446 protein-coding genes, 5 tRNA genes and 1 pseudogene (2 of these 452 cut by a window edge) are annotated in these 452,227 nt (G+C 62.0%); 240 read left to right on the top strand and 212 right to left on the bottom strand.

The features are described from left to right. Nucleotides 1-305: the 3' portion of a bifunctional metallophosphatase/5'-nucleotidase gene (locus L1K66_RS03380; RefSeq protein ID WP_252259620.1), read on the top strand. The gene continues 1,246 nt to the left of window position 1, outside the view; the window shows 305 of its 1,551 coding nt (coding positions 1,247-1,551); its start codon lies beyond the left edge, outside the window; its stop codon occupies nt 303-305. A 55-nt stretch (nt 306-360) separates the two neighbouring features. On the opposite strand, the gene L1K66_RS03375 is transcribed toward L1K66_RS03380, so the two are convergent. Beyond that, nucleotides 361-1,410: a substrate-binding domain-containing protein gene (locus L1K66_RS03375; RefSeq protein ID WP_252259619.1), complete on the bottom strand. Its 1,050-nt coding sequence runs from the start codon at nt 1,408-1,410 to the stop codon at nt 361-363. An 86-nt stretch (nt 1,411-1,496) separates the two neighbouring features. Beyond that, on the bottom strand, nt 1,497-2,798 hold the full coding sequence (locus L1K66_RS03370; protein WP_252259618.1) for an OprO/OprP family phosphate-selective porin: 1,302 nt from the start codon (nt 2,796-2,798) through the stop codon (nt 1,497-1,499). A gap of 210 nt (nt 2,799-3,008) precedes the next feature. On the opposite strand from L1K66_RS03370, the gene L1K66_RS03365 reads away from it, so the two are divergent. Continuing rightward, nucleotides 3,009-4,742, top strand: a complete 1,734-nt coding sequence (locus L1K66_RS03365) for a sensor domain-containing diguanylate cyclase (protein WP_252259617.1) — start codon at nt 3,009-3,011, stop codon at nt 4,740-4,742. Here L1K66_RS03365 and L1K66_RS03360 read toward each other — a convergent pair. The 4 genes from L1K66_RS03360 to L1K66_RS03345 are packed head-to-tail and all read right to left on the bottom strand — an operon-like array spanning nt 4,739 to nt 7,933. Beyond that, complete coding sequence (locus L1K66_RS03360) at nt 4,739-5,137, bottom strand: acyl-CoA thioesterase (RefSeq protein ID WP_252259616.1); 399 nt, start codon at nt 5,135-5,137, stop codon at nt 4,739-4,741. The two genes, L1K66_RS03365 and L1K66_RS03360, sit on opposite strands and share 4 nt — an antisense overlap. After that, complete coding sequence (locus L1K66_RS03355) at nt 5,137-5,427, bottom strand: hypothetical protein (protein WP_252259615.1); 291 nt, start codon at nt 5,425-5,427, stop codon at nt 5,137-5,139. The genes L1K66_RS03360 and L1K66_RS03355 overlap by 1 nt, the downstream gene beginning before the upstream one ends. Then, nucleotides 5,424-5,876 carry a hypothetical protein gene (locus tag L1K66_RS03350; RefSeq protein ID WP_252259614.1) on the bottom strand — a complete coding sequence of 151 codons (453 nt, stop codon included), beginning with the start codon at nt 5,874-5,876 and terminating at the stop codon, nt 5,424-5,426. Before L1K66_RS03350 ends, L1K66_RS03355 begins: the two co-directional genes overlap by 4 nt. After that, a complete protein-coding gene (locus tag L1K66_RS03345; RefSeq protein WP_252260578.1) occupies nt 5,873-7,933 on the bottom strand; it encodes a S9 family peptidase in 2,061 nt (686 codons plus the stop codon). Before L1K66_RS03345 ends, L1K66_RS03350 begins: the two co-directional genes overlap by 4 nt. Before the next feature lie 225 nt (nt 7,934-8,158). Between L1K66_RS03345 and L1K66_RS03340 the strand changes: the two genes are divergently transcribed. From L1K66_RS03340 to L1K66_RS03320, 5 genes are all read left to right on the top strand, one after another. Further along, a complete protein-coding gene (locus tag L1K66_RS03340) occupies nt 8,159-9,976 on the top strand; it encodes an aminopeptidase P family protein (protein ID WP_252259613.1) in 1,818 nt (605 codons plus the stop codon). 83 nt (nt 9,977-10,059) lie between these two features. Continuing rightward, nucleotides 10,060-10,440 (top strand): VOC family protein, encoded by a 381-nt coding sequence (locus tag L1K66_RS03335; protein ID WP_252259612.1) that lies wholly within the window; start codon nt 10,060-10,062, stop codon nt 10,438-10,440. Nucleotides 10,441-10,728: 288 nt separating this feature from the next. Then, complete coding sequence (locus tag L1K66_RS03330) at nt 10,729-11,436, top strand: EF-hand domain-containing protein (protein ID WP_252259611.1); 708 nt, start codon at nt 10,729-10,731, stop codon at nt 11,434-11,436. Between the two features lie 79 nt (nt 11,437-11,515). Beyond that, a complete protein-coding gene (locus tag L1K66_RS03325) occupies nt 11,516-12,265 on the top strand; it encodes a response regulator (protein WP_252259610.1) in 750 nt (249 codons plus the stop codon). Beyond that, nucleotides 12,262-13,713, top strand: coding sequence for a sensor histidine kinase (locus tag L1K66_RS03320; protein WP_252259609.1), 1,452 nt, complete (start codon nt 12,262-12,264; stop codon nt 13,711-13,713). The genes L1K66_RS03325 and L1K66_RS03320 overlap by 4 nt, the downstream gene beginning before the upstream one ends. Here the strand turns inward: L1K66_RS03320 and L1K66_RS03315 are convergent, their stop codons facing one another. Beyond that, entirely contained in the window at nt 13,714-15,288 is a 1,575-nt protein-coding gene (locus L1K66_RS03315; protein ID WP_252259608.1) for a helicase HerA-like domain-containing protein, read from the bottom strand. It abuts the gene before it with no gap. A gap of 106 nt (nt 15,289-15,394) precedes the next feature. Here L1K66_RS03315 and pabB point away from each other — a divergent pair, with 106 nt between their 5' ends. The 5 genes from pabB to L1K66_RS03290 all read left to right on the top strand — a co-directional run bounded on the left by pabB (nt 15,395) and on the right by L1K66_RS03290 (nt 19,397). Then, entirely contained in the window at nt 15,395-17,209 is a 1,815-nt protein-coding gene (pabB, locus tag L1K66_RS03310) for an aminodeoxychorismate synthase component I (RefSeq protein WP_252259607.1), read from the top strand. A gap of 35 nt (nt 17,210-17,244) precedes the next feature. Continuing rightward, nucleotides 17,245-17,946 (top strand): RluA family pseudouridine synthase, encoded by a 702-nt coding sequence (locus tag L1K66_RS03305; protein WP_252259606.1) that lies wholly within the window; start codon nt 17,245-17,247, stop codon nt 17,944-17,946. Next, nucleotides 17,939-18,355, top strand: a complete 417-nt coding sequence (arfB, locus tag L1K66_RS03300; RefSeq protein WP_252259605.1) for an alternative ribosome rescue aminoacyl-tRNA hydrolase ArfB — start codon at nt 17,939-17,941, stop codon at nt 18,353-18,355. The genes L1K66_RS03305 and arfB overlap by 8 nt, the downstream gene beginning before the upstream one ends. Before the next feature lie 132 nt (nt 18,356-18,487). Next, nucleotides 18,488-18,655: a 50S ribosomal protein L33 gene (rpmG, locus tag L1K66_RS03295; protein ID WP_034956237.1), complete on the top strand. Its 168-nt coding sequence runs from the start codon at nt 18,488-18,490 to the stop codon at nt 18,653-18,655. Nucleotides 18,656-18,722: 67 nt separating this feature from the next. Beyond that, entirely contained in the window at nt 18,723-19,397 is a 675-nt protein-coding gene (locus L1K66_RS03290; RefSeq protein WP_252259604.1) for a LolA family protein, read from the top strand. 231 nt (nt 19,398-19,628) lie between these two features. Here the strand turns inward: L1K66_RS03290 and L1K66_RS03285 are convergent, their stop codons facing one another. Next, nucleotides 19,629-21,047, bottom strand: coding sequence for an alkaline phosphatase (locus L1K66_RS03285; RefSeq protein WP_252259603.1), 1,419 nt, complete (start codon nt 21,045-21,047; stop codon nt 19,629-19,631). 99 nt (nt 21,048-21,146) lie between these two features. Between L1K66_RS03285 and xth (L1K66_RS03280) the strand changes: the two genes are divergently transcribed. The 4 genes from xth (L1K66_RS03280) to L1K66_RS03265 are packed head-to-tail and all read left to right on the top strand — an operon-like array spanning nt 21,147 to nt 24,206. Next, a complete protein-coding gene (gene xth / locus L1K66_RS03280) occupies nt 21,147-21,935 on the top strand; it encodes an exodeoxyribonuclease III (RefSeq protein ID WP_252259602.1) in 789 nt (262 codons plus the stop codon). Next, nucleotides 21,932-23,011, top strand: coding sequence for a GTP cyclohydrolase II (ribA, locus tag L1K66_RS03275; RefSeq protein ID WP_252259601.1), 1,080 nt, complete (start codon nt 21,932-21,934; stop codon nt 23,009-23,011). Before xth (L1K66_RS03280) ends, ribA begins: the two co-directional genes overlap by 4 nt. Then, nucleotides 23,008-23,520 carry a GNAT family N-acetyltransferase gene (locus L1K66_RS03270; protein WP_252259600.1) on the top strand — a complete coding sequence of 171 codons (513 nt, stop codon included), beginning with the start codon at nt 23,008-23,010 and terminating at the stop codon, nt 23,518-23,520. Before ribA ends, L1K66_RS03270 begins: the two co-directional genes overlap by 4 nt. Next, the gene (locus L1K66_RS03265) at nt 23,520-24,206 is read left to right on the top strand and encodes a tetratricopeptide repeat protein (RefSeq protein ID WP_252259599.1); all 687 of its coding nucleotides are present in this window, start codon (nt 23,520-23,522) and stop codon (nt 24,204-24,206) included. The genes L1K66_RS03270 and L1K66_RS03265 overlap by 1 nt, the downstream gene beginning before the upstream one ends. A gap of 11 nt (nt 24,207-24,217) precedes the next feature. Here L1K66_RS03265 and L1K66_RS03260 read toward each other — a convergent pair whose 3' ends face one another. Further along, complete coding sequence (locus L1K66_RS03260) at nt 24,218-25,225, bottom strand: right-handed parallel beta-helix repeat-containing protein (RefSeq protein ID WP_252259598.1); 1,008 nt, start codon at nt 25,223-25,225, stop codon at nt 24,218-24,220. Between the two features lie 141 nt (nt 25,226-25,366). Between L1K66_RS03260 and L1K66_RS03255 the strand changes: the two genes are divergently transcribed. The 6 genes from L1K66_RS03255 to L1K66_RS03230 are packed head-to-tail and all read left to right on the top strand — an operon-like array spanning nt 25,367 to nt 30,437. After that, nucleotides 25,367-25,684 carry a hypothetical protein gene (locus tag L1K66_RS03255; protein WP_252259597.1) on the top strand — a complete coding sequence of 106 codons (318 nt, stop codon included), beginning with the start codon at nt 25,367-25,369 and terminating at the stop codon, nt 25,682-25,684. A 3-nt stretch (nt 25,685-25,687) separates the two neighbouring features. Continuing rightward, nucleotides 25,688-25,930, top strand: a complete 243-nt coding sequence (locus L1K66_RS03250) for a hypothetical protein (protein ID WP_252259596.1) — start codon at nt 25,688-25,690, stop codon at nt 25,928-25,930. Continuing rightward, entirely contained in the window at nt 25,927-27,129 is a 1,203-nt protein-coding gene (locus tag L1K66_RS03245; RefSeq protein WP_252259595.1) for an acyl-CoA dehydrogenase family protein, read from the top strand. The genes L1K66_RS03250 and L1K66_RS03245 overlap by 4 nt, the downstream gene beginning before the upstream one ends. Further along, a complete protein-coding gene (locus tag L1K66_RS03240; protein ID WP_252259594.1) occupies nt 27,122-28,366 on the top strand; it encodes a CoA transferase in 1,245 nt (414 codons plus the stop codon). The genes L1K66_RS03245 and L1K66_RS03240 overlap by 8 nt, the downstream gene beginning before the upstream one ends. Then, nucleotides 28,363-29,589, top strand: a complete 1,227-nt coding sequence (locus L1K66_RS03235; RefSeq protein WP_252259593.1) for an acetyl-CoA C-acetyltransferase — start codon at nt 28,363-28,365, stop codon at nt 29,587-29,589. The genes L1K66_RS03240 and L1K66_RS03235 overlap by 4 nt, the downstream gene beginning before the upstream one ends. Beyond that, complete coding sequence (locus tag L1K66_RS03230) at nt 29,589-30,437, top strand: FAS1-like dehydratase domain-containing protein (RefSeq protein ID WP_252259592.1); 849 nt, start codon at nt 29,589-29,591, stop codon at nt 30,435-30,437. The genes L1K66_RS03235 and L1K66_RS03230 overlap by 1 nt, the downstream gene beginning before the upstream one ends. Here L1K66_RS03230 and L1K66_RS03225 read toward each other — a convergent pair. From L1K66_RS03225 to ppk2, 3 genes are read right to left on the bottom strand one after another with little or no spacing between them, the layout of a single operon-like run. Next, nucleotides 30,434-30,640 (bottom strand): toxin-antitoxin system HicB family antitoxin, encoded by a 207-nt coding sequence (locus tag L1K66_RS03225; RefSeq protein ID WP_252259591.1) that lies wholly within the window; start codon nt 30,638-30,640, stop codon nt 30,434-30,436. The genes L1K66_RS03230 and L1K66_RS03225 overlap by 4 nt on opposite strands. A 22-nt stretch (nt 30,641-30,662) precedes the next feature. Beyond that, entirely contained in the window at nt 30,663-31,568 is a 906-nt protein-coding gene (locus tag L1K66_RS03220; RefSeq protein ID WP_252259590.1) for an SPFH domain-containing protein, read from the bottom strand. A gap of 58 nt (nt 31,569-31,626) precedes the next feature. Next, complete coding sequence (gene ppk2 / locus L1K66_RS03215; protein ID WP_252259589.1) at nt 31,627-32,418, bottom strand: polyphosphate kinase 2; 792 nt, start codon at nt 32,416-32,418, stop codon at nt 31,627-31,629. 69 nt (nt 32,419-32,487) lie between these two features. On the opposite strand from ppk2, the gene phhA reads away from it, so the two are divergent. Further along, nucleotides 32,488-33,426: a phenylalanine 4-monooxygenase gene (gene phhA, locus L1K66_RS03210; RefSeq protein WP_252259588.1), complete on the top strand. Its 939-nt coding sequence runs from the start codon at nt 32,488-32,490 to the stop codon at nt 33,424-33,426. A gap of 25 nt (nt 33,427-33,451) precedes the next feature. Here the strand turns inward: phhA and L1K66_RS03205 are convergent, their stop codons facing one another. The 4 genes from L1K66_RS03205 to L1K66_RS03190 all read right to left on the bottom strand — a co-directional run bounded on the left by L1K66_RS03205 (nt 33,452) and on the right by L1K66_RS03190 (nt 38,761). Further along, nucleotides 33,452-33,709: a GlsB/YeaQ/YmgE family stress response membrane protein gene (locus L1K66_RS03205; protein WP_252259587.1), complete on the bottom strand. Its 258-nt coding sequence runs from the start codon at nt 33,707-33,709 to the stop codon at nt 33,452-33,454. Between the two features lie 88 nt (nt 33,710-33,797). After that, a complete protein-coding gene (locus L1K66_RS03200; protein ID WP_034956256.1) occupies nt 33,798-34,655 on the bottom strand; it encodes an undecaprenyl-diphosphate phosphatase in 858 nt (285 codons plus the stop codon). A gap of 72 nt (nt 34,656-34,727) precedes the next feature. Next, a complete protein-coding gene (locus L1K66_RS03195) occupies nt 34,728-36,911 on the bottom strand; it encodes a M13 family metallopeptidase (RefSeq protein ID WP_252259586.1) in 2,184 nt (727 codons plus the stop codon). Between the two features lie 110 nt (nt 36,912-37,021). After that, nucleotides 37,022-38,761: an ABC transporter transmembrane domain-containing protein gene (locus tag L1K66_RS03190; RefSeq protein WP_252260577.1), complete on the bottom strand. Its 1,740-nt coding sequence runs from the start codon at nt 38,759-38,761 to the stop codon at nt 37,022-37,024. 324 nt (nt 38,762-39,085) lie between these two features. On the opposite strand from L1K66_RS03190, the gene L1K66_RS03185 reads away from it, so the two are divergent. Further along, the gene (locus L1K66_RS03185; protein ID WP_252259585.1) at nt 39,086-40,321 is read left to right on the top strand and encodes a polyhydroxyalkanoate depolymerase; all 1,236 of its coding nucleotides are present in this window, start codon (nt 39,086-39,088) and stop codon (nt 40,319-40,321) included. Between the two features lie 135 nt (nt 40,322-40,456). Beyond that, on the top strand, nt 40,457-42,028 hold the full coding sequence (locus tag L1K66_RS03180; RefSeq protein ID WP_252259584.1) for an amino acid permease: 1,572 nt from the start codon (nt 40,457-40,459) through the stop codon (nt 42,026-42,028). 14 nt (nt 42,029-42,042) lie between these two features. Here L1K66_RS03180 and L1K66_RS03175 read toward each other — a convergent pair whose 3' ends face one another. The 7 genes from L1K66_RS03175 to L1K66_RS03145 all read right to left on the bottom strand — a co-directional run bounded on the left by L1K66_RS03175 (nt 42,043) and on the right by L1K66_RS03145 (nt 48,058). Continuing rightward, nucleotides 42,043-43,326, bottom strand: a complete 1,284-nt coding sequence (locus tag L1K66_RS03175) for an agmatine deiminase family protein (protein ID WP_252259583.1) — start codon at nt 43,324-43,326, stop codon at nt 42,043-42,045. Beyond that, nucleotides 43,326-43,928 (bottom strand): DUF4126 domain-containing protein, encoded by a 603-nt coding sequence (locus L1K66_RS03170; RefSeq protein ID WP_252259582.1) that lies wholly within the window; start codon nt 43,926-43,928, stop codon nt 43,326-43,328. Before L1K66_RS03170 ends, L1K66_RS03175 begins: the two co-directional genes overlap by 1 nt. 55 nt (nt 43,929-43,983) lie before the next feature. Continuing rightward, nucleotides 43,984-44,571, bottom strand: coding sequence for a carboxymuconolactone decarboxylase family protein (locus tag L1K66_RS03165; RefSeq protein WP_252259581.1), 588 nt, complete (start codon nt 44,569-44,571; stop codon nt 43,984-43,986). After that, nucleotides 44,571-45,752 (bottom strand): acetyl-CoA C-acyltransferase, encoded by a 1,182-nt coding sequence (locus L1K66_RS03160; RefSeq protein WP_252259580.1) that lies wholly within the window; start codon nt 45,750-45,752, stop codon nt 44,571-44,573. The genes L1K66_RS03165 and L1K66_RS03160 overlap by 1 nt, the downstream gene beginning before the upstream one ends. Before the next feature lie 104 nt (nt 45,753-45,856). Then, nucleotides 45,857-46,306, bottom strand: coding sequence for a MaoC family dehydratase (locus tag L1K66_RS03155; RefSeq protein WP_252259579.1), 450 nt, complete (start codon nt 46,304-46,306; stop codon nt 45,857-45,859). 100 nt (nt 46,307-46,406) lie between these two features. Continuing rightward, a complete protein-coding gene (locus L1K66_RS03150) occupies nt 46,407-47,825 on the bottom strand; it encodes a putative O-glycosylation ligase, exosortase A system-associated (protein WP_252259578.1) in 1,419 nt (472 codons plus the stop codon). Further along, nucleotides 47,825-48,058, bottom strand: coding sequence for a hypothetical protein (locus L1K66_RS03145; RefSeq protein ID WP_252259577.1), 234 nt, complete (start codon nt 48,056-48,058; stop codon nt 47,825-47,827). The genes L1K66_RS03150 and L1K66_RS03145 overlap by 1 nt, the downstream gene beginning before the upstream one ends. A 67-nt stretch (nt 48,059-48,125) precedes the next feature. Here L1K66_RS03145 and L1K66_RS03140 point away from each other — a divergent pair, with 67 nt between their 5' ends. The 5 genes from L1K66_RS03140 (at nt 48,126) to L1K66_RS03120 (ending at nt 58,593) form a co-directional block, all read left to right on the top strand. Then, complete coding sequence (locus L1K66_RS03140) at nt 48,126-49,391, top strand: TIGR04063 family PEP-CTERM/XrtA system glycosyltransferase (protein WP_252259576.1); 1,266 nt, start codon at nt 48,126-48,128, stop codon at nt 49,389-49,391. A 148-nt stretch (nt 49,392-49,539) separates the two neighbouring features. Next, nucleotides 49,540-50,640 carry a hypothetical protein gene (locus tag L1K66_RS03135; protein ID WP_252259575.1) on the top strand — a complete coding sequence of 367 codons (1,101 nt, stop codon included), beginning with the start codon at nt 49,540-49,542 and terminating at the stop codon, nt 50,638-50,640. Nucleotides 50,641-50,902: 262 nt separating this feature from the next. Further along, entirely contained in the window at nt 50,903-55,543 is a 4,641-nt protein-coding gene (gltB, locus tag L1K66_RS03130; RefSeq protein WP_252259574.1) for a glutamate synthase large subunit, read from the top strand. A gap of 24 nt (nt 55,544-55,567) precedes the next feature. After that, the gene (locus tag L1K66_RS03125; RefSeq protein WP_252259573.1) at nt 55,568-57,004 is read left to right on the top strand and encodes a glutamate synthase subunit beta; all 1,437 of its coding nucleotides are present in this window, start codon (nt 55,568-55,570) and stop codon (nt 57,002-57,004) included. A 224-nt stretch (nt 57,005-57,228) separates the two neighbouring features. After that, entirely contained in the window at nt 57,229-58,593 is a 1,365-nt protein-coding gene (locus L1K66_RS03120) for a carbohydrate porin (protein ID WP_252259572.1), read from the top strand. A 26-nt stretch (nt 58,594-58,619) separates the two neighbouring features. Here the strand turns inward: L1K66_RS03120 and L1K66_RS03115 are convergent, their stop codons facing one another. Genes L1K66_RS03115 through L1K66_RS03095 form a run of 5 tightly spaced genes read right to left on the bottom strand, consistent with a single transcriptional unit; the run spans nt 58,620 to nt 62,753 of the window. Next, complete coding sequence (locus L1K66_RS03115) at nt 58,620-59,051, bottom strand: response regulator (RefSeq protein ID WP_034956274.1); 432 nt, start codon at nt 59,049-59,051, stop codon at nt 58,620-58,622. Continuing rightward, on the bottom strand, nt 59,051-61,012 hold the full coding sequence (locus L1K66_RS03110; protein ID WP_252259571.1) for a sensor histidine kinase: 1,962 nt from the start codon (nt 61,010-61,012) through the stop codon (nt 59,051-59,053). The genes L1K66_RS03115 and L1K66_RS03110 overlap by 1 nt, the downstream gene beginning before the upstream one ends. Nucleotides 61,013-61,017: 5 nt before the next feature. After that, the gene (locus L1K66_RS03105) at nt 61,018-61,389 is read right to left on the bottom strand and encodes a LuxR C-terminal-related transcriptional regulator (RefSeq protein WP_252259570.1); all 372 of its coding nucleotides are present in this window, start codon (nt 61,387-61,389) and stop codon (nt 61,018-61,020) included. Beyond that, nucleotides 61,390-61,662, bottom strand: coding sequence for a response regulator (locus tag L1K66_RS03100; protein ID WP_252259569.1), 273 nt, complete (start codon nt 61,660-61,662; stop codon nt 61,390-61,392). 8 nt (nt 61,663-61,670) lie between these two features. Then, nucleotides 61,671-62,753 (bottom strand): sensor histidine kinase, encoded by a 1,083-nt coding sequence (locus tag L1K66_RS03095; protein WP_252259568.1) that lies wholly within the window; start codon nt 62,751-62,753, stop codon nt 61,671-61,673. A 157-nt stretch (nt 62,754-62,910) separates the two neighbouring features. On the opposite strand from L1K66_RS03095, the gene L1K66_RS03090 reads away from it, so the two are divergent. Then, nucleotides 62,911-63,471, top strand: coding sequence for a phosphoribosyl-AMP cyclohydrolase (locus L1K66_RS03090; RefSeq protein WP_252259567.1), 561 nt, complete (start codon nt 62,911-62,913; stop codon nt 63,469-63,471). Nucleotides 63,472-63,592: 121 nt separating this feature from the next. Further along, complete coding sequence (locus tag L1K66_RS03085; RefSeq protein WP_252259566.1) at nt 63,593-64,273, top strand: DUF2490 domain-containing protein; 681 nt, start codon at nt 63,593-63,595, stop codon at nt 64,271-64,273. A 19-nt stretch (nt 64,274-64,292) separates the two neighbouring features. Here the strand turns inward: L1K66_RS03085 and ung are convergent, their stop codons facing one another. Continuing rightward, entirely contained in the window at nt 64,293-64,979 is a 687-nt protein-coding gene (gene ung / locus L1K66_RS03080; protein WP_252259565.1) for a uracil-DNA glycosylase, read from the bottom strand. 84 nt (nt 64,980-65,063) lie between these two features. Here ung and L1K66_RS03075 point away from each other — a divergent pair, with 84 nt between their 5' ends. The 3 genes from L1K66_RS03075 to L1K66_RS03065 are packed head-to-tail and all read left to right on the top strand — an operon-like array spanning nt 65,064 to nt 66,931. Further along, entirely contained in the window at nt 65,064-65,699 is a 636-nt protein-coding gene (locus tag L1K66_RS03075; protein ID WP_034956279.1) for a ribonuclease D, read from the top strand. Between the two features lie 9 nt (nt 65,700-65,708). After that, on the top strand, nt 65,709-66,374 hold the full coding sequence (lptC, locus tag L1K66_RS03070) for an LPS export ABC transporter periplasmic protein LptC (RefSeq protein ID WP_034956280.1): 666 nt from the start codon (nt 65,709-65,711) through the stop codon (nt 66,372-66,374). Continuing rightward, on the top strand, nt 66,374-66,931 hold the full coding sequence (locus L1K66_RS03065; RefSeq protein ID WP_252259564.1) for an LptA/OstA family protein: 558 nt from the start codon (nt 66,374-66,376) through the stop codon (nt 66,929-66,931). Before lptC ends, L1K66_RS03065 begins: the two co-directional genes overlap by 1 nt. A 153-nt stretch (nt 66,932-67,084) precedes the next feature. Here the strand turns inward: L1K66_RS03065 and L1K66_RS03060 are convergent, their stop codons facing one another. The 5 genes from L1K66_RS03060 to L1K66_RS03040 form a co-directional block, all read right to left on the bottom strand. Further along, on the bottom strand, nt 67,085-68,488 hold the full coding sequence (locus L1K66_RS03060) for an exopolysaccharide biosynthesis polyprenyl glycosylphosphotransferase (protein WP_252259563.1): 1,404 nt from the start codon (nt 68,486-68,488) through the stop codon (nt 67,085-67,087). Nucleotides 68,489-68,603: 115 nt separating this feature from the next. After that, nucleotides 68,604-69,644: a DNA polymerase III subunit delta gene (gene holA / locus L1K66_RS03055; protein ID WP_252259562.1), complete on the bottom strand. Its 1,041-nt coding sequence runs from the start codon at nt 69,642-69,644 to the stop codon at nt 68,604-68,606. A 7-nt stretch (nt 69,645-69,651) separates the two neighbouring features. After that, nucleotides 69,652-70,179, bottom strand: coding sequence for an LPS assembly lipoprotein LptE (gene lptE / locus L1K66_RS03050; RefSeq protein ID WP_252260576.1), 528 nt, complete (start codon nt 70,177-70,179; stop codon nt 69,652-69,654). After that, the gene (leuS, locus tag L1K66_RS03045) at nt 70,179-72,695 is read right to left on the bottom strand and encodes a leucine--tRNA ligase (RefSeq protein WP_252259561.1); all 2,517 of its coding nucleotides are present in this window, start codon (nt 72,693-72,695) and stop codon (nt 70,179-70,181) included. Before leuS ends, lptE begins: the two co-directional genes overlap by 1 nt. Before the next feature lie 45 nt (nt 72,696-72,740). Next, nucleotides 72,741-73,193: a DUF3576 domain-containing protein gene (locus L1K66_RS03040; RefSeq protein ID WP_051700314.1), complete on the bottom strand. Its 453-nt coding sequence runs from the start codon at nt 73,191-73,193 to the stop codon at nt 72,741-72,743. A 364-nt stretch (nt 73,194-73,557) separates the two neighbouring features. Here L1K66_RS03040 and L1K66_RS03035 point away from each other — a divergent pair, with 364 nt between their 5' ends. The 4 genes from L1K66_RS03035 to L1K66_RS03020 all read left to right on the top strand — a co-directional run bounded on the left by L1K66_RS03035 (nt 73,558) and on the right by L1K66_RS03020 (nt 76,323). Continuing rightward, nucleotides 73,558-74,316 carry a hypothetical protein gene (locus L1K66_RS03035; RefSeq protein WP_252259560.1) on the top strand — a complete coding sequence of 253 codons (759 nt, stop codon included), beginning with the start codon at nt 73,558-73,560 and terminating at the stop codon, nt 74,314-74,316. Between the two features lie 116 nt (nt 74,317-74,432). Next, the gene (gene phbB, locus L1K66_RS03030) at nt 74,433-75,155 is read left to right on the top strand and encodes an acetoacetyl-CoA reductase (RefSeq protein WP_034956287.1); all 723 of its coding nucleotides are present in this window, start codon (nt 74,433-74,435) and stop codon (nt 75,153-75,155) included. A gap of 27 nt (nt 75,156-75,182) precedes the next feature. Further along, the gene (locus L1K66_RS03025) at nt 75,183-75,578 is read left to right on the top strand and encodes a RidA family protein (RefSeq protein ID WP_252259559.1); all 396 of its coding nucleotides are present in this window, start codon (nt 75,183-75,185) and stop codon (nt 75,576-75,578) included. 91 nt (nt 75,579-75,669) lie between these two features. Further along, on the top strand, nt 75,670-76,323 hold the full coding sequence (locus L1K66_RS03020) for a PilZ domain-containing protein (RefSeq protein ID WP_252259558.1): 654 nt from the start codon (nt 75,670-75,672) through the stop codon (nt 76,321-76,323). 3 nt (nt 76,324-76,326) lie between these two features. On the opposite strand, the gene L1K66_RS03015 is transcribed toward L1K66_RS03020, so the two are convergent. Beyond that, a complete protein-coding gene (locus L1K66_RS03015; RefSeq protein ID WP_252259557.1) occupies nt 76,327-77,103 on the bottom strand; it encodes a helix-turn-helix domain-containing protein in 777 nt (258 codons plus the stop codon). Nucleotides 77,104-77,453: 350 nt separating this feature from the next. Here L1K66_RS03015 and L1K66_RS03010 point away from each other — a divergent pair, with 350 nt between their 5' ends. Continuing rightward, entirely contained in the window at nt 77,454-77,687 is a 234-nt protein-coding gene (locus tag L1K66_RS03010) for a ribbon-helix-helix domain-containing protein (protein ID WP_252259556.1), read from the top strand. Here L1K66_RS03010 and murA read toward each other — a convergent pair. Continuing rightward, nucleotides 77,684-78,964 carry a UDP-N-acetylglucosamine 1-carboxyvinyltransferase gene (gene murA, locus L1K66_RS03005; RefSeq protein ID WP_252259555.1) on the bottom strand — a complete coding sequence of 427 codons (1,281 nt, stop codon included), beginning with the start codon at nt 78,962-78,964 and terminating at the stop codon, nt 77,684-77,686. The genes L1K66_RS03010 and murA overlap by 4 nt on opposite strands. Before the next feature lie 104 nt (nt 78,965-79,068). Between murA and galU the strand changes: the two genes are divergently transcribed. Then, on the top strand, nt 79,069-79,953 hold the full coding sequence (galU, locus tag L1K66_RS03000) for a UTP--glucose-1-phosphate uridylyltransferase GalU (protein ID WP_252259554.1): 885 nt from the start codon (nt 79,069-79,071) through the stop codon (nt 79,951-79,953). A 10-nt stretch (nt 79,954-79,963) separates the two neighbouring features. On the opposite strand, the gene L1K66_RS02995 is transcribed toward galU, so the two are convergent. From L1K66_RS02995 to glnE, 9 genes are all read right to left on the bottom strand, one after another. Then, complete coding sequence (locus tag L1K66_RS02995) at nt 79,964-81,067, bottom strand: ankyrin repeat domain-containing protein (RefSeq protein WP_252259553.1); 1,104 nt, start codon at nt 81,065-81,067, stop codon at nt 79,964-79,966. 74 nt (nt 81,068-81,141) lie between these two features. After that, nucleotides 81,142-82,875, bottom strand: a complete 1,734-nt coding sequence (locus tag L1K66_RS02990) for a flotillin family protein (RefSeq protein ID WP_252259552.1) — start codon at nt 82,873-82,875, stop codon at nt 81,142-81,144. A gap of 38 nt (nt 82,876-82,913) precedes the next feature. Beyond that, the gene (locus tag L1K66_RS02985; RefSeq protein WP_252259551.1) at nt 82,914-83,555 is read right to left on the bottom strand and encodes an OB-fold-containig protein; all 642 of its coding nucleotides are present in this window, start codon (nt 83,553-83,555) and stop codon (nt 82,914-82,916) included. Between the two features lie 194 nt (nt 83,556-83,749). Next, a complete protein-coding gene (locus L1K66_RS02980; protein WP_252259550.1) occupies nt 83,750-85,042 on the bottom strand; it encodes a cytochrome P450 in 1,293 nt (430 codons plus the stop codon). Next, nucleotides 85,039-86,577, bottom strand: a complete 1,539-nt coding sequence (locus L1K66_RS02975; protein ID WP_252259549.1) for an acyl-CoA synthetase — start codon at nt 86,575-86,577, stop codon at nt 85,039-85,041. Before L1K66_RS02975 ends, L1K66_RS02980 begins: the two co-directional genes overlap by 4 nt. A 229-nt stretch (nt 86,578-86,806) precedes the next feature. Continuing rightward, nucleotides 86,807-87,607 carry a M23 family metallopeptidase gene (locus tag L1K66_RS02970; RefSeq protein ID WP_252259548.1) on the bottom strand — a complete coding sequence of 267 codons (801 nt, stop codon included), beginning with the start codon at nt 87,605-87,607 and terminating at the stop codon, nt 86,807-86,809. A 101-nt stretch (nt 87,608-87,708) separates the two neighbouring features. Beyond that, entirely contained in the window at nt 87,709-88,500 is a 792-nt protein-coding gene (locus L1K66_RS02965) for a ferritin-like domain-containing protein (RefSeq protein WP_252259547.1), read from the bottom strand. Between the two features lie 8 nt (nt 88,501-88,508). Next, nucleotides 88,509-88,982: a peroxiredoxin gene (locus tag L1K66_RS02960; protein WP_034956308.1), complete on the bottom strand. Its 474-nt coding sequence runs from the start codon at nt 88,980-88,982 to the stop codon at nt 88,509-88,511. Beyond that, nucleotides 88,975-91,722, bottom strand: a complete 2,748-nt coding sequence (glnE, locus tag L1K66_RS02955) for a bifunctional [glutamate--ammonia ligase]-adenylyl-L-tyrosine phosphorylase/[glutamate--ammonia-ligase] adenylyltransferase (protein WP_252260575.1) — start codon at nt 91,720-91,722, stop codon at nt 88,975-88,977. Before glnE ends, L1K66_RS02960 begins: the two co-directional genes overlap by 8 nt. Nucleotides 91,723-91,812: 90 nt before the next feature. Here glnE and L1K66_RS02950 point away from each other — a divergent pair, with 90 nt between their 5' ends. From L1K66_RS02950 to L1K66_RS16425, 3 genes are read left to right on the top strand one after another with little or no spacing between them, the layout of a single operon-like run. Continuing rightward, on the top strand, nt 91,813-93,513 hold the full coding sequence (locus L1K66_RS02950; RefSeq protein WP_252259546.1) for a M28 family metallopeptidase: 1,701 nt from the start codon (nt 91,813-91,815) through the stop codon (nt 93,511-93,513). Nucleotides 93,514-93,562: 49 nt separating this feature from the next. After that, complete coding sequence (locus tag L1K66_RS02945; RefSeq protein ID WP_252259545.1) at nt 93,563-94,540, top strand: agmatine deiminase family protein; 978 nt, start codon at nt 93,563-93,565, stop codon at nt 94,538-94,540. A 34-nt stretch (nt 94,541-94,574) separates the two neighbouring features. Continuing rightward, nucleotides 94,575-94,709: a hypothetical protein gene (locus tag L1K66_RS16425; protein ID WP_256471479.1), complete on the top strand. Its 135-nt coding sequence runs from the start codon at nt 94,575-94,577 to the stop codon at nt 94,707-94,709. Here the strand turns inward: L1K66_RS16425 and L1K66_RS02940 are convergent. Together L1K66_RS02940 and thrS are read right to left on the bottom strand one after the other, a co-directional pair. Continuing rightward, nucleotides 94,706-95,449 carry a sulfite exporter TauE/SafE family protein gene (locus L1K66_RS02940; RefSeq protein ID WP_252259544.1) on the bottom strand — a complete coding sequence of 248 codons (744 nt, stop codon included), beginning with the start codon at nt 95,447-95,449 and terminating at the stop codon, nt 94,706-94,708. The two genes, L1K66_RS16425 and L1K66_RS02940, sit on opposite strands and share 4 nt — an antisense overlap. 4 nt (nt 95,450-95,453) lie before the next feature. After that, entirely contained in the window at nt 95,454-97,451 is a 1,998-nt protein-coding gene (gene thrS / locus L1K66_RS02935) for a threonine--tRNA ligase (RefSeq protein ID WP_252259543.1), read from the bottom strand. Between the two features lie 355 nt (nt 97,452-97,806). On the opposite strand from thrS, the gene L1K66_RS02930 reads away from it, so the two are divergent. The 3 genes from L1K66_RS02930 to L1K66_RS02920 are packed head-to-tail and all read left to right on the top strand — an operon-like array spanning nt 97,807 to nt 98,767. Beyond that, on the top strand, nt 97,807-97,983 hold the full coding sequence (locus L1K66_RS02930; protein ID WP_252259542.1) for a hypothetical protein: 177 nt from the start codon (nt 97,807-97,809) through the stop codon (nt 97,981-97,983). Continuing rightward, a complete protein-coding gene (locus L1K66_RS02925) occupies nt 97,980-98,579 on the top strand; it encodes a hypothetical protein (protein WP_252259541.1) in 600 nt (199 codons plus the stop codon). Before L1K66_RS02930 ends, L1K66_RS02925 begins: the two co-directional genes overlap by 4 nt. Continuing rightward, nucleotides 98,576-98,767: a helix-turn-helix transcriptional regulator gene (locus L1K66_RS02920; RefSeq protein ID WP_252259540.1), complete on the top strand. Its 192-nt coding sequence runs from the start codon at nt 98,576-98,578 to the stop codon at nt 98,765-98,767. The genes L1K66_RS02925 and L1K66_RS02920 overlap by 4 nt, the downstream gene beginning before the upstream one ends. Here L1K66_RS02920 and L1K66_RS02915 read toward each other — a convergent pair whose 3' ends face one another. Next, on the bottom strand, nt 98,768-100,432 hold the full coding sequence (locus L1K66_RS02915) for an alkaline phosphatase D family protein (RefSeq protein ID WP_252259539.1): 1,665 nt from the start codon (nt 100,430-100,432) through the stop codon (nt 98,768-98,770). Between the two features lie 53 nt (nt 100,433-100,485). Between L1K66_RS02915 and L1K66_RS02910 the strand changes: the two genes are divergently transcribed. The 5 genes from L1K66_RS02910 (at nt 100,486) to L1K66_RS02890 (ending at nt 109,218) form a co-directional block, all read left to right on the top strand. After that, nucleotides 100,486-101,247: an alpha/beta hydrolase gene (locus tag L1K66_RS02910; protein ID WP_407931973.1), complete on the top strand. Its 762-nt coding sequence runs from the start codon at nt 100,486-100,488 to the stop codon at nt 101,245-101,247. 1 nt (nt 101,248) lies between these two features. Next, nucleotides 101,249-102,100 carry a tetratricopeptide repeat protein gene (locus L1K66_RS02905; RefSeq protein WP_252259538.1) on the top strand — a complete coding sequence of 284 codons (852 nt, stop codon included), beginning with the start codon at nt 101,249-101,251 and terminating at the stop codon, nt 102,098-102,100. Continuing rightward, nucleotides 102,097-103,089 carry an LLM class flavin-dependent oxidoreductase gene (locus L1K66_RS02900; RefSeq protein WP_252259537.1) on the top strand — a complete coding sequence of 331 codons (993 nt, stop codon included), beginning with the start codon at nt 102,097-102,099 and terminating at the stop codon, nt 103,087-103,089. The genes L1K66_RS02905 and L1K66_RS02900 overlap by 4 nt, the downstream gene beginning before the upstream one ends. 126 nt (nt 103,090-103,215) lie before the next feature. Continuing rightward, nucleotides 103,216-107,907 (top strand): NAD-glutamate dehydrogenase, encoded by a 4,692-nt coding sequence (locus tag L1K66_RS02895; protein WP_252259536.1) that lies wholly within the window; start codon nt 103,216-103,218, stop codon nt 107,905-107,907. 60 nt (nt 107,908-107,967) lie between these two features. Continuing rightward, on the top strand, nt 107,968-109,218 hold the full coding sequence (locus L1K66_RS02890; RefSeq protein WP_252259535.1) for an NAD(P)/FAD-dependent oxidoreductase: 1,251 nt from the start codon (nt 107,968-107,970) through the stop codon (nt 109,216-109,218). Nucleotides 109,219-109,450: 232 nt separating this feature from the next. On the opposite strand, the gene queG is transcribed toward L1K66_RS02890, so the two are convergent. Continuing rightward, a complete protein-coding gene (gene queG / locus L1K66_RS02885; RefSeq protein WP_252259534.1) occupies nt 109,451-110,503 on the bottom strand; it encodes a tRNA epoxyqueuosine(34) reductase QueG in 1,053 nt (350 codons plus the stop codon). Nucleotides 110,504-110,579: 76 nt separating this feature from the next. Between queG and L1K66_RS02880 the strand changes: the two genes are divergently transcribed. From L1K66_RS02880 to msrB, 4 genes are all read left to right on the top strand, one after another. Continuing rightward, a complete protein-coding gene (locus L1K66_RS02880) occupies nt 110,580-111,578 on the top strand; it encodes an ABC transporter ATP-binding protein (protein ID WP_252259533.1) in 999 nt (332 codons plus the stop codon). Then, nucleotides 111,575-112,879: an ABC transporter permease gene (locus L1K66_RS02875; protein WP_252259532.1), complete on the top strand. Its 1,305-nt coding sequence runs from the start codon at nt 111,575-111,577 to the stop codon at nt 112,877-112,879. The genes L1K66_RS02880 and L1K66_RS02875 overlap by 4 nt, the downstream gene beginning before the upstream one ends. Nucleotides 112,880-112,994: 115 nt before the next feature. Then, nucleotides 112,995-114,332, top strand: coding sequence for a cytochrome P450 (locus tag L1K66_RS02870; RefSeq protein ID WP_252259531.1), 1,338 nt, complete (start codon nt 112,995-112,997; stop codon nt 114,330-114,332). Between the two features lie 81 nt (nt 114,333-114,413). Then, entirely contained in the window at nt 114,414-114,932 is a 519-nt protein-coding gene (gene msrB / locus L1K66_RS02865) for a peptide-methionine (R)-S-oxide reductase MsrB (RefSeq protein WP_034956333.1), read from the top strand. On the opposite strand, the gene L1K66_RS02860 is transcribed toward msrB, so the two are convergent. The 5 genes from L1K66_RS02860 to L1K66_RS02840 all read right to left on the bottom strand — a co-directional run bounded on the left by L1K66_RS02860 (nt 114,919) and on the right by L1K66_RS02840 (nt 119,817). Continuing rightward, the gene (locus L1K66_RS02860) at nt 114,919-116,706 is read right to left on the bottom strand and encodes a hypothetical protein (protein ID WP_252259530.1); all 1,788 of its coding nucleotides are present in this window, start codon (nt 116,704-116,706) and stop codon (nt 114,919-114,921) included. The two genes, msrB and L1K66_RS02860, sit on opposite strands and share 14 nt — an antisense overlap. 3 nt (nt 116,707-116,709) lie before the next feature. Further along, nucleotides 116,710-117,156 (bottom strand): GtrA family protein, encoded by a 447-nt coding sequence (locus tag L1K66_RS02855; protein WP_034956337.1) that lies wholly within the window; start codon nt 117,154-117,156, stop codon nt 116,710-116,712. Next, nucleotides 117,156-118,784 carry an NAD(P)/FAD-dependent oxidoreductase gene (locus tag L1K66_RS02850; protein ID WP_407931972.1) on the bottom strand — a complete coding sequence of 543 codons (1,629 nt, stop codon included), beginning with the start codon at nt 118,782-118,784 and terminating at the stop codon, nt 117,156-117,158. Before L1K66_RS02850 ends, L1K66_RS02855 begins: the two co-directional genes overlap by 1 nt. Before the next feature lie 161 nt (nt 118,785-118,945). After that, nucleotides 118,946-119,623, bottom strand: coding sequence for a PilZ domain-containing protein (locus L1K66_RS02845; RefSeq protein WP_252259529.1), 678 nt, complete (start codon nt 119,621-119,623; stop codon nt 118,946-118,948). Nucleotides 119,624-119,732: 109 nt separating this feature from the next. Then, nucleotides 119,733-119,817: transfer RNA gene (locus L1K66_RS02840), tRNA-Leu, on the bottom strand. Nucleotides 119,818-119,828: 11 nt separating this feature from the next. Between L1K66_RS02840 and L1K66_RS02835 the strand changes: the two are divergent. Both L1K66_RS02835 and L1K66_RS02830 read left to right on the top strand, forming a co-directional pair. Beyond that, nucleotides 119,829-121,079: pseudogene (locus L1K66_RS02835) on the top strand (cation:proton antiporter); the annotation flags it as partial. Continuing rightward, nucleotides 121,053-121,637, top strand: coding sequence for an NAD-binding protein (locus L1K66_RS02830; protein WP_252260572.1), 585 nt, complete (start codon nt 121,053-121,055; stop codon nt 121,635-121,637). The pseudogene L1K66_RS02835 and the gene L1K66_RS02830, both read left to right, overlap by 27 nt. A gap of 15 nt (nt 121,638-121,652) precedes the next feature. Here the strand turns inward: L1K66_RS02830 and L1K66_RS02825 are convergent, their stop codons facing one another. Both L1K66_RS02825 and L1K66_RS02820 read right to left on the bottom strand, forming a co-directional pair. Next, nucleotides 121,653-121,934, bottom strand: coding sequence for an integration host factor subunit beta (locus L1K66_RS02825; protein ID WP_034956919.1), 282 nt, complete (start codon nt 121,932-121,934; stop codon nt 121,653-121,655). Between the two features lie 216 nt (nt 121,935-122,150). Continuing rightward, nucleotides 122,151-122,489, bottom strand: coding sequence for a GntR family transcriptional regulator (locus tag L1K66_RS02820; protein WP_034956338.1), 339 nt, complete (start codon nt 122,487-122,489; stop codon nt 122,151-122,153). A 177-nt stretch (nt 122,490-122,666) separates the two neighbouring features. Between L1K66_RS02820 and L1K66_RS02815 the strand changes: the two genes are divergently transcribed. From L1K66_RS02815 to L1K66_RS02790, 6 genes are all read left to right on the top strand, one after another. Continuing rightward, nucleotides 122,667-124,328: a peptide MFS transporter gene (locus L1K66_RS02815; RefSeq protein ID WP_252259528.1), complete on the top strand. Its 1,662-nt coding sequence runs from the start codon at nt 122,667-122,669 to the stop codon at nt 124,326-124,328. A 128-nt stretch (nt 124,329-124,456) separates the two neighbouring features. Then, a complete protein-coding gene (locus L1K66_RS02810; RefSeq protein WP_407931996.1) occupies nt 124,457-125,854 on the top strand; it encodes an amidohydrolase in 1,398 nt (465 codons plus the stop codon). Further along, nucleotides 125,851-127,164, top strand: coding sequence for an amidohydrolase family protein (locus tag L1K66_RS02805; RefSeq protein ID WP_252259526.1), 1,314 nt, complete (start codon nt 125,851-125,853; stop codon nt 127,162-127,164). Before L1K66_RS02810 ends, L1K66_RS02805 begins: the two co-directional genes overlap by 4 nt. Then, a complete protein-coding gene (locus L1K66_RS02800) occupies nt 127,161-127,658 on the top strand; it encodes an FKBP-type peptidyl-prolyl cis-trans isomerase (protein ID WP_330221249.1) in 498 nt (165 codons plus the stop codon). The genes L1K66_RS02805 and L1K66_RS02800 overlap by 4 nt, the downstream gene beginning before the upstream one ends. Before the next feature lie 40 nt (nt 127,659-127,698). Next, on the top strand, nt 127,699-128,373 hold the full coding sequence (locus tag L1K66_RS02795; RefSeq protein ID WP_051700445.1) for an NnrU family protein: 675 nt from the start codon (nt 127,699-127,701) through the stop codon (nt 128,371-128,373). Nucleotides 128,374-128,602: 229 nt separating this feature from the next. Further along, a complete protein-coding gene (locus L1K66_RS02790) occupies nt 128,603-129,649 on the top strand; it encodes an MlaA family lipoprotein (RefSeq protein ID WP_252259525.1) in 1,047 nt (348 codons plus the stop codon). Between the two features lie 29 nt (nt 129,650-129,678). Here the strand turns inward: L1K66_RS02790 and dxs are convergent, their stop codons facing one another. The 7 genes from dxs to rpe form a co-directional block, all read right to left on the bottom strand. Next, a complete protein-coding gene (gene dxs / locus L1K66_RS02785; RefSeq protein ID WP_252259524.1) occupies nt 129,679-131,616 on the bottom strand; it encodes a 1-deoxy-D-xylulose-5-phosphate synthase in 1,938 nt (645 codons plus the stop codon). Nucleotides 131,617-131,718: 102 nt separating this feature from the next. After that, nucleotides 131,719-132,186, bottom strand: coding sequence for a Fur family transcriptional regulator (locus L1K66_RS02780; RefSeq protein ID WP_252259523.1), 468 nt, complete (start codon nt 132,184-132,186; stop codon nt 131,719-131,721). Nucleotides 132,187-132,236: 50 nt separating this feature from the next. Then, nucleotides 132,237-132,929 carry a peptide-methionine (S)-S-oxide reductase MsrA gene (gene msrA, locus L1K66_RS02775; protein WP_252259522.1) on the bottom strand — a complete coding sequence of 231 codons (693 nt, stop codon included), beginning with the start codon at nt 132,927-132,929 and terminating at the stop codon, nt 132,237-132,239. Further along, nucleotides 132,926-133,117 (bottom strand): hypothetical protein, encoded by a 192-nt coding sequence (locus tag L1K66_RS02770; RefSeq protein WP_252259521.1) that lies wholly within the window; start codon nt 133,115-133,117, stop codon nt 132,926-132,928. The genes msrA and L1K66_RS02770 overlap by 4 nt, the downstream gene beginning before the upstream one ends. A 163-nt stretch (nt 133,118-133,280) precedes the next feature. Beyond that, nucleotides 133,281-134,882 carry a bifunctional phosphoribosylaminoimidazolecarboxamide formyltransferase/IMP cyclohydrolase gene (gene purH, locus L1K66_RS02765; RefSeq protein WP_252259520.1) on the bottom strand — a complete coding sequence of 534 codons (1,602 nt, stop codon included), beginning with the start codon at nt 134,880-134,882 and terminating at the stop codon, nt 133,281-133,283. Between the two features lie 8 nt (nt 134,883-134,890). Further along, complete coding sequence (locus L1K66_RS02760) at nt 134,891-136,768, bottom strand: heparinase II/III family protein (RefSeq protein WP_407931971.1); 1,878 nt, start codon at nt 136,766-136,768, stop codon at nt 134,891-134,893. Continuing rightward, a complete protein-coding gene (rpe, locus tag L1K66_RS02755) occupies nt 136,765-137,427 on the bottom strand; it encodes a ribulose-phosphate 3-epimerase (protein WP_252259519.1) in 663 nt (220 codons plus the stop codon). Before rpe ends, L1K66_RS02760 begins: the two co-directional genes overlap by 4 nt. Before the next feature lie 269 nt (nt 137,428-137,696). Between rpe and L1K66_RS02750 the strand changes: the two genes are divergently transcribed. After that, a complete protein-coding gene (locus L1K66_RS02750) occupies nt 137,697-138,236 on the top strand; it encodes a DUF2141 domain-containing protein (RefSeq protein WP_252259518.1) in 540 nt (179 codons plus the stop codon). 9 nt (nt 138,237-138,245) lie between these two features. On the opposite strand, the gene L1K66_RS02745 is transcribed toward L1K66_RS02750, so the two are convergent. Together L1K66_RS02745 and L1K66_RS02740 are read right to left on the bottom strand one after the other, a co-directional pair. Beyond that, nucleotides 138,246-139,160 (bottom strand): hypothetical protein, encoded by a 915-nt coding sequence (locus L1K66_RS02745; RefSeq protein WP_252259517.1) that lies wholly within the window; start codon nt 139,158-139,160, stop codon nt 138,246-138,248. 16 nt (nt 139,161-139,176) lie between these two features. Beyond that, nucleotides 139,177-140,214, bottom strand: coding sequence for a diacylglycerol/lipid kinase family protein (locus L1K66_RS02740; RefSeq protein WP_252259516.1), 1,038 nt, complete (start codon nt 140,212-140,214; stop codon nt 139,177-139,179). Between the two features lie 192 nt (nt 140,215-140,406). On the opposite strand from L1K66_RS02740, the gene L1K66_RS02735 reads away from it, so the two are divergent. Together L1K66_RS02735 and L1K66_RS02730 are read left to right on the top strand one after the other, a co-directional pair. Continuing rightward, nucleotides 140,407-141,627, top strand: coding sequence for a M20 metallopeptidase family protein (locus L1K66_RS02735; RefSeq protein WP_252259515.1), 1,221 nt, complete (start codon nt 140,407-140,409; stop codon nt 141,625-141,627). 389 nt (nt 141,628-142,016) lie between these two features. Next, nucleotides 142,017-142,538: a hypothetical protein gene (locus L1K66_RS02730; RefSeq protein ID WP_252259514.1), complete on the top strand. Its 522-nt coding sequence runs from the start codon at nt 142,017-142,019 to the stop codon at nt 142,536-142,538. A 23-nt stretch (nt 142,539-142,561) separates the two neighbouring features. On the opposite strand, the gene L1K66_RS02725 is transcribed toward L1K66_RS02730, so the two are convergent. The 4 genes from L1K66_RS02725 to L1K66_RS02710 all read right to left on the bottom strand — a co-directional run bounded on the left by L1K66_RS02725 (nt 142,562) and on the right by L1K66_RS02710 (nt 146,776). After that, nucleotides 142,562-143,712 (bottom strand): IS3 family transposase gene (locus L1K66_RS02725; RefSeq protein ID WP_252258086.1). Its coding sequence is split into 2 segments (ribosomal slippage): nt 142,562-143,460 and nt 143,460-143,712, totalling 1,152 coding nucleotides; the frame shifts between segments, so codons are not numbered across the junction. 312 nt (nt 143,713-144,024) lie between these two features. Beyond that, entirely contained in the window at nt 144,025-144,408 is a 384-nt protein-coding gene (locus L1K66_RS02720; RefSeq protein ID WP_252259513.1) for a hypothetical protein, read from the bottom strand. Next, nucleotides 144,408-145,151: an OmpA/MotB family protein gene (locus tag L1K66_RS02715; RefSeq protein WP_252259512.1), complete on the bottom strand. Its 744-nt coding sequence runs from the start codon at nt 145,149-145,151 to the stop codon at nt 144,408-144,410. Before L1K66_RS02715 ends, L1K66_RS02720 begins: the two co-directional genes overlap by 1 nt. Further along, nucleotides 145,151-146,776, bottom strand: a complete 1,626-nt coding sequence (locus L1K66_RS02710; RefSeq protein WP_252259511.1) for a hypothetical protein — start codon at nt 146,774-146,776, stop codon at nt 145,151-145,153. Before L1K66_RS02710 ends, L1K66_RS02715 begins: the two co-directional genes overlap by 1 nt. Before the next feature lie 159 nt (nt 146,777-146,935). On the opposite strand from L1K66_RS02710, the gene L1K66_RS02705 reads away from it, so the two are divergent. Genes L1K66_RS02705 through L1K66_RS02680 form a run of 6 tightly spaced genes read left to right on the top strand, consistent with a single transcriptional unit; the run spans nt 146,936 to nt 155,149 of the window. Further along, nucleotides 146,936-148,360, top strand: coding sequence for a hypothetical protein (locus tag L1K66_RS02705; RefSeq protein ID WP_252259510.1), 1,425 nt, complete (start codon nt 146,936-146,938; stop codon nt 148,358-148,360). After that, the gene (locus L1K66_RS02700) at nt 148,361-148,939 is read left to right on the top strand and encodes a hypothetical protein (RefSeq protein ID WP_252259509.1); all 579 of its coding nucleotides are present in this window, start codon (nt 148,361-148,363) and stop codon (nt 148,937-148,939) included. Nucleotides 148,940-148,946: 7 nt separating this feature from the next. Continuing rightward, on the top strand, nt 148,947-150,491 hold the full coding sequence (locus L1K66_RS02695) for a tubulin-like doman-containing protein (protein WP_252259508.1): 1,545 nt from the start codon (nt 148,947-148,949) through the stop codon (nt 150,489-150,491). Continuing rightward, on the top strand, nt 150,491-153,970 hold the full coding sequence (locus L1K66_RS02690) for a hypothetical protein (RefSeq protein WP_252259507.1): 3,480 nt from the start codon (nt 150,491-150,493) through the stop codon (nt 153,968-153,970). The genes L1K66_RS02695 and L1K66_RS02690 overlap by 1 nt, the downstream gene beginning before the upstream one ends. Next, nucleotides 153,970-154,707, top strand: a complete 738-nt coding sequence (locus tag L1K66_RS02685; protein WP_252259506.1) for a hypothetical protein — start codon at nt 153,970-153,972, stop codon at nt 154,705-154,707. Before L1K66_RS02690 ends, L1K66_RS02685 begins: the two co-directional genes overlap by 1 nt. 7 nt (nt 154,708-154,714) lie before the next feature. After that, on the top strand, nt 154,715-155,149 hold the full coding sequence (locus L1K66_RS02680; RefSeq protein ID WP_252259505.1) for a thermonuclease family protein: 435 nt from the start codon (nt 154,715-154,717) through the stop codon (nt 155,147-155,149). A gap of 4 nt (nt 155,150-155,153) precedes the next feature. Here the strand turns inward: L1K66_RS02680 and L1K66_RS02675 are convergent, their stop codons facing one another. Continuing rightward, a complete protein-coding gene (locus tag L1K66_RS02675) occupies nt 155,154-156,350 on the bottom strand; it encodes a tyrosine-type recombinase/integrase (protein ID WP_252259504.1) in 1,197 nt (398 codons plus the stop codon). 184 nt (nt 156,351-156,534) lie between these two features. After that, a tRNA-Leu gene (locus L1K66_RS02670) sits at nt 156,535-156,621 on the bottom strand. 148 nt (nt 156,622-156,769) lie between these two features. On the opposite strand from L1K66_RS02670, the gene L1K66_RS02665 reads away from it, so the two are divergent. Next, complete coding sequence (locus tag L1K66_RS02665; protein ID WP_256471508.1) at nt 156,770-157,492, top strand: sigma 54-interacting transcriptional regulator; 723 nt, start codon at nt 156,770-156,772, stop codon at nt 157,490-157,492. Between the two features lie 55 nt (nt 157,493-157,547). Here the strand turns inward: L1K66_RS02665 and L1K66_RS02660 are convergent. Next, nucleotides 157,548-157,624 (bottom strand) — tRNA-Arg (locus tag L1K66_RS02660). Between the two features lie 149 nt (nt 157,625-157,773). On the opposite strand from L1K66_RS02660, the gene L1K66_RS02655 reads away from it, so the two are divergent. From L1K66_RS02655 to L1K66_RS02575, 17 genes are all read left to right on the top strand, one after another. Further along, nucleotides 157,774-158,160 (top strand): hypothetical protein, encoded by a 387-nt coding sequence (locus tag L1K66_RS02655; protein ID WP_252259502.1) that lies wholly within the window; start codon nt 157,774-157,776, stop codon nt 158,158-158,160. Nucleotides 158,161-158,212: 52 nt separating this feature from the next. Continuing rightward, nucleotides 158,213-158,710 (top strand): MmcB family DNA repair protein, encoded by a 498-nt coding sequence (locus L1K66_RS02650; protein WP_252259501.1) that lies wholly within the window; start codon nt 158,213-158,215, stop codon nt 158,708-158,710. Nucleotides 158,711-158,779: 69 nt separating this feature from the next. Beyond that, nucleotides 158,780-159,538: a sterol desaturase family protein gene (locus tag L1K66_RS02645; protein ID WP_252259500.1), complete on the top strand. Its 759-nt coding sequence runs from the start codon at nt 158,780-158,782 to the stop codon at nt 159,536-159,538. Next, nucleotides 159,535-159,972 (top strand): DUF2141 domain-containing protein, encoded by a 438-nt coding sequence (locus L1K66_RS02640; protein ID WP_252259499.1) that lies wholly within the window; start codon nt 159,535-159,537, stop codon nt 159,970-159,972. The genes L1K66_RS02645 and L1K66_RS02640 overlap by 4 nt, the downstream gene beginning before the upstream one ends. Before the next feature lie 132 nt (nt 159,973-160,104). Further along, entirely contained in the window at nt 160,105-161,865 is a 1,761-nt protein-coding gene (locus tag L1K66_RS02635) for a PAS domain-containing protein (RefSeq protein WP_252259498.1), read from the top strand. An 84-nt stretch (nt 161,866-161,949) separates the two neighbouring features. Continuing rightward, entirely contained in the window at nt 161,950-163,065 is a 1,116-nt protein-coding gene (locus L1K66_RS02630) for a phosphatase domain-containing protein (RefSeq protein WP_252259497.1), read from the top strand. Nucleotides 163,066-163,076: 11 nt separating this feature from the next. Then, nucleotides 163,077-164,024 carry an alpha/beta hydrolase gene (locus L1K66_RS02625; protein WP_252259496.1) on the top strand — a complete coding sequence of 316 codons (948 nt, stop codon included), beginning with the start codon at nt 163,077-163,079 and terminating at the stop codon, nt 164,022-164,024. A 12-nt stretch (nt 164,025-164,036) separates the two neighbouring features. After that, nucleotides 164,037-165,404: a M48 family metalloprotease gene (locus L1K66_RS02620; protein ID WP_252259495.1), complete on the top strand. Its 1,368-nt coding sequence runs from the start codon at nt 164,037-164,039 to the stop codon at nt 165,402-165,404. Nucleotides 165,405-165,415: 11 nt separating this feature from the next. After that, nucleotides 165,416-166,117, top strand: coding sequence for a DsbA family protein (locus L1K66_RS02615; protein WP_252259494.1), 702 nt, complete (start codon nt 165,416-165,418; stop codon nt 166,115-166,117). Beyond that, the gene (locus tag L1K66_RS02610; protein ID WP_252259493.1) at nt 166,117-167,112 is read left to right on the top strand and encodes a M48 family metalloprotease; all 996 of its coding nucleotides are present in this window, start codon (nt 166,117-166,119) and stop codon (nt 167,110-167,112) included. Before L1K66_RS02615 ends, L1K66_RS02610 begins: the two co-directional genes overlap by 1 nt. 116 nt (nt 167,113-167,228) lie before the next feature. Next, the gene (locus L1K66_RS02605) at nt 167,229-168,482 is read left to right on the top strand and encodes a sensor histidine kinase (protein WP_252259492.1); all 1,254 of its coding nucleotides are present in this window, start codon (nt 167,229-167,231) and stop codon (nt 168,480-168,482) included. Next, a complete protein-coding gene (locus tag L1K66_RS02600) occupies nt 168,479-169,276 on the top strand; it encodes a LytR/AlgR family response regulator transcription factor (protein WP_252259491.1) in 798 nt (265 codons plus the stop codon). The genes L1K66_RS02605 and L1K66_RS02600 overlap by 4 nt, the downstream gene beginning before the upstream one ends. Nucleotides 169,277-169,308: 32 nt before the next feature. Next, nucleotides 169,309-169,575, top strand: a complete 267-nt coding sequence (locus tag L1K66_RS02595; protein ID WP_252259490.1) for a hypothetical protein — start codon at nt 169,309-169,311, stop codon at nt 169,573-169,575. A gap of 4 nt (nt 169,576-169,579) precedes the next feature. Beyond that, the gene (nadC, locus tag L1K66_RS02590) at nt 169,580-170,446 is read left to right on the top strand and encodes a carboxylating nicotinate-nucleotide diphosphorylase (protein WP_252259489.1); all 867 of its coding nucleotides are present in this window, start codon (nt 169,580-169,582) and stop codon (nt 170,444-170,446) included. Continuing rightward, nucleotides 170,443-170,889: a hypothetical protein gene (locus tag L1K66_RS02585; RefSeq protein WP_252259488.1), complete on the top strand. Its 447-nt coding sequence runs from the start codon at nt 170,443-170,445 to the stop codon at nt 170,887-170,889. Before nadC ends, L1K66_RS02585 begins: the two co-directional genes overlap by 4 nt. Beyond that, nucleotides 170,882-171,577, top strand: a complete 696-nt coding sequence (locus L1K66_RS02580) for a ribonuclease T2 family protein (protein WP_330221248.1) — start codon at nt 170,882-170,884, stop codon at nt 171,575-171,577. Before L1K66_RS02585 ends, L1K66_RS02580 begins: the two co-directional genes overlap by 8 nt. Nucleotides 171,578-171,633: 56 nt before the next feature. Continuing rightward, nucleotides 171,634-172,383, top strand: coding sequence for a SpoIIAA family protein (locus tag L1K66_RS02575; protein ID WP_252259487.1), 750 nt, complete (start codon nt 171,634-171,636; stop codon nt 172,381-172,383). Between the two features lie 3 nt (nt 172,384-172,386). On the opposite strand, the gene L1K66_RS02570 is transcribed toward L1K66_RS02575, so the two are convergent. Beyond that, nucleotides 172,387-172,842, bottom strand: a complete 456-nt coding sequence (locus tag L1K66_RS02570) for a nucleoside deaminase (RefSeq protein WP_252259486.1) — start codon at nt 172,840-172,842, stop codon at nt 172,387-172,389. Nucleotides 172,843-172,989: 147 nt separating this feature from the next. Between L1K66_RS02570 and rpmB the strand changes: the two genes are divergently transcribed. Beyond that, on the top strand, nt 172,990-173,277 hold the full coding sequence (rpmB, locus tag L1K66_RS02565) for a 50S ribosomal protein L28 (protein WP_034956421.1): 288 nt from the start codon (nt 172,990-172,992) through the stop codon (nt 173,275-173,277). Nucleotides 173,278-173,342: 65 nt separating this feature from the next. Here rpmB and L1K66_RS02560 read toward each other — a convergent pair whose 3' ends face one another. Genes L1K66_RS02560 through xseA form a run of 4 tightly spaced genes read right to left on the bottom strand, consistent with a single transcriptional unit; the run spans nt 173,343 to nt 176,955 of the window. Next, entirely contained in the window at nt 173,343-174,302 is a 960-nt protein-coding gene (locus L1K66_RS02560; RefSeq protein ID WP_252259485.1) for an esterase-like activity of phytase family protein, read from the bottom strand. A 19-nt stretch (nt 174,303-174,321) separates the two neighbouring features. Further along, nucleotides 174,322-175,236, bottom strand: a complete 915-nt coding sequence (locus L1K66_RS02555) for a M23 family metallopeptidase (protein ID WP_252260568.1) — start codon at nt 175,234-175,236, stop codon at nt 174,322-174,324. Nucleotides 175,237-175,240: 4 nt separating this feature from the next. Further along, on the bottom strand, nt 175,241-175,465 hold the full coding sequence (locus tag L1K66_RS02550) for a DUF2093 domain-containing protein (protein ID WP_252259484.1): 225 nt from the start codon (nt 175,463-175,465) through the stop codon (nt 175,241-175,243). 23 nt (nt 175,466-175,488) lie between these two features. Beyond that, entirely contained in the window at nt 175,489-176,955 is a 1,467-nt protein-coding gene (gene xseA / locus L1K66_RS02545) for an exodeoxyribonuclease VII large subunit (RefSeq protein WP_252259483.1), read from the bottom strand. On the opposite strand from xseA, the gene purD reads away from it, so the two are divergent. Then, nucleotides 176,954-178,234 (top strand): phosphoribosylamine--glycine ligase, encoded by a 1,281-nt coding sequence (gene purD / locus L1K66_RS02540; RefSeq protein ID WP_252259482.1) that lies wholly within the window; start codon nt 176,954-176,956, stop codon nt 178,232-178,234. The two genes, xseA and purD, sit on opposite strands and share 2 nt — an antisense overlap. Nucleotides 178,235-178,354: 120 nt before the next feature. On the opposite strand, the gene L1K66_RS02535 is transcribed toward purD, so the two are convergent. Together L1K66_RS02535 and L1K66_RS02530 are read right to left on the bottom strand one after the other, a co-directional pair. Further along, entirely contained in the window at nt 178,355-178,690 is a 336-nt protein-coding gene (locus L1K66_RS02535) for a phosphotransferase (protein ID WP_252259481.1), read from the bottom strand. Nucleotides 178,691-178,700: 10 nt separating this feature from the next. Continuing rightward, nucleotides 178,701-179,126 carry a phosphotransferase gene (locus L1K66_RS02530; protein WP_252259480.1) on the bottom strand — a complete coding sequence of 142 codons (426 nt, stop codon included), beginning with the start codon at nt 179,124-179,126 and terminating at the stop codon, nt 178,701-178,703. Nucleotides 179,127-179,354: 228 nt separating this feature from the next. Here L1K66_RS02530 and L1K66_RS02525 point away from each other — a divergent pair, with 228 nt between their 5' ends. Then, nucleotides 179,355-179,726, top strand: a complete 372-nt coding sequence (locus tag L1K66_RS02525; protein WP_252259479.1) for a hypothetical protein — start codon at nt 179,355-179,357, stop codon at nt 179,724-179,726. An 88-nt stretch (nt 179,727-179,814) separates the two neighbouring features. Continuing rightward, entirely contained in the window at nt 179,815-180,630 is an 816-nt protein-coding gene (locus L1K66_RS02520; protein WP_252259478.1) for a hypothetical protein, read from the top strand. 489 nt (nt 180,631-181,119) lie between these two features. Here the strand turns inward: L1K66_RS02520 and L1K66_RS02515 are convergent, their stop codons facing one another. Continuing rightward, entirely contained in the window at nt 181,120-182,124 is a 1,005-nt protein-coding gene (locus L1K66_RS02515) for an adenosine kinase (RefSeq protein ID WP_252259477.1), read from the bottom strand. A 106-nt stretch (nt 182,125-182,230) separates the two neighbouring features. On the opposite strand from L1K66_RS02515, the gene L1K66_RS02510 reads away from it, so the two are divergent. From L1K66_RS02510 to L1K66_RS02500, 3 genes are read left to right on the top strand one after another with little or no spacing between them, the layout of a single operon-like run. Next, nucleotides 182,231-182,932, top strand: coding sequence for an EI24 domain-containing protein (locus L1K66_RS02510; protein WP_252259476.1), 702 nt, complete (start codon nt 182,231-182,233; stop codon nt 182,930-182,932). Continuing rightward, on the top strand, nt 182,925-183,332 hold the full coding sequence (locus L1K66_RS02505; RefSeq protein ID WP_252259475.1) for a hypothetical protein: 408 nt from the start codon (nt 182,925-182,927) through the stop codon (nt 183,330-183,332). Before L1K66_RS02510 ends, L1K66_RS02505 begins: the two co-directional genes overlap by 8 nt. Before the next feature lie 58 nt (nt 183,333-183,390). Further along, the gene (locus L1K66_RS02500) at nt 183,391-184,335 is read left to right on the top strand and encodes a hypothetical protein (RefSeq protein ID WP_252259474.1); all 945 of its coding nucleotides are present in this window, start codon (nt 183,391-183,393) and stop codon (nt 184,333-184,335) included. Here the strand turns inward: L1K66_RS02500 and L1K66_RS02495 are convergent. The 13 genes from L1K66_RS02495 to L1K66_RS02435 form a co-directional block, all read right to left on the bottom strand. After that, the gene (locus L1K66_RS02495; RefSeq protein WP_252259473.1) at nt 184,316-184,807 is read right to left on the bottom strand and encodes a hypothetical protein; all 492 of its coding nucleotides are present in this window, start codon (nt 184,805-184,807) and stop codon (nt 184,316-184,318) included. The two genes, L1K66_RS02500 and L1K66_RS02495, sit on opposite strands and share 20 nt — an antisense overlap. Continuing rightward, nucleotides 184,807-185,160, bottom strand: a complete 354-nt coding sequence (locus L1K66_RS02490; protein WP_252259472.1) for a HesB/IscA family protein — start codon at nt 185,158-185,160, stop codon at nt 184,807-184,809. Before L1K66_RS02490 ends, L1K66_RS02495 begins: the two co-directional genes overlap by 1 nt. Next, complete coding sequence (locus L1K66_RS02485; RefSeq protein ID WP_252259471.1) at nt 185,160-185,654, bottom strand: SUF system Fe-S cluster assembly protein; 495 nt, start codon at nt 185,652-185,654, stop codon at nt 185,160-185,162. Before L1K66_RS02485 ends, L1K66_RS02490 begins: the two co-directional genes overlap by 1 nt. Then, nucleotides 185,651-186,886 (bottom strand): aminotransferase class V-fold PLP-dependent enzyme, encoded by a 1,236-nt coding sequence (locus L1K66_RS02480; RefSeq protein ID WP_252259470.1) that lies wholly within the window; start codon nt 186,884-186,886, stop codon nt 185,651-185,653. The genes L1K66_RS02485 and L1K66_RS02480 overlap by 4 nt, the downstream gene beginning before the upstream one ends. Further along, nucleotides 186,883-187,641: a SufD family Fe-S cluster assembly protein gene (locus tag L1K66_RS02475; RefSeq protein ID WP_252259469.1), complete on the bottom strand. Its 759-nt coding sequence runs from the start codon at nt 187,639-187,641 to the stop codon at nt 186,883-186,885. The genes L1K66_RS02480 and L1K66_RS02475 overlap by 4 nt, the downstream gene beginning before the upstream one ends. Then, nucleotides 187,634-188,383 carry a Fe-S cluster assembly ATPase SufC gene (sufC, locus tag L1K66_RS02470; RefSeq protein ID WP_034956444.1) on the bottom strand — a complete coding sequence of 250 codons (750 nt, stop codon included), beginning with the start codon at nt 188,381-188,383 and terminating at the stop codon, nt 187,634-187,636. The genes L1K66_RS02475 and sufC overlap by 8 nt, the downstream gene beginning before the upstream one ends. Next, nucleotides 188,370-188,936 carry a hypothetical protein gene (locus tag L1K66_RS02465; protein ID WP_252259468.1) on the bottom strand — a complete coding sequence of 189 codons (567 nt, stop codon included), beginning with the start codon at nt 188,934-188,936 and terminating at the stop codon, nt 188,370-188,372. Before L1K66_RS02465 ends, sufC begins: the two co-directional genes overlap by 14 nt. Next, on the bottom strand, nt 188,933-189,439 hold the full coding sequence (locus L1K66_RS02460) for an endonuclease domain-containing protein (protein ID WP_252259467.1): 507 nt from the start codon (nt 189,437-189,439) through the stop codon (nt 188,933-188,935). The genes L1K66_RS02465 and L1K66_RS02460 overlap by 4 nt, the downstream gene beginning before the upstream one ends. Nucleotides 189,440-189,625: 186 nt before the next feature. Then, nucleotides 189,626-191,116: a Fe-S cluster assembly protein SufB gene (sufB, locus tag L1K66_RS02455; protein WP_252259466.1), complete on the bottom strand. Its 1,491-nt coding sequence runs from the start codon at nt 191,114-191,116 to the stop codon at nt 189,626-189,628. Continuing rightward, complete coding sequence (locus L1K66_RS02450; RefSeq protein WP_252259465.1) at nt 191,113-191,553, bottom strand: SUF system Fe-S cluster assembly regulator; 441 nt, start codon at nt 191,551-191,553, stop codon at nt 191,113-191,115. Before L1K66_RS02450 ends, sufB begins: the two co-directional genes overlap by 4 nt. A 116-nt stretch (nt 191,554-191,669) precedes the next feature. Then, a complete protein-coding gene (locus L1K66_RS02445; protein ID WP_252259464.1) occupies nt 191,670-192,683 on the bottom strand; it encodes a helix-turn-helix transcriptional regulator in 1,014 nt (337 codons plus the stop codon). A 75-nt stretch (nt 192,684-192,758) separates the two neighbouring features. Further along, complete coding sequence (locus L1K66_RS02440; RefSeq protein WP_252259463.1) at nt 192,759-193,667, bottom strand: helix-turn-helix domain-containing protein; 909 nt, start codon at nt 193,665-193,667, stop codon at nt 192,759-192,761. Nucleotides 193,668-193,670: 3 nt separating this feature from the next. Then, nucleotides 193,671-195,524 carry a DUF885 domain-containing protein gene (locus tag L1K66_RS02435; protein ID WP_252259462.1) on the bottom strand — a complete coding sequence of 618 codons (1,854 nt, stop codon included), beginning with the start codon at nt 195,522-195,524 and terminating at the stop codon, nt 193,671-193,673. Nucleotides 195,525-196,050: 526 nt separating this feature from the next. On the opposite strand from L1K66_RS02435, the gene L1K66_RS02430 reads away from it, so the two are divergent. Continuing rightward, nucleotides 196,051-197,121, top strand: coding sequence for a quinone-dependent dihydroorotate dehydrogenase (locus L1K66_RS02430; RefSeq protein ID WP_252259461.1), 1,071 nt, complete (start codon nt 196,051-196,053; stop codon nt 197,119-197,121). Here the strand turns inward: L1K66_RS02430 and ggt are convergent. Beyond that, nucleotides 197,118-198,842 (bottom strand): gamma-glutamyltransferase, encoded by a 1,725-nt coding sequence (gene ggt / locus L1K66_RS02425; RefSeq protein WP_252259460.1) that lies wholly within the window; start codon nt 198,840-198,842, stop codon nt 197,118-197,120. The two genes, L1K66_RS02430 and ggt, sit on opposite strands and share 4 nt — an antisense overlap. A gap of 177 nt (nt 198,843-199,019) precedes the next feature. Between ggt and L1K66_RS02420 the strand changes: the two genes are divergently transcribed. After that, nucleotides 199,020-200,867: an AMP-dependent synthetase/ligase gene (locus L1K66_RS02420; protein ID WP_252259459.1), complete on the top strand. Its 1,848-nt coding sequence runs from the start codon at nt 199,020-199,022 to the stop codon at nt 200,865-200,867. Nucleotides 200,868-200,870: 3 nt separating this feature from the next. On the opposite strand, the gene L1K66_RS02415 is transcribed toward L1K66_RS02420, so the two are convergent. From L1K66_RS02415 to L1K66_RS02395, 4 genes are all read right to left on the bottom strand, one after another. Beyond that, complete coding sequence (locus tag L1K66_RS02415) at nt 200,871-201,386, bottom strand: hypothetical protein (protein WP_252259458.1); 516 nt, start codon at nt 201,384-201,386, stop codon at nt 200,871-200,873. Between the two features lie 43 nt (nt 201,387-201,429). After that, nucleotides 201,430-201,921, bottom strand: coding sequence for a hypothetical protein (locus L1K66_RS02410; protein WP_252260567.1), 492 nt, complete (start codon nt 201,919-201,921; stop codon nt 201,430-201,432). Between the two features lie 122 nt (nt 201,922-202,043). Further along, nucleotides 202,044-203,036: a sulfur carrier protein ThiS gene (thiS, locus tag L1K66_RS02405; RefSeq protein WP_330221247.1), complete on the bottom strand. Its 993-nt coding sequence runs from the start codon at nt 203,034-203,036 to the stop codon at nt 202,044-202,046. Nucleotides 203,037-203,091: 55 nt separating this feature from the next. Further along, nucleotides 203,092-203,472, bottom strand: a complete 381-nt coding sequence (locus tag L1K66_RS02395; protein WP_252259457.1) for a MerC domain-containing protein — start codon at nt 203,470-203,472, stop codon at nt 203,092-203,094. 146 nt (nt 203,473-203,618) lie between these two features. Between L1K66_RS02395 and L1K66_RS02390 the strand changes: the two genes are divergently transcribed. From L1K66_RS02390 to rpsI, 5 genes are all read left to right on the top strand, one after another. After that, nucleotides 203,619-204,683: a COX15/CtaA family protein gene (locus L1K66_RS02390; RefSeq protein ID WP_252259456.1), complete on the top strand. Its 1,065-nt coding sequence runs from the start codon at nt 203,619-203,621 to the stop codon at nt 204,681-204,683. Continuing rightward, nucleotides 204,680-205,012, top strand: coding sequence for a divalent-cation tolerance protein CutA (gene cutA / locus L1K66_RS02385; protein WP_252259455.1), 333 nt, complete (start codon nt 204,680-204,682; stop codon nt 205,010-205,012). The genes L1K66_RS02390 and cutA overlap by 4 nt, the downstream gene beginning before the upstream one ends. Nucleotides 205,013-205,169: 157 nt before the next feature. After that, a complete protein-coding gene (locus L1K66_RS02380) occupies nt 205,170-205,772 on the top strand; it encodes a hypothetical protein (RefSeq protein ID WP_252259454.1) in 603 nt (200 codons plus the stop codon). Nucleotides 205,773-205,988: 216 nt separating this feature from the next. Continuing rightward, on the top strand, nt 205,989-206,468 hold the full coding sequence (gene rplM / locus L1K66_RS02375) for a 50S ribosomal protein L13 (RefSeq protein ID WP_252259453.1): 480 nt from the start codon (nt 205,989-205,991) through the stop codon (nt 206,466-206,468). Further along, entirely contained in the window at nt 206,468-206,995 is a 528-nt protein-coding gene (rpsI, locus tag L1K66_RS02370) for a 30S ribosomal protein S9 (protein WP_034956470.1), read from the top strand. Before rplM ends, rpsI begins: the two co-directional genes overlap by 1 nt. 82 nt (nt 206,996-207,077) lie before the next feature. Here rpsI and L1K66_RS02365 read toward each other — a convergent pair whose 3' ends face one another. From L1K66_RS02365 to L1K66_RS02355, 3 genes are all read right to left on the bottom strand, one after another. Continuing rightward, nucleotides 207,078-207,275 (bottom strand): hypothetical protein, encoded by a 198-nt coding sequence (locus L1K66_RS02365; protein WP_034956471.1) that lies wholly within the window; start codon nt 207,273-207,275, stop codon nt 207,078-207,080. Nucleotides 207,276-207,368: 93 nt separating this feature from the next. Then, nucleotides 207,369-208,127: a metallophosphoesterase family protein gene (locus tag L1K66_RS02360; protein ID WP_252259452.1), complete on the bottom strand. Its 759-nt coding sequence runs from the start codon at nt 208,125-208,127 to the stop codon at nt 207,369-207,371. Between the two features lie 52 nt (nt 208,128-208,179). Further along, on the bottom strand, nt 208,180-208,431 hold the full coding sequence (locus L1K66_RS02355) for a hypothetical protein (RefSeq protein ID WP_252259451.1): 252 nt from the start codon (nt 208,429-208,431) through the stop codon (nt 208,180-208,182). 249 nt (nt 208,432-208,680) lie between these two features. Between L1K66_RS02355 and L1K66_RS02350 the strand changes: the two genes are divergently transcribed. Beyond that, nucleotides 208,681-208,989, top strand: a complete 309-nt coding sequence (locus L1K66_RS02350) for a UrcA family protein (protein ID WP_051700361.1) — start codon at nt 208,681-208,683, stop codon at nt 208,987-208,989. A gap of 144 nt (nt 208,990-209,133) precedes the next feature. Here the strand turns inward: L1K66_RS02350 and L1K66_RS02345 are convergent, their stop codons facing one another. The 3 genes from L1K66_RS02345 to fumC all read right to left on the bottom strand — a co-directional run bounded on the left by L1K66_RS02345 (nt 209,134) and on the right by fumC (nt 212,733). Beyond that, on the bottom strand, nt 209,134-209,901 hold the full coding sequence (locus L1K66_RS02345; protein ID WP_034956475.1) for a LytR/AlgR family response regulator transcription factor: 768 nt from the start codon (nt 209,899-209,901) through the stop codon (nt 209,134-209,136). Between the two features lie 9 nt (nt 209,902-209,910). After that, nucleotides 209,911-211,158: a sensor histidine kinase gene (locus tag L1K66_RS02340; RefSeq protein ID WP_252259450.1), complete on the bottom strand. Its 1,248-nt coding sequence runs from the start codon at nt 211,156-211,158 to the stop codon at nt 209,911-209,913. 129 nt (nt 211,159-211,287) lie between these two features. Continuing rightward, a complete protein-coding gene (gene fumC / locus L1K66_RS02335; protein WP_252259449.1) occupies nt 211,288-212,733 on the bottom strand; it encodes a class II fumarate hydratase in 1,446 nt (481 codons plus the stop codon). Nucleotides 212,734-212,935: 202 nt separating this feature from the next. Between fumC and L1K66_RS02330 the strand changes: the two genes are divergently transcribed. The 5 genes from L1K66_RS02330 to L1K66_RS02310 all read left to right on the top strand — a co-directional run bounded on the left by L1K66_RS02330 (nt 212,936) and on the right by L1K66_RS02310 (nt 218,189). Then, nucleotides 212,936-213,538, top strand: a complete 603-nt coding sequence (locus L1K66_RS02330) for a protein-L-isoaspartate O-methyltransferase family protein (protein WP_252259448.1) — start codon at nt 212,936-212,938, stop codon at nt 213,536-213,538. Beyond that, entirely contained in the window at nt 213,535-215,025 is a 1,491-nt protein-coding gene (locus L1K66_RS02325) for a TolC family outer membrane protein (RefSeq protein ID WP_252259447.1), read from the top strand. The genes L1K66_RS02330 and L1K66_RS02325 overlap by 4 nt, the downstream gene beginning before the upstream one ends. A 74-nt stretch (nt 215,026-215,099) precedes the next feature. Further along, nucleotides 215,100-215,579 (top strand): DUF2497 domain-containing protein, encoded by a 480-nt coding sequence (locus L1K66_RS02320; RefSeq protein WP_252259446.1) that lies wholly within the window; start codon nt 215,100-215,102, stop codon nt 215,577-215,579. Between the two features lie 58 nt (nt 215,580-215,637). Continuing rightward, complete coding sequence (locus tag L1K66_RS02315; protein ID WP_252259445.1) at nt 215,638-217,788, top strand: dipeptidyl-peptidase 5; 2,151 nt, start codon at nt 215,638-215,640, stop codon at nt 217,786-217,788. Beyond that, entirely contained in the window at nt 217,785-218,189 is a 405-nt protein-coding gene (locus L1K66_RS02310; protein ID WP_252259444.1) for a (2Fe-2S) ferredoxin domain-containing protein, read from the top strand. Before L1K66_RS02315 ends, L1K66_RS02310 begins: the two co-directional genes overlap by 4 nt. 210 nt (nt 218,190-218,399) lie before the next feature. Here the strand turns inward: L1K66_RS02310 and L1K66_RS02305 are convergent, their stop codons facing one another. Continuing rightward, the gene (locus tag L1K66_RS02305; RefSeq protein WP_252259443.1) at nt 218,400-218,717 is read right to left on the bottom strand and encodes a hypothetical protein; all 318 of its coding nucleotides are present in this window, start codon (nt 218,715-218,717) and stop codon (nt 218,400-218,402) included. A 147-nt stretch (nt 218,718-218,864) separates the two neighbouring features. On the opposite strand from L1K66_RS02305, the gene L1K66_RS02300 reads away from it, so the two are divergent. From L1K66_RS02300 to xth (L1K66_RS02290), 3 genes are all read left to right on the top strand, one after another. Next, on the top strand, nt 218,865-219,296 hold the full coding sequence (locus L1K66_RS02300; protein ID WP_252259442.1) for a CBS domain-containing protein: 432 nt from the start codon (nt 218,865-218,867) through the stop codon (nt 219,294-219,296). A gap of 59 nt (nt 219,297-219,355) precedes the next feature. Next, nucleotides 219,356-219,685, top strand: a complete 330-nt coding sequence (locus L1K66_RS02295) for a HesB/IscA family protein (RefSeq protein WP_252259441.1) — start codon at nt 219,356-219,358, stop codon at nt 219,683-219,685. Nucleotides 219,686-219,755: 70 nt separating this feature from the next. Further along, nucleotides 219,756-220,562 (top strand): exodeoxyribonuclease III, encoded by an 807-nt coding sequence (xth, locus tag L1K66_RS02290; protein ID WP_252259440.1) that lies wholly within the window; start codon nt 219,756-219,758, stop codon nt 220,560-220,562. 57 nt (nt 220,563-220,619) lie between these two features. Here xth (L1K66_RS02290) and L1K66_RS02285 read toward each other — a convergent pair whose 3' ends face one another. From L1K66_RS02285 to L1K66_RS02240, 10 genes are all read right to left on the bottom strand, one after another. Continuing rightward, nucleotides 220,620-221,273 (bottom strand): cell wall hydrolase, encoded by a 654-nt coding sequence (locus tag L1K66_RS02285; protein WP_252259439.1) that lies wholly within the window; start codon nt 221,271-221,273, stop codon nt 220,620-220,622. Nucleotides 221,274-221,473: 200 nt separating this feature from the next. Further along, nucleotides 221,474-221,806, bottom strand: a complete 333-nt coding sequence (locus L1K66_RS02280; protein WP_252259438.1) for a DUF1491 family protein — start codon at nt 221,804-221,806, stop codon at nt 221,474-221,476. Between the two features lie 13 nt (nt 221,807-221,819). Beyond that, nucleotides 221,820-222,275: a PaaI family thioesterase gene (locus L1K66_RS02275; RefSeq protein ID WP_252259437.1), complete on the bottom strand. Its 456-nt coding sequence runs from the start codon at nt 222,273-222,275 to the stop codon at nt 221,820-221,822. Next, complete coding sequence (locus L1K66_RS02270) at nt 222,265-222,726, bottom strand: PTS sugar transporter subunit IIA (RefSeq protein WP_252259436.1); 462 nt, start codon at nt 222,724-222,726, stop codon at nt 222,265-222,267. The genes L1K66_RS02275 and L1K66_RS02270 overlap by 11 nt, the downstream gene beginning before the upstream one ends. A gap of 158 nt (nt 222,727-222,884) precedes the next feature. After that, nucleotides 222,885-223,448 (bottom strand): ribosome hibernation-promoting factor, HPF/YfiA family, encoded by a 564-nt coding sequence (gene hpf / locus L1K66_RS02265; RefSeq protein ID WP_252259435.1) that lies wholly within the window; start codon nt 223,446-223,448, stop codon nt 222,885-222,887. A gap of 16 nt (nt 223,449-223,464) precedes the next feature. After that, nucleotides 223,465-224,175, bottom strand: a complete 711-nt coding sequence (gene dnaQ / locus L1K66_RS02260; RefSeq protein ID WP_252259434.1) for a DNA polymerase III subunit epsilon — start codon at nt 224,173-224,175, stop codon at nt 223,465-223,467. A gap of 59 nt (nt 224,176-224,234) precedes the next feature. After that, nucleotides 224,235-224,855: a dephospho-CoA kinase gene (coaE, locus tag L1K66_RS02255; protein WP_252259433.1), complete on the bottom strand. Its 621-nt coding sequence runs from the start codon at nt 224,853-224,855 to the stop codon at nt 224,235-224,237. Continuing rightward, nucleotides 224,852-225,709, bottom strand: coding sequence for a shikimate dehydrogenase (gene aroE, locus L1K66_RS02250; RefSeq protein WP_252259432.1), 858 nt, complete (start codon nt 225,707-225,709; stop codon nt 224,852-224,854). The genes coaE and aroE overlap by 4 nt, the downstream gene beginning before the upstream one ends. Then, a complete protein-coding gene (locus tag L1K66_RS02245) occupies nt 225,706-226,314 on the bottom strand; it encodes a Maf family protein (protein WP_252259431.1) in 609 nt (202 codons plus the stop codon). The genes aroE and L1K66_RS02245 overlap by 4 nt, the downstream gene beginning before the upstream one ends. After that, nucleotides 226,311-227,156, bottom strand: coding sequence for a pyruvate, water dikinase regulatory protein (locus L1K66_RS02240; RefSeq protein ID WP_252259430.1), 846 nt, complete (start codon nt 227,154-227,156; stop codon nt 226,311-226,313). The genes L1K66_RS02245 and L1K66_RS02240 overlap by 4 nt, the downstream gene beginning before the upstream one ends. A 330-nt stretch (nt 227,157-227,486) precedes the next feature. Here L1K66_RS02240 and hemE point away from each other — a divergent pair, with 330 nt between their 5' ends. The 4 genes from hemE to L1K66_RS02220 all read left to right on the top strand — a co-directional run bounded on the left by hemE (nt 227,487) and on the right by L1K66_RS02220 (nt 230,844). Beyond that, entirely contained in the window at nt 227,487-228,503 is a 1,017-nt protein-coding gene (gene hemE, locus L1K66_RS02235) for a uroporphyrinogen decarboxylase (protein ID WP_252259429.1), read from the top strand. 2 nt (nt 228,504-228,505) lie between these two features. Continuing rightward, nucleotides 228,506-228,952 carry a CopD family protein gene (locus tag L1K66_RS02230; RefSeq protein ID WP_034956511.1) on the top strand — a complete coding sequence of 149 codons (447 nt, stop codon included), beginning with the start codon at nt 228,506-228,508 and terminating at the stop codon, nt 228,950-228,952. A gap of 205 nt (nt 228,953-229,157) precedes the next feature. Further along, on the top strand, nt 229,158-230,423 hold the full coding sequence (rho, locus tag L1K66_RS02225; RefSeq protein WP_034956512.1) for a transcription termination factor Rho: 1,266 nt from the start codon (nt 229,158-229,160) through the stop codon (nt 230,421-230,423). Between the two features lie 28 nt (nt 230,424-230,451). After that, entirely contained in the window at nt 230,452-230,844 is a 393-nt protein-coding gene (locus tag L1K66_RS02220; protein ID WP_252259428.1) for a BLUF domain-containing protein, read from the top strand. 6 nt (nt 230,845-230,850) lie between these two features. On the opposite strand, the gene L1K66_RS02215 is transcribed toward L1K66_RS02220, so the two are convergent. Continuing rightward, nucleotides 230,851-231,258, bottom strand: coding sequence for a nuclear transport factor 2 family protein (locus tag L1K66_RS02215; protein ID WP_252259427.1), 408 nt, complete (start codon nt 231,256-231,258; stop codon nt 230,851-230,853). Nucleotides 231,259-231,262: 4 nt separating this feature from the next. Then, nucleotides 231,263-231,958, bottom strand: coding sequence for a dienelactone hydrolase family protein (locus L1K66_RS02210; protein ID WP_252259426.1), 696 nt, complete (start codon nt 231,956-231,958; stop codon nt 231,263-231,265). Nucleotides 231,959-232,093: 135 nt separating this feature from the next. Here L1K66_RS02210 and L1K66_RS02205 point away from each other — a divergent pair, with 135 nt between their 5' ends. From L1K66_RS02205 to L1K66_RS02160, 10 genes are all read left to right on the top strand, one after another. Next, nucleotides 232,094-232,357 (top strand): DUF6489 family protein, encoded by a 264-nt coding sequence (locus L1K66_RS02205; protein ID WP_252259425.1) that lies wholly within the window; start codon nt 232,094-232,096, stop codon nt 232,355-232,357. A 30-nt stretch (nt 232,358-232,387) separates the two neighbouring features. Further along, complete coding sequence (gene mnmE / locus L1K66_RS02200; protein WP_252259424.1) at nt 232,388-233,674, top strand: tRNA uridine-5-carboxymethylaminomethyl(34) synthesis GTPase MnmE; 1,287 nt, start codon at nt 232,388-232,390, stop codon at nt 233,672-233,674. A 70-nt stretch (nt 233,675-233,744) separates the two neighbouring features. After that, complete coding sequence (mnmG, locus tag L1K66_RS02195) at nt 233,745-235,598, top strand: tRNA uridine-5-carboxymethylaminomethyl(34) synthesis enzyme MnmG (protein WP_252259423.1); 1,854 nt, start codon at nt 233,745-233,747, stop codon at nt 235,596-235,598. Further along, a complete protein-coding gene (rsmG, locus tag L1K66_RS02190; protein WP_252259422.1) occupies nt 235,595-236,239 on the top strand; it encodes a 16S rRNA (guanine(527)-N(7))-methyltransferase RsmG in 645 nt (214 codons plus the stop codon). Before mnmG ends, rsmG begins: the two co-directional genes overlap by 4 nt. A 63-nt stretch (nt 236,240-236,302) precedes the next feature. Next, nucleotides 236,303-237,079, top strand: coding sequence for a ParA family protein (locus L1K66_RS02185; protein ID WP_034956523.1), 777 nt, complete (start codon nt 236,303-236,305; stop codon nt 237,077-237,079). Further along, nucleotides 237,076-238,065: a ParB/RepB/Spo0J family partition protein gene (locus tag L1K66_RS02180; protein ID WP_252259421.1), complete on the top strand. Its 990-nt coding sequence runs from the start codon at nt 237,076-237,078 to the stop codon at nt 238,063-238,065. Before L1K66_RS02185 ends, L1K66_RS02180 begins: the two co-directional genes overlap by 4 nt. Before the next feature lie 243 nt (nt 238,066-238,308). Next, entirely contained in the window at nt 238,309-238,848 is a 540-nt protein-coding gene (locus tag L1K66_RS02175) for a DUF4402 domain-containing protein (protein WP_252259420.1), read from the top strand. A gap of 173 nt (nt 238,849-239,021) precedes the next feature. Then, a protein-coding gene (locus tag L1K66_RS02170; RefSeq protein ID WP_252258086.1) for an IS3 family transposase occupies nt 239,022-240,172 on the top strand; the annotation gives its coding sequence in 2 pieces (ribosomal slippage) (nt 239,022-239,274 and nt 239,274-240,172; 1,152 coding nt in all). A 129-nt stretch (nt 240,173-240,301) separates the two neighbouring features. After that, nucleotides 240,302-241,138 (top strand): fimbrial biogenesis chaperone, encoded by an 837-nt coding sequence (locus L1K66_RS02165; RefSeq protein WP_252259419.1) that lies wholly within the window; start codon nt 240,302-240,304, stop codon nt 241,136-241,138. Nucleotides 241,139-241,166: 28 nt separating this feature from the next. Next, nucleotides 241,167-243,956 (top strand): carboxypeptidase-like regulatory domain-containing protein, encoded by a 2,790-nt coding sequence (locus tag L1K66_RS02160; RefSeq protein WP_252259418.1) that lies wholly within the window; start codon nt 241,167-241,169, stop codon nt 243,954-243,956. 9 nt (nt 243,957-243,965) lie between these two features. Here the strand turns inward: L1K66_RS02160 and L1K66_RS02155 are convergent, their stop codons facing one another. Together L1K66_RS02155 and L1K66_RS02150 are read right to left on the bottom strand one after the other, a co-directional pair. After that, on the bottom strand, nt 243,966-244,826 hold the full coding sequence (locus L1K66_RS02155) for a hypothetical protein (protein ID WP_252259417.1): 861 nt from the start codon (nt 244,824-244,826) through the stop codon (nt 243,966-243,968). A 142-nt stretch (nt 244,827-244,968) separates the two neighbouring features. Continuing rightward, a complete protein-coding gene (locus L1K66_RS02150; protein ID WP_252259416.1) occupies nt 244,969-245,466 on the bottom strand; it encodes a GAF domain-containing protein in 498 nt (165 codons plus the stop codon). Between the two features lie 49 nt (nt 245,467-245,515). Between L1K66_RS02150 and L1K66_RS02145 the strand changes: the two genes are divergently transcribed. Beyond that, nucleotides 245,516-246,997: a PQQ-dependent sugar dehydrogenase gene (locus tag L1K66_RS02145; protein ID WP_252259415.1), complete on the top strand. Its 1,482-nt coding sequence runs from the start codon at nt 245,516-245,518 to the stop codon at nt 246,995-246,997. Here L1K66_RS02145 and L1K66_RS02140 read toward each other — a convergent pair. Next, nucleotides 246,994-247,818: a DUF815 domain-containing protein gene (locus tag L1K66_RS02140; RefSeq protein WP_252259414.1), complete on the bottom strand. Its 825-nt coding sequence runs from the start codon at nt 247,816-247,818 to the stop codon at nt 246,994-246,996. The two genes, L1K66_RS02145 and L1K66_RS02140, sit on opposite strands and share 4 nt — an antisense overlap. A gap of 5 nt (nt 247,819-247,823) precedes the next feature. Further along, entirely contained in the window at nt 247,824-249,566 is a 1,743-nt protein-coding gene (locus L1K66_RS02135; RefSeq protein WP_252259413.1) for an acyl-CoA dehydrogenase, read from the bottom strand. 91 nt (nt 249,567-249,657) lie between these two features. Here L1K66_RS02135 and L1K66_RS02130 point away from each other — a divergent pair, with 91 nt between their 5' ends. After that, nucleotides 249,658-250,611 carry an L-threonylcarbamoyladenylate synthase gene (locus L1K66_RS02130; protein WP_252260565.1) on the top strand — a complete coding sequence of 318 codons (954 nt, stop codon included), beginning with the start codon at nt 249,658-249,660 and terminating at the stop codon, nt 250,609-250,611. On the opposite strand, the gene L1K66_RS02125 is transcribed toward L1K66_RS02130, so the two are convergent. From L1K66_RS02125 to L1K66_RS02115, 3 genes are all read right to left on the bottom strand, one after another. Then, complete coding sequence (locus L1K66_RS02125) at nt 250,608-250,952, bottom strand: hypothetical protein (RefSeq protein WP_252259412.1); 345 nt, start codon at nt 250,950-250,952, stop codon at nt 250,608-250,610. The two genes, L1K66_RS02130 and L1K66_RS02125, sit on opposite strands and share 4 nt — an antisense overlap. A 44-nt stretch (nt 250,953-250,996) precedes the next feature. Further along, on the bottom strand, nt 250,997-251,770 hold the full coding sequence (locus L1K66_RS02120) for a head GIN domain-containing protein (protein WP_252259411.1): 774 nt from the start codon (nt 251,768-251,770) through the stop codon (nt 250,997-250,999). A 171-nt stretch (nt 251,771-251,941) separates the two neighbouring features. Beyond that, nucleotides 251,942-252,475: a CarD family transcriptional regulator gene (locus L1K66_RS02115; protein ID WP_034956535.1), complete on the bottom strand. Its 534-nt coding sequence runs from the start codon at nt 252,473-252,475 to the stop codon at nt 251,942-251,944. A gap of 370 nt (nt 252,476-252,845) precedes the next feature. Here L1K66_RS02115 and L1K66_RS02110 point away from each other — a divergent pair, with 370 nt between their 5' ends. Further along, nucleotides 252,846-253,727: a tetratricopeptide repeat protein gene (locus L1K66_RS02110; RefSeq protein WP_252259410.1), complete on the top strand. Its 882-nt coding sequence runs from the start codon at nt 252,846-252,848 to the stop codon at nt 253,725-253,727. Between the two features lie 13 nt (nt 253,728-253,740). Here the strand turns inward: L1K66_RS02110 and fdxA are convergent, their stop codons facing one another. From fdxA to L1K66_RS02095, 3 genes are all read right to left on the bottom strand, one after another. After that, nucleotides 253,741-254,079: a ferredoxin FdxA gene (gene fdxA, locus L1K66_RS02105; protein ID WP_034956541.1), complete on the bottom strand. Its 339-nt coding sequence runs from the start codon at nt 254,077-254,079 to the stop codon at nt 253,741-253,743. 70 nt (nt 254,080-254,149) lie between these two features. Next, nucleotides 254,150-254,431 carry a S4 domain-containing protein gene (locus L1K66_RS02100; RefSeq protein WP_252259409.1) on the bottom strand — a complete coding sequence of 94 codons (282 nt, stop codon included), beginning with the start codon at nt 254,429-254,431 and terminating at the stop codon, nt 254,150-254,152. Next, on the bottom strand, nt 254,428-257,091 hold the full coding sequence (locus L1K66_RS02095) for a helicase-related protein (RefSeq protein WP_407931970.1): 2,664 nt from the start codon (nt 257,089-257,091) through the stop codon (nt 254,428-254,430). The genes L1K66_RS02100 and L1K66_RS02095 overlap by 4 nt, the downstream gene beginning before the upstream one ends. Nucleotides 257,092-257,466: 375 nt before the next feature. On the opposite strand from L1K66_RS02095, the gene L1K66_RS02090 reads away from it, so the two are divergent. From L1K66_RS02090 to L1K66_RS02065, 6 genes are all read left to right on the top strand, one after another. Beyond that, the gene (locus L1K66_RS02090; protein ID WP_252260563.1) at nt 257,467-259,035 is read left to right on the top strand and encodes a M23 family metallopeptidase; all 1,569 of its coding nucleotides are present in this window, start codon (nt 257,467-257,469) and stop codon (nt 259,033-259,035) included. A gap of 68 nt (nt 259,036-259,103) precedes the next feature. Further along, nucleotides 259,104-260,099 carry a porphobilinogen synthase gene (gene hemB / locus L1K66_RS02085; protein ID WP_252259408.1) on the top strand — a complete coding sequence of 332 codons (996 nt, stop codon included), beginning with the start codon at nt 259,104-259,106 and terminating at the stop codon, nt 260,097-260,099. Beyond that, the gene (locus L1K66_RS02080) at nt 260,092-260,640 is read left to right on the top strand and encodes a GNAT family N-acetyltransferase (protein WP_252259407.1); all 549 of its coding nucleotides are present in this window, start codon (nt 260,092-260,094) and stop codon (nt 260,638-260,640) included. The genes hemB and L1K66_RS02080 overlap by 8 nt, the downstream gene beginning before the upstream one ends. Before the next feature lies 1 nt (nt 260,641). Next, the gene (locus L1K66_RS02075; RefSeq protein WP_252259406.1) at nt 260,642-261,190 is read left to right on the top strand and encodes a GNAT family N-acetyltransferase; all 549 of its coding nucleotides are present in this window, start codon (nt 260,642-260,644) and stop codon (nt 261,188-261,190) included. Next, nucleotides 261,187-261,783 (top strand): gamma carbonic anhydrase family protein, encoded by a 597-nt coding sequence (locus L1K66_RS02070; RefSeq protein WP_252259405.1) that lies wholly within the window; start codon nt 261,187-261,189, stop codon nt 261,781-261,783. The genes L1K66_RS02075 and L1K66_RS02070 overlap by 4 nt, the downstream gene beginning before the upstream one ends. After that, entirely contained in the window at nt 261,764-262,048 is a 285-nt protein-coding gene (locus L1K66_RS02065) for a DUF167 domain-containing protein (RefSeq protein WP_252259404.1), read from the top strand. Before L1K66_RS02070 ends, L1K66_RS02065 begins: the two co-directional genes overlap by 20 nt. Nucleotides 262,049-262,157: 109 nt before the next feature. On the opposite strand, the gene L1K66_RS02060 is transcribed toward L1K66_RS02065, so the two are convergent. From L1K66_RS02060 to L1K66_RS02040, 5 genes are all read right to left on the bottom strand, one after another. Next, nucleotides 262,158-262,670 (bottom strand): DUF1993 domain-containing protein, encoded by a 513-nt coding sequence (locus L1K66_RS02060; protein ID WP_252259403.1) that lies wholly within the window; start codon nt 262,668-262,670, stop codon nt 262,158-262,160. A 42-nt stretch (nt 262,671-262,712) separates the two neighbouring features. Beyond that, nucleotides 262,713-264,305: a cisplatin damage response ATP-dependent DNA ligase gene (locus L1K66_RS02055; RefSeq protein ID WP_252259402.1), complete on the bottom strand. Its 1,593-nt coding sequence runs from the start codon at nt 264,303-264,305 to the stop codon at nt 262,713-262,715. Continuing rightward, nucleotides 264,302-265,306 (bottom strand): ligase-associated DNA damage response exonuclease, encoded by a 1,005-nt coding sequence (locus L1K66_RS02050; RefSeq protein ID WP_252259401.1) that lies wholly within the window; start codon nt 265,304-265,306, stop codon nt 264,302-264,304. Before L1K66_RS02050 ends, L1K66_RS02055 begins: the two co-directional genes overlap by 4 nt. A 69-nt stretch (nt 265,307-265,375) precedes the next feature. After that, a complete protein-coding gene (gene clpA / locus L1K66_RS02045; RefSeq protein WP_252259400.1) occupies nt 265,376-267,757 on the bottom strand; it encodes an ATP-dependent Clp protease ATP-binding subunit ClpA in 2,382 nt (793 codons plus the stop codon). A 120-nt stretch (nt 267,758-267,877) separates the two neighbouring features. Further along, nucleotides 267,878-268,081, bottom strand: coding sequence for a DUF1192 domain-containing protein (locus L1K66_RS02040; RefSeq protein WP_252259399.1), 204 nt, complete (start codon nt 268,079-268,081; stop codon nt 267,878-267,880). Between the two features lie 122 nt (nt 268,082-268,203). Between L1K66_RS02040 and L1K66_RS02035 the strand changes: the two genes are divergently transcribed. From L1K66_RS02035 to L1K66_RS02015, 5 genes are all read left to right on the top strand, one after another. Then, nucleotides 268,204-269,226: an NAD(P)H-quinone oxidoreductase gene (locus L1K66_RS02035; protein WP_252259398.1), complete on the top strand. Its 1,023-nt coding sequence runs from the start codon at nt 268,204-268,206 to the stop codon at nt 269,224-269,226. A 144-nt stretch (nt 269,227-269,370) separates the two neighbouring features. Further along, on the top strand, nt 269,371-270,291 hold the full coding sequence (locus tag L1K66_RS02030) for a UDP-2,3-diacylglucosamine diphosphatase (protein WP_252259397.1): 921 nt from the start codon (nt 269,371-269,373) through the stop codon (nt 270,289-270,291). Nucleotides 270,292-270,371: 80 nt separating this feature from the next. Beyond that, on the top strand, nt 270,372-271,409 hold the full coding sequence (locus L1K66_RS02025) for a glycosyltransferase family 4 protein (RefSeq protein ID WP_252260562.1): 1,038 nt from the start codon (nt 270,372-270,374) through the stop codon (nt 271,407-271,409). 99 nt (nt 271,410-271,508) lie between these two features. Then, entirely contained in the window at nt 271,509-272,276 is a 768-nt protein-coding gene (locus L1K66_RS02020) for a cell cycle transcriptional regulator TrcR (protein ID WP_252259396.1), read from the top strand. 167 nt (nt 272,277-272,443) lie between these two features. Further along, nucleotides 272,444-274,144: a long-chain-fatty-acid--CoA ligase gene (locus tag L1K66_RS02015; RefSeq protein WP_252259395.1), complete on the top strand. Its 1,701-nt coding sequence runs from the start codon at nt 272,444-272,446 to the stop codon at nt 274,142-274,144. A 57-nt stretch (nt 274,145-274,201) separates the two neighbouring features. On the opposite strand, the gene L1K66_RS02010 is transcribed toward L1K66_RS02015, so the two are convergent. Both L1K66_RS02010 and L1K66_RS02005 read right to left on the bottom strand, forming a co-directional pair. Beyond that, entirely contained in the window at nt 274,202-274,594 is a 393-nt protein-coding gene (locus L1K66_RS02010) for a bactofilin family protein (RefSeq protein WP_252259394.1), read from the bottom strand. A 16-nt stretch (nt 274,595-274,610) separates the two neighbouring features. Then, the gene (locus L1K66_RS02005; protein WP_252259393.1) at nt 274,611-275,723 is read right to left on the bottom strand and encodes a M23 family metallopeptidase; all 1,113 of its coding nucleotides are present in this window, start codon (nt 275,721-275,723) and stop codon (nt 274,611-274,613) included. A 337-nt stretch (nt 275,724-276,060) separates the two neighbouring features. Between L1K66_RS02005 and L1K66_RS02000 the strand changes: the two genes are divergently transcribed. The 10 genes from L1K66_RS02000 to wecC all read left to right on the top strand — a co-directional run bounded on the left by L1K66_RS02000 (nt 276,061) and on the right by wecC (nt 284,865). Beyond that, the gene (locus L1K66_RS02000) at nt 276,061-276,732 is read left to right on the top strand and encodes a nicotinate-nucleotide adenylyltransferase (protein WP_252259392.1); all 672 of its coding nucleotides are present in this window, start codon (nt 276,061-276,063) and stop codon (nt 276,730-276,732) included. An 87-nt stretch (nt 276,733-276,819) separates the two neighbouring features. Next, complete coding sequence (gene rsfS, locus L1K66_RS01995; protein ID WP_034956578.1) at nt 276,820-277,233, top strand: ribosome silencing factor; 414 nt, start codon at nt 276,820-276,822, stop codon at nt 277,231-277,233. Nucleotides 277,234-277,367: 134 nt separating this feature from the next. Beyond that, nucleotides 277,368-277,790: a 23S rRNA (pseudouridine(1915)-N(3))-methyltransferase RlmH gene (locus L1K66_RS01990; RefSeq protein WP_252260560.1), complete on the top strand. Its 423-nt coding sequence runs from the start codon at nt 277,368-277,370 to the stop codon at nt 277,788-277,790. Between the two features lie 4 nt (nt 277,791-277,794). Further along, nucleotides 277,795-279,036 (top strand): murein hydrolase activator EnvC family protein, encoded by a 1,242-nt coding sequence (locus L1K66_RS01985; RefSeq protein WP_252259391.1) that lies wholly within the window; start codon nt 277,795-277,797, stop codon nt 279,034-279,036. A 167-nt stretch (nt 279,037-279,203) separates the two neighbouring features. Further along, the gene (locus L1K66_RS01980; RefSeq protein ID WP_252259390.1) at nt 279,204-280,547 is read left to right on the top strand and encodes a S41 family peptidase; all 1,344 of its coding nucleotides are present in this window, start codon (nt 279,204-279,206) and stop codon (nt 280,545-280,547) included. A 49-nt stretch (nt 280,548-280,596) separates the two neighbouring features. Beyond that, nucleotides 280,597-281,049 (top strand): disulfide bond formation protein B, encoded by a 453-nt coding sequence (locus L1K66_RS01975; protein ID WP_252259389.1) that lies wholly within the window; start codon nt 280,597-280,599, stop codon nt 281,047-281,049. 26 nt (nt 281,050-281,075) lie between these two features. Beyond that, nucleotides 281,076-281,597 carry a demethoxyubiquinone hydroxylase family protein gene (locus tag L1K66_RS01970; protein ID WP_252259388.1) on the top strand — a complete coding sequence of 174 codons (522 nt, stop codon included), beginning with the start codon at nt 281,076-281,078 and terminating at the stop codon, nt 281,595-281,597. Nucleotides 281,598-281,689: 92 nt separating this feature from the next. Next, complete coding sequence (locus L1K66_RS01965; RefSeq protein WP_252259387.1) at nt 281,690-282,280, top strand: hypothetical protein; 591 nt, start codon at nt 281,690-281,692, stop codon at nt 282,278-282,280. Between the two features lie 129 nt (nt 282,281-282,409). Continuing rightward, nucleotides 282,410-283,561 carry a non-hydrolyzing UDP-N-acetylglucosamine 2-epimerase gene (gene wecB / locus L1K66_RS01960; protein WP_330221245.1) on the top strand — a complete coding sequence of 384 codons (1,152 nt, stop codon included), beginning with the start codon at nt 282,410-282,412 and terminating at the stop codon, nt 283,559-283,561. Further along, nucleotides 283,558-284,865, top strand: a complete 1,308-nt coding sequence (wecC, locus tag L1K66_RS01955; RefSeq protein ID WP_252259386.1) for a UDP-N-acetyl-D-mannosamine dehydrogenase — start codon at nt 283,558-283,560, stop codon at nt 284,863-284,865. Before wecB ends, wecC begins: the two co-directional genes overlap by 4 nt. Here wecC and L1K66_RS01950 read toward each other — a convergent pair. Next, nucleotides 284,862-285,875, bottom strand: a complete 1,014-nt coding sequence (locus tag L1K66_RS01950) for an NAD-dependent epimerase/dehydratase family protein (RefSeq protein ID WP_252259385.1) — start codon at nt 285,873-285,875, stop codon at nt 284,862-284,864. The genes wecC and L1K66_RS01950 overlap by 4 nt on opposite strands. A gap of 165 nt (nt 285,876-286,040) precedes the next feature. Here L1K66_RS01950 and L1K66_RS01945 point away from each other — a divergent pair, with 165 nt between their 5' ends. The 11 genes from L1K66_RS01945 to neuC all read left to right on the top strand — a co-directional run bounded on the left by L1K66_RS01945 (nt 286,041) and on the right by neuC (nt 297,851). Then, complete coding sequence (locus L1K66_RS01945) at nt 286,041-287,186, top strand: glycosyltransferase family protein (protein WP_252259384.1); 1,146 nt, start codon at nt 286,041-286,043, stop codon at nt 287,184-287,186. Further along, nucleotides 287,173-288,267 carry a glycosyltransferase family 4 protein gene (locus tag L1K66_RS01940; RefSeq protein WP_252259383.1) on the top strand — a complete coding sequence of 365 codons (1,095 nt, stop codon included), beginning with the start codon at nt 287,173-287,175 and terminating at the stop codon, nt 288,265-288,267. Before L1K66_RS01945 ends, L1K66_RS01940 begins: the two co-directional genes overlap by 14 nt. Before the next feature lie 66 nt (nt 288,268-288,333). Beyond that, on the top strand, nt 288,334-289,818 hold the full coding sequence (locus tag L1K66_RS01930) for an aminotransferase class I/II-fold pyridoxal phosphate-dependent enzyme (protein WP_330221244.1): 1,485 nt from the start codon (nt 288,334-288,336) through the stop codon (nt 289,816-289,818). 6 nt (nt 289,819-289,824) lie between these two features. Further along, nucleotides 289,825-290,676, top strand: a complete 852-nt coding sequence (locus L1K66_RS01925) for an aldolase/citrate lyase family protein (protein WP_252259382.1) — start codon at nt 289,825-289,827, stop codon at nt 290,674-290,676. Next, on the top strand, nt 290,673-291,227 hold the full coding sequence (locus tag L1K66_RS01920) for a sugar transferase (RefSeq protein WP_252259381.1): 555 nt from the start codon (nt 290,673-290,675) through the stop codon (nt 291,225-291,227). The genes L1K66_RS01925 and L1K66_RS01920 overlap by 4 nt, the downstream gene beginning before the upstream one ends. Nucleotides 291,228-291,229: 2 nt before the next feature. Next, nucleotides 291,230-293,038, top strand: a complete 1,809-nt coding sequence (asnB, locus tag L1K66_RS01915; RefSeq protein ID WP_252259380.1) for an asparagine synthase (glutamine-hydrolyzing) — start codon at nt 291,230-291,232, stop codon at nt 293,036-293,038. Beyond that, complete coding sequence (locus L1K66_RS01910; protein ID WP_252259379.1) at nt 293,001-293,744, top strand: acylneuraminate cytidylyltransferase family protein; 744 nt, start codon at nt 293,001-293,003, stop codon at nt 293,742-293,744. The genes asnB and L1K66_RS01910 overlap by 38 nt, the downstream gene beginning before the upstream one ends. Then, nucleotides 293,741-295,012, top strand: coding sequence for a hypothetical protein (locus tag L1K66_RS01905; RefSeq protein WP_252259378.1), 1,272 nt, complete (start codon nt 293,741-293,743; stop codon nt 295,010-295,012). The genes L1K66_RS01910 and L1K66_RS01905 overlap by 4 nt, the downstream gene beginning before the upstream one ends. Beyond that, a complete protein-coding gene (locus L1K66_RS01900) occupies nt 294,999-296,063 on the top strand; it encodes an N-acetylneuraminate synthase family protein (protein WP_252259377.1) in 1,065 nt (354 codons plus the stop codon). The genes L1K66_RS01905 and L1K66_RS01900 overlap by 14 nt, the downstream gene beginning before the upstream one ends. Beyond that, nucleotides 296,060-296,722, top strand: coding sequence for an acetyltransferase (locus tag L1K66_RS01895; protein ID WP_252259376.1), 663 nt, complete (start codon nt 296,060-296,062; stop codon nt 296,720-296,722). Before L1K66_RS01900 ends, L1K66_RS01895 begins: the two co-directional genes overlap by 4 nt. Further along, entirely contained in the window at nt 296,688-297,851 is a 1,164-nt protein-coding gene (gene neuC, locus L1K66_RS01890; RefSeq protein WP_252259375.1) for a UDP-N-acetylglucosamine 2-epimerase, read from the top strand. Before L1K66_RS01895 ends, neuC begins: the two co-directional genes overlap by 35 nt. A gap of 8 nt (nt 297,852-297,859) precedes the next feature. On the opposite strand, the gene L1K66_RS01885 is transcribed toward neuC, so the two are convergent. From L1K66_RS01885 to L1K66_RS01840, 10 genes are all read right to left on the bottom strand, one after another. After that, entirely contained in the window at nt 297,860-298,987 is a 1,128-nt protein-coding gene (locus tag L1K66_RS01885; protein WP_252259374.1) for a hypothetical protein, read from the bottom strand. Beyond that, the gene (locus tag L1K66_RS01880) at nt 298,984-300,333 is read right to left on the bottom strand and encodes an O-antigen ligase family protein (protein WP_252259373.1); all 1,350 of its coding nucleotides are present in this window, start codon (nt 300,331-300,333) and stop codon (nt 298,984-298,986) included. The genes L1K66_RS01885 and L1K66_RS01880 overlap by 4 nt, the downstream gene beginning before the upstream one ends. Nucleotides 300,334-300,370: 37 nt before the next feature. Continuing rightward, a complete protein-coding gene (locus L1K66_RS01875) occupies nt 300,371-301,546 on the bottom strand; it encodes a hypothetical protein (RefSeq protein ID WP_252259372.1) in 1,176 nt (391 codons plus the stop codon). Between the two features lie 6 nt (nt 301,547-301,552). Next, complete coding sequence (locus L1K66_RS01870; RefSeq protein ID WP_252259371.1) at nt 301,553-303,751, bottom strand: GumC family protein; 2,199 nt, start codon at nt 303,749-303,751, stop codon at nt 301,553-301,555. A 9-nt stretch (nt 303,752-303,760) separates the two neighbouring features. Next, complete coding sequence (locus tag L1K66_RS01865) at nt 303,761-304,462, bottom strand: polysaccharide biosynthesis/export family protein (protein WP_252259370.1); 702 nt, start codon at nt 304,460-304,462, stop codon at nt 303,761-303,763. Between the two features lie 73 nt (nt 304,463-304,535). Further along, nucleotides 304,536-306,467 carry a nucleoside-diphosphate sugar epimerase/dehydratase gene (locus L1K66_RS01860; RefSeq protein ID WP_252259369.1) on the bottom strand — a complete coding sequence of 644 codons (1,932 nt, stop codon included), beginning with the start codon at nt 306,465-306,467 and terminating at the stop codon, nt 304,536-304,538. A 113-nt stretch (nt 306,468-306,580) separates the two neighbouring features. Further along, nucleotides 306,581-307,387 (bottom strand): enoyl-ACP reductase FabI, encoded by an 807-nt coding sequence (gene fabI, locus L1K66_RS01855; RefSeq protein ID WP_034956593.1) that lies wholly within the window; start codon nt 307,385-307,387, stop codon nt 306,581-306,583. Between the two features lie 13 nt (nt 307,388-307,400). Continuing rightward, nucleotides 307,401-308,342, bottom strand: coding sequence for a YihY/virulence factor BrkB family protein (locus L1K66_RS01850; RefSeq protein WP_252259368.1), 942 nt, complete (start codon nt 308,340-308,342; stop codon nt 307,401-307,403). 109 nt (nt 308,343-308,451) lie between these two features. After that, nucleotides 308,452-309,459, bottom strand: a complete 1,008-nt coding sequence (locus L1K66_RS01845; protein ID WP_252259367.1) for a DnaJ C-terminal domain-containing protein — start codon at nt 309,457-309,459, stop codon at nt 308,452-308,454. Nucleotides 309,460-309,512: 53 nt separating this feature from the next. Then, nucleotides 309,513-309,830 carry a hypothetical protein gene (locus tag L1K66_RS01840; RefSeq protein ID WP_252259366.1) on the bottom strand — a complete coding sequence of 106 codons (318 nt, stop codon included), beginning with the start codon at nt 309,828-309,830 and terminating at the stop codon, nt 309,513-309,515. 233 nt (nt 309,831-310,063) lie between these two features. Here L1K66_RS01840 and pdxH point away from each other — a divergent pair, with 233 nt between their 5' ends. Both pdxH and L1K66_RS01830 read left to right on the top strand, forming a co-directional pair. After that, entirely contained in the window at nt 310,064-310,714 is a 651-nt protein-coding gene (pdxH, locus tag L1K66_RS01835) for a pyridoxamine 5'-phosphate oxidase (protein WP_252259365.1), read from the top strand. Between the two features lie 8 nt (nt 310,715-310,722). After that, nucleotides 310,723-311,550, top strand: coding sequence for a PhzF family phenazine biosynthesis protein (locus L1K66_RS01830; RefSeq protein WP_252259364.1), 828 nt, complete (start codon nt 310,723-310,725; stop codon nt 311,548-311,550). On the opposite strand, the gene L1K66_RS01825 is transcribed toward L1K66_RS01830, so the two are convergent. Beyond that, complete coding sequence (locus L1K66_RS01825) at nt 311,535-312,671, bottom strand: serine hydrolase domain-containing protein (protein ID WP_252259363.1); 1,137 nt, start codon at nt 312,669-312,671, stop codon at nt 311,535-311,537. The two genes, L1K66_RS01830 and L1K66_RS01825, sit on opposite strands and share 16 nt — an antisense overlap. 35 nt (nt 312,672-312,706) lie before the next feature. Between L1K66_RS01825 and L1K66_RS01820 the strand changes: the two genes are divergently transcribed. Continuing rightward, nucleotides 312,707-313,066 carry a hypothetical protein gene (locus tag L1K66_RS01820; RefSeq protein ID WP_252259362.1) on the top strand — a complete coding sequence of 120 codons (360 nt, stop codon included), beginning with the start codon at nt 312,707-312,709 and terminating at the stop codon, nt 313,064-313,066. On the opposite strand, the gene mnmA is transcribed toward L1K66_RS01820, so the two are convergent. Further along, on the bottom strand, nt 313,063-314,235 hold the full coding sequence (gene mnmA / locus L1K66_RS01815) for a tRNA 2-thiouridine(34) synthase MnmA (RefSeq protein ID WP_252260557.1): 1,173 nt from the start codon (nt 314,233-314,235) through the stop codon (nt 313,063-313,065). The genes L1K66_RS01820 and mnmA overlap by 4 nt on opposite strands. Nucleotides 314,236-314,380: 145 nt before the next feature. Between mnmA and L1K66_RS01810 the strand changes: the two genes are divergently transcribed. The 6 genes from L1K66_RS01810 (at nt 314,381) to L1K66_RS01785 (ending at nt 322,055) form a co-directional block, all read left to right on the top strand. Beyond that, the gene (locus L1K66_RS01810) at nt 314,381-314,746 is read left to right on the top strand and encodes a hypothetical protein (RefSeq protein ID WP_252259361.1); all 366 of its coding nucleotides are present in this window, start codon (nt 314,381-314,383) and stop codon (nt 314,744-314,746) included. After that, nucleotides 314,746-315,045: a CtrA inhibitor SciP gene (gene sciP / locus L1K66_RS01805; RefSeq protein ID WP_252259360.1), complete on the top strand. Its 300-nt coding sequence runs from the start codon at nt 314,746-314,748 to the stop codon at nt 315,043-315,045. Before L1K66_RS01810 ends, sciP begins: the two co-directional genes overlap by 1 nt. Before the next feature lie 143 nt (nt 315,046-315,188). Continuing rightward, nucleotides 315,189-315,464: a GlsB/YeaQ/YmgE family stress response membrane protein gene (locus L1K66_RS01800; RefSeq protein ID WP_252259359.1), complete on the top strand. Its 276-nt coding sequence runs from the start codon at nt 315,189-315,191 to the stop codon at nt 315,462-315,464. A 284-nt stretch (nt 315,465-315,748) separates the two neighbouring features. After that, nucleotides 315,749-316,942 carry an efflux RND transporter periplasmic adaptor subunit gene (locus L1K66_RS01795; protein ID WP_252259358.1) on the top strand — a complete coding sequence of 398 codons (1,194 nt, stop codon included), beginning with the start codon at nt 315,749-315,751 and terminating at the stop codon, nt 316,940-316,942. Between the two features lie 83 nt (nt 316,943-317,025). Further along, a complete protein-coding gene (locus tag L1K66_RS01790) occupies nt 317,026-320,688 on the top strand; it encodes an efflux RND transporter permease subunit (protein WP_252259357.1) in 3,663 nt (1,220 codons plus the stop codon). A gap of 74 nt (nt 320,689-320,762) precedes the next feature. Continuing rightward, a complete protein-coding gene (locus L1K66_RS01785) occupies nt 320,763-322,055 on the top strand; it encodes a DUF445 domain-containing protein (protein WP_407931969.1) in 1,293 nt (430 codons plus the stop codon). Between the two features lie 36 nt (nt 322,056-322,091). Here L1K66_RS01785 and L1K66_RS01780 read toward each other — a convergent pair whose 3' ends face one another. From L1K66_RS01780 to L1K66_RS01770, 3 genes are all read right to left on the bottom strand, one after another. Beyond that, the gene (locus L1K66_RS01780) at nt 322,092-323,009 is read right to left on the bottom strand and encodes an energy transducer TonB (RefSeq protein WP_252259356.1); all 918 of its coding nucleotides are present in this window, start codon (nt 323,007-323,009) and stop codon (nt 322,092-322,094) included. A gap of 67 nt (nt 323,010-323,076) precedes the next feature. Further along, the gene (locus L1K66_RS01775; RefSeq protein WP_252259355.1) at nt 323,077-324,006 is read right to left on the bottom strand and encodes an electron transfer flavoprotein subunit alpha/FixB family protein; all 930 of its coding nucleotides are present in this window, start codon (nt 324,004-324,006) and stop codon (nt 323,077-323,079) included. 31 nt (nt 324,007-324,037) lie between these two features. Beyond that, nucleotides 324,038-324,784: an electron transfer flavoprotein subunit beta/FixA family protein gene (locus L1K66_RS01770; protein WP_252259354.1), complete on the bottom strand. Its 747-nt coding sequence runs from the start codon at nt 324,782-324,784 to the stop codon at nt 324,038-324,040. 186 nt (nt 324,785-324,970) lie between these two features. Here L1K66_RS01770 and L1K66_RS01765 point away from each other — a divergent pair, with 186 nt between their 5' ends. Then, nucleotides 324,971-325,486 carry a DUF6265 family protein gene (locus L1K66_RS01765; protein WP_252259353.1) on the top strand — a complete coding sequence of 172 codons (516 nt, stop codon included), beginning with the start codon at nt 324,971-324,973 and terminating at the stop codon, nt 325,484-325,486. Between the two features lie 32 nt (nt 325,487-325,518). Here L1K66_RS01765 and sucC read toward each other — a convergent pair whose 3' ends face one another. After that, nucleotides 325,519-326,718 (bottom strand): ADP-forming succinate--CoA ligase subunit beta, encoded by a 1,200-nt coding sequence (sucC, locus tag L1K66_RS01760; protein WP_252259352.1) that lies wholly within the window; start codon nt 326,716-326,718, stop codon nt 325,519-325,521. Between the two features lie 138 nt (nt 326,719-326,856). Here sucC and L1K66_RS01755 point away from each other — a divergent pair, with 138 nt between their 5' ends. Beyond that, a complete protein-coding gene (locus tag L1K66_RS01755) occupies nt 326,857-327,642 on the top strand; it encodes a 3'(2'),5'-bisphosphate nucleotidase CysQ (protein WP_252259351.1) in 786 nt (261 codons plus the stop codon). A 48-nt stretch (nt 327,643-327,690) separates the two neighbouring features. Here L1K66_RS01755 and L1K66_RS01750 read toward each other — a convergent pair whose 3' ends face one another. Further along, entirely contained in the window at nt 327,691-328,386 is a 696-nt protein-coding gene (locus tag L1K66_RS01750) for an OmpA family protein (RefSeq protein ID WP_252259350.1), read from the bottom strand. Nucleotides 328,387-328,554: 168 nt separating this feature from the next. Here L1K66_RS01750 and L1K66_RS01745 point away from each other — a divergent pair, with 168 nt between their 5' ends. Beyond that, nucleotides 328,555-329,874 carry a hemolysin family protein gene (locus L1K66_RS01745; RefSeq protein WP_252259349.1) on the top strand — a complete coding sequence of 440 codons (1,320 nt, stop codon included), beginning with the start codon at nt 328,555-328,557 and terminating at the stop codon, nt 329,872-329,874. Nucleotides 329,875-329,889: 15 nt separating this feature from the next. Here L1K66_RS01745 and L1K66_RS01740 read toward each other — a convergent pair whose 3' ends face one another. The 10 genes from L1K66_RS01740 to L1K66_RS16415 all read right to left on the bottom strand — a co-directional run bounded on the left by L1K66_RS01740 (nt 329,890) and on the right by L1K66_RS16415 (nt 338,988). Next, nucleotides 329,890-330,300, bottom strand: a complete 411-nt coding sequence (locus tag L1K66_RS01740; RefSeq protein ID WP_034957007.1) for a DUF3035 domain-containing protein — start codon at nt 330,298-330,300, stop codon at nt 329,890-329,892. Continuing rightward, on the bottom strand, nt 330,293-330,829 hold the full coding sequence (lspA, locus tag L1K66_RS01735; protein ID WP_252259348.1) for a signal peptidase II: 537 nt from the start codon (nt 330,827-330,829) through the stop codon (nt 330,293-330,295). The genes L1K66_RS01740 and lspA overlap by 8 nt, the downstream gene beginning before the upstream one ends. After that, nucleotides 330,826-333,840, bottom strand: a complete 3,015-nt coding sequence (locus L1K66_RS01730; protein ID WP_252259347.1) for an isoleucine--tRNA ligase — start codon at nt 333,838-333,840, stop codon at nt 330,826-330,828. Before L1K66_RS01730 ends, lspA begins: the two co-directional genes overlap by 4 nt. Further along, entirely contained in the window at nt 333,833-334,771 is a 939-nt protein-coding gene (locus L1K66_RS01725) for a bifunctional riboflavin kinase/FAD synthetase (protein ID WP_252259346.1), read from the bottom strand. The genes L1K66_RS01730 and L1K66_RS01725 overlap by 8 nt, the downstream gene beginning before the upstream one ends. Next, nucleotides 334,768-335,994, bottom strand: a complete 1,227-nt coding sequence (locus L1K66_RS01720) for a dipeptidase (RefSeq protein ID WP_407931968.1) — start codon at nt 335,992-335,994, stop codon at nt 334,768-334,770. The genes L1K66_RS01725 and L1K66_RS01720 overlap by 4 nt, the downstream gene beginning before the upstream one ends. Further along, entirely contained in the window at nt 335,991-336,515 is a 525-nt protein-coding gene (locus L1K66_RS01715; protein ID WP_252259345.1) for a dihydrofolate reductase, read from the bottom strand. The genes L1K66_RS01720 and L1K66_RS01715 overlap by 4 nt, the downstream gene beginning before the upstream one ends. Before the next feature lie 5 nt (nt 336,516-336,520). Next, the gene (locus L1K66_RS01710) at nt 336,521-337,615 is read right to left on the bottom strand and encodes a 5-(carboxyamino)imidazole ribonucleotide synthase (RefSeq protein WP_252259344.1); all 1,095 of its coding nucleotides are present in this window, start codon (nt 337,613-337,615) and stop codon (nt 336,521-336,523) included. Continuing rightward, nucleotides 337,615-338,097, bottom strand: coding sequence for a 5-(carboxyamino)imidazole ribonucleotide mutase (purE, locus tag L1K66_RS01705; RefSeq protein WP_256471476.1), 483 nt, complete (start codon nt 338,095-338,097; stop codon nt 337,615-337,617). Before purE ends, L1K66_RS01710 begins: the two co-directional genes overlap by 1 nt. 12 nt (nt 338,098-338,109) lie before the next feature. Continuing rightward, on the bottom strand, nt 338,110-338,796 hold the full coding sequence (gene gpmA, locus L1K66_RS01700) for a 2,3-diphosphoglycerate-dependent phosphoglycerate mutase (RefSeq protein WP_252259343.1): 687 nt from the start codon (nt 338,794-338,796) through the stop codon (nt 338,110-338,112). A 66-nt stretch (nt 338,797-338,862) separates the two neighbouring features. Further along, on the bottom strand, nt 338,863-338,988 hold the full coding sequence (locus tag L1K66_RS16415) for a hypothetical protein (RefSeq protein ID WP_256471475.1): 126 nt from the start codon (nt 338,986-338,988) through the stop codon (nt 338,863-338,865). Nucleotides 338,989-339,102: 114 nt separating this feature from the next. Between L1K66_RS16415 and L1K66_RS01695 the strand changes: the two genes are divergently transcribed. From L1K66_RS01695 to L1K66_RS01655, 9 genes are all read left to right on the top strand, one after another. Beyond that, a tRNA-Thr gene (locus L1K66_RS01695) sits at nt 339,103-339,177 on the top strand. Nucleotides 339,178-339,309: 132 nt separating this feature from the next. Next, nucleotides 339,310-340,074, top strand: a complete 765-nt coding sequence (locus tag L1K66_RS01690; protein WP_252259342.1) for an SDR family NAD(P)-dependent oxidoreductase — start codon at nt 339,310-339,312, stop codon at nt 340,072-340,074. Nucleotides 340,075-340,107: 33 nt separating this feature from the next. Further along, the gene (locus tag L1K66_RS01685) at nt 340,108-341,076 is read left to right on the top strand and encodes a thiamine pyrophosphate-dependent dehydrogenase E1 component subunit alpha (RefSeq protein ID WP_252259341.1); all 969 of its coding nucleotides are present in this window, start codon (nt 340,108-340,110) and stop codon (nt 341,074-341,076) included. A gap of 1 nt (nt 341,077) precedes the next feature. Beyond that, nucleotides 341,078-342,064 (top strand): alpha-ketoacid dehydrogenase subunit beta, encoded by a 987-nt coding sequence (locus tag L1K66_RS01680; RefSeq protein WP_252259340.1) that lies wholly within the window; start codon nt 341,078-341,080, stop codon nt 342,062-342,064. After that, nucleotides 342,065-342,295, top strand: a complete 231-nt coding sequence (locus tag L1K66_RS01675) for a biotin/lipoyl-containing protein (protein ID WP_034956649.1) — start codon at nt 342,065-342,067, stop codon at nt 342,293-342,295. It begins immediately after the preceding gene. Between the two features lie 12 nt (nt 342,296-342,307). Next, nucleotides 342,308-342,694 carry a nuclear transport factor 2 family protein gene (locus tag L1K66_RS01670; RefSeq protein WP_034956651.1) on the top strand — a complete coding sequence of 129 codons (387 nt, stop codon included), beginning with the start codon at nt 342,308-342,310 and terminating at the stop codon, nt 342,692-342,694. A gap of 287 nt (nt 342,695-342,981) precedes the next feature. Beyond that, nucleotides 342,982-344,022, top strand: a complete 1,041-nt coding sequence (locus L1K66_RS01665; protein ID WP_252259339.1) for a GlxA family transcriptional regulator — start codon at nt 342,982-342,984, stop codon at nt 344,020-344,022. 163 nt (nt 344,023-344,185) lie between these two features. After that, on the top strand, nt 344,186-344,842 hold the full coding sequence (locus L1K66_RS01660) for an outer membrane protein (RefSeq protein ID WP_252259338.1): 657 nt from the start codon (nt 344,186-344,188) through the stop codon (nt 344,840-344,842). A 95-nt stretch (nt 344,843-344,937) separates the two neighbouring features. After that, nucleotides 344,938-345,279: a hypothetical protein gene (locus L1K66_RS01655; RefSeq protein WP_252259337.1), complete on the top strand. Its 342-nt coding sequence runs from the start codon at nt 344,938-344,940 to the stop codon at nt 345,277-345,279. A 15-nt stretch (nt 345,280-345,294) separates the two neighbouring features. On the opposite strand, the gene L1K66_RS01650 is transcribed toward L1K66_RS01655, so the two are convergent. Beyond that, nucleotides 345,295-346,047, bottom strand: coding sequence for an SDR family NAD(P)-dependent oxidoreductase (locus tag L1K66_RS01650; protein WP_252259336.1), 753 nt, complete (start codon nt 346,045-346,047; stop codon nt 345,295-345,297). A 19-nt stretch (nt 346,048-346,066) separates the two neighbouring features. Beyond that, nucleotides 346,067-347,491: an aromatic ring-hydroxylating oxygenase subunit alpha gene (locus L1K66_RS01645; RefSeq protein WP_252259335.1), complete on the bottom strand. Its 1,425-nt coding sequence runs from the start codon at nt 347,489-347,491 to the stop codon at nt 346,067-346,069. 102 nt (nt 347,492-347,593) lie between these two features. Between L1K66_RS01645 and L1K66_RS01640 the strand changes: the two genes are divergently transcribed. Further along, the gene (locus L1K66_RS01640) at nt 347,594-348,127 is read left to right on the top strand and encodes a VOC family protein (RefSeq protein ID WP_252259334.1); all 534 of its coding nucleotides are present in this window, start codon (nt 347,594-347,596) and stop codon (nt 348,125-348,127) included. 235 nt (nt 348,128-348,362) lie between these two features. On the opposite strand, the gene L1K66_RS01635 is transcribed toward L1K66_RS01640, so the two are convergent. Beyond that, on the bottom strand, nt 348,363-349,172 hold the full coding sequence (locus L1K66_RS01635) for a helix-turn-helix transcriptional regulator (protein ID WP_252259333.1): 810 nt from the start codon (nt 349,170-349,172) through the stop codon (nt 348,363-348,365). A gap of 135 nt (nt 349,173-349,307) precedes the next feature. Between L1K66_RS01635 and L1K66_RS01630 the strand changes: the two genes are divergently transcribed. Further along, on the top strand, nt 349,308-350,930 hold the full coding sequence (locus tag L1K66_RS01630) for an AMP-binding protein (protein WP_252259332.1): 1,623 nt from the start codon (nt 349,308-349,310) through the stop codon (nt 350,928-350,930). A gap of 74 nt (nt 350,931-351,004) precedes the next feature. Then, complete coding sequence (locus L1K66_RS01625) at nt 351,005-351,283, top strand: PilZ domain-containing protein (RefSeq protein WP_330221243.1); 279 nt, start codon at nt 351,005-351,007, stop codon at nt 351,281-351,283. A 19-nt stretch (nt 351,284-351,302) separates the two neighbouring features. Here L1K66_RS01625 and L1K66_RS01620 read toward each other — a convergent pair whose 3' ends face one another. The 12 genes from L1K66_RS01620 to L1K66_RS01565 all read right to left on the bottom strand — a co-directional run bounded on the left by L1K66_RS01620 (nt 351,303) and on the right by L1K66_RS01565 (nt 363,386). After that, the gene (locus L1K66_RS01620) at nt 351,303-352,205 is read right to left on the bottom strand and encodes an SDR family oxidoreductase (protein WP_252259330.1); all 903 of its coding nucleotides are present in this window, start codon (nt 352,203-352,205) and stop codon (nt 351,303-351,305) included. 13 nt (nt 352,206-352,218) lie between these two features. Beyond that, on the bottom strand, nt 352,219-353,427 hold the full coding sequence (locus tag L1K66_RS01615; protein ID WP_034956666.1) for an acyl-CoA dehydrogenase family protein: 1,209 nt from the start codon (nt 353,425-353,427) through the stop codon (nt 352,219-352,221). 12 nt (nt 353,428-353,439) lie between these two features. Beyond that, entirely contained in the window at nt 353,440-354,192 is a 753-nt protein-coding gene (locus tag L1K66_RS01610; RefSeq protein WP_252259329.1) for a ThuA domain-containing protein, read from the bottom strand. A gap of 5 nt (nt 354,193-354,197) precedes the next feature. Then, entirely contained in the window at nt 354,198-354,968 is a 771-nt protein-coding gene (locus L1K66_RS01605; protein WP_252259328.1) for an SDR family NAD(P)-dependent oxidoreductase, read from the bottom strand. After that, nucleotides 354,969-356,141, bottom strand: coding sequence for a thiolase family protein (locus tag L1K66_RS01600; RefSeq protein ID WP_252259327.1), 1,173 nt, complete (start codon nt 356,139-356,141; stop codon nt 354,969-354,971). It abuts the gene before it with no gap. After that, nucleotides 356,138-356,563 carry a Zn-ribbon domain-containing OB-fold protein gene (locus tag L1K66_RS01595; RefSeq protein WP_252259326.1) on the bottom strand — a complete coding sequence of 142 codons (426 nt, stop codon included), beginning with the start codon at nt 356,561-356,563 and terminating at the stop codon, nt 356,138-356,140. The genes L1K66_RS01600 and L1K66_RS01595 overlap by 4 nt, the downstream gene beginning before the upstream one ends. A 24-nt stretch (nt 356,564-356,587) precedes the next feature. Further along, nucleotides 356,588-357,676 (bottom strand): acyl-CoA dehydrogenase family protein, encoded by a 1,089-nt coding sequence (locus L1K66_RS01590; protein WP_252259325.1) that lies wholly within the window; start codon nt 357,674-357,676, stop codon nt 356,588-356,590. Nucleotides 357,677-357,681: 5 nt separating this feature from the next. Next, complete coding sequence (locus L1K66_RS01585; protein ID WP_034956678.1) at nt 357,682-358,935, bottom strand: cytochrome P450; 1,254 nt, start codon at nt 358,933-358,935, stop codon at nt 357,682-357,684. Between the two features lie 123 nt (nt 358,936-359,058). After that, nucleotides 359,059-359,439: a limonene-1,2-epoxide hydrolase family protein gene (locus L1K66_RS01580; protein ID WP_252259324.1), complete on the bottom strand. Its 381-nt coding sequence runs from the start codon at nt 359,437-359,439 to the stop codon at nt 359,059-359,061. Beyond that, nucleotides 359,436-360,200 (bottom strand): ThuA domain-containing protein, encoded by a 765-nt coding sequence (locus L1K66_RS01575; RefSeq protein WP_252259323.1) that lies wholly within the window; start codon nt 360,198-360,200, stop codon nt 359,436-359,438. The genes L1K66_RS01580 and L1K66_RS01575 overlap by 4 nt, the downstream gene beginning before the upstream one ends. Continuing rightward, nucleotides 360,200-361,210, bottom strand: coding sequence for an NADP-dependent oxidoreductase (locus L1K66_RS01570; protein WP_252259322.1), 1,011 nt, complete (start codon nt 361,208-361,210; stop codon nt 360,200-360,202). The genes L1K66_RS01575 and L1K66_RS01570 overlap by 1 nt, the downstream gene beginning before the upstream one ends. 25 nt (nt 361,211-361,235) lie before the next feature. Further along, the gene (locus tag L1K66_RS01565) at nt 361,236-363,386 is read right to left on the bottom strand and encodes a molybdopterin-containing oxidoreductase family protein (RefSeq protein ID WP_252259321.1); all 2,151 of its coding nucleotides are present in this window, start codon (nt 363,384-363,386) and stop codon (nt 361,236-361,238) included. Nucleotides 363,387-363,501: 115 nt separating this feature from the next. Here L1K66_RS01565 and L1K66_RS01560 point away from each other — a divergent pair, with 115 nt between their 5' ends. Continuing rightward, nucleotides 363,502-364,503, top strand: a complete 1,002-nt coding sequence (locus L1K66_RS01560) for an NADP-dependent oxidoreductase (RefSeq protein ID WP_252259320.1) — start codon at nt 363,502-363,504, stop codon at nt 364,501-364,503. Here the strand turns inward: L1K66_RS01560 and mobA are convergent. Genes mobA through L1K66_RS01545 form a run of 3 tightly spaced genes read right to left on the bottom strand, consistent with a single transcriptional unit; the run spans nt 364,493 to nt 365,766 of the window. After that, nucleotides 364,493-365,062 (bottom strand): molybdenum cofactor guanylyltransferase, encoded by a 570-nt coding sequence (gene mobA / locus L1K66_RS01555; protein WP_252259319.1) that lies wholly within the window; start codon nt 365,060-365,062, stop codon nt 364,493-364,495. The genes L1K66_RS01560 and mobA overlap by 11 nt on opposite strands. Then, entirely contained in the window at nt 365,007-365,348 is a 342-nt protein-coding gene (locus L1K66_RS01550; RefSeq protein ID WP_051700388.1) for a putative quinol monooxygenase, read from the bottom strand. Before L1K66_RS01550 ends, mobA begins: the two co-directional genes overlap by 56 nt. 4 nt (nt 365,349-365,352) lie before the next feature. After that, entirely contained in the window at nt 365,353-365,766 is a 414-nt protein-coding gene (locus L1K66_RS01545) for a nuclear transport factor 2 family protein (protein ID WP_034956690.1), read from the bottom strand. A gap of 128 nt (nt 365,767-365,894) precedes the next feature. On the opposite strand from L1K66_RS01545, the gene L1K66_RS01540 reads away from it, so the two are divergent. Beyond that, on the top strand, nt 365,895-366,707 hold the full coding sequence (locus L1K66_RS01540) for an SDR family NAD(P)-dependent oxidoreductase (RefSeq protein ID WP_252259318.1): 813 nt from the start codon (nt 365,895-365,897) through the stop codon (nt 366,705-366,707). Nucleotides 366,708-366,718: 11 nt separating this feature from the next. Here the strand turns inward: L1K66_RS01540 and L1K66_RS01535 are convergent, their stop codons facing one another. Continuing rightward, nucleotides 366,719-367,507, bottom strand: coding sequence for an SDR family NAD(P)-dependent oxidoreductase (locus tag L1K66_RS01535; RefSeq protein WP_034956694.1), 789 nt, complete (start codon nt 367,505-367,507; stop codon nt 366,719-366,721). A 102-nt stretch (nt 367,508-367,609) separates the two neighbouring features. Between L1K66_RS01535 and L1K66_RS01530 the strand changes: the two genes are divergently transcribed. After that, on the top strand, nt 367,610-369,241 hold the full coding sequence (locus tag L1K66_RS01530) for an FAD-dependent oxidoreductase (protein ID WP_252259317.1): 1,632 nt from the start codon (nt 367,610-367,612) through the stop codon (nt 369,239-369,241). On the opposite strand, the gene L1K66_RS01525 is transcribed toward L1K66_RS01530, so the two are convergent. Next, complete coding sequence (locus L1K66_RS01525) at nt 369,238-370,503, bottom strand: cytochrome P450 (RefSeq protein ID WP_252259316.1); 1,266 nt, start codon at nt 370,501-370,503, stop codon at nt 369,238-369,240. The genes L1K66_RS01530 and L1K66_RS01525 overlap by 4 nt on opposite strands. 86 nt (nt 370,504-370,589) lie before the next feature. Between L1K66_RS01525 and L1K66_RS01520 the strand changes: the two genes are divergently transcribed. Beyond that, nucleotides 370,590-371,114, top strand: coding sequence for a nuclear transport factor 2 family protein (locus L1K66_RS01520; RefSeq protein WP_252259315.1), 525 nt, complete (start codon nt 370,590-370,592; stop codon nt 371,112-371,114). Here the strand turns inward: L1K66_RS01520 and L1K66_RS01515 are convergent. Further along, on the bottom strand, nt 371,111-371,464 hold the full coding sequence (locus tag L1K66_RS01515) for a nuclear transport factor 2 family protein (protein WP_252259314.1): 354 nt from the start codon (nt 371,462-371,464) through the stop codon (nt 371,111-371,113). The two genes, L1K66_RS01520 and L1K66_RS01515, sit on opposite strands and share 4 nt — an antisense overlap. Nucleotides 371,465-371,585: 121 nt before the next feature. Here L1K66_RS01515 and L1K66_RS01510 point away from each other — a divergent pair, with 121 nt between their 5' ends. Together L1K66_RS01510 and L1K66_RS01505 are read left to right on the top strand one after the other, a co-directional pair. Then, nucleotides 371,586-372,119: a carboxymuconolactone decarboxylase family protein gene (locus L1K66_RS01510; protein WP_252259313.1), complete on the top strand. Its 534-nt coding sequence runs from the start codon at nt 371,586-371,588 to the stop codon at nt 372,117-372,119. Further along, entirely contained in the window at nt 372,116-372,472 is a 357-nt protein-coding gene (locus L1K66_RS01505; RefSeq protein ID WP_252259312.1) for a hypothetical protein, read from the top strand. The genes L1K66_RS01510 and L1K66_RS01505 overlap by 4 nt, the downstream gene beginning before the upstream one ends. On the opposite strand, the gene L1K66_RS01500 is transcribed toward L1K66_RS01505, so the two are convergent. Then, nucleotides 372,469-373,008, bottom strand: a complete 540-nt coding sequence (locus tag L1K66_RS01500) for a VOC family protein (protein WP_252259311.1) — start codon at nt 373,006-373,008, stop codon at nt 372,469-372,471. The two genes, L1K66_RS01505 and L1K66_RS01500, sit on opposite strands and share 4 nt — an antisense overlap. Beyond that, nucleotides 373,008-374,600 (bottom strand): fatty acid--CoA ligase, encoded by a 1,593-nt coding sequence (locus L1K66_RS01495; RefSeq protein ID WP_252259310.1) that lies wholly within the window; start codon nt 374,598-374,600, stop codon nt 373,008-373,010. Before L1K66_RS01495 ends, L1K66_RS01500 begins: the two co-directional genes overlap by 1 nt. Before the next feature lie 87 nt (nt 374,601-374,687). On the opposite strand from L1K66_RS01495, the gene L1K66_RS01490 reads away from it, so the two are divergent. Continuing rightward, nucleotides 374,688-375,119 carry a PaaI family thioesterase gene (locus tag L1K66_RS01490; protein WP_252259309.1) on the top strand — a complete coding sequence of 144 codons (432 nt, stop codon included), beginning with the start codon at nt 374,688-374,690 and terminating at the stop codon, nt 375,117-375,119. Here the strand turns inward: L1K66_RS01490 and L1K66_RS01485 are convergent. Next, complete coding sequence (locus L1K66_RS01485) at nt 375,116-375,655, bottom strand: nuclear transport factor 2 family protein (RefSeq protein ID WP_252259308.1); 540 nt, start codon at nt 375,653-375,655, stop codon at nt 375,116-375,118. The two genes, L1K66_RS01490 and L1K66_RS01485, sit on opposite strands and share 4 nt — an antisense overlap. Then, nucleotides 375,652-376,653, bottom strand: coding sequence for an NADP-dependent oxidoreductase (locus tag L1K66_RS01480; protein WP_252259307.1), 1,002 nt, complete (start codon nt 376,651-376,653; stop codon nt 375,652-375,654). Before L1K66_RS01480 ends, L1K66_RS01485 begins: the two co-directional genes overlap by 4 nt. 129 nt (nt 376,654-376,782) lie before the next feature. Here L1K66_RS01480 and L1K66_RS01475 point away from each other — a divergent pair, with 129 nt between their 5' ends. Next, on the top strand, nt 376,783-377,730 hold the full coding sequence (locus tag L1K66_RS01475; RefSeq protein ID WP_252259306.1) for an SDR family oxidoreductase: 948 nt from the start codon (nt 376,783-376,785) through the stop codon (nt 377,728-377,730). 120 nt (nt 377,731-377,850) lie between these two features. On the opposite strand, the gene L1K66_RS01470 is transcribed toward L1K66_RS01475, so the two are convergent. From L1K66_RS01470 to L1K66_RS01455, 4 genes are all read right to left on the bottom strand, one after another. Beyond that, complete coding sequence (locus L1K66_RS01470) at nt 377,851-380,976, bottom strand: CHAT domain-containing protein (RefSeq protein ID WP_252259305.1); 3,126 nt, start codon at nt 380,974-380,976, stop codon at nt 377,851-377,853. A 103-nt stretch (nt 380,977-381,079) separates the two neighbouring features. Then, the gene (locus tag L1K66_RS01465) at nt 381,080-382,312 is read right to left on the bottom strand and encodes an aromatic ring-hydroxylating oxygenase subunit alpha (RefSeq protein WP_252259304.1); all 1,233 of its coding nucleotides are present in this window, start codon (nt 382,310-382,312) and stop codon (nt 381,080-381,082) included. A 165-nt stretch (nt 382,313-382,477) separates the two neighbouring features. Continuing rightward, entirely contained in the window at nt 382,478-384,940 is a 2,463-nt protein-coding gene (locus L1K66_RS01460; RefSeq protein WP_252259303.1) for a TonB-dependent receptor, read from the bottom strand. A 235-nt stretch (nt 384,941-385,175) separates the two neighbouring features. Next, a complete protein-coding gene (locus L1K66_RS01455; RefSeq protein WP_252259302.1) occupies nt 385,176-386,465 on the bottom strand; it encodes an aromatic ring-hydroxylating oxygenase subunit alpha in 1,290 nt (429 codons plus the stop codon). A gap of 136 nt (nt 386,466-386,601) precedes the next feature. Here L1K66_RS01455 and L1K66_RS01450 point away from each other — a divergent pair, with 136 nt between their 5' ends. Continuing rightward, a complete protein-coding gene (locus tag L1K66_RS01450) occupies nt 386,602-387,393 on the top strand; it encodes an SDR family NAD(P)-dependent oxidoreductase (RefSeq protein ID WP_252259301.1) in 792 nt (263 codons plus the stop codon). Continuing rightward, nucleotides 387,365-388,687, top strand: coding sequence for a spinster family MFS transporter (locus L1K66_RS01445; protein ID WP_051700407.1), 1,323 nt, complete (start codon nt 387,365-387,367; stop codon nt 388,685-388,687). The genes L1K66_RS01450 and L1K66_RS01445 overlap by 29 nt, the downstream gene beginning before the upstream one ends. Before the next feature lie 10 nt (nt 388,688-388,697). On the opposite strand, the gene L1K66_RS01440 is transcribed toward L1K66_RS01445, so the two are convergent. Then, on the bottom strand, nt 388,698-389,465 hold the full coding sequence (locus tag L1K66_RS01440; RefSeq protein WP_252259300.1) for an SDR family NAD(P)-dependent oxidoreductase: 768 nt from the start codon (nt 389,463-389,465) through the stop codon (nt 388,698-388,700). After that, nucleotides 389,465-390,112: a glutathione S-transferase family protein gene (locus tag L1K66_RS01435; RefSeq protein ID WP_252259299.1), complete on the bottom strand. Its 648-nt coding sequence runs from the start codon at nt 390,110-390,112 to the stop codon at nt 389,465-389,467. Before L1K66_RS01435 ends, L1K66_RS01440 begins: the two co-directional genes overlap by 1 nt. A 149-nt stretch (nt 390,113-390,261) precedes the next feature. Between L1K66_RS01435 and L1K66_RS01430 the strand changes: the two genes are divergently transcribed. Together L1K66_RS01430 and L1K66_RS01425 are read left to right on the top strand one after the other, a co-directional pair. Then, a complete protein-coding gene (locus tag L1K66_RS01430; RefSeq protein ID WP_252259298.1) occupies nt 390,262-390,996 on the top strand; it encodes a PH domain-containing protein in 735 nt (244 codons plus the stop codon). Next, complete coding sequence (locus tag L1K66_RS01425; RefSeq protein ID WP_252259297.1) at nt 390,993-392,534, top strand: PH domain-containing protein; 1,542 nt, start codon at nt 390,993-390,995, stop codon at nt 392,532-392,534. The genes L1K66_RS01430 and L1K66_RS01425 overlap by 4 nt, the downstream gene beginning before the upstream one ends. Here L1K66_RS01425 and L1K66_RS01420 read toward each other — a convergent pair. Further along, nucleotides 392,531-392,839, bottom strand: a complete 309-nt coding sequence (locus L1K66_RS01420) for a GNAT family N-acetyltransferase (RefSeq protein ID WP_252259296.1) — start codon at nt 392,837-392,839, stop codon at nt 392,531-392,533. The genes L1K66_RS01425 and L1K66_RS01420 overlap by 4 nt on opposite strands. A 51-nt stretch (nt 392,840-392,890) precedes the next feature. Here L1K66_RS01420 and L1K66_RS01415 point away from each other — a divergent pair, with 51 nt between their 5' ends. Both L1K66_RS01415 and L1K66_RS01410 read left to right on the top strand, forming a co-directional pair. After that, complete coding sequence (locus L1K66_RS01415) at nt 392,891-393,898, top strand: threonine aldolase family protein (protein ID WP_252259295.1); 1,008 nt, start codon at nt 392,891-392,893, stop codon at nt 393,896-393,898. Next, nucleotides 393,895-394,827: a DMT family transporter gene (locus tag L1K66_RS01410; protein ID WP_252259294.1), complete on the top strand. Its 933-nt coding sequence runs from the start codon at nt 393,895-393,897 to the stop codon at nt 394,825-394,827. Before L1K66_RS01415 ends, L1K66_RS01410 begins: the two co-directional genes overlap by 4 nt. A gap of 64 nt (nt 394,828-394,891) precedes the next feature. Here L1K66_RS01410 and L1K66_RS01405 read toward each other — a convergent pair whose 3' ends face one another. Next, nucleotides 394,892-395,704, bottom strand: coding sequence for an SDR family oxidoreductase (locus tag L1K66_RS01405; protein ID WP_252259293.1), 813 nt, complete (start codon nt 395,702-395,704; stop codon nt 394,892-394,894). 52 nt (nt 395,705-395,756) lie between these two features. Here L1K66_RS01405 and pepN point away from each other — a divergent pair, with 52 nt between their 5' ends. The 8 genes from pepN to L1K66_RS01365 all read left to right on the top strand — a co-directional run bounded on the left by pepN (nt 395,757) and on the right by L1K66_RS01365 (nt 405,510). Next, nucleotides 395,757-398,417 carry an aminopeptidase N gene (gene pepN / locus L1K66_RS01400; RefSeq protein WP_252259292.1) on the top strand — a complete coding sequence of 887 codons (2,661 nt, stop codon included), beginning with the start codon at nt 395,757-395,759 and terminating at the stop codon, nt 398,415-398,417. Beyond that, nucleotides 398,410-399,195 (top strand): polyphenol oxidase family protein, encoded by a 786-nt coding sequence (locus L1K66_RS01395; protein ID WP_252259291.1) that lies wholly within the window; start codon nt 398,410-398,412, stop codon nt 399,193-399,195. The genes pepN and L1K66_RS01395 overlap by 8 nt, the downstream gene beginning before the upstream one ends. A gap of 236 nt (nt 399,196-399,431) precedes the next feature. Continuing rightward, nucleotides 399,432-399,968 (top strand): ubiquinol-cytochrome c reductase iron-sulfur subunit, encoded by a 537-nt coding sequence (gene petA, locus L1K66_RS01390; protein WP_252259290.1) that lies wholly within the window; start codon nt 399,432-399,434, stop codon nt 399,966-399,968. 62 nt (nt 399,969-400,030) lie between these two features. Further along, nucleotides 400,031-401,392, top strand: a complete 1,362-nt coding sequence (locus L1K66_RS01385) for a cytochrome b (protein ID WP_252259289.1) — start codon at nt 400,031-400,033, stop codon at nt 401,390-401,392. Between the two features lie 50 nt (nt 401,393-401,442). Next, a complete protein-coding gene (locus tag L1K66_RS01380; protein ID WP_034956747.1) occupies nt 401,443-402,267 on the top strand; it encodes a cytochrome c1 in 825 nt (274 codons plus the stop codon). A gap of 106 nt (nt 402,268-402,373) precedes the next feature. Further along, entirely contained in the window at nt 402,374-402,925 is a 552-nt protein-coding gene (locus L1K66_RS01375) for an adenine phosphoribosyltransferase (RefSeq protein WP_407931967.1), read from the top strand. 60 nt (nt 402,926-402,985) lie between these two features. Beyond that, complete coding sequence (locus tag L1K66_RS01370; protein WP_252259288.1) at nt 402,986-404,881, top strand: cation:proton antiporter; 1,896 nt, start codon at nt 402,986-402,988, stop codon at nt 404,879-404,881. 29 nt (nt 404,882-404,910) lie between these two features. Further along, complete coding sequence (locus L1K66_RS01365; protein ID WP_252259287.1) at nt 404,911-405,510, top strand: OmpA family protein; 600 nt, start codon at nt 404,911-404,913, stop codon at nt 405,508-405,510. On the opposite strand, the gene L1K66_RS01360 is transcribed toward L1K66_RS01365, so the two are convergent. From L1K66_RS01360 to panC, 6 genes are all read right to left on the bottom strand, one after another. Next, entirely contained in the window at nt 405,487-406,236 is a 750-nt protein-coding gene (locus tag L1K66_RS01360; protein ID WP_252259286.1) for a 3'(2'),5'-bisphosphate nucleotidase CysQ, read from the bottom strand. The genes L1K66_RS01365 and L1K66_RS01360 overlap by 24 nt on opposite strands. Next, complete coding sequence (gene cysN, locus L1K66_RS01355; protein WP_252259285.1) at nt 406,233-408,146, bottom strand: sulfate adenylyltransferase subunit CysN; 1,914 nt, start codon at nt 408,144-408,146, stop codon at nt 406,233-406,235. The genes L1K66_RS01360 and cysN overlap by 4 nt, the downstream gene beginning before the upstream one ends. Next, nucleotides 408,146-409,087, bottom strand: coding sequence for a sulfate adenylyltransferase subunit CysD (gene cysD, locus L1K66_RS01350; RefSeq protein WP_407931966.1), 942 nt, complete (start codon nt 409,085-409,087; stop codon nt 408,146-408,148). The genes cysN and cysD overlap by 1 nt, the downstream gene beginning before the upstream one ends. A 26-nt stretch (nt 409,088-409,113) precedes the next feature. Continuing rightward, a tRNA-Gly gene (locus tag L1K66_RS01345) sits at nt 409,114-409,187 on the bottom strand. 41 nt (nt 409,188-409,228) lie between these two features. Continuing rightward, nucleotides 409,229-410,281 (bottom strand): DUF475 domain-containing protein, encoded by a 1,053-nt coding sequence (locus L1K66_RS01340; protein WP_252259283.1) that lies wholly within the window; start codon nt 410,279-410,281, stop codon nt 409,229-409,231. A 22-nt stretch (nt 410,282-410,303) separates the two neighbouring features. Next, nucleotides 410,304-411,158, bottom strand: a complete 855-nt coding sequence (panC, locus tag L1K66_RS01335; protein WP_252259282.1) for a pantoate--beta-alanine ligase — start codon at nt 411,156-411,158, stop codon at nt 410,304-410,306. A 131-nt stretch (nt 411,159-411,289) separates the two neighbouring features. Between panC and L1K66_RS01330 the strand changes: the two genes are divergently transcribed. The 6 genes from L1K66_RS01330 to L1K66_RS01305 all read left to right on the top strand — a co-directional run bounded on the left by L1K66_RS01330 (nt 411,290) and on the right by L1K66_RS01305 (nt 418,813). Next, nucleotides 411,290-412,102 (top strand): division plane positioning ATPase MipZ, encoded by an 813-nt coding sequence (locus L1K66_RS01330; protein WP_252259281.1) that lies wholly within the window; start codon nt 411,290-411,292, stop codon nt 412,100-412,102. A 3-nt stretch (nt 412,103-412,105) separates the two neighbouring features. Beyond that, entirely contained in the window at nt 412,106-412,411 is a 306-nt protein-coding gene (locus L1K66_RS01325; protein ID WP_252259280.1) for a molecular chaperone DnaJ, read from the top strand. 75 nt (nt 412,412-412,486) lie between these two features. Continuing rightward, entirely contained in the window at nt 412,487-413,917 is a 1,431-nt protein-coding gene (pgmG, locus tag L1K66_RS01320) for a phosphoglucomutase/phosphomannomutase PgmG (RefSeq protein WP_252259279.1), read from the top strand. Beyond that, a complete protein-coding gene (locus L1K66_RS01315) occupies nt 413,907-415,286 on the top strand; it encodes a hypothetical protein (RefSeq protein ID WP_252259278.1) in 1,380 nt (459 codons plus the stop codon). Before pgmG ends, L1K66_RS01315 begins: the two co-directional genes overlap by 11 nt. Nucleotides 415,287-415,365: 79 nt before the next feature. Further along, nucleotides 415,366-416,256: a DUF2059 domain-containing protein gene (locus tag L1K66_RS01310; RefSeq protein ID WP_252259277.1), complete on the top strand. Its 891-nt coding sequence runs from the start codon at nt 415,366-415,368 to the stop codon at nt 416,254-416,256. Between the two features lie 61 nt (nt 416,257-416,317). Further along, nucleotides 416,318-418,813, top strand: coding sequence for a ligase-associated DNA damage response DEXH box helicase (locus L1K66_RS01305; protein ID WP_252259276.1), 2,496 nt, complete (start codon nt 416,318-416,320; stop codon nt 418,811-418,813). 56 nt (nt 418,814-418,869) lie between these two features. On the opposite strand, the gene L1K66_RS01300 is transcribed toward L1K66_RS01305, so the two are convergent. From L1K66_RS01300 to L1K66_RS01280, 5 genes are all read right to left on the bottom strand, one after another. Continuing rightward, on the bottom strand, nt 418,870-419,340 hold the full coding sequence (locus tag L1K66_RS01300; RefSeq protein WP_252259275.1) for an ExbD/TolR family protein: 471 nt from the start codon (nt 419,338-419,340) through the stop codon (nt 418,870-418,872). 206 nt (nt 419,341-419,546) lie between these two features. Next, nucleotides 419,547-419,978: an ExbD/TolR family protein gene (locus tag L1K66_RS01295; protein ID WP_252259274.1), complete on the bottom strand. Its 432-nt coding sequence runs from the start codon at nt 419,976-419,978 to the stop codon at nt 419,547-419,549. Between the two features lie 49 nt (nt 419,979-420,027). Continuing rightward, on the bottom strand, nt 420,028-420,567 hold the full coding sequence (locus L1K66_RS01290) for an ExbD/TolR family protein (protein WP_252259271.1): 540 nt from the start codon (nt 420,565-420,567) through the stop codon (nt 420,028-420,030). A gap of 132 nt (nt 420,568-420,699) precedes the next feature. Then, nucleotides 420,700-421,458: a MotA/TolQ/ExbB proton channel family protein gene (locus L1K66_RS01285; protein ID WP_252259269.1), complete on the bottom strand. Its 759-nt coding sequence runs from the start codon at nt 421,456-421,458 to the stop codon at nt 420,700-420,702. Nucleotides 421,459-421,531: 73 nt separating this feature from the next. Continuing rightward, entirely contained in the window at nt 421,532-422,179 is a 648-nt protein-coding gene (locus tag L1K66_RS01280) for an energy transducer TonB (RefSeq protein WP_084155959.1), read from the bottom strand. A 440-nt stretch (nt 422,180-422,619) separates the two neighbouring features. Between L1K66_RS01280 and L1K66_RS01275 the strand changes: the two genes are divergently transcribed. Both L1K66_RS01275 and L1K66_RS01270 read left to right on the top strand, forming a co-directional pair. After that, nucleotides 422,620-423,510 (top strand): hypothetical protein, encoded by an 891-nt coding sequence (locus L1K66_RS01275; RefSeq protein ID WP_252259266.1) that lies wholly within the window; start codon nt 422,620-422,622, stop codon nt 423,508-423,510. 106 nt (nt 423,511-423,616) lie between these two features. Further along, a complete protein-coding gene (locus L1K66_RS01270) occupies nt 423,617-424,930 on the top strand; it encodes a homoserine dehydrogenase (protein WP_252259265.1) in 1,314 nt (437 codons plus the stop codon). Between the two features lie 6 nt (nt 424,931-424,936). On the opposite strand, the gene L1K66_RS01265 is transcribed toward L1K66_RS01270, so the two are convergent. After that, the gene (locus L1K66_RS01265; RefSeq protein WP_252259256.1) at nt 424,937-425,416 is read right to left on the bottom strand and encodes a hypothetical protein; all 480 of its coding nucleotides are present in this window, start codon (nt 425,414-425,416) and stop codon (nt 424,937-424,939) included. Beyond that, nucleotides 425,413-426,051, bottom strand: coding sequence for a hypothetical protein (locus tag L1K66_RS01260; protein ID WP_252259252.1), 639 nt, complete (start codon nt 426,049-426,051; stop codon nt 425,413-425,415). Before L1K66_RS01260 ends, L1K66_RS01265 begins: the two co-directional genes overlap by 4 nt. A gap of 61 nt (nt 426,052-426,112) precedes the next feature. Between L1K66_RS01260 and glpX the strand changes: the two genes are divergently transcribed. From glpX to L1K66_RS01170, 18 genes are all read left to right on the top strand, one after another. After that, complete coding sequence (glpX, locus tag L1K66_RS01255) at nt 426,113-427,141, top strand: class II fructose-bisphosphatase (protein ID WP_252259248.1); 1,029 nt, start codon at nt 426,113-426,115, stop codon at nt 427,139-427,141. A gap of 87 nt (nt 427,142-427,228) precedes the next feature. Then, on the top strand, nt 427,229-428,164 hold the full coding sequence (locus L1K66_RS01250) for a ribose-phosphate pyrophosphokinase (protein ID WP_034956772.1): 936 nt from the start codon (nt 427,229-427,231) through the stop codon (nt 428,162-428,164). Beyond that, nucleotides 428,164-428,586: a cupin domain-containing protein gene (locus L1K66_RS01245; protein ID WP_252259236.1), complete on the top strand. Its 423-nt coding sequence runs from the start codon at nt 428,164-428,166 to the stop codon at nt 428,584-428,586. Before L1K66_RS01250 ends, L1K66_RS01245 begins: the two co-directional genes overlap by 1 nt. Beyond that, nucleotides 428,583-429,353, top strand: coding sequence for a histidinol-phosphatase (gene hisN / locus L1K66_RS01240; protein WP_252259233.1), 771 nt, complete (start codon nt 428,583-428,585; stop codon nt 429,351-429,353). The genes L1K66_RS01245 and hisN overlap by 4 nt, the downstream gene beginning before the upstream one ends. Nucleotides 429,354-429,436: 83 nt before the next feature. Further along, a complete protein-coding gene (locus L1K66_RS01235) occupies nt 429,437-430,234 on the top strand; it encodes a preprotein translocase subunit SecD (protein ID WP_252259225.1) in 798 nt (265 codons plus the stop codon). A gap of 50 nt (nt 430,235-430,284) precedes the next feature. Then, nucleotides 430,285-430,710 carry a hypothetical protein gene (locus L1K66_RS01230; RefSeq protein WP_252259223.1) on the top strand — a complete coding sequence of 142 codons (426 nt, stop codon included), beginning with the start codon at nt 430,285-430,287 and terminating at the stop codon, nt 430,708-430,710. 140 nt (nt 430,711-430,850) lie between these two features. Next, a complete protein-coding gene (locus L1K66_RS01225; protein WP_252259220.1) occupies nt 430,851-431,297 on the top strand; it encodes a gamma-glutamylcyclotransferase family protein in 447 nt (148 codons plus the stop codon). 423 nt (nt 431,298-431,720) lie between these two features. After that, on the top strand, nt 431,721-431,924 hold the full coding sequence (rpmI, locus tag L1K66_RS01220; RefSeq protein ID WP_034955727.1) for a 50S ribosomal protein L35: 204 nt from the start codon (nt 431,721-431,723) through the stop codon (nt 431,922-431,924). A gap of 38 nt (nt 431,925-431,962) precedes the next feature. Then, nucleotides 431,963-432,322, top strand: a complete 360-nt coding sequence (gene rplT, locus L1K66_RS01215; protein ID WP_252259217.1) for a 50S ribosomal protein L20 — start codon at nt 431,963-431,965, stop codon at nt 432,320-432,322. 208 nt (nt 432,323-432,530) lie between these two features. Then, entirely contained in the window at nt 432,531-433,451 is a 921-nt protein-coding gene (locus L1K66_RS01210) for a helix-turn-helix domain-containing protein (RefSeq protein WP_252259215.1), read from the top strand. Between the two features lie 105 nt (nt 433,452-433,556). After that, nucleotides 433,557-434,441 carry a helix-turn-helix domain-containing protein gene (locus L1K66_RS01205; RefSeq protein WP_252259213.1) on the top strand — a complete coding sequence of 295 codons (885 nt, stop codon included), beginning with the start codon at nt 433,557-433,559 and terminating at the stop codon, nt 434,439-434,441. A gap of 97 nt (nt 434,442-434,538) precedes the next feature. Continuing rightward, nucleotides 434,539-435,663, top strand: a complete 1,125-nt coding sequence (pheS, locus tag L1K66_RS01200; protein WP_252259211.1) for a phenylalanine--tRNA ligase subunit alpha — start codon at nt 434,539-434,541, stop codon at nt 435,661-435,663. Further along, a complete protein-coding gene (pheT, locus tag L1K66_RS01195; protein WP_252259210.1) occupies nt 435,660-438,050 on the top strand; it encodes a phenylalanine--tRNA ligase subunit beta in 2,391 nt (796 codons plus the stop codon). The genes pheS and pheT overlap by 4 nt, the downstream gene beginning before the upstream one ends. An 18-nt stretch (nt 438,051-438,068) precedes the next feature. Next, nucleotides 438,069-439,589: a peptide chain release factor 3 gene (locus L1K66_RS01190; RefSeq protein WP_034955716.1), complete on the top strand. Its 1,521-nt coding sequence runs from the start codon at nt 438,069-438,071 to the stop codon at nt 439,587-439,589. 38 nt (nt 439,590-439,627) lie between these two features. Next, the gene (locus tag L1K66_RS01185; protein WP_252259208.1) at nt 439,628-440,509 is read left to right on the top strand and encodes an alpha/beta fold hydrolase; all 882 of its coding nucleotides are present in this window, start codon (nt 439,628-439,630) and stop codon (nt 440,507-440,509) included. A 20-nt stretch (nt 440,510-440,529) separates the two neighbouring features. Then, nucleotides 440,530-441,099, top strand: coding sequence for a pyridoxamine 5'-phosphate oxidase family protein (locus L1K66_RS01180; protein ID WP_252259206.1), 570 nt, complete (start codon nt 440,530-440,532; stop codon nt 441,097-441,099). A 221-nt stretch (nt 441,100-441,320) separates the two neighbouring features. Continuing rightward, entirely contained in the window at nt 441,321-441,659 is a 339-nt protein-coding gene (locus tag L1K66_RS01175) for a P-II family nitrogen regulator (RefSeq protein ID WP_034955711.1), read from the top strand. Between the two features lie 18 nt (nt 441,660-441,677). Next, nucleotides 441,678-443,015, top strand: a complete 1,338-nt coding sequence (locus L1K66_RS01170) for an ammonium transporter (RefSeq protein ID WP_407931965.1) — start codon at nt 441,678-441,680, stop codon at nt 443,013-443,015. Nucleotides 443,016-443,137: 122 nt separating this feature from the next. On the opposite strand, the gene L1K66_RS01165 is transcribed toward L1K66_RS01170, so the two are convergent. Genes L1K66_RS01165 through L1K66_RS01155 form a run of 3 tightly spaced genes read right to left on the bottom strand, consistent with a single transcriptional unit; the run spans nt 443,138 to nt 446,125 of the window. Then, complete coding sequence (locus L1K66_RS01165; RefSeq protein WP_252259204.1) at nt 443,138-444,733, bottom strand: GMC family oxidoreductase; 1,596 nt, start codon at nt 444,731-444,733, stop codon at nt 443,138-443,140. Between the two features lie 24 nt (nt 444,734-444,757). Beyond that, complete coding sequence (locus L1K66_RS01160) at nt 444,758-445,714, bottom strand: sterol desaturase family protein (RefSeq protein ID WP_252259202.1); 957 nt, start codon at nt 445,712-445,714, stop codon at nt 444,758-444,760. A 12-nt stretch (nt 445,715-445,726) separates the two neighbouring features. After that, nucleotides 445,727-446,125, bottom strand: coding sequence for a hypothetical protein (locus L1K66_RS01155; RefSeq protein ID WP_252259200.1), 399 nt, complete (start codon nt 446,123-446,125; stop codon nt 445,727-445,729). A 73-nt stretch (nt 446,126-446,198) separates the two neighbouring features. On the opposite strand from L1K66_RS01155, the gene L1K66_RS01150 reads away from it, so the two are divergent. After that, nucleotides 446,199-447,644: an amidohydrolase gene (locus L1K66_RS01150; protein WP_252259198.1), complete on the top strand. Its 1,446-nt coding sequence runs from the start codon at nt 446,199-446,201 to the stop codon at nt 447,642-447,644. Between the two features lie 4 nt (nt 447,645-447,648). Here the strand turns inward: L1K66_RS01150 and L1K66_RS01145 are convergent, their stop codons facing one another. Then, a complete protein-coding gene (locus L1K66_RS01145; protein WP_330221242.1) occupies nt 447,649-448,062 on the bottom strand; it encodes a TIGR01244 family sulfur transferase in 414 nt (137 codons plus the stop codon). A 306-nt stretch (nt 448,063-448,368) separates the two neighbouring features. Here L1K66_RS01145 and L1K66_RS16475 point away from each other — a divergent pair, with 306 nt between their 5' ends. The 4 genes from L1K66_RS16475 to hslO all read left to right on the top strand — a co-directional run. Further along, nucleotides 448,369-449,121 (top strand): cold-shock protein, encoded by a 753-nt coding sequence (locus L1K66_RS16475; RefSeq protein WP_330221241.1) that lies wholly within the window; start codon nt 448,369-448,371, stop codon nt 449,119-449,121. Between the two features lie 125 nt (nt 449,122-449,246). Beyond that, nucleotides 449,247-450,446: an aspartate aminotransferase family protein gene (locus L1K66_RS01130; protein WP_252259194.1), complete on the top strand. Its 1,200-nt coding sequence runs from the start codon at nt 449,247-449,249 to the stop codon at nt 450,444-450,446. After that, the gene (argF, locus tag L1K66_RS01125) at nt 450,446-451,390 is read left to right on the top strand and encodes an ornithine carbamoyltransferase (protein ID WP_252260551.1); all 945 of its coding nucleotides are present in this window, start codon (nt 450,446-450,448) and stop codon (nt 451,388-451,390) included. Before L1K66_RS01130 ends, argF begins: the two co-directional genes overlap by 1 nt. Before the next feature lie 57 nt (nt 451,391-451,447). Further along, nucleotides 451,448-452,227, top strand: partial view of an Hsp33 family molecular chaperone HslO gene (gene hslO / locus L1K66_RS01120; RefSeq protein ID WP_034955702.1) — the 5' portion only. It continues 117 nt past the right edge of the window; the window shows 780 of its 897 coding nt (coding positions 1-780); it begins with the start codon at nt 451,448-451,450; the stop codon falls past the right edge of the window.

The following is a 452,227-nucleotide window of genomic DNA, read 5'->3' as shown; positions in this document are numbered from 1 at the left end:
AATCACTGACGCTCGAGCGCGGGCTGCTGCAGGTTTCGGGTATCGAGCTGACCTATGACCTTGATCGGCCTGAGCGCCAGCGGCTGGTCTCGCTTACCTACAAGGGGCGTCCGGTAGCGGACGATGCGCGGTTGAGGGTCGCTGTCGCGGGCTTCCTTGCCGAAGGCGGAGATCTCTATTCGACATTCCCGCAAGGAAGGCGGATCGCCGAACACGGCAAAGTCTCGGACGCCATCATCGCCTATTTCAGCAAGCGCGACAGCGTAGCTGTTCCCAGCCTTGGCAGGCAGGTGCCAAAAAATTGAGGCGGCACTTCCAGCCTGGGAAGCGCCGCCTTATGCATTTGAATTCCGGTTGGAATTATTCGCCGGTCAGATCGGCGCGGGTCATGATCACCTGCTCGTTCACGCGGCGGGCGTTCTCGGTCATTTCGTCAGCCGGCAGGGCGACGAGGCCGATCGCGGCGAGCGGGCCTTCGGCGGTCCAGCTCTTGATCCATTCCTGCAGGTACAGATCAAGCCCTGGGATCGCGCGCATGTGGGCCTTCTTGATGTAGACATACAGCGGACGCGCGCCCGGATAGGCGAAGCTGGCGATGTTCTCATAGGTCGGGTCAACACCGTTCATCGGCAGGCCCTGCACCTTGTCGAGGTTCTCTTCGAGATAGGAGTAGCCGAAAACCCCGACCGACTTGGGATTGCTCTCGATCTTCTGGACAATGAGGTTGTCCTGCTCGCCCTGATCGACATAGGCGCCATCCGAACGCACTTCGGTGCAGATCTGCTGGTGGCGATCCTTGTCGCTGTCCTTCAGCGCCTTCATTTCCGGATTGGTATCGCAACCGGCTTCGAGCACGAGTTCCTTGAGCGCATCGCGTGTGCCCGAAGTGCTCGGCGGGCCGTAAACAAGGATCGGTTCGGCAGGAAGCGAGGGATCGACATCGGCCCAGGTCTTGGCCGTCTGTTCGCGGCCATAGGGCTTTGCCGCAATCGCTTCGTAGACGATCTTGGGCGACAGGTTGAGCATGATCCCGCCCTTGGACGAGGCGAAGGCGATGCCATCGAGGCCGACCTTGAGCTCGATCACTTCCTCGACCCCGTTGGCGACGCAATTGTCGAATTCGCTCGCCTTCATCCGGCGCGACGCATTCGCCATGTCAGGCGTGTGCGGCCCCTTGCCAGAGCAGAACAGCTGGATGCCGCCGCCGGTGCCGGTCGATTCGATCAGCGGCGACTTGTAGGTCGGATTGGAAAGGACAAAGCGTTCTGCCACCAGCTTGGCAAAGGGGAACACCGTCGATGACCCGACAGCGCGGATCGAATCGCGCGCGCCGCCACCCCCGGTGGCATCACAGGCGCCAAGTGCCAGCGTGGCTGCGAGGGCGATGATGGCAGTGGTGGTCGATTTCATGGTGTTCGTTCCTGACTTTGGATATTGCGCGCCGTTACCCGGCGCTTTTGACAGGCATGTGACAAAGGGCAGCGTCCGGCTCCTGATCAGAAGTCGATCTGCGCGCGCACAGCGAAGGTATCGACGTTGTATTGACGATCTCCACCGGCGGCAGGGAAAGCTGCATCGGTGTATTCCAGATGCCCGTAATTGGCGAGCAGCATGGTGTAGTCCGTCGGCTTCCACACGATCGAAGCGGCATAGCCGTCCTGGATGCCACCGATGATGCCCGCATCGTTCATGTCGAGGCGATCATAACGGACGTTGACCTGCACCGAACCGATACCGCCTTCACCGACAGGATTGGCGGGCAACACCCGGTCAAAGGTCCCGTTCTTGTAACCGCGGCGATCGCCCTTGGTAAGGAAATAGCCAGCCTCGATCGATCCGCCGAAGAAGGTCGGATCATTTGGCGCTGTCGTCATGTCGACGGTCTGCCAGAAGGTCTCTGCCGAAACATGGAACGGACCGGAGATCACAGCCGCTTCAAGCCCCAAGCCCAGTTCACCATCGGCGGCCAATGCGCCTGTGTCGATGAAACGGTCGGAGCTGAAATGCACTCCCGGACGTTGGCGGTAATGCAGCGTCGCGCCGTCTTCGAGGCGGTTGTAGTGCACCGAACCGCCCAGATGCAGCTGGGCGTCGCCCAGCTTCGGCATGAACACTGCCCGCGCATCGACGCTGCGGTTCTTGTTGGGCAGGTCGATCATGTTGTCGGTGAAGATGCCAGCCTGGAGCAGAACATCGCCGCTTTGATAAACGGCCCCGACGCCGACGCGGCGTTCGAACGGAAGGACATCGGTGAATGCCGCACGTTCAATGAAGCTGGTGTGCAAGCTGCTGGTCAGTTCTTCCAGCCCCTGAAAGGTGTTGAACTGACCCACGAGGATTTCGACATCGCCAACTGCGTAGGATAGATTCGCGTCGAATACTGTTGCCTCGCCAGCAGTGAAATCGAATTCGATCTTGTAGTCGAAACCACCCGGAATATCGCCCGATGCGCCCAATCGCGCTCGCCGAGTTCCCGCGCCAAAGCCGTGATTTCTCCCGGTCGAAGTAGGGACATCGATATGGCCGGCGTCGAATTGAAGGCGACCGATCGGCTTGAAACTCCAACCGTTGCCGTGCGGGTTCGGGGACATGTCGTCTGAAATGACGCTTGTGCTATGGTCTGCTGCTTCAACGGTTGTCTTGAGTGATCGTACAGCTCCGTCTTCAACGGAGGAAGCTGGGTTGACCTCGACCTCGGCCAGATCTTGCGGCGGAGCCTGATCGTCCTGTGCCAGAGCAGGACTGCTAAGCGTGGCGAGCGCACACGTCAGCGCAATATGTGAATTCGACAAGGCCATTTTCATTCCGTTCCCGACCAAATTACGACTCCCATATGATCGGTTTGTGTCAAGTGTGTAGAGCCGGGCCAAGGTGCGCCTCTCCGCCTTACGGGCTTTCGCGCAGGGCTTTTTCATCAATGATAAACCCTTGTCTTGCGGTTCTTTTCTATTGATCAGAATGGTCCGCTCTTAAGGGCATCGTAACAGGTGCGAAGCTATGACGCGACCATGTCCGCTCCGCGTCTTTCGTCCTTTTTCGCCTTGATGGCGATGCTGGCCCTGTGGCTGGCACCTGAAGGGCTGCGCGCGCAATCGGCAGGCGAAGCCGCGGCAGACCAGGGAATTTGCGCGGCGAGCGTACCGGAAAGTCTGGCCATCGCCCAGATCCCGGCGGCCGCGCTCGATTGGCACTGCGACGGTACCACACCGCCGCTCGGACCGGGGCGGATTGCGGTACGGATCAATGCCGAGGACGGACAAGGCGGCTATTTCGAAACCCGCACCGGCTATCTCGACGCCCTGACCATGATCGCAGTCCGTGGCAACAGCGCGGCGGCGGTGGAGCGCCACGAAGCACAGGACATCATGGCCAGCGCAGCAGGGGTCAGCTTTGCGGTTCCCGTCGCGCTTAGTGGACCGGAGATCACCGCTCACATCGCGGTCTTCGAGGGCGCGGAATTTCCCACGACCATCACCTCCGCGCGGATTGTGTCGCAACCTCGCGGAGAAGACCCGAATGCCGAATGGGAAAGGGTGACGATCGCGATCTTCGTCGGCTTCCTGTTGTTGCCCGCGATCCTCAATCTGGGGTTCTACAAGGCGCTGCGAGGCCCGTTCCTGTTGTGGCACGCGGGTCTTGCGCTGGCGATGGCGATGCATCTGATGACCAGTGGTCTGATCGTGCTGTATTGGCCGATGTCGATCAATCCCATGAACCATCTGGCCATCGGTTCCTTCGGCCTCGTGATGGTCTGCGCTGTGATGTTCGCCACGCGGTTCGTCGAAACCGAGCGACAGTCCATGAAACTGCGCCGGGCGCTGGAAATCGCCGCCGTTTGCCTGATCGTGATCACACTGGCGAGGATGGCACGGATCGACGCGCTCGAACCCTATTCCGCCAAATTCTACTACGCCACTTTCGCACCGATGCTGGCGCTGATGATGTGGTTCGTCATCGATGCCGCCCGCCGGGGCAGCAGGGCAGTGTGGTTCCAGCTGGTGGCATGGGTGCCGTTCGTGATTCTGGGCATCTTGCGGATCGGGACCATGCTCGGCACCGATGGCGGCTATATCGATGCACAGTGGCTGCTCCGCATCGGCGCGGTGATGGAGGTGGTGTTTACCTCGCTCGGGATCGTCGATCGGATTATCAAGATCAGACGCGAACGCGACGCCGCAGTTTCGGAAGCGCGGATGATGGAGCAGCTGTCCGAACGCGATCCGTTGACGGGATTGATGAACCGGCGCGCGCTGGAAGCACGGTTTGGCGAATTGCGCCGGCAAGGTTTCGACACTTTCGCGCTGATCGACCTTGACCGGTTCAAGCAGATCAACGACCGTTTCGGCCATCAGGTGGGCGACCGTGCCCTGATCGCCTGCGCCGACGCGATCCGCGGCGGGGAAGATCGCGATACGATTGCGGTGCGGCTTGGCGGGGAGGAATTCGTGCTTCTGCTGCGCGGCAAGCGCGCGGTCGAGCGGGCGGAATCGCTGCGCCAGGCCGTGCCGCTGCGCATCGCGAGCGATGTCGAAGGGCTGGATCGCCCCGTCACCGCCAGCATGGGCGTGATCGAACTGCCGCGCGCATCCGATACCCTGATGGGCTTCCACGATCTTTACGCCCGCGCCGACCGGCTGCTCTATGAAGCGAAGGCCACGGGCCGCAACCGGATGTATTTCGAGCGCTTGAAGGTGTTCAGCGAACGGCCCCAGCAACGCCCTGCCGGCGAGGCCGCAGCCTAATCTTGCGCAAAGGGCGCGAGCACTTCGGGCCTGATCCGCGCCAGCCTGCCCGTTTCACGATCAAGCATGGCCCAAGTGGTCGCCGCGCTGACCAGCGCCTTGCCGCTAGGGTCGGTGAACTCGACCCGTCGCACCGATTTGGCCCCGCGCGGATCGCCTTCGATCCATGTCGTGCCGAGCGCGCTTTCCCCTTCGGAAATATTGCCGCGATAATCGATCTCGTGCCGGATCACGACCCAGAAGAACTGCTCCTGATGCGCGTTCGCCGCCACGGCCTCCCAATGCGCGGTCGCCATGTCCTGGATCCACTGGACCCAGACCGAATTGTTGACGTGGCCCAGCTCGTCAATGTGCTCGGGCGCGGCGGTGAAGGTGCGGGTAAAGCGGTTGGGCATCAACTGGTCTTGAACAAGACGACTGAAGTGAACAACAGGGCCCCGATTACGGCAGGCATGGTGGCCCACCATCTGAGCTTTGTCTTCTGCACGGCTTCGGCCTTGGAAGTTGTCACGAGGATAAGCGCCACGATCATTGCTGCCAAAAGGACAATCAGCGCAGGGCCGCCATACAGCAACAGGCCGACGAGGGCCCAGTTTTCCGGCCCTGTCCATGACAGCGCATAGAACGCAAGCAACAGCACCACCAAAAGGCAGACGATCTCGATTCCGATCAATGCTCTCGTCATGGCGCGGACCAGCCTTCCATCAGTGTGATCTTTCGCAGCGCCGCGTTCTCGAACTCGTAGTGCCAGGCGCGGGCGCCGAACGTCAGCTTTGCCCAGCTCAATTCGCGGCCGAGAAACTCGATCCCTTCCTTGGATGAGAACTCGCATTCCATCGTCCGGCCCGTCGCTTCGACTTCAGCGATGGAATGGAGGAACGGCACTCCGACGATTGCGGGCTCAATCGCGGAGATCCCGCCTTCTGCGCTCACGTAGCAGAAGACCGTCCTGACCTTCTGGCTCTCGTCGCGCAGCATCTCGAAACCGGCGGACGCGTCGGTAATGCGATACTCATCCGGCGCACCTTCGTGAAAGTGGTCGAAATGATAGACGACCTCAAGCGCGTGGGCCTCGAGCAGATCGATCATCTCGTCCGATTTCAGTTGCTTGCCGAGGTAATCGGCCAGCCTCACTTGGCCATGCCCATCTGCCACAGGATGAAGGCGAATTCCTCCGCCGTTTCGCGCAAGCTGTTCCAGCGGCCCGATTGGCCGCCATGGCCTGCGCCCATGTTGGTCTTCATCAGCAGCACATTGTCGTCGGTCTTGGTATCACGCAGCTTCGCGACCCATTTTGCCGGCTCCCAATAGGTCACGCGCGGATCGTTCAGCCCTGCCGTCACCAGCATCGGCGGGTAATCCTGCGCCTTCACCTGATCATAGGGCGAGTAGCTGAGGATATAGGCGAAGGCTTCCTTGCTCTCGATAGGGTTGCCCCATTCCTGCCATTCGCCCGGCGTCAGCGGCAGGTCCTTGTTGAGCATGGTGTTGAGCACATCGACAAACGGCACATGCGCGACAATCGCGCCGTATTGCGCCGGGTCCTGATTGACGATCGCGCCCATCAATTCACCGCCCGCCGAACCGCCGCTGGCGGTAACTTTGCCCTCGACGGTGTAGCCCTTGGCGATCAATCCGCGCCCGACGTCGACGAAATCGTTGAAGGTGTTGGTCCGCTCGAACATCTTGCCCTGCAGATACCAGCGCCGCCCCAGATCATCGCCGCCGCGAATATGCGCGATAGCATAGGCGAAACCGCGATCCACGAGGGAAAGCCGCGTGGTCGAAAAGCCCGGCGGCACGGCATAGCCATATGCGCCATAGGCATAGAGGTGCAGCGGACCGCCCGGCCCGCCGTTCATTTCGTCGCGATCCTTGCGATAGAGGATGCTGACCGGAACCATCGTCCCGTCGCGCGCCTGGATCGTCAGCCGTTCGGTCACATATTGCGACGCGTCATAACCGCTCGGGATTTCCTGCTGCTTGAGCAGTTCGAGCGACCCTGCGGCGACATCGTAATCATAGACCGAATCCGGCGTCACCATGCTTTCATAGGACAGCCGCAGTTTGGTCTGCGCGTATTCAGGATTGTTCGACAGCCCGGCGGTATAGCTCGTTTCGGGGAAGGCGATCGGCTTTGCCGCTGTGGGCGCGTCATAGCTGCGGATCTGCACCTGATCGAGGCCGTTCAAGCGCCCTTCGGTGACGAAGAAACCTTCGAACAGGTCGAAATCGGTGAGGTAGAATTCATCCGACCCCGCGATCACCGTTTCCCATTGGCCCGGCGTCGCCAGATCGGCCTTGGCGAGGCGGAAGTTGATGTGATCGTCATTGGTCCACACCCAGACTTCCCCTTCACGGATGTCGACGCTGTATTCTACGCCCTTGCGTCGTTCCTTCACCAGCGTGAGCGGTCCGGTGGGGTTGTCGGCGGAAACGAAGCGCACTTCGCTCGTCTCGTTGTCGCCGGTGGCGATGATTAGGTAATCCTCCTGCGCAGAAAGCCCCGCGCCCACGCCAAAGCTTTCGTCGGCCTCTTCATACAGGGTCACGTCTTCATCGACGCCGGTGCCGATCACGTGCAGTTTCGCCTCGAGCGTGCGCCAGTTCTCATTGGCGGGGCCGTAAACCAGCGCGGTGTCGTTCGCGACCCAGGTGAGGCCCGAACGGATGCCCGGAATCTCGTCCGGCAGCAGTTCTCCAGTTTCCAGATCCTTGATCCGCGCGGTGTAGCGTTCGGAACCGTTGGTGTCGGTCGAATAGGCGAGATAGCGCCCGCTCTTGCTCACCGACAGCGCGCCGAGGCTGAAGTATTCGAGCCCCTCGGCGAGTTCGTTTTGGTCGAGGATCAATTGCGCTTCGCCGCCTGCCACGGGCTTGCGGTAATGCTTGCGATATTGCGCGCCTTCTTCGAATTCGGACCAGTAGAGGAAGTCGCCCCGGCGTTGCGGCACGGTGCTGTCGTCTTCCTTGATCCGGGCGCGCATCTCGGTGAACAGCGCCTCGGTCAATTCCGCCTGCGGAGCCATCTGCGCTTCGAAATAGGCGTTCTCCGCCTTCACATAGTCGAGCACATCCTCGTCATCGACGGTCGGATAGGACTTGTCGTAGAGCCAGTCATACGGGTCGGAAATCGTGATGCCGTGGTGGGTGTAGCTGTGTTCGCGCTTTTCGGCGACGGGAGGCGTCATGGTCACGCTGGTATTGTCCTCATGTGTATCGGCGGATGCGGTGCTGGTGATCAAGGCGGCAAGGGCGGAGGCGATGGTCAGAACGCTCAGGCGGGATTTCGACACGTTGAAAACTTCCTTGAACAAAGTGCCCGGTGGAAAGCCGCAGGCAAGCGGCCTATGTGGGGGGTTCTAGACATACTCTGACGCGCGGCAAGGCCCGCGCGCAAGCCGGGAGCCGACAAGATGCTGATGCAAACCCACGAAGCCCGACTGAAGGCCCTGCGCGAAGAGCTGAAGCGGCGCGGCCTTGCCGGTTTCATCATTCCGATCTCCGATGAGCACATGAGCGAATATGTCGGCGATTATGCCCAAAGGCTCGCTTGGCTGACGGGGTTTGGCGGGTCGGCTGGCTTCGCCGCGGTTACACTGACCCACGCGGCGATCTTCGTTGACGGGCGCTACACCGTGCAGGTGCGCGAGCAGGTCGACGGATCGCTGTTCGAATATCGCAGCATTCCGGGCGATCGGCTGGGCGACTGGCTGGCCGAGGTCTGCGAGAAAGGCGCGAAGATCGCCTATGATCCGTGGCTTCACACATGGAGCTGGGTCGAGGCGCTGGAGAAGATCGTCGAACCTGCAGGGATCGCAATGGTCCCGGCAGACAGCAATCCGATCGACGCCGTATGGGCCGATCAGCCCGCACCTTCGGATGCCGTTGCGATCGTCCATGCCGAAGACCTTGCCGGTCGATCATCGGCGGACAAGCGTGCGGCGGTGGCGGACTGGCTCACCGATCAGGGGCTCGACGCGGTGGTAATCCCGGCGCTCGATTCGATCGCATGGCTGCTCAATATCCGTGGCACGGATGTGGCGCATACCCCGGTGGCGCTGTCCTATGTCATCGCGCATAGCGACGGTCGCGCGGAGCTGTTCATCGCGCCTGAGAAGGTAACGCCCGAGCTCACGCAGCATCTCGGCAATGCGGTGACAATCCGTGCACGCGACGAATTTGCCCCGGCACTTGCGGGTGAACTTAAGGGCAAGAAGGTCAGCGTCGATCCCGATTTCGGCGTCGTCGGCATCGCGCAGGCCTTGCGCGAAGGCGGCGCGAAATTCACCTTCAAGCAGGATCCGACAATCCTTGCCAAGGCGATCAAGAACTCCGCCGAAGTGCAGGGCCACCGCGACGCGCAGGCGCGCGACGGAGCCGCCGTCAGCCGCTTCCTGCGCTGGCTGGAAGTGACCGCACCCGCAGGCGGGATCGACGAGCTTGCTGCTGCGGCCAAGCTGGAGGGGTTCCGGCGCGAGCACGGCGATCTGCGCGACACCAGCTTCGACACGATCAGCGCCGCCTCCGGTCACGCCGCGCTGCCGCACTACAAGGTGGACGAGGACAGCAATATCCCGATCCCGCCGGGTTCGATCTATCTCGTCGATTCGGGCGGCCAGTATCCCGCTGGCACCACCGACATCACCCGCACGGTCTGGATCAATTCGCCCGACAGCGCGCAGCCCACGGCGGAAATGAAGGACCGCTTCACCCGCGTGCTGAAAGGCCACATCCAGATTGATCGTGCAGTGTTTCCGCAAGGGACCTGCGGCGGCCAGATCGACGTTCTGGCGCGGCAATATCTGTGGGAAGGCGGGGTCGATTACGCGCACGGAACCGGCCACGGTGTCGGCAGCTTCCTTGGCGTCCACGAAGGCCCGCAGCGCATTGCCAAGCCGATGGGCGGGCAGGCCGGTACTGCGCAGGAATTGTTCGCAGGGATGATCCTCTCGAACGAGCCGGGTTATTACAAACCGGGCGAATTCGGCATCCGGATTGAAAACCTCGTGCTGACGGTGGAGCGTGAAATCGAAGGGGCGGAGGGCCGCTACCTCGGGTTCGACTGCCTCACCTTCGTACCGATCGATCGCACCCTGATCGACAAGAGCCTGCTGACTCCGAGCGAGATCGATTGGCTCGACACCTATCATGCGACAGTGCGCGAAATCGTCGCGCCGCAACTCGAAGGTGACGATCTGGCATGGCTCGAGGCACAAACCGCGCCGCTTTGAGCGTGATTGCGCAGTGACACATGTTCTATTAATGTTCTCCTATTGCGAGTCGCGAAGGGCGGCTCGCATCAGGGAGAATGCACATGATCGGCTACGTTACCCTCGGCACCAATGACCTTGCCCGCGCGGCGAAATTCTACGATGCAATCGCGGCGCATTTCGGCGTCGGGCGCATGATGGATTTCGACACTTTCATCGCCTGGGGCGAAATGGGCGGCCCGGCAGGCATTGCCGCGACAAAGCCGTTTGACGGAGCCGAAGCTACAGTGGGCAATGGCACCATGGTCGCCCTGCAAGTGGACAGCCCGGAAAAGGTGCAGGCGGTCTATGATACCGCACTGGCCAATGGCGGCAGCGACGAAGGTGCGCCGGGGCCACGCGGCGACGACGGGTTCTATGCCGGCTATTTCCGCGATCCCGATGGCAACAAGCTCAACGCCTTCTGCATGGTTGCACCCGGCTGAAGGGACTGAAAGGCGGGCTTTTCTGGCGCTTGGATGAACGACGGCGCCCCTGCGATACAATCCGCGACACTTTTGCCGTCTTTCGGCATAATCCTGCGACACGCCCGCCTTAGAACGGGTGTCATGAGTTGCGGCGAGGTTGCCAGTGGCACCCCTCCCCTGACGATGCGGCGTTACCTGCCGGGCGGGCCTGCCCCTATGCCCAACCGGTGCAGCAAGGTGCCCGAAGTCTTCTCCGGCGCCTCGTCGCAACTCTTGTGACGAACCAAGAGGACGAGGATTACGATCATGCGCAAAACCACATTGACCCTTTCGATTGCGGCCGCAGCCCTGGCCTTGGGCGGGGCGGGTGCCGCCATTGCCCAGCAGCACGGCGGACCGCAGGCAGCCGACACCAATGGCGACGGCGAAATTTCGCTCGCCGAGGCCAAGGCTCACGGCGCCGCCCGGTTTGCCCGGATGGATGCCAATGGCGACGGCCAGATCAGCGCCGAAGACCGCGAGGCGCGCCGCGCCGCTCGTTTTGCGCAGACCGATACCAATGGCGACGGTGAAATCTCGCCCGCCGAAATGGCCGCAGCGCAGGAAGCGCGTGAGGCGAAGCGCATTGAACGCAGGGCCGAACGCCAGCAACGCATGCTTGAACGCTTTGACAGCGACGGCAGCGGCGCCCTGTCCGAAGCCGAGCTTCGGGCTGCCCGCGAGGCTCGTGGAGAGCGCGGCCAGCGCGGAGAGCGCGCCGAAGCACGACAGGGCCGACGCGGCGGCGAAGCTCGCGGCGGCCAGCGCGGAATGCGGATGCTGCGTCAGGCTGACACCAATCAGGATCGCGTCGTGACCAAAGCCGAATTCGACGCAGCAATCGAAGCCCGCTTTGCCAAGGTCGACACCGATGGTTCCGGCACCATCACCGCTGCCGAACGCGAGGCCGCCCGCAGCGCGATGCGCGAACAGCGTGGCGAACGCCGGATGCAGCGCCAACGGCCTGCAAACTGATCCGGAAACCGATAAATTGCCGGACCGGCCTGCTTCCCACGGGTTGCGCGCCGGTCCGGCTGCTTTCATGAACACCCTGATGGACGACGACGCCCCAATCCGCATCCTGCTGGTCGATGACGAACCGACCCTGCGCGAGCCGCTGGCCGAGTATCTCACCGCGCAGGGCTTCGGCGTTACCGAAGCGGCGAGCGCGGCGGCTGCGCGATCGGTGCTGACAGAAATTCGGCCGGATATCGTCCTGCTCGACATTATGATGCCGGGGGAGGACGGTCTTTCGCTGTGCCGCCATCTGGTCGAAACGCGGCAGTTGCCGGTCATCTTCCTCACCGCACGCGGCGAGGCGACCGACAGGATCGTCGGGCTGGAACTGGGCGCGGATGACTATGTCGTCAAACCGTTCGAGCCGCGCGAGCTTGTCGCCCGCATCCGCACCGTCCTTCGCCGGGTCGGTCGCGGGACGTCGCCGCAGCAGGAGATGGAGGATTGGCACTATGCGTTCGAAGGCTGGATGCTTGATCCGCTGAAGCGCAAACTGACCGATCCCGAAGGCGTAACCGTCCCGATCTCCACCGCAGAATTCCGTCTCTTGCGCGCCTTCCTCGATAGCCCGCGCAAGGTGCTGGACCGCGACCTGCTGCTCGATCTGGTGCAAGGACGCGCGGCCCATCTGTTCGATCGCGCCGTCGACAACCAGATCAGTCGCCTGCGGCGCAAGATCGAAGCCGACAGCCGCGATCCGCAACTGATCCTCACCGTGCGCGGAGGCGGGTATCGCTTTGCCGCACAGGTAAAGCGGATCGCCCCATCGCCCGACAGCGCGAGATGAAGCGGTTGATCCCTTCCAGCCTGCTCGGTCAGGTCATGCTGGTGCTCACCATCGGGCTGCTTGTCGCGCAGGCAATTTCCGCCGTGCTGTTGTTCCAGGCATCCGAAAACCGGCGCGAAACCGCCATCGTCAGTTCCATCGCCTTCAGGATCATTGCCGAACAGAACCGGGCCGAACGCCTGAATTCGCGATTGGGCGACCGCCGAAGGCAGGACAATGCGCTGCGTCGTGCCGCAAGAAGAGCGGAAAGGGCGCAGCGCATCGGGGATGATGGAGAACCCACGCTTGCCCGGCGCTTGCGATTGGGGGTGGAGACGAGCGAGGTCTCTCCCGTCGGTGCCGACGAACGCCGGCTAGCATCCTATGAAACGACACTGCGCGACATGCTGACGATGCAGGATATCATCGTGAGCGAAGTCCGCGTGACCCGGCGAAAGGCTGCGGCAGATCCATTCGTCGTCAACGCAATCCAGATGCGCCCGTCTGCACCGCCACCCGATTGGCAGGAGCGCACCTTGCTGGTGGCCTCTGTCGAACGTCCGGGCAACGCCGGATGGCTGACGGTGCGACAGGCCGAATTGCCGCGCGGCACAGGCGGCATCACGACGATCCTGTTGCAGACGCTGGTGATCCTGCTGGTGCTGGTATCGCTTCTTTATCTGGTGCTGCGCCGGATCACCCGCCCGCTTGCCGATCTCACCGATCGGCTTGACGATTTCTCTCGCCAGCCGGGCAAGGTGGTTCGCCTGGAAGAGCGCGGCCCGGCCGATACTCGCCGTCTGATTGCCGCGCACAATGCAATGGAGGCGCGGATCGCAGCCATGCTCGACGAAAAGGACGTGATGCTTGGCGCGATCGGGCACGATCTCAAGACGCCGCTCGCCGCCCTGCGTGTTCGCATCGAAAGCGTGCCAGACGAAAGCCAGCGCCAGAAAATGGCTTCCAGCATCGAGGATATCACCGCCACGCTGGACGATATTCTCACCCTGTCACGCGTTGGTCGTGATGGAAGCGGGCGAGAAACGGTCGATCTAGGCAAGCTCGCCCTGGGAGTGGTCGAGGAATTCGAGGATCTGGGCGACCCTGTGACCATTGCCGAGCTTCCCCGGATTGTCGCGGATGTACAGGTGACCTGGGTAAGGCGGGCGCTGCGCAATCTCGTCTCCAACGCGGTGCGATATGGAGAGGCGGCACGGATCAGCATCTTGCGCGATGGCGACACGGCGGTGCTGCGGGTGGATGACGACGGGCCGGGCATAGCCCCTGACCGGATCGAGGAAATGATGCAGCCCTTCACCCGCGGCGAAGCATCGCGCAACCGCGCGACCGGGGGTGCCGGGCTGGGGCTGACGCTGGCCCGCGCCATAGCGCAGCAGCATGGGGGCGACCTGGTGCTTGGAAACCGAGAGGGCGGAGGGCTGCGCGCGGAATTGCGCCTGCCGCTCTGATTACCGCATCAGCCCGCCAATCAGGTTGCGAACGAAACGCCCCGCGATCGGCCCAGCCAGATCGGTAGCAATCGAGCCGGCCGCCGATGTGATCCCCGACGCCACCGGATCGGCGCGGCTTTTCTTGCCCAGCACCTTGGCCGCTGCCACACCGGCCAGCCCGCCCGCGGCAACCTTCGTCCCGCGCGAGATCGCCTTTTCCCAGATCGAGGTCGATTTGCGCGAGCGCTTGCGCACCTCTTCCTCGCCCTGTTCGGCCACCTCTTCGGCGGTATCGACCGCATCCTGAGCCTTGGCCAGCAGCACTTCCTCGGCGCTTTCGCGGTCAATCGCGGTGTCGTATTTGCCCTCGAACGGGCTGATCGACTGGATGATCGCGCGTTCCTTTGGCGTGACCGGGCCAAGGCGCGAACGCGGCGGCTTGATCAGCGTCCGTTGAACCACGGTGGGCGCACCCTCTTCGTCCAGCGTCGAAACCAGCGCTTCACCCACTTTCAGTTCGGTGATCGCGGCTGCCACATCGAGATCGGGATTGATGCGGAAGGTTTCCGCCGCAGCCTTGATCGCGCGTTGATCGCGCGGGGTGAAGGCACGCAGCGCGTGTTGCACGCGGTTGCCCAGTTGCCCTGCGACTTCTTCGGGAATGTCGATCGGGTTCTGCGTCACGAAGTAGACACCCACACCCTTTGAGCGGATGAGGCGCACGACCTGTTCGATCTTTTCCTGCAAAGCCTTCGGCGCATCGTCGAACAGCAGGTGCGCCTCGTCAAAGAAGAACACGAGCTTTGGCTTTTCCGGATCGCCCACTTCGGGCAGCGTCTCGAACAATTCGGCCAAGAGCCACAGGAGGAAAGTGGCGTAGAGCTTGGGTCCGCGCATCAGCTTGTCGGCAGCAAGCACGTTGACATGGCCCCGACCCTGTTCGTCCACTTTCAGGAAATCATCGATCTCCAGCGCAGGCTCGCCAAAGAAGTGATTCGCGCCTTGGGCTTCAAACGAAAGCAACTGGCGCTGGATCGCGCCGACAGACTGTTTCGACACGTTGCCGTATTTGCCGGAAAGCTCTGCAGCGTTCTCGTTCGCCCATTGCAGCATCGCCTGCAAATCGCCGAAATCGAGCAACAGCAGCCCGTTTTCGTCGGCATAGCGGAAGACGATCTGCAAGACGCCTTCCTGCGTCTCGTTGAGATCGAGCAGGCGCGCGAGCAGCAGCGGGCCCATTTCGCTGACCGTGGTGCGGATCGGGTGGCCTTGCTCTCCGTACAAGTCCCAGAACACCACCGGATTGTCGGAATAGGCATAGTCTTCCATGCCCAGTTCCTTGGCCCGGCTTTCCAGCTTGTCGGCATGCTTGAAAGTGGGTGAGCCGGGCATGGCGATCCCGGAGAGATCGCCCTTCACGTCGGCCACGAATACCGGCACGCCTACCGCAGAAAAGCTTTCCGCGAGTCCCTGCAGCGTCACCGTTTTGCCGGTGCCGGTCGCCCCGGCGATCAGTCCGTGCCGGTTCGCGCGCGACAGCGCGAGGCTCTGGTTTTCGCCATTGCCGCCCAGTCCCAGAAAAATGTCGCTCATGTTCTGTATGCTTCCCTTACCCCGAAGTGCTTTCAGGCGGTGTGCAGAGCCAAAGCGTAGCGGTCAAGGTCTCGACTTGGCGCGCGTTTGGGCTAATGCGTGAAACATGGGTCAGGCCGAACCGACACAGATATTCGTATTGCTGGACGATGCGCGTGCGGATGGCGCGGCGGATGCGGTGGTCTATTCGGCGCCGCGCGAAGTTTTCGTCGCGTACAGGGCGACGGAGGTGTCCGTCCCGCTTGAAGCGGCTGAGCGGGCGCGACAGTCCGGATCAGAGATTGCCGGCTATATTGCCTATGAAGCAGGGCTCGCGCTTGAGCCTAAGCTTGCAGGATTGGCCGATGCTCGCAGCGGCGCGAACGGACCGCTTGTATGGCTCGGCGCATTCGATCCGCCTGAGCGCATTGCCGCCGCCGACGTGCCGAAATGGCTGTCCGCCCGAACTCAGGGCAGCGCCAGCATTGGCCCGCTCGACCCGCAGCTGTCGCCCGGCGGATATGATGCGGCGTTTGCGGCGCTGCGCGAAGCGATTCACGCAGGCGACATCTATCAGGCGAACCTCACCTATCCGCTGGCGGGGTCCTATCGCGGCGATCCGGTGGCGCTTTACGCGGCGCTGCGTTCGGCAGCGAGCGCAGGCTATGGCGGGATGATCTTTGACGGGACGCACTGGCTGCTCAGCTTTTCGCCCGAACTGTTCGTCGCGCTCGATGGCAAGAGTGCGAAGGTCAAACCGATGAAGGGCACCCGCCCCCGTTCGGACGACCCCGTGACTGACGCAACTTTGGCCGGCGAACTGGCGACATCGGTCAAGGACAAGGCCGAAAACCTGATGATCGTCGATCTGATGCGCAACGATCTTTCCCGCGTGGCGGAGCCGGGAAGCGTAAGGGTCGATACGCCCTTCGCGGTCGAAACCTATCCCACCGTGCACCAGATGGTTTCGACGGTCCGCGCAGAATTGGCGGATGGCAGGGGCGCGATTGATCTGGTGCGGGCAATCTTCCCATGCGGGTCGATCACCGGAGCACCGAAAATCCGCGCGATGGAGCTGATCAACGAAGTCGAACGCGATGCACGCGGCCCCTATTGCGGCGCGATCGGGCGTATCGGTGCCGATGGCAGCGCCGCTTTCAACGTCGCGATCCGTACGCTGCGCCTCACCCCGATCGAAAACGGTCAGGGCGACGCGGTGCTGGGTGTCGGATCAGCCATCGTCGCCGACAGCGACAGCCAGGCCGAACGTCGCGAATGCGAGGTCAAGGCAGGGTTCGCCCGGCGATCTTCTCCAGATCACACTGCCGCCGCGTTCGACCTGATCGAGACTATGGCGTTCGACCCGGAAACGGGCATCGCCCTGCTGGAATTGCATCTGGAGCGGATGAAGCGAAGCGCGCAGGCGCTGGGCTTTGAATTCGATCGCCATGCCGCGCGCAACCAGATTCAGGCACTGTGCTTCGAGCTGGAAGAACCGGCAAAGCTGCGGCTGCTGGCATCGCGCAGCGGCGCGACGGCGCTGGAAACCGGGCCGCTGCCAGCACCCTTGCCCAGTCCGGCTCCGGTTATCGCGCTGCCCAATCCGCTCGATCCGTCAGACTGGCGTCTGGCCCACAAGACATCTGACCGAGGATTTTACGAGGACGCGCTGGACGCGGCAAAGCGCGTGGACGCTGTGGAATCGCTGCTGGTTCGCGCCGACGGTCTGGTGACCGAAGGCAGCTACACCAATGTTTTCGTTGAACGTGACGGCGTGCTGCTGACCCCGCCTGCCAGACTAGGGCTTCTGCCCGGCGTCTTGCGCGCCTATCTGATAGAGAAAGGGCAGGCCCGCGAAGCCGAACTGACGCTCGATGACCTTGCCGGCGGGTTCCAGCTGGGCAATGCGATGCGCGGCCTGTTCGCTGCAAAACTGATCTGAACTCCTGACATGGCCACACGGCCTGAAAGACGCACATGACCATCCCGATCCTGTATGAAGACGGCGAAGCGCTGGTGATTGACAAGCCGGCAGGGCTGCCGGTCGACCGTCCCCGGCGCGGAGGGAAGTGTCTCGACGATCATCTCGACGAACTGAAGCTTGGATTTCAGCGTCGCCCGATGGCGGTCCACCGGCTTGATACCGACACCAGCGGCTGCCTGCTGCTCGCCCGCAACCCCAAGGCGCTGAAGCGTTTCAACAAGGCGTTCGAGGATCGGCTGGTAGGCAAGACCTATCTTGCCGTGATCGACATCGAACCGCGCGAGCAATCGGGCACGATCGAGCTTTCGCTTTCGAAAATCAGCTCGGCCGAGAAGGGTTGGCGCATGATTGCGGCGAAGAAGGGCAAACCGGCTGTTTCGCATTGGGAATTGCTGGAAACCATCGGAGAGGGTGATCGCAGGCGCTCGCTCATCCGGTTCCGCCCCGAAACCGGGCGTACCCACCAGTTGCGCGTCCATGCGCTGCAGGGGCTGGGGGCTCCGCTTTTGGGCGATCCGGTTTATGGGCCGATCCACGGGCAGCATACCGGCGCACCGCGCACCATGCTTCACGCTGAAACTCTCACGCTGGACCGGGAAGGCAAATCGAGGATCACTGCCTACGCGCCCTTCCCCGAGGATTTCGTGCGCGCCGGACTGTCCGCACCGCCCGCCCCGGAATTGCCCGATGGATGAAACGGTTCTGAACCGCGCTCACGCGCTGGCTCAGGAAAGCTTCCTCGCCGGATCGGGGCCGGGAGGTCAGAACGCCAACAAGGTCGCGACCGAAGTGCAACTGCGGGTCAACGTCTATGCCCTGCGGCTGCCACCCCCGGTGTTTGCGCGGTTGCGCGAGCTGGCCGGGTCGAAACTGACCGCTTCGGGCGATCTGCTGATCACGGCCAGGACACACCGCACACAGGAAGCGAATCGGCAGGAAGCGCGGGCGAAGCTCGAAGAGCTGCTTGAGGCCGCACATCGCGCGCCGCGCAAGCGTGCCAGGACGCGGCTCAATCGGGTCGGCAAAACCCAGCGGCTGAAGGCAAAGAAAGCGCGCGGCGAGGTAAAGGCCAACCGCGGCAAACCTTCGCGTTCGGATTGGTGACGCGGGTCACGGCACCGAAGCTTGACTTTTCCCCGTGAATCGCCCAGAGGCGCGCGTCTGTGAGGCGGCGCGCCAAGCGTCGCCCTTTGTTTTTCGGGCCGGACCGGCCTCACCCGATTTTAGGATACCGTCATGGCGAAGCCAGCAACCGTCAAGATCCGGCTCGTGTCGACCGAAGGCACCGGCTTTTTCTACGTGACCAAGAAGAACCCGCGCAACATCACCGAGAAGATGTCGTTCCGGAAGTACGATCCGGTCGCGAAGAAGCACGTCGAGTTCAAGGAAGCGAAGATCAAGTAAGATCTCGCGTGGTTCCGCTCGCCGGAATTCATCGACAGTTCAACGCTCACGCAGTAGCTGGGCGATCATGAGCAAAAAGCCTTTCATCCTCCGTACGGCTCTGGCGCTTTTGGGCGCCGGAGCATTTTCGTTTGCGCTGGCATCGGGGCAGGCGCCTCTGCCATTGAGCGCTCCGGCGGCTGCGCAAAGCAATCCGGGCGATCTTGATCGCGCCGTGACCGCGCTGCGCAGCATCTCCACCATGAAGGCTGACTTCACCCAGACCGACCGGGCCGGGCGCTCGGTCGCCGGGACGATGACGCTCAAGCGGCCGGGCAAGATCCGATTCGATTATGGCCGCGATGCCGATCTTCTGGTCGTGTCGAACGGTCGCTCGCTTTACATGATCGATTACGAGGTCAATCAGGTCGAACGCTGGCCGATCCGCAATTCGCCGCTGGGCGCGCTGCTCGATCCCAATCGCGACGTGAAGCAATACGGCACGCTGGTGGACACCGGCTCGTCCCAGGTAATCAGCGTCGACGTGCGCGACCCCGACAGGCCGGAATTCGGCCGGATCATCATGAATTTCCAGCGCAATCCAAGTGCACCGGGCGGATTGCAGCTGATGAACTGGGTCGCGAGGGACGCCCAGAACTACCGAACCACCGTGCGGCTTTCGAATCACCGGTACGGCATCGACGTGCCCGAAAGCACGTTTGAGTTCCGCGATCCGCGCCGTTCGTCTCGTCGCCCGCGTTGAACGGTTGGGCGGTGAAAAGTTGTAGGAATGCGACAGAATTCCGCCCGCGTTCATTCAACTGAAAGCCGGAACCGGCTAATCATTCTCAACAAGGCGGTTGAACGCGAAGGTTTCCCCCCTGTTGCCTTCGCCCTGTAAGTCTCCGCCTTGCCAAAGCGTGACGAACGCTAACATCGAACCCCTGTGCCATCGCCCCCGGCACAGGGGTTTTTTGTTGCCTCTAAGCTAAGGTCAGTTCCAGCCAAAGGCGCTGCGGATCAGGTCGTAAATCACATTCTGTTCAATCACGCCGCGCACTTCGTCGGCTCCGGGCCCTTGTGCATAGAGGGCGACATCTTCGCCCGCGTGAGTCTCGCTGCCCAGTGGCACGGTTGCCTGCTGGCGCGCGCTCACTCCGGTATCGGGGCGCGGGCGTTCACCGGCAATTGCTCCCGGCCCGTTGGCATAGCCCAGCGTGGTGTAAGGTTTGCCGTCAGACGCCGCCAACGGCTCGTCAGCATTCGCCATTTCGCCTTCAGGCGGCACGACCAAGCCGAGAATGTCGTTCCCGCGCCGCGGGTAGCCGGCAATGGTGAAGACATGACTGTGATCGGCAGTGACCATGATCAGCGTTTCTTCAGGGTCTGTGTTGGCGATCGCATATTCGATCGCGCGAGCGAATTCGACTGCTTCCTCAAGCGCATAGCCCGCTTGCCCGGCGTGGTGGCCGTGATCGATGCGCCCGCCTTCGACCAGCAGGTAAAATCCATCGGGGTCACGATTGAGCCGGGCGATGGCCTGCGCGGTCATATCGGTGAGGGTAGGCTCCTGCGATCCACTCTCGCGTTCGGCCATGTAGGTCATGTGGCTGGGCGAAAAGAGCCCGAGAACGGGCTTTTCCAAAGGTGCGTCTTCCAGCGCCGCGGCGTTGCTCACAAAAGTGCCGCCGGTGCGCGCTGCCCATGCACCGGGAAGGTTGGCGGCAGGATCAAGCCGCCTTCCACCCATCTCGCTCCCGAAAAACGCCGCTATGCCGCCGCCCAACGCCACATCCCAATCCGCGGCGACCAGCTGGCTGGCGATATCGGCGCATCCTTTTCCGCGCTCGCCTTCGGGAATCGCGCTGTCGGCTTCCCAGTCACGATCGGCGCTGCGTGCATAGACGCTGGCCGGGGTCGCATGCGTGATCCGCGTCGTCGTGACTATGCCCAGCGCCAGCCCACGCTGCTTGGCTTCCTCGCCCAGCAACGGCAGCGGGTTTGCAAGGGCGTCCTCGCAAGACCCGCGCACGGCATCCGCACCGATCCCGAGCACGCCGATGCGGGTCTTCTCACCCGAATGCATCGCCGTGGCCGTGCCGGCGCTGTCGGGCACCTGCGCGTTGGTGTTGTAGGTCTTGACCAGCGCGACATTGTCGAAGGTTTCGAACGGCAGGACATATTCCTCCCCGCTCATGCCCTTTTTCTGCCCGGCATAGATACGCGCGGCAGTGATGGTGGAAATGCCCATGCCATCGCCGACGAACAGGATGACGTTCTTCGCGCGGGGGGCATCCGGCGGAGCAACGGAGCTCGCCGCGGTTTCCTCGCCATAGGTATTGACCGTGGTCGTGGTGCAGGCCCCCAGCAGCAGAGAAGCCGCAGCGATTGCGAGAGCGCGATGATTGATCATGTCCAGTCTCCGATATCTTTTCCGTGCTGCTATCGCCTTCCACTGTGACAGGAAAGTGAGAGGTGGCGTTTTGCCCGGCGTCTCCCTAAATCGCCAGACATGCTTTCTGTTGCCACCTGGAACATCAATTCGGTTCGCCTGCGCCTGCCGATCGTCGAGAAGTATCTGGCGGAGCACGCGCCGGACATTTTGTGCCTGCAGGAAATCAAGTGTCAGGAGCACCAGTTTCCCGCCGAGGCGCTGGCCGCGCTTGGCTATGAACATCAGGCGGTTTGCGGTCAAAAGGGCTATCACGGCGTTGCCACCGTCAGCCGCGTGCCGATCCGCGAGATTTCGCGCCACGACTGGCAGGACAATGGCGAAGCGCGCCATGTCGGGGTCGAAGTCGTGGGTAAGGGCATGGTGGTCGAAAACGTCTACATCCCCGCCGGTGGCGACGAACCTGATCGGGAGATCAACCCCAAGTTCGGCCAAAAGCTCGATTTCCTTGAACGCATGACCCGTTGGGCTGACAAGCTCGATACGCCCACGCTCATCGTCGGAGATTTCAACATCGCCCCGCTCGAATCCGATGTCTGGAACCACAAGCAACTGCTCAAGGTTGTCAGCCACACCCCGATCGAGGTCGAGACGCTGCAAAGGTTCAAGGATGCCCACGGCTGGACCGATATCGGGCGCGAGCATATCCGCGATCCGGAGCGGTATTACAGCTGGTGGAGCTACCGGGCCAAGGACTGGAAAGCGAATGATCGCGGGCGGCGGCTCGATCACATGTGGGCCAGTGCCGATCTCGCGAAGCAGTCGACCGCGCACCGCGTGCTTGAGGATGCCCGCAGCTGGGAAAAGCCCAGCGACCATGTCCCGCTGATTACCGAGTTCGATATTTGAGCGACGCATCGCCTCCGGTCTCGGCGGCACGTCGTGCGGCTCAGGCGGTGGACGCGCTGCGCCACGGCTGGCCACTGGCGTTTGAGGATGGCCCTGTCCTGCTTCCGATCGAGACGGCAATTGCGATCGAGGCTACCAGCACGCGCCTGCTGATATCGGCGGCACGCGCCGCGACGCTCAAACTCGCCAACCAACGCGACGCCGCCGTGCCGCATGCCCCTGTGCTGATCCACGGTGGCGAACCGTTTGACCTGCGCAGCGCCATCCCCATCGCCGATCCTGCCCTCGATCTTGCCAACCCTCTCAAAGGCCCGTTTCGCGCCGAGGCGCTGGACTGGGAAGCGACCGCCAGCGCGGCGATGGAACTGGCCCGGATTGCCGGAATCCTGCCCGCATTCATGGTCGATCCCGAAAACGCGGGCGAAGCGCATCGGCTGTCGGCCAGCGATCTCGGCGCATATGCCGATGCAGGCGCGCTGCGGATCATCACCCGTGCGAAGCTTCCGGTAAGCGCCAGCGAGGACGCGCAGATCGTCGCTTTCCGTTCCTCCGCCGACACGCGCGAACATGTCGCGCTCATCATCGGAGAACAATCGGGCGACCGCCTTCCGCTGGTGCGGCTCCATTCCGAATGCCTGACGGGCGACATCCTCGGCAGCCTCAAATGCGATTGCGGGCCGCAGCTCGACGCCGCGCTTCATGCGATGGCGGAGCATGCGCGCAATGACGGCGGCTGGGGCGCGTTGCTGTATCTGCGGCAAGAAGGGCGCGGGATCGGTCTCGTCAACAAGCTGCGCGCCTATCGTCTGCAGGACGAAGGGTTCGACACGGTCGATGCAAACCAGCGGCTTGGCCTTCCGGACGAAGCGCGCGATTTCCCCACCGCAGCGCGGATGCTGGAACTGCTCGGCGCCCGCGAAATCCGGCTGATGACGAACAACCCGGCGAAGGTCGATGCACTCACCGCAGCAGGGATCACGGTGGCCGAGCGTGTTCCGCACCAACTGCCCGATAATCCGCACAACGCCCGCTATCTTTCGACCAAGCGCGACAGATCGGGCCACCTGCTGACATGAGCTATTCGATCCGCACGGAGCAACCCGGCGATCAGGCCGCGATCCACGCGATGGTCACACGCGCCTTTGACGGGCACCCCTATTCGGATGGAGACGAACAGGATGTGATTGACCGCCTGCGGGCTGACGGCGACTTGCTGCTGTCGCTGGTGGCAGTGGACGAAGCGAGCGGGGCGATCATCGGCCAGATCACCTACTCCCCGGCGATCCTCGCCAATGGCGACACGGGGTGGGTCGTGCTTGGCCCGGTCGCAGTCGAGCCTGCGCATCAGGGCAAGGGTATCGGCCGAGCGCTGATCGAGGCTGGTGAGGCCATGATGCGCGAGCACGGGGCAAAGGGCATCACTGTCCTCGGCAATCCGGAGATCTATTCGCGCTTCGGGTTTGAAGCAGGCACACCGATGTGGCTCGCGGGCGAGCTTGGCTGGGCATTTCAGGTCAAGAGCCTTGGCTCACCGATCCCGGCATGCGAACAATCCTATGTTCGAGCTTTTGAGGGGGATCTGTGATGTTGCGCTCCGTTTTTCTAGCCTTTGTGTTGATCTTCAGCCTTGGCAACGCGTCATCCGACAAGATCGCCTCGCTTTACGAGAGTGGTGATTACACCGCTGCGGTGAAGGAAGCGCGCATCGCTTCGGAACGTGGTGATCCTCTTGCACATGCGTGGCTAGGGCGGTTTTACGAGAACGGAGACGGTGTTCAGGCCAATGCGCAGACAGCGGCATCGCACTATCGGATCGCCGCCGCCCAAGGAGAAAACTACGCGCGCTGGCGGCTGGGGGTGATGATCGACACCGGTGCCGCAAATGGCTCGCTGGAGGAGGCCGTCGGCTATTTCCGGGAAGCAGCGAGCGAGGATTACGCCAATGCGATCGTAAGCCTCGCCGTCATGCAGGCAACCGGGCGCGGTACGCCGCAAGACTACAGCGCCGCACTCTACAGCTATATGCGCGCCGCGCGGCTTGGCGATAGCGGCGGGGTGCGCGGCGTGGGCGTGATGTTCCACCTGGGAGAAGGCGTAGGGCAGGATTCCGAAGAAGCGCTGGCGTGGTTCCTCGTCGGCGCTGCCATGGGCAACGAGGACTCCAAGCAGGCATTCTATGACGTTGCCGGACAAATGCCGGAAGTCGATTTCAAGGAAATCGAAGCCCGGGCCATGGTGATTGCGGAAGAACTCGGCCTCGACGTTTCATAGGGCCTTGGGGCTCACCGCCGCTCGTAATTGGTCAACCCGCTTGCAAGGCGATTGCCGGCCAGTTCGACCCGCGATCCGGTCCAGTCTGCGAAGAACACGCTGCGGCGTTGCAGGCCAGGAACGAAGCGGGCTTCGTTGTTGCGGACGCTCAGGCCGTCGGAAGGATGCAGCACGGTTTCGGCGCCCAGCGCGATGAAGGCGGAGTAGTTTTCCTTGTCGCGGCCCTGCACGAACCAGTTGTTGGCAATACTGCCACGGCTGCCGGCCGGCAGGTCGATCATGTAATTGGTGCCGCTTCCCTGTGCGTCGTCGAAGCTGTTGTTCTCGATCGTGACCCGCGCCGCGCGCGCCTTTACGTAATGCCCACCGCGACCGCGCTCGAAACGGCTGTCGACCACCGTCAGTTCACCATAATTGCCGATGTAGAGCGAATGCGCGCAACCGGCAGAATTCTCGCAGGTGCCCAGCCCGCTGAAGGTCGAGCGGGTGATGTAGATGCGTCCGCCGGTGTCATTGGCGCTCAGGATGCCCTGCTGGCTATCGAGGAACCGGGCATAGGCGACGTTGAGCACCCCTTTTTCAAGGCGGATTCCGGCGCCATTACCGTCGGGCACGCTGATATTGCTGAAAGTGATACCGCGGATTTCCGCACCCAGCCCGCGCAGCACCAGTGCGGCCTTTCCTTCGCAGGCGGTGCGATCGAAGGCCACAGTGCCATATTCGCGCGCGACGAACAGGACCACGCCCTGGGTCTGGACCGCGCACTGGCGATATGTGCCGGGCGCGATCTCGATCGTGCCGCGCCGGTCACCGATCGCGTCGACGGCGGCTTGCAGGCCGCCATAGGTGCGGCCGGTCTCGATCACCGTAAAGGGCGCGCCGTCCGATTGCGCGGCAGACTTCGCCGGCAGCAGTGCCGAAAGGGCAAGGCCGAGGACCAACGCAAGAAACATCCAGTCGAGCGCATTGGCTAGAGTGGACGCAAAGGGGCGACGGGTTTGCGATGCGAGCTGTACCATGCGCGCATCATATCGCGATTCGCACAATCCCAGCGTGCCTGTGTCGGGCCTGTGCCGTTTCGATGCAGCAATTGCCCCTTGGCTTAACCCGGCCATCGCCGCTAGACGATCCGGGCTTTCGGGAAATGAGAGGAGACCCCGATGAACACGCTCACCATCAGTAACGCACGGAGCATGGCCTTGCTTTGCGCCGGAGCGGCAACGCTCGCCGCTTGTGGCAGCACCGACGACGCTTCGACCGAGGCGATGCCCGAAACGGTTGAAATGCCCGCAGACGCCGCGCTTGAGCCTGTGGCCGAGGAACCCGTGGCAGACCCTGATGCGCTGGTCGCACCAACCGATGCCGCAGCAAGCACCCCTGATACCGGCGCTGCGCAGCAGGCTGGCGATGCCGCTGCCCAGGTCGCCGCAGAGGCGGCCGCCGTCGCCGAGGCCGCTGACGACAGTGAAGGTGAATAGCCGATGCGCTCAGGATATCGTGCAGCGGCTCTGATCGCGCTTGTGGCGGCGATTTCGGCCTGCAATGAACAGGGCGGCAGCGCACCGGGTGCTGTCAGCGAAGGCGAAGCGCAGGCGCTCGAGGAAGCCGCCGAAATGCTCGACGAGCGCCAGCTTCCCGAAGGCGTGTTGCCACCCGTCGACGTGGCAGAGGATGGCGAAACGACGCTGGAACCCGAAACCCCGCAAGAGGCAGAAACCGAATGAACACCCAGCCCCAGTATCCCCTTGGCCACAATCCGGGAATGGATGAGGAAACCTTCGAACAATTCGCCGAGCAATTGACTCGCTACGTGCGCGAAAGGCTGATCCCGGCGGAAGCCGAAGTGATCGCAAACGATGCGATCCCGGCTGAGATCATCGATGAAATGCGCGAAATGGGGTTGTTCGGCCTGTCCGTACCCGAAGAATACGGCGGCGCCGGGCTGAACATGACGCAATATGCGCGCGTCGTGAACATCATGGCCTATGCCGCGCCCGCATACCGCTCGATCTTCTCGATCAACGTCGGCATGTTCGCCAGCGCGCTGAAGAACGGCGCGACCGAAGCGCAGAAGGCCGAATGGTATCCCAAGATCGCCGAAGGCAAGATTGCCTGTTTTGGCCTGACAGAGCCGGGTTCGGGCAGTGACAGCGCCGCCATGGCAACCACCGCCACCCCTGATCCGGACGGCAATGGCTGGATCCTCAACGGCACCAAGCGCTATATCACCAACGCCCCGCACGCCGAAGTCGCCTTGATCATGGCGCGGACGGAGAAAGAGGCCCTGCCCAAGAACGCGCATGTCAGCGCGTTTCTGGTGCCGATGAATACTCCGGGCGTTTCCACCGGTTCCCCAGACAAGAAGATGGGGCAATCCGGCAGCCACATCTCCGACATCATGCTCGACGATGTGAAGGTGCCGGGCGAGGCGCTGCTCGGCGGTGAAACCGGCCGTGGTTTCCGCTTTGCCATGCAGAGCCTCGACAATGGCCGCATCAGCGTGGGTGCGGCGGCCACCGGCTATGCCCGCCGCGCGCTCGATTCAGCCTTGCGCTATGCCAATGAACGCAAGGCATTTGGCGAACCGATCGCAAATTTCCAGCTGATCCAGCAGATGCTCGCGGACAGCGAGATCGAGATCTACGCCGCCGAAGCGATGATGAAGGATGTGACCGCACGCGCCGATCGCGGGGAGAACATCCTCGTCAAGGCTGCTGCGTTCAAGGTCTTCGCCTCGGAGATGTGCGGCCGCGTGGTGGACCGAGTGGTGCAGGTCTATGGCGGCGCCGGATACCTTGCCGAATACGACGCCGAACGCTTTTATCGCGATGCGCGCATCTATCGCATCTACGAAGGCACGACGCAGATCCTGCAACTCCAGATCGCCAAGCACATGCTGCGCGAATGGAGCGGGAATGTATAAGCTTCTAGCCGACCTTTCGATAATCGAGGTCTCCAGCTTTGTCGCTTCGCCCACGGCGGGCCTCTATTGCGCGCAAATGGGTGCAGAGGTGATCCGTGTCGATCACAAGGCAGGCGGTCTCGATTACGATCGCTACATGCTGACCAAAGAGGGCCGCTCGCTTTCGTGGGAGAACCTCAACCGCGCCAAGAAATCGGTGGCGCTGGATCTTCGCTCCGCTGAGGGCCGCGAATTGTGCGTCGAACTTGCGGCGCGCACCGGGCAGTTGATCACCAATCTGCCGGAAAGGAGCTTCCTCGCGCATGACGCGGTAAAAGCGGCCCAGCCGCAGGGCGCACCTGACCTCACATCGGTGCGGATCATGGGCTGGCACGATGGGCGGCAGGCGATGGACTTCACCGTCAACGCCGCGTCGGGATACCCCCTGATGACGGGCCCCGAAGACTGGGACATGGAAACCGCGCCTCCGGTCAATCAGGTGCTGCCCGCTTGGGATTTCATCACCGGAGCTTACTGCGCGTTCGCCCTGCTCGCCGCGCTGCGTCACCGCGATGCGACGGGCCAGGGCAGCGAAGTGCGCGTCCCGCTGGGTGATGTGGCGATCGGCACGGTCGCCAATTCAGGATTGATGGCGGAAATGCTCTATCGCGGCTCCGACCGGGAGCGGCTCGGCAATGCGATCTGGGGCGCGTTCGGGCGCGATTTCCGCTCAAAGGACGGGGTGCGCTTCATGGTTGCGGCGCTAACGCCCAAGCAGTGGGAGGGGCTGGTGGCAGCGTTTGGCGTGGCCACGCCTATCGGCCAACTGGAAGCCACAACCGGGGCCAATTTCTCGGCGGGTGACCGCTCGCGCTTCGAACACCGTCACGCGCTGTTCGACATTTTCCAGAACGTAGCCTCTGCGCACGAATATTCATCGCTCGAAGCCCGCATGGCGGCCGAGGGGTGCACTTTCGAGAAGTATCGCACCGCGCATGAAGCCGCGAACGATCCGGTGCTGGTGGCGTCCAATCCGCTGTTCGGGCCATCCCCTGCCAACCCTTCGGGCTTCGAATATCCGGCGACCCGCAGCTTTGCCAATCTGCCGGGACAGGAACCGGGCAACCCCGCCCCCGCGCCCTATCTGGGCCAGCATTCGGAAGAGGTTCTGACAGAGCGGCTCGGCCTGTCGAGCGGCGCGATTGGCAAATTGGTGGATGCCGGAACGGTGGCCCTGTCTGATAAGGACAACAAATGACCAGAAGAGCAGCAATCGTATCGCCCCTGCGGACCCCCGTCGGCAAATTCCTCGGCGGCTTGTCGAGCATGAATGCCGGCCAATTGGGTGCGGTGATCCTGAAAGCGCTGATCGAGCGCAGCGGGATCGATCCCGAGCGGGTCGACGATGTCGTGTTCAGCCAGGGCTACGGCAATGGCGAAGCGCCTGCGATCGGGCACTGGAGTTGGCTTGCCGCGGGCCTGCCAATCGAGGTCCCCGGCTTCCAGCTTGATCGGCGGTGCGGATCGGGCGTGCAGGCGGTGGCGACGGCGGCGATGATGATCGAGACCGGCATGGCGGATGTGGTTGTCGCGGGCGGTGTCGAAAGCATGTCGAATGTCGAACATTATACCACCGACTTGCGCGGCGGTGTGCGGATGGGCGACATGACGCTGCATGACCGCCTAGCGCGCGGCCGGTTGATGAGCCAGCCGATTGAACGCTTCGGCGTGATCACCGGCATGATCGAGACGGCGGAGAACCTCGCCAAGGATTACGGCATCACCCGCGAGGAGGCGGACGCCTTCGCGGTCCGCTCGCACCAGAACGCTGCTGCCGCATGGGAGCAACGCAAGTTCGATGGCCATCTGGTTCCGGTCGAGGTGCCGCAACGGCGCGGCGATCCGGTGCTGTTCGACCATGACGAAGGCTACCGCGCCGATGCCTCGATGGAGACGCTTGGGGCTTTGCGCGCAATCGACGTCAAGCGCGATCCTGCTGCCATCGTGACCGCGGGCAACGCCAGCCAGCAAAACGATGCCGCGGCGGCATGCCTTGTGGTGGCGGAGGACAAGCTCGAGGAATTGGGTCTGAGCCCGTCGCTATGGTTCGGCGGATGGGCTGCGGCGGGCTGCGACCCGTCGCGCATGGGTATCGGCCCGGTTCCGGCGGTCGAACGCCTGTTCGCGCGGCGCGGATACAGCTGGGACGATATCGGCCTCGTCGAACTCAATGAAGCCTTCGCGCCGCAGGTGCTGGCCGTGCTCAAGGGTTGGGGCTGGAGCGCGGATGACAGCCGCCGCGATATCCTGAACGTCAACGGTTCGGGCATATCGCTGGGCCATCCCATCGGCGCGACCGGAGGTCGCATCCTTGCGGACATGGCTGCCGAAATGCACCGGCGCGAGGTGCGCTATGGGCTTGAAACCATGTGCATCGGCGGTGGCCAGGGCATCGCGGCGGTGTTCGAGCGCGCAGCCTGATGGGCGAGTGGGACGCGTGGATCGGGCGCGAACAGCGCGCGAAGGATCGGCTGGACGAGGGGCTTGCAAGCCGCTGGCTCGCGACTTTCGATCTGGATCAGGATCAGGCGATCCTGCCGCAGGGCATCCACTTTGCCCTGTGCACGCCCGATGCGCCCACCACGGCGCTGGGTGAAGACGGTCATCCCGCCCGCGACGACAGCGCCGACAGCTTCCTGCCCCCGTTCCCAATGCCGCGCCGGATGTGGGCGTCGAGCGCAATCCGCTTCATCGCTCCCATCGCTCGCGGAGCCGTGATCGAGCGGATCAGCCGCGTCGCCTCGATCAGCGAGAAGGAAGGCGGTTCGGGCAAGCTCGCTTTTGTCGATGTGGAGCATGAAACCCACGCCAACGGCACGCTGTCGGTGCGCGAGACGCAAACGCTGGTCTATCGCGAGGCCGCCGCGCTCGACGCGCCGCTCAGCCCCCCGGATATGAGCGACGGCCAGTTTGACCCGTCCGGATGGAATGCACACCGGGCCATCACGCCCGATCCGCGTCTGCTGTTCCGTTATTCCGCGCTCACCTTCAACACGCACCGCATCCATTACGACGCGCCTTACGCCCGCGATGTCGAGCGGTATCGCGGACTGGTGGTGCACGGTCCGCTGACAGCCAGCCTGCTGTTGCAACTGGCCGCGCGGGAGCTGGGCGAGAACCGTCTGCGGCACTTCGAGTTTCGCGGGGTGTCTCCGGCCATAGCCGGAGAGCCGCTCCATCTGGTGATGCGCAAATCGGATAATGGCTTCGACATGGCGGCTTTTGCCGATGACGGGCGCCAGATTACCAAGGCAAGGGCCAGCCTCTAATCCTGCGCTTTGGGCGGCCTGCCCCGCCTTGGAGCCTTCGATTTCTCCACCTCGATTCCACGCGCCGACAAAGCCTCACGCAGCAGCATCTCGATCTGCGCGTTGGCAGAGCGAAGTTCAGCCCCCGCCAACCGCTCGATCGCGGCATGTACTGCCGGATCGAGCCGCAGGGCGAAGGCCTTTTTCTGAGCGGGTGCAGCCATGGCTGCCTCCTTGGATATCGTATTACTGGTAAAGCGTGCCGGCGTTGACGACGGGCTGCGCCTCGCGATCGCCGCACAGCACCACCATCAGGTTCGACACCATGGCCGCCTTGCGTTCATCGTCGAGCTCGACCACGCCATCGCTCGAGAGCTTCTCGAGCGCATCCTCGACCATGCTGACCGCGCCGATCACCACCTTCTTGCGCGCGGCGATCACCGCGTCGGCCTGCTGGCGGCGCAGCATCGCACCGGCGATTTCGGGGGCATAGGCAAGGTGGGTAAGGCCTGCTTCGTCAACGGTGATGCCTGCAACCTGAAGCCGTTCGTTAAGCTCCACGATCAGTTCACGGTTGACCACTTCGCCGCTGCCGCGCAGCGTGGTTTCGTCTTCGTCGGACATGTCATCATAGGGATGGCGCGAGCCGACCGTTCGCAATCCGGCTTCGATCTGGATGTTCACGAATTCCTTGTAGTCATCGACATCGAACACCGCCTGAGCGGTGTCGGCGACACGCCACACGACATTGCAGGCGATCTCGATCGGGTTGCCGCGCAGATCGTTGATCTTGACCCTTTCGGAATGGATGTTGTGCGCGCGCACGCTCACCTTCTGCTTGCCAAACCACGGCCATACCCAGTGCAGCCCATCCTTGCGAACCGTTCCGCGGTATTCGCCGAACAGGGTAAGCACGACTGCCTGATTGGGCTGGATCATGAAGAAGCCAACCGAGACCAGCACAAATCCCACAGCGCTCAAGATCAGCAAGGGCAGTCCGACAATCGGGCCCAGTGCCGGGCCTAGCCCGGCGAGAAAAAACAGCGCCGGCACGGCCACAAATACCGGCAGCATCGCGAGCATGACATACCCGTTGTGCGCGCTGCCTGCGCGTTCCTTGCTAGCGGCCATCGATTCGATACGTTCAACCATAACAGTCCCCTGTCCGATATAATTATGATATCATATTTATATCGCGTGGGAGCGAATGTCAATGCTCCGGGCGATAGTCCGGTATCGGTTGCAGCACGCCATAGCTTTCCGCGCTCGGCTCATGGCCCAGATCCGGAAAGTCGATTTCGGGCGGGGCCACATGCGTATCAGGCAAGTGGTCAAGCAGATGGCGGACCAGCGTCAGTCGTCCCCTCTTCTGATCGTTGAAATCGACCAGTGTCCATGGGGCATGGCTGGTATGCGTCGCCTTGAGCATCGACTCCCGCGCTTTTGTGTAGGCGTCATATTTCTCACGCGCCGCAAGATCGATCGGCGAAAGTTTCCAGCGCTTGAGCGGGTCTTCCAACCGCTCTTTTAGCCGCTCCTCCTGATTGTCCTGATCGGTTGTCAGCCAGTATTTGAACACCAGGATCCCGTCGTCGGTAAGCAGCTTTTCAAACACCGGAACCTGCTTCAGGAACGCCTCAACCTGCGCCTCGGTCGCATAACCCATAACCTTTTCGACGCCCGCGCGATTGTACCAGCTGCGGTCGAACAGGACGATTTCACCGGCATGGGGAAGGTGCGCGATGTAGCGCTGGAAATACCACTGGGTGAGCTCCTCCTCACTGGGTTTGGACAGTGCGACAGTGCGGCACTGCCGCGGGTTGAGCTTGTCGCGCACCGCGCTGATCGCACCGCCCTTGCCTGCCGTATCGCGTCCCTCGAACAGCACGACAATCCGCGCACCCGTAGTCCGGGCCCAACGTGCCATCCCGACCAGCTCCTCGGTCATAGGCTCCAGCAGTTCGCGGTATTCCTTGCCCTTCAGCTTTTCCCCTTTGGCCATAGTGCCTTCCTATCCCTTTGCGCGTTTCGGTTGTTGCATCGGCGCGATGGTAGTATCATTTGAGACCTGATGGCTACTCTTGCAGACCACACCACCGATTTTTCCCGACTGCCGGACTTGCCCGCAGACGTTTTCACCGCACCTCTGGCAAAGCCACCGCATCTGGGCGATGACTGGCTTGAACCTGCCCAAACCGATTATTCTTCCGAAGATCACGCCATTTGGGACGATCTGTTCGCCCGCCAGATGGAGGTGCTACCCGGACGCGCGGCGAGCGCTTTCATGGCGGGTCTGGAAAAGCTGGATTTGTCGCGTGGAGGCATCCCCGAATTCGGGCAGCTGTCCGAAGAACTCGGCAGGCTGACCGGGTGGAGCGTGGTGCCGGTGCCGATGCTGATACCCGATCATGTGTTCTTCTGGCACCTCGCCAACCGGCGTTTCCCGGCGGGCAATTTCATCCGTACGCGGGAAACCTTCGATTACATCCAGGAACCCGACGTGTTTCACGACGTGTTCGGCCACGTCCCCATGCTGACCGATCCCGTCTATGCCGATTACATGCAGGAATATGGCCGCGCCGGGTGGAAGGCGATGCGGTACAACCGGCTGAAGGCGCTGGGCTCGCTCTATTGGTATACGGTCGAATTCGGCCTGATCGAAGAGGAAGCCGGCATCCGCGCCTATGGCGCAGGTATCCTTTCAGGCCCGACCGAAGCCCGATTTGCCGTCGAAGCGCAAAGCCCCAATCGCATCATGCTGAATGTCGACCGGGTGATGCGCACCGATTACGTGATCAGCGACCTGCAACCGACCTATTTCGTGATCGAGAGTTTCGAAGATCTCTATCGCCAGACAGTCACACGCGATTTCGACAAGCTCTATCGCAGCCTCGCGCCCGGGTTCACCTATGCCAACAGCGCGGTGATCGATGTCGATTATGTGGTGCACCGCGGCACTCAGGAATATCACCTGCGCGGCGGAAGGGGCAGCGGCGCAAAGCCGGTCTGATATCCCTCTGCGGGATCGTAGCCGCCTACGCTTCTGCCTTGCGATTGAGAACCGCGTGATAGATCACCAGTGCGGCGGCCGGTGCGGCAATCGCCGCGCCCAAAGCCAGCAAGGACAGGCTCCCGAGGATCGTGCCGGAGTTGATCAGCAGCCCCGCGATCAGGCTGGCCACAAGGCCTATTCCCATCTGACGCAGGATCGCGCCCGATTCCTCGGTGCGCGCGACGACTGAAGCCAGCCAACCTGCGCTAAGGCCAATAACAATCAGAAGAAGCAGCGCCATTCAATCAAGTCATTCCGGTGCAAGAGTTTCACCCCCAGAACATCCGGGGCGCGGGTTTGGTTCCGACAGTCTGTAATCGCAGGCGGCTTCAGAAGAAATAGAACAGCGCGCAACCCATTGCGATGCGATAGACCACAAAGACCAGCATCGACGCCCGCTTCAGGAAGTTCATCAGGAACGCCATCGTCAGGAACGCGGCGACGAAGGTCATGGCGCCGGTGATGATTGCTTCCATCAGCAGGGCGCCATCGGCCTCCAGCAGGTCAGGGACGATCAAGACTCCCGCACCCGCGACCGCCGGGATTGAGAGAAGGAAGGAGAACCGCGCCGCTTCGAATCGGCCATAGCCCAAAAACCGGGCCGCGGTCATGGTGACACCCGAACGGCTTGTGCCCGGAACCAGCGCCAGCGCCTGCGCCAGACCGACGATCAACCCGTCGCGCCACGTCATCTGCTCGAAGGTCTTTTCCTCCTTGCCGAAGTGGTCAGCGAGGCCGAGCAGGATGCCGTAGACGATGAGGTTGGTTGCAACGAGATCGGTGAACCGGATCGACTCGAGCAGGTCGCCATCCTTGATCTCGATTCCGAACACGCTCGAAACGACGCCGTTGAGGAAACCCAGCTTGATCGCCAGCCCGAACAGGACGGCGGGAATCGTGCCCAGCACGATCCACAGGAACAACTTGCGCCATTCGCTCGCACCGGGACTGTTCGCACCGATTCCGACTGTCGCAAAGCCGCCGCGCGCGAGGCCCAGCACGTCCTTGAAGAAATAGGTGATGATCGCCAGCAACGATCCGACATGCACGGCAATGTCGATCATCGGCCCCTGATCGGCTGCGCCAGTAAAAACCGGCACCAGGATCAAATGGCCGGAAGACGAGATCGGCAGGAATTCGGTGATTCCCTGAACGATCGCGATGATGAGCATCTGCAGAAAAGTCATGACCCGCGCCTCTCGTAGGAAGCGCGGGCCAAGTCAATCGGGATTAGCGGGAGGCTTAGCCCCCGGACCCATTTACCAGATGCGTACGCGTTCCTCTGGCGGGAGGTACATCGCGTGATCTTCGGTCACGCCAAAAGCCTCGTACCATTCGTCAAGGTTCCGCACGACGCCGTTGGTGCGGTATTCTTCCGGGCTGTGGCTGTCGGTGCGCAGGCGCTGGCGATAGTTGTCTTCGCGCTGCTGCGAACGCCACACCTGTGCCCAGGCGATGAAGAACCGCTGATCCCCGGTCAGCCCGTCGATCACCGGCACTTCCTTGCCCTCGGTCGCGATCTTGTAGGCACGATAGGCAAGGCTCAACCCGCCAAGGTCACCGATGTTCTCGCCAAGGGTGAAGCGGCCGTTGACGCAGGTTTCACCGTTGTCGAGCGGGCAGAACGCGTCGTACTGCGCCACCAGAGCGTCGCCGCGCGCGTCGAAATTGGCGCGATCCTCGTCTGTCCACCAGTTCCGCAGCGCACCCGTTGCATCATACTTCGAACCCTGATCGTCAAAGCCGTGGCCGATTTCATGGCCGATCACCCCGCCGATAGCACCATAGTTCACCGCCGGATCATTGGTCAGCGCGAAGAACGGCTGCTGCAGGATCGCGGCGGGGAAGACGATTTCGTTCTTGGTAGGGTTGTAATAGGCGTTGACCGTCTGCGGCAGCATGAACCACTCGGTCCGGTCAATCGGCTGACCCAGCTTGGCGACATTGTCGCGCAGGCCCCAGGCATCAGCGGCAATCGCATTGGCCAGCGGATTGTCGGCCGTCACCTCCAGCCCTTCATAGGTTTCGAGGTTGTCGCGATAACCGATCTTGGGATCGAAGCTGGCGAGCTTCTCCAGCGCGCGCTGCTTTGTCTCCGCACCCATCCATTCGATCTCGTCGATCGACTGCGCAACCGCGACCCGCAGGTTCGCCACCAGTTCTTCCATCGCCGCCTTGTTTTCCGGCGGGAAGTAACGCTCGACATAGCTCTTGCCGATCAGTTCCCCCAAGCCCCCTTCGGTGTGGGCGATAGCACGCTTCCACCGGGCGCGCTGTTCAGGCGTGCCTTGCAGCAGCTTGCCATAGAGCGCGAAATTCGCCTCGTCGAAGCGCGAGGGCAGAACCGATGCGTGATCCGACAGGAATTCCTTGATCGACCACGCCTGAAGCGTCGCCAGCGGCGTGTCGTTCAGCAGCTTGAGCATGCCCGGCATGCCTTCGCCGATCTGGGCAAGCTGTTCTTCGGTAAGGCCCAGTTCCTTGGCGCGCTCATCGCTCGGCGGCAGGTTGCCGACAACGAAGATCGGCGAGGCGTCGAGCCCGATCTTGCCGAGCATGGCGGCCACGGGGAAGTCCCCAGCCATCGCTTCGAGTTCGGCCATGGTCATCGCGTTATAGGTGAGATCACGGTTGCGCCGCGCGGTGCGGGCCCAGTCGATGTCCCGCGCAATGCGATCTTCCATCGCATAGACCGCTTCGGCAGCGGCCATCGGATCGGCATAGCCGGCCTCGCCTAGCAGCATTGCGACATACTCGCGATAAGCCTGCTGGATCGCTTTGCCCTTTTCGCTCTCGTCGAGGTAGTAATCCCGGTCCGGCAGGCCCAGGCCGCCGCTGCCGAGATAGGCGACATAGCGATCGGGCTGTTTTGCATCGACGTTGACGAAGCCGCCCAGGGGGCTGGAATAGGCAGGATCCGCCCAAAGCATCGCCAGATCTTCGAGCGAAGTCGCGGCAACGATCGCGTTGAGATAAGGCTGTGCCGGAGCAAGATCGGCGGCATCAATGGCTTCAACATCGAGATAGGCATTGTGCATGTCGACAATGCGCTTTTCGTCGCTGGTGAGCGTCGCCGGGTCCTTTGCCACCAGCTCGTCCATCAGCGCCTTGACGTCGGTCGTCGACTTTTCGCGCAGCAGGTTGAACGCGCCGAACCGGCTGAATTCGGCCGGCAGCGGGTTGGCATCGAGCCACTTCTGGTTGACGTAGGCGAAGAAGTCGTCGCCCGGATCGACCGTGATCGAAAGCAACTCCGGATCGACGCCCCATGTACCGAAGCTCATCGTCGGCGTGGCCGGTTCCGGCGCGGCTTCGGCATCGGCATGCGCTTCGAGCATTTCGATGTCGGCACCGGGAATTCCCGAATCCTGATGGGCGGCGGCCGCTCCGGCGAGAGCAAAGGCGGCGGTGCCTGCGAGAAGCAGAGTGGTCTTGCGGATCATATGTGCGGTCCCCGTTTGAAAGACTTTGATTGCAGTCGTGATGTAACGCCTGCGCGCGCGCAAGGTTGCCGCTTGTCGCTCAAGTGACGCGGTTCGTCGAAAGGGGTGCCTCAGGCCGCTTCCGCGGCGAACTGGAGCGAGGCCAGTCGCGCATACAGACCGCCCGCCGCGCTCAATTGCGCATGGGTGCCCTGTTCAACCACTTCGCCATCTTCAAGCACGATGATCCGGTCCGCCGCACGCACCGTCGCAAGTCTGTGCGCGATTACCAGCGTGGTGCGATCCTTCATCAGCACTTCCAATGCCTGCTGCACCAGTTGTTCGCTTTCGGCGTCGAGCGCGCTCGTCGCTTCGTCCAGCAGCAGGATCGGCGCATCGCGTAGCAGCGCACGGGCAATCGCGACGCGCTGTTGCTGGCCGCCCGACAATTGCGTGCCGCCCTCACCCAGATAGGTGTCGAGCCCCTGCGGCAACGCCTTCAGGAAGGTTTCAGCATTGGCGGCGCGGGCCGCTTCCCAGATTTCCTCGTCGCTCGCATCCCACTTGCCATAGCGCAGATTGTCGCGGGCGTTGGCGCTGAACAGCACACCGTCCTGCGGCACCAGAGCCAGCCGCTCGCGGATGTCCGCCGGGTCAGCCTTGGTCAGCGGCACCCCGTCGAGCCGGATCGTGCCCACTTGCGGATCGTAGAACCGCTCGACCAGCTGAAAGATCGTCGATTTGCCCGCACCCGAGGGGCCGACAATGGCGACGGTCTCGCCCGGCTCGATTTCGAGGCTGAAATCCTTGAGCGCCGGAGTTTCCGGGCGCGCCGGATAACGGAAGGTGACATTGCGGAACGAGAGGCTGCCACGCGCCGGCACAGGCAGCGCCTCTGGTCGTTCGGGCGCAGCGATAGCGGGCTTTGCCTCAAGCAATTCGGCAAGGCGGCTTGCGGCCCCTGCCCCGCGCAGCAATTCGCCATAGACTTCGGTGAGCGCACCGAACGCCCCCGCCACGATCATCGCGCCAACAATGAAGGACAGGATCGTGCCGCCGGTAATCTCGCCGGCAGCGACGCCCTCGGCCCCGCGCCACAGCAGCAGCACGATGGACCCGAAGATCGCGAGGATGATCACCGCCGTCATTATCGAACGCAGCACTATGCGGCGACGCGCGGTGTCGAACGTACGCTCCACCGCGTCGCCAAAACGATCGGCCTCGCGCGCTTCCTGGCCAAAGCTCTGCACCACTTTCATCGCGCTCAGAACTTCGGTCACCATCGCGCCGACATCGGCGATCCGATCCTGGCTGTCGCGCGAGATGGTCCTGATCTTGCGTCCGAAGAACACGATAGGCAGGATCACGCCGGGAATGCCGACAGCGAGCCATACCGTAAGGCCCGGCAACAGCCAGAACAGGTAGATCGTCCCGCCGATGCCGAGGAAGATGTTGCGCAGCGCCACCGAAACCGTGGTGCCGACCACCGTTTCGATGATCGCGGTGTCCGCCGTCATCCGGCTGGAAATCTCCTTGGGGCTGTTTTTCTCGTAGAACCCGGGCGAAAGCCGCATCAGATTTCGGTGCACCTTGCGACGAATATCGGCGACAACGCGTTCGCCGATCCAGCTAACGAAGTAAAACCGCGCAGCCGTGCCGAATGCGATCACCAGCACGATCCCGAACAGATAGCGGAACCAGCGTCCGATATCGCCTGCGCCTTCGACGCCCGCCGAACCGCCGCCGAAGCCCCGATCGACAATCAGTTGCATCGCCGCCGGAATGGCAAGAGTGCCTGCCGCCGTGATCGTCAGCGCGATCAGCGCGAGCATCACCTGTGTCGGATACTTCGCGGCCTCGCGAAAAATCATCCGCAGCGGCGCGAGCGAGCGCGGCTTTTTCGCCTCCGCAGCAGCATCTGCTCCCTCGCCTCCCGCCTGCTCGAGCGGATCGAGGGTGCTTTCGTCTGCGCTTTCGCTGATTTGGGTAGGTGCCCCGGACATAGTCGGCCCCATCTAGACACGCCGAACGCAAATTTCACGCGCAAAAAACACTTGTTTGCCCAGCGCATCCGACCTCTCGGTAAAATTGTGCATTGCACAACGGCGCGCGAAGGGCCATCTAGGCGTCAATCCGCACGCCGCGTAGGGGGATCGCGCGTCGCACACTCGGATCCAGACAACGGACGGGCGCTTATGCTTTATCAGGCTTACGAACTGCAACGCAGCTGGATGAATTCGGTCAGCTCGGTTGCCTCGATCACATCGGAACTGCTGGCAAATCCAGCCAATCCGCTGAGTTATCTCGGAATCGGTCCGATCGCCGCCAACGCGCTCGACGTGTTCGCGCACGCCACGGCCTACTATTCGAAGCCCGCTTTCGGCATCACCGAAGTGGATGTTGACGGCAAAATCTACCCGGTGATCGAAGCGACTGTGATGAATCGCCCGTTCGGCGATCTCAAGCGGTTCCGGCTTGATGGCGTCGATGATGACCGGCCCAAGCTGCTGATCGTCGCCCCGATGAGCGGCCATTTCGCCACCCTGCTGCGCGGCACTGTGCGGCGGATGCTGCAGAAATACGAAGTTTACATTACCGACTGGGCCGATGCGAAGACGGTTCCCTTGCACGAAGGTAACTTCGATCTCGACGATTACATCGACTATTTGATCGAATTCCTCGAATACATCGAGCAGGTGAAGCCCGGCCAGCGTCCGCATATGCTGGCGGTGTGTCAGCCTTCCGTCCCGGCTTTCGCCACCACCGCCCTGATGAACCAGCACAATTCGCCCGCGACCCCACTGACGCTGACGATGATGGGCGGGCCGATCGACACCCGCGAAAGCCCGACCACGGTCAACAACCATGCGATGAACCGTCCGATCGAATGGTTCCGCCAGAGCGTTATCACCACCGTGCCGATCAACTATCGCGGTGCCGGGCGGCGGGTCTATCCCGGCTTCATGCAGCTTTCGGCCTTCATGAGCATGAACCTGCAAAGCCACATGATGAGCCATTACGAGATGTTCAAACATCTGACTGCGGGCGACGAGGAAAGCGCGCAGGCGACCAAGGATTTCTACGACGAATATCGCGCGGTGTGCGACATGACGGCGGAATTCTACCTCCAGACCGTCGAGGAAGTGTTCCAGAAGCACTCGATCCCCAACGGCGAATTCCGTCACAAGGGCGAGATCGTCGACCTCACCCAGATCACCGACACCGCCTTGCTGGCGATCGAAGGCGAGCGTGACGACATTTCGGGGCTTGGCCAGACAAAGGCCGCGCTGAAGCTCGCAAGTGGCCTCTCCGAAGACAAGAAGCGGTACTACATGGCTGAAGGCGCCGGGCATTACGGCATCTTCAACGGCAGCAAGTGGCGCAACAACGTCGCACCGGTGGTCGAGGAATTCATCGCCGCTCACAATTGAGCGGGCTGAATTCCCCACCCCACTCGCGCCGCTTCGATTTTCCCTATTTCACGGCGCGATTCCCGGTGGTATTCGCCGGCCGGACGACTGGCTGGACGCGCCTATGCAGTTGCGGGTCGCAGGGTATTCCCGAACATGATCCTCGATCGCGTAAAGCCGCTCGATGCAATTCTGGCCGCGGCGAAGCGTAAGTCGCTCAAACGGACAATGGGCGGCTTGCAACTGATGCTGTTCGGCATCGGCTGCATCATTGGCACCGGCATCTTCGTTCTGACAGCGGCAGGCGCGCAAAAGGCGGGGCCGGGCCTTATGCTCGCCTTTGCCATTGCCGGAGCGATCTGCATCGTTGCCGCACTTTGTTACGCCGAAATCGCGTCCACCATTCCGGTATCGGGGTCGGCCTATACCTACACCTATGCGACCATGGGCGAATTCCTGGCCTGGACGGTCGGCTGGGCGCTGGTGCTCGAATACGCGATCGCTGCAAGCGCGGTTTCGGTCGGTTGGTCGGGCTATTTCGTCGGCACGATCCTCAACGAAACGCTCGGGATAACGCTTCCGGCATGGCTTTCCGGTGGCCCGTTGGCGCTGGGCGGGGTCGAAGGCGGGTTGATCAACCTGCCCGCGCTGGTGATCGCGCTGCTGGTGACAGGGCTGCTGATGATCGGCACCAGCGAAAGCGCCAAGGTCAACGCGGTGCTCGTTGCAATCAAGGTGTCGGCGTTGACGATCTTCATCGCGCTTACCCTGCCTCAAGTCGATCCGGACAAGTTCAATCCCTTCCTTCCGGCGGGCGTGTTCGGCGGCTGGGGCAGCGGGCTGGGCGCAGTCGGCGCGGCGGCGACTATCTTCTTCGCCTATGTCGGGTTCGACGCGGTTTCGACCGCGGCGGAGGAAACCAAGGATCCGCAGCGCAACGTGCCGATCGGCCTCGTCGGATCGCTGCTGTTTTGCACCGTGTTCTACATCGCGGTTGCAGCGGGCGCGATCGGCACCATCGGCGGCCAGCCGATCATGGGGCCGGACGGCATTCCCTTCCCTGCGGGCTCTGAAGAACTGGCACGCCAATGCGCGCTGCCTGCCTATTCCTCGGCTCTGGTGTGCTCGGACGAGGCGCTGGCGCACGTCCTGCGGCAGATCGGCTGGTCGGGCGTGGGCAATGCGCTGGGCTATGCCGCATTCCTCGCGCTGCCTTCGGTGATCCTTGTGCTGCTGTTTGCGCAGACACGCATCTTCTTCGTGATGAGCCGCGACGGGCTGTTGCCCGAGGTTTTGAGCAAGGTGCACCCCAAATGGCATACGCCGCATGTCGTCACCATGATCACCGGCGCAGCGGTGGCTGTGGCGGCGGCATTCCTGCCGGTCGGACAGCTTGCCGATATCGCGAATGCCGGCACACTGTACGCTTTCGCACTGGTCGCAATCGCGGTGCTGGTGCTGCGCAAGCAACGCCCCGATGTGCATCGGCCGTTCCGTGTCCAAGGCGTCTGGGTGATCGCGCCCGCAGCCGTTGCAGGCTGCATCTTCCTGTTCCTGAACCTGCCGCTCGATGCGATGATCGTGCTGCCCGTATGGAGCGCCATCGGCATCGCGATCTACCTCGCCTATGGCCGCAGCCGCAGCCATCTGGGCAAGGGTATCATCGAAGTGGTGGACGATATCGAAGGTGACGAGGCGCTGGTTCCGATCGATCCGCCCAAGGGCTGATCGACAGGAGGGCGTCAGCCTGACACGGCGGGTTGCTGCCGTGTCAGGCAGTGCACACCTCCGCCATCCCAGTTTGCCGCCAGCGGATTGATCTGGACGATCTCCCGATCCGGGAACAGCCGTTTCAGGATCGCGGCGGATTGTTCGTCGCTCTCGCGCAGATGATCGGGCAGGCCGTCGCCGCCGTACCTTGCCGACACCACCACGCCGTTGGTGACGAGAAAGTTGAGGTAACTGACCGCCGGCACATCGATCACCTCATCACCGATCTTGAAATCGCGATAGACGGAACGTGCATCGAAACCTGTCGGGGCCGCCATGAAGTCCCTTTGGGTGAGCTTGCGGCGGCGCAGGAACGGGCCGACATCGGGCACCGGCATCGGGATGACCTTGAAGGGCTTACCATCAGGATCGCGCGCTTCTTCTAGCTGGCGCCGGTTCTCGGTGAGGATTTCGTGATCCAGCCGCATAAGAGGATCACGATCACGCTCTGCCTCGCTGACCTCGCCGACAAGGATCGTGTCTTCGCTGACGAAGCGCACATATTCATCGACATGCCCGTTCGCACCCCAACCAAAGAAATTGGCGACCTTGGGCCCGGCAAACACCCGATCCGTGATCGGTGCACGATCAAGCCAGATAACTTGCTCCTTGCCGTACATCCGTTTGAGTTCACTTTCGATCTCGGCCAGCGACTTGCCCGGATTGCGGTGCAACGCGGCATCGCGATAGGTGACGAGCGAACGGGAATTGACCTCCAGCCCGCCTCCCTCGGCGACAACATCGGATTCGATCAGCCGGTATTCACGCGCGGCTGCGATCTGGCGGGGGGCCTTTCCGCGTGCCATCTGGCCGGGACTGCTCCAGGGCCAGGGGAAGCCGTAATTGCCCCATTTGAAGGCGGCGATCTGTAACCGCTCGCCATTGGAAACAAACAGCGGCCCGGTGTCGCGCACCCACACATCGACCGTTTCCTGCGTGTTGAAGCTGACCCTGCCGGGATCGATCTTCCGTTCGGCCATCAGCGCGCCGATGCGGCGACTGCTGTCTGCATCTTCGACGTTGACGATGACGGGGATGTAGGGCGTGAGCGCCGCGAGCATGTCCAGCCGCAGACGGACGTGGCCTTCATCATCGAACAGGCCATTGTTCCAGCCGATCCAGACGGCTTCGTGAGCGTGCCATTCCGGCGGGAATGTATAGCCTTCTGGGCTGGTAAAACTCCCGGCCCGGGCAATCGTGGTGCCCGAAACCAGCGAAGCGGCTGTCGCACTTGCGAGGAAATCACGTCGGTCCATTATGAGTTCCCCTTTGGCTTTTTGCCGAAAAACAATCGCTTCAAGATCCGCTGCGCAAGCCACAGGAGCGCAATCGCGATCAACAGCAGCACCGCGGCTATCCCGGCGGCGAGCATCGGGTATTCATAGGCGAGCCACAACAGACCGACGGTGGCGATATCCTCTACGCTGGAGGCGGCGATGTTGCTGACCGGTTCGGGCGAGGTGTTGACGACGGCACGCGCCGATGCCTTGCCGCCATGCGCGAGGAAGCTCGCTCCACCGCCCAGCAGGAATGCGACCACCTGCGTCGCGGGGTCGGACGGGTCAACGATGGCAAGCGCCAGCAGCGCGCCGCCCACGGGCCGCACAAAGGTGTGAACCGCGTCCCACGCGCTGTCGAGCCAGATGACCTTATCGGCGAAGAATTCAGCCAGAGCGCCGATCAACGCGATGCCCATCACCCAGGGGTTCGCCAGCACGGCGAGACTGGCGAGATGTTCAGGCACCGGCAGCGCCTCCAGCCGCATCGCGAGGCCGGTGGCAAAAATGCAAAGATACAGCCGCCAGCCTGCTAGGAGGCTGACGCTGCCTGCGATCCCGATGATTTCCATGATGCCCATGCGCTGCCTCTCCCGATAGAGAAGGATGCGCGCCTGTCCGCACCAGCGCAAGGTGTCAGTTTGTCAGGTCAAGATCAGGGTCTGGCTCGTCGCCGTCCTCAAGCTGGATGCCAAAGCTGTTCAGCATCATCGAAACCTGTGTGTACTGTCCGACGGTAAAGACCAGATCCATCCGGCCTTTGTCGCCCAGATCTGCAAGCGCATCCCAACTCGCCTGGCTGACGAACTGATCGGCATGTAACTCGTCTGCGGCGCGCAGCATGGCGGCTTCCAGTGGGCTCCAGCCTTCGGCATCGGGACCGGTCTTGATCCGGACGATATCCTCATCGGAAAGGCCACAGAGTTTTCCGATCCGCCTGTGCTGGGCAAATTCGTAGCCGGATCCGCAATTCCAGCCCGTGCGCAGGATCACCATCTCCCGCTCGCGCGCGGGCAGGGCATTGCGGCGCGACAGGATGTAATCGCCCCACCCCAGAAAGGCGCGCAGGGCCTTGGGCGCATGGACCAGCGTGCGGAAGATGTTGAGCACCTTGCCGCCGCCGACCAGATTGTCCGGTTTGGTGAAAGGCGCGAGCGCCTCCGCCTGCGTCTCGTCGAGCCGGTCGAGGTCAACCGGCTCGATCCGAGGACGCTTGAGGCGCATCAAAACACCTCGAACAGGCCCGCTGCGCCCATGCCGCCGCCGACGCACATGGTGACGACGACGTATTTCGCACCGCGGCGCTTGCCTTCGATCAGGGCGTGGCCGGTACAGCGTGCACCGGTCATGCCATAGGGGTGGCCGATCGAGATCGAGCCGCCATTGACGTTGAGGATGTCGTTGTCGATGCCCAGCTTGTCACGGCAATAGAGCACCTGCACCGCAAAGGCTTCGTTCAGCTCCCACAGGCCGATGTCGTCCATCTTGAGCCCGGTCTGCTTGAGCAGCTTGGGGATGGCGAAGACCGGGCCGATGCCCATTTCGTCAGGCTCGGTACCGGCAACGGCCATGCCGACATAGCGGCCGAGCGGCTGAAGGCCTTTCTGTTCGGCAACCTTGGCTTCCATCAGCACGCTGGCCGACGAACCGTCCGAAAGCTGCGAGGCGTTGCCCGCCGTGATGCACATGCCCGGACCCATCACCGGCTGAAGCGCCTGCAAGCCTTCGAGCGTGGTCGAAGGACGGTTGCCTTCGTCCTTGGTGATGGTGGTTTCGACTTCGGAAACTTCGCCGGTTTCCTTGTCCTTGACCATCATCGTGGTGGTAACAGGCACGATTTCGTCGTCGAACTTGCCCGCTGCCTGAGCTGCGGCAGTGCGCATCTGCGACTGGTAAGCGTATTCGTCCTGCGCTTCGCGGCTGACGTTGTAACGCTTGGCCACAGTCTCGGCCGTGCCGAGCATCGGCATGTACACGTCTTTGTGCATCGCGATCAGCGAGCGGTCGGGCGCGACGCGCATTTCCGGAGTTTGGACGAGGCTGATCGAATCCTGGCCGCCGCCGACTACGATATCCATGTTGTCGACGATGATCTGCTTGGCAGCGGTGGCAATTGCCATCAGGCCGGACGAGCACTGGCGATCGATGGTCTGTGCAGCCACGCTGACCGGCGCACCGCCGCGCAATGCGACCTGACGTGCGATATTGCCCGACTGCGTGCCCTGCGTGAGCACGGCGCCCCACACCACGTCGTCGATTTCAGCCGGGTCGATCCCGGCGCGCTCGACAGCGGGCTTGAACGAGTATGAGCCAAGCGTCGCGCCCGGCGTGGCGTTGAAGCCGCCCTTGTATGCGCGACCGATCGGGGTACGGGCGGTGGAAACGATGACTGCGTCACGTGACATGGGGGTATCCTTTCTGTGGTCGAGGCCCCGCCAAAGCGGGCGCCTCTCAAATATGGGTTTTCAAGCAGCTGCAGCCCCCGCAAGCGCGGAGGCCCGCACCCGGATCAGACGAAAAACTGCGTGATCCACTCGCACATCAGCGCGGGCTTGTCCTCGCCTTCGATCTCGATCGTGATCTCGGCGGTCTGCTGCCACTGGCCGGGGCGCTTTTCGATCATTTCGACCAGCTTCCAGTGGCCGCGAATGCGCTTGCCCACGCGAACCGGCGCGATGAAACGGGTTTTGTTGCCGCCATAGTTCACGCCCATCTTCACATTGTCGATCTTGGGCATATCGCTGTTCGCGGACAGATAGGGGATCATCGACAGGGTCATGAAGCCATGCACGATGGTGCCGCCGAACGGGGTCAGCTTGGCCTTTTCCTGATCGATGTGAATGAACTGATGGTCACCGGTCGCATCTGCGAACATGTTGACCTTGTCCTGAGTCATTTCGACCCATTCACTGGTGCCGATATTCTCGCCGACCTTGGCGGCCAATTCCTGCGGACTCATGGGGCTCTCCTGTCCTTGTGCGCCCTCCATTTCCCGGTGGGAGAACGCTTCGTTGCGGGCGCTTCATGGCCCAAGCGGACGGGGAGTGCAATGCGCCAGACTATGCCGTTACGGCACCGCGGCCCGGCGCTTCGCCCGCTTCGGCGCGCGCACGCTCGCGGCGGCGCTTTTCGCTCGGAGAAAGCCGCCTTTCCTCATCCAGCGCGGCTTTGACCGAATCGAGCCGCCGGACATAGGTATCGAGCCCGATCTGAAGCCCGACGATCATCAGGAAAGCGGGCTGATAGGCGATGCCCTGGAACAGCGCGCCGACGAAATAGATCAGGCTCGCCATCTGCAACGCGCTCGCCATGGGCGCGATCCAGCTTTCGGTCTCTTCAGTGACACCGCGCCATCGGCGATAGATCTTCTCCATCTGCCAGACACCAAGCAGGTGGATTGAAAGCCAGATGATGAGGCCCGGATAGCCCTGTTCTCCCAGCACCTCGAACACCGAGGAATGGAAGGCGCGGGCTTCGTCGGTCACTTCCTGATACTGGATGGTGACGGTGTTGTCGGTCTCTTCCTTGACCGGCATGACATAGGTGAAGCTGTTGGCGCGGTAGGAATCGAATCCGCCGCCCAGTGGATTGCGATTGGCGTAGTCGATCGTCCATTCCCAAACCGCCACACGGGTTGAGGCGCTCTGGTCGCCACCAGGTTCCGCGATGGTTGCCATCCGGTCGTAATAGCTTTGTGGCAGGAACGGCAGCGCGATCACCACCATGGCCCCGGCCGCTGCAACGAAGATCAGCCGCTTTTCGGTAAAGCGCAGCAACAGCACCCCCAGCGCGGCAATGCACAGCAGGCCGGTGCGCGCTTCGGTGCCGATCGGGATCAGCAGGCTGGCAAAGATCAAGGCGATACCAAAGACGCTCACCGTCCAGTGCGGCCGGAAGATCGTGCCATGCTTCATGAACCACACGATCATCGGGATCAGGCCGATGGCGATGGTGGCCAGAGTGGAGCTTTCGTAGATGCCGCTGTTGTCGTTCACGAAGAACTTGAGGCTGCCATAGCCGCCTCCGCCCAGCACCGTCTTGAGACCGGTGGAAACGACGATGGTAGCGACCGAAAGGATCACGGTCAGGCCCAGCGCTTCGATCCGGGCGCGGGTGGTTATGGTCAGCGGCAGGAAGATCGCGAACAGCAGGGCCTTCCACACCCAGTCCCACTTCGTCCCCGCCGGTTCGGGAAAGGCCGATCCTTGCAAAGTGTACCAGCACCACCCCATGAAAATCAGGAGCAGGAACTGCCGCAGCGAGAACCGCGCGCCTTCCTTGCGATCGAGCAGCAACCATCCGCCGAATGCGGCGCCAAACGCGATGAGGGACACCGGCAGGCTGGTGATCAGCGAATACCCGATCCGCTGAGGCGCGAGAATGTCGATGTAGACATACAGCAGCACCCACAGGAAAGGGCGACGCAGACCCAGCAGCAGGACGAAAGCGATGAAGGACAGGAAAACGAGGTCAAGCATCAGGTGATCTCATCCTGATCCTGCGGACCATCCGCCGAATTATCATGGCCTTGCGATTGCCCTCGACGGGACGCATTTCGCCCAGCGACGCTTGCAGCATCGCGCCGTGCGCGCAGCGCATCGACAAAACTCTGGATGTGCGGATCGACATCCAGCTCTTCGCGCATCACCAGCCGCAACAGCGCGATGGCGAGCAGCCCGTGGCCCAGCGCGAGAGAGAAATAGTCGATCATGTCACATGCGCCATTACCCCAATGCGGTTGACGGCCCGTTAAGCACAATCGGGTTATTGCGCATCGCATGACCCGCGTTCTTCACGTCCTCGATCATTCGCTGCCGCTCCACAGCGGCTACACCTTCCGCACCCGCGCCATCCTGAAAGCGCAGGAAGCACTGGGGCTGGAGGTGCGCGGCATCACCTCGCAACGGCACAATCTCGAAGCCGAATGGGAATGCGATGTCGAAGAAATCGACGGCCTGACCTTCCATCGCACCGCGGGGACACCCGAAGGCCCCATGCTGGTAAGCGAATTCAAGGAAATGGCGGAGGTGTCCGCGTCAATTCAGGCCTTGGCGAAGGAATGGCGGCCCGACATCATTCATGCCCACTCGCCCGCGCTCAATGGCGGCGGCGCCCTGCGCGCGGCACGAAGCCTCGGAATTCCGCTGGTCTATGAAATTCGCGCTTTCTGGGAAGACGCCGCGGTCGGGAACCGGACGGGGACCGAAGGATCGGCCAAGTATCGCCTGACCCGCGCACTCGAAACACGGTTCGCGAGCAGCGCCGATGCCGTCTTCACGATCTGCGAAGGTCTGCGCGACGATCTTGTCTCGCGCGGGATACCAGGGGGCAAGATCGGCGTGATGCCCAATGGCGTCGACCTGACCCTGTTCGGTGAACCGGTTGCTCGCGATGCGGCGCTTGGCGATGCCTTGGGCCTTGAACCGGGAGCGCCGGTCATCGGCTACATCGGCAGTTTCTACGATTACGAAGGCATCGACGATCTGATCGCGGCGATGCCAATCCTGCGCCAGACCCACCCCGAAGCGCGGCTGCTCATTGTCGGGGCCGGGCCGATGGATGCAAGCTGGCGCGCAGCGGCCGCCAGCCTTCCCGAACCCGATGCCGTGATCTTTACCGGGCGGGTGCCGCATCATGAAGTCGAACGCTATTATTCGCTAGTAGATATACTGGCATACCCGCGAAAGGCTTCGCGCCTGACCGATCTGGTGACGCCGTTGAAACCGCTGGAGGCGATGGCGCAGCGGCGGCTTGTGGCGGCATCGAATGTGGGCGGTCATCGTGAACTGATAACCCGCTCAGAAACAGGCTTTTTGTTTGATCCGGACGATCCCGCCGCCTGCGCCGCAACGCTTGCCGAAATGCTTGACGCACGCGATCAATGGGAAGCGATCCGCAATCGCGGGGTCGAACATGTCCGCCATCGCCACGACTGGCACAATAACGCGCGGCGTTATCTCGACGTTTACCATCTCTTGCTAGCCAAGGTTAATCGCGGGAGCGCCTTTGAGGCGAAAGCGCGGAAACAGGGATTACGGGCATAGGGGTCGCACAAGAAGTCCCTTCGTCCGGCAGCAGGCAAAGGGTAAAATGCGGCTTCGACAGAACCTTGAGAAAGAGCCCGAACGGCGCGTGCGGTCGCGCAGCAAGGGTGCTGCGAGTTCGATCCGGAATCACAAGATCTTTGTCCCCATGCTCACAGCTTGGGGGGCGACGCTGCTGGGACTTTGCGTGCTCGTCCTGCCTGATGTGCTGATTGCGCGCATGGCGGTTCTGGCTGGGCTCGTTTCGCTGGGGATGCTGGCCAAATTCATCTTTGCCGCCGTCGGGGCGGTGCTGGGCGGCGGACTTGCCTTTGTTCTGGCCGCTGCCTTGCGGGATGGCGCACGCGCACAGATCGAATCGGCGCCTGTCGTCTCCGCAGTCAAGAGCCGGCGCATCCATCCGATCAATCCGGCAACCGATCTCGGCAGCGAAAGCCTCGATGCCCCGATCGAGGAAATGCCTTACACGCTGGAAGGCGAGGAAGAGGAGCCCGAAGCGGAGCCGGTTCAACCCGCCGCAAAGCGCCAGCCCACGCTGGGCGAACTTTCCGCACGCGGTTACGAGATCGAGGAGCCGCGCGACCTATCTGAGGCCGATGGCCCTGAGCCCAGCTTCACCCGCAGTCATTTCAAGAGTGCGTTGATCGAATCCTGCGAAGGCGCAAGTTGCGAGGCCGCGCCTCTCGATACGCCCGATCCTGCGCCCGAAAAGGTCCAGCCGGTGAGCATCAAATCCGTCACACCCGGAGTGAACGCGCCTCAACCGCTCGGCCGTCCCGGCTCGAATGGTGCATGGAGCCTCACCCAGTTCACGCCGCCTTCGAGCAAGGCCAAGCCGGCCGCGCCCGAAAGGCCGCGCGAGCTTGATCTGGCCGAATTTGCCGAGCTTCCCGGCCGCAACGCGGTCTGGGTCGAAGAGACGGCTGCTGCCCCCAAGCCGCGCGCTGTGCCTGCCAGCGCGCTTGAAAAGCTGCGCCAGACACCGCCGGAAGAACTCAGCCTGGTCGAAATGGTCGAGCGTTTTGCCCGTGCCTTGCACGAACACCAGCAGAAAGAGCAATCGCGCCTGCCACGCAGCGGCCCGGCCCGCGATGCCGCTCTCGCTGAAGCGTTGAAGGCGCTTACGCTGTTTACCGAGCGCGGTTTCGATCATCGCGGAGAAAACAGCGAGGCAAGCGATCTTAGCCAGACCGAGCGCGAACTGCGCGCCGCCCTAGTCAAGTTGCAAACGTTGCGCGGTGCCGCCTGAATTTCGGGCGGATGTTGCCTGTTTCGCAATTCCGGAAGGGCTGAATCGCTCGTGAAGCAATCAAAATAAAGCCCAGCTACTGCATGGCGAAACAATAATTCGTTCTTCGCGGTTGCAATATGCCTGATCCGTCTGCAATAGGGGGCGCGAACAGATGCGCGGCCCTGCTCCATGCAGGGTGCGCTCGACATTTGCGCCTTTGCGAGGTGAGCCCGATGGCCGCTTCACCCCGCATCGGCATCTGACAGGACGGAACTTTGCCATGGGATATCCCAATTCCCAGGGTCTTTACGACCCCGCCAACGAACATGACGCCTGCGGTGTGGGCATGGTCGCGCACATCAAGGGCGTGCGCAGCCATTCGATCATCGAGCAATCGCTAGAGATTCTCGGAAAGCTCGATCATCGCGGTGCCGTTGGCGCCGATCCCCTGCTGGGCGATGGCGCAGGCCTGTTGATGCAGATTCCCGACGCGCTGATCAGGCGCTGGGCGGACGAAAACGGCCACGATCTCCCGCAGCCGGGCGAATATGCCGTCGCCATGTGCTTCATGCCGCAGGACGACGAAGCCCGCGATTTCGTGGCGGAACAGTTCGAGAAGTTCACTGCCAAGGAAGGCCAGCGTTTCATCGGCTGGCGCAACGTGCCGACCACGCTCGAGGGCCTCGGCGATGCGGTGATCGCCTCCATGCCGGTGATCCAGATGGGCATCGTTGCCCGCGGGCCGAACTGCGCTGATCAGGACGCGTTCGAGCGCAAGCTGCTGGCGATCCGCAAGCAGTCGCTCAACCCGCTGGCCAAGCTCGCGGAAAAGCACGGCCTGCCGAGCCTGACCGACACTTACATGCCCAGCGTTTCCAGCCGCACCATCGTCTACAAGGGGCTGCTGCTGGCAACGCAGGTCAAGAGTTTCTACGACGACCTGCGCGATCCCGAATGCGTCTCCGCCTTCGGCCTTGTGCACCAGCGGTTTTCCACCAACACCTTCCCCAGCTGGCGGCTGGCGCACCCGTTCCGCTTCATCGCCCACAATGGCGAAATCAACACGGTGCGCGGCAATGTGAACTGGATGAACGCGCGCCGCCGCACGATGGAAAGCGACCTGCTCGGCCCCGATCTCGACAAGATGTGGCCGATCATCCCGCACGGCCAATCCGACACCGCCTGCCTCGACAACGCGCTCGAACTGCTGCTGGCGGGCGGATACAGCCTTGCCCACGCGATGATGATGCTGATCCCCGAAGCGTGGGAAAGCAATGATCTGATGGATCCCAAGCGGCGCGCATTCTACGAATACCACGCCGCGCTGATGGAGCCATGGGACGGCCCGGCGGCGGTGTGCTTCACCGACGGCCGCCAGATCGGCGCGACGCTTGACCGCAACGGCCTGCGTCCCGCGCGTTTCTGCGTGACCAAGGACGACATCGTCTGCCTCGCTTCGGAAAGCGGCGTTCTGCCCTTTGCCGAAGAGGACATCGTGCGCAAATGGCGCCTCCAGCCGGGCAAGATGCTGCTGATCGACCTTGAGGAAGGCCGGATCATCGAGGATGAGGAGCTGAAGGCCGAACTCGCCAATTCCGAGCCCTTCGACAAGTGGCTCGAACAGGCGCAGTACAAGCTTTCCGACATCAGCGAGATCGAGCCGGAACTGTCCCACGTTCCTGAACATTCGACGACACTGCTGCAACGGCAGCAGGCTTTCGGATACACGCAGGAAGACATCAGCCGTTTCCTTGAACCGATGGCGACCAATGGCGACGATCCGGTCGGCTCGATGGGCACCGACACGCCGATTGCGGTGCTGTCGAACCGCGCGCGGCTGCTCTACGATTACTTCAAGCAGAACTTCGCACAGGTCACCAACCCGCCGATCGATCCGATCCGCGAAGAACTGGTGATGAGCCTGCTTTCGATGATCGGCCCGCGCCCCAATCTGCTGGGTCACGAGGCCGGGACGCACAAGCGGCTCGAAGTCGAACAGCCGATCCTCACCAATGAGGACCTGGCGAAGATCCGCTCGGTCGAGGCGGGGCTCGACGGTGCGTTCCGTTGCTCCACCATCGACATCACCTGGGATGCCAGTGCGGGCGTCGAAGGGATCGAACTGGCGCTGAAAGAGATGTGCTGGGCCGCGACCGAGGCTGTGCTGCAGGACCAGAACATCCTCGTCCTCTCAGACCGCGCCCAGAGCGAAGACCGCGTGCCCATGCCCGCATTGCTGGCGACGGCTGCGGTGCACCACCATCTGGTGCGGCAGGGCCTGCGGATGCAGACCGGGCTGGTCGTCGAAACCGGCGAAGCGCGCGAGGTGCACCATTTCTGCGTGCTTGCGGGTTACGGCGCGGAGGCGATCAACCCCTATGTCGCGTTCGAGACGCTGGAGGACATCCGCGTCCGCAAGCATTCGGATCTGACCGCCAAGGAGGTGCAGAAGAACTACATCAAGGCGATCGGCAAGGGCATCCGCAAGGTCATGTCCAAGATGGGCATTTCGACCTACCAGTCCTATTGCGGCGCGCAGATTTTCGACGCGGTCGGCCTTTCTACCGAATTCGTCGAGAAGTATTTCACCGGCACGGCGACCACCATCGAAGGCGTCGGACTGGAACAGGTGGCAGAGGAAAGCGTGCGTCGTCACGCTCAGGCCTATGGCGACAATCCGCTGTACAAGGGCATGCTCGATGTCGGCGGCATCTACCAATATCGCCTGCGCGGCGAGGAACACGCATGGACCCCGCAGAACGTCGCGCAATTGCAGCACGCGGTGCGCGGCAACAACCACGCGAATTACGAAGAATTCGCCAAATCGGTTAACGAGCAGTCCGAGCGCCTGCTGACGATTCGCGGGTTGATGGAGCTGAAGAAGGCCGAAACGCCGATTCCGCTGGAGGAAGTCGAACCGGCAAGCGAGATCGTGAAGCGCTTCTCCACCGGGGCGATGAGCTTTGGTTCGATCAGCCACGAAGCGCATTCGACGCTGGCCGTGGCGATGAACCGCATCGGCGGGCGCTCGAACACCGGAGAAGGCGGAGAAGAACCATTCCGGTTCAAGCCGCTCGACAATGGCGATTCGATGCGTTCGAAGATCAAGCAGGTCGCAAGCGGCCGGTTTGGCGTCACCACCGAATATCTCGTCAATTCCGACGACATCCAGATCAAGATGGCGCAGGGTGCGAAGCCCGGCGAAGGCGGTCAGCTGCCCGGTCACAAGGTCGACAAGCGCATCGGCGCAGTGCGCCATTCGACCCCGGGTGTCGGCCTGATTTCGCCGCCGCCGCACCACGACATCTATTCGATCGAAGACCTCGCGCAGCTGATCCACGATCTCAAGAATGTGAACACCGGGGCGCGCATCTCGGTGAAACTGGTGTCCGAAGTGGGCGTCGGCACCGTCGCGGCGGGCGTTTCAAAGGCGCGCGCGGATCATGTCACCATTTCCGGCTATGACGGCGGCACGGGCGCGTCGCCACTGACTTCGCTGACCCATGCGGGCTCTCCATGGGAAATCGGGCTTGCCGAAACCCAGCAGACGCTGCTGCTCAACGATCTGCGCAGCCGTATCGCGGTGCAGGTCGATGGCGGCCTTCGCACAGGGCGTGACGTTGCCATCGGCGCGCTGCTGGGTGCGGATGAATTCGGCTTTGCCACCGCACCGCTGATCGCGGCCGGCTGCATCATGATGCGCAAGTGCCATCTCAACACCTGCCCTGTGGGTGTCGCCACGCAGGACCCGGTGCTGCGCGCGCGTTTCACCGGCCAGCCCGAACATGTCGTCAACTACATGTTCTTCGTGGCCGAGGAACTGCGCCAGATCATGGCCGAAATGGGCTTCCGCAAGGTCGAGGAAATGGTGGGCCGGGTCGATCGGCTCGACATGACCCGGATGCATCGCCACTGGAAGGCTCGCGGCATCGACCTGTCGCGCCTGCTGCACATGCCCAAGCTGCGCGACGGTGCTCCGCTGCGTAACACTCAGGTGCAGGATCACGGGCTCGAAGCGGCGATGGACAATGCGCTTATCGCCGACGCGCGCGAAGCGATCACGGCCAAGACCCCGGTCGAGCTAAATTACGAGATCCGCAACGTCAATCGCACCGTGGGCGCGATGCTTTCGGGCGAAATCGCCAAGGCGCATGGCCACGAAGGGCTTCCGGCGGACACGATCCGGGTGAACCTTGCCGGCGTTGCCGGGCAGAGCTTTGGCGCTTGGCTGGCACATGGGGTGACGCTCGATCTGGTCGGCGATGCCAATGACTATGTCGGCAAGGGGCTGTCCGGCGGCCGCATCATCGTTCGTCCGCCCGAAGGGGTGGCGCGCGCTTCGGATGCCAATATCATCGTCGGCAACACGGTGCTGTATGGCGCCATCGCGGGTGAAGCCTATTTCTGCGGGGTTGCCGGGGAACGCTTTGCCGTGCGCAATTCCGGCGCGATTGCCGTGGTCGAAGGCGCGGGCGATCACGCCTGCGAATACATGACCGGCGGCGTCGTGGTTGTACTGGGCAAGACCGGGCGCAACTTTGCCGCAGGGATGAGCGGCGGGGTCGCCTATGTCTATGATCCCGATGGCGAATTCACCAATCTCGTCAATGACGCCCAGGTCGATCTGGTGCCGGTTTCCGCCGAGATTGACGCGGAGGAAGGCGCAGGCCGCCCGCAGCAGCGCACTCGCTCGGTCAATGACATGGGCATGGGTGACATGCTGCGCCACGACGCCGAGCGTCTGCGCATCCTTGTCGAACGGCACCAGCTGCACACCGGCAGCGCCGTGGCTGGCGCAATGCTGGCGGATTGGGACGCGACCCTTGGCAAATTCGTCAAGGTGATGCCGCGCGATTACAAGCGGGCGCTCGAAGCGCTTCAGGCGGAACGCCTCGAAGCCGCCAGCGTGGCCGCGGAATAAGACTTCAGGAACGAGACGAACGACATGGGCAAGGACACCGGATTTCTCGAGCTGGATCGGCGCGAACGCGACTATCTCGATCCGAAGGAACGGCTGAACAATTACCGGGAATTCGTCATCCAGCCGGATGACGCGACGCTTTCGTCGCAGGCTTCGCGCTGCATGGATTGCGGCATTCCCTACTGCCACAACGGCTGCCCGGTGAACAATCTGATCCCTGACTGGAACCATCTGGTTTACGAGCAGGACTGGAAGAACGCGCTCGACCTGCTGCACAGCACGAACAACTTCCCCGAATTCACGGGCCGCATCTGCCCCGCCCCGTGCGAGGCGAGCTGCACGCTCAACATCATCGACCAGCCGGTGACGATCAAGAGCATCGAATGCGCGATCATCGATCGCGGATGGAACGAAGGCTGGGTCACGCCGCAAGTGCCCGAAAAGAAGACCGGCAAATCGGTCGCCGTGGTCGGCTCCGGCCCGGCAGGGCTCGCTTGCGCGCAACAACTGGCGCGCGCTGGGCACAGCGTCACCGTGTTCGAAAAGTCCGATCGGGTCGGCGGGCTGCTGCGTTACGGCATCCCCGACTTCAAGATGGAAAAGCACCTGATCAACCGCCGCTGTGTCCAGATGGAAGCCGAAGGCGTCGAATTCCGCACCAGCAAGGAAGTGGGCGTCGACATCTCGTTCAAGAGCCTGCAGGAAAACTTTGATGCGGTGGTGCTGGCAGGCGGCGCGGAAGACGCGCGGCCGCTCGCTATCCCCGGTGCGGAAATGCCGGGTGTGCGCCTTGCGATGGAATTCCTGACCCAGCAGAACAAGCGTGTGGCGGGCGATGCCGAGGAACGCGCCGCCCCGCGCGGCACGCTGAAGGCGACTGGCAAGCACGTCGTGGTGATCGGCGGGGGGGACACCGGATCGGACTGCGTCGGCACCTCCAACCGTCAGGGTGCGGCCAGCGTCACCCAGCTCGAAATCATGCCCAAGCCCCCGGAAAAGGAAGACAAGGCGCTGACCTGGCCCGACTGGCCGCTGAAGCTGCGCACGTCCTCCAGCCACCAGGAGGGCGTCGAGCGCGACTGGGCCGTGCTGACCAAGCGCGTGATCGGTGACGGCGAAACCGTGACCGGGCTCGAATGCGCCCGGGTCGAATGGGTCGATGGCCAGATGCGCGAAATCGTAGGCAGCGAATTCACGATCAAGGCGGACCTGATCCTGCTGGCGATGGGTTTTGTCGGGCCGAAAAAGGCCGGACTGCTCGAACAGGCCGGGGTGGAACTGACCACGCGCGGCAATGTCGATGCCGACACCGACAGTTATACCACCAGCGTCGAGAATGTCTTTGCCTGCGGCGACATGCGGCGCGGGCAGAGCCTCGTCGTGTGGGCAATCCGCGAAGGGCGCCAATGCGCGCGCTCCGTGGACGAGGCGCTGATGGGTGTGACAGAATTGCCGCGCTGATCACCCGAAACTTCTGAAACGGTTAACAAAACCCTGCAAAATGGGTGAACTTGTCGTTCCAATACAATAGCTTCCAAGCGATCTTGATAGATCGCTCCGCCCGCGTTTGCTCCCCTCGGCTTGACTTGTCAGAGTCCGGGTGGTCGAACGGGCGCGAGGAACGTTGGACGATAGTCGTGAAAAGCCGGCAGAAGCTTCATGACGGGAACAGGGATTAGAGGGTCGTGTCATCATTTAAGTTCCGCTGCGCAGCAAGCGCGCTGATCATCGCATTTGCAGCTCCGGCCATGGCAGAAAACGCCGCCGGGACGGAAATTACTCCGGAAACATTCGAACTCGCAGCCGCGCAGAACGACACCATCATCATCGCCGATCAGCGGGTTGTGCGGCAGGTCGAGACGCTGGGCGCGCTTACCACCGTCAACACACCGGCGCTGGCATTGGCACAATCCTCCGCACCGGCGGCAGCCCCGCCGGCACGCCCGGCGCCAAAGCCGCTCGACGTGCGGGTGGTCGCTTCGCAATTCGTGGATGTCCCCGTAAGCGGCGATGCGCGCAGTCTGGCGCGATATTCGGGCCGGATCGATGGCTATATCGAAGTCAATTCGAGCGTCTACGGCGGCCCGTCCAATCTCACGATCAAGCTGCGCCCGGAATACACATGGGGCCAGGACAGCAATGGCCAGGTCGGGCTGATCCCCGGCAACACCGCGCTGTTCCGTCCGGAAAATTCGGGCGATTTCGACCTGTCCGCCAGCCTGCTGTGGAAATGGAATTCGGGCGCGACGCTGGAAGTGGGCAAGATGAACCTGCTCGACACATCGGGCGCTCTGCCGATCGTGGCGAGCGATGGGCATTTCGGGTTCCAGAACCTCGGCATTGCCCTGCCTCCCACAGCGGTTGTGCCAAACACGCTGACCGGCGCGATGCTGACCGTGCCCAAGGGCAAGATGATCTACCGCGCATGGGTGTTCGACCCGGACAGCCAGTATCAGCGCACGGGATTTGAGACCGCGTTCGAAAGCGGGGTCGCCTTCATGGCAGCGGCCGCCCGCCGCGTCAGCATCGACAACAAGCCGGGGATCGTGAACCTCGCCATCGTCGGTTCGACCCGTGACAGCTTCGCGCAGGACATCCTGCCGCGTGCGCTCACCCCGCCGCCGCAGCCGTTCGGCACGTTCGGCAATGAAAGCGGCGAGCTGGCGATGCAGCTTTCCTATTACCAGTTCGTGAAGCTCTATCCCGAAGCCCGCGGCAAGGGCTGGGGCATCCTCGCACGCTTTCAGGCGTCGATGGGGGATCCCACCTTCCTCGATTATTCGGGCTATTTCGGGATTTCAGGCAATCCGCGCTTCCGTCCGCAAGACCGCTTTGGCCTCGCCTATTTCCAGTATTCGCTGACCGACGAACTGGTCGACGACATCGCCTTCCGCCTCGGGATCGAGGACGAGACGGGCGTTGAGGCGTTCTACACCCACCAGATCTTCGACAGCGTCGGGCTGACGGCGAATGTGCAGGTGGTCGATAGCGCGGTGGCCTTTCGCGATACCGGCGTCACCGTGGGCGCGCGCCTGACGACGGTGTTCTGAACCGTATCCGGCGCTTGCGCGGGGACTTACCCGTGCAGGCGCTGATACAGCAGCCGCGTTTCCAGCAGGTTCGATATTCTCAAGCCCACTTCGATCACGTCGAAGGGCTTTGAAACGAAATCCTTTGCCCCCAGAGCCAGCGCCTTGCGCCGCGCCTGAATCGTGGTGTCCGCCGTCAGCACCAGCACCGGGCGGAACTCGTCGGGCTTGTCATGCCGCCCGAACGCTTCGAGCAGCTGGAACCCGTCGATTTCGGGCATCATCAGGTCAAGCAGCACGATATCTGGCTGAAGGTCGATATAGGCAGCCAGCGCCTCTGTCGGATCGGTCAGGCAGTGCACATCGGTGTAGCCTTCGCGCTGAAGCACGCTGCGCAACAGCATGACGTTGGCTTCCTCGTCGTCTATGGCGAGGATGCGGCACGCCAGAACTTCGCTGCTGCTGACCAGTCGTTTCATCACTTGGCCCCTTGGACTGCTGCGGATTGATCATCGGAAGCGGCGGCATCGGGGAGCCGGAAACAGAAGCGCGATCCGTTCTCCATAGCTTCGTACCAGATCGTGCCGCCCATCGATTCAACCAGACTCTTGGACAGGGCAAGGCCAAGGCCGGTCCCTTCGATCTTGCCGCGTTTCTGCTGGCCGAGCCGGTCGAACGCGGTAAACAGGCGCGGGATATGCGTCTCCTCCATGCCAGGCCCGTCATCCTCGACCGCGATTTCCACCCCTTGATCGGTGTTGCGCGCAACCAGCCGGACATAGGTGCCCTCGCGATTGTACTTGGCGGCATTGCCGATCAGGTTGAGCGTCACCTGTGTCACCCGCCGCCGGTCGGCCCGCACGCTGATGGGTGAGGAGGGGTCTTGCAGCTCAAAATCCAGCCCCGCACTCGCCACGATCGGCGCGGCAAGACGGTGGACTTCCTCCAGCAATTCCGAAATCTCGAAAGTGTCGATCTGGAGGTCGGCCCCGCCCGCCTCGATGCTGGAAATGTCGAGCAGATCGTTGATCAGGGCGAGAAGGTGGCGACCCGATTTGGTGATCTGTCCGATCGCCTCGCGATGTTCCTCGGAAAAGTCATCCTCGTCGATCTCAAGCAATTGGCCAAAGCCGAGGATGGCGTTGAGCGGAGTGCGCAATTCGTGGCTGGTGCGCGACAGGAATTCGCTTTTTGCGCGGTTGGCGGCTTCGGCTTCCTCACGCGCGAGGCGCAGGGCTTCCTCGCTGCGGCGACGTTCGGTCATGTCGCGGGTGACCTTGGCAAACCCGCGCAGCTGGCCCGCCTCATCGCGCAGGGCGGTGATGACAACGTTGGCCCAGAAGCGCGACCCGTCCTTGCGCACGCGCCAGCCCTCGTCCTCGGCAGCACCCTCGGCGCGCGCCCGTTCAAGCATGGCGCTCGGCAGATAGTCGTGGGTTTCTTCGGGATAGAACTTGCTGAAATGCTGGCCGAGAATCTCTTCGGTCTGCCACCCCTTGATCCGTTCCGCGCCGAGGTTCCAGCTGGTCACCACACCGCCGGTGTCGAGCGTGAAGATGCCGTAATCGCGCACGCGTTCGATGATCAGGCGGAAGCGTTCCTCGCTTGCGCGCAAGTCGTCCTCGCGCGCGCGAAGCAGGGCGCTGGCCCCGACGAGCCGCTGTGTCAGGCGACCGATTTCGTCGGCTTCCTCAGGTTGTTCGACCAGCCGCTCGCCACGGGCAAGCCGTTCGGCGTCACCTTCAAGCTTGTTCACGCGCCGCACGATCCCGGTGGAGAACAGATACACGCCGGCAAGGCTGCCGAGCAGGCCGACGATGGCGCTGATCGTGGTGAGCGCAAGGAAGCCCGAACGCACCTCTTCCACGAGTAGGCGGCGTTCGTCGAGCACCACGGCTTCGCGGCGCTGCACGTTTTCGATCTCGGTCCGCACGGTGTCGAGTGCGGCTTTGTTCTCGGCCAAGGCCGCTTCAAGGTCTGCCGCGCTGATCGTGGTTGACGCCTCCGCCAGTTCAACTGTCGCGCGCAAGCCATCGCGTTTCTGCGCGACGACCCGGCGCAGATCTTCGAAATGGCCGCGCACGATCTGGTCTTCGATAGCGATGTCGAGTCGTTCCATCGTCACCGGAATTTCCGCTTCGGCCTGGCGGTAATTGTCGAGAAACTGGCCTTCGCGGGTCAGCGCATAGCCGCGCACTCCGGCGGCGGCTTCGGCCAGCAGGGCGTGCACCTGATAGGTATCGCGCTGGATCGCGAAGGCGCGGCGGACATCGTCCTCAGCGCGGGATTCGGCGGTGCTGGCGAGGTAGAGCGAAACCAGCGAGCCCAGCAGGATCGCCAGCGGCAGGGCGATCACCACCAGCCCTTTGTAAGCGAGCGGGCGGTCGGTCCAGAACCGTAGCAACGGGATCGCGGGACGGTTGGAGTTGCGTCCGGTCATGCGCGTCATTGCCCTCCGGCCCCGAGTTGCACCGCCAGCACCGCCGCCTGCGTGCGGTCGGCGACACCCAGTTTTCCGATCAGCCGTTCGACATGGACCTTTACCGTCGCCGGGCTGATGTCGAGTTCGCGCGCGATCTGCTTGTTGGTCAGCCCCAAAGCAATGCGTTCGACCACTTCGAGCTCGCGCCGGGTGAGTATCTGGTCGAGCGTTTCGCGGCGCGGTGTCGGGGCGTTGCCGCGCATAGCCGCATTCAGGAGCTCAATCGGCAGCGCGGAATGGCCCGCCATCACCTGATCGATCGCGCCGCGCAGTTCTTCGAGCGCGGCTTCTTTCAGCACATAGCCCGCTGCACCCGCCGACAGAGCCTCACGCACTTAAGCGGGGGTTTCGTGGAGGGTCAGCATGATCACCCGGCTTGGCAGGCCTTGCGCGACGACCCGCCGGGTCGCCTCCAGCCCGTCGATCCCATCGCCCAGCCGCACGTCCATCAACACGATATCGGGCGCAAGCCGGGCGGCCAGTTCGATTGCCTCCTCCCCGCTCGCCGCAAGTCCGACCACGTCATAGCCGCCTTGCGACAGCACTGCGCTCAACCCCTCGCGGGCGAGCTGGTGATCATCGACGATCAGGATGCGTGGAGAAGTCATGCGCGCGATCAGCCTTGCGCCAGCCATGCTTCGACAACGACGCCTTGCGGTTCGCCCGCCCGCCAGTCGAGCCTTCCGCCAATCGCCGCCATGCGCTCGCGCATCACCTCGATTCCGAGATTGAGCCCCGCGCCCGGCTGCGCCTTGCGGGTCTGGGCGCTGGGTCCGTGACCGTGATCAGCAATCCGCAGCACCCGGCGCGGTGCATCGGGCGAAAGCAGCGCATCGACCTCCACCCGGCATGGTCCGCCCGCATGTTTGCGGATATTGGCAAAGGCCTCCTGCGCGACGCGGAACAGCGCGGTTTCAATCGCTGTCGAATGGCGCGCAGCCCCGGTTTCGATCCGCACCGACACATCATACCCGTCCGCCTCCAACGCCTCGCACAGAGATCGCAGCGCCGGCACAAAGCCCAGATCGTCGAGCAGGGTCGGCCGCAACCCGGCAATCACGCGGCGCAATTCGGCCACCAGCCCGCGCGCTATCTCTGCCGGGCGCAGTTCGCCAGGCTGGCCACCTTCGGCGCTTTCGAGCACCCGCACCAGCGCTGTCGCGGTCTGAGCGACCCCGTCGTGCAATTCATGCGAGACACGCCGCCGCTCCTCTTCCTGCACGCTCACCAGTCGCTCGACCACGAATTCGAGGCTTTTCTCGCGCTGTTGCAGGGTGTCGAGCAGTTGCGCGCGCTCCTGCTCGCGGCGGATGCGATCGATGGTGGTGCCCATCAGGTCGAGTTCCATCCGCACGGTCTCGCGATCCTCGGGATCGTCGATCTCGCGGATTGAGCGCAAGCTGTCGATTGCGATCCGGGCCAGCGGCGCGCCGGTCGATCCCGGCGCATTGATCGGCATTCCGCCTTCCGCATCCACCGGCAGGATCATCGCCGTGCGCCGCCCGAGGAAGAACGCCAGCCGCTCCGCGCATTTCGCAAGGATCGGCTCCAGCGTCTCCGGCGTGGCTTCGGCGAGTTCGCGTCCCGATACCGACAGCAGCCGCATCCGGGCCGCACGCGCCTCTGCCGCGCGGTACAATTCGCGCAGCTCAGCGATGGTTTCCGTATCGGAGGGAAGCACGGGCAGGTCGTTCGCCATATTCTCTTTCTAGGGATAGCGCGAGAAACTGCATAGGCCATTCGGCCTAGGCCGCGAGGCCTGCCAAGCGGCTGATTTGTCCAAGTAATCCACCCCCTAATCTCCAGACCACCAGCCGGCGATATCGTGATCTGCCCGGCCAGCAGGAGAACAACCGATGAAAACCTCGCTCACCGCAGCCATCGCATTTGCCACTGCCAGCGTGCTGGCCGTTCCGGCCCTCGCACAGGGCGGCATGCCCATCACCACCGAAGAAGTCGAAGCCGCACAGGCCGAATGGGGCCAGGGCATCGTCGACATCAGCGCCGTTTACACCCAGGGCGGCGACTACGAAGCCCGCGCCCGCCAGCACCTCGACACGCTCTACAACTATGGCAATTCGATGGTGCTGTTCAAACCGACGCTGGCTGCCGAAGACCAGTTCCGCGGCACCTATGACGAAGCGCTGAGCTATTTCGTGCGTGGCATGCGTGCCGAAGACACCGGCTTCGCAATCAAGGGCTGGACCAATGTCCGCTTCGAGAACGAAGGCATCGTGACCGATGACGACAATGCCATCGCCATGGGCAACTACTTCTTCACCGGCCCCGACGGCAGCGTGACCAAGGTCGAATACACCTTTGGCTATGTCCGCGGCGCAGATGGCAAGCTGAAGATCAACACCCACCACAGCTCGGTTCCGTTCCAGCCGGCCACACAGGTCGCTGCCGCCAACTAAGCTTCCCCCCCTCGCCCCGAGGGTTTCTCCAGGACCAGCAACTCCGGGAGAGCGGGCGGCATCCCACCGGTGCCGCCCGCATTTTTTCGCCCGATCCCACGAAAGACCGTTGCCCCGACCCATGCGCATCAGAATCACCGCTCCGCTTGCCTTTGCCCTCTCGATTTCGGTGGCCACCCCTGCCGCTGCGAATGAAGAGGACTTCAACATCTGGACCGGCCAGTTCATCACCGTCGATATCGACGAGGACAAGGACTGGTTCGTGCGCGCCGAGGCGCAGGAGCGTTTCACCAACGATGTCGATCGGCTGGGCCAGCTTCTGCTGCGCGGGCTTGTGGGATATCGCATCAACAAGGATGTCAGCATTGGCGGCGGCTATGCCTATATCCTCACCGATCCCGTTGGCCCGGTGGAGCTGAACGAGCACCGTTTTTATCAAGAGCTGAACGTCCGGCTGATCCGCACCGATGGCGGGGTGACGCTGGATTCGCGCACCCGTCTGGAACAGCGCACCTTTGAGGAAGGCGACAGCACATCATGGCGCCTGCGTAATTTCGTGCAGCTGCGCGTTCCGATCAGCGAAAACAACAAGCTGGTCGCCTATTCAGAGCCCTTCATCGAGCTCAACGAAACGCAGTTCCAGCGCGGTGGCCTCAGCGTATGGCGCAATTTCGCAGGGATTTCGGTTCCGCTGGCGCAAGGCATCGAAGTGGTACCGAGTTACCTTAACCAGTATGTCGTCCGGAACGGCCCTGACCGGATCGATCACGTAGCCAACGTCAACCTGTTCATGAATTTCTGATCGGCGTCGCTACGGGAGCTTAGAGCGACCATTCGATGGCTTTGCGCCCATGCGCTTCGAGGAAGGCGTTGGTCTGACTGAAAGGGCGCGATCCGAAAAAGCCGTTGTGCGCCGACAGCGGGCTGGGGTGCGCGCTGGCAAGGACAAGGTGGTGATCGCCTGAGCCAAGTCCGCGAACGCGCCCTGCCTTCTTCTTCGCATGGCTGCCCCACAGGATGAAAACGGTCGGCTCACCCCGGTCCACCACCGCCTGCACGCAGGCGTCGGTGATCGCATCCCAGCCGCGCCCCGCATGGCTGCCCGCCTGCCCGGCCTCCACCGTCAACGTGTTGTTGAGCAGCAGCACGCCCTGATCGGCCCAGCGCGACAGATTGCCGGTGGCAGGGCGCGGGATGCCCAGATCGCTCTCCAGCTCCTTGAAGATGTTGACGAGCGAGGGCGGCTGTTTGACCCCGTCCTGCACCGAAAAGCTCAGGCCATGCGCCTGGCCGGGTCCGTGATAGGGGTCTTGCCCGAGGATCACGACCCGCACCGCGGGGAGCGGCGTTCTGGCGAGAGCCGCAAGCCGCTGCCCGCGCGGCGGGTAGATCGCCTTGCCCGCGTCTTCCTCCGCCCTCAGCCAACCGCCCAGCTTGCGCGCTTCGGGTGTCGAAAGCACCGGATCGAGCGCGTCGCGCCAGCTTTCGGGGATGTCTTCGGTTGCCATGATGCGGCAAGGCTACACGCCCGCGCGCCCGCTGGGCGAGACGCCTCTTCCCCTCTATCCCCAATCCGCGTAAGCGTCCCGGCCATGACAGTGCATTTTCATGAAGAAGACCTGCCCGCAGGCGTGCTCGAAGGAACCGGCCCGCTGGCCGTCGATACCGAGACCATGGGCCTCATCACCCCGCGCGACCGGCTTTGCGTCGTCCAGATCAGCGACGGTTCGGGCGACGAACATCTTGTGCGTTTTTCGCCGGGGAGTGATTACGAAGCACCCAATCTCACCGCGCTGCTGGCGGATGAAAGCCGGTTGAAGCTGTATCACTTCGCACGCTTCGATCTCGCCGCGATCCAGTACTATCTCGGTGTGATGGCCGCGCCGGTGTTCTGCACCAAGATCGCGAGCAAGCTGGTGCGCACCTACACCGATCGCCACGGGCTCAAGAACCTGACCGAGGAATTGCTGGGCGAAAGCCTGTCGAAACAGCAGCAGTCGAGCGATTGGGGCGGCCCTGTCCTGAGCGAGGCGCAGCGCGAATACGCGGCCTCCGACGTGCGGTATCTCCACCGGCTGCGTGACGAGTTGATCGTGCGGCTGGAACGCGAAGGGCGGATGGAGCTGGCGCAGGCCTGTTTCGACTTCCTTCCGGCGCGCGCGCAGCTGGATATTGCCGGATGGGACAACCGCGACATATTCAGCCACAATGAAGGATACACATCCTAGGCGATCCCCATGGTGATCAAGCGGCGCATCGAAACCAGCGAGGCCAAGGCCCTGCGCTCCCGGAGGCAGCACTTCGCCGCGCCGGGCGGCAGCCATGATCGGCTGGTCGGGTTTCTTGCGCGCGCCCTGCCGATGGGCGTCGGGGTCGTCGCGGCCTTGATGGTGATCACCCCGCTATCGCCGCGCGGTGAAGTCAGCTTCCTGCTCGACCGGACGAAAGTGGCGGTGATCGACGAGCGGCTGAGCGTCGACAATGCGATGTACCGCGGGCGGGACGACACCGGCCGTCCGTTCTCGATCACTGCGGGCGAAGCCGTGCAGAGATCGAGCAGCGAAGGGCTGGTGCGGATGAAGGACCTGCTCGCGCAACTTCTGCTGAACGACGGCCCGGCGCGATTGTCTGCGCCCGGCGGCGTCTACGACATCAACGAAGAGGTCGTGACGGTTGACGGGTCGATCCTCGTGCGCACGGCCGATGGCTACTCGCTTACGGCAAGTGGCGTGTCCTTCGATCTTGAAACCCGCATGATGCGCGGGGATGATGGCGTGGCGGGGGCCGTTCCTGCGGGGACTTTCGCCGCTGATACCATGCGCGCGGATATCGATGCTCGCACGCTCGAATTGAATGGCAATGCCCGGCTGACAATGGTGCCGGGGCAGTTGAGGATGCCGTGATGATGGCAAGAAAGAATGGCCAGCTGGGCCGGGTGGCGATTGCCTGGGCAGTCGGAGGATTTGTGCTGGCGAGCGCGCTCGCCGGGGTAAGCGGGGCGGGGGCGCAGGCCATCGCCCGCCATGACACCAAGGCGCCGGTTTCCTTCGATGCGGGTAATATCGCGCTCGATGACAGGGCCAACCGCGTCGTGCTGACCGGCGGCGTGACGATCAATCAGGGTGCGCTGACGGTCCGTTCCAACCGGATGCTGGCGCAATACACCGATGACGGCTCGCTCGATGTGACCCGGATTACGGCCAATGGCGGGGTTGTCGTCACTCGCGGGAACGAACGCGCGAGCGGCGATATCGCGGTCTATGACTTCGGCCGCAGGGTGATCACCATGGCCGGGAATGTCGAATTGCGCCGGGGAAGCGACACTCTAAATGGCGGGCGACTGGTGATCGATCTCGACAGCGGATTGTCGAGCGTGGACGGGCGATCAGGCGCGGGCGTTGCCGGTGAGGCAGGCAACAGCGGCAGGGTCACCGGCACCTTCACCGTCCCGCAGGATTGATTGGAAACCTTGTTTCGCGCAGGGCCAATCCAAATCATGGTTTTCGCGCTCCAACGGCCCGAAGGGCCGCAAGGCCGAGTGGCCGCCCCGCAGGTGCGTGAGCTCAGCGAACAATAGCACCGAAGATGAAGGCGCGGATGCGCCTTCGAAACACTAATAAGCGTTGTCGTGCCGCAGCACCCAGATGGTCTGGAACACAATCGCGATATCGCGGCGCAGCGACCAGCCTGAGATATACTCGAGATCGGACTGCAAGCGGTCGGTCAGGTCTTTCTCCTGCTCAGTCGCACCGCGATGGCCGCGCACCTGAGCCAGACCGGTCAGCCCCGGCTTGAGGCAATGACGGCGCCAGTATTGCGCATCCACTTCCCAGAACAGCTTGCTGTTCGCACGGCTGCCCAAGGCATGCGGGCGCGGGCCGACGATCGACATGTCCCCGCGCAGGACGTTGATCAGCTGCGGCAGCTCGTCGATCGAAGTCTTGCGAATGAATGCTCCGATTCTGGTGAACCGGTCATCCTCGCGTCCGGTCGAGCGATCGCCATTGGCATCGTTCTGCTCGACCCGCATCGAACGGAATTTCAGCATGTCGAAGAATTGGTTGCCCCGGCCAAGCCGCCGCTGGACGAACAGCACCGGCCCGCCATCTTCGAGCTTGATCAGCGCCGCGACAATCAGCAGCACCGGCGAAAGCGCGACCAGCGCACCGCCCGCGATGGTGATGTCGAACAGGCGCTTGGAAATGCGCGAACGCAGGCCGAGCGGCCCGGTTGAAACCACCAGGGTCGTGCGCCCCTGTCCTTCGTAACGGTGCACATCCGTCGCCCCGAGTTGGTGTGCGGGTTCGCTCACGATCTCGCCATAGACCCCGGCCGATTTGAGCAGGAACGCCCATGCCTGCCGCCGCTCGCTGGGGCAGCTGACGACGACCTTGTCCTGATTCTGCAGCAACCGTCCGAGCCGATCCAGCATGAAGGGATCGTGGCTGGTCGGATCGAGATCATATTGCTGTGCGGAAATGGAGATCGCCTTATGGAGCGTGAAATCAGGGCCGCCATCGTCAATGATCAGACGGTTCATGGTGCGGCCGCCCCAGAACTTTTCGATTACTACCGGCACAAGGCGGCGCAGGGCCACAAGGGCGACCGCAGCCATGATCAATCCCAACGTCACCGACACGCGCGAGAATTGGGCGTTGGACTTGGTGTAGAATGCTACGAAGTTGAGCAATGCCGCCGAAATGACAAGCGCCACCAGTGCCTGACGCGCACCATAGAGCCAATCGGCGAGCGAGCGTCCGCTGTAGGTCTGGTTGTAGAGCGCGATGGTGAAGAAGAGAGGCAGCATGGTTTGCACTGCAAGCATATTGCGCTCGTGCCACCATTGGCCTTCGTACACCTGCCCGACGAGAGCAAATGCACCATGCAGCAGCAAGGCATCCAGCAACAGCAGCAGGATATAAGCGCGCAGGCGCCGCCGCTCGAGAGAGGGCGCTATCCTGTATTCGACCTGCTCTGAGTTCGCTGCCTCAAGCAGCGTGCCGGAAATCTTGTTCATTCAGCCTCGCGCTCCCCCCGGAACGCTCCTTAAGAGAAACCCCTTATTCTTCGTTAAGCCTATACGCACAAGTACGTAATTTTGCGAATGCGAAATGAAAAGCTGTCCGAAAATGCTACCGCTTGGCGGCGAAACGGGCGATTTCCGCCAGATCCTGCACCAGCAGCAGCTCCGCCGCCTGACTGTTGGCGAGCAGACTTCGGTGCAATGCAACAAGACGGGACACCAGACGATCCAGCTTGCGGGGTTGCCATGCTCCCAGTTGTTGCCTGATTTCGCGCTCTTCCTTCCAGAAGATGCGAAGCTGCGCCTTTTCACCCTTGCCGAGATTGTCGAGCGAACCGCGCGGGCCGATTTTCGCGCTGATCTGGACAAGCTGGGTCGCTCGCCGTTCGAGCGCCAGCACCAGCCCGACAGGATTGAGGCCAAGCTCGCGCACACGCTTCAATTCAACCGGCAGCTTGCCCAGCTCGCCCCCCAACACGGCATTAACCACCGGGCCGAAACCGTCCTCTTCGGTGGCCGCGCCGATTTCCGCGTAATCTTCGGGCGAGACATTACGCGGCGCCTGCGGCGAGGCATCCATGTAAAGCGCCAGCTTGTCGACTTCCGACTGCGCCAGCCGGACATCAAGGCCCGCTGCCCGCGCGATCCTCTCGGCAAGATCGCCGCCCAGTCGCAGGCCGGCACCATCCGCCATGGTCCGCACCGAAGCCGCCACACTCGACAGATCGGGCTGGTAGAACATCACCACCAGCGCGTCCTGGCGTTTCTCGAGGAGTTTGGCGGTGCGCGCCTTGTCCGTGGCGGAAGTGGCGACGATGATGACCGGGGCCGCCTTCCCCGCGCCAGCTTCACCGGTATCGATCAGGGCCTGAACCGCGTCATGCGCCTCGTCACCGCTGGCCCGCACCAGAATGTGCCGCGCATCGCCGAACAACGACCCCGAACGCGCTTCGTCCCCGAGCAAGGCCGGATCGCGCTTGAGATCCGCGCCCGACAGTTCGACCCGCTCACCGGGATCGGGCAGCGCCTCGATCACCTTGGTCGCGGCGGCAGAGGCCCCGGCTTCATCCGGCCCGCAAAAGAAGAAGATCGTGGCCTGCGAAGCCGAGCGCGGCACCCCGCGGAGGAATTCGGAATGCTTGCCCTTCATCGGGCCATCACTGCGCGCCGCCCGCGCGCTCGCGCTCTCTCAGGACGAGCGCAATGCGGGTCGCCATCCGGTCGGCAACATCCTGCGCAAGGTTTTCCAGCGCGCGCTGTTCTGCGGCAATGGTCGCATATTCCGAGGAAACCACGTCGATCCCCGCATCCGATCCCGCAGTCGCATCAAGCAGGATCTCTCCCGTCGCCAGATCGATGAGCTGATAGCGCGAACGCAGGATGCGGCGTTCACGGCTGATCGTGTCGTCGTTGAGTACGCCCAAGGCTTCCAGCGCATCGTCCAGCCGGACGTCGAGCCGATAACGCGGCGTGGCATCGCCTTGTCCGGCATTGGCCACACCGAGCCTGTCGCGCAGCGCGTTGCGCACCAGCCAGCCATCCCGGCCCGGAATTGGCGGAACGTCCACAGCGGCAAGCCCCTGCGCGACGCCCGAACTCGCCCCGCCCGCATACATCGGCTGCAATCCGCAGGCGGAAATTGCGGGCAGCGCGCACAGCGCGAGAAGGATGGCCCCGCGCCGCATCACGTTACGATGTTCACCAGCCTGTCGGGCACCACGATCACCTTGCGAATGTCTGCTCCGTTGATCGAACGCTGGACGTTCTCGCTGGCGAGCGCAAGCGCCTCGAGATCTTCTTTCGACGATCCCTTGGGCGCCTTCAGCGTGTCGCGCAGTTTGCCCATGTGCTGCACCGCGATGGTGACCTCGTCTTCCACCAGCATCGCCGGATCATGATCGGGCCAGGCGGCATCGGCGATGAGGGCATCTGCGCCAAGCCGCGAATACGCTTCCTCCGCCAGATGCGGCATCATCGGCGCGATCAGGTGCAGGATCGTGCGGATCGCGAAATTGCGGCTCTGCGAAGGTGCGGCCTTTTCGGCGGCCCCGGTCAATTCGTAAATCCGCGCCACCGCCTTGTTGAAGGACAGCGCCTCGATATCGCTGGCGACAGCGACAATCGCCTGATGTGCCTTGCGCGCGAGGTCCTTGTCCTCACCCGTCGCCGCATCGTCGATCTGGCCGAACAGCCGCCACAGCCGCTGGACGAAACGCCAGCAGCCCTCGATCCCCGCTTCGGACCACGGCAGGTCGCGTTCGGGCGGGCTGTCGGACAGCATGAACCAGCGCACCGCATCCGCACCGTAATTGGCGATGATGTTGTCGGGATCGACCGTGTTCTTCTTCGACTTCGACATCTTGATGACGCGGCCGATTTCGACCGGCGCACCATCAGACTTGAGCGTCGCGCCACTGGAAGTGCGCTCGATTTCCTCGGGCGAATACCAAACGGGTTTGTCGTCCACCGTGCGGCCATAGGTTTCATGCGTCACCATGCCTTGCGTGAACAGCGAGGCGAAAGGCTCTTTCACCTCCAGCTTGCCGATATGCGCAAGCGCACGGGTCCAGAACCGGGCGTAGAGCAGGTGCAGGATCGCGTGCTCGATCCCGCCGATGTAATGCTCCACCGGCATCCACTTGGCGATTTCCTCCGGGTCGAACGGCTTGTCTGCCGGCTGCGATGCGAAACGCAGGAAATACCATGAGCTGTTGGTGAAAGTGTCGAGCGTGTCGGTTTCGCGCCGCGCCTTTGCACCGCACTTCGGGCAATCGACATGCTTCCACGTCGGGTGCCGTTCCAGCGGATTGCCCGGCGTGTCGAAATCGACATCATCGGGCAGGGTGACGGGCAATTGATCCTTGGGCACCGGGACGATGCCGCAGGCATCGCAATGGATGAAGGGGATCGGCGTGCCCCAGTAACGCTGACGCGAAATGCCCCAGTCGCGCAGGCGCCAAACCGTCGTGCCCTTGCCCCAGCCGCCCTGTTCGGCGCGGGCGATGACTGCGGCCTTGGCGTCTTCGACGATCATCCCGTCAAGGAAATCCGAATTGACGATCACGCCGTCGCCGGGTTCGGCTTCTCCGCCCATCGGCGCGTCGGCCTGGCTCGCATCCTTCGCCACTACGCGGGCGATCGGCAGTTCGTACTTGGTCGCGAATTCGAAGTCGCGCTGGTCATGCCCCGGCACGCCCATCACCGCGCCGGTGCCGTAATCCATCAGCACAAAATTGGCGATGAAGACGGGCATGGCCGCCCCGGTGAAGGGATGCCGTGCAGTGATATCGGTGCGATAGCCAAGCTTTTCCGCGGTTTCGAGTGCGGCGGCGGTGGTGCCGCCCTTCTTGCATTCCTCGATGAACGCGGCGACGGCCGGATCGTCGGCCAGCCCTTGCGCGATCGGGTGATCGGCGGCGATGGCGCAGAAACTCGCGCCAAAGATCGTATCGGGCCGGGTGGTGTAGACCGGCAGCGTCTCTCCGTTCGAAAGATCGAAACTGAATTCCAGACCCGACGACTTGCCGATCCAGTTTTCCTGCATCAGCTTGACCTTTTCGGGCCAGTGCTCGAGCTCTCCCAGCCCGTCGAGCAGGTCTTCGGCGAAATCGGTGATCTTGAGGAACCACTGGTCAAGCTTGCGCTTCTCGACCTCGGCACCTGATCGCCAGCCCTTGCCGTCAATCACCTGCTCATTGGCCAGCACCGTCATGTCGACCGGGTCCCAGTTGACCTCGGACGATTTGCGATAGACCAGCCCGGCGGCATACATGTCGAGGAACAGCGCCTGTTCGTGGCCGTAATATTCGGGATCGCAGGTCGCGAATTCACGCGTCCAGTCGAGCGCGAAGCCGATGCGCTTCAATTGCGCCTTCATCGCCTCGATATTGGAGCGGGTCCAGGCGCCTGGATGCACCTTCTTTTCCATCGCCGCGTTTTCGGCGGGCATGCCGAAGGCGTCCCAGCCCATCGGGTGCAGCACTTCGTGCCCGCGCATCTTCTTGTAGCGCGCCAGCACGTCACCCATGGTGTAATTGCGCACATGACCCATGTGGATGCGCCCCGAAGGATAGGGGAACATCTCCAGCACGTAGCTCTTGGGCTTTTCGCTGTTCGAATCGGCGGTGAAGGTGCCGGCCTCTTCCCACGCGCGCTGCCAGCGCCCGTCGGATTGGGACGGATCGAATCGGGTGTCAGTCATGACAAGCTCGCTAATGCGCCGAAGCGCCAACGCAAAGGGAAAGGCTTATCCGGCGATAGCCTTGCGACGCAGATCGCGTGCGCGGGTGAGGATGATGTCCTCAAGCTTCTGCACGGTTGCGGCCTGCACCGGCGCATCCACCCAGCCGCCGCCCTGAGCAACCTGACGGCTGGCCGAAACCCGCAGCGCGTCGGCGCGCAGATCCTGATCGAGGATCGTCACCGTCACCTTGACCCGTTCGTTGGGGTTGCTGGGGTTGGCGTACCAGTCGGTGATGATGACCCCGCCCGCACTGTCAGCGGAAAGCAGCGGCGCGAAGCTCAGCGTTTCGAGCGCGCCGCGCCACAGATAGGCGTTGACGCCGATGGTGTTGATCTGCGCGGCCTGCAGTTCGGTGGTCGGGCGTTCGTTGCCGCCACAGGCAGCCAGCAGCCCAAGCGCAGCAGCAAGGCCTGCGATGCGTGTCGTGTTCGAAAGTGCGGTCTTGGCGCTTGTCACTGCGGTAATGTCCCTCGCTTGTGTCCTTGGAAGGCTCTATAACGGGCCGGGGCACAGCGGCAAGCGTATTGAGCCCCCGCACCAGCCCGATGGCTTCGCCTTCCGGCCACCTTCCTACCATTTGCGTGCCTGTATGGCGGCTGAACTCCCTCAGATCAAAGGGTGAGGTTGTGTGGTCTGCGCAACAGTCCTTCCGGGAAGCGGCCCGTTGCCTGTGGAAAATATTGCAACTTTGGCAGTCACAAACCTATCACAGGCGTAGCGTAATGCGGGACAGGCGAGTCTCTGGCAGTTATGCTCAGCGACGGTTCAGGATTCTTATGCTTGGATCCGTCGCAAGTTTGGGACGAAGGTACAGTTTGAAATGGCTAGCGGGATGGACAAGACGGCGATGAAGCAGCGCAAGCTGCCGCTGCTTGGCATTGCTGCCGCGCTGTTGCTCGGCGTGCCGTCTGCCGGACTTGCCGTTGTCGGCATCACCGCGGGTGAAGGCCCGCGTGCGGCGGCGGCCTACGATCTTTTCACCCCGGCCTCGATCGATCCGGAATTGGCCGCGCGCGTTGCGGAAAAAGCGCGTGAGCGCGGCATCCGGTTCACGCCTGCTGGCGCCAATGCGATCCGCAACGAACGGCTTGTTACCGTCGCCGTGCGCATCGACGACGAGGCCGCACAAGCCATCTCGGTCCGCAAGGCGCTTGAGCCTGCTCCGGGCAAGGCCGCCGGTATTGCCGGGCTGCAGGCCACCCGCTTCAACCTCGGCACGGCGCGCGGCTATCAAAGCTTCGCGCGGACTCAGGCGGCATCGACCTTGCCCGATAACCTGCGCAACCTTTCGATGCCCGATCTCGCCGAGTTCGAGCCTTCACGCCCGACACGCGAAGACAAGCCCAGCCGGCTTCAGCCGCTGGTCGAGCTTGAGGATGAAACCATCGCCGGCCGTTCGCCCAACACTCTCGATGCAAGGTCGCAGACCGTGGGCGTAGGCGGCAGCTTCCGGCTCTCGCCCAATCTCGATGTGACCGCGGGCGTGCGCTACTCGCAAGAGCGGGATCGCCTCGCGCCGCTCACCAACTCAGTGCAGGACAGCCAGGCCGTCTACGTCGGCACGCAAATCCGCTTCTGACACGGCGCAGGTCGTCGCATACGACTTTGGTGATAAAGACCTCGCTTCGGCGGGGTTTTTTGTTGCTTGCCCTAACGGCAACGCTACTCTCGGCGCATAGCAACTGGGAGGGATTCATGGGCCGGGTAGCAATCGTCACAGGTGGAACGCGCGGTATCGGGGAAGCGATCTGCAAGCGTCTGCAACGCCAAGGACACACAGTCATCGCCAACTATGCCGGCAACGAGGACAAGGCCCGCGCCTTTTCCGATGAAACCGGCATCCCCTCACGCAAGTGGGACGTCGGCGATCATCAGGCCTGCCTTGACGGTTGCGCCGCTGTCGAAGCCGAATTCGGCCCGGTCGAAATCGTCGTCAACAACGCCGGCATCACCCGCGACGGCACTTTGCACAAGATGAGCTTTGACGACTGGAACGACGTGATGCGCGTCAATCTGGGTGGCTGTTTCAACATGGCCAAGGCGACCTTTCCCGGCATGCGCGAGCGCGGCTGGGGCAGGATCGTCAACATCGGCTCGATCAACGGGCAGGCGGGGCAATACGGGCAGGTCAACTACGCCGCTGCCAAGTCCGGCATCCACGGCTTCACCAAGGCGCTGGCGCAGGAAGGCGCCAAATTCGGCGTGACCGTCAACGCAATCGCGCCCGGTTACATCGACACCGACATGGTCGCCGCCGTGCCGGAGCCGGTGCTGGAAAAGATCGTCGCCAAGATCCCTGTAGGCCGCCTCGGCATGGCGGAGGAGATCGCCCGCGGCGTCGCTTTCCTCACATCGGAGAACGGCGGTTTCATGACCGGATCGACCATGAGCATCAACGGCGGCCAACACATGTACTGATACCTGCTGCATCTGGGGGGAACAGCAATGGACAAGAAAACACACAATCCGACGCCGTGGCTGCAGCATTTCGGGCTGCACCACGGGGTCGAAGTCAGCGGCGCGACGCGCACGCTCTATCTTTCGGGGCAAACCGCATCCGATGCCGATGGCGCACCGCTCCATCCGGGCGATCTCGTCGCGCAATATGCCTCCGCATGGCAGTGCCTTATGGACGCGCTCGCTTCGGCGGGAATGGATGCGAGCAATTTCGTGCGGCTCAATTTCTACACCACCGATGTCGCCGGATTCATGGAACAGGCCGAAGCCATCACCGCGCATCACATCGGGGCCGGGGCGACCATTGCCAGCACGCTGCTGGGGGTTCAGGCGCTTTACCATCCCGATATCATGATCGAAATCGAGGCAACTGCCGTCGCCTGAGGCCGCGCTTTCACAGGCGATAGTGTTGACAGCTCATTAACCTCAATGGGTTACACAGCATCAATCATGTTTGAGAGGTGCGAAGGTCGTCATGTCGCCAGGAGTTCAAGCAAGTACGAAAGACGCAAAGGCTGATGCCAACCCGTCGCGGCGCAAGGCAACGCTGCTGCGCACGGCGAAGGTGATCTGCGAGGCGGGCGAATATCTTTGCCTGATCCGCGAGCTTTCGGAAATCGGCCTCAGCCTCAAATTCCTGCACGAAGCTCCGCGCGAAACGCGGATCCTGTTGCAGCTGACCAACGGCCTCACTTACCCGATCGAACGGGTCTGGGCCGGGCGCGAACAGGCCGGGTACCGCTTCGGCAATGGCATCGATCTGACGGAGTTCCTGAACGAGGATGCCCCGCATGGTTGCCGCCCCGTCAGGCTGACACTTTCGGCTCCCGCCGTGATCACCGACGGTCAGCGTCGCGCCAAGGTGGCATTGAGGGATCTTTCGCGCGAGGGTGCCCGCTTTGAAAGCGATGCGATCCACCCCTGCGGCACGATCCTCAGCTTCGAAGCTCTCGGGCTGCCGCAAAGGCTGGGCGAGGTGCGGTGGCAGGACGGGCGACTGTTCGGGATGCAGTTCAACCATCCGCTGACGTTGCAGCAACTCGCGGATGCATCGCTTTCCCTCCAGCCGATGCTCAATCGCGGGCCCGATCTCGCCACCGCGGCGCTCAAGCGCTCGCGCGCGGCGTGAAGGCTACTGGATGAAATAGCCGCCGACTTTCAACTGCCCGCCATCGCGTTCCATCGCGACGCGCTCGATCACGCCAACGCGGTTTTCGAAATCGGTGCGGAACAGCGCGATTTCATAGGTTTTGCCCGCTTCATTCACGGTAGTGAACTGGATTGCCCGTCGTTCCAACACTTCGCCGAGTGGCGCCCTTGCTGCAGCGGTTGCGGATTTGAACATGGCAAGGTCCACGGCAGAGCGGAAAGCTGACGTGGTTGCCGCAAAGCTGGTTTCCAGATCGCTCTTGTCGACCAGAGCCAGCCATTCCCGTGCAGCTTGTTCGCGGATTGCATCTTCCTGCGCAGCGGCGGATGAATCCGCCACTTCAGACCGGGCTTCCCAGCCACCAGTTTGCACTTCCCATCCGCCCGATTGAACAAACGCGATTACGGCTGCGAGTGTCATCATCATGATAATTCCTCCAATCCAGAGAGCCGGGCTTCGGCCCCGTTTCCTGATGGAAGGATCATCGGGCGATGGCAGCATCGCCGCATCCCCCAAATGTTCGTATGCAAGTTTTTGGGGGGTTCTCTCGGCGGCCTGTGCTTCGCTCTCGTAAAGCACACGCGCGGCTTCGCGGCTGCTGGTGACATCCAGCTTGCGCCGCGCGGATCGCAACCTCTCGTTGATCGTATGCACCGAGAGATCCAGCTCGATCGCCGCCGATTTGGCGTCATGCCCGCGCACGATCAGGCGCAGGGTTTCCTTCTCCTTTTCGGTCAGTTGATCGATCGCGGCAGTCATGCCCGACTGTGTGGAGACAAGCCCGGCGAAGGGCCACCCCAAAAATCTTGTGTGCGCCATGACATACGCGCAACGATTGGGGTGCAATCGCGATTTTCCTACATGGCTTGCGCCCGCTATGCCGGATGCGGCTCTTTCAAACTGTCGGTTTTCTGGTCCAGTTGGCGGGGAGAGAAATTTTTTAAATTTGGATAAGTGTCAATTTCACTTTTCGCCCATTTTCCTTCGTTTAATCAGATGATTGGCCGCCGAAATGGCGCGTGACACCGTGTCAGCTTTGTCAATTTCCTTCGCACCTGCGCAAAAGCGCGATGCGGACAGGGTGCGGCTTCCATGCTATCGCATCGCGCATGACGCCGCCCTATCATCCCCCGGTCAAACGCTCGATCCAGATCGCCGGGCACAAGACCTCGATCAGCCTGGAGCCCGTATTCTGGGACATGCTCAAGGAAGCGGCACAAAACGAAGGCGTTGCGATCAGCGCGCTCGTCGGGCGGATCGATGCGGAGCGGATAAAGTCACCCACCCCGCCCGGCCTCGCCAGCGCGATCCGGGTGTGGTTGGTGACGCAGACTATAGGTTAGTCGTCGACGCGTTCGATATCGGCGCCCACCAGTTGCAGCTTCTCCTCCAGCCGCTCGTATCCGCGGTCGAGGTGATAGATGCGGCGCACGGTCGTCTCGCCTTCCGCGGCGAGCGCGGCGATGATCAGGCTCATCGAAGCGCGCAGATCGGTCGCCATGACTTCGGCTCCGGTCAGCTTGACCGGCCCTTTGACAATCGCGGTGCGACCTTCGGTGGCGATGTCAGCCCCCATGCGCGCCAGTTCAGGCACGTGCATGAAACGGTTTTCGAAGATCGTTTCCTTGAGGACGCTGGTGCCTTCGGCCTTGCACAGCAGGCTCATCAATTGTGCCTGCATGTCGGTGGCAAGGCCGGGGAAAGGCGCAGTGGTGAGATTTGCCGGCTTGAGCTTGCCGTTGGCGCGGACGGTGATGCCCTTCTTGTCCTCGTCGATCTCGACTCCGATGGCGCGCAGGGCGTGAATGGTCGAAGCCATGTCATGCGCGTTGGCACCTTCCAGCCGCACGTCGCCTCCGGTGATGGCGGCGGCGCAAGCATAGGAACCGGCTTCGATCCGGTCGGGCATGACCCGGTAGGTCGCGCCATGCAGCCGCTTGACCCCGTGGATGGTGAGGTCGGAGGTGCCGATACCTTCGATCTCCGCGCCCATCGCCACCAACAGGTTGCACAGGTCAACGATCTCCGGCTCGCGTGCGGCGTTGAAGAGCTTGCAGGTTCCGTTGGCGAGCACGGCTGCCATCACCGCGTTCTCGGTCGCGCCGACGGATACGACCGGAAAGTCGAACTCGCCGCCGGGCAATCCGCCTTCAGGCGCGGTCGCCTTCACGTAGCCTTGCGCCAGCTCGATCTTCGCCCCGAAGGCTTCAAGTGCCTTCAGGTGCAGGTCGATGGGCCGGTTGCCGATGGCGCAGCCACCGGGCATCGACACCGTGGCCTCACCCATACGGGCCAGCATCGGACCAAGCACGAGGATCGACGCGCGCATCTTGCGGACCAGATCGTATGGCGCGACGGTGGAGGTGATGCGCGTCGCCTCCATGCTCATCACGCGCCCGAAATCTTCGGGCCGCGTCCCCTGGATGACGGTGGTGACACCGAACTGGTTCATCAGGTGCTGGAAACCGTCGATGTCCGCCAGCCGCGGCAGGTTGCGCAGCGTCACCGGCTCTTCGGTAAGCAGAGCGCAGGGGATCAGGGTGAGGGCGGCGTTCTTGGCCCCCGAGATCGGAATGGTGCCGGAAAGGCGGTTGCCGCCACGAATGATGAGTTTGTCCATGGCCTCTGCCTTTATCGTGTTTGCAGCGCCGCGCAAACGTCACATGGCAAGGTTACAACCCGCGCAGTTGACGGAAATGATAACGAGGGCCTAACCGGTACGTCATGAACAGCCAGAAACCGATCAAGAAGGCCGTATTCCCGGTAGCCGGGCTCGGCACACGCTTCCTTCCCGCGACAAAGGCGATCCCGAAGGAATTGCTGCCGATCGTGGATCGACCCTTGATCCAGTACGCCGTGGACGAAGCGCGCGAGGCGGGGATCGAGCAGATGATCTTCGTCACTGGCCGCGGCAAGACCGCGATCGTCGAACATTTCGACATGGCCTATGAACTCGAAAGCACGATGAGCGAACGCGGCAAGGACATGAGCGTGCTCGACCCGACCCGTGCGACTCCGGGTGACATCATCACGGTCCGCCAGCAGGTTCCGATGGGGCTGGGTCACGCGATCTGGTGTGCGCGGGCCATCGTGGGGGACGAACCCTTCGCCATCTTCCTGCCGGACGAGCTGATGATCGGCCACAAGGGCGGCACCGGCTGCATGAAGCAGATGGTGGACGCCTATGAACAGGTCGGCGGCAATCTGATCAGCGTGCTGGAAGTGCCGATGGAGGAAGTCTCCAGCTATGGCGTGATTGATCCGGGCGCGGCCGACGGCGCATTGACCGAGGTGAAGGGACTGGTTGAGAAGCCGCCGGTCGAAAAGGCACCCTCGAACAAGATCATTTCGGGCCGTTACATCCTGCAACCCGAAGTGATGCGTACGCTCGAAAATCAGGAGAAGGGCGCGGGCGGTGAAATCCAGCTGACCGATGCGATGGCGCGGATGATCGGGACTCAGCCGTTTCACGCAGTCACCTTCGATGGCAAGCGTTACGATTGCGGCAGCAAGACGGGTTTCGTCGAGGCGACTTTGGCGCTGGCGCTTGAGCGCGAAGACATGGGCGCCGAGGTGCGAGCGATAGCGGAGCGGCTTTTGGCGCGTTAGGCGCTGCAACTCACCGGTCGTAGTCGGGCTTTGCCAATGCGATCGGCATGGGGTTCAGCGCGACCCATTGGACCGCTAGCTCCATCAAGACCGCAGGATCGCCCCGCTTGCGCCGTATCTCGCTTGCCGTAACACGCGACCTGGCAAGCGCTTCATCCGGCAGCGGCATGCCCGATGCCATATGAGCGTCGAAAGCATCGACCATCTCGCGGTAGTTATCGTCCCAGTTGATCCCGCCGTTGCGGACAATCTCATCCGCGACACGCCCGGAAATGCGGATGACCTCGCCTTGCACACTCGGCGCTGCACCCGTGCCGGGGACAAGTGCCTTCCAAAGCGCCTGATGCGCGTCTTGCCAGCCACCCTCAGGCAAGATGATCGGCTTGTCGATCGGGTGCAGATCCCGGCGGGGAACCGGGGGTACCGAGAACAACGCATACAGTCGCTCAAGGCCTGCGCTCGCTTCATCGACCGTGTCCGGATTGAAGTCGGTACGATGGAATTCGAAATTCTCCCCCAGCTTTCGCACCATTGCCTTGAGCGCGGGATCATCGGCCTCGCTGCGCGGAGCCTTGCCAATGAGTCGGGTGAACAGGCCGGGCTTCGGGCCTGTACCGCCGGCCTCAAGCAGGAGTTCGGCCATCGACGCCATGGCAGCGAGCGAGGCGTTGCTGCACTGTTGCAATCCCGCTGCAAGGGGGGTCAGCCCATGGTGATCGCGCGCATTCCAGCGCGCCCCATGTTCCAGCAACAAGCGCGCGGCAGCGAGATTCTGGACCCGAGCGGCAGCGTGCAGCGGGCTTTCAGCTCCGTCGGGGCGATCGACCTTGGCCCCAAGCTCGATGAGTACCGCAATGTCACCTTGCCAATGCCCGGCCCGCGAATGCAAAGGGGATCGGCCGTATCTGTCGGCTGCCTCAAGGTCGGCCCCTTCGGCGACAAGCCAGCGCGCGAGGTCATCAGGGCAATCTACATAGGCGAGTGCTGTGTGTTTCAGATAGCTCCCTTGGGCATCCAGCTCGCAGGCATCAAACACCGCACGCATGGCTGACAGATCACCGGACCGGAGGATCTCGTCAAACTCCTTGGGTAAAGTCTTGCGCTTGCGGGCCATGGTCGCGGATCTCCGGGAAGAGAAAGGGGCGCCGCAATGCAGCGCCCCTTCTGGTTGCCAAATGCGGGGTCGGCTTAACCCTCGGCGCTCTGACTGTCGTCCTTGTTCGGAGCAGTCTTGCGCTGGTCCGCGACGTGCGCTTCCGCATCCGCCGGCGCCTTGCCGGTACCGAGGTCAACCCCGCCTACTCCGCTGGCCGCCCCGTTAACCAGACCCGAAAGATTGGAGCCATCAAGGCCCAGTTCCTTCATCAGCCCGTCAAGCACAGGAGCTTGCACGCGATAGGCAAGCGCGGCGGACACGGCATCGGTCGCAAGGTTGCCGGTACCGCCGCCCGCAGCGCCCTTGCCGCCCGATCCGCCCCCATTGGTGAGGCCGTCGACCTGCACGATCTTGATGGAATCGATCGCTTCCATCGGCTTCGCGCTTTCGCGAATGACTTCGGGGAGGACCTTGAGCAAAGCCAGCTTGGTCTGAAGGCTGATCTGATCCATCGAGAGGATGTTCGCAGCTTCGTTGACGGCGCGTTGGCCGGCAGCCTCGACCTCGAAACGGACGCGCGCTGCTTCTGCGCGGAGTTTCTCGGCCTCTGCCTCACCTTCGGCTTCGCGGCGGATCGCCTCGGCGCGGTTCAATGCAGCGTCACGCTCGGCCTCGGCATCGACCTTGATCTTGATCGCGTCGCGTTCGGCCTGTTTGGCCGCTTCGATCAGTTCGATTTTCTTCTGACGCTCGGCAATCTCGCTCTCACGTGATGTGGTGACGCGTTCCTCCGCCTCGACCGCCTTGGCGCGCGCATCGTCGGCTTCGGCTTTCGCCTGACTTTCTTCGCGGCTCTTGTTCTGCACCGCGATCTGCTGTTCCTGCCGGGCGATTTCTAGCGCACGCTGTTGGTCGATCCGCGCTTCCTCTACGAGACGATCAGCCTCGATCTGCTGGGCGTCGACCTGCTTCTTGGCTTCGATCCGTGCGGCGTCCGCTTCGCGCTGACGCTCCGCCTGCTCGCGGGCGATTTCGGACATTTGCGCAGCGCGACGGATTTCGACTTCGCGTTCCTGTTGGAGGCGGGCGTATTCCTTGTCGCGACCGATCTCGAAGCTGCGCTGATCGGCTTCCAGATTCTTCGTCTCGATCTGGACGCGGGTGTCCTGTTCGATGTCGTTGCGCAGCTTCTTGCGGGCTTCGATCTGCTCGGTCAGCTTGGTGAGACCTTCGGCGTCAAACGCGTTGTTGGCGTTGAAGTGTTCGATGCTGGTCTGGTCAAGCCCGGTGAGCGAGACCGATTCCAGTTCGAGTCCGTTCATCGCGAGGTCGTTGGATGAAACCTGCTGCACCTTCTGGACGAAATCGGCGCGCTGTTCGTGCAATTCGTTCATGCTCATGCCGGCTGCGACGGAACGCAGCGCGTCGACGAACTTGCCTTCAACCAGATCCTTGAGAGCATCAGGCTGCATCGTGCGCATGCCCAAGGTCTGCGCCGCCATCGCGATTGCCCCGGCATCGGGGCGCACGCGAACGTAGAATTCGGCCTTCACGTCGATCCGCAGACGATCGAGCGTGATCAGCGCCTCGGTGTCCTTGCGCACCACGCTCAGCACGAGCGTGTTCATGTTGACCGGCATGGTTTCATGGAACACCGGCAGCACCAGCGCGCCGCCATTCATCACCACCTTTTCACCACCGACACCGGTGCGAACGAAGGCGATTTCCTTCGATGCACGACGATAAAGGGTCGTGAGCATGATGAAGATGATAAGCAGCAGCGCGATACCGCCGCCGCCGATGGTGATGATCGTCCAAAGGTCCATATACTCTCCTGTCTAACTCTCTCGCGCTCTCAGCCTGCTCAGGGCCTAAGCATCGGGCTTTCGTATCGTACGCCGAAGAACACCTGCCCTTCGCGGCGCACCAGCATCACGGTTTCGCCTTCGGCCAGCTCTGCGGTGGGATCATGTGGCTCGACCATGACGAAATGAGGATGGCCGAACGCGTCTTTCACCTTGGCGCGCGCGGGCGATGCAGTGCGGGCTGTGCCGGTCTGGATCACGGCATCGCGCCGCACCAGGCTTTCCAGATTGACCGCCGTGGATTCGTCCTTGGGCAGCAAGGCGCCGATCGGGCGGACAAACAGTCCGTTAAGCGGCAGCGCGGCAGCGCCCGCCAGCAAGGCCGCGAAACCGGCACCCAGCGGCGCGCCCGTCACACCGCTGATAATCCACTGGCCGAACACTCCAATGACGGAGAAAACGAACAGCAGGCAAGACAGCCAGATCAGGAACGGAACCTTGCCGAGCCCCAGCAGCGTGAACAGCCCGTCCATGAAGCCACTGGCTTCAAGCCCGTCGGCAACATCCGCATCCATTTCGATCTCGATATCGTCGGCACCCTCGAACAGGTCGCCAGCGCCGATAACCTGCAGAAACGCGATGACGAAGAGCGCGGCCAGAGCAATGGCGAACGGCATGTTGTGCGGCTCAAGCAGGATCATCGGATTTCACCCGCAAAGGAGCGCGCCGCAAAGTTAGCGGCAATGTTGTTGCTGATTTTTCCCATGCACATGCAACTAGCGCAATCAGGCGAAAAAGACCAGATAATTCGTATTTGAGTCGCAATAAAACACAATGCGAAACTTTTGTTCGCAATCGATCTTGTTTTATTACGGCGCGACCCCATATCCAGTGCTTACCCCGCCCTGATCTTTAGTGGAAGCGTCTTCAAACCGCCAACAAACGTGCTGGTTGCCCGTTTTGCTTCGCCAGCCGGTTCGACCCTCTCGACCCGGTCAAGCAATGCTTCGAACAGAATGCGCATTTCGAGCCGGGCCAGATGCAGGCCCAGGCATTGATGCGCCCCGGCACCAAACGCCAGATGCCGGTTTGGCGAACGCGAAGCATCAAACTTGCGCGGATTGGCGAATTGAGCCGGGTCATGATTGGCAGCGACGTAATTGATCATCATCCAGTCGCCCGCCTTGACCTCCTGCCCGCCAATTTCGACATCGCATGCCGCCGTGCGCATGAAGTGCTGCACCGGGCTGGTCCAACGAATCGCTTCCTCAACAATCCCGGGTAGCAGCGAACGATCTGCCTTCACTCGTGCCCACTGCTCGGGATCGTTCGCAAGCGCCTGCATTGCCCCTGCCGTGCTTGCCGACGTGGTGTCGTGGCCCGCCGTAGCGACGATGATGTAATACCCGGCCATATCGCGCGGCGGCAGCGGCTCACCATCCACCAGCGCATTGGCGATAACGCTGGCGACATCATCGGTCGGGTGGCGCCGCCTGTCCTCGGCTATCCCGGCAAAGTAATCCTCGAAGGTCTTCACCGCTCCTGCAACAATCTGCACCACCTGTTCCGGGGTCATGTTGTCCATGCCCGTCCCCGAAAGGTCCTTGTCCTGCCCGCCGAACAATTGCTGGGTAAGCATTTGCATGCGCGGCTCGTCCTCAGGCGGCACCCCGAGGATCTGCATCACCACGCGCAGCGGGTAGGGCCCGGCCACCTCCTTGACGAAATCCAGCTCCGGTCCGGCCGCGATCATGCGATCAACGGTCCTGTGCGCAAGCTCCCGGATCTCCGCTTCGATCCGTGCGAGATTGCGCGGCATGAACCAGTCCTGCGTCAGCTTGCGGTACTTGGGGTGAATTGGTGCATCGAACACCACCAATGAATCCACCAGCATATTGGAACCCGTCGCCGCACGGGAGAACTCGATAGCCTGGTTGAAGCTGAAGACCACCGGGCGGGGGTTGTTGAGGAATGTCGCATTATCCTTCGAAATGCGCATCACATCGTCATAGGCGGTGACGAGCCAGAAGGGTTCGAACAAACCCTCGATCTCGGGAACCACCTTCGCCACAGGGGTAGTGCCCCGGATATGGTCGAATGCGTCGAGCAGCCCGTTCCATTCGGCGTAGGAATGAGGATCGATCACCGCCTTGGCGAGATCGGTCGGCAGGATGGCAGTTTGGCTCACGACGCGGCTTTCGCCGCATATTCATCGCGCAACTCGCGCTTGTAGAGCTTGCCATTGGCCTCTCGCGGGAGGTCGGGGCGGAAATCGAACAACTTGGGCATCTTGATCCGCGAAAGGCTTGGCGCAAGGAATTCACGCAGCTCCGCTTCAAGCGCGTCGCCCGCGTCTGCCATGTCGCGCGGCTGCACCACCGCGACGACCTTTTCCCCCAGATCGGGGCACGGCGCGCCGATAACGGCCGCATCCATGATCTTCTCGTGGGTGACCAGCAGGTTCTCGATCTCCTGCGGATAGATGTTCACGCCGCCAGAGATGATCATGTGGCTCTTGCGATCGGTGAGGTAGAGGAAACCGTCCGCATCGACATGGCCGATATCGCCCAAGGTCATCCAGCCTTTCGGATGCATTGCCTCGCGGGTCTTCTCCGGATCGTTGTGGTAGGTCGGCAGAAGATCGTTCTCGAAATAGATCAGGCCATCCTGACCCGCGGGCAATTCCTCGCCATCGGGGCCGCAGATATGCAGCTTGCCATAGATTGGCAACCCGACAGTGCCGGGATGGGCGAGCCATTGCTCGCTCTTCACCAGCGTCATGCCGATGCTTTCGCTGCCGGCATAATATTCATTTACGATCGGACCCCACCATTCGATCATTTCGCGCTTGATCGGTACAGGGCAAGGCGCTGCGGCGTGAAGTGCGCGCTGATGGCTGGACAGATCATAGCGCTGGCGGACCTCTGGTTCGAGCTTCAGGAAGCGCACGAAATGCGTGGGCACCCATTGGCTGTCGGTCACCCGGTATTTCTCGATCGCGGCAAGGGCAGCCTCGGGATCGAATTTTTCCATCACAACAATTGTCGCTCCCAGACGGTGAGCGACAGAACACCAGCCAATGGGCGCTGCATGATACAGCGGCGCGGGGGAAAGATAGACCATGGAGCCGTCGGCAGGCATCCCTGCCCCCATGGTCGCCAGCCCCATCAAGGGCACGGGCGCAAAGGGATCGGGATCCGCCGGCGGCGCCGGGCGAATGCCTTTCGGGCGCCCAGTCGTACCAGACGAATACAGCATCACCATACCCGCACTCTGATCGGCGATCGGCTCAACGGGCTGGGCCGAGAGTTCCTGATGAAAGCTGTCGCCAGCATCTCCATCGACTACGAGAATGGGCAATTCGGGGCATTCGGCGCGAATTCCGTCGAGAACGCCGCGATAGGCATCCGACGTGATCAGAAACTTCGCTTCGCTGTCTTTCAGGATATAGGCGATTTCGGGTGCGGTCAGCCGGGTCGAAATCGGCACCAGCATCGTCCCTGCACGCTGGGAACCCCAGATCAGCGTGAAATACTCAATTCGATTTTCGAGCAGTACCGCAAAGGCATCGCCGACGCCCAATCCCCGCGCGCGCACCAGATGGGAAAAGCGGTTCGCTGCGTCGTCCATCTCCTTGAACGTCATCTGCGCACCGCTGCCGGACATGATGACGGCGGGGTGATCAGGACGACTCACGGCATGCGCAACCGGATGCAAATTCATTCAGATTTTCTCCCATGCAGCGCGGTGCGGATTCAATGCACACGCGCCTCTCTCTTGCGCAAAACTAGCGGGAGCGGCGGAGCACTCAAGCGAAAACGGAGCCTGCGAATGCTGCCTCATGTAACCGGATCAGTTACGAAAAAAGGCGGCGGGAAAACCCGCCGCCTATACTCGGACACCCTCTCCAATGTCCGACCCGCTTCCAGGCGGGCTATCCTTTTCCGGCAGCTCAGGGGCCGCCTGCTGCTCCTGCGCGGCGACGTCCGGGCAGCAAATCTACGCTGCTGGTTGCCATGCGCATTTGCGCTTCGGTTTCTACCATATAGGGAATTGGATTGACTGCAACCCCATCAACACGAACTTCGTAATGAAGGTGCGGCCCGGTCGACCGGCCAGTGGAACCGACATAACCGATCAAGTCACCTTTCTGGACACGTTCACCCGCAGCGACCGCAAGGCGCGACAGGTGAGCATAGCGCGTCTCCAGCTCGGCGCCGTGGTCGATGTTGATATAAAGGCCATAGCTCGAAAACCAGTCGGCGCGGCTAACAAGGCCATCCGCCGTGGCATACACCGGCGTGCCCGAAGGTGCGGCGAGGTCGACACCGTTGTGCTGGCGGCGTGAACGCAGGACTGGATGGTCACGCATTCCATATCCGCTGGTCAGGCGCGCGGTGCTCAGTGGCATGAGCGAGGGAACGGAAACTGTAGGACGCTCAAAAGCAGGTGAAGGCGCGCCCGGTGTTTGCGGACCGGCATTGTCGAGCGAAGTCCAGCTGGCGAAGAGTTCACGGAAACGATCATCACTGGAAGTCAGTGTGTCGCCGGAGGCGTCACGAACGGGCTCGGCCACATCGGCAGAAGCAACCGCATTAGCAGATGAACTTGCAGCAACCGGGCTGGTGGCCATCAGCGAAATGGCGGCGCCAAATGCTGCGGCAATCCTGAAAACTGGACGCTTCAAAAGCGAATTCATACAGACCCGGTCCTGACTGGCTATTGCCATTCCTCGTTCGATCAAGAGCGCCAATTCTTGTTTTATGCAGGCAAACGGAGCTGCCCGGACGTCTCGATCTTGTTGGCGGACGCCTGAACGTCCTTCGTGGTGAAGGCAGTTATCGACGCGATTCGTTAAAGCGCAACATCTGTATAAAAGTCCCGCGACAAACCGGCTGCAAGACGCGCTGAGTCGTTGAACGGTGGCTTAACCGGCCCTCGGAAGTGCTCCCGAACCAAGGATTTCCACGTAGCTTGCGGTGACTCGTCGCGACCCTCGGCAACCTTCAGAAAGTGCTTGGTGCCGAATCCGACATGGCGAATTTCGTCGTCAAGGATGCGCGCAAGAATCTTCGCGCCGTGTTCATCACCCGCCGCCTTGACCCGTTCCAATGTCGCAGGTGTGACATCAAGTCCGCGCGCCTCCAGCACCATCGGAACTACAGCGAGGCGTGCGGCAACGTCATGCCGGGTTTCATGCGCCGCCTGCCACAATCCGCCATGAGCCGGCAAAGCACCATAGTGGCTGCCGAGAGTTCCGAGCTTTCGGTCAAGCAGTGCGAAATGCATCGCCTCATCGCTCGCAACGGACAGGAAATCGGAGACAAACTCATCCCCCATCTCAGCTCCGAAACGCCCTGCCATATCAAGCGCGAGGTCAATCGCGACAAATTCAATATGCGCCAGGCTGTGCCAGAGCGCGATGCGCGCTCGCTCGGAACCGAACTTGCCGCGCTTGGGCATTTGGCCCGGAGGCAGCAATTCCGGACGCTCGGGACGTGCCGGCTCGTCGGGCATCTTGGCTTCGAATTCGGGCGTGAGCTGACCCCTGCGCCAACGGCGGGCAACATCGCGCGCGGCAAAACACTTGGCGGTCGGGTCGCCCGCCAGCAACGCGTCGCGAATGGCACTGGAAACGCTTTGCATCGACGCGATCAGAGCGCCTTTGCCGCGGCCAACACCTCTTCGGCATGGCCCTTGACCTTCACCTTGCTCCAGACCTGAGCAATTTTTCCATCGGTATCAATGAGATAGGTGCTGCGGACCATTCCCATATAGGTCTTGCCGTACATCTGCTTTTCGGCCCACACGCCGAGCGCATCGGCCAGTCCCGCTTCTTCCGGGTCGCTGGCGAGCGGCGCCTTCAGATCATGCTTGGCAATGAACTTCTGGTGCTTCTTGGCAGGGTCCTTGCTCACACCCAGCAGCCTTGTGCCAGCAGCGGCGAATTCATCGACGAGTGCGGAGAAATCCTTGTTCTCGGTGGTGCAGCCCGGTGTGTCGTCTTTCGGGTAGAAGAAAATGACGAGCTTTTCGCCCTTGAAGTCCGACGGCTTCACCGTTCCGCCGTCTGGGGTCTCCATCGCGATATCAGGGATGGCATCGCCAACCGAGGGGAAGTCACTCATTGTCTGTCTCCAATGTCTGATCGAATGTCTGCGCCCATGCATGGGCAACGGATGAACGGGCAACGGCAAGATCGTTTAGCAGTTCCGAATAGCTGGCCCTTCCGCATGCCCGCACCAGCGCTTGTCCGGCGGCGGAAGGCGGCTCAAGCCCATCGGGGGCAAGCAGCCGGCCGGCAACCAGAATGTCTGTCATCAGGAGATATGCGGGCAGCAGCGCTTCGGGGGCAAGGCCATGGCGCTGCAGCGCCCTGATAGCCTCCGGCAGATCCTGGCTGAGCAAGGACGGTTCAACCGGGGCCAGTCGCGAGGCGTGTTGCAACTGGAGGCAATGGACGAGAAACTCGACATCAACCAGACCGCCGCGCAGCAGCTTCACGTCAAGCGGGCCGCGGGGCGGCTTATGCTCTGCCATCTCGCCGCGCATCGTCAGGATTGCTGTGCGAACCTCTTCCAAGTCGCGTGGTTGCGCGAGGACATCGGAGAAAACCTGCGCCAGCCGCGCACGCGCAGCGTCTGGGCCGACCAGAACCCGTGCCCGGGCCAAAGCCATGTGCTCCCAGGTCCACGCGCTCTCCTTCTGGTACTTCTCGAAAGCTTCGATCGAAACCGCCAGCGGGCCTTGATTGCCTTGAGGGCGCAACCGGGTATCGACTTCGTAGAGGGCGCCCTGCGCGGTCGGAACTGAAAGCGCCGCCGTGACACGGCTGGCGAGGCGGTTGAAATAGAGGGTCCCGCCGAGCGGCCGCTTGCCATCGGATTCACGCGAATAGTCCCCTGAGAAGAGGTAGATCATGTCGAGATCAGAAGCATGGGTCAGCGCTCCGCCGCCCAGCCTGCCGAGCCCGAGGATAACCAGCTCGTTATCCGCGATGCGCCCGTGGACGCGAGCGAACTCCTCCTCGGCTGCCTGCGCCGCCGTCAGGATTGCCGCCTCGGCCAGACGTGACAATCCGCAAGCGATGGCGGGCGGATTGTGACGCGCCTCGATCAGTTGCACCCCAAGTGCAAACCGGTACTCGCTGGTTACCTGCCGGATGCCGTCGAGCGTGGCTTCGTAGTCGTCGCGGGGCGCGCGCTGGCGCATCAAGGCAGCCAACTCAGATACCGAACCCGGAAGCTCCATCGAGGAATCGTCGATCAGGACATCGAGCAATCCGGGATGCCGACCAAGGTCATCGGCCAGTGTCGGCGACAGGGTGAGGGTGGATACTAGCCTGCTCAACAATGCCGGACGGGCCTTGAGGAGATGGAACAGGTTGATTGCGGAGCTCGCCTGCTCCAGCAGTCGTTCCCATCGCGCCAATGCATGTTCCGGATCATCGGCCTCGACGAAAGCCTTGGCCAGAACCGGGATCAGCGCATCGAAGGCCGCCAGCGCCTGTGGCGAGCGCAAGGCTTGATATCGCCCGTCACGCCAGCCCTCGATCCTTTCCGCAAGCTGTTCGTGCCCTGAAATCCGTTCGGGCAATGGCAGGTCACCGATCTGTTCGATCACAGGCGCAGGTGAAGCCGGACGGGCCGCCTGCGGCTTCGGATCGCCGATCAGTCGATCATAGCTGCCGGCCACGCAGGCTGTAATTTCTGAAAGCTCTTCGACGAGGACTTCACCGCTGCCGAGACCGTCCAGCCATGCGACATTGTCCAGCGCCGCCCCATCGGGGAGGGAGTGGGTCTGCCGGTCGCCCACCATTTGCAACCGGTGCTCGATGGTGCGGAGCCTGTCATAGGCCACGCCCAGCATCTCTGCCTCGGCGGCTTCGATCCTGCCCGCCGCCGCCAGTGCGTCAAGCGCCGCACGGGTGCCCTTGACCCTTAACGAACGATCACGCCCGCCATGGATCAACTGGTGTGTCTGGACGAAGAATTCGACTTCGCGAATCCCGCCCCTGCCGCGTTTCACATCGAAGCCGGGGCCGGGCTTCAGTGATCCTTCGTTGCTTTGCCGGATACGCAAGGTGAGCGCGCGGATTTCCTCAATCGCGCCAAAATCGAGCGTTGATCGCCACACGAATGGCGAGATCTCCGACAGGAAGGCTTCCCCCGCAGCAACGTCAGCCGCGGCCGCGCGGGCGCGAATGAAGGCGGCGCGTTCCCACGCCAGAGCTTGCCCCTGGTAATGCGTTCGCGCCGTTCCCACTGGCACGACCAGCGGGCTGATCTCGCTCGCGGGCCGCAATCGCAGATCGACGCGAACGACGTATCCCTCAGGGGTGTTATCAGAAAGCAGCTTTATGACCCGCCTCGCGTAACGCTGCGCCGCTTCGCCGGGGTCTTCGGTTGCGCGGCATGGCAGACGTTCGCGATCATAGAGCAGGATGGGATCGATATCGGACGAATAGTTGAGCTCGCCCGCACCCTGCTTGCCGAGAGCCAGCGCGATCATGCCGTCTGCATGCCGTTCTCCGGTTCGTTCGCTGATGGCTATCCGGATCGCTGTGTCCAGCGCGTGATCGGCAAAATCGGTGAGTTCCCTTACCACCCGGGCAAGATCGAAAGCTCCGGCAAGATCGGCGATGGCTACGGTGGTCGCCAATCCAAGGCGTTGCCGACGCAAGGCGACTGCGGGATCATCCGCGCTCTCACCTTGCTCCCTTGTCCATGCCAGTGCTTCCTCGCACCTGCCATCACACAAGAGCGCATCGAGTTCAGGTTGCCGCTCCAGAGCCCGGGCAAGAAACGGCGCATGGCTGCGCGCACGCGCCAGCGCTGCGATCCAGTCGGGTTCGGCAGGTTTCGCCATCTCGCCATAGTCCTTGGCCAAGCCGCTTGCGAGCCGCAAGCCCATCTGCGAAAGGGTCGCCACGAATTTTTGCGATGAGAGGACATTTCGATGATCAAACGGGCATTGATGCTGGCCAGCCTTGCTGCCGGGGCGCTGACCCTTTCGGGTTGCGAGGATCTGATGACGGAATCGGCGCCCGAGCTCGACATTCCCGAGATCGCCGCCGGTGAAATCTCTCAGGAAACCATGGTCGACATTACCCGTCAGCTGTCCTCCGACGAATTCGGTGGCCGGATGCCCGGCACAAAGGGCGAGGAACTGACGGTTGCCCTGTTGACGGAGCGCTTTGCCGCTGCCGGCCTGCAGCCCGGCAATGGTGACAGCTGGGTTCAGGAAGTGCCGCTGGTCGAAATCACTGGCAGCAACTTCGCTCCGCTCACCATCACCAATGGCGAAACCGATCTGGTCTATGATTACGGCAGCGAATGGACCGGCGTGACCTATCGCGAAGACGCGCAGACCCAGCTTGCCAACAGCGAAATGGTGTTCGTCGGATACGGCATAAACGCACCAGAGCGCGGCTGGAACGACTACGAAGGGGTCGATGTCGAAGGCAAGACGGTGGTCATCCTCGTCAATGATCCTGACTGGGAATCGGAAGGTCTCGAAGGGCCGTTCAACGGCAAGGCCATGACGTTTTATGGCCGCTGGACCTACAAGTATGAAGAAGCCGCAAGGCAAGGTGCCGCGGCCGCGTTGATCGTCCACGATACCGCGCCGGCGAGCTATGGCTGGAACGTCGTCGAAAGTTCATGGGGTGGGCCGCAGGCCTATGCGGCGCGCGGCGACAATCCGCCGCCGATGACGCTGGTGAACGGCTGGGTGCAAAAGGATGTGGCCGGCGAAATACTGGCTGCCGCAGGGCAGGATCTCGACGCTCTTACAAAGGCGGCGAAGACCAAGGGCTTCAAGGCGGTCGAGCTTGGCATGACGGCGTCGACGAGCTTCCAGAACTCCATGCGCAGCTTCAAGTCGCAGAACGTGATCGGAGTGCTGCCGGGCAGTGAGGCGCCGGATGAATACGTGCTCTATACCGCACACTGGGATCATCTGGGCACCTGCAATCCCCCGGCGGATGACGGGGACAACATTTGCAATGGTGCGGTGGACAATGCCACCGGCACGGCCGCACTGGTCGCCCTTGCCGAGGCGCATTCGAAGGCAGGCGCACCCAAGCGCAGCCTCGTCTTCCTTGCGGTGACAGCAGAGGAATCCGGTCTGCTTGGCGCGCATTATTACGCGACCAATCCGGTATTCCCGCTCGATCAGACGGTGGGCGGGGTCAACATGGACGCCTTCCTGATTGCCGGCCCGTCCAAGGACGTGACCGTTGTCGGCCCCGGAAAATCACAGCTGGATCAATTCCTTGAAGCCGCGCTGGTAGCCGACGGACGGGTGGCGACACCCAACCCCAATCCCGAAGCGGGCTATTACTACCGTTCCGATCACTTCGCCTTCGCCAAGCAGGGTGTGCCCATGCTTTACGTCGATGGCGGGGAAGACCTGATCGAAGGGGGTCGCGAAGCCGGCAAGGCGATTTCCGAGGAGTATCGCGCTAACCGCTATCACGGACCAAAGGACGAGTTTGATGAGAACTGGGACTGGTCGGGCGTGATGGCTGATCTCCAGTTGATGTACCGCCTCGGCCGGATGATGGCGATGAGTTCGAGCTGGCCCAATTGGGTCGAAGGCGACGAATTCCGCGCCATCCGCGACGAAAGCTGCGCTGCATCCGCCTCGGGCTGTTGAACGGGGCTGAAGGCAGCACAAAAGCCGCAAAAGGGGGCTGAGACCGGAGATGGCGTATTTGATGCCCCCTGAATGGGCGGCGCAGGATTGGCTGTGGATCGGCTTCCCGCATCTTGCCGATGAGTGGCCCGGCTGGCTGGAGCCGGCGCAGGTCCAGATCGCGGCTTTCGCAAGTGCAGTTGCCGAAAGCGGTCAGGAAGTCCGGCTGCTGGTCCGCGACGAAGCAAATGCCACGCGGGCCCGGCAATTGGTGAGCGGGAAAGTGCGGCTTGAACAGCGCGTCTATGGCGACGTCTGGTTGCGCGACACCGGGCCTCTGATCGTCAGCGCTGGCGAAGCCCGATCGGCGTGGCGCTTCGGCTTCAATGGCTGGGGCGGAAAGTATCTGATGCCGGGTGACCAGACCATTGGCGCCGAACTCGCACAGGATGCCGATTTGCCGCTCCAAACCTCGGCCATGGTGCTCGAAGGCGGTGCGCTCGATGGTGATGGCACCGGGCTTGTCGCCACCACGGAGCAGTGCCTGCTCAACCCCAATCGCAATCCCGGCATGTCACGCACGGAGATCGAGGCCGAATTGTCGCGCACGCTGGGTTTTGACCGGGTGTTGTGGCTGGGTGACGGATTGATCAACGATCACACCGATGGCCATGTCGACAATCTTGCGCGCTTCGTCGGCCCGAACCGGCTGATTGTACCCGAAGCCACCGGCAAGGATGATCCCAACGCCGCGATCTATGCCGAGGCCACGGCGCGGGCGGAGGCATTCGGCGTCGAAGTGGTGCGCATACCCTCGCCCGGTTTGATTACCCGAGAGGGCGTGATCGAGCCCGCCAGCTACGTCAATTTTGCAATCACCACGCATCTGGTGGTCGTGCCGGTTTTCGGATCGCCGCATGACGAGGCCGGGGTTGCGGCGATTGCCGCGCTGTTCCCTGACCGCGAGACGGTCGGACTTCGGGCCGAAGCCGTATTAGCGGGCGGGGGCGGCTTTCACTGCGCCAGTCAGCAGATGCCGAAGGCTTAACGATCCCTTAGGACTTTTTCGCGATCCTCATCGTATGAGCCGAGCGATTACCCTTTCCCGCGCAGCCTATGACGAGGCCCTTCGCCGTCAACGCGACGCGTTGAGCAGCGCGATCGTGCTGGGATGCGCCGCCGCGCTCATCTTCGCTGGCAAGGTTCTGCCCTTTTAAAGCAGTTTCAGCAGGGCAGCGATGGCTGCCGCGCCCAGCACCATTCCGACCAATGTGCGCCATACCGGATCGCTCACGGTGCCGCTTGCGCGTTCGCCCAAGCGGTTTCCTGCAATGACTGCCGGAAACAGCAGCAACGACAGCAGCAGCAGCTCAAGCGCCATCACTCCGGTCAGAACGCCCGATATCAGACCTGCTCCGCCCGCGATCGTGAAGATCAGCATCATCGAAGTCTTGGTCGTTTCACGCGGCAAATCCCGCCCGACATAATAGGGCACGACCGGAGGACCCGGCATCCCAGCGTATCCGGTCATCAAACCGCTGATCAGACCAACTCCGCCGGTAGCGAGTGCCCCCGGTTGCACGGCCGAACGGCGCGGCAGAAGGATTGCCAAGAACGCGCTCAAGGCAATCAGCGCGATGATCAGCCGGGCGAGATCGGCGCCAGTCGCAGCAAGCGCGAGAAGGCCGAACGGCGTCGCAAGCAGACACACCGCGCCAATGGTCCAGGCCGAGCGCTCTGCGCCGCGCACAAGCCGGGGAAGCTCAATCGCGCCGATCAGCAGTGACAGACCATTGCCGACCAGCACAGCCTCCACCGGGCTGAGCGCCAGCGCAAGGATCGGCACCAGCAGAATCGCCATGCCGAACCCGGTGAGCCCGCGCACAAAGGCCGATGCCAGCGTCGCGACAAGCGCGATCGCGATCTGGACCGCGCTCAAGCCGTCAAGAAATTCCAAGCTGTCAGACCTTCAGATCGGGCGGGGCCGCCGCATCGCGCAGCATGGTGATCGCTTCATCAAGGCTCATCACCTTCTGGTGCTGCTCGCCCAAGGTGCGCACCGCGACACTGCCTTCCTCGGCTTCACGCTTGCCGACCACCAGCAGGTGCGGAACTTTGGCAAGGCTGTGTTCGCGAACCTTGTAGTTGATCTTTTCATTGCGCGTGTCGGTTTCGACGCGGATGCCTGCCGCCTTCAGTTTCGCGGTGACCTCCGCCGCGTATCCGTCCGCGTCGGACACGATGGTGGCCACCACCGCCTGCACCGGCGCGAGCCATGCGGGGAGACGCCCGGCAAAGTGCTCGATCAAAATGCCGATGAACCGCTCGTACGAACCGAAGATCGCGCGGTGCAGCATGACAGGGCGATGCTTCTCGCCGTCTTCACCAATGAAATTCGCATCGAGCCTTTCGGGTAGCACACGGTCTGACTGGATCGTGCCGACCTGCCAGGTGCGCCCGATCGCGTCGGTCAGGTGCCATTCGAGCTTGGGGGCATAGAACGCGCCCTCACCGGGCAGTTCTTCCCATTCGAGCCCGTTAGCGGCAAGCGCGTCGCGCAGTTCCTGTTCGGCCTTGTCCCAGTCGGCATCGCTACCAAAACGCTGCTCAGGGCGCAGCGCCAGCTTGATGTCATAGGTGAAGCCGAAATCCTTGTAGACGCTGTCGGCCAGCGAGATGAAGGCCTGCACTTCCGACACCACCTGTGCCTCTGTGCAGAAGATATGCGCATCGTCCTGCGTGAACTGGCGCACGCGCATCAGCCCATGCAGCGCGCCATGCGGCTCGTTGCGGTGGCAGCAGCCCATCTCGCCCAGCCGGATCGGCAGATCGCGGTAGGACGTGATGCCCTGTTTGAACACCATCACGTGGGCAGGGCAGTTCATCGGCTTGATCGCCATCCAGTCGGCATCATCGGCGATCCTCGGAGAGGCGGCTCCGCTCTCCTCGTCGACGTCCGGCACAATGTCCGGCACCGCGAACATGTTCTGCGCGTACTTCCCCCAATGGCCTGACTGGGTCCACTGGCGTACGTCCATCAGCTGCGGGGTCTTGATCTCGCGATAGCCCGCGCCGTCCATCTTGCGGCGCATGTAGGCCTCCAGCTCGCGCCAGATGCGATAGCCCTTGGGGTGCCAGAACACACTGCCGTGGGCCTCTTCCTGCAAGTGGAACAGGTCCATCTCGCGGCCCAGCTTGCGATGGTCGCGCTTGGCCGCTTCTTCCAACCGGGTGAGGTGAGCGTTCAGCTGCTTCTTGTTGAGCCAGCCGGTGCCGTAGATGCGGGTCAGCTGCGCATTCTTCTGGTCGCCGCGCCAGTATGCCCCGGCGGTGCGCATCAGTTTGAAGGCATCGGGATCGAGCTTGCCGGTGGAGGCAAGGTGCGGGCCACGGCACATGTCGAGCCAGTCGTCACCCGACCAGTAAACCGTCAGCTCCTCGTTCTCGGGAAGCTCCTTGGCCCATTCGGCCTTGAAGGCTTCGCCCTCGGCCTCCCATTTCTCGATCAGCTGCTGGCGGCTCCACACTTCTCGGCGCAGCGGCTTGTCGGCGCGGATGATCTCGCGCATCTTTTCCTCGATCGCGGGCAAGTCATCCATGCCGAAAGGCTCGCGGTTGGCGGGGGCCATGACGTCATAGTAGAACCCGTCGTCTGTCGCCGGGCCGAAAGTGATCTGCGTGCCGGGCCAAAGCGCCTGCACCGCTTCGGCGAGAACATGCGCGAAGTCATGCCGCGCCAATTCGAGCGCGTCCTCCTCGTCACGCGAAGTGATCAAAGCCAGCTCTGAATCTCCTTCGAACGGGCGGTTGAGATCGCGCACTTCGCCATTGACGCGCGCGGCAAGCGCGGCCTTGGCAAGGCCGGGGCCGATTGCAGCGGCAACGTCTGCCGGGGTCGAACCCGGCTCCATTTCGCGCACCGATCCGTCGGGCAGGCTGATCTTGAGCAGTTCCGTCATCGTATCCGTTCCGTTTCGTATGGCGCGCGCCCTGCCACAAAGGGGCGCATACCGGAAGAGCGGTGTTGCAGTGCGAACGATTTCGGGAGGACACCGCGCCACCCGAAACCGGATGGCGAGAGCGCTGGACCTAACCCAACAACAACCGCCCCCGGAAAGCCGAGGTTGTCGTGGTGGTAGTCAAGGTGAGCATCGATGCCATGGGAGGGTTAGATAGCGACGCCCGGTTGCGATGTCATTACCCATCTCGAAACCGCCCAAAAGGGAAAGCGTTGGCTCCAAATTGGAAAGTTTGTTTGACATTTGTGCGAATCAATGACAAGTATCCTTTCCATAGTTGAAAGGGAGCTTTACGATGAGCAATATTGGAAAAGCCTTGCTGTGGGCAGCGGGCATCATTGCGGCAGCGGTGTTCATGCAGGCACAGGGAATGAGCGACGGCGCGAGCTTCGGCGTGATCGCCGGCCTCTCCGGCGCGGCCTGGGCTTCGCTCAATGCCGAAACAGGGTGCGGGCGGAGTTGCCTGCAATGAGCGCGACGGGCATTTCTTCGAGCAAGGCCTGTCTGGTCGCGGCCGGCTCCTCGGTGCTCAGCGCGCTGGCGTTGCTGTTCCTGTGGAAGTCGGACGCGATCAACATCACCACCGCCTATATCCTCGCAGTGCTGCCCGTCAGCCTGATGGTGTTCGCATTGGTCAAGACGCTGCGCAGTTCGAAGGACAAGACGCGCGCGTCGCACCGGTATCTGGCGCGCATGGCGATCACCATGGCGTTCTACTTGATCACCCTGTTCCTTGCCGAACACCTGATCGAAGATCGCGGCGTCACCGGATGGCCAGCGGCGCTGCTCGCAAGCCTGCCCGGCCTGTCTTTTGCCGGAGTGATCTGGGTCTTCGGTGCGCTGATCATAGAGGAGCAGGACGAGTTCTTTCGCATGCTCTATGTCCGGCAAGGCCTGATCGCGACGGCGATCTCATTCACGCTTGCGGCAATCTGGGGCTTTCTCGAAACCTACAAGATCGTCGATCCGGTTGCCGCCTTCTGGTGGCCGACAATCTGGTGTTTCGGCCTCGGAATCGGTGCGATTTTCAACAAGTTGAAATACGGCACCTATGGAGAGATCCGGTGAAGAACCGCCTCAAGGTGCTGCGCGCGGAGCGCGACTGGAGCCAGCAGGACCTCGCCGACCGGCTTGGCGTCAGCCGCCAGAGCGTAAACGCGATCGAGAAGGGCCGCTATGCCCCCTCGCTCCCGCTCGCCTTTGCGATCGCCGATGTGTTCGGCCTCGCGATCGAGGAAATCTTCAGCCGCGACTGATCACATGGTCAGCGCGTTCGATCCGGCTTCGCTGCTGATCCGCTTGGTCGCGGCGAGCCGGGTCGAACGCTGGCGCACCCCTTCGAGGAAGCGGTATTCCGTGGTTGCCCGCTGAGGGGTCAATTCGACCGTCATATACCCGCGCTGAGCGGTGTCGGCCCATTTGAGCTCCTCATTCGATCCGACCACGGCCGCGGCGAGCGTATCAGGCGGAATCATCGACAGATAGCTTTCGAAGCCCGGCGAACTGACCGAACACACGCCGAATTCCACGCCGACGTTCTGCCCGTCCTGCGCGAGGTCGAATGCCCAGCCATTGTGGGTGTCGCCTGCCAGCACCAGCAGGTTAGCATCGGCTTCGAGCCCGGCCTTGAACACCCTTTCGCGTGCTGCCGGATAGCCATCCCACGCGTCCATATTCAGCGGCAGTCCGGCCTCCGCAGCCAGCGACGAGGCCATCAATCGCCGGCGCGCGTAATCAGGCAGGCCATCGCCCAGCAGATCGAGCATGCCCTTGGGCGAGGCCAGCTTGCCCATCAGCACCTGCTGCACCAGCACCTGCCACGTCGCCCCTCGGGACTTCGACTGAACCAGACCTTCTGCCAGCCATTCTTCCTGCACTGCACCCAGCAATTGCCGGTTGGGATTGGACCATTCGCCATCGCGGAACGTGGAAAGCGCGGAAACCATCGCTTCGGGATTGGCTTGCCCTTCGATGATCTTTGCAAGGCTGAACTGCTGCTCGCGCCCTTCAAGCCGGGTGTCGAGCCGGAACAATGTGGCCAGATCACCAATCTCGAAAGTGGAATAGGGTGCGTCCGACACCGGCAGCCATTCACGATAGGCGCGGATCGCAGCGGCCTTGCGCAGGGCCCATTCGCCTTCGGTTTCGCTCTGGTGGTTTTCCGCCCCATCCTTCCAGCTGTCGTTGGCGCTTTCATGATCGTCCCATACGGCGATCATCGGGACGACCTGATGCAGCCGCTGGAGATCGGGGTCCGCGCGATAGGTGGCGTAACGCAGGCGGTAATCGGTCAGCGCGACAATTTCACTTTCGGGAGCGAGAACACGCTCCGGATGCGCCTGACCGGCAGAGGGGTAGGTGCCAGCCCCGTATTCATAGATGTAATCACCCAGATGCACGGCAAGGTCGATGTCGTTTGCCTCGGCGGCATGGCCATAGGCGTTGAACCAGCCAAAACCGTAATTGGAACAGGAAAACACGCCGAGCCGGAACTTGTGCGTGGGTCCTTCGGGCAGTGTCCGCGTCCGGCCCACGGGGGAAGCCGTGCCATCGGGCGCGATGAAACGGTAAAAATACCAGCGGTTGGGCATGAGCCCGTCCGCCCATGCCTTGGCGCACCAGTCACGCTCTGCCGCGGCGCGTGCGCTGCCTTCGGCCACGGGGTTCGAGAAGTCTTCGCCTTCGCTCACTTGCCACATGAGGTCGGTCGTCTGATCCGCCACATACCGCGTCCACAGCATCACCTTGTCCGATCCGGGTTCTCCGCTGGCGACGCAATGGGTGAAACCCGTTCCAAATCCTCGGGCCGCGACCGGCGACGCGGCTACGGCGGCGGAAACACCGGCGAGGCCGAAAACTCCGCGGCGGGTGAGGGCTGTTGGCAAAGGGGCGGGCTGGGCCGCAGGTTCGGTCTTGATCATGGCGGCTGACTAGATCGCATGCGTTGCACACCCGTGACAAGCCGGTTCGGTCGATGGAAAAGACCCGCATGCAGGAAATCGCATATCATAAAATGCCCGACGGGCGCCGGATCGCCTATCGCCACGCAACCGGCGATGGCCCGACGCTTGTCTTTCTGCCCGGTTATATGTCCGACATGGCTGGCGGCAAGGCGACGGCGCTGTTCGAAGAGGCACAGGCCAAGGGCCGTGCTTGCCTGCTGCTCGATTACTCGGGTTGCGGGGAAAGCTTGGGAGATTTCGCGGACGGCTCGCTCTCGCGCTGGCGAGACGAGATTCTGGCGTTGATCGAAGCCTGTGTGACGGGGCCGGTGCTATTGATGGGATCGTCGATGGGGGGCTGGCTGATGCTCTTGGTGGCCGAGAAACTGGGCGATCGGCTTGCCGGGATGATCGGGATCGCGCCTGCGCCCGACTTCACCCGATGGGGCTATTCCGAGAATCAGCGCACCCGTCTCGCGGCCGGGGAAACGATCTACGAAGACAATCCCTATGGCCCCGAACCGACACCCACCCATGCCCGCTTCTTTGCCGATGCGGAACGGCAATTGCGGCTCGACCGCGAAATCGCGATCGATTGCCCGGTCAGCCTGTTGCACGGCCAGCGCGACGCCGATGTACCTTGGGAAATCAGCCTGAAACTGGCTGCAGCGCTTCGTTCGGACGCGGTTCAAGTGGTGCTGATAAAGGATGGCGACCACCGGCTGTCGCGCGATCAGGACATTGCGCGGCTCAAAGCCGAAGTTGCCCGCTTCTACTCCACGGAAAAACCCTGAAATGTCGCTGATCCTTGCCTTGCTCCTTCAGGTCGGCCCCAATCCGATCGCCACCCCTCTGCCTGACGGGCATGACGAACTGCGCAATCGCCCGCCTCGCGAAACCGATGCCGGCCAGCCCTCTCCGGAGGCGCAATGGCTGGCCGAATGCCTTGAGCTCGTATCGGATGATCCGGCGCGCGCGCACACGCTCGCCCAATTGCGCCGCAATGAAACGAGCGGAGCCGAACGGGTGCTGGCCAATCATTGCCTGGGCCTCGCATCGACGCAGCTGGGCCTGTGGGAGGATGCCATCGCCGCCTTTGGAGAAGCCCGCGATTTAAGCCCCGAGGATGAACTGCGGGTGCGGGCAAGATTCGGCACGATGGCCGGCAATGCGGCGCTCGCCAGCGGCGATCCGGTGCGCGCCGAAGCGATCCTGCGCCGCGCAAAAGAGGATGCGACCAATGCAGCCTCAGCGCCGATCCAGTCACTCGCGGCGAGCGACCTATCGCGTGCGCTGGTGGCGCAAGGCCGGGGCGAGGAGGCGCTGGTAGAGCTCGAAACAGCGATCAGCCTGCAACCGGAAGGATCGGAAAGCTGGTTGCTCAAGGCGACGCTGCTGCGGCGGCTCGAACGGATCGAGGATGCGCAAGCGGCGATTGAGCGTGCGGGCGAACTCGCTCCGCTCGATCCGGCGATCGGGCTCGAAGCTGGGGTTATCGCAATCCTCGCAGGGCGCGAGGACGCGGCGCGCGCAAGCTGGGAATCTGTAATCGCGCTTGAGCCCGAAGGGCAGGCTGCGGATATTGCCCGCGATTACCTCGGGCAGATCGGCCCGGCAGCAGCCAATCCGGCAGAAGGCACCTCATGACGCAGTTTTCCGTTCTCGATCTGGTTCCGGTGCGCGAAGGCGGCACCGTGTCCGAAGCCATGGCTGCGAGCGCGAACCTCGCGCGCAAGGCCGAGGAAGTTGGCTGCAAGCGTTTCTGGGTAGCAGAGCATCACGCGATGGAAGGGATCGCAGGCGGAGCGACGTCGGTCGTGCTGGCGCATATCGGCAATGCCACCAACAGCATCCGGATCGGTTCGGGCGGGATCATGCTGCCCAACCACACGCCATTCCAGATCGCCGAACAATTCGGCACGCTCGACGCGCTGTTTCCGGGCAGGATCGACTTGGGATTGGGCCGCGCTCCCGGAGCGGGTCCGGAATTGCAGCGGGCGCTGCGCAAAAACCTGCATCAGGCATCAGAATATTTCCCGCAAGATGTGTTGGAATTGCGAGCCCTGCTTACCGGGGATGTCGATCTTCCGATCACCGCCACACCGGGGCTGGGAGCAAAGATCGAACTGTGGATGCTGGGGTCGAGCCTGTTCGGCGCGAGCCTCGCGGCCAAGTTGGGCATGCCCTATGCCTTCGCCGCGCATTTCGCTCCCGATCACCTTGACGCCGCGCTGGCTCTGTACCGCCGCGATTTCCAGCCTTCAGAGGCGCTGGATCGTCCGCATGTCATGGTCGCCATGAATGTCTTTGCTGCTGATACGGATGAAGAAGCGCGAACGCTTGCCTCAAGCCAGCAGCAAAGCTTTGTCGCCCTGCGCACCGGATCGCCGGGGAAGCTGCCGCCACCGATCAAGGATTACACCGACAGCCTGCCCGCCCCTTCGCGCGCCATGCTCGATCATCTCGGTCAGGCCGCCGCAGTCGGCACGCCGGGCCAGGTGCGCGAACAGATCGACGCCTTCATCGCGCGAACGCACGCCGACGAAATCATCCTTTGCGGAGCGACCTTCGACCCCGATGCACGCCTGCGTTCGCTGGAAATGACGGTGGAAGCTTGCCGGAGCGTCACCGTTTAGGCGCCAATCCTGCTTGCGCGACGCCCCCGAATGCCTGTATTGCCTTCCGCACGATAAAAATAACCCGGCATAATATAATTACACCGCAGTTAGGCCGGGGTGCAGGATGCCAGGAGCATACAGGCGATGAGTGCAAAGCCCGCATCGAGTTCCGCCAAACCCGGTTCATTGCTCAAGGAGCTGAAGCAGCACCTTGGCGCGGCGATCCTTCCCGGTGACACGCCGCTGGACGGTGCAGCGCTGGAAGAAGCCGCCGCTTTCCTGCTCGAAGCGGCGCAGCAGCGTGCGCCTTCGCGCTCAGCGCTCAAGCTGGAATCCGATACGGGCGAACGCCGTCTGCGGATCGCGATCATTAATGACGACATGCCGTTTCTGGTCGATTCGATTGCCTCGACGATCACCGCGCAGGGTCTCAGCATCGATCAACTGATTCACCCGGTTGTCGGGGTTGAACGGGATGCGGACGGCGCGCTGACCAAGCTTGGCAAAAAAGGGAACGGCGCGAACGAATCGATGATCTACATCGAAACCCCGCGCGTCGATGCGCGCCAGCGGCGCGATCTTATCGCGGAGCTGCGGGTGACGCTTGGCGATGTGCGGGCAGCGGTAAGCGATTGGCCCAAACTGCGCGGGGCGATGGCTGCGGATGCCGAAACGATGGAGGCGCGCGATCCCGAAAGCGCGGCCCTGCTCGACTGGCTGAACGAGGGGATGCTGACGCAGCTGGGCCACATCACCCGGATGCGCGACGGCAGCGAAGGAGACGCGCTGGGCATTTGCCGCAAGAGCGCGGCCAAGCTGCTGGCCGACACCTCCTATGAACGCGCCTTTGCGTGGTTCGAAGCGCACGACAAATCCGGCTCTCCGCGCGAATTGCTGGTGATCAAGGCCAATCGCCTTGCCACCGTCCACCGCCGCGTGCCGCTTGACCTGTTCATCGTGCCGGTCCGCGAAGGTGGGAAGATCAGCGCCCTGTCGATCCATGCAGGTGTGTGGACCAGCGCGGGTCTGGCAACTCCCCCGACGCAGGTGCCGCTGCTGCGCAAGGCGCTGGCCGATATCAATGCGGCGATGGGATTCGATCCGGCAGGGCATGCGGGCAAGGCATTGGTGCATGCCTTCACCACGCTGCCGCACGATCTGCTGATCGCCTTTGCCACGCCCGACATCCAGCGGCTGGCAACAGCGATGATGAGCCTGATCGACCGCCCCCGCCCGCGGCTGGTGCTGGTGCAATCCGCGCTGGAACGGCACGTGTTCGCCTTCGTATGGCTGCCGCGTGACTATCTTTCCACCGATGTCCGCCTGCAAATTCAGGACCTGCTGACTCAGACGACCGGGGTCGATCTGCTCAGCTGGAGCCTTGAGGTCGAAGGCAGCAACCTTGCGCTGCTGCAATTCCTGCTCGATTCGCGCATGACTGGTCAGGTTCCCGATGCGGAACGGATCGAAGGCGAACTCATCGATCTGCTCAAGGGCTGGAACGAAGCGGTCGAAGGCCATCTGGCCAAGGCTGACGAAAGCTCGCGGGTGCCGGCGATCGCATTGCGTTATGCCGGCGCATTCCCGCCCGCCTACCGATCGCGCTACGGTGCTGCCGAAGCGGCTCTCGACATTATCGAACTGCGTGAACTGGCGCAGGGTGAAAATCCCGAAGCGCGTTCGTGCCGTCTCTACAAACTGCCGCATGATCCCGTCGGCGACCTGCGGCTGAAAATCTATCATACGACGGGCGAGATGCCGCTGTCGGACGCGGTCCCGGCGCTCGAAAACTTCGGCTTCCGCGTGCTCGCCGAAATGCCGACAAGGCTGGACGACGGGAAGCTGGGCACGATCCACGAATTCACGCTCGACCTGCCCCAAGGGACCGCGATCGAGCCGCTGCTGGAGCGCGCCGACATCATCGAAACCGCGATTGCGGAAGTGCTCAATGGCCATTCGGAAGATGATCCGTTCAACCGGCTGGTGGTGGGCGGCGGTCTCAGCGCACAGGAAGCGATCTGGCTGCGTGCGATCTATCGCTACCTCCGCCAGACTGGCATGGGCTTCACCATCTACACCGTGGTCGATGCACTGCGCCGTGCGCCTAGCGTGACGCAGGCGATCATCGACCTGTTCGTGGCGCGCCATGACCCGGCCTTTGCAGGTGACCGCGAAGCGGCGATCAACGCTGCGAGCAGCGCATATCAGCGCGGTCTCGCCAAGGTAACGGCGATCAACGATGACCGGCTCTTGCGGCTGTATCGCGCCGTCGTCGATGCGATCCTGCGCACCAACGCCTTTGCCCCGGCCGCCGAAGAGGCTCTGGCGTTCAAGATCGACTCCAGCCTTGTGCCGAACCTGCCAAAGCCTGTGCCGTGGCGCGAAATCTTCGTCTATTCGCGCCGGGTGGAGGGCATTCACCTGCGCTCCGGCCCGGTCGCGCGCGGCGGGCTGCGCTGGTCGGACCGGCGCGACGACTTCCGCACCGAAATCCTCGGATTGATGAAGGCCCAGAAGGTCAAGAACGCGGTGATCGTACCGAGCGGGGCAAAGGGCGGCTTTTATCCCAAGCAGCTCCCTTCGCCGGCGATTGACCGCGATGGCTGGGCCGCAGAGGGACAGGCCAGCTACGAGGTGTTCATCCGCACCCTCCTGTCGATCACCGACAATATCGTCGACGGCAAGGTGGCACATCCTGAGGGCGTCACCGTGCTCGACGGAGAGGACCCCTACTTCGTGGTTGCCGCGGACAAGGGCACCGCGCGCTTCTCCGATGTCGCCAACGGCATTGCTGAAGGTGCGGGCTTCTGGCTTGACGATGCCTTCGCCAGCGGCGGATCGAACGGATATGACCACAAGGCGATGGGCATCACCGCGCGGGGCGCCTGGGTCAGCGTGCAACGCCACTTCCTCGAAATGGGGATCGACGTACAAAAGGACAGCATCCGCGTCGCCGGCTGTGGCGACATGTCGGGTGACGTTTTCGGCAACGGCATGTTGTTGTCCAAGGCGATCAAGCTGGTTGCCGCCTTCGATCACCGCCACATCTTCATCGATCCCGATCCCGATCCGGCCACCAGTTGGAAAGAGCGCAAGCGCATGTTCGAACTGCCGCGTTCGAGCTGGGAGGATTACAACCCTGATCTCATTTCCAAAGGCGGCGGGGTCTATTCGCGCGATCTGAAACGCATCAAGCTGTCGAAGAAGGCGCGCGAAATGCTCGGCATCGCCGAGAGCGAGATCGAACCGGATGCGCTGATCAGCGCGATCCTGAAATCGCAGGTCGATCTGCTATGGTTCGGCGGCATCGGCACCTACATCAAGGGTGAGAGCGAAAGCCATCTCGACGTTGGCGATCCCGCCAATGACACCTTGCGGGTCAACGCCGGGGAAGTCGGCGCCAAGGTGATCGGCGAAGGTGCGAACCTCGGCATCACTCAGGCCGGGCGCATTTCCTATTCGCTCGCAGGCGGGCGCATCAACACCGACTTCATCGACAATTCAGCCGGGGTCGATTGCTCCGACAACGAGGTGAACATCAAGATCGCGCTTGCCGCCGCATCGCGCGAAGGCAAGCTCACCGAAAAGGCCCGCAACACGCTTTTGGCCAAGATGACGGACGAAGTCGCCGAGATCGTGCTGGAGGACAACCGCTTGCAGGCACTTGCCCTGTCGATCGCGGAAAGCGGCGGCTCGCAGGCGACGGCGTCCTATATCCGCCTGATCGAACAGCTGGAGGAAACCGGCACACTCGACCGGCGGACCGAGGGCCTTGCCGACAGCGAGAGCTTTGCCCGGCGCGCCGCCGACGGCCACGGTCTGACCCGGCCCGAACTGGCGGTGCTGCTGTCCTCGGCAAAGCTGGCACTGCAGGCCGCGATCGAGGCCAGCGGACTGCCGGACGATCCGATTCTCGAAAGCAATCTGATCGCCATGTTCCCCGAGCCGATGCAGAAGAAGTTCCTCGGCCAGATCCGCGAACACCGGCTGCGGCGCGAATTGATCGCCACCGATCTGTCCAACCGCATCGTCAACCGGCTGGGCCTGATCCACGCCTTCGAACTGCCCGAGGAAGAGGGGGTGGGCCTTGCCGATGTCGCCGCCGCATTCGTGGTGGTAGAGCGGCTGTTCGATCTCAAGACGCTGTGGCGCGACATTGACAGTCAGACGATGAGCGAGACGGCGCGCATTGCCCTGCTTGATCGCGCCGCGGCGGCAGTTGGCAATCTGATGTCCGACGTGCTGCGGACCGGAGCGGGACGGGTCGAGGCAGGCGCCATGATCGAGCATCTGCGCAAGGGCGTGACCCGGCTTTGCGAAGGCCGCGCCGAGCTGGTCGCGGGTGACACCCGCCAGCGTTCGGAGGAATTGCGCGCCCACTTCATCGAACAGGGTGCCCCGCAATCGCTCGCCGACCGGGTGGCGGATTTGTTCGACTACGACGGCTCGATCGGCCTTGCACAGCTTGCGATCAAGACCGAGATCGACCCGCAAGACCTGACCCGGGCGTTTTCCGACATCGGCCAGCGGATCGGGCTGGACTGGGCGCAGGGGACGGCGGCGCACATGTCGCCCAGCGATATCTGGGAGCGTCTGCTGGTCGACGGACTGGCGCGCGATTTCCAGCATATGCGGCTCGAATTCCTGCGTCGCCTGCTCCGCCGGAAGTCGGGCAAGAGCGACCCGGCGGGCGCGGTTGCGGACTGGGCGGCGCACAATGCCGGTGCGGTGGCACAGTTCCGCGCGATGGTTGCCCGGGCCCAGGCGCGACCCCCGGTTGCTCCCGCCGTGCTGGCCCAGATCGCCAGCCAGGCACGCAATCTGCTGGAACGCTAGGAACCGGGAAAACGCGTTTGCCGCTTGACGCGCACCCATTTTTTCGGAAGTCGGCGTCGCATGAGCGGAGAGGGAACAGCATCGGACACGGCTGATGTCGTGATCGTGGGCACCGGCCACGGCGGGGCGCAGGCAGCGATTGCCTTGCGCCAGCAGGGCCATGAGGGGCGGATCGTGATGGTCGGGCGCGACAGCGTGCCGCCCTATGAGCGCCCGCCACTGTCCAAGGAATATCTTGCCGGGGACAAGCCTTTCGAACGGATCATGATCCGCCCGGAAAAGTTCTGGGCAGACAAGGGCATCGAACTGCGCCTTGGCAGCGGTGTCAGCGCGATCGATCCGCAAGAACACAGTGTCACGCTGAGCGACGGCAGCACGCTTGGCTATCGCAAGCTGATCTGGGCAGGCGGGGGCGATCCCCGGCGGCTGGGCATTCCCGGAGCCAATTTGGCGAACATTTTCTACGTCCGCGACAAGAGCGATGCCGACGCGATGATGGCGGCGCTCGAATCGGGTGCGCGCCGCGCGGTGGTGATCGGCGGGGGCTACATCGGGCTCGAAGCCGCCGCGGTGCTGCGCAAGCTGGGCTGCGAGGTCACGCTGGTGGAAATGCTCGACCGGGTGCTGGCGCGCGTCGCGGGTGAGGAATTGTCGCGCTTTTACGAGGATGAACACCGGCGGCAGGGCGTCGAAGTGCTGCTGTCACGCGGGGTTTCGGAGATTCTCGGGACGGACGGCAAGGTGTCCGGCGTCCGGCTCGACAATGACGATGTGATCGATTGCGACATGGTGATCGTCGGGATCGGCATCGTTCCCGCTGTCGGCCCGCTGATCGCTGCCGGAGCGGCAGGATCGAACGGGGTCGATGTCGACGTGTTCTGCCGCACCACGCTAGATGACGTCTACGCCATCGGCGACTGCGCCGCGCACGCCAATCCCTTTGCGGACAGCGCGGTGATCCGGCTCGAATCGGTGCAGAACGCCAACGACATGGCGAACACCGCCGCCCGCGCCATCATGGGCGACAAACAGCCCTATCACGCTCTCCCGTGGTTCTGGTCCAACCAGTATGATCTCAAGCTGCAGACGGCGGGGCTGAACCTCGGCTTTGATGCGACCGTGCTGCGCGGCGATCCGGAAACCCGCAAGTTCACCGTGGTCTACATGAAGGAAGGCCGTCCGATCGCCTTCGACTGTGTGGGCACGATGAAGGACTATGTGCAGGGCCGCAAACTGCTCGAAAACGGGGCGGAGCGGATTGATCCGGCCATTCTGGCCGACCCGGAAGTGGCGCTTAAAGACCTGCTCTGATCATCGCCGGCGGCCATCATTCTGCACCTGCGAATAAAGCTGACAAAGCTGACACGGTGTCAGGCGGCTCTGCGCGCCCTATCCGTCTGAAAACCGGCGGAAAAACACCCGAAAAGCGAAATTAACACTTATCGTGTTTTAAAAATTCCCCTCCCTCCCGGTGATCCGATATTGCCGACGATTTGAAAGAGCCGCCCCCGCCATAGCGCACGGCTTCGCAGTAGGAAAACGATCAGGCGCGCCGCGCCTTCGCCCACCCGGCTGCATCCGCCACCGCCGGATCGGGATCGGCCAACAACCTCTCGACCTGCGCCAGCAAAGCGGCATCGCCGCTGTTGCCCGCCGCATAGAGGCAGTTCCGCACAAACCTGTCGCGCCCGATCCGCTTGATCGGGGAGCCGGAAAACAGGCTGCGAAACCCGGCATCGTCCAGCGCCAGAAATTCGGCGAGGCGCGGCGCGGTCAATTCGGCGCGCGGCAGGAATTCGCGCGCGGCGTGCGCCTCGCTCGCAAACTTGTTCCACGGGCAGACGGCAAGGCAATCGTCGCAGCCGTAAATGCGATTGCCCAATGCCTCACGGAATTCATGCGGCACTTCGCCCTTGTGCTCGATCGTGAGGTAGGAAATGCAGCGCCGCGCATCGAGCCTGTACGGCGCGGGGAAAGCATCCGTCGGGCAAGCGTCAAGGCACGCCCGGCACGATCCGCACTGGTCGCGGTGCGGCTGCGACGGCTCCAGTTCCAGCGTCGTGTAGATCGCGCCGAGGAACAGCCAGCTACCGTGATCCGGGCTGACGAGGTTGGTGTGCTTGCCCTGCCAGCCGATCCCTGCCGCCTCGCCGAGCGGCTTTTCCATTACCGGGGCGGTATCGACGAACACCTTGACCTGCGCCTCCGGCTCTTCCGCCACCAGCCAGCGGGCCAGTGCCTTCAGCCGTTTCTTGACGACATCATGGTAATCCTTGCCCTGCGCATAGACGGATATGCGGGCACGATCGGGGTGCGCCTCCAGCGCCAGCGGATCGGCTGCCGGGGCATAGCTCATGCCAAGCGCAATGACGCTGCGCGCCTCGGGCCACAGCCCTTGCGGCGAGCGGCGGTGCTCCGCCCGCGTCTCCATCCATTCCATCGAGCCGTGATGGCCTTCGCCCAGCCATTGTTCCAGCCTGCAGGCGCGCTCCGGATCCTCCGCCGCGCTGGCGATCCCGCAGGCGACAAAGCCGAGCGCGCGCGCCTGATCGGCGATCCGCTCTGCCAGTGCAATTCCTGCCTCGCCATTAACCATGCTTGGGGTTACTCCCGTTTAGGCTCACACGTTAACCCTCACATGCATGGATATGGCGTCAAGCGATCGATCGATAATGGGCAATGTTGCCGAACTGGGTGAAGGGGAAGAGGCGCTGGCGCTGTCCCCTCCCGATCCGCGTCCTCTTGCCATAGAGGCGCGGGGGCTGGTCAAGAGCTTTGACGGCACACGCGCCGTCGACGGGGTGGACCTGTCGGTTCCCCAAGGCGCGATCTACGGCGTGCTCGGCCCCAATGGCGCGGGCAAGACCACGACGCTGAGGATGCTGCTCGGCATCATCGACCCGGACGAAGGCGTGCGCCGCGTTTTCGGGCATGATCGGCCCCATGATATCGGCCGGTTGATCGGCTATCTCCCCGAAGAACGCGGGCTTTACCCGGCGATGAAGGCAATCGAGGCGATTGCTTTCATGGGTGCGCTGCGCGGCCTGCCGCTGAAGGAAGGGCGCAAGCGGGGGATGGAATTGCTCGAGCGGCACAATCTGCTGCACGCGGCAGACCGGACGATCCGGCAATTGTCGAAAGGCATGGCGCAGACCGTGCAATTGCTCGGCACGCTGGTGCATCGCCCGCGCCTTGTCGTGCTGGACGAACCGTTCTCCGGCCTTGACGCGATCAACCAAGGCAAGCTCGAAGGGATGATCCGCAGCCTCGCCGAAGACGGGGTGACGGTGATCTTTTCAACCCATGTGATTCACCATGCCGAACGCCTGTGCGAAGGCGTCGCGATCATTGCCGGGGGCAAGGTGCCCTATGCCGGCAGCGTCGAAACCGCGCGTGACCGGATTCCGGCACAGGTTCGGCTGGAAACGCGGGCACGCGAAGGCGGGTGGACCGCCGCACTTCCCGAAGAAACCCGGCGCGAAGGCGATTTCTTCTACTTCCCGCTGCCCGAAACCGGGGTCGAACCGCTGCTGCGGCAATTGATCGAAGGAGATGCGGGGATTCTTTCCCTGTCGATCGAGCGCGCGGGCCTGCACGATGCCTTTGTCGCCATCGCCGGGGAAGCCGCCGCCCGCCAGCTTGAAGCCGATGCCCAGGGAGGCCAATCATGAGCGCTCACGATCAAGCCGCCATCGACGCAAGGCCGCGCCTGTCCCGGCTCGAAGCCGCATGGGTCATCGCCCGGCGCGATTTCGTCGCCGTGCTGTTCAGCCGCGCATTCCTGTTCTTCCTGATCGGGCCGCTGTTCCCGGTGCTGGTCGGCGGACTGGCGGGCAGTATCGGCAGCCAGGTATCGCGCGAAGCGGCGGTGGTCGAAGTCGGCCTTGCGATGAGCGCGCAGGACAATGCCGCCATGCTCGCCGCGCATGAACGGCTCTCCCCGCAATTGCGCGGCGCAGTGCCGGCGCTGGTCGAAGTGCCCGAAGCCGCCGGCAATCCGGACTTCGATGCGCGCGGCTACATGGAGGCACGGCAGGGCAATTATGCCGCGATCGTGACCGGCACGCTTGCCGCGCCGGAAGTGGTCGGCACGCAAGGTCAGCTGCGCCGCTGGCAGGGCCCGATCGAACTGCTCGCCGCTGACGCCATGGCGGCGACGCCGCTGGCGGTGCCCAAGTCGACCAGCCAGACCGTCGCGTCGAGCGCCGCTTCCGAGCGGACCAATCGCATCCGCACCGCGCAAGCGGCTCAGATGGTGATGTTCCTGCTGACCATGCTGCTTGCAGGCATGGTGCTGTCCAACCTTGCCGAGGAAAAAGGCAACAAGATCATCGAAATCCTCGCCGCGGCAATTCCGATGGATTCGGTGTTCATGGGCAAATTGTTCGCCATGCTCGCCGTCTCCTTCGTCGGGATCGCGGTCTGGGGGCTGCTCGGCTGGGGTTTCTGGGCGATCGCCGAAGACGCGATCACCACCGTGACGCAGACCGATTTTCGCAACCTGCCCGGCCCCGCCGTGGGCTGGCCGCTGTTCCTTGCGCTGGGCGTGGCCTATTTCTCGATGGCCTATCTGCTGCTGGGCTCGCTGTTCCTGACGATCGGGGCGATGGCCAATTCGGTGCGCGAAGTTCAGACGCTTTCGATGCCGGTGACGATGTTGCAGCTGATGGTGTTCTTCCTTGCCGCCGCGACGCTGACCGATGCAGGTTCACAGCTTGAACTGATGGCCGCCGCTTTCCCGCTGTCGTCGCCCTTTGCCTTCCTCGCCCGTGCGGCGCTGGACGAGACGCTGTGGGTCCATGCCGCCGCGCTGGTGTGGCAGGCCTTGTGGGTCGGATTGCTGGTGAAGGGCGGCTCGCTGCTGTTCCGCAAACGCGTGATGAAATCGGGTGGAGCGGGCCGCGAGAAGACAAAGCGCCGCTGGGGCCGCAAGTCGGCGGCAGAACCCGCCACGCTGGAACCGGCGGAATAGGTTCCAATTCGCAACCCACTATTGACATGGCTGTCAGTTAGGGCAGGATGCTTGGTGGAGGGAGAGGCCGGTCAGGCGGAAAGAAACGCCGGGCCTCTCGCAGGGAGAGAGAGTCATGGCCACGATCGCACCGGGACGCCCGAAAGTCCGCACTTCGCCGACATCCTACGATGCACTGAAAACGCATTTCGAGCAGCATCCGGAAGAACGTCCCAAGCATTCGCACAAGTGGGACGTGAGTCGCTCCGACATCTATTTCGAAGACAAGTGGCAGCCGATCTTCAAGGAAATGCAGGACGCAGGGCCGCTGCATTACATCCCGGAAAGTCCCTATGGCCCCTATTGGGCCGTGGTCGGCCACAAGGCGATCCAGCATATCGAGGCGCTTCCTGAAACCTTCTCCTCCAGCTGGGAACATGGCGGCATCACCATCCTCGAACGGCTGACCGAGGAAGAAGCGGCGGCCGCCGGGGCCGACACCCGCGAACTGCCAATGTTCATCGCGATGGACCGGCCCCAGCACACCGGCCAGCGTCGCACCGTCGCGCCCAAGTTCACTCCAAGCGCGATGGTCGAGATGGAAGGCGAGATCCGCCAGCGCACTGGCGAGCTGCTGGATACGCTGCCGCGCGGCAAGGTGTTCGACTGGGTCGACAAGGTATCGATCGAACTGACCACCGGCATGCTTGCGATCCTGTTCGGTTTCCCGTGGGAAGACCGCCGCCTGTTGACCTTCTGGTCCGACTGGTCGGGCGATACCGAACTTGCGACCGTGCGCGAGCTGGACGGGGTGCGCTGGGAAATCCTCCAGGAAATGGCAGCCTATTTCCAGTCGCTGTGGATCGAACGCACCATGGACAAGGAGCCGGGCAACGATCTCATCAGCATGATGATCCATTCCGAGGCGATGAACCAGATGCGGCCCGAGGAATTCATGGGCAATCTGGTGCTGCTGATCGTTGGCGGCAACGACACCACCCGCAATTCGATGAGCGGGTTCGTCCACGCGCTCGACAAATTCCCCGACCAGCGCAAGCTGTTCGAGGAAAATCCCGAGATCATCCCCAATGCGGTGCAGGAGATGCTGCGTATGCAGACCCCGCTGGCGCATATGCGCCGCACCTGCACCGAGGACACCGAAGTTTTCGGCCAGACCATCAAGAAAGGCGACAAGGTGGTGCTGTGGTACCTCGCCGCCAATCACGAGGAAGAGATCTTCCCCGATCCGCACAAGCTTGATCTGACCCGCGAAAACGCACGCCGCCACATCGCATTCGGTTACGGCATCCACCGCTGCGTCGGTGCGCGTCTCGCCGAACTGCAACTGCGCATCCTCCTGGAGGAAATGCACAAGCGCCGCATGCGCGTGCATGTCGCCGGCGATGTCGAACGGGTGCGGGCCAACTTCGTCCATGGCTTCCGCAAGCTCGAAGTCGAGATCACAGAGTTCTGATTTCGCCCCTCGGCTGAAACTTTTGGGCGCTTCTCGGCGTAATTGCCTGTAGGATACATGCGATTGCGAGGGGAGATACCCATGCGTTTCAACCTGACGGAACAGCGCCTTGGCCGCCGTGGCTTTGTCGCCGCTGCCGGTGCGCTCGCGGCCATGCCGGTGCTTGCAAGCTGCGGCAGCGGTCGCGCCGAAGCGCGCGAGGTCGGCAATTTCCGCATTTCGAAGACGGAAGCACAATGGCGCCGCCAGCTTACCCGCAACGAATATTACATCCTGCGCGAAGCGGGCACCGAACGCGCCTACTCATCGCCGCTCAACGATGAAAAGCGGCCCGGCACATTCGTGTGCAAGGGGTGCGACAACCGGCTTTATGCCTCGGCCCACAAATATGACAGCGGCACCGGCTGGCCGAGCTTCTGGCGCGCGATTGACGGCGGGGCTGTCGGCACGTCCGTCGATTACAAGATCGGCTATCCCCGCACCGAAGTCCACTGCGCCGATTGCGGCGGGCATCTGGGGCATATCTTCGGCGACGGGCCGCGGCCGACCGGCAAGCGTCACTGCATCAACGGGCTTGCGCTGAAGTTCATTCCGGCCTGATCCGCCAGACCTTAAGTCCGTTGCCCTGATCAAGCGCGACAGGTTCGAGCCAGCCGGGGGCTTGCCCGTCGATCAGGTCAGCGACGAACCCTTCAGGCGCGATCTTGGCATACATGCGCGCTTCGCCAAGCGCGGGGCACAGCGCGACATAGGCTGTTCCGCGCTTTGCCAGCGCCGCCTTTGCCTCGTCTGGCGATCCAAGCGCCGTTTCCATCAGCACGCGCATCCCGGCGTTGCCGCGATGGTGGCCGGTGGCAATCACGGTGTGATCCGTCGTCAGCAACAACTCGGGCGCAATATCCATCGGCGCGAAGAATTCACCCTTCGGCAGCTCGGCCAGCACCGGCCCGGCGTCCTGCATCCTGCAGTCAACCGCCTTCACTGCGACATCGGGCACACCGCCCAGCGATGCACGCGCGGGCATGGCGTTGGCCAGCAGGATTGCCGGGAAGGCGGGCAGCAGGGCGCACACCACGCCGATCATGGCGACCATGCGCGGCGCGGGTTGCTCCATCGTCCGGATCGCGCGCAACCACTGGCGCAGCTGCCATGCGAGCGGCGGTGCGGCGAGCACACAGGCCACTGCCCCTGCGCGGGAGACAAAGATCGACACCACAAAGGCGCCGGCCAGAATCACCGCGTAATCGAACCAGAACTGCCGCAGCCAGTCGCGCGACCGAGCCGCAAGCGCAATCGCCGCGACCAGCGCGATCAGCGGCGTCACCGCATATTGCAGCGCGGTCGAAAGCGATTGCCGCCAGATCGGCATCCCTTCGAGCACATTGGCATGCCAGTACTTTGCCACGATCGGGTCAAGCGCGGAAAATCCGCCGCCGCTGGCGCATTGCGGAGCCGCCATCAGCAGCCCCGCCAAAGCGCCTCCGCCTGCGATCGCGATCCCGAACAGCAGAATGCCGCGCGGCATGGGTTCGAACTTCGCAAACAGCGTCAACACCACCGCGCCCCACAGGAACATGGCCAGATGCACCGGGCTGATCGCATCGCAGTAGAGAGCAAGGTCGTCGATGCCGCGGGTGAGCAGGAACAGCGCGAGGCTGACCAGCGCGAGCGACTGGATCGCACCGACCATCATCACGCGCGCATCCCTGTGCCGCAACCAGCGCACCGCAATCACGGCAAAGATGATCGCCGCCAGCGGCAGGCCTTCGAGCGAAATCGCCAGCCATGTTGCCAGCGATGCGCCAATGATCCGTCCGCCAAGCACCGGGGAGCGCGCCATCAGCCCGTTCACCGCCGCGAGTGCACAGACGATCTGCCAGCCGTGATGATCGATCCTCAAAGGGCCAAGCTGGAACAACACCGGCACCGAAATGGCGAGCACGAGTGAAGTCAGGATGGCTTCTTCGTCGCCCAGCAGCCGCCACGCGATGCGCGCCGCCAGCATCATCGAAAGGCCGAGCGTAATCAGCGGCACGATCACCAGCGCCGCCGTTTCCGCATTCTCCGGCCCGAGGATCGGCGTCAGCAACAGGATCGCAAGCGCGAGCGGTATGTCGACAAGCCGCGACCAGTGCATCGGCACGCCCCCGCCCGATGCGTCGACACGGTGCTGCGACAGATCGAACCACGCCTGTCCGCCAAGCAGGTCGCGCACCTGGATAAGGCGCATCGTGTCATCGGGATCCGGGAAGCGCAGCGCGGCAATCGCGCTCCAGTTGATCGCGACCAGCATCGCGCTGACGGCGAGCCAGGCGAGGCCGAGCCGGACCAGAAAGTTGATCGTAAACGCCGCCCGTCGCCGCTCGACCAGCATCGCTCAGGCTCCTTGCGCGGGAACGGCAGGGCTGCGGAAGACGATGCGGCTGCGAATCAGCCATGTCACAAGGAAGCTGACGACGATGGCCACGCCCTTGGCCAGACGCGGATCAATGCCGCTCCAGTCGCCAAAGCCGACAATCGCGGTGGTCAGGCCGAGCCCGATCAGCGCGGATATGACGAACAGCGCCTTTTGCCGGGTGCGGGCGATCCCGCCGTCGGCCACGCTATCCTGAAACACCGCGCGGCTCGACATCAGCCAATGCGCCAGAATGCCAAGCGAATAGCCCGCTGCCGAAGCTGGGGCGGCGGCAGTGCCGACCGCCATCAGACCCAGAAAGCAGCCGACATCGACTGCCAGCGCACCCACGCTGGCAAAGACATAGCGCAGGAAACGTATGTCCCCGATCTTCGCCAGAACAGAGGCGGGATTGGCTTGCACCGGCATCAGGCCCTCTTGCGGATCTCTTCGGCCTGCCCGTCATCGGGCGCAATCCGTTCGGGCACGCCGCGCAGGCTGGTGAGCGCTGCGACCTGATCCTCGCTAAGCGGCTGAGCCGCGATTTCGCGAGCGGGAATCGCTGCGTCTGCGCCTTCGTCGCCCGCCTCGTGATATTCGGCATCCTCGTTGACGCACCACGTGTCATAGACACGCTTGCCCGCGAGGATGTTCTCGACCGTCAGCATCGCCGTCATCATGGCGTGATCCTGATTGTTGTAGCGGTGCATCCCGTTGCGCCCGACAAGATGCAGGCTGGGGTGCTGATCCTCCAGCTCGACGCGCATCGCCTGCACGTTTGCTTCGTAATCGTCGTCATAGACCGGATAGGCCTTTTCCTGACGGACGACCGCGCCGGAAACCACTTTCGAAGGATCGCACAGGCCAAGGATCTGCATCTCGCGCGTGGCCTGCGCCACCAGATCCTCGTCCGAGGAAGACCACAGGCCGTCCCCTTCGAAGCAGAAGTATTCGAGGCCGACGCAGGCCATGTCCTCATCGGGCACCATTTCTGGCGACCAGCTGCGGAAATTCTGCACCCGGCCCACCTGCACCCGGTCATCGTGAATGTAGATCCAGTTGTCGGGGAACAGGTCTTCGGATTTGACCATCAGCGCCACGGTCAGGAAATCGCGGTAACGCAGTTTGTCGGCCTGAAGGCTCGATTGCGGCAGCGGATGGATCCGCTTCGACAATTCGCGCATCGGTGCGGAGCTGATCACGTGCTTGGCGCGGATTTGCGCCGTGCCGCCCGGCCCGCTGGCCACCATCGACCAGTCGTAGCCGTCTTGATTGGGGCCGATCTTTGCCAGCCGTTCAAGCGCAAGGCCCATCAGCACCTGGCCCTTGCCCGATACGATGATCTTGTCCCGCGCGGCGTCCCACATCATGCCGGGGCCAAGTCGCGGGTAGCGGAAGGTTTCGAGCAGCGTCTTCACCGCCTGCCCGTCATTGGGTTTCTTGTTGAGGCCGAGGCTGCGCTTCAATCCGTCGACGACAGCGCCCCAGAGCGACAGCCCCTTGATCCGCTGAGCCGCCCAGTCGGCGCTCATTTCATTGCACGGCATTCCCCACACCTTCTCGGTGTAGGTCTTGAAGAAGATCGAATAGAGCTTGTGGCCGAACTGGTTGGTGGTCCAGTCCTCGAAACTGCGCACGTCCTTGATAGGGAACAGCTTGTAACGCAGGTAACTCGCCATGCAGGCGGTTGAGCGCAGGATGCCGAGATTGGCCAGCGCTTCGAATGCGCGCAGCGGATAGCTGTAGAATTTGCCTTCGTAATAGATGCGACTCATGCGCGGGCGCTGGATGAAATCGTCGGGCAGGATCTCGTTCCACAGGTCGACGACTTGCTGCGACTTCGAAAAGAAGCGGTGCCCGCCGATGTCGAAGCGGTAGCCTTCGTGTTCGACGGTGCGGCTGATGCCGCCGACATAGGTTTCGTCCTTTTCGATGATGGCAACCGATTTGCCCTGCTTGGTCAGCAGGTAACCGGCGGTCAGCCCGGCAGGCCCCGCTCCGATGATTGCCACATCCACATCAATGATACCCGGCTGATCAGCGTCGCGCTGCATCATGAAAGGCCCCCGTTTCGTCGTCATGTCCGCAAGGCGCGCGGACATCCTGAAACCGGGAGTGAAGGAAATTGGTTAGCGAGGAGTAAACGAGGCAGATTAATTGCCGGATTTTTGCTGGCCGACCCGGAAAATTCCTTAATCAGGGAAGGTCTTTCCGGTAATCAGTTGAGCAGCCCCGGGCATTGCAGGCGAGCGGCGAAGCGGGCGAAATCCTCAAGCGAAAGCGTATCGTCGAACACCACGCCATAATTCTGGTCACGCCGCCAGCGCACTTTCGCCCGGACTTCCTTCATGGCGGTCCCAGGCACCGCGCTTTCCAGCCTCAGCGTCTGGTCTATCGCGAACAGCGTGTCGCATTCGAACCGCGCGCCCTGTTGGGACAGGTTTTCAACCAGGCCTTCGCTTGTGCCGGAAAGCGTCTTGATCCGGATCGGGAAATTGAGGCCCAGCCGCAGGCCGCGCTTGGGGTAGTTCCCCGCTTCGTTGATCAGCCGCCCGACATCCACCGGATTTGCAAATTCGAAACCGGCCTCATTGCCGCGGTCCCACACGTTGCGCAGTTCGTAGACGCTCCCGCCCGGCATATGCAGCTCGATCGGATCGCCCGTCGGCATCTTGTGAAACAACCGCACTGCAACCCCGGTTTCGGAGACATCGCGCACAACGCAGACGAATTCGCCTTGCGCGGTCACGAGCTTCGCCGCCCTGATCAGCAGCGTGAAGCGCGGCGCGCGGCGTTCCTCGACGTGCAGCGCTGGCTCAGCCGTTGCTTCGGGCACGGTTTCACCGAGCGGCTCTTCGCTCAAATTCGCTTTCGGATTGATCGCGGCGTTATCCATGCGTGTGTTGCCTGATCGCGGACGACATCCCGAAAGAGCGCGCGCAATCCGTTGTTATCCCTGGTCTCAATCGGCGGGCATAACGGTTGAGGGGTTAAGACAGGGATAATGGTGCGGGTGGTGGGACTCGAACCCACACGATCAAGGATCAGGGGATTTTAAGTCCCCGGCGTCTACCATTCCGCCACACCCGCCGGGCGGCATCATGGCCGTCCCTCCCCCGCGCGTTAGCCGAAAGGCGGCTTGCGGAGCAACACGATCTGAGCCGTCACCCTTTGTCTTGCACGATCATGGCGCGTGGCCCATGTCCTGCAAGGGCAACCGGCAGGGTGGGAAATTCATGGCAGGCGAGAGCTCTCAGATACTCGAAACGATCCAGCCCGCGATCACCCTGCTGGGTCTGGGCATCGGCGCGGCTTTGGTGTCGCGCGCGTGCAGGCTCAGCCCGATTGTCGGTTATCTCGTTCTGGGGCTGGGTCTGGCCGCCCTTGGCCTTGCCGACGATTTCAGCGGGCCGGTGGTGGCAACGCTGGCTGAAGCGGGCGTGATGTTCCTGTTGTTCAATCTCGGCCTGCATTTTTCGCTGGGGCGCATCAAGGCAGAGGCCGCAAACATCTTCGGCTTCGGAACCCTGCAGATGGTGGTTGCAGGCGGCGGATTTACCGCACTGTTCCTGCTTTTCGGCCTTCCGAGCGAATTTGCGATCATCGGCGGGTTCGCGCTCGGCCTGTCATCGACGGCGGTGGTGATCGGCCTGGTGCGGGAACGCGATCAGGAAGACTGCCCGGTAGGGCGCGCGGCGCAGTCGATCCTGATCTTTCAGGATATCGCCGCGATCCTGCTGCTGGTGGCGGCGGGATCGCTGGGCAGCGGCGGCGCGCTCGCGCCTGCGCTCGGCATTGCCGGATTGAAGGCGCTGGCGGCATTCGGGATCGCGGTGCTGTTCGGGCGGTATCTCACCGGGAGGCTGTTCCGCCTGATCGCGCGGGTCGGCTCAAGCGAGGTCTAAACCGCAACCGCGCTGTTCATCGCGCTGGCAGCGGGATGGGCGACCAGTATGGCCGGGCTTTCGCTCACCCTGGGTGCCTTCCTCGGCGGGATGGCGGTGGCGGATTCACGCTATCGCATCATGGTACAGACGGAAATCGACGCGTTTCGCGGGCTGTTCCTGAGCTTCTTCTTCATCTCGGTCGGTCTTTCGATCGATCCGGGATTGCTGGCCGAAAACTGGCTGTGGGTGATCCTTGCGGCGGTCGGCATGATCTCGCTGAAATGCCTGTTCAACGTGATCGCCGGGTTGGCCAACCGCTGGTCGGTGCCGGGATCGATCCAGCTTGGCTTTCTGCTGGGACAGGGCAGTGAATTCGCGCTGGTGATTTTCGCGCTCCCGGCAGTCGCGGGGCTGGTCGAACCGCGACTGATCTCGATCATGGTGACAGCAATCGCGATCAGCCTGGCGGTCACTCCGGCAATATCCAATGTCGGGCGGAAGCTCGCTGGAAAGCTGCGCGCCGGGCCTCCGGACAAGAAGCTGGCCGGAGACGATGCGCCGGTGGTGATCATCGGGCTGGGCCCGGCGGGCCGCGCGGTGGCCGATGCGCTGTCCTACAACGACATCGGCTATCTGGCAGTGGAGCCCAACCCGGAACGCTTCGAGATCGCGGTGGCAGACGGCTATCACGTGCATCAGGCCAATCCGGCCGATCCCCGCAGCTGGGACGCGATGGGCATGGGCAAGCGCGAAGTGGTGGTGATCGCGACGAACAATGTCGGGGTATCGCGCGAACTGACGCCGCTGGTGCAGGAACGCCTGCCCGGCATTGCACGGGTGATCGCCCTTCCGGGGCCGGACGGGCTGGACGAATTCGCCGAACTCGGAATGCTCCCCGTCGACGTCAAGGCGCCGCGCGGGGAGGAACAGATCATCGAAATGGTTTTTCAGGCGCTGGGGCGCGAACGCAAGCTGTCGGTCAATGAACTGACCGAAGAGGACCGCGCGCTGGAATTTGCCTGAGCGGCGCGGGCCGCCTCAGTCGTCGTTGAGGCGCTTGCGGATTTCCTTGCCCGCCTTGAAATAGGGGACGCGCTTGGCCGGAACCGGCACCGCTTCCCCGGTGCGCGGATTGCGCCCGGTGCGCGCTTCGCGCTCGCGGGTCGAGAAAGCACCGAAACCGCGCAGTTCCACCCGGCCACCTTCGGCCAGACGCTCGGTAATCTCGTCGAAGAAGATATCGACAACCTGCTCGATTTCCTCAGCGCGGAGTTCGGGGTTGTCCTTGTGCAGTTCCTGCAGCAATTCGGATCTAATCATGTTGCCCTCCGGGTGGTTTCTGCGATCCCTGTGTTCGCTTCGACACCGCTGCAGACCTTGGCCTGCCATCCTCACAACTGCCCGGACCCGAAAGGCAGTACTCACAGTGCCTAAGTGCCAGAATCGCACGGCCCTCGCAAGGACGGCGGCAAAATATCTTTACCGGAAATGCACCATCTCCACCGCGCGACTGAACGCGTGCGGGAAGGGTTGCGTTCAGCCCTGCTCGACCAGATCGGCCGGCTTCAGCCCCAGCCGCGCCATGCGCGAACGGATTTCGGGCCATTCATGCTGGAGGAAGAGTTCGCGTTCACGCTTGCGCAGCAATTCCGCCGCACCCTTGACGACATACATGCCGACGCCGCGCTGCACTTCGACAAGGCCGTCATTCTGGAATTGCTGGTAAGCCTTGGCCACGGTCAGCGGGTTCGCCCCCTGCTCCGCAGCGAGCGCGCGGACGGAAGGCAGCATTTCCCCTTCGGGATAGAGGCCTTCGATGATGGCAGCGGCGATCTGGTCGCGCAGCTTCAGGTAAACAGGTCGGCTTTGACTCATGGCATCCTCGCTAAGTGCGTCAGTGCCATAATACAGCGATGCGCGTCAAGTTCCCGCCCCTTGCCTTCTCTCCTGCGCGCTTCCGAAACAAAAGCTTCACACGGCGCAAATGGGCGTTAGTGTGCCGGGCATTGCGGCCCGGAGGATATCGGGCGCTATCGGGGATATTACAAAACAATGGTCGAAGGTCTTTTCTTCACATTCGACAGCACGTTCGAAATGTGGACTTTCCGCATTGCCGCGATTGCACTCGCGGCGTTTCTTATTGGCGGCGTGGTGCTGATCACCCGCCCTCAGGCCGAGGTGATCGGACACCCCAAGGGGCTGTTCCTGCTGTTCATGGCGGAAATGTGGGAGCGCTTTTCCTACTACGGGATGCGCGCACTCCTCATTTTCTACCTGATCCAGCACTGGCTGTTCGAGGAATCGAAGGCTTACGTCATCTACGGCGCCTACACCGCGCTCGTTTACATCGCGCCGGTTGTCGGCGGCTATCTCGCAGACCGTTACATCGGCCAGCGCAAGGCGGTGTTGTTCGGTGCGGTTTTGCTGACGTTCGGCCACTTCTTCATGGCTTTCGAAGGCAGCGGCGGACAATCCGACCCGATGATCAACGTCTTCTGGCTGGCGCTCGCTCTGATCATCGTCGGCTCGGGCTTCCTCAAGGCGAACATCTCGGTGATCGTGGGACAGCTGTATTCACGCACCGACGTGCGCCGCGATCCGGCCTACACCATCTTCTACATGGGGATTAACGTCGGCGCCGCGACAGCGTCGATCATCTGCGGCTATCTCGGCCAGACCTATGGTTGGGAATACGGCTTCGGCCTCGCCGGTTTCGGCATGCTGCTGGGCCTGATCTTCTTCGTGATCGGCAAGCCGCTGCTGCTCGGCAAGGGCGAGCCCAAGGACCCGCAGGCGATTGCCGGTGGCAAGGAATGGGGCATCTATGGCGCCGGCCTTGGCATGGTCGCGATCTGCTGGGCCGCGATCCAGTATCAGGAGCTGGTCGGAACCGTTCTTGGCGTGTTCGGCGGCGGTTTGGTCGCTTACGTCCTGTTCACCGCAGTGACCAAGCTCGCGGCGGAGGAGCGCGACCGCATCTTTGCGGCGATGTTCCTCATCCTCGTCTCGATCGTGTTCTGGGCGCTGTTCGAACAGGCCGGTTCGTCGCTTAACGTCTTCACCGAAAAGCATGTCGACACGCAGGGCGTGAACGCGTCGATGTTCCAGTCGATCAACGCGATCTACATCGTGCTGCTCGCACCGGTCTTCGCGATGATCTGGCAGGGCCTCGGCAGTCGCGGGCTTGAACCGTCGACCCCGATGAAGTTCGGCCTAGCCGTCATTCAGGTCGGGCTCGGCTTCATGGTTCTGGTGTGGGGCGCGGAAAGCGTCGGGATCGAAGTCGCCGTTCCGGTCGCCTTCATCTTCCTGATCTACCTGCTGCACACCACGGGCGAGCTGTGCCTGTCGCCGGTCGGCCTTTCGGCGATGAACCGCCTGAGCCCCGGCCACATGGCATCGCTGATCATGGGCACGTGGTTCTTCGCTTCGGCGGCGGGTAACTTTGCCGCCGGCCTGATCGCCTCGGCAACCGGCGCTGAAGGCGTGGGCGAGGAAGCGGGCAAGCAGGTGGTTCTCGACGTCTACTGGACCGTCGGCCTCTATGCAGTCGGCATCGGCATTGCCGTGATGGTCGTCAGCCCGCTGATCAAGAAGCTGATGCACCTCGACAGTCTCAAGGATGACACTGTGGACGACGATCTCCTCGGCCAGAGCGAAGTCGGCGAACCGCAGGCAGCGGGCGTGCGCCCGGCTACCCGTCCGGCGGAGTAACCCCGCTTCGCGAGGCCCGCGTCCACAAAGCTGGACAACACCCTGATTGCCCGTCAAGAAAGCATCTTTCTCGGGCAATCAGGGAACCGGCAATGGCACGCATCGGGCGTAAATGGCTTCACGGCAAAATGAATGGCGCGGCACTGGCGACGCTCGCAGGGGCGATGGCGCTGGCTGCTTGCGCAACCACCGGCTCTGCGAGCGCATCTGCCGCTTCGGGGGACGATGACGAAGCCCCGCGCTTTGCGGCCAAGACCGAAGCCGAAGGGCCATTTCCTTCGACCTATCGCCCCTACCCCGGTCGACCGACCGCGCTTGTAGGGGCAACCATCTATGACGGCGCGGGTGGCATGATCGAAGGCGGCACCGTACTGTTCCGCGATGGCAAGGTTGTCGCCGTGGGTGGCAGCGACCTTTCAACCGATGGCTATGACGTGATCGACGGCACCGGCAAATTCGTGACGCCGGGCATTATCGACATCCACTCCCACCTCGGCGATTACCCGACCCCTTCGGTCGATGCGCATTCAGACGGGAATGAGGCGACCAGCCCGACCACACCCGAAGTCTGGGCCGAACATTCGGTCTGGCCGCAAGACCCCGGCTTCACCCGCGCGCTCGCCAATGGCGGGATCACGAGCTTGCAGATCCTGCCCGGCTCGGCGAACCTCATGGGCGGCCGCTCGGTCACATTGAAGAATGTGCCCGCGCGCACCGTGCAGGGGATGAAGTTCCCCGGTGCGCCCTATGGCTTCAAGATGGCCTGCGGCGAAAACCCCAAGCGGGTTTATGGCAACCGTGGCCGCATGCCTTCGACCCGCATGGGCAATTTCGCGGTCAACCGCCAGACCTGGCTCGACGCGATCGATTACGCCAACAACGACAAGGCGGATCGCGATCTCGCCAAGGAAACGCTGGTGGGCGTGCTCAAGGGCGAAATCCTCGTCCACAATCACTGCTATCGCGCTGACGAAATGGCGCTGGTGATGGATATGGCCAAGGAGATGGGATACCGCGTCACCGCCTTCCATCATGCTGTCGAAGCCTACAAGATCGGCGACCTGCTGCGCGAAAACGACGTGTGCAGCGCGATCTGGGCCGACTGGTACGGCTTCAAGATGGAAAGCTATGACGGCATCCTCGAAAACGCCGCCTTCCTGCAGCGCGAAGGCGCCTGCGTGGTGATCCATTCGGACAGCGAAAACGACATCCAGCGGCTCAATCAGGAAGCCGCCAAGGCACAGGCCGCCGGTCGGCGTGTGGGGATCGACATCAGCGATGCCACCGTCATCAGCTGGATCACCCTCAACGCCGCCAAGGCGATGGGCATCGATTCAATGACGGGCAGCCTCGAGCCGGGCAAGATGGCCGATGTGGTGCTGTGGAACGGCAATCCGCTGAGCGTCTACTCCCGCCCCGAACGCGTCTGGATCGACGGCGCGCTGATGTTCAACGCGATGGACCGCAGCCGCCGGCCGGTGACCGATTTCGAGCTTGGCCAGCCCGGTGAAGGAGACGTGAAATGAAGCACTTCCTCGCACTTGCCGCTTCGGCCATCGCTCTTGCCGCCACGCCCGCTGCGGCTCAGGACTTCGTGATCGTCAACGCGACCGTCGCAATCGGTGACGGCAGCGAACCGATCAGGGACGGCGTCGTCATCGTCGAAGGCGGCAAGGTTGCCTACGCCGGAGCACCCGACGGGCGGACCATTGATACCGATCAGGTGATCGACGCGAATGATGCCTGGGTCACGCCCGGCCTGTTTGCCGCCGTCACCACGCTCGGCCTGTCGGATGTCGGCGCGGTGAGCGAATCCAACGATATCAGCGCGGGCGGCGCACCGTTCAGCGCGGCTCTGGACGTGGCGCCGATCGTCAACCCGACCTCGCAGCACATCCTTGTCAGCCGGGCAGGAGGGATTACCCGCGCGGCGACCACCACCATGCCTTCGGGCTCGATCTTTGGCGGGCATGGCGCGATCATCGATCTGGATGGTGATGCCAACCCGATCATGAAATCGCGCGCGTTCCAGATGGTCGCGCTGGGCGAACGCGGGGCGAGCCTTTCGGGCGGCAGCCGCGCTTCGGCCTTCGTCCTGTTCCGCAACGCGCTCAAGGAAGCGCAGGGTTTGCGCGGCTCGACCGGCACGCCCCAGATTTCCGAGATCGCCAAGGATGACGATCTGTTCCTCGGCCGGTTCGATGCAGAGGCGCTGATCCCCGTGCTGAACGGGACGCAAAAGCTGTATGTCGCGGTTGACCGGGCTGCGGACATTCGCGCTGCGCTTGCGCTCAAGGGTGAATTCCCACGGCTAGACATGGTGCTGGTGGGCGCGGGTGAAGGCTGGCTGGTGGCGGATGCTATCGCCGCTGCGGGTGTTCCGGTGATCGCCGACGCGCTCGACGACCTGCCTGAAACCTTCGAGGTTCTGGCCGCAACCCAGAGCAATATCGGCCGCATGATGCGCGCCGGGGTGAAGGTCGCGATCAGCGCCAGTTCCGGCACCAATCCGCGCAACATGCCGCAGGCCGCCGGCAACCTCGTCGCGCTGGGCAAGATCCCGGGCGCAGCGGGCCTCAGCTGGGGTCAGGCTTTCGCCGCGATCAGCTCGATCCCGGCGGCAATCAACGGCTATGATGGCACGGCAGGCGTGCTGAAGCCCGGCGCGCTGGGCGATGTGGTGATGTGGGATGGCGATCCGCTGGAGGTTCGTTCGGTGCCGACAAAGGTCTTCATCGGCGGCGTCGAGCAATCGCTTGAAAACCACCAGAGCCGGTTGCGCCAACGCTATCTCGACCTCGACGAAAGCGACCTGCCAAAGGCCTACGACTGGTGAGGGGAGTATTGACGCTCCCGGCGCTGGCGCTGGGACTTGCTTGCGCTTCGCCGGTTCTGGCCGAAGAGCAGGCCGATCCAGATGCCGAAGCTGCCGAACTGGCCTATCACAACGCCCAGCAGGCCTATCTGTCGGGCCTGATGGCGAGCGATGGCTGGTACACGATGGATGGCGGCCTGCGCTGGCGCTATGTCGAATATCGCGGAACGGGTGCGAAGCCGACTGTCGAGGACACGGTAACGGTGCATTATGCCGGCACCTTCATCGACGGCACGACATTCGACAGTTCGTTCGACCGGGGAACGCCCGCGACATTCCCGCTGAGCGGACTGATCCCGGCGTGGAAGCTGGCAATCCCGCAGATGGCGGTCGGTGAGACGATCGAGATCGCCGCTCCTGCCAGCCTTGCCTATGGGCCAAGGGGGCGCAGGACGATACCAGGCGGGGCAACACTGCTGTTCAAGGTGCAATTGCTGGATATTGCCGGGCGATAGCGATTGGTCCATGCTCGGCATCAAAGGGATGAGGTGAGCCATGCACGGGACGATCATCGCACTAATCGCGGCCAATATTGCCTTCGTCGGCACACATTTCGCCATGTCGCATCCGCTTCGCGCGCCGATGGTAAAGGCGCTTGGACCGATGCTGTTCCAGATCGTCTATTCGCTGGTCAGCTTTGCGACGCTGGGCTGGGTCTATTTCGCCTTCAAGGCCGCTCCGCCCGCCGATTTGCAAGGCAGCGGCGACATCGGATGGATCATTGCCACCATTCTGACACTTCCGGCGCTGGTTCTGTTGGCAGGCTCGCTGATGGGCAACCCGGCCCTGCCCACGCCTCAGGCGGAGGATCAGGCCCGCGCCGAACCCAAAGGCGTGTTCAAGGTCACCCGCCATCCGATGATGTGGGGCATCGGCCTGTGGGCGCTTTCGCACATCGTGTTGTTCTGGAGCCTGCGCACCACGGTGACCGCGCTGGCCATGGGTATTCTCGCACTGGTCGGGGCAAGGCTGCAGGATCGCAAGAAGGAAGCGCTGATGGGCGACGCCTGGCAGGTCTGGGAAAGCCGGACGAGCTACTGGCCGCGATGGGGGGCGTTGCCCGGTGTGGGGGCCATGCCCTGGGCGGTCGGGCTGATCCTGTTCATCTTCTTCAGCTGGCTGCACATGCCGCTAGGCGGAATTCCCGCCGGGATCTGGCGCTGGTTTTGAGCAAGCCGGACGTTTGCGGCAGAGCGCAATTGTAACCGCGATGCATGGCAGAGCGAATACTGCGAGCACCGGTCAATTTCTGTTCATCGCACGGCGCTATCCAACAGGAATATGACACGCATGGGCGCATGGATCACTGATTGGGCCGCTTGCGTTCCTATGTGACCGAAAACGGCTCGCACCGGTGGCGATGAAATCGGGACACGCCTTCGCTGGCAGGAGATGGGCAATGCCGAATGCATCATTGTTGCTGATGACATCGCCCATGTTGCTGGGAAATGCGCCATTGGCCGCGTCTGAAGCCGCTCTTGTGCCAACTACCGTGGCTGTGGTGCGAAGCCTGCCGGGTAGCGAGGCGGAGGTTTTGCCGATCGGCTGGTCGCTGGCACTTGCGCAGGACAGCGGGTCAACCCCGCCCGAAGATCAACCGGGGACCGGGGAGCCGGCAACCGAGGCCGAGAACGAAATCGTTGTCCAAGGCGAATATGGGCCCGTCGATGCAGACCCGATCGGGGCCTTCAACGAAACCAGCTATCGGCTCACCCAGAATCTCGATCAGACCTTTGTCGAGCCGGTAGCCTATGCCTACCGCGACGGTCTGCCCGATCCCTTGCGGGACGGGCTCGGCAATGTCGTGCGCAACCTTCGTGAGCCGGCGAATTTCCTGAACTTCCTGCTGCAATTGAAAGTGGGCAAGGCCTTCGAGACGCTCGGCCGCTTCGCGATCAATTCCACGCTCGGGCTGGGCGGTTTGATCGACGTTGCAGAGAAACCCGGCATCGGGCTGCCCTATCGCCGCAACGGCTTTGCCAACACGCTCGGCTACTACGGGGTCGACAGCGGCGCCTATCTCTATTTGCCGATCGCGGGCGCGACGAGCGTGCGCGACCTGTTCGGGGACACGCTCGATCAATTCGTGCTGCCGGTGGCAGTTGGGCGGCCGTTCAACACGCCCGCCTATGCCGCGCCCTATTTCGTCATCAGCAATCTCGATACCCGGCTCGAAGTCGATGCCGAGCTGGAACGGATCGGGGAGACGGTTGATCCCTATGCCGCACGGCGCGACACCTATCTTTACCGGCGCGAGCGGGAGATTGCCTTGCTCAGAGGAGAAGAACCGCCCGAGCCACCAACGATCCTGCGCGAGATCGAAGGGACTGACGATCTTCTCAACGATGATGCCGATGCGCAGGTGCCCGCGCCCTCGATTTCATACGAGGACACGGTCGGCACCACCGTTACGGACATCACGATCACCCAGCCAACTTCGCGCTGAGGCGTGCTGGCATATGCCGCGAGCGCGTGTCAGGCTCGTGCTTCTTCAACCCCGTCGGTGTCGACACCGGTTGAATTGTGTTTGAGCGCCTTCAGCACCGTCTCGACGATATGAGGGGCCGTAAGACCAGCCTCTTCATACTGCTTTTCCGGTGAATCCTGATCCTGGAACACGTCGGGCAGGCGCATGGTGCGCACCTTCAGGCCGTTGTCGGTCAGGCCTTCGTCGGTGGCGAAGGTCAGCACATGCGCGCCAAGACCGCCGATGGCGCCTTCTTCGACTGTCACCACGACATCATGCGTGCGCATCAGGCGCGCGATCATGTCGGTGTCGAGCGGCTTGGCAAAGCGCAGGTCGGCAACGGTTGTTGACAGGCCCTTGGCTTCCAGCGTGTCGGCAGCCTTCTTCGCTTCCTCAAGCCGCGCGCCCAGCGAAAGGATCGCCACCTTGCTACCCTCGCGCACGATGCGGCCTTTGCCGATTTCGAGCTTTTGCGGGACTTCGGGCAGCGGCACGCCGACGCCGTTGCCGCGCGGATAGCGGAAGGCGATCGGGCCTTCGTCATATTCGGCTGCGGTGTAGGTCATGTGGACCAGTTCCGCTTCATCAGCGGCGGCCATCACTACCATGTTGGGCAGCGTCGCCAGATAGGTGATGTCGAACGATCCGGCATGGGTGCAGCCGTCCGCACCGACCAATCCGGCACGGTCAATCGCGAAACGGACCGGCAGGTTCTGAATCGCGACATCGTGCACGACCTGATCGTAGGCGCGCTGCAGGAAAGTCGAATAGATCGCGGCGAACGGTCGCATGCCTTGCGCCGCAAGTCCGGCGGCAAAGGTTACCCCGTGCTGCTCGGCGATGCCGACGTCGAAGCTGCGATCCGGGTGGCGCTTGGCAAAGCGATCAACGCCCGTGCCAGACGGCATGGCCGCCGTGATCGCGCAAATGCGGCTGTCGGTGTCTGCCAGATCGGCCAGAGTGTCGCCAAACACGTTCTGATAGGCGGGCGGACCGTCGGCGCTCTTCTTCTTTTCGCCGGTGATCACGTCAAATTTGGGCACGCCGTGATATTTGTCGGCGCTTTCCTCGGCGAACTTGTAGCCCTTGCCCTTGGTCGTGACAACGTGGATCAGCACCGGCCCTTCGGAAGTGTCGCGCACATTCTCAAGCACCGGGATAAGGTGATCGAGATTGTGCCCGTCGATCGGCCCGACGTAGTAGAAGCCGAGTTCCTCGAACAGGGTTCCGCCCGTCACCATGCCGCGCGAATATTCCTCGGCCCGGCGCAGCCCTTCGTGCATGCGGCGGCTCATTTTCTTGACCGCACGCGAAGCGAGGCTGCGCAGGCCAAGATATTCGCTGGAGGACACCATCCGGGCGAGATAGGCGGACAGCCCGCCCACCGGCGGAGCAATCGACATATCGTTATCGTTCAGGATCACGACGAGGCGATTACCGGCAGCCGCCGCATTGTTCATCGCTTCATAGGCCATGCCGGCGCTCATCGCGCCGTCGCCGATCACGGCGATCCCGCGACCGGGCTTGTTGTTCAGCTTGTTGGCTATGGCAAAGCCGAGCGCAGCCGAGATCGAAGTGGACGAGTGCGCCGCACCGAACGGATCGTATTCGCTTTCAGCACGCTTGGTGAAGCCCGAAAGGCCCCCGCCCTGGCGCAGCGTGCGGATACGATCACGACGTCCGGTGATGATCTTGTGCGGGTAGCATTGGTGGCCCACGTCCCACACCAGCTTGTCGTCCGGCGTGTTGAAGACATAGTGGATCGCAACCGTCAACTCGACGACGCCAAGGCCGGAGCCAAGGTGGCCGCCAGAGGTGCTGACCGCGTCGAGCATTTCGGCGCGCAGTTCGTCGGACAATTGGCGCAGCTGTTCCGGTTTCAGCTTGCGGAGCTCTTCAGGTGTCGGGACCTGATCGAGCAATGGAGTTTCAGGCGGTCGATTCATAATGTCAGGCCTACACCTTTGCGAAGGCAGTGTCGATAAACCCTTGAACCGCGCCGAAACGCGGCTCTCGGAATGGATTGGAATAATGGAGGGGAAGTCGCGTCAGGCGCAGGTTTCGCAGAGACCGCGAATTTCCAGCACCGGGCGTTCAGGCTTGAACCCCTTGGAAGCGGCAAGCGCCCGGATCGTCTTGCTGACGGTTTCGTCATCGACATGCTTGGCTTCGCCGCATTCGTCACAGACGAGGAATATGCAGTCATGTTCGCAACCAGGGTGCGAATTGGCGAGATAGGCATTCGCGCTTTCGACCCGCATCGAAAGATTGTTCGCCACGAACAGGTCTAGGATACGGTAGATGCTGTTGGGCGCGACGCGCTTGCCGCGCTGGGCGGAAAGATTATCGGCGATGTCATAGGCCGAAACCGGCCGTTCGTGCTTTGCCAGTTCGGCAAACACCGCCTCGCGCATGCTCGTCCATTGTTCGCCGGAGGCAATCAGTGCGTCGCGCGCCGCAGCGATCAGTTCGGCTCCGCTGTGCTCTTCATGAGCGTGATGATGATGTGTCGCCATGCGGCCAATATAAGCGGCAGTGGCGCGGAACGCCAGACGCTCAGGCCCGCTCAGCCGTCGCGCAGAAACTCGGGCCGGAAGTCTGCCGGGAACATGACTTTCAGCGCGTCAACCTTGGGCTTGTCCCAGCGCAGGATGTACCCGTGGCTCGGATTTTTGGCCATGAAATCCTGATGATAGCGCTCCGCCGGATAGAAAGTGCGCTGCGCCTCGATCCGGGTCACTATCGGTTTATCCCAGATGCCTGAACGCTCCATCTGTGCCAGATAGGCTTCGGCCACGGCGCGCTGTTCGGCGCTGGTTGGGATAATCGCGCTGCGGTAATGGGTGCCTACATCCGGCCCCTGACGGTTGCGCAGGGTCGGGTCGGCAACCACCGAAAAGAAAATGCGCAGCAGTTCGTCATAGCGGATGACGTAAGGATCGTATGTCATTTGCACCGATTCCGCATGGGCCGTTCCGCCGGCGATGATGCGGTTGTAGCTGGCGGTCGCGGCAGAGCCGCCGTGATATCCCGATACGGCGGACTTCACACCCTTCACATGGCTGAACACGCCTTCGACGCCCCAGAAACAACCGCCGGCGAAAATCGCCGTCTTCAACCCGGCGCCCTCCCTTGCGGTGCGCTGCGCAGCCGGAGCATTGACCGGCTTTTCCAGCGCCAGCGCGGGCGAGGGCAGCGAGGTGAATGCGAAGCCCGCGGCAGCCAGCGCCGCTGCGGCGAAGGGAAGGGCCAACTTCATTGCGCCACCTCAAGGGGTGCGATCTGGAATTCGGGCGACGGCTGCGGCGCCTCAAGCGGCTGGGCCGCACGGGCGGGCGTTTCGATATTGCCGCCCCACTGGTCGATTGTGGCCACCGCTACGATGAGCGAGCCGGCGACAAAGCCGATGCCGAAATTGCGAAACAGGTCAGAGGACAAAAGGTTCATGGCGCTCTCGCGGCGGTGATTTCTTCGGGGCTGCAACGGCGGTTAAAAGCGGCGCGATTGCGCCACAATGAACAGCCCTGTCTTGCGACAGTTCGTTACTTTTACCGATTCAGTTACGTCCACCGGCGCCAAAAGATGCGCGAGAGCGGGTCAGGCCGCGCGATCAATGCCGGAAGTGGCGCATCCCCGTGAACACCATCGCAAGGCCAGCCTCGTCCGCTGCGGCGATCACTTCGTCATCGCGGATCGAGCCGCCCGGCTGGATCACCGCGGTAGCGCCCGCCTCGGCTGCGGCGATCAGGCCGTCGGCAAAGGGGAAGAACGCATCCGATGCAACCGCGCTGCCCTGTGTCCGGGGCACATCCCAGCCATAGGTTTCAGCCGCCTCGCGCGCCTTGATCGCAGCGATGCGCGCGGAATCGCGGCGGTTCATCTGGCCTGCGCCAATCCCCGCGGTCGCTCCGTCCTTGGCGTAGACGATCGCGTTCGATTTGACGTGGCGGGCGACGGTCCATGCGAACAGGCAGTCCTTCAGCTCCTGCTCGGTCGGCTCACGCTTGGTGACGACCTTCAGATCCGCCTCGGCAACCGCGCCATTGTCGCGCGACTGGATCAGCACGCCGCCCGCTATCGTCTTGAGCGCCAGTCCCGGACGCCGCGCATTGGGCAGCGCGCCGCATTCGAGCAAGCGCAGGTTCTTTTTCCTCGCAAAGATTTCGCGCGCCTCGGCACTGACGCTGGGGGCGATCACGACTTCGGTGAAGATGCTGGCGATGGCCTCTGCGGTGTCGCCATCAAGTTCGGTGTTGACCGCGACGATACCGCCAAAGGCCGAAACGCTGTCGCATTGCAGCGCATCGTTCCACGCGTCGAGCAGCGATCCGCCTTGCGCCACGCCGCAAGGATTGGCGTGCTTGACGATGACAACCGCCGGATCCTGCCCGGCAAACTCCGCCGCCAGTTCAAGCGCCGCATCGGCATCGTTGAGGTTGTTGTAGGACAATTCCTTGCCTTGAAGCTGCTGGGCCTGCGGCACACCGGCCGTGCCAACCGCTTGCGGAACGTAGATCGCGGCCGCTTGATGCGGGTTTTCGCCATAGCGCAGCGTGTCGGCGCGCTTGAAGGCGAGCGGCAAGGTGTCGGGAAACAGCGTCGGCTCGTCACTCGCGGCGGGCGAGAAGGCGAACCAGCTGGCGATGGCAGCGTCATAGGCGGCGGTGCGGGCATAGGCCTTGCCCGCCATGCGGGTGCGGAACGCCTGGGTGGTTGCACCGGCATTCGCGTCCATTTCCTCGACCAGCGTGGCATAGTCTGCCGGATCGGTGAGAATGGTGACGAACCCGTGGTTCTTCGCAGCGGATCGCACCATAGAAGGCCCGCCGATGTCGATATTCTCGATCACTTCGGCGCGGTCGGCACCTTTGGCAACGGTCGCCTCGAACGGATACAGGTTCACCACCACCAGATCGATCGCGCCGATATCATGCGCCTGCATCGCGGCGACGTGTTCATTATTGTCGCGCAGAGCCAGCAGGCCGCCGTGCACCTTGGGGTGCAGGGTCTTGACCCGTCCGTCCATCATTTCGGGAAAGCCGGTGAGGTCGGACACGTCACGCACATCCAGCCCGGCCTCGCGCAGCGTGCGCGCCGTGCCCCCGGTGCTCACCAGCTCGACTCCGCGCGCGGCCAGCGCCGCGCCAAGCTCTGCCAAACCGGTCTTGTCGGACACCGAAAGCAGTGCCCGCTTGATTGTCGCCTGTGTCATTTGTGGTGTTACCCCATTTTCTTGAGGAGCCAGGAGAATTGGCCTCCGCCGCGCGATGTCAGCCCCTCTATCACCAATTGTTCGGTTGCGTGAGGGCGTCCGTCACCGTCTACCCACAGGCTGTCCTCGCAGCTGAGCACGACCTCGGCATCGGCTGCAGCATCGCCGCGCAGGCGGAATTGCCACAGGCGACCGTCAGGCGTCAGCAGGCTGGCCCCGCGCTTGTCCTCGGTCAGATGCGCTTCGACGCCCCGGCCCAGATGGAACCGGATCGCGAACCCGACCTTGCCCCTCTTGCCCTTGCGCGAGGCGGGAAGGAGGATGTCCTCGCCAGCCAGTTCGGTTCCGTCGCTGCGCAGTGTCAGGATGCGATTATGCGTCAGGCCGAACCGCGCGGCATAGCCATCGTGGCTGGCTTCAACCCGCATCGCTTCGCGACCGTTCTGTTCGATCAGGCGGCGCTCCACCTCTACCGTTTCCGCACCCCGGCCAAGCTTGCCGTGGAGCAGGACGGCGGTGCTGTTGGCATCATCCAGAACGAGAGTGGAATGCGCCGCTGTTGCCCGCAAAGCCTGTCCGATGCGCGAAGGCACCTGCCCGCCTGCCATGGCCGCGCCGCCACAATTGACGATCAGGCGCGATGGGCCGTCCGACATCTCGAATGCCAGTGTCGAGGCGCAGCCACAACGAGTGTGGCGAGCACGAGGCGGAGGGCCCGCGTCGAACTGCACCGTGGTCTGCCCGCCGCGCAGGCGTTGAAAGCCCCAATGCTGCGGATCGTTGAGCGGACGGGTACGAATGCCCGATGCGACGATCAATGCGGCCACGCGGTCGGCCGAGATTGCGCCTTGCCCTTGCCAGTTGCCCAGCCCGCCGTCGCCATGGCGCAGGGCCAGCAGAGGCGGCACCAGCAGTTCGCGCATGACCCAGAGGGCTTCGGGCGCTTCGCGATCCACCGCCTCATAACAGGCGATCAGATCAGTCAGGATGCGGATTGCGTCCATTTGCGCCGCCGGACAACGCGACAGCGTGCCGCCGTCTTCCGCCACCAGTTCGCCCAGCGCGCGGATCAATGCGGCTTCGCCATACAGGCGACGCGGCCTGCCTTCGGGCAGCAACAGGCCCGCAGCGGTAACGGCGACCCATCCCGCCACCTGTGCCAACCCCGCGCCGCTGCGCAGCGCCTTGCGATCGAGCCAATGCGCGGTTTCCTCGATCGCTTCAAGCAAGCGTGGCTTGAGCGTTCCGTCCTGACCAGCCAGAACCAGCGGAGCGTGCACCAGCCAGGCCATCAGCCGCAGGCCGGTGTTCTCCACATCCCACGCAGGGCCCTTGCCGGGGTGGGGATTGGCATCAAGCCAGCGTGCCGTGATCCGCTCGGCAATCGGGAGACAATCCTCACGCGGCGCGCTTGCGGCGAGATCGGTCAGCCACGAAAAGCTGTGCGCCATCCGTTCAAGACCGGGGCTGAGCCGCGCGCCCGGCTCCAGATCAAGCTGCCCGATCGGCTGTTTCACCCCATGTGCAAGGAAGTGCCCGGCGCGCAAGGCGATGCCCGCCGCACGATCACCAGTGACCGGGCTGTTGACCGTGGCCAGCACCCGGATCGGCGATGGCCGCCGGAACGGCGCTGCCAATGCATGCCCGGGAACGCCCATGCGATAGGCCAGCCGGATCAGCGCCTCACCCGGCTTGGTGCGGGGTGCGATGACATCGGTCAGCGCAAGAGCGCGGGATGTTGCGATCGGTTCTGCTGGGAATGCCGGAACGCTATCATCGCGCAGGACTTCTTCGGATTCGCCCAAGGCGATAGCCGAACGATCATCGCTCGATTCCAGCGCCTCGGCTTCACCCCCCTTGGCATGGCCGAACAGGGTTTCCATCATTCGCCCCCCTTGAGCGCCGCGATATTGGCGGCGTAGCAATCCGGACCGCCCTTGAAGGTGGCCGATCCGGCGACCAGCACGTCCGCACCCGCTTCGACACACAGCCGCGCTGTCTCGGCATTGACGCCGCCGTCCACTTCGAGATGGATTTCACGCCCGGTCGCCTCGATCATCGCGCGGATGCGGCGGATCTTTTCCAGCTGCGAATGGATGAAGCTTTGCCCGCCAAAACCCGGGTTTACGCTCATCACCAGCACCAGATCTACAAGATCCATGAGATTGTCGAGCACCTCCACCGGCGTGCCTGGATTGATCACCGCGCCTGCCTTCTTGCCCAGCGCCCGGATCGCCTGAAGCGTCCTGTGGACATGCGGCCCGGCTTCGGGATGGACGGTGATGATGTCCGCCCCCGCCTCGGCAAAGGCTTCGAGATAGGGGTCAACCGGTGAGATCATCAGGTGGACGTCAAAGGTCTTGGCGGTGTGCGGACGCAAGGCCTTGACCACATCGGGGCCAATCGTGAGATTGGGCACGAAATGGCCGTCCATAACGTCGATATGGATCCAGTCGGCACCAGCGGCATCGACAGCGCGCACTTCCTCGCCCAACCGCGCGAAGTCGGCGGAAAGGATCGAAGGAGAGATCAAGGGTGCTGGCATGGTTAACAAACGCGCCTTTTCGTTTGCATTTCGCCTTACGGCAGGCGCGAATCACGCAGCAAGCATCGCGCACTGGCTTTTCCCCCGTGGACTTGCGTAGAAACCCTCGGTTTTGGCGCGATCAAGGCATCGGATGAGCGCACCTTGACCAGCCAGTTCAGCCGCAATTCAGCCCGAAAACGGCAATAAGGGTTTAAATCAAAGAGCTGTTCCGTTCTATTTTGGGGGCGGAGAACGGCTCCCGGAAAAGGTTTCAGGAACTGCTACACATGACCACTTCGAATGCGAAGATGCGACATTTTGCCAGCGGAGCGATGGCGGTTGCAGCCCTTGCGCTTGGCGCCGCCGTGCCCATGCAGACTGCGCTTGCCCAGGCCGCTTCGACCGGGGACTATCGCAACATCATTTCGAACAACATGCGCTCCTGCGCGCCCGGTGCAGGCCCGGCGGTGCGGGTGACGATCAACGGCGTCAAGAATTCATCGGGCAAAGTCCGGGTGCAAGTCTATAACGGGACCAAGGCCGACTGGCTGGAAAGCGGACGCTGGCTCAACCGGATCGAAATGCCCGCACGCGAAGGGCGCATGACGGTGTGCATGCCCGTCCCGTCCAGCGGACCCTACGCCATTGCCGTGCGCCACGATGTCAACGGCAACGGATCGACTGATATCCGGACCGATGGCGGCGCGATGTCGAACGATCCTTCGATCAGCATCTTCAACCTTGGCCGTCCGGGGATCGAAAAAACCCGCTTCAACGTCGGCCAAGGGGTCGAAACCATCAACGTCACAATGCGGTATTTCGGCTGAAATCCCGCTTCAGCGCGGATTCTTGCGATGCTTGCGCAGGTCCCACAGCACCTTCGGAGCTGACAGGATCGGGTGACGTTCCCTGAACGGGGTGATCTCCACCGGCATCCCTGTGTGCCGTTCGATCTTCCACGCAGCGTAACGCGCCGCGCCTTCGAAAGTGGTGCTGGCCTTTGCCAGACGGGCGAAATTCAAAGGCTTGCCCAGACGCTGGCGCCGCTTCCACCAGGTCCGGATGCGGCGCTGCTCACTCGCGGCGAGGCTGGGCGAGATGCGCTCGCCCTCGCGGCGGAACGAAACCCCGGCTGCCGCAAGGGCAAGCGGTAGTAACCCGGCGAAATGGCCTTGATTGACGGTGAGAATATCGTTCTCACGCCCCGGCTTTTCGACCCTGAATTCCGCCTTGTAAGTCGCGCGAAACAGCGCCCGCCAGTAATCCTCCGCAGTCCCGGTGACGGGGCCGATGGCGACGGCAAGCCGGGCTGCAGTCATCGCCGCAGCGGCAATCGCTTCTTCGACCTGTTGTCGTGCCGCAGCGTCCGCAGACCAAACCAGAGCGCTGGGCTGCACGAAGCGCGCCCAGATGGTGGTGTCGGCAAGCTCGCCTGCTGCAGCCTCGACAAAGGTCGAAAGCGCCATTGTCGCTACCTTGGCGCGCAGGGTCTGCCCCTCGTGCGACCTTTCGTGATAGCTCACCCGCGGCCAGATGCGCTCGCGCTGCTCACCGGGCAGAAGTACGTAGAAATCAAGCACCCCTTCAAGCGATCGGGTGCGCAGGTTCGAGCCGTAAAACAGGACCGCCAATGCCCCCTGTTCGCTTGCGAGCACCTCGGCGAAGGCACGCACGGCGGGGTCGATCGGCGCATCAAGGCTCGCCGCGATCCGCGACGCCAGTGTTTCGTGATGGTCTGGGGTTTCGGCCATGGGCCGGGCCTTGGCCTCAAGGAGTTACGAATTCAAGTTCCGGCCCCTGCGCGATCCGGTATTTCCCGGCGGGGAAGGCTTCGCCATCGAAGATGAACTGGTCATCGATATCGAGCGTGAATTGCGGCGTGCTGACCTGGTGGATACCGTTTTCGCGCTGGCGCTTCGACACCTTGCCGCGCAGGACAGCAGGCACCATCATCGTCGCGCGCCGCGGAATCTGATCGAGCGCGACCAGCTTCAACCCCTTGCAAAGATTGCCGAACGGCCTGATCCCGGCAGGCAGGCTCTCCAGCGTGGTGGCAAACAGCAGCTGGCGCCATTCCGGATCGCCCTGCCCGCTGTGCTCCATCGGCGCTTCGGCGCTGCCAAGCGCAATCTTCATCCGCGCACCCCGGCGCCACGGATTGGCGCGCGAGGCGAACAGCCACTGCAGGAACCCCCACATGACCGTGACCGCAACCGCCATCGAATTGAAGGCGCCCAGCCGGTGCGCGCTCTGGCCGGCCTGGGTCGCAGTGGTGAATGCCCCGGCCCCCAGAATGAAGCCCAGCACCCGGCTGCTTGCATCGTCACCGGCAAGCGAAATCTCTATCGGGCGGCGAATGGTGCGGTTGCCATTTTCCATCGCGTCGATCGCGTTCTGCAGCGTCCAGTCGGTAGGAACACAGAGATCCACTGTCAGGGCGTTGGTCTTGCCTTTGGGCAGCACGGCAATCGCGGGCCAGTGATCGCCGAAAATCCCGGCGCCGCAGGTAAGCACATCGCGCACCGTCCCATCGCCGCCATTGATTACCAGCAGATCGATCTCGCGTTCGGCCAGTTCGGCCAGCGCCGAGGGAAGCTGCGATCGGTCACCCGGTTGCGCAATATGGACATGCGGACTGATGCCACAGTCGAAGTCTGCACCCTGATTGCGGTGACTGCGCGGATTATAGATCACGCCGACGCGCGGCGCCTCGCCCGGCTCGCGCTGGCGGCGCGAGCGCGAAACCGCACCTTCGCGGGCGTCCACCCGCGGCAGTTGTGCAAATTCGTAAATAGGCGTCGCCATCAGCATCCTTTAGTTTGCCACCGGGCATAATTCCACCGCGATGTTGACTTCAAGTTGCAATATTCGCGCGGCGTCGCTGCGGAGTTACAACCGAATCAGCGCCTAGCTGACGGGTGGCCGCGCCGGATGGGGGCCGGATCGTCGCAGCGCATTCGGACTGGTTTCGCGGCAGATCGACGCTAATCTCGCCCCATGTTGACAGAATCGCTGCTCCAATCCGCCAGCCAGCTCGCCCCGCAGGTCATTGCATTGCGCCGTGCGATCCATGCCGAACCTGAATTGGGCCTCCACTGCCCGATGACGATGGCGAAGGTGCGCGAAGCTTTGGCCGATTTGCCGCTCGAATGGCAATCGGGTCCTTCAACCACAGGTGCGGTGGCGACCTTGAAAGGCGGCAAGGCCGGCGAGGGATCGCCCCGCGTGTTGCTGCGCGGCGATATGGATGCGCTGCCGATGGACGAAAAGACCGACCTCGATTTCGCCTCCACCATTCCGGGGCGGATGCACGCCTGCGGGCATGATACGCATACGGCGATGCTGGCGGGGGCGGCGCGGCTGTTGGCGGCAAAGCGCGAGGAGCTGGCCGGCACGGTCGATTTCATGTTCCAGCCGGGCGAAGAAGGGCACCATGGCGCGCGGTTCATGCTGGAGGACGGACTTATCGATCCACTGCCGGATGCCGCCTTTGCCCTGCATATCATGCCCAACGCCCAGTTCGGCGTGCTCGCCGGGCGCGCCGGGCCGCTGATGGCTGCCGCCGACCAGTTTACCATCACCGTGCGCGGCAAGGGCGGCCATGCCTCCATGCCGCATGACTGCGCTGATCCCATCCCCGCCGCCGCCGCCATCATCGGCGCGATCCAGGCGATGGTCACACGGCGCTTCAACGCGGCCAGCGCTGTCGTCATCACCGTGGCCCGCATCGCCGCCGGAACCACTTTCAATGTGGTCCCCGATGATGCCGTTCTGCAAGGAACAATTCGGACCTTGTCGGCCGAGCACCGGGAAAAGGTGCATGCCCTTTTGCGGGAGACCGCAGCACAGACGGCGCTCGGTTTTGGGGTGGAGGCGGAATGCGAAATCGTTCCGGGCTTCCCCGTCACCGTCTGCGACGAACGCGCGGTGCGCCTCGGAGCCAAGGTCGCGCGCGAAATTGCCGGAGCGCAGGGATGGCGCGATCTGCCCGCACCGATCATGGGAGCGGAAGACTTCTCCTACATCCTGGAGAAGGTGCCGGGAGCGATGTTCTTCCTCGGTGTAGCTCCCGACGGCAACAATTGGAGCCAGTGCTGCGCAATCCATTCGCCGCGCATGCATGTCGATGAAGGCGCTTTGCCGCGCGGCGTAGCCATGCTGGCCGGATGCGCGCTCGAATTCATCGAAAACGGCTTTGCAGATAGCTCTGGACAGTGATGATTGGCAGCACCGGCTATCGGGGGCCTCGGCAATGGAACACGACCCCACATGCCTCTGGGAGCGAGGCGATCCTGCAGGTAAAATTCAAGCTCAAACCGCAAAGATTGCGGGGTTTTGACAACCGTCAGCGAGCTGTGATGAATGATGAAATGGTGCCCAAAAGAGGACTCGAGGGCCTCTTTCAAGTACCTGATTTAATTCGAGTTGCGCCAGGGATTCACAGAGTTGGCCCCCAAATTGGCCCCCGCAAGATATTCTCTTACTGGGTTCGAGGCCCATTTCTACTAAGCTAGCGATGAATTCAGCGCAATCTTTCGAAAAAGAACTTCTCAATTTTATATACCCTGATTCGAGATAGCAAGGGCGCTTAATTTTGGGAGAGAGGCGTGACTACCAATGACTGTCGTGAAGCTGTCGTGCTTGCCGAAGAAAACGCTTCCGAGACCAAGAAGCTAGAGTCGGCCCAGCTATTGAAAGCCCGAGAGGCCCTTGAGCTCCTTCACAACTATTTTGGAGGGCGCCAAGCAACGAAAAAGCTCTTGGCTGATATGATAGCGGATGGGGAGCTTGACGCGTATGCTCGCTTCCATTGGACGACAGATAAGCGGGCTATTCGGCCAATCTGGAAAGCTGGCCCTCCCGAGGGGGCGATCGAGCGCAAGAAGATCAAGCCTGGCGTGTTCTCAGGAAGTTCAGTTCTCGACAATGACATCAAGAGGTGGAAATGGCGGCGCGGCCTATTTCACGTGACGCACGTTAAAAGCGGCGGTTCAATTTGTCGCTTTTTCTACAAGGACGTTAGGTTCGAGCGGGCGGCTATCGAGACCATTCTTGAGAATCAAAAAGCCGCATTTCGAGAGCTTTATAAAGGGGGGCGACGCTTCGACGAAACCCGATGGGGCACGTGACGTGCTCCCCTGATTGTTACCAGTCAGAGGTAGAGTCTGGCTCCTTCATGATGGTTGTTTGATGGGATGGCAACGTGTCTGGGGGCATGCCCCCAGACACGTTGGCCGGCGATCTCGGCGGGGGTCTTCCCGCCCAGTTTCGAGTGTGGCCTGACCGTGTTGTAATCGTGTCGCCAGGCGGCCAGCACGAACCGGGCATGGGCCAGCGAGGTGAACAGCGTCTCGTTGAGGCATTCGTCGCGCAGGCGGCCATTGAAGCTCTCCACGAAGCCGTTCTGCATTGGCTTTCCCGGTGCGATGTAGTGCCACTCGACCCTGCGCTCCTGCGACCAGCGCAGGATGGCCGACGAGGTCAGTTCGGTGCCATTGTCGCTGACCACCGTATGCGGCTTTCCCCGGATGCCGATAAGGCTGGTCAGTTCCCGCGCTACCCGAGCACCCGACAGCGACGTATCGGCCACCAGCGCCAGGCACTCGCGCGTGTAGTCATCGACCACGCACAGGATACGGAAGCGCCGACCGCAGATCAGGCTGTCGGAGACGAAGTCGAGCGACCAACGCTGGTTCGGGCCGTCCGGCAGCACCATCGGCCTGCGCGTGCCCAAGGCCCTTTTCCGGCCGCCACGGCGACGCACGCGCAGCCCCTCCTCCCGGTAGATGCGCAGCAGCTTCTTGTGGTTGGGCCTGATGCCTTCCCGCGCCAGAAGGTAGCCCAGGCGGCGATAGCCGAACCGGCGGCGTTCCGCCGCCAGCTCGCGCAGCCGTTGCCGCAGCGCCCCGTCATCTGGCCTTGTAGGCTCGTAACGGATTACCCTGCGGCTCACACCAACCAGTGCACACGCCCGACGCTCGCTCACCCCGTGATGCTCCCGGGCATAGGCGACGGCTTCCCGCTTGGCGCCGGGCGTTACCATTTTTTTGATGCCAGATCCTTCAGCACCGCGTTGTCCAACATCGCCTCGGCCAGCAGCTTCTTCAGCCGCGAGTTCTCCTCCTCGAGCGATCGCAGCCGCCGGGCCTCGGACACCTCGAGCCCGCCGAACTTAGACTTCCACTTGTAGAACGTCGCCGAGCTGATCCCGTGGCGGCGGCAGACCTCAGTCGTCGCCATGCCCGCTTCCTGCTCCTTCAAGATCGCAATGATCTGCTCTTCGTTGAACCTGCTTCGCTTCATATCGTCCGACTCCTTGCGTCAGACTCTACCAAAAAGCGGTCACATTTCAGGGGAGCACGTCAAGCGGTCCGCAATGTCACGGTTCGCCCATCGACTTCGATGACCGCAATTCTCCACATGCAACTGGCCCCCTATCCAAATTGTTGCACTTTGAGCAGCTAGATTTCTTACCCTGCGCCCTATTGTTTGGATTCACCCAATACGTTCATGAATAAAGAACCTGCCAAAGGCAACTCAAGGCTGGACGCTGATCGAGGTGGTGTGGCGTGCAAGCCTTATCGCAGCCGGCATTAGCGCCACGGCTCGCACGACTCAGCGCTGAAGCCAGTTCACAAATGCACGCAAACCGCGACTAGTATACATCAACGCTGACCGAGCAAGCTTGCGGCCCTTCTCACGCGCCAACTCTTGCCAGCTCTGCCCTGCCTTACTTGGTTCAGCTGGGGGCCGCGCGAGTATGTATCCTCCCGATGGCTTTCTCGCCTCATCACTGCCAAGTTTGTGCTGCGTGTACCGATCGAGAGTGTCGCTAAATTGTGTGAGCAGCCTGACTGCTTGATCGACCGGCTTGACACCATGCTTGCCAAGCTCGTCCAACTTGCTCCGTAGTTGCCTTGGTTCCGTTATCCGTTGCGGCAAACGATTCGCCTGAGCTTCAAGAGCTTCCAATTCCAACTTGCTGCGCTCGAATTGCATCAGTTCGCAGCCTCGATTGCAGCGGCCTCAACGTCCTCTTCACTTGCAGGCGAAAGCAGGAAGCGAAAATCGACCCGGCGATTCTGAGCGCGTTCCGCCGCATTGGGCTGCTCGGATTTTGCAACGCGACGAGTATCGGCATAAGCGCTCGCACCTAGCAAAGTGGCACTCCCATTCGCATTCGGCAGCTCTTTCAATGCCCCGTCTGCGTTAATCATATAATTGTACGTCGCGATCGCCCTGGCGGATGACAGCTCCCAGTTGCTTCGAAACTGCGGGGTATTGATTGCGAGGTCGTCCGTGTGTCCTTCGATATATACAGCTTCCAAAATTGCTGCAGTGTTTTCTGCGCACGAAGCAGCGTCGCGCTCAGAACCGAAACAAGGCAATTCTTCGCCAAGCGCGTCAGCAATAATATCGAGTGCACCACGCGCTCTTTCACCCAAGAATGCTTGCCCGGGAGCGAACAACACACCCTCAGGCAACCGCAGAACGCCTTCCCCGGGAATCACTTCAGCTTCATATCCAGCCTCGCACAAATCAGCCCGTATGCGTTCGAGCAAGCTGGTTCTCATCTCAACTCGCTCGGTTAGCTTGTCTTCGAGTTTGTCTACGGAGTCCTGAAATATGAGCGAGTACGTCATGAGGAGAACAATGAATATGAAAAGCAAGCCAACGAGAAGGTCGTTGAGCGAGATAAAGTACGTGTCTTGATGCTGTGCGTGATTTGCCTTGCCAGACATTATTCCGCGGCCTCTGACATGCTGCCACGTCCTTCGTAGCGACGTATTGTTTGATCCAACCGGTCCACTGCTTGGGCCAAGTTTTTATCGAATGTGCTTGTGATTTGATCAGCCTGTTCGCCGAACACTCTCAAACCCGCCTCTATCTTTGAGAATACTGAGCCGAGCGATTGGTCCAGGGTTTTCATTTCCTGCTCAATCGTGGTCACCGAAGCCGCGAACTGTCTTGCTGCCTCCGCCGCTCGTTCGCGCGTGTCATCGCCTACGCTTTCAAGCGTTGCGATCTCAGACACGCTTCTATCCAAAGCATTCGCAGCTGTTTCGAGTTTGGCTGCGACTTCATCCATCTTCGGCAAATGTGTTGTTCCATCGCGCATTATGTCGGCCATCGATTTAAGCTGAGAAATCGTCTCGTCAGTCGTAAGTTGGATGGCTTCCAACCGCTCTCCAAACGCGTCCTGCGTACCGCCCAGTTCGTCTGTGAGTTTTGAAAGTGAAGCGCTGACGCCGGCCCAGCTTTTTGAGCTTGTCTGCATCAGCTTCGCTGTGTCCTCGAGAACTTTCTGCAACGAGCTGGTGGCTCCACCAAATGTGGATTCCACATTCTTTGCAGAGACCGCCATAGCTTCCGAGAATTTTTCGCTTGAAGCTTCGATTTTTTCCGGAACCTGCTCGACAGCTTTTGAAACTGCTTCCAAGAGTTCAGCCATGCGGCGGCTATGTTCGCGTGCCGCACTCCCAAGTTCCTTCGAGAATGTTTCGACCATGTGTCGCATGGTATTCTCGCTGATCTCTCCCATCGTCTCTGCCATCTTGGCGATTTCCTGAGCGACCGGACGCAAGGCATCATGCAGGCTCGTCTTCAAACGCTCATCCAGTTCTGAAGCAATCGCACGCGCTAGATCTTCGTTGCGATCCTCAAGAAACTTCGTTTGGACCACCAGCTCACGCCGAGTCTCCTCGGCGACTTGCTCCTGAGAGATAGGAACGACCAAGCTATCAACACGCTGCGCAAATTGATCGATGGCAGGATGCAATTCGGCCAACTTCTGGTTCTTAAAATGAGTGAATGCGAGCGCAGAGAATATGGCAGCAATCGAAGTCACAAACTTCATCGCTGAAGCCGACATCAGGGCGATGAGAGACTCTTTGGCGGTTTCAATATCGCCGTCGAGCCCCGAACTGGCGATAAACAGCGATAGCGCCAAGCCCACGAACGTAAAAAACAGGCCCAAGCCGACAAGCTGATTTGGTATTGCTTCATGGCGCCGCAGTTGAATATCCGGCGCATAGAGCAAGTCATAATTAAAGTAGTCCGACGCCGGCTTGGGAGAACCAATCACCCCTCGCTCATCAGAGCGAACCACTTGGCGGCTATATGCGCGCCAACTAGGCCCGAGGATATTGACCATGGCGAGCAAGTTGCTCTTCTGATCAAATTCGATGTAAAAATCTTTCCCGGAATGCACATCGCCTAGATGCGCCTGAGCATTCTCCAAGCTATGTGACAAATCCTCGAGATCGCGCATCATTTTCTTGGTTCTAGAGACACCATAAACGACAATCCCGAGCGCAATGGCAATAGCTGCAATCGTAAGGCTTATACTCAATACGTCTTGGTACATTCCTCGTCCTGAGCCCTAAGGCCCAGCCCCTATTTAGATATGCTGGCTATTTCCTCTGATGCCCCGATAAAGGCATCTTGAATTTAGTTGACATAGAGCGCTTTAAAGTGCCAGCCAGAATCGACTGAGCAAGTGGGGGATGAAGTGAGATTTCCTGAAATGGCCCAGCTGTTTGCTGGCTTGTCAGCAATACGGCGGACCAGTGTGATAGTGGCTTCCGCGTTAGCTTTGCAAGCTTGCGGCGATGGGGCCGATCCAGGTGGAAACGGTGAAATTACCGCGCCTTCTGCTACAACATGCCTGCCAAGAAATTCCACCTTAGCGGCTGTCAAATCCGATGAAGTCCTCAGGGCTTCCAATTTTACGGTCTATATTGATCGCTCTCAGAGCATGGCGGGCTTCAATCGCGGCGCCACTCAGGAACTGCGGCCAATGGGGGACTTGCTTGCGCTAATTGGTGAACGGGCAAGCGATTATGAGAACGCCGAATTCTACGCGTTCGGCAAAGAGATCAAGGAAATTCCGGCCAGCCAACTTGCGAGTTTCGGCGGCACAGCTCCATTCGATTGTCAGTCTTGTGACAACCAGGAAAGTCGCCTCGACAATGTTTTGAAGGCCGCGACCACGGCGGGGAAAGATACGGTAAGCCTGATCATCACTGATTTATGGCTAGATAATCGATCTCTAACATCCAGCCCGCAAATTGCTTTGGGACAGCCTCTTCGCCAAGCGCTGCAAGATGGTATGTCCATAGGGGTAATCGGCATTTTGGCACCGTTCAATGGCGCCGTATATGATGTCCCTGGTGTAGGGACCTACAGGGGCGCCAAGGAGCTGCCATTATTCGTGCTGGCGATCGGACCCGAAGAGGATATTTCCAATTTCCAGATCAATCTGAAGCAGTCGGGTAGTTCCTCCTTCTCGTCGGATCGGATGAACTACTCGCTGTTCTCAAAGGAGCCCAACAACCCAGTGATCCCTGCTCAGCTCAGGGCGATAGGTGCGGGCGCTTCCAGAAACCTGATCTCCGAAGATCAAGCATTGCGAGGGGTCGAACAATACCTGCTGCAGCTTGGGGTCGCAGACGCCCAGAGCGGTCGTTTGGGGAAGACGATACAGCTAAACAATACCTTGCGCGAGGGCCTGGTTTGGTGGGGTGGTCTCGCTGAGTTCACGAATGCTTGGCAACTCAGGGCTGATGCGGATTTGGAAGCCTGTGGTGCGGACACTTGGACAGAGATAGGCGGCATTCGCGGGCTCTGGGAGCTGCGGCCAGACGGCGAGCAAGCCACATTTTCTTTTGGTCCGGAAATCCAGGGGCAACTGCTGCCTGGCAACGTTTATTATCTCGAGACCCACGTGGGCTCCAGCCCACTTGCCGTCCCAAACAAGGCGAACCAATGGATGAGAGACTGGTCGCTCGACGCAGAGAATGCGCGTCAGCTTGTCGACACTCAGGAGCCCGCATTCAAGACGCTAAACTTGAGTGAACTGACCACCATCCTCGAAAACGAACTTAGTCGCGCAACCGGCGCCAGTCGGAAAGCTGCCTCTTTTGGTTTTCTATTGAGAGTTGAACGATAGATGAAAGACCTGGCTAAAGGGCTAATCGCTCCCGTTTTCCTTTTCCTCCTGCTATTTCTCGCGGGTTGGCTTGTGATAGATCAGGCGGCAAGTACGGCCACCATACTTGATCCGGCCGTCACCGCGGGCCCATCCTCTGATGGGGGAGGCTCTGATCCATTTGCAATTGATGCAGTGGGCCCCAATGATGGCCAAATTCAACTCTACCTAGCGAACATCGCCGATGGCCTTTTTCAGTGGATTATAATCATCACTGCGGCAGGTGCTCTTTGCACCATCTTGTGGTTCCTAATGGCCACCCTCGTACAGCGCAAAGTGGTTGGACCAGCAGGTCAATCAGATGCTTTCGTGCATTGGGTGGGGGCTCTTCTCGGCTACCTTGTAATTTGCGCGGGCGCCTATTTCGCTGTGATTGAACCGTTGAATGTGGACGAGTTCATGGATGACGCCATATTTTGGGGCTTTGTTGGCTCATCAGCGATCATTGGCGCATTTGTGTACTGGTTGGCCACATCAATAGCTGCTTCGCCGGTCATGAAGCCTTCTGTCCCATTTGCCGCTCGCCTTTGGCGATATTGAGGTCCCTATGTCTAAGAACATCGTGATAGGAATCGGGGGCACCGGCGCGAAAGTTGTCGAGGCCATTCTACATGCTACGGCGATTGGCCTAGGCCCATCGAATCTAACTGTGGGCCTAGTTGACCAAGACCAAAGTAATGGCAACGTAAGCCGCACTCGAGAAGCACTGCAGTTGATCAATCGGGCACGCAAGCAGTGGCGAACCTCGGGCTCCCCGCACTTCATTGGTGATGGCGACCTGCTGAAAGCCAGAGTCGATGCACTGGGATCAGGCCTATGGGTCCCACACCCCGAAACTAAAGCCTCTCTGGTGCAGCTCCTCGGGCACCTCGGAAAAGACGGGGCGGCATTGGACTTGCTTTTTGCTCAGGGTCCTCTGGAACAACAGATGCGCCTGGATGAGGGTTACCGAGGACGCGCTCATATCGGTTCTGCGGCGATCACGTCTGCCGCAGCCGATTCCCCGAAGTTTTGGAGGGACCTAGAAGAAGAAATCGCAAACGCGAAAGGTGGGGACGAAGTTCGAATTCTTCTTGTTGGCTCCGTATTTGGTGGCACAGGCGCGGCAGGCTTCCCGACGATAAGTCGTTTAGTTCGCCGCATTATCGATCTGGCCGGATTGGATAGAAACATTCACGTTGGCGGCATTCTAATGCTGCCTTACTTCCGCTTCTCGGCACCCGAAGACGTTGACGCAAATGTGGCGAGAACAGAAGATCTACTCCCTCAAACGCGAGGTGCTTTGCGATACTATCACTCCCTTTTAGAGCGTGAGAGAATCTTCGACGAACTCTTCCTAGTTGGATGGAATCCTCCTTTCGACTTAGGATACCATCAGCCTGGTACGGGTGAGCAACGGAACCCCGCACTACTCCCAGAAGTTCTTGCCGCGCTCGGTGCGGCTCGCTTCCTAACGTCAAGTCACGCCCCCACCGGAGAAATTCTGGTCAGCGCACGGGAATCCGCCAACCGCGTAGGGTGGAGCGATTTGCCCAGCCCGAACGCCAAGTTTCCTGATCTGCCATATGAAATGGTTGCCCGACATCTCCGGTTCGCAGCTGCTTGGAAACTGTGGCAACCGATCCTGCGGCGAGAGAAATGGAAAGACGAGTACAGTTCTCACAATTGGTTCAAGAAGCAGCGCCTGACGGAAGTTGACTTCAGCAATGAGCCTGGATCCGCAAATCTGGCTTCGCTCGATGACTACCTCGACGCTTCAGTGAATTGGCTCGCAACGATGAAGGCTTATGCCGACAGGCAAGACTTGGGGTGGTCGTTGTGGAATACCGATCCTCTTGTCGATGGGGAGGCGAACTTCGATTCCCCGACCAACCCAGTACGACTTCGCACCCAATTGAGCGACGGTGATTTGCATTCGGGCTACGCTAAATTGGTTGATAGTTTGGGTGGCGCTGAGCCGTTATCAGATGCCTCACATCTTCACTATCGAATGAACACAGACGCAGTTTCTGGCCAGTTTGAAGGGTTGGGCCAGTTTATTGGATCCCTCCATGATTTTTGTAGCGTCCGAGAACAGAAGGGAGCTTTGTAATGCCTTTCTACAACCTCCCGCCTGTCACTACCGAGGGGCTTGCTGAGCCCAAATCGAAGGGTGACTGGGCTGCAGTCTCCAGCTTGAACGCGCTTGCGCGCTCACTACGCTTGGACAAAGCCCCGATTAGGACGGATGAATTAAAGAGTATCCCGGATGCTTGGGCTCAGGCTCAACTGACTACCGACGCTTTCTTCGATCTCGACCATGATGCCCATCAGGATGTGATATCACAGTGGCGGGGGCTGCTCGCAACTTTCGCCCTCCAGCCTAGATACAGCGCTGAGTATTCCCTCGAACTAACATCATTGGACCTCGATAATCCGGCAACGCCAAGCGGACTTGCAAGAGTACTAAAAGCGCTCTTGCCGAAACCTTCAAAATCGCTTGATCTGCCTTGGACCCGTCTGGGCGTGGTCGGATTTATTGATCGCGCTTCGGGGTCCAAAGGTGCGACACCCTTCGCTTTTCTTTCGCCTAGTATCCTTGTCGCACCTGGACGCATGGCGTCCCGCGTCTCGAAACCGTCAGTGCCGTGGCTGGCTAGCGGGCTTTGTGATCCACTAAAAGCCAATGGAGTGACAGCCCAGGAATTCGCGATCCTTAGCGACTACCTTAAAAATCTCAGTCGCGCGATTGAGGAAAGGTCCGCTCCCAATATTGAGCGGAAGTACCGCGACGAGCTTTTGAGACAGATTGGGGAGTTTCAAGGTGAAGCCGCTGGCCGCGCTATCGGAGATTTCCAACTTAGATCAACAACACTTGACTATGCTTGGCCCGATCCTTTCTTCCAAGTGTTGGGACGCACCAAGGTTCTAGACTCAGGAGGGATTGCTCCGACACAGAGCGAATGTCTTGTTGCGACAGCTCGGGGAAAAGCGAGCGCGCTTTACGATGGTATCATCCTAGTCGACGAGAAGATCGCAGAAACTCTAGGCAAGGATGCGTCCGAAGTCGCGGTTTGGAAACAGTATACGCTTCGTGACGCAGTTTCGCCCGCGACGCTCAACCAAATCAAATCGGAAGCACTTGCCGACGGTTATCTGGTGCTGGTCAACGATGATATCTTCACTACTCGGATGGTCCGATTGGATGAGGGAGCAGAGGTCCCAGCGAATCCTTCGTCGCTCAGGAACGAGCTTCTGCCTGTCACCCCGATTGCCCTATTGTTAGAAAATTGGTCAGATGACGCGCAGTTTTCCCAGAATGGAGAGGATTACAAGTTCTCTTTGCAGGTCGAGCTGGTTAATTCTCGAGCGCGTCATCGGGTTTCCCGAACCTTCGCCACCAAAGACATCCATACCGTTCCTCCGCCGAGCGATCTTGCAATCTGGCCCAACTTCTCTGCTCCGGAATGGCCGTGGACGTTTCTTCGCTTCCAGTACAACAAACGCAGTGACTTAATGACGCGCTTCGCTGCATCATCTGACTTCGTAGCTGCGATTTGTGAATTTCCAGATCCGCAAACTAGGCGTCGAAAGTTGTCTGATTGGGCATCCGATGATCTATTGATCGATCAAAGCCTCAAGGCGAAGGACATTAGCGCCGAAAAAGATGAAGCTGGCCACCTGATCTTGGAGAGGTTCCGTTTTCGAAACGATGCTCAAGTAGTTGGTGAGCAACATCGACTGCCGCACGGCGTGCAGGCAATTTTCTTCGCTATGCGCGACGAAGAGCGGAACCGAGATGTGCCTGTTGGATGTGTGCGAGTTCGCCAGGACGAGGTTTCGCAGAAGGTCGAGCCGGCCGTGGTGGCTTTTGACTTCGGTACAACCAACACAATTGCCTATAGCCGCAAGGGAGCTGAACCAGCAAAACGCATCTCATTTGATGATCGCGTATTACTCCCGATCAAGACTGAGGATGGGAAATCTCAAGTTGCCGGGACATACACCGATTTCTTCCCGGTCAATGATCATGAGACCCCCGTTCCGACAATAGCGAAGAAGCGCGAGTTTGGGGGTGGGGCGCTACCAAGTGAAATCCGAGATGCGTTGAACCACGGCTCTGAGCAATTCGGATTTTCTCACATGGTCTTCTTCATGCCGAGAGGAGGGACAACCGACAGTCCAGAGTTCATGCTCAGCCAGATTAACAGCGGTCTTTTGGATTTTGATATTAAGTGGGGAGAGACTAAATCTGGTCGAGCCCTGGTCCAATCATTCCTGAAGCAGCTCATGATCATGGTGGCGGCCGAGCTGCGCGGCCAAGGGATCATGTCCAACAAGATAAACTGGCGGTTTTCATTCCCTCAAGCGTTTAGCACTGAGCACAAGCGGGCCTTCCAACAGATCATCCGTGGCGCGTGGGAGAGCCTGTCACGTGAGGGCGCCGATGGCGGAGCTGACCATGACAGTATAAGGTTTAGCACCGAGGCTGAAGCTGCGATGAAGTATTTCACGCTGGATCCTGAACAGCAGCGATTGGGGGTCGGGCGGCTTGTGATCATGCTCGATGTCGGCGGCGGAACCACCGACATCGCCATCTGGAAAGATCAAGCTCTGATCTGGGAAGGTTCGGCTAGAGTTGCAGGGACCCACTTCTTCAATTCTTACCTGGCTGAGAACCTCGAAATTCTGGAAGCGATTGACCGTGATGCTGTGCAGGCCTTCAAGGCTTCACTTGCCGCTCAAGAGGTTCCCGATCGGAGCTACCGCGCCCGGCAGCTTGTTGAGCTAATCATTGCAAGACGGGACTTTGCCGATCGTTTCGATCGGGCATACCCGTTGCATTCGGGTGAACCTGCCTGGGCAGGCTTAAGACAGGTCGCCAAGACTGCGCTTGGAGGACTCCACCACTATCTGGGCTTGGTCCTTATGGTGCTGAAGGACCGCCAGTTGATCGATGAAAAAGATATCGCGGAGCTAACTGTAGCACTTGGCGGACGGGGCTCTACTATCTTCCGGCAGTTCGTTTCCGATGGCGACTCTAGCGATCTACAAGACGTCACCAAGATGATTGGAATGGTGCGGGAAGACCTTGCTTCTCCAAGATCGATTGAACCTCGCTTCTCGAAGCTTCCCAAAGAAGAAGTTGCCCGCGGACTATTGCTGGAAGCAGATGCAAGTTCGCTCAATCACGCCGACGCAGTGTTCGAGCCGGCCGGGTTAGCTTTCCATGCAGAGGGGACGGGCTCTCAGATCTCTTTTACACCTACAGACGACATCGCGACGCTTCCGTACGGCGCAAACATAAAGGACGTTGATTTGGGGGAGCTCAAAACTTTCCTGAGCAACCTCAATGTTGCCTGCGGACTGTTGGTCGACATTAACGACCAACCTGCGGCGAGTTCCATCCAATTGAGGACGCGTTCCTATTTAAACACTCAGTTGTCCAAACTCCCTCCTGAAGATCGAGATCTTCACGAAGGGCAGGATTTGGAGGCTCCATTCATCACCTCCCTTCGATTCCTTATTGAGACCATGAGTCAAAATGTCTCTGACAGAGATAATGAGCTCAGGGTCCGGGAGCGCTTGTGATGTCCCTGCTCACAATCCTTACGTCGATAATTCTCGTCCTAGCCGCTGGTTGGCTGTTGTTTCTAACCCTCAAGCTAGGTGCGCTAGATTCGGAAGTTGAGGAAAGCAACACCAAGCTTCGCAAGCTCGACAAGAAATTGATGCAAGACAACCGACAAAGGTACAACAACTTACACTCTCGTATTGCTGAATTGGAGGATAAGCTCCAGTCTCTTCGACAGGAATCAACTGCGGCAAGATATCAACTCGCAAAGGCAGAAGCTGTACTCCCACGGGAGAACCCAACGCCGACGTGTTCAACAGTCGACAACGGAGCGCACGATATTCAGGGAGACGGTGATGTTCAGGGTGCACGTCAGTTCCAAGATCAACTACTTGCGGACTACAACGACCTTGCCTCAGAATTTACGGGAGTGCGACGAGATAACTTCGTGAGGAAATATTCTCCTGTCGCGGTCACCCACGATGCTGGGCGAGTTGTTGAGCAGGAGAACGGACAATTTTGGCTGGTTCGAACTGCGCGAAACACTGACTGCATTCTCGTTCCGATCGGTAAGATCGCGAGAGAGTGGGAGAAGTTGTACCGATCGATGAATGGGCTCACTGCCAAGCAAACTTTTGGCGACGTATTTGAGCTCGTACCGGGTGGAAATTTCAGGGTTCTTGAGCCCGCCCTCGCCGATCCGCTATCACACGGTGGGGCAATCAAACAGTTAGGTAAGCTTCAAGGAATATAAGAGTTCAATGTTCTCTCTCATACTTTTCCTAGGCCAAGTCATTGTAATTCCTGCAGGCGAAATTTTCACGTGCACCCCTACTCACGTTTGGGATGGAGATGGCCCGGTTTGGTGCGAAGAGGGGCCGAGGCTTCGCCTAGCAGGCATCGCGGCCCGTGAAACTGATGGAACGTGTAAGTCCAATCAGCCATGTCCTCGTGCGACAGCTGATCAGGCGCGCGACGCCTTGGTTTCCCTGCTCGGTCAACCTGTAGGTAGGACGCCTCAGGGCCATATCCGAATTAAAGGGCCAGCCCTATCGTGCAGGAGTACAGGAAGCGCAGGCGGCAATCGGACAGGTGCCTGGTGTAACTCTCCAGTCTCGGGGGACATTTCCTGCCAGATGGTTCGGTCTGGGACTGCGCTCAAGTGGGATCGATATTGGCTGAACCATCGGTGTTGACGGTTCAGGGCAGTCGCTCTTTCTTCAGATCATCAAGATAGTCGGACCACCATTGAGCCATCTCGACCCTTTCAGCCCAATGTTCTCCACGGTGATAAATACCTCGTATTGCATTCGTGTCTCTATGGGCCAACGCGCGTTCGATTGCGTCCGCACTCCATCGACCACTTTCGTTTAACAACGTTGACGCTGTCGAGCGGAAGCCGTGTCCAGTCATTTCGCTGCCCTGGTAGCCTAAGCGCCGTAAGCTTTGATTGATTGTATTCTCGCTTATTGGCCGCCCTCTCGCGTGAAGCGATGCGAAAACGAACCCCTTAAAGTCGGTTTCCGCCCCTAGTTCATTCAGCATGGCACATACTTGTTTCGAGAGCGGGACCCGGTGAGGCTTTCGAGCCTTCATTCTGCCTTCCGGAATCGTCCATTCGGCCTTCCTCAAATTGAATTCTGCCCAATCGGCGAGGCGAAGCTCACCGGGTCGAACGAAGACGTGTGGCAAGATCTTCAGAGCGTAACGACTTGCCGGAAACCCATCGAACTGATCGATTCCGCGCAGAAGTTTACCGAGTTCGGCGGGATCCGTAATTGCAGCATAGTGAGTCACAACCGGAGCGACGAGCGCCCCTCGCAGAGGGTGCGCCGGGTCCGAGCTGCAGCGCCCCGTTATCACCCCATACTGGAACACTCTACTGGCGAACGATCGCGTTTTCCTTGCGCTTTCACGATGTCCACGTTTCTCGATTTTCTTGAGCGCACTAAGAACCTCCATTGACGACACCTCATCAATCGGACGCCGACCGATCGCAGGGGATAGGAGAGAGAGAAACCAACGCGATTTCTTGATGGTCGACGGGGCAAGCCCCTCTTGCTCACGTTTAGAAATGAACTCTTTGGCGACATCCTGAAACGAGTTTTGCTCGCGAAATTGAGCTGCGAGCTTTGCTTCGCGCCGCTGCTGCACTGGATTCTCGCCGCGCAACATCGCAAGTTTCGTCATGTCTCGCTTTTCACGGGCCTCTTTGAGTGTGACCAACGGATAGGGACCGTAAGAAAGCTTCTGCTCTCGGCCGTCGATTCGGAGCCTATGCTTCCATAGCTTCGAACCATTCTTACGAACGAGCAGGTGAAGGCCTCCACCATCAGTTAGCTTGCAGTCTTTATCCTTTGGTTTTGCGTGGGAAATTTGCGCGTTGGTCAGCTTCATGTGGGCCCCACTTTCCAAAATCGCATCAATTCGGCCGAAAACTCAAGGCGAGGCCCCCTTTTTGGTCCATTGGAGCCCCGAATTTAGGCGGTCGATGCCGAACCCCAGCAACCAGCTGAGGTTTAGAAAATGGCAGGATATCGACGATTTAGCAACCAATCGCGAACGTTCGCGATTAAGGTAATGGTGCCCAGAAGAGGACTCGAACCTCCACGCCCTTGCGAGCGCCGCCACCTGAAGACGGTGCGTCTACCAATTCCGCCATCTGGGCACACGGCCGCCCGGTCAATTGTCGCGGGCGGCGGGTAGGAGCGGGCCGATAGCGATCTCGGGCGCGCTCTGTCAATGGGTATCTTTGGGCCGCGTCGCGCCTCGGCGGCCCGTTTGCAGCGAGGAGCCTTGAAACGGGATCAGACGAGATCGGCGAACTCGGCCTCTACGAACAGGCGATGATTCTGCGCGCGATCGAGGAGGGGCGGTTTCTGCTGGTGGGCGCCGATGCCGAGACAAGGAGCGAATTCCAGCTGATCGCGGGCACCAACCGCAATCTGATGACGGAAGTGGCAGCGGGCAATTTCCGCGAAGACCTGTTCGCGCGGCTCAATCTCTGGACCTTTTCCCTGCCCGGCCTTGCCGAACGGCGCGAGGATATTGCCCCGAATCTAGACTATGAGCTGGAGCGATTTGCCGAACGCGAAGGCGTGCGTGTCACCTTCAACAGGGAGGCTCGGACGCGCTATCTCGCCTTTGCCGAAAGCCCGTCCGCCCGGTGGCAGGGCAATTTCCGCGATCTCGCCGCCAGCGTGACCCGCATGGCGACTCTGTGCCCCACCGGCAGGATCGACAGCGCGGCGGTGGATTTCGAGACGCAGCGCCTCGCGCGGCTGTGGTCGGGCGAGGCGGCAGAGGGCGGGCAATTGGAGGAACTCATCGGCCAGGACCGGATGGCGCTGATCGATCCGTTTGATCGCGTGCAGCTGGACTATGTGATCGAGGTCTGCCGCAAGTCAGCCAGCCTGTCCGAAGCCGGCCGCACCCTGTTCGCCGCCTCGCGCAAACAGCGCAAATCCACCAACGGCGCCGATCGCCTGCGCAAATATCTCGCCAGATTCGACCTCGATTGGAACGCCATCCCGCAATAGACAGCAAGCCCCCGGCAAGGGAGCGAGGCCGCTTCAGTTACTGCCATGGAAGAGCTGGCGCACCCGACAGGATTCGAACCTGTGACCTCTGCCTTCGGAGGGCAGCGCTCTATCCAGCTGAGCTACGGGTGCTTGCAGTGGCGGGGATGATTGCCGCCGGGAAGCGCGCTTAGCAAGCCTGATCGGCGCGCGCCAGTCGAATTTGGCCAGTCGAATTTGGCCGGACATCAGAGGTGTAGTGTTTAACCAATCGGCAAGGGCATCAGGCCTAGGCTCCTCTCATGTCAGCGATGTCACCCGAAGCGATGCGCGAAATGCGCAAGATCGCAGGCGGATCGGATGATCCGGTCAGCACCATGTCGCGGCGCTGGGATGCGCTGCACGAGACCGCAAACCAGCTCGCGCAGATGGCACATCTTTCGCCGGACCGGCATTTGCCCACGACCGACGCATTCTCAGCAATGCTGGACCACGCGACCGGTTGGCAGCGCGAAGTGGCTGCGCAGGGGATCGATGACATTGACGCGATGATGCAGCCGGGCATGGCGGCGCTGACCACGCTGGTGCAGCGCGGACAGGATGCGACTGCCCCCGCGCTGGCGCTGTGGTGTGAATTCCATCATGCGCGTGACGGGGTTCTTTCGGCGGTCCGGCCCTACCCCGCCTGATCCGGCTTCGCATCCGCTTGACCTTGTTCGCCCTATGTTCCAATCATGGGCGATGTCGATCACACATTCTGCCGCGCTTGATTCGCACGCCGCTGGCGCCACTGCTGCGGATGTGGCGCGGGGCATTGCCCGGCTGTTCGCCCGCAACGATATCTGGTGCCTTGCCGAAGTCCCGCTGAAGAACGGCCGCCGCGCCGATCTGATGGGTGTCGATGCCAAGGGGCTGGTGGTGATCGTCGAGATAAAGGTCGCGCGCGGTGATCTCTTGGGCGATGCGAAGTGGCCTGACTACCTCGACTATTGCGACCGGTTTTTCTGGGGAGTTCCACCCGATCTTGATCGTGCGCCATTGGATGGGGAGGCATTCCGCCCGGATGCCTGCGGAGTGATCGTGGCGGATGGCTATGACGGGGAAATCCTGCGCCACGCCCCGCTCGATCCGCTCGCAGCGGCAAGGCGCAAGGTGCAGGTGGAGCATCTGGCGCGAATCGCGATGCGGCGACACACCGCGCTGATCGATCCGCATTGCGCCGGTTTTGCGGGCGATTGACCAGCCCCGCAGCGAAGCTGTGGGCCATCCGCGCTTTCCTTGCGGTCACGGGTGGGACATAAGACCCTGATGTTTAGCCCCGATCTTCCGCTCTGGCTTGCCTTTCTGGTGACCGGCGGCGCGATGACCGTTATGGTGATCATCCGGTATTTTGCATCAAGCGGGCTGTTCGCATGGATGACGCAGCGACTCCGCCCGGGCCTGTATGCGGGGCAGGGAAAACAGATCAGGGAAGAAATTCGCTGGTCGCTGATCGCTGCGATATTTTACGGCGCGCCCACGGGCCTCATCTTCTGGGGCTGGCGCCATCACGGCTGGACACAGATGTATATCGATGCCGCCGAATGGCCGCTTTGGTACATCCCGGTGTCGATCTTCGTCTATCTGTTCGCGCAGGACAGCTGGTTCTACTGGACCCACCGCGCGATGCACTGGCCGCGCCTGTTCCGCATCGCACATGCCGTGCACCATCACAGCAAGCCCCCCACCGCCTGGACCGCGATGAGCTTTCACCCGGTGGAATCGCTGATCGGGGCGATTGTCATCCCGGTGATGGTGTTCGTCGTCCCGATCCACATCGGCGCGCTGGGCGTGGTGCTGGCAATCGCGACCGTGATGGGGGTCACCAATCACATGGGGTGGGAGATTTTCCCGCGCCGCTTCGTTCATTCTGCGTTGGGACATTGGGTGATAACCGCCAGCCATCACGAACGGCATCACGAGGAATATCGATGCAATTTCGGCCTGTATTTCCGTTTCTGGGATCACCTGTGCGGAACCGATCGCGGCTTTTCCCGGCGCTTCGAGAAGGCGGGGGCAAGCGCATGATGCGGTTTGTCATGCTCGCGCTTGGTGCAGGCACGGCGGGGCTCGCCGCTCCGGCTGCGGCCGGAACGGTCACCATCACGGTGACGGACCTGCGGAACAGCGAAGGGGTGGTGCGCGCCTGCATGACCACGGTCGAAAGCGTGTTTCCGCGCTGCGCCAAGGATCCCAATTCGTATCGCACTGTCGTCCCCGCGGGCGAAACGGTCACGATCCGGTTCAACAATGTGCGGCCGGGCGAATATGCCATCGCGCTGCTGCATGACGAAAACGAGGACGGGAAGGCCAATCGCGTCCTCGGCATGGCTCCGCGCGAAGGATACGGCTTTTCGCGCGATGCCCCTGTGCGCATGGCTCCACCCGAATGGGACGACGCGGTCTTCACCGTCGGCACGGCATCGCAGCGCGTGACCATCAAGATGCGCTATTTCCTCTAGCGCCAACTGCCCCTTGCGCCGGGCCTCAGCTCGAGGTTTCCGACAACTTTCCGGCGCAACTTAACGCAATGTTTACCACGTCGCGCCAGAACCGCAGGCGAACATGCGTCAATCAAGGGGCACAGGCCGATAATGGACACTCTGCGGGGCACTTTCGACACCGGCATTCCGGCTGACGACAGTCAGGACTGGGATGACGTCACCACGCCACCCGAAGAGGAAAGGGTGCGCGAACTGCCGCCCGAGGCAATCGGCCAGGACGAGCGCCGGATGCAGGTGCGCGCCTACAACCATTGGGCCGGGCTGCTGGGCGATGCCAACTTCCCCTCGATCGAGGAGTTGGAGCCGCACAATCTCGACGATTTCGGCCCGAACAGCGTGCTGCTCGATTTCACCGCCGGGATCGAAGACCCGGTTGTGCAATTCCTTGGCACCAAGCTCGCAGCCGAATGCGGCGGCACCGGGCATATCGCCCGGCTGTCTGACGTTCCGCCGCGCTCGCTCCTGAGCCGCATCACCGATCACTACATGCAGATCCTCGCCAACCAAGCGCCGATCGGGTTCGAAGCCGAATTCGTGAACCAGCAAGGCGCCTCGATCCTGTATCGCGGCATTCTGCTGCCGTTTTCCAGCGATGGCGAAACCATCGACTTCATCTACGGGGTGATCAACTGGAAAGAGATGGCCGATCCCGCCGCGGCTGACGAATTGCTGCTCGAAATCGACCAGGCTCTGGCCACCGACGGTGTGGAAGAGGTCGAAACCGAAGCGGAAGACCAGCCGCACCGCCACCACGCCGATCCCTTGACCGAATGGGCGGATTCGCCCGCGCACGAAGCCACCGCCGTGGATGTGCCGCAAACCAACCCGCAGTCGGACAACATCTCCTCCATGCGCGAACCCTGGTTCGACGGTGAGGATGAAGACGAAGACGATCTGCCGCTGCCCGATTTCGGCCAGTATTCGCTCGACGATCCCGAAGTTGATGAATTCGGCGAAGAGATCGAGGATGAGGACGACGACGGCGCATCCTACAGCTTTGCCTCGCTGGCCGATTACATCGAAGCCCCGGCCAAGAAGGCCATCGATCTCGATGCCGAACATTTCGACCCTGAAGATTACCGGGTAGAAGAACCGGCGCCAGCCGCGCCGGTATCGCCGGAGCCCGTGGCGCCCGAACCCGCAGCGGTCGAGCCGGCCATCCACGCCGATTTCGGCGATGACGCCGATGATCGCGCTGATGGCGATGGTGAAGACGTGTTCGAACTGGCCGAGGCACTTTCGACCGATGCCGGGCTTTACGATTGTCTCGCTTCGGCGCGCGAACTCGCACAGACCGCACGCGCTTCGGAAGATCGCAGCCGTCAGGCGCTTTATGCCGCAGTCGGCCGGGCCTATGATTTCTCGCTCGCTGCCGCGGACGAACCCGATGCCTATGCCGAACTGATCGAAGACAGCGGCCTCACGATCCAGGATCGCGCGCCGATGACGCCGATCGTCAAGCTCGTCTTCGGGCAGGATTACGACAAGACGCGCCTTACCGAATACGCCGCCGTGCTTGCCCACGCGCACCGGCTGGAACTGGAACGCGGTTCGCTGGCGGATTACCTCGCCCAGGCGGACGGCGGGCTGAAGGGCGTGGTCAACGCCGAACGCCGCCTGCGCCGTGAAGAAAGCGGAAAGGAAGTCGAAGCCGAAGGCGATATCCGCGCCCAGCTCGCCAAGAAGCTGCGCCAGCTTGAGGAAATCATGCTGGAATCGCTCGAAGGCGAAGGCCCGGAATTCTCGCTGGTGATGATCCGCCGCGATGATGCGGGCCGGGTCGCGCTGATCGGCGAGATTGCCGACGACGTGTCGCTGATCGAACGCGCAGGCAAGAAGCTGGTCGGCTGATAGCCGCCAGCGCGACGCTGAAACCGCGTCGCTACAGTGTGAATCACTTGGCCTCGCGCGCTGGGAAAGCTAGGCGCAGGCTCCATGCCTGTCGGCCCTTTCTCCCGGCGCAAGCCCTTGCGCGTCCAGCCCTTCTTCGGTTTTCGCAACACCGATAGATTGCTGGTCAACGCGCGCGCGCTCCGATCCCGCGCACCGGTGTTCGTGAAGCGCAGTTTCTGGCGCGATTTCAGGACGATGGCGGGAATCTACCTGTCGCAGGAAGTGCCCGGTCTGGTGGTGGATCTGGAATATGCCCTGCCCGGCGGACGGGTGCTGCGGCAATCGGCCACGACAGGACCGGAAGGCTACGTCAGCTTTGACCTGCCGCTTTCCCCGGGCAACCCGACGGCGGAGCGGACCCGCTGGGAGAAGGCCGTGCTAAGATGGCGGGACAGCGATGAAAACGCATCGTTCGAAACCGATGTCTGGATCCTGACACCGGGCAGCCAGACGCGTGTAGGCATCATCTCGGACATCGACGACACGATCCTTGAAACCGGGGTGACCGGGGGCGTTCGTTCGCTTGTCCGCAACTGGAAACGCGTGATGGCGCAAATGCCTAGCGACCGGGTCCCGGTGCCGGGGGCATCATCCTTGCTTGCGGCCTTGGGGGGCGCGCCTGCGGACAACACCGATCTGGCCTCGCCCATCGATTCCGCCACGCCGGAGGCCCGCGTGCGGCCGGTGTTCTACGTCTCTTCCAGTCCTTGGAACCTCTTTTCCTATCTCGTCACCTTCAAGCGCGAGCGCGGCCTGCCGCTGGGGCCGGTGATGCTGCGCGACTGGGGCTTCAACCGCGAGACGCTGGGATCGGAGGGGCACGGATCGCACAAGAAAGAGGCGATCCAGCGCATCCTGAAGACATTCCCGCATTTGCAATTCGCGCTGATCGGGGACGACACACAAAAGGATCTGACGGCATTCGGTCGGATCGCGCGCGAGTTTCCGGGGCGAATTGCCGCAGTCTTCATCCGCGCGGTAACCGGCGCACCACTCAACAACGAAGAATTGCATGCGCTGGACACCTTTGAGCGGCTGGGCGTTCCCTACTGGTCGGGCAGCGACTATGCGGAGGCCAAGCGGTTCCTGCGCAGCGCCGGGCTCGATCTCGAAGGCGGGGTCAAAAGCCTCGTACGGACCGCGAGCAGGGGAGAATGAGGAGAGTGCGGATGATCTGGTGGATACTGGGCGGGATCGCGCTTGTGGTGCTGGTCGCCGGGGTCGGGCTGCAGATGGCGATCGCGCGCAACGGGCCTGCAGTGCTGAGCGCTGTCGATCGTATTTCGGGTGGGCCGCGCGATGCGGAGGTGAAAGCTCGGATTTCCACCGGAAGCCATCCGCAACAGCAGTTGATAGTTTGGGGACCGGCACGACCCGACCCGGCCGAAGCGCCGCTCCCGGTGCTGTTATTCACGCATGGCGGAAGCTGGAGAAGTGGAAACCCGGTCGATTATGGATTTATCGCCCGTGCATTTGTGCCGGAAGGGTTCATTGTGGTGCTGGTTGGATATCGTCTGGGCGTGGACGGCGTCTATCCGGCTATGCTTGAGGACACGGCCAACGCTATCGCATGGACCCATGCCGAAATCGCGGCCTATGGCGGCGACCCGGATCGGATCGTCGTCGCGGGTCATTCCGCCGGGGCCTACAATGTCGTGATGACGACGCTGGAGGAACAATGGCTGGCGCGGCGCGGTCTTTCGCCCCAGGTAGTGAACGGGGTGATCGGTCTGGCTGGGCCCTATGATTTCCTCCCGCTCGACAGCGAATCGACCATCGCCAGCTTCGGCCATCTCGCAGACCCCGCGATCAGCCAGCCGGTGGAACATCTCCGCCCTGATGCCCCGCAGATGCTGCTGATCCATGGCGCAGAGGACACGCTGGTCCGCCCGCGCAACACCCATGTCCTGACGGAACGGTTGAAACAGGCCGGAGGTCATGCGCTGAGCGTGGTTATCCCCGAGATGGAGCACAATGACCCGCTGATTTCGCTGGCTGAGCCGTGGCGTTCGCGCAGGGATATCGTCGGGCTGGTGGCCGGTTTCGCCCATGCGGTTTCCACGCGGCAAGGCGAGGCTGGGGAAACTTCAGTTCCCGTTCAGGCCCGAACGCGTTAGCATCCCCGCCACATGCGCCCTCTTCGCTCCCTTTTCGCCTTCACGCTTGCCCTGTTTGCGGCGAGCGCTCTCGCCATCCAGCCTGCCGCGGCACAATCGATCCTGCGCGATGCGGAGACGGAAGAGCTGCTGCGCGACATGGCCTATCCGCTGATCGAGGCGTCCGAGCTGGAGCCCGAAAGCGTCGAGATCGTGCTGATCAACGATCCCTCGATCAACGCCTTCGTCGCCGGGGGGCAGGTCGTCTATGTCCATGCCGGACTGCTCAATGCCGCCGACACCGCCAATGAAGTGCAGGGCGTGATCGCGCACGAGCTGGGACACATCACCGCCGGACACGTCGTCCGCTTCGAAGAGCGCACCCGTCAGGCGCAGGGGATCACGATCCTTTCGCTGCTGCTGGGTGTAGGCGCGGCGCTCGCAGGTGCGGGCGATGCCGCATTCGGCGCGCTGATGGCCGGACAACAGGCCGCGCTCGGCAGCTTTCTTGCCTTCAATCGCAATCAGGAAGCCGCGACCGACCTTGCCGGTGCGCGCTATCTTTCGGGCGCCGGGATTTCGGGCCGGGGGATGATCTCCTTCTTCGAAAAGCTGCGCAATTTCGAAATCCGCCGCGGTTACAGCCAGGCCGACGAAGCCGCCTATGGCCGCACCCACCCGCTTTCGGGCGATCGTATCCAGACCTTGCGCAATCTGCTGGCTGAGGACCCGGCCTGGGAAGCACCGGACGATCCCGAATTGCAGGCACGGTTCGAAGCGGTTCAGGCCAAGCTTTACGGCTACCTCGCCGAACCGCAGCGCACCTTCCAGCAATATCCCGAAAGCAACACCAGCATCCCGGCCCGCTATGCCCGCGCCTATGCCTATCACAAGGACGCGCAGGTCGAAAAAGCACTGGCGGAAACCGAGGCGTTGCTGGCGATCAACCCGGTGAACCCGTATTTCCTCGAACTGGAAGGCCAGATCCTGCTGGAATCGGGCCGCCCGGAAGAGGCGCTCAAGCCGCTGCGCAAGGCGACCGACCTCACCCGCAACCAGCCGCTGATCGCAGGCATGTTCGGCCATGCGCTGATCGCGACGGAGAATACCGACAATTACGCCGAAGCGGAGCGCGTGCTGCGCGCGGCGGTGGCGCGTGACAGGCTCAATCCCTTCGCATGGTATCAGTTGGGCGTTGTCTATGCGGAGCGCGGCGACATTCCCCGCGCACGGCTGGCCAGCGCCGAACAACAGGTGATGAGCCGCCGCTTCCCCGAAGCATTGCGCAACGCCCAGGCCGCAGAGGCTGGCTTGCCGCTGGGTTCGCCGGACTGGATTCGCGCACAGGATATTGCGCTTCAGGCCCGCGCCGAACTGGAACGCATCCGCGACAGCCGCTAGGGCCTGCCATCATGGAAACAAGCTTTCGCAACACCTTGCTGATCGCGCTGCTAGCGCTTGTGTTCGGATTTCTCGGCGCGGCGACGTGGTCCTATGCCGGGCTCGCCGACAATCGCACGCGGGCCTATCTGCTCGACAATCCCTCGATCCTGCAGGAAGTAGCCGAAGCGCTGGCCGCAGAGCAGGCGCGCGAGCGGCTATCGGCGCTGGGTGACGAACTCTATGCGCCCTTCCCCGGCGCGGTGCTCGGCAATCCCGAAGGGTCGAAAGTGCTGGTCGAATTCACCGACTACAATTGCCCCTATTGCGAAGCCAGCCTTGCTGATGTGCAGCGCCTGGTCGAAGAAGACCCCGATCTGAAAGTCGTGATGCGCGAATGGCCCATCTTCGAAGGCAGCGAAGGCGCGGCGCGCATGGCGCTGGCAGCCGGGATGCAGGGCAAGTATCGCGAATTCCACGAAAAGATGTTCGAACTCGGCCCCACCAACCCTTCCGCAGTCGAAGCGGCTGCGCAGGCCTCAGGGCTCGATATGGAACGCGCCCGCACCGACGCGGCGAGCGAGGCGGTATCAGTGGAACTGGTGCGCAACCTCACCTTTGCCCAGTCGCTCGGCTTTTCCGGCACCCCCGCCTTCATCGCCCGGCAGACCCCGCTTGCGGGTGCGGTAGGGTATGAAAGGCTGAAGGAAGCGCTCGACAAACCGGTGGACTGATGCGCGTTTTGGCCGCCATCGCCTGTGCCTGTCTGGGCCTGCCCGCGGCTGCGGCCGGGCTTGCGTCCGACATCAACTGGGACCGGGTGGACCTTCCCAGCGAGCGCGCGGCGATCGAGCGGTTTCAGGCGTTCGACCAGCGGTTGCAGGACGTGGGCTGGAAACTGGTGCGCGGCAATGCGGCGTTTTGTGACCGCGTGATCCCCTCAATCGGCCTGCAATTGCAGGACCTCGCCAGCTATGGCGCGCCCGAAGTGGCACGCGCGGCGCTTGGCATGGAGGGCGATTTTGCGGTGCAGACGGCGGCGCGCGGCTCACCTGCGGGCCTGAGCGGGGAATTCCCCGGCAATCGGGAAGTCACCCGGCTTGCCCGCATGGACCCAAACCAGTGGGAAGCAGGCGAGAGGCTGTATTGGCAAAGGCTGGCCAAGGCGCATGATCATGTCGATGCGATGCTGGCCGAACACGGCGGGATCGAAGTGGGCTTTGCCAATGGCGAAAGCGTCAAAGTCGGCGCGGTCGATGTCTGCGCCACCCGCTTTGAACTGATGGGCGAAGGCAGCCGCGCCGTCGCCGATGGCAACCGGGTGGTGATCGGGATCGATTTTCCCGGATTCTCCTATCCCGAAGAAGTGTTCGCGGGAGTTGTCGCGCATGAACTGGCGCACAATCTGCTGGGGCACAGCGCATGGCTTGATCGCAACGGGCGCGGGCGGCGCAATGTCCGCAAGACCGAGCGCGAGGCCGACCGGCTGATGCCGTGGATCATGGCCAATGCGGGCTATGACCCGGTTTTTGCCCAACGCTTCATGGAGCAATGGGGGCCGCGCCATGATGGCGGCCTGCTGCGCAATCGCTCGCACGACGGGTGGGACGAACGCGCCGAATTCATCGCCGAGGAAATCCCCACGATCCGCGCGCTGATCGAAAGCGAAGGTGCGGCTGACTGGCGGACCCATTTCCGCCGGGAAATCGACCCGCAAAAGGGGCTTTAGGCTGGGACGCAAACCCGCGCTGCCTGCGACGGACGGTTCGCCGCTTGCGTTCGTTCCGCCATGCGAAACGCGTTTGAACCTGCAAGAATTGCAAAACTGCGCTAAATGACATCAATATGGCGGTAATGCGCATCGAACCGGCTCCTTTTTTCGCGAGCAAGAACCGCGCCTTCTGGAACCTGCAACTGGCGGGCTGGGGCGGGTCTTTCCTGCTGCGCGTGCTGAACACGGTCGCCAACGGCCTGCCTTACAACCAGCTGATCCTGATCCTGATCACCACCATCACCGGATTTTCGATCAGCCTGATCCTGTCGGTGATCTATCGCCAGCTGATCCAGCGCAGCCCGGTGGTGACATGGGGCGGAACGGTGATCGTGCTGTTCCTGGCTGTCACCGTTCACGCGGGCATAGAGGCGTGGGTGCAAGGCCTGTATTACGGCGGCACCCGCGAAACCAGCTTCGTCCAGCGTTTCGTCGGGATCACCTATATTCCGCTGACGCTGCTGGGAGGGTGGAGCGCGCTGTATTACGCGATCAACTTCTTCCTGACGGTGGAGCGGCAGGCAGACCGGCTCGAACGATTGGAAGCGCAGGCGACTGCGGCCCAATTGGCGATGCTGCGGTATCAGCTCAATCCGCATTTCCTGTTCAACACGCTGAATTCGATCAGCACGCTGGTGCTGCTCAAGCAGACCGGTCCGGCCAACGCCATGCTGACGCGGCTGTCCGGCTTCTTGCGACACACGCTGATTACCGAGCCGGGCAGCCAGGTGACGCTGGAGCAGGAGATCGAGACGCTGCAGCTCTATCTCGATATCGAGCGGATGCGGTTCGAAGAACGGCTGCGCACCCATTTCGAGATCGACGACGCAGCGCTCAAGGCGCGCCTCCCTTCGATGCTGCTGCAACCGCTGGTGGAAAACGCGATCAAATACGCCGTCAGCCCGCAGGAAGAAGGCGCGCGCATTTCGTTGACAGCGCGGGTCGTGGGCCAGCGTTTGCGCATTTCGGTGGAGGACACCGGACCGGGGATCGACGGGCCGGTGCAATTGTCGATGCTTGAAGAGCGCGATGGCGTCATCGGACGCCCGGTTTCCACCGGGGTTGGGCTGGCCAATATCCGCAACCGGCTGATGCAGGGCTATGGCGATGATCACCTGTTCGAAACCCGCTCGCAGCCGGGCGGCGGCTTCACCGTCCTGATCGAAATCCCCTATGAAACCGGCGAAGAACCCGCAGGCGCAACCACGCCGGAACAGTCCCAGTCAAAATCCCCGCTCACAGAACCCGATGCGTCACCCCCTTCTGACGCGTCCACGGGCAATGTGATCAACCTCAACCCCCAACGTGCTATCGGAAATATCCCATGACCATCCGGACAATCCTCGTCGATGACGAGAAACTCGCCATTCAGGGCCTGCAATTGCGGCTTGAGGCGTTTGACGATGTCGAAGTGATCGACACCTGCTCCAACGGCCGCGAGGCGATCCGCAAGATCAAGACGGAAAAGCCCGATCTCGTCTTTCTCGACATCCAGATGCCCGGCTTCGACGGCTTTTCCGTGGTCAAGGGCGTGATGGAGATCGAGCCGCCGCTGTTCGTCTTCGTAACCGCATTCGAGGAACACGCGATCCGCGCGTTCGAAGCCAACGCCGTCAACTACCTGATGAAGCCGGTGGACGAGGACAAGCTGGCGGACACGATCGAACGCGTGCGCCAACGCCTTGCCGAGAAGAAAAGCGCCGAGGATGCCGAACAACTCCTCGACGTGCTGGCCGAAGTCGCGCCGGATCGCGTCGCCGATTTCGGCGGCGATGCGAGCGAAAGCGCCGACCGCTTCGAAAAGCTGATCAATGTGAAGGACCGTGGCCAGATCTTCCGCGTGGAAGTCGACAGCATCGAACATATCGAGGCGGCGGGCGATTACATGTGCATCTACACCGGCGACAATTCGCTGATCCTGCGCGAGACGATGAAGGACCTCGAACGGCGGCTCGACCCGCGCAAGTTCCAGCGCGTCCACCGCTCCACCATCGTCAACCTCGATCAGGTGCGGCAGGTGAAGCCGCACACCAATGGCGAATGCTTCCTGGTGCTGGATTCCGGCGCCGAGGTGAAGGTGAGCAGGTCGTACCGTGATGTTGTCGCACGGTTTGTGCATTGATTGTGTTGCACAACCTCGGGTAGCGCTGCGCAATGAAGAAAGGTCACGGCCTCAAGCGCGCGCTACCGGTTGTTGGGCGATCAGAGTTGGAGTTACTTCCAACTGGTGCCTTGCTTGCAAGACTGAAGCGTTTGCGCTGGTGTGAGGACGGGCCAGAATGCTCCGATCTTCTTCCCGATGAAATTGCATTGGTAAGCGGGCAAATTCTCTTCAAATGTGATCCGCACTGGCAGACGGCCTATTCGGACGTAAAGGAGGTTCTCGCCACCCGCGATCATATCGAAAGAAAGATAGGCTAAAAGCGTGACCTTCACCCTCCCCGGCTTCGACCTCGACAAGTTCCTTCGCGAAACCCTTGCCGAAGACCTCGGTGACGGGCTTCCGGGCGGGGGCAGTGACGTCACTTCGGAAAGCGTGATCCCCGCCGATGCGCGCTTTTCGGGCGTGATGGACAGCCGCGACGCGATTGTCGTCGCGGGGCTCCCGTTGGCCGAGGCGTTTTTCCGCCATCTCGATCCCGATTGCGCGATCGAATGCCTTGTCAGCGATAGCGACGCGGTGGCGGCGGGCACCGATCTGATGCGGATCGAGGGCAAGGCCCGCGCGCTGCTGACGGCGGAGCGGAGCGCATTGAACATCGTCCAGCACCTTTCCGGCATTGCCACCATGACGCGCGAGTATGTCACGGCGATGCGGCTGGGATCGGACAGTTGCACCCTGCTCGACACACGCAAGACCTTGCCGGGGCTGCGCCATCTGGAAAAATACGCGACCCGGATGGGCGGCGCGCAGAACCACCGGATGGGATTGTGGGACGCGGCGATGATCAAGGACAATCACGTCGCTGTCGCCGGAAGCGTCGGCGAAGCGGTGCGCCGCGCGCGCGATGCCGGGGTGAAGCCGATCATCTGCGAGGTTGACCGGCTCGACCAGATCGAACCCGCGATTGCCGCCGGCGCGCACCACCTGCTGCTCGACAACATGTCGCCCGAAACGCTGAAAGAGGCCGTCGCGCTGGTTGCCGGCCGCACCGCGACCGAGGCAAGCGGAGGCATCAACCTCGATACCATCGCGGCCAAGGCGGCAAGCGGGGTGGATTATTGCAGCGTCGGCCGCCTTACCCAAAGCGCGCCTGCAGCAGACGTTGGACTGGACTTCGCGCTGGTATGAAGTGGCGAAAAGGGCCGAGGCCGTGGTCGATCAGGCTGTTCGCCCTCGCCTTCCTTTTCGCCGCCATGTGGCGCCTGCTCGATCACCTGCTGAACCCGCTTTCGGCGTGGTTTCTCTATTCCGAGCGGTTCCCACAAATCGAATGGACCGGCGATCTCGTGATTGTCGCCAGCTCCGCCGAATTCACCATCGCCTTGATTCCGATCGTCTGGATATTCGGCCTCGGCAGCCGGGTGGCGCGCTGGCTTGTCACGCTTTTCGGCATTTACAAGCTGCTCCCCTACTCGTGGAGCCTCGAGCTCATCCTGTTCAGCATTGAAAACAATCCCTTGCTGCTGGTGCCTTTCCTTGCCACCGTGCTGGCGCTGGTCATGCTTTATGTCCCGGCTTCCGGCCGCTGGTTTCACAGATCAAGGGAGGTCGCCCCTGAAACCTTTGCCTAGCCTCCTCGCCTTAGCAGCGCTCGTCCTGCCCTCGCTTGCCCACGCGCAGGCTTACCAATGCCGCGCGCCCAATGTCTCCACTGTCCCGCAAATCTCGCCCGACAGCCGCCCGCGCAGCGTGCCGACCACCGGCTACACCATGGCGCTGAGCTGGAGCCCCGAGTTCTGCCGTACGCGCGAAGGATCGCGCAGCCATGCGGTGCAGTGTTCGGGCGATAACGGCAGCTTCGGCCTCGTCGTGCACGGGTTGTGGCCGCAAGGCGCGCGCAGCTGGCCGCAGTGGTGCCCTTCCGCCGCCCCCGTCACCCCCCGCATCGCGCGCGAGAACCTGTGCATGATGCCCAGCACCCGCCTGATCGCGCGGCAATGGGCCAAGCACGGCAGCTGCATGACGAAGCGGCCCGAAACCTATTTCGCCGTCACACGCGTGCTGTGGGAATCCTTGCGCATCCCCGATTACGACCGGATCAGCCGCGAGGAAGGCCTTACCGCAGGCCGCATCCGTCAGGCCTTCGCCGATGCCAATCCGGGCTGGAGCGCAGCCCAGATCGGCGTGAAGCTGAACGAGCGCGGCTGGCTGGAGGAATTGCGCCTTTGCTACGGCCCCCGTTTCCGCCCGACCCGCTGCGACGATCGCCGCTATGGCGCACGCGACAATGCGAGCGCGAAGATCTGGCGGGGTCTCTGAGGCAGATTTGACCTCGATCAATGGCGGCGCTGCAAGGTGCATGGTAATTTGCCGCCATGATAGAATTCGAACAGATCGCACCCCACGCCCACCGCATCACCGTGATGGCCGAATTCCGGCAGGCGGATGCACAGGCGCTGGCGGGTTTCGTCAAGGAGCAGCAAGCAAAAGGCGGCGGTGGCAACCTGCTGATCGACCTGACCGCCATGGCAGGGTTTTCATGGTCGGCGGTGGCCGAGGAAATGGTGCATTTCCCGTTGCTGCTCAAATGGGCTTACGGCCTTGACCGGATAGCCATCGTCTCGGACGAGGAATGGGTCAGGACCTCGGCCCGGCTCGAAAGCGCGCTGCTGCCCGGCATCAGCTATCAGGTCTATGACGATGACGAAGCCGAAACCGCGCGCGCATGGGTGCTGGAGCAGGTTGAAAATCCGCACACCGGCGCGTTTCACGAAATCGACGTCAGCGACCCGAAAATCGCCGCCTACGAGCTGTCCGGCAGGCTCGACCGCGAGGAATCGGAGAAAGGCGTCGCGATGGTGCGCGCCAAGTTCGATCTCGAAGGCTGCACGCGGCTGCTGCTGGTCATCCGCAACTGGCACGGGTTTGATCTTGACCGGCTGCTGAGCGGCGAAGTGCTGAACGGCAAGCTGGAAATCGCCCGCAAGATGGAGCGTTACGCCATTGTCGGCGGCCCGAAATGGATCCGCACCTATGCCGAATTCACCTCCAATTTCTTCTCGGGCGAAATCCGGGGCTTCGAACTGGAGGATCAGGCCAAGGCCATCGCCTGGCTGAGCGAATAGGCGTTACCGCCGCTCCCTGAAGAACCCGCGCAGCAATTCCGCCGCCTCGCTTTCGCCCATGCCCGAATAGACTTCGGGCGCGTGCAGGCATTGCGCCTGTTCGAACACACGGGCGCCATGCTCCACCGCCCCGCCCTTGGGATCGCCGGCGGCGTAGTACAGGCGAGCGATGCGAGCGTGGCTGATCGCGCCTGCGCACATCGCGCAAGGCTCCAGCGTGACGTAGAGATCGCAATCGGTCAGCCGATCATCCCCCAGTGCCGCTGCTGCCTGCCGGATCGCGCGCATTTCGGCATGGCCTGTGGGGTCGGGCGGGTTGCGGGTCGCATTGGCGGCAATCGCGATCACTTCGCCCCCCTTGACCACCACCGCGCCGACAGGCACTTCGCCCGCTGCGGCGGCCTTGGCTGCGGCGTCGAGCGCGGCCTGCATCGGGGCGGGGATCGGCAGTCTGGTCATGCTGCGTCACCGCTAGGGCGGGTGAAGGCACGAATCAATTGACGATTCGCTGCAGCCCCGCTATGCGGCGCGCTTTCCGGGACACCCTCGCATGTGGGCCGCTGGACCAGCGGAGCGCCCGTCACTGTTAACAAGACGAGAGATATCATGTCGCGGATTTGCGAACTCACCGGCAAGGGCCGCCAGGTTGGCCACAATGTGAGCCACGCCAACAACAAGACCAAGCGCGTGTTCCTGCCCAACCTGCAGAACGTCACGCTGATGAGCGAGAAGCTCGAGCGCAGCTTCAAGTTCCGCGTTTCGACGCACGGTCTGCGTTCGGTCGAGCACAATGGCGGGCTCGACAACTGGCTGCTCAAGACCAGCGACGACAAGCTTTCGGCCAACGCGCTGAAGGTGAAGCGCGAGCTGAAGAAGGCTGTCGCCGCAGCCTGATCCGCCATTCGGCGAAATCAATGCGATGAAGGCGTGGCGGTATCCGCTCACGCCTTTTTTGCGTTTCAGTCTGACTGTTTGCCCGGATCGAACACCAGCTTAGCCACCAGGGTGCGCTGGAACACCGAGACATTGTCGTCCGAAATGATCCAGACGGCGATCGTGCCGTCATCCTGTTCGCGCACCGCCAGCCCTTCGTAATTCTCAGGCGGCAGCACACCGTCAAACCGCAGCACAACACGCGGCACCCAGGCTTCGGTCGAGCCGGGCTGGGGCGGGTCCGCGATCGCCAGCAATCCGGCAAAGGGCGGCAAACCCCAGACAAGATTGCGCATCAGCAGCAGCACGCGGCCATCAGGCAATTGCGCCATGTCGGTTACGGCGTAGCTTTCAGCCGGGTTTTCAAAGGGAATGCGGCGCGCCTTGCCCCCTTCGATCGGATCACCCGCCCAGATCATCGCGTAGGAACGCCCTTCGGGAATGGCGATAAAGCGCCCGTCGGACAAGCGCAGCATGGCTTCCAGCCCGCTGTTCTTGCTCCATTCGACTTCCTCTCCCAGCATCCTGACGCCATCGGGGACGCTGGCGATGGTGAAGCGGTGGATGGCATGGGTGTATTCATAGCCGAGCCAGTAATCCCCCGTCGCCGGATCGCGGGTGGCGGACTCGATATCCCACAGCAGCCAGTTCAACGGCTCTTCGGCCAATGCCTGAAGCGAGATCACGCGGGCTGCCGGATCCTGATCGGGCGTGTCGGGGGTGGGAAAGGTGAAGCGATAGCCACGATCGGAAAAGGCGCGCAGGTTCTTGTCACCCAGCGTGAAGAGCGCGGAATAGCCTCCGAACTTCCGGCTCGGCCCGGTCGAATATTGCCACACGCCCTCAACCCGCCAATCAGGCAATGGGGTTTGTGCGGCTCCGGCAATGCGGGCCATGACGATGTCTCTTGGCACTTCGCGCGGGACTTCGGTGCGGAGCCATGTGCCGGGCGCACAAAGCGCGGCGACGGCAAGCGCCGCGAACAAGCGCCGGTACCGGATCACCTCAGTTCATCGGCCCCACGAACAACAGCGGATCGAGCCGCGCATCGTTCCACATGAGGCTCCAGTGCAGATGCGGCCCGGTGGCCCGGCCCGATGCGCCGACATCGCCGATATGCTGGCCCTGCCGCACCGCCTGCCCCTCTTCGACGACGATCCGGCTGGCGTGCAGAAAGGCGCTGTTGAGGCCATGCCCGTGATCGATGATGATCAGATTGCCTTCGAGGCTGAATCCGTTGCGCGCCAGCACCACCACGCCATCGGCGGGCGCGACAAAGGGCACGCCATTGCCCGGCGCGATGTCGAGCCCCGAATGATAGCTGCCCGGCTCGCCCGCATAGATGCGCTGGCGGCCGAAACGTCCCGAAATCCTGCCCTTCACTGGACAGATGAAGTCCTGCCGCCAGCCGTCCGCGCCGGTTTCCCGTTCGCGCGCGGCCTTGATCGCGAGCCATTCCGGTTCGCGCTTGGCCCACCATGCCTCGCTGCTGCCGCCTGTGCGGCGCGCGACATTGACCCGTTCGATCTGCCATTCACGCGGCGACACGCTGAGCGTTTCGCTAAGGGTCCGCCCGCCCTCAAGCGTCGCGGTGAGCGCGAGTTCGCCAGGGCTGTCGCGATCGAAGGCGGCGAAAAAGGTTCCGTCCGGTGCCAGATCGAGCGTCTGCCCGCCCAGCTCGGCAGCGACTGTGCCTTCGGGCACGCGGCCCCGGATGAAACCACCCTGGGTCATGGCGCCGCCGTGGGCAAAACGGGTCTGCTGGCGCATCGGCGCGGCGGAGGATGGCGCTGCGGTATCGTCAGCTGCGGGTTCGGGGTCGCGCGCGGTCGCCGCACCCGCTCCCCAATAGCCGACCAGACCGATCAGTCCGATGGCGGCAAGGGCGAGAGGGGCAGTCCTGATCGCGCGACCGGCCATCACGTCACCCGCCTGCGTTCAGCGGCTGAACCTCGCCAAGCAGGCGGCGCGTGGCGATTTCGGCGGTGGCGTAGGCCTCCTGATGCTCGGCGCTCCAATAGCGGAGCTCTTCGAGCGGGATGGCCTCTCCCGTGACCGCGCACAGGACATGCTGGCCGGGGCGCAGGACGCGGAAGGCGGAGGGGCCGTAGTAGAGCTTGGCGGCTTTATCGCTGGACGACATCAACATGGGTGTGACCTTAGCACGGATGGCTAGCCGAACAAATCGTCTTGGCGCGGAGGAGGCGCAGCGGGCCGTGGTTTGCGTGGGGTCTTGGGAGGCGGAACTGTGTCACCGACGGTGACTCCAAGTTCCCCATCGCGGAATTGCAGGGTCAGCGCTGCCTCGGCGGCGGCCTGCGCCTTGGCCGTCAGCGCCTTGCCCTGCGCATCGCGCACGATGGCGTAACCGCGTTCGAGCGGCTTTTCCGGGTGCAGCTGGCTCGCCAGCCGAACTAGCGCCGCGAGCTTTTCACGCGAGGCGTCGATCGGGCGCTGCACCAAAGCCGGCGTCAGCCGGACGCGCTCCAACCGCTCACGCCGCTGCGACAGCGCACCGGTGAGCAGCCGGGGCGAAAGCCGCGATGATACGCCGACCAGTTCCTCCCGCCCCTGCCGCGCACGATCGGTCAGCCCCCGCCGCAGGCGTTCGGACAGATCGTCGAGCCGCTGCGCCTGCGGTTGCAACAAGGCTTCGGCGCGCGGCATCCGGCGGACCCGCGCTTCCAGCCGCTCGCGCCCCAATTCGACCGGGCGATGCACCGCGCGGCGTTGGCGGTTGGCGAAATCGGCGAGCGTCGCGACAAGATCGGCGCGCACCGGCACCGCCATTTCTGCCGCCGCCGTCGGAGTGGGCGCGCGCTGGTCTGCGGCGTAGTCGGCCAGGGTTGTATCGGTTTCGTGACCCACAGCAGAAATAACCGGAATGGTACATTCGGCAATCGCTCGGACGACGACTTCCTCGTTGAAGCTCCACAGGTCCTCGATCGAGCCGCCGCCGCGCGCGACGATCACGACATCGGGCCGCGCCACCGGGCCACCCGGCTCAAGTCCCGAAAATCCGCGGATTGCGCCCGCAACCTGCTCCGCCGCACCCTGCCCCTGCACCAGCACCGGCCACACCACCACATGGCTGGGGAAACGATCCGCAAGCCGGTGAAGAATGTCGCGGATAACCGATCCGGTTGGCGAAGTGACCACCCCGATAGTCCGCGGCAGATATGGCAAGCGCCGTTTGCGCGACGCGGAAAACAGCCCCTCCGCCTCCAGCCGCTGGCGCGTTTTCTCCAGCAGAGCGAGCAACGCGCCCTCGCCCGCGATCTCGAGGCTGTCGATCACGATCTGGTATTTCGAACGCCCCGGATAGGTCGTCAGCTTGCCGGTCGCGATCACTTCCAGCCCGTCTTCGGGCACGAAAGCGAGCCGCCCGGCATTGCCGCGCCACATCACCCCGTCGATCACCGCGCCATCATCCTTCAGCGCGCAATACATGTGGCCCGACGCCGCGCGCTTCACCCCAGAAAGCTCCCCGCGCAGGCGGACATGGCCGAACCGGTCCTCCACCGTGCGCTTGAGCAGGTTCGAAATCTCGGTGATCGACAGCGGCTGGGCGTTGTCGCCCTCGCTCACCCGCGCTACCAGCCCGTCAGTATCGGAAGGTGGATAGGGAGCGCGCGCCATGAATGTCCTGTTGCTGGGTTCGGGAGGCCGTGAACATGCTTTAGCATGGAAGCTCGCGCAAGCGCCCAGCGTGACGCGGCTTTACGCTGCCCCCGGACATCCCGGCATTGCCGAAGAGGCGGAATTGGTGGCGCTTGACGCCACCGATCACGCTGCGGTGATCGCCTTTTGTCAGAGCAAGGGCATCGATATGGTGGTGATCGGGCCGGAGGCTCCGCTGGTGGACGGCCTCGCCGATTCGCTGCGGGCCGAGGGTATTCCGGCATTCGGCCCGTCCAAGGCCGCAGCCCAGCTCGAAGGGTCAAAAGGCTTCACCAAGGACCTGTGCGCCCGCGCCAATATCCCCACCGGCGGCTATGTCCGCACCCGCTCTATCGAGGAGGCCGACCGCGCATTGACGCAGTTCACCGCGCCTTACGTGCTCAAGGCCGATGGCCTTGCCGCGGGCAAGGGCGTGGTGATCGCCGAAAGCATCGAACAGGCGGAAATCGCGCTGGCCGACATGTTCGGCGGCTGGTTCGGGGAAGCCGGGGCCGAAGTCGTGATCGAGGAATTCCTGCACGGCGAGGAGGCCAGCTTCTTCGCGATCACCGACGGCACCACCGTCATCCCCTTCGGCACGGCGCAGGATCACAAGCAGGTGGGCGAAGGCGACACCGGCCCCAACACCGGCGGCATGGGCGCCTATTCCCCCGCCCCGGTGCTGACGCAGGAATTGCAGGACCGGGTGATGGCAGAGATCATCCGCCCCACGGTCGACACGATGCGCGCCGAAGGCATGCCCTATTCGGGCGTGCTCTATGCCGGGCTGATGCTGACCGCAGAGGGCCCGAAGCTGATCGAATACAACTGCCGTTTCGGCGATCCCGAATGTCAGGTGCTGATGATGCGGTATCAGGGCGATCTGGCGGAAATGATGCTGTCTTGCGCGAAGGGGGAACTTGACGAAACCCCACCCGCCTTCGCGCCCGACACCGCATTGACGGTGGTGATGGCGGCGAAGGGTTATCCCGGCACCCCCGAAAAGGGCGGCACGATTGTTCTGGGAGACTCCGAGGCCAACGGCGCAAAGGTCTTCCACGCGGGCACAGCGATGAAGGACGGAGTGCTAACCGCCAACGGCGGCCGCGTGCTCAACGTGACCGCGACCGGCGCCAACGTGACGCAGGCGCAGGCCAAGGCCTATGAGGCGCTCGACAGGGTCGACTTCGCAACCGGATTCTGCCGCCGCGACATCGGCTGGAAAGAAGTGGCGCGGGAAGCAGCGGACGCAGGCTGACGCAAGAATTGAGCGGTTATTCGAACGCAGCAGCGCGCATTGGCTGCTTTGCTAATTGTCCAGAAAAAGCTGCCGTTCGGGAAACGACCCCGGAGCGGACGTTCAATTTCTCTCACGCACTCAGAATAACTCATTCAAGAGTTGATATGTCTCAAGCTTGCGCCGGTCGCCTTCGCCGGCGCCGTAGCGCATAAGAAATCGCGCTTGGGCTTCCGCCCCATAAACAGCCAGATCTCTCCAGCAAATTGCAAGGTCGTGATACCGATCAGCCAGCCCCGCGCCGCCGACATCAATGCATCCCGTGATCCCGCCATCTTTCATCAGGACGTTATCCAGCGAGAAATCACCGTGGGTTACGACAAGGTCAGGCTCTAGAGGCAGCTGGGCCTGAATGGCCTTCCACACATCTTCTGCAGACCATCCCTGCTGCTCTTGGTCAAAATCCGCTTCATTCACCAGTCCGGCATCAATCCGCGCGCGGCCCTCCTAGCCGCGCGTCGAAGGGACATTCAACGGCTGGCAACGCATGGACCAGGCGGAGGAAATCAGCGAGGGCGTTGATGACAATGCCGAGGTCATCAGGGTTTTCATCGAGCAAGGCTCGCGCGCTTTTGCCTGCCAGCGCCTTTGTCATGAGCCAGCATTCATTTTGGGTGGCGACGAACCTGATAATCTCGGGAACCGGCAGGCGGGAGTGTAGCCACCGGAGCCGGATCATCTCGTCTGACACCATGTCGCCGAGCGCACCCTTGCCGTGTTTCAGGTAGGCAACCGTTTGTCCCTCGCGATCATCAAGACGCAGCACCCCGCAGCCGGATTCTCCGACCGGTGAGGGGGTGGCGATCCAAGACCCAATGAGCTGTTCGAATATTCCGGAGCTGTCGGCGGTCATTCAACTGGAATATGAGCGGCACAACTCATTGGCAATGCGCTCTCAATTGCCAGCGAGGTAGATCGATGGGTTGCACAAAGCGGCCCTTCTGGAATCCACCCACATCCCGTCATTCCCGATACTTGCATCCCCCCGAAAGCGGTCGTCCGGTCGACCCTGTATCGCAAGCTTCGCAAAAAATTGATCTCGATCAATTACACTTGGCGGCGCGTGTGTAGAAGGGGTGGCATGACAGTCCGTGACGCCTCGCTCGCCCTGACCTTTTTCGCGCTGCTGGCCACCGCCGCGTGTGACACCATGCCTGCGCCCGAGCCGCAGGTGGCGGCGTCAGCACGAGCGCAGCCATCGGCCTTTATCGAGGCGGCGTGCGGTGGGTGCCATGCGGTGGAGCCGCCGTTCCTTTCGCCTAATCCGCAGGCCCCCAGTTTCGAAGCCATCGCCAATCGCAAGGGCGTGACCGATGAAACGCTGGGTGACTGGTTGGCCGATGCGCACAATTACCCCGAAGTCATGGATTTCGATCTGGAGCCCCACCATATCGAGGAAGTCGCCGCCTATATGGTGACACTGCGGCGCGAGGATTACGTTCCCGCTGAATGACTTAGCGGCGTTTGCCGCCCGCGGTTTGTGCAACACCCTCCTTTAGGCTAATCTCGGGCTCCGGGCCGCGCTGAAAAGGGGGATTTCAGTGCCGTATCGTCACGCTCATTATTTCGTCGGTTTCGTCCTGCTGGTCATCATGGTCGGCTTCTGGGCGAGCTATTTTTCGGTCGTGAAGGCCGTTCCGCTGGCATTTCATGTCCACGCCGTTTCGTCGATGACATGGCTGGGGCTGCTGATCGCGCAGCACCTTTCGATCCACAAACGGATGAATGCGCTGCACAAGCAGATGGGCCTTGCCAGCTTTGCCCTGTTTCCGTTCCTGATTCTTGGCTTTGTCATGATCATCAACGTCTCGGCGAAGGGGTTCGCGGCGGGAGACAATCCGTTCTACACCTATATCGCCCCGGCTTTCGGAACGGCGATGTGGGTGGCGATCGCCGCCTATCTGACGTTGTTCTACCTCGCGCTGAAACATCGCCGGAATGTGCGGCTGCACGCCGGATACATGCTGGCAACGCCATCGATCCTGTTTGAATCGCCGTTCGGACGGTTCATGGACCTGCTGTTTCCCGCGTGGAACTTTATCGGCAGCGAAGGCCCGCACGCGATCCTTGATACCATCGCCATATCGGACGGGATCGCGATCGTGTTCGCGATGACGCTGTATTTCATGGATCGCAAGCATGGCGCCCCGTGGCTGGTGGCCTCGGGATTCATGGCGGTGCAGGCGGTGCTGACATGGTTCACCCCGCAGATGCCGTTCATGGCCGATCTGTTCGCGGCCTATGCCACCATTCCCGAAGCGGTGACGCTGGTGGTCGGGCTGGCATTGGGCGCGGCGGCAGCGTGGTTTGGCTGGGAAGCCGGAAAGCCGCCCGCGCGAAAGCCCGCAGTCGCCTGAGAATTTTCCTACCGGGGCCGTGCGCGATACGATGCGCGCGGCTCTTTCAAATCGTCGAACCAGAAAGCCTGTCTGGAGGGTGACACTTTGGCATATGCAAAGGTGACAATTTGCGTGCCGAAAACGCGACGCTTTCCCGTGTTCGGATGACACTTTGCGCAGGTCAGGTGACAGTTTTGCGCGAAAGGTGACAGTTTTCGGCCCAAGAGTGACACAGCGGGGTTTTTAATCCCTGGACAGTGTTCCACCTGTTCCAGCCTGTAGGGAATCAGGGATGACCTGGACGCGCTACCGCTTCGCTGCTTGAGCGAGTCCTTGTTCGCGCTACCGCTTCGCTACTTGAGCGAGCCCTTGTTCGCGCTACTGCTTCGCTACTTGAGCGCGGTGTATCGGCCCCAAATGGGCCGCAAGGGCGACCGCCCGCCCGCAGCGGGCGCAGCTATGCTGCGCGTCCAGCGAGGAAGGCCCCGCGGATGCGGGGCCGCAACACTAGAGGCGCTCAGCCATCAACGCCTGCATGTCCGCTTCGGGACGCGGGCCGTAGTGCGAGATCACCTCGGCAGCCGCAATCGCCCCGCGCTTGAGGCACTGCGCCAGCGGCTCGCCGCGCGCGTAACCGGCAAGGAAGCCGGCCGCGAACTGGTCGCCCGCGCCCGTCGTATCGACGACCTTGGGAACCGGAGCGGCGGCGACGACAGCGCGTTCGCCATGCGCATCGGCCACCGCGCCCTTCTCGCTGCGGGTGGCGACCAGCACCGGAACCTTGGGCGAGATCGCATCGAAGCCGGCTTCGAAGTCAGCCTCTCCCGTCAGCGTCGCCAGCTCGCTCTCGTTGACGAACAGGATGTCGATCAGCCCGTCGTCGATCATGGCGCGGAAGTCGTCGCCATGGCGATCAATCACGAAGCTCTCCGACGCGGTGAAGGCGACCTTGCGACCGGCGGCGCGGGCCACTTCGATCGCGCGGCGCATGGCCCGGCGCGGCTCTTCGGGGTCCCACAGATAGCCTTCGAGATAGAGGATCGCGGCGCTGGCGATCAGCTCTTCGTCCAGCGCGGCGGCGGGCAGATACTGGCCCGCGCCAAGGAAGGTGTTCATCGTGCGCTCGCCATCGGGGGTGACGAAGATCAGCACGCGGCCCGTCGCAGGCTCGCGTTCACGCGCGGGAGTGTCGAAGTCGATCCCGGTGGCGCGCATGTCGTGGCGGAACACCTTGCCCAGCTGATCGTCCGCGACCTGCCCGATGAAAGCGCATTGCAGGCCGAGGGTGGAAAGCCCGGCGAGGGTGTTCGCCGCCGATCCGCCCGACACCTCGCGCGCGGGCGGCATGGCTTCGTAGAGTTCGTCCGCGCGGGCTTCGTCGATCAGGGTCATCCCGCCGCGATTGAGCTGCAGCTCCTCGATCAGGCTTTCATCGCAGGACGCGATCACGTCGACCACGGCATTGCCGATGGCGATGACATCATAACGGGGCTCGGGCGCAGTATCGGACAAGGGTAGGCTTCCTGTTGCTGGCAAAGGATGCGCAGCGCCTAGCCCGATGCGGGGAAGAGGCCAAGTGCTGTTTGACAAGACGGCGCGGTGATCACATCTCCCGGCGATGCGTGCCGTGATCCATGCCCTTGCCCAAGCCTTGGCCCAATTGACCGATCGGGCGGTGCTGATGGTGCTGCTCAAATCGGTGCTGGCAACCGTCCTTGCCTTTGTCGCGCTGGGCATAGGGCTGTACTTTGCGCTGGTATGGGCTCTGGGCAGTTGGGCGGGGGAAGGCAGCGGATTGGCCGGGGCGGCGGCGGCGGTGCTGATCGCGGGGCTGGCGTTCTGGTTCCTGTTCCGAGTGGTCGCCGTGGCGGTCTTGCAGTTCTTCGCCGACGAAGTGGTGATCGCGGTCGAGAAACAGCATTACCCCGCCCGCGCTGCGGAAGCCCGGCCCCTGCCGTTCCGGCGCGATCTCGCCAATTCGCTTAGGGGAATCGGGCGCACGCTCGGCTTCAACCTGCTGGCCTTGCCCGTGGCCGGAGTGCTGTTGGTGACCGTTTTTGGCGCGGCGCTGGTGTTCCTTGCCGTGAACGCATGGCTGCTCGGGCGGGAGCTTACCGACATGGCATGGCTGCGGCATTGCGGTGCCAGGGATGCGCAAAACCCGGTGAGCCGCAGCGAGCGGCTGTTGCTGGGCGGCGCGATCGCGGGGATAATGCTGGTCCCCGGCCTCAACCTGATTGCACCGGTGCTGGGGGCGGCTGCGGGAACCCATCTGACGATGCGCTCGCTGCCTTTCGCCACGGAGCCTTGTGATGCCTAGGATGATCGTCCTGTTCAGCGCCCTCATGCTGGCCTCGGCTTGCTCGGTTGCCCCCAGTGGCACCGGGGTCGGCACCGTATCCTCAGCCCCGAGACCCGCCACACCTGCCTTTCGCGCGCCCGCCGTGATGGGGACAGCGGGACTTGAAGGCATCATCGGGGAGCGCGCAGGGTCGCTGGTCCGCCGGTTTGGCGAAGCGCGGATTGACCTTGCCGAAGGCGATGCGCGCAAACTGCAATTCACCTCGGATCGCTGTGTGCTGGACGTGTTCCTTTACCCCCTGCAATCGAACGCCGAACCGGTCGCAACCCACGTCGTCGCCCGCGAACGCAAGGGCGGAGGCGAGACGGATCGGGCCCGGTGCATCGGCGATATCGAGCGGGCGGCGGGGCGGCGGTAACCCGGTCTTAAGCACATTCGTGCCATGAAACGTCCGAATTCAAGGGACCCATGGGCTTATGACCACGCACTTCACCGAACTGGCGCAACGCGCCGCTGCCGACGGGCAGGTTACCTCGCAGGAAGTCCTTGCGCTGCGGCGCCAAGGCTGGGGCGACGGGATCATCGTCCGCGAAGAGGCCGAGGCGCTGTTCGCGCTGAACAACGCGCTCGACGTCCGCGACGAGGAATGGTGCGACTTCTTCGTCGAGGCGATCGGTGAATTCGTGCTCAACGGCACCCCGCCGCGCCTGCAATGCGACGACAAGGAAGCGCAGTGGCTGATCGCGCAGGTCGATCATGACGGCAAGCTCGAAAGCACGGTCGAACTCGAAACGATCGTACGGATCATCGAACGGGCCGAAAACGTGCCGGTGGTTCTCAAGAACTATGTGCTTGAACAGGTCGAACGCGAGGTACTGACGGGGGTGGGGCCAACGCGCTGCGGCGGCGAGCTTTCGGCCAGCCACATCACCTCCGCCGAAGCGCAGATCCTGCGCCGCGTGGTATTCGCCAGCGGCGGCCACGGCCCTGCGGCGGTGACGCGCTTTGACGCGGAAATGCTTTTCCGGCTCAAGGACGAAACCCTGGCCGAGGAAAACGCGCCCGAATGGGATGAACTGTTCCTCGACGGTGTCAGCAACTATCTCAAGGGCTTCGCACTTCAAAATGCGCAGCTTGATCACGACCGGGCAAGGGAATTGCAGGCCTTCATCGCCGACAGCAGGCCCAATGTCGGTCGCTTCATGGGCCAGATGGCCCGCGAGCTGCCTCAGGCGCGCAACCACTTCGGCAAGGTTTTCGCAAAGCGTGACACCGCGCCCAGCTACATTGAACAGGCCATTGCCGGCGAAGCCATGACCGATCACGAACAGGAATGGCTCGACAAGATGATCGGCGCCGATGGCGAGGTGGACGAGCTGGAGCGACGCCTGCTTGCACGGATCATCGAAGAGGGCGAGTGAGCGCGAGCGCGGAGAAATTTCTCCGGGCCAAGGCGCGCCAGCGGCGCTGCCTGTGGGCGTAGAACACCTTCGCAAACCCTGCGATCAATGGGGTGAGCAATCCGGCATCCACATGCACCGTATCGGTGTAGCGGGTGCACGTTCCATCACCCGCAGGCTCGATCGTAATCCAGTGATCCCATCGCCGGATCAGCAGGCTATAGCCGTTGTCCCGGACAAACCGGGAATTTCCCTCCGGTTCGGGTAATGTGATAACGATGGCCTGCCAACCAAGCGGGATTACTCCAAACAGGAACATCCAAGCTCGATATTCGCCTTCGGTCCAGATTTCGGGAAACTCTTGCCTCGCAACAGGCAAGAAACGGATCAGCGGAGCAGCGATGTGCTGCAGAAGTCGGGTTGTCTGGACATGCTGCCAGGCATCGTCCGGACTGCAATCAAGTTCGGTCGTAAGCGAAACCCGCCTCGCCATTACACCATGAAGCTCTCGCCGCAGCCGCACGCGCCCTTGGCATTGGGGTTCTCGAATACGAAGCCGGCGGTGAAATCGTCCTCGACCCAGTCCATCGTCGAGCCGACCAGATACAGCACGCTCGCCCCGTCGATGTAGAAGGTGCCACCGGGGGTTTCGATCTTTTCGTCGAACTTCGCCTCTTCGGTGACGTAATCGACCGAATAGGCCAACCCCGAACAACCCCGGCGCGGAGTGGATAGCTTTACCCCGATGGCATCTTCGGGCGCCTTGCTCATCAATTCGGCAATGCGAGCCTCTGCGCCTTGCGTCAGGGTGACAGCGGCGGGGCGTTCACGGGTGGTTGCAGTCATCACAGCATCCCCAGTTCAAGCCGTGCTTCGTCGGACATCTTTTCGGGACTCCACGGCGGATCCCATACCAGCGCAACCTCGGCATCGCGAATGCCGGGTACGGAGGAGGCGCGCAGTTCGACTTCGCCCGGCATGGTCTCTGCCACGGGGCAATGCGGCGTCGTCAGCGTCATGGTGATCGTGACATCGGCTTCATCGTCGACTTCGACCCCGTAGATCAGGCCGAGATCATAAATGTTTACCGGAATTTCCGGATCGTAGATTTCCTTCAGCGCCTCCACGACAGCCGCCTGCAGATCGCCCCCCGCGCCGCCTACCGGAGCGTCGGCAGTCTTCGCAGCCAGAAAGCCGTCGAGATAGTCGCGCTGGCGCGGCTTCTCCTCGGCATCGGGATCGACCGCATCGGTCACCCGTGCACGCGGCGGCTTCTGCGCCAATTCGTCATTGGGCGCGGGCGCGGCGACAAATTCGCTATCGTCCTGTGGTTTGTTCATTGGCTCGTGCCTCTTCCAAAAATTCGCCTTGTCCGGGCAATCCCTTCCAGCAAGGCGTCAATGTCCGCATCGGTCGAATAAAGTCCGAAGCTCGCTCGCGCGGTGGCAGGGATGTCGAAATGATCCATCAACGGCTGCGCACAATGGTGGCCTGCGCGGATCGCAACATTCGATTCATCAAGGATCGTGCCGAGATCGTGCGGATGAATGCCGTCGATCAGAAAGCTGACGATCCCCGCACTGTCGGCAGGGCCGAACAACCGCACATCATTCATCGAAGAAAGTTCTCGGCGAAGGCGGGCAACCAGCTTCGTTTCCGCCGCGTGCATCGCGTCAAGCCCGATTTCGCTGACGTAATCGGCTGCGGCGGCGAAAGCGATGGCTTCGGTGATCGCCGGGGTGCCTGCCTCGAACCGTTGCGGCGGGACGCCATAGGTTGTCTTGGCAAAGGTCACGCGATCGATCATCGCGCCTCCGCCTTCCCATGGCGGCATGTCGGCAAGGATCTCCCCACGCGCCCAAAGCGCGCCGATCCCTGTCGGACCGTAAAGCTTGTGCGCGCTGAAGACGTAGAAGTCGCAATCGAGCGCAGCCACGTCGACGGGCATGTGCGGCACCGCCTGACACCCGTCGAGCAGCAGTTTCGCGCCCACCTTGTGCGCCAGCGCCGCTGCGCGTTTGGCATCCAGCGCGCTGCCCAGCACATTGGAGACATGCGCCAGCGCGACAAGCTTGTGCCGTTCGGTCAGCATGGCTTCGGCCGCGTCGAGATCGATGCAGTGATCCTGCGTCAACGGGCAAACGTCGATCACGGCCCCGGTCTGCTCGGCAATCATCTGCCACGGGACGATGTTGGAATGGTGTTCAAGCTGCGACAGCAGGATGCGATCACCGGGCTTCAGATTGACCCTGCCCCAGCTGTTGGCGATTAGATTGATGGCCTCAGTCGCGCCACGGGTGAAGACGATTTCGCTCTCTGCGCCGCCGATCAGTTGCGCAATCCGCCGCCGAGCGGCTTCATAGGCCAGCGTCATTTCGGCAGATCGCGAATAGACGCCGCGATGGACGGTGGCGTAATCCTCGCCCAGCGCGCGCGCCATCGCATCGATCACGACGCGCGGTTTTTGCGCGGTTGCGGCGGTATCGAGGTAATGCCAGGGCGCACCCTCGCGCGTCACGAGGCCGGGGAAATCGGCGCGCAGATCGCGATCGAGGGCCGCCGGAGCGTTCACAGCGATGCGCCCTCCAGCGCCGTCAGTGCCGCGTCGAGCAGGCGTTCATGCTCGGATTCATCGTCCAGTTCGACGAAGGCGTCACCGATAAAAGCCTGCACCAACAGCCGCTGCGCCATTTCGGGCGAGAGGCCGCGTGCCGCCATGTAGAAACGGGCGCTTTCATCCAGCTGGCCGACGGTTGCACCATGCGCGCATTTCACATCGTCGGCGAAGATTTCGAGCTGCGGCACGGCGTTGGCGCTGGCTCCGGCTTCAAGCAGCAAGCCCTTGAAATCCTGCGCCGCGTCGGTCTTTTGGGCGTGCCGCGCGACCTTGATTTCGCCGAGGAAATTGCCCGTGCCCGTGCCCCAATGGACGCTGCGCACGGTCTGGTTGCTGGTTGCGCCGGGCTGGGCATGGATGGTGGTGGTGACGAATTCGCGCACCGCATCGCCACCGCCGATTGTGACGCCGCCGAATTCGAAATGCGCGCCTTTGCCCAGCGTCACTTCGATCTCGAGCCGTGTGTAGTCATTGCCAGCGTTGGTGGCGAAAAGTTCCGCCCGCGTGCCTTCACCCAGATTCAGGCGAATGCGGCGCAGTTCGGGCGCGTCACTGCCGATCACTAGGCAGTGGCGAAAGGTCTCGCCATCGGCGACGTCGATCTCTGCCCATTGGGAGAGGGCGCTGACACCGATCCGCGAAACCGCGTCCATATCGGCATAGCGCCACGCCTCGTCACGGCGGGTAGGGAGGACGGCCGTATCAGGCATCAGCCATCACCGCGTCATAGCCCTCTTCCTCAAGCCGCAGCGCAAGCTCCGGCCCGCCGGTTTCGACGATGCGGCCAGCTGCAAGAATGCTCACCCGGTCGGGCTTCACCACGTCCAGCAGCCGCTGGTAGTGCGTGATCAGCAGCACGCCCTTGTCCGGTGCGCGCATGATCGAGTTGATGCCCTCACCCACGATGCGCAGCGCATCGATATCAAGGCCGGAATCGGTCTCGTCCAACACCGCGAAAGAGGGGTTGAGAATGCCCATCTGCACCATTTCGGCGCGCTTCTTTTCGCCGCCGGAAAAGCCGACGTTCACCTGCCGCTTGAGCATTTCCATGTCCATTTTCAGCAGCGCGGCCTTTTCCTTCGCCAGCTTCAGGAAATCCCCGCCAGACAGCGGCTCTTCTCCGCGATAGCGACGTTGCGCATTCAGCGCCTCACGCAGGAACTGGACGTTGGATACACCCGGAATTTCGACCGGATACTGGAAGCCGAGGAACAGGCCCGTGGCGGCGCGTTCGTGCGGGTCGAGCGCGAACAGGTCTTCACCCTTGAACTCGACGGAGCCTCCGGTGACTTCATAGCCCGGCTTGCCGCCAAGGACGTGCGCAAGCGTCGATTTGCCCGCGCCGTTGGGGCCCATGATGGCGTGAACTTCGCCGGCGGCGACTTCAAGGCTCAATCCCTTGAGGATCGGCTTGCCGTCGACTTCGGCCTGGAGATTATCAATCTTGAGCACCGGATGCCTCCTCGCGTGCCTGTGTGCGTTGTTCCTGCGCGGCTTCGGCCGCAGCGGCGGTGGCGTCGGTGCGCGCTTTCACGACCGATGCATCGCGCAATTCGAGTACGAGGCCCTTGGGGCGTTCCGCCTGATATTGCTCTTCCGCCTGCTGGGCACTGCGCAGGGTGAAGGTGAACTGGTTGTCGAGATCGGCGCCGCGCGCGACGTGGATCCGGCCGATATGTTCGAAGACTTCGCGGATATCGGCGGGGGAATAGTCCGAGTATTCGGCGCGCCCTGCTAGCATGCGGTTTGCGCCTTCCTGCGCTTCCTCGAAAGCTTCCGTGCAGGTTTCGACATCGCGGCGATGCTGCTGCTCGAAATCGGCCTGGCCCGTCACGCGGCGCGTCTGCCTCGTCAGGCAGCGGCGATAATCTTCGACGAAGGGCTGGATCACGCGCGGGTATTCGAGCGTCCATGTCTCGGGCGCATCATTGGCGACAGCGACAGGCGCCTGACCAACGCCCTGCAGGGCGATGAAGGGGGAAAGGATGAGGGATAGGCTGTTCATTCGGCTTCGTTTCCGTTGCTGGGGCCTGATGGACGGGGTTGGCGGTGTTCGCTTCTTGCTTTGCGTTTGTCCTCGATCCGCATGCGCATTCCGGCGGTGATCCGCTGAAGCACGGGATCGATGTTTTCGAGAATGTCGGTCGCCTTGATCCGCATCACCCGGATGCCGACGGCTTCGAGGCTCTTGTCGCGGCGCTTTGCCAGCGTTTCGTCCTGATCTTCCTCGTCGATCATGATCGCCATCCCGAGATTGTGGCAGTTGAAGTCGACGATGGCGCTGCCGACGACGGCAAAGCGCTTGAAAGTGTAGCGGCCAAGGTTTGCCTTGGCGAAACGCTCGGCCAGCGCCTTGTTCGCGGGCGAAGCAAATCGCTTCATCTCGCGCGCACGATCATGCAATTCGTCGAGGCGCTTCTCGGAAATCTTCCACCCGCGCCCCTTCTTGTTGAGGGCGGGGGCGGTGTCGGAAGTTTCCTTGAGGCCAAGGGTTTTGCGGTCAGTCATGCATGCGCTTCGCCGAATAAGTGGTCACTGCAATCGCGATGGCCACGATTGGAAGAAGGTAGAATATCGCTAGGTCGAGGACATTGTGCGTACCCGGAAGTGGCACTCGCCAAGCGCCATACCCCTTGGCAATCCAAGGGGCGCTCAGAAGCCAGACCAGAAAGAAAACAAGGGCTAGAGCGTACCTCACCCCACACTCCCCTCAAGCGAGATCGCGAGCAGCTTCTGCGCCTCGACGGCAAATTCCATCGGCAGCTCTTTCAGAACATCCTTGGCAAAGCCGTTGACGATCAGCGCCACGGCCTCTTCTTCGTCCAGCCCGCGCTGCATGGCGTAGAACAGCTGTTCGTCGCTGATCTTGCTGGTGGTCGCCTCGTGCTCGATCTGCGCGCCGGGGTTTTTCACCTCGATATAGGGCACGGTGTGCGCCCCGCATTCGTCACCGAGCAGCAGGCTGTCGCACTGAGTGAAATTGCGAACGCCGGTTGCAGTCGGGGCCACGCGGACGAGGCCGCGATAGGTGTTGTTCGACTTGCCTGCGCTGATCCCCTTGGAAATGATCGTCGAGCGCGATCCCTTGCCGTTGTGGATCATCTTGGTGCCAGTGTCGGCCTGCTGATAGTTGTTGGTGACGGCGACCGAGTAGAACTCGCCCACGCTGTTTTCGCCGTTGAGCACGCAGGAGGGATATTTCCACGTCACCGCAGAGCCGGTTTCCACCTGCGTCCAGCTGATCTTGCTCCTGTCGCCCTGACACAGCCCGCGCTTCGTCACGAAATTGTAGATCCCGCCCTTGCCCTCGGAATTGCCGGGGTACCAGTTCTGCACGGTCGAATACTTGATCTCGGCATCTTCCATCGCGACCAGCTCGACCACCGCAGCGTGGAGCTGGTTCTCATCGCGCATCGGCGCGGTGCAGCCTTCGAGATAGGAGACGTAGGCGCCCTTTTCCGCGATGATCAGTGTGCGTTCGAACTGGCCCGTGTTTTCGGCGTTGATGCGGAAATAGGTCGAAAGCTCCATCGGGCAGCGAACGCCTTCGGGGACGTAGACGAATGTGCCGTCGGAAAAGACAGCGCAATTGAGCGCCGCGAAGTAATTGTCGCGCACCGGCACGACGCGGCCCAGCCATTTCTTCACCAGTTCGGGGTGTTCCTTCACCGCCTCGCTGATCGAGAGGAAGATCACGCCTGCCTTCTTCAGCTCCTCGCGGAAAGTGGTGGCGACGCTCACGCTGTCGAAAACGGCATCCACCGCCACCTTGCGCGCGCCTTCGACCCCGGCGAGCACTTCCTGCTCCGCCACGGGAATACCCAGCTTGTCGTAAACCGCTTTGATCTCGGGATCGAGTTCATCGAGCGATTTCAGCGTCGGCTTCTTCTTGGGCGCGGCGTAGTAATAGGCGTCCTGATAGTCGATCGGCGGATAGCCGACCTTGGCCCAGTCGGGCTCCTCCATTTCCTGCCACAGGCGAAACGCCTTCAGCCGCCAGTCGAGCATCCATTCGGGCTCGCCCTTCTTGGCGCTGATGAAGCGAACGGTGTCCTCGTTCAGCCCCTTTTCCGCGAATTCGGTTTCGATGTCAGCAGACCAGCCATGTTCGTATTCGGCGGCGGCGGCGGCTGCTTCCTTGGCATCTCTGTCGATATCGGATTGCAGATCGAGATTGTCGGTCATGCCGCGTGCTCTCTTACGGAATGGGAGGGATTGGGTCGGGTTTGATTGCGCAAATGGTCCAGCGTGATTTCCGCCAGCGCGCTGCGCAGCTTGGTGTTGATGATCGGCCAATGCGGCTTCATCGAACAACCGCTTTCGAAATCGCAATCGCCGTGGTCAATGCAGGCGGTGAGCGCAATCGGGCCTTCGACCGCTTCGACGATATCGGCAACGGTGATAGCCGCCGCCGGCCGGCCAAGCTGCAAGCCGCCACCGACACCGCGTACCGAGCGCAACAGGCCCGCCGCGGTCAGTTTGGAAACGAGCCGCTGGACGGTGGGGACAGGCAGGCCCGATTCTCCTGCCAGTTCAGCCGCGCTCACCCGGCCGTTGCCGCAATGCGAAGCGGCCTGGCACATCGTGATGACGGCGTAGTCGGCGAGGTTGGAAAGGCGCATGGTTTCCTGGTTGCGCTCGCTTGTTGCGAGCCATTCTTAAATCAGACTGATTCTGTCGGATTTGAAATACGCGCTGAATTGTCCGATTTCAAGGAAAGTCTGACGGCGTGCCACGACTATCGCCCGATCACTCTGAAAGATCCCGGCTTTTCGAGATTCTGCATGCGAAGCATCGTCTGGAACAAGGGTTCGTCAGCCTTGCGCATTTGCGACGGGGTGTAGCCGCAATAGCGCCGGATTTCCCGGATCATGTGCGGTTGATCGTGAAAGGCCTCGGCAATTTCGGCAGCGCCTTCGTCGGACAGTTCGGGATGCGCAAGCAATTCAGCGGCGCGCACGGCCCGCATCTTTCGCGCAAGGGCCGCTGGCGGAAGACCGAAATATTGAGTGATCAGGCGTTCCGCCTGACGCCGGGAAAAGGCGAGCTGATCGAACAACCGGTCCAGATCGGGATTGAGCGAAGAGCCCAGCCACGCAAGCGTTTGCTCAATCAACTGCTCATGCGGCGGCGGCACCGCTTTCAACCTCGGACGAATAAAGCGGATCAATGCCTCGCACGCCCCCTCTCCCGACAATTCGCCGCTTCGATACTGTCTCACCAGCGAAGCCGCGAGCTGATCAATTTCCGGGCCAATCAATTCGCTTGCCCGGGTGAACCGATCGAGGAACCGGTGAGCCGGGCAACCCACAAGTGCTGCCCAGCCCAAGGGCGAAAGTGAAACACCAAAGGCATGCCAGGGGCCCTGAATGCGAAAAGGGGCTGCAAGCCGAAAACCGGGATAGACCACCGGGCTGGCATCAACGATATCGCGCCGATCCCCGAAGGTGATCGAACCGCTGCCATGAGGGGTCACGAACAATTGGCCCAAGGCGCCGGGGTGGCGATCGACAATGTCCCTTTCGTTCCATTCGAAATGAAACAGGGCCAGGATGTGCCGCTGGAGGTCTGCCGGCGGATCGAAATAATTGAGGGTGAAGCGCGGATCGTGCTGGCGGGGCGACGCGGGTTGGGACGGATTGGTCGACCTGGTGCGACCCGTCGGCCGATCCGTCCCCAGCACCTCAGCTTCAGGCGCTGCAGAGCCGCGCGCGTCCGGCCCTTCGCGTGTTCGATATCCCGCTGTAGTCATGGGGCATTGTATACCAGCGACATCTGGTGTTGGAACGCCTTTCACGTTCGGCGGCGCACCGCTGTTACGCGGCGCCTATTCGAGCGGCTTCCGCAGGATCTTCGCACCTTCGCCATGCGCTTCGGGATAGAGCGATTCATGCGCGATTGATCCGTCGTTCAACCCGGTCGGCGTTCGACCGGTGTATCGACGGATATCGCGGATGAGATGGGCCTGGTCGAAATAGCTGTTGCGAATTTCGTCGCGCATTGGCTGCGGCAGCGCCGGGTTCGCAAGCAACATCGCCGCCCGGATGGCCCGATAGCGTTTGATCAACCGGGTCGGGGATACGCCAAAGAAGCGCTTTGACAGACGCTGCGCCGTACGCGGCGACATCGCCGCGTCCCGATAGAAATGGTCGATCGAAGGGGAAAGGCCGCTTGAAAGCCACTCCATCGTCCGGTGGACGAACTGCACATGATCAGACCGGATTGCACCGCGTCGCGCCCTTAGCGTTTCGGAAATCGCCTCAAAGATCGTATCGCAGCCGATCTTGCCCGCACCATATTCATCAGCCAGGTTTTCGAGCCGCGCGATGGTATCCGCGTCCATGATATCGCGGGCAGGCAGCATGCAATTGTTGAGCTGGTCAACCGGAGCGTTGGCAAGGCACTGCCAGCCCAGTGGCGTGAGTGAAGCCCCGACAAGCAGCAGCGGGCCGCTGACCTTGACTGGCATTGCCTGCATCAACGGGGCAGTGAATGTTACCTGTTGCACTTGCCCGATTTCGCCGGACCCTGCGGCAATATGCGACCTACCCCGGATGTACACCAACAGCTGTGCCGAATATGCCGGCATCATTTCATCAAGCGTCTCTTCATCTGTACGAATGACAAAGAAGGTGTTGATGTAGTCCGCCAGATCCGGAGGCGGGGCCTGAAGATCGAAATCGACCGGAACAAAGGTCGATATGCTTAGATTGTCATCCTGAACGGGGCGCTTCATGGATTAGTTGCCGCGCTTTCCCTCAACCCAGCTCACGACATTCTCTTCAAGAATCGACAACGGCACCGGGCCGCTGGTGAGCACGACATCGTGAAACTCGCGGATGTCGAATTCGGAACCCAATTCTTTCCGGGCCATTTCCCGCAGTTCCATGATCTTGAGCTTTCCGATCATGTATGCGGTCGCCTGACCTGGCGTGGTGATGTAACGCTCGATCGCTCGAACAATGTCGCCTTCGGGATTGGGTGTGTTGTCCTTGAGGTACTGAATCGCCTCTTCGCGGCTCCACCGTTTTGAATGGATGCCGGTGTCGACGACCAGACGACACGCACGCCACAATTCCATGCCGAGCCTGCCGAAGTCGGAATAGGGATCGGTATAGAAACCCATGTCCTTGCCCAGCTCTTCGGAATAAAGGCCCCAGCCTTCGGTGTAGGCCGTCCATCCGCCGAACCGCCGGAAGGGAGGCAGTTCGCCCAGCTCGGTCTGCAAGGCACGTTGCAAATGGTGTCCGGGCAGGCCTTCGTGATAGGCAAGCGCTTCAAGCTCGTTCTTCGACATGTCGCGAAGATTGTAGAGATTGACGTAATAGGTTCCCGGACGCGAGCCGTCTGCCGACGGGCTCTGGTAGAAAGCCTTGCCCGCGCTCTTCTCGCGGAAAGCCTCCACCGGTTTGATGATCATGGGAGCCTTTGGCAGCACGCCGAAATATTCGGGCAGCTTCTCGGTTATCCGGTCCAGCGCGGCCTGTGCGTCAGCAAGATATTCCTCGCGCGTGGTGTAGTAGAATTGATCGTCAGTGCGGGTGAATTCGAAGAAATCCTGCAAACTGCCCTCAAACCCGACCTTGGCCATGATGGCGCGCATTTCCGAATGGATCCGGGCAACCTCCCGCAGGCCGATGTCGTGGATCTCGTCCGCCGTCAGGTCTGTGGTGGTATAGCTTTGCAGCAAGGCGGCGTAATATTCCTCGCCATTGGGCAGGCGCCAGATACCGTCGTCTGTCGGCGCCATGGCCTGCTGGCGCCGCATCTCTTCGAGCAGGCGCTGATACGCCGGTCGCGCCGAACTGTTCCACGCTTCACGCGCCATCTGGAGAAGCGCAATGACTTCGCTGTTCTCGGCCTCGGTGCTGGCTGGCAGGTCCGGCGTGAGCGGGGCGAGCTTGCCGTCGAAATCTTCGAGAACGGCGTTGTTGTCCCCAGCGGCAATCAACGCCTCGAGATCGGCAATCACATACGGATAGACCCAGTCCGGCGGCATGATGCCCTTGTCCGCCCGCTCACGCGCCTGGCTCGTCAGCGCGTCAAGCTGGGGGCCGATCCCCTCGATACGGGAGACATAGGCTTCGGCATCAGTGATCGTGCTGACGCGGTGGATGTTGATAAGGAATGCCGGAATGCTCGTATGCGCGCCGCGGCGATGATCGAACAAGAATTCATATTCGCGGAACGGATGCAGCGAGGCGCGCCTGGCGGCGGTCAGTTCAAACAGCCGGTAAGACAGCGCGTCCTGCGACGACAGCGCATCGACATCATACTGTTCGCGCATCTGGCGGGCGGTGTCCTGCAACAGGTCGAAATCGCGCTGCTCGGCTTCTTCGGACGGATCATTCCATTTCCCGTAATCGGCATCGCGAATGCCTCGGTAAGCCTTGCCAAGCGGAGAAAGGGCGAGATTGGCTTCGTCATAGCGATCAAACAGATCATTGATCGATGTATCGGCCTTGGGCGCGGCCACCGGCTCCGAAGCAACTGTCGCGACCGGCGACTGATTGGCGGTCGAACAGCCCGCAAGCGCGAGTGCGACCAGCGATGTCGCAACGGCCCGACCGACATGAGATGGATTGCGACGCATAGTTGACCTCATTCTCTTTTTCCCAAGCGGGCGCGATATCAACCACCCATTGGCCACAATGCAAGGGTTTGATTGAGGTGCCCGGCAAGGAGAAAAATTTTTGGCGCAAGCGATTTGAGGGGATCGAAGCTGATGCTGTCGGCCTGCGACTCGCTCGCCGCATAAGCCCTCGAGTCGCCAAATGCGGTCGACGCGCCCGACCGCGCCAGCCAGCTCTGACTCAGCGCAATCCAGCTTTGTTTTTGATTTTGCGAAAAAAAGGGCGGCCCAGCACATCATCGTGCATGGCCGCCCATTTGAGTTGAGGAACTCTTCGCATTGCTGCTCCGAGCCCTTCGGGTCGCAAGAATGGTTTAGACCCACCCTCTCCGGAAAAATTGTATGCAAACGACAACTGGCTTTAAGCTCTGATTCTAACAGGAAATTTCATGATTCACCCTTACCGCTCGGTAGGTCGTAATGGCTGTCCCGAGAGCTCGGCATCCCTCGACAATTGCCGGCGACTGGGACTAGTGGCCGATCCGTCATGAACATGTTCTCTCTCTTCAATCTCGCCCGCCCGGCGATCTTCGCCCTTGACCCGGAAAAAGGGCATCGCCTCGCGATTGCGGCCCTGAAACGAATGCCAGCCAACTCCGCATTCATGCCGCAAGCAAAGCCGGGCCGTCTCGCGGTTGAGGTTGCGGGCCTGACCTTCCCCAACCCGGTCGGCGTGGCAGCCGGGTTCGACAAGGACGCCGAAGTGCCCGATGCACTGTTGGGACTTGGTTTCGGTTTTACCGAGGTGGGGTCGATCACTCCGCTTCCGCAGGCCGGCAATCCGAAACCCCGTCTCTTCCGCCTTGTCGAGGACAAGGCCGTCATCAACCGGATGGGCTTCAACAATTCCGGTGCCGAAGTTGCGCTGAATCGGTTGAAGCAGCGCGAGGGCCGCGGAGGAATCGTCGGCATCAATATCGGCGCGAACAAGGATTCGGACGATCGCAGCGCGGATTACGCGACGATGACGCGGATCATGGCCCCCCTTGCCAGCTATCTCGCAATCAATGTGTCTAGCCCCAATACGCCAGGCCTGCGCGCACTCCAGGACGAAGCGGCGCTTGCCGCGCTCATCGATGGGATCAAGGCGGCATCGCGAGACGCAGTCGGAGAGGGCGGCCCGCCGGTGTTCCTCAAGGTTGCTCCGGATCTCGAGCCTGCTGACATAGACGCGATTGCGCGCATCGCGATCGACAGGAAGCTCGGTGCACTGATCGTTTCGAACACTACGATTTCACGGCCGCCACTGCGCTCGCGCCACGCGGACGAGACAGGAGGTTTGTCAGGCGCTCCCGTGCGCGATCTTGCCCAGCAGCGGCTTCGTGATTTTCGCAAGGCGACAGGTGGGCAAGTGCCGCTGGTCGGCGTCGGCGGCATTGCCACTGCCGAACACGCATGGGACCGCATCAGGGCAGGCGCGAGCCTGGTGCAACTCTATTCGGCCATGGTCTATCACGGCCCTGGTCTCGGCGCACAGATAGCCGGCGGCCTGAAGCGCCTTATGAAACGCGACGGTTTTGGCAGCATCGCCGAGGCTGTGGGTACAGACAGCGACTAAGGGGTGCCGACTAGCACCACGCCTTCGCGGCGGGGGTCGTAGCCGCCATCAACCTTGCCGTCGCGGATAAGCACCCCGTGAACGCCCGAATCCTCGCCCTGACCGGGCGTCACAACGATGCCCCGTTCGGCCAACCCCGCAACAATCGCCGGATCGAACCTTTCGGTTTCCGCGCCATATCGATTGCCGCGCGCGACAAGATTGGGCTGCGCCAGCGCATCCTGCATCGGCATTCCCCAATAGACCGCCGCAACCAGTGTCTTGCCGACATAGGCAGGGATCGAATTGCCGCCCGCTGAGCCGATTGCCCCTGCAAATTGCCCGTCGGCATCGAGCAGAATCAACGGCACCATCGAAGAACGCGGACGCTTGCCCGGTGCGACCGCATTGGGAGCTTCGTCGCCATTGGCCTGTAGCGGGTTGAAGGAGAAATCAGTCAGCTGGTTGTTGAGGAAGAACCCGTCGACCATGCGCCCGCTGCCAAAGATCGATTCAACCGTGGTGGTAATCGAAAGCACATTGCCCTGCGCGTCACGCACGATGAAATGGGACGTCCCCGCAGGTTCGCGCGTCATGTCGGTCACCGCCATCTTAGCACCGGCCGGATTACCCGCCGTAACCGATTCTGCGGCTTTCGCGCCAATCAGCGCGGCACGGGCATCAATATAGGCAGGATCGAGCAAGCCATCGACTGGAACTTCAACGAAATCGCCGTCGCCGAAGTAAGCGTCACGGTCAGCATAGGCGAGACGGCTGGCCTCGGCGAAGAGATACCACGCTTGCGGGTCATCGGGGCCGCGCGTGCCGATATCCGTACGGTCGAGAATGCCGAGCAGCTCGATCATCGCGGCCCCGCTCGACGGTGGAGGAGGGGCGCACACGCGGTAGACTTGCCATGGGCCGCACACCGGCTCACGCTTTACCGGGCGATAGGCCTCGATATCGGCCATCGTCATTGACCCGCCAAGCGGCGCGGCGCGCGTCCGCTGGACGATCTTGGCCGCGGTGCTCCCGCGATAGAGCGCATCGGTACCCTGCGAGGCGAGGCGCTTGAGGAAATCCGCATATTCCGGATTCACCAGACGATCTCCCGCCTGCTTGCGAGTCCCGTCGGGACGCGCAAAGTATGCAGCTGCATCGGGTTGCGAAAGCTGGGGAAACTCGATCCCGAGAAACCGCCCCAGACGCGGTGAGATCACAAAACCTTCTTCGGCAGTACGGATTGGCGCGTCGAACAGGCTGTTCCAGGGCAAAGTTCCGTGTTCCTCATGCAGCATACCCAGTGCCGCGATAGCGCCGGGAACTCCGGTTGCGCGCCCGCTCACAACCGCCTCGCGGAATCCGAGCGGCTCACCAGACTCATTGAGGAACATCGCGCGGCTCGCCTGAGCGGGCGCCGTTTCGCGCCCGTCGTAAATGGTGATCTTGCCCGTTTGCGCATCGTAATAGTTGAGGAAAGCCCCGCCTCCCACCCCTGAGGACTGCGGCTCGACCAGTGATAGCATGGTCTGCACGGCAATCGCTGCATCCGCGGCGCTTCCGCCACGCTTCAGCACATCCATTCCGGCCTGTGCGGCAAGCGGGTTCGCGGCGATTACAAAGGGTTGGACCTCGGCCTTTGCTGCAACCGGTGCAGGCGCGCTGGCAGTGGTTTCAAGAACTGGTGCGCAGGCGGAAAGGGCAATGGCAAGCCCGGCGGTGCAATAGCGTAGGAGCGACATGGCCGCGTTTCTTAGGCATCGCGCCCACCGCTGGCAACGCGCTTTGAAGCGGGCTTGCAAACCTGCTCGGTCTTGCCGCTACGTAAATAGCGCCTTAGTTTAGCTCCAACATAAATTACGCAAGCTCGCCTGTGGCCAGTGGCCATCAAAGGCGGGCGGGAAGAGGAGCCTTTGTCCGTGCACGCCCCCACAACGCCCCCCGCGGCCAATCCCGCCGATGACCGGCTGCTTCAGGACGTCGACCTCGCAAGGAACCTCGTCGAACTGTTCCTCATGCGTGCTGACGAAAAGGGCGCGGCACCCTTCCTTGGCGCGAAACACGACGGCAAGTGGCTGACGCAAAGTTGGGCAGAAGTTGCCGACAAGGTCTGCCTGCTGGCCGAAAGCTTGCGCCGCATCGGCCTCAAGGACGGGGATCGGGTTGCGCTGGTGTCGGAAAACCGGCCCGAATGGTGCATCGCCGACCTTGCCATCATGGCGGCGGGCTGCATTTCGGTCCCGACCTACATCACCAACACCGAACGCGACCACGCGCATATCCTCGACAATTCGGGCGCGCGGGCAGTTATCGTCTCGAACACCAAACTGCTTGCACCGCTGGTGGGCGCGATCGGACGCACGGGGATTGTCGATCACGTGATCGGGATCGAGGATCTGCACCGCCAACAAGCAGGGAGTTTCGAGTATCATCGCTGGGACGATCTGACGGCAGGCGACGCAGCGGCCGCCCGCGCGGCCGTGGATGCCCGGATTGCCGATATCGACCGGAACGACACCGCTTGCCTGATCTACACCAGCGGAACTGGCGGCGCTCCGCGCGGCGTGATGCAGCACCACGGGTCGATCCTGTGCAACGCCGCCGGGGCCGCGGAAATCCTGATCAACGATTTCGGCATCAAGGATGAAAGGTTTCTATCCTTCCTGCCACTCAGCCATGCTTACGAACACACAGGCGGGCAGTATCTGCCAATCGCGGTGGGTGCGGAAATCTTCTATTCCGAAGGACTTGAGAAACTCGCCTCGAACATCGAGGAAACACGGCCGACCATCATGGTTGTCGTGCCGCGCCTGTTCGAAGTGCTGCGCACGCGCATCATGAAGCAGGTCGAAAAGCAGGGCCGGGTCGCCAATTTCATGATGAATGCGGCGCTCAAGATCAGCGAGAAATCCACCGAGGGCAAGACGCGCAAGCGTGACAAGCCACTGAATTTCTTGGTCGAAAAGACGCTTCGGCCGAAAATCCGCCAGAAGTTCGGCGGGCGGATCAAGGCGATGGTTTCAGGTGGCGCTCCGCTCAACCCCGAAGTCGGCAATTTCTTCGAAGCGATGGGTCTCACCATGCTGCAGGGCTATGGTCAGACCGAGGCCGGTCCGGTGATCAGCTGCAACCGGCCCAGCGTCGGGTTGAAGATGGACACCGTCGGCCCGGCCATGCGCGGGGTCGAGGTCAAGATCGCCGAGGATGGCGAAATTCTCGTGCGCGGCGAGCTGGTGATGCACGGTTACTGGCGCAACGATGCCGAAACCGCGCGCACGATTGTCGATGGCTGGCTGCATACGGGCGATATCGGGCACCTTGATGAAAAGGGCCGGATCAAGATCACCGATCGCAAGAAGGACATGATCGTCAACGACAAGGGCGACAATGTCGCGCCGCAGAAGATCGAAGGGATGCTGACGCTACAGCCCGAGGTCGCGCAGGCGATGGTGAGCGGTGACAAGCGGCCCTATGTGGTCGGGCTGATCGTTCCCGACGCCGAATGGGCGCTGGAATGGGCGCGCGCCAATGACGAGAAGTTCGACATGAAGGCGCTGCAGGGCCTGCCCGCTTTCCGGAACGCCGTACGCGCGGCGGTGGACCGCACCAACAAGGACCTGTCGGTGATCGAAAAGGTCCGCCAGTTCGCCTTCGCGGACGAGGCCTTCACGATCGAAAACGAGGAAATGACCCCGAGCATGAAAATCCGTCGCCACAAGATCCGCGACCGCTATCAGGACCGGATCGACGGGCTGTATCGAGGTTAGAGGCTAAACAGCCTTAGCTTTGGTTGCTGCTGCCTTTATCTGACCCAGTTGGTTGTAAATCGAATGCTGGACTCGCTGTAATTCTTCAAGAAGCGCTAGCATTTCCATGGCAGACATGGAGACTGGATCCTTAAGGTCTTCAGATTTTCCGTCGAAAGTCCGGTGGTGAATGATTATGCCGTCAGACCTCGGAACAACCCGCCCGTGTGCAAGAAGAGCTCGTGTTTCGTGGAGTGATTTCCAATCCGAAAGAAGTCTTTTTGCTTTTCGTTCGTGCCCTAGGAAACTGTAGGTATCCAGAGAATTGGCAAGCGCACGGAGGCGATTTGCCGGAGCAGGACTTCTTGCATCCCGGTCCAACGACAAGCCGGCAATGTCGAGCGCGGCAAGACAGTCAGCAATCGAATGTTCGACCCGCGAGAACACCTCGATGCAGCATCCTCGCCACGCGCAGACTGTGACTGACCAATCGCCGGGGAGGCTGATCCCAATGTCACGAGTATCAAAATGGGCTGACATTTCTGCGGGATAGATCGGAAGCCCTTAAGCAATTCTCACTATTTCACGCCGCTTCAACGTCCTCGATATATTCGGGATAGAAGCTAGGCACCTGTTTTGACCACGCGGGTGCGGTGGCGGCGGCTTCGCTGAGCGATTGCAGCAGCACCTTGCGGTGGCCGGGGCGGATCATCGGCAGTGCTGCGGCAGCGCAGAATGCCGCCGGGAGATAGGGCCGCGCCTCAGCGCCGAGCAGACGTTCATAGAGAAAGCGGAAGGCGGAGAAGCTCTCAAGCCGTTCCTGCTCCAGATCGAAGGCTGCCATGCGCACCAGCTTGCCGATGAAGCGCTCGACTTCGGAAGGGGTACCCTCCTGCGGCACCATGGTGCGCAGCAGCTTCAGATCCTGATAGGCGACATACTGGCGCCGGATCGCGACGTTTTCAGCCTCGGTCCGGCCCCACAGCTTGAAGGCATCGCAGCGCGCAAGCCCGATATCGAGGCTACGCTTGATATAGCGCTGCTCGCACGGTTCGAAGCCCGCAAATTCGCGCATTTCACCGATGGTGATGGTCGCGGTGGTGGCCAGTGTCACGATACGTCCTCCTTGATAGGCAGGACGGTTTTCCGCGAACTTGGTTAATACGTAGTAACCATGAGAGGATTTTTACCCCTGAGTCAGATCAATCCGGCGAGCGGGCTGGAAGGATCGGCGTATTTCCTGCGACCCATGCGACCGGCGAGGTAGGCTTCGCGTCCGGCCTCGACCGCCAGCTTCATCGCGCGCGCCATGCGGATCGGGTCTTTCGCCTCGGCGATGGCAGTGTTCATCAGAATGCCGTCGCAGCCCAGCTCCATCCCCACCGCCGCATCGGATGCGGTGCCGACGCCCGCATCGACCAGCACCGGCACCTTCGCGCCTTCGACGATCAGGCGGATCGTGACCTGGTTCTGGATACCAAGGCCCGATCCGATCGGCGCGCCTAGCGGCATGACGGCGACGGCGCCCGCATCCTCCAGCTGCTTTGCCGCAATCGGATCATCGACACAGTAAACCATCGGGTGAAAGCCCTCTTTGGCCAGCACTTCGCAAGCGCGGATCGTTTCCACCATGTTGGGATAGAGCGTGCGTGCCTCGCCCAGCACCTCCAGCTTGACCAGATCCCAACCGCCGGCCTCGCGCGCCAGCCGCAGTGTGCGGATCGCGTCTTCGGCGGTGAAGCATCCAGCGGTGTTGGGCAGATAGGTTATCTTCTTGGGGTCGATGTAATCCGTCAGCATCGGAGCCTTGGGATCGCTGACGTTGACCCGACGTACCGCGACGGTCACGATTTCCGCGCCGCTTGCTTCAACTGCGGCGGCATTCTGCTCGAAATCCTTGTACTTGCCCGTGCCGACGATCAGCCGCGATCGGAACGTGCGCCCGGCCACTGTCCAGGCGTCATCGCTGACGGCTTGATGATCGCCTCCGCCGACGAAATGCACGATTTCCAAACGATCATCCGCACCCAACGGGGCGGATTCAAGCGTCGATCGAGGCACGATTTCACCGTTGCGTTCAACCGCGACCTTTTCTGGCAGTAGATCGAGTTCTCGCACCAGCTGGGCAATGGTTGAAGCGGAGGTCCGGCGCTGTTCGCCGTTGAGGATGATGGATTTCAGCTCGGTCATGCGCAGTGAAATAGGCCACTCACGCGCGCAGGCAACCGTGACTTTTGCAAAAGCGTCAGTGCGAGACGCGCAAATTCCAGATGTGACCCACCGAAACCAGTGCCACTCCAATGATCGTCAGCACCGCTTCCTGTGCGCCATGCGGGGATGCGAGCGCGCCGCCCATGAAGGTCAATCCCATCATCGCGATGACAAAAGGTTCGCGGCGGCGGTGGAGCAGCGCCCCCCAGCCGATGGCGACAGCCGCTATCACAAGGGCGATTGCAAGCGCGAAGCGATGAATCTCTTCGGCAAGGAAGAATTGCGCGCCCACGCCAAGCCCGGAAACCAACAGGATGGTCAGCACACAATGCAAAGCGCACAGCGCTGAAAGCGCTATCCCGGCCTTGTCGAGCCTGCGGCGAATCAGCCGGGGGTTCTGGTGTGCTTCGGTCATGGTCGGTAACGCACATATGTAACGTTATCTCATAGTGCAAGGGTCTGGTTTTGCGTAAAGCGCATTTGTCTTTGCACTGAACGGGCTTGCATGCCGGAGCTTTGCGGCACATTTACTCGGCGGTCATGGCAACAACCGCACCCCTCATGAATGATACCGCGCCGAAGCCGAACGCCGGTGCGCGCCCGCTTGCTCTTGCCCGATGGCTCGAATTCGTGGCGGGTTTCGTTGTCCTGATCGTGTTGGTTGGCGGGATCACGCGGCTCACGGAAAGCGGGCTTTCGATCACGGAATGGAATTTGGCGACGGGCATCCTCCCGCCTTTGTCAAACGAAGCATGGCTGGCCGAGTTCGACAAATACAAGGCGACGCCGGAATACAGGCTTGAAGCCAGCATCGGCGGCATGACCCTCGCCGAATTCCAGTTCATCTATTTCTGGGAATGGTTCCACCGCCTGCTGGCTCGCACCGTCGGATTGGCTTTCGCGCTGCCGCTCGTGTGGTTCTGGGTTAAGGGCGCCATCCCGCAAGGGTTCAAGCCGCGCCTGATCGGGCTGTTGGCCCTTGGTGGTTTGCAGGGGCTGTTCGGCTGGCTGATGGTGCAGTCGGGGCTCGTCGGCGACATGACCGATGTGAGCCATTTCCGCCTGTCGCTGCATTTGCTGACGGCATTGCTGCTGTTGGGCGCCCTCGTCTGGACTGCGCGCGACATGCGCCATCTGGCTAAGGACCCGCATGCGCGCCCGGCGCCGCTGACTAGTGCCTCTTTGGCCGTTGCCGGTGTGTTGTTCGTACAGCTTCTGCTGGGTGCATGGGTCGCGGGCCTCAACGCCGGGCATGCCGCCTACGACTGGCCGACCATGAACGGGCGGTTCCTCCCTGAAGTGAGCTTCCAGCAGGGCTTTTTCTACGCACTGACGCATGATCCCTTTCTGCTGCAATTCCTCCACCGCTGGTGGGCATGGATCGCGGTGGCAGCGCTGGTCTATCTCGCGCGGCGTGTGCGCAAATTCGATCGCTTCGCATCCATTGCGGTGCACAGCGCCTTTGGTGTCATGGTTCTGCTCGGAATTGCGACGGTGATGACGCAGGTGGAACTGTGGGTTGCTGCCGCTCACCAGCTCACCGGCGCCTTGCTGGTCGCCAGCACTGCGTGGGCGATGCATAGCGACGGGCTGGCGCATCGGGTTCCGGATCCAGAACAGGCATGACCGAAGTTCAAGCCGCTCTGGTCTGGTGTCCATGCCCGAACATCGAAGTGGCACGGAAAATTTCAGAGCAACTGTTGCAGGAAAGGCTGATTGCCTGCGCCAATATGTTTCCCGCGATGGAATCCCTGTTTGAGTGGGATGGGGGCCTGAGCCAGGCTTCGGAAGTTGGCGTGTTGTTCAAGACCACCGCTGACAGCCTGGACGCGCTGATAAGTCTGCTTGGCGAACTCCATCCCTATGATACACCGGCCATTCTCGGCTGGACCTGTGATATCGCACATCCAGCGGTTTTGGGTTGGCTGCGCGAAACGGTCGGGCATACCGATTGAAATCGTGATGCAATCGAAGTTGGGAGGATTTTGGGTGACACCGATCTCTCGTCGTGTTTTTTCCGGGTTCGCACTGGGCTTTGCAGGCTGCGCAGGAGTTGGCGGCCTCGGTTCGATGGCTTTCGCCGCAGGACACCTCCGGCTTCCTATTGGCGCGATGCGCCTTTCGCGCGTGCTTGAGCGCACCTTGCGTGATGGTTCCATGGTGACAGTGAGCCGTGTCTGGGAAGTCGCCTTTTCCGAACAAGGCCGAGGCGCGAGGGTGTCAGGGGTCCAGATGGAAGCAAAGGTCGATGCGCCCGCCTCGCTTGCCGCTTTAGCCCGGATCGAAGAGGAGCGATCGACCGCGCAGATGTGGCCGATTCTGCTTTCCGAAGACGGCCGGATCGCCGCGGCAGGGGACAGCAAGAGCGCCGCGGACATCAACGCTGCCCTCGAAGAAGCGGAACGCATGATTGCCCGCAAGCCCATGCCCGGCAATGCACAAGACGTCCGGATGGAATATCTCCGGACCGTGGCCGAAGCCGGGGGTTCGCTGCTCGAGGAAATGCCGCCCGACCTGTTCTTCCCGATCGGCACAAACTCAAGGGTAGAGCGCGAGTTGAGCCTGCCCGGCGGAATCTCGGGCAATTTCGTGGCCATATATGAAGCACGGGCCAGCGCGGCCGGTTGGCTGGATAGCGCCCGCCGCGAAGTCAGCACCAGCGTCGAAGGAAGTGCCCAAAGGGCGGTCGAGATCTGGCGGCTCGATAGCGCCTGAGGCACCTCGCGGCTCCCCCGCAGGCTAGCGCGGTATTATTTTACCTCATGTGAATGCCCCGGTTTTGCTTGACTGAAGCCACTTCTGACGACAAATGCGCCCCACGACAGGCCAGCCCATGCGGGCGGGCCGCGATTCCCTTGCGTTCAACCGGTTCGAACGGCCCGCGACGGGAATGGAATATTCGCAACCCTTTGGTTCAAGGACTAACCAGCCATGAAGGCGCTCAGCAAGCAGACCAAGTCGGTGAAGCCGGCAGAGGTCGAAAAGAAATGGCACCTGATTGATGCAGACGGCCTCGTTGTCGGCCGCGTTGCCTCGATCATCGCCAACATCCTGCGCGGCAAGCACAAGCCGAGCTTCACTCCGCATGTCGATTGCGGCGATCACGTGATCGTGATCAACGTCGACAAGGTAAAGTTCACCGGCAAGAAGTCGACCGACAAGGTCTACTACAAGCACACCGGCCACCCCGGTGGCATCAAGGAAACCACCCCGGCGAAGGTGCTGGAAGGCCGTTTCCCCGAGCGTGTGCTTGAAAAGGCTGTCGAGCGCATGATCCCGCGCGGTCCGCTTGGTCGTGCGCAGATGAAGGCGCTGCACCTCTATTCCGGCACCGAGCATCCGCATGACGGCCAGAAGCCCGAAGTGCTCGACGTTGCTTCCATGAATCGCAAGAACAAGGTCTCCGCATAATGGTCAGCGAAAACACTGGCGAAACCAACACCGTGTCCGATCTGTCGGATCTCAAGGAAATCGCTGGCGACGCGCCTGCCGCAGATGCGGCGGTGGTTGCCCAGAATTCGGCTCCCCTGCGCCAGCAGGAACTTGATGCGCAGGGCCGCGCCTACGCCACCGGCCGCCGCAAGGACGCCGTGGCCCGCGTTTGGCTCAAGCCCGGCACCGGCAAGATCACCGTCAACGGCCGCGATCAGGAAACCTATTTCGCACGCCCGACGCTGCGTCTCATCATCAACCAGCCTTTCGGGATCACCGATCGCACCGGACAGTACGACGTTGTCGCAACGGTCCGCGGCGGCGGCCTTTCGGGTCAGGCTGGCGCGGTGAAGCATGGCATCAGCCAGGCTCTGACCAAGTATGAGCCGGAACTGCGCAGCACCGTGAAGGCCGCCGGGTTCCTTACCCGCGACAGCCGCGTGGTCGAGCGTAAGAAGTATGGCCGTGCCAAGGCACGCCGCAGCTTCCAGTTCTCGAAGCGCTGATTTCAGGCACAGCCTCGAACACGAAAAAGGGCGGTCTTCCTTCGGGAAGGCCGCCTTTTTCCTTTATGGTCGGATCATCGGCTCAGCGTTGCAGCAGCATCAAAGCCCAGGCGAGACTGGTTCCGACAACGAACAGCGGCCACGACCAGAACATCTTGTAATCGCCAATCGCCATCGAATGCACTGCGAGCTGCCCACCCGTTGAGCCCTGCGTTCCAATCACCACGGCCACACAACCTGTTACGAGTGCGGCAACGACCATAGCCTTCAACAAGTCCATCGTACGACCTCCAGCGTGTTTTTCGCCGGAATCATCGCCAATATTCCGTTAACAGCCGTCCGATAAAAAAGGTTAAGCGATCGGCGGCCCATCTTACCGGACGGTATGGGGCAGCTCTCTCAGTTCCACTTCGATTTCGTCAGCCCCCTTCTTGCAGGTGAGGACATTGTACGAAGGCGGCGCCCCGTGCCGCAGCCTTCGCGACAGCGTACCAGCGCCGATGACCTGCGCCCGTGCCCCGCCATCGCCGCGAAAATCGTTGAAGGGTTTGTGGATGTGTCCGCTGAGCACGGCGTTCATTCCAGCCTGCGCCAGCGACGCAAAGGCGGCATCGCCTCCGATGGTCGCATTGGGGCCTTCGACGCTTGGCCCATGCAGCGGATGATGTGCGGTGATGACGACATGGCGTTCGTCGCCACCAAATGGAGCGAGCCGTTCGTGCGCTTCTGCCAACGCGATGGCCGTGATCACTCCATCGGACCATGGCCAGCGCTTCTGGGCCGGGACGGTGGTACGAAGCGGCAGCAAGACGATATCGTCCGTCTCGAACGCCTCGACCGAAACCGCTTCCTTCAGTCGGCGATAGCGGCGATAGGGATCGGTGAACCGTTCAATCGGGCTGTAATAGGGCATGTCGTGATTGCCCGGGTCGATCCAGACCGGTACTCCCAACGATGCAAACCAGTCTGCCGCGGCGGCATATTCCGAATGCTTTGCCCGCTGGGTCAGATCACCGGTGCAGACGAGCAAATCGGGTTGCTCATCCGCGATGGCGCGCGCGACGCTATCAAGTGCGGCGCGATTCTCGATCCCGAAGTGGACATCGCTGATGTGGAACAGGCGCGTCGTCATGGTGTGATTCCCAATGCCTTATCGGACGCAAGCTGCAAGACCAAAGCCGCGCTCAGACGCGTCCGGACAAGATCAGCCAAGCTGATGCGACATTGAGAGCGCTGTAACCTGCATAGACCCATGCCAGTTCGCTCCAGCCATTGGCCACCAGCAGCATCGCCGCCAGTAGCACCAGAAATTCAGCCGCCAGCGTCAGCCTTCCGCCGAGTGACTGGGCAAGACCGGGAAGCTGTTCGACCAGCGGGTGCCCGCTTTCGAGCACGGCACGGTGAAGTGCGAAATTGCCGATTCCCAGCAGGAACATGATGGCGAGCGTAAATATCACTCCAGCAATATGGCGATATCGCTGATCGTTTCAAATCCGCGCTTTGTCGGGCCTGATCATCCCTCGATCTTCTCTGTGGTCGTCAATCGACGGGTTGATGCCGGTTCGTCGAGCACCGGGTGACGGTATCCGGAGGCTGCCTTATCTCTCTAACACAGCAGGGCGGTTGGTATCCCCGGTTCGAAACCCCGATCGAACACCGCCGCACTTGCTGACAGGAGAAGAGAGATGAAAGTTCTTGCACTTGCCACGGCCAGTATTGGCCTTGCCCTTTCCGCGAGCCCAGCTCTGGCCGGTCCCGCTGACTTGCCGACCCAGGTGATCAGCACTGCCGGTCTCGACCTTGATACGCCCGAAGGCCAGCGACTGCTTGATGAGCGGATCAATCGTGCGGCGCGCCAGGTCTGCCAGATCGACGAAATGCCGACCGGCACCCGTATCCGCTCAATGGCGGCACGCGATTGCCTCGCCAAGGCAACCGCGAGCGCCAAGCGCCAGGTAGCGGCGATTGCCGAAAACGAACGGCGCGGCGGCTGAACCGCGTTCCATTCGCTGCCCACTCCCCGAACGAATTGTGGCGCAGTACATTGCGGCTCGAACCCTCATCAGTCCCGGGGTTCGGGCCGCTTCTTTTTTGGGATCTGACAATCAGGTCCAGCGGCAATCAGCCGCACTCGCAGGTCAACGACCAGCCATCGCCTTGACTTTGGAGAGATAGGTTCGTCCGATCCTCAAGGCTTCGCCGTTCTGCAATTCGGCCGACCAGACCCCGAGCCCGTCATGGCGCAAGCCACGGATGTTGTCTCTGCGCAGGATGGTGGATCGGTGGATGCGGATGAACTGTTCCGGATCAAGCCGCGCTTCCAGTCCGGCAATGGTCTGGAGCAGAAGATAGGATCGCGAATCCGATGAAGGATCTTCCGGATCGCCCACATGCAGCCTTACGTAATCGCGCTCGGCATCGATCTGGTGAACTTCGCTCACGGCAATCCGCAGCAATTCCGAACGGTGCGGAACCCATAGCTCTTCGAGCCATTTGCCGGGTGATTCCTTGCGCTCGCCGCGCCGGGCGACAGCGCGTTCGATGGCGCGCTCCAACCGTTCGGCAGAAACGGGTTTCAACACATAATCGATCGCTTCCAGATCGAAGGCCTCGACCGCGAAATGATCATGCGCGGTGACAAAAATTACCGCTGGAGGATCATCCTGCTCGGCAAACTTCCGGGCCACGCCCAATCCGTCAAGCTCGGGCATGGTCATGTCCAGCAGCACCAGATCGGGTTCGAGCTTTTCCGCAAGCCGCAAAGCCGCAGCGCCATCGCTGGCAGTTCCCACGACACGGATCGCCGATAACTCCGCACAAATCACCTGAATGCGCTCAACCGCCAGCGGTTCGTCATCGACGATCAGGGTCCGGAGAGATTGCGATTGGGTTTCTGTGTCAGCCATCGGATTCCATCAATGTTGCGCCGGTCGCGACAGCGGAATGCGGATCTCTGTTTGATAGCCGCCGGGCACGGGCGTGGAACTGAATCCTATGTCGGCGCCGAAACGGGCCTCAAGGCGATCCCGAACATTAGCCAGCCCGATGCCGAATCCGTGCTTTGCCGCGTCGGGTACGCCGGGCCCGTTATCGCTTACCGTGACCACCAGACGATCGAATTCCTCACGCGCGGAAACGGTGATGGTGATCGGGCGGGAAACGGCTGAAACGGCGTATTTGACCGAGTTTTCGACCAGCGGTTGCAGGATCATGCCCGGAACCCGCGCTTTTTCGAGTTCGGTGGGAAGATCGAACACACAGCTCAACCGTTCGGGGAAACGCACCGCTTCTATGTCGAGGTAGAGCCGCTGCAGATCGAACTCGTCCTTCAGGTAAACGTCGCTGGTCGGCTCATCCGCAAGGCTGTGGCGATAAAACCGGCTGATCGTCTGGATCATGCGCTCGGCCCTGTCTGCCTTGCCTGTCATGACGAGGGCCGAAAGCGAGTTCAGAGTGTTGAACAGGAAATGCGGGTTGACCTGATACCGCAAGGATCGAAGTTCGGCGGCTTTGGCGGCCGATCGGAATTGCTGCTCGCGGCGCTCTGCCGCCCGCGCCTGAACGCCTGCAAGCAGGGCGAAATAGGTTGATGCCCAGGCAAGCAGCAGGAAATAGCGGCCCAGCGCAATCTCGAGCACTGCCTTCCACGAATCCTCGCGCAATTCTGCCGGAGCGATGATCAGCGATTCGGAAACTTGCGGCCGGCCTGACCCATCCGGCCCAGGAGCTTCGACCCGAATTCCCTCGGGCAGGTCATAAAGAAGGTTGCCCTGGTCGTCGAAGCGGAAGCCGCGCTCTTCGGCAAAGCGCTGTTCGAGTTCCTGCTGAATGTCCTGGAAAGCGAATTGGTTGATCTGGCCGATGCCGATCGCAACCGGGATGGCGAACAGGCTCGCCGCGCCGATCTTGACCCACAAGGCATGCCGATCGACCAGCCGGAGCAAAGCCCAAAGCGCTATGGTCAGTCCAATGCCGGCAATCGTCACCAGCCCGCGCCGCACCGCCATGTCGATCTGCATGTCGAGATCGAGAATGAAACTGCGGATGCTGATCAGGAAAAAATAGGTGCCCCACAAGAGCACCATCGACAACAGCACCGTGCGAAACGGCACGCTGGCTGGCGCTGTCCTGTCAAGCGCTTCGGGAGTTCGGCTCAGATCCATGGCTGACAAGCGAGATAGCGCGTCATGCCGGAAAGCGCCAATCGGTCGTCGGGCGGAATGCCCGCTTGGTCGAATGATCGGGGGGCGTCAGATCGGTTTGAGCCGCCTTCAGCCCCCTTTCTGCCGCGCTCAGTCGCGCGGTTTGATCATGTCCGCAGGGACGATCCACTGGGCAAACTGCTCTTCGGTGAGCAGGCCGAGTGCAAGCCCAGCTTCTTTCAACGTAGTCCCTTCGGCATGCGCTTTCTTCGCGATTTTCGCCGCGTTGTCATAGCCGATGTGCGGGTTGAGCGCGGTGACGAGCATCAGGCTTTCATTGAGCAGCTTCTCGATGCGGGCCTCGTTGGCCTCGATGCCGGAAACGCAATGCTCGGTGAAGCTGCGCGATGAATCGGCAAGCAGGCGGATCGATTGCAGCACATTGTAGATCATCACCGGCTTGAAGACGTTCAGCTCCATATGCCCGTTCGACCCGGCAACGCTGACGGTCACATGATTGCCCATGACCTGTGCGCAAACCATTGTAATCGCTTCGCATTGGGTGGGGTTTACCTTGCCCGGCATGATCGAAGAGCCGGGTTCGTTGGCGGGCAGCGAGATTTCGCCAAGGCCGCAGCGTGGACCCGAGCCCAGCAGGCGGATGTCATTTGCGATCTTCATCAGGCTGACGGCAACCGAATTCAACGCGCCGGACAATTCCACCAGTGCATCATGCGCGGCGAGCGCTTCGAACTTGTTGGCAGCGGTCACGAAATCATGGCCGGTGATCGCGGCAACATGCTCTGCGAACTTTTCGGCAAAGCCGGCCTTCGAATTGATCCCTGTGCCGACGGCAGTGCCGCCTTGCGCCAGTTCGAGTACGCGGGGCAGGGCATTACGGATCCGGGCGATGCCGTATTCGACCTGCTTGGCGTAGCCCGAGAACTCCTGACCCAGCGTAAGCGGGGTGGCATCCTGCAAATGGGTGCGGCCGATCTTGACGATATGGGCGAACGCCTTGGCCTTTGAATCCAGCGCTGCGTGAAGCTGATCAAGGGCAGGGATCAGGCGATCGATCGTCTCGCTGGCAGCAGCGATGTGCATCGCGGTGGGGAAGGTATCGTTCGAGCTCTGCCCCATGTTGCAGTGATCGTTGGGGTGAACAGGATCCTTCCCGCCGTGAACCCCGGTAAGGATTTGGTTGGCGCGGCTGGCGATTACCTCGTTGGCATTCATATTGGACTGGGTGCCCGAACCCGTCTGCCAGACGCTCAGCGGAAACTGATCCGCCAGAGTGCCGTCGATAACCTCGCTAGCCGCAGCGACAATTGCATCGCCCAGTTTCGGGTCAAGGACACCGAGGTCCATGTTTGCCTTCGCCGCTGACTGCTTCTGAATCCCCAAAGCCTTGATCAGGGGTTCCGGCATGGTTTCCGTGCCGATCGCGAAGTTGGCGAGACTGCGCTGGCTCTGCGCTCCCCAATGGGCATCAACCGGGCAGGCGACTTCGCCAAGCGAATCGGTTTCTATGCGAACCTCACCGATCGCGCCGAAAATTTCCCCGTCGTTGCGTGTTGTCTTGGCAATGTCACTCATCGAAGCCCTCCTGGTATCGGTCGAAACCGCCTCTCGGTTCGCCGATGGTCTGATTATTCGCCCCATATGACGCGGCTTGGTGACAGGTCAAAGGGAAGCTTCACGGATCGCCACGCAAATTGCTTGGAACCGGATTGCCGGATGGCTAGGAAGGGGTTGACGAGCTGTATTGCGATGCCAATACAGTTGGACGGAGTACCGCATGACCAATACCACTTTGACCCGTGACACCAAGGCTGCCCGCAAGGCTATGATCGACAGCCAGCTTCGCACAAGCGGGGTAAACGAGGAATTCATCCTCGCCCGCATGCTCGCTGTCCCGCGTGAGGATTTCCTTCCGGAGGAAAAGGCCGGGCTTGCCTATATCGATCGGTCAGTTTCGCTTTCGGAGGGTGCGCATCTCGCATCGCCCCTGTTTTACGGAAAGCTGCTGCTTGAAGCCGCGCCCCTGCCCGCAGACCGCGCCTTGGTAATCAGCGGCGGCACAGCCTATCTCGAAACGCTGATTGCGCCCTTGGTAAGCGAAGTGACCGCCATTTCGAGCGCTGATGCGGCGCAAGGCAAGTTGCCGAAAGGCGAATATTCGCTGATCCTTGTCGACGGGGCGATCGAAGAATTGCCATCGAGCCTGCCTGCCTGCCTCGTTGAAGGTGGGCGGATCGTTTCGGGCCTCGTTCTGCGTCAGGTCACCCGGCTTGCTTCGGGCCGCAAGATCGCGGGCAAGCTGTCGCTCGAACCTGTCGAAGATCTCGGAATGCCCGTGATTTCCGCCTTCAACAAACCAAAGGGTTGGACCTTTACGTGACATCGACATTCCGCCTGACTGGCGCCGCACGCGCAGCGGCCTCATTGGGAGCTATTGCCCTCGCCGGGCTGGCATTCCCCGCTCAGGCGGAAACCCTTCGCGATGCATTGGTGGCAGTCTACAACACCAACCCCACCCTCGAAGGCGCCCGCGCCAACCAGCGCGCCACCGACGAAGGGGTCCCGATCCAACGGGCTCAGGGCACGCCATCGGTTAACGTAACGGCTACCCATGTCGAATTTCTCCGTCAGTCGGCCAACTCGTTCACCGCGCCTGAGCGCAATCTTGGGGTGAACGCGCAGCTTCAGGTTCCGATCTATGCGGGTGGCGCCGTACGCAACGCGATCAACGCAGCTGAAGAACGTGTTTCGGCTGGCCAGGCTGATCTGCGAGCGACGGAAAGCTCGGTTTTCAGCCAAACTGTCGCCGCATATATGGATGTGCTCAGGACAGAGGCCTTGGCAGAACTTGCTGCCAATCAGGTCGAAGTGCTGCGGGTTACTTTCCAGTCCACCAGTGACCGGTTCGAAATCGGCGATCTGACCCGCACGGACGTAGCCCAGGCGCAATCACGGTTGGCCCTTGCTGAAGGCGATCTGCGCACCGCCTACGCAAATCTCATCGGCGCACGAGAGGCGTATATCCAGCTTGTTGGGCGTGCACCCATGGGGCTTGAGGCCCCGCCTCCATTGCCCGGCCTTCCCGAAACGGTGGGCATGGCAGTGGTCACCGCGCTTGAGAACAATCCCGACCTGATCGCCGCAAAGGAGCGCGCTCAGGCCGCGGGCTATGACACCGATGCCGCCGGAGCAGGGCGACTTCCGACCGTCGGGTTGTTTGCGAATTACGACTATAGCGACTTCTACGGAACACTCGGCGGGCCTGTCGCGGCCAATTTCGTTCAGCGCGAAACCACCGCGAACGCCGGTGTTCGCATCACGATTCCGATTTTCCAGGGGGGACTGCCTGCAGCGCGCCAGCGCCAGGCCGGAGCCCGCGAAACCGCCGCGCTGGAACAGGTAATCGCAACCGAACGCAATGTGATCCAGCAAACCCGCGCCGCATATGCCAGCTGGCAGGCGTCGAACGCCGTCATCGAAAGTTCTCAAGCCGCAGTGGAAGCTGCCGAACTGAGCCTTGAGGGCGTGCGTGCGGAAAATTCGATCGGGAATCGCACCATCATCGATGTCCTCAATGCCGAGCAGGAACTGCTCACTGCTCGCGCACAATTGGTGACAGCTAGGCGCAATGCCTATGTCGCGGGCTTCAGCCTGCTGGCTGCAATGGGCAAGGCCGAAGCGCGCGATCTCAACCTCGATACCGGCGGTCCGCTTTACGATCCGCAGGTGAATTATGATCGGGTCAAGGGACGCATATGGGATTGGGACCGTGACGCTGAACCGGCCGCCAATTCGACTAGAACCGTTGACATTAAAGCTGCGGATGCATTCATAGGTCCGGTGCTGGAGCCTGAAAGCGAGCGTTAACCATGTGATTCGGCATGGTGGGTGTCTTGGGGCTTCTCACTCGAACAGACATCTGATGGGGCAGGGGCAGGCTCGTGGCGAACAATAGCGAAGCGTCGGTTGAAGAGATTCTCGAATCGATCAAGAAGGTGATCGCGCGCGATAATCGCGAAAGCGCTCTGCAAATGCGCAACCGCAAGTCTACGCCATCGCAAGATGCTGAACTTCCTGATCAATCCGGCGAGGAAGAGGCTGTTCTCGATCCCAATGATGGCGTTCTTGATCTGGCCGAGATGGAGCTTTCCGAAGCGATCGAAATCGAAGACGATGGTGAAACGCCGCTGCTGGCGGATGAAGTCCGTGAGGGAATGCACGAAAACCTCGCCGCTCTGGCAATGCTGTCGCAGCCCCCGGCGCGGCCCCAGATCGTGCGTTCCGGTGAAACCTCTCTCGAAGGTCTGACTCGCGAACTGCTACGCCCGATGCTGGCAGAATGGCTCGACAAGAACCTCCCCGGTATGGTCGAAAAAATGGTGCAGGCTGAAATCGCACGGATTGCCGGGAAGCGCGGCTAAACTGTCGAAATTCCGGTTTCGCTGGAAACTGGGCAACGCACGGGCTAATTCCTCTCCCATGGGAAGGATACTTTTGAACGCCGCTGCAATCGCGGCAGTTTCGCTCTTGTCGTCTCCAACGCTTGCGCAAGCGCAACAGGAAGGCACCGCGGCCGCGCAGAAAGCGCCGATGACCGCGCGCGATTTGATCCTGATGCCGCGCCTTGGCGCTCCGACAGTGACCCCGACAGGGCAATATGCGGTCTATTCGGTGACTTACACCGATCCCGAAACGCTGCGTCGTTCACCACTGCATTACCTTCTCGACCTGAAGACCCCCGGGGCAGATCCGGTTGAGATCGACTTGGGCATTGCCGGATTTTCGCTGGCGTTCGGGCCGGACAATTTCCTCTATTTTCTCAGCTATGATCACCCCGACGAAAGCCGAGAAGAGCGCGCGCGGGTTTGGCGGGTCGCGCTTGAAGCGAACGGGAATGTTACGGGCCCTATGCCGGTTGCCGATATTCCCGGCACCGACATCGCCGGTTTCAGCATCGCGCCAACCTCTGACAAGATCGCCTTGTGGGCCGAAGTAGCGCGCGATTGCGAGCGTTTTGGTTGCGAAAGCGATGAACAGACGATCGGTAGCGGGCGACTGTATGAAGGGGATGCCGGTTTCTATCGTCACTGGGATCGCTGGACGCAGCCGGGCGTTTTCAACCGCGTTTTCGTATTCGGGCTTGAGAACGGGGAGGCTGTCGGAGACGGTGTCGCGCTCGACGGCGGCAACAGTGAGGGTGCACTCGTCGGAAACACGCCCACCATGCCGTTTGGCGGGGGTGAGGACATTGCGTGGGCGCCCGATGGATCGGGTGTCTACTTCGTGGCGCGCAGAGCGGACGCGAAAGAGCCCGGGTCGACCGATCTCGACATCTACTCGTCCGATCTGACCGGGGCCGCTCCGGTGGAACTTACGGTCGCGAACGAAGCGCATGATTCTTCGCCTGCGCCGTCCCCCGATGGCAAGACGCTCGCCTACCTCGCGATGGCCCGTCCCGGCTACGAATCGGATCGCCTTGTGGTTCATCTGCGCGATCTTCAGACCGGAGAGACGCGGGCGCTGACGCAGGATACAGACCTGTCGTTTGGTGGTCTTAGCTGGAGTGCTGACGGCAGCCATCTTCTGGCAACAGCTTCGAAGGTTCTCGATACCCCCGCCTTCCGCATCGACCCCCAAACCGGGGCGGTGACAGAGCTCAACCTGATGGCGGGAGCTGAAGCGCATATCGGCAATCTGACCTCGCTTCCGGGCGGGCAGCTGCTGTTCACACGCGATTCGATCGGAGTTCCGGCCGAGCTTTTCCTGTCGGACTTTGCAGAAACTGCGCGCCCGCTGACCAATGTGGTGACCGATCGTATGGGCACGATGGCCTCTACCCGGACGACCCGCTTCAGCTTTGTGGGTGCAGATGGGGACACCGTCTGGGGTCAGATCACCCGGCTCGAGAATCAGGAAGGTCCGATTCCGGCGATCCTCTACATCCACGGGGGGCCGCAGGGTTCGTTTTCCGATTCCTGGTCGAGCCGCTGGAACCCCCGCGTTGTCGCAAGCCAGGGTTATGCCGTGATCTCGGTCGATTTCCACGGAAGCGCCGGTTACGGGCAGGACTTCATGGATTCGATCAATCGCGACTGGGGTGGCAAGCCGCTCGAAGACCTGCAGAAAGGGCTCGAGGCCGCGCTCGAACTCGATCCGCAGATCGACGGCACACGCGCGTGCGCCATGGGGGCCAGCTATGGCGGATACATGGTCAACTGGATCGCGGGCAACTGGCCCGGCCGGTTCGATTGCCTTGTCCAGCATGATGGCCTGTTCGACATGCGCAGCTTCTATTATTCGACCGAGGAATTTTGGTTCCCGCGCTGGGATTTTGGTGGCTCCTATTCCGAGGCGAAGGAGACCTATGAACGCTGGAACCCGGTGAACCACATCGACAAGTGGCAGACGCCGATGCTGGTGATCACGGGCGAGAAGGACTTCCGCGTCCCCTACACCCAAGGATTGCAAAGCTTCACGGTCTTGCAGGAGCGCGGCATTCCCTCTCAATTGCTTGTGTTCCCAGATGAAAACCACTGGGTGCTGGGCGCGAAGAACTCGCTGCAGTGGCACAACACGGTGTTTGCGTGGCTCGATCGCTGGCTGAAGCCGGAAGGTGAAGCCGAAGAATGACCGATCAGCCACTGCTGGCCGCACAGACCGCACTTGTCAGGAAGTACGGGCGGGATGAAGAGCGGATTGAGCGCCAGATTTTCCTGTGCGCTCTCTCGGAGAAGCAGAAATGCTGCTCTCGCCAAGAGGGCGAGGCGGCGTGGAGTTTCCTCAAGAGCCGGCTCAAGGAGCTCGGCCTGATCGGGCCCAAGCGACAGCCTGATCACCCCAAGGGCCCCGGAGGCATTCAGCGCACCAAGGCGGATTGCCTGCAGGTCTGCGGTGCCGGGCCGGTGGCCGTGGTATGGCCCGACGGGGTCTGGTATCATTCGTGCAGCCCCGAAGTGCTTGAACGCGTCATCCAGGAACACCTGATTGGCGGCCGTCCGGTTGAGGAATTTCGCCTGAATTCTCCCGCTTGAGTCAATCCTTCGCAGCCATGCTGCGCCTGCGAAGCAAATTGACAGAGTTGACACCGTCCTGAGCGGGTTTTTCCGGTTCAACCGTTTGATTTGGCTTTGAAAAAGCCGCCAGATCCGAAATTGACACTTATCCAAATATAAAAAATTTCCGGCGGCCCGATCCGACCATTGCGTCATCGCATGAAAGCACGGCTGTAGGAAAGCGGGCTGTCACCTATCCTCGTCGCGCTTGGACCAGAGCTCGTCGCTGTCTGGCAGCCGGTTGTCGACCGAGGCATCGTGACCCGTGCCGTTCGACAGGAACGCCAGACCCATCAAACCACCCGCGAGCAGCATCGTGAAACTGATGCCCAAGGCGACGGCGATGTAGAAATGCACCGACACCATGCCGTTGAAAGCGAACAGCACGCCGATTGCCACCACCACTGTCCCGACAGTGACGGCCATCAGGATTCTCATGATCTTGCGATAGCGCGCCCACGCGTGAGCCGCGTTTTCAGGATCGTCGAGCGGGGATTTCTGAACCATGGAGTCCACATGAGGATGCAAAGGAGGATTGGCAACCTTCTAGCTACGTGCCCCGAGCAAGTTCGGAGGCAAGCAGATGGTACGATTGCGGATTCGCCTTTTTGCCAAATTGATGGCACTTTCTCTGCCTGAGAGAGGAGTCCCATCATGACAATTGCCAAGATTATCGGCGATCGCAGCGCGGACGACATTATCGCCTGTGACGTCAGCACCCCGGTTGCGGAAGTCGTGTCGATGCTGGCGGGAAAACGGATCGGCGCAGTTCCCGTCCTGCGCGATGGCGCGGTGGCGGGTATCGTGTCGGAACGCGACGTCATCTATCGGCTTGCCGACAAGGGATCGGCCTGTCTTGATCTGCCGGTCGAAGCGATCATGACCTCGCCGGCGATCACGGTGGAACCGGGTACGAAGATTGACGAGGCGCTCGCCCTGATGACCCGGCGTCGGTTCCGCCATTTTCCGGTCGTGTCGGATGGCAGGCTGGTGGCTTTCATCTCCATCGGCGATCTGGTGAAGCACAAGATCGACGAAGTGGAACACGAGGCGGCTGCGCTGCGCGACTACATCCAGACGGCTTGAGCGATCAGGCATGAACAACCGGACTTGAGGAACCTGCGTACGCGCCCTATTTTATTGCCATGGCCCAAGCTCTGACACTTACTCCCGCCGCAGCAAAGCGCGTCGCATGGATTGCGGACAAGCAGACAAAACCTGCGATCTTGCGGCTTTCTGTCGAAGGCGGCGGGTGTTCCGGGTTCCAGTACAAGTTCGACCTTGCTGACGGGCCCGATTCCGATGACAGCGTGAGCGAAACCGACGGCGTGAAGCTGGTGGTTGATCCCGTCAGTCTTGATCTGGTCAGCGGCAGTGTTGTCGATTTCGTGGAATCGCTTGGCGGCGCTGCATTCCGGGTCGAGAATCCGCAGGCCGCCGCAGGCTGCGGTTGCGGTTCCAGCTTCGGCATTTGACGATGGGGTTTGCGCTGTAACGCGCAGCTTGCGATGGACGCAGGTGCGCTGATCCTGCATGGATAGCGCCATGAAAATCGCCACCTACAACATCAACGGTATCAAGGCCCGGCTTCCAAGGCTCAAGGAGTGGCTGGAAGAAACACGCCCCACCGTCGCCTGCCTTCAGGAAATCAAGAGCCAGGACAAGGACTTCCCCGCATCCGAGTTCGAGGAACTTGGTTATCAGGTGATCTGGCACGGGCAGAAGAGCTTCAACGGGGTAGCTATGCTGGCCGATACGCAAGCAGGCTATTCGCTTGGCGAAGTCCAGCGCGGGCTGGGGATTGACGGACCCAAGGAAGGCGAGGGCGAACAGGCGCGCTATCTCGAAGCGGATGTTGCCAAGGACGGGCGCAGCGTGCGGATCGTGTGCATCTATCTGCCCAACGGTAATCCGCATCCCGGCCCCAAATTCGATTACAAGCTGGCGTGGATGGCCAAATTGCGCGAACGCATGACCGCGATCTGGGCGGAGGAAGTGCCTGCGGCGATCCTCGGCGATTACAACGTCATCCCCGAAGACGACGACGTCTATTCGGTCAAGGCAATGTCTGATGATGCGCTGATGCAGCCTGAATCGCGCGCCGCCTATGCGCGGCTTTTGGCCGATGGCTGGACCGATGCGGTACGCACGCTCAACCCGCGTGGCGGGGTGTGGACCTATTGGGACTATCAGGCGGGTGCATGGCAGCGCGATCACGGATTCCGGATCGATCACATCCTGCTTTCGCCCGAGCTTGCGGACCGGTTGCAGGCGGTGGGCGTCGATCGCGAACATCGCGGCCGCGAAAAGGCGAGCGATCACGCTCCGACTTGGGCGATCCTGCAGGACTGAGCGCAAAAAACCCCCACCCAATCAAGGGCGGGGGTTTCAAATTTCTGACGGCCGCTATCAGCGGTAGAAAATGTGCGTGTCGATCTGCGCGAGCCGGGTTTTTGCGCGGCTCCAGCCCGGGCGGACGTATTTTGCGTGGAAATAGACCGCGCCATCAGCCTCGGTTTCCCACAATCCGTCATGTGCGATGCGGGCAACCGCCTTGGCGCGAAGCCATGCCGGCGAAGAGGTGTTGATGCTCGGCATCCGGCCTCCGCGCACGAAAGAGAATTGCGAACGCTGGTAGACGACGCCGCAGTAGCTTGCGGGCCAGCGGTTGTCTTCCGCACGATTGATCACGACTTCGGCAACGGCCAGCTGGCCAGCGAGCGGTTCACCGCGCGATTCGAAATAGACCGCACCTGCAAGGCAGTGGAGTTGCTCTGTCAGTTCCTGATCGCTGTCGATCGCTGCAACCAGTTCGCTGAGCGAAGCTGCGCTGGCGACGGGCTGTGCGGGTGCTTCCGGAAGCGGTTGCACCACTTCTTCGGAAACGAATACGGATTGTTCGGGAACGATTTCGACCACTTCTTCGGTCGACGCCTCACCGGAAGCCGCCATTTCGACGACACCATCCTGGGCAAGGGCTTCAGCGCTGTCGGCGCTGGAGAAACTCAAACCGGCCATCGCCACAATTGCGACGGCGCTCAATGAATAAGTCTTGCGACTCATGGATTCTTCTATCTGGGCGGTGAGCGAGCTCCGACGCAGGTGAGGACCAGTAGCGAGTGATCGCTGACTTAGGGGTAGTCCGTAAGAGGCCTGCCGGCTGCCCCCCGTCTGCGTGCCGTTCAAACGACCGAATTGCCGTTGTCGGGACCTGCGCACCTGGAAGCTCGCGGCCAAATAGTCGCAGATGTAACTACGTCAAGTTAACGCGGCAAAAGTTCGACGAACCGTTCTGCATTGGCGATATCTACCTCGACAATCCAGATATCCGGGTCCTGACGACGACGACGATCAAGGTATTCTGAAAATTCTTCTGGTTTTTCAAGGTCTTGAGATTTTGTCGCAAGAAAGGGTCGCGTTCCGTCCATTTGCGGCATTCTTTCGAATAGCCGAACATCCTCGCCGCGACACATGGTTACGATCAGGATCGTCCCCGCATCGCGCTCCCCCTTGGCGAGCACCACCGCGGTTCCACCCTGCGATTCGACAAGGCGAATGAGGCCGGACACCTCGAGATGGGCGGGAAGCCGCGTCATCCCTCAACACTCGTCAGGATGAATACCCCGGCAGGCTGGAAAGCGGGATGCGTGAGCGCATGAAGGTGCCTGTTCCACGTCCGATTTCATCGCCTTCGGAATCGACGAGCCGAGATTCCGCCACGAAAACCCGCTTTTTCCCGCTGATCCAGCGGCCTTCCGCCACCACTTCGCCTTCGCGCACCGGCTTGGTGAAGTGCAGGTTGAAGCTGGTTGTCAGCAGGAATCGATCGGTAACAAGCGTATTCGCCGCGTAGAAAGCCGCGTCGTCGAGCATCTTGAAATAGATCGTCCCGTGCGCGGCGCCGGCGGCGTGATATACGTCGCGGGTCACGGTGAAGATCAGCCGCGCGGTACCCTCTCCGGTGATTTCGAGCCGGGAATTGAACAGGCTGTTGACCGGTGCGGAGGCGTATAACCGCTCCAGCGCACGGTGGTGCAGCCCGGCCCCTGGTGAATCAGGCGGCATCGCGAAGGAATTGATTGGTCAGCACGGCAAACAGTGCTTCGGCATCGGGAGCGTCGAGCAGCGCTGCCAGGATCGCGTCGTCACGGGCAATGCGAGAGATCGCTGCCAGCGCGTGAAGATGTGTCGCACCGGCGTTTTCCGGTGAAATCAGCCCGAAAACCAGCGTTACCGGGATGGAATCGGCGGACTTGAAGTCCACCGGAGCTTCCAGTTTCAGCAGAGCGACTGTGGGTCGGTTCACTTCGGCGCTGCGACAATGCGGGATCGCGACACCGCGACCAAAACCGGTGCTGCCCAGCATTTCGCGCTGTTCGAGCCCTTCTTGCACGACGCCAGCGTCAACGCCGTATGCCTTGGCGAAGATCTGCGCCAGATCCTCAAGGATGTGCTGAGCACTGTCGATCCGGGCAACGGCAACAGCTTCTGGCAAGATTGAAAAGTTTACGTTCATTGCGAACTTGAAATCCCGAAAAAGTCTGGTCTGGCCTCTGGGGCGACCCCTGTAACGGGAACTGGCGCCGCTATGCAGCGAGCCGCTTCCTCACGTCCAAGGGCAGGACCTTCCTGGTCGATGTCACGGCTCCCTAACGTCTCCAGGTTGGTTTGGTCCTAACGCGGTTCGACCCATCCGATCGAGCCGTCGGAGCGGCGATAAACCATATTATGCCTGCCAGTGCCAGCATTTTTGAAGAACAGCGCCGGTGTGTCGCGCAGGTCCAGCATCATCACCGCATCGGCAACGCTGCCTTCGGGAATGTCGACGCTGGTCTCGGCGATGATCGGAGGAGCATCGGAGGTGACTTCCTCCTCGGTCTCATCAACGGCAAAGATGGTGTAGGCGGCCTCCTCTTCGGCGCGCGCCTGCTGGCTTTGTTCGTGGCGATCCTTGAGCCTTCGCTTGTACCGCCGCAGCTGCTTTTCGATCTTCGCCGCACTTTCGTCGAGCGCATGATGCGCGTCATGCGCGGATCCCTGCGCCTTGATGATCGTGCCTTGGGAAACATGGGTGACGATATCGCAGGTGAATGCACCGCCCGGCCCTTTCCCGAAAGTGACCTGCGAGGAAATCGCGCGGTCGAAGAATTTCTCGACGATCCCGCCGAGCCGCTCCGCCGCGTGTTCCTGCAACGCTGCTCCCGTTTCCATCTGGTGACCAGATACCCGGATTTCCATCGCTGCCGTCCTCCTCTTACCTTGCGCCCTGTGCCCAGATCGCATCCTTGACGCCGTTCAAGAACTCCGAATGCCGTGCGATTTCCTCTGCGGTTGCCGCATGGGGCCGCGGTTCGCGGAAAGGGTGTTCAGCAGTTGTGGTGCTTGGTCTTGGTTGATCGACACGGGACGGCTCGTTTGCAGCAACCTGATCGCTCGCCAGCTCGAGGCCGATCTGCCTGCCACCCAGCAACTCGACATAGACCTGTGCCAGCAATTCCGCGTCAAGCAGCGCACCGTGTTTCACGCGGTGGCTGCGGTCAATTCCGTAACGGGTGCAAAGCGCATCGAGTGAATTCTTGGCGCCCGGATGCTTCTTGCGAGCGATGGCGACGGTATCGACCATCCTCTCCATGCTGATCGGTGCCTTGCCGATCCGTTCAAGTTCGGAATTGAGAAATCCGAAATCGAAGCCCGCATTGTGCGCCACCAACGGCGCATCGCCCAGAAATTCGAGCAATTCGTCAGCAGTTTCCGAAAAACGCGGCTTGGTCGACAGGAAGTCCGACGAAAGACCGTGCACCGCCTCTGCGGCGGCGGGCATATCGCGTTCCGGATTGTAATAGGCGTGATAGGTGCGCCCGGTTTCGATCCGGCCGATCATCTCGACGCACCCGATTTCCACCATCCGATCCCCGGTTTTAGGGTCCAGACCGGTAGTTTCGGTGTCGAAAATCACTTCGCGCATAGGGCGACTATCGTCCTATGGCCGCATCAGCGCAAGAGCCGCAGATGCGACAAAACCACCTATTCGCCGCGCTGTGCAGCTTGCACTCGCAACTTCGCGACGAGTGCCAGAACCTGCTCTTCGGTTTCAGCGAGAGAGGCGCCTGTATCGATAATGTGATCAGCCAATTCGCGCTTTTTCGCGTCGGGGATCTGCAAACCGAGTATGTGTTCGAACTTGTCCGGCGTCATACCGGGGCGGGCGAGGACCCGCTCCCGCTGAACCTCGGCCGGAGCCGAGACAACCACAACCGTGTCGACGGCTTCGTGACCGCCGCGTTCGAACAGCAGTGGAATATCAAACAGGACGAGCGGGGCATCGGCATTATCCGCGAGGAACTGCGCCCTTTTCTGAGCGACAGCCGGGTGGACAATCGCCTCAAGCCGCGCGAGCTTTTCCTTGTCAGCGAATACCTGGCCACCCAAGGCCTCGCGATTGATCCCATCAGGGCCGGTCGATCCTGGGAAAGCGGCTTCGATCTGCTCTAGCAGTTCTCCACCCGGCCCCTGCATTGCGCGCACCTCCGCATCGGCATCGAAAATCGGCACTCCCGCATGTTCAAACATGGCGGCAACGGTGGATTTGCCCATGCCGATGGAACCGGTGAGGCCGATTATCAACGGTCGATCCGGAGCGTTCATCTCTGCAGCACCTCGAACAGTTCGGAATCGAATTCGCGCGGCGGAAGCGTTCCGTAGAATTTTTCGAACGCGATGGCCGCTTGCCCGATCAGCATCGCCAGACCGTTGATCGTGGCCAAGCCCAAGGCGCGGGCATTGGCGAGAAACCGCGTTTCGACAGGGCTGGTGACGATGTCATAGGCAATGCTGCCCGGCGGCGCATGGCTCCAGTCGAATTCCAGTTCGGGATTGCCTGTCATGCCCAGCGGCGATGCGTTGACGACCAGATCGAGGCACCCCTCACGATCATCGAAAGCAAAATCGGTGGAGCTCGAAAAGTGGCTGAGCGCGACAGCGTGGTGCTCACCCTGCGGAGCCAGCTCGTCGAGCAACATGCGGGCTTTCTCGGGGTCACGCCCGGCAACCACGAGTGTAAACCCTTCATTCGCCAGCGCGGCGATAATCGCGCGTGCAGCGCCTCCGGTGCCGAGGATTCTCGCCATCCGAAAATAGTGCGACTTGCCAAGCTCATTGCGCAGAGGCTCGAGGAAACCACTTGCATCGGTGTTGGTCCCCGCCAGCAATTCGCCTGACACAGGGTAAATCGTATTCACGGCGCCAATCGCATCGGCGGGCGGTTGAATACTGGAGAGCAGCGGCATCACCGCCTGCTTGTGCGGCATGGTCACATTGCACCCGCGCCAGTACGGATCAGCCCGACGGTCGGCCAGATAATCGGCAAGACCATCCGGGTTCACATGCGTTGCGCGGTATTCGGCATCAATGCCCAGCTTCCCAAGCCAGAAATTGTGAATCGTGGGGGATTTTGACTGTGCGACAGGATCGCCGATCACTTCGGCATAGGGGCGGGTCATGCGATCAACACCCCTTCATCACGCAATGCATCAAGAACCGGGATCAGGGGCATTCCCAAGACCGTGAATTGATCGCCTTCGATCCGTTCGAACAGCTGCACACCCATTGCCTCGATCCGGAAACACCCGACCGTGTGGCTGATCTCGGGCCATTCGTGGTCGAGATAATGCTCGATGAATTCAGGCGAGAGGTCGCGGACGTGCAACCGGGCACAGTCGGCATGGCTCCACAAGCAACCATCGCCGCGAACAAGCGCCGCCGCACTATGAAGTTCGATCACCTTGCCGGAAAAGAAACCGAGGTGGCGCGCCGCGTCATCGCGTGAAACGGGCTTGTCGAACCTTTGCCCGCCGGCAACGACAAGCGAATCGCTCCCCAAGACAATCGCGGAAGGGTGGAGGGACGCAAGCGCAGCCGCTTTTGCCACACTCAGCGCTTCGGCGATTTCGCCCGGAGTCGCGCCGCGCAAGTTATCCTCGATGGCCCGTTCGTCGATGTCTGCTGGCATGGCGTCATATTTGACGCCCGCCGCATCAAGCATCGCACGGCGAGAGGCTGATTTTGAAGCAAGGATCAGCCCGGGCGCGGTTTGCGCTTCGATCATATCGGTTTGGCCGCCCCGTCGAACGGACGGTCACGCCGCTCACGCTCTTGTGCCAGCCGGATGATCGCCGCCGCGCTTTCCTCGATCGATCTCCGGGTGACATCGATCACCGGCCAGCCGTTATCGGCAAACATGCGCCGCGCGAACTGGAGTTCCTCCTTGACCCTGTCGTTGTCGACATAGGAAGTCTCAGTCCCTTCGTTGAGCGACAAGAGCCGGTTGCGCCTGATCTGGACCAGTCGTTCGGGGGCTGTCGTCAACCCGACGACGAGCGGATGGCGCAGCCCGAACAACGCCTTGGGTGGCGGGCTTTCAACCACCAGAGGTATATTGGCCACCTTGTAACCGCGGTTGGCAAGGTAGATGCTGGTCGGCGTTTTTGAACTGCGTGAAACCCCGGCGAGGACGATGTCGGCTTCTTCCCAATCCTCGTGTCCGACACCGTCGTCATGGGCGATAGTGTACTGGATCGCATCGACCCGTTTGAAATAGTCTTCATCCATCAGATGCTGACGTCCGGGACGGCCGTGAGCTTCCTGTCCCAGTTGTGCTTCGAGTGCCGCTGTCACCTGATCAAGCACGGGTACCGCGGGCAGGCCGAGATGGCGGCAATGTTCTTCAAGCCGGGCTCGGGTATCGGGGTTCACTAGAGTGAACAGCACCAATCCCGGATTATCCGCCAGATCGGGAACGATCCGGTCAAGATGCTGGCGCGATCGCACCATCGGCCAGAAATGCCGGTTGACCGTGGGATCATCGAATTGGGCCAGCGCCGCCTTGGCGATCATTTCGAGCGTTTCGCCGGTCGAATCCGAGACGAGGTGGAGATTGAGGCGGTTCATGAAGCGATTCGAAACACGGCTCGTCGACTTGTTGACAACAGGGGGCATAAACCACGGGAGAGAAGCGTCGACAAGCACGGGATCAAATTCGCTCCCCGATGCAGGCCATTCCGCCAGAGCATTTCTCTACACGCAGCAGAGAATGTCGACAGGCTGGGGACAATGGGGATAGATCGTGCTTGACCGCACAAGGCTGCGGATTCGCATGGGAGGGAAGAGCGGGCCTGACACGGGAGAACTTCGGCAACGCCGGGTAATTCCCGCTATCCACAGGGCCAACAGACTCCATCAATCCTTTTATAAATCTATTTTATTTGTTTAGAGGGATCCATGCCTGGTCCGTTGCTAGAAACCCTGAAGGGTCATCGCCAAGAAATCGCTCCCGTGTGGCTTATGCGCCAGGCCGGGCGTTATCTCCCCGAATATCGTGCTCTAAGGGCCGAAAAAGGCGGGTTTCTCGAACTTGTCTATGACAGCGAGGCGGCGGCCGAGATTACCGTTCAACCGATCCGGCGGTTCGGGTTTGACGGGGCAATCCTGTTTTCCGACATTCTGATCGTGCCGCATGCAATGGGGCAGGGGCTCGAATTCCTTGCCGGGGAAGGACCGAAACTCAGCCCGACGCTGCTGGAAACAGAGCTGGACTCCTTCACCGCCAAGCACGAACTGTTTAATCCCATCTACGAAACGGTGCGTTTGACCCGGAGCCAGATCGGCGATCAGGTCACCATGCTTGGCTTTGCGGGTTCGCCCTGGACTGTTGCGACCTATATGATCGCAGGCGAAGGGTCGAAGGATCAGGGGCCGGCGCGGCTTCTGGCTTATCGTGATCCGGCGCGGATGCAGGCGATCTGCGATGCCATTATCGAAGTTTCGATCGAATATCTGCGCGGGCAGATCGATGCCGGGGCCGAAGCCGTGCAATTGTTCGACAGCTGGGCGGGTAGCCTTGCTCCGGATGAGTTCGAGCGGTGGGTTATCGCGCCCAATGCGAAAATCGCCGCCGCGATCAAGCAATCGCACTCTGAAACACCGGTCATCGGGTTTCCCAAAGGGGCAGGGGCGAAACTGCCAGCCTATGCGCGGGAAACCGGCGTTGATGCGGTGGGGCTTGATGAAACGCTCGATCCGGCCTGGGCGCACGCTTCGCTGCCGGAAGGGATGCCGGTGCAGGGAAATCTCGATCCGTTGCTGGTCGAAGCCGGTGGACCTGCCTTGCCAAAGCGGGTCGAACACATCCTCAAGACGTTTGAAGACCGGCCGCACGTGTTCAACCTTGGTCACGGGATCGGCCAGTTCACGCCGATCGAACATGTAGAGCAATTGCTGAAAGCGGTGCGAGGCTGATCATGCAGGACGTTTTCCCGAGTCTCTATCTCTGGCTCAAGATCGGCCATGTCGTGTTCATGGTTTTCTGGATGGCGGGCCTGTTCATGCTGCCGCGCCAGTGCATCTACATGCTTGATCATGCGCCGGGCAGCGAAGGCGAGGCCAAGTGGGCCGATCGCATGGGCAAGCTGCGCAAGATCATCCTTACGCCTAGCCTGATCGTGGTCTGGGCACTCGGCCTGACTCTGGCGCTGGGCCTGGGCGCTTTCAGCGGCGCAGGCTGGCTGCATGCCAAGGTGACGCTGGTTCTGGTGCTGACCGGTTATCACGGTTGGCTGGTGGCGCAGACCAAGAAGATGGCGCGCGGCGAGCGCCCGCTTTCGGAAAAGACGCTGCGCATGATCGGCGAAGTTCCCGGGCTGCTGCTGGTACTGATTGTCGCGCTGGTTTACCTGCGACCGTTCTGAGGGATCGCTTTACGCGATTGACCTTGTCCGCGCGCGATTATATTTAGAACCCACCCAATCGGCATTGGCCGCGCGTCCTGCTCGGCCGGGTCTGCTTTCTCCAAGCCCAGCTCCCGATGAACGGACATTATGATCATCCAAGGAGCGCCTCGTCCAAAGAGGTACTGACCAGCCGGCCACTTCCAGATATCGGAATAGAAAACAAATGCATCTCAAGGACTTGAAAGCTCGCACACCGGCCGAACTGGTCGCCATGGCGGAAGAGCTCGGCGTCGAAGGCGCCTCGACCATGCGGCGGCAGGACCTGCTGTTCAGCATCCTGCGTGAACTCGCAGAGGACGAGGAATACGAAGAAAAGATCATGGGGATCGGCACCATCGAGGTGCTTCAGGACGGTTTCGGCTTCCTGCGTTCTCCCGAAGCGAATTACCTCGCCGGGCCGGACGATATTTATGTCTCGCCCAACCAGATCCGCAAATGGGGTCTGCGCACCGGCGACACTGTGGAAGGCGAAATCCGCGCTCCGCGGGACGGAGAACGGTATTTTGCGCTGACCAGCCTCAGCAAGGTCAATTTCGAAGACCCCGAAGCGGTGCGGATGCGCACCAATTTCGACAACCTCACGCCATTGTATCCGGACGAGAAGCTCAATCTCGATACGCTCGATCCGACGGTGAAGGACAAGTCGGCCCGTGTGATCGACATCATCTCGCCGCAGGGCAAGGGCCAGCGCGCGCTGATCGTCGCGCCGCCGCGCACCGGTAAGACGGTGCTGCTGCAGAATATTGCCAAGGCCATCACCGACAACCACCCGGAGGTGTTCCTGCTCGTCCTGCTGGTCGATGAACGCCCTGAAGAAGTCACCGACATGCAGCGTAGCGTGAAGGGCGAGGTGATCTCCTCGACCTTTGACGAACCGGCCAATCGCCACGTTCAAGTTGCTGAAATGGTTATCGAAAAGGCGAAACGTCTGGTCGAGCACAAGCACGATGTGGTTATCCTGCTGGATTCGATCACTCGCCTTGGCCGTGCCTACAACACTGTGGTGCCAAGTTCGGGCAAGGTGTTGACCGGTGGTGTGGACGCCAACGCGCTCCAGCGGCCCAAGCGTTTCTTCGGTGCTGCACGCAATATCGAGGAAGGCGGTTCGCTGTCCATCATTGCTACCGCGCTGATCGACACCGGCAGCCGCATGGACGAAGTGATCTTCGAAGAGTTCAAGGGTACCGGCAACTCGGAAATCGTGCTCGACCGCAAGGTTTCGGACAAGCGCATCTTCCCGGCGCTCGATGTCGGCAAGTCGGGCACCCGCAAGGAAGAGCTGCTGGTCGAGAAGGACAAGCTGTCGAAGATGTGGGTCCTGCGTCGCATCCTTATGCAGATGGGCACCGTAGATGCGATGGAGTTCCTGCTCGACAAGATGAAGGATTCGAAGACCAACGAGGATTTCTTCGATACCATGAATCAGTAAGGGGCCGGCTCACCAAGGGAGGGGGCGAATGCTCAGCCAGTATCTGTACATCAGCACCGCACCCAGCCTCTCGCGTGACGAGGTGGATGCGATCCTGGCGACGAGCGCGCGCAACAATCCCGCGCGCGACGTCACCGGGCTGCTGCTCTACAATGGTCGCAACTTCCTCCAGCTGCTCGAAGGCGACAAGGCCGAACTGGATGCACTGATGGCGCGGATCAGCACGGATCCGCGCCACAGTGGTGTTTCGATCCTCCACAGCGGCGAGGTTGCCGAGCGCACCTGCCCCAAATGGGCGATGAAGCGCGTGATCATCGCCGAGAGTGTTGCCAATCGCAGGCAGTTGCTCGAACAGGACCTGCCGGCGGGGTTGGAAGGCGAGGTTCGCCGGATGATCCTGAACTTCGCGGTCCTTAACTGAGGCGAATTAGTCGGCGGCGGCTTTTTGCCGCTCCAGTTGCGCCGCCATCATCTCCCAGACCTTGTTGATCGCCTTCAGGGGGCGCACCATCACCTTGAATTCGGTGATGAGGCCGTCGTCATCAAAACTGATCATATCGATTCCGTTGACGAGGATGCCGTCCATCTCGGTTTCGAATTCCAGCACAACCGTGCCTTCGCCAACGACTTCGCGCACATAGCGGAAGCTGTCATTCCCCAATGTCTTCCCTGCGGCGGTAAGATAGGCGACGACGATCGGCCTGCCCTTTTGATGGGTATGAACGACGGGCGAGAGGAATACCGCATCTTCGCGCATGATGGCGGCAATCTCTTCGGGTTTGCTTCCTGCGGCGGCGACTTCGTGCCAGCGGGCGAGGGCTGATCTTGTGTCCATCGTATTACCCCAGATGTTCGGCAAAGAAGGCTGAAGTCCGCCCATCCGCGACATTTGCCGCGCGTTCGTCCCGGCGCTTGCCGATTTCGGTGGCGAAGCCGTGATCAAGGCCATCGTAATCATGCAGCGTGACACGTGGGTGATCGTCCAGCCCCGCATGCATCGCGGCCTGCGTCGTCTTGTCGACAAAGCCGTCTTCCGTCGGAATGTGCAGCATCAAGGGATTCGCGATGGCTTCCTTTTCACCCAACAGGCCATCGATGCCGACACCGTAATATCCGACAGAGGCATCAATGCTGGTGCGCGCCGCTGTCATGAAGGCCAAGCGACCGCCGAGACAATAGCCGACGCAGCCGACCTTCTCGATGCCTTCGTGTTCGCGGATGAAGTCGATGGTTGCCTGAATATCCCGAATGCCGGCGTCCTGATTGAATTTGCCCATCCATTCGAGCGCCTGGTGAAATTCCGGCTCCACGTCCGGATCCAGTTCGATGCCGGGCTGCAGGCGCCAGAACAGGTCAGGGGCCAGCGCCAGATACCCTTCGGCTGCCAGCTTGTCGCACTTCTGGCGGATTCCGGTGTTCACTCCGAAGATTTCCTGAATGACGATAATCGCGGCTTTGGGGGTTGATCCCGGGCGCGCGACATAGGCGCCGAATTCCGAGTCTTTCTCGAGGGTGGGAATGGAAACCGTTGCCATTGTCGGGTCCTTTCGTTTGGGTAGGCGTGTCTGGGTTGGTTTGCGGTTTAGCCATTGCGATTGAACTTGGCCAAACCCAAATGTGGTGAGACAAGGCATATGACCCTGTTTCGACACGGGCGAGGGGAGGAACCGATGAAGATCAACATTGAAATCGAATGCACACCGGAAGAAGCCCGCAGTTTCATGGGGCTGCCCGATGTGACCCAGGCCAACAATGTGTACGTCGACAATCTCACCAAGGCGATGCAGGGCGTGAGTAACCCCGATCAATTGCAGGAATATGCCAAGGCGCTCGCGCCAATGGGGCAGGTCGGGCTGAAACTGTTCCAAAGCTTTGTCGAAGGCGGGATGCGCGGGGCTTCGGGCTCTCCATCGAAGGGTGGAAGCAAGGACTGATCACGGACCTGCTGTCCGGGCGCGCATGCAATGTCTGCAAATGGCTCAACCATCTTTGCCGTATCGAGCGGAGCACCTCCCTGCGCCATCGCGGTTATCAGGATCAGCGGGCCGGATTCCTTTGGCGCGTTGAATTCGCTGGTTGGTCGCGATGTTGCCCCGCGCCGGCCTAGCCTGGCGAAGCTGTTTGGCAAGAATGGCGATTTGCTCGATGAGGCGCTCGTCCTGAAGTTTCCGGGCCCCGGTTCGGCAACCGGTGAGGACTGTGTCGAATTGCATTGCCACGGGGGAAGAGCGGTTGTTGCAGCGGTTTGCGCCGCCTTGGGGTCGCTGGATGGATTGCGACCGGCCGAGGAAGGCGAGTTTACCCGCAGGGCGTTTGCCAATGGCCGGATCGATTTGGCTGCCGCCGAAGGGCTCGCCGACTTGCTCGAAGCCGAGACCGAACTGCAACGCGCCGCGGCGCTCACCAACATGGGCGGCGCGCTTTCGGCGAGGGTCGAAGCCTGGCGGGATGAGGCGCTTCGCCTGTCCGCGCAGGTCGAGGCTGCGCTCGATTTCTCGGACGAGGGCGATGTCGATGATCTGCCCGAGGGTTTCACGTGGAACGTCGATAGCCTGATGGCTGAAATGCGGGAGTTTCTCGAGCGTCCCCGGACCGAGAAACTCAAGGAGGGTTTCAGGGTGGTGCTTGCTGGTCCACCAAATTCTGGAAAATCCACACTTTTCAACACTTTGATCGAGAGCGAGGCGGCAATCACCTCTCCAATCGCGGGTACTACGCGCGATGTGATCGAGCGGTCGGTCGCGATCTCAGGAGTCCCCTTTACCTTTGTGGACACGGCCGGACTGCGAGAGCATGGCGCGGAGGAGATCGAGGCTATCGGCATCGCCCGCGCCCATGCCGAGGTTGACCGTGCGGATCTAGCCCTTTGGCTGGGGGACGAGGGGAAGGGGCCCAAGGGTGCGTGGGAAATTTCCGCTCGCTCGGACGAGGCTGACCGGATCAAGAAGGCGCGGGCGCGCCATGTTGTTTCGGCTGTGACCGGCGATGGGATGGCCGATTTCAAGGCTGACCTTGTTGCCCATGCACGCCAATCCATGCCTCGTCCGGGAGAGGCGACGCTCAATCGACGGCAGTACGCTCGGCTTGAGGAGGCCCTGGAGGCGCTCGACGCTGCGAAATCCCGGTCGGATCTGCTGATTGTGGGTGAAGAGTTGCGGCGGGTGCGCCTTGCGTTTGATCGTCTGGTCGGTCGGGCAACCACAGAGGATATGCTTGATGCGCTGTTCGGACGTTTCTGCATCGGTAAATAGCTCTGCGCCCGCGCGGTGTTCCACGTGAAACAGCTTTGACGGGACGGGGCGCTGCCCCTATTTGGCGCTCATGCAATCCTATGAGGTAATCGTGGTTGGCGGCGGCCATGCCGGTGTCGAGGCTGCTTGTGCGGCGGCTCGCATGGGCGCACGCACTGCGTTGGTCAGCTTTGACCTTAACGCCATCGGCGCCATGAGCTGCAATCCGGCGATTGGTGGTCTCGGCAAGGGCCATCTGGTTCGGGAAGTTGATGCTCTGGATGGCGTGATCGGGCGTGCTGCCGATGCTGGGGCGATCCACTACCGGATGCTGAACCGCTCAAAGGGTAGTGCGGTCTGGGGTCCGCGCGTTCAGGCCGATCGAAAGCTCTTCAAGGCCGCAGTGCAGGCCATCGTCCACAATCAGCCGAACCTGAGCCTGATCGAAGGGGAGGCAGCGGCGCTCAAGTTGGATGGTGGGCGGGTTTCAGGGTTGGAACTCGCCGACGGCCGCTTGATCGACGCCGAAAGGGTAATCCTTTGCACAGGGACTTTCCTTGGCGGTGTCCTGTTCCGCGGCGAAGAACGGTTTGAGGGTGGGCGAATTGGTGAGAATGCCGCCGCCCGGCTGGCGGCGCAATTGCGCGGCGCAGATTTGCCCATGGCCCGCCTCAAGACAGGAACACCCCCCAGGCTTGATGGGCGAACGATTGATTGGGCTTCGTTGGAAGAGCAGCATTCGGATGCCGATGAGTGGACGATGTCGCCACTTACAGCAAAGCGTCCGAACCCGCCGGTGTTCTGCGCCATTTCGCGCACCACCCAGGCTGCGCATGATGTTATCCGCGCCAACTTGCACCGTTCGCCTCTGTTTTCAGGAGCCATCGGCGCGGCAGGCCCGCGCTATTGCCCCTCAATCGAGGACAAGATCCATCGTTTCGGTGATCGTGATGGCCACCAAGTGTTTCTTGAGCCGGAGGGCCTCGACACGCATCTGGTCTATCCCAATGGCATCAGCACGTCATTGCCGGTGGATGTCCAGCAAGCCATGCTGCGTACCATGCCGGGGCTTGAACGTGTGGAGATGGTCGTTCCTGGCTATGCGGTGGAGTATGACCACATCGATCCCCGCGCATTGACGCCCGACTTGCAGGTCCGCGCCATCCCGGGGTTGTATTGTGCGGGTCAGATAAACGGCACCACCGGTTACGAGGAAGCGGCGGCGCAAGGGCTGGTTGCTGGCCTCGAGGCAGCGGCTGCGCAGCTTGGCAAGCAAGCACCCCGACTTGATCGTGCGAATTCGTACATTGCGGTAATGATTGATGATCTGACCCTTCAGGGCGTGAGCGAGCCTTATCGCATGCTGACGTCACGGGCCGAATATCGCCTGCGCCTTCGGGCAAACAATGCGTCTTCGCGCCTCACCGGTCTTGGGATCGAAGCGGGTTGTATCGGCGATGAGCGGCGCCGGTGGTTCGAAGCGCGTGAGACGCTTCGTGGGCCAATTGCTGACACTTTTGCTTCCAGGATTCACGGCAAGGAGCTTGCCGAGCATGGGTTGGCAGTACGGCGTGATACCGGCGAGAAGCCGGTCTCGGAGTGGCTGGCCCACGATGGAATCAGCCTTGACGATCTGAGCCCCTGGTTGGGCGATGGTATCGATCAGGACAGGCAGCTGGCCGAGGAAATGGCTGAGGATGCGGCGTATGCGCCTTATCTTGCAAGACAGGAATCGGAATTGCGTGATCTGCGTGCCAGTGAGGAATTGCCGCTAGCGTCGGATTTTCCCTATGCCAATGTTCCCGGCCTTTCGAACGAGATGATCGAGCGCCTGACTGCGGCTGCTCCCACCAGCCTGGCTGCGGCAGGTCGGGTCCCCGGAGTTACACCCGCCGCACTTTCAGCGCTTCTGGTACACGCTCGTCGTTGGCAGTCAGCGGCATGACTACTGGACAGGCCCGGCTAGCCAGCGAGGGCGAGGCGCAGCGCTACGTTGAGCAGATGGCGACAGAGGAGGCGCTGGAGCGACTTAACCGCTACGTTGACCTGCTGCTTGCCGAAAACTCACGTCAGAACCTGATCAGCAAGGCATCTGAGGCCGAGGTCTGGCAGCGCCATATTGCGGACAGTGCCCAGCTTCTTGAGCATGTTCCACGTGAAACATATCCGGAAGGCGCGGCTGGCCTCTGGCTTGATCTTGGTACCGGCCCTGGACTGCCCGGCCTCGTAATTGCCATCCTCAGGCCTGAAATTCCCGTGGTCGTGGTCGAATCGCGGGCCCGGCGCGTAGAATTTCTCGAATCCTGCAAACATGAACTGGGTTTGGCCAATTGCCGAGTGATCGGGCAGCGACTTGAGCGGGTTGAGCCATTTCCTGCATGGATCATTTCGGCACGGGCCTTTGCTCCGTTGGAGAAGTTGCTGCGCTTATCCGCACCCTTCTCCACAAGGGGAACCTGCTACCTCTTGCCCAAGGGGCGCTCTGCGGCGCACGAATTGGACGCAACCAAGCCGGCGATTCGGAAAATGTTCCACGTGAAACAATCCTTGACCGATCCGGAGGCTGGAATCATCGTGAGCGCCTGACCCTCACGCTGTTGAAACCGATCCTCGCCTGTCTGTTGGCGGAAATGACATAGGGAACGCACGATGCTTACGATTGCGATTGCGAACCAAAAGGGTGGCGTTGGCAAGACGACCACTGCGATCAATATGGCGACCGCCATGGCCGCAACCGGTTGGCGCACCCTGCTGATTGACCTCGACCCGCAGGGCAATGCTTCGACCGGAATGGGTGTGGGCGCGGAATCACGCGGTGTTTCGAGCTATGACGTCCTAGTTGACGAGGTTCCACTCGCCGAAGCGATTGTCGAAACGGCCATTCCCGGGCTCGATATCGTGCCCGCTACGCAAGATCTCAGCGGGGCCGAGGTTGAACTTGTTTCGGTTGAAGATCGTGCAGCCCGTCTGCGCACCGCACTGCGCGATCACCAGGGATATGAAATCTGCTTCATCGACTGTCCGCCCTCGCTGGGGCTGTTGACACTGAACGCACTGTGCGCCGCAGACACGCTGCTTGTGCCGCTGCAATGCGAATTCTTCGCCCTGGAGGGGCTGAGCCAACTGCTGCAGACCGTCGAATTGGTGAAACAGCGTTTCAATCCCTCGCTCGGCATTATCGGGGTGGCTCTCACCATGTTCGATCGCCGCAACCGCTTGACCGATCAGGTCGCAGATGATGTGCGCGATTGCCTTGGCAACGTCGTTTTCGACACCGTCATCCCCCGCAATGTCCGGCTTTCCGAAGCTCCCAGTTACGGGATGCCGGCTCTAATCTATGACAATGAATGCGCCGGTAGCCGCGCCTACATCGGGCTTGCGCGTGAGCTGATCGGGCGCTTCCCGGCAGAAAGGCAAGCAGCGTGAGCGGCACCACCAACGATCCGATCCGTTTTTCCGTCCCTCAGCGCAGTGCTGCTGATCGGAAGAAAAAGCTGGGCAAGGGGCTGGGCGCATTGCTTGGTGAAACCAAGCGTGAGGAACCCCTGGTACGAAGCGCACCGGAAACCAGCGGCTCTGCCGCTGAAAATAGCCAGCAAACCTCTGATTCTCCTTTGAAAAATCTGGCAGTGGCCGCAATTGAGCCGTTGCCGGGTAACCCGCGCAAGCACTTTGACGAAACCGCACTCGATGAACTTGCCGCCTCGATCGCGGCTCGCGGCGTGATCCAGCCTGTCATAGTCAGGCCGCTTGGGGGAGGGCGGTACCAGCTGGTGGCGGGCGAACGCCGCTGGCGTGCGGCGCAAAAGGCCCGGTTGCATGAGATTCCGGCGCTGGTGCGCGATCTCAGCGAGCGCGAGGTTATGGCGCTCGCCCTTATCGAAAACCTCCAGCGTGAGGATCTGAACCCTGTCGAGGAAGCGCGCGCCTATCACCGGCTTTCGGAAGAAGAGGGCATGACCCAGGCCGAAATCGCCCGGATGGTGGAGAAATCGCGCAGCCACGTGGCCAATATCCAGCGACTGCTCAGCCTTCCTTCCGCAGTGCTTGATCTGGTCGAGGCGGGTCGTCTGTCCATGGGCCACGCACGCGCTCTCATCGGACAGGACGATGCCGCTGATCTTGCGCGCAAAGCCGTGAACGACAACCTCTCGGTGCGTGAGATCGAGAAGCTGGTGCGCAAACTTGCCAAGGGCGTGAAGGCTGACACCACTAACGCCGCCGGTTCCACCGCCACCATCACGGAAAATGCCGACATCGTGGCGGTGCAGAATCATCTTGAGGAATTTCTTGGGCTTACAGTCCGGATCAAGGCCGATTCGGACCCGAGATCCGGCTCCGTCACCATCAAATATGGCACTCTGGATCAGCTCGATCTTGTGTGTCAGCGGCTTACGGGCGGGGATATTTAAGCCGCATTTCACTGCATTTGAGCATCGGAAACGGCAGATTTCCGCCGTTTGACTGGCCCTGTCTGTCAATCCTTACCATCCGGGTAACCATACCCAAAAACGAACGTTGAACCTCGGGGTTCTACCTAGGCTGTGCGAACGGGGGGCTTTCCCGTTCGGCGGACATGGCCATTCGGCGCGATTCGGGTCGCAAATCTGGTCATGTGTGCACGGGAAAAGACCAGGTTTGAAAAGGACCAGATGATGAAAAAGACCATTCGTTTTGGCGCTGCTGGCGTTGCCATGTTTGCCGCACTTGGTATGAGCTCGGCTGCACACGCAGACACCGCGACCGCTGATGCCACCGCCGAAGTGCTCGATGCGCTCGTTCTGACTGCTGATACCACCCTTGATTTCGGTGCCATGGTTGTCAGCGGCAGCGGCGCTGTGACGCTGGGCTCCGATGGAACGCTCGATTGCTCGGCCGTGGACATCGTTTGCTCGGGTACCACCAGCGTTGCCAGCTTCTCGGTTGAGGGAACCGCCAACAAGGCCATGACCATCAATCTGCCGGCTTCTTCGGTGGAACTGCGCCACTCGACCTACACACCGCTCACGGCTGCTGAAACCAGCATCATCCTTGATTCGTTCACCTCGAGCGAAAACGGCGGCACCGGTCCTGAAGTGACCCTCGACGGTGCTGGCGATGCGACCTTTGACGTAGGTGGCACGATCACCCTCGACGGCACTGAAGTTTCGGGCATCTATGACGGCACCTTCACCGTCTCGGTCGAATATTCGTAAGAGCTGATCGGCGCTTCCGGGCGCCATAGCATCTTAGACACAGGTTCAAGCCGCATCCCTCTCGCAGGGGTGCGGCTTTCCTTTTGCGTGACCGCGCCGCGACCCATCATGTGACGTGCTCCCCTGAAATGTGACCGCTTTTTGGTAGAGTCTGACGCAAGGAGTCGGACGATATGAAGCGAAGCAGGTTCAACGAAGAGCAGATCATTGCGATCTTGAAGGAGCAGGAAGCGGGCATGGCGACGACTGAGGTCTGCCGCCGCCACGGGATCAGCTCGGCGACGTTCTACAAGTGGAAGTCTAAGTTCGGCGGGCTCGAGGTGTCCGAGGCCCGGCGGCTGCGATCGCTCGAGGAGGAGAACTCGCGGCTGAAGAAGCTGCTGGCCGAGGCGATGTTGGACAACGCGGTGCTGAAGGATCTGGCATCAAAAAAATGGTAACGCCCGGCGCCAAGCGGGAAGCCGTCGCCTATGCCCGGGAGCATCACGGGGTGAGCGAGCGTCGGGCGTGTGCACTGGTTGGTGTGAGCCGCAGGGTAATCCGTTACGAGCCTACAAGGCCAGATGACGGGGCGCTGCGGCAACGGCTGCGCGAGCTGGCGGCGGAACGCCGCCGGTTCGGCTATCGCCGCCTGGGCTACCTTCTGGCGCGGGAAGGCATCAGGCCCAACCACAAGAAGCTGCTGCGCATCTACCGGGAGGAGGGGCTGCGCGTGCGTCGCCGTGGCGGCCGGAAAAGGGCCTTGGGCACGCGCAGGCCGATGGTGCTGCCGGACGGCCCGAACCAGCGTTGGTCGCTCGACTTCGTCTCCGACAGCCTGATCTGCGGTCGGCGCTTCCGTATCCTGTGCGTGGTCGATGACTACACGCGCGAGTGCCTGGCGCTGGTGGCCGATACGTCGCTGTCGGGTGCTCGGGTAGCGCGGGAACTGACCAGCCTTATCGGCATCCGGGGAAAGCCGCATACGGTGGTCAGCGACAATGGCACCGAACTGACCTCGTCGGCCATCCTGCGCTGGTCGCAGGAGCGCAGGGTCGAGTGGCACTACATCGCACCGGGAAAGCCAATGCAGAACGGCTTCGTGGAGAGCTTCAATGGCCGCCTGCGCGACGAATGCCTCAACGAGACGCTGTTCACCTCGCTGGCCCATGCCCGGTTCGTGCTGGCCGCCTGGCGACACGATTACAACACGGTCAGGCCACACTCGAAACTGGGCGGGAAGACCCCCGCCGAGATCGCCGGCCAACGTGTCTGGGGGCATGCCCCCAGACACGTTGCCATCCCATCAAACAACCATCATGAAGGAGCCAGACTCTACCTCTGACTGGTAACAATCAGGGGAGCACGTCACATGGTTTAGCTCTTCTTAACCCTGATCGGTTACCAAACTCCGTGAAAATACGTGGGCAGTCGGAAGGGTCCCGATTGTCCGACCCAGGGAGCAATCGACGCGATGTCATTCAAAAAAATAAAGAAAATCTCCGGTATTGCCGCTGCTTTGGTTGCCGCCTCCACTGTCGCTCTCGCAGCACCGGTTCAGGCACAGGGTGACCTGCTGGTGGCACCGACACGCGTCATTCTTGATGGATCGCGCGGCACAGAGGTAATTCTCAGCAATATTGGCTCCGAAGAAGCAACCTATCGCATCGAACTCGAACTGCGCCGCATGCTCGAAAACGGCCGGCTGGAACCGGTCGAGCGGACCGATGCCAACGCCATCGAGGAAGCGGCACTCGGAATGATCCGCTACGCTCCGCGGCGCATCACGCTTCCGCCCGGTCAGCCGCAGGCCGTTCGTCTCGCGGCCCGGCCCGGCGCGGATCTCGCCGATGGCGAGTATCGCGTCCACATGTCGTTCAAGGCCATACCGCGCCCGCGCGAGGTGAGCGATCAGGATCAACAAACCGATGGTGTGTCGATCCAGTTGATCCCGATCTATGGCGTCACCATTCCCATCATCGTGCGCCAGGGCAGGGTCGAGGCGCAGGTTGCCCTCAACCAGCCCAGCATCGTGCAAGGTGAAGCAGGGCCGGAACTGTCGCTTTCCATCAGCCGCGCGGGGGAAAGCTCGACCTACGGGGTGCTGAGCGTGACCAAGCCCGGCCTGCCGGAACCGATCGTCGAATTGCGCGGTGTCGCCGTCTATCCCGAACTCAACGAACGGGAAGTGCGGGTCCGCCTAACGCCTGACCAGAGAGCCAACCTCACCGGACAGCTGCGGATCGAATACCGCGAAATGCCAGAAGCCGGAGGCGGCCTTATTGCCGCCGTGGACAGCTTTCTGGGCTGAGCCGATGGGCTGATCGGACAAGATTGCCATGAGAGCGCTTCGCCATCGAACCCTGGGCGCCGCCGCGAGTATCGCGGTGGCGCTTGGCGCGTTTATGGCCGAAACGCCTGTTGAGGCCCAGAATTCCAACGGAAACGCCAGTTATCAGCCAGCGAGCGCGCAATCGGCTTCGAACTGGCAAGCCAATGATGACGATTTCCTTTTCCTTCAGCTCGTTATTCAGAACTACAAGCTGACTTACGACGTGCGCGGTTACCAGACTGATCGCGGCATATGCCTTGATCTTGCCGATGTCATCCAATCGCTCGATCTTCCGATCCGCATCGACAAAGAGTCGCGCCGCGCAACTGGCTGGTTGTTCGCGGAAGACCAGAAATTCACCCTCGATCGCGACTCCGGTACGGTACAAAACGTGAACACAGGGCGCGCACCGGTTGCTCGGGACATTTATGACACTCCCGAAGGTTGGTGCGTCGATACCAATGCGCTGTCACGATGGTTTGGCATCACGTTCAAACCCGATCTCTACAATGCGATCGTCCGGCTTGAATCCGACCGCGAACTCCCGTTCATGCAGGCGATAGAGCGCAGAAGTCGCGCCGCGCGACTTCGTGGCGGGCCAAAGCAATTCGACCTTTCCCAATACCCTACGGCGGAAATGGAATACCGCCCCTGGCGCACTCCATCGGTCGACTTCGTCGCCCGTGCGGGGGTGAGAACAGGTGAGAGCAGCCGCGATGGCGCAGAAGCCCGCGTCGAACTCTACGCCGCGGGAGAGGCGTTGGGGGCCAGCTATTTCGCTCGCCTTGCGACCGATGACCAGCTCAAACCCAGCGCCTTGCGCGTGCGTGCCTATCGCAACGATCCGAACGGCGAACTCCTTGGCCCACTCAAAGCCACTCAGGTCGCTATTGGCGACGTTGAGACCGTTCCAGGCCGCCTTACGGCCCAGACCGCGATTGGCCGGGGTGCGTTCATCAGCAATCAGCCAATTGGACAGGTTTCGCGCTTCTCAACCACCACTTTGCGGGGTGTTCTGCCGGCAGGATGGGACGCGGAACTGTATCGCAACGGCCAGCTCATCGCGTTCCAGGACGATCGCGGCGACGGGCGCTACGAATTCCTTGATGTGGAACTGTTTTTCGGCCGCAACGACCTCGAAGTCGTGCTGTACGGGCCGCAAGGGCAGGTTCGCCGCGACAAGACCTTCGTCCCCATCGGTTTCAACCAGATCGAACCGGGCGAAACGCAATATTGGGCGGGAATTGTCCAGAACGATCGAGATTTGATCGATCTGGACTCCAGTGTGCAAACAATTCCGCAGAAATGGCGCTGGGGCGTCGGCGTCGAGCGCGGTCTGGATAAGAGAACCAGCGCTGCTCTCAGCGTGCAGAGCCTGTTCTTTGACGGACGACGTCGGAAGTACCTGGAAGGCGCGCTCATGCGCTCATTCGGGGCGATGCAGCTGGAATTCGGCGGTGCGCACGAATTCGGGGCCGGTTCGGTCGCCGAAGCACGGGCGCTTGGCCGTCTCGGACGCTTCAATTTCGGTGCGAATGCCCTCGTGGCCTTCGGAAACTTCACATCCGAGTTCGCGCAACAGCAGCTTGACTACAGGGCAGGCTTCAATTTCGATACTTCACTGGCGTTGGGCAAGTTTTCTCTGCCATTACAGGCAGATATCTCGCATTCGAAGCTCAAGGACGGTACAGAAGTTAACGAATTGCTAATGACGACCTCGCTCACTGCGGGCCGCTTCGCCGTGTCAGCGCAATTGAGCCATCAGGAACGCACCAGGAGCCCTGTCACTCCGGCTGATTCGGAAACCCGCGTCAGAATGCTTGCCAATGCCCGGTTCAAACACTTCCGGGTGCGTGGCAATGCTACCTTCCTCACGTCCGGGCGTGACAAGGGCCTTGAGAGCGCGACAGTCAGGCTTGATACCAGCTTCGGCGAAGACTCCGATTTTCAGGCCCAGCTCGACTACACGACCCGGATCGACGAATTCCGCCTTACAACCGGCTATTCACACCGGTTTGACGAGTTCTCATTGCGCGGGGACGCCTTTGTAACTTCCCGCGGTGGCGTGGGGGCCTCGGTCCAACTGGCATTCAGCCTTGGCCCAGATCCGGTTTCCGGTGGCATCAGGGTGACCAACACCAAACTGGCTCGCAGCGGCCAGGCTGCCGTAACCGTCTTCCGAGATGACAACGGCAATTCGCGCCGCGATCCGGGCGAGGAAGTGCTCCCGGACGTAATGGTGGAGGCCGGCTTGCGCGGGACCGAGGCGATCACCAGGGCGAATGGCCGTGCGATTGTCGATGAATTGCGCCCCTTCCGTCCGGTATTGGTGGGGATCGATGAATCCTCGCTGCGGGATCCTTTCCTTGCGCCATCGGTCAAAGGCGTGGTCGTTACCCCACGCCCGGGCGTCGTCGCTCAGATCGAACTGGCCATTTCTCCCACCGGCGAAGTCGAGGGATCGCTGCTGAACCCGTCCGGCATCGAACAGCCCGGTGTGCGGCTGGAACTGGTCAATCCTCAGGGTGCCGTTGTGGCGGAGACTATCAGCGAGTTTGACGGATTCTTCCTGTTCCAGCGCGTGCCCTATGGCGAATACCGGCTGCGTGTTGCTGCGGATGCAGCGCGCACTCTGAGGGTTGCCGGATCTCTCAGCACCAGCAGCGGCCAGAGCGGGTTCAACCTTGGTCGGGAGGAAGACGTGATGCGTTTCGGCACGATCCGGCTTGTCCCGGAAGACAAGCCTGAACCGCCGGAACAGCGTGCCCCGGTCATTGCTGCCGTCAGGCCGGAGTGATCCGGAGGATCAGTTGCCCTTGATATAGCGCGGAGGCGCGGGGCGCGGTGCTGGCGGGACAACCCGCGTTGCGCCGGGGATCACCTCTTCGCGGACGGTTTCCGTCACCACGACGCGCTGCTGCTGCTGATAGTGCACCGGCACATAAACGATCTGCTGTGGCGGCGCATAGCTGTAGCCGTAGTGAGGAGGCGCATAGCCATAGCCGTGTTGCACCGGAGCTGCCGGGGCAAAGGCAGGTGCCGGGATATAGCGCGCAGCGCCATGGCCGTATTGCGAGAGATAGCTGTCGAGCGCGGCCTCGCAGTCATAGTCACCACGATCATTGCGACCCCCGCCAATCAGACTGCCGAGAAGCAGGCCGCCCAGCCCGCCAACCCCTGCACCGATCAGGGTTCCGCCGAGGCGGTCACCTGCGTCGGCAATACGATTTCCGGCGATGCCGCCCCCGATCGCGCCAAGCAGGGCGCCAATGATGCCGCCCCTCTCGCTGTCACCGCGATTGGCTGTGCGGCGTTCACATTCGGCGATCCACTGGTCGCGCTGGAACACGGCGGCCGCGGGAGCATGGTGATAGGCCGGGGTGTACTGCTGATAATGGTGTCCGCCCGTGGGATAGGGGCTTGCCGCTTCGATCACGCGGGTACGAGTGATGGTTTCGACCCCATTGGCGTCGATGGTCCGTTCCTCGAATTCCTCGATCGCCGGCGCGGTTTGGTATTCCACTGGAAGGGCGCGGATTTCTTCGCTCGTCATCGGGGCGACGACCTGCGCCTGGGCGACGGCAGGCGCTGCGGCAGCTGCTATCGCGATACCGATGCCGCTGCCGAATCCGAAGGCTGCTCGACGAGTTTTGGACTTGAATTGCATGAGGTTCCCCCCGGAAGAATCGGCGCAAGGTGCGCGAGCGTGACAAAACGTATGGTTAGCAAGCGGTTTACCACCTGCTTTGCCAGCTCACCAAGCGCCCTTGCCGCCGGTGTCTCGTTTCGGGGCGATTGCCCGGCAGAAACTAGATGCGATCAGCCAGCATTTGCGCCAGCGCCTCCAGCCCGTCTGCGTCCGCTTCGGTGAACCGCGCCGGTTCGGGGCTGTCGAGATCGATAACCGCAACAACCTTCCCTTCGCGAATCACCGGAACGACCAATTCCGACCGACTCGCCGCATCACAGGCGATGTGGCCGGGAAAGGCGTGAACGTCTTCAACCAGTTGAGCCGTCTTGCTTTGGGCGGCGGTTCCGCAAACCCCGACACCCAAGGGAATCCGAATACAGGCCGGACGACCGACAAATGGTCCCAACACCAACTCACTTTCACCCCTGGCATTCTGCCCCATCCGGTAGAACCCGGCCCAGTTGAGATCGGGCAGGAATTCCCAGATCAGCGCGGCAACATTGGCCATATTGGCGACGCCGTCCGGCTCCGTGCTGGTCAATGCATCGGCGGCATCGCACAATTGGCGATAGCGCTCCGCCGGATCGAGGGACGGGTCTGGCTTGAAATCGTACACTGGCGTTATCCTGTTGTCGGAACCGGATGGCTCTTCTATCTCGCTTCACATGGGAATTCTTCGCAAACTCGCAATCGCTCTTGTCGTTTTCGCCGTCGTTTTCGCTGGCGGGCTCTATTATCTGTCGCGCGGGGACACCGCCGATCTGTCGGTTGAAGCGGTAGCGGGGACGGATCCCATGCTGCAGGCACCGGAGGCGGAAAGTTTCCCCACCGTCCAGATAGCCAAGCCGGTCGGCTGGGAAGACGGGCAAGTGCCAGAGGCCGCCGAGGGCCTGACCGTCAATCGATTTGCCGAAGGGCTGGAGCATCCACGCGTGCTCTATGCTTTGCCCAATGGCGATGTTCTGGTGACACTGACCCGCGCGCCCGCGCCGGAAGGCGGTGACGGCGGGATCATGGATTCGATCAAGGGCTGGATCGCCTCCATGCTGCTGTCAGAAGCGGGCGCGACCGGCGCTTCGCCCAACCAGATCGTGCTGCTGCGCGATGCCGATGGCGACGGCGTTGCCGAAGTGCGCCAGACCATTCTTGAAGAGGGGCTGGATTCCCCTTCCGGCATGAGCTGGCGCGACGGCACTCTGTATGTCGCAAATCACAATGCAGTCCTCGCCTTTCCCTATGAGCTGGGTGCCGAAGCGGTGACGGGTGAACCGCGCAAGCTGATGGACCTGCCTGCAGGCGGGGGCCATTGGATGCGCAACATGGAGATCAATCCCGAGGGCAACCGCCTCTACATCGCCGTCGGTTCGGTCAGCAATATCGGCGAATCCGGCATGGCAGTCGAAGAAGGTCGGGCGATGATCTGGGAGTATGATCTGCAATCAGGCTCGGCGCGCCAGTTCGCGGCAGGGTTGCGCAACCCCAACGGGCTCGATTTCAGCCCGTGGTCGGGCGAATTGTGGACGACCGTCAACGAGCGCGACATGCTAGGTTCCGACCTTGTCCCTGACTATCTCACCAATGTTCCGGTGGGGGCGCAATACGGCTGGCCCTGGGTGTATTATCGCGACAACATCGACCGCCGTGTGAAGGCACCGATGCCGCGCTTCCTGCTCGAATACTCGCGCAATCCGGAATATGCGCTCGGCCCGCACGTCGCTGCGCTTGGTCTCGTGTTCACGGCAGAGGGCCACCGCATGGGTGACGCCATGGCGAGCGGTGCCTTCATTGCCCGGCATGGTTCGTGGAACCGCAAGCCGCCTTCGGGTTACGACGTCGTCTATGTCGCCTTTGACGAGCGCGGCAAACCGAAGGGCAAACCTGTTCCGGTTCTCTCCGGCTTTCTCAACGCCGACGGCACCACAAAGGGTCGCCCTACCTGGGTCGAATGGGCCGGGGACGGGTCGTTGCTGGTGTCCGATGACACGGCCGGGATAATCTGGCGCACCCTTGCACCCGACAGCGAGGCCGGTGCCGGGATCGCGCGCCTTCGCGGAGCTCCGCTGCGCCCGCAACGCGAACTGGTGGATCCGCGTGCGTCGTTCGAGGAAGATTACCTGCGCGAACAGGCCGGGCAGCAGATCCGTTAAAGCGTCAATCCCGCGCGGCCGGCCAGTTCGCAGGCGAACTGGTACGCCGTGCGGCCCGAACGGTTGCCGCGCGCAATCGCAAAGGCCAGCGCTTCCTCGGCATCGACTTCCAGCCCGAGCGGTTCCGCATAGCTGGCGACAATCTCGAGATAGGTTTCGCGCCCACAGGGATGAAACCCGAGCGTTAGGCCGAACCTGTCAGCCAGGGCCAGGGCATTGTCGCGCTCGTCGCGCTCATGGACGGCGTCCGCTTCGTCAGCCTCTCTTTGGACGATCGCCCGCCGATTGGAGGTGACGGCGATCCGGATTTTGCCGGGGCGCGCGACGATCCCGCCGTCGAGCAGGCTGCGCAGCGCAAGGTTCTCCTGCGCGCTGTCGGCGCCGAAGCCGAGGTCATCGACAAACAATAGAAAAGCCCGGTCCTGTTTGGACAAGGCGGCAATCAGCGCCGGGAAGTGCAACAGGGCATCCGGTGCGACCTGTACCAGTCCGAGCTTCACGGCCGCGCCCGCTTGGACAGCGTTCACCGCGGAGCGGATCAGCGCCGACTTCCCCATTCCGCGAGCGCCCCACAATAGCATGTCATGAGCGGCAGCCCCGGCGGCAAGCCGTTCGAGATTGGCGCAAACCGCAGCCTTCTGCTGATCGATCCCGCGCAGATTCCCGAGCGGCAATGCAGGGATATCTCCAACCGGCAAGACCGTCTCACCACGCCAGAAATACGCCGGAGCCGAAAGCCAGTCGGTTGGTGCCGGGGCCTGCGGGGCAAGGCGTTCGAGGGCATCGGCAATCCGCGCCAGAACGTCCTGTTGCGAGGCCATTCCGATCAACCGGCCAGTTTTTCGCTGGGTAGGGCGTAGAGCAGATCGGCCCCAGCCATCGCCCCGGCTTTCAGCCCTGCTGCTTCGGGCACGATCCGGTCGAGGAAGAACCGCGCGGTAATCGGCTTCGTCTCTGCAAGCGAGGGTGCCGCGCCTGCGGCCACAGCTTCAACCTGCTTTGTCAGTTGCCAGCCTGTCACTGCCACCGCTGCCATGGTGCAGAACGGGACGCTCCCTGCAAGACGATCATCAAGGCTCGCTTCGTCCCGCATCCAGCGGGCGATATCCATGCAGTCCTGCGCGAGACTGTGCAGACCCGGCTCGCCCTTGGCATCGGCTGCAATGGCGCCAAACAGGCCGATCATCGCTTCCCCGCCTTCGAGCCCCAGCTTGCGAGTGACCAGATCGGCGGCCTGGATTCCATTGGTACCTTCGTAGATCGGGGCGATCTTGGAATCGCGCCAGTGCTGTGCCGCGCCGGTTTCCTCGACAAAACCCATGCCGCCATGAACTTGGATGCCGATCCCGGCGACTTCAACGCCGATATCGGTGCCCCATGCCTTCAGCAGCGGAACCAGGATCTCGGCCCGGTTCTTCGCATCGACATCGCCCAGCGTTCCGCGATCGACCTGTCCCGCGCAGTAATACAACAAGGCTCGCGCGCCTTCGGTCAGAGCCTTCATACGCAGGATCATCCGGCGAACGTCGGGATGCTCGATAATGGGAACCGGATTCTTGTCGGGCGAGCCCGCGCGGGCCGATTGAACCCGGTCGCGTGCATAGGCCAAAGCCTGCTGGGTCGCGCGCTCGCCAATTTGCACGCCCTGATTGCCGACATTGATGCGGGCGTTGTTCATCATGGTGAACATGGCGGCGAGCCCACGGTTCTCCGCCCCGACCAGTTCGCCGATGCATTCGCCATTATCGCCGTAGGACATGACGCAGGTGGGCGAGGCATTGATGCCGAGCTTGTGCTCAAGGCTGACCGGCCGCAGATCGTTGCGCGGCCCAAGAGTTCCATCGTCATTAACATGATACTTGGGCACCACGAACAACGAGATTCCCCGAGAACCTTCCGGCGCACCTGGCAGGCGGGCCAGCACCAGATGGATGATGTTCTCCGCCAGCTCGTGGTCGCCCCAGGTGATGTAGATCTTCTGTCCGGCAATGCGGTATTTGCCGGCGTGCGGCCCTTCGCTGATCAGCTCTGCAGTTGAACGCAGCGCCCCGACATCGCTACCGGCGGCTGGTTCTGTGAGGTTCATCGTTCCCGACCATTTGCCGCTGACAAGGTTGGGCAGATACTTTGCCTGCTGATCCTTGCTGCCATGATGTTCCAGCGCTTCGATCGCGCCGACCGACAGCATCGGCAGCAGGTTGAACGCCATATTGGCGGCCCCGAGATTTTCGAGCACGTTGCAGGACAGCGCAAAGGGCAGGCCTTGCCCACCGAAATCGGTCGAACTGGCAATCGAATTCCAGCCCTGCTCGACATAGGCATCATAGGCCGCCTTGAACCCATCCGGCAGGCGGACGACGCCATTCTCCAGTTTTGCCCCTTCAAGATCGCCGATCCGGTTGAGCGGTGCGAATTCGCCGGCCGCAAACTGTCCCACGCCTTCGACGATTGCCTCGACCAGATCAGCCTCCGCATGGGCGAACTTTTCCGCTTCGGCGAGCTCCTCGATCCCCGCGTTCACGCGGATCGCGAGCAATTGGTCCTGGGTCGGTGGGGTGTAAGGTGTCACGTGGGTAACCTGTTCTGTTTTGGTTCGTGTCGAGAAGGGAAAATGCCAGTATGTCTTGGCATGGATCATCGAAGAATATAGCGGCCAGAAGATGAGCGGCAAGAACGTTACGGAAGTGGTGCAAGCGGATGCCGAAGGTGTCGGGCGAGCGGCGCGAATCCTCGAATCGGGAGGGTTGGTCGCACTTCCGACAGAGACGGTTTACGGCCTTGCCGCGCGAGCGGACAGCGCCGACGCCGTGGCGCGCATTTATGCGACAAAGGGCCGCCCCGACTTCAACCCGTTGATCGTCCATGTCCGCGACCGCGCCCAGGCAGAGGAAATCGCGCATTTCGATGATCGCGCCCTCGATCTGGCCGAGCGGTTCTGGCCCGGTCCGCTGACGATGGTGCTGCCTTTGCGCGAAGGGGCGCAGATTGCCGGCGCAGTGACGGCAGGTTTGCCCACCATAGCCTTGCGCCAGCCCGCACACCGCGTGATGCAGGCCGTTCTGGCGCAAACCGGTTTCCCTGTCGCTGCGCCTTCAGCCAATCGCAGCGAGGAAATCAGCCCGACCCTGCCCGATCACGTGGTCGCTTCACTGGGCGATGCTTGTCCGATGGTGCTTGATGGCGGGGCGAGCCAGAAGGGACTTGAATCAACCATCGTGGCCTTGCGCGAAGGAGGTGACTGGTCTTTGCTTCGCCCTGGCCCCGTCACAAAGGAAACGCTGGAACGCATTCTCGGCCCCGAAACGGCTGCGACTGACGCCGGGATTGAAGCGCCTGGCCAACTCTCCCGCCACTATTCCCCGGGCAAGCCAATGAAACTGAGCGCGAGCCGGGCGGAGGATGGAGAGTACTTCATAGGGTTCGGTGAACTGGATGGTGACTGCAATCTGTCACCATCGGGCGATCTGATTGAAGCGGCTGCCCGCCTCTATGATTGCCTGCACCGCGCTGCCGCCTCGGAAAAGCCTGCAATAGCGGTCGCTCCCATCCCCTACGGCGAAGTCGGCCGGGCGATCAATGATCGCCTGCGCCGGGCCGCAAGTCTGCCTGACTAACCGCGCTCGGGTTCAGCTGGAATAGTGGGCAGGATCTCCTGTATCTCGGCATAAATCGCCTCGGCATCGCGGCACGCTGAGCGATCGCCTTCATCGCATTGCTGCTGCTCTTCACGATACTCTCGTTCGAGTTTGCCGAGCCGCTCTTCGCGCTTGCGTATCTCCCGACCCCTTGCCTCATCCGCCTCTGACTGGCTTGTGGTTGCGAGATCGACCGCTTCTGCGCCGACGCGCACAGGGGCGGTGACGACATTGGCCGCGGTCTTTACGATGCATCCCGACAGGATGAGCGAGGCGGCAGCAAGGGCCAGAAGCAAAGGAGCGCGCATGGCGTCAAGCATGCGCGCTCCAGTGTGGAATGCAAGCCGACAAAGGTCGGCCGTTGTTATTCGGTGCCGGGTTCCTCTTCGGCAATAGCTTCAGGCGCCGCTGCTCCCGGGGCCGGCCTGCAATCAAGCGTGCCCGAACCAAAGGAGTTGAGCGTGCATTTGGCGCTGCCAACCACGGTGATATTGCCCGACCCGCCGATATTGGCTTCGACTTCACCATCCGACTTGAGCGTCACATCGCCCGATCCGCCAATCGAAATTTCGACGTCATCTGCGGTCAGTTCCGAAAAATCGGCACTTCCCGATCCACCGATCGATATTTCGAGCGCCTTGGCCGTGCCCGCGGCGAAAATTTCGCCAGCGCCGCCGATCACCACCTCAAGCTTGTCTGCTGTGACAGTGCCGAGCCTGATCGTTCCGGAGCCGCCGATTGTGGCTTCGGCGGTGGAGGCCACGCCCGATGTCTCGATCTCGCCGCTCCCACCGATCACCAGCTCGCGCGGGGCAGCCATGGTGACGCGAATGATCGCGGAACCCGAATCGCCCCAGGAACGGCTTTCCCGCGTGACGCCCAACATGCTGCCGTCGCGCACGAAGCGCAGGTCCGACACAGCATCATCATCGCCTTCGACCGTGATCGTCAGTTCATCGCCTTCGGAAATGATGACCTTGTCACCCGATGCGACAACGATTTCATCCGGTACCGGGCCGCTCATGTCGAGTTCGGCCAGCGGCACGCCTTCCTGACCGTTGATGGTAACATCCATGTCACCGCACCCTGACAGCGCGGCACCAAGCGCCATGGCCGCGAGCGGGGCCATCCTTTTCATGAGCCGATCCAACATTCTTGCCTCCGTCTGCTGCAAATGCATCTATAGCGTGTTACTGAGTTAATACACTATGGCGTAACTTGCAAGGAGCATGGCTTGTGCCGGTCGCGCAAAAGAAAGGGGCCACCCTTGCGGATGGCCCCGAATCTCTTTCGAAACGGCTGGGAAGGATCAGGCTTCTTCGCTGTTCTCGTAATATTGCGGCGCGTGTTCACGCAGCACTTCGAGGATCTTTTCGAGCGCGGTGGCCTCGTCGGTCTCCTCCATCGCAGCCAATTCGCGGGCGAGGCGGCTCGATGCGGCTTCGAAGATCTGCCGTTCGGAATAGCTCTGTTCGGGCTGATCTTCGGGGCGGAACAGGTCGCGGGTCACCTCGGCGATCAGCACGATCTCACCCGAATTGATCTTCGCTTCGTATTCCTGTGCGCGGCGTGACCACATGGTGCGCTTCACCTTGGGCTTGCCCTTCAGCGTGTCCATCGCTTCTTTCAAGGTCTTGTCCGAGGAAAGCTTGCGCATGCCGATCGATTCAACCTTGTTGATGGGGACGCGCAGAGTCATGCGTTCTTTTTCGAAACGCAGCACATAGAGTTCGAGTTGCATGCCCGCGATCTCTTCGCTCTGAAGCTCGATCACCCGGCCCACGCCGTGCTTGGGGTAAACAACGTAGTCACCGACGGTGAAAGCGTGCGCATTGCTAGCCATGCGAGTTCCTTTCTTGTGGCCGTACGACAGCTGAAAAACGGACGAATTCCCTTGCGGTTCTGCTGCTTGGGGAGGGCGAGAACCGGGTTAACGTCGTTCAGGACTGTCGTTGCTGGGTAGCGGCCTTTCTGGTTTTTCTTCGCCAACGCCGGGACCAACCGGCGCAGTTGCAGCATTATATAACACAACCGCAACAATATTGCGAGTCGCAGTTTCGAGCGCGCATCTTGCTCCGGTTGCCCGCTTTCAAATGCTCAGCAATGCCCATATTGGTCGCGCAAGGACAAGCCGAACCGCGGCTTGGGCAGTAAAGGTCTTCGCTGTGCTGGCATACTTGGCGCTCCCGGTGCTTCTTCAACTGGGCACTACAATGCCACCGGCATACACCCCGGACGCATCCGAACAGGTTCAGGCGATTCTGCTCGAACTCGATCAGATCGAAGCCGAAGACCTGCTCGAACAGCTTGAATCGCTGGCGCAACAGGGCGACGACAGCTCGGCCGAACTGCTGGGCGAGATCCATTCCTTTGGCCTGTTTGGCATCACCCGCAACCGTGCGCTTGCTTGCGACTATTTCGAGCGGGTGAGTGATAGGCGCCCCGATGGCCTGCACAATCGCGCGACCTGTCATTTTGATGGAGAGGGGCGGGAGCAGGATTTCGAGAAAGCCCGAAACCTGTATCGCCTCGCCGCGCAAGGGGGCTGGCATCAGGCCTGGTGCGCCTATGGCAACATGCTGATTCACGGGCAGGGCGGGCCAGCCGACATTCCCGAAGGCTTGCGCCTTTGCCGCATGGCAGCCGCAGCCGGCGACCGCGACGCCCAAACCGATCTGGGTGGCTATTTCCTGATGGGTGTCGGCATGGAACGCGATCCGGTTGCCGCCCGCTTCATGCTGGAACAGGCGGCCAGCCAGAAGCAGGCCAATGCGGCGTTTCTGCTCGGGCAGATTCACGAGAAAGGTGACGGAACCCCGGTCGACAATGCGGCCGCAGCGGAATGGTTTGCAAAAGCCTATGAATGGGAGCGAGCGGACGCTGCTTTTCGTGCGGGTTCGGCATTGGCCCGCCGCGGCTTCAGGATGGAAGGCGAGGAGATGTTCATCAACGAGCCGCTCATGCGCGAAGCCATCGAATGGTTCGCGCTTGCTGAACGCTTTGATCCGGATGCGGATACCCGGGCAAAGGCATCAGAAATGATTGCCAGTGGCTCCAGATTGATCGCCGCCGCCGGCAAGGCGCCGCACGAGTGAAGCCCGAATCGGTTTAGTCGCCTTCGCCCGGCTCAGGGCTGAAGTATTTCTCGAACTTGCCCTTTTCGCCCTTGTGCTCATCGGCATCAGCGGGCGGTTCCTTCTGGCTGGTGATGTTGGGCCATTCCGCCGAATACTTCGTGTTCAGCTCAAGCCATTTTTCCAGACCGTCTTCGGTATCGGGCAGGATGGCTTCTGCCGGGCATTCGGGTTCGCAGACGCCGCAATCAATGCATTCGCTGGGATTGATCACCAGCATGTTCTCGCCTTCGTAGAAACAATCGACCGGGCACACCTCGACACAATCGGTGTATTTGCATTTGATGCAGTCATCAGTGACGACGTAAGTCATTGAGCTTCTTTCATCAGGACAAGATCGGCCGAACAGGCCGGGTTTCGGACTTACGCGCTGCTAAGAGCAATTATCCCCGGGGGTCAAGCTCACGATAATGAGACTTGGCCAACGCGGGCGATGCCCGCCGCTCCGGGATCGACAGCACCTCCACCACGCGCACATCGTTGCCGACCATGAGGGTCAGCACATCGCCGACTGCAACATTCTCGCTGGTCCGCATCACCCGCTTGGCGTTGCGCCGCAGACAATGCGATTCGATCATTGCCCTTGCAACCGACCGCGTCCGGGCGAAGCGCAGATAGACAAGCAGCCTGTCGAGCCGGATCGTTTCCAGCGCGTCCGCGCTCATCCGCGCAGCAAATCCGCCAGCTTGTCAAAGGCGCCACCGGCGCGCGCCGGGCCGGTGTCTACCGGCTTGGCCGCCTGACGGGGCCTTTCACCCTTGTCTGTCTTGCGCGCTCCCGGCTTTGTCCGTTTGCGGTTGTCATCGCGCTTGGCCTTGGGTCTGCCGCTCCGCCGATCCTCTTGCGGCCTGCGCAGTTTCTCACCCGGTCGCCGGGGGCGCCAGGTCCAGCCATCCGGGGCAACGGGGCCTTGCGCACCTTCGGCCAGAGGGCGCGCACGGTGCACGCGGAAGCCTGCGCTGCCAAGCAGCCGCCGGGCGTTCTCTTCCTCCAGTCCGATCGAAATCGCGAGCGAAAGGTCGAGCCGGAACTGTGCGTTGCGATCCTTGCCTGCAACCTTTGCTCGCGCATCGAAGGCGGCACGCAGTATCTTTTCCGCCAGATCGACGCGGATCATCTGGCCTCCTGCAAGGCGGTAGCCTGCTGGTACCGGCCCTTTTTCACTCAAGACCGGAAGCATCATTTCCTGCAGGGGGCGCTGGTCAAGGTTCAAGGCGTGGAGCAAGCGCCGCGGGGCCGGTTTCAGGAGCGCCGCAGCGAAGACATCCAGCGCGCCGAAGGTCACGCCCAGCTTGCGCAGATAGGGGCGCATCTCCTTGGGCAGATGCTCAAGCCCGGCGCTTTCGCGGTCGATACTGCCGCGAGCGTCTATGAGAGTAATCAGCAGACCTCGAGCCTCGCTCCCTGCTTCGGGATCGCGGGCCGCCTCGGCGAGGCTGCGAAGGGGCGCCAGTGGCTCCAACTGCCGCTCAAGCCATGCGAGCAATCCCGATTCGAGCTTTGCTCTGTCCGCTTCCGCCAATGTTGAAAGCTCGCGCCCGAAGGCGAGGCGCGGCGTGCCGAAGTCGTCGGGCACCTCAATTCTGGCGAGCGCCTGCCCGGCCCATTCGATTGCACCATCACGGATCGAAAGTTCCGTGATTCCGTCGGACAACAGCCATTCTGCCCGCTGCGCCAGAATGGAAGGCAGAGCCCTTTCGCCGGCGGCGAGCAGCATCTTGCGCTCTCCCAGACCCGTGTCGGGATCAATCGCGAAACGGAAGCCGTCGAGACGGCCAATCCGTTCACCCTCCACGGTCACGGCTCCATCCTTTTCAAGCGATACGGGCAAGGCGGACCCATCCTGTCCGAGCGATTTCATAAGTATTGTTGTCCTCCGATTGACGAAACGTTCGGTAAGGCGCGCATGCAGCGCATCCGACAGCTTCGCCTCGACCGCGCGTGCGCGCGCAGCCATTTCGTCGCGGGCCAGAACCCAGTCCGGCCGTTGGCAGATATAAGCCCAGGATCGGATCGCGGCTATCCTTCCCTGCAAAGTGTCGATGTCACCCTGCACCCGATCCAACTCGGCAATGCGTGCGGCAACGAAATCGGCGCCCAGATAGCCTTCGCGCAGGTCATGCCAAAGTCTTGCGACGAAACGGGCATGGGGATCCACCCCAACCTGACGAAAATCGGGGAGCGAACAGGCCTCCCAGAACCGCCTGACACTACCAGCGCCACGGACGCTGTCCGCCAGGGGCTCGCTGGCCAACCGCTTCAGAACGGAAAGGTCGATCGCTTCGGGTGCGCCCCGCAGCATTTCGTGTTCGGGCCGGGCTTCAAGATCGCTTATCAACGTTTCAATGGTATCGAAGCGCGGTTCGGCCTCACGCCAGTTCAAATGGGTTAGCGGCGCGAAATTGTGCTCTTCGATCGCGACCACTTCCTCGTCGGTGAATTCGACCGGGGCTCCGGATCGGCTGCCTCCTCCGGTGAGGGTGCCAAAACTGCCGTCGCGTTGATGCCTTCCTGCACGCCCTGCAATCTGAGCCATCTCGGACGGGGTAAGGCGCCGCTTGCGCCGCCCGTCGAACTTCGTCAGCGCGGCAAATGCGACATGGTGCAAATCGAGGTTGAGCCCCATGCCGATCGCGTCGGTGGCGACAATATAGTCCACATCACCGTTCTGGAACAATTCGACCTGCTTGTTGCGCGTTTCTGGTGAAAGCGCCCCCATCACCACCGCCGCCCCGCCGCGAAACCTCCGCAAGGCTTCGGCCATGGCGTAGACCTGCTCGATCGAGAAGGCGACCACTGCGCTGCGCGCCGGCAATCGTGACAGCTTTGCTGTTCCCGCGTGCGAAAGGGTCGAGAAGCGGGGCCGGTCAATCATCTCCACACCGGGGATCAACCGTCTGACCACAGGTTCGAGCGTGGCCGAACCCAGGATCATCGTCTCTTCCCGCCCGCGCGCGTGTAGCAGGCGATCGGTGAAGATATGGCCTCGTTCGGGGTCCGCGCCGATCTGCGCCTCGTCGATCGCGACAAAGGCATGGCCGCCGCCCAGCCGGTCCATCGCTTCCATCGTGCAGCAGAAATAGCGCGCGTCAGGCGGCTCGATCCTTTGCTCCCCGGTTATGAGGGCGACCTGATTGTCGCCTTTGATCGTGCGCACCCGGTCATAGACCTCCCGCGCCAGCAACCGCAGCGGAAAGCCCATCATGCCCGAGGAATGGCCGCACATCCGCTCGATCGCGAGATGGGTCTTGCCCGTATTCGTCGGGCCGAGCACGGCACGGACCCGGCCCTGGTCCCTCGATCTTGCGGAATTGTTGAAGGTCACGCTGGCTCTTGTGTCAGGCTTGGGCGGGGCGGGCAATCCCGTGCGCGACGAATGGTGAAAGGGCTGTGAACGAGAAAAACGTATACGCAAAACGCCTTATCGCATGCGAGACTCGGCTGATCGCTGGTTAAGTGCAGATTTACCTTGATCGGCCATTGTCCCCGCGCAACAGACATTGGCGATGCTTGCGCGGCGTTTCAGTGCTGGCGTCGGGGAACCGTAGAATTGGATCACACAGGCGATATTCCGGAAAATGGACGAACGGCCGACAGCGCCGGCGACCTTGCCGTGCCTGAAAGCTTCGGGCCTGAAAGCGCCGAACTGTCGCCTGACGCGGCTCGCGAATTTGCATCCTATTTCCATCGTTCTCGCCAGATGGCACCGCCATCGAAGAACACCCTCGTCAAGCGCCAGGTCCTCGCCCGGGTGGACGGGTTCGCCCAACGCTATGACGAATGGAAGCTGAAGGCTGGAACGTGGTTTCATTCGCTTGATCTGACGCCCGATCTTGCCGAGGATATCGGCAGTCGGCGCTGGTTCCGGGGCCTTGGCACGATGGTCGCTCTTGGCGCGGTCGCGGTGGCTTTCTGGCCTAGCATGGCCCCGCTTGAAGCCCGTTCAGCCATGCCTCAGGGCGAGGAAATTCGCGACGAGTTCCGCAGCCAGATGATCATGCCGCTTGCCCTTGGCGCGGACAGCGGGCGCCGCATGGGGCCGACGGCGGATGTTATCCCTCTCGAGAACGCACCAGAGCGCCCGCGGATCGATATGGTCGCAACCCTCGCCGCTGGCGACTCGTTTGCTAGCATGCTCCGCCGGGCTGGCGTTTCTGCGACCGATATCGGCCGGGTCAGCGCCTTGATCGGAGGGGCCATGCCGCTGTCCGAAATCGAGCCTGGCACAAAAATGGACATTGTTCTTGGCCGGCGACCAGAACCGGGCGCCGCCCGGCCGCTCGATGCGCTCAAGTTCCGCGCACGGTTTGATCTTGAACTGGAAGTGGGCCGTCAGGGAGCAGATCCAGAAACCGGGATCGGCGGCGATCTGGCGCTTGTTCGCAACATCATTCGTGTCGACGACACCCCGCTTCGTGTCCGCGGCAAGGTCGGTTCCAGCCTTTACCGATCGATGCGGGCCTCGGGCGTCCCTGCCAGCGCGGTGCAGGATTTCCTCCGCGCCCTCGACGATCAGATCGACCTCGACCGCGAAGTTCGCGCCACGGACGAATTCGACATCATCATCGCCTATCGCCGCGCCGCGACAGGAGAGCGGCAGGCAGGACAACTGCTGTTCGCCGGGCTCGAACGCGACGGCAAGCCAAAGACACAGTTGATGCGCTGGGGTAAGGATGGCCGTTTCTACGAAGCATCGGGCGTAGGTGAACAGCGCCGCGGCCTCGTTGCGCCTGTCCCCGGATCAATCTCATCCAGTTTCGGTATGCGCCGTCACCCCATTCTCGGATATCGCCGAATGCACTCGGGCATGGATTTCAGAGCGCGCCACGGCACCCCCATTGTCGCCGTCACCGATGGCCGGGTAAGCTCCGCAGGACGCGCGGGCGGTTGCGGCATTGCGGTCAGGCTCGATCACGGTGGCGGCCTTTCGACCCGCTATTGCCACATGAGCCGCATGGCTGTGCGCAGCGGGCAGGAAGTCCGGCGCGGGCAAGTCATCGGCTACGTCGGTTCCACCGGGCTATCGACCGGGCCACACCTCCATTACGAAATGTATCGCAATGGTCGCGCCATCAATCCTGCGAGTGTCGACTTCGTCACCCGTGCCGTCTTGTCGGGCACCGAACTGATCGATTTCCAGCGCAAGCTGATCGAACTGCGCGAAATCGAACCGGGCGCGGCACTCGAAGACCTCGAACCCCTGCCCAGCGAGGTCAAAGAACCCGAGCGCGAGATCGAGAAGATCGACCTCGCCCGGCGCATCAACTGAAGTCCGCCAAGCCGGGCGTACTCACACCGCAATTGATCGCGGCCAGCATTTGCGGCAACACCGCGCACATGACTGGCAAATATCCCAACACCCGCCTGCGCCGTACCCGCGCAACCGCATGGAGCCGTGCGCTTCATCGCGAAACCATGCTGACACCGGCAGACCTCATCTGGCCGCTGTTTGTCACCTCCGGCCAAGGCGTAGAAGAGCCGATTTCTTCGCTGCCGGGTGTTTCGCGTTGGTCGGTTGACGGAATTGTCGCCCGTGCAAAGGAAGCGGTCGATCTGGGCATTCCCGTGATCGCTCTCTTCCCCAACACTCCCCCTGAAAAGCGCACCGACGCAGGAGAAGAAGCGCATAATCCGGACAATCTGATGTGCACTGCCATCCGCGCGATCAAGGATGCCTGCGGCGATGCCATCGGCGTGCTGACCGATGTCGCGCTCGACCCTTATACCAGCCACGGGCAGGATGGCCTCCTCGATACCAAGGGGTATGTCACCAATGACGATACCGTTGCCGTGCTGGTCGATCAGGCGATCAACCAGGCTGAGGCCGGTGCGGACATCATCGCCCCTTCGGACATGATGGACGGTCGCATCCATGCGATCCGGATGGCGCTGGAAATGGCCGGGCACCACAACGTCCAGATCATGAGCTACGCCGCCAAGTATGCGAGCGCCTTTTACGGCCCGTTCCGCGATGCGGTGGGATCGCGCGGACTGCTGAAAGGGGACAAGAAAACCTATCAGATGGACCCGGCCAATGGCGACGAGGCGCTGCGCGAAGTCGAGCTCGACATAGCTGAAGGTGCCGACAGCGTCATGGTGAAGCCGGGCCTTCCCTATCTCGACATTGTGCGCCGGGTGCGTGATGCTTTCGGGGTCCCCGTCTTCGCCTATCAGGTGAGCGGCGAATACGCGATGATTGAAGCTGCCGCAGCGGCTGGCGCGGGGGATCGAGACGCGCTGGTGCTCGAGACCCTGCTTTCCTTCAAGCGGGCGGGCAGCTCGGGCGTGTTGACCTATCACGCCCCGCACGCGGCGCGCCTGCTGAATGGCTGAATTCCGACACCAGACAGAACGGCTGATCCTGCGCGACTGGCGTGAGGATGACTGGACCGAGTTCTGGCGCCACACCAACACACCCGCAGTCATGCGCTGGCTGGGCGGGGTCTGTGACGAGGCAAAGCGACAGGCGGCGCAAGACCGCTTGCTCTCCTATCAAAGCGAATTCGGCCACACGTTTTGGGTGGTGGAACACAAGGAAGACGGCGCGATCCTCGGCTTTTGCGGACTAAAGCGATGCAACCAGCAAGGCGGCCCGATCGGGATGATGGAGATAGGCTGGCGCCTCCGTGAAGATGCATGGGGCCACGGCTATGCGAAGGAAGCGGCCAGTGCATCGCTCGACCTGGCTTTTGAGAAGTTTGCGGCTGATGAAGTTGTCGCGCTGACCGTCGACGCCAACCGCCCGAGCTGGGGTCTGATGATCCGGCTCGGCATGAGGCGCCGCGAGGATCTCGATTTCGACAACGTCGATTTCGATCCCGAATCCGGCCGCATAATCGTCTATTCAATAGCGCAATCGGACTGGCGCGGCTGACATGGCCGAAATCGTCCTTGAAACCTCGCGGCTGATCCTCCGCCAGATCGAAGCTGCCGATCTCGATCTGCACATGCGACTGCTCAATACGCCTGCGGTGATGCGGTATCTGGGCGGAGTGCAGCCGCGCGAAGTGATGGCAGCGAAACATGAAGCTGCTCGTTCCGGATTCGCCGCCGAAAGGTTCGGATTCATGATCATGGAAGAACGCGCCACGTGCGAAATGGTCGGCCATTGCGGGCTGCGGCGGGTGGTCCATCCTCAGGCACCCAACCCCGGCGACCATGAAATCGGCTGGCTGGTGCGCGAGGACCGCTGGCGGATGGGTTATGCCCACGAAGCCATGCGGGCGGTGGTCGATTGGGGCTTTGGCGTGCACAAAGCCCCGCATATCGTCGCCTTGACCTGTAACGCTAATGTCGGCAGCTGGCGGCTGATGGAAAAGCTCGGCATGGAACGGCGCAAGGACCTCGACTTCGTCGATCCGGCCGACCCGGAACCGATCATCCAGTACGCGATCACCCGCGAACAATGGGAGCAACAGCAATGACCGCCCATCCCGCCCGATTTCCCGGCGCCAACATCATCCCGATCCACGGCAAGACGCCGAAGATCCATGAAACCGCCTTCATCGCGCCCGGCGCGACGATCATCGGCGATGTCGAGATCGGAGCGGGCAGCTCGATCTGGTACAATTGCGTGGTCCGCGCCGATGTGTTCACCATCCGCATCGGCGAGCGCACCAATGTCCAGGACGGCAGCGTTCTCCACTGCGATCCGCCTCGCCCCGGAGACGAGGAAGGGTGCCCGCTAGTGATCGGTGACGACGTGCTGATCGGTCACATGGCGATGGTTCACGGTTGCACTATCCATGATCGCGGGTTTGTCGGCCTTGGCGCGATTGTCATGAACAAGGCGGTGATCGGATCGGACGCGATGCTGGCGGCGGGCGCAATGCTGACCGAACGCAAGGTCATGGGCGAGCGCGAACTATGGGCAGGCCGTCCAGCAACCAAGCTGCGCGATCTGCCCGAACCTGCGATTGCCGGTATGCGCGTGGGTGTCGCCCATTACGCCGAAAACGCTAAACACCATGCGGACGCAGTGCGGGCGGCGCTGGGCGATGGCGCGTCCGGAACCTGATCTTCCACCTCCGGCGCAAATCGCCGCCCTGATCGATGCCGATGGCAGGCTGTCGATCAAGGCAACTCCGGGTGCCCGTGCCGAAGGCCTGTCGGTGAGCGAAGCCGTCCTCCACGCCAAGGTTCGGGCAAAGCCGCAGGATGGCGCAGCCAATACCGCCATCGCAGAACTGATCGCGCGCGGGTTGGGCATCGCGCCGTCGCGGGTCAGACTGGCACGCGGAGAGACATCGCGGAACAAGGTTTTCCTGATCGATCGCAGCTAAGCCGCTGCACTTTCCGCTTCAACGGCGAAGGCAAATCCCCAGAGCGTGATCACAAGCAGCAGCCGCTTGGACCAACCTCGCACGCGTCGCAGGATCGTAGCGATGTATTTCAGGACGCGGGCTGTTTCAGATATTTCATCATGTAGCCGACATAATCCGCCTTGCCGACTGCCAAACCTTCTGCGCGCAGGATCGTGTATGTGGTCATCAGGTGGAAATAGACCTGCGGTGTTGCCCAGTCGCGGCAGTATTCATGGGCCTGCATCGCGAAGGCCATGCCGTTCGGAAGATCGAATTCCACAATGTCGCTGCTTGCTGGCCAGGTCGCGGCGTCAGTATCGGCGATCAGTTTGCGCGCAGCGGCGATGCGTGAGTGGGCATCGGCAAAGGAGGTTATGTCGCTGTCGTCAGTGGACAGGTCGACTTGCCCGAGCCGCTTCAGCGCGGTCACCACCTGATCAATGGTAAAGCGGATTTGGGTGTGAAGTGGGAACATATCCTCTGCCAGCCGGGCGTGAAGCAGCGCCTCTCCTGCTTCGTGGCCCTCCGCCTTGGTGACGAGGTGGTCAAGAGTGGCCAGCGAATTGGCGTAAGTCGCAAGTGCTGCGGTGGCGTAGGACATTGTGCTCTTTCCGGTGAAGTTATTCCGGCAGTTAGGCGGCGCTCAGTCCTTAATCAATCCGCGCAAGCTTTCGATCCTGTCTGCCTCGTGCACCGGCTTGTCCCAGCGGATGCGGTGGATGCGGGGAAACCGCATGGCGAGGCCGCTCTTGTGGCGTTTCGAGGCATGCACGCTGTCGAAGGCGACTTCGAACACCAGCGTTCGCTCGACTTCTCTCACCGGGCCAAAGCGGTTGACCGTGGTCTGTCGGACGAGTTTGTCGAGCATCTTCAATTCCGCATCGGTGAAGCCCGAATAGGCCTTGCCCACCGGGAGCAATTCCGCCCCCGCATCCGGATCGCCATCCCAGCAGCCGAAGGTGTAATCGGAATAGAAGCTCGACCGCTTGCCCGATCCCCGCTGCGCGTACATCAGGACGCAATCGATCAGCAGCGGATCGCGTTTCCATTTGTACCACAGCCCGACCTTGCGCCCGGGGACATAGGGGCTGTCCCGACGCTTGAGCATCAGTCCCTCGATTGCCTCGTCACGCGCCGTTTCGCGGATTTGCGCGAGATGATCGAAATCGCGTGCTTCGACGATGGCCGAAATGTCGAAATGTGATCGCGGCAAGCGATCCATCAGATTTTCGAGTGCGGCGCGGCGTTCTGACCACGGCCTTTCACGCAGGTCTTCGCCATCTATCACAAGCGCATCGTAGAGCCTCACGAAGGCCGGAAATTCGGCCAGCATCTTCTTCGAGACGGTCTTGCGACCGAGCCTTTGTTGCAGCGCGTTGAAACTGGCCGCTCCGCCTTCCTCGCCGCCCTGCGCATTGCCCCTGACCAGCAATTCTCCGTCCAGCACGGCGTCCAGCGGCAACACGTCGAGCAATTCGGGGAAGGTTGCGGAAATGTCGTCGCCGCTGCGCGAATAAAGCCGCGTTTCGCCCGCGACGCGAACCAGTTGAACCCGGATACCGTCCCATTTCCATTCGGCGGCATAGTCGGTGAGATCCACCACCGTTTCTTCGAGCGGGTGTGCCAGCATGAACGGGCGAAAGCGCGGCCTGTTCGAAACATCAGGCGGGGCGTCGCCATTGGCCGCCCATGCGAACAGCTCGGAATAGGGCGGGGCCAGCGCGTGCCAGTATTCCTCCACCGCATCCACCGACACACCGAAACTTTGCGCAAACGCCGTCTTCGCCAGCCGTGCCGAAACTCCGACCCGCATTCCCCCGGTCGCAAGCTTGATCAGGGCGAAGCGGCCGTTCGTATCCAGCCTGTCGAGCAGATTGGGCAGTTCTTTGGGCGCGGTGACGCGATTGAGGGCTGAGAGCATATCGACGACTTGAGCAACGGACGGCGGATCGTCATCCGCCTCGCTCTCCGGCCACAGCAGGCTGGCGGTTTCCGCCGTGTCTCCGACGAAATCGCGCGATAGTGTCCACAACACCGGATCGACCCGTTCCGCCATCAGCTTGCGAATAGTCGAGGATTTGACCGCCGGGAAATCCAGTTCTCCTGTCAACGCCGCCAGCGCCCAGCCGCGATCGGGATCGGGCGTTTCGCGCAGGTACTCCGCGATCAGCGCCAGCTTGCGATTGCGGCTGGTGGTGTAGACGAGCGTGTCGAGCAGAGAGGCGAACGCCTTCATTCGTCCTCATCCTCTCGCCCCACCAGCGCGAGCGCCCGCGCCCGGCGCTGGCCCAGTTCGCACCAGCGCAGCAACGCCTCTTCGCGCCCGTGGGTGACCCAGACTTCCTGCGGGTTCACATCCTCGATTGTCTGCGTGAGTTCGTTCCAGTCGGCATGATCGGAGATCACCAGCGGCAATTCGACTCCGCGCTGCCGCGCCCGTCCGCGCACCCGCATCCAGCCGCTGGCCATGGCGGTGACGGGCGAAGGCAAGCGGCGTGACCAGCGATCATTGAGCGCCGAGGGAGGGGCGATGACGATTTGCCCGCGCATCGCCTCCTTTTCGTGATCGCTGACGAGCCGCAATTCACCCAGATCCACCCCGTGATCCTGATACAAGCGGCACATCTTCTCCATCGCGCCGTGCAGGAAGATCGGTTGCGAATGACCCGCAGCACGCAATTCCGCAATCACCCGCTGCGCCTTGCCCAGAGCATAGGCGCCAACCAGCACGCATCCTTCCGGATGCCCGTGCAGCGCACTAAGCAGTTTCGCCATTTCATCTTCGATCGGCGGGTGGGTGAAGACGGGCAGGCCGAAAGTCGCCTCGGTTATGAAGATATCGCAAGGCGTGACTTCAAACGGCGCACATGTCGGATCGGCGCGGCGCTTGTAGTCGCCGGTGATCACCACGCGCTCCCCTGCGTGTTCCAACAAGATCTGCGCGCTGCCCAGCACGTGGCCCGCCGGAACGAAGGTCGCATCGACACCGCCCGGCAGGCGGATCGCCTCGCCATATTGAACCGGTGTCGCGCCTTTGCGGGTGTTGTAGCGCAACTTCATGATCGCCAGCGTTTCCGGGGTGGCAATCGTTGCCCCATGTCCGCCGCGTGCGTGATCGGCGTGACCGTGGGTAATCAGTGCCCGGTCTACGGCCCGTCCCGGATCGATCCAGACATCCGCCGGGACGACATGCACACCCCACGGTTCGGGCCGGATCCAGGAAAACGCAGTGTTCATATCGGAATATACGAAAAGGGCGCGAGAGGGTTTCCCCAATCGCGCCCGTTCTGATCGATAATCGCCGGATCAGCCTTCCTTGTCGCTGCCCGATTCCTCGGGCTTCGGATCGTCCTTCTTTGCGGCAGGCTTCTTCTTCGGTGCCGCCTTCTTGCGCGTGGGCTTCGCCTTGGGTGCTGCGGGGGTCAGTTCGAAGGCGGGCTTGCCGTCCTTTATGCTGACATGCACTTCGCCGCCATCGGCGAGCTTGCCGAACAGAAGTTCCTCGGCGAGCGGCTGCTTGATCTTTTCCTGGATCAAGCGGCCCATCGGACGCGCACCGTAGAGCTTGTCATAGCCCTTGTCCGCCAGCCACGAGCGGGCATCGCTGTCGAACTGGATGTGGACGTTCTGTTCGGCCAACTGCAGTTCGAGCTGAAGGATGAATTTGTCGACCACGCGGGCCACCGTGCTCTTGCCAAGGTAGGCAAAGGGCACGATCGCATCGAGACGGTTGCGGAATTCCGGAGTGAACATTTTCTTCACCGCTTCAGAGCCCGCATCTTCCTTCGACACGTCGCCGAAACCAATGCCCTGCCGCGCCATGTCGGCAGCGCCGGCATTCGTCGTCATGATCAGCACGACATTGCGGAAATCGACCGTCTTGCCGTGATGATCGGTCAGGCGGCCGTTATCCATCACTTGCAGCAGAATGTTGAACAGATCGGGGTGGGCCTTTTCGATCTCGTCGAGCAGCAGGACGCAGTGCGGATTCTGGTCAACGGCGTCGGTGAGCAGCCCGCCCTGATCATATCCGACATAGCCCGGAGGTGCGCCGATCAGGCGGGAGACACTGTGGCGCTCCATATATTCGGACATGTCGAAGCGCTTCAGCTCGATCCCCATGATCGAGGACAGCTGACGTGCGACCTCGGTCTTGCCGACCCCGGTGGGGCCACTGAACAGGAACGAACCGATCGGCTTGTCCGGATCACGAAGCCCCGCACGCGAAAGCTTCATAGCGGTCGCAAGCCGGGTGATTGCTTCGTCCTGGCCGAAGACGACATGCTTGAGATCGCGTTCGAGGTTTTCGAGCGCCTTCTTGTCGTCCTTGCTGACCGATTTGGGAGGAATGCGCGCCATCGTCGCGATCACGGCCTCGATCTCCTTGGCGGTGATCTTTTTCTTGCGTCGGCTGGGCGGCACCAGCATCTGCATCGCCCCGACTTCGTCGATCACGTCGATCGCCTTGTCCGGCAGCTTGCGATCATTGATGTAACGCGCCGACAGTTCCACCGCGGTTTTCAGCGCGTCGGGCGTGTATTTGACATTGTGATGCTCTTCAAAGGCGGTGCGCAGGCCCTGAAGGATCTTCACCGTGTCCTCGATCGTCGGCTCGTTGACGTCGATCTTCTGGAACCGGCGCAGCAAAGCGCGGTCCTTTTCGAAATGGTTGCGGAATTCCTTGTAAGTAGTCGAGCCGATGCAGCGGATCGTCCCGCCCGACAATGCGGGCTTCAACAGGTTCGATGCATCCATCGCCCCGCCGCTGGTGGCGCCTGCACCGATCACCGTGTGGATTTCATCGATGAACAGGATCGCGTCGGGCATTCCTTCGAGTTCGTTCACGACCTGCTTCAGCCGTTCCTCGAAATCGCCGCGATAACGCGTCCCGGCGAGCAGCGCGCCCATATCGAGCGAATAGATCACCGCATTGAGCAGCACTTCGGGTACATCGCCTTCGACGATTTTACGCGCCAGACCTTCGGCAATTGCGGTTTTCCCGACGCCCGGATCACCGACATATAACGGATTGTTCTTTGACCGGCGGCAGAGGATCTGCACCGTGCGGTCCACCTCCGGTCCGCGACCGATCAGCGGATCGACCTTGCCAGCCTTGGCTTTGGCATTGAGGTTGACGGTGAACTGGTCGAGAGCGGTTTCTTTCTTCGCGGCGCCTTCCTTGGCCGCTTCGGCCTGCTCGGCAGCCGGTTCCTCGGTGCCCTGCGGCGACTTCGATTCAAGCTGGCGCCCGCCCTTGCCGATGCCGTGGCTGATATAGCTCACGGCATCGAGGCGGCTCATGTCCTGCTGCTGGAGGAAATACACCGCATAGCTGTCGCGCTCGGAAAACAGTGCGACCAGTACGTTGGCACCCGTCACCGTGTCCTTGCCCGAGGACTGGACGTGCAGGATCGCGCGCTGGATCACACGCTGGAACCCGGCCGTTGGCTGCGGATCGGCGTCATCCTCTGTCTTGAGCGACTGATATTCCTGATCGAGATACTGCTTCACCACCTCGCCCAGTTCGGCAAGGTCGACACCGCAAGCCGCCATCACCTGCGCCCCGTCCTCGTCATCGATCAGCGCCAGGAGAAGATGCTCCAGCGTCGCATATTCGTGCCGACGCTCCGACGCATGGGCCAAAGCGTTGTGGAGGGTTCGTTCGAGGTTCTGGGCGAAACTGGGCATGAGCGTGTCTCTATTGGGGGGCGAACGGTGCTCCGGGAAACGGAGCGATGGAGAGGATCTGCAAACTATATGGGGAATGCGTAAACGATTGCGAATCCGAAGTGAGGTGCGCGGCCCGATTCATGTGCCGGGCCTGCCGAACAGCGCGTCAGCTGCCGCACGATGCGCTGCCGCCTTGTCGCGGTGCGATTTGACCCGAGCGATCTCGGCCTCGAGCAAGGCGATCCGGTCCGTCAATTCGTCCTGGGAATAGGGGGAGAGATCCTCACCGGCCAGCAGGCTGGCGGCATCGCCTTTCGGGCGCGGAAGATTCTCGTCATCCATTGGGAGGAACATCGCAAGACTGCCCGCTTGCTGTCAATGCGCATGGTGGCTATTTGCGGGCCGCAATTGCGAAAACGCACCGGGGAATGCGTGAACCGCAACGCACACAGGGGGTTTGCACGATGGGTCGATCAGATACACCTCACATTCCGGAGACGATGCAAGCCATCGGCTTTGCCGCTCCGGGTGGGCCGGGGGTGCTTGAGAGGGGAACTGTCGATACGCCTGCTCCCGGCGATCATGATGTGCTGATCCGCGTGGCTTATGCCGGAGTGAACCGGCCCGATTGCGCACAGCGCGCCGGCCTTTACCCGCCACCTCCTGGTGCATCGCCAATTCTGGGGTTGGAAGTCGCAGGTCAAGTCGTCGGCATCGGGGCTGAAGTGCCCGCCGAAATGTTGGGGCAGAGGGTCGCTGCGCTCACTCCGGGTGGCGGCTATGCCGAATATTGCACCGCGCCGTGGCAGCATTGCCTGCCCGTTCCCGACGGGATGGAGCTGATAACTGCGGCGGCGTTGCCTGAAACGCTGTTCACCGTGTGGCACAATGTCTTTGAACGCGGCTACGCGCGCGATGGCGAGCGATTGCTGGTGCACGGCGGCACTTCGGGCATCGGCACGATGGCAATCATGCTGGCCAAGGCGTTCGGGCTGGAAGTGATCGTGACCTGCGGCGATGAAGAGAAATGCGCAGCCGCCCGGTCAATCGGAGCCGACCTCGCGATCAACTATCGCGAGGCTGATTTCGTCGAAGCGGTGAGGGCGCATACTGGCGGGGCGGGAGTCAACATCGTGCTCGACATGGTTTCGGGCGATTACGTGCCGCGCAACCTGCAATGCCTCGCCGAAGACGGGCGGCATGTAACCATCGCGGTGCTGGGCGGGGCCAAGGCCGAGCTGTTCATGCCGATGGTGATGATGCGGCGGCTCACGCTGACAGGGTCAACCCTGCGACCGCGCTCGGACGCGTTCAAGGCCGCTTTGGCCGATGAAATTGCGATCAACGCCTGGCCTTTGTTCACCAATGGCGAGCTTGCTCCGGTGATGGACCAGACCTTCGCACTTGCCGATGCCGCCGCTGCCCATGCGCGGATGGAAGCCGGGGAGCATATCGGCAAGATCATGCTCGAAGTCGCTGGCGATTGAGCGTTCGTGGCCTTCTGACGAAATTGCGTCACTTCGCTGTCACAAGCGCGCGCATTTTCTCTAAACCGTAACGGGCCTGTGAATCGCCTGTAACATTGCCCTGTCATGGGATGCGGACCGAGCAAGAAGGTCCGAGGACGCCCCATGAACGGTTTTATGTTGTCTGATCTACCGCGGGATATCGACAAGGTCGCCAATCTGCCACTGCGCCCGCCTGCACGGCCGGAGCCGGAGGGGGTCGAGCGGCGGCGCTATCGCACGATATGGATCAGCGACGTCCACCTCGGCACGCGCGGCTGCAACGCCGAAATGTTGATCGACTTCCTCGACCGCACCGACAGCGAAACGATGTATCTGGTGGGCGACATCATCGATGGCTGGCGGCTCAAGAAGAAGTTCTACTGGCCGGCGGAGCACAACGATATCGTCTGGCGCGTGCTCAAGCGGGCAAAGCGCGGGACGCGGATCATCTATATCCCCGGCAATCACGACGAGATGTTCCGACAGTTCACGGGATTGAACTTCGGCGGGATAGAGATCCGCCGTGCCGCGTTCCATGACACAGCTGACGGGCGCCGCCTGATGGTGCTGCATGGCGATGAATTCGATGCCGTCATGCTGTCACAACGCTGGCTCGCATTCGTCGGCGATTGGGCGTATCATACCGTCATGCGCCTGAATGTTGTCGTCAACACGGTGCGCAAGGCGCTTGGCAAGCCGTATTGGTCACTGTCGAAGGCGGCCAAGCACAAGGTCAAGAACGCCGTCGAATTCATCGGCCAGTACGAGGAGGTCGTGGCCCGCGCCGCCGGAGAGCGCGGGGTCGATGGCGTTGTTTGCGGCCACATCCACACCGCTGAATTCCGCCGCTTCGAACACCAAGGCCGAAGTGTGGAATACTGGAACGACGGCGACTGGGTGGAAGGCTGCAATGCATTGGTCGAGCACTTCGACGGAAGGATGGAAATCCTGCATTGGGCCGATGTCGTCGCGGATCGCCAACGCGGTGTAGTGGAGGATTCCGCTGGCCATGCGGAAGCCCCCCGCGAACGAGAGGCAGCGTGAACCGGCAGACCGCCATCACCGCGGCTTTTGATTGCCCGAACCCGTTTGCAGGCAATCGCGGCGGTTCCGAGCCGCAGTCGATCGCGATCGTCACCGATGCCTGGTTCCCGCAGGTCAACGGAGTGGTGCGCACGCTCTCCACCACATGCGATATTCTTCGCCAATGGGGGCACGACGTCACCATCATCTCTCCCGAGCAATATCGGTCCTTTCCAGCCCCCACCTATCCTGAGATCCGGCTGGCGTTGACGGCTCCGGGTTCGGTTGGCCGAAAGCTTGCGCGGATCGGGCCGGACGCGGTGCATATCGCGACCGAAGGGCCGCTTGGCTTTGCCGCCCGGCGATATTGCGTCAGCCGCAAGGTGCCATTCACCACCGCCTACCACACCCAGTTCCCCGACTATCTCGCTCGGCGCACCGGCCTCCCGGCGAGCTGGTTCTGGCGCTATATCCGCTGGTTCCATCGACCGGCGCAACGGATCATGGTGGCAACCGAATCGATCCGGCAGCAGTTGCGTGAACGGGGTTTGACCCAGCTCAACCATTGGAGCCGGGGGGTGGACCTGTCCTGCTTTTCGCCCGATGCGTCGCGCCCGCCGGAATATGACGGGCTCGAAGGGCCGATCTTGCTTTATGTCGGGCGGATCGCGGTCGAAAAGAACATCGAGGCGTTTCTCACCTGCGAATATCCCGGCACTAAAGTCGTCGTTGGCGACGGCCCGGCGCGCGCTTCGCTGGAGGCGAAATTTCCCGACGCACGCTTCATGGGCAAGCGCAGCGGGGTCGAACTCGCTGGCTTCTACGCTGGTGCCGATATCTTTGTCTTTCCGAGCAAGACCGACACTTTCGGCCTCGTCATGATTGAGGCGCTGGCCTGCGGAACCCCGGTGGCAGCCTATCCTGTCCCCGGCCCGCTCGATATCGTGACCGACAACGTTGGGGCGATGTCCGAAGATCTCGCCCGCGCCATCGACGCCGCCCGCTATTGTGAGAGGAGCGCGTGCGCGGCGGCTGGCGCGGCGTTTTCGTGGGAGGCTGCGACCCGGCAATTTCTCGAAGGGCTGGTGGCGCTGGAAGAGGAAGAATGCGTCTCCTTGCGCACCGCGCCTGCGATATAGGCTCTTTTCCTTGCCGTGGCGGCCAATTTGGCCTATCTGCCCCTTCGCAACGGCCGCTCCGAAAGGGGCGGCCCTTTACATTTTTACGGAGATTTCCCCATGGCAATCAAGGATCAGCCCAAGCCGCTGATGCCGCACGCCACCGCCACCTGGCTGGTTGACCACACCGGCCTGTCGTTCGAGCAGATCGCGGAATTCTGCGGTCTTCACATTCTCGAAGTGCAGGCAATGGCCGATGATCTGGCAGGCAGCAAATACACCGGTCGTGATCCGGTGCATGCCGGCGAACTGACGCTGGAAGAGATCGAAAAGGGGCAGAACGATGCCTCATACTCGCTCAAGATGCACAAGGCTCCGGTCGAGGTGACCCGCACCAAGGGTCCGCGCTACACCCCGGTGTCCAAGCGTCAGGACAAGCCCGACGGCATCGCCTGGATCCTGCGTAACCATCCCGAAGTGTCGGACGCGCAAATCTCCAAGCTGATCGGCACGACGCGCAACACCATCGGCGCGATCCGCGAGCGCAGCCACTGGAACATCCAGAACATCCAGCCCAAGGACCCGGTGACGCTGGGCCTGTGTTCGCAGCGCGAGCTTGACGCGGTTGTCGCAAAGGCTGCCAAGCGCGCTGGCGTGACCGAAGAGGCAGAGGCAGTGGAAGGCATCGACGGCCGTTCTGACAAGGACAAGCTGATCGAGGAACTGCGTGCCGAGCGTGACGCCAACGCAAAGGCTGCAGCTGAAGCCGCCCAGGAAGCCGAAGCCGAAGCATGGCTGGCCCGCAAGCGCGAGGCTGAAGCGGCCGGCATCGAAGAGCCGGCCCCTGTCTTCCCGGAAGAGAAATCTGAAGAAGACACGCGCGAATAAAGTCCAAAAGACGTGATATCGAAAGGGCGTCGGACCACCATCCGGCGCCCTTTTTGCGTGTGCGAATGGCGCTTGACCTGCTCGCCGCAAGCGATGCTGCAAAAAATTCGCATTAGCGCATCAGCTTGCGCTTGTGCGAAAGCCGGGCTTGCGTCATTGTTACTGACATGAGTGTCAATACGCCCCCGTATCATCACCCTACCCCTTGGGACACGTCATTTCCCTTAATGACGCTGCCTGAATTGCTGGAAAACGCGGTACGCAAGAATCCAGATGCGCCGTTCCTGCATTTCCTCGGGCGGACATACACTTACGGTCAGATCCATCAGGATGCGCTGGAATTTGCGCTGGGTCTGGTGGAAATGGGAATCAAGCCGGGAGACCGGGTTGGCCTGTTCCTGCCCAATGTCCCGATTTACGCATCGGCCTATTACGGCGCGATGATGGCTGGAGCGGTGGTGGTGAATTTCTCACCGCTCTATTCGGTCGAGGAACTGGCGTGGCAAGTCGAGGACAGCGGGACCCGTCTGCTGGTCACACTCGACGTGCCGGAACTCTACTCCACGGCAGCACAGGTGTTGGAAGCCTCGCCGCTGGAAACACTGGTGGTCGGCAGCCTTGCCGAGATGTTGCCATGGTACAAGGGTCTGGCGCTGAAGCTGCTCAAGCGCAGCCAGATTGCCGACGTTTCCTACGGTGGAGAGGGCCAGCCAATCCGCATGTGGAGCGACATGCTGGCGGATTGCAATTGGACATCGTGGCTTGAAGGCCGAACTTTCCCGTTGCCAAAGGTGACGCACGAAGACCTCGCCCTGCTGCAATACACCGGCGGCACGACCGGTCGACCCAAGGGCGCGATGCTGGGCCACAGCCAGTTGACCCAGAATGCGCAACAAGTGGCCTCGATCAATCCCTTCGAAGATCCGTCCACGGAAGTCTTCATGGGCGCTCTGCCGTTCTTCCACGTCTTCGCCAACACCGCGCTGCTCAATCATGCGGTTGCCGCTGGTGCCTCCATCGCGATGGTACCGCGCTTTGATGCGGCGCAAGTGCTCAAGACGATCCAGAAATATCGCACCACCGGATTTCCCGGCGTGCCGACGATGTTTCAGGCTCTGCTCGATCACCCGGACCTTGCGAAGACCGACCTGTCGAGCCTCAAGGTCTGCATTTCAGGCGGCGCGCCGATGCCCGCCCCGGTGCATGAGAAGTTCGAAGCGGTAACCGGCGTCCGGCTGGTCGAAGGTTATGGCCTGACTGAAAGCTCCGGCGTGGTCTCGGTCAATCCCTATGCGGGCACACGCAAGCGTGGCACCATCGGGCAACTGGTTCCGGGCACGGAAATCGTGCTGCTCGACAAGGAAGACCCCACCAGGCTCGCGCCGGAAGGCCAACCGGGCGAACTTGCAATCCATGGTCCGCAAGTGATGCGCGGGTACTGGAATCGCCCGGAAACCGATGCCGACGTGTTTGTTACGCGCGGTAACAAGAAATACCTTCGCACCGGCGATGTCGCAGTGATGGACGAAGACGGCTTCCTGAGCATTGTCGACCGGATCAAGGACATGATCGCTGTCGGCGGCTTCAAGGTCTTTCCGAGCGTGGTCGAGGATGTGATCCTGAAGCACGCGGCCGTCAAAGAGGCGCTGGTGATCGGCGTGCCCGAGGAATATCGCGGCGAAGTCCCGCGGGCCTACGTCACGCTCAATGAAGGATCAGGCACAGTTGATGGCGACACGTTGAAGGCGTGGCTCAACAAACGGATCGGCAAGCACGAGCGCGTCGATCAGGTGGTGATCCGCGAAAGCCTGCCGCGCACGATCATCGGCAAGCTAGATCGTAAGGCCCTGCGCGCCGAAGTTCTTTGAGGCCGCCAACAAGCGGCGTGCGCCGAAGCTCTCTGAGGCCGCCCGGAGGCGGTAAGATTAGTTTGCGATCTGCAGCTGGGGATCGGAGCTGCCCGAAGGCTTCGACAAAGAAGCCCCGGCCTGACGCTGGGAATTGGGCGAAAACCGCCCGTCCACCTGAGCGCCATGTTCGATCGTCAGCGCATCGTAATGCACGTCGCCTTCGATCTTGGCGCTCTTGAGGATCACAAGCTCCTTGGCTGTGATCGAACCCTTCACCCGGCCCGACATGCGCGCGCTCTCTGCCGTCACAGCGCCGTTGATTACGCTGGACTCACCTTGGACTAGCGAAGCGCATTTGATGTCACCATCGACCTTGCCGTCGATATGCAGGTCAACCGAGGCGCTGATGTCTCCAGTGATGACGACATCGGAACCGAAAACCGAAAAAGTAGAGCTGCCTTGGGCCATGCTGCGTCCTCGGGAATTAGTCGCGGGTGCGGGGGGAGTTGGAACGGATTGCGTTCGATCCGCGGGCTTCTTTGAGAACATCGGGGGCGGCCTCCAGAAACGGGCGCGGATTGACCGCGCGGCCATTGATACGAACTTCGAAATGCAGGTGCGGACCTGTAGACCGTCCGGTGCTGCCAAGACCACCCAAGGTCTCGCCCGCATCGATGGACTGCCCCACTGCCACGTCGATCCGCGACAAGTGCGCGTAACGGGTCATCATGCCGTTGGGGTGGCTGATATCCACGCACTTGCCGTAACCGGATTTCCACCCGGCGAAGGAAACCTGACCCATCGCGGCAGCGTAGATCGGCGAACCGAGAGGGCCTTTGAAATCGATCCCGCTGTGCATTGCCGCACGGCGGGTGAAGGGATCCCGGCGGTAGCCGAAAGCCGAAGTGATGCGCTGGTCTGCCGCCGGGGCGATCTGCGGGACACCATCTAGCGCCAGTTCCAGAGCGGACATGCGCGCAAGGCTCAGGCCCAGCCGTTCGAAGCGGGGATCAAGCGAACCGTCGGCGGATGTTGCAAGAATCTCGAGCGGACCACCCATGGCTGCCCGCACATCGTCCCGGGTTGCGCGCTCCATCGCTTGCGGATCGAGGTTGAGCATCCGCAAAGCGCGCTCTGCGCGAGCCGCGCGCCAGTCGGCATAGCGGGTCATGTTCTCGACGAAGGCGAGCTGGCGTGCTTCGACTTCGGCAAGACCACGAGCCTGCGGGAAGTAGGCGCCGACTTTCTCAACCGTCTCTGCCGCTTCCTCGCGGGAATCGGTCACATTGGTATCAACCGCCTGAATATCTTCGGGAAGCATCTCGACCAGCGCATCGAGCGTTTCCTGCCGCGCCTTCAGGTCTTCAACCACTGAGTCGATGTTGTCACCATAGGCCTTGAGCCGCTCTTGCGTGCTGGCCACCCGGGCTTTTTCCGCTTGGAAAGAAGCGATGTTCGATTCAGCGACGTAGTTGTTCCACGCCATGACCCCCATGGAGCCAGCCCAGCCCAGAGCGAGAACGGCAGCGGCCGCAGCAGCACCCATCTGCATCCGCGAAGAGATCTTGATGAAGCGAACCTGTCCCTGGGACCGCATGAAAAACTCGCGGTCGGGAAACCACTCGCGCAGCCTCTCAACCCAAGGACGTGACGTTGAATTTTCTGACAAGACGGCCCCGGTTTCTTTTCTTGCTTTGCGGCCCGGGGCCTAACAAGAGCTGTTAGAAGAATCGAATCCCGCCAAAGCGCTAAAGGGCGAACCGAGAATTTATCACGGTGAGTCGTTCAGTTGCGAGCAAGACTCCTCCAGAATCCCGTTCTTGTCGTTTCCGTACAATCAGACCGAGCGGTAAGCGCGCGCCGAATCGGCTGGAAAAGCCGAGTCCCGCAATGCTCTCCTGACAGCGCCGGGAGGGGCTGCTATCCCGGCTCGGATGAATCGATCAGGCACAAAGCGCACCGGACTTCTGGGGGGCAGTTTCAATCCGGCGCATGGCGGGCATCGCCGTATCACCCTGTTTGCGATGGAAGCTTTGGGACTCGACGAGGTATGGTGGCTGGTATCGCCCGGAAACCCGTTAAAGCCAAAGGCCGGGATGGCCCCGTTGGCAGCGAGAATGAAATCGGCGCAATCGCTGGCTCGCCGCGCCCCCATTGTGCCGACCGCGATCGAGAAAGAACTCGGAACGCGCTTTACGATAGACACCTTGCGCGCGCTCAAGCGGCGCTATCCCCGGCGCGAGTTCGTTTGGTTGATGGGGTCGGATAATCTCGCGCAGTTTCACAGGTGGAAGGATTGGCGCGATATCGCCCGCACCATGCCGATTGCAGTGATCGCGCGACCCGGTTATGATGCGCAGGCCATGACGAGCCCCGTCATGGCCTGGCTCAGGCGCTATCGGGTGTCTGTCGCCGGTTTCAGGAAACGGGGGCAATGGAGCGCACCGGCACTGGTGTTCATGCGTTTCGATCCGGACTCAAGATCGGCCACGGCTATCCGTCGTGCCAATGCCGATTGGGCCGGGCTTTATCGTGAAACGCCGGTGCGTGATGGGCTGACTTTTCGCCATATCCAGCAATGGCCGGACACAGGTGAGACCGAATGAGGCTTTTGGGGCCCTTTCACTCACTTCTTGCCATTCGGCGTGCCGACGCCCATTTCAACCCTACAATCTGGAGAATAAAGCTAGCCTATGACACAGGCACACACTGCTTCGGCAGTTCCGCCACGGGCTGTTCCCGCCATGCCGACTGATACGCAACTCGATAGCCTGCACGATCTGGTCATGCGCCAGCTCGACGATGATCAGGCGCAGGAAATCGTCTCGATCCCGCTTGAGGGCAAGAGCTCGGTGGCCGATTACATGGTAATCGCCAGCGGCCGTTCGACCCGCCAGGTCGCCGCGATCGCGCAAAAGCTTGCCGAAAAGGTCAAGCAGGCCGGCTTCGGCCCCGTCCGGGTCGAAGGCCTTCCGGCTGCCGACTGGGTGCTGATCGATGCCGGCGATGTCGTCGTGCACTTGTTCCGTCCGGAAGTCCGCAGCTTCTACAACCTCGAACGCATGTGGTCGTTCGAAGGCAACGAAGCGGCCGCAGGCCGGGCGTAATTCGCTTTGTCGCAGCGCCGCCGCGCTGCGATGTCTTCGCTCACGCGGCCTTATGGCCGCATCGCTGCGGGCGGCCGGTCGGCCTTGCGGCCTGCAAGCGGGCCGTTCGACTCAAGGCTACGGATAAGACCGTCATTCTGCTTCACGTCATCGCTCGCGGTAAGATTGCCCGCTCGCCCGAAGCTGAGCTGGTCGCGCGTTATGAAAAGCGCATGACCTGGCCTGTCCGTCTTACCGAACTGCCCGAAACCGGCGGACGGATCCCCGATCCCGTCACTCCCTACAAGACGGTTTTGCTGGACGAGCGGGGCAAGGCGCTCGCTTCGGAGAAACTTGCAGATACTCTCGGGCGCTGGCGCGATGACGGCATACGAGAAACCCGTTTTGTGATCGGTGCGGCAGACGGCCATTCCGAACAGGAGCGGGCCGAAGCCGATCTGCTGCTGGCGTTTGGTCCGGCAACCTGGCCGCACCTGCTGGCACGGGCGATGCTGATGGAACAGCTGTATCGCGCCACAAGCATTCTTGCAGGCCATCCCTATCATCGGGCAGGGTAGCGTCATGATGCGTCACGCCGCCCCAATTTGTGTCTCGATCGGAGTTGCCGGAGCTTTGATTGTCGCCGTGCCTCAAGGCTGGGCCCAACGCGAAGTCGCTCTCCTTGAACCGGCCGAAGCGCAGGCCGAACTGGAGCGGGCGACACGCGAAAGCCAGCAGGCCGAAGCCCGCGCAGCGCGCCTCGCCAGCGAAGCTTCCGAAGCGGAAGAGGAGGCGGAAAAGACTGCGCGCGAGGCGGCATCCGTTGCCGCGCAGATCCAGGCATCGGAAGCCGATATCGCTGCCGCTCTCGCACGCTATTCGCTTGCCCAATCCGCCAGCGCGGCGCTGTCCGCGCGTCTGGCAGAACGCCAGCAGCCGCTCGTCCGCCTGACCGGGGCCTTGCAAACGACCGCCCGTCGTCCGCTGGCGCTTTCGGCTTTGCAGCCCGGTTCGCTCAAAGACGTCGTCTATGTCCGTGCCGTGCTCGAATCCGCGGTGCCGGAAATCCGCCAGCGGACCGCAGCCTTGCGCTCGGAGCTCGAGCAACGCCGCAATCTCGAACGCCGCGCCGAACGCGCGCTCGCCAACCTGCGGGCCAGCGAGGAACAGTTGCAGGTCCGCCGGGCTGAACTGGCAAAGCTCGAAACCCGCCAGCGCCTCGCATCTCGTGAGGCCCGTGGTGTTGCCGCGCGCGAGGCGGAACGGGCGCTAGCCCTCGCTGAAGAGGCTCGCGATCTCGACGGGCTGATCGACAAGATTGACGAAGCCGCAACGCTTCGCCGCGAACTGGCGGCCTTGTCCGGCCCGATCCTGCGCCCTGCCGATATCTCCGCCGGGCCGGTTTCGGCGTCTGACCGATCAGCGATGGCGACCCCCAGCCCCAGTCCGTCCAGCACGCGGCTTTCCGGGTTCCAACTTCCGGTTCAGGGCCGGACTGTGACAGGCTTCGGCGAATTGCGCGAAAGCGGGATGCGTTCGACCAGCCTCGAACTCGCTCCGGCGCGCGGCGCGCAAGTGGTTGCGCCCGCAACCGGGCGGATCGCCTTTGCCGGGCCGTATCGAGGCTTCGGGCGAATCGTCATCATCGAACATGAAGGCGGCTGGACAAGTCTTGTCACCGGGCTTGACCGGATCGAGGCCGAAGTTGGCGATGCAGTGATCGCAGGCGCACCGCTCGGCGTGGCGGGCAGCGATGCGCCGCTCGTCACGATTGAACTGCGCCGGAATGGCGAACCGGTTAACCCGCTCAATTTCCTTGGTTAACCCGACTATGACGTCGGCGGCTTGCGGCGATGCCAAGATCGCCGAATGCTAATACTATCGCGCTTAACTGCCCCGCAGCGGGACGTTGAATTCCGCTCAATTGCTCTCATCTGGCGTTAAGCTGCACGAACCTATACAAAGTGTGCGAAAGGAGCCTCTGCCGCCTTATGAAAATTGCCGCCTTGCTTCGCAGCGCCGCTCTGGTCACCGCCGTCGCGTTGATCCCGGCCACTACCGCCACCATGGCTCAGGTCGATGGCCGCGCCGGGCCTGAACTGGCCAAGGTGTTCGCGGTCTACCAGCGCATTCAGGCCAATTACGTCGAGCCTGTCGATGACGAAGTGCTGGTGCGCGGCATGATCGACGGGATGCTGGCGGCGCTTGATCCGCATTCGGGATATCTCGACGGCAGCGATCTCGAACGGCTCAACACCATGATCGACGGCAATTATTCGGGGCTGGGCCTATCGGTCATCCTCGAAGATGGCGCGGTGAAGGTGATTTCCCCGTTCAAGGGCAGCCCTGCCGATCAAGTGGGTATCAAGGCGGGTGACTTCATCACGCACCTCGATGGCGAACTGATCGTCGGTGGCGAACTGGACGATGCAGTCGCCCGGATGCGTGGCAAGGCCGGAACTTCGATCAAGCTGACGATTTTCCGCCCCGGTCGCGACGAACCGATCGAAGTCGATGTCACGCGCGGCGTGATCGAGCTGGAGCCGGTCACTTACAAGCTTGAAGCAGGCAACATCGGCGTCATTTCGGTCAATGAATTCTCCGCCGATGTCGGCGCGGATGTGTACCGCGCATGGGAGGACCTCAAGAGCGAGGCGACCGGTCGCATGAGCGGGCTGGTGCTCGATCTGCGCTCCAACCCTGGCGGATCGCTGGACGAGGCGGTTGCGCTGTCGGACCTGTTCCTGAAGTCCGGGCGGATCGTTTCGCAACGTGGCCGCGCCCGCGGCGAAACCCTGCTCTACGATGCCGAAACCGTGTTCCGCGGAGATATGGCCGAAGGCGTGCCGGTGATCGTGCTGATCGATGCAGGTTCCGCTTCCGCTTCGGAAATCGTCGCCGGCGCGTTGCAGGATCATCGCCGTGCGCTGGTCATGGGGCAGCGCAGCTTTGGCAAGGGATCGGTGCAATCGCTATTGCCGCTCGGCCCCGATGCCGCGCTCAAGCTGACGACGGCGCGTTATTACACGCCTTCGGGCAAATCGGTGCAGGAAGGCGGGATCACCCCCGATATCCGCGTGCCGCAGCTGTCCGATCCCGATTTCGCCCTGCGCGAGAAGTTCCAGACGCGCGAATCCGATCTGCGCGGCCATCTGATCAACGAGCTCGGCATCGCCGACGAGGAGATGGAATCTGACAAGATCGACGATCCGCGCTTCAAGCTGACTTCGGAACAGCTTGAGGAGCAGGGAATCGAGGATTTCCAGCTGCACTACGCGCTCGAAACCCTGCGCCGCACCACAGCCAGCTCGGTTGCGTTGAACACACGCCGCTGATCGATTGATCGCACTGGCCATTCGGCGCCGCGCTGCTTAAGTGGGCTGCATGACTGGTTTGCAGCAATCCCGCTTGCTCGCGCTCGCTGTTTCGGGCGGGCTTCTGGGCGGCGCCTATGTGTCGCAATATGGCTTTGGCCTGTTTCCCTGCGAAATGTGCTGGTGGCAGCGCTATCCCCATTTCGCCGCACTTGCGCTCGGGCTGGTGTCGTTCCTTGCAACACCGCAGCGGGTCTGGGTCGCGCTGGCGGGCCTCGCGATAGTTACCTCCGGCCTGATCGGCGGCTTCCACGCGGGCGTCGAATATGGCTGGTGGGAAGGCATCACCGGATGCAGCACCATGCCCAGCGGCACCGATGTGATGGATATCTCCGCCGCCCCGCTGGTGCGGTGCGATGTCGCGCCGTGGACACTCTTCGGCATCTCCCTTGCCGGGTTCAACTTCCTGATATCGTGCGTCGGTGGGGCAGCCGTGGTGGCCTTGGCTGCGTATAGGAAGTAAGTAGACACGAGATTCAGGAGCCCACTATGGACCGCCAAGAACTTCACCGCATGATCCGGGTCGACCAGGCCGGGGAATTCGGCGCGACCCGCATTTACGAAGGGCAGTTGGCGGTCATGGGTGATCGCGGCCCGCACTCGGCGGAAATCCACCACATGGCCGAACAGGAAGAGGGCCACCGCGCTCGGTTCGACGAAATGCTGGCAAAGCGCGGGGTCCGCCCGACGGCGCTGCACCCGTTCTGGTCTGCCGCCGGCTATGCGCTGGGCGCAGGCACCGCACTGCTTGGGCCGGAAGCGGCGATGGCCTGCACCGCCGCTGTCGAGGAAGAGATCGACAAGCATTATACCGAACAGCTTGAGCGCCTCGCCGAAACCGGTGCCGATCCCGAACTTGCCACCATGATCGAGGAATTCCGCGAGGACGAGCGCCAGCACCGCGACGCTGCCTTGGCAAACGGAGCGGAGAACGCGCCTGCCTATCCGCTGCTGTCCGGCGCGATCAGGCTCGGCTGCCGGATCGCGATCAAGGTGAGTGAGCGGATTTAGCCAATCTGCACCCTTCAGTAGCGGTTCAGCGGCTGCTATGTAGCGGTCAGAACATCTTGAGCGCTGATCGCGCTCGCTTGAGAGGAACCCCAATGGCCATTCTGTCGCGCCTTGCCTTCGTTGCCCCCTTCGCCGCCGCCGTTTGCGCCTCACCTGCTTTCGCGCAGGAACCCGAACAGGCACCGACCGGAGAGCGGGTGAATATGGTCATTGCATACAGCGAGGATGAATGCCCCACCGCCAGCCAGCCGGGCGAAATCGTCGTTTGCGAAATCCTGGTCGAGGCTGAGCGGTATCGCATTCCTTCGAATCTGCGGCAGAGCGACTCGCCTGAGAACGAGTCCTGGACGAGCCGCGTCGAAAAGATCCGCTACATCGGTGACTTCGGCACGATGTCGTGCAGCCCCGCCGGTGCCGGCGGGATTACGGGCTGCACGCAGCAGATGATCAACGCCGCTTACGCCGACCGTGCCGAGGGCGAAAACGTGCGCTTCAGCCAGCTGATCGAGGAAGCGCGGCAGGAACGTCTTTCGACGATCGACGCCGATGCCGCCGCTGAACAGGAACGGGTCGAGCAGATCGAGCGTGAATATCTCCAGCGCCTCGAACGCGAACGCGATCAGCCGCTTCCGGGGGAAGATGAATTGCCCGCTCCCGCAGCCGAAGAAGAGCCTGGCAAGTGACTGGCGGAGCGCGATAATAATAACCGCTCCATTAACCGTTCCCTGACCGATCTCTGCTAAGGCCCAATCTCGTCATTCATAGCCGCCGCACAGGCCCGATTGGTCGTGCGGCAACGAGATTGAGAACGCGTGACCAGACCGATCAAGGCCTTGCTGATATTCGGCACCCGTCCCGAAGCCATCAAGATGGCTCCGGTGGTGCGGGCGCTTGCGGCTGATCCGCGATTCGATGCACGCGTCTGCGTCACCGCGCAGCACCGCGAAATGCTCGACCAGGTTCTCGATCTGTTTGGAATTGTGCCGGATCACGATCTGAACCTGATGCAGCCGGGACAGGGTCTGCACGAAATCACTGCTGGTGTGTTGCTCGGACTGAAACCTGTCCTCGATGTAGAAGCCCCCGATATCGTGCTGGTGCATGGCGACACGACCACGACCCTCGCGGCTTCGCTGGCGGCTTATTACGCGCGGGTGACCGTGGGTCACGTCGAAGCGGGTTTGCGCACCGGTAACATCTATTCACCCTGGCCCGAAGAGATCAATCGCAAGGTCGCCGGCGCAATCACGCGGCTGCACTTCGCCCCGACACAAGGGTCGCGCGGCAATCTGCTGGCAGAAAACGTGCCCGCCGATCACATCGTGGTGACAGGCAATACGGTAATTGACGCGCTGCTCGAAGTGGTGGAGCGCCTGAGCCAGGATCCCGCGCAATCGGCCGCGCTCGATGCGCGCCTGGGTATCGATCGGAGCAAACGGCTGATCCTTGTCACCGGCCATCGCCGCGAAAGCTTTGGCGGCGGGTTTGAGCGCATTTGCGACGCCATCGCCTGGCTTGCCGACCGGGGCGACACGCAGGTGATCTATCCGGTGCATCTCAATCCCAATGTCAAAGGGCCGGTCGAGGCGCGGCTAGCCGCCCATCCTGCCGTGCATCTGATCGAACCGCAGGATTACCTGCCTTTTGTCCATCTGATGCAGGCAGCTGATATCATTCTGACAGATTCAGGCGGTGTGCAGGAAGAAGCACCTTCGCTGGGCAAACCCGTACTGGTCATGCGTGACACCACCGAACGGCCCGAAGCGGTCGATGCCGGAACCGTCCGGCTGGTGGGTACCGATAGCGACCTGATCGTGCGCGCGGCGAGTACTTTGCTCGATGATCGGAGCGCTTATGAAGCCATGGCGCTTGCTCACAACCCCTATGGCGACGGCCTAGCCTCCACCCGGATCCGCGACGCCATCGTCCAGCACTTCGAACACTCACAGCCGGTGAACCCATGAGAAAACCCATAAGCAAAGTCTCTGTCATCGGCCTTGGCTATATCGGCCTGCCGACCGCAGCGATGTTCGCATCGCGCAAGGTCGAGGTTGTCGGGGTCGATGTGAACCCGAAAACGGTCGATACCATCAATCGCGGTGACATCCATATCATCGAGCCTGACCTCGACATGGTCGTCAGCGCAGCGGTGAACCGGGGTTTCCTGCGTGCGACCATGGTTCCCGAACCTGCCGACGCATTCCTGATCGCCGTTCCCACCCCCTTCAAGGGCGACAATCACGAACCCGATCTTTCCTATATCGAGGCAGCCTGCAAGGCGATCGCCCCGGTGCTCGAGCCGGGCAATATCGTGATCCTCGAATCCACTTCGCCCGTTGGCGCGACCGAGGCGATGGCGGGTTGGCTTGCCGCCCATCGCAGCGACCTGACTTTCCCGCAGCAGGCGGGTGAGCAGTCCGACATCCGGATCGCACATTGTCCGGAACGTGTGTTGCCCGGCAAGGTCATGCAGGAACTGATCACAAATGATCGGGTGATTGGCGGGATGACTCAGCGCTGCTCGCTGACGGCAGCTGCGCTGTACAAGCTGTTCGTCACCGGAGATTGCGTCATCGCCTCGGGCCCGCGCGCCGCCGAGATGGCCAAGCTTACCGAAAACAGCTTCCGCGACGTCAATATCGCGTTTGCCAATGAGCTGTCATTGATCTGCGACGAGCTGGAAATCGATGTGTGGGAGCTGATCATGCTCGCCAACCGGCATCCGCGCGTGAACATCCTCCAGCCGGGGCCGGGTGTCGGCGGGCATTGTATCGCGGTGGACCCGTGGTTCATCGTTTCGTCCGCGCCCGGTGCTTCGCCGCTGATCCAGACTGCACGCCGGGTCAATTCAGGCAAGCCGGACTGGGTGCTGGATCAGGTCAAGGCGGCGCTCGGCAATCACCTTGCCAATCACCCGGCAAAAACCGCCGCTGAGGTGCGGATCGCGGTCTACGGCCTCGCCTTCAAGCCCGACATTGACGATTTGCGCGAAAGCCCGGCGCTGGAAATCGCTGAAGAAATTCTCGCGTGGCACAGCGGGCCGATCTTGGTGGTCGAACCCAATGTCGATACGCTGCCCGCATCGCTCGAAGGCGCGGCGCTGGTGCAGCCAGCCGAGGCGGCACGGGCGGACATCCATGTGATGCTGGTCGATCACCAAGGCTTCAAAGGGAGCGCGCGGCCAGAGGGCGAAATCGTCGACACACGCGGCGTGTGGGCAGAGGCGCCACGGCTTTACAGCTTTGTCGAACGCCGGATGGTGGCCTAGACCGCGTAATAATCGCGATACCAAGCGACAAATTCGCGGATGCCGTCACGCACTCCGGTTTGCGGGGCGTACCCGGTCAATTCGCGCAATAGCGTCGCATTTGCCCAGGTCGCGGGCACATCGCCTTTTTGCATCGGCATGAAGTTCTTCACCGCCGCGCGTCCGCATTCCGCCTCGATTGCCTCGACGAAATCCATCAGCCGCACCTTGTCGCTGTTGCCGATATTGACCACCCGCCAGGGGGCAGCGGGGGACAGCGAATCCCACTCGGGAATATCGTCTGTGCTTTCCGGGCGAACCGGCGCCTTGTCGATCAGCAGGCGGATGCCGCGCACCAGATCGGTGACATAAGTGAAGTCGCGGAACATCTCGCCATTGTTGTAAATGTCGATCGGCGTCCCTTCGAGGATGCCGCGCGTGAACTTGAACAGCGCCATGTCCGGGCGACCCCACGGGCCATAGACCGTGAAGAACCGGAACATGGTGGTCGGCAGGTTCCAAAGATGGGCATAGGAATGCGCCATCGCCTCGTTCGCTTTCTTCGTCGCGGCGTAGAGCGTCAGCGGGGTGTCGCATTTCTGACGCTCGTCGAACGGCATTTCCTCATTCGCGCCATAGACCGAACTGGTCGATGCCATGAGAAGGTGATCGACGCCCAATTCGCGCGCGCATTCCATGACGTTGAAAGTGCCCACCAGATTGGCATCGACATAGGCGCGCGGGTTTTCGAGGCTGTAGCGGACCCCCGCCTGCGCAGCGAGGTGGACGATGATGTCAGGCTTTTCCTCCATCGCCAGCGAATGCAGCGCGTCGAAGTCCTCAAGCATTGCGGTGACGCAGCGGAAATTCGGGTTCTGGAGCAACATCTGATGTCGCCGCTCTTTCAACCGGACATCGTAGTAGTCTGTCATCCCGTCAAAGCCGACGACGCGAAAGCCCTCGTCCAGCAGGAGGCGTGCGAGGTGGAACCCGATGAACCCGGCCGAACCGGTGATGAGGACAGTTCGCATTGCCACCCCTTGGCTTGGTCTCGATCTCGCCAGTTTACCTCGGATTTGGAGGCAGTAACCCCGGCGCTGCGCAAATGGAAAAGTTAAGTCTGCGCCGCAGTTGGAATTCTGTTAGCGGGAGCCGATTAAGAAATCACGGTAGATCAAGCACGAAAGCGTCGTATTTTGTCAGCTCCTATCCTTCTTTGCGCAGCCTATGGCGGGGGCCACGTCAATGCCTGCCTGCCCGTGGCCATTGCAATGGCGCAGAAAGGGTGGACGGTTCATTTCCTCGCGCTCACAACCGCATACGAAAAAGCCCGCCATTCGCGGCTACAGGTCTGGCAGGCGCGCGATCTGGTTGCCGACGGTGAAGAGGAAATCCTTGATCTCGGGAGTGAAATTGCTGGTGAGGTTCCGGATCATGGGCCGGTTTCGGCGCAGGAAACCTATGCTTATCACGGCCTTGGATTTCATGACCTGATCACCCAGTTGGGCCGCGAAAAGGCCGAGGCGCGTTACCGCGAAAGGGGCAGGGTGGCGTTCGAGCATGGCGAGCTTGCCCGGCGCATCATTGCGCAGGTCCGGCCGGATATCGTGCTGACGACCAATTCTCCCAGGGCGGAAAAGGCGATCATCGATACGGCCCAGTTGCAGGGTATACCTGCTGTGGTGCTAAACGACACGCTGGCCAGCGAGTCCAACCACTGGCTGCACGATCCTGATTATGCCGATCGTATCTGCGTTCTGAGCGGACCTGTACGTGATGTCTTGATCCGATCCGGACATAACCCGTCCAAGATCGTGGTTACGGGCAATCCCGCGTTTGCATCGGCAGCCGAATTGCGAAAAGACCGCGCCGCTTCATCAGGATCAGGGTCACGCAGGGTGCTTTACGCCTCGCAGCCGCTTCCTGCCGAGGATGCGGAACACAAGCAGCGCGTGATCACCGAGCTGCACCGGATTGCCGCGAAAAGGGAAGATCTGGAACTGCGGGTCCGCCTCCACCCCAACGAACAAGCGCGCGCTGCCGCTGGCCCTACTCTTGCGGAAGACCTGTTGGCAGCCGACATCGTGATCACTCATGGCTCAACCGTGGGGATAGAGGCAGCGCTGGCCGGTATCCCCGTGGTGTTGCAAATGGGATCGCAGATCGCACGGCAGTGTCGTTTCGAAGAATATGGCATTGCCATGGCGAACGAAGACGTTACCGAGCTGGAAATGGCTATCGACCGCGCCTTGGCGCTGGGGGTCGCATCCCAATTCTCGATGCCCGCAAACAGTCTTGGCAACGTTGCTGCTGTGCTCGAGGAGATGATTGATTACCGATAAGCGTGTCTTGCTGATGCGGTCCGATGTGCGTCTTGCCGGGCCGGGCGTGCTCATGTTCGGCGTCGCCAGCGCCCTGCGTGATCGCGGCTGGCATGTGGAGGTCGCCGTGGGCAGCGATGCCTTGACGGATCGTTTCACTGCGGCCGGTTTTCCGGTCCATCTGGTCCCCGGCCTCGACTTGGGTGACCGGACTGCGATCCGGATGGCAAAAGGCGCCTCCGCCCTGCGCCGGATCGTGAAAAACGGCGGCCATGCCATCCTGCACAGCTTCAATGCGCAGGCAGGCCTGATTGGGTGGCTGGCCAGTGCCGGGCTAAAGGCGAAGGTGGTGAACACGGTACTTGGCGCGGGCAAGGAGGGCCTGCTGAAACGCATGCCGTTCAAGCTGATCGCGGTTTCCGATTTCGTGAAGCGCGATCTTGTTCGCCATGGCGTTCCGGAAGAGCGCATCACGACGGTCTACAACGGGGTGCTGGCTCCAGATCAACTGCTTGCGGACAAAGGCAGTTTCGATGCCCTGTGGCAGGCGAGGCGGGCGGACGATACATTCCGGATCGTGGGCATTGCGATGATGAACGGCGACAAGGGCCAGCGCGCCTCGATTGACGCGGTCGCACGGCTCGCCGCACTTGATCCGCCGCGAAAGCTTGAACTGGTTCTGGTTGGAGACGGCACCAGACGGCCATCGCTCGAAGAGCATGCCAAGACCATCGGCATTGCCGACCGGGTGCGGTTTACCGGTGCCTTGAGCGACGTGTTTCCCGAGCTCGACCGGGCGCATGCCTTCCTGCACCTTTCCCCGCAGGAAACCTTCGGCATTGTTCTGGCAGAAGCTCACGCAAGGGGGCTGCCGGCAGTTTCCTACGCTATCGGCGGCATTCCCGAAGTGGTGAGCGATCAGGCGAGCGGCATCCTTGTCCCTCTTGGTGATATCGACGGCGTGGTTGCCGCCCTGAAACGGTTGGCGGACGATCGCGCGGAATGCGAAACTATGGGATGGCACGGGCTTGAGCGCACCCGTCGGCTGTTTATGCGCGAGGCATTGGGCGAGCGGATCGAGAGTGTCTATGCAGCGCTTTGATTGGCATACCACTCACCCTGTGGAAGCCGCGTGCGGCAATTCCGCAATCCAAAGGGGGGCGTCATTGTGACTGTACCGGTGGCCACATCGCTCGCCCGACTGTGTGTGACGTCAGACTTGTCTCTGGCCGAAGCGCTTCAGCGCCTCGACGAAACAGGTGGCGGTCCCTTGCTGGTTCTGGATCATGACGGGCGGCTTCTGCGGCTGGTGACCGACGGCGATCTGCGGCGAATGATCCTTGCAGGTAGCGGAAACGATGCCGCGTTGTCGCTCCTGCCCCCGGTGACGCCAGTCGCCGCACGGATGGACACTTCGGTTGCCGAGCTTGAGGCGCTTTTTGCCACACACAGGATAACGGCCATTCCCCGGCTGGATGCCGAAGGCCGCCCCCGTGTGCTGGAGCGGCGCGAGTTCAGCGGCCCGGTGCTTCTTTCGACGCCGCATCTGGGCGAGCTTGAGCAGGAATTCGTCCAGCAGGCGTTCGATACCAACTGGATCGCGCCGCTGGGGCCGCAAGTCGAAGGCTTCGAGCGTGAACTGGCCGACTACAGCAACAACGCCCACGTCGCCGCGCTCAGCTCGGGCACGGCGGCGCTCCATCTGGGCCTGATCCTGCTGGGGGTGAAAGACGGGGATCGGGTTTATTGCCCCAGTTTCACCTTTGCCGCTTCGGCCAATCCGATCCGTTACGAACGCGCCGAACCGGTCTTCATCGATTCCGAAACGGAGACCTGGAACATGTCGCCTGCCGCGCTGGAGCGGGCGCTCAGCCGGGACGCAGCAAGAGGAAAGCTGCCTAGCGCGGTGGTAATCGCCAATCTCTATGGCCAATCGGCTGACATGGATCCGTTGCTTGAGCTTTGCGACAGCTATGGTGTCCCCGTGCTTGAGGATGCGGCGGAATCGCTTGGGGCGACATACAAGGGCCGGAAATCGGGCAGTTTCGGCAAGCTTTCCGCCTTTTCCTTCAACGGGAACAAGATCATCACGACCTCGGGCGGCGGCGCGCTGTGCTCGGATGACGAAGAGCTGATCGCGCGTGCCCGTTTCCTGTCGACGCAGGCGCGTGAGCCCGCTGCCCATTACGAGCACAAGCACATCGGCTACAATTACCGGATGAGCAACATCCTCGCCGGGATAGGGCGCGGACAGCTCAAGGTGCTGGACGAGCGCGTGGCCCGTCGCCGCGAGATATTCGAGCTCTACCGGTCGGTGCTTGCCGGGATCGAAGGGATCGAATGGATGCCAGAACCCGAGGGGTATTTTTCGACCCGCTGGCTGACCACCGCCACCTTCAAACGCGAAATGGGGCAGAACCCGGTGCAATTGCTTGAGGCGCTCAAGGTCGTCGGGATCGAGGTGCGCCCGCTGTGGAAGCCGATGCATCGCCAACCCGTCTTTGCCGGCTGCGAATATGTGTCGCATGGAGAGAACCACTCCGTCAGCGATGATCTGTTTGATTGCGGGCTTTGCCTTCCGTCAGGTTCCAACATGTCCGACGAAACCGTCATCCGGATCGCGGAACAGCTGCGTTATCTGCTTGCAGGGTAGCCGGTGATGTCGAAATTCTGCCCTGTCCTTATCACCGCCGATCCCGATCTGGCCCGCTCTGCAGAGCTTTGCGGCGTGGGCAGGATCATGGTCGATCTTGAGCGGAACGGGAAATTCGAACGTCAGAAATTCCGCGACACCTGGATCAGCAAGCACATTCTCGACGATATCGGCCCGGTGGCCGGGGCGCTGCAACAGGCCGAGCTGATGGTGCGGATCAACCCGCTGTTTGACGGGAGCGCCGCTGAAATCGATTCCGCGATCGAGCGCGGCGCTGGGGCGATCATGCTGCCGATGTTCCGCCGACTCGAGGAAATCGAACAGATCGGTGCGATGATTGCCGGTCGATGCCGTTTCATTCCTCTGGTCGAAACGGCGGACGCGTTTGAGATCCTGGAGCGGGTGGCAGCGCATCAGGCCGTCGACGAAACCTTCATCGGCCTCAACGATCTGCATATCTCGCTGGGGCTGGATTTCATGTTCGAGCCGCTGGCTAACGGCATGCTGGAAAGCGCCTGCGCCGCGCTCCGCCGGGTGGGCAAGCCGTTCGGTTTCGGTGGTATTGCCCGGATTGGCGAAGGCGATCTGCCCGCCGAATTCATCGTGCGCGAACATGCGCGGCTCGGCTCCACAAGGGTGAACCTGTCGCGCACCTTTGCCCGGCAGTCCTCGAGCGACAGCGTGCTTGCCACCGGCAATTTCGATGTGATGCAGCGCGAAGTGGGCAAGCTGCTCGATCTCTACGATGCCGCACTGGAGGCAGGCGACGAGCAAAAGGCCGCCAACACTTCCGAACTGCGATCGCGGATCGAGACGATTGTCGCCCAGATCCGCAAGCGGAGGGAGAGCGCGGCGTGAAGCGGCTGTTCGACATTGCCGTCAGCGCCGCCGCCCTGCTGGCCGCATCGCCGCTGCTCGCGGTGCTGATGGTCTGGATCAGGCTCGACAGTCCCGGCCCCGCGCTGTTCCGGCAGACCCGGATCGGCCTCAATGGCCAGCCGTTCACGATCTTCAAGCTGCGCAGCATGGTGCAGGACGCTGCCGAGCGCGGTGGTTATGCAACTTCGGCGACGGATGCCCGCATCACACGCGTGGGGCAATTCGTGCGCCGCACCAGCCTTGATGAATTGCCACAGCTTTTCAATGTGTTGCGTGGGGATATGAGCCTGGTCGGCCCGCGCCCCGACACCCCGATGCAGGAAGCGAACTATTCCCCCGAAGATTGGCAGCGCCGGCATCAGGTGCGGCCCGGCATCACCGGACTTGCACAAGCGCGGCTGCGGTCGGCGGCCACCGCCGAGGAGCGGCTGGCGCTCGATCTCGAATATGTCTCCAGTGCCAGCCTTTCGCGCGATCTGGCCATCTTGTTCGAAACGGTGCGCACCGTGTTCATCCGAAAGACTGTCTGACCATGTGTGGCATTTCCGGTTTCTGGTCGTTTTCCGGCCGCAGCGTCCCGATTGAACGCATTGCGGCGATGTCGCGGGTGCAGGGGCATCGCGGCCCGGATGGCGACGGGGTGTTCTGCAACGGACAGGTGGCAATCGCGAACCAGCGGCTTGCGATCATCGACGTCGAACATGGCGATCAGCCCTTCGTCTCCGACAACGGCGAAGTGGCGCTGGTGCAGAATGGCGAGATCTTCAACTATGTCGAACTCGCTGAAGAGCTGCGCGGCCTTGGCGTTCGCATCGATACCCATTCCGATACCGAGGTGCTGCTGCGGGCCTATCTCCACTGGGGCCCGGATTTCGTCAGCCGCCTGAACGGGATGTTCGCGATTGCGATTTGGGACAATCGCGATCGCTGCCTGCGTCTCTATCGCGACCGGATCGGGGTAAAGCCGCTGTTCTATGCGCAGACCGGTGACGGGTTTGCCTTTGCCTCGGAAATCAAATCGATCCTCGCCGCAGGAATTGAGCCGAGGATCGACTTGCAGGCGCTCGACCTGTTCCTGACCTTCAACTACGTGCCGCCGCCGCACACCGCCTTTGTCGGGGTCCGCCACCTTCCACCCGGCTGCATGGCCGAATTGTGCGCCCGGGAGCCCATGCGGATCAAGCGCTGGTGGTCGCTTACCGCGCGCGATCTTGCCAATCGCAGCGAAGCGGACTGGACCGGCGAATTCCTCGACACCTTCGAAGATGCCGTGCGCCTGAGGCTCAGGTCCGATGTACCGTTCGGGGCCTTTCTTTCAGGCGGCGTCGATTCCAGCTCGGTCGTCGGGTTCATGGCTCGCAACATGGATCGTCCGGTCAGGACTTTCTCTATCGGGTTTGACGATCCGCGATTTGACGAATCCGCCAGCGCCCGGCTTGCAGCCGAGCGGTTCGGTACCGATCACATTAGCGAAATCGTCGAAGCTGACATGATCGACCAGTGGCCCAACGTGATCTGGCATCTCGACCAGCCGCATGGCGATGTCTCTTTCATGCCGACCAGGCGGGTTTCGGAACTCGCTTCGCGCCATGTGAAGGTCGTGCTGACGGGCGACGGCGGGGACGAGTTGTTTGCGGGCTATGACAAATATCGCAACTTCTTCGCCGCGCGGCCCGAGGGCGAAAGCGAAGAGGATTTCCGCGCCGCTTATCTCACCAATATCTCGTTGTTTGATGCGGCGGAGAAGCGGCGGCTGTACCTGCCCGAATTCGCAGCGCAGGTTGACGAAGCGGCGGCAGGCGATCTTGTCGGGCACCATTTTGACGAAAGCCGCCACTGGGACCGGCTCAACCAGGCGCTGAATATCGACATGCAATTGCTGTTGCCGGGCAACAATCTGGTAAAGCCGGATCGCATGGGCATGGCTGTCGGGGTGGAGGCGCGGACGCCCATGCTGGATTACCGCATGATGGAGTTCGCCTTCACCATGCCCGCCGAATTCAAGCTGCGCGATGGCGAAACCAAATATCTCTTCAAGAAGGCCGTTGCGCCGATGATCGGGGCCGACCTCGCCTATCGCAAGAAGCAGATGTTCACCGTGCCGATCGGGGAATGGTTCAAGGACAGGCTGGCACCCGTCGCGCGGGCGACGCTGCTGGGGAATGACTCTCTTACGCGCAGCCTGTTCGATACGGGCATCATGGCCTCCTACATTGATGCGCATGTCGCAGGGACGGAAAACCGGACGCGCGAAATTCGCGCATTGATGGCAATCGAATTGTGGGCGCGCGAGTTCCTCGGTGATGACAGACAGCAGGTGCACCCCTCCGATGCGGCCTGATGTTCTCGCCTTGATCCCGGCGCGGGCGGGCTCGCGGCGGGTCCCGCGCAAGAATACGCGCCTGCTGGGCGGGAAGCCGCTGGCGCAGTGGACATTCGAAGCGGCGTTGGCGGCAGCCTCGATCGGCAAGGTTCTGTTGTCCACCGATGATCCTGATTTGATCGCGCTGGCGGGGCATATGGGCGTGGACGTTCTCAAAAGACCGCAGGACCTGGCGGGCGATCACGCCAGCAGCGTTGACGTCGCTCTGCATGCGCTCGATTGCGAAAGAGCTTCGGGGCGCGACTGGGGCAGCCTTTGCCTGCTGCAACCGACATCGCCGTTTCGCGCCGAAGGCCGGATCGACGAAGGGTTGTCGATCTTGAGCGAGACACCCGATGTCGATGCGGTGGTTGGCGTGACCGAGCCGTCGCACCACCCCTTGCATTGCCTGCTCGAGCATCCAGACGGCAGTGTCTTCTTGATCGAAAGCGCGAACGCAGCGCGCGCCGCGCAACGCAGTCAGGACCTGCCCCGCGCATGGGCGTTGACGGGGTCGTTCTACGCCATCCGCGCTGCCACCCTGCGCGAAACACAATCTTTTCTGCCACCACGCTGCCACCCGCTTGCCTGCACGGCACCGGGCGAGGACATCGATATCGATTGGCCGGTGGATTTCGAGAGAGCAGAGCATCATCTCTCGACGCTTGCGGGAGCGGGCAAATGAGCCGCGCGCTTGGTTCGACGCTGATCCTGATGGCGATAACCTTCGTCTCCAAACTGATCGGCTTTGTCCGGGAACTCGTGCTGCTGGAGACGCTGGGGATCGGGGTAGAGCTTGATGTCTTTGTCGTGCTCTACGGACTCGTTACCCTCGTCGCCGGGGCGCTAGGCATCTGCATCGTCACCAGCCTTACGCCGATTGCCGGACAATACCGCTCTGCTCTTGCCACGAGGCAGCTGCTGCTGGAGGGATTGCGCTTAGGCTGCGGAGTGGGCTTTGCCGCGCTGGTCCTTTGCACCGCTTATGTCGCCATTGCGGGTCAAGAGGGCGGGGCAAGTTCATGGCAGGTCGCCTTGATCGTGCCCTTCATTGTCCCGTTCAGCCTGCTGGCGGAATATCAGGTGGCGCTGTTCCTTTCGCGCGACCAGCGTACCCCGGTGATCGCGGGCAATCTGATCATTTCGCTTCCGCTGGTTGCAGCGCTGCTGGTGTTCGATCTCGACATCGTCACCTATGCGCTGGGCCTGATGCTGAGCTTTGTCTTGCGTGCGGTGATCTTCACCGTGTTGTTGCTGCGCTCGAGCGAGGCCGATCAATCCACGCCTTCGCAGTCCTCCTCGCTGTTCGGAACGCGATTGGGCCGGACGTTGGCCGGAGGCTCTGCCATGCTCGCGATTGCCGCGATATCCGTGACCGCCGCGATGATCGCACGCGAGCTGGGCGAGGGTGAGGCAACGATGATCGCTTACGGGCTCAAGGTACCGCAATTCGTGATCACATCGCTCTGGTTCGTGCTTGGCACCGGGTTTTTCGCGCAGCTGGTCACGCGCGGTACTGCCGGCAGCAAGCGGCAGATCGCGGTCTATTCCATGATCAATCTCGCGATCATGGCCGCGTTTGTCGCGGCAATCGCGTTGCTCCCAGACCAGTCGACACTGCCCGCAGCGCTCGCATCATCGGAATTGCTGATGGTGCTTGCCGCCAGCCTGCCCTTCCTGCCGCTGATCGTGCTGACGCCAATCGTCGAAATGAGCCAGCGCCTGCTGGTCACGGCGCAGCGGCATATGGCGGTTCTGTCGGTAACCGCAGCCATCCTGATTGCTGGCTTGGCCGCTCAGATCCTCGCCGTTCTGACTGGTTCGGCCGCGCTCCTTGCCTGGTCGATCGTAATTGGCGGGGTGTGTGGCGCAGGCGTCGCTTGCGTGATGGTGGCCCGCCTTGATCTTTCCACCCCATCCCATGAAGCGAGCTTTTCCAATGTCTCAGCCTGATCATGCGATCGCTATTGGCCGCCGTTCCCTGTCGGACCGAGACCCGTGTTTCATCATCGCCGAGATTGGCGTCAATCATGACGGCGATCTCGAGATCGCGCACAAGATGATCGACGCAGCGAAAGCAAGCGGCGCCGATGCGGTGAAGTTCCAGACCTTCAAGACCGAAGCCAACATCCTGCGCGACGCGCCAAAGGCCGATTACCAGAAGCGGCAAACAGGTGATGGCAGTCAGTTCGACATGGTGCGACGGCTGGAGCTGCAGTTCGCCGACTTTGTCGAGCTGAAACGGCATTGCGACGCGATCGGCATCGAGTTTCTCACCACCGCTTTCGATCCCGAAGCGCTGGATTTCGTCGTCTCCCTTTCGCCCGCTTGTCTCAAATGGCCGTCAGGTGAGATCAACAATCTGGCGCTGCTGCGACAGGCGGCGAGATCGCGGTTGCCGGTTCTGGTGTCGACCGGGATGGCGAGTCTCGGCGAAGTCGATCGCGCCCTCGATGAATTGCGCGGTTCGTGCGATTTTGCAGTCATGCAATGCGTTTCGGATTACCCCGCACGATTGGAAGACCAGAATCTGCGCGTCCTTCGCACATTCGCTGCGGCGTTTCATTGCCCGGTCGGCTTGTCGGACCACACGCTGGGCCAGACTGCTGCCATCGCCGCACGCGCATTGGGCATGGCGGTTCTGGAAAAACACTTCACACTCGATGCAGCGATGCCGGGGCCCGATCATGCCGCGTCGATGGAACCGCACGATTTCAGAACGATGGTCGATACCTTGCGGGCTCTCGAAACCGGGCTTGGCGACGGGATCAAGCGGCCGGTCGAAGCCGAGCTTTCAACCAGGGCCGTAGCGCGCAAGAGCCTTGTCTACGCGCGCGATCTTGCCGAGGGCCATTTGCTGACGGCTGATGATTTATGCGCCAAGCGGCCCGGAACCGGCCTCCCCGCCGATCTCATCGATCAGCTGTGCGGACAAACGCTTGCGCGCGCGGTTTCGGCGGATACGCAGGTCCGGTTGAGCGATATGGGAGGGGAGGCGGCATGAACACCAGACATCTGCTAGGCGTGTATGGCGCGGGCGGCTTCGGGCGCGAAGTCATCCCGGTGCTTTCGCAATATGCCGCGCAAAACCATGCGCCGGAAAGCTGGCAGACGGTCTTCATCGACGATGCCCCTGCCGGATCGCTTGTCGGGAAATATCAGGTGATGCGCCTCGACGAATTCGCACGCTGCGAAGCCGCATCTCGCGAAGCGGTGCTGGCTGTGGGTAGCGGCGCAGTGCGTCAGGTTCTTGCGGATAAATGCAGGGCGGCAGGCGTCCCCGTCGGCTCGCTGGTGGCACCGAACGCAATGATCCTAGACAATGTCGAACTGGGCAAAGGCGCAGTGCTTTGCCCGTTTTCCATGGTCACCTCCGACACGAGGATCGGCGAACTGTTTCAGGCGAACATCTATGCCTATATCGCGCATGACTGCGTTGTCGGAGATCGGGTGACGCTCGCGCCCGGAGCCAAGGTGAACGGTAACGTCCATATTGCCGATGATGTCTACATCGGAACCGGCGCGGTGATCCGTCCGGGCAAACCTGGAGAGCCCCTGATCATCGGCGCAGGCGCGGTGATCGGAATGGGTGCGGTAGTCACGCGCAACGTCCCTGAAGGGGCCACTGTTGTCGGCAATCCGGCAAGGGTGCTGGGCGGCTGACACGATGCGGATCGATTATCTCACCGGAAGCCGCGCCGACTTCGGCCTGATGCTGCCGTGCTTGCGCGCGCTTGACGCGGCTGCAGACTTCGAGTGCCGGATTGTCGCGACAGCGCAGCACCTCGCGCCCGGCTATGGCAATACAATTGCCGATATCGAGGCAACCGGACTTGAGATTGCCGCGCGGATCGAGGTCCCTTTGAGCGGTGAGGACGGCCGCGAGATGGCGCTGGCCATGGCGGCCGAACTTCGCGGGCTGACAGAATTCTGGAGCGCGGACAGGCCCGATGCGGTCATGCTGCTGGGCGACAGGGGTGAAATGCTGGCCGGCGCACTTGCCGCGATGCATCTCGCCATCCCAGTCATCCACGTCGGCGGGGGTGAGCGCTCCGGTACGCTCGATGAAAGCTTTCGCCATGCGATCACCAAGCTGGCCCATGTGCATCTGTGCTCGACCACGCTTGCGGCAGACCGCATCATCAGGATGGGGGAGCGGCCCGAACTGGTCAGAACCATCGGCGCACCCGGATTGGTGGGCATTCGCGAGCTGGCAGCGGCGCCGTTCAGCTATCGCGAACGTTTCGGGTTTTCCGAAGATGGCAAGGTCGCGCTGGTGATCTATCATCCCGTCGTGCAGGAGGCGCAGCAAGCCGCAGTGCAAGCGCAGGCAGTGATCGAAGCCGTCAGGGCCGCAGGTTTCTGCCAGCTTGTCTTGCGGCCCAATTCGGATGCCGGGGGCAAGGCGATCGATGAAATGCTTGATCGCTATGAAGGCGAGGGTGAAATCCGAGTTGTCGATCACCTGCCTCGCGCAGAATACCTCGCAGCCATCCGCGAGGCGGATATGCTGGTCGGCAATTCGTCATCGGGCATCATCGAATCCGCCAGCCTCGGGACACCTTGTCTCAACATCGGATCACGCCAGAACGGGCGTGAGCGCAATGCCAACACCGTCGATTGCGCGACTACCGATGCGGCTGATCTGGCCACGGGAATTGCCAAGGCGCAGGATGCGGATACTTCGGCGCCGAATATTTATGGCGATGGTACTACCGACACGAAGCTGGTCGAGGCGTTGCGTTCGATAGAGATCGGCCCCGGCCTGCTTTCCAAAATGAACGCCTATTGATCCGCGCTTTAACGCGGGTGTGCGAGGGGCGGCTGTAAACCTTGCGGCACCTCGGACGTCCGCCAACCAAGACCGAAGCCTGTCAATTCCACCATCGTTCCGCGTGAATAGGTGTACCCCAGCGCGAACATGATCGTGCCGAAAGCGCGGATATCGGTGATGATCGCTTCCATCATTCCCAGCGCCATGAAGATCGTGAGGCTGGCAAGGAACAGGTAGTTTCGCTGGCGCCAGCCATTGATGGCAAATGCGATGAGGAACACCGCGAAGGCAAAAAACGGCACAAAACCGTAGGCGACCCAGACTTGCAGCAGGAGATTATGCGCGTGCTGGATCTCGAGCCGTTGGTAGATCGGGTAAATGTTCAGATATTCGGCAAAGGCGGCTTCGCCGAAATTGAAGGCATAGGCCCCACGCGTCTGGGCGTAATGCAGGCTGACTTCAAGGATTTGCAGACGCAGCCGGTCGGAGAAATTGTCCATGCTGAAGCCGCGATAGAACAGCACCGCTCCTGCAAGCGCGACGACAACCACAAGGAGAAATCGCTGCTTGCGGATGCCCTCGATCGAAAGCGCGGTCGCCAGCAAGGTCAGCGCCAGCAAGGCTCGCGACGCGACAAAGATCGCGAAGGCGAAAAGCAGGGCGAAACACAATAGTCGCACCCCACCTTTGAGCCGGAGGACGATAAGCGGCAGGAACACCGCGAGCATGGATGCCGAATGGTTGTTGTCGGGCGGGTAGATCAGGGCATCCTGGCTCAATTCGGCATCAGTGAAGTACAGTCCTGCGTAAACCAGCGTGATCACGCCGAGAAAGATCGGAAAGCCGCGCGAAAGCCCGCCATTCTCGACCCCGAGCATCAGCCCGATCGCGAGGCTCGCGGTGGCGAACAGGAACTTGAGCGCGTCAATATTGCGTCCGCCGACCCCGTAATTGAGAATCGGGCCGAGCACGGCGAGGCCTGCAAAGATCAGGAACAGCACGATGATCGTCGCCGTACCGTCCGGCATCTTCGGGCTGATCCTCACCCCGCGATAGGACAGCAGGAAGCCGGTCAGCGCCAGTACGAAGCCCGAATACAGCGCGGGCATCAGAAAGCTGGCGAAAACCGCCGCAAGACACAGCAGCAGGATCATTCGCCGCGGCTTCCCGGGGACGCAGCTTTCGGCACGGCCAGAATGGCAAGGAAGATCACAAAACCAAGCGCCCCTGCCGGAGTGCGCAGCGGATAGTCGAACAGGCTGCCGGCGACTAGGATGAGGATCGCCGCAAAGGCGCTGAAAGTCAGGCGGCTGGCGTGATCACGCGGGCGCAACAAAGCGTGCCGTTTGCTCCATGCCGTCCGTGCAATCCATAGGCCGAGAACGAGCAGGATGGCGGGTGCTGCCAGCCCGCCTTCGATGATCACTTCGAGCCAGTCGCTATGCGCGTGGTTGACGTAAAAGGGCTGGATCATCTCCCGCCGCTCGTAGATCTCGAACACTTCGGGGAAAGTCCCGAAGCCCCAGCCGAGGGGCATGGCATCCGCGATCATGGCAAAAAGATCGGGCAGGATCTGGAAGCGCAAGTCGTCAAAGCTGTCCTTGTCGGCAAGCCGTTCGAAGGCTGCGCCTGCACCAGACAGCGCGATGCCGACCAGCGCGAGCAACACCGCCGCGGGCAATGCAAGCATTGCTAGACGGTCGCGTCGCTGCGAAGGATAGGGAGGGGTTGCTGCGATGCGAGCATCCGCAAAGAGCGCCGTCGCAACCAGAAATGCACCGATCGCAAGCACCGATCCGGCCCGCGAGCCCGTCATGATGCAAAGCCCGACAAGGCCTAGCGCAACGATTCGGCCAAGCCACAGGAAAGCCGCGCCACGTTCCCGTGCCAGTCTTTCTCCGAAGGCCAGCACGAAGGGTATGATCGCCGCCAGCATCACCGCCTGATGATTGCGATTGGCGAACAGGCCGACAGGGTAGCTGTCATTGGTGACGCGGTAGAGATAAAGGATCGATTGCGAGGGCGCGATCGCCTGAAGCAGGCCCAGCGCCGCCGAAGCCAGCAAAAAGCCGACGAGCAGCAACAATGCCCGCTCACGGGTTTCCTCGTTGGCGATGGCCAGTAGGATCAGACCCGCAATGGGAACCAGAAGTGCGCCAAAGGCATTCAAGGTCGCCATCGGCACCACCGAAAGCGGCTGCCAGCCGAGAGGAACCCGCGCTGCCTCCAGCGCGGCGACGAGCGGCTCCCTGCCGGGGAGCGCCGTCCAGACCTGCGGCGGCAGCGGCACAATTTGCAGCAGCGCCAATCCGGCCAGGAGCGCAAATGCTCCGATCGGAACGCCAAGTCCGGTCGCAGGCGACTTCAGCCACTGCACCAGCGCATAGCCGAGAACCAGTACCGCCATCGGGCGCAGCAGGAGCAGCGACGCGGCGTCCGCCCGCGCGCTTCCGCCTAGCAGAAGGACGAGCGCAAAGAATCCGACGGTCAAGCCGGGCAACAGCGTTGCAGCATCAAGCCGCGCGCGCCAGCCGGGCTTAGCCCCGGGGTGTGATCGTGACGGCTTTGACGAGAACATCGGCGGGGCGAACCTGCGTTTCGGGGAGATGGATGGCGAGCCACTGATAGGGGCAGTCTTCCGTTACCTTCAGATCAGGGGAACCGGCTGGAACGGGTCCTGCCTTCGCGCATGACAAACGGGCTTCGGGGTTGGCGGTGGTGGCAAGACCGCCATTCTGTTCGGCTTCGAGACTGAGGGATGCGGAATATTCACCTTGGGGCAGCGCAACGAGCCGATAGGCGACCGTGCCTGTAGCTCCGCTCGAAACACTCAACAGCGCGCTTCCGCCATTCAGGGGCTGAAGATAGGCGGTGGCATCGTCGCCATTTATCCATGCGCCCGGATATTGCGGCTCTGTCTCGAACCTTGTGTCGGTGAGGCGAGATGCGCGCGAAAGCCCCGCCGCTCCGGCCAGATCGGCGACCGCCACCGCGTCGTCGAACCGCCCCTGCGCGGTTAGGACTCCTGCGAACTGGGCGCTGAATTGCGCCGGGATCACGTCCTGTCCGGCCAGCATTCGGTGCAGCTCGACGAAGCTTGAATAACTCTCGGGCGTGCGCAGTGCGTAGTAATAGAGCAAGCTGGCCCAAGAAGGCTGCATCGCAAGCTGCCGGGCTACCTCTTCCAGGATTTCGGGCTGGGAAATCGCGAGCGCGAGATTGCGACCGGCCGCATCCCTGAACCCGCTGCGACGCCGCAGCACGGCGTCGTAATGCTCCATCGCCGCGCCAATCTCCCCCTGCCTTGCTGCGGCTTCAATCAGGAATATCTGCGTTTGCGTGTCGCGCCGGCTGAGCGCGTGCCCGGCCAGCAACATTGCCCTGTTGGGCTCCTTGGCTTGCTCCGTCAGCGCCAGAATCCGCAACGAACGCGGGTTTAGCGGCCAGCTTTCGAGCGATTGGCGAGCCTTTGCGCTGGCGGAGGCAAAGCCTGCCCGCGCAGTTTCGCGATCTTCGGAAAGGGCATTGGCTGCCGCAGTGAATTCCTCATCCGCCGAACGCGAAAGCGCCTGCGCGTTGAACGGGAACAGGGCGATGGCAAGTTCGGGGTTTGTGCGTTCGGTGACTTTCGACGCGGCAGCAAGGAACATCACCCCAGCAACTGCGCAGGTGAGCCCTCCGACGAGCCATGGATTCTGCAGTGCCTTTGGCATTAGCGATCAGGCTTTCGTATCCTTGGCGTTGTCGCCATAGCCGTAGTCATAGCCGTAGCCGTAACCATAGCCGTATCCGAACCCTGATCGGCCCTGCTGCTCGTATTTGGTCACGAGCGCACCGAAGACATGGGCGTTGACGATCCGCAGGCGTTCAATCGAATTGCGGATGCCGCGCATCTGCACTCCGTTGGATTCGATTGTGTAGATGATTCCGTCGACAGAATTGCTGATCAGCGGAACATCGGCCAGCCCGAGCATCGGCGGGGCATCAACCACGACGATGTCGAACTGCCGCTTCAGTTCGGTGATCAGTTCGCCAAAGCGCCGGGTGGAGAACAACTCGGCTGCGTTCGGCGGCTGGGGCCCGCCGGTCATCACAGTAAGGTTTTCCTGCTCGGTTTGGGCGAGGAGAGCGGCCAGATCGCTGCTGCCGGTAAGATAGTTGGTCAGACCCTTTTCGTTGGCGATGCCAAGGTAGGTTCCCACTGAAGGCGAACGGATGTCCGCATCGATCAGGATCGTGCGATTGCCGGTTCGGGCCAGACTGATCGCGAGAGCGACAGCCGAACTGCTCTTGCCTTCGCTGGGCCGTGTGCTGGTGAGGATGAATGAATCCGGCAATCCTCGGTCGGTCAGCAGGCTGAGATTGGTCTGCGCCGCGACATAGGCTTCGCTGATCGCCGATTTCCGGTCGAGGACGGCGTCTATAACTTCGTCACCCTCCACCTTGGGGATGACGCCCAGCAGCGTCAGCCCCAGTTCGCGCACCGCCGTCGGATCGCGCAGCGAGCTGTCGATCTGTTCAAGCGCGAAGACCACACCTGCCGCAATAGCCAGCCCGCCGATCAGCGACGCCAGCAGATTGATCAGCAGATTGGGGCTGGACGGGGAACGCGGCACCTCGGCGCGATCCACGATCGAGACGTTGTTGGTGCCGACACCCGCCACGCCGATTTCCTTGAAACGCTGGAGCAGACCGTCATACAGCTGGCGGTTCGTGTCCACCTCGCGCTGATAGATGTTGTACTGGATCGAGGCTTGCTGTTCGCTCACCAGGTTCTGCTTGAGCCCGGTGATCCGACCACGCAGTTCCTGCTCACGCTGGCGTGCCTGTTCGAAATCGGTCCGCGCAGCGGTGCGGATCCGGGATTCTTCCTGGGTGATCGAACGTTCAAGCTGCGCGAGTTGCGCTTCGAGCGATTGCAGCGGCGGATATTCCGGCCCGAATCGCGCTTCGAGGCTGGACAGGCTGGCCGCGATTTCGGCGCGGTTCTGGCGCAGCCCGCTGAGCGTGGCATTCTCGACGATCGCGGTGTCGACCCCGCGCTGCAACCGGCTTTCCGCACGGATCCGGTCGGCAGTGGCAACGGCAAGCTCGGTGTTGAGCGCCTCGATGTCGGCAATCGTCAATGTCCGGTCGGTTTCGGTCCGGCCGTTTGCCGAGCGTTGCTGCGACAGGGTGACGATGCCCGAATTGGCAGCGTAATTGACCAGATCGCGCTCGGAGGTTTCAAGCCGTTCGCGCAAGGCTTGCAGCTGTTCGCTCAGGAATTCGCGGGCCTCGATCGAGGAGGCGAAACGGCGATCGAGATTCGACTGGATGTATTCTTCCGCCCAAGCATTGGTGATGTCGCGCGACAGCACCGGATCGGGCGAAGTAAAGCGCAGATCGACCAGTGCGGAGCCGCGAATGGGCGCAATCCCGACGTGGCGCAGAAACAGGTCCACGGCCTCGCGATTGCGCTCTTCCACCTGCTCGCGCGAGAGCGAACCGGCGCTGCCATCCTCAAGTCGCAGGCCTTCTTCCAGCTCGACGCCGAAGGTATTGAAGAAATCGTCGGTGCGCGTGAGGTTGAGCCGGCGCACCACGCGCGTCGCCAAAGAGCGCGCTTCGAGCAGCGCATATTGAGTCTGGTAGAATTCGAGATCCTGATCCGCATCGGACGGTGTCACCGCCTCGACATCGGTGACATTGTCCTGAGAACGGCGGATTTCGACCCGCGCTTCGGCGGTGAAGGCGGGCGTTTGCAGCAGCGTTACCGCAATGCCGGCGGCAACGGCGGCGGCGACAATCGCGATCACCAGCCAGCGTCGGCGGAACACGATGTCCCAATACCGCAGCAGAATGGGTTCGGCAGTGTTCGTATCAGTGACGAGCTGCGGGTGGGCCTGCTGTGGGAGCGGGACAAGAGGTGAGTTCATGATGGCGACTTAGTTTCGGGTAAAAAGGATCACGAGCGGCGAGGCCAGTGCGGGGGTTATGGTGACAAGCCGGTCAATCGCGCGGCGACGCGGGCTGTCACCAAGAACGATGGTGTCGTTGGCGTAGATGCGCGGGTCTTCGACTTCGCCCCGGCGCACCGCGTCGAGATCATAGACGGCGGCGTAGCGATCGGAGTCGATCTCGCGGAATATGACGACCTGCTCGCGCTGGGCAAACTCGGTCGGCCCCCCGGCCAGAGCAAGGGTGCGCAGCAAGGTCAGCTGACCTGCAGCAGCATAGATGCCCGGGCTTTTCACTTCGCCTTCGACAGCGATCGTCTGGCTGACGGTGTCGACGAGGTTGACCGAGACCTGCGGGTTACGGACGTAGCCTTCGCTGAGCCGCTGGGCGATCAGCCGTTCGACATCTGCTGGCGCCTGACCAGTCACCTCAATCGAACCGATGAAGGGATAGGACATCCGCCCGCTGCCATCGATCTGGACCTCGCGGGTCAGCTCTTCGACCCCGAAGACTTCGATCCGAACCTTGTCCAGCGCGCCCAGCTTGCCGGTGTTGTCGAGCGGCACCGGAAGCTCTGCTGTGTCGAGCACGGATACGAAATCCGTGCTTTGCAGCGGCGGGGCGTCCGAGCAGGCAGTCAGAAACAGGGCGGCAGCGGCCGTTGCTCCAAGGAATGATGGGAATTTCAAGAACCGGGTCTCCAATTGCTCGATTCGAGCATCTCATTGTTCTCGTGCGCGATTGTCATGGGGTGCGAAAGGGTCAATCCTGCGCCGCGACGTATTCCGGCACCATTTCGGCGATCAGTGTACGAACTGCGGCGGCATTCCCGGCGTCGAGCGCCTCGACCAAGTGCGAGAGCGCGTCAACCAGATCGTCGTAAGGCATGTGGCTCTCACGCGCCTGCATGATGCGCGGGTGCGGCGTGGGCAGCGGGTTGTCGCCGATCAGGAGCTCTTCATACAGCTTTTCACCTGGGCGCAGCCCGATCTCGGCGATGGCGATATCGCCATCGGGGTGCTCCTCCGACTTTTCCTTAAGCCCCGAAAGCCGGATCATGGTGCGAGCGAGGTCGATAATCTTCACCGGGTTGCCCATGTCGAGCACGTAGACTTCGCCCCCTTGCGCCATGGCGCCCGCCTGGATCACCAGTTCGGCGGCTTCGGGGATGGTCATGAAGTAGCGGTTGATCCGGCGATCGGTGATGGTAATTGGGCCGCCTTGTCGGATCTGCCGCTTGAACAGGGGGACGACCGATCCCGACGATCCCAGCACATTTCCGAACCGCACCATTGTCATGACGGTCTTGCCCGCCTTGTCCGGGCGAGCGGCGTGGGCCTGCAAGATCTGCTCGCACACGCGCTTGGTCGCGCCCATGATGTTGGTGGGGCGTACGGCCTTGTCGGTGCTGATCAGGATGAAGTTTGACACCTCGCAGGCCAAGGCGGCCTGCAGGGTGTTGAGCGTGCCGATGATGTTGTTGCGCGCACCGCCGATGACGTTGGCCTCCACCAGCGGAACATGTTTGTACGCGGCGGCGTGGAAAACCGTGTCGGGCCGATGCCGTTCGATGATGCGGCTTACCGAAGCGCGATCGGAGACGTTGCACAGTTCCGGGACTATCTCGAAATCCGCGCCGATTGCCTTGGCCTGTTCGCGAATGGCGCGATCGACCGAATAGAGCGCGAATTCGCCGAGTTCGAGCAGCACCAGACGAGCCGGAGCAAGCCGGGCGATCTGGGTGCACAGTTCGCTGCCGATGGAGCCACCGGCCCCTGTCACCACTACCGTTTTTCCGGTGATCGTCTGCGCCATCAACGCCGGATCGGGCGCGATCGGGGATCGGCCCAGCAGATCGGAAATGTCGATCTCCCGGAATTCGTTGATCGACACCCCGCCTTCGATGATGTCACGCACGTTGGGCAGAGCCATGATCTGCACCGGATTTTCACCCAGGCTTTCCATGATCCGTTGCTTGGCGCTGCGGGTGAGACGAGGAAGCGCGAGGTAGATGTCGCTGATGTCCTTGTTGCGCACCAGAGCCGGCAGATCGCTGGAATGGTAGACTTTCAGCCGGTCGAGCCGTTGCCCACGCATCAGCTCGTCATCGTCGACATAGCCTTCGATCCGCAGGCCCGGTTCGTGCCGCATCGCGCTCGCCAGGCGCATGCCAGGTGCCCCTGCACCGTAGATCAGGATACGGCGGGTTTCCCCGTTGAAACCGCCCGCCGCGCTGAGATCCAGGATGACGTAGCGGATCATCATCCGGCTCAGCACCAGCAGCAGGAAGAAGATGATCGGCTGCAGGACCGACAGCGTCCGGGGCACACCCGGCACCAGCCAGATCAGGAACAGCGTCACCATGGGGATGAGCATGATCCCGATGGCGCGCGCGATGCGCATCATCGTGCCGCTGCCGGAAAAGCGGAAGAATTCGCGGTAAACCCCGGTCGCGCCAGCGGCGAGGAACCAGAAGGCCAGCGCGCCGACAGTCAGTTTCGCGACATCTTCTGTGAACAGGCGCCATTCACCCAGCCGCAGGAAGTAGGCGAACCACACCGCGACAACGCACAGCACAGCGTCGCCCACAGCGACCAGAATACGTTTCTGGCCACGCGTGAGTTCATCGGCACGATCCACCGCCGCCCTGGCACGCAGAGCGAACGGCATAGCCGTCGAGGTATTGTCCAGCATGAGCGACCACCGAACAGAAAAACAGAAGCAGGAGCGTCACAAAAGGGGGCGCGCCTGCCTCATCGAGGGCTGTCGTCTACACACCGAGTGGGATTCGTTCAAGAAATCAAAGGTCAAGAAAGCGCAATATCGGGTGCATCTTCCTGTTTCATGCCGACCAGATGATAGCCCGCATCGACGTGATGCACCTCTCCGGTGACGCCGGATGACAGGTCCGAAAGGAAATAAAGGCCCGATCCGCCGACATCTTCGATCGTGATATTGCGCCGCAGCGGTGAATTCAGCTCGTTCCATTTGAGGATATAGCGGAAGTCGCCGATCCCGCTTGCGGCCAGTGTTTTGACCGGTCCGGCGCTGATAGCGTTGACCCGGATGCCCTTGGGTCCGAGGTCATTGGCAAGATAGCGGACACTGGTTTCCAGTGCCGCCTTGGCCACGCCCATCACATTGTAATGCGGCACAACTTTTTCCGCGCCGTAATAGGTGAGCGTCAGGATGCTGCCGCCGCTTTCGGGCATCATTTCCGCCGCGCGCTTTGTTACCGCGACCAGCGAGTAGGCGGAGATGTTCATCGTCATCAGGAAATTGTCGAGACTGGTGTCGACATATTTGCCGCGCAATTCGCTCTTGTCGGAAAAGCCGATCGCATGGACCACGAAGTCGAGCGTGTCCCACCGCTGCTTCAGTGTCGCGAAGGCCGCGTCCAATGACTCCATATCGGATACATCACATTCGAAAGTGAAGTCGCTACCCAGCTGTTCCGCCAGCGGTTTGACGCGTTTGGCCAGAGCCTCGCCCTGATAGGAAAAGGCCAGCTCAGCCCCGTGTTCGGCAAGCTGTTTCGCAATGCCCCATGCCAGCGACTTGTCATTGGCAAGTCCCATGATCAGTCCGCGCTTGCCCTTCATCAGCTGGGTCATGCCAAGTGTCTCCTCAATTATCCTGTGTCTGCGCGCCGGCCCCGCCCACCTCGGGCTCGGCCAGCGCCGCGTTCAATTCCGCCCCGATAACGAGGCCAAGCCCGACGAGCCAGAAAAAGAACAGCGCGATGATAATGCCCGCCATGCTGCCATAGGTCAGGCTGTAGGTGAAAAAGCTCCGCAGGATCGGCGGCAGCGCCGTGGTTACGCCAACCCACCATGCGGCGGTGAACAGCGCGCCGGGCCATTTCGGATAGACCTTTGCCCGGTATTGCTGCGGGGTCAGCGTGAAGAACAGGAGATAAAGCGACAGCGCGAGGCCGATCGCCGGGACGATCCGCGAAAGCCGCAATTCGTCGAGCACCTCGGACAATTGCGGGATCGTGGCGATAATAACCTGCTGCGCCGCGCCAATCGCGACCTGCGCGAACAGCGACACCATCAACAGCACCACCGATCCGAGGATGAAGCCCGCCGATAGCAGGCGGTTTTTCCAGAAGGCCCGGATCGCGCGGGTGCCATAGGCCCGCCGCAATATATCGCGGATGGTTTCGACGAGACTCGACACCGTCCACAGCGCGACGCCCGCCCCCAGCCACAGCAGCCATCCGTCGCGGGCGTAGATTATTTCCTCGGCGACCGGGCCGATCGCCTTGCTCACGGTGGGCGGCATCGCCATCAGCACCGTTTCCACCAGTTCGCGCGCGCGATCACGCCCGCCGACCAGTTCGAACAGCACGGCGCCGATGATGAAGAAAGGGAAGATCGCCAGCATCGAGAGATAGGCGAGGTTGCCAGCATGGATGAAACCGTCCTGCCATGTGCCCACCACCGTGCGCCGGACGACTTCAAACGGGCGCGTGCCGGGGCCTATCCGGCTGGCCAAGCCCGCGAGGCCGCTCGCAGCGGGCGGTGCAGCGGCATGGCTGGCGGTGAAATGCACCGGCTGCGACATGGCGCGCAGCCGCCGCGCTTCGGGTGAGAGCGAACGGATTTCCAGCTCGTGAAGATGCTATTCGGGGTGGCGGGGCGGGTGGCTTTCGGTTCCCAAGGCGCCGCCCGACCTAAAGCCCGAATTTCGCCCGCGGGCTGGCCGGGTCCTTCCAGTCGCCGAGCCGCTCCTTCAGCCCCTCGATATCTTCGGGCATCTGGATTTCGAGCGTCACCAGCTGATCCCCGCGCAGCGGCCTGCCCTCGCCATCCTTGCCCGATTTCTTGGTCCAGCCCTTGCCCGAAAGCCGCATCACCGTGCCGCCGTTGATCCCCGGTTTCAGAGTCAGCATCACCGGGCCATCCACCGTCGGGCATTTCACCTTGCCGCCGTTCACCGCTTCATCGAGCGTGATCGGCAAGTCCATGCGGATGTTGTCGCCATCGCGGCGGAAGAACGGGTGCGGGCCGACTTCGATCATCACGATCCCGTCCCCATTGCCGCCGGGGCCGGTGTGGCCCTTGTCCTTCAGCCGCATCTGCGTGCCGTCTTCGACGCCGCCGGGCAGCTTCAGATTGATCGCCTTGCCATTAGCCAGCGTTATGCGCTGGTCGCGGCCTGTCGCCGCGTCGACGAAAGGCACGGCCAGCCGATACTGGATATCCGCGCCGCGCCGTGGCGGTGGTGGCGGAGGCCGTGTGCCAAAGCCGCGCCGGGGCGCTTCCTGCTGGCGCGCGCGGCCTCCGAACAACCCTTCGAACAGGTCGCCCAGATCCACGTCGTCGGCGCCGAAGCCCTGAAACTCGGAATCGCGAAAGCCGCCGCCCGGACGCGCGCCCGCCCCGCCGAAACCCCGGCCGAAACCGCGAGCCCCGCCGCCCATGCCTCCTCCGCCCATTCCGGCAAAGGGGTTCATCGGATTGCCTTCGCCGTCGATTTCGCCGCGGTCGAACTGGGCACGCTTGTCCTTGTCCGACAGCAGATCATACGCCTTGGTCGCGTCCGAGAATTTCTCGGCGGCCTTGGGGTTGTCCTTGTTGCGATCGGGGTGAAGCTCCTTGGCGAGCTTGCGATAGGCGCTCTTGATCTCCTTTTCGGAGGCCGTGCGCGCAACGCCAAGGGTGCGATATGGATCGTTCATCTTGTGTGTTAGCTAGGTGAGACGGTGCCCGGGTGCAAGCGTCCTGCGCAAACCTAATGCGTGTTACGACTATTGCCGCTTCGGGCGCGCATCCGACCGGCGCCAAAGCCAAGGCCGTAGAAAACAAGAAAAGCGGTCAGGAAAACGCCGGCGCCGCCCGCTGCGGCCAAGAGCCCGATCCAGTCGCCGGTGATCGCGGCATAGACGCCTACGCCAATAGCGAAGATCGCTGGCAGGGTTCCATGCTTTCCGATCTCGAGCCCGTGAAAGAATGTCGGTGCGCGCAAACCGTCGAGGAATGTCCGAGAGGCAAACCACGCGAAGCCGATGCCGAAAAGCGCAATGGCAGTCCATGAATAGAGTGCGACCATATCCGCCGAAATAGCTGTGGCCGGATCGTGCGCCAAGCGCTTTCCTACCGGGGACGAGGTCCGTTATGCTCGGGCCATGTTTCACACGATCTATCGCTTCCCCCGCAAAGGGTTACGCCTTGTGCGAAAAAGTGACATTGCGGGCCGCGATAGTGATACTTTGCGGTTTCTTTCCCAGGACTGTGTTCCACATGTTCCATCCTGTTGGAAACCGCGCTTGAGGAATCCCGGAAATGAGCCAATCTGACCCCCTTAACCCGGCCCAATTGGGTGACACCATGATCCCGAGCGGTGCAGACCCTTACGCGCTGTTCGATTCATGGTTCGCCGATGCGCAGGCGAGCGAGCCGAACGATCCCAACGCCATGGCGCTGGCGACAGCGACGCCGGTTGGCGCGCCTTCGGTACGGATGGTGCTGCTCAAAGGGCACGGCCCGGCAGAAAGCGGGAGTGGCGGCTTCACCTTCTTCACCAATGCCGACAGCCGCAAGGGCGGGGAAATCCGCGCCAACATGCAGGCCGCGCTGCTGTTCCACTGGAAGAGCCTGCGCCGCCAGATCCGGATCGAAGGGCCGCTGGAGGAAGTGAGCCCCGAACGAGCCGACGCCTACTTCCACTCGCGCCCGTACAAAAGCCAGGTCGGCAGCGCTGCCAGCGACCAGTCGCGTGCCTTGCCTGTACGCCAGACCTATCTCGACCGGGTGGAGGCGATCTGGGCCAAACACGAAGCGGAAGGCCGGGTGCCGCGCCCGTCGCACTGGACCGGCTTCACACTGCGCCCCGCCGCGATCGAGTTCTGGATGGACCGCGACAACCGCCTGCATGACCGCCGCCGCTTCACTCGCACAGCAGATGGGTGGTCGGACACACTGCTCTACCCCTGAGGACACCCATGACACAGACGATCCCCTATTGGCATGTGGATGCCTTCAGCTCCGCGACCTTCGGCGGCAATCAGGCCGCGGTGATGGTGCTGGACGAATGGCTGCCCGATGATGTGCTGCAGGCAATCGGGGAGGAGAACATGTTCGCCGAAACCGCCTTCATCGTGAAGGACGCAAGGGGCGAGGCGGATTGGGAGCTGCGCTGGTTTACTCCGACGGACGAGGTCGCGCTGTGCGGCCATGCGACGCTGGCGAGCGGGCATGTGGTGCTGTCAGATCCCGCCCGTTTCGGTGACAGCGATCGCGTCACCTTCCGCACCCGCAAGGCGGGCGTCTTGGAAGTGGTGCGGATGGATCAGGGGTATGAGCTGGCGCTGCCGGTCACTCTGGTGGAGCCGAGCTCGCAGCCCGAACTGCTCGCAGCCATCGGCTTTCGCGGGGAAGCGTATCTGTCATGGCACGGGGCCGAGCAGACCGCGATCATCCTGATGGAGAGCGAGGATGAGATCAGGGCGCTCAACCCCGACATGGAAGCGCTGCGCCAGATCGATCTGATGGCGATCTGCACCGCGCCGGGCGCAAATTATGACATCGTCAGCCGCGTCTTCGTGCCGGCATGGGGCGTGGACGAAGACAGCGTTACGGGATCGGCCCATGCCGCGCTTGCACCCTTCTGGGCGGAGCGGCTAGGGCGCGATACCATGACGGCGCATCAGGCCAGCACACGCGGCGGCGACCTTGCGCTGCGGCTCGAAGGCAGTGGCAAGGATGCGCGCGCCTGGCTTGGCGGGCCGTGCGTGACTGTGGTGGAAGGAGTGTTCTACCTTACCGGGTAAAGCGCCAGGACATCGGCGGCCTGTTGCAACATGGGCGGGCGTTCCGCGCTGTCCGAATGGCCGAGCCGCACCAGCGTAACGCGCTGCTGAGGCGAGACGATCACATACTGGCCCATGTGCCCGATCAGCGCGAACATGCTCGCGGGCGCGCGTTCAGGGAACAGCGGGTGGCCGCCTTCGAGTTCGGGCTCGGGCCGGTTGAGCCAGATCTGGTAGCCATAGTGCTGCGACACGGGGCTTGGCTCCAGCATCGCCTCGACCCAGCGCGTGGGCACCAGTTGCTCGCCATCGGGAGCTTGCCCGCCGCGGCGCAGGAACTCGCCGAACCGGGCATAATCGCCTGCCGTCGCATGCATCAGGCTGCCGCCGATCAGCGTGCCCGATGCGTCGAATTCAGGCACGATGGAGGTCATGCCGAGCGGCGCGAACAGCCGCTGGTTGAGGTAATCCGCCACGGCTTTGCGCCGGGCATCGGGATTGTCGCTGTCGGTCAATGCGCGCGCTGCGATATCAGCGAGAATCACGGTGGTGTTGGACGAGTATTCGAACCGCTCCCCCGGTTCGGCTTCAAGCGGCTGCTCCTTCGCCCATTTCGCCATATCATCGCGCCCGTCGAGGAACAGCATCCGCACTTCCGAGGATTCGTAAGGCGGATCGCCCGCCTCGGTATGGCGCAGGCCCGAACGCATCTGCAGCAGGTGGCGCAGGGTGATGTCGGCGCGTGGATCGCCCTGCCGTTGCCAGAGCGGCACCGGAGCCGGCTCGTCCACGCTAAGCAAGCCATCAGCCACCAGCATCCCGATCAGTACGGCAGTGACAGTCTTGGCCATCGACCAGCTGACGAAGCGGGTGTCTGCGTCATAGCCGGGCGCATACCGTTCGGCAGCGACCTTGCCATCCGCCAGAACCAGCACGGCGCGCGTTTCGCCAAGCCCTTCCATCGTGAAGAGCTCATCGACCTGCCGTGCCAACTGATCCTTGGGCGCCCCCGCATCCTCCGTCACTGCATCCAGCGCTTCCTGTGTCAGCGGCGGAAGGGCGGGGTCAGGGGCGGAGCCGCAGGAGACAAGGCTTGGCAGGAGTGCCGCGGCGGCGATAAGGGACAGCGGGCGATACGTCATCGCGCACTCATTTCTACAAGGGTTCCAACAAAGCAATGGCAAATATGGGGTCGAATTCGCACAGCGGGCGGAGCGTGGCGGGAAGAGCTGCGTTCTGGATTATCGGCCTTGCGCTGGTTGGGATCGCCATTGCTGTCTGGTCCAATCGCACCGCCATCGGCGGCTATGCCGATGTGGGTACATCCTATGCAGCGCGGGTCGCCTGTTCATGCCGCTTTGTTGCCGGACGCACTCTGGAAGATTGCCGCAAGGACAAACTGGCCGGGATGGAGCTGGTATCGCTGAGCGATGATCCGGAAGGCAAAAGCGTCACCGCCAGTTTCCCGCTGGTGACGTCCAACACCGCGACTCTGCGCGATGGTTATGGCTGCGTGCTGGAGCCCTGGGAGGGTTAAGCCGCGACGGGCGACGTCGAATCGATCCACCCGCCGCCAACAACGCGCTCACCGGCATAGATCACGGCGGCCTGACCCGGCGCGACCCCGAATTCGGGGTTTTCGAAGCGGATCGTGGTGGCCGCCCCATCGCCCAGCGGCCCGTCGAGTGTGATTGGAACGGGCTTGGCCAGGCTGCGGACCTTGGCAGTGAGTTGCACGCCTTCGGGCAATTCCCCGATCCGGTTGGTTTCGATCAGCGCCGCGCTTTCGACACCGAGCATCCGTTTTGGCCCAACCCGCACCTCGCGGTTCGCAGCATCCAGACCGATGACATAGAGCGGTTCGGGCTGGCCGCCGATTTCCAGCCCTTTGCGCTGGCCGACGGTGAAATGGATGATGCCCTTGTGCTCGCCCAGCTGTTCGCCGGTCGCAGCATGGACGATTGCGCCGGGCGCTCCGCCTTCGGGGCGCAGCTTGGTGACGATCTTGGCGTAATTGCCGTCAGGCACGAAGCAGATGTCCTGGCTGTCAGGCTTGGCCGCATTGCGCAGTCCAGCCTTTTCGGCGAGCTCGCGCACCTGGGTCTTGGGTAGGCCGCCCAGCGGGAAGCGGATGTAGTCGAGCTGTTCCTGCGTCGTCGCGTAAAGGAAGTACGACTGGTCCCGCGCCGGATCGAGCGCACGGTGAAGATGCGGGCCGTCTGCCGCCATGACGCGCTGGACATAATGCCCGGTGGCAAGGCAATCGGCACCAAGTTCGCGCGCCATGCGGAACAGGTCGGTGAATTTCGGCCCCATGTTGCAGCGTATGCAGGGCACAGGGGTGCGCCCGGCGAGATATTCGTCGGCGAACTGCTCGACCACATCCTCGCGGAATGCGCTTTCGTGATCGAAGACGTAATGGGCGATGCCAAGCCGGTCTGACACGGCGCGCGCATCGGCAATATCGTCGCCGGCGCAGCATGCCCCCTTGCGCCCGGTTGCAGCCCCGTAGTCGTAAAGCTGCAGGGTAATCCCGATCACCTCTGCGCCGGTATCGGCCGCGAGTGCGGCAACCACTGACGAATCGACGCCGCCGCTCATGGCGACAACAATCCGGCAGTCCTTGGCCGGCCGCGGAAGGTCGAACAGCGCAGCGGTGTCCAGCCCGAATGTCGAGGGCTGCGTCAAGGTGGAGGGGGAGGTCATGATCGCCGCGCCATATAATGCGTAGGATGCGATTGCGCCATAGGGGCCACCCAAACCTTTCTGGAGGGTAAAGCTCGCCACACCCATTGCTCGGTATCGCGCAGCTTTACCACATTTTGACGTTCTTCGATCTAAAAGGTCCCTCATGATCGAAATGACCAATCCTCTTGGGCACCTGCAAGCAGCGCGAGTCGCATCCGACTCCGACCAGCGCGGCACGCTTCGCACCCTTGAGTGGCGGGAGTTGACCGCACGGCTCAATGCCGCACGCGATTTCCGCCAGGTGCTCCTGAGCGAAGCCGCTTGCGGCACGCGCGCCGCCAGCAACAGCCTTGCGGATGCAGCGGTGCGTTACTTTCGAGCGAAGGACGATGAAAAACCGATCGTTAACCCTGTTGCTTTAAGCGAGAGCAAAGGCTCGCCTGTCATAGTCGACGGCATTGATGGAGCAGATCAAGAAGCTGCTCGGGAAAGAGGTCGCGTGACACATGGTGATGCGAGAGAATATTGATGATTGAGAATCAGGACATCCGCCCGGCACAGGTGATCGGCCCGCTCGGTGAGCCGCTGACCATCGATGATTTGCCTTCACCCAACACCAAGCGTTGGGTCGTTCGTCGCAAGGCGGAGGTGGTTGCGGCTGTCAACGGCGGACTGCTGTCCATCGACGAGGTGCTGGAACGCTACGGCCTGACGCTGGAGGAATTCGCGTCATGGCAGCGCGCGGTCGACCGTTCGGGCATGCAGGGCCTGCGTGTCACTCGCATCCAGCATTACCGCGACCTCTACGAACGCCAGCTCAAATACTGATCACGCAGACCACGGCGCACGGCGGGTCGCCTGATCGGGGCCCCCGGTTCTCTTCCAGGCTCAACTAGGCTAATCCTCATCCCAGCTCGCAGCGGGATTCGCGCAGTCCTTGCGCGACTGCGGGTATGGGAAGGGGAGATTCCATGCTTGGTTTCATCTGGTTCATCATTATGGGCGGTATCATCGGATGGGTTGCCAGCCTCGTGATGAATCGCGACGCGCAAATGGGATATTTCTGGAATGTCGTAGTCGGCATGGTCGGATCGTTCATCGGCAATTCTGTGTTCTCGTTCGTTCTTGGCAGCGGCGAGATCGGTGCCTGGCCACCTGACATCATGGGGATCATTTCCGCTCTGATCGGTGCCATTGTGCTGCTGGGCGTGCTGAATCTCATCCAGCGCGGCAACGTTCGAGGATAAGACTGACCGGGAGCTTCGGGGGAAGGGATTTCCTCGACGAAAAGGGCGGCGTGGCCATAGGGCTGCGCTGCCCTTACCTGTTGGAGCGCCTGTTTTAGTGCCGGAACGATCCGAAAGGCCATTCGTCTAGGCTCAAAGTCATCAGTCGAACCACGCGTTGCCCGGCTCGCGCACCATATCTATGAGGGATTGCGAAGGGTGACTTATATCTATAATACACTTGGCCGGGCGCAAACGGGCCCGGACAGGTGGGTGGCAGAGCCTCCCCAACAGGGTTTGAGACAATGAATTACGCGACGACCATCACGGCAGAAACGCAGGACGACATCCCGACGGATGTCGATGCCATGCGCGATCCCACACAATCGTCACCCGTCGTGAAAAGGCTGCTGATTGCACTTGGCGGGCTGCTCGTCCTGCTGGGCGCGATTGCCGCCTACTTCGCGTTCGCGGGCGGTGAGCCGGTGGCGCCGGGCGATGACAAGACGCAGGCGCCGGTCGTGACGGTCATTTCGCCGGGCAAGACGACTATTGAGGGCATGGTGGAGGCGCCGGGCACACTGGCCGCCCGCCGACCGATGCCCGTGGGTGTTGTGGGTGAGGGCGGACAGGTCCTCTCGGTGCGGGTGGATGCAGGCGACTGGGTGCAGCAGGGCGAAGTGCTCGCCGTGATTGATCGTTCGGTGCAAACCCAGCAGGCGGCCGCACAGGCAGCCCAGATCGAGGTGGCGCGCGCCGACGCGCAGCTGGCTCAGGCCAATCTTGATCGCTCGTTGCAGCTGGTTGATCGCGGATTCGTGTCCAAGGCCGATGTTGATCGCCTGACGGCGACGCGCGATGCCGCCGTCGCGCGGGTCAGGGTTGCCGAGGCGCAACTGGCCGAACTGCGGGCCCGTAACGCACGTCTGAACATTGTCGCGCCAGCTTCCGGCTATGTGCTGGAGCGCAATGTCGAGCCGGGCCAAACAGTCGGTGGCGGAACGCCCGCTTTGTTCGTCATTGCGCGTGGTGGCGAAATGGAAATGCTCGCCCAGGTCAGCGAAGCACAGCTTGCGGGCCTTTCTACCGGTGTAATGGCCACGATTACCCCTGCCGGATCGGAAAAATCATATGAAGGCCAGGTCTGGCAATTGTCGCCCACGATCGATGCGGCAACGCGCCAGGGAACGGCCCGTATTGCGCTGTCTTATGCGCCCGAACTTCGTCCCGGCGGCTTTGCGACCGCGCGGATCAACAGCGGTAGCCTTCAGGCGACCGTCCTTCCGGAAAGCGCGGTGCTGGCGGATGACAAGGGCAGTTATGTCTATGTCGTGGGGGCCGAGAACAAGACCGAGCGTCGCTCGGTCACGACCGGGATGGCGACGGCAGAGGGCATTGCCATAACGGACGGCCTCAACGGGAATGAGATGGTGGTGCTGCGCGCGGGCGGTTTCCTAAATGCCGGCGAGACAGTGAGCCCTCAGAAGCAGGAGCGTTGATCCATCCGATCAGGTGCGAATTGCGTAACTGATACCGCGCGGCTGACGAACAGAGACACGATTGCAGGACAGGCAGAATACCCATGAACTTCAAGAACATATCCGCCTGGTCAATCCGCAATCCGGTTATTCCTCTGGTGTTCTTCACCGCGCTGCTGCTGGCTGGCATCATCAGCTTCGCGCGGATGGACGTCACGAACAATCCTGACGTCGATTTCCCTGCCGTCAGAGTTACCATCGCCCAACCCGGCGCCGCGCCGACTGAAATCGAAAACCAGATCACACAGCGCGTCGAAAGCGCGGTTCGTGCCATCAACGGCGTGAATTCGATCCAGTCGACCGCGAGCGAGGGCAACTCGAGCACCTTCGTGGAGTTCGAAATCGGCGTCGACATCATCGAAGCCGTCAACGAAGTGGAAACCGCCGTCAATTCGGTGCGCGCCAGCCTGCCCGATGGCATTCTGGAGCCGCAAATCGCGAAGGTGAACGTCGTTGGCGAGGCGATCGGCTACGTTGCCGTCGAAGCCGACGACATGACGATCGAGCAGCTCAGCTGGTTCATCGACGATACGGTGGCGAAGCGGCTGCTAGGCATTGACGGCATGGCCGAAGTTCAGCGTTTTGGCGGGGTTGATCGCGAAATCGAGGTGATCCTCGATCCGGCCAAGATGCAGGCGCTCGGAGTTACCGCATCGCAGATCAACTCTGTGCTGCGGCAGAACAACGTCGATGCTGCCGGCGGCGTGGCGGAAGTCGGCGGCACCCGACAGTCGCTGCGCGTTCTGGGCAATGACGATTCAGCCTATGAATTGTCGCAACGCCAGATCCAGCTGGGCGGCGGGCGCACCATCCGGCTGGCCGATGTTGCAACCGTGCGTGATGGCTATGGTGAGCGGACATCGGTCAGCGAGGTCAAGGATCGCGAAGTCGTCAACTTCTTCATGAACCGTGCCCGCGGCGCATCGGATCTCGCCGTCTACGAAGCGGCGGTTGCGGAAATGGACAAGATCGAGGCGGAGACCGAGGGCGTCCGCTTCATCAAGATGTTCACCAGCACCACCTACACTGACAACCAGTACAAAAGCTCGATCTCGGCCTTGATCGAAGGTGCCGTGCTCGCCATCGTCGTGGTGTTCCTGTTCCTGCGCGATTGGCGGGCGACCTTCATCAGCGCCGTTGCCATTCCGCTTTCGGCGATCCCGACGTTCTTCTTCATGGACCTGCTCGGGTTCAACCTGAACTTCCTTTCGCTGCTGGCTCTGGCGCTTGTCGCCGGGGTGCTGGTCGATGACGCGATCGTGGAGATCGAGAATATCGTGCGCCACATGCGCATGGGCAAAAGCGCCTATCAGGCCAGTATCGATGCCGCCGACGAAATCGGCTTGCCGGTGGTGGCAACCAGCTTCTGCATCGTCGCCGTGTTCCTGCCGGTTGGCCTGATGCCGGGTGTGTCCGGGCAATTCTTTCAGAACTTCGGCCTGACGGTGGTGGTCGCGGTGCTCATGTCACTTGCCGTGGCGCGCATGATCACGCCGCTGATGGCGGCCTACTTCCTGTCAGCCAAGGGTGCGGGCGCGCATGGCGAAGGCCCGTTGATGGACCGCTACATGCAGATGCTGGCCTGGACGCTCGACAGCGGCAAGCTTCGGGCGCGGCGAGCCGGTGTGGACGCGCCGGTGGCGCGCGGCCGCTACACGGCATCCCTGTTGCTGATCGTGCTGACGCTGCTTGCCATGACCATGATTGCTATGTTCGAGCTGTTCAGCGGTACGTTCTCTGCGATGTTGCTGCCGGAACCGCTGTGGCAAGGTCTTGCCGGGTTGGGCGTCCATGAGGATATTGCAACAGCCGTTTCTGCAGACACCAACAGCATGGTACATGCCGTGGTTGCCAAGCTGTTCGAGGTCTTCTTCGTCATCGTGACTTCGATCTTCAGTCTTGCCGTCGGCATCGCTTCGCTGAAGGTGCTTGGTCCGGTGGTGACCGCCATTGCCCACCTTCTGTCCTCGGCGCTTGGCTGGGTGAAGCATCTTCTGCTGGGCTGGTTGTTCCAGAGCAGTGCGCCGGAACCGCTCGGCCTTCACCAGATCGGGCACGGTTTCCGCTGGGCGCAGGCGCGCTTCTTCGATCACCGCGTGTGGATGCTCGGCATCGGCTGGTTCTCCTTGTTGGTCACAATCCTGTTGTTCGGGCAGATTCCGGCCCAGTTCCAGCCCACCATCGATGACGAGAATTCGACCGTCGAGATCGAAATGGTTCCCGGCACCACGCTGGAGACGACCAAGCGCGTGTCTGACCGGGTCGATGCCCTGTTGAACGAGCAACCCGAAGTCGAACGCACCTTGCAGCGCATCCGGCTGGGCAATTCGACCATCTTCATCAAGCTGACCGATGATCGTAAGCGCACCTCGATCGAATTCGAACGGGAGCTTGCCCCGCAACTGGCGCAGATCCCCGATGCACGTGTGCGCTTCCGTTCGCAGAGCGGCGGCTTTGGCTCGGGCCGCGATCTCACCGTCATGTTGGCCGGCTCCGACCCCGAGTTGCTTGATCGGACTGCTGCGGAACTGGTGGAACAGATGCGCGGGCTCGATACGCTGGTTGCGCCCCGCATCAGCGCAGACATCAACCGGCCCGAAATCATCATCACTCCGCGTGAGAAGATCGCTGCGGAATTGGGAGTTTCGACGCTCGCGCTGTCACAGACGATCCGCATCGCGACGCTTGGCGAGATCGAGCAGAATGCTGCGCGCTTCTCCCTGTCGGATCGCCAGATCCCGATCCGGGTCAAGCTGTCGGAAGAAGCCCGCGGGCGCCTTGCCACCATCGAGAACCTGCCGGTGCAGACGATCAATGGCGGCACCGTTCCCCTCTCACGGGTTGCCGACATCACCTACGGCTCCGGCCCGACCGCGATCCAACGCTACAACCAGAACCGCCGCGTGCTTGTCGGCGCGGATCTGGCAAGCGGCGTGTTGAAAGGCGAGGCGCAGGCCGAAGTGGATGCGCTGCCAGTGCTCAAAACCCTGCCCGTCGGGGTGATCCGCGATGTCGTGGGCGAAGAGGAATGGCAGCAAGAGCTGGTGCAGAACCTCATCATCGCGATCATCACCGGTGTGCTGCTGGTGTTCGCGGTGCTGGTGCTGCTCTACAAGCGATTGATGAGCCCGCTGGTCAACATGACCTCGCTGGCGCTGGCTCCCTTGGGCGGCATCCTCTTGGTCTGGCTGGTCGGCTTTGCGCAGAGCATGCCTGTCTACATCGGCATTCTGCTGCTGCTCGGCATCGTGTCCAAGAACTCGATCCTGCTGATCGACTTCGCAATCGAGGAAATGGAGCGCGGCACCAACAAGTTCGAAGCGATCATGGAAGCCGGGCACAAGCGCGCGCAGCCGATCGTGATGACGACGGTGGCGATGACGGCCGGGATGGTCCCTGTCGCAATCTCAATGTCGGGCGATGGCGCCTGGCGTCAGCCGATGGGCATCGTCGTGATCGGCGGCCTGATCATGTCGACCCTTCTCACGTTGGTGATCGTCCCTGCAGGCTTTAGCTTGGCCGACGGGTTCGAGCGGCGTGTCGGCCCGTGGCTGCGCAGCCGCCTGCTGACTTACAAGCCCGGCGACGACGGCCAGCCTGTCGCGCCGCCGCATGCACCCGACCCGACCCCGCCCTATCCGGGGCGTGGCGCAGGCCCCGCCATCCCGGCAACGCGCCTGCCGCCAGGGGCGGAACCTGCAGAGTAACGGCATCGGACTGTGGGTGATCGGCCTTGCCAAGGCGTGACGGCGCGGCGGTTTTCGGGCAGATAGACGGTCAGATGGAGAACAAGCGCCCTGTCCCCCTGAAGTTCGGCGGAGAACCGCTGACGGCGGATCGCGCGCGCCGGATGCGCTGGACCGCAACCGGCCTGCTGGCGGCGATGGCAGGCGTGTTCTTTTCCACCCACGCGCTCGCCCAGACGGGCCATCCCGCGTGGGGGTACGTCAACGCCTTTGCCGAAGCGGCAATGGTCGGCGGGCTGGCTGACTGGTTCGCAGTGACCGCGCTGTTCCGCCATCCTTTGGGCGTGCCGATCCCGCACACCGCGATCATCCCGTCGAACAAGGATCGCATCGCCGACACCATGGCGCAATTCCTGCGCGAAAACTTCCTGACCCCGGCCGTGGTTGCCCGGCGCATGTCGAGCATGAATGTCGCGCGCGCGATCGGCGATTTCCTCGTCGACAGTCCGAACAAATCGGGCGACGACGCGCGTTCGCGCATCACCAGCGGCGCGGCGGAATTGCTGGCCGAAGTGCTCGAATCGCTCGATCCGCAGCGGCTCGGCAATCAGGTGCGTTCTGGCCTTGGCTCGCAGCTGGCGAAGATCGACGTGTCCCCGCTCGCGGGCCGGATGCTCGAAAGCGCGATGACCGATCAGCGCCATACTCCGCTGATCAACGGTTTCATCCGCTGGGCGGGGCTGACGCTGGAGGACAATGAGGAAACCGTCCGCGAGATCATTCACAATCGCGTCGCCGGGGTGCTGCGCTGGGCAGGGCTGGACAAAACGATTTCCTCGAATGTCCTTGATGGCCTGTACAAGCTGCTGGCCGAAGTGCTGGTCAATCCCGATCACCCCTTGCGCGGCAAGGTGGAGGAAGGGCTGCACAAGCTGTCGCAGGATCTGCAGCACGATCCCGAAACCCGCGAGCGGGTGGAGGAAATGAAGCGCGACCTATTGGAGAACCCGGCTGTGGCCGAATGGTGGATGGGCGTGTGGGAACGCATCCGCCTGTCACTGATCCGCCGTGCTCGGGAAAGCGACACGGGGCTCGGCATGGAAATGCGCAACGGCCTTGCCGATCTTGGCCACGCGTTGAAGCAGGATGAACGCCTGCAGGTGCAGATCAACCGTTTCGCCCGCCGCACCGCTGTCGGTGTCGCCACTCGTTACGGCAGCGGGATCGTGACGCTGGTTTCGGAAACGGTGAAGCGCTGGGACGCGACAACCATCACCGGCCGCATCGAAAGCGCCGTCGGGCGCGACCTGCAATTCATCCGTATCAACGGCACGCTGGTGGGCGGCCTTGTCGGGATGACGCTGCATTTCATTGTGACGTTACTGTAAGGCGACTGCGAGACGCAGTCTGTTGTGGCATCACGATCAGCCGTGCGCGTTGGCTTCTGTAATCCGGTAAATGATGTTGGTTGTGTAGAAGGAACGCATCGGCTGTCCGCTTGCGTCGAGGGCTGGCTCGAATTCCGCTCCCTCCATCTCCTCGCAGGCCTTGCTTTGTAGCCTGTCCGTCTCCGTGGATTCGAACAGTTTGCATTGCGATACCGATCCATCAGTTTCGACGATGACAAGCATCCTGATGATCGCTTGTTCGCCGCGGTTCAGTGCCGAACGCGTGTAGTATTTCTGGATTTCACGGGCGATCTCTTGCTCGTTCGTCAACCGTGCCATCCGAGTGAATTGCTTGTGTTGCTCGACATCAAGGCCCCACGAACGCACGAAATCGGCAGCGCAGACGTTGAGCGCCTGCAAAGGTGGACCCATGTCTCCCGTCTCGAAAGACAGGGCAAAGCCGCCGTGGCCGTATTGGATTCGGTCAATCTTGGATGCTTCGTCGAGATCTATGTGCGGGAGAGTGCGGAGCGTGCCATCTGGGGCTGCATCGCGATCGTCATTTATCTCGATCCGCGAGAAAATTGCGGCTGGACCAAACCCCACTACCTCTCCGGTCATGCGGGAAACCTGCGGGTAACCTTCATCCTCTTCAAGCTTGAGGCGGGTGATGACCTGTCTGAACTGGCGAATCTTCGGACCCGCGAGCGTCATGCCGAACCCCGTCGCAGGCGCGGCCTGCTCGATGAACAGGAGGTACTGATCCTCTCCGTCCGAAAAAGTGCGCGCGAGGCGGCAGTAATCCTCGCCAAAATCAATATTCCACTCAGAGCTTGGCAGGAGTTGCTCGACGCGGTCCGGCCCGTCTTGCGCCGCTGCGCCGATGGGAGAAGTCAGGAGCAAAGCTGCGACGCCTGCCACATATGCGGCTCTGATAAGTTTGGTGCGACCCATAAGAAAACCTCCGCTGCGCAGACTAACGCGGCGGAGGTCTTCTTCAACCTTCAGAAATTCGAAAGGCTTACAGCGCTCCGGTGAGTTCCGGCACGGCGTTGTAGAGGTCTGCGACAAGGCCGATATCCGCGACCTGGAAGATCGGTGCGTCTTCGTCCTTGTTGATCGCGATGATGACCTTCGAATCCTTCATCCCCGCAAGGTGCTGGATCGCGCCGGAAATGCCGATGGCGATGTACACTTCGGGGGCGACGATCTTGCCGGTCTGGCCGACCTGATAATCGTTCGGGACATAGCCCGCATCGACTGCGGCACGCGAAGCGCCGATGGCGGCGCCCAGCTTGTCGGCGAGCGGGGTGATTGTGGCTTCGAAAGTCTCGGCATCTTTCAGCGCGCGACCGCCCGAAACGATCACCTTGGCGCTCGTCAGTTCCGGACGCTCGCTCTTGGCGATTTCCGAACCGACGAAGCTCGAGGTGCCTGCGTCACCCGGTCCGGCAGCGTCTTCGATTGCGGCTGATCCGCCTTCGGTTGCCGCCTTTTCGAAAGCGGTGCCGCGTACGGTGATGACGAGCTTCGCGTCGGTCGATTCAACCGTCGCGATGGCGTTGCCTGCATAGATCGGACGGGTGAAGGTCTTGGGGCCTTCGACCGAAAGGATTTCCGAAATCTGCATCACGTCGAGATGCGCGGCGACGCGCGGTGCGATGTTCTTGCCGCTGGTGGTGGCGGGCGCGAGGAAGGCGTCATAGCCTGCCATCAGCCCGGCGACGAGCGGCGCGACGTTTTCGGCCAGCGCGTGCGCATAGGCGGCGTCATCCGCCTTGAGCACCTTGGAAACGCCCGCGATCTTGGCGGCTGCTTCGGCGACGGAGCCGCAGTTGTGACCTGCGACCAGCGCGGTGACTTCGCCCAGCTTGCCTGCTGCCGTGACCACGGCCAGCGTCGCATCGTTGACGGTGTTGTTGTCGTGTTCGACCAGAACCAGAGTGTTCATGTCCTAAATCCTTCTCTCTCCGGGGCGCCGATCAGGCGATGCCCAGAGCCTTGATCTTTTCAACCAGAGCGGCGACGTCCTCGACCTTCACACCGGCCTGACGAACCGGCGGCTCGCTGACCTTGGTGGTGGTGAGGCGCGGGGTGATGTCGACCCCGTAATCGGCTGGCGTCTTGGTATCGAGCGGCTTCTTCTTCGCCTTCATGATGTTCGGCAGCGAAGCGTAGCGCGGCTCGTTCAGGCGCAGGTCGGTGGTGACGATCGCGGGAAGCGTCAGCTTCACGGTTTCAAGCCCGCCGTCGATTTCGCGCTTCACGGTGACGCTGTCGCTTTCGACTTCTACGGTGTTGGCAAAGGTGCCCTGCGGACGGCCCATCAGCGCGGCGAGCATCTGGCCGGTCTGGTTCGAATCGTCCGAAATCGACTGCTTGCCGAGCAGCACCAGGCCGGGCTGTTCCTCATCGGCGATCGCCTTCAGGATCTTGGCGACGGCCAGCGGTTCGACTTCTTCATCGGTTTCGACGAGGATCGCGCGGTCGGCACCCATGGCGAGTGCGGTGCGCAGCGTTTCCTGGGCCTTTGCCGGGCCGACCGAAACGGCGATGATTTCCTCGGCCTTGCCGGCTTCCTTGATGCGGATCGCTTCTTCGACAGCGATTTCGTCGAAGGGGTTCATACTCATCTTGACGTTGGCAAGATCCACGCCCGAGCCATCGGCCTTGACGCGTGGCTTGACGTTGTAGTCGATCACCCGTTTGACGGGGACGAGGATTTTCATTGCGCTTCCTTTCCCAATAACGCCCCGCCGGGTTTGCGGCAGGACGACAAAACTATTCCGGCTGCCCCCTAACTTGCGTTTACGTAAACGTCAAGCTGGTGGAGGCGGCTCTTATCGCTGTCAGCGCGCAGCCTTGCCAAGATCACGCGGCCTCGTCCATCATCTTTAATGCAAGGGAGGTTTGCCATGCTTCAATCCGTCTTCAGAGCCGTTGTGCTGCTTTGTGCCTGCGTTCTGACCCCTTCAGTCCAAGCACAGGAAACGCGGCTGGGGGGCGAAGGTTTCGAATCGCCCGCCGCCCGGCTGGACCAGCTGGACTGGCTGGTCGGCCAATGGTCGGGCGAAGGCATCGGCGGCGCGCCCGCAATGGAAAGCTGGCTGCCGCCCACAGGTGACACGATGGTCGGCACCTTCGTGCAGTCGACCGAAGAAGGCGGCATCCGCTTCACCGAACATATGTATCTGATGGAGGAGGATGGCACGTTGGTGCTGCGTCTGAAGCACTTCAACGCCGACCTCACCGGGTGGGAGAAGAAAGGCGACATGCTGACCTTCCGCCTTGTCGCAATTGAGCCTTGCGCGGCCTATTTCCACGCTTTGACGCTCAGATGCGAAGACCGCGACAAACCCGGAGTAGGGCTTGTCGCGGCCGTAAGAATGCAAAGCGGCGGGGAACTGCTGTTCCGCTTCAACGCTATGTAAGGCGCCCGCCCGGGCGGGCGAGCGCAGCTGGATCAGGCCGCCTTCTTCACCTCGGCGACGATCTTCTTCGCGGCGTCGCCCAAATCGTCTGCGGGGACGATCGGCAGGCCCGAATTGGCGAGGATTTCCTTGCCCGCGTCGACATTGGTGCCTTCAAGCCGGACAACGAGCGGAACCGAGAGGTTCACGTCCTTTGCCGCCTGAACGATACCGTTGGCGATCACGTCGCACTTCATGATTCCGCCGAAGATGTTGACGAGGATGCCTTCGACTGCCGGGTCCTTGAGGATGATCTTGAACGCTGCCGTCACCTTTTCGGTGGTCGCGCCGCCGCCCACGTCGAGGAAGTTGGCCGGGAAAGCGCCGTTCAGCTTGATGATGTCCATCGTCGCCATGGCCAGGCCCGCGCCATTGACCATGCAGCCGATGTTGCCATCCAGCTTGATGTAGGCGAGGTCGTATTCGCTCGCTTCGACTTCGGCCGGGTCTTCCTCGGTCTCGTCGCGCAGCGCCTCGATCGCCGGGTGGCGATAGAGCGCGTTCGAATCGAAGCTCATCTTGGCGTCGAGCACGGTCAGCGTGCCGTCCACGGTTTCCACCAGCGGGTTGATTTCGAGCATCGAGCAGTCGGTCGCCATGAAGGCGTCGTAAAGCTGCTTGGCGAGCTTTTGCGCCTGCTTGTTGAGATCGCCGGTCAGCTTCAGGGCAAAGGCCACGGCGCGGCCATGGTGCGGCATGAAGCCCTGTGCCGGATCGATGGTGAAGGTGGTGATCAGCTCAGGCGTGTCGTGCGCCACCGCTTCGATATCCATACCGCCTTCGGTCGAAACAACGAAAGCCACACGACCGGTCGCCCGGTCGACCAGCAGCGAGAGGTAGTATTCCTTGGCAATATCAACGCCATCGGTGACGTAGAGGCGGTTGACCTGCTTGCCTTCCGCACCGGTCTGCACCGTCACCAGCGTGTTGCCGAGCATTTCCTTGGCGTTGGCTTCGACTTCGTCGATGCTCTTGGCGAGCCGAACGCCGCCCTTGGCATCTTCGGGCAGTTCCTTGAACTTGCCCTTGCCGCGGCCACCGGCGTGAATCTGCGCCTTCACGACATAGAGCGGCCCGGGAAGGTTCTTTGCCGCCGCAACAGCTTCCTCAACAGAAAGCGCCGCATGGCCCGCGGGAACTGCGATCCCGTGTTCCTTGAGAAGTTCCTTGGCCTGATATTCGTGGACGTTCATCAGATTCGATCCCTTTTGATTGATGTCCCGGGGGAGAGATTGTTTGCGGAGGCCCTAAGCACGTATCGCGGCACTTGAAAAGTGTCGAAGCTGCCTTCAGGCGTCCTACCTTGGTATGCATCGCGGGAATGATCAAAAATGATAGATGAGGGTCGCTTTCTGGAGATCGTGCGCGAGGCGGGTCGCATCGCTCATGCGCGATGGCCCGGCGACGGGCACAAGCTGGAAAGCTGGGACAAGACTCCGGGCAATCCCGTCAGCGAAGCCGACCTTTCGGTCGATATCTTCCTGAAGCGGGAGCTTGGCCGCCTGCTGCCAGCGGCGGCCTGGCTTTCCGAGGAAACCGCCGATGACAAAGTGCGCACCCGCAGCGACCTCATCTGGCTGGTAGATCCGATTGACGGCACACGCGATTTCGTACGTGGGCGGACAGGCTGGTCCGTCTCGGTCGCCCTGATCAGCGCGGGCCGCCCTTTGATAGGGATGCTTTCGGCTCCGGCACGCGGCGAGGAATGGTTCGCGATTGCGGGACGCGGCGCGACGCTCAATGGCAAGACGTTGAAGGCGAGCACGCGCACCGAATTTGCCGGATCGCGGGTTCCGGTGGATCAGGTGCCGGCGGTCGATTCGGACCTCGTACCGGTCGAAAAGCCTAATTCCATCGCCTTGCGCATCGCCATGGTTGCCGATGATCGCGCCGACCTGCTGGCGACCCTGCGCTGGGGCTTCGAATGGGACATCGCTGCCGCCACGCTGATCGCGCGCGAGGCCGGGGCGCGGGTGTCCGACGCTTTTGGCAAGCCGCTTGCCTACAACAAGCATGATCCACGCGATTTCGGCGTGCTCGTCTGCGCGCCTGGCATTCACGATGCCGCGGTGGCCCGGCTGGCTGATCGCGCCGAACAATTGCAGCGGGAAAAATAAAAGGGGCCAGACCATCGGCCCGGCCCCTTCGCATTCGGAGCAGTCGGATTACTGGCCGCGAGCGGCGCTTACGTCCTCCTGGCTGATCGGGATGATCTTGATCTCGACCCGGCGGTTGAGCGGCTCGTCAACGCCATCCGCGGTCTTCACCCGCAGGTAATCGTAGCTTTCGCCATATCCGCGCGTTTCGATGCGGCTGCGAGCAACCCCGCGTGCGGCCAGGTAATCGGCCACGGCCTGCGCGCGTTGTTCCGACAGGCGCTGATTGAGCGCGTCCGAGCCGGTCGTATCGGTAAAGCCGTACACATCGACGAGGCTGTTGGGATATTTGATCAGGCTTTCCGCCACAGCATTGAGCGAATCGTAGAAGCCGGGATTGATGTTGGCCGATCCGCGCGCGAATGTGACACCGTCGGGCAAGCGCACCAGAATTGCGTCCTGATCGCCCACTTCCTCGACATCGACACCGGTTCCCTGCAGCTCTTCATCAAGCTCGCGGATCTGGTCGTCGAACTGCTTGCCGATGACGGCACCTGCCGAACCGCCGATGCCTGCACCAATGATACGGGCCGTGTCGCCGCCGATTGCCCCGCCGAGCAGATAGCCAAGCGTGCCGCCGAGGCCAGCGCCGATTGCCGTGCGCGAAACCTTGCGTTCCCCGGTGTTGGGATCGGTAACGCATGCGCTCGTCCCGAGCAGCGCCAATGCCGCCGTTCCCGAGAGAAGAATCCGTGATGCTTTCATGTTTCGTCCTCCAGCTTTGTCTTATGGCACCATCATACATGATTAGGCCTGATGTCCTGCGCATTCATCTGATGCCCAAGCCCGCTTTTCGCGAAGCTGAACGCATTTTTGCCAAGGGTTTTGCCAACGAACACTGGAACACCGCGCGATTTGTGCTAGCGACAGGGGGTGACACCGTTTCCCTGGCCAGAAGTCCTGATCATCGCCGGGCTGATCGTGCTCAATGGCGTTTTCGCCATGTCCGAGCTGGCGATAGTCTCCGCCCAAACGAACAAGCTCAAGGCGAAAGCCGAAGATGGCTCTGCCAGCGCGCGGATTGCCATCGGCCTTGCTGCTGAGCCGGGCAAATTCCTCTCCACCGTCCAGATCGGCATCACCCTGATCGCGATCATCACCGGCGCGTTCTCGGGCGCAAGCCTTGAAGGGCCGGTGGGTGAACGGCTGGCTGCTCTGGGCGTGCCCGCCGACATATCGCAGGAAGCTGCGTTTGTGACCGTGATCGCCCTGACGACCTATCTGAGCGTGGTTGTGGGCGAATTGGTGCCCAAACAGCTTGCGCTGAGGGCGGCGGTTCCGGTTTCGCTGGTTATGGCACGCCCGATGGCGTTGCTCGCCACCATTGCGGCGCCGCTGGTCTGGCTGCTTGACCGCTCATCGGCGGGCATCGTTGCGTTGTTCGGCATTCGGGCAAAGGGTCAGACCTCGGTCACCGCCGAGGAACTGCAAATGATCTTCGCCGAAGCCACACGCTCGGGCGTGATCGAGGAAGAACAGCACCAGATCCTGACGGGCGTCGTCCGTCTGGCGGAGCGTCCGGTGCGCGAAATGATGACGCCGCGTACCGAGCTCGACTGGATCGAGGCCGATGCCGATGTAACGCAGATCAGGGAAACGATCGAACGCAGTCCACATTCGCTGCTGCCCGTGGCCGAGGGTTCGCCCGATACGATCCTCGGCATCGTCAAGGTGCGCGAAGTGCTGGCGGCGCTCGTCGCGGGCGAGGAAGTCTCGATCCGGGCAATGATGCGCAAGGCCGAGGTCGTACCCGATCAGCTTGATGCAATGGATGCGCTGCGGGTGCTGCAATCCGCCGATATCGCTATGGCGGTGGTGCATGACGAATACGGCCATTTCGAAGGGATCGTCACGCCGGTCGATCTTCTCACAGCCATCGCAGGGAGTTTTGCCAGCGATCAGGATCAGGGCGAAGCGCCCCAAATCGTCGAGCGGAGCGACGGATCGCTGCTGGTGTCAGGCGCGCTTTCGGCGGACGGCCTCGCCGACAGGCTGGGGCTGGATTATGGCGAGGGCCGCGAATTCGGCACTGCGGCGGGTTATGTCCTGTCCGTCATGAAAAAGCTCCCGCTTGAGGGCGAGAGCTTCGTCGATCAGGGCTGGAGCTTCGAAATCGTCGACATGGACAATCGCCGAATCGACAAGATTCTGGTGCGGCAGGTCGATGATGAGCCGGACGATACGCGCGGCTAGTCGACCCGCCCTGAATTAGCCCGGAATAAGCGTCTGTGCCGCCGCGCCGTCACCCTGAGGGGCGGCGATGATGTCACGCGTCACGCTGCCCTTGGCAACGGTGTTGGTGCCCGGATCGCCGACTTCGGAGCGGATGCCCGGAGCCGCGCTGCCGGCACGGTCAAGCGCGCTGGTTTCGATCTGGCTACGCGGAGCAGGGCCGCCAAACAGCGCTTCGAGTGCCTGTTCCGACGCGGTGCCTTCCGACGGGCGCGGTGCCCCGGGAGCGGGCGGAGTCAGCGTGAAATCGGGCGGGACCACCAGCGGAGCCTGCCGCTGGACGGCGAATTCGTCGGGCCGGTCACGGTTGAAGATGCCGCTGCCTCCGCAAGCCGCCAGCATGGCGCAGCCGGATGCGAGCAGGATGGCCGATTTGAGGTTACGCATGTTCATTCTCCGCTTGGACGCTTTCCGCGTCCGTATTTTCATCCTTTTCGCGCACGAACAGGCTGCGGGCAAGGATTATGAGAACACCGATGGTGATAGCCGCATCGGCGATGTTGAAAACGAGGAAGGGGCGGAACGTCCCGATGTGGAAATCGGCATAGTCGATGACATAGCCCAGTTCCCAGCGATCACGGATGTTACCCAGCGCTCCGCCAAGGATCAGCGCCAGCCCGAGAATGTCGCTCAGCAGCTTTTCGCGCATCATCCATACCAGCACCACCAGTGCGATCGCGGCGGTGACGAGTACCAGCAGCCAGCGCATCTCCATCGTCGTCGCCTGGAACATGCCGAGCGAGATGCCGCGATTTTCGGTGTAGGTCAGGTCGAAGAACGGCAGTAGCTCGATGTTGCGCACCAGACGCAGGTCGAGCGGGCCGATCACATACCACTTCACGATCTGGTCGATCACCGCGATGAAGGCGGCAAACCCCAGCCCGATCAGCCGGTTGCGGGTGAACAGGCCGCTCATTGCGCGCCGTCCATCGCTGCAACCACGCTGTCGCAGCGCCCGCACAGCGCACCGTCTTCGGGCACGTCGGGAAGCAGGCGCCAGCAGCGGCCGCATTTGTGGTCGGTGGATTTGGTGACTGTCACCTCTTCGCCTTGCCCGCGCGTCACTGTCCCGGTGATGAACAATTCGGCGAGCTGTTCGTCGCTCACACCTTCGGGAACGGCCGATGCGGACACGGTGACGACGGCTTCATTGCTCGAACGGATCACCTTTTCGCGGCGCAGCGGCTCGATCGCTTCGGTCACGCGCTCACGCAGTTCGCGAAGCTTTGCCCATGTGTGGGCGTCCGCCGGGACGGCAGGGACGCTGGGCCATTCGAGCAAGTGAACGCTGCCGCCCTGTTCGTCGTCTTCGGGATAGCGGCTCTTCCACACTTCCTCGGCGGTGAAGACCAGCACCGGCGCGGCATACCGCACCAGCGCGTGGAACAGCAGATCGAGCACCACGCGATAGGCATTGCGCAGATCGCTGTCCGGCCCTTCGCAATAGAGCGTGTCCTTGCGGATATCGAAATAGAACGCGCTGAGGTCTTCGTTGCAGAAATCGACCAGCAGGCGGGTGTAGGTGTTGAAATCGTACTCGGTCGCCGCCTTGCGCAGCTTCCCGTCGAGTTCGGAAAGGAGCGAGAGGACATACCGCTCCAGCTCCGGAATCTCGCCCAGATCGCTCATGTCGCCAACCCAGCCGTCCAGCGCGCCCAGCAGGTAGCGGAAAGTGTTGCGCAGCTTGCGGTACTGGTCGCCCACGCCTTTCAGGATCTCATCGCCGATGCGGTGATCCTCGGTGAAATCGACCGATAGCGCCCACAGCCGGATGATGTCCGCGCCGGTCGTCTCCATCACCTTCAGCGGGTCAATGGTGTTGCCGAGCGATTTGGACATCTTCTTGCCCTTGGCATCCATGGTGAAGCCGTGGGTCAGAACCTGATCGTAAGGCGCACGCCCGCGCGTTGCGCAGCTTTGCAGCAGCGAGGACTGGAACCAGCCGCGATGCTGGTCAGACCCTTCGAGATAGAGGTTGGCGGGCCATTGCAGGTCGGGCCAGCGCCCCGATTCGAGCACGAAGGCATGGGTGCAGCCCGAATCGAACCACACGTCGAGAATGTCGGTGACCATCTCGAAATCGTCAGGGTTGTAATCGGGGCCGAGGAATTCGGCCTTGCGGCTTTCCTCCCACGCATCGACGCCCTGTTCGCGCACCGCGTTGACGATGCGGGCGTTGACGGCGGGGTCTTGCAGATAGGTGCCGTCAGGCCGCACGAACAGCGTGATCGGCACACCCCATGCGCGCTGGCGCGAAAGCACCCAGTCGGGGCGGCCTTCGACCATTGCGCCGATGCGGCGGCGGCCCTTTTCGGGGATGAATTCGACGCGGGCGATTTCCTCCATCGCCCGTTCGCGCAGCGTCGGCGCGGCGCACAGGCTTTCCTCGGAAGGATCAATCGCGCCGCCTTCGCTTTCCCACGCCTTGTCTTCCTTGCTCTTGGGTTCGAGCCACGGAAGATCGCGATCCATCGGCACGAACCATTGCGGCGTGCAGCGATAAATCACCTTGGCTTTCGAGCGCCAGGAATGCGGATAGGAGTGCGCGTAGTCGGCGCTGGCACTGAGCAACGCACCCGCTTCGCGCAAATCGTTGCAGATCGGCCCGTCGGGCGCGTTGAAGGGCTTGTTGATGACGCTGCGGCGGCGCTCGTCATGCCCGCCCAGCCACGGCCAGTCGTCGCGATAGGTGCCGTCGTTCTGCACCGCGAAAACGGGGTTGATGCCGTTCGCCTTGCACAGCTCGAAATCGTCCTCGCCATGATCGGGCGACATATGGACGATCCCGGTGCCAGAGTCGGTGGTGACGAAGTCGCCGGGGAGCATGGGGCGGGGGGTCGCGTAGAACCCCCCGAGATGGTGCATCGGGTGGCGGACTTTGGTTCCGGCGAGGTCGGAGCCTTTGAGGCGACTCTGCTTCTCGACGAAAGGAGTTTCGCCTCCGACAGTTGCCTTCTGATTGTTAGGCACCATCCAATATTCGGCCACTCGTCGGATGAACGCTTTGGCCAACTCGGCTGAAACTAATACTGTTCTGCCACCAAGAATGTCGAAAAACTCTTCTCGAAGCACAATCGACATTCCCTCCTCCGGGAGGGAAATCCAACTGTCACGATCTTCGGTGAACTTCAGGGTGATGTATTCAACCTCCGGCCCATAGGCCAAAGCCTGGTTCACCGGGATCGTCCACGGGGTGGTCGTCCAGATCACCGCATGCGCGCCGACCAGCTCCGGCACAGCGCTCTCGACGATCTCGAACGCCACGTCGATCTGCGGGCTGTCGGTCAGGTCTTCGTACTCAACCTCCGCCTCGGCCAGTGCAGTCTTTTCGACCGGGGACCACATCACTGGCTTCGCGCCGCGATAGAGGTTGCCGTTCTCCGCGAACTTGCACAGCTCGGCAACGATCGTCGCCTCGGCCTGGAAATCCATCGTCAGATACGGATTGTCCCAATCGCCAAGGATGCCGAGCCGCTTCAGCTGCTCGCGCTGCGTGTCGACCCAGTGCTGCGCATAGGCGCGGCATTCGGCGCGGAATTCCTTTGCCGGAACCTCGTCCTTGTTCTTCTTCTTCTTGCGGTACTGTTCCTCGACCTTCCATTCGATCGGCAGGCCGTGGCAGTCCCAGCCGGGAACATAGGGCGCGTCCTTGCCCATCAGGTTCTGCGTGCGGCAGACCATGTCCTTGAGGATATGGTTCAGCGCATGGCCGATGTGCATGTCGCCATTTGCATAGGGCGGGCCATCGTGGAGGATGAACTTCTCCCGGCCCCGGCGCGCCTCGCGCAGTTTTTCGTAAAGACCAATCTCGCGCCAGCGCGCCGCAATGCCCGGTTCCTTCTGGGGAAGGCCGGCTTTCATCGGGAAGTCCGTCTTCGGCAGGAAGACGGTGTCCTTGTAGTCGCGTTTCGCGGTGTCGTTACTCATCGGGAAGGGCGCTTAGAAGCCTTCGCGCTTCGTCGCAATCCTTCTCCATCTGCGCCATCAATCCTTCGAGGCTGTCAAACTTCGCCTCGCCGCGCAGGAAGTGGTGGAAGGCGACCTCGATTTCCTGTCCGTACAGATCGCCGGAGAAGTCGAAGAAATAGGGTTCGAGCAGCTCCTTGGGCGGTTCGAACTGCGGACGGATGCCGATATTGGCCGCACCTTTCAGCACCTGGCCCGTCGCCAGTATCTTTCCCGTAACGGCATAGACGCCGTATCTGGGCCGCAGGTAATTCTCGACTGAAAGGTTCGCCGTGGGATAGCCGATGGTGCGACCGCGCTTGTCCCCGTGTTCCACGATACCGCGGATCGCGAAGGGGCGCGACAGAAGCTGCGCGGCAAGCTGCGGATCGCCTTCGCGCAGGGCTTCGCGGATGCGGCTGGAGGAGATGACACCGGATTCCTCCACCGCTTCGACCACGCGCGATTCGAGGCCGTTTTCGGCCCCGAAGGTGCGCAGCAGATCGACATTGCCCTTCGCCATCTTGCCGAAAGTGAAATCGCCGCCCGTCACCACGCCATGAGCGCCGAAACGGCCGATCAGGATTTGCGTGATGAAATCCTCCGCGCTTGTCCCTGCCAGTTCGGCATCGAAGTGGAACACCAGCATCGCGGTGGCCCCGGCGGCAAGGTACAGTTCCTGCCGCTGTTCGAGCGTGGTCAGGCGGAACGGCGGCACATCTGGGCGGAAGAACCGCACCGGATGCGGATCGAATGTCGCGATGATCGAAGGGCGGCCTTCCTGATGCGCCCAGCGGATCGCCTCACCCGCCACGGCCTGATGCCCGCGATGGAAACCGTCGAAATTGCCCAGCGCGATCACCGCACCGCGCAGCGCCTTGGGAACATCCTCACGATGATCGAGCCACCTCATTGCGCTGCTTTCATCGGATTGAGCCCGGCTTGCAACACCCGAAGCGCGTTCAGGCCCATCGCGGCGCGGATTTCTTCCTCGGAGAAACCTTCGTCCATCAATGCCTGCGTCACCTGTGTCAGTTGCGAAGTGTCGAACCGCACGGTGACCGCGCCATCATAATCGCTGCCGAGCGCGACATGTTCAATGCCCACGAGATCGCGGATATGCTTCATCGCACGGGCGGTGGCGCGCGGGTCTGTCGAGCAAACGGCGCCCTCCCAATAGCCGACACCGATCACTCCGCCGGTTGCGGCGACGCCCCGGATCTCGTCATCGGTAAGGTTGCGGTTGACATCGCAGGTCGCCTGCACCCCGCCATGGCTGGAAACCACCGGGCGACGCGCCATCGCCAGCACTTCGGCGACGCATTGGTGCGAGCAATGGGCGATATCGACCACGATGCCCTTGTCCTCCATGCGGCGGACGACCTCGCGGCCCATCGGGGTGAGTCCGCCCTTTTCCTCGCCATGCATCGATCCGGCGAGTTCATTGTCGAAGAAATGGGTGAGCCCAGCCATGCGCAGGCCGGCGTCATAGAGCTTGTCGAGATTGTCGGGATCGCCTTCGAGGCTGTGGAGGCCTTCGGCGCTGAAGAGCGCGCCGATTGGAGGTTGTGCGATTCCCTTTACGCCCTCAGGTGCGCTGCGCCACATGCTCTTGTCTGCTCGTCGCAAAAGCAGGGCCTCAAGTTCCGTGGCACTCGTCACCTTGGTCAAGATGCCCCACTTGTCTTCGCTTACGGCCCGATCAAGCTTCTCGCCATGATAGAGCCCGCGCTCAAGGATCGAGAACCACGTGCGCACCGGTTGCAACTGGCCAATGGCAAGCATGGTGATGTTGTCGCCATCGGCGGAATTGCTGTCGTAATTCTGACCCTTTGGCGTCTTGGTGACGCTGGAGAACACCTGCAGCGCGACATTGCCTTGCTGCAGCCGCCAAAGGTCTACATGCCCCCGGCCGCTGTCCGCCAGCAGGCTGCGCTGCCACAGCAGTGTATCTGCGTGAAGGTCGACGATGGTCAGTGTCGCGTGCAGCGCCTTCGCCTCGGCGCTCACCGCGATCAGCGGCTCGCCGTCGATCTTGTTCATGCTTTCTTCGGCCATCCTCGGCGCGAACAGGAAGAACCCCGCTGCGGCGAGCACGACAAAGCCGACGAGCCCGAGGAGAAGCTTGCGGATCATGCCGCCTCGCCTGCGTCGTCCTCGACATGGCGCGCATAAGTGACGAAGGAATAGGCGGGCCGGCCATCCGTGGCGGGATGATCTTCGCGCGATGTTTCCCGCCATTCGTCGCCAAGCGGCTTCATGAAGGTGTCGCCGGGATAATCCTCGTGAATTTCGGTCACTTCGATGCGGTCTGCCATGGGGCGGAACACGTCATAGATCGCGGCGCCGCCAACAACCGCAATTTCGCCGGTTTCGTTGCCTTCAGCCGCCTTTGAAAGCGCTTCAGCCGCGGTTCGCACGACTTCGGCCCCGGTCGAATCCCAATGTTCGCGCCGGGTGAGCACAATGTGGCGACGCCCCGGAAGCAGGCCCGGCAGGCTTTCAAAGGTCTTGCGCCCCATGATCATCGGCTTGCCCAAAGTCAGCGCCTTGAACCGCTTGAGGTCAGCCGGAAGGTGCCACGGCAAGCGTCCTTCATTGCCGATTGCGCCATTGGCGGCGCGCGCATAGATCAGGAAAATCTCTTTTTTATTCATGGGGTTCACGGCTTGCCGTGGCTGATCCCGTGAGACACGCGCGTGACATGGCCCATCTTGCGTCCAGCGCGGGCCTCGCGTTTGCCGTAAAGGTGCAAATGCGGCTCCCCGGCTTCGGAAAGTATGCGGTGCGCCGCCAACGCCTGTTCGCCGACGATGTTGCGCATCTCGATTTCGGCAAAGCGGGTCGCCGTCCCGCCCAGCGGCAGGGCGCAGATCGCGCGGATGTGGTTTTCGAACTGGCTCGTCGCCGCACCTTCAATGGTCCAGTGCCCGGAATTGTGGACGCGCGGCGCCATCTCGTTGAAAACAGGCCCATTTCGTGTGGCGAAGAATTCGAGCGTCAGCACCCCGACATAGCCCAGCGCCTTGGCGGTCTTCTTGGCGATGGCGCGTGCCTCCTCGACCTGAGCCTCGACAATCTCACCTGCCGGCAGAGCCGAACGCACCAGCATTCCGCCTTCGTGGGTGTTTGCGGTCGAATCCCAGATGCGGATCGAGCCGTCGTACCCGCGAGCAAGGATTACGGAAAATTCGGTCTCGAAATCGACAAGCCCTTCGTAAATGCAGGTTTGCCCCGGGAAGCGCACCCCTTCGGCTTCGCGGGACGATCCGATGCGCCACTGGCCTTTGCCGTCGTAACCGTCGCGCGCGGTCTTCAGAATACCGGGCGCGCCGATCCGGTCGATGGCGCGGGTGAGCTCCTCATCGCTTTCGACCCGCATATAGGGCGCGCAAGTCGCGCCAAGCTCTTCGACGAAGCGTTTCTCGTTCAGCCGGTCCTGTGCGATCTGGAGCGCGCGGGGATTGGGTGCGAGCATGCGTTCGGGAATCGCGCCAACCGCCGTCAGCGGGACGTTCTCGAATTCCCATGTCACGACATCGCACTTGCTGGCGAATGCAGCGAGCGCAGCGGTTTCGCCCCAGCCGTTGTCGAAGAAGTCATCGCAAGCCGACGCCGCGACATTGTCGCCGGGCGGGGCGTAGCCGATGCAGCGATAGCCCAGCTGCTTTGCCGCGATGGCGAGCATCCGGCCAAGTTGGCCACCGCCAAGGATGCCGATGGTCGAGCCCGGGGGAAGGGGTGCACGTTCTGCCATCAGTCCACCGGTAAATCCGCAACGTCGCCGGTGCGGGCGGCGCGCCAATCCTGCAGCCGCTCCGACAGGTCTTCGTCACTCAGCGCCAGAATGGCAGCCGCCATCAACGCGGCATTCTTCGCTCCCGCTTCGCCAATGGCCAGCGTGCCGACCGGAATCCCGGCGGGCATCTGGACGATCGACAGCAGGCTATCCATGCCCGACAGCGCTTTCGACTGCACCGGTACGCCCAGCACCGGCAGATGCGTCATCGCCGCGATCATTCCGGGCAGGTGCGCTGCACCTCCGGCACCGGCGATGATCACGTCAAAGCCTTCGCCTTCTGCACCCTTGGCAAAGGCGCTCATCCGATCTGGTGTGCGGTGGGCGGAGACGATCCGGGCCTCATGTTCGACCTCAAGCTCCTCAAGAAGCTCTGCGGCAAGGCGCATGGTCGGCCAGTCCGACTGGCTGCCCATGACGATGGCTACTTTTCCTCCCACGCGCAAAGCCCCTCAGCTATCCTTCAGATAGTACCGTTCGCCCGGCACCATATTGTCATCGAAGTCATAGATGATCGGCTGGCCCGTGGGAATCTCCAGCCTGGTGATGTCCTCATCCGAGATATTCGAAAGGTGCTTCACCAGCGCGCGCAAGCTGTTGCCGTGGGCTGAAATGATGACGGTTTCACCGCTGGCCAGCACCGGGAGAATGTCGCTTTCCCAATAGGGAAGCACGCGTTCGATCGTCAGTTTCAGGCTTTCGGTGTTTGGCACCTCGATCCCGGCGTAGCGCGGATCGTCAGAAAGGTCATATTCGCTGCCCGGCTCCATCGGCGGCGGCGGCACGTCGAAGCTGCGGCGCCAGATGTGCACCTGTTCATCGCCGTGCTTGTCGCGGGTTTCCTGCTTGTTCAGCCCTGTAAGCCCGCCATAGTGCCTTTCATTGAGCCGCCAGTCCTTCGTCACCGGCAGCCACAGCCGGCCCATTTCCTCCAGCGCCAGATTGAGCGTCTTGATCGCGCGGGTTTGAACCGAGGTGAAGCAGACCGTGGGCAGCACACCCTTGTCCTTCATCAGTGCACCGGCGGCCTTCGCCTCGGCCACACCCTTTTCGGTGAGGTCGACATCCCACCATCCGGTAAAGCGGTTTTCGAGGTTCCACTGGCTCTGGCCGTGGCGGACCAATATCAACTTTGGCACTTGGAAGGTCGCTCCTGCTTGGTCGGGCCTATATCATCGGGCTTGTGTGATCAGGAACGTTACGCGTTAGCTTTCGCAATCGTCCTTGGAAACCCCGTTATCGGGCGATTCGGCCTTCAACTGGCGCGATTGCGCTTTGCGACGCCGCAGGTTTTCCCGCAGCTTCGCCGCCATGCGTTCCTCGCGCGACATTTTATTGCTTCGGCCTTCACTCATGCGAAACCCATTGCCGTCAGAGGCCGCAACCTTCAAGCCCCGCTTGACATTCGCATCGCACGCGACAATAGCGCGCGCCTGCACTGGCAGGCTGCTGTAGCTCAGTGGTAGAGCGCACCCTTGGTAAGGGTGAGGTCGAGAGTTCAATTCTCTCCAGCAGCACCACCTCCTGCCCATACCCGTCAGACCGGGTTTTTGCGGCACAAACACCCCATACCCACACTTTTGACGATACGCCTGCACGGCAGGCTTCGCTATCCCTTTGCCCATCACGGTATATGCGAGGGAGAGCGCACGATGGATCTGGGACTCAAAGGCAAGAAAGTCATCATGAACGGCGGCGCGCACGGGCTGGGGCTTGCCTCGCTCAAGCTGTTCGCGGCCGAGGGCGCCGATGTCGCCTTTTTCAGCCGCAAGGAAGACAAGATCGAAGCGGCCAAGGCGGCGATCGAAGCAGCAGGGCCGGGCAAGGTGTTTGCCGAGGTATTCGACATGGCCAACGGGCCTGACGCCTACAAGGCATGGCTGGAAAAGGCCGCCGGCGAACTGGGCGGCTGCGATATCTTCATCCACACCGCGTCCTCCTCCGGCACGGGCGGCACCGGTGATTGGCAGAGCACGCTCGACATGGACATCATGGGCGCTGTGAACGGGGTTGAGGTTCTGACCCCGCATCTCGCCAATTCGGACAGCGGCTCCATCGTGTTCATGAGCTCGACTGCGGCGCTTGAGACCTTCATCGCCCCGCAGGCGTTCAACGCGCTCAAGGCCGCGCTGATCACCTACGGCTCGCAATTGTCGCAGGCGCTTGCGCCGCAGGGCATCCGCGTCAACACCGTGTCGCCTGGCGCGATCTACTATCCCGGCGGAAACTGGGAAGTGATCGAAGGCGTCATGCCGGAGCTGTTCCAGGCTACGCTCGCCAAGATGCCGATGGGACGTTTCGGCAATGATCAGGAAGTCGCCAACGCGATCGTCTTCGTTGCCAGCCCGGCTGTCCCCTACATGACCGGCGCGAATGTCGTCGTCGACGGCGGCTTCACGCAGCGCGTCCAGTTCTAAGCACCCCGATCCCAACAGGAAGGCTCTTACTCCATGGCTGAGATAGACCGCGACAAGCTGCTCGACATCTATACCCGCACGATGAAGGTGAACCGCACGGACGAGAAGTTCCGCGAACTGCTGATGCAGGGCAAGGTCGCCGTGATGTATTACTGCGTGCGCGGGCAGGAGCTGGTTTCCGCCGCGGCGATGGCTGCATTGGAAAAGGACGATTACGTCGTCTGCACCTATCGCGGCCAGGGCGAACAGACCGCCAAGGGCATCCCGATGGAGAAGTGGTGGGGCGAATGCCTCGGCAAGGCGACCGGCACCTGCAAGGGCAAGGGCGGCACCATGCACATCACCGATCCTGAAACCGGAATCATGGTGACAACGGGCGTCGTCGGATCGGGCCTGCCGATTGCCAACGGGCTTGCCATGGCGAGCCAGAACAATGGCGACGGGCGGGTGACGCTGGTCAGCTTTGGCGATGGCGCGGCCAATATCGGCGGCTTCCACGAAGCTATGAACATGGCCCAGCTTTACAAGCTGCCGGTCGTCTTCCTGTGCCAGAACAACCGTTATGGCGAACACACCGCCTATGCCGATCACACCGACAGCCCCAATATCGCCAGCCGCGCTGCGGGCTATGGCATGCCGGGTGTGACGGTGGACGGCAATGACGTGAATCAGGTCTACCCCGCCGTCAAAGAAGCCGTGGATCGGGCGCGCCGCGGCGAAGGGCCGACGCTGGTCGAGGCCATGTGTTACCGCATGATGGGCCACTTCTTCGGCTCGGACTTCAGCTACATGCCGCCCGAACACATCGCCGAAATGAAGGCCGAGGATCCGCTGCCCAAGCTCAGGCAGGTCATGCTCGAACACCAGTTCACCGAAGAGGAGCTGGACGCGATTGTCGCCGACATCGACGCGCAGATCAACGCGGCGGTGCAACACGCGCTCGACGCGCCGCTGCCTGATACTGACGAAATCTACAAAGACGTTCTCGAGGAGGTTAACTGACATGGGCCAGATCACCATGACGCAGGCGCTGAACCTCGCGATTGACGAGGCAATGGCCGAAGACGACGGCGTGTTCTGCCTGGGCGAGGACGTTTCGGCCAAGCAGGGCGGCGGCGTGTTCAAGGTCACCGCCGGGCTTACCGAAAAGTATGGCGAACACCGCATTCGCGCCACGCCGATCTCCGAAACCGCGATCATCGGCGCGGCGGTGGGCGCGGCGCTCGCCGGACAGCGCCCGATTGCCGAGATCATGCTGATGAACTTCGTCGGCGTGTGCATGGACCAAATCGTCAACCACGCGGCCAAGCTGCGCTTCATGTCGGGCGGGCAGACGCCGTGCCCGATCGTGATCCGCACCACCACCGGGGTGGGCGTTGGCTTTGGCGGACAGCATTCCGACATGCTCGAAGCATGGTTCGCCCATGTCGCCGGGATGCATGTCGTCACCCCGTCGAACGCCGCCGACGCGCGCGGGCTGATGCGGTCTGCGATCGACGCCAACGATCCGGTCGTCTTTATCGAGAACATCCTGTGCTACGGCCTCACCAGCGAAGACCCCGGCCCCGGTTACCGCGTGCCGCTGGGCAAGGCCGCGATTGCGCGTGAAGGCAGTGACATCAGCCTCATCACCTATGGCCGCACCGTGCTCGACGCGCTCGAAGTGGCGGGCGAGCTGGAGAAAGAGGGCATCAGCGTCGAGGTTGTCGATCTGCGCACCATCGCCCCTTATGACGAAGCTACCGTGCTCGCTTCGGTCAACAAGACGGGCCACGCGCTGACCCTGCACGAGGCGGTGCGTCCGTTCGGGACGGGGGCGGAAATCGCCGCCAACATCCAGGAGAAGTGCTGGGACAATCTCAAAGGCCCGGTGCGCCGCATCGGCGGGACCTTCTCCGCCGTGCCCTTCGCTTCGCATCTTGAGCAGGCGTGGATCCCGACCAAGGCGCAAATCGTCGAACAGATCAAGGCAAGCGTAGGAAAGCTCTGAATGGCCGAGGAAATCCGCATCCCCAAGCTGGGCATGAGCGCGACCGAGGTGACGCTCGCCGAATGGATGTTCGGCGACGGCGAACAGGTCAGCAAGGGCGACATCATCTACACCGCCGAAACCGACAAGACGACCGTCGAGATCGAGGCTCAGGCCTCCGGTGTCATCCGCCCGACCGGGGAAGAAGGCGTCAAATACAAGGTCGGCGACATCATCGGGACGATCGAGTGAGGGCCGGCGACGGTGAGTAATCCGCGGGAACTTCTGTCCGCAGTCTATGCCGCAGCGGGTGCGCGCGACTGGGACAAGGTCGAAAGCCTGCTTCACCCCGATTTCGTGCTGTACGAGGCGGAGTGCCTGCCGTTCGGCGGGGAATGGCGCGGCAAGGACGCGCTGCAACGCTGCGCCGCCGCGATGTACGGCACCTGGGCGCAGGCGACTGTCGACATTCACGATATCACCGGCGGCGATACCCACGCCGTTACGGTGCTGACGCTGACGATGCACCCCAAGGACGGCAGCGCCCCCTTCAGCCAGACCGTCAACGAGATGGGCGTGTTCGAGGACGGGCTGCTCAAGGAACTGCGCATCCATTACTTCGACGCCGCCGAGGTTGCTGCGCGGGCTTGATCCGGGAGAGTGTGTGACAGCGAACCGGGTGTTTTAAAAATATTCGGTCCTACCCCAAATCACTGAACATAATAGGAAAAGTGGGACTTTCCGGGGGTGGGGGTGTGACTTTTCAGATTGATCGCTTTCCATCCTGATTGCACGCGTCCGGCGGACAGAGCGCCGCGCATTGCAACAGTATCGCCCGGACGTCCCCATGTAGGAAAGCGCCCATTTCAGCGAAGTTTGGCAGAAAGAGTGGGGTTACTGTCCTAACGGTTGCCGCGCGATCGGGCTAATGTCTGTCCATGGCACACAAACACACCATTCAGACAAAGGCTCCGCAGCCCCCCCGCGTCGTCATGGTCGTCTATCCCCAGGCGCACATTCTTGACGTGGTCGGCCCGCTTGAGGTCCTGACCGGCGCGAAGCTGTTCCTGCCCGAAGGCGTCACCCCCTATGAAGTGCACGTCGTCGCCGAAAGCGCGGGCCGGGTCAGCACGACCAGCGGGCTGACGATCGAGGCCGACCAGAGCTTTGCCGACGCGCTGGCCGATGGCGCCCCGATCGATACGCTGGTCGTCGCAGGCGGGCACGGCACGGTCGAGGCGCTTGAAAGCCCGGCCTTGCTCGATTTCGTGCAACAGGCGGCAAAGCGCGCGGGACGCGTCGTGTCGATCTGTACCGGGGCGATGATCCTCGCAGAGATCGGACTGCTCGACGGGCGCCGCGCCACCACCCATTGGTGGTGGTGCCCGGTTCTCGCCAAACGCTATCCGCAAGTCTCCGTCCAGTCGGACGCGATCTTCATCCGCGACGGCAATATCTGGACCTCCGCCGGAGTGACATCGGGGATGGACCTTGCGCTGGCCCTGCTGGAACAGGACTGGGGGCACGACATCGCGCTTCAGGTCGCGCGCTACAATGTGATGTACATGATGCGTCCGGGCGGACAGTCGCAATTCAGCGCGCATCTGGTCGCGCAGCGCGCCGAGGACCCGGCCATCAACGAAACGCTCGACTACATCCTCGGCCATTTGGCCGAACCGCTCAACATCACCGCTCTGGCGGCGCGGGCGGCCATGTCGGAGCGGACTTTCGCCCGCAAGTTCAAGGACGAAACCGGGGTTACACCGGCGCATTACGTCGAAGCGGCAAGGGTTCAGGCGGCGCGGGTCGCGCTGGAGCAATCCTCTGCCCGGATCGACCAGATCGCGCTTCAGACCGGGTTCCAAAGCGCCGAGCGGATGCGCCGTGCGTTTCAGCGCCACGTCGGCGTTTCGGCGACGGACTATCGCGAACGCTTCTGCCTCGGTGCCTTGAACGAAGCACCGGAGCCGCCTCCGTAAAACATCCGGGCAACCCGCCCCGATCAGACAGGATCACCACCCGCAAGGGCGTGTGACCCTTCCACAAACCAACCTCCAAATTCCAGCGTCAGGGTCGCCTGCCGCAGCGGGAACGCTTGCCCGCAATCCATGCAAGCGACGCAAATGAAAGGACTGAAAGACCATGATGTATTCCCAAAACACCATCCGCAACGTGAAGCCGCTGGGCGTGGGTTTGGCCGCGCTGGCTGCCTCGCTGGCAATGCTGGCAACGGCGACGCCAACCCATGCACAATCCAGTGACGAGCATTTCCAGGGCGTCACCATCGGTGCGCAGGCCGGCTGGGAAGACCGTACAATCGACGCGACGGTGTTGCCCGATGCGCTCAACACCGCGCTTGACGATAGCCGGGACGGCTTCGCCTATGCCGGATATGTCGGATACGATCACCAGCTTGATCGCTTCGTTATCGGTGTCGAAGCCGGTTTCGCGCCGGGCGGCAAGACCTTGCGCGCCGATATTCCGGGCGGTTCGATCGAGCTTGATTCGAAATGGAGCGCCGACCTGAGCGTGCGTGGCGGCGTGACCGTGACTGAGCGGCTGCTCGCCTATGGCCGGGTCGGCTATGCGCTCAACCGGTATCGCATCCGTGGCTTTGCCACCGGCACCACCGCCCCTGTCGCCAGCGATGGCGAGACTTCCGACGGCGTGATCTTTGGCGGCGGGCTGGAGTACGCGCTCAGCGATAACGCGTCGGTGCGCGCCGAATACCGGCGCAAGGAGCTCGACGGTTCGCTTTCATCCAACCAGGTCCTCGGAGGCGTTACCTTGCGCTTCTGACGATGGTCGGGCCGCTGCCGGAATCCCCAAACCTGCACCCCCCGGCGGTGGCCCGGCCCCATTTTCCCCGAACCATGAACCAAGGGAGTAACCCGATGTTTCGCACCTTTACTCTTGTTGTCGGGCTGGCGCTGATTGGAGGCGGTTGCACCACCGTCGAACAGCGCGCCACCCGCTATTCCTTGCTCACCTGTGCCCAGCTTGCCACCGCGCTCGATTATGAGAAGCGCGGGGAGCGGCGCGCCCGGCGTACCGGGGTTGTCACGGGCATCGCCAGCATTATCGCGGGCGGTGATGACGGCGATCTGCTTGAGCTTGATTCCGACATGAATTTTCTCGAAGCCGATGACCGTGGCATATCGGTTCGCGCGATCCGGGCCGAACAGCAGCGGCGCTGCGTTGCGGCTGATGGTGCGCCTGAAACCTCTGCCTCGTAATCGCCGGCTGCCGGGCTAAAGCGTCTGCCCGTCGTCCAGCACGAAATCGCTTCCCGTCACGAATTCCGCCGCGTCCGAACACAGGAACAGCAGCGGCCCGTCGAGTCCCTCTTCGCCCATCAGACGACGCTTGGGGAAGCGGGCGATCTGTTTCTTGCCCATGTCGGTATCGAACCAGTCATCGTTGATCGCGGTGCGGATGTAGCCGGGGGAGATCGTGTTCACGCAAATGCCGTAGCGCGCCCATTCGCGCGCCATGCTGCGCGCGGCCTGAATGACGCCTGCCTTGGACGCGGAATAGGCGACAAGGCCGGGCGACGGCTCGAACGCGGTGATCGATGCGATCATCACGATCCGCCCGCGCTCGACCTTGTTCGAGATCATCCGTTTTGCGCCTTCACGCGCGGTCAGGATCGCGCCTTTGAGGTTGATCGCAAGCGTGCGCTCGATCTCTTCCTCTGGCATGTCGATGGCCATGCCTGCGCCGTCGACACCGGCGTTGGCGATCACCGTGTCGACCGGGCCGAATGCTGCCTCTGCCGCATCGAAACCGGCGATGATGTCGGCCTCTTGCGCGACATCCATGGCGATCGCGGCGGCGCTTTCGCCGATTTCATCGGCAAGCGCTTCAAGCCTGTCCTTGCGCCTTGCGCCGAGGGCGACGCGTGCCCCGTTCGCGGCAAGGATGCGGCCAAAGCGCGCGCCAAGCCCCGAGGACGCGCCGGTGACGAGCGCGGTGCGCCCCGAAAGATCGACGGAAATGCTCATGCCTCGGCTTTCTGCCCGCTCAGCCCTTGGCGGGCAATTCGCCCTCGACATATTTCCGCAAGGTCGTCTGGAAATGACGCACGCGGCTGTCCTGATAGTGGCCAAGCTCCATCAGGCCTTCCTTCATCGTCTTCATCCCGGTCTGGACATGCGGCAGATTGGCCATGTCCTGATCGAACACATTGGCCAGCTGCGGCCCCATGATGTCGGCGGCCCATGCAAAGGGCTCGTCATCGGGGATGTAGGTCATTTCCACCGCGCGCGGGCGTTTCTCGCCCTTGGGCGTGGGGAACAGCAGACGGATTTCCATGATGCACCAGTCGGGTGTATCACCCGGCAACCAGCGATAGGTCAGCGTCGGCAGATACCCGATCCACGGCGCGAAATTGGGGAAGATGTTGTAGGTGAAATTGTCGAGCAGTTCGCTGTCCGATGCCTCGGAATAGTCATAGCCGTATTGTTCGCTGAAGCCCTGACGGCTGGCTTCGGCCAGTACCTTGCGCGCCCCCAACGGATCGGCAGCGTCATAGCCTTCGCCGCCTTCTCCGGCAGCAAACCGCCGGTTGGTGCTGGCATCCGCGCCGCCCGAAAATTCGTTCATTTTCGACAGGACGTAATCCGAATCCTTGCCTTTGAGATGCGGGCTGAGCACGCCCGACGGGGTGATTGCGCGGTTGAAGTGATCGCCGATGTGATCGTAGCGGGTGTTGGCATCGCCCAGGAACGGCAGCAATTGCGGGTGGGTGACGATCGAGTGCCACGCCTCCATGAAGGCTTCCGCCGTCGCTTTCCAGTTGGCCGGGATCTTCTTCTGCACCCACATGCCGGTGTAGCGGTTTTCGAAGTCATAGCGTTCGTAATGCGAAGCCGCCGGGCCGAGCCAGGTCTTGAAATCGGGCAGGTCGTGGTTCTCGGTGATCATCACGAAGCCCTGCCACAGCTCGACGCGGGCTTCGGGTAGCGACAGATCCTTGCCTTCGAGATGCTTGAAGTCCCACTCCGACGGGATTTCCTTCAAGCTGCCGTCATTGCGCCAGGTGAAACCGTGGAACGGGCAGCGCAGCTGGATCGACGGGCCGCAAGTGGTGCGCAGCTTGCGCCCGCGGTGTAGACAGGCGTTGTAGAAAGCGCGGACCGATCCGTCTTTCTGGCGGATCAGCAGGAAGCTCTTGCCCGCGATTTCGAACACCACCGTGTCGCCAGGATCGGGCATTTCGTCCTCGCGCGCGGCGAACAGCCAGACATTGGGCCACATCTTCTCGCGTTCGAGCCGGGCGAAATCTTCGGAAATATAGGGTTCGACCGGGATCGGATCGTCACCCATTTCGATGGTCGTTTCCTCGAACAGGTAATCGGGCGGGGTGCGCGTGTCACCGTTCAGCATGTCGGTGTAGCTGATGCCGGGGCAGCGATCCTCGCGGTTGACGTCCTTGATATCGTTCATGGGTCCCTCTCTCGATCCTTACTCGCACTTTGTGCAGTGTTCCGTCGGGAGAATATCACACAGGTTATCAGCCGGGTCACCCTATCGGATTGGAGAGGATCGATGGCGCTGTCGGGGAAAATTGCGGCTTTGGGCGAGATCATGCAGCTGGCTTTCGTGCCCGAGGACTTCGACGCCGCCGTCGCGCACTGGACGGGAACGATCGGCGTGGGGCCGTTCCACCTGATCGAGGGCATCCATCTTGAGGGAATGAAATACCGCGGCCAGCCGACCGATGCGGTGTTCGACCTCGCGCTCGCCTATTGGGGGGATATCCAGATCGAACTGATCCGCCCGCGCGACGATCACCCGTCGATCTATCGCGGCGAATACGGATCGACCGGCAACGGGCTGCACCATGTCTGCATTCTGGTGGACGACATCGCCGAGGCGCGCAGGGTGTGTGCCGATGCCGGCGCCGAGGTGATGGTCGAAGGGCGCTTTGGTGCCAGCGAAGTGATCTATGTCAATCCCGGCAGCGGTCCGGGCGGGCTGGTCGAAATCCTCCAGCAGGCCAAGGACGGGCCGGACCTGTTCGCCATCATCAAGGCCGCGTGTGAAAGCTGGGACGGCAGCGAACCGTTGCGTAAGCTTTGATTTATCGAAGGCGCGGATGCGCCTTCGTCCTCGGTGCTGCTCCTCGCTACGCTCGGGCACCTGCGGGGCGGCCGCGTGGCCTTGCGGTTGCTACGCAACCGATCTGCAAATATTCGTCAAATGCGCTGCTTCGACGCTGAACGCGTCGCAAGGGCGACTGCCCGCCCGCAGCGGGTGCGGTGCGCAGCAACGCACGTCTAGCGAGGATGAAAGCGCAGATGCGCCTTCGAAAACCCTAGGACGACGCCCCCAGATAGCCCAGCTGGCCTGCCTTGAAAATCGTCTGCGCGCGGTTGACGCTGTCGAGTTTTTCGCCCGCGCGGTGGATGTGATAGCGGATCGTCGCGTGGCTGCGATCAAGGATCATGCTGATTTCCTTGTCGGTCTTGCCGATCGCCGCCCAGCGCAGGCATTCGACCTCGCGCTTTGACAGCACGCAATCCGAAGGGATGCGCCGCTTGGTGCGGTTCGCCTGCACATAACCGGCGACGAAGCGGCGGATCAGATGCCCGAACAGCGTGCCGTAAAGCGCGTATTCTTCCGACAGGTCTTCCTTGTCGTGGTCCATGCTGATGAAGCTGCTGGCCGAAATCTGGCCAAACGGCAGGTGCGTCGGGATGACGATCGCCGCCTTGCACAGCGAACGCTTTTCAAAATCGGCGAGGTCGATTTCCTCGAGATAGGAATTGCGCCATTTCAGGTTGAAGCCGTGGCGGTTCACCCAGAACGGTTCGCTTTCATAGCGGCAGGCGCGCGGCAATGGCGAATGCAGCGCGAGGCGATGATCCTCCCACCAGCGAGCGCCATCGTCCAGCCAGCGGAAGATGTCGGCATTCAGGATCGTGCCGTCGGCGTCGATCATCGGTTCCTTGGAGGAGATGTCGTCGCACACGGCGACCTGCATCCCCCGCTCCTGCGCGATGCGGGCCAGATTGACGGCGGCATCGTGGATGTCTTCGGGGCAGGTGATCGTCACCTGTTCCAGCAATTGCTCGAGATTCTCGGTGCCGTTCGGCGTGCGAAGTTCAACGACATTGGTGGCCATGATAAGGCTCACTCCTCTCCTCTTGCTCCCGTCCGACCAGACTATCTTATTTCGCGCGAGTCGCCTCATACTTTACGTAGGGGCAATGCACTTTATCGCTGGTTAGGCACGGCTACTCTAACGGAGATTGCGACCATGTTAAGGCAGGATGGCTTCTGGGCGGGCGAGAATTTCGGAATCGCGCTGAAAGCCTTGGCTCAGGGTATCGATTCGGCGCGTCCGGCGCTGATTCATGGGGAGCGGATCGTCACCTGGGGCGAATTCGATTCGTGCACCGATGCGATTGCTGCCGGCCTCAGGGCGCATGGTTTGCAGCCGGGCGACATTGCCGGGCAGATGCTGCGCAACAATCCCGACTACATGCTCGCCTATTTCGGCTGCGTGAAAGCGGGCGTCGTCCCGGTTAATGTGAATTACCATTACAAGGAGCGCGAGCTTGCGGACATCTTCGCCCGGTTCGGACTGAAGGCGCTGTTCACCGAAAGCGATTTTGCCGATCTGGCGCGCGAAGCAATGGCGCCTGATGCGCTGACGGTGGATGTCGGCGGGGCGGAATGGGACGCGCTGCAAGCAACCCCGCTGCCTGATGGCTTCGCGATCCATGACGATCCACAGGCGCTGTTCCTGACGGCAACGGGCGGCACCACCGGCATGCCCAAGGCGGTGATGTGGCCGATGGTGGAAGCATGGCAGGCTTTCAGCATTTCGGTATGGCAGCGCGGCTTTGGCGAACCGCCCTTTGTCGCGACTTCGCTGGAAGCGCAGCTGGAGGAAGCGGCAAGGATCGGGCCGGATCACCCCGCAAGCACTTCGCCGCTGCTGCTGCTCAGCCCGCTGATGCACGGGGCTGGGCAGTTCACCGCTGTGATCCACCTGCTGAAAGGCGGCACGCTGGCGCTGTTACCCGCGCACAAGTTTGACGCCGACATCGCGATTGACGAAGTGAAGCGGCTGGGCGCGCGGGGTGTTTTCATCGTCGGCGATGCCTTTGCCCTGCCGCTGGCCGATCGGCTGGATGCGCGTGCCGACGCCGCAGAGGCGATTGCCAGCCTGCGCAGCGTGACATCGTCAGGCGCGGTGTTCTCCGAACATCTCAAGAAACGGCTGATCGCGCACAATCCCGCGCTGGTGGTGATCGATGCGCTGGGATCGTCGGAAAGCAGCGGCACCGGGATCGTCATCACCACCGCGCAAGGATCGACGGGCGGGGGCAAGTTCCAGCCCTTGCCGGGGCGCGAGACAAAGCTGTTCGACGAAAACCTGAAAGAGATTCCCAAGGGCAGCGAAGGCGTCGGCATCGTCGCGCGCACCGGGCCCTTGCCGCTCGGCTATCTGGGCGAGGACGAAAAGAACCGCCAGACCTTCCCCGAAATCGACGGCAAACGCTGGCTGATGACGGGGGACCGCGCGCGCTGGGCGGCGGACGGCAGCATGGAATTCATCGGCCGCGACAACATGTGCATCAACACCGGCGGCGAGAAAGTCTTCCCCGAAGAGGTCGAGGCGGTGCTGCTGGAGCATCCGGGCGTCAAGGACGTGCGCGTCGTCAGCCTGCCCGATCCGCGCTTTGGCCGGAAAGTTGTCGCGGTGGTGCAGCCGGAGGGCGAAGTGTCCGAGGACGCGCTCGACGCCTGTGCCCGCGCCGGGTTGGCGGGTTACAAGATTCCACGCCTTTACGTGATGACGCATCAGTCGCTCAGGCTCAACAACGGCAAGCCTGATTACAAGACCGCGCAGGCACTGGCCGAAGCGGAGTAATCGACCGTCGGTTTACCCTTTCTAAGACTGTCTCGGTTAGAGGAGGAGCCGCAGCCTTAGTTTGGGATCGATTTGTGAGCGATATCGACAATTTGATCGGTCGGAGACAGGCGAGGCGCCGGTCCGTAGAGATCATGGGAACGCTGCTTACCCCGAGCCGGACGCAGCCTGTCCTGATCAAGGATGTGTCCGCGACCGGTGCAAAAATCCTCGTCAGGCGACCGGTCAGGGACAAGACAGGGCTGCTCGCCTGGGAAGACCGCAAGGTCTGGTGCGAAGTCGTCTGGGTCGACGGCCTGATGCTGGGCTTGCACTTCCTCGAGACACAAGCCGTCGAAGAAGACGATTTCTGACTGGGCTATTCGCGCTGCCTTATCCGGTCGCGCGGTCCGCCTTGTCCTTCTCGTTGGTGCCCTTGATCATCGCGCGCATCTGCTCCCATTCGGCATCGCCCAGCGCGTGGAGCATGGGGTAGAATGTCCCGCCATTGGCCTGATAGCCTGCGCCGTCGATCGCGATGGTCTGCCCGTTCACATATTCCGCGCCCGGTCCCATCAGGAACACTGCGAGGTTCGCCAGTTCGTGCATTTCGCCTGCGCGGCCCATCGGGTTGAGATCGTTCTTGGAATTCCCGCCTTGTCCCCCAGGGGACAAACGCGCGCTCATGCCCTTGGTCGGGAAAAGCCCCGGCGCGATGGCGTTGAAGCGCAGGCCATAGCGGCCCCATTCTGTCGCAAGGCTTTGCGTCATGGCGTTGATCGCGGTCTTGCTCATCGCGCTAGGCACCACGAAGGCGCTGCCCGACCACACCCAGGTGGTGAGGATCGAGAGGAAGCTCGCTTTCTTGCCTTCGGCGATCAGGCGTTTTCCGATGTCGAGCGTGACGTAGAACGTGCCGCGCATCACGATATCGGCAATCGCGTTGAAGCCGTTGACCGAAAGGTCTTCGGTCCGGCTGATAAAGTTGCCCGCCGCGTTGTTGACCACGCCCGTAAGCGCGCCGCCATCGGCCCAGATTGCATCGACCATGGCGTGAATCGCGTCCGCATCGCGGATGTCGCAGGCATGGGCGACAACCTTGCCCCCATGCGCGGCCATCAATTCGGCGGCGGTTTCGTCCAGCTTGTTCTGGCGGCGGCCGCAGATGTAGACGGTTGCCCCCAGCTTCAGGAAACCTTCCGCCATTTCACGGCCCAGCCCGGTTCCCCCGCCGGTGACAAGGATCCGCTGGCCATCCATTAGGCCATCGCGGAACATCAGCTTCGATACGTCCATTGGTACTTCCCTCTCAGAGACCGAGGACGGTCTTGGCTATGATGTTCTTCTGCACTTCGTCCGATCCGCCAAAGATCGTCGCGGCGCGATTGTTGAGATAGCGGCCCATGGCAGTCTGCGCCATTTCGCTGCCCACCGGCTCGGGCGCTTCATTGCCGTAAAGCGGGCGCTCCAGCGGCAATTGCAGCGCGTCGGGGCCAAGCAGTTCGAGCCGCAGCGTATCGACCGCCTGCCCGATGTTCGCCCCTAGCATCTTGACCAGCGAGGTTTGCGGCCCGGGTGAGCGGCCCTTCGCCAGTTCGGCAAGGATGCGCAGTTCGGTGAATTCGAGCGCTTCCGCCTCAAGCCGGGTGCGCGCCAGCCGGTCGCGGAAGCGCGGATCATGCGCGATCGCCCCGTTGACGCCCGAAGGCTGCGTTTCCGCCAGCTCCGCCAGCTTGTCGATGCTCTGCAACAGGCGCGGGGCAAAGCACGATCCGCCGCGCTCGTTTTCAAGCAGGAACTTGGCGATGGTCCAGCCCTGGCCTTCCTCGCCGATACGGTTTTCGATCGGAGTGCGTGCGTCGGTGAAGAACACCGCGTTGACTTCGTGATCGCCCGACATCGAATGGATCGGCGTCACCTCGATCCCCGGCTGGTCCATCGGCAGCAGCAGGAAAGTGATGCCCGCCTGCTTCTTCACCGTGGGATCGGTGCGCACCAGCGCGAAGATCCAGTTGGCGTGATGCGCGTGGGTGGTCCAGATTTTCGAACCGTTGACGACATATTCGTCGCCTTCCAACCGGGCCGAAGTCTTGAGGCTGGCAAGGTCCGATCCGCTACCCGGCTCGGAATAACCCTGGCACCAGTAATCGTCGCCAGAAAGGATGCGCGGCAGGAAGCGCGCCTTTTGTTCGGGCGTGCCGAAAGCGCAGATCACCGGGCCGACCAGTCGCAGGCCGAGGATGGCGAGGGCGGGCGCTCCGGCCAGCGCGCATTCCTTTTCGAAGATGAATTTCTGCGTCGGGGTCCAGCCGGTTCCGCCGTCTTCCTTGGGCCAGTGCGGGGCGACCCAGCCTCTTTCATTCAGGATGCGGTGCCATTCCATCCCGATGTCGGGTTCGACAAACACGCCGGGCGTGCGCCGGGCACCATCGCGCAGGTGCTGCGGCAGCTTTTCAGCGAGGAAATCGCGCACTTCTTCGCGAAACGCGATGTCTTCGGGGGAGAATGTCATATCCATTGGCTGTGTCCTTCAGTCTTCCCGCATCGCCCAGCCAATCGAGCGGCGCAGAAGATCGTAATAAACATCGTAATTCCAGGCGCACATTTCCTTGTGCGGGTAGAAATCCTGCATTCCCGGCAGGTCGTAATGGCCGCGGCAATGGCCCAGCGTGTTGTAGACGATCCGCCCGGCGCCGATGTCGCGGGTGTAGAGGATCGGCACCGCCGTCTTGTCCCATTGCCCGTCGACAAAGCCGGTCGCTTCGCCTTCGAAAGTGGTCTGCATCAGCGTGTCGATTTCGGCGGTGGTCTTGGACAGGTACAGCTCGTCCACCACTTCGAAATTGTCGATCCCGCGGGTCAGTTCGTGATCCTTGTTCACCACTTCGACTTCGAACGGGCCGATCGGGGGGTGCGCCTTGAACTGGGTGCCGAGCATGTCGAACACGTCAGGGCGGTTTTCCGGCGCATCGACCAGCCCGTCCTCGGTGAAGACGAGGATCGAATTGGTGCCGTGCAGCGCCAGCCACTTGCCGCCCGCTTCCAGCCACGCGCGAAGCTGCTTCGCCTGTTCCTCGGTCGGCATCAGGTCGCAAGTGTAGGTTACGAGGAAACGGCACTGGTCCAGCCGCTCCAGCCCCGAATAATCGCAGGCGACAGTGGTGCGGATATGCGGGTGTTCGGCCAGCAGCTTGAGCACTTCCAGCCGCGGATAGTCGATATCGTGATACTTGCCCGCAGCGATGAAATGCGCGTCGATGCGTTTTGCCGGTTGTTCGCCCATATCCGTCAGCTCCTGATGCTGCCGCCGCCATCGACGGTGAAATCGCAGCCGGTGGTAAAGCTCGCTTCGTCGCTGGCGAGGAACACCACCGCCTTGGCCACTTCATCCGGCTCGCCGATGCGGTTCATCGGGTGGGTGGCGGCGAAGTTCGTCTCGATATTCTCCGGCGTGTCCGCGCCCGAATATTTGTAGCGTTCATACATCGGGGTGCGGATCGCGCCGGGGTGAACCATGTTGGCGCGGATCGGCACGCCGCGTTCGGCGCAATCGAGCGCAACGCTCTGCGTAAGACCGCGAAGGCCGGATTTGGAGGCGCTGTAGGCCGCAACGAAAGCGGCAGGGCGCATCGCGATCATCGACCCGATGTTGACGATGGCACAGGGTTCGCCGCTCGCCTCCATCGCCGGGATCGCCGCGCGCATTCCGTAATAGGGGCCGTTGAGATTGATATCGATCGTGCGTTCCCAAACGTCGAGCGCGCCTTCGGGCACATTGCCCGGCTCTGAAATCCCCGCGATGTTGCACAGCACGGTAAGCTTGCCGAACTGCTCCTGCGCGAATTTCACCGCTGCGTGCCATTGATCGAGATTGCGCACGTCGAGCTCGAACGCTTCGGCATTGTCGCCCAGCTCGTCCGCCAGCTGGCGCGCTTTCTTGATCTGTATGTCGCACAGCAGAACCTGTCCGCCCTCGGCGACGATCATCCGGCCGACCGTGGCTCCGATCCCTTCCGCGCCGCCGGTGACGAGCGCCACCTTGCCTGTCATCTTGCCCATTTAACGCTCCAAAATCGCCACTGCCGAAAGCCCCGGTGCGCCGTAGACGTGGCTGTATCCCGTCTTTGGTGCGCCGCCGTGGGCCTTGATCACCTGCCGTTCGCCCGCGCGCCCGCGCAGCTGCTCGACATTCTCGTACACTTGCCGCAGGCCCGATGCGCCGATCGGTTCCCCGCAGGCGAGGCATCCGCCATCGGTGTTGATCGGCAGCTTTCCGTCGCGCCGCGACCAGCCATTGGCGAGCCATTCTTCCTGATCGCCATCCTTGCAGAAGCCGTTTTCGGCCATGTGCATGATTTCCGCGCCGCTTTCGGTGTCCTGCAACTGCGCGACTTCGATGTCTTCGGGGCCGATCCCGGCACCTTCGAACGCGGCCTTTGACGCGAGCACGGTCGGCTTGCCGCCTTCCTTCACGCTGACACCCGCCTGAAACACCTCGAAGCTGTCAGGCGGACGGGTCCGCACCGCGATCTTGGAAATCTTCACCGCGCCATTGTTATTGAGCGCGCCCAGCTCCTTCGCCTTTTTCTCGCTCGCGAGGATCAGGGCAACACCGCCCTCCGCCGGAGCGCAGAACATGAACTTGGTCAGCGGATCATTGATCATCGGCGCGTTCATGATCGTGTCGAGATCGATTTCGCTCCGCCGCCATGCATGCGGAGTGACGGCGCCGTTGATGAACGCCTTTTCCGCCACCCGGCCGAGCGTCGTGCGGCTGATCCCGTGCAACTGCATGTAACGCTGGATCTTCAGCGCGAAGAACTGCGTGGTCAGCATCATGCCGGTCTGGCCGTACCATTCGGGCAGGCCGTAATCGGCGGGCTTGGCGTTGAAGGCGCCGCGTGGGTGCTTGTCGAAACCCACCGCCAGAGCGAGGTCATACATCCCGCTTGCAATCGCCATTTGCGCCGAAACCAGCGCGCTGCCGCCGGTGGCGCAGCCATTGGCGACATTGGTGAAGGGCAGCGATGTCAGGCCCAGCTCGTTGACCATGATATCGGCATTGCCCGCCGCCGCGCTGCCGCCATAGGCGCATTCCATGTCGGCCCATTCGAGCCCCGCGTCCTTCAACGCCTCGCGCACGGCATAGACGCCCTGTTCGCGGCCCGATCGTTCGTCGGTGCGGCCAAAGGGATGGATGCCTGCGCCGATGATATAGACATTCTCGCTCACGCGGCTTTCTCCTGTGAAGAGGCGATGGGGCGGAAGGCGAAGGTGTCGTGCGTGTCGTTGAACGGCACCACGCAGAACTCCATCGGCATGTCGAGATGAAGGTCTTCCAGCTTCGCATCGACGATGTAGCTTTCGACGATCACTTCGCCCGGCAGCTCGATATAGCCGAGCAGAAAGGGCACGAAATCGGGCGGTCCCTGATCGGGGCCGGAACCGGGGCCTTCGTAAGGCTCCTTGGGAAGGAACCCCTGCGAGGTCCACGACCACAGTCTGCCGTGGCGTGACAGCTTGTAGGGTTCGACATCCTTCGCCGCGTCACCCTGCGGCATCGGGAACACGATTTCGCCCGAAGGCAGCCTGCCGCCCATCAGGTGCGGTTGCGGATCGTCGCTCCACAGGTTCGGATCGATTTTCTGGCCCATTTCGGCTCCTGTCCCTAGTTCTTGTCAGGCTGCCTGCGCGTATTCGGACAGCGCGGCATCGGTGTCGCCAAACAGCCGGGCGAGCACCATCACCCGCTTCATCGCGTGGCCGATTGCCAGTTCGTCGGTGATCCCCATGCCGCCGTGCATCTGCACCGCTTCGCGCGCGATCGCGTCGACATTCTCGCCAATGAAAGCCTTCGCCCCGGCAGAGGCACGCTGCCATTCTTGCGCATCGCCGCGATCGGTCAGCGCGGCGCGATACAGCATCGAACGGCACTGCTCGATCCGGACGTAGCATTCGACCAGCCGGTGCTGGAGCGCCTGAAACGTCCCGATTGCCGCCCCGAATTGCTCCCGCTCCTTCACATAGGCGAGCGTATCGTCGAGCAGCCGTTGGCCCAGACCAACCATCTCTGCGGCGGCATAGGTCCGGACATCGGAAATAACCGCTTCAATCGCGGGAAGATCGAGATCGAGCCGCGCCGCCTTGTCCAGTTGCACGCGCGTCAGCCGCAGTTCGCCGGCAATGCTGCCGTCCGCCAGACGATAGGCGCGCACTTCGACACCTTCGGCATCGCGCGGCACCACGAAACAGGCGGTTTGCGATCCGGCCTTTGCGGTGACGAGGAACAGGTCGGACAGCAGCGCGCCCATCACGAACGTCTTTTCACCCGACAGCGTAAAACGGTCCCCGGTGTATTCGGCGACGGTGGCGGCCGGTTCGAGATTGTAGCGTTGCGCCCGTTCGGCCCAGGCGAGGGTCGCGATTGTCTCTCCGCTCAACACCGGCTCCAGCAACGCCTCACCCCCGCCTGCCGCCAGCAGCAAAGCGGGAACCACGCCGTGCTCCAGCCAGGGATCGGGCGAATTGGCCTTGCCGATGGCTTCTGCCACCAGCGCAAGATCGATGGCGGAACCGCCCATGCCGCCCGCATCCTCGGGCGCGGAGAGCGCGATCAGGCCCATCTCTGCAAGCTGGCTCCAGCGCCCGCGATCATAGCCAGTGGGCGACAGCCGCAAGCGGCGGCGCGCCTCGACATCGATCGGCGCGGCGAACCGCTCGACCGAGCTGCGGAACATTTCCTGTTCTTCGGACAGATCGAAATTCACGGGATTCAGCCCTTCCTGGTGAAGGTGATTGGCAGGCGGGTCACGCCGCGCAGCAGGATGTTGGGCAGGACCTTGATCCCGTCCGGATCGGCGACAGCGAAATTGTCGAGCCGTTCCAGCAGCTCGTCGAAGGCGACCAGCATTTCCTTGCGGCTGAGCATGTTGCCCACGCACATGTGCGGCCCCTTGCCGAACGCCAGATGCGCGCGGGCATTGGTGCGTTCGATGTCGAACTTGTCGGGGTTTTCGAACTTCTTCGGATCGCGGTTGGCCGCGGCATAGCGCAGTTGCACGATGGCCCCTGCCGGAATGTCGGTATCGCCCAGCCGCGTGTCCTGCTTGACGATGCGCCACATCCCCGCTGTCGGCGTTTCGTAACGCAGCGCCTCTTCGACGAGGTTGCCGATCAGCTTTGGATCGCGTCCGCCGGCTGCGGCCTTGGCCTTTTCCATCTGTTCGGGATTGCGGATAAGCTGCAACAGCCCGCCCGCCAGCGTCGAAGTGGTGGTTTCGTTACCCGCCACCATGAATTGCTGCATGATCGACATGATCTCCGGATCGGTCAGCGGCTTTTCGCCTTCGACCCGCGCTTCAACCAGATCGGTCAGCAGATCGTCCCCGCCATTGGCGCGGCGATCGTCGATCAGGCCTTTCATGTAATGCTGGTATTCGACCAGGCTGCGGGCGCATTCCTTCTTGCGTTCGTGATCGACCATCTGGCTGAACCGGTCGACCGCCGCATCCGACCACATCTTCACCTGCTTGGGATCCTTGTCGAGCCCGATCTGCCCGGCGATCATGAACACCGGCAATGGGATCGCGAATTCCTCGACGAACTCGCACTCACCCTTGTCGGCGAAGGCTTCGATCAGGCTGACGCTCTTTTCGCGCATCGTCCCTTCGATCGCGTTCACGCGCGGCGCGGAAAAGGCGAGGTTGACCAGCTTGCGGTTGCGGGTGTGGACGGGGTGATCGGCGGTCAAAAGGGTGGGTTCGTCCGGCCAGCCTTCGGCGAGGATGGCGTTGATCTCCTCATCCTCCTCGCGCCCCATCAGAGCGGTAAAATCGTTCGAGAACACCTCGGGCTTGGTGTTGGCCTCGCTGCACAGGTCGTAGCTGTAGACAACATAGGTGTTCATTTCCGGCAGATGCTCGATCGCGATCCCGGCATCGTGGATCGCGCGGTAGTAGTCGAACGGATCAAGCAGCGTTTCCGGCGCGAAGATGTGCGCGTCCTTGATGGCTTCGGGCTTGTTCATGCGGGCGGCTCCCATCGCGAGGAATTTCGAGCCTGATTTCTAGCCACTCCCCGCCCGCCAGCGCGATGCGCGAATGTGTTAGGGTTGCGTCATCTGCATGGCGTCAAAAGGCTGCCGCGACGCTTAGCCACCCGCCAGATCGCCGAATTCCCGGACGAATTCGGCGCTGTCGAAATAGTCGCGCCAGCGCGCGATCTTGCCCTCGTCGTTCAATTCGAAGGTGCCCATCACCCGGATCGAGCGTTTGCGCCCCTTCATCTGGAACCAGTCGGTCCGTTCCGTCAGCACGACATTGCCATTGGCGGCGATATGGTGGGTTTCGAACCCGCAGGCTTCGACGCCGGGGAAACCGTCCATCTTGGCCCGGACCTGCGCAATCCCGTTCACCGTGGAAAGCGGGATGTCGCTCCATTCGATGTCCTCGGCCATGAAGGAATAGATCTTCTCCAGATCATATTCGTCCCAGGCAGCGATAAAGGCTTCGATGGTTTCGATCGGGGTCATGCGTTTCCTCCTGAAGTGTATTCGAGCGCTTGTGCGAGCATCCGGCGCAAATGCGGGTTGGCATAGGTATCGGGCCCGTCGCCGAATTGCAGATAGACGAGCGGGGCGGGGCAGGTCCGGCTTTCCCAGGCGACGCAATTGCTGCCCTGAGGGTGATCCCAGCCGTCCCGGCTGAACATCTCGCCCGCGACCGCATTTGCCGCCGAGTAGAAATTGTCGCGTGTGAAACCGAACCCCTCGGCGCGTGCCAATGGCGTGATCGCGCTTTCATCGATCGGGCAGAGATACAACTCGTCGGTAACCGGGAAGCCTTCGGGCAGGCCCTGCGTCACCGGATGGCTGGCCACGATACGCGCTTCGTAGGCCACATCGTGACGATAGCCGGAATCCGGGCCGTGCTTTCCGGGCTGGTAGTGGAACTGCCCGCCCAGCCATTCGTGCCATTCCGGCCAATCGGCCCACCCGGCCAGCGCATGATGCATCGCCACCGCGCCTTTTCCTGACAGGAACCGCTGCGTGATCGCCTTGCGGAAGGCTTGCGAGGGCTCTTGCACCGCCACCGCCCCATCGGCGAAAGTGTACCCGCCCATGTCGTAGAACAGCAGCGCGTCGGCAAGGTTCAGCGCCCCCTCGGCGACCTTCTGCTCCGCTTCGGGGTGCACCAGATGGGTGACGTCCCAATTGCCGAGTGCATGGATCAGCTCGTCGAACGGTCCTTCCTCGTAGGGATGGCCACCGGACAGGACGAGCAGCGATCCCATCAGGCGATCTTGAGGATCATCTTGCCGTCATTGGTCCCGGCAAACAGCCGCATGAAGCTGTCGAAAGCATGTTCCAGCCCTTCATCGACATGTTCGTCGATGGTGAGTTTGCCGGCAGCGGCCCATTCGCCCATCTTCACCGCGCCTTCGCCGAAACGTTCGACATAATCCGCCACCAGCAGGCCGCGGATATGCGCGCGCTTTACGATCAGCTGCCACAGGTTGCGGATGCCGCGCGGCTCGGTGTTGTATTCGCTGATCAGGCCGCACAGCCCGACCCGCGAATGCAGGTTGAGGTTCATCAGCCCGGCATCAAGGATGATCCCGCCGACGTTTTCGAAGATCACATCGACCCCGTCCGGGCAGGCTTCGGCTATCGCGGCGGTCAGCGCGGCCTCATCCTTGCCGCGATAGTCGATCGCTGCGTCAAAGCCGTATTTCTCCGTCAGCCGAGCGCACTTCGCCGGGCCGCCGGCAATGCCGACAGCGCGGCAACCGTGGATTTTCGCCAATTGTCCGACAAGGCTGCCGACCGCGCCCGCCGCGCCCGATACCAGCACGGTTTCACCCGGCTTGGGTTCGCACACCTCCAGAAAACCGAAATACGCCGTCATCCCGACCGCGCCGAAGATCGAGAGGTAATTGGTGACGCTCGGCACCAGTGACGGGTCGATCGGCTGGGTGAAGCCGCCCGCGACTCCGATAGAATAATCCTCCAGCGCGTTGAGGCCCATCACCCATTGACCCTTTTCGAACCCGTCGGCGCGGCTTTCCTCGACCACGCCGATGGTGCTGGCGCGCACCGGATCGCCCAGGGGGATCGGCGGCATGTAATTCCCACCCGCGTCCATCCATCCGCGCATCGCCGGATCGAGCGAGGCATAATGGTTGCGGATCAGGAATTGCCCCTCCGCCAGTTCGGGCGTCGGCTCGGTAACAAGCTCGAAGTCTTGCGCGACAGGTTCGCCATCGGGGCGACGCTGGAGGAGGAAGCGCCGGTTTTCGGGCATGGGAATTCCTTTTGTTCGTTACGGGTCAGGCAGCGACAAGCTTCACCGGGATCGCGCTTTGCAGCGCCTGTCCGGTGATCGGATCGTAATCCACCTCGTCGCTGGTCAGACGGTTGGTCGAAGAGCCGCGCTCGCGCACATCCTCTTTCGACGCGTCGGCATCGCCATAGGCATGCGCCATCGACACGAGGCCACGGCGCACCTTGTTGCTCGCCTTGACCACGCCATGAATCGTGGCGTGCGGGCTGGTGATTTCGACAATCCCGCCTTCTTCCAGCCCCAGCGCGGCAATGTCGTCCGGGTGGATATAGGCCGGGTTGGTCGTCGTCTTTTCACGCAGCTTCTTGAGCGGGTGCCCGATCGAGTTGAAGCGCGTTTTCGAACGGCGGCTGATCAGCTTGAATTCGTAACCCGCCCGCGCCGCCGGATTGTCGGCATAGCGCAGCAATTCGGCGGGCATGTCGCCTGCGGCAAGGTTGAAGCGGTTGAATTCGCTTTCCTCCACCGGGCCGACGACGGGGTGCTTGTCTTCATAGACCACCGCCGCGCCGCCTGCCGCCTGCGCATCCTTGCGCACCTGGCTGGGCGGGGCAATGCAACCGGCTGTCATCAGATCGAGGAATTCCTCCTTCGACGGCTTGCGATCCATCGGCAACGGCCCGCCCGCAAGGTTCATCTGCACGCCCAGATGATGGGCCAAAGTCCAGAACATCTCGTATTCGTCGATCACGTCACCCGGAGGCGTCGCGAGCGCTTCGACGTAGCGGGCATAGGCGGTTTCGTGCCACCATTCTGACAGGTTGGTGATGTCTTCACGCTCAAGGCATTGCGACGGGGCGAGCACGACACCGGCGCGCTTTGCGCTGGCGCTCATCCACGGGTCGATCTGCACGAACAGGTCGAGATCGTCGAGCGCGCGCACCATCTTCTGCTGGTTGGGGAAGCCCACCACCGGATTGCCACCGACCGATATCAGCACCCGGATCTGGCCTTCGCCGGGGGTGAGGATTTCGTCCGCCAGCACATTGCACGGCATTTCAAAACCAAGCTGGCCGAGCCCGCGAAAGCGCGATTTCGCCATGCCTTCCGCGCCGAACATCGGCATCGGCGGGCCGACCTGCGCACGGCGGGGGCCGTTGATGTTGGTGAAGACACCGGGGATCGCGGCCTTTTCGCCCTCCTGCTTGAACCGGGCGCAGACGGTGTTGAGGCAGGTGACGAGATATTCGGTCAGCGTGCCGTTGCCCGCCATTTCGGGACCGGTGCCGGTGACGGCGCAGCCTTTCGATCCGCCAGCAAACATCCGCGCGGCGGCGACCAGCTGATCCTTGTCCACCCCGGCGCGCTCTGCCGCCACTTCGGGCGTCATCGGCTTCACCGCTTCGGCGAGTTCTTCAAACCCGTCGACATGGGCGGAGACGAAATTGCGATCATACAGCTCTTCGGAAATGATCACGTTGAGCATCCCGGCGAGCAGCGCGGGGTCTTCGCCCGGCTTTACCGGCAGGTATATGTCCGCCAGCCGCGCCACATCGCTTTCACGTGGGTCGGCGACGATCACCTTCATCCCTTCGGCCTTGCGATCGCGGATGCGGCGCGACGGGCTGAACGGCGGAACGCCGCCCGGCGGGGAATAGTGCGAGACAATGGGGTTGTTGCCGACGAGAAGCGCGACATCGCTTTCCGAAAAGGTGTTCGGGCCGCCCATCCATTTGCCATAACGTGCGGTGGTGAACACCTTGGCGGGCTGATCGAGCGTCACCGAGGTGTAGAAATTGCGCGTGCCGATTGCCTGCGCGAAGCTGAGCGAGGCGGCCATGGCGGCGCTGTTCTGATACCCGCCCGATCCCATGAACACGGCAACCGCGTGCGGCCCGTGTTCGTCGATCACGCGGCGGATCGTCTCTGCCACATGGGCGAGCGCATCTGGCATGGCGGTTTCCTGAAACTCGCCATTGGCATTGCGCACCAGGCTGTGATGCAGGCGATGTTCCGCATTGTGCGAATCCGGCAGCTCGCGCCCTTTCAGGCAGGTGTATCCACCGAAAGCGGGATCATCGGGATCGCCGCGTACCTCGATGACTTTGCGCCCGGCTTTGGTCACCTCGACATCGACTTCCATCGCGCAATTGGCGTGGCAGAAACGGCAAAACGTCTTGTGAGTCTCGACAGCCATGACTTCTCTCCTTGCTGCAAGAGATACCAGAGCGCCGCCGTGCAGCGACTGACACTTTTGTCCGTGGAGGCATTGGGGTGAGGTGCGCATTAGAGGCGGCGAAGGAGAAACACCCATGCCAACCACCACCCGCCAATGGCTTTTGAACGGACATCCGCGCGGCCGGGGTATCGCCGAAGATGATTTCAAGCTGGCCGAAACCCAATTGCCCGATCCGGGCCCGGGGGAAATGGTGCTGGCAACCCGCTATCTCGGCTTTGATCCTGCGCAGAAGGGCTGGATGGAAAACATCGCCGACTATGTAGCGCCGATGGCGATCGGCGACGTGATGCGCGGCAGCGGCATTTGCGAGGTGGTCGAAAGCAATGGCGGCAAATTCGCAGTCGGCGACTTTGTGTTCGGGACGACCGGCTGGACCGAATATCTCGTCACCGACGGCAAGGAATTGACCAAGGTCGAAACCGACCTGTCGCCCACCGCCGTGCTTTCGGTGCTGGGGACGACCGGGCTGACGGCCTATTGCGGGCTGTTCAAGGTCGGAAAGCCGGTTGCCGGGGATACCGTGCTTGTCTCGGGCGCGGCCGGGGCGACGGGCAGCATTGTCGGCCAGCTCGCCAAGATCGCCGGGTGCCGCGCCGTGGGCATCGCGGGAGGCGCCGAAAAGTGCGAATGGCTGGTCAAGGAAGCCGGATACGACGCCGCCATCGATTACAAGGCGGGCAATGTGAAGGCGCAGATCAAGGAGCTTTGTCCGCGCGGCGTCGATGTGATCTACGACAATGTCGGCGGCGCAATCCTCAACGACATGCTCGCCTGCATCGCCACCGGAGCCCGCGTGGTGATATGCGGCGGCATTAGCCGGTACGAAACCGGCAGCCTGCCTGCCGGGCCGGAGAATTACTTCAACCTGGTGTTCCGCCGGGGGACTATGGCGGGCTTCATCGTGCTCGACTGGGCCAGCGAATTCCCCGGCATCCGCAAGCGGCTCGAAGGGTTCGTCAAGGATGGCAGCCTGAAATATCAGGAAGACATCCAGCACGGCTTCGAAAACGCGCCCGACACGCTCCAGCGGCTATTCACCGGCAAGAACCGCGGGAAACAGATGCTCAAGCTGTAGGCGGCAAATCGCCCGGAGTGTTCACATTCAGCAGCGGCGGGTCGAATGCGATCCGCCGCGCTCCTACACCTTCGGCAAAGCGATAAAGCGCGCGCCCGCCGTCATCGAGGAACGAGGCCAGCACCGGGGCAAGTTCGACCGGCCATAGCCCCACCACCGGCTGGCTCTGCACGATTGCCGCGCCGTCACCGGCAAGCGTCTGTGCGAGGTCGTGCGGCAGGTTGGGGGCATCGCACCCCGCGCTCAACACGTGGCTGAACCCCTGTGCGCGAGCGTGGTGCAGAGCCGCGTTCAATCCGCCGAGCGGCCCCATTCCGGCTTCGGGCAAATCGGGGATGCAGTCAAAACCCGGTTCATCGCGACCGCACACCACGATTGCTTCGCATTGGGCGCTCAAATGATCGAATACGAGATCGATCAGCCGGAACCCGTTGTAGCGCGCATGCGCCTTGTCGCTGCCGAAACGGCGTGCCTGTCCCCCGGCGAGGATCGCTCCGAGCAGCCTAATCGAACGCCTCGGTCGCCTGACCTTCGGCGTTGTAAACCGGCCCTTCGGCATCGACGCGGTATTTCTTGCTGGCGGCGCCTGTCAGCCCGAACTGGCCGATGTGATCGCGCATACCGGCATAGGCCGCATTGGCGAAGTGGTGGGCCAACGCTTCCTCGCTTTCCCACTCCTCGAACACGTTGACGCGTGCCGGATCGTTCCCGTCGGCGCTCCAGTCGTATGCGATGCAGCCGTCCTGCGCGAGCGCGGCGTCGATATGCGGCTTGGCAGTCCTGAGCGCTTCTTCGCGCTGGGCGGGGTCAAGGTCGATCTGGGCGGCAATGACAATCTTGGCCATCGGTTTATCCTTCTTGCGGGTTGTATTCGGCGACGATCCCGAACTTGCGGTGAGTGAACACCCACGCGCCGTCGATCTTTGCCAATTCGTCTTCGTAAAGGCCGCCGACAACGCGGGTCTTGCCGTCCTTCATGTGGAGGATTTCCTGCGTCTGCACGCGCGAAGTGGCGGTATCGCCAGTGACTTCGATCATGCAGGGCACGCAGTGGAAGCTGACAGCTTCGATTCCGCTCATCGCCTGTTCCCAGAAGCCGACGATCGCCGCCCTGCCTTCGAATAGATTACCGAAGAAATCCCAGGTGGCGTTTTCGGCCCAGACGGTGCCCCATGTGGCCGCGCTTTTGCGCACCACGCCATCGGCATAGGTTCCGTTGAGTTCGGCGATCGCCTGACGGTCTTCGGCTGGTCCTCTGAACATAGCTGGCCTCTCCCTTGATACCCTGCCCCTATCCAAGAGCGCGCGGGGATGAACAATGAACACTTTTGGGAAGGGCATACCCGCCACGCTCTGGCTAGGGTGGGCGCAATTCGATCAGGAGAGAATTCATGGGCCAGTTGGAAGGCAAGAGCGCAGTCATTCTGGGGGCTGCAAGCGTGGGCAACATGGGGCAGGTTATCGCCCGCCTGTTCGCCAGCGAAGGCGCAAAGGTGATGGTGGCCGGGCGCAAGGAAGCCCCGCTCGCCGCGCTGGCGGAGGAAATCGGCGGCACTTACGCGCTGTGCGACATCACCAGCCATGACGAGGTCCACGCGCTCGCACAGAAGGCCAAGGCGGAATACGGACGGGTCGACGCCGCGATCAACTGCACCGGCTGGGGCCTGCTGGCGAACCTGCTGGAAACCACGCAGGAACAGCTCGACCAGATTACCGACCTGCAATTCAAGGGCGTGCATCATTTCCTGCAAGCCTTCGTCAAAGTGATGGGCGAACAGGAGCCGACCGGTGGCTCGATCATCTCGCTGTCATCAGCGACGACCAAGGCGCTGATCAACAATCACGCGGCCTACATCGGCACCAAGCGGGCAGGCGAAGCGATGATCGAATGCGTCGCCAATGATTTCGGCCATCTGGGCATTCGGGCCAACACGGTTTCCCCGGCCTTCACCGAAAGCCCGATGACTTCGGAAAGCTTTCAGGTGCCCGGCCTTGTCGATGCCTTCATGCCGAAATATCCGCTTGGGCGGCTCAACACGTCAGAGGATGTGGCGCATGCCTGCCTGTGGCTGTGCACCGATCATGCCTTTGTCACCGGGCAGAACATCCAGCCCAACGGCGGCCTGACCCTGCGCGGCAATCCGCAGGCAAAGGATATCGAAGCCGCCGTGGGTGCTGCGATGGCGAAATTGCAGGAAGGCTAACCTGATCCGCGTCAGTATTGCGCGGTTCCGCCATCCACGCTCAGCATCGCGCCGGTAATCCCGGCCCCTTCCTTGCTCGCCAGCAGCAGCGCCATGGCAGCGATCTCCTCTACCTTGTTGGGGCGCTTGATCGCGGCTTCGGATGCGAACATCGCGATCATGTCGTCAAACTCCATGCCCATCGCCTTGGCGGTTTCCGGCCCGTTATTCTTGATGATGTCGGTGACTACCAGGCCGGGGCAGATGGCGTTCACGGTCACTCCCTGTTCGCCGACTTCGCGCGCCAGGCTTTTGGTTAGCCCGTTCACCGCATGCTTTGCGGCGGTATAGGCGGTGAACACCGGCTTGCCGTGCTTGCCTTCCATTGACGAGATATTGATCACCCGCCCGTCCTTCTTGGCGAGCATTGTCGGCAGGGCCCTGCGGGTCGCCCAGAAGGTGGAATAGACGTTCCACTTCATCGCCTCGTCAAAGGCCTCGTCAGACAGGTTTACCATCGGCTGAAGGTCGCCCGCGCCGCCCGCATTGTTCACGAGGATGTCGAGCGTGCCGAAAGCCTCTACGGTCTTGTCAATGAAGCCTTCGACATCGGCTTGGTTCATCACGTCTCCGGGCACGAAGATCACCCGGTCCTTGCCGCCGCGCCCGACGCGCAATTCCTCGACCACGCGCGCGCCCTTTTCGGGATTGCGGGCGAACAGCGCCACCTTCGCGCCTTCATGCAGGAATGCCTCTGCAATTCCGCGCCCCAGCCCCGCCGTGCCGCCGGTGATCGCTGCAACCTTGCCTTCGAGTTTCATGCCGTCTCTCCTTTGCAAGGATGCGTAGCGAGAGGACGGGCGCTGTGCACCTTGCCAAAATGACGGGTTGCCCGATTGGCCGCGCGCAGCGTCTATGTGCCCATGAGCGATCCCGATATCATCATCCTTGGATGCGGCCCTGCCGGAATGACCGCCGCGCTCGCGGCGCACGAAGCCGGAGCGAGCGTCGCGCTGATCGAACGGTTTGACCGCGTGGGCGGAACCGGGGCGATTTCGGGCGGGGTGATCTGGGTGGCGGACAATCCGCGCCAACGCGCCGCCGGAATGGTCGACAGCCGCGATGAGGCGCTCGCCTATTTCCGTGCGCTCGATCACGGCGATCTGGTGGATGAAACGCTGCAGGCATTCGTCGACAGCGGCCCTGATGCGCTCGCCTTCCTCGAAGGGATCGATGCGCTCAAGGTCGCGCTGCTTGACGGCTATCCCGACTATTACCTCGACCGGCCCGGCGCGAAACCCGAAGGCGGGCGGGCGCTTGATCATGATCTGTTTGCGCTGGGCGAACTGGGCGAATGGGCGGGCCGGATTACCGCAATCGAGGAACTGAAGCCGATGATGCTGCGCGAAACCCCTCTGGGTGGGGGCAGCGGCATCGTCCCGCCGGAAGAATTGCAGCGCCGCATCGCCAATAATGAACGCGGGTTCGGGCAGGCGATGGTCGGGCGTCTCCTCAAAGCGTGCCTTGTCCGCGGGATTGAGCCGGTACTGAATGTCGAGACGCACCGGCTGGTGCAGCGCGATGGCCGGATTTGCGGGATCGAGGGAACACGCGAGGGCGCGCCGTATGCGCTAAGCGCGAATAGCGGCGTCATCATCACCACCGGCGGCTTCGAATGGGACGAAGACATGCGCCAGACGTTCCTGCGCGGCCCGATGGACGCGCCCGCCTCCCCACCCACTGCCCGGGGAGAGGGGCTGAAGCTGGCGATGGCGAGCGGCGCGAAGCTGGGCAACATGACCCAAGCCTGGTGGGCGCCGACGCTGGTGATCCCCGACAATCCATGGCCCGCCCCGCAATTCGGCGGGCAGCAGCGCGCCGCCCCCGTGCTGATCGAGCGGACGGTGCCGCATTCGCTGATGGTCAATCGCAAGGGCGAGCGGTTCTGCAACGAAGCGGCGAATTATTCCGCGCTGGCGGGCGCGTTCCACCAGTTCGATCCGCAGACCTATGACTATCCCAACCTGCCCGCGTGGCTGGTGTTCGATCAGGATTATGTTGATCGCTATCCGATCGGGCCGCGCCTTCCGGGGCAGCCGGTGCCCGACTGGGTTACGCGCGCCGACACGCTTGAGGCGCTATCCGGGCGTATCGGAGTTCCCGCTGATGCGCTGGAGGCTACGGTGGCGCGCTTCAACAATCATGCGAAGGCCGGGCACGATCCCGATTTCCAGCGCGGAACATCCGCCTACGATCACTTCTATGGCGACCGGACGCATGAAGGGGCTGCGGTAACGCTGGGTGCCATTGAGCGCGGGCCGTTCTACGCGGTCGAGATCCGAATGGGCCTGTTGGGCACGAATGGCGGCGCGCGCACCGATGGGTCGGCCCGCATTCTGGGGCATGACGGCAAACCCATTCCCGGTCTTTACGGCGCGGGCAATGCCATCGCCTGCCCCACCGGCGGGATCTATGCGGGCGCGGGCGGAACGCTCGGCCCGGCGCTGACATTCGGATATATCGCCGGTCGCAGCGCGGCCCGAGCCAACGCTTAGCGCCGCTTGGGCTCGAATTCGATGTGCAGCTCCTTGAGCGAGCGCAGCAGGAAATGCGGGTGATAGGCAAAATCGTTCTTGCCTGGCGCGAACCACATGTCCTCGAACCGCTCGACCACGGCGGTAAAGCCCCAGATCAGTTCCCTGCGTGCCAGCGGCGCGCCCAAGCAGTGATGCGTGCCTGACCCAAAGCCCATGTGACTACCCGCCTTGGGCCGGTCGAGATCGAGTTTCTCCGGGCATTCGAAAGCGCGCTCATCGCGATTGGCGGCGGCAAAGCGGACATTGACGATCGCGCCCGCCGGGATCGTGACCCCGGCCAGTTCTGTCTCCTCCTTCACGAAGCGCATCAGCGATTGCACCGGGCTTTCCAGCCGCACCACCTCTTCGACAAAGGTTTTCATGTAGCGATCGGGATCGGACTTGAGCTGGTGCCACACGTCCTTGTTCTCGATCAGCAGCTTCATCCCCGCCGCCAGCGCGTTGGTGGTCGTCTCGCTGCCGCCGACAAAGGTATCCGCCATCATTTCGGCGTGCAGTTCGTTATCGGTGAGCGGGCGGCCCCATTCCTCGATCACGGTGTTGACGAGCACGCTGATCAGGCTGTCGTCCGGGTTGGCGCGCAGCTTTTCAAAGATCGGCTGGAAATAATGCTGCGCCTCGATCTCGCGGTCCACCATCTCCAGATGCCTGTCTTCGGGCAGCATCATCGAAATGCGCTGGAAGAAAGCGTCGGTCCAGCGCTTGATCCGCCACATGTCCTCGCGCGCCGCACCCATCTGTTCGCCGATGACGAACAGCGGCAACGGCACGCAGAACTGGCGCACCCATTCGCATTTCCCTTCGTCCAGAAACCCGTCGATCAGTTCATAGGCGAGGCTTTCCACCTGCGGGTCGATCGCCTTGATCTTGGATGCCTTGAACGCCTCGTTGAACATCGCGCGCATCTGTTTGTGATTGGGATCGTCGCGGCCATTCAGCGTCGGGGCGGGCACCCATCCCTTCGCCTCGAAGCGTTCCATCACTTTGCGCGCACGCTCGACATCGCCATCGGAAGCGCGGAACTGCGTTTCGGAAGCCGAGCTGGGAAACCGCGCCGGGTCCATCAAGACTTCGCGCACGTCGTCATAGCGGCTGACGACATACATCGGCGTGCCCGGAATATTGTAGACAGGCGCCTCGTCCCGCAGGCGCTTGTATGCGTCATAGGGGCATTGCTGCAGATCGGGATCGAACAGGTTGATGTCGCTTTTCGTGGCCAAGCTTCCCTCCCGAAACTGCGAATGGCGTTGCAGTCAGGATCAGTCCGATAGTGTCTGACAACAACTGACGGATTGGAGAGGGTGCGATGGACGCGAGACTTCAGGAACTGCTCGACAAGCAGGAGATCGGCGAGGTGATCCAGCGGTATTGCCGCACTTTGGACTGGCTCGATGCCGAAGGGCAGGCGAGCTGCTATTGGCCCGATGCGCAGATCGAATACGGTTTCTTCACCGGGCGCGCCGAGGATTTCCTGCCCGTCGTGATGGAAACCGAGAGTAATCTGGCTCGGCGCTGGCACATGCTCTCGCAGCCGCTCATCCGGTTTCATTCGCCCTCGTCCGCCAGCAGCGAATGCTACGGCATTTTTGGCGGTGGCAGATGGCAGGATGACGGCACCATCGCCGGGGACATGATCGGCGGGCGCTATCTCGACGAATGGGAGAAACGCGCCGGAGAAAGCGGGGACGAATGGCGCATTTCTGCGCGCACCTATATCCTCGACTGGAAATCGCCGCTGGCCGGGCAGCCGCTGTTCGAACCCGATCCCGAATTCCCGCTGCCGACCTATCGAGTGGATGCGGCCGGGCATCCGGCCTATCGCAAGCTTTAGCCTTCGGCGGGCGGGTCCATGTAGTCGCGGTAGTAGGTCAACTGTCCACCAGCGACCTTGTAAATGCCGCAGCCGCCACGCGATCCTTCGGGTGAATGCATCGTCCAGCGCGCCCAGCATGCGTGATCGTCGCCGCAGATTTCATCGACGGTGAAGTGGATCTGGCGCTCGCCCATTTCCTTCACCATCGTTGTCATGAAACCCAGGATCGCCTCGCGCCCGTTGTAAGTGCCCCAGACCGGGTCTTCGACCACGGCATCCTCGGCAAACAGCGGGGCGAGTTTGGTGTAGTCGCCTTCGTCCTGGATCGCCCAGAATTGCTCGATCACGCGCTGCGCTTCGCCTGCCATGCCACTCTCCCTTGCTGGCGCGACAATGCCACGAAGGGCGCAGCCTGCACCCCTGCGAAAATGTGGAGGGGCCATCACGCCGGGGCCGGGTCTATCCTGCCCCCGCATAAGGAGAGGCACCATGTCCACCATCCCCCGCGTATCCTCGGCCTTGGCGGGAGAGCCTGCGCATTTCGGCTCGGTCCTCGCGCACCAGCCTGCGATCGCCGCCGCATTCACCCGCCTGTATGGCCGTTTCTGGGGCAGCGATGTGCTTTCGGCTCGGCTCAAGGAAGTCGCCCGGATGCGCAACGCGCGGGTCACCGAATGCGGGTTCTGTCGCAATGTGCGTTTCGACAAGGCGCTGGGGCAGGGGCTGGGAGAGGATGTCGTCGATGATATCGACTGGGGTTATGAAACCTCGGACAGGCTGACGGACGCGGAAAAGGCGGTGCTGAAATTCACCGATGCCTTCATCCATGATCCCGAACTGCTCACCGGCGATGCCGAAGCCGCGCTTAAGCGCCATCTTTCGCCCGAACAGATCGCGGAACTGGGTCTGGGGCTGACGTTGTTTCTCGCTTTGGCCAAGGCTCTGATCACGATGGGGCTGGAGCCCGAAGTGATGGATCGCACCGTCCTGCCCACACCCGCCCCGACGGAGCCGGTGCAATGAGCGGCCCGGTGGCCGAGGCGCTTGCCGCCAATCCTGATTTGCGCACGGGGTTCGAGGAATTTCGAAAGGCCGCACACGAGGCGCTGGGCGAGGAGCTGACGGCGCAGGTGCGTCACGCAGTGGCCGGGGTGCACGGGATTGATCTTCCGCCGCCTGTCGGAACCGCGCCCCCCGCAACGCTGGCCTATGCCCGGCGCATTCCGTTCGAGCACACCGCGATCACCGACGAGGAAGCCGCCGCGGTGGTGGCCGAATTGGGAGAGGAGCGGTTCGTTGCGTTCAGCGTGGTCGCCGCGCTGGCCGATGCCGAATGCCGGGTGGAAAAGGTGGGTTTGGTGGGGCTGAGCGCTTAGCTTCGCTGCAATTCCCGCAGCACGTCCGTCCCGTCCCAGTCGCGCGCCGCAGCGCGCACCATCGCGTAAAAGCCGAGCAATGCCTCGCCCGGCTCGTACAATTCGATCATGTGGCCGAGGGTGGCGCTCGCATCCATGAAGGCAAAGCGCGTCCCGCCTTCCACTTCGGAAAGCTGGGCGAGCGGATGCCCGCGTGCTTCGAAATCGGCGATGGCGGCGTCGAGACCTTCGACGAACACGGCCATGTGATGCAGTCCGAATCGCCCCGATCCCGCAGGAAAGAGATCGTGCATCGCGCTGTGTCCGTCCCCGTGCTGTTCGACGAATTCGATCATGACACCGCCCCATTGCCCATAGGCCGATGAATGATCGAAATGATGCGGCTCGCCGCGATGCTCGCTTGCCGCAAGGGGGATGTGGCGCAGCACGAAGAACGGGCCTGAGCCAAAGTTTTCGCTATGAGCGCGTGCGGCGGCTTCGATGTTGGGCACGAAATAGGCGACCTGCCGGATCGCAAGGCAGCCTGCGTCCTGCATCAGTTGACCGCGCGCTCCTTCCCTTCCCAATAGGGCGCACGCAGTTCGCGGCGCAGGATCTTTCCGCTCGGGTTGCGTGGCAGAGCGGGGATGAAGTCGACCGACTTGGGGCATTTGTAGCCCGCAATATGCTCCCGCGCATGGGCGATCACTTCGGCTTCGGTCAGCTCCTCGCCCGCTTTCACGACAACGCAGGCCTTCACTTCCTCGCCCCATTTCTCCGACGGAATGCCGATCACCGCGACATCGGCAACCTTGGGGTGGGCGTAGATCGCGTTTTCGACCTCTGCCGGATAGACGTTTTCGCCGCCCGAGATGATCATGTCCTTCACCCGGTCGTGGATGTAGAGATAGCCATCCTCGTCGAGATAGCCTGCATCGCCGGTGCGCAGCCAGCCGTCCGCGTCGATGGTGTCGGCGGTGGCTTGCGGGTTGTTCCAGTAACCGCGCATGTTCTTGGACGATCGTGTGGCGATTTCACCCACCGTCCCTGTCGGGACCGGATTGCCCGCTTCGTCGATGATCTTGATTTCGACGCCCGCCAGCGGCTTGCCCACGCTGCGCATCCGGGGGGAGCCTTCGGGCACGTGATCTTCGGGATCGAGCGCGACGATCGTGCCGCTTGTTTCCGTCATGCCGTACATCTGCACAAACCCGCAGCCGAGCACCCGCATTGCCTGTTTCATCAGTTCGAGCGGGATCGGCGAGGCGCCGTAGGTGATGTATTTGAGGCGGCTGAAATCGACCTCGTGCACGCGCGGATGATTGAGCAGGATCTGGATCGCGGCGGGGACAAGGAAGATTTTAGAGATGTTGTAATTCTCGATCAGGTCGAGCGCCTTGGTCGGATCGTATTCGGGCAAGACGATCGAATTGCTGCCCGCAACCATCGTGCCGATCCCCGTCCCGGTGCCGCTGATGTGGAAGCACGGCATGGCAAGCAAGGTGACATCGCCCGGAATCGGCTCCTGCCATTTACGGTCATACCCTTCGGCCCGGCTCGACAGGATCGATCCGTGGGTCATCACCGCACCCTTGGGCTTGCCGGTGGTGCCCGAGGTGTAGAGCTGCAACGCGTCATCCTCCAGCCCGACGCGCGCAGGCACCGGGTCCGGTGGGAAGCCGTCGCGCCAGGTGCGGTAATCCGCCCCGGAATGGTCAGGCGCGTCGATGCCGATGACCTGCTCTACCTTCGGGCAGTCACCGCGCACCTTTGCCAGAATGTCGGCAAAGCCTTCGCCCACGAACACGATCCGCGCCTCGCAATTGTCGAGGATATAGGCGACTTCGGGCGCGGCGAGGCGCCAGTTCACCGGGGTCATCACCGCGCCGATCTTGGCCGCGCCCAGCAGCGCCTCGAAGTAAAGCGGATGGTTCTTGCCGAGGAAGGCGACGCGGTCGCCTTTTTCAACGCCCATCGCGACCAACGCATTGGCGACGCGATTGCTGCCTTCGTTCAGCTCGGCAAAGCTGATCACCTCGTCGCCAAAGGTAAAGGCGGCGGTGTCACCCGAGTGCAAGGCGTGTTCACGCACGATATCGCAAAAGGAAGCTGCGCTTTCGAGCGCGCGGGTAAGTGTGTCTTGTGCCATGGGCGCAAGATTAGGCGCAGCGCAGCGCATGGGGCATTGGCACAAATCATAGCGGGAAGTGCCGCGCGCAATGGTAAGGTGGCGATCATGGCCGACCGGAACAGCTCAGACGCCGACATTCCCGAGGGATACAAACCCGCCGGTTTTTCGCCGGGATTTCTCGATCATGGCGGGCCGTATTTTCTGAAAGCCCGCCCGGGCAGGCCGATGCTGGTGGGCCTGCGCATCTGTCCGCACCACATCAATTATCAGGATGCAGCGCATGGCGGGGTAATCTCCACCCTTGCCGATGTCGCTCTCAGCCATGCGATCTATGATGCGGAGCGCCCGCGGCTTGCCCCGTCAACCATAGCCTTGCAGGTCAATTACCTGCGTTCGGCTCGCCTTGGCGACTGGCTGGAGGCGCAGGTGCGGATTGACCGCCTTGGCGGGCGCACGGCCTACACCAGCGGCGAAATCGTGTGCGATGGCGAAGCCGTGGCGACGATGAGCGGGGTCTTCGCGATTCTGCGGCCCTAGCCAAGAAAGCGCGCCACCACCGGGGTCGAAGGATCGCGTTCATCGTGAAAGCCCGATGCGCCCCCCGGCGTGTCGGATAGGTCGACCCCTTCGACTTCGCGGAACTCGCGCCAGTCATACAAGCCGGTGCGCTGAGCGATGCGCCATTCGCCGCCTCGCTTTTCGAACCGGTCGACATAACGGCCCGCGATGACGGCAGAATAGATCTTGCCCTTGTCCGGGAAGACATCGGGGATCGGGTATCCGGCGGGAATCGTGTGCATTGCCGTCATGTAGGTTTCGGTGTGGCAGACCGTATCGCCTTCAAATCCGAACTGCACCTGTCCCAGCTGATGCTGCGTCGCGAGGCACGGATCGATGATTGCGCGCGCCTGATCGACAAAGCCGCGCCAGTCGCCTTCCACCACGCCAAAGCGGAATCGGGCATCCGCGTGGAACAGATGCTCCATCATGCTCCATCGCCGCCGGTCGATCGCATGGGCATAGGCGGCGATGATGTCGCGGATGGCTTCGCGGTCTTCGATCCTGATGCTCATGCGTCCAGCTCCACTATGACCTTGCCGATGTTGCCGCCGGTGAACAGCTTTGAGTAGGCGGCCAGCGTGTTCTCTAGCCCGTTCGTGACGTCATAGGGCATGATCAGCTTGCCTTCGTCGACCCAGCCCCTGAGCCGCGCGGTCAGCCGTTCGCCCTGATCCATGAAATCCGGGCTGAAGAAGCCTTCGATCCGCAGCCGCCGCATCAGCACCTGGTCGAATTCGCGCGGAGAGGTTCTGGCGGTGCTGCCATAATCGGCCAGCAGCCCGCACACGGCGATGCGGCCATAATGGTTCATCCGCGTCAGCACCGCGTCAAGCAGATTGCCGCCGACATTGTCGAAATAGACGTCGAACCCGCCGGCCTTGTCCAATTGCGTCCCGACGCCGCCGGCCTTGTAGTCGATCGCCCCGGCAATCCCCAGATCGCCGGTCAGGTAACGGCATTTCTCCGCCCCTCCGGCAATGCCCCAGGCCTCGCAGCCCAGCAGTTTTGCGATCTGCACCGCGAGTATGCCTGTCGCCCCGGCGGCGGCGGATACCAGCACGCGTTCGCCCGGTTTGGCAGCGCCTGTTTCCTCGATCCCCCACAGCGCGGTCCAGCCGTTCATTCCCAGCGGGCCGAACCATGCCCGCCTGTCCGCAACCGAAGGGTCCAGCAACACTGCGCCCGACATCGCCGCATCGACGTGGCTGATGTCGCCCCAGACGCCGAATGCGCGCACCAGATCGCCTTCGGCAAAACCGGGCGCGCGGCTGGCGATGACTTCACCCAGGACGAGCCCTGTCATCGGTGCGCCCACGGGCAGCGGCGGCTGGTATCCGTCTTCGCGGCTGGTGAGCCACAGGCGCGTGCCTGCATCCATCGAAAGCATCACGTTGCGGATGCGGATTTCGCCCTCGCCGAGCTCGGGCAGCGGTTCTTCCACCAGCGCCAGAGCGCCTGCGAAATCCGTCCCCTCCGGTCGGCGTTCTATGCGCCAGTATCTGTTGTCCATGCATCCGGTTGTCCAAGCGCGCCGACGCTACGACAAGCCGCGCTTTTGCTAGGGTGCTATCACTTTGGCGCGGTGCGGGGCGCGGCTCTCCTTCGTAGTCTTGGACAAACGAATTGAGGGAGAGAGAACATGGCACTTATCACGGTGGTCGGCGCATCGGGCAGGCAGGGCATGGCGCAGGTCCGGCAGGCTTTGAAAGCCGGATATGACGTGCGCGCGATTTCGCGTCAGGAAGACCCCTTCGGCGGCGCCAAGATCGACGGGATCGAACGGGTCGAAGTGCGCCCGATGGACCTTTATGATCCGTCCACATTCAAGCCCGCGCTCGAAGGATCGGATTACATTTTTTACACCCATCCCCTGCAGGCCCGCGCCGATCGCGCCGTGTTGATCGGCGATCTCGGCAAGGTCGGGGCGGAGATCGGGGTCAAGCGGCTGGTGTGGAACACCTCCAGCTGGATCCCGGACAAGCCCGGTGACCCCTTCACCTATGGCGAGAACACCAAGGGCATCAACGCGCTGTGGCGTTCGGGTTGCCCCGGCACGGTGTTTGGAAGCGTATTGTTCATGGACAATCTGCTCACCAACTGGGCGCGCCCCTTCATCGTCAACGAAGGGCGCTATGTGTACCCGCACAATCCCAACCTCCAGGCCAACTGGATCAGCCTTGATGACGTGGCGAAATTCATGCTGACCAGCCTCGAACGCCCCGACATGGAAGGCGCATGGCTCAACATCGGCGGGCCGGAGCGGCTGGTGGGCAAGCAGGTGACGCAGTACCTGTCCGAGGCGCTCGACAAGGACATCACCTACGATCCCTGCACACCCGAGGAATTCGGCCGCTATCTGGTCGAAGCCGCCGGCGACACCATGCCGCCTGAAATGCGCGAGGATTTCGCCAAGGGCATTCAGGCGTTCTACGAATACAACAACGAAGCGCCCACGCGCCCCTTCGAGGTCGACATGGACCACGTCTACGAACGCTTCCCCGAACTTGACGGCAAGCTGGAAACGCTGGGCGAATGGACCAAGCGGCAGGATTGGGGCGAAAGCAACTTCCGGCCCGCGTTCGGGTAGTTCGCACTCAAGCCCGTCGCCCCGGACGTGATCCGGGGCGACGGCTTGAGGGATAGCGGCTTTAGCCTCGCTGCTGCCGGAATCGGACCTTCTGGAAACATCCCGGCCTAGGGCGAAGACTTACCGTCCTTCGCCAACGAGCGTGAACGGGGCCCATACCGCTGGATGCGCGGCATCGAGTTCCGGATTCATTCGGATTTCGCGCATGGCCGCCTGCAAGGCTTCGGCGCGGGGTTGCCCCGCTTCAGAACGCTTCAGCGCCTCGACCGTAAGCAACGGGGCAATGTCGTCGAAAACCGGCCAATGGCTTACCAGAAGGCTTTCCGCACCCGCATAGAAGAATGCCTTGGCCAGCCCTGACAGCCCTGTCTCACCCGGCTTGCCCGATGGCGAGGCGGTGTTGCAGGCGGACATGATAATCCACTTCGCCATCCGAAGGTCGAGTTCGAGGACTTCGGAAGCCGCCAGATAGCCATCGTCTTCCAAGCTGGCCGTGTCCGGAGGGGTAAAGACGAGGCCTGGTTCGGCTGTCTCGCCGCTCTCCTCACTGGTGAAGCCATGGGTTGCGAGATGGAGAATCCGGGTGCCGGAGAGGTCTGCCGTGCGAATGGCAGTCTCGGTCATGCGATCCTCCACGAATATCGAATTCTCGGATGCTCCCAGAGCTACCCTCACCTGTTCGAGTTCGCTCCTTGTGCCAGGAAGGGAAGACAGCTTTTTGAGGGCTTCCGGATTCATCAAGGGTATCTGTGACGCACCGCGCAGTTCTCCTACCAGCGAAGCGGCATCGATCGCATCGAGCGTCGCTGAACGGGCACCGCGCAGGCGAGCCTCTCCGTCCAGGCTTGGCGCGCCGAACCCCAAGAAGCCTGCGCCTTCACCTTGTTCACCGGCTGCTCCAAAAGACCGGACGTAGAAAAGGGATTGAACCGAAGGTAACTGCACCATTGCATACCGATCAGCTAGCCATTTGGCGGAGCGCAACACTTCGGAATCATCGCGATTGGCGTCCGGCGACACAGGGGCGGTGAGAAGGGTGCCAAGGGGGAGCCGCGAGAGAGCGCCGCCGGCGACCACATAGATGCGTTTCTTGCCTTCGAGCGCCTCTTCCACCGGCGCGATCAGATCGGCGTATAAATCGTGCGCAAGATCGACATCGAAGACCGGGAGAAATTCGTCACCAGCCTGAATTTCCAGACCTTGGCGAAACTCCTCCACTGTTTCGGTAATTGCCGCCTCGCGCCGGTCCGAACGCCACCAGCCGAAACTGTCGCGCGTCACCACCATCGAATGGGTGCCTCGCCGCGTTGGAACCAGCAGCATGATGGCCTCGTCAGGCTCCAGTATTTCTTGCATCTCCGAAGGGCTCTTGCGACCTTCAGTGATGATCGAGAAATATTGCGGCGCTTCCTCCCTCAGGCGGTTTTCCAACTGGCCCAATCGCTCCTCTATCGCCTTGATGCGATCATTGAGCGATTGACGGGCCGTGGAAGCGATTCCAGCCCCTGACAGGTTGTAGGCTCTTGCGTCAGTGAGCCGTGTCCATTCCTCGATCAGCGCTTGACGCTCCTCGACTACGTCTTGCACGCCAGCCGAAACAGCAAAGCGTGAGGCTGCAGCCCGCGCCAACGCCTTCGAGGTCGATCCCGTGCTCGCGCCTTGAAGCGTGCCGAACATCAGGCGCATTCCAGCGGGGCTCATCTCACTATAAGTCAGGCCAAGGTTGCCGGATCGCTGTGCTGCCTTGGTGTTCCAAAAACTGTCGGCGTAAGCCTTTTCAGCGTCTTGAAGTGCATTGCTCTCGGCTTCGCGCTGATACGCTTCAGATTGGGAGCTGCCGTATCTATAGCCCAGACGTGACCGATAACTCTGAACAACGGAGATAGCCGCCCTTGAAGTATCAAGGGATGTCTCAAACGTGGAATCATCCATTTCGAGCAAGAGCTCAACATATTCCAATCTTCGAGCGAGGGTTTCAGGATGATCCCCGCCAAGAGCGTCCGCATAAGCGTCGCGGGCTTTGGAGATGAGCTCCTTGGCCTCCTCCAGCCGACCGGTCTTGAAGAGGACCGTGCCGTAATCGCCCTGAACGCGCCGGGTCAGATCGTTCTCTTCGCCCTTGGTCTCCAGCAGGTGCGGATAGAGCGCGTCGAAAATAATCGCGCTCTCTTCATATCGTTTCAGATCGGCAAGGATGCTGCCTTTGTCCGAAAGGCTCCGCAGCGTCGCCGGATGGTAGTTTCCAAAGGCGTCAGCCTGCATCCGCAGCGCTTCCTCAGTCAACGCCAGCGCCTCCTCGTGCTGGCCCAGCGCGCGCAGGTCAGCGGCGAGGTGGTTGAGACTTTCAAGCGTCTGCTCGGCGTCCGGGCCCAACACTTCGCGGCGCGCTTCAAGAACCTGGCGGTCAACCTCTGCCGCCGCCTCGTATCGCCGCAAGCCGCGCAGCGAATGGGCATAATGGCTGAGACTGCGCAGCGTATCGGGATGGCGTTCGCCGAGTATCGTCTGCCGCTGGCGAAGCACTTCCTGCGTGATCTCGAGCGCCTCGTTGACGCGTCCGAGCCGGCTCAGGGTGAAAGCGTATTCTGCGCTTGCTGCCAGCGTTTCAGGATGCGTTTCGCCCCGCACTTCGCGGTTCAGTCGCATCGCTTCGCGAAACAGGCGCCTGGCTTCGCTCAGGCGTCCCCCGTCGGCAATGTTTGCGGCGCGTTTATAGAGGAAATCGATCGCTTCGACGTCGCGGCGGCCCGGATAGTCTTGCTCCAGCCGTTTCATCTCATCAATCAAGGGGCGAAATTCGCTCTCGTTCAAGAAGACGCCGTACTCCACCTTATCCAGCAGTGCGCGCGCTTCCTCCTCGAGGCTCTGATAATAATTGGCAGCGATCAGATGAACAATGGCACTGTCAGCACCGAAGGCGGCTTGCGCGCCTGAGAGCGCGTAGCTGAACACTTCGAGGCCATCGCTCTTGGCACCGATGTCAAACAACTCGATTGCGCGGGCGTTGAGTCTCAGGAGCCGCTGAATTGCGTCCCGGGAAGCGTTCGAAGTGTTATCATTCTCGGCGCGCGCGGCCGTGGATTGACCGGAGTTTTGAGTTTGGGCATTGGCCTGCAACCCAAGGCTCACAACAAGGCCGATAGCTGCGCAAACAACAGCGCGTTTTCGAAATATCATCGTCTCAGCTGTAACCCGAACCCCGAAAGTGAGAGCCGAATGAATGCACGCGCTGTGCCGATAGCGCAACCTTAGCGCTTGCGTGGCTCAGTCAGCTTGCCCTCCACAATTGATCATTCAGACCAAGACCCTGCAATCCCGAAAGCGGGCGTTCGGCAAGCGGCCCAAACCTCTACTCCGCCGCCTGACGCTGCTCGGCAGCGAAGATTTCCAGCAGTTCCTCGTCGCTCGCATTGGTCAGCTTGGCGGCCCATTGGTGAAATACCTGTCCGCCGCGCTCGTTGCGGCCGAACAGCACTTCCTTCATCAGCCCTGATTGCAGCGCCTCGTGCTGGCGCTTGCCCGTCTTGTAGTCCTCGTCGCGCACCACGATTTCGAGGAAGTCGAACTGTTCGTGCGCCGATTTGACGTCGGCTTCGGTTTCGGGCCGGTTTTCCATGACATAGAACTGCGTGGTGTAGCTTTCGCCCACGGTTTCGCCGGGGAACAGCTGGGAAATCATCGCCCCGCGCTGCCCGCCGCCATAGAAGCTGGCGATCGAGATATGCGGGAAGATCGTCCACACGCCCTGCACCAGCACTTCCTGCGGCAGCTCGTCATCCGACAGCACCTCAAGGTCCATCTGCTGATCATCGTCGCCTGAAACCTTGATCGCGAATTTTGACGGGGTCGAAAGCCGCTGATGCGGGCCGAACGCGAAATAGTTGGCGCGGTTGTAGAAATCTGCGCCGAAAGTGTCCTTGTGCAGCACCGGCAGGTGGTAGAAATCGAGATAGCCGTCGTAAGCCGTCTTCCAGTTCGGCCCCGGCAGCGTCCGCTGCGCGAACAAAGTCCAGCCTTCGAATTCGAACGCCTTGAGCAGTTCGTCATAGCCGCAAAGGTAATCCGCGATCGGCAGCTTGCTGTCGGGATCGAGCGTCGCCCAGATCAGCCCGGCGCTTTCGTAAACGGGGAAGCGTTTGAGGCACAGTGCAGCCTTGTCGACCGCGCCGAAATCCTTGGGGCTGGCAACGCCCACCAGATCGCCGTCGTTCTTGAACGTCCAGCCGTGATAGCCGCAGGTGAAGCGCGTGCCCTTGCCGGTGCCGTTGGGAACCACCGGGTTGCCGCGGTGCGTGCACATGTTGAGGAACGCGCCCACGCTGCCGTCGCGTTGGCGGGTCAGCAGCAGCGGCACGCCGCAAATGTCCATCGCCTTGTAATCGCCCGGCTCGGGCAATTCGCACGAAGGGGCCACCATCAGCGGCAGGCGGCGGAAGATGTTGCGCTTTTCCTTCTCGAACAGAACGGGGTCGGTGTAGCTGCTTGCCGGAATGCGCACGATCTCGTCGGCATATTCCATCGTGTCCGCCGCCCCGTGCGCGACAAGGTTGCGGGTCATCGAAATGAGTTCTTCGCGCGACATGTGTCCGTCCTCCCAATTTGGCTGACAGGATGCGCTGTCATGATCGCTTGCCGCAATGCGTGTTTTTATGAGGCGCGCACGCCGCGGACGATCAAACGAAAACGGGCGGACCTTTCGGCCCGCCCGCTCGGCCCCCACGAGGAACATGGGGGAGTGGAGAAGCGATCAGAAGCGGAAGCTCGCCTCCACGAAGACCTGACGGCCACGGTTCTGCGTCAGCACGAGGTCGTCGCCAGCCGGAAGGCCGAGAGCGTTGCCAGCCGGGGCAAGGAACGGACGACCACCCGAAGTGATGACGAAGATTTCGTCGGTCAGGTTGGTCGCGATCAGCGAAAGCCGCCAATTGCCGTCCGGATGACCGATCGCCGCGGTCGCATCGAGCGTCCAGAAGCTGGGCTGCACGAAGTCGTTCAGCGTGGCTTCGTCGGTGATGTAGCCGTCGTTATAGGCGGCGTTGCCCGAGAACAGGAATTCCAGGCTGTCGTTGATCGGCACCGTCCAGTCGGCGGCGATATTGCCCGACCATTCCGGCGACTGGCTGGCGCGGCGACCGTTAAGGTCGATCGTGCCACCCGCGCCGCCCGGCTGCAGGAAGGTGTCGGTATACTGCGCGTCGAGATAGGCGAGGTTGGCAGAGATATTGAGACCTTCCACCGGGGTGCGCCATGCAAATTCCAGATCGACACCCTTGGTCGTCAGCTCGCCCGCGTTGCTGGTGACGAACTGGATGGTGGTGGCGTTGAAGTTCTGCACCTGCAGATCGGTGAAGACGTAGTAGTACGCCGTCATGTTCAGCGTGATGTTGCGATCATCGAACTGCGACTTGAAGCCGATTTCACCGCCGATCGCCTCTTCGGAGTCGAAGATCAGCGATCCGAAGTCACCCGACAGCGCCGCGACGCTGAGGCTGTTGGACGGCAGTGCCGAGTTGTCGATGCCACCCGACTTGAAGCCGGTCTTGAACGAGGCGAAGACGTTGATGTCGTCAGCCGCCTGATACCGCAGGGTGACTTCGGGCGAGAAATTGTCGTCCTGGAAGTTGATCGGGCCCGAGAAGAAGCCCGGCGACACGAATGCCGGGCCCTGCAGGAAGGTGTGCAGGTAAGGCACTTCGATGAAGGACACCTTGGTTTCGTCAGTCCAGCGGATGCCGCCAGAAAGCTCGAGCCGGTCGGTCAGGTCGATGATGGTCGACCCGAAGAACGACAGCGCTTCGGTCTTGGTGGTCTGGATCTTGTCCCAGTCATAGGTGAAGCCGGTAACCGGGTCCGCGCCCAGGAACGAGATGTTGACGCCCTGCTGCGCGGTGTCGAACACGATGGTGCGGTCTTCGTAGAAGGCGCCGATCATGAAGTTGAACGGGCCGTCGAAATCCGAAGTCAGACGCAGCTCCTGGCTGTATTGCTCCAGCGCGTTGATCGGGTCCGAACAACCCGCACCGCCGGGGACGCCGCCGGGGAACACGCCGACATAGGAATAACAATCGAAATCGACCGCTTCCATATCGAGAATGCCGCTGGTTGAAGTCAGCGTCAGCGTGTCCGAAAGATCGAGGTTCCACAGGAGGCGTGCAAACCAGATTTCGGTTTCGCCAAAGGGAACGCCGTTGCGTCCGGCCGCTTCCGACGGGGTCGGTACGCCCGGTGCAAGCTGCGGCGCTGCATCAGGGATGAAATAGCGCTGATCGGTGACGTTACAGTCGTGCCCGCCGGGGATCACCAGACCCCCGCTGAGCAGGAAGACCGGATCGGGGAGGCCATTGGGGCCGCAGCCGATTTCGGCGGTGCCGATTGCGCCGTCATTCTCGTTCTTGGTGTATTGCACCTTGAGGTTCGCATCGAACCGGTCGGACGGGTCCCACTGCAGCGTACCGCGCACGATCAGGTCCGTGAGACCACGTTCCTGATTGACGGCGGGAGTGCCATCCTGAAGGATCTGGAATTCGTCGATATCGTTCCACTGCGCTGCCAGACGCACGCCCAGCGTGTCGCTGATCGGGCCGGAAACGTAGCCGCTGAGCAGGTAGCCCTTTTCCTCGAATTCATACGATGCCCGGCCGCCGACTTCCCAGTTGGGGGTCGGGTTGGCCGAACGGATCGCAAACACGCCGGCGGTGGCCGATTTACCGAAGAACAGCGATTGCGGGCCTTTCAGCACGTCGATCTGTTCGGTGTCGAAGAACCCGGCCTGCACCAGGCGCATGGTCGAAACCTGAATGCCGTCGAAGTCGAAGGCGACCGCCGAATCGAACGAGGCCGAGATGTTAGAGGAGCCGACGCCGCGCAGGCTGAGCTGGCCGCCCGAACCCGAACCGCCGACCTGAACGTTCAGCGTGGGAACGCGGCTGGTCACATCCGCGACATTGTCGACGCTGAATTTGTCCAGCACATCGCCGCCGATCGCGGTGACGGTGACGGGCACTTCCTGCAGGCTTTCGTTCTGGCGACGGGCCTGCACCACGATCACCCGCTCGCCAAATTCGTTACCGTCCTCCGCGGTTTCATTGTCCTGCGCCATCGCGGTTTGCGGCACGGCGGCAAATGCAGCCATCGCGGCCCCGCTCAAAAGCGCGCGCCGCAAACCTGTGGCGCCGAATTTGGAGGCAATCCGGGTGTTATATGTGGTCATATGCTCTCTCCCTTGACGGCGCAGAAGCATCGCCCCGGCGCCCAGTTCCCCAGTCCCTGTGCCGTTTCTCCCCACGGCTATCAGTAGGCCTGAGACTGTATGGAGAGGGGTTTCGCCGCTCATCTAGCAAAAGGGATAGTAAGCCTCGCAAAGTGCGCCAATTTTGCCACTATGTCCGGCAAATCCTGTTTTCCGTAGCGTCATTTTACGTAAGCGGAAAGACTAGCGAGCGGGTTCACACCCCGGTTGCCATTTCCTCGACGCGCGGATCGTTCGGCCAGACCCATTCCTTTCCGATCACCGGTTCGACGCGCAAATCCGCCGGCACGTTGTCGATTCCGATCATCCGGTCGAGCGTCTGGTGGAACGAATAGATGCGCGCTTCCTGATAGGACAAAGGCACGCTCTTGAACGCGGCGCTTTGCATCGAATGCTGGATCGCTTCCCCGAATTGCGTGTCTTCAAGGATGATCGGGCTCATCTGCCTGCCGTTCGGCTGGCTTTCGTCAGGAACGGTCCAAAGATCGGGCGCAGGTGCATCGCCCCAGTCGAGTGCCATTGTCACCAGTTCCAGCCGGGTCGTGCCAAGCGAAGTCGGCCAGAACACCAGCGGTGGGACGAAGTAATTGGACAGCGGCGAAACCCAGTTGGGAAACAGCGTGTAGCTTTGCGTGCAGGTGCGGCCAAGTTCGCCCACGGTCTCGATCTGCTGCCATCCGGGCGGGCTGTCGATCGCGCGGACATGCTCGCGATCGGTCTGGCGCGGGGCGGGGGCCAGCATGCGGGCGTGGCCATTGGGATAGATGGTGTTGAGGTTGCGCTTGCTGTCCACCAAAGGGGCGACCGTGTCGGGATGGATGAATGGCACATGGTAGACTTCCATGTTGGCCTCCATCGCGACTTTCCAGTTGCATTTGAGCTCGAACGAATGGCGTGCCGCCAGCCGCACGCGGTCAAACGCGAATTCGTCCCACTCGTTCATCAGCGGACCGAGCCATTCGGTCAGCGGCATGGCTTCGTCGTCGAAATTGACGAAGATGACATTGCCCAGCATTTCGCACCGCACCGGGATCAGCCCGCGACAGCTGAGGTCGAAGTCGGCCGGGAAATCCTGCCGCTCGGGCACGCCCACCAGGCTGCCGTCGGTCTTGTAGGTCCAGTTGTGATAGCCGCACATCAGGCGCGAGGACTTGCCCCGATCCTGTGTCACCACCGGCGCGCCGCGATGGCGGCAGGTGTTGTAGAAGGCGCGGACCACTCCATCCATGCCATGCACGATGACGATGGGATCGCCGGCATTGTGCCAGCGCATGTAGCAACCCGGCTCGGGAATTTCGTCGATATGACCTGCGAACAACCAGCTCTTGCGAAAGATATGCTGCTGTTCGAGCGCGAAATATTCCTCGCTGGTGTAGCGCGCGGCGGGCATGTCGGGGAGCTTGGGAAATCCCTTTGGCGGAGCCGTGCGGCGGCCTTCCCATTCCATTAGCGCCTTGAGGCGCGCGACTTCGGCATCATCCAGCATCCAACCTCTCCCGAATGTCAGGATAGGCCTGCCTTGGCGCGGCGCACCTCACATTTTTCCCATCGCTTTAAGTAGTGGTGCGAAGCGCAGCGCCTCTTACTCTCCCATGAAAACACAACGCTTTTGGGAGAGGGCGATGAACGACAACAAGAAGGGACGGCTGGCAGGGAGGATTGCGCTGGTCACCGGCGGAGCGATGGGGCTGGGCAAGGCCGATTGCGAAAGGCTTGCCGCCGAAGGTGCCAGCGTCATCGTCACCGATCGCGAGGTGGAGCTGGCGCATCAGGTGGCCGATTCGATCAACGGGGACGCGATGGCGCTCGACGTCACCAGCGAAGAGCAATGGCAGGAAGTCATGACTGCCGTTTCCGAACGCCACGGCGGGCTCGACATTCTCGTCAACAATGCGGGCAATGTGATCTTCGAAAATGTCGAGGAATGCTCGCTTGCGAATTTCAAGCTGCATCTCGACATTCACGTGGTCGGCACCTTCCTCGGCTGCAAATACTCGCTGCCGCTGATGAAGCACCGCCACAAGGTGAATGGCGGTGGCGGATCGTCGATCATAAACATGGCCTCCACCGCGGCGCTGATGGGCTATGGCAACATCCCGGCCTACACCGCGGCAAAGGGCGGCATTTCGTCGATGACGCGCAGCATCGCGACCTATTGCCAGGACGAAGGCTTTGGCATCCGTTGCAACGCGCTGGCGCCGGGCGGGATCGAAACCCCGATGGTGATGGGCGTGTCGGGCCGTGCGGGTGAACAGCCGATGGAAATCCCCGCAGGTCCGCTGCCAGCCGATGCGCTGGGCCATCCCAATGATGTGGCGGGCTGCGTCGCTTTCCTTGCTTCGGATGACGCGCGGTTCCTCAACGGCCTGACGATCCCGGTGGACAATGGCCTCGACGCCCGCCCCCACCACTGAGGCATCGCCCGACCCGGCTGACGCGCCCGAAGGCTCCTATCGCTGGTACGTGCTGGCGCTGCTGACGCTCACCAGCATGTTCTCCGTCGCGGACCGGCTGGTGTTCGGCATTCTGGTCGAGGACATAAAGGCGGAATTCGGGCTTTCCGATTTCGAGCTAGGCTTGCTTGGCGGGGCGGCCTTTTCGCTGGTCTATGTCATCGCCGGGTTCCCTGCCGCGCGGCTGGCCGATCGTTCGGTGCGCAAGAATATCGTCGCCGCCGCGATCAGTTTCTGGAGCGTGATGACCGCGATGTGCGGGCTGGCCATCGGGTTCTGGACCCTGTTCCTTGCCCGGGTCGGCGTGGGCGTGGGGGAGGGGTGCTCAGGCCCGGCTTCGCAAAGCCTTGTCGCCGATTTCTTCCGCCGGGGTGAGCTTGCCAAGGCGATGGGTTTCCTCACCATCGGGGCCAGCATGGGCACCGCTGGCGGGCTGGTGGTCGGCGGACAGCTCGCCGAGATGTTCGGCTGGCGCTACGCCTTCGTGCTGATGGGCCTGCCCGGTGTGCTGATCGGGCTGCTGCTCTACCTGACCGTGCGCGAGCCCCGGCGCGGACGCTATGCCGCCGAAGGCGCACGGATCGAGCAACAGGGGCTGCGCGAAACCGTCACGCAATTGCTCGGCAACCGGGTGTTCATGGGCCTTTCGGCCGGCTGGGCGCTGCAATTGCTGATCGGTTACGGCCTTGCCTTCTGGATGGCGGCGGTGATGCTGCGCCAGTTCGACATCTCGACCGGAAACGTCGGCTTGTACCTCGGCCTTGCATTCTTCATCGGCGGCATTCCGGGGCCGATCCTTGGCGGATACGTCACCCAATGGCTGACCAACCGACACGAACACTGGCGCGCACTGGTTCCGGGCCTGTCGAGCCTGTTGTGCGTCGCCCCGCTTGCGCTCAGCCTCACCTCGGACGCCTTCTGGCCCTTTCTAGGCTGGTTCGCGCTGGCTTATGCCATCTATGTCGCCAGTCAGGCGGGCATCCTTTCAGGCATTCAGGCCGCAGTAGAGCCCTCGCAGCGCGGATTTGCGGTGGCGACCGCGCTGTTCATGAACAACCTTGTCGGGCAGGCTCTGGGCCTCGCCGTGATCGGCTGGGTCAGCGACTGGCTTGCCCCCACGCAAGGGGCCTATTCGCTCAGCATCGCGGTGTTCGGAGTGTGCCTTGTCGCGGGGATCGTATCCATGGCGGTGTTCGCATGGACAGCGGCGCAGATGGGGCCGAGCGGTTATCTCGAAAGGATGCGGGAGGCATAAAGGGGAAGGGTCAGAACCCCGGATGCACCGCCATCATCGCGCCGTCGACCAGCATTTCCGCGCCTGTCATGTACGGGCATTCATCGCTCGCGAGAAAGGCGATAGCGGCAGCGGTTTCCGTCGGATCGGCGAGGCGTTTCAATGGAGAAGTCTGCGCCACTGCATCTTTCAGCCCGGGCATAAGGTTTTCTGCCTGAGCAAGGATATCGGTGTCGGTCGTGCCGGGGATCACGGTGTTGCAGCGGATGTTGTAGCCCTTTTGCGCGCAATGCACCGCGATTGACTTTGACAACACCCGCACCGCTCCCTTGCTCGAACAATAGGCGACATCGGTCGGCAAGGCGGCAATCGCCGAGGTTGAGGCGATGTTGACGATCGCGCCCGACGATCCGCCGGGATTGTTTTTCATCGCGGCGATGGCCGCGCGGCACCCGGCCATCGTTCCCTTGATGTTGATGTCGTAAATGCGGTCCCACGCCGCATCGGTGACATCCTCGATCGAAAGCGAGGAGACGGTGCCGGCGTTGTTGACGAGGATGTCGAGCCTGCCCCAACGCTCCACCGCCTGCGCTACGATCTGCGGCCATGTTGCGGTATCAGCCACGTCCTGCACCGCGAAGGTCGCGCCGGTTTCCTCGCACAGGTTAGCGCCCTTTTCGGCGTTGATGTCCGTTCCCAGCACCTCGGCCCCGTCAGCGCGCAGGCGCCGCAAGGTAGCCGCGCCGATGCCGCTGGCGCAGCCGGTGACGATGGCGATTTTCCCCGAAAGGTCGGGCATTATTCCGCCTGCTGCCAGATCGCCGCACAGGGCCGCTTGTTGTGGGTTTCGACAAAGCGGGTGAGGTTGTTCGCGCCTTCGGGGATTTTCCAGCCCACGGTGAAGCCGAAATTGGCGAAGGCGAAAATCAGCAGGTCGGCAAAGGTAAAGCGGCCCAGCGCGATGTGGTTGCTTGCCCCCAACACGCTGTCGAAATAGCGCCACTTCTCATCCGACATTGCCGAAAGCTCGGCTCCCGCCTCGGGCGAAACCACGCTCATGCGCGGTTCGAACATCGGACGGCCAGCGCCCGCACGGAAACCCATGGTCATCGGCACGACGACTTCTTGATCGAACAGCCGCGCCCATTTGCGCACCTCGGCGCGCTCCTTAGGAGTCTCTCCGAACAGGTTGGGAGAAGGGTGCATTTCCTCGATGAATTCGCAGATCGGCCAGCTTTCGGTGAGGCAGGTGCCATCGTCGAGCTCCAGCGTGGGGATCGTGCCGAGCGGGTTCTTCGCCATATATTCGGCGTTCTGGCGGTTTTCGCCGGTGATGATGTCGTAATGGACCCGTTCGAAGTCGCGCCCTTCCTCCAGCCCCTTTTCGACCATGAACATGCGCACCAGGCGCGGATTGGGACCGAGGCTCGAATGCAGGATCGTCATCTGTTTCTCCTTCGCGTTGCGGCGATTGTTTGCACCCTATTCGCGTGAAGGCGGCAAGTCGCCCTCGCAAATGCGATAGGCCAGCCGGTCTGCTCCAGATCCTCAATTTGCCCCTTGCACCGCAGCGCCGGGGCCAGCATCTAGATCACATGAGCGGAAACGATCAGGACGATCCTCAAAAGGATTCAGCCGGAGGCAATGGCGAAAGCAGCCGCGCGCGCCAGCTGTTCGGTCACAAGAGCGGCGCGAGCCCGTGGGAAAAGCCGGAGGCCGGATCGCCGGCCGCACCTGCTACCGCTGCTGTCCAACCTGCACCGACCGCTTCGGCACCCTATCCGCGCGATGCGCAATACACGCCCCGCACTCCGATTGCGGATGCCCCGCCACCGGTAATCCCTGCCGGTGTCGACGATGACGGCGAGCTGACGAAGCTGCACCCCAATTACCGGCTCGTCATGCGGATCGGAGCGATCTTCGCCGGGCTGGCGATTACTGTCGCAGCGATCATTGCCGAAGCGGCGCTGCGGGACAATTTCGATCTGCCCACCGGCATCATCATGCTTCCCGCAGTTGCCGTTGCGCTGTTTCTTGTCATCCGGATACCCAACGCTCGCTTCAACGCTCGCGGATACCAGATCAGCCGCGATCGCCTGCGGGTGGTGCGCGGTGTCATGTGGCACAGCGACACCGTGGTGCCGTTCAGCCGGGTGCAGCACATCGATGTCGATCAGGGCCCGATCGAACGTGCTCTCGATATCGCGACGATGACCTTGCACACAGCGGGCAGCCACAATGCATCGGTCAGTCTGCCGGGTCTGGGGCATGAACTGGCGGTGCAGATGCGCGAGGAAATCCGCGCGCACATCAAACGGGAAACCCTGTGAACGAAGGCCCGCAACCGGAAGGCCAGAACACCGATCCGCGCACGATTCTGGTGGGGGTGCTGTCGTCCGCACAAAGTGCAGTCATTCCCGCCGCCTTCGTCATGTTCGGCAGCGGGGGATTGGGGCTGGTGGTGGCCTTGCCGGTGTTCGCCGGGATCATCGCTGTCGGCACGCTGTTCAGCTACATCGGCTGGAAGCGGCTGACCTACACCATCGGCACGCAGGACATTCGCGTCGAAAGCGGCGTGATCAGCCGTTCGGCCCGTTCGGTTCCGTATGAGCGCATCCAGGACGTCAGCCTAGAACAGAAACTGCTGCCGCGCCTGCTGGGCCTTGTATCGGTCAAGTTCGAAACCGGGGCGGGCGGGGGCGAGGATCTGTCGCTGTCCTATCTGACCGAGGAACGCGGCGAGGAATTGCGCCAACTGGTGCGCGAAATGCGCGAAGAGGACGCGTCCTCACCCGACAGGCAGCAGGGCGAGGCGGCGGCCAAGCCAGCTGTCGAAACCGCCGACGCGCTGTTCACCATGGGACCGCAGCGGCTGCTCACATTCGGCCTGTTCGAATTTTCACTGGCGGTGTTCGCCGTGCTTGCCGGCTTGCTGCAATATGCCGACAGCTTCATCGATTTCGAAATCTGGGATCTGGATGTCTGGCGCGGATGGGTTGACCGCTACGGCATTGATTTCGCCGCGCTGGATGCAAGCCTGCAGTTGCTTGGCGCGATTGCCGGGCTGGCCGGCCTGCTGGTGATCGGATCGCTTACCGGTATGGTGCGCGTCTTTGCCCGTGAATGGGGCTTCCTGCTGGAACGCACGCCGCGCGGTTTCCGGCGGCGGCGCGGATTGTTCACCCGCACCGATGTCGTCATGCCCGCGCACCGGGTGCAGGGGGTGAAAATCGACACCGGCTTTATCCGCTATCGTTTCGGCTGGCACGGGTTGAGCTTCATCAGCTTGGCGCAGGACATGGGCGCATCAAACCACGTTGTCGCGCCGTTCGCCCGGATGGACGAGATCGAGCCGATCGTCGATGCCGCCGGGTTCCATCTGCCTGCCCCCGACATCGAATGGCATCGCGCCAGCAATCGCTATCTGGTCGATTCGTCCTTTGGCGATGCGTTCTTCTTCCTGATCGGGGCAGCGGCAGCTTTCGTCTCGACGACGATTTATGCGCCTGAATGGACCGCGCTGGCGACCGGGATACCTCTGGTGCTGGCGGGGCTTGCCGCGATAGCCAACGCCTTGTCGTGGAGCCGCCAACGCCACGCGCTCGATGCGACGCAGATCATGGCGATGAAGGGCGTTTTGTCCCCGCGCAGCCAGATCGCGACCCGGCTGAAGCTGCATTCGGTCGAAATTTCGCAAGGCCCGGTTGCGCGGCTGCGCGGCTATGCGACGCTGCATCTGGGGCAGGCGGTGGGAGAATTTTCCATCCCCGGCGTCCCGATTGAACGGGCCCGCGAAGTGCGGCGCAAGGTGCTTGAAACTATCGCGGCGACCGATTTTTCCCGCCTTGAAAGCCAGCAGGCGACCTAGGCCCGAAGATCGGCCCAGTCAGGGTTCGCGTCGAACTTCTTTTCGACATACCAGCATTGCGGGACGATCCGGAAACCCTCTTCGCGCGCATCGGCGATCAGGGCATCGACCAGCAGGCCCGCAATTCCGCGACCGCCGATGGATTTCGGCACGACCGTGTGCGTTGCAACCCGCACATCATCCGATCCGCCCGGCTCCCATTCGAGGTAGCCGGTCGCGCTCTCGCCGGCGATTTCGGCTATATACTTGCCGCCCTTGCCATGCGGGTGATGGGTGATCGTCACAGATGTTTCGGTGTCGCTCATGTATCGTCCTTCTTGCGCTCTGACGCATCGCGGTTAGAGGCGGTTTCCGCGATGACTCAGATCAAACCCTTCCTCTCCGACAACGCCGCCCCCGTCCACCCCCGTTTGTGGGAAGCGATGAAGGCGGCGGACAGCGCCGACAATCCCTATGACGGCGACGCGCTTTCAGCCGAGCTTGACGCGCGCTTCACCGATCTGTTCGGGCGTGAATGCGCCGCGCTGTGGGTGGCGACGGGGACGGCGGCCAACTGCCTTGCGCTTGCGACCCTTTGCCAGCCGCATGGCGGAGTGGTGTGCCACGAAGAGGCGCATATCGAAGTGGACGAAGGCGGCGCGCCTGGTTTCTACCTTCACGGGGCGAAGCTGATGCTGTGTCCGGGCGAGGGCGCCAAGCTGACGCCCGAAGGCATTGCCGCCTTGATCGACCCGATCCGCGACGACGTGCATCAGGTGCAGCCGCACGCCATCGCAATCACGCAGGCGAGCGAATACGGATGCACCTACACTCAGGGCGAACTGGCCTCCCTGTCCGAGTTCGCGAAGGCGCGCGGGCTTGGGCTGCACATGGATGGCGCGCGGTTTGCCAATGCGGCGGCATATCTGGGCGGTTCCGCCGCCGATGCGGCGCATGGAGTCGACAGCCTTGCTTTCGGCTTCATCAAGAACGGCGGGATGAGCGCCGAAGCGGTGGTGCTGTTCGATCCGGAAGCCGCCGCGCTGGTCAAATACCGCCGCAAGCGCGCAGGGCACCTGCAATGCAAGGGGCGCTATCTCGCCGCTCAGATCCTCGCCATGCTCGACGGCGACCTGTGGCTTGAAAATGCGCGCCATGCCAATGCCGCCGCGCAGGAGATCGTCGCCGGTTGCACCGACCGTCTGATGCACCCGGTTGAGGCCAACGAACTGTTCGTGCGACTGACCGCGCCAGAGCGTGATGCGCTGCGGGCGCAAGGCTTTGCCTTCTACGATTGGGGCGAAGATGCCGCGCGATTTGTCGCCGCATGGGACACGCGTGAAGACGACGCTGTCGCGCTAGGCAAGGCCATCGCCAGCCTATGAACGCGGGCGAAGCCGGGCAGGGGCAGTCGATGTTGCGGCTGGGTGTGATCCTGCCCTTCCTCATCACCGGCACGATCTGGGGATCGACCTGGTTCGTCATCACCGGGCAGATCGACGGTGTGCCTGCCGCGTGGTCGGTGTTTTACCGTTTTGCTCTCGCCACGCCCGCGCTGTTCATCGTCGCGGCGCTGATGAAGCGGCGGCTGACGCTGACCGCGCCCGAGCACAGGCTTGCGGTAATGGTCGGCCTGTTCCAGTTCAGCGGCAACTTCCTGTTCGTCTACCATGCCGAGCTTTACGTCACCTCGGGCATTGTCGCGATGATGTTCGGCCTGCTGATGGTGCCCAATGCGCTGCTGGCACGCTTTTTCCTGGGAGAGCGGACGCAAGGCGGATTCTGGCTGGGCAGCGTGATCGCGATTGTCGGGGTGAGTTTCCTGTTGCTGCACGAATGGCGCGCCAATCCCGATGCCGGGGTGATCGGCGGCAATGTCGCGCTCGGCATTGTGCTGGCGATGCTGGGTATTCTGGCGGCGTCGGTCGCCAATGTGATTCAGGCCAATCCGGTGGGACGCGGCGTGCCGATGGTGAGCCTGCTCGCCTGGGCGATGCTGTATGGCACGGTGTTCGATCTCGGCTTTGCGTTCCTCACCGAAGGCGCGCCGCCCGTCCCCACCAGTGCCACCTATTGGGGCGGGATCGTCTATCTCGCGCTGGTCGGTTCGGTCGTTACCTTCCCGCTGCATTACAATCTGGTGCGCGAGATCGGTGCGGGGCGGACGGCCTATAATTCGATCCTGACGATCAGCGTGGCGATGGTGATTTCGACCCTGTTCGAAGGGTATCAATGGACCCTGCTGACCGCGATCGGAATGGCGCTGGGCGTTATCGGCATGATATTCGCGCTCCGTTCCAAGCAGAAGAAATAGTCCGTCATCACCCGATCAATCGGCCCACCGGGCCGCAAGGGCGACCGCCCGCCGGCGCTTGAGGTCAAAACAGGGAATCCAACCCCTCCACATAGGTCGGATATTTCGGCTGCCAGCCCAGCACGCGCTTGGCCTTGCCGTTGGCGACGCGGCGGTTCTCCATGTAGAAGCCGCGCGCCATTTCAGACAGGTTCGCCTCCTCCAAAGTTTCGAGCGCCGGAGGTTCGACACCCAGCAGTCGGCAGGCGTGTTCGGTCACTTCATTGCCGCTCGCGGGCAGATCGTCGCCGAGGTTGTAGGCTCCTGCAGGCGCGTCTCCGGTCAGCGCGGCGACCACGCCGCTGGCGATGTCATCGACATGCACCCGGCTGAACACCTGCCCCGGAAGATCGATCCGCCGCGCCTTGCCTTCCCGCACCCGGTCGAGCGCGCTGCGGCCCGGCCCGTAGATCCCCGGCAGGCGGAACACCCGCGCTCCCAGCGTCAGCCATGCAAGGTCAGCCTCAGCCCGGGCGTTGCGGCGACCCTCTCCGTTCTGGGCGATGGTTGGCGTGGTTTCATCCACCCAAGCGCCCTCCCGGTCGCCATAGACGCCGGTTGAGGAGAGATAGCCGATCCACTTGCCCGCATCGCTCGCCGCCTGAAGCGTCGCGCCATAGGTCATCAGCACGTCGTCGCCCCCTGTCACCCTTTCGGGCGGGACGGATGACAGGATGTGGGTCGAATAATCGATGGCCGCGCGCACCCGTTCGAAGTCATCGTCGAAATCGAGATTTCCCGCGCTGCCCGTCGCATCGACGCGCCACCCTTGCGCCTCCATCGCTGCCTTGATGCGTTTCGCGGTGTAGCCCAGCCCGAAGATCAACAAATGCGCCATGGCTTGCGTCAATCGGTTGGACGAAGGGCGAAATCAATCTAAATCACCGCTCATGGATATCGCGACCACCCCCCAGAACCCCGAAGGCAACACCGAAATCGCCGATGCGGCCCCCACGCCCAAGGAGCCGCCGCTGATCCGGCGCGAGGATTACAAACCCTATCCCTGGGCCGTGCCGAACACTGCGCTGCAATTCGATCTCGGGCTGGAAAAGACGCGCGTCACCGCCACGCTCGAAGTCGAACGAAATCCGGCGGCCGAGCCGAGCAATGAATTGCGGCTCGATGGCGACGGGCTGACCGCGCTTGGCGTAAAGGTCGATGGCGAGCCGGTGAACGACTGGAGCATGGACGGGCCGGACCTGATCCTGACCCTGCCGGGTGACAAGCATGAGGTGCAAATCGTCACCGAGATCAATCCGAGCGCCAACACCCAGCTGATGGGCCTTTATGCCTCGAACGGGATGCTTTGCACCCAGTGCGAGGCGGAAGGCTTCCGCCGCATCACCTTCTTCCCCGACCGGCCCGATGTGCTTTCGACCTATTCGGTGCGAATGGAAGGCGACAAGGCGCAGTTTCCGATCCTGCTGTGCAATGGCAATCGCACCGATGAAGGCGACAATGGCGATGGCACGCACTGGGCCGAATGGCACGATCCATGGCCCAAGCCGTCCTATCTGTTTGCGCTGGTGGCGGGCGATCTGGTTGCCAACTCCGCGCCTTTCACGACTGCTTCGGGTCGCAAGGTCGAATGCAACATCTGGGTGCGCAAGGAAGACCTTGCGCGCACCGATCACGCGCTTGAATCGCTGCATCGATCGATGAAGTGGGACGAGGAAGTGTTCGGGCGCGAATACGACCTTGATCTCTACAACATCGTTGCCGTTTCGGACTTCAACATGGGGGCGATGGAGAACAAGGGGCTCAACGTCTTCAACACGAAGTATGTGCTGGCCGATACCGACACCGCGACCGATGCCGATTTCGACGCGGTCGAAGGGGTGATCGCGCACGAATACTTCCACAACTGGTCGGGCAACCGCGTGACCTGCCGCGACTGGTTCCAGCTTTCCCTCAAGGAAGGTTTTACCGTGCTGCGCGACCAGCTTTTCTCGCAGGACATGCGGGGCGAGGCAGTCAAGCGGATCGAGGACGTGCGCATCCTGCGCGCGGCGCAATTCCCCGAGGATGCCGGGCCGCTCGCGCATCCGATCCGCCCGGACAGCTACCGCGAGATCAGCAATTTCTACACCGCCACCGTCTACAACAAGGGCGCCGAAGTCATCCGCATGATGCGTTCGATGGTAGGGGTGGAACGGTTCCGCAAAGGCACCGATCTCTATTTCGACCGGCATGATGGCGAGGCCGCGACTTGCGAGGATTTCGTCAAGGCGATCGAGGACGGGGCCGAAATCGATCTCGGCAATTTTCGCAAGTGGTATTCGACCGCCGGGACCCCGGTGATCAAGATCAGCCGCAAGGGCCGCCCGCGCGATGGCGAGGACGACCTCATATTCACCCAGGTGCTGCGCAAAGCGGACGGCAACGAGGAGCCTTCGAGCTTCACCATCCCGTTGCGGATGAAGCTGTTCGGCAACGGGGTTGATCCGGAGGAACGGCTGGTCATTCTCCAAAACCCGCAAGAGACGATCCAGATCGACACCTACACTGATGCAATCTCGATCAACCGCGGCTTCACCGCCCCTGTGATTATCGAACGCTACGTCAGCAACAGCGAGCTTTCGATGCTCGCGCGGGAGGATGACGATCCCTTCGCCCGCTACGAGGCTCTGCAGGAACTGGCGCTCAACCGCCTTATCAGCGCAGCCAGCGGCACCTTGAGCGATGAAGCCGAAGCGGGCTCGCGGCAGGCGCTGGTCCGTGCTTTCAAGGCGATCCTCACTGACGATGCGCTCGACGATTCGATGCGCGGCGAACTGATGATGCTGCCGAGCGAGACGTACCTGTTCGAAGCGATGGCGGTGGGTGATCGCAAGGCCGATCCGGGCGCCATTCATACGGCTCGCGAGGCGTTGAAGGCGGTGATCGGGCGCGAGTGCGCGAATGAGCTTCACGCCCTTTATGACCGGGCCGAGAAGGTCGCGCATGATGATCCGGCAGGGCGCGGTGCGCGCAAGGTCAAGACGCAGGTGCTGGTCTATGCCGCCGCCGCCGACCCGGCCAAGGCGGCAGAGCTGGCCGCGCACCAATATGACACCGCCGACAACATGACTGATCGTCAGGGCGCGCTGATGGTCCTGTGCGGGCTCGATTGTCCCGAACGCGAGGAGCGGCTCAAGGACTTCTACGCCCGGTACAAGGGCAATGATCTGGTGATCGACAAGTGGTTCACCCTTCAGGCGCTGTCGCTGCATCTCGATGTGATCGCGCAGGTCGAGGCGCTGGCCGAACATCCGGACTTCACCATGAAGAACCCGAACCGCGTGCGCTCGCTCTACATGGCGTTTGCGGGCAATCCGCAGGGCTTCCACGACGCGAGCGGCGCAGGCTACCGCAAGGTCGCCGACGTGATCCTCGCGCTTGACCCGATCAATCCGCAGACGGCTGCACGGTTTGTCTCGCCATTGGGCCGCTGGCGGCGGATCGAGCCGGGACGCGCCGCACTGATGAAGGCGGAGCTGGAGCGGATCGCTGCTGCCGGAAATTTGTCGCGCGATACGTATGAACAGGTCAGCAGAAGCCTCGATGGCTGATCCCGACCCTCTCGACACGCCTTTCGATATCGCGCGCTCGCCGCTGCTCGAAGGGATCCCGCATGGGTTTTTCGGATCGCAGGGCGGTGTCCATCAGTTCGGCTATGGTGGGCCGGGAGATGAGCAGGCGGTGAAGCGGCTGAGGGCGCGCGCTGCGAAGGCGATTCTTCCCGGCGCCCCTTTACAGGCACCCCATCAGGTCCATTCCCCCGAAGTCGTCACCATTGCAAAGGTTTGGCCGGATGCCGCGCGCGATCGCCCTGTGGCCGATGCGGTCGTCACCAATCGCACCGATGTCGTGCTCGGCATTGTCACAGCCGATTGCGCCCCTGTGCTGATGGCGGATCGCGACGCGCAGGTGATCGGCGCGGCGCATGCCGGATGGCGCGGTGCGGTCTGCGGTGAGCGCGGCAGCGTGCTGGAAAACACGATTGCCGCGATGGAGGCTTTGGGCGCGCGGCGGGATCGGATTGTCGCGGTGATCGGTCCGACGATTGCGCAACCCAGCTACGAAGTCGATGCTGCCTTCCGTGAAAACTTCACCCCGGCTGACGAGGCGCATTTTGCCCCGGCGCCGATGCGCGAGGGGATTGCGCGCTGGCATTTCGACCTGCCCGGCTATATCGTCGCCCGGCTTGCGAGGGCCGGCATTGCCAGTGCTGCAGACCTTGGGCAGGATACCTTCGCGCAAGCTTCGCGCTATCATTCTTATCGCCGGGCCGCCTTGAATGGAGAGCCGAACTACGGGCGGCAACTGAGCACTATTGCGCTGAAATAGCCCCACATCGACCAGACAGTTGCGCACAGGTGAACGGCGCATGTTCAAAACACGGTTGGAATCGTCACGATTTGCCGTATAGGGCGCGCAGATTGTGGATCGAATGCGCGTCTAGTGCGTTCGTGTGGCAATTGGGATAAATCTTAAAGGCTCCGGCACGGCTGATCGATCCGGAGGTTTTCACCAGAACCGCGACGGGCACTCCCGCCGCGTCAAGTTGAGCAGGGTAATACGTTATGGCTTCCACTGCAGAGGGCATCCGTCGCCGCGACTGGATCCATGTTGCAGCCATCAGCACCGCCGGCGTTGGTGGTGCATCGGTACTGTTTCCGCTGATCAGCCAGATGGCTCCGACGGCTGACGTGCTTGCCGCATCGACCACCGATGTCGACGTGTCGAGCCTTGAGCCGGGCCAGTCGGTGAAAGCGACCTTCCGCGATCAGCCGCTGTTCGTGAAGCGCATGTCGCCCGAGGAAATCAGCGAAGTGCAGGCGGTGGACGCCACCGGCCTTCGCGATCCGCAGTCGCTCGAAGATCGTCTTGGCGAAGGCAATGCCGACATTCTCGTCCAGCTTGGGGTCTGCACCCACCTTGGCTGCGTGCCGCTGGGCGCGGGCGAAGGCGAGGACAAGGGTGAGTTCGACGGATACTTCTGCCCCTGCCACGGTTCGCACTACGATGCGGCCGGCCGCATTCGCAAAGGTCCGGCGCCGACCAATCTCGTCGTTCCCGAATTCGCATTCGTTTCCGATGGAGTCATCCGCGTCGGCTGACTTTTCGTAGTTGTTGATAAGCCACGTTTTTACACGCTGATAAATCGCAAGAGAGCAGCATTATGAGTTTCGCCTGGGCAAATCAGTATGAACCGAAGTCCGCTTTCACCAAGTGGATTGACGAGAAACTGCCGCTTCCGCGGTTGGTCTACAACGCGGTGGGTGCGGGCTATCCGGTGCCGCGCAACCTCAATTACATGTGGAACTTCGGCGTTCTCGCCGGTTTCTTCCTGATGTTCCAGATCATCACCGGCGTCGTGCTGGCGATGCATTATGCAGCCGATGTCTCGGTCGCCTTCGGCTCGATCGAACACATCATGCGCAACGTGAACTACGGCTGGCTGCTGAAATACGCCCACGCCAACGGTGCGAGCTTCTTCTTCATCGTGATCTACCTGCACATCTTCCGCGGGTTCTATTACTCCTCCTACAAGGCCCCGCGCGAGATGATCTGGCTGCTGGGCGTTGTCATCTTCCTGCTGATGATGGCCACCGCCTTCATGGGTTACGTGCTGCCGTGGGGTCAGATGAGCTTCTGGGGTGCGAAGGTGATCACCGGCCTGTTTGGCGCGATTCCCTTTATCGGTGAGCCGCTGCAGGTCTGGCTCGTCGGCGGCTATGCCCCGAACGATTCGACCCTGAACCGCTTCTTCTCGCTTCACTTCCTGCTGCCGTTCGTGATTGCGGGCGTGGTGATCCTGCACATCTGGTCGCTGCACATCCCGGGTTCTTCGAACCCGACCGGCGTCGAAGTGAAGAAGGAAAGCGACACCGTGCCGTTCCACCCGTATTACACGGCGAAGGATGGCTGGTTCCTCGGCCTGTTCCTGATCTTCTTTGCAACCATCGTGTTCTTCGCTCCGAACATGTTGGGCCACCCGGACAACTGGATCGAAGCGAACCCGCTTTCGACCCCGGCGCACATCGTTCCCGAATGGTATTTCTATCCGTTCTACGCGATCCTGCGCGCCTTCACCGGTGACCTGACCATTCCGTTCACCGGCATCATCCTTGTCCCGGCGAAGCTGCTGGGCGTGATCGCGATGTTCTCCGCGATCCTCGTCTGGTTCTTCCTGCCGTGGCTGGACAAGAGCCCGGTTCGTTCGGGCGCCTATCGCCCGCTGTTCCGCAAGTTCTTCTGGTTCGGCCTGGTGCCGTGCATGGCCGCGCTGTTCTACCTCGGTGGTGCAACCCCGGAAGAGCCGTATATCGTGCTGAGCCAGCTCGCGACGGCGTACTACTTCCTGCATTTCCTGGTGATCCTGCCGATCGTCAGTCAGATCGAAATCCCCAAGCCGCTGCCGTTCTCGATCACCGAGGCCGTGCTGGGCAAGGATGACGACGCCGCTGCACCGTCGGCTGCCGCCGGTTCGGCCAAGCCCGAAGGCGACGCTCCCGATGGCGCGTTGCAGCCGGCTGAGTAAGCTATCGCACGATCCGTTTCACTGACCCGATAACGAGAAAGAGTTAGGTCATGACCATTCGTCTTGGAGGCATAATCTTCGGCCTGGGCCTCACAGCCGTTCTGCTGCTGTGGTCGCTGCTGCCGGGTGCCATCAACTTCGCCTTCCCGGAAAAGCCGGACTATTACGCCTTCCAGGAAAAGAACATCGCCCCTGAAGGCGGCTTCTCGTTCGAAGGCCCGCTGGGCAAGTGGGACACGCAGCAGCTTCAGCGCGGCTATCAGGTCTACAAGGAAGTCTGCGCCGCCTGCCACAGCCTGCAGTATGTCGCATTCCGCAACCTACAGGACCTCGGCTATTCCGATGCGGAAGTGCGCGCCGAAGCCGCAACCTGGCAGGTGCCTTTCCAGAACCCGGAATCGGGTGAGATCGAAATGCGCGCAGGCGAGCCGACCGACCAGTTCCCGCCGGTCTATTACCTCGGCCAGGGCAACCCGCCTGATCTTTCGCTGATCACCAAGGCGCGTCCGGACGGTACGCACTACGTCTATTCGCTGATGCAGGGCTATAACGAGCCCGATCCCGAAGACGTGGCGAAGTCGCCCGAGTTCGAAACTCCGCCGGGCCTGTACTTCAACGAGTACTTCTACAACATCAACATCGCCATGCCGCCGCAGCTGCTCGATGGCATCGTGACCTATGCTGACGGCACCGAAGCGACGACCGAGCAGATGTCGCAGGACGTTGCCGCGTTCCTGACCTGGGCGGGCGAGCCTTCGCTGATCCAGCGCAAGCAGACCGGCTGGTTCGTGATTGCCTTCCTGATCTTCGCGACGAGCCTCGGCTTCCTGTCGTACAAGTCGATCTGGGCAGGGATGAAGCCGAAGAAGAAATAAGCTTCTTCGAACCGCTAATTCGCATCCTGCGCCCCATCATCGCTTGCCGATGGTGGGGCGCTCATGCTTTTAGGGACAGGCGTTTGAAGCAAGACGGGGGCACGGAATGGGCGCTGCACATCTGACACGGGACGAATTGAAGCAGCTGATCCGCACCGTGCCGGATTTCCCCGCTCCCGGCATCCAGTTTCGCGACATCACCACGCTTATCGGCCATCATCAGGGCATGGCGGCGAGTGTTCATTACCTTGCAGAACTCGCCGATGCGGCAGGCGCGCACAAGATTGCAGGGATGGAAGCGCGCGGATTCATCTTTGGTGCTGCGGTCGCCGTGCAACTCGGCATCGGCTTTGTCCCGGTGCGCAAGCCGGGCAAGCTCCCGATTGAGACAATCGGCATCGATTACGCGCTCGAATACGGCACCGACCGGCTCGAAATGGATCCTGCCGCCGTCGAGCCCGGCCACAAAGTCGTGATTGTGGACGATCTCATCGCCACCGGCGGGACCGCGTTCGCATCGGCGGAACTGCTGCGCAAGGCGGGGGCGCAAGTCGACCACGCGCTGTTCGTCATTGACCTGCCCGATCTGGGCGGAGCGCAGCGGTTGCGCAATGCCGGGATCACCGTCGAGGCGCTGATGGACTTCGAAGGCGATTGACCTTTTCGGAACACCGCAAGCACCTTGCGCGTAGGTAAGGCAAGGTTTCGAAAAACTCATATGACATCACAAGCACTTGTAATCGCCGCCGTGGGCGCTCTGGGCATCGGGGCGCAATGGCTGGCGTGGCGGACCGGATGGCCCGCCATCGTGCTGATGCTTGCAGCGGGCTTCATCGCCGGGCCCGTGACAGGCCTGATCGATCCCGAAGCCACATTCGGCGATTTGCTTGACCCGATGATCAGCGTCGGCGTCGCACTGATCCTGTTCGAAGGGGGGCTCAGCCTCGACCTGCGCGAATTGCGCCATTCGGGCAAGGCGGTGATGCGGCTTGCGACGGTGGGCGTGCTGATCGGCTGGGCTCTGGGTACGCTGGCGGGGTTCTATATCGCCGGGCTCGTCTGGCCTGTGGCGGTGCTGTTTGGCGGTATCCTGATCGTCACCGGGCCGACCGTCGTGATCCCGCTTCTGCGGCAGGCCAATGTCCAGCCGCGGCCCAATTCGATCCTGAAGTGGGAAGGCATCGTCAACGATCCCACCGGCGCGCTGTGCGCGGTGATCGCCTATGAATATTTCCGCTTCGTACAGGACAACCCCGGCGCGACTCCGCTCGACGTGGTGCCGCCGCTGATCATAGCCGCGCTCCTCGCAGGTCTGGTTGGCTATGCGGCGGCGCGGGCAATCGCCTATCTTTTCCCACGCGGAGCGATCCCCGAATATCTCAAGGTGCCGGTGCTGTTCACCACGGTGATCGGCGTTTTTGTGCTGACCAACCAGATCGAACATGAAGCTGGACTGGTGGCCGTAACCGTGATGGGCATCACGCTGGCCAACCGCGATGTTTCGAGCATCCGCTCGATCCACCCGTTCAAGGAGAATGTCGCGGTACTGCTGGTCTCCGGCATATTCATCCTGCTGTCGTCCTCCCTCAAATGGGAGGAGCTGACCTATCTCCAGACCAGCATCCGCCCGCTGCTGTTCCTGCTCGCGCTACTATTCCTAGTCCGCCCGCTGACTGTACTCATCAGCCTGCTGGGCACCGATGTCCCGTGGAACGAGCGGCTGTTCGTCGCGTGGATCGCGCCGCGCGGGATCGTGCTGGTCGCCATTTCCGGCCTGTTTGCCCTGCGTCTGGGCGATCTCGGGATCGAAGGCGGGCAATTGCTGATCGGACTGAGTTTCGCGGTGGTGGTAGTCACGGTGATCGCGCATGGCTTCACCGTCAATCTGGTTGCGCGGTTGCTGGGGGTGAAGGGCACATCGCGGCCCGGCCTGCTCATCGTCGGATCGACCGCGTGGACGATCGAACTCGCCAAGCAGATGGAGGCGATCAAGACACCGGTGATGATCGTCGATCAAAGCTGGCAAAGGCTGGGCGCGGCACGGCGCGAGGGTCTGTCGTTCTACCACGGCGAAATCCTCAACGAGGCGACCGAACACAACCTTGACCTGTCACCGTTCCAGGTGCTCGTCGCGGCAACCGATAACGAGGCGTATAACGCACTCGTCTGCAACGAGTTCGCGCATGAGATCGGCCGGGATTCGGTCTATCAACTTGGCGAAAACAGCGAAGGCGACGATCGCCACGCGTTGCCCGAGAGCATTCGCGGCCGTGCCCTATTTACTGACGGTTTCGGCGTGACCGATGTGAACGAGCGCCAGCGGCAGGGCTGGGCCTTCAAGAAAACCCGCCTGTCCGACGAATTCGATTTTGACGATGCGCGCGAAAAGCTGCCCGACAGCGCGACCATGCTGCTGCTGGTGCGCGAAGACGGGACGCTGCGCTTCTTCACCCACGCAGCCACGCCAGAACCGCGTCCGGGCGACACGATCATCTCCTTCGTTCCGCCCAAGTCGCAGGAGGAACAGGCCCACAAACGCGCCGCTCGCGAAAGCGCGAAAGGCGAAGCGGCCAAACCCGGCACCCTTCCAGAAACCAACCCGAGGACCCGATAGACATTCCGTTGAATTCCCTGATGCTCGCAATGACAAAAACCAGAACACCCATTCTTCCGCTTGCTCTGATCGCCGCGCTCGGTGCCTGTGCGCAGACGGATGAACCGCCCGAAGACACAGCGCCGACAGCCAATGTCGAAGCCGAACCGACCCCAGAGGCGAGCGAGACAATCTCGATCTTGCGGACCGATATCGAACAGCCGGATGAGCCCGAACCCGAGCTTGAGCCGTTGGAACTGACTATCGGCTTTCCTGCAGGGGGAACCGCGCTCGATACCGCTGCGGTTGCCCAGGTTCAGGCGGCGCTTGCTTCTGAACAGATTGCCCTTGGCGGGCCGATCATCCTGCGCGGGCATAGCGATGCGGGCGGCAATGACGCGGCCAATTTGCGCGCCTCGCGGGCGCGGGCCGAAACAGTGCGGGACTGGCTGGTGGAAAACGGCATCGCCGCTGACCGTATCGAGATCATCGCGTTCGGCGAGCAGAACCCGGTTGAGCCCAACGCCTTGCCCGACGGATCGCCCAACGCAGAAGGCCGTGCCGCAAACCGCCGGGTCGAGATCGAAATTGCCCTACCGTTCAAGGAAAACCCCATCCCGGCGATCTCAGCTCCCGCGGACGAGTCCTAAGACCGTATCCGCATATTCCGGCCGACAGATGAGCAAGTCGGGCAGGTAAGTGTCTTCGCGATTGTAGACGAGCGGCGATCCGTCGATCCGCGAACAATGGAGGCCATACGCCTGCGCCACGGCGACAGGGGCGCAATTGTCCCATTCGTACTGACCGCCCGAATGCAGGTAGATTTCCGCCTCCCCGCGCACCACAGCCATCGCTTTGGCCCCGGCGCTGCCCATTTCGATCAATTCGCCACCCATGGCCTTGGCGACGGCAACGGCCTCTTTCGCTGGACGCGTACGGCTGACGAGGAAGCGCGGGGTTGGGGCCGCAGGCTTCAACGGTTCGACAACATCGCTGCGCAGCACCACGCCGTCATCCAGCCCCGGCAGCGCGACCGCGCCGGTGGTGGCCAAGCCGTCCACCGCCAGCCCGACATGCACCGCCCAATCGCTGCGCCGCTCGCCATATTCGCGCGTGCCGTCAACCGGGTCGACAATCCACACCCGGCTCATTGCGCAGCGCGCGGTGTCGTCCTTTTCCTCTTCGGAAAGCAGCCCGTCCTCAGGCCGCGCCGCGCGGATCGCCTCGCACAGATAGGCGTTGGCGGCGGCATCGCCCGCCTTGCCCAGCGCCTTGCCCTCAAGACCGCTTGTTTCGCGCACATCCTTCAGGATGCGCCCGGCCTCCACCGCCAGCGTGGCGGCGAGTTCGGCATCGGAGAGGTCACGCAGGTTCACTTGAGCGGCATTATCTGGCTGATGATGTATTCGGCAGCCTCTTGCGGGGTCATATCCACCGTGTTGACCCGGATTTCCGGTGCTTCGGGCGGTTCATAGGGGCTGTCGATCCCGGTGAAGTTCTTGAGCTCGCCCGAACGTGCTTTCTTGTAGAGCCCCTTCACGTCGCGCTGTTCGGCCACCTCCAGCGGGGTGTCGACGAAGATTTCGATGAATTCGCCCTCCGGCAGCATCGCGCGCACCATCTGCCGCTCCGCACGGAACGGCGAGATGAAGGCGGTGAGCACGATCAGCCCCGCATCCGCCATCAGCTTGGCAACCTCGCCAATCCTGCGGATGTTCTCGATCCGGTCGGTCTCGGTAAAGCCCAGATCCTTGTTGAGCCCATGCCGCACATTGTCGCCATCGAGCAGGAAGGTGTGGCGGTTCATCAGCGCCAGCTGCTTTTCGACCTCGTTGGCGATGGTCGATTTGCCCGATCCCGAAAGCCCGGTGAACCACAGGACCCGCGGCTTCTGGTTCTTCAGATTGGCGTGATCCTCGCGCGTGATGGTGGTCGGCTGCCAATGGACGTTCTGCGCGCGGCGCAAGGCGAATTCGATCATCCCTGCGCCGACGGTGGCATTGGTGAACTTGTCGATCAGGATGAACCCGCCTAGCTGGCGGCTGCTGGCATAGGGTTCGAACACGATCGGCCGGTCGGTCGCGAATTCGGCAACCCCGATCGCGTTCAAGTCCAGCGTCTTGGCCGCCAGCCGATCGAGGCTGTTGACGTCGATCTCGTACTCAGGGGGCTGGATCGTTGCGGTCACCATCTGGCTGCCGATCTTGAGCCAGTATCCCCGGCCCGGCTTCATCGCGGTTTCATCCATCCACACAATGGTGGCCCGGAACTGATCCGATGCTTCGGGTGGATCGCCCGCCGCCGCGATCACGTCCCCGCGCGAACAATCGACTTCGTCAGCCAGCGTCAGCGTGACCGACTGGCCCGCCACCGCCTCTTCCAGATCGCCATCGAAGGTGGAGATCGATTTGACCGTGCTGGTCTTGCCCGCCGGAACGATCCGCACCGGATCGCCCGGACGGATCGTTCCGCTGGCGATTTGGCCGGCAAAGCCCCTGAAATCGAGATTAGGGCGGTTCACCCATTGCACCGGCATACGGAAAGCGCGTTCCTGCGCCGCGGTGTTCGCGACTTCGACGGTTTCGAGGTGGTGGATCAGCGACGGGCCGTTGTACCACGGCGTCTGGGCAGAGGGGGCGAGGGTGATGTTGTCGCCCTTGAACCCCGAAATCGGGATTGCGGTGAAGCTTTCGATGCCGACTTCCGCAGCGAAAGCGGCGTAATCGGCGACGATCGCGTCGAAGGTCGCCTGATCGTAGCCGACCAGGTCCATCTTGTTCACCGCCAGCACCAGATGCCGGATGCCGAGCAGGTGGACGAGGTAGGAATGGCGCCGTGTCTGCTGCAGCACGCCCTTGCGCGCATCGATCAGGATCACGGCCAGATCGGCGGTCGAAGCGCCTGTCACCATGTTGCGCGTGTATTGTTCGTGCCCTGGCGTATCGGCGACGATGAACTTGCGTTTCTCGGTCGTGAAGAAGCGATAGGCGACATCGATGGTGATGCCCTGTTCGCGCTCCGCCGCAAGGCCATCGACCAGCAGGGCGAAGTCGATCTGGTCGCCCTGCGTCCCGTGTTTTGCACTGTCGCTTTCAAGCGCGGCGAGCTGGTCTTCGAAGATCATCTTCGAATCGTAAAGCAGCCGCCCGATCAGGGTCGATTTGCCGTCATCCACGCTGCCGCAGGTGATGAAGCGCAAGAGGCTCTTGTGCTGATGCGCGTCGAGATAGGCGTCGATATCCTCGGCGATCAAAGCGTCGGTTTGGAAGGAAGGGGCGTTGGTCATCAGAAATACCCCTCCTGCTTCTTGTCTTCCATGCTGGCCGACTGCCCCTTGTCGATGGCGCGGCCCTGACGTTCGGACCCGGTGGCGAGCAGCATTTCCTGGATGATGGCGTTCATGTCGGTCGCCTCGCTTAGCGTGGCGCCGGTAAGCGGGTAGCAGCCGAGTGTGCGGAAACGCACCGAACGGGTCACCGGCTCTTCGCCATCCTCCAGCCGGAAGCGGTCATCATCCACCACCAGCACCATGCCGTCGCGCTCCACCGTGGGGCGCGGGGCGGAGAAATAGAGCGGCACGATGTCGATCTTTTCGAGCGCGATATATTGCCAGATATCGAGCTCGGTCCAGTTGGACAGCGGGAAGACGCGGATGCTTTCGCCCTTGTTCTTTTTCGCGTTGTAGAGGTTCCACAGCTCCGGGCGCTGGTTCTTCGGGTCCCAGCGGTGGGCAGCGGTGCGAAAGCTGAAGACGCGTTCCTTGGCGCGGGCCTTTTCCTCGTCGCGCCGCCCGCCACCGAATGCCGCGTCAAAGCCATGCTGGGTCAGGGCGCGCTTGAGCGGATCGGTAAGCTGCGCCTGCGAATAAAGCGCGCTGCCGGTGTCGAAGGGGTTTATCCCCTGCTCCTCGGCATCCTCGTTCTGGGCGATGATCAGTTCCAGCCCGTATTCGCGCACCGTCTTGTCACGATGAGCCAGCAGGTCTGCAAAGTCCCAGCCGCTCGCCACATGCAGCATCGGGAAGGGCGGAGGCGCGGGGTGGAACGCCTTGCGCGCCAGATGCAGCATTACCGAGGAATCCTTGCCCACCGAATACAGCATGACCGGGTTTTCAGCCTCGGCCACGACTTCGCGGAAGATATGGATGCTTTCGGCTTCGAGCCGTTCGAGATGGGTCAGTTTTCGCATGCCCCGCCAGCTAATGCGCGAATCCTGCGAACAACACAAAGTTTTGGTTGTGGGGGGAGAAGGTTTGGAGCGGGTAAGGGGAATCGAACCCCTCTAGCTAGCTTGGAAGGCTAGAGCATTACCACTATGCTATACCCGCCCGCTCAGGCGAGGCCCATTGCCATCAAAATCGGTCTTGCGTCAAGCAGACGCTTCGCCTTGCGCATTCCTGGCATCGGCGCGGTTGGAACGCACCGACGACCAGAACGCCAGCCCGATCAGCACCGCGCCGATCAGCCCGGTGATGACTTCGGGAATATGCGCGAAGGTGTTGATGTACATGATCACCGAAAGCGCGAGAATCGCGTAGAAGGCGCCATGTTCGAGATAGCGGTATTCCGACATCGTTCCCTGCCGCACGAGGAAGATCGTCATCGAACGCACGAACATCGCCCCGATTCCCAGACCGATGGCGATGATGATCAGATTGTTCGTCAGCGCGAAGGCGCCGATCACCCCGTCAAACGAGAAGCTGGCGTCGAGCACTTCGAGATAGAGGAACGCGCCGAACCCGGCCTTTGCCACGTCGCCGGATGAAGGAGTGGGCGGTTCGAGCACGTGATTGACGATCTCGACCGCGAGATAGGTCAGGATTCCGCCGATGGCCGCAATGATGAAGGTCAGCGCGTCGGCATCAGAAAGCATGGTCGCGGTGGCCCAGGTTCCGGCCAGAACCAGCCCGATCGAAATCGCCTCGATATCGGCCACGCGGGCAAGCGGGCGCTCGATCGCGTCGATCCAGTTCAGGTTCTTGTCCGAATCGAAGAAGAATTTGAGGCCGACCATGCCGAGGAACGCCCCGCCAAAGCCCATCAGGCCGATATGCGCACCGCTGACGATGCGCTGGTATTCGGCCGGTTTGCTGAGCGCCAGTTCGATGGCCTCTATCGGCCCTAGCCCGGCGGCCACCATGACGATCACCAGCGGGAATACGATCCGCATCCCGAACACCGCAATCGCAATACCCCAGGTCAGGAACCGTTGCTGCCACACCGGGTCCATGTCCTTGAGAATCGAAGCATTCACCGCTGCGTTGTCGAACGACAGCGATACTTCCAGCACCGCCAGAACCGCGCAGATCCACAAGATGCCGAGCATCCCGTCGATAGTGCCGTGCAGCACCCAGCCGTAATAGCCGCCCAGCGCAAGGCAGACGGCGGTGAACAGGAGCGAACCCCAGAAATGCTTCAACATCGAATGTATCCCTTCGCGCCCGTCAGCCGACCGCCATGTTGTCGATCAGCCGCGTCCCGCCAATTCGCGCAGCTACCAGCAACCGCGCCGCTGCGCCAGAAAATGCGGTGAGTGGACGCAGCGAAGTGGCATCGGCCAGAGTGGCGTAATCGACGCTGGCGAACCCCGCGCCAAGCAGTTGCGATTGCAGTTCGGCGAGCGCAGCGCCGACTTCCCCGCCGCCTTCGATCGCCGCGATCGCTTGCTTCATGGCTTGTGGCAGAGTGGCAGCGGCGGCTCTGTTTTCGGGCGAGAGATAGCGATTGCGGCTCGACATGGCCAAACCGTCAGCCTCGCGCACGGTGGGCACGCCGATGATGGAGCGGAAATGCGGCTGTGTCAGGTCGAGATCGCGCGCCATCGCCCGGATCACGGCGAGCTGCTGGAAATCCTTTTCGCCGAAGAATGCCATGTCAGGGCGGACCTGGTTGAACAGCTTGCACACCACCGTTGCGACCCCGTCGAAATGGCCGGGCCGGGCCGCGCCGCACAGCCCTTCGCTGACCTCGCGCACCGAGACATTGGTCACGAACCCGTCTGGATACATCTCCTCGACAGTGGGCGCCCACAGCAGCGCGCAACCTTCCGCCTCGAGCATCGCCGCATCTTCCGCCAGCTGGCGCGGATAGGCGTCGAGATCCTCATTGGGGCCGAACTGGGTCGGGTTGACGAAGATCGAGGCGACCACGTGATCGCAGGCCTCGCGCGCGCGCCGGACCAGCGTGAGGTGCCCCTGGTGAAGCGCGCCCATGGTCGGCACAAGTCCGATGGTTGCCCCGCCTGTGCGCAGGCGATCAACCTGCGTTCTCAACACATCGAGTGCATGCGCGGTTTGCACGGAGATTTCCCCTCGGATACGATTGGCGGAACAATTCCCCGCGCATTAGCCGCTTGCGGCGCCGCGCTCAAACCCTCTCGGGAATGGCGGTGCAATGCCGTCGTTCCGCCGTTCATGGAAGGCCAGCCAGGATGACCCGCATGCCCGCCCACCGTATTGTTTTTGCCAATGAAAAGGGCGGCACCGGCAAATCGACCACGGCGGTGCATGTCGCGGTGGCGCTGTCCTATATGGGGGCGCATGTGACCATGCTGGACCTCGATCCGCGCCAACGCACTTCGCATCGCTACATGGAAAACCGGTTCCACACGATGCAGCGGCGCGGGATCGAGCTGCCGACGCCTGCATGCGAGGTGTTCAGGGAAGGGGATGAAACTGCCCTGCTGCAAACGATCCGGCGGCTTGAGCAGGATTGCGATTTTCTGATCATCGACAATCCGGGCCGCGACGATCCGCTGGCGCGCTGCGCGGTGGAGAATGCCGATACGCTGGTGACGCCGATGAACGATAGCTTCGTCGATTTCGACCTGATCGGGCAGGTCGATGCGGAAAGCTTCAAGGTGAAGAAGCTGTCGTTCTTTGCCGAACTGATCTGGGAAGCCCGGATGAAGCGCAGCCGCGCCACGATTGCGGAAAAGCGCCCCGAGATGGACTGGATCGTGGTGCGCAACCGCACCGGCTACACCGAGGCGCGCAATATGGCGCGTATCGAGAAGGCGCTGAACGAAATGTCCAAGCGTGTCGGCTTTCGCGTGGTTCACGGCCTGTCCGAACGCGTGATCTATCGCGAGCTGTTCCCCTCCGGCCTGACCCTGCTCGACAAAGGGCATCTGGGCGATCTGGGCACCAGCCACCTTGTCGCGCGGCAGGAATTGCGCGCCCTGCTCAAGGCATTGAAGCTGCCCGAATTCGCCAAGGCGCAAGCCACGCTGGAGTTGGCCTGATCCATGCTCAAATATGCGATCATCCTTGCGCTGATCTGCGTGATGTTCCGCTGGGCCATGGGCGAGTGGCCGTGGAGCTACCTGACCTCAAAGCCGACGCGCGGGCAGGCGGTGCTGAACGCGCGCAAGCTGCTGCGGGTGGAAGAAGGCGCCAGCCGCGAACAGATCCTCGCCGCGCACAAACGCCTGATTGCCGTGGTGCATCCCGATAAAGGCGGATCGTCGAAACAGGTCCACGACGCCAACGACGCGCGCGATCTGCTGCTTGCGGAATTGCCTGATCGCGAGGACGGCCAAAAATCGGATTAACCGTCGCAAGTTTAACATATTTGCGTTTAAGGTGATCGGCATAGACCAAACAGTACAACAGGGACTTCTCCGATCATGGCTCACCAATTCCACCCCACCGTGCTGCGCGAATACGACATTCGCGGGATCATTGGTGAAACGCTGGGCGCGGACGATGCGCGGGCAATCGGGCGCAGCTTTGGTTCGCTGCTGCGCCGGGCGGAAGGGGAAGACGGACCCGCGCCGACCGTGGCCGTTGGTTATGACGGGCGGATGAGCTCACCCATGCTGGAACACGCGCTGGTCGAAGGGCTTACCGCGAGCGGCTGCAATGTCGTCAAGATCGGGCTGGGGGCGACCCCGATGCTGTATTACGCCGAGGCATCATCCGAAGATGTACAGGGCGGCATTCAGATAACTGGCAGCCACAATCCCCCCAATTACAATGGCTTCAAAATGGTATTTCAGGGGCGACCGTTCTTTGGGGCGGACATCCAGAAGCTCGGGGAACTGGCAGCACGCGGGGACTGGACTGACGGGACGGGCAGCGTCAGCTCGCGCGACATCCTGAGCGAGTATGTCGAGCGCCTGCTCGAAGGATTGGCCGGTGTCCCCGCAGAGGCCCTGTCCGGCCTCCGCGTCGGCTGGGACGCGGGCAATGGCGCCGCCGGACCCGCTTTGGAGGCGCTGGCCGCGCGGCTTCCGGGGGAGCATCACCTGCTTTTCACCGATGTCGATGGACATTTTCCCAATCACCATCCTGATCCGACTGTTGAAGCCAATCTGGCGGACTTGCGTACGCTCGTCGCGGCAAAGAACCTCGATTTTGGAGTGGCTTTTGATGGCGATGGCGACAGGATCGGGGCAATCGATGGCGAAGGTCGCGTGATCTGGGGCGATCAATTGCTGATGATCTATGCCGAAGACGTGCTGAAATCCCACCAAGGAGCCACGGTTATCGCCGATGTGAAGGCCAGCCGCGCGCTGTTCGATCACGTCGCGGCCCATGGCGGGGAGCCGCTGATGTGGAAGACCGGCCATTCGCTGATCAAGTCCAAAATGAAGGAAACAGGTTCGCCACTGGCCGGCGAAATGAGCGGGCACGTCTTTTTCGCCGATGATTACTACGGCTTTGATGATGCGCTTTATGCCGGGGTGCGGCTGCTTGCTGCGTCGGCACGGCTGGGCAAGTCGGTGACACAGCTGCGCAGCGCCATGCCCGCCATGCTCAACACTCCCGAAATGCGTTTCCAGGTGGACGAGGTGCGCAAGTTCCCCGCCATCGCCGAAGTGACCGAGCGACTGACGACCAATCCCGGCCCCGAGGTCGAAAGCGTCAATGCGACCGACGGCGTCCGCGTGAACACGGCGGACGGCTGGTGGCTGCTGCGCGCTTCGAACACGCAGGACGTGCTCGTCGCCCGCGCCGAAAGCGACAGCGAGGAAGGTCTGGAGCGGCTTATCGCGCAGATCGACGAGCAGCTGGCGCTGTCGGGCCTCGAACGCGGGGAGAGCGTTGGGCACTAGGTCTGACAACTGGCCTTGGTCGGCACTCGGCATTGCCGAGACGACAGACAGGGACGCGATCCACGCCGCCTACACGGCGCGCCGGGCGGATCTTGACGCGCAGGCAATGCGCATTTCCGCCTTTGCCGAGCTGACCGAGGCGCGCGAAAAGGCGCTTTTCCTCGCCGCCGCCATGCGCCGGGAGCAGGGCCAGACCGAGGCGGAGCCGCCTGTGTCGCGCGCACCCGTGCCAGCGCCGGAACCGGTCTTAGCCGCCCCGATTGACACGCCTGCGCCCGTGGAAGAGGCGCCCGCCGAACCCGAACCCGAACCCGAACCCGAACCCGAACCCGAACCCGAACCCGAACCCGAACCCGAACCCGAACCCGAACCCGAACCCGAACCCGAACCGGAGCCGGAGCCGGAGCCGGAACGCGCCTCCCCTTGGCAACATGGCGGCGGCTACAAGGTCACCTATGATCCCCCTCCGCTTGATCGGCGCGAGGAAGCCATAGGGCTTGATCCCGATCCTGACCCGGAATGGAGGCACGCGGGCCGATATGTGCCCGAGGCCGAGCGCGAAGCCTTGCTTCCGACCGCTGGCGGACGAGACACACAGGTCACGCTGTCCTTGTCAGACGAGTGGACCCTGCTGCGCAACAACTGGCACTGGGGCTTTCTCGGCCTTGTCCTTTTGGTCGCCATGTGCAGCGGCGATGATGATCGGGCGGAGCGGACGGGCGATTATCCCGTGGTCGAGCGTCCGGCCCGGCCAGTCGAGACAGGGCCTGCGCCGGGTCGGATCGATCCTGATCAGGTCGAGGCGATGATCGACGAATTGTTCGGCGCCAGCCTCGATTATGTCGGGCTGGTTTCCGCCGATGGCGCGCTTACGCCGGAGCTTCTCAAGCGGGTTTCCGCGCAGCCCGGCGATTTCGCGCAGGCAAGGGCCTATCTACGCCAACGCATGCTCGCCGCACGCTCCTCCGCGACGCCCGAACAGGCATTGGCGATTGCCGAACTGCGTCTTGCCTGGCTCACCACCGCGCAGGAGGCGGGTGCGGACGCCTGCACCGAAGTCACCACCGCCAATTTCGGTGCCGACATGCCGGAAATGCGCGAAGACTGGCGGCGGTTCGAACAAAGCGTCGCCATGGGCCTGCTGCGAACGGGCGGTTTTGCCGCTGCGCCTGTACCGGTCGATGATGCGGCCCCGCCGGACTGGGCGTTCGCTGCGGCGGCGGCGCGGTATGAGGTGGAGCCTGACGAATTGCGTGAATGGCTGTCCGGCGATGAAGGCCCCAGCGAATGCTCGGCGCAGATCGCGCTGCTGCAGGCGATGCTCGACCGCCGCGAGGATGTGACGCCCGCGATGCTTGCCGCGTTCTAGGGTCAGGCCTCAGGCGGGTGGAATCGTAACCATTGGCAGGGCATAGTCCGGCAAAACAAAAAAGAGTGAGGAACCGCAAATGTCGATCAAGCGCACCCTGTTTGCAGCCACCGCCGGATTTTCGCTGGCCATGGCTGCGCCTGCCTTGGCTCAGGATGACACGGACGATCTCGCCGCGTCGAAGGCGGAGCTGGAACAGGTCATGGGCGCGCTCGGCACGCTGTTTCCCAAGGAACCCCTGACGCCTGAGCAGGAAGCGCGCCTGCCCGCCGCGCAGCGGATTGTCGCTCTGATGATCCCCGAAGGGACGATGGGCGATATCATGGGCAAGATGATCGACGATATCGTTCGTCCGATGATGCAGTTCGGCGGTTCGCAGGCCAAGTCGACGCTAGCGCGCAATATCGGCGTCAGCCCGTTCGAAATCGACCTGTCGGAGGAGGATTCCGCCGCGCTCGCCAGCCTGTTCGACCCGGCATGGGCCGAACGGCAGGAGCGTGAATTCGCGGTCTTCCCCGAAATGATGCGGCAGATGCTTACCCTGATGGAGCCGGGCCTGCGCAAAGCCTTGGCCGAAGCCTATGCCATGCGCTTCACCGATAGTGAGTTGGCCGATATCGCGGCTTTCTTCGGCACCGAAACCGGCGCCAAATATGCCCGCGAAAGCTTCGCCATGGCGAGCGATCCGCGCATGATGGGGGCGAGCATGGAGGCGTTGCCCGCCATGATGGAGGCGATGGGCGACATGGAGGCACGGGTGGCTGAAGCCACCGCCGATCTGCCCCAGGTGCGCAGCTATGACGACCTGAGCCCGGCCGAGCGCGAGCGGGTGATAGCCGCAACCGGCTTCACCGATGCCGAAATCCGCGCGGCTCTCGCTCCTGGGGAATGGGCGGAGGACGAAAACTGGGCGGAAGAGGCTGCGGCCGAGGAAACCGAGTTCGAGGAACTGATCGAGCCCGAAGGCTAATTGGGAGTGATAGGTCCAGCCGCCCTTGCGGTGGGCGGTGGCGATTGCCATCACCTGACTGGTGAGCGCCCCCCTTTCCATTCCTGCTGAAATCCAGAGCTGGTTCGACGCGCGCGGCTGGCGCGTGCGGCGGCACCAGCTTGAGATGCTGAGCAAGGCGCGCGAGGGGCGCGATGCCTTGCTGGTCGCGGATACGGGCGCGGGAAAGACGCTGGCCGGGTTCCTCCCCACGCTGTGTGATTTCGCCCCATCGAGCGGGGTGACACCGGGGGAGGGGCTGCACACACTCTATGTTTCGCCATTGAAGGCGCTGGCGCAGGATGTGAAGCGCAACCTGCTGACCCCGATCGAGGAAATCGGCCTGCCCATCCGGGTTGAAACGCGCAGTGGAGACACCCCGTCAGATCGCAAGAAGCGCCAGCGCGAAAGGCCGCCGCACGTCCTTTTGACCACGCCCGAAAGCCTTTCGCTGCTGCTGTCCTATCCCGAAAGCGCCGATCTGTTCGCGGGGCTGAAGCGGATCGTGATCGACGAAATCCACGCCTTTGCCAGCCAGAAGCGCGGCGATCTGTTGGCGCTGTCGCTCGCCCGGTTGAACCGCATCGCCCCCGATGCGCAGCGGGCCGCGCTCTCGGCAACGCTCGCCAATCCGCTCGACTTTCAGGAATGGCTCTGCCCGCAGCCTGCCGATGGCACCGGAGAAATCGCCGCCGCCGATCTGGTGCTGGGCGAGAAAGGCGCGGAGCCGGAGGTCGAAATTCTGCTGCCGGTTGAAGAGCGCGTGCCGTGGGGCGGCCATGCCGGGCGCTGGGCGGTGGATCAGCTGTATCAGGCGATCCGCGAAAACCGCACCACGCTGGTCTTCACCAACACGCGCTTTCTCGCCGAATTCATCTTCCAGTGCCTGTGGGATGTGAACGAGGACAAGCTGCCGATCGGCGTGCATCACGGCAGCCTTTCGACCGAGGCGCGGCGCCGGGTCGAAGAGGCGATGGCGCGCGGTGAGTTGCGCGCGCTGGTGTGCACCGCCAGCCTCGATCTCGGCATCGACTGGGGCGATATCGATCTGGTGGTGCAGATGGGCGCGCCCAAGGGATCCTCGCGCCTGCTCCAGCGCATCGGGCGCGCGGGCCACCGGCTCGACACCCCCAGCCGCGCTCTGCTGGTGCCGGGCAATCGCTTCGAATTCCTCGAAGCGATGGCGGCCAAGGACGCGGTCGACGAAGGGCAACGCGACGGTGAGGATTTCCGCCCCGGCGGGATCGACGTGCTGGCGCAGCATGTGATGGCCTGCGCCTGCGCAGAGCCGTTTCACGAAGCCGAACTGCTGGCCGAAATACGCAGCGCGCTGCCCTATGCATGGCTCGACGAAGCAACCTTCAGCCGCGTGCTCTCCTTTGTCGAGAACGGCGGATATGCCCTGCGCGCCTATGACAAGTTCAAGCGGATCGTACGCGACAAATCGGGCGTCTGGCGGCTTGCCCATCCCAACCAGGCGCAGCGCCACCGGATGAACGCCGGGATCATCGTCGATTCCGAAATGCTCACCGTGCGGTTCAGGAACGGGCGCAAGCTGGGCAAGGTGGAGGAACGATTTGCCGCGCAGCTATCGGCGGGGGACACGTTCTTCTTCGCCGGGATGAGCCTTGAAGTCGAAGGCGTGAAGGACATGGACGTTGTGGTGCGCGCGGCTAAGAAATCCGCGACCATCCCTTCCTATGGCGGGCTGCGGTTGCCGCTTACCACCCATCTGGCGACGCGGGTACAGGCCATGCTGGATGATCGCGCGGGCTGGGGGCGTTTCCCCGATGATGTGCGCGAATGGCTGGAGGTGCAGGATTATCGCAGCCGCCTGCCCAAACCTGGCGAATTGCTGGTCGAAAGCTTCCCGCATCATGGCAAGCATTACACCGCCTATTACACTTTCGAAGGGTGGAATGCGAACCAGAGCCTCGGCATGCTGATCACCCGGCGGATGGAGTCGCTGGGGCTGATGCCCGGCGGGTTTGTCGCCAATGACTATTGCCTCGCCGTATGGGGGCTGAAGCCGGTGCACGATCCCGTGCCGCTGCTGTCACCCGACATCCTGACGCATGAATTCACCGAATGGGTGACCGAAAGCCATCTGCTGCGCCGCGCCTTCCGCGAAGTCGCGGTGATCAGCGGCCTTGTCGAGCGCCAGCATCCCGGCAAGCGCAAGACCGGCAAGCAGGTGACGTTCTCGACCGATTTGATCTACGACGTGCTCAAGAAATTCGAGCCCGATCATGTCCTGTTGGAAGCGGCATGGGCCGATGCCCGAGCGCGGATGACGGATGTGGGCAGGCTCGCCGACCTGTTGGAGCGTTCGCGGCATGAACTCGTCCATGTCGAGCTGGAGCGGGTGTCTCCGCTCGCGGTGCCGGTGATGACGATGATCGGGCGCGAAGCGGTGCCGCAGGGCGCGGTCGATGACGAACTGCTGCTGGAAGCGGAAAGCCTGGCGGGTGCGGCGATGCGGATTGACCCGCTTGAGGCGGGGCTGCTTGAGGATGATCAGGATATGCTCGATGGCTGAGCGTCATAAGGGGGGCGCAATGCCGCGCCGCCCCTTGTGCTATTGCTGGCCCTGCTTCAATCGAGTTGCGCGTATTTGTGATTGCCGATGAAGGCGAAGCGTTTGGCCCCGGCCTCCTTGATCAGGACGATGGTCTGGGCTGAGGCGTCGTAGCTGGCCAGCGCGGCGGGTTCGAATCGCAGCAGCGGTTCTTCGGGCAAGGCGGCAGCGGTGCTGATCTGGGAGGAGAGCTGTTCCCGCGTGACCGCGACGCCATTCCAGAGCAATTGGTCTTCGGCAGTGATCGCGACTGTGTTTTCATCGAGGTTCATGGTGCAGGTCAGGCAAGGCTGGCTGCTGGGCAGGTCGATTGTGGTTTCGTGCACCTTTATCGGGATCGCCATGATCAGCATGATGAGCAGCACCAGAAGCACATCGATGAAGGGGGTGACGTTCATCTCCCCCATGGCGCCGCTGCGATGGCGGCGGTTGCGACGGTCATAGGCTTCGGCGAAACGGCTGCGGCGGGCGGTGTTTGCGTGGATCATCAGGCATCTCCTCACAGGTTGCCGGGCCGGCACAGGGTAGGGTTCAGCCGGCCCGGTAATGTGATGTTATAACAAAGTGCGATAGGTGCCTAATCGAGACTGATCTGGTTGAGGGTGCGTCCGAGCCGATGCCGCTTTTGGCCAACAAAAAAGGCGCCGCGGTTGCCCGCAGCGCCTTCGTGTTTCGTGCCGTGTGGCGCGAGCGATTATTCGCCCGAGCTGAACTGGCGATATTTCTCATTGCCGACGAAACCGAACTTGGTCACGCCCGAGCTCTTGATGATCTGCAGCACCTTGGCGGCGAGATCGTAGCTGGCTTGCGCTTCGGGTTCGAACTGCAGTTCCGGCTCGACCGCGAAGGTCGTCGTTTCCTGCAGCAGCGTTACGAGCTGGTTGGGGGTGATGGTTTCACCATTCCACAGGATCTGGTCGGTCGAAGTCAGAACTAGCTTGTTCTTGATCGGATCGACCATGTTTTCTGTTGGCGGCGGATTGCCCTGCGGCAGGTCGATATCGACCGAGTGCGTCGCCACAGGGATGGTGATGATGAACATGATCAGCAGAACGAGCAGAACGTCGATCAGCGGAGTCATGTTCATGTCGATCATCGGTTCGCCGTCGAGTTGGCCTCCGGACATACCCTTGTCAGTTACTCCTTAAATTCGTAAACGAGGTCGCGGACGGCGATTAGCCGTTCGGATCGACCGGGTTCGAAATGAAACCAACCGTCGGGTAGCCAGCAGCCTGCACCTGGTAGATGGTGCCGGCGACACAGCGCCACGGAGCTTCCTTGTCCGCGCGGATGTGAACCTGCGGGATCGCTTCCGGATCCTCGATGATCGCCTCTGCTCCGCCCGGATAGGCCTGAACGATGGCGTCAAGCCGGTTGAAGGCCCGATCATAGAGTTCCTCGGAAGAAACCGGGGTGATGTTGTTGAAGTACACCCGGCATTCGCCAGTACGCGTCGCGCCGGTGAACCCGCTGCGGATCGTCCCGGCGGTGCGGCCCTCGGCGTCCGTGGTGCTCACGGTCAGCTGAAGGTTTTCGACCTTGTCCTTCGATTCGATCGATTCGAAGATCGGAATTTCCAGCTGCTCGACCGTCTGAATCGCCACCGGAACCGCGATGAGGAAGATGATCAGGAGCACCAGCATCACGTCCACCAGCGGCGTGGTGTTGATGTCGGACATCGGGGTCTCGCCCCCGCCTCCCATCGAAATCGCCATTGTGAATTCCCTATCTGCTCAAACTGAGCGTTGCTTGCAAAGTCGGCGCGGTTTTTTTGCGCCGTCCCGAATGTGTGAACCCGAAGGGCCGGCGGGGACGGGTATCACCCGCCCCCGGCAGCCTTGTGGTTCTTACTTCTTCGCAGCGGCTGCGGCGGGCTTGGCAGCCGGAGCAGCAGGCACAGCCGGCTTCACCGCACCGTTCGAACCGATGAAGGTCACGATGTCGTTGGCGAAGTCGGTCATCAGGGCGTTGATGCGACGGTTGCGCGACTGCAGCCAGTTGAACGCAAGCACGGCAGGCACAGCCACGAGAAGACCGATAGCGGTCATGATCAGTGCTTCACCAACCGGCCCTGCAACCTTGTCGATCGAGGCCGAACCTTCGATGCCGATGTTGATCAGAGCGCGGTAGATGCCGATCACGGTGCCGAGCAGACCGATGAACGGTGCGGTAGCGCCGACCGATGCGAGGAACGACAGACCGCCCGAGAGCGACTGGTTGATGGTGTCCTGCGAGTGAGCGAGTTCTTCTTCGACGAAGTGGATCTCGTTGCCGGCACCTTCCATCTTGGAATGGTGGTCCTGAGCGGTCACCGCGTCATCGGCGAGCTGGCGCCATGCGCTGTTCTTTTCGAGCTTGGCAGCGCCTTCCTTGAGGGTGGCTGCGCGCCAGAAGGTGCCACGCACGGTCTGGTACTGCTTCATCACCTTGTTCTGTTCGAACAGCTTGGTGAACAGGATGTAGAACGAGCCAACCGACATGATGATCATCACGGCAAGGATCGACCAGGCGACCGGGCCGCCTTCTTCCATTGCCTTCATGAAGCCGAATTCGTTGACCGGCGCTTCGGCATCTGCGGCAGCTGCCAGGATATAGGTAAGGTTCATTGCGAGTAGTCCTCTTGAAAAAGTGTCCCCAAGGCTGCCGACCCATCCCCGAGCCGGCCGCCCAGTTGTTTCGTCAATTCAATCGATAGGTGATACGCGTCGAGTACGAGCCCGTCGTCGGATTGCCGGCAGCATCAAGCGCCGGATTGAACCGGGCATAGCGTTCCATCCCGGCGCATGCGGCCTGGTCCAGAATGCTCGACCCGCTCGATCCGGTGACCTGGCAGTTCGCTGCGCGGCCTTCGGGCGTGACGGTGACGCGAACGCCAACGGTGCCTTCGATTTCCTCACGCAGAGCGCGTGAGGGATAGTTTTCCTGGATGCGCGCAGCCCAGCGGCGTTCGTCGCGGGTGCTCGCTCCACGGGCCTGTGACGGCGGCGGGGGCGGCGCGGGCGGCGCTACGGGGGCGGGCGGCGGAATCCGCAGCGCCGGCGGAGCAGGCGGCGGAATCGTCGGCTGCGTCTGGATCGGCGGCGGTGCCGGCGCGATGTTGATCGGCGGCGGCGGAGCTACCGGGGGTGGCGGTGCCACTTCCTGCGGCTGCTCGGGCGGCGGCTCGTCCGGTTCCTCAGGGGGCGGGGGTTCCTCAATGTCGACCGTGGTAACCCGCTCAACGACCTGTTTCACGGCCGAAATGGCCAGGCCGGAGATGAGCAGATACCCGATCAGCACATGGATCAACGCCACGATGATAATGGAAGTTACCTTACTCCCATTCATTTGTTGGTCAGCGTAGGCCATCCAGTCGCTTTCTCTCCATAACAAAGTCAGGCGGATGCCCGACACAAATCTTCACGGCACAGGTCAATCCAGAACCCCCGATTCGCTCAGAAGCGCTGAGTTAGACCCGGGTCCGTGAATCCCAGAATCTTGATCTCCCACCCGGTTCTCGATTGTTTCGGCACCGCTCGTCAACCCGGTGAGCAGCAACGCGAAAATCCAGACCCGGTAGGCTGCCGTGCCCACCCGCAAGCGAGTGAATCCGAACAGCAATGCCCGCCCCGATCTTGTCCCCAACCTCGGTGCAGGCCATTTGGGCTTTAACGGCCCTGCCCTAGGCAATCAAACGCTTTTACGGTTCAGCGCCGATTCACTGGGGACAGCCTCCTATGAAACAGACTGTCGAGCCAATGCACTCCAAGCCACGGGAAATTCTGAAAATGACGGGCCTTAACGCAATTTTAAGAAAGAAATTCAGGCACCTATTCGTCATCCCCGGGATTGTCGCGGGCGCTGCCATCGGGTCGGCTGCGGCGCAGGCCCAGGCGCCCGAAGCCCCCATCGCAACCCCTGCCCAGCGGGCGACTTACGCCGATTTGGTGACGCTGGCGGAACGCAGCGACCTTGTAATCAGGGTCGAGATTCGCCGTCAGATTACGGTCAAACCCGAACGCGCGCCCGGCCTCGCCCCCGGATTCGCGCGGCTTTACATCGAGGCGCAGACGCTGGCGCTGCTTTCCGGGCCTTCGGCGGTGGGCGAATCGCTCAACTATCTCGTCGATGTGCCTATGGATGCGCGCGGACGGCCCGAACGGTTGAAAGACCGCGAAATGCTGCTGTTCGCCGATCTCGTTCCGTCGCGTCCGGGTGCCATTCAGCTGACCGGGCGCAACGCCCAGCTCGACTATTCACCCGAGCTCGAAGCCCGCGTCCGCCCGGTGCTGGCCGCGCTGGTGGCGCGTGACAAGCCGCCGGTGGTGAGCGCCGTCAGCGACGCTCTGGCAGTGCAGGGGACGCTGGTGGGCGAATCGGAAACGCAGATTTTCCTCGCCACGCAGGATCGCTCTCCCATGTCGATCAGCGTGCTGCGGCGTCCGGGCCAGCGACCGGTCTGGGGCGTGTCGTGGGGGGAGATCATCGATTCGTCCGCGCGCCCGCCGCAGCCCGATACGCTGCGCTGGTATCGCCTCGCCTGCACATTGCCGCCGCGACTGCCCGCATCCGCCAACCTCGGTCAGGATGCCAATGCACGCCGCATCGCCGAGGCCGATTATTCCTTCGTGATCGAGCAGCTTGGCCCCTGCCGCCGGGAAATCACGCAGGAATTCTGAAGCCCTTCGAGCCGCGACTGGCCCAATCCGCGCTTGACGCGGGCGCTTATGATCGTCAGCGCTGCGCGTCCTGTTTCTATTGCACCGCAGCATCGGAGCCTTGCCCGTGGCCACAAACACACCGCTTCGCATCGCCATCGCCGGACTTGGCACGGTGGGCGTTGGCGTGATCCGCCTGCTTGAAACCAATCGCGATCTCGTCGCCGCGCGGGCGGGCCGGGCGATCGAGGTGGTCGCCGTAAGCGCGCGCGAGCGGCACAAGAACCGTGGTGTCGATATCGCCAGCCTCGCTTGGGAAGACGATATGACCGCGCTGGCCGCGCGCGACGATGTCGATGTGGTGGTGGAATTGGTCGGCGGGTCTGACGGCCCCGCGCTCGCGCTGTCGCGCGCCGCCTTGTCGGCTGGCAAGGGGCTGGTAACCGCGAACAAGGCGATGATCGCGCATCACGGCATGGCGCTGGCCGAGCAGGCCGAAGCCAAGGGCGCACCGCTGAAATTCGAAGCGGCGGTGGCAGGCGGCATACCGGTGGTGAAGGGGCTGCGCGAAGGGACCAGCGCCAACGCGCTGACCAAGGTGTACGGTATTCTCAACGGCACCTGCAATTACATCCTGTCGGAAATGGAAGCGACCGGAGCCGATTTTGCCGAAGTGCTCTCCGAAGCGCAGCGGCTCGGCTATGCCGAGGCCGATCCGACATTCGACATCGAAGGCATCGACGCCGCGCACAAGCTGGCGATCCTTTCCGCCATCGGGTTTGGCGCGCGGATCGATTTCGCCGCGGTGGACGTGCGCGGCATCGTTCAGGTGCGCGCCGCCGATATCGCACAGGCCGACGGACTGGGCTTCGTCATCCGCCTGATCGGGGAAGCCGATGTTGAAGGCGAAGGCGATGATGCCCGCCTGCTTCAGCGCGTGCGCCCCTGCCTTGTCGGAAAAGAGCATCCGCTTGCCTCGGTCGACGGGCCGACCAATGCCGTGGTCGCCGAGGGCAATTTCTCCGGGCGGCTGCTGTTCCAGGGCGCAGGCGCGGGCGACGGGCCGACGGCGAGCGCGGTGGTCGCCGATCTGATCGACATCGCGCGTTCGGCAGTTGGCGCGCCGTTCTCTATCCCCGCGCAGCAACTCGCCGCGCTGGCTCCGGCACAGCCGGGCCATCGGACAGAGCGCACCTATCTGCGTTTCACGGTCAATGATCGCCCCGGCGTGCTCGCCGAAATCACCGCCGCGATGCGCGATGCCGATGTTTCGATCGAAAGCCTGATCCAGCAGGGCCGCGCGCATGGCGGGGGCGAAGTGCTGGTGGCGATGGTGACGCACGAAGGGCCGGAAGCCAATGTGACCCGCGCGCTCAAGCTGCTCGAAGGTTCCGACAGCCTGACCGGCGAACCCTTGGTGCTGCCGATCCTGCCCGATTGATCCGCTCTATTCCCCGCTCGTGACCGGTTGCAGCCCGCGCGCGATCCTGTCCGCGTCGGAACCGGGCGGCGCATCCGGCAATGCAGGAATGTCGATGATCAAGGCGGGCGGTGGCGGATATCCGAACTTTGCGCGCACGCTGATCCCCACCATCGGCGGGGTCGGATCGACTTCGACATTGGGCGCCTTCACCCCTTGCGTCACCTCGGCATAGCGGCGCTCGAAATCCTCCTGATTCCACGAACCGTCGGTGGTTCCACCAAGCGAACGGCACACCACGATTTCCCCCGCGATGCGCGCCGCATCGGCTTCTTCCTCGCATTGCCGCTGCGCATCGGGATCGACCGGTTCGGACGGTGGGGGAAGGGTCAGGTCAATCACCAGCCGACCTTGCTCGTCCACGCTTTCTTGCCCGGCTTCTTGCGCTGTGGCGGGAAAGGCGGACAGCGCCAGCACGATGTGCAGGTGCCTGACCGGAATCGTCATTCAGGGACGGGCGGCGCTTCAAGCCCGAGCGCGCGGCGGCGGCGGGCGATTTCCTCGGGCGAAAGCTCGGCATCGCGGCCAAGCGCGGGCAATCCGCGCGCGATCCTGTCCGCGTCCGATCCGGGCGGCGGTTCGGGAAGGGCCTCGATATCGATCATGATCGCGGCTTCGGGCGGGCAGGGCGGGATCACGCACAACCCGCCGACCGTCGCCTCGCCGCGGAAGATGCCGCCGCCTGCCACATCGGCCTGGGCGTTGCCCATCGTCCGTTCGGCATAGCGGCGTTCCCAGTCTTCCTTGTTCCATGCCCCGTCGCTTGCTTCGCCCAGCTGGCGGCAGACAATGATTTCATTGGCAATGCGCGCTGCATCGGCCTCTTCCTCGCAATCCTCTTCGAGCAACCGGTCGGATTCGTTGCGCGGCACAGTGACAGACAGGTTGAGCCGTTCGCGCGGACGGGCCGGGGGCGGGGGTGCGGGAGCAGGTTCTTCGCCAGCCTCTGCTTCCTGTGTCACGCCTGCGTCATCCTGCGCGGCCACGGGCTGCGCGGCGAAGGCAAGCGCCATCGTCACTGCAAAGGAAATGGCAACAACCCGCCCCGATCTGGGAATGGACACCGCAGCATTGCTCGACAAGTCCGTTCCTCCGGGTCTAAGCGCGCAGGCGAAGGCAAAGCCTAGAAGGACTGAATTTCGCATGAACACCCCTAGTGACACAGATGTGCTGGCCGCAAAAGACCAGGTTTCCGAAAACGCGATTGACCGCGTGCTGGTGCTGGAAATGGTGCGCGTCACCGAAGCCGCCGCCGTTGCCGCCGCGCAATTGATCGGCCGCGGGGACGAAAAGGCCGCCGATGCCGCCGCTGTGGAGGCGATGCGCCGGGCGTTCGATACGCTTTACATGGATGGCACCGTGGTGATCGGCGAAGGCGAGCGCGACGAGGCGCCGATGCTGTACATCGGGGAAAAGGTCGGCATGGGCAAAGGGCCCAAGATCGACATCGCGCTCGACCCGCTTGAAGGGACGACCATCACCGCAAAGGCCGGGCCGAACGCGCTGGCCGTGCTCGCGGCGGCGGAAGAAGGGGATCTGCTCAACGCGCCCGACGTCTACATGGACAAGCTTGCCGTCGGCCCCGGCCTTCCGGCCGACATCATCGACCTCGCCAAATCGCCAACCGAGAATGTCGAAGCGGTCGCGGCGGCCAAGGGCGTTAAGCCATCCGACATCAACGTGTGCGTGCTGGATCGCCCGCGCCACGCCGATCTGATCGCGGAGCTGCGCGGGATCGGCTGCGGTGTCTACCTGATCGGCGACGGTGACGTGGCGGGGGTGATCGCGGTGACCGATCAGGACACGGGTATCGACATGTACATGGGTCAGGGCGGCGCGCCTGAAGGCGTGCTGGCCGCAGCCGCGCTGCGCTGTGTCGGCGGGCAGTTCAACGGGCGGCTGGTGTTCCGCAACGACGATGAAAAGGCGCGGGCGAAGAAGTGGGGCATCACTGACCTCAACCGCATCTACAAACTCGACGATCTGGCCAAGGGCGACTGCATCTTCGCCGCCACCGGAGTGACCGACGGATCGCTGCTCGACGGGGTGAAGAAGCGCAAGAAATCGACCGGAGCGACGATCATGACAACGCACAGCGTCGTGATGCGCGCCTCGTCCGGGACGGTCAGGTGGATCAAGGGCGAGCACCGGATCACCCCGCACCGGAGTTGATCTGACGACAACCCGGCATCCTCTGTTGCAAATCCATGACTCATCGTTAGGCGGGTCGCATCATCTGCCTTCGGGGATTCGCGCGCCATGAAGATCATGTCCGGCAATTCGAACCTGCCGCTCGCCCGGGCCATCGCGGCCTATCTCGAAATCCCGCTCACCGATGCCAGCGTGCGCCGGTTCGCGGACGAGGAAGTGTTCGTCGAGATTCACGAAAATGTGCGAGGGGAAGACGTGTTCCTTGTCCAGCCGACGAGCTTCCCGGCGAACGACAATCTGATGGAACTGCTGATCTGCATCGACGCGCTGCGGCGCGCCTCGGCCAAGCGGATTACGGCGGTGGTGCCGTATTTCGGATACGCCCGGCAGGATCGCAAACCCGGCCCGCGTACGCCGATCTCGGCCAAGCTGGTTGCCAACCTCATCACTCAGGCCGGGGCCGACAGGGTGCTGGCGGTGGACCTCCACGCCGGGCAGATCCAGGGTTTCTTCGATATTCCGACCGACAATCTATACGCCGCTCCCGTCATGGCGGCCGACATTCAGGCGCGGTATGGCGATCAGGATCTGATGGTCGTTTCCCCCGACGTGGGCGGCGTGGTGCGCGCCCGCGCGCTGGCCAAGCGGCTCGACAACGCCCCGCTCGCCATCGTCGACAAGCGGCGTGACCGCCCCGGCGAAAGCGAAGTGATGAACATCATCGGCGACGTGTCCGGCCGCCACTGCATCCTGATCGACGACATCGTCGATTCGGGCGGCACGCTGTGCAACGCGGCAGAGGCGCTGCTGGAAAACGGAGCGAAGTCGGTTGCGGCCTACATCACTCACGGCGTGCTTTCGGGCGGCGCGGTGGCACGGATTGACGGTTCGCAGCTGAAAGAACTGGTGATCACCGATTCGATCCGCCCGACCGAAGCCGCCGAACAATCGCAGCGCATCCGCATCCTGCCCATCGCCCCGCTGGTGGGCGAAGCGATCCGCCGCATCGCGGACGAAAGCTCGGTCAGCTCGCTGTTCGATTGATGCGCCCGCGCATCGCCCTTCCCTTCGCTCTCGGTATCGCGCTGACCGCCTGTGCGCAGGGCTCGGCTGAAATCCCGGTCTACCAGCCGCCAGCCGGATCGAATGAACTGCTGCGCGGCGCGATCGAGGCGGCGCCCGGCCATTCGCTGGTAACCGCCGATATCGTTCTGGGCGCGGGCGGGCGCGTGCCCTTGCATTATCACCATGGCGAGGAATTCCTCACCGTCCTTGGCGGGTCGGCCACTGTCCTGCGGCCCGGCATGCCCGATCTGGATCTGGCACCGGGTGAAGCCTTCCGGATTCCGCCCGGCACCGTCCATGCCGCGATTGCCGGGCCAGAAGGGCTGCGCGCCATCGCAAGCTGGGTTGTGCCCGATGGCAAGCCGCTGCGCGTCGCCGTGCCCGAGGAGCAAGGCCAATGACTCCCGCCGACCTCGCCCTTGCCAACCGTCTCGCCGATGCCGCGGGCGCTGCCATCCGCCCCTTGTTCCGCGGGGCATGGAGCGAGGAGCGCAAGGATGATCGTTCCTATGTGACCGAGGCAGATCGCGCCGCCGAAGCCGCGATGCGCGCCATTATCGAAGCGGAATTGCCCACTGACGGCATCATCGGCGAGGAATACGGCACCCGCAACGAAGGCGCGGGCCGGCAATGGGTGCTCGATCCGATCGACGGCACCACCAGCTTCATCGCCGGCCGCCCGATCTTCGGCACGCTGATCGCGCTGTTGCAGGACGGATGGCCGGTGCTGGGTGTGATCGACCAGCCGATTTCGGGCGAACGCTGGGTCGGGCGGATCGGCCACCCCACGCTGTTCAACGGCAAGCCTGCCAAGACGAAGCCGCTTAAGGAGCTGTCCGACGCGGTGCTCGCCACCACCAGCCCGCACCTGTTCACCAATGAAGAGGCCGACGCTTTCATGTCGGTGGCCAAACAGGTCGCGGAAAAGAAGATCATCTTCGGCGGCGATTGCTACAGCTACGGCCTTGTCGCCAGCGGCCATATCGATCTGGTGATCGAGGCCGGATTGAAGCTCTACGATTACGCCGCGCTCGTCCCCGTTGTCGAAGGGGCAGGCGGGATGATGGCCGACTGGCAGGGCAACCCGCTGGACGCCGGATCGGACGGCACGGTCATCGCCCTTGGCGACCCCGCGCGGCTGGAGGATGTGCTGGAAGCGATGGGGTAGGGGCGCCGGGTCGTCGCCTCGAATTTGGCCCACCCAGGAATCCGTCTTGCAAAACACGCGGTTGCGTCGCATCCCGACCGCTAATGATCATCCGATATTTCTTGCGCGCCACGGCTGCGCTTCGCCTCGCGGCGCTTGCTCTTTTCATGGCTCCGGCGCTCACCGCATGTGACAGCATTGCCATGCTGTCGGGGCCGACCGACGAGTTCGAATTGCAGGCCGATCTCGCGGCGCTAGGCAAGGATGCGGATACCGAAGCGGAAATCGCGGAGACAATGCAGACCAGCATCGCCGTGATTGAACGCAGGCTAAGCCAGACCGGGGTCTACATCCATGAAATCGCCGATGCGGGCGACGGGCGGCTTGTGCTGAAATTGTCGGGTGATGACCCCAAGGCTGCGCTCGAAGCGATGCTGGCCTATCGGGGGAAGCTTGAATTTCGCATGGCCGACATGAACGCGCTGCCCGACATGGTGGAGCAGGGCATTGCCCCGGTCGGCTCGGAAATCCTGCCGGTGCGCGACAACGCCTATCCGCCAATAGCGGTGCGCCGGAAGGTCGCGGTTGACGGCAGCCGCATCATTGACGCACGGCAGGGGGTCGATCCCTACACCGGGCAGCCGGTCATCAATATTCAGTTCGACGATGAAGGCGGCAAGCAACTGGCCGAAACGACCCGCAGGCACGTCGGCGAAGCAATGGCGATCGTGCTGGACGATGTCATCGTGATGAGCCCGTTCATCAACGAACCCATCGTCGGCGCCAGCATGCAATTGCATGGCGGCTTTGACGAACAGGAAGCTTTCGGACTTGCCGTGGTGCTGCGATCAGGCGCCTTGCCTGCGTCCTTTGCTATCACCGGGCAATCGAAGCTGAATTGAAGTCGGTGTCCGGGGACGAAGCCGTCACGCCGGGGGCAAAGCAGTAGGCGATGGCCAGGGCGCGGCTGCCTGATCGTATCTCGCACGGCGTTGGCCTCGTTACGGTCGGGCTGGCAGCGGTGATCCTGATCTGGGCTTGGTGGAGTTCGGATCGCGAATTCAAAGGGTGCTTCAGGATCGATGCCGATACCGAGCTGGTGATCGGCCATGCAGGGGCCGAGATCCGGGACAAGGGCGCGACTGTCGATCGGGCGCAAGTCGTCGGCACGCGAAGGGTGCGCGGATACCTCTTCACGCTAGATCGCCCCTTCGATGCGGCGGCCTCCGATCCTTCGGCGATTTTCGGCGCGCCGGGTGAAGCGGCGGGCGTGGTCACAGTGCTGCAAAACTGGGGCGAACAAACCCATGTCGCCGCGAACACGCCAGAAGGCCGGATTATCTGGCCGCAAGTCGAATGCGGTAAGGAAATACATTGACCTATCGCTAGAGATCCGATCGCCGCCGAAACCGGAAATTCGGATTGCGATCTTGGGGCGAAGAAAGTGGGAGTGGCAGAAAACTGCCCAACTTCCGCGGCCCTTCGACACAGGCGATACGAGCGGCTATGCGCTAGGTCATGACCCGGCCCACCCACCTCTTCTTCTACGGCATCCTTCAGGAAGGGCTTGGCCCGGATGGCGGGGATTGGCCGTTTCTGGCCGGCCTTGGCATGGGCGCTCCGGCGACGACGACGGGGGCGCTCTATGCCATTCCGGCGGCGGGCGGCGAGGGGGCAACCGGCTGGTTTCCCGCGCTGGTGCTGACACAGGCGCGTTACTCCACCGTGGTGCATGGGATGATCCATGATGCGGGCGAAGTCGATCTGGCGGTGGTGGATGCGTTTGAGGGCGCGGAGTACACGCGCCAGCCGGTGCAGGTCGATGGCTGGGACGGGTTCGGCGAAACGCTGGCCGATGCCTATGTCTGGACCGCCGATCTGCCCGATGGGGCGGAGCCGATCGCGAGCGGGAACTTCGCCGAATGGCTCGCGCAAACCGGGCGCAGGCCGTGGTCTGGCGAATAGCGCGCGCGTGCATGCGCGTTTTCCTACTTTGGGCGTCGCAGCTATGATCCGCGCGGCTCTTTCCCATTGTCGATAGCTGTTTATGCGGGTGACACTTGCCCCATGCCACAGGTGACACTTTCGCACCCCAAAGAGTGACACTCCGGGCGGATCGGGTGACACTTCGGTGCGTGAGGGTGACACTCCTGCACCAAAGGTGGCGGTTTGCGGGGCAATGGTGACACAATCAAGGATTTATCCTCTGGACCGTGTTCCACCTGTTCCATGCTGTAGGGTTTGAGCACCTGTCGGGCGACCGAATCACTTGCTTTCCGGCGCGATAACGCTATGTGGCGCGCTTCACTGACACAGATTACCGAGTCCGGCCTGGCGACAAGGGCTGCCAGGGCTGGTCCAATGTGTCCCTGAGTAAAGGAGACGAAAATGCCCAAACTGAAGACCAAGAGCGGTGTGAAGAAGCGCTTCAAGATCACCGCCACCGGCAAGGTCAAGCACGGCGTCGCTGGCAAGCGTCACCGCCTGATCAGCCACAATGCGAAGTACATCCGCCAGAACCGCGGCACCGACGTCATCTCCGACGCCGATGCCAAGACGATCAAGAAGTGGGCACCCTACGGCCTCGATTGAGCCGTAGCGACGCATTGCTGAATTCAGGAGCTTAAACCATGCCACGCATCAAACGCGGTGTTACCACCCGCGCCAAGCACAAGCGGATTCTCGACCAAGCCAAGGGCTATCGCGGTCGCCGCAAGAACACCATCCGCATCGCCCATCAGGCGGTCGAGAAGGCCGGCCAGTACGCCTACCGCGACCGCAAGGCGAAGAAGCGCAACTTCCGCGCGCTGTGGATCCAGCGCATCAACGCGGCTGTCCGCGCCGAAGGCCTCACCTATTCGCAGTTCATGCACGGCGCAAAGCTCGCTGGGATCGAGCTTGACCGCAAGGTGATGGCCGATCTCGCCATGAACGAAGAAGGCGCGTTCAAGGCAGTGATCGCACAGGCCAAGGCAGCTCTGCCCGCCTGATCCGACTGACCGCCCGCGCCTTCATGCTAGGTGCAGGGCAGGTTGCGGAAACGCACAAAAGGGGACTCCGGCGCGACATGGTGCCGGGGTCCCCTTTGCGTTTGCGCGAGGGTGCGCTTGTAGAGAATCGTCAGCGTCCTTGTATGTTCGCGCCAATTTGGCATGATGAGGCCAAGGAATCGGACAAAACGGGTCGGGTAAACGCGCCATGAGCGATGCAACAGGCATGGGTGCAGCCGAGCACCGGACAGCGCAGACTGTCGTCAAAAGCCAGTTCTTCCCTCCGCCGAGCCAGTTCGACGGCTGCTTCACCACCTTCTACCATGCTGATCTGAAGGTCGCCGGCGGTGGCACGGTTACCGACTATCTGCAGCCCGAATGGAGCAACATCCGCTTCTTCGCCGGTGCCTGTCCAACGTCGCAGATCGGCGACTCGCACGTCAGCGGAGCAAGATTCAATGCGACCGGGCCAAGCTCTTTGCCGTGCCACTTCGAACTCGGCTCATCGAGCATGTGGGGGGTCGGTTTCCTCCCGCTGGGGTGGGCGCGGTTCATGGATGCGCCTGCCTACGACCTCGCCAACATCGCCTGTGATGGCGCGCGACATCCGGTGTTCGCCAAGTTCGATTGCTTGTCAGATGTCCTTTGCGATCCGGCTTTGACGATGGAGGCCCAGCACGAAGCGATCATCGACATGCTCGGGCGCCTGATGCGGCCCAATCGTGACGAACCGCGCATCATCAAGATCCACACAGCGCTCGTCAGTGGCGAGTTCTTGGCGGTGGGTGACCTCGCCGACGCCTGCAACATGAGCATCCGCACGCTGGAGCGGATGTGCCACCGCTACTTCGGGTTCACCCCCAAGCTGCTGATGCGGCGCCAGCGGTTCATGCGTAGTCTCACCAGCTTCATGCTCCACAAGGGTTCACGCTGGACCGAGGCGATGGACGGGGAATATCACGACCAGGCGCAGTTCACGCGCGAGTTCTCAGAATTCATGACGATGACGCCAAGCCGCTATGCCTCTCTCGACCACCCGATCCTTTCGTCTTTCATGGAGGCACGTGCGCGGATCTGGGGCAGCGCGGCGCAAACGCTGGATCCGCCTGTGAATGGTGAAGGCGGATGATGCACCCGGTATTTGCTGTTTGCCCGCGAATTCCCTAGCCATGGTCGTACCGGCTGGAACAAGCCAGTGATCGGGTCGCGCGGGAAGGGAGTGCGGTAAGTAGGAATGCACGCGCAGACAGGAAATGCGATCCGGATACGCTTTGCGCTACCCAGCGCGGAATTGCGCCCCTTTGTAACCACCTATTACCGCACGCAGGTTGTCACGGCGCCAACCGACCAGCCGGTTGAAGACTACCCTCACCCCGAATGGGCCAACCTTCGCTTCATGGAAGACAACTGGGCGCAATCGGCGATCGGGAATGCGCCGCTCGGGCCTTGTCCGGGCTTTGCCGTGACCGGGCCGACCAGCAAGGCAACCCGTTTCCGGATCAGCTCGGGCAAAAGCTGGGGCATAGGGCTGATGCCGCTTGGCTGGGCCATGTTGTTCGACGCGCCAGCCTGCGATTATGCCGATCAGGTAGCAGACGGAATGGGGGACCCTGTCTTTGCCGCGCTCCGGCCGCTGGCATTGAAGCTGCGCGAAACAGGTGCGAGCTTTACCGAGGAAGTGGAACTGATCGACAAGCACATGGCCACGATCTTTACCGGTCCGGCGGCACATACTGAGCAGATTGCAGCGATCAATGCGGCACTTGTTGACCCCGAAATTGCCAGTGTGGCGGCCTTGACAGACCGGGTGGGGATGAATGTCCGCTCGCTGGAAAGACTGTCAAAGCGCGCCTTCGGCTTCACACCCAAGCTGCTGCTGCGGCGCCAGCGTTTCCTTCGCAGCTTGTCGCAATTCATGCTTGATCCCTCGCTGAAATGGCTCAGTACACTCGACTGGCAGTATCACGATCAGGCGCATTTTGTTCGTGATTTCAGGCGTTTCATGGGTATGAGCCCCACCGCCTATGCCAAGCTCGACAAGCCTCTGCTGGTTGCCGCCGCGCGCGCACGGATGGAGATTGCCGGGCAAGCGGTGCAGGGGCTCCACAATCCTGCATAGCGCGAAAGCGGAAATCGCTGCGAGGCTGAGCCAATTGCTCCTTTGCAACTGACGCCATTTGGCGCTAGCGGACCCGCTCACGCTAGCAGGCTCTAAAATGACTGAACTGACATCGCAAAAACAGGCGGCGCTGGAAGCGATTGCCGCCGCAACCACGCTTGACGCGCTTGAGGAACAGCGCGTGGCCGCGCTCGGCAAGAAGGGCTGGGTGAGCCTTGCCCTCAAGACGCTCGGCCAGATGAGCCCGGAGGAGCGCAAGGACGCCGCTCCCGCAATTCAGGCGATCCGTGGCGAAGTCGCCGACGCGCTCGAATCGAAGAAGGCCGAACTTGAAGCAGCAGCGCTCGAAGCGCAGTTGGCGAGCGAACGCCTCGACCTGACCCTGCCTGCCCCCGAAGCGCCTCGCGGCAGCATCCATCCGGTGAGCCAGGTCATGGACGAGCTGGCCGAAATCTTTGCCGACCTCGGCTTTGCCGTGGCAACGGGGCCGGAAATCGAGGACGATTGGCATAACTTCACCGCGCTCAATATGGACGAAAGCCATCCGGCGCGCGCAATGCACGACACGTTCTATTTCCCGGATGCGGCGCCAGATAGCTCCGCCTCGCCGGGCCAACAGGCAAGTCAGATGCTCCTGAGAACGCACACCTCGCCGGTGCAGATCCGTTCGATGAAGCAGCAGGGCGCACCGATCCGCATCATCGCACCGGGCCGGGTCTATCGCAGCGACAGCGATGCGACCCACACGCCGATGTTCCACCAGGTCGAAGGGCTGGTGGTGGACAAGGGGATTCACCTCGGTCACCTCAAATGGACGCTTGAAACCTTCTTCAAGGCTTTCTTCGAGCGTGAGGACATCACCCTGCGCCTGCGCCCGTCCTACTTCCCCTTCACCGAGCCTTCGGTCGAAGTCGATGTCGGCTATTCCAATGAAGGCGGGCGTCGCGTCGTCGGCGGGCACGGTGATGACGAAGGCCATGACTGGATGGAACTGGGCGGCAGCGGCATGGTGAACCGCCGCGTGCTCGAATTCGCCGGGATCGACCCGGACGAATATCAGGGCTTTGCCTTCGGTCTCGGGATCGACCGGATCGCCATGCTCAAATACGGGATGAACGATTTGCGTGCCTTCTTCGACGGCGATCCGCGCTGGCTCACCCACTACGGCTTCTCGCCCTACGACCAGCCAACCCTTTCCGCCGGTGTGGGAGCGCGCGCATGAAGTTCTCGCTGACATGGCTCAAGGATCACCTCGAAACCGAGGCATCGCTGCAGCAGATCCTCGATACGCTCAACGCGATCGGGCTGGAAGTGGAAGGGGTCGAGGATCCGGCAGAACGGCTGGCGGGCTTCCGCGTAGCCAAGGTTCTGACTGCGGCCCCGCATCCCGATGCCGACAAATTGCAGGTCCTCACGGTCGATACCGGGGAAGGCGATCCGCTGCAGGTGGTTTGCGGAGCGCCCAATGCGCGTGCCGGGATGAAGGGTGTGCAAGGCCTGCCGGGGGCGGTCGTGCCAGCCAACGGAATGGAGCTGCGCAAGAGCGCCATTCGCGGCGTCGAATCCAACGGCATGATGTGTTCGGTGCGCGAGCTCGAACTTGGCGACGAGCATGACGGCATCATCGAATTGCCGGATGACGCGCCAGTCGGGCACAGCTTTGCCGATTATCACGGCTCATCGCCGGTGATTGACGTGGCGATCACGCCCAACCGCCCGGATTGCATGGGCGTTTATGGTATCGCCCGTGATCTTGCCGCAGCGGGATTGGGCACGTTGAAGCCCATCGCCATTCCGGCATTCGAAGCATCGGGTGCCTGCCCGGTCGAAATCCGCACCGACGATCCCGAAGGGTGCCCGGCGTTCCGGGGCCGGGTCGTGAAAGGCGTGAAGAACGGCCCCTCGCCCGAATGGCTTCAGGCGCGGCTCAAGAGCGCGGGGCAGCGGCCGATATCGTTGCTGGTAGACCTCACCAACTACCTGATGCTCGCCTTTGGTCGTCCGGCACACGCCTATGATTTGGCGAAGCTGCATGGAGCAGTTGTTGCCCGGCGTGCAAAGCCAGGTGAGCAGGTGCTGGCGCTCAATGAGAAGACCTACACGCTGGATGACAGCATGGTGGTGATCGCGGACGACGAAGAAGTCCACGATATCGCCGGGATCATGGGCGGCGAGAATTCGGGCGTGTCCGAGGATACGACCGATCTGCTGCTGGAAATCGCCTATTTCGATCCGGCGCGCATTGGCGTGACGGGGCGCAAGCTGGGCCTTGCGTCTGATGCGCGGACCCGGTTTGAGCGCGGCGTCGATCCAGCCTTCCTCGAAGACGGGCTTGATCTGCTGACTGGCCTGATCGTCGAGCTCGCCGGAGGAGTGGCAAGCGAAGCGGTGCAGGCCGGCACTCCTCCTGCCGAGCCGAAGGTGGTCAAGTTCGACCCCATGCTCACCACCCGTTTGGGCGGTGTCCAAGTGGCCGAGGACGAACAGCGCCGCATTCTCGAAAGCCTCGACTTCACCGTTGATGCGGATTGGCAGGTAACCTGCCCGTTGCGCCGCCACGATATCGAGGGGCCTGCCGATCTGGTTGAGGAAGTGGTTCGTATCCACGGGCTCGATAAGGTCGAAAGCGTGCCCTTGCCGCGCGTGGACGGTGTTGCCCGTCCGACTGCGACCGCGCAGCAGATGCTGGAGCGCAAGCTGCGCCGCGCAGCGGCCGGAAGCGGTCTGAACGAAGCAATCACATGGTCATTCCTTCCCGAGGATGCCGCGGAGCATTTCAGCGCTGCCGATGATCTGTGGAAGCTCGACAACCCGATCAGCGAAGACATGAAGGTGATGCGCCCCTCGCTCATCCCCGGCCTGCTGCTCGCGGCAAAGCGCAATGCGGATCGCGGTGCCGATACAACCCGGTTGTTCGAATTGGGGCGGCGCTATTTTCGGGCCAAGGACGGGATGAGCGATGAACGCCCGACCTTGGGTGTGGTGCTGGCCGGTGAAAAGGCGCAGCGCGGCTGGGCGACCGGGAAGGCTGCGGCTTTCGACGCCTATGATGCCAAAGCTGAGGCAATAACGCTGCTGGAGGCGGCTGGCGCGCCGGTGGCGAACCTGATGGTGATGGGCGAAGCGGGCGATCAGTTCCACCCCGGCCAATCGGCCACCTTGCGGCTCGGCCCCAAGAATGTGCTTGCACGCTTCGGCATGCTGCACCCGGCGACGCTCAAGGCGTTCGACATGGATGGCCCGGTCGCGGCGGTCGAACTGTTCCTCGACGCGATTCCGGCGAAGAAGGGTGGCGCCAGCTTTGCGCGCCCCGGCTTCACCCCGCCCGCGCTCCAGCCCGTGACCCGCGATTTCGCCTTCGTGGTCGATGCAAACCTTGCCGCCGAAGACCTGCTCAAGGCAGTTCGCGGAAGCGACAAGGCGAACATCACCGCCGCTCGCGTCTTCGATGTTTTTACGGGCGGCAATCTGCCCGAGGGCAAGAAATCGCTCGCAATCGAAGTCACGCTGCAGCCGCAGGAAAAAAGCTTCAAGGATGCCGAGTTGAAGGGGATCGCCGACAATGTGATCGCCGCAGCGGCAAAGCTGGGGGCAGAGCTGCGCGGCTGACGCTGTGGCCTGATTGCCATGTCAAACAGAAGAACTTTCGCGATCATTTCGCACCCTGATGCGGGCAAGACCACGCTGACGGAAAAGCTGCTGCTGCAGGGCGGCGCGATCCACCTGGCCGGTGAGGTCAAGGCGCGCGGTGCGGCGCGGCGTGCGCGGTCGGACTGGATGAAGATCGAGCAACAGCGCGGCATCTCGGTCACTTCGTCAGTGATGACTTTCGAGCGCGAGGGCGTGACCTTCAACCTGCTGGACACACCAGGTCACGAGGACTTCTCGGAAGACACTTACCGCACGCTGACGGCCGTCGACAGCGCGGTGATGGTGATTGACGCGGCCAAGGGGATCGAGCCGCAGACCCGCAAGCTGTTCGAGGTGTGCCGCCTGCGTTCGGTTCCGATCATCACCTTCGTCAACAAGGTCGACCGTGAGGGCCGCGATCCGTTCGAGACGCTGGACGAGGTTGCGGACATGCTCGCGCTCGACGTCAGCCCGCAGATGTGGCCGATCGGCATGGGCGGCCAGTTCGAGGGCCTGCTGGACTTCGCTTCGGGCGAAGTAAGCCGTCCCGAAGGCCCGTCGAAGGAGTTTCTGGGCAAGCGAGACAGCGATCCCGCCATCCCTGAAGAATATGCCGAGGAAATCGAGCTGGCTCAGGTCGGCTATCCCGAATTCGACCTTGAAGCGTACCGCAACGGCGATCTGACCCCGGTGTACTTCGGGTCGGCATTGAAGAATTTCGGCGTGACCGAGCTGATAGAGGCGATTGCCCGTTTCGCTCCGCCGCCGCGTCCGCAGCCTGCGGGTGAAGAGCAGATCCCGCCCACCCGCGACGAAGTCACCGGCTTCATCTTCAAGGTGCAGGCCAATATGGACCCGAACCACCGAGATCGCATTGCCTTCATGCGTCAGGTGTCGGGCACGTTCAAACGCGGCATGAAGCTGACGCCCAGTGGACTGGGCAAGCCGATCGCGGTGCATTCGCCGATCCTGTTTTTCGCGCAGGATCGCGAGATTGCGGACACCGCCGAAGCGGGCGACATCATCGGGATTCCGAACCATGGCACCTTGAGGGTGGGCGATACCTTGTCCGAGCGGAATCAGGTGCGCTTTACCGGCCTGCCCAACTTCGCCCCCGAAATCCTGCGGCGGGTCCAGCTGAAGGACCCGACCAAGACCAAGCAGTTGAGGAAGGCGCTGGATGACCTGTCCGAAGAGGGCGTGATCCAGGTTTTCTATCCGGAGATTGGTGCGAGCCACATTGTCGGCGTGGTCGGGCAGCTTCAGCTCGAAGTTCTGATCTCCAGGCTGGAGGCGGAATACAAGGTGGAAGCCGCGCTTGAGGCATCGCCATTTGCCACCGCGCGTTGGCTGAAGGGCGATGAGAAGGCGCTCAACGAGTTCGAGAGCTTCAACCGAGCCAATCTTGCCCGCGACCGCGATGGTGATCTGGTGTTCATGGCGAAAAGCCCGTGGGACGTGAACTACCAGATGGAAAAGAACCCTGACCTAACCTTTTCGGCGACGAAGGAAAGGTAAGGTTGCGAGGCGCAGCGGTTCGCGGCAAAGCCATTGCCATGAACGCACATACCCCTTCATCCGGCCCGACATCGCAAACCTTCATCTCGCAGCGCCTGCGTCTCAATTACGAGGATTGGGGCGGACGCGGTAAGCCGCCGCTCGTGCTGGTCCATGGCGGGCGCGATCACGCGCGCAGCTGGGACTGGACCGCAGAGGCCTTGCGCGAGGACTATCACGTCATTGCCATGGACCACCGTGGGCACGGCGACAGCGATTGGGTATCCGACGGCAACTACTCCGCGGGCGACATGGTCTATGATCTGGCCCAGTTGATCCATCAGCTTGGCGTCGGGCCGGTTCGCATTGTGTCCCATTCGATGGGGGGCAACGTCGCATTGCGCTATGCGGGCATGTTCCCCGAAATGGTGACGAAGCTGGTCGCGATCGAAGGGCTGGGGCCATCGCCCGAATGGCGCGACAAGCAAAGGGCGACCCCTTACCCAGAGCGCATGCGCGAATGGATCGAGAAGAAGCGTTCCGCCGCTGGCCGCACCCCTCGGAAATACGACAGCATCGAAGCCGCCTTTGCCCGGATGATCGAGGAGAATTCCTATCTGACCGAGGATCAGGCGCGGCATCTGACAATCCATGGCGTGAACCGCAACGAAGACGGCACCTACAGCTGGAAATTCGACCCGCACCTGAATGTCTGGGGCGTCGAGGATGTTGCAGACGAATTCATCGAGGCGACATGGGGCGCGATCACCTGCCCGACACTGCTGCTCTATGGCGCAGACAGCTGGGCGTCCAATCCGGAAAAGGATGGTCGTATCCGCCACTTCAAGACAGCGAAAGTGATCGAGTTCGAGAAGGCGGGGCACTGGCTCCATCACGATCAGTTCGATCGCTTCATCGCGGTGTTGCGCGATTTTCTCTGACTTTTGCTGGAGCAGCCCACATGTCCGATTTCTTCAAAGCGCTAGAGCCCAAGCATGTGGCGATGATCGAACAGCAGCCACTTTTCTTTGTCGCGACGGCCGCCGCCGATGGCCGGATCAACCTCAGCCCGAAGGGTTATGACGCCTTTCGGGTTCTAGGGCCGGGTCGGGTCGCCTATCTGGATCTGGGCGGCTCGGGAAATGAGACGCACGCCCACCTTGTCGCTCCGCAGGCAGATGCCGGGCGGATCACGATCATGTTCTGCAATTTCCAGCAGCCGGCCCTTATTCTGCGCATCTATGGCAAGGGGCGGCCCGTGCTGCCTCAGGATGATGAGTGGGATGATCTGGCCGGGCATTTTACCCTGTTGCCGGGTACCCGTCAGATCTTCGTGATTGAGATCGAAAGCGTTCAGACAAGCTGCGGGTGGGGCGTGCCTTTCATGAGCTTCGAGGTTGAACGCGATACGCTCAAGAAGTATCATGGCAACAGCGATCCTGCCGAATGGGAGGCCAAAATGGCGAAGCGCACCAGCAGCATCGACGGGCTGCCGACGCGGCCCACCGCGCGCTATATTGCTGGCGAGTGAATCCTGACGCCAGAAAATGTCAGGGAACCCGGCTCTTCCTGCAACAAATTGGCTGACCCTGCCCAAAATGTAACCAAAAGATTAAATTTTGTGCACACACGATTGTGCAGGTGCGAAGAAATGTCCTGATTCCGCTGCGGAAGGCGTGTTTCAGAAATATGGCACGCCCCTTGCTTAACCGTTGGGAGCCGGATCCGCCGGCATAGCCAAAGGGGGCACGGATGAAGTTCATCATCGCCATCATAAAACCATTCAAGCTCGATGAGGTCCGCGAAGCGCTGGGTGCCATCGGGGTCGCCGGGATGACAGTTTCCGAAGTCAAGGGTTTCGGTCGCCAGAAGGGCCAGACAGAAATCTATCGCGGCGCGGAATATTCCACCAACATGCTGCCCAAGGTGAAGCTCGAAATCGCCGCCAGCGACGACATCGCTGCGCAGGTGGTCGAGACGATCCAGCAGACCGCCAACACCGAAGCGATCGGTGACGGCAAGATTTTCGTACTCGACCTAGCATCGGCGACCCGGATCCGCACAGGCGAATCCGGTGAAACCGCGCTCTGAGACAAGGGGACCAAACCGATGAAACTATTCTTCTCGAAATTGGCCGCCATGGGCGCGGGCGCGGTGATGATCGCGCAGCCTGCTCTGGCAGCCCCTGCTGCTGAGGCTGCGGCGGCGGTGCCCAATCCCGGCAACAACGCCTGGATGATGACCGCAACGATCCTCGTTCTGCTGATGATCCTGCCGGGCCTGGCGCTGTTCTACGGCGGTCTGACGCGCTCGAAGAACATGCTTTCGACCATGACGCAGATCGGCGCCACCGCCGCATTGGCAATGCTGATCTGGGTCATGTGGGGTTATTCGCTGGCCTTCGGCGATACCACTTACGAAGGCACGCTTGGCCTGTTCATCAGCGGGGGCAGCTATTTCCTCGCCGGAACCGATGCCAGCAGCACCGCTGCGACCTTCACCGATGAAGTCATCAGCAAATATGTCTTCATCAGCTTCCAGATGACCTTCGCCGCGATCACGGCTGCGCTTATCCTTGGCGCCACCGCAGAGCGTATGAAGTTCAGCGCGACGATGATGTTCGTGCCGATCTGGCTTACCATCGTCTATTTCCCGATTGCCCACATGGTATGGGCCGGTGGTGGTCTTCTGTTCGAAGATGGCGCGCTGGACTTCGCCGGTGGCACCGTGGTTCACATCAATGCTGGTGTGTCCGGTCTCGTGCTCGCTTACCTGCTCGGCAAGCGTCGCGGTTGGCCGCAAGAGCCGATGATGCCGCACAGCCTCACGCTGACCATGGTCGGTACGGGTCTGCTGTGGGTGGGCTGGTTCGGCTTCAACGCCGGGTCGGCGCTGGAAGCAGACGGATCGGCAGGCCTTGCCATGATCAACACATTTGTGGCCACTGCGGCAGGTGCACTGACCTGGATGGTGATCGAGCGTGCAGCGGGCCACAAGGGTTCGGCACTGGGCTTTTGCTCGGGCGTGATCGCCGGTCTCGTCGCGGTGACCCCGGCAGCTGGTAACAGCGGTCCGTTCGGCGCGATCCTGCTCGGTATTCTGTCGTCGGCGGTCTGCTACTTCTTCGTCGCCAAGGTGAAGACGAAGTTCGGCTATGATGACTCGCTCGATGCTTTCGGCATCCACGGGATCGGCGGTATCGTCGGCGCCATTGGCACCGCGGTGGTCTACCAGCCGTTCCTCGCTGGCCCTGGCGATGGTTCGACGCCGCTGGGTGACCAGCTGTGGGTCCAGATCTTCAGCGTCCTCGTGACGATTGCCTGGGCCGGCATCGGTACTCTGATCGCCGCCTATGCAGTCAAGCTGACGATCGGCCTGCGTGTTGACGAAGAGACTGAAGTTGATGGTCTCGACATTGCCGAACACGGCGAGCGCGCCTACAACTGATCAACAGTTTGGTGGGGGAAGGTTTCTCTCTCCTCTTCCCCTTTCCCCACCAACCGACGTTCCTCCTGCGAACGAATAGACTGACAATGGGCCGGAGCCAGCGTGCTTCGGCCCCTTTTTTGTCAGGCGGGAACCGTCTCGGCAGCTTTCACGAAATCGGCGCAGCGCTCTCCGATCATGATGCTGGGAGCGTTGGTATTGCCACTTACCAGGCGCGGCATGATACTGGCATCGGCGATCCACAGGCCGTCCAGCCCGCGCACCTTTAGCGTGGGATCGACCACCGCTTCATCATCCGCTCCCATCCGGCAGGTGCCAACAGGGTGATAGACGGTATCGGCGCGATTGCGGATCAGTTCGTCGAGCGCGGCATCGTCATTCAGATCGACCGGGTGACGATCAGTTGGCCCAAACGCCTGCAGCGCAGGCGCGTCGGCAATCCGGTGTGACAGGCGCACGCCTTCGCGCAGAACGGCGATATCGCGATCATCATCAAGGAAGTTGGGATCAATCACAGGTGCGGCCGCGATATCGCGCGATCCGAGCCGCACTGTACCGCGACTTTCGGGGCGAAGGACGCAGGCGTGGAGCGAAAAGCCATAGCCTTTCACATTCTCGCGCCCGTGGTCTTCAAGCACGGCGGGTACAAAATGCCACTGCACGTCGGGGGCGGGGCTTGCCGGCATCACGGTCCAGAAGCCGCCTGCTTCAGCGTAACAGGTGGTCATCGCGCCGGTGCGTTTGCGCCTGTGTTCAAAGATTGCCCCGGCCATCTTGAGAGTGCCCTTAAGCGTTCCGCCGATTGGCACATCAGACGTCGTCTGCCAGCCCGATACATAATCGATGTGATCTTGCAGGTTCGAGCCTACAGCTGCGCGATCCAGCACTACATCGATGCCGTGTTGCTTGAGATGCTCGGCAGGCCCGATGCCGGACAGCATCAGGATCTGAGGCGAATTGAACGCGCCAGCCGAGAGTATGACGCCCCGCCGGGCATAGAGCATTTCCGACCGTCCGCCACGTCTCACCATGACGCCCGTCACACGGCCTTGTTCGACCACCAGCCGCTCGACCAGAGTGTTGGTGCGGACCGCGAAATTCCCCTGCTCGCGGATCGGTTCGACATAGCCGCGCGCGGCAGACCAGCGTTCCCCATCGCGCTGAGTGACCTGATACAGGCCAAAGCCTTCCTGCCGTTCTCCATTGAAATCGTCGTTTGTGCGCAATTGCAATTCGGCAGCGGCTTCGACGAAGGCGAGGCTGGTCGGGTTTGGAGATCGCTGGTTCGAAACGAACAGGGGGCCACCTGCGCCGTGGTAGGCATCTTCGCCGCGCTCGTTCGATTCCGCCTTCTTGAAGTAGGGCAGCACGTCATCATAGGACCACCCGTCGCAGCCGAGTGCAGCCCAATTGTCGTAATCCCACTTGTGCCCGCGGATATAGACCATCGCGTTGATGGCTGATGAGCCGCCCAGCCCCTTGCCCCGCGGCTGGTATCCGATCCGGCCGTTCAATCCTTTTTGCGGCACCGTCTCGTATTTGTAGTTCGAGGAATTGCGGATGAAGGGCATGAAGCCGGGGGTCTTGATGAGAATATTGTCATTCCGCCCGCCCGCTTCGATCAGGCATACCCGGCGTGTTCCATCAACGGCAAGTCGTCCCGCTGCCGCGCTGCCGCCACTGCCACCGCCAATGACGATGTAGTCAAAACTTTCCATGATCTCTCCTCTTGGAGGGAGAGATTAGGCAGCTTCGCCTTGGCCTGCAATCGGGTTTCTGGGTGCAACTGAATTTGGCGCGGCGGACCGCCCGATGTTCTTGCGCCATCTTTCGCGGATCATGTCCGATGTTTCCCGGCTTCCGTCGTGTGTCCAGCCTGGTTCCCGCAGGAGATAAGACAACTTGTGCTTCCAGGGACTGCGCCAGATATCGGCGAGCATCCCGATCCATTCATGGAACACCGACCACAGCAGGTTGAAGCTGCCCAGCTGCTTCACAATTCCGTAGCGGATTCTTTCCTCGTTGGTTTCCGGCTCGAACGTCCCGAACATCTTGTCCCAGACAATGAAAACCCCGGCATAGTTTCGATCCAGATATCGGGGATTCGTCGCATGATGGACCCGGTGGTGAGAAGGTGTGTTCATTACCGCTTCGAACCAGCGCGGCATCCTGTCGATTGCCTCGGTATGGATCCAGAACTGGTAGATGAGGTTGAACCCGCCACAGATCGCGATCATCGCCGGGTGAAATCCGAGCAGCACGAGCGGAATGGCAAAGAGGAACCCGAAGGTAAAGGCGCCCGTCCAGCTTTGCCTGAGCGCTGTCGAAAGATTGTAGTGCTGGCTGGAATGGTGGTTCACATGACTTGCCCACATCCAGCGAATGCGATGCCCCGCGCGGTGGACCCAGTAATACTTCAGATCGTCCAGAACGAAGCAAACCGGCCATGCCCACCAGACAGACCACCATTCAGGCCCGAAATCGAACAGGCGATACTCGTATGTCGCGATGAAGAGGTAGAGCGCAAATCCGCCAAATAGTGCACCTGCGACGGTTGATCCGAGGCCGAATGCAAGGCTGACAAGCGTGTCCATGGGCTCGTAGGCTTCAGGGCGGCGAAACCTCGCCCAAACCATCTCGGCTAGGACGGCCGCGACGAAAAGCGGGACAGCATATTGGGTGGGAGAAAAGTCGGGCATGGTTGCGCAGACCTATAGCCGGTTGATCGTGTCGGCCCAAGATGCCGGATTTTCGATCGACAATCTGACCGTTCCGAAACGCGCCTCTCCGCAGTCGACCACGATTGCGTCGACTTCTTCCCGGACCTTTGCACCCTTGTCCAGAATACGGCCAGCGTATCTGTTGCCGCGACGCTTGATGACCATGATTCGGCCGTCCGCATGCTTCACCAATGCGCTCGCCCCGCCACGATCGACTGCCGCTTGCTCGATCGTGAAACCGGTATCCACCTCGTCTGCTACTGCGGCAAGCAGAGCGGTATCCTTCAACGAAGGCGATCCGCCGAGGCCAAGCCACCGGGCGAGACCGTACAGCGCCAGAATGGCTACAAGCGAACCACCGGATTGAAGGATGAGGGGGTGTATTTCCATGGCGCGTCTTTCCTGCGCCGGAGGATTGGCACGGAGCGGCTTTTGCGGCAAGCAGGCTTGCAAGGAGACCAACATGAAACTGCTTGGAACGATTTTCTCGACCACCGCCCTCGGGGCATTGGCTCTTGGGACTGCCCCGCTAGCGGCTGACAACCACGCAGGGCCGGATCCAATTGCCGTGGTGGATTCGCAAGCAGATCGTACGGCGCGGGTTGCGCAGGAACTGTGGGACTTGGCCGAGCTTGGTTATCTCGAATCGCGCTCAAGCGGATTGATGCAGGCCGAACTCGCGAGCGAAGGATTCCGGATTGAGTCGGGGATTGCGGAAATTCCTACCGCCTTCGTCGCCGAATGGGGGGAAGGCGGGCCGATCATCGCGATCCTGGCGGAAATGGATGCACTCCCTGGTATCAACCAGTCGGGCGCTTCCACCCGCGATCCGGTGGAGGGCAAGGGTGCCGGGCACGCTTGTGGCCACAACCTGTTCGGGGCAGGTTCGCTAACCGCCGCGATTGCAGTGAAGAAATGGCTTGAAGCTACGGGAACGCCGGGCCGCATCCGCTTGTATGGAACGCCTGCGGAAGAGGGCGGATCGGGCAAGGTCTACATGACCCGCGCGGGCTTGTTCGACGATGTCGATATTGCGATTCACTGGCATGCGGATGACGAAAACAGCGCTGCTGCAAGGACCAGTCTAGCCAATCGTTCCGCCAAATTCCGGTTCACCGGGGTTTCGGCCCATGCAGCTGGCGCGCCTGAGCGCGGCCGCAGTGCGCTCGACGGTGCGGAAGCGATGAACATGATGGCCAATATGATGCATGAGCATATGCCTCAGGATGCGCGCATGCATTATGTCATTACCAGCGGCGGCAATGCTCCTAATGTGGTCCCTGATTTTGCCGAGGTCTTCTATTATGTCCGGCATCCTGATCCCGCTGGTGTTGAGGCGATATGGGAACGACTTGAGAATGCGGCCCGGGGCGCAGCATTGGGAACCGGTACCGAGGTCGACTGGGAAATCATTCACGGCAACAACCCCCTGCTGGTGAATGAAACGCTTGCTCGTGCGATGCAGGCAAAACTCGAGATGGTTGGCGGCGTCAATTATTCGTCCGAAGAACGTGCATGGGCTGAGGAATTGCAGAAATCGCTGGGTGATGCAGCCGAGCCGCTTGAAAGCGCGGCTGAAATCCAGCCGTACACGCGAAGCCTCGGCTATGGCTCAACCGATGTGGGTGACGTTTCCTGGGCGACACCAACGGTCGGAGTTCGTACTGCTACCTGGGTCCCCGGAACAAGCGCACATAGCTGGCAAGCCGTCGCGGCTAGCGGGCATTCGATCGGTCACAAAGGAGCGCAAGTGGCGGCCAAGGCCATGGCCTTGATGGCAGTCGACCTCTTCACCAACGAAGATCTCCGCAATGCTGCCCGGGCTGAGTTTGATGCCGCTCGCGGGCCGGATTACGTCTATCGTTCGCTGCTCGGAGACAGGGCTCCCCCGCTCGATTATCGCCAGTAGCGGATCACTTGGACGATAGAATGTCCAACATGGGGCGAACCGGGCTGACATCATACCCTGCCTTCATCGCGGCCAGCGCAATTTCCTCTGGTGAAATCCCGTTTTTCGCCTGAGCAAGTGCCCAAAGTAGAGTCGATCGCGTTCCCGATCGGCAATAAGCGAGCGTCTTGCCTTGTGCCGAATTCAGGGCAGCTATCATCTGGTCGACTTGCACTTCACTGAAACCGGAATGGCCAATCGGGATCGCGGTGTAAGCCAGCCCGGCAGCAATAGCTGCGGCTTCAATGTCGGCGCTTTGCGGAGCGGAAGGGTCCTCACCGTCTGGTCGGTTGTTGATTATGAGGGCAACTCCAGCATTCTTGGCATTCGCAACGTCTTCGATCGAGATTTGCGGGCTGGCCAAGACCGAGTCGCTCAAGGGTCGAAAGTCGGGCATCGGTATTTTGCTCCTCATAGGTTCTAGCAAGCGAGATGCCGATCAAAGGGCGCTTTCGCAAGCGTGGCATCCGACCAGTGCCTGCGAGTACTTGCGAAAATGTCATATTTTTGCGCGATGAAGCGGTGATAGGTTAAATCGTTCGCATAGCGGCGCTTTGTGCGCTATGTGGACGAACAGACGGTGGGTTCGGCGTTTTCGGCTGTTCCATCGGCGTCTGGTGCGACTCGTTGCCCTCGTCGCCAGCGCTTCTCAGGATGGGCAGCGTGGTAAGGTACGACTTAAGATATGGGTTACGACAGGGGACGTCGGCGCGGTCGGGACAAGCGCGACGGTTTCGGCGAGGACGGTTTCGATCCTTTTGGCGGGAATGACGGGTTTCCGCCTCCGAGTGATTACGGCAATGATCGTGGTGGTGACCGATTCGGCGGCGGCGATCGCTTCGGTGGTGGTGATCGCCACGGCGGCGGCGACCGCTTTGGCGGCGGTGCTCCCCGCGGTGGCGGTGGTGGTCGCGGCGGCGGCGGTGGCGGCGGTTTCAACCGCATGCCTGCTCAGGTCGTTGGCACCGGCAAAGGCACGGTTAAATTCTTCAACGGCCAGAAAGGCTTTGGCTTCATCGCTCAAGAGGGTGGAGGAGAAGATGTTTTCGTCCATATCAGCGCAGTCGAACGTGCCGGCCTCGAAGGCTTGGCTGAAGGGCAGGAACTCGAATTCAACCTTGTGGATCGTGGCGGCAAAATCTCTGCACAGGATCTTCAGGTCGTGGGCGATGTGATTGCGGCGCCGCAAGCAGCGAGCCCGCCCAAGCGCGAACTGACCGGCGAAAAAGCTACTGGTACGGTCAAATTCTTCAATTCGATGAAGGGTTTCGGGTTTCTGGTTCGTGATGACGGCCAGCCGGATGCCTTCGTGCACATTAGTGCAGTCGAGCGTTCTGGCCTTTCGGAACTCAATGAGGGCGAGCGTTACGAGTTCGACCTCGAAGTTGATCGACGAGGAAAGTATTCGGCCGTCAATCTGGTGCCTGTCCAAAGCTGATCAGGCACCCCACTCTGGCCGTTTGACCCAATGACAGAGCGGCCCTAGATTATTCGGAAATGGCGGCTCTGAAAGGGCCGCCATTTTGTTTTAAAACAACAATTCCGAGCTCAAGGAAATTTCTGATGTCGATCAGCCCGCTTATGCCAGTTTACCCCCGTTGCGGTGTGCGCCCAGTGCGCGGAGAGCACTGCCACCTGATTGACGAGGACGGAACGCGCTATCTTGATTTTGCAAGCGGTATTGCGGTGAATCTTCTCGGCCATTCGCATCCGGGCCTGATTGAAGCGATCCAGCGCCAAGCCGAAACCCTGATGCACGTTTCAAATCTCTACGGCAGTCCGCAGGGAGAACGTCTGGCACAGCAGCTTGTTGATGCGACTTTCGCGGATACGGTGTTCTTCACGAATTCGGGCGCGGAAGCTGTCGAGGGGGCGATCAAGACCGCGCGTGCCTATCACCAGAATGCGGGTGATCAAGGGGATGCCAATCGGTTTGAATTGATCACATTTTCCAATGCCTTTCATGGGCGTACGATGGCGACGATCAGCGCCTCTAATCAGACCAAGATGCACCAAGGTTTTGCTCCGTTGCTCGAGGGTTTCAAATATGCGGAGTTCGACGATCTGGACGCTGCGAAAGCTTTGATTGGTCCGAATACCGCTGGCTTTCTGGTTGAGCCGATCCAGGGTGAAGGTGGAATTCGCCCTGCGTCCGATTCCTTCATGAAGGGTCTGCGGGCGATTTGCGACGAGCACGATCTGATGCTGGTGCTCGATGAGGTGCAATGCGGCGTTGCGCGTACGGGCAAAATGTACGCCTATGAGCATTATGGCATTGAACCGGATATCCTCGCGACGGCCAAAGGGCTCGGGGGTGGATTTCCATTGGGTGCCGTGATCGCAACGGAGAAGGCCGCACGCGGCATGACTTTCGGCACGCACGGTTCAACATACGGCGGCAATCCTCTCGCGATGGCGGCAGGAAGCGCGGTGCTCGATGCCGTCGCGAATGAGGAATTTCTGGCGGAGGTCACCGAGAAGGGGGAACGCCTTCGCTCCCGGCTTGAACAATTCATTGGAAATTACCCCGACCTGTTTGAACTTGTTCGGGGCAAAGGGCTGATGCTTGGGCTCAAGATGAAGGTCGAAAGCCGGCCGTTCTTCGTCCACTTGCGCGACAATCATCAACTCTTGACTGTCGCCGCTGGCGACAACACGCTGCGGATTATCCCACCACTGGTTATCGGTGATGTCGAGATCGAGGAATTCTTTGAGAAGCTGTCAGCTGGAGCTGCAAGCTTTACGATCCCCGAGTCCGCATGATGTCCCAGTCGACTGGACCTTTTCATTTCCTTGATCTCGAGGATGCGGGAGCGGACGCAATTGCGGCCATGATTGCTGATGCGATCGATCGCAAGGCTGCTCGGAGTGACTGGCCCAAGGGGCATCCGGATGCTGATTTTCCTTTGGCAGGCCGGGTTCTGGCACTGGTTTTCGAGAAGAATTCGACCAGAACACGGGTCAGCTTTGATGTAGCTATGAGGCAGCTTGGAGGCAGCGTTCTCATTTTAGATTCCGGGTCCAGTCAGCTTGGGCGTGGGGAAACGATCGCCGACACGGCTCGGGTACTTAGCCGAATGGCAGATGCCATCATGTTGCGAACCGATGATCACGCCAAGATCGAGGAAATGGCACGCTTTGCCAGTGTGCCGGTGATTAACGGCCTGACCGATCAGTCGCACCCCTGCCAGATCGTTGCAGACCTACTAACCATCGTTGAGAAAGGTAAGTCCTTGCCAGGCCTCGAGCTTGCGTGGTTTGGTGATGGGAACAATGTCCTCCACTCGATTCTTGAAGCTGCTGGCTTGTTCAAGTTCAACGTTCGGGTCGCTACACCTCCGGGCTTCGAACCCTCTACTGAGTTCGTAGATAAGGCTCGCGCTGGAGGCGCATCGGTGACTTTGACGCATGATGCCCGAGCGGCTGCGACTGGCGCTGATGTAGTAGTCACCGACACCTGGATATCCATGGGACAGGTGGACGCCGACGAAAAGCGAACAGCCATGACTCCCTATCAAGTGACTTCAGAGATCATGGCGCTTGCCAAACCGGACTCGATTTTTTTGCATTGTCTGCCGGCTCATGTGGGTGAGGAAGTGACCGAGACTGTTTTCGAAGGCTCGCACTCGGTCGTGTTCGATGAGGCTGAAAACCGGATCCATGCCCAAAAGTCAGTGCTGCTTTGGAGTTTCGGTCTCTTGTGCTGAGCGCTCGGATGGTGTGAGGGCTTATTTCACGTATCCGCAGTTCCCATATGGCAAGTCATGGAAACCTCGCACGACACCTTCGCTGACAAGCTCCTCGGCTTCACTTTGCCATCTCGGAATGCGAGAGCCCGCATCGTGCGTCTTGATCGAGTATTGGACGAAATCCTGTCGGCTCATGACTATCCACCGCCAATCACACACCTTCTCAGCGAAGCGCTCGTACTTGCTGCACTTATGGGTGGACTGCTGAAGGCCGATTCAGACGACGCCCAACTGACGATGCAAGCCCAGACCCATGATGGCGTGGTATCGCTGCTAGTGTGCGACTATCGGGGGGGGAGCCTGCGCGGCTATGTCGATTTTGATGCCGACCGACTGGCTGACCTTGGGGCCAACTCAGGACTCTCGGCCTTGTTCGGCCAAGGCTATCTGGCGATTACATTCGAGACCGGGGGTGGGCGCCGGTATCAAGGCATTGTGCCCCTCGAAGGGGATTCGCTTTCCGAAGCGTGTCAGATGTACTTCAGCCAGTCGGAACAGGTCCCGACTCTGATCCGCGCTGCGAGCAGTTCGAATTCGTCAGGGCGAATTGCAGCGGGGCTTTTGATACAGCATTTAGCGGATGGGGAGGTCGGTCGCGAAAGGCTGCACGTGCGCATGGATCACCCCGATTGGGAACATGTCTCGATCATGACGGCATCGGTAACTCACGAAGAACTCCTCGATCAAAACCTGTCCCTTGAGGACGTGGTGTGGCGTCTGTTTCACGAAGAGGATGGCGTACGGATACAGCCGGGGCAGTCGCTCGCTCGCGGGTGCCGCTGTTCTCCGGCGCAT

Source organism: Erythrobacter aurantius, assembly GCF_023823125.1.
Classification (GTDB): domain Bacteria; phylum Pseudomonadota; class Alphaproteobacteria; order Sphingomonadales; family Sphingomonadaceae; genus Erythrobacter; species Erythrobacter aurantius.
Note: the sequence above shows the minus strand (reverse complement) of the source record. Positions and strands in the feature narration are given on the sequence as shown.

Bases quoted from the DNA above. Each gene is read 5' to 3' on its own strand.
- L1K66_RS02605 (WP_252259492.1), top strand. From the start codon at position 167,229: ATGGCGGTAATGCGCATCGAACCGGCTCCTTTTTTCGCGAGCAAGAAC.
- L1K66_RS03085 (WP_252259566.1), top strand. From the start codon at position 63,593: ATGCGCATCAGAATCACCGCTCCGCTTGCCTTTGCCCTCTCGATTTCG.
- L1K66_RS01830 (WP_252259364.1), top strand. From the start codon at position 310,723: ATGACACAGACGATCCCCTATTGGCATGTGGATGCCTTCAGCTCCGCG.
- L1K66_RS02640 (WP_252259499.1), top strand. From the start codon at position 159,535: ATGATGCGGTTTGTCATGCTCGCGCTTGGTGCAGGCACGGCGGGGCTC.
- pgmG (WP_252259279.1), top strand. From the start codon at position 412,487: ATGGCTCACCAATTCCACCCCACCGTGCTGCGCGAATACGACATTCGC.
- L1K66_RS01380 (WP_034956747.1), top strand. From the start codon at position 401,443: ATGACCATTCGTCTTGGAGGCATAATCTTCGGCCTGGGCCTCACAGCC.
- L1K66_RS02435 (WP_252259462.1), bottom strand. From the start codon at position 195,524: ATGCGTCGCAATCCATCTCATGTCGGTCGGGCCGTTGCGACATCGCTG.
- L1K66_RS01245 (WP_252259236.1), top strand. From the start codon at position 428,164: ATGCGCCCGCGCATCGCCCTTCCCTTCGCTCTCGGTATCGCGCTGACC.
- L1K66_RS01445 (WP_051700407.1), top strand. From the start codon at position 387,365: ATGGCCTCGACGCCCGCCCCCACCACTGAGGCATCGCCCGACCCGGCT.
- L1K66_RS03235 (WP_252259593.1), top strand. From the start codon at position 28,363: ATGACCAGAAGAGCAGCAATCGTATCGCCCCTGCGGACCCCCGTCGGC.
- L1K66_RS02145 (WP_252259415.1), top strand. From the start codon at position 245,516: ATGGGAATTCTTCGCAAACTCGCAATCGCTCTTGTCGTTTTCGCCGTC.
- mobA (WP_252259319.1), bottom strand. From the start codon at position 365,062: ATGCCGAAGGGCCGGTTTACAACGCCGAAGGTCAGGCGACCGAGGCGT.
- queG (WP_252259534.1), bottom strand. From the start codon at position 110,503: ATGGTTAATGGCGAGGCAGGAATTGCACTGGCAGAGCGGATCGCCGAT.
- L1K66_RS01840 (WP_252259366.1), bottom strand. From the start codon at position 309,830: ATGGTCGCACTCTATTCATGGACTGCCATTGCGCTTTTCGGCATCGGC.
- rplM (WP_252259453.1), top strand. From the start codon at position 205,989: ATGAAGGCGCTCAGCAAGCAGACCAAGTCGGTGAAGCCGGCAGAGGTC.
- gltB (WP_252259574.1), top strand. From the start codon at position 50,903: ATGGGATATCCCAATTCCCAGGGTCTTTACGACCCCGCCAACGAACAT.
- L1K66_RS02655 (WP_252259502.1), top strand. From the start codon at position 157,774: ATGTCAGCGATGTCACCCGAAGCGATGCGCGAAATGCGCAAGATCGCA.
- L1K66_RS02690 (WP_252259507.1), top strand. From the start codon at position 150,491: ATGCCTTTCTACAACCTCCCGCCTGTCACTACCGAGGGGCTTGCTGAG.
- L1K66_RS01440 (WP_252259300.1), bottom strand. From the start codon at position 389,465: ATGCCCGACCTTTCGGGGAAAATCGCCATCGTCACCGGCTGCGCCAGC.
- L1K66_RS03020 (WP_252259558.1), top strand. From the start codon at position 75,670: ATGTCGCCAGGAGTTCAAGCAAGTACGAAAGACGCAAAGGCTGATGCC.
- lptE (WP_252260576.1), bottom strand. From the start codon at position 70,179: ATGCGGCGCGGGGCCATCCTTCTCGCGCTGTGCGCGCTGCCCGCAATT.
- L1K66_RS01795 (WP_252259358.1), top strand. From the start codon at position 315,749: ATGAATTACGCGACGACCATCACGGCAGAAACGCAGGACGACATCCCG.
- L1K66_RS02905 (WP_252259538.1), top strand. From the start codon at position 101,249: ATGTCGCTGATCCTTGCCTTGCTCCTTCAGGTCGGCCCCAATCCGATC.
- L1K66_RS01435 (WP_252259299.1), bottom strand. From the start codon at position 390,112: ATGACGATCCTGCATTCGAGCCTCGGTCCCAATCCGCGCCTGGTGCGC.
- L1K66_RS02100 (WP_252259409.1), bottom strand. From the start codon at position 254,431: ATGAGCGCGGACGCGCTGGAAACGATCCGGCTCGACAGGCTGCTTGTC.
- L1K66_RS03190 (WP_252260577.1), bottom strand. From the start codon at position 38,761: ATGATTTTTCGCGAGGCCGCGAAGTATCCGACACAGGTGATGCTCGCG.
- L1K66_RS01615 (WP_034956666.1), bottom strand. From the start codon at position 353,427: ATGGATATGACATTCTCCCCCGAAGACATCGCGTTTCGCGAAGAAGTG.
- L1K66_RS02445 (WP_252259464.1), bottom strand. From the start codon at position 192,683: ATGACTACAGCGGGATATCGAACACGCGAAGGGCCGGACGCGCGCGGC.
- L1K66_RS03355 (WP_252259615.1), bottom strand. From the start codon at position 5,427: ATGACGAGAGCATTGATCGGAATCGAGATCGTCTGCCTTTTGGTGGTG.
- lspA (WP_252259348.1), bottom strand. From the start codon at position 330,829: ATGAGCGGCCTGTTCACCCGCAACCGGCTGATCGGGCTGGGGTTTGCC.
- L1K66_RS02525 (WP_252259479.1), top strand. From the start codon at position 179,355: ATGACAGTCCGTGACGCCTCGCTCGCCCTGACCTTTTTCGCGCTGCTG.
- galU (WP_252259554.1), top strand. From the start codon at position 79,069: ATGAACAGCCAGAAACCGATCAAGAAGGCCGTATTCCCGGTAGCCGGG.
- L1K66_RS01655 (WP_252259337.1), top strand. From the start codon at position 344,938: ATGTTTCGCACCTTTACTCTTGTTGTCGGGCTGGCGCTGATTGGAGGC.
- hisN (WP_252259233.1), top strand. From the start codon at position 428,583: ATGACTCCCGCCGACCTCGCCCTTGCCAACCGTCTCGCCGATGCCGCG.
- xth (WP_252259440.1), top strand. From the start codon at position 219,756: ATGAAAATCGCCACCTACAACATCAACGGTATCAAGGCCCGGCTTCCA.
- L1K66_RS02820 (WP_034956338.1), bottom strand. From the start codon at position 122,489: ATGAGTCAAAGCCGACCTGTTTACCTGAAGCTGCGCGACCAGATCGCC.
- L1K66_RS02745 (WP_252259517.1), bottom strand. From the start codon at position 139,160: ATGGCCGAAACCCCAGACCATCACGAAACACTGGCGTCGCGGATCGCG.
- L1K66_RS02140 (WP_252259414.1), bottom strand. From the start codon at position 247,818: ATGGCCTCGCAACAGGACGTTCTGGCGCGGATTGCCGATGCCCTCGAA.
- L1K66_RS01575 (WP_252259323.1), bottom strand. From the start codon at position 360,200: ATGGGATCGCTGCTCGTCCTGTCCGGTGGCCATCCCTACGAGGAAGGA.
- L1K66_RS01825 (WP_252259363.1), bottom strand. From the start codon at position 312,671: ATGACGTATCGCCCGCTGTCCCTTATCGCCGCCGCGGCACTCCTGCCA.
- L1K66_RS02810 (WP_407931996.1), top strand. From the start codon at position 124,457: ATGAATGGCGCGGCACTGGCGACGCTCGCAGGGGCGATGGCGCTGGCT.
- L1K66_RS02645 (WP_252259500.1), top strand. From the start codon at position 158,780: ATGTTTAGCCCCGATCTTCCGCTCTGGCTTGCCTTTCTGGTGACCGGC.
- xth (WP_252259602.1), top strand. From the start codon at position 21,147: ATGCTTTCTGTTGCCACCTGGAACATCAATTCGGTTCGCCTGCGCCTG.
- L1K66_RS01185 (WP_252259208.1), top strand. From the start codon at position 439,628: ATGAACGCACATACCCCTTCATCCGGCCCGACATCGCAAACCTTCATC.
- L1K66_RS03330 (WP_252259611.1), top strand. From the start codon at position 10,729: ATGCGCAAAACCACATTGACCCTTTCGATTGCGGCCGCAGCCCTGGCC.
- L1K66_RS01210 (WP_252259215.1), top strand. From the start codon at position 432,531: ATGAGCGATGCAACAGGCATGGGTGCAGCCGAGCACCGGACAGCGCAG.
- L1K66_RS02855 (WP_034956337.1), bottom strand. From the start codon at position 117,156: ATGCCGGTGCAAGCCAATCCCGCCTCTGTTCTGGCGAAGATCGGGGAC.
- L1K66_RS02735 (WP_252259515.1), top strand. From the start codon at position 140,407: ATGTTGACAGAATCGCTGCTCCAATCCGCCAGCCAGCTCGCCCCGCAG.
- L1K66_RS01505 (WP_252259312.1), top strand. From the start codon at position 372,116: ATGAGCGGCCCGGTGGCCGAGGCGCTTGCCGCCAATCCTGATTTGCGC.
- phbB (WP_034956287.1), top strand. From the start codon at position 74,433: ATGGGCCGGGTAGCAATCGTCACAGGTGGAACGCGCGGTATCGGGGAA.
- mnmG (WP_252259423.1), top strand. From the start codon at position 233,745: ATGCAATCCTATGAGGTAATCGTGGTTGGCGGCGGCCATGCCGGTGTC.
- L1K66_RS03095 (WP_252259568.1), bottom strand. From the start codon at position 62,753: ATGGCGAACGACCTGCCCGTGCTTCCCTCCGATACGGAAACCATCGCT.
- asnB (WP_252259380.1), top strand. From the start codon at position 291,230: ATGTGTGGCATTTCCGGTTTCTGGTCGTTTTCCGGCCGCAGCGTCCCG.
- L1K66_RS01585 (WP_034956678.1), bottom strand. From the start codon at position 358,935: ATGAACAAGCCCGAAGCCATCAAGGACGCGCACATCTTCGCGCCGGAA.
- cutA (WP_252259455.1), top strand. From the start codon at position 204,680: ATGACCGAAGTTCAAGCCGCTCTGGTCTGGTGTCCATGCCCGAACATC.
- L1K66_RS01850 (WP_252259368.1), bottom strand. From the start codon at position 308,342: ATGTCGCAGCCGGTGCATTTCACCGCCAGCCATGCCGCTGCACCGCCC.
- L1K66_RS02245 (WP_252259431.1), bottom strand. From the start codon at position 226,314: ATGATCGAAGCGCAAACCGCGCCCGGGCTGATCCTTGCTTCAAAATCA.
- L1K66_RS01495 (WP_252259310.1), bottom strand. From the start codon at position 374,600: ATGGCACAAGACACACTTACCCGCGCGCTCGAAAGCGCAGCTTCCTTT.
- L1K66_RS02750 (WP_252259518.1), top strand. From the start codon at position 137,697: ATGACCACTTCGAATGCGAAGATGCGACATTTTGCCAGCGGAGCGATG.
- L1K66_RS02430 (WP_252259461.1), top strand. From the start codon at position 196,051: ATGAACATGTTCTCTCTCTTCAATCTCGCCCGCCCGGCGATCTTCGCC.
- L1K66_RS02715 (WP_252259512.1), bottom strand. From the start codon at position 145,151: ATGTCTGGCAAGGCAAATCACGCACAGCATCAAGACACGTACTTTATC.
- L1K66_RS01180 (WP_252259206.1), top strand. From the start codon at position 440,530: ATGTCCGATTTCTTCAAAGCGCTAGAGCCCAAGCATGTGGCGATGATC.
- L1K66_RS02950 (WP_252259546.1), top strand. From the start codon at position 91,813: ATGATCAAACGGGCATTGATGCTGGCCAGCCTTGCTGCCGGGGCGCTG.
- L1K66_RS01530 (WP_252259317.1), top strand. From the start codon at position 367,610: ATGAGCGATCCCGATATCATCATCCTTGGATGCGGCCCTGCCGGAATG.
- L1K66_RS01490 (WP_252259309.1), top strand. From the start codon at position 374,688: ATGGCCGACCGGAACAGCTCAGACGCCGACATTCCCGAGGGATACAAA.
- L1K66_RS01790 (WP_252259357.1), top strand. From the start codon at position 317,026: ATGAACTTCAAGAACATATCCGCCTGGTCAATCCGCAATCCGGTTATT.
- L1K66_RS01710 (WP_252259344.1), bottom strand. From the start codon at position 337,615: ATGGCAGAACGTGCACCCCTTCCCCCGGGCTCGACCATCGGCATCCTT.
- L1K66_RS02555 (WP_252260568.1), bottom strand. From the start codon at position 175,236: ATGGCCGGTCGCGCGATCAGGACTGCCCCTCTCGCCCTTGCCGCCATC.
- L1K66_RS01405 (WP_252259293.1), bottom strand. From the start codon at position 395,704: ATGGCGCATTTGTTGATCTTCGGGCTGGGCTACACCGCGAAACGCATC.
- L1K66_RS02760 (WP_407931971.1), bottom strand. From the start codon at position 136,768: ATGATGGAAACCCTGTTCGGCCATGCCAAGGGGGGTGAAGCCGAGGCG.
- L1K66_RS02490 (WP_252259472.1), bottom strand. From the start codon at position 185,160: ATGACTGCAACCACCCGTGAACGCCCCGCCGCTGTCACCCTGACGCAA.
- clpA (WP_252259400.1), bottom strand. From the start codon at position 267,757: ATGCCCAGTTTCGCCCAGAACCTCGAACGAACCCTCCACAACGCTTTG.
- rpmG (WP_034956237.1), top strand. From the start codon at position 18,488: ATGGCGAAGCCAGCAACCGTCAAGATCCGGCTCGTGTCGACCGAAGGC.
- L1K66_RS02155 (WP_252259417.1), bottom strand. From the start codon at position 244,826: ATGCAATTCAAGTCCAAAACTCGTCGAGCAGCCTTCGGATTCGGCAGC.
- aroE (WP_252259432.1), bottom strand. From the start codon at position 225,709: ATGACCCGCCCCTATGCCGAAGTGATCGGCGATCCTGTCGCACAGTCA.
- mnmA (WP_252260557.1), bottom strand. From the start codon at position 314,235: ATGACCTCCCCCTCCACCTTGACGCAGCCCTCGACATTCGGGCTGGAC.
- L1K66_RS02345 (WP_034956475.1), bottom strand. From the start codon at position 209,901: ATGGCTGACACAGAAACCCAATCGCAATCTCTCCGGACCCTGATCGTC.
- pheS (WP_252259211.1), top strand. From the start codon at position 434,539: ATGACTGAACTGACATCGCAAAAACAGGCGGCGCTGGAAGCGATTGCC.
- L1K66_RS02270 (WP_252259436.1), bottom strand. From the start codon at position 222,726: ATGAACGTAAACTTTTCAATCTTGCCAGAAGCTGTTGCCGTTGCCCGG.
- L1K66_RS16415 (WP_256471475.1), bottom strand. From the start codon at position 338,988: ATGTCGCGCGAGGAACGCATGGCGGCGAAGCTGCGGGAAAACCTGCGG.
- L1K66_RS03270 (WP_252259600.1), top strand. From the start codon at position 23,008: ATGAGCTATTCGATCCGCACGGAGCAACCCGGCGATCAGGCCGCGATC.
- L1K66_RS01595 (WP_252259326.1), bottom strand. From the start codon at position 356,563: ATGGGCCAGAAAATCGATCCGAACCTGTGGAGCGACGATCCGCAACCG.
- L1K66_RS02635 (WP_252259498.1), top strand. From the start codon at position 160,105: ATGGACACTCTGCGGGGCACTTTCGACACCGGCATTCCGGCTGACGAC.
- L1K66_RS02440 (WP_252259463.1), bottom strand. From the start codon at position 193,667: ATGAAGCGCCCCGTTCAGGATGACAATCTAAGCATATCGACCTTTGTT.
- L1K66_RS02890 (WP_252259535.1), top strand. From the start codon at position 107,968: ATGAGCGGAGAGGGAACAGCATCGGACACGGCTGATGTCGTGATCGTG.
- L1K66_RS02500 (WP_252259474.1), top strand. From the start codon at position 183,391: ATGACCACGCACTTCACCGAACTGGCGCAACGCGCCGCTGCCGACGGG.
- L1K66_RS03145 (WP_252259577.1), bottom strand. From the start codon at position 48,058: ATGATCGACTATTTCTCTCTCGCGCTGGGCCACGGGCTGCTCGCCATC.
- L1K66_RS01630 (WP_252259332.1), top strand. From the start codon at position 349,308: ATGTTAAGGCAGGATGGCTTCTGGGCGGGCGAGAATTTCGGAATCGCG.
- L1K66_RS01720 (WP_407931968.1), bottom strand. From the start codon at position 335,994: ATGATCCGCAAGCTTCTCCTCGGGCTCGTCGGCTTTGTCGTGCTCGCC.
- L1K66_RS16475 (WP_330221241.1), top strand. From the start codon at position 448,369: ATGGGTTACGACAGGGGACGTCGGCGCGGTCGGGACAAGCGCGACGGT.
- L1K66_RS02780 (WP_252259523.1), bottom strand. From the start codon at position 132,186: ATGGCGACACATCATCATCACGCTCATGAAGAGCACAGCGGAGCCGAA.
- L1K66_RS02630 (WP_252259497.1), top strand. From the start codon at position 161,950: ATGCCTGTCGGCCCTTTCTCCCGGCGCAAGCCCTTGCGCGTCCAGCCC.
- L1K66_RS01465 (WP_252259304.1), bottom strand. From the start codon at position 382,312: ATGTCGCGCGAAGAACTCATTTCGATGACCCGCAACCTTGTCGCGCAC.
- L1K66_RS01875 (WP_252259372.1), bottom strand. From the start codon at position 301,546: ATGCCAAAGGCACTGCAGAATCCATGGCTCGTCGGAGGGCTCACCTGC.
- L1K66_RS01375 (WP_407931967.1), top strand. From the start codon at position 402,374: ATGGGCGCTGCACATCTGACACGGGACGAATTGAAGCAGCTGATCCGC.
- L1K66_RS01685 (WP_252259341.1), top strand. From the start codon at position 340,108: ATGGCTGAGATAGACCGCGACAAGCTGCTCGACATCTATACCCGCACG.
- L1K66_RS01565 (WP_252259321.1), bottom strand. From the start codon at position 363,386: ATGGCTGTCGAGACTCACAAGACGTTTTGCCGTTTCTGCCACGCCAAT.
- L1K66_RS02895 (WP_252259536.1), top strand. From the start codon at position 103,216: ATGAGTGCAAAGCCCGCATCGAGTTCCGCCAAACCCGGTTCATTGCTC.
- L1K66_RS01775 (WP_252259355.1), bottom strand. From the start codon at position 324,006: ATGAACACTCTGGTTCTGGTCGAACACGACAACAACACCGTCAACGAT.
- L1K66_RS03175 (WP_252259583.1), bottom strand. From the start codon at position 43,326: ATGGACCGACGTGATTTCCTCGCAAGTGCGACAGCCGCTTCGCTGGTT.
- fumC (WP_252259449.1), bottom strand. From the start codon at position 212,733: ATGAGTGACATTGCCAAGACAACACGCAACGACGGGGAAATTTTCGGC.
- L1K66_RS02695 (WP_252259508.1), top strand. From the start codon at position 148,947: ATGTCTAAGAACATCGTGATAGGAATCGGGGGCACCGGCGCGAAAGTT.
- L1K66_RS02870 (WP_252259531.1), top strand. From the start codon at position 112,995: ATGGCCACGATCGCACCGGGACGCCCGAAAGTCCGCACTTCGCCGACA.
- hpf (WP_252259435.1), bottom strand. From the start codon at position 223,448: ATGGAAATCCGGGTATCTGGTCACCAGATGGAAACGGGAGCAGCGTTG.
- L1K66_RS02310 (WP_252259444.1), top strand. From the start codon at position 217,785: ATGACCGATCAGCCACTGCTGGCCGCACAGACCGCACTTGTCAGGAAG.
- L1K66_RS01680 (WP_252259340.1), top strand. From the start codon at position 341,078: ATGGGCCAGATCACCATGACGCAGGCGCTGAACCTCGCGATTGACGAG.
- L1K66_RS02615 (WP_252259494.1), top strand. From the start codon at position 165,416: ATGGAAACAAGCTTTCGCAACACCTTGCTGATCGCGCTGCTAGCGCTT.
- L1K66_RS01750 (WP_252259350.1), bottom strand. From the start codon at position 328,386: ATGAAAGCATCACGGATTCTTCTCTCGGGAACGGCGGCATTGGCGCTG.
- L1K66_RS01610 (WP_252259329.1), bottom strand. From the start codon at position 354,192: ATGGGCGAACAACCGGCAAAACGCATCGACGCGCATTTCATCGCTGCG.
- ggt (WP_252259460.1), bottom strand. From the start codon at position 198,842: ATGTCGCTCCTACGCTATTGCACCGCCGGGCTTGCCATTGCCCTTTCC.
- pheT (WP_252259210.1), top strand. From the start codon at position 435,660: ATGAAGTTCTCGCTGACATGGCTCAAGGATCACCTCGAAACCGAGGCA.
- L1K66_RS02160 (WP_252259418.1), top strand. From the start codon at position 241,167: ATGAGAGCGCTTCGCCATCGAACCCTGGGCGCCGCCGCGAGTATCGCG.
- L1K66_RS03165 (WP_252259581.1), bottom strand. From the start codon at position 44,571: ATGCGCCTCAAGCGTCCTCGGATCGAGCCGGTTGACCTCGACCGGCTC.
- L1K66_RS01725 (WP_252259346.1), bottom strand. From the start codon at position 334,771: ATGAGGTGGCTCGATCATCGTGAGGATGTTCCCAAGGCGCTGCGCGGT.
- L1K66_RS01860 (WP_252259369.1), bottom strand. From the start codon at position 306,467: ATGCTGGACAATACCTCGACGGCTATGCCGTTCGCTCTGCGTGCCAGG.
- L1K66_RS01895 (WP_252259376.1), top strand. From the start codon at position 296,060: ATGAACACCAGACATCTGCTAGGCGTGTATGGCGCGGGCGGCTTCGGG.
- L1K66_RS02035 (WP_252259398.1), top strand. From the start codon at position 268,204: ATGGGTCGATCAGATACACCTCACATTCCGGAGACGATGCAAGCCATC.
- L1K66_RS03245 (WP_252259595.1), top strand. From the start codon at position 25,927: ATGAACACCCAGCCCCAGTATCCCCTTGGCCACAATCCGGGAATGGAT.
- fdxA (WP_034956541.1), bottom strand. From the start codon at position 254,079: ATGACTTACGTCGTCACTGATGACTGCATCAAATGCAAATACACCGAT.
- L1K66_RS01325 (WP_252259280.1), top strand. From the start codon at position 412,106: ATGCTCAAATATGCGATCATCCTTGCGCTGATCTGCGTGATGTTCCGC.
- rplT (WP_252259217.1), top strand. From the start codon at position 431,963: ATGCCACGCATCAAACGCGGTGTTACCACCCGCGCCAAGCACAAGCGG.
- L1K66_RS01985 (WP_252259391.1), top strand. From the start codon at position 277,795: ATGATGCGTCACGCCGCCCCAATTTGTGTCTCGATCGGAGTTGCCGGA.
- L1K66_RS02305 (WP_252259443.1), bottom strand. From the start codon at position 218,717: ATGGTTCAGAAATCCCCGCTCGACGATCCTGAAAACGCGGCTCACGCG.
- L1K66_RS03185 (WP_252259585.1), top strand. From the start codon at position 39,086: ATGCTTTATCAGGCTTACGAACTGCAACGCAGCTGGATGAATTCGGTC.
- xseA (WP_252259483.1), bottom strand. From the start codon at position 176,955: ATGGCGCGCGCTCCCTATCCACCTTCCGATACTGACGGGCTGGTAGCG.
- L1K66_RS01450 (WP_252259301.1), top strand. From the start codon at position 386,602: ATGAACGACAACAAGAAGGGACGGCTGGCAGGGAGGATTGCGCTGGTC.
- L1K66_RS02995 (WP_252259553.1), bottom strand. From the start codon at position 81,067: ATGGCCCGCAAGCGCAAGACTTTACCCAAGGAGTTTGACGAGATCCTC.
- L1K66_RS02595 (WP_252259490.1), top strand. From the start codon at position 169,309: ATGAAGAAAGGTCACGGCCTCAAGCGCGCGCTACCGGTTGTTGGGCGA.
- L1K66_RS01485 (WP_252259308.1), bottom strand. From the start codon at position 375,655: ATGAGCATCAGGATCGAAGACCGCGAAGCCATCCGCGACATCATCGCC.
- phhA (WP_252259588.1), top strand. From the start codon at position 32,488: ATGGCTACTCTTGCAGACCACACCACCGATTTTTCCCGACTGCCGGAC.
- L1K66_RS02295 (WP_252259441.1), top strand. From the start codon at position 219,356: ATGGCCCAAGCTCTGACACTTACTCCCGCCGCAGCAAAGCGCGTCGCA.
- L1K66_RS01300 (WP_252259275.1), bottom strand. From the start codon at position 419,340: ATGATCCACGCAAACACCGCCCGCCGCAGCCGTTTCGCCGAAGCCTAT.
- msrB (WP_034956333.1), top strand. From the start codon at position 114,414: ATGCGTTTCAACCTGACGGAACAGCGCCTTGGCCGCCGTGGCTTTGTC.
- L1K66_RS03220 (WP_252259590.1), bottom strand. From the start codon at position 31,568: ATGGTTGAACGTATCGAATCGATGGCCGCTAGCAAGGAACGCGCAGGC.
- L1K66_RS01205 (WP_252259213.1), top strand. From the start codon at position 433,557: ATGCACGCGCAGACAGGAAATGCGATCCGGATACGCTTTGCGCTACCC.
- L1K66_RS02880 (WP_252259533.1), top strand. From the start codon at position 110,580: ATGGGCAATGTTGCCGAACTGGGTGAAGGGGAAGAGGCGCTGGCGCTG.
- L1K66_RS01900 (WP_252259377.1), top strand. From the start codon at position 294,999: ATGTCTCAGCCTGATCATGCGATCGCTATTGGCCGCCGTTCCCTGTCG.
- hemB (WP_252259408.1), top strand. From the start codon at position 259,104: ATGACTGGCAAATATCCCAACACCCGCCTGCGCCGTACCCGCGCAACC.
- L1K66_RS02065 (WP_252259404.1), top strand. From the start codon at position 261,764: ATGGCGCGTCCGGAACCTGATCTTCCACCTCCGGCGCAAATCGCCGCC.
- rpsI (WP_034956470.1), top strand. From the start codon at position 206,468: ATGGTCAGCGAAAACACTGGCGAAACCAACACCGTGTCCGATCTGTCG.
- L1K66_RS01635 (WP_252259333.1), bottom strand. From the start codon at position 349,172: ATGGCCACCAATGTCGTTGAACTTCGCACGCCGAACGGCACCGAGAAT.
- L1K66_RS02240 (WP_252259430.1), bottom strand. From the start codon at position 227,156: ATGAACCGCCTCAATCTCCACCTCGTCTCGGATTCGACCGGCGAAACG.
- L1K66_RS01755 (WP_252259351.1), top strand. From the start codon at position 326,857: ATGATAGATGAGGGTCGCTTTCTGGAGATCGTGCGCGAGGCGGGTCGC.
- L1K66_RS16425 (WP_256471479.1), top strand. From the start codon at position 94,575: ATGAGCCGAGCGATTACCCTTTCCCGCGCAGCCTATGACGAGGCCCTT.
- rpmB (WP_034956421.1), top strand. From the start codon at position 172,990: ATGTCGCGGATTTGCGAACTCACCGGCAAGGGCCGCCAGGTTGGCCAC.
- L1K66_RS02075 (WP_252259406.1), top strand. From the start codon at position 260,642: ATGGCCGAAATCGTCCTTGAAACCTCGCGGCTGATCCTCCGCCAGATC.
- L1K66_RS02215 (WP_252259427.1), bottom strand. From the start codon at position 231,258: ATGGACACAAGATCAGCCCTCGCCCGCTGGCACGAAGTCGCCGCCGCA.
- L1K66_RS01290 (WP_252259271.1), bottom strand. From the start codon at position 420,567: ATGGCGATTTCGATGGGAGGCGGGGGCGAGACCCCGATGTCCGACATC.
- L1K66_RS02060 (WP_252259403.1), bottom strand. From the start codon at position 262,670: ATGTCCTACGCCACCGCAGCACTTGCGACTTACGCCAATTCGCTGGCC.
- L1K66_RS02910 (WP_407931973.1), top strand. From the start codon at position 100,486: ATGGAAAAGACCCGCATGCAGGAAATCGCATATCATAAAATGCCCGAC.
- L1K66_RS03115 (WP_034956274.1), bottom strand. From the start codon at position 59,051: ATGAAACGACTGGTCAGCAGCAGCGAAGTTCTGGCGTGCCGCATCCTC.
- sucC (WP_252259352.1), bottom strand. From the start codon at position 326,718: ATGAACGTCCACGAATATCAGGCCAAGGAACTTCTCAAGGAACACGGG.
- L1K66_RS02505 (WP_252259475.1), top strand. From the start codon at position 182,925: ATGCCTAGGATGATCGTCCTGTTCAGCGCCCTCATGCTGGCCTCGGCT.
- L1K66_RS03255 (WP_252259597.1), top strand. From the start codon at position 25,367: ATGAACACGCTCACCATCAGTAACGCACGGAGCATGGCCTTGCTTTGC.
- L1K66_RS03230 (WP_252259592.1), top strand. From the start codon at position 29,589: ATGGGCGAGTGGGACGCGTGGATCGGGCGCGAACAGCGCGCGAAGGAT.
- L1K66_RS02395 (WP_252259457.1), bottom strand. From the start codon at position 203,472: ATGACCGAAGCACACCAGAACCCCCGGCTGATTCGCCGCAGGCTCGAC.
- L1K66_RS02000 (WP_252259392.1), top strand. From the start codon at position 276,061: ATGAATCGATCAGGCACAAAGCGCACCGGACTTCTGGGGGGCAGTTTC.
- L1K66_RS02495 (WP_252259473.1), bottom strand. From the start codon at position 184,807: ATGGCGAGGCGGGTTTCGCTTACGACCGAACTTGATTGCAGTCCGGAC.
- L1K66_RS02815 (WP_252259528.1), top strand. From the start codon at position 122,667: ATGGTCGAAGGTCTTTTCTTCACATTCGACAGCACGTTCGAAATGTGG.
- L1K66_RS03170 (WP_252259582.1), bottom strand. From the start codon at position 43,928: ATGGGCATCATGGAAATCATCGGGATCGCAGGCAGCGTCAGCCTCCTA.
- L1K66_RS01515 (WP_252259314.1), bottom strand. From the start codon at position 371,464: ATGGCAGGCGAAGCGCAGCGCGTGATCGAGCAATTCTGGGCGATCCAG.
- L1K66_RS01765 (WP_252259353.1), top strand. From the start codon at position 324,971: ATGCTTCAATCCGTCTTCAGAGCCGTTGTGCTGCTTTGTGCCTGCGTT.
- L1K66_RS02020 (WP_252259396.1), top strand. From the start codon at position 271,509: ATGGCAATCAAGGATCAGCCCAAGCCGCTGATGCCGCACGCCACCGCC.
- L1K66_RS01225 (WP_252259220.1), top strand. From the start codon at position 430,851: ATGACCCGGCCCACCCACCTCTTCTTCTACGGCATCCTTCAGGAAGGG.
- L1K66_RS03375 (WP_252259619.1), bottom strand. From the start codon at position 1,410: ATGAAATCGACCACCACTGCCATCATCGCCCTCGCAGCCACGCTGGCA.
- L1K66_RS02845 (WP_252259529.1), bottom strand. From the start codon at position 119,623: ATGGATAACGCCGCGATCAATCCGAAAGCGAATTTGAGCGAAGAGCCG.
- L1K66_RS01965 (WP_252259387.1), top strand. From the start codon at position 281,690: ATGGCCATTCTGTCGCGCCTTGCCTTCGTTGCCCCCTTCGCCGCCGCC.
- L1K66_RS02680 (WP_252259505.1), top strand. From the start codon at position 154,715: ATGTTCTCTCTCATACTTTTCCTAGGCCAAGTCATTGTAATTCCTGCA.
- L1K66_RS03335 (WP_252259612.1), top strand. From the start codon at position 10,060: ATGATCGGCTACGTTACCCTCGGCACCAATGACCTTGCCCGCGCGGCG.
- thrS (WP_252259543.1), bottom strand. From the start codon at position 97,451: ATGACGGAACTGCTCAAGATCAGCCTGCCCGACGGATCGGTGCGCGAA.
- L1K66_RS02960 (WP_034956308.1), bottom strand. From the start codon at position 88,982: ATGAGTGACTTCCCCTCGGTTGGCGATGCCATCCCTGATATCGCGATG.
- leuS (WP_252259561.1), bottom strand. From the start codon at position 72,695: ATGACTGACACCCGATTCGATCCGTCCCAATCCGACGGGCGCTGGCAG.
- L1K66_RS03060 (WP_252259563.1), bottom strand. From the start codon at position 68,488: ATGAACAAGATTTCCGGCACGCTGCTTGAGGCAGCGAACTCAGAGCAG.
- L1K66_RS01285 (WP_252259269.1), bottom strand. From the start codon at position 421,458: ATGAACCTTACCTATATCCTGGCAGCTGCCGCAGATGCCGAAGCGCCG.
- purH (WP_252259520.1), bottom strand. From the start codon at position 134,882: ATGACACAGGCGACAATCAAGCGGGCACTGCTTTCGGTGTCCGACAAG.
- holA (WP_252259562.1), bottom strand. From the start codon at position 69,644: ATGAAGGGCAAGCATTCCGAATTCCTCCGCGGGGTGCCGCGCTCGGCT.
- L1K66_RS02900 (WP_252259537.1), top strand. From the start codon at position 102,097: ATGACGCAGTTTTCCGTTCTCGATCTGGTTCCGGTGCGCGAAGGCGGC.
- L1K66_RS02380 (WP_252259454.1), top strand. From the start codon at position 205,170: ATGCGCCTTTCGCGCGTGCTTGAGCGCACCTTGCGTGATGGTTCCATG.
- L1K66_RS01640 (WP_252259334.1), top strand. From the start codon at position 347,594: ATGGCGCTGTCGGGGAAAATTGCGGCTTTGGGCGAGATCATGCAGCTG.
- L1K66_RS01950 (WP_252259385.1), bottom strand. From the start codon at position 285,875: ATGCGAACTGTCCTCATCACCGGTTCGGCCGGGTTCATCGGGTTCCAC.
- L1K66_RS03370 (WP_252259618.1), bottom strand. From the start codon at position 2,798: ATGGCCTTGTCGAATTCACATATTGCGCTGACGTGTGCGCTCGCCACG.
- L1K66_RS02050 (WP_252259401.1), bottom strand. From the start codon at position 265,306: ATGAACACTGCGTTTTCCTGGATCCGGCCCGAACCGTGGGGTGTGCAT.
- L1K66_RS02315 (WP_252259445.1), top strand. From the start codon at position 215,638: ATGGGAAGGATACTTTTGAACGCCGCTGCAATCGCGGCAGTTTCGCTC.
- L1K66_RS02185 (WP_034956523.1), top strand. From the start codon at position 236,303: ATGCTTACGATTGCGATTGCGAACCAAAAGGGTGGCGTTGGCAAGACG.
- mnmE (WP_252259424.1), top strand. From the start codon at position 232,388: ATGTCTGCAAATGGCTCAACCATCTTTGCCGTATCGAGCGGAGCACCT.
- glpX (WP_252259248.1), top strand. From the start codon at position 426,113: ATGAACACCCCTAGTGACACAGATGTGCTGGCCGCAAAAGACCAGGTT.
- cysN (WP_252259285.1), bottom strand. From the start codon at position 408,146: ATGACCAACGCCCCTTCCTTCCAAACCGACGCTTTGATCGCCGAGGAT.
- L1K66_RS02210 (WP_252259426.1), bottom strand. From the start codon at position 231,958: ATGGCAACGGTTTCCATTCCCACCCTCGAGAAAGACTCGGAATTCGGC.
- rho (WP_034956512.1), top strand. From the start codon at position 229,158: ATGCATCTCAAGGACTTGAAAGCTCGCACACCGGCCGAACTGGTCGCC.
- L1K66_RS02280 (WP_252259438.1), bottom strand. From the start codon at position 221,806: ATGACGCGGCTTCCCGCCCATCTCGAGGTGTCCGGCCTCATTCGCCTT.
- L1K66_RS02165 (WP_252259419.1), top strand. From the start codon at position 240,302: ATGTCATTCAAAAAAATAAAGAAAATCTCCGGTATTGCCGCTGCTTTG.
- L1K66_RS02350 (WP_051700361.1), top strand. From the start codon at position 208,681: ATGAAAGTTCTTGCACTTGCCACGGCCAGTATTGGCCTTGCCCTTTCC.
- L1K66_RS02575 (WP_252259487.1), top strand. From the start codon at position 171,634: ATGATAGAATTCGAACAGATCGCACCCCACGCCCACCGCATCACCGTG.
- L1K66_RS01500 (WP_252259311.1), bottom strand. From the start codon at position 373,008: ATGCAGGACGCAGGCTGCCTTGCGATCCGGCAGGTCGCCTATTTCGTG.
- L1K66_RS01415 (WP_252259295.1), top strand. From the start codon at position 392,891: ATGACTCAGATCAAACCCTTCCTCTCCGACAACGCCGCCCCCGTCCAC.
- pdxH (WP_252259365.1), top strand. From the start codon at position 310,064: ATGAGCCAATCTGACCCCCTTAACCCGGCCCAATTGGGTGACACCATG.
- L1K66_RS03125 (WP_252259573.1), top strand. From the start codon at position 55,568: ATGGGCAAGGACACCGGATTTCTCGAGCTGGATCGGCGCGAACGCGAC.
- L1K66_RS02510 (WP_252259476.1), top strand. From the start codon at position 182,231: ATGCGTGCCGTGATCCATGCCCTTGCCCAAGCCTTGGCCCAATTGACC.
- L1K66_RS01455 (WP_252259302.1), bottom strand. From the start codon at position 386,465: ATGCTGGATGATGCCGAAGTCGCGCGCCTCAAGGCGCTAATGGAATGG.
- L1K66_RS02925 (WP_252259541.1), top strand. From the start codon at position 97,980: ATGAGCGCGACGGGCATTTCTTCGAGCAAGGCCTGTCTGGTCGCGGCC.
- L1K66_RS01480 (WP_252259307.1), bottom strand. From the start codon at position 376,653: ATGGACAACAGATACTGGCGCATAGAACGCCGACCGGAGGGGACGGAT.
- L1K66_RS02625 (WP_252259496.1), top strand. From the start codon at position 163,077: ATGATCTGGTGGATACTGGGCGGGATCGCGCTTGTGGTGCTGGTCGCC.
- L1K66_RS03180 (WP_252259584.1), top strand. From the start codon at position 40,457: ATGATCCTCGATCGCGTAAAGCCGCTCGATGCAATTCTGGCCGCGGCG.
- L1K66_RS02285 (WP_252259439.1), bottom strand. From the start codon at position 221,273: ATGAGTCGCAAGACTTATTCATTGAGCGCCGTCGCAATTGTGGCGATG.
- L1K66_RS03305 (WP_252259606.1), top strand. From the start codon at position 17,245: ATGACCATCCCGATCCTGTATGAAGACGGCGAAGCGCTGGTGATTGAC.
- L1K66_RS01885 (WP_252259374.1), bottom strand. From the start codon at position 298,987: ATGATCCTGCTGCTGTGTCTTGCGGCGGTTTTCGCCAGCTTTCTGATG.
- L1K66_RS03100 (WP_252259569.1), bottom strand. From the start codon at position 61,662: ATGACTTCTCCACGCATCCTGATCGTCGATGATCACCAGCTCGCCCGC.
- L1K66_RS01650 (WP_252259336.1), bottom strand. From the start codon at position 346,047: ATGAGCATTTCCGTCGATCTTTCGGGGCGCACCGCGCTCGTCACCGGC.
- L1K66_RS02450 (WP_252259465.1), bottom strand. From the start codon at position 191,553: ATGCGCCTTTCCAACCTCGCCGACTACGCCGTCATCACGATGTGCCAG.
- L1K66_RS01605 (WP_252259328.1), bottom strand. From the start codon at position 354,968: ATGGGCAAGATGACAGGCAAGGTGGCGCTCGTCACCGGCGGCGCGGAA.
- L1K66_RS02570 (WP_252259486.1), bottom strand. From the start codon at position 172,842: ATGACCAGACTGCCGATCCCCGCCCCGATGCAGGCCGCGCTCGACGCC.
- L1K66_RS02975 (WP_252259549.1), bottom strand. From the start codon at position 86,577: ATGAATTTGCATCCGGTTGCGCATGCCGTGAGTCGTCCTGATCACCCC.
- L1K66_RS02740 (WP_252259516.1), bottom strand. From the start codon at position 140,214: ATGGCGACGCCTATTTACGAATTTGCACAACTGCCGCGGGTGGACGCC.
- L1K66_RS03360 (WP_252259616.1), bottom strand. From the start codon at position 5,137: ATGCCCAACCGCTTTACCCGCACCTTCACCGCCGCGCCCGAGCACATT.
- L1K66_RS01475 (WP_252259306.1), top strand. From the start codon at position 376,783: ATGGCACTTATCACGGTGGTCGGCGCATCGGGCAGGCAGGGCATGGCG.
- L1K66_RS03195 (WP_252259586.1), bottom strand. From the start codon at position 36,911: ATGATCCGCAAGACCACTCTGCTTCTCGCAGGCACCGCCGCCTTTGCT.
- L1K66_RS02550 (WP_252259484.1), bottom strand. From the start codon at position 175,465: ATGTTGATGTCGTCCAGCGATAAAGCCGCCAAGCTCTACTACGGCCCC.
- L1K66_RS01800 (WP_252259359.1), top strand. From the start codon at position 315,189: ATGCTTGGTTTCATCTGGTTCATCATTATGGGCGGTATCATCGGATGG.
- L1K66_RS03325 (WP_252259610.1), top strand. From the start codon at position 11,516: ATGGACGACGACGCCCCAATCCGCATCCTGCTGGTCGATGACGAACCG.
- L1K66_RS03200 (WP_034956256.1), bottom strand. From the start codon at position 34,655: ATGACTTTTCTGCAGATGCTCATCATCGCGATCGTTCAGGGAATCACC.
- L1K66_RS01155 (WP_252259200.1), bottom strand. From the start codon at position 446,125: ATGGAAATACACCCCCTCATCCTTCAATCCGGTGGTTCGCTTGTAGCC.
- L1K66_RS02675 (WP_252259504.1), bottom strand. From the start codon at position 156,350: ATGAAGCTGACCAACGCGCAAATTTCCCACGCAAAACCAAAGGATAAA.
- L1K66_RS02300 (WP_252259442.1), top strand. From the start codon at position 218,865: ATGACAATTGCCAAGATTATCGGCGATCGCAGCGCGGACGACATTATC.
- L1K66_RS03290 (WP_252259604.1), top strand. From the start codon at position 18,723: ATGAGCAAAAAGCCTTTCATCCTCCGTACGGCTCTGGCGCTTTTGGGC.
- L1K66_RS01980 (WP_252259390.1), top strand. From the start codon at position 279,204: ATGAAAATTGCCGCCTTGCTTCGCAGCGCCGCTCTGGTCACCGCCGTC.
- petA (WP_252259290.1), top strand. From the start codon at position 399,432: ATGGCTTCCACTGCAGAGGGCATCCGTCGCCGCGACTGGATCCATGTT.
- L1K66_RS01385 (WP_252259289.1), top strand. From the start codon at position 400,031: ATGAGTTTCGCCTGGGCAAATCAGTATGAACCGAAGTCCGCTTTCACC.
- hemE (WP_252259429.1), top strand. From the start codon at position 227,487: ATGCCTGGTCCGTTGCTAGAAACCCTGAAGGGTCATCGCCAAGAAATC.
- L1K66_RS03025 (WP_252259559.1), top strand. From the start codon at position 75,183: ATGGACAAGAAAACACACAATCCGACGCCGTGGCTGCAGCATTTCGGG.
- L1K66_RS02600 (WP_252259491.1), top strand. From the start codon at position 168,479: ATGACCATCCGGACAATCCTCGTCGATGACGAGAAACTCGCCATTCAG.
- L1K66_RS01275 (WP_252259266.1), top strand. From the start codon at position 422,620: ATGACGGGCCTTAACGCAATTTTAAGAAAGAAATTCAGGCACCTATTC.
- L1K66_RS01370 (WP_252259288.1), top strand. From the start codon at position 402,986: ATGACATCACAAGCACTTGTAATCGCCGCCGTGGGCGCTCTGGGCATC.
- L1K66_RS01645 (WP_252259335.1), bottom strand. From the start codon at position 347,491: ATGAACGATATCAAGGACGTCAACCGCGAGGATCGCTGCCCCGGCATC.
- L1K66_RS01230 (WP_252259223.1), top strand. From the start codon at position 430,285: ATGGCCAGGGCGCGGCTGCCTGATCGTATCTCGCACGGCGTTGGCCTC.
- L1K66_RS02915 (WP_252259539.1), bottom strand. From the start codon at position 100,432: ATGATCAAGACCGAACCTGCGGCCCAGCCCGCCCCTTTGCCAACAGCC.
- L1K66_RS02930 (WP_252259542.1), top strand. From the start codon at position 97,807: ATGAGCAATATTGGAAAAGCCTTGCTGTGGGCAGCGGGCATCATTGCG.
- L1K66_RS02120 (WP_252259411.1), bottom strand. From the start codon at position 251,770: ATGAAAAGGATGGCCCCGCTCGCGGCCATGGCGCTTGGTGCCGCGCTG.
- L1K66_RS02770 (WP_252259521.1), bottom strand. From the start codon at position 133,117: ATGAACCTTTTGTCCTCTGACCTGTTTCGCAATTTCGGCATCGGCTTT.
- L1K66_RS03315 (WP_252259608.1), bottom strand. From the start codon at position 15,288: ATGAGCGACATTTTTCTGGGACTGGGCGGCAATGGCGAAAACCAGAGC.
- L1K66_RS01660 (WP_252259338.1), top strand. From the start codon at position 344,186: ATGATGTATTCCCAAAACACCATCCGCAACGTGAAGCCGCTGGGCGTG.
- L1K66_RS02010 (WP_252259394.1), bottom strand. From the start codon at position 274,594: ATGGCCCAAGGCAGCTCTACTTTTTCGGTTTTCGGTTCCGATGTCGTC.
- dnaQ (WP_252259434.1), bottom strand. From the start codon at position 224,175: ATGCGCGAAGTGATTTTCGACACCGAAACTACCGGTCTGGACCCTAAA.
- L1K66_RS01460 (WP_252259303.1), bottom strand. From the start codon at position 384,940: ATGACCACATATAACACCCGGATTGCCTCCAAATTCGGCGCCACAGGT.
- L1K66_RS03140 (WP_252259576.1), top strand. From the start codon at position 48,126: ATGACCCGCGTTCTTCACGTCCTCGATCATTCGCTGCCGCTCCACAGC.
- L1K66_RS01665 (WP_252259339.1), top strand. From the start codon at position 342,982: ATGGCACACAAACACACCATTCAGACAAAGGCTCCGCAGCCCCCCCGC.
- L1K66_RS02030 (WP_252259397.1), top strand. From the start codon at position 269,371: ATGAACGGTTTTATGTTGTCTGATCTACCGCGGGATATCGACAAGGTC.
- L1K66_RS01975 (WP_252259389.1), top strand. From the start codon at position 280,597: ATGACTGGTTTGCAGCAATCCCGCTTGCTCGCGCTCGCTGTTTCGGGC.
- L1K66_RS02330 (WP_252259448.1), top strand. From the start codon at position 212,936: ATGACCAATACCACTTTGACCCGTGACACCAAGGCTGCCCGCAAGGCT.
- L1K66_RS02390 (WP_252259456.1), top strand. From the start codon at position 203,619: ATGAATGATACCGCGCCGAAGCCGAACGCCGGTGCGCGCCCGCTTGCT.
- L1K66_RS02055 (WP_252259402.1), bottom strand. From the start codon at position 264,305: ATGAAGGCGTTCGCCTCTCTGCTCGACACGCTCGTCTACACCACCAGC.
- L1K66_RS03340 (WP_252259613.1), top strand. From the start codon at position 8,159: ATGCTGATGCAAACCCACGAAGCCCGACTGAAGGCCCTGCGCGAAGAG.
- L1K66_RS02110 (WP_252259410.1), top strand. From the start codon at position 252,846: ATGCCACCGGCATACACCCCGGACGCATCCGAACAGGTTCAGGCGATT.
- L1K66_RS02070 (WP_252259405.1), top strand. From the start codon at position 261,187: ATGACCGCCCATCCCGCCCGATTTCCCGGCGCCAACATCATCCCGATC.
- L1K66_RS01550 (WP_051700388.1), bottom strand. From the start codon at position 365,348: ATGGCCAAGATTGTCATTGCCGCCCAGATCGACCTTGACCCCGCCCAG.
- L1K66_RS02965 (WP_252259547.1), bottom strand. From the start codon at position 88,500: ATGCAAAGCGTTTCCAGTGCCATTCGCGACGCGTTGCTGGCGGGCGAC.
- argF (WP_252260551.1), top strand. From the start codon at position 450,446: ATGTCCCAGTCGACTGGACCTTTTCATTTCCTTGATCTCGAGGATGCG.
- L1K66_RS01845 (WP_252259367.1), bottom strand. From the start codon at position 309,459: ATGAACGATCCATATCGCACCCTTGGCGTTGCGCGCACGGCCTCCGAA.
- L1K66_RS02460 (WP_252259467.1), bottom strand. From the start codon at position 189,439: ATGACTGACCGCAAAACCCTTGGCCTCAAGGAAACTTCCGACACCGCC.
- lptC (WP_034956280.1), top strand. From the start codon at position 65,709: ATGGTGATCAAGCGGCGCATCGAAACCAGCGAGGCCAAGGCCCTGCGC.
- L1K66_RS01520 (WP_252259315.1), top strand. From the start codon at position 370,590: ATGGACGCGAGACTTCAGGAACTGCTCGACAAGCAGGAGATCGGCGAG.
- L1K66_RS02720 (WP_252259513.1), bottom strand. From the start codon at position 144,408: ATGCAATTCGAGCGCAGCAAGTTGGAATTGGAAGCTCTTGAAGCTCAG.
- L1K66_RS03225 (WP_252259591.1), bottom strand. From the start codon at position 30,640: ATGGCTGCACCCGCTCAGAAAAAGGCCTTCGCCCTGCGGCTCGATCCG.
- L1K66_RS02005 (WP_252259393.1), bottom strand. From the start codon at position 275,723: ATGCGGTCCCAGGGACAGGTTCGCTTCATCAAGATCTCTTCGCGGATG.
- L1K66_RS01785 (WP_407931969.1), top strand. From the start codon at position 320,763: ATGGAGAACAAGCGCCCTGTCCCCCTGAAGTTCGGCGGAGAACCGCTG.
- L1K66_RS02985 (WP_252259551.1), bottom strand. From the start codon at position 83,555: ATGATCCTGCTTGAGCCGCACAACATGCCGTTCGCCATTGCTCTGGCC.
- coaE (WP_252259433.1), bottom strand. From the start codon at position 224,855: ATGAACGCTCCGGATCGACCGTTGATAATCGGCCTCACCGGTTCCATC.
- rsmG (WP_252259422.1), top strand. From the start codon at position 235,595: ATGACTACTGGACAGGCCCGGCTAGCCAGCGAGGGCGAGGCGCAGCGC.
- L1K66_RS01780 (WP_252259356.1), bottom strand. From the start codon at position 323,009: ATGGGTCGCACCAAACTTATCAGAGCCGCATATGTGGCAGGCGTCGCA.
- rpe (WP_252259519.1), bottom strand. From the start codon at position 137,427: ATGCCAGCACCCTTGATCTCTCCTTCGATCCTTTCCGCCGACTTCGCG.
- pepN (WP_252259292.1), top strand. From the start codon at position 395,757: ATGGATATCGCGACCACCCCCCAGAACCCCGAAGGCAACACCGAAATC.
- L1K66_RS02850 (WP_407931972.1), bottom strand. From the start codon at position 118,784: ATGATGCAGCGCGACGCTGATCAGCCGGGTATCATTGATGTGGATGTG.
- ppk2 (WP_252259589.1), bottom strand. From the start codon at position 32,418: ATGGCCAAAGGGGAAAAGCTGAAGGGCAAGGAATACCGCGAACTGCTG.
- L1K66_RS01570 (WP_252259322.1), bottom strand. From the start codon at position 361,210: ATGCCCGAAAACCGGCGCTTCCTCCTCCAGCGTCGCCCCGATGGCGAA.
- L1K66_RS02360 (WP_252259452.1), bottom strand. From the start codon at position 208,127: ATGACGACGCGCCTGTTCCACATCAGCGATGTCCACTTCGGGATCGAG.
- L1K66_RS02340 (WP_252259450.1), bottom strand. From the start codon at position 211,158: ATGGATCTGAGCCGAACTCCCGAAGCGCTTGACAGGACAGCGCCAGCC.
- L1K66_RS02275 (WP_252259437.1), bottom strand. From the start codon at position 222,275: ATGCCGCCTGATTCACCAGGGGCCGGGCTGCACCACCGTGCGCTGGAG.
- L1K66_RS03320 (WP_252259609.1), top strand. From the start codon at position 12,262: ATGAAGCGGTTGATCCCTTCCAGCCTGCTCGGTCAGGTCATGCTGGTG.
- L1K66_RS01535 (WP_034956694.1), bottom strand. From the start codon at position 367,507: ATGAAACTCGAAGGCAAGGTTGCAGCGATCACCGGCGGCACGGCGGGG.
- L1K66_RS01265 (WP_252259256.1), bottom strand. From the start codon at position 425,416: ATGACGATTCCGGTCAGGCACCTGCACATCGTGCTGGCGCTGTCCGCC.
- L1K66_RS02485 (WP_252259471.1), bottom strand. From the start codon at position 185,654: ATGAACAAACCACAGGACGATAGCGAATTTGTCGCCGCGCCCGCGCCC.
- L1K66_RS03065 (WP_252259564.1), top strand. From the start codon at position 66,374: ATGATGGCAAGAAAGAATGGCCAGCTGGGCCGGGTGGCGATTGCCTGG.
- L1K66_RS01175 (WP_034955711.1), top strand. From the start codon at position 441,321: ATGAAGTTCATCATCGCCATCATAAAACCATTCAAGCTCGATGAGGTC.
- pabB (WP_252259607.1), top strand. From the start codon at position 15,395: ATGGGTCAGGCCGAACCGACACAGATATTCGTATTGCTGGACGATGCG.
- L1K66_RS02700 (WP_252259509.1), top strand. From the start codon at position 148,361: ATGAAAGACCTGGCTAAAGGGCTAATCGCTCCCGTTTTCCTTTTCCTC.
- rpmI (WP_034955727.1), top strand. From the start codon at position 431,721: ATGCCCAAACTGAAGACCAAGAGCGGTGTGAAGAAGCGCTTCAAGATC.
- L1K66_RS02530 (WP_252259480.1), bottom strand. From the start codon at position 179,126: ATGACCGCCGACAGCTCCGGAATATTCGAACAGCTCATTGGGTCTTGG.
- L1K66_RS01160 (WP_252259202.1), bottom strand. From the start codon at position 445,714: ATGCCCGACTTTTCTCCCACCCAATATGCTGTCCCGCTTTTCGTCGCG.
- L1K66_RS02830 (WP_252260572.1), top strand. From the start codon at position 121,053: ATGGTGACAGCAATCGCGATCAGCCTGGCGGTCACTCCGGCAATATCC.
- L1K66_RS01770 (WP_252259354.1), bottom strand. From the start codon at position 324,784: ATGAAAATCCTCGTCCCCGTCAAACGGGTGATCGACTACAACGTCAAG.
- msrA (WP_252259522.1), bottom strand. From the start codon at position 132,929: ATGAAGTTGGCCCTTCCCTTCGCCGCAGCGGCGCTGGCTGCCGCGGGC.
- L1K66_RS03150 (WP_252259578.1), bottom strand. From the start codon at position 47,825: ATGCTTGACCTCGTTTTCCTGTCCTTCATCGCTTTCGTCCTGCTGCTG.
- L1K66_RS01150 (WP_252259198.1), top strand. From the start codon at position 446,199: ATGAAACTGCTTGGAACGATTTTCTCGACCACCGCCCTCGGGGCATTG.
- L1K66_RS03265 (WP_252259599.1), top strand. From the start codon at position 23,520: ATGTTGCGCTCCGTTTTTCTAGCCTTTGTGTTGATCTTCAGCCTTGGC.
- L1K66_RS03345 (WP_252260578.1), bottom strand. From the start codon at position 7,933: ATGACGCCTCCCGTCGCCGAAAAGCGCGAACACAGCTACACCCACCAC.
- L1K66_RS01715 (WP_252259345.1), bottom strand. From the start codon at position 336,515: ATGAATAAAAAAGAGATTTTCCTGATCTATGCGCGCGCCGCCAATGGC.
- L1K66_RS01295 (WP_252259274.1), bottom strand. From the start codon at position 419,978: ATGTCCGGAGGCCAACTCGACGGCGAACCGATGATCGACATGAACATG.
- L1K66_RS03285 (WP_252259603.1), bottom strand. From the start codon at position 21,047: ATGATCAATCATCGCGCTCTCGCAATCGCTGCGGCTTCTCTGCTGCTG.
- L1K66_RS02610 (WP_252259493.1), top strand. From the start codon at position 166,117: ATGCGCGTTTTGGCCGCCATCGCCTGTGCCTGTCTGGGCCTGCCCGCG.
- L1K66_RS01820 (WP_252259362.1), top strand. From the start codon at position 312,707: ATGGCAAATATGGGGTCGAATTCGCACAGCGGGCGGAGCGTGGCGGGA.
- L1K66_RS02825 (WP_034956919.1), bottom strand. From the start codon at position 121,934: ATGATTAGATCCGAATTGCTGCAGGAACTGCACAAGGACAACCCCGAA.
- L1K66_RS01420 (WP_252259296.1), bottom strand. From the start codon at position 392,839: ATGAGCGACACCGAAACATCTGTGACGATCACCCATCACCCGCATGGC.
- L1K66_RS02115 (WP_034956535.1), bottom strand. From the start codon at position 252,475: ATGGCTAGCAATGCGCACGCTTTCACCGTCGGTGACTACGTTGTTTAC.
- L1K66_RS02860 (WP_252259530.1), bottom strand. From the start codon at position 116,706: ATGCTGGTCGAGCGGCGACGGGCGGCGTTTACGATCAACTTTCTGGTC.
- L1K66_RS03155 (WP_252259579.1), bottom strand. From the start codon at position 46,306: ATGAGTCCGCAGGAATTGGCCGCCAAGGTCGGCGAGAATATCGGCACC.
- L1K66_RS03075 (WP_034956279.1), top strand. From the start codon at position 65,064: ATGACAGTGCATTTTCATGAAGAAGACCTGCCCGCAGGCGTGCTCGAA.
- L1K66_RS02475 (WP_252259469.1), bottom strand. From the start codon at position 187,641: ATGCCTGATACGGCCGTCCTCCCTACCCGCCGTGACGAGGCGTGGCGC.
- L1K66_RS03250 (WP_252259596.1), top strand. From the start codon at position 25,688: ATGCGCTCAGGATATCGTGCAGCGGCTCTGATCGCGCTTGTGGCGGCG.
- L1K66_RS02415 (WP_252259458.1), bottom strand. From the start codon at position 201,386: ATGTCAGCCCATTTTGATACTCGTGACATTGGGATCAGCCTCCCCGGC.
- L1K66_RS01330 (WP_252259281.1), top strand. From the start codon at position 411,290: ATGACCCGCATGCCCGCCCACCGTATTGTTTTTGCCAATGAAAAGGGC.
- L1K66_RS01675 (WP_034956649.1), top strand. From the start codon at position 342,065: ATGGCCGAGGAAATCCGCATCCCCAAGCTGGGCATGAGCGCGACCGAG.
- L1K66_RS01740 (WP_034957007.1), bottom strand. From the start codon at position 330,300: ATGCGTAACCTCAAATCGGCCATCCTGCTCGCATCCGGCTGCGCCATG.
- L1K66_RS01165 (WP_252259204.1), bottom strand. From the start codon at position 444,733: ATGGAAAGTTTTGACTACATCGTCATTGGCGGTGGCAGTGGCGGCAGC.
- L1K66_RS01235 (WP_252259225.1), top strand. From the start codon at position 429,437: ATGATCATCCGATATTTCTTGCGCGCCACGGCTGCGCTTCGCCTCGCG.
- L1K66_RS03035 (WP_252259560.1), top strand. From the start codon at position 73,558: ATGGCTAGCGGGATGGACAAGACGGCGATGAAGCAGCGCAAGCTGCCG.
- L1K66_RS02080 (WP_252259407.1), top strand. From the start codon at position 260,092: ATGGCTGAATTCCGACACCAGACAGAACGGCTGATCCTGCGCGACTGG.
- L1K66_RS02355 (WP_252259451.1), bottom strand. From the start codon at position 208,431: ATGTTCCTGCTGGGAATCGGCAATTTCGCACTTCACCGTGCCGTGCTC.
- sciP (WP_252259360.1), top strand. From the start codon at position 314,746: ATGATTGAGAATCAGGACATCCGCCCGGCACAGGTGATCGGCCCGCTC.
- L1K66_RS01925 (WP_252259382.1), top strand. From the start codon at position 289,825: ATGTCGAAATTCTGCCCTGTCCTTATCACCGCCGATCCCGATCTGGCC.
- L1K66_RS02585 (WP_252259488.1), top strand. From the start codon at position 170,443: ATGAAGTGGCGAAAAGGGCCGAGGCCGTGGTCGATCAGGCTGTTCGCC.
- L1K66_RS01410 (WP_252259294.1), top strand. From the start codon at position 393,895: ATGAACGCGGGCGAAGCCGGGCAGGGGCAGTCGATGTTGCGGCTGGGT.
- sufB (WP_252259466.1), bottom strand. From the start codon at position 191,116: ATGACCGACAATCTCGATCTGCAATCCGATATCGACAGAGATGCCAAG.
- L1K66_RS01905 (WP_252259378.1), top strand. From the start codon at position 293,741: ATGAGCCGCGCGCTTGGTTCGACGCTGATCCTGATGGCGATAACCTTC.
- rsfS (WP_034956578.1), top strand. From the start codon at position 276,820: ATGACACAGGCACACACTGCTTCGGCAGTTCCGCCACGGGCTGTTCCC.
- L1K66_RS02365 (WP_034956471.1), bottom strand. From the start codon at position 207,275: ATGGACTTGTTGAAGGCTATGGTCGTTGCCGCACTCGTAACAGGTTGT.
- L1K66_RS03160 (WP_252259580.1), bottom strand. From the start codon at position 45,752: ATGTCACGTGACGCAGTCATCGTTTCCACCGCCCGTACCCCGATCGGT.
- L1K66_RS02175 (WP_252259420.1), top strand. From the start codon at position 238,309: ATGAAAAAGACCATTCGTTTTGGCGCTGCTGGCGTTGCCATGTTTGCC.
- L1K66_RS01910 (WP_252259379.1), top strand. From the start codon at position 293,001: ATGACAGACAGCAGGTGCACCCCTCCGATGCGGCCTGATGTTCTCGCC.
- L1K66_RS03135 (WP_252259575.1), top strand. From the start codon at position 49,540: ATGCTCACAGCTTGGGGGGCGACGCTGCTGGGACTTTGCGTGCTCGTC.
- L1K66_RS02795 (WP_051700445.1), top strand. From the start codon at position 127,699: ATGCACGGGACGATCATCGCACTAATCGCGGCCAATATTGCCTTCGTC.
- thiS (WP_330221247.1), bottom strand. From the start codon at position 203,036: ATGACCGAGCTGAAATCCATCATCCTCAACGGCGAACAGCGCCGGACC.
- L1K66_RS01690 (WP_252259342.1), top strand. From the start codon at position 339,310: ATGGATCTGGGACTCAAAGGCAAGAAAGTCATCATGAACGGCGGCGCG.
- L1K66_RS01130 (WP_252259194.1), top strand. From the start codon at position 449,247: ATGTCGATCAGCCCGCTTATGCCAGTTTACCCCCGTTGCGGTGTGCGC.
- L1K66_RS02875 (WP_252259532.1), top strand. From the start codon at position 111,575: ATGAGCGCTCACGATCAAGCCGCCATCGACGCAAGGCCGCGCCTGTCC.
- L1K66_RS01430 (WP_252259298.1), top strand. From the start codon at position 390,262: ATGAGCGGAAACGATCAGGACGATCCTCAAAAGGATTCAGCCGGAGGC.
- L1K66_RS03090 (WP_252259567.1), top strand. From the start codon at position 62,911: ATGAAAACCTCGCTCACCGCAGCCATCGCATTTGCCACTGCCAGCGTG.
- L1K66_RS01870 (WP_252259371.1), bottom strand. From the start codon at position 303,751: ATGAACTCACCTCTTGTCCCGCTCCCACAGCAGGCCCACCCGCAGCTC.
- L1K66_RS03240 (WP_252259594.1), top strand. From the start codon at position 27,122: ATGTATAAGCTTCTAGCCGACCTTTCGATAATCGAGGTCTCCAGCTTT.
- L1K66_RS02790 (WP_252259525.1), top strand. From the start codon at position 128,603: ATGCCGAATGCATCATTGTTGCTGATGACATCGCCCATGTTGCTGGGA.
- L1K66_RS02130 (WP_252260565.1), top strand. From the start codon at position 249,658: ATGAGCGGCAAGAACGTTACGGAAGTGGTGCAAGCGGATGCCGAAGGT.
- purD (WP_252259482.1), top strand. From the start codon at position 176,954: ATGAATGTCCTGTTGCTGGGTTCGGGAGGCCGTGAACATGCTTTAGCA.
- L1K66_RS02220 (WP_252259428.1), top strand. From the start codon at position 230,452: ATGCTCAGCCAGTATCTGTACATCAGCACCGCACCCAGCCTCTCGCGT.
- L1K66_RS01810 (WP_252259361.1), top strand. From the start codon at position 314,381: ATGATCGAAATGACCAATCCTCTTGGGCACCTGCAAGCAGCGCGAGTC.
- arfB (WP_252259605.1), top strand. From the start codon at position 17,939: ATGGATGAAACGGTTCTGAACCGCGCTCACGCGCTGGCTCAGGAAAGC.
- L1K66_RS03260 (WP_252259598.1), bottom strand. From the start codon at position 25,225: ATGGTACAGCTCGCATCGCAAACCCGTCGCCCCTTTGCGTCCACTCTA.
- L1K66_RS01190 (WP_034955716.1), top strand. From the start codon at position 438,069: ATGTCAAACAGAAGAACTTTCGCGATCATTTCGCACCCTGATGCGGGC.
- L1K66_RS02685 (WP_252259506.1), top strand. From the start codon at position 153,970: ATGTCCCTGCTCACAATCCTTACGTCGATAATTCTCGTCCTAGCCGCT.
- L1K66_RS01545 (WP_034956690.1), bottom strand. From the start codon at position 365,766: ATGTTCAGAGGACCAGCCGAAGACCGTCAGGCGATCGCCGAACTCAAC.
- L1K66_RS03010 (WP_252259556.1), top strand. From the start codon at position 77,454: ATGACGCCGCCCTATCATCCCCCGGTCAAACGCTCGATCCAGATCGCC.
- L1K66_RS01310 (WP_252259277.1), top strand. From the start codon at position 415,366: ATGTCGATCAAGCGCACCCTGTTTGCAGCCACCGCCGGATTTTCGCTG.
- L1K66_RS02410 (WP_252260567.1), bottom strand. From the start codon at position 201,921: ATGCGCGAATTTGCGGGCTTCGAACCGTGCGAGCAGCGCTATATCAAG.
- L1K66_RS01365 (WP_252259287.1), top strand. From the start codon at position 404,911: ATGACAAAAACCAGAACACCCATTCTTCCGCTTGCTCTGATCGCCGCG.
- L1K66_RS01340 (WP_252259283.1), bottom strand. From the start codon at position 410,281: ATGTTGAAGCATTTCTGGGGTTCGCTCCTGTTCACCGCCGTCTGCCTT.
- glnE (WP_252260575.1), bottom strand. From the start codon at position 91,722: ATGGCGAAACCTGCCGAACCCGACTGGATCGCAGCGCTGGCGCGTGCG.
- L1K66_RS02015 (WP_252259395.1), top strand. From the start codon at position 272,444: ATGAGTGTCAATACGCCCCCGTATCATCACCCTACCCCTTGGGACACG.
- L1K66_RS01620 (WP_252259330.1), bottom strand. From the start codon at position 352,205: ATGGACGTATCGAAGCTGATGTTCCGCGATGGCCTAATGGATGGCCAG.
- L1K66_RS02650 (WP_252259501.1), top strand. From the start codon at position 158,213: ATGTCGATCACACATTCTGCCGCGCTTGATTCGCACGCCGCTGGCGCC.
- L1K66_RS01560 (WP_252259320.1), top strand. From the start codon at position 363,502: ATGCCAACCACCACCCGCCAATGGCTTTTGAACGGACATCCGCGCGGC.
- fabI (WP_034956593.1), bottom strand. From the start codon at position 307,387: ATGACCCAGCTGATGAAGGGCAAGCGCGGACTGATCATGGGACTTGCC.
- L1K66_RS02040 (WP_252259399.1), bottom strand. From the start codon at position 268,081: ATGGATGACGAGAATCTTCCGCGCCCGAAAGGCGATGCCGCCAGCCTG.
- L1K66_RS02705 (WP_252259510.1), top strand. From the start codon at position 146,936: ATGGCCCAGCTGTTTGCTGGCTTGTCAGCAATACGGCGGACCAGTGTG.
- L1K66_RS03110 (WP_252259571.1), bottom strand. From the start codon at position 61,012: ATGACCGGACGCAACTCCAACCGTCCCGCGATCCCGTTGCTACGGTTC.
- L1K66_RS01540 (WP_252259318.1), top strand. From the start codon at position 365,895: ATGGGCCAGTTGGAAGGCAAGAGCGCAGTCATTCTGGGGGCTGCAAGC.
- L1K66_RS02125 (WP_252259412.1), bottom strand. From the start codon at position 250,952: ATGCTTGACGCCATGCGCGCTCCTTTGCTTCTGGCCCTTGCTGCCGCC.
- L1K66_RS02945 (WP_252259545.1), top strand. From the start codon at position 93,563: ATGGCGTATTTGATGCCCCCTGAATGGGCGGCGCAGGATTGGCTGTGG.
- L1K66_RS01280 (WP_084155959.1), bottom strand. From the start codon at position 422,179: ATGAATGGGAGTAAGGTAACTTCCATTATCATCGTGGCGTTGATCCAT.
- wecC (WP_252259386.1), top strand. From the start codon at position 283,558: ATGAGAAAACCCATAAGCAAAGTCTCTGTCATCGGCCTTGGCTATATC.
- L1K66_RS02710 (WP_252259511.1), bottom strand. From the start codon at position 146,776: ATGTACCAAGACGTATTGAGTATAAGCCTTACGATTGCAGCTATTGCC.
- dxs (WP_252259524.1), bottom strand. From the start codon at position 131,616: ATGAATCGACCGCCTGAAACTCCATTGCTCGATCAGGTCCCGACACCT.
- L1K66_RS02090 (WP_252260563.1), top strand. From the start codon at position 257,467: ATGGCACCGCCATCGAAGAACACCCTCGTCAAGCGCCAGGTCCTCGCC.
- L1K66_RS02230 (WP_034956511.1), top strand. From the start codon at position 228,506: ATGCAGGACGTTTTCCCGAGTCTCTATCTCTGGCTCAAGATCGGCCAT.
- L1K66_RS03365 (WP_252259617.1), top strand. From the start codon at position 3,009: ATGTCCGCTCCGCGTCTTTCGTCCTTTTTCGCCTTGATGGCGATGCTG.
- L1K66_RS03205 (WP_252259587.1), bottom strand. From the start codon at position 33,709: ATGGCGCTGCTTCTTCTGATTGTTATTGGCCTTAGCGCAGGTTGGCTG.
- L1K66_RS02805 (WP_252259526.1), top strand. From the start codon at position 125,851: ATGAAGCACTTCCTCGCACTTGCCGCTTCGGCCATCGCTCTTGCCGCC.
- L1K66_RS01170 (WP_407931965.1), top strand. From the start codon at position 441,678: ATGAAACTATTCTTCTCGAAATTGGCCGCCATGGGCGCGGGCGCGGTG.
- L1K66_RS01730 (WP_252259347.1), bottom strand. From the start codon at position 333,840: ATGAGTAACGACACCGCGAAACGCGACTACAAGGACACCGTCTTCCTG.
- L1K66_RS02465 (WP_252259468.1), bottom strand. From the start codon at position 188,936: ATGAACAGCCTATCCCTCATCCTTTCCCCCTTCATCGCCCTGCAGGGC.
- L1K66_RS02620 (WP_252259495.1), top strand. From the start codon at position 164,037: ATGCGCCCTCTTCGCTCCCTTTTCGCCTTCACGCTTGCCCTGTTTGCG.
- L1K66_RS01250 (WP_034956772.1), top strand. From the start codon at position 427,229: ATGAAGATCATGTCCGGCAATTCGAACCTGCCGCTCGCCCGGGCCATC.
- murA (WP_252259555.1), bottom strand. From the start codon at position 78,964: ATGGACAAACTCATCATTCGTGGCGGCAACCGCCTTTCCGGCACCATT.
- ung (WP_252259565.1), bottom strand. From the start codon at position 64,979: ATGGCAACCGAAGACATCCCCGAAAGCTGGCGCGACGCGCTCGATCCG.
- L1K66_RS02990 (WP_252259552.1), bottom strand. From the start codon at position 82,875: ATGGACCTTTGGACGATCATCACCATCGGCGGCGGCGGTATCGCGCTG.
- L1K66_RS01510 (WP_252259313.1), top strand. From the start codon at position 371,586: ATGTCCACCATCCCCCGCGTATCCTCGGCCTTGGCGGGAGAGCCTGCG.
- L1K66_RS01970 (WP_252259388.1), top strand. From the start codon at position 281,076: ATGGACCGCCAAGAACTTCACCGCATGATCCGGGTCGACCAGGCCGGG.
- L1K66_RS01580 (WP_252259324.1), bottom strand. From the start codon at position 359,439: ATGACCCCGATCGAAACCATCGAAGCCTTTATCGCTGCCTGGGACGAA.
- L1K66_RS02205 (WP_252259425.1), top strand. From the start codon at position 232,094: ATGAAGATCAACATTGAAATCGAATGCACACCGGAAGAAGCCCGCAGT.
- L1K66_RS01395 (WP_252259291.1), top strand. From the start codon at position 398,410: ATGGCTGATCCCGACCCTCTCGACACGCCTTTCGATATCGCGCGCTCG.
- L1K66_RS03015 (WP_252259557.1), bottom strand. From the start codon at position 77,103: ATGACTGCCGCGATCGATCAACTGACCGAAAAGGAGAAGGAAACCCTG.